This is a genomic window from Alcanivorax profundi (assembly GCF_003597125.1).
In the GTDB taxonomy this organism is placed as follows: Bacteria; Pseudomonadota; Gammaproteobacteria; order Pseudomonadales; family Alcanivoracaceae; genus Alcanivorax; species Alcanivorax profundi.
On the sequence record NZ_QYYA01000003.1, the window covers coordinates 56,567 to 517,939 of the forward strand.

Here is a 461,373-nt window from a genome sequence, read left to right on the forward strand (position 1 = left end):
AGGTGCACGATCTGGATGCCTGGTGGCAGATGAAGCAACACGGCTTCCAGCGCCCTGAATCCGGCTTTATCCCGATTCACATGCCCAAGGGTACCTGGGCGGGTATCGTGCTCTCCGGTATCAGTGTGGTGGTCGGGTTTGCCCTGATCTGGCACATGTGGTTGCTGGCAGGGGTGTCTTTTGTGGCCCTGATCGGCACTGCGATCTACCACACCTTCGATTACGACCGTGACTACTACATTCCGGCGGAAGAAGTAGAGCGGATTGAAGCAGAACGTACACGGAAACTAGCCAATGTCTGATACCACGATGACTGCTGCTGCAACCGACAGCAGCCAGAACGGCCAGCTGGAGTTTCTTGTGAAGGGGGATCATCACCCCCAGAACGGCACCCTGCTGGGTTTCTGGATCTACCTGATGAGCGACTGCCTGATCTTCGCTTGTCTGTTCGCCACCTACGGTGTGCTCGGCCGCAGTTATGCGGGTGGGCCTACCGGGATGGAACTGTTCGATCTGAACCTGATCGCCATCAGCACCTCGTTGTTGTTGATCTCGTCCATTACCTACGGCTTTGCCATGCTGCAGATGCAGGCCAATCGGTTGAAGGGGACGATGTTCTGGCTGGCCGTGACCGGCTTGCTGGGCGCCGGCTTCCTGGGGCTGGAACTGTATGAGTTTCATCACCTGATTCACGTAGGTGCCGGCCCGCAGACCAGTGGCTTCTGGACGGCATTCTTCGCGCTGGTGGGGACTCACGGCCTGCACGTATTCTTCGGCATCGTGTGGCTGGTGACCCTGCTGCTCCAGCTGAAGAAGCGCGGCCTGATCCCGGAAAACAAGCGCCGGGTATTCTGCCTGTCCATGTTCTGGCACTTCCTGGATGTGGTCTGGATCGGCGTCTTCACTTACGTTTATCTGATGGGAGTGCTGCCATGAGCGAGCATACACACGATCATGATCATCACGATGCAGACATTCCCCACGTTTCCCTGAAGGAATACCTGACGGGCTTCGTGCTGGCGGTGATTCTCACCGTGATCCCGTTCTGGTTGGTGATGGGCGGCGTGTTCGAGAGCTCTGCCACCACCGTCATGGTGATTCTGGGCTTTGCCCTGGTGCAGATTGTTGTGCACATGGTGTTCTTCCTGCACATGAACTTCCATTCGGAAGGCGGCTGGAACATGCTGGCCCTGATTTTCACGCTCATCCTGGTCTTCATTACCCTCGCCGGTTCCCTGTGGGTGATGCATAACCTGAACGTGAACATGATGCCGGGGATGATGGACTAGGGTTACGGTCATTCCCGCTGTGGGAGCTTGCCTGCAAGCGGTGCATGCCTCGCAAGTTAGGTAATCGCTTGCAGGCAAGCTCCCACAGGTTCTTAACCCTTCCTCCTTCCCCTTTCCCCACGTTTGAAGAGGCATGACTATGGCTCGTCGACGTCTTCTTGTTTTCCTGTTTCTGTTGCTGACGGCGTTGGCCTTTGTCGGCTTTATGGCGTTGGGTGTCTGGCAGGTAAAACGGCTGGCCTGGAAGGAAGACCTGATCGCCCGCGTCGATGCCCGGGTGCATGCCGAGGCCGTTGAGGCCCCTGCCCGGAAGGCCTGGGCAGAGGTATCCGAAGAGCAGCATGAATACCTGCATGTGCAGTTGAGCGGGCAGTATCGCGCCCAGGCGGTTGCACTGGTGGCCGCTGCCACGCAGGAAGGGCAGGGCTATTGGGTGATGGCGCCACTGCAGCGCAATGACGGCAGCTGGGTGTATGTGAACCAGGGGTTTGTGCCCCAGGCAGAGCGCGAGGCCGCCAGCAAGGGCGCCTATACCCCGGCGGGGCCGGTCACGGTGAAGGGGCTGTTGCGCCTGAGTCATCCGGGTGGTGGCGTGCTACGCGACAATGTACCGGCGGAAAACCGCTGGTATTCCCGTGATGTGGACGCCATGGCGGCGCAACAGGGGCTGTCCCCGGTGGCGCCGTATTTTGTGGATGCCGAGGCCGCTGGCGCGGGCCTGCCCGTGGGCGGGCTCACAGTGATTCAGTTCCGCAATAATCATCGGGTCTATGCCCTGACCTGGTTTGCGCTGGCGCTGGGGATGGTGCTGGCGGCCTGGTTGGTGCTGCGGGATTCACGCCGAAAGCGCTAAACTGGGGTCATGGAAACCATGTCATCTGCTCATTCAACCTCGTCGGCGTCTGCGCCGGGTCCGCTGTTTTCGGCCATTCGCCGCAACAGCGATGACATCACCGGACGCAAGAACCTGCAATTGCTGATCCAGCTGCGCTGGATCGCCATGTTTGGCCAGCTTGCCACCATCCTGGTGGTCAATTACGGCTTTGGCATTCGTTTGCCGGTGGCGCAAATGCTGGTGGTACTGTTTGGCCTGTTGCTGCTCAATGCGGTCAGTCTGCTGCGCCTCAAGTTGCCAAAGAGCATCGGTAATACCGAGCTGTTTCTGTCACTGTTGATCGATGTGGCGACCCTTACCATGTTGCTTGCGCTTAGCGGCGGTGCCACCAACCCCTTTGTATTCCTCTATTTGCTGCAGGTGATTCTGGGGGCGGTGTTGCTGGAGGTGTGGTCCACCTGGGTAATCCTGGTCACCACGACGCTGTGTTTTGGATGGCTGGCCTGGTACGGGCATCCGCTGCCCATGCCGCTGGATCATTCCAAAGGGCTGTTCAGCCTCTACATCGAAGGGATGCTGATCTGCTTTGTGCTCAACGGTGTGCTGTTGGTGATTTTCATCAACCGTATTACCCGTAATCGCCGCCAGCGTGATGAACACCTGGCCGAGTTGCGCCAGCGAGCCGCAGAAGAAGAGCATATTGTGCGTATGGGCTTGCTGGCCTCCGGTGCGGCCCATGAACTGGGCACCCCATTGGCGACCCTGTCGGTGATTCTGGGGGACTGGAAGCATATGGAGCCTTTCAAATCCGATGGTGATATGGCCCAGGAAATTGCTGAAATGCAGACCCAGGTACTGCGCTGCAAGTCGATCGTCAGCGGCATCCTGTTGTCCGCGGGTGAGGCCCGCGGAGAGTCGTCGGAAGAAACCACCGTTCGGGAGTTTCTGGATGAGCTGGTGGAGGAATGGCGCGATACCCGCCCGGTGAAGGATTTTATTTACCTCAACGATTTCGGTACGGATTTGAGTATCGTTTCCGATTCGGCACTGAAACAGAGTATTCACAACGTTCTGGACAATGCTCTGGAAGCGTCGCCGAACTGGGTCCGGCTGGATGTTCATCGCGAAGAGGAAACCCTGCTGGTATCAGTGACCGATCGGGGGCCGGGTTTTCCCGCGGAGATGCTGGATAACCTGGGGCGCCCCTATCAGTCCAGCAAAGGGCGGCCGGGCAGTGGACTGGGGTTGTTCCTGGTGATGAATGTCTTGCGCACCCTCGGGGGCAACCTGCGGGCCCGCAATCTGGTCCAGGGTGGGGCGCTGGTGACCTTGTCACTGCCGCTATCGGTCGTGACACTGGAAGAGGAGTGAGACGTGTCTGACGCAGTGGAAGAACGTTTGCTGTTGATTGTCGAAGACGACGAGGCGTTTGCCCGAACCCTGAGCCGGTCGTTTGAGCGGCGCGGTTACCGGGTGCTCCATGCGGACAGCCTGGAAAGCGCACAGGGTCTGCTGGCGGATCACGACCCCGGCTATGCCGTGGTGGACCTGAAACTGAAGGGCGACTCTTCCGGGCTGGCCTGCGTGCAGGCCCTGCATCAGCACGATGACCAGATGTTGATCGTGGTACTCACCGGCTATGCCAGCATTGCCACGGCGGTGGAAGCGGTGAAGCTGGGGGCCTGCCACTACCTTGCCAAGCCATCCAATACCGACGATATCGAAGATGCTTTCAATCGGGCCGAAGGCAATACCGAAGTGTCCCTGACCGCACGTGCCACTGATCTGAAAACCCTGGAATGGGAACGTATTCACGAAACCCTGGCAGAAACCGGGTTTAATATTTCGGAAACCGCGCGTCGCTTGGGGATGCACCGTCGCACGCTGGCTCGCAAGCTGGAAAAGCAGCGGGTGAAGTAGCCCTTACCGTAGGAGCGTCGCTGGCGGCGCGATTCTATAAGGTTGTTATCGCGTCGCCAGCGGCGCTCCTACAAAAAGAGGGGGGTGCGAAAAGCGATCACGCCATTCGATTGGCTATGGAAAGCCCATTATCTCAAGGAGGGAGACCATGACGGATGTACGCGTTAACCCCTATCTGAATTTTCCCGGAAATTGTCGTGAGGCGTTTGCGCTGTATGCGCAGGTACTGGAGGCCGAGATCAGTTTTCTGATCACGATGGGGGAGTCGCCCATGGCCGATCAGGTGCCGCCGGAGAACCACGATCATATTTGTCACATCAGTCTTGAGGCCGAAGGTCTTGTTTTGATGGGGTCGGATTGTCCGCCGGATCAGTATGACAAACCCCAGGGCACCATTATCAATGTGCAGACGCAAACCGCCGCACGGGCAGAAGAGATCTTTACCGCATTAAGCGATGGGGGCGAGACCCGCATGCCTATGGAAGAGACCTTTTGGGCGGAACGTTTTGGCATGTGCATCGACCGCTTCGGGGTGCCATGGATGGTCAACTGCGACAAACCCATGCCCTGACAGGTGCTGGACAAGACAGGTGTCTGTGCCGGCATGAGTTCGTATACTGCTGACCATGAGCCAGACACCTGCTTCCGATAACGGCATTTTTTTATGGATGACCTACCAGGCCATGACCCGCGCCGGGCTGGACTGCGCGGCCATTTTTGCCAGTGTCGGCATGCCGGATGAGCCGCCGGACCAGTCCGAGCGACGGATCAATTCTCCTCAACAGCGTTTCTGGGCCGCGGCGCAACGGGTGAGTGGCGACCCGGATATCGGGCTGCATATTGGTGAGCTGATGCCACCGTTTCGTGGCCAGGTGCTGGAGTACCTGTTTCTGTCCAGCTCCACCTTTGGTGATGGGCTGCAGCGGGCATTGCGCTATAACCGGCTGCTGACAGATGCCCTGCAATTGCAACTGCGGATAGAGTCCGGGGTGGCCATTCTTGCCGGGCTGGAACACTCCGAGCGCCATTATCTCGAGTGCGCCACCACCCTGGTGCTGCGTTTTTTACAGCAGGTCAGCGATGGGGAGTTTCGTCCCGATCGGGTGACGTTCTCCCATGCCCGGGGGGCCAGCGCCGAGGCGTATCAGCGTGTCTACGGTTGCCCGGTGGTGTTGGGGGCGGAAGAGGGGGCAATACATTTCGATGCTGCCCTGTTGGCGCGGTCGTCCCTGGCGGCGGAGCCGGAGCTGTTACGCGTGCATGAAACCCTGGCCGCCCGAAAGCTGGAGGATCTTGCGCGCCAGGATTTTCTGCATACGGTGGAGCAGGCGCTGGGTGGCTTGCTGGAGCAGGGGGGGGCGTCACTGGATGCGCTGGCGGAACGGCTGGGGCGGACACCGCGCAGCCTGCGCAGTGAGTTATCGGCGTTAGGAACCAGCTTCAAGGAGGTGCTGGCCGGTTACCGCGAGCGTTTGGCCCGGCGCCTGTTGGCTCGCACCCAGGAGCCGATTGACCAGATTATCTACCTGACCGGTTTTTCCGAACCGGCGGCCTTTACTCGGGCGTTCAAGCGCTGGACCGGCGAAACCCCCACCGCGTTTCGAAAACGCATGCACGCGGAACACCGCGATTTTTGATCCTGCTGACAGGGCGTTCTCCGCTGGCGATCAAAAGAGACACGGCCTGTGTACGGCATGATGGAGCCTCTGTCATTGTTATGAGGGTTTCCCATGCTTGGTTTTCCTGTCGCGTTGCTCACGGCCAATGCCTTTGAGTGGTATGCCCACAAGGTGTGGCTGCATGAGTATCCCCGCAAGCATCGCAACAGCCCTTTCTTCAGTCATATTCGCCATCACAAACGTGTGCGGCTGAACGGGTTCGAGGACGAGCATTACACGATGCCCATGTTCCAGGATCAGGAAATTTTCAACGAAAAGGTGGCCTTGATCGGGTTGTGTGCGGTGTTTACCCCGACGGTGGCAGTGGCGCCGTTTTTTACCGCGGGGATCTATTATTCCGCCTGGCAGTACTGGCACAAACACAGCAAGGCGCACCTGCAGCCTGAGTGGGCCCGTACCCAACTGCCGTGGCACTACGACCATCACATGAACACCCACCAGGATGCCAACTGGTGCGTTACCCGGCCCTGGTTTGATTACCTCATGGGCACCCGGGTGATTGGTGACGACAGTGTGGCGGAAACCAATCCGTTGGGTATGGCATTGCCCGGCTGGCTGGAACGGCCGGTGAATCGGGTGGCGCGTCGTTTGCTGCCGAAGGCGTTCCAGCGACTGGACGCCAATCGCCATAGTGAACACGGGCGTCGTCAGCGTGGCGAGGTGGAGGAGATCGCCGCCTAGACGAGGAGGCGCAACATCAGTGCAGCTGTTCTGGCGGCGGTGTGTAGCGGTGGGGCGGTAATTCGACTCGCTGCACGACGCCGCCCATGACGATGGTGTGGCCAGAATAGCGCTCGCCGCCGGTGACGGTGAACTCAAACCGGTAAATGCGGGTGATACGCAGTTTGTCATTGCCATCGCGTTGTAGAGTGAGCTTTTCCATCCCTACCGTGTCATCCAGGAATTCCACCTGTTCCCGCTCGCAGTATTTTCGGGTGTAGATCAGGGCGCGTTCACGAATACCGTGGGCGCGCCAGAACAGCGCCGCAATGATCACCACGGTGGTCACCAGCAGGATGTCCGCCAGATCCAGATTCATCGGCGCGCTCCCGGCAGGCCGCCGAACAGGCTATGCCACTGGGCTTCACTCAGGTTATCCAGCGTGTCCATGTTGCGTTCGGGAATGGCCTCTGGGTCCGGGTAGCTGGCCAGCCCGGCCTCCAGGCTCTCTTCGCGTAGCAGGTGCAGTATCGGGTAGGGGGCCCGGTTGGTGTAGTTGCCCGGATCGTCGGCCTCGGTATCGGCAAACTGGTAGGCCGGATGAAAGGTCGCAATCTGGAAGGTGCCTACCCAGTCTTCCTGTTCCAGCAGCGCATCGGCCAGGTCCAGCATGTCGTTGTAGTCGTAGAAGTCGTCCAGCTGGTCGGGAATGATCAGCAGGGTGGTATCGACGGTAGATGCTGGCGTTGTGGCGAGCATTCGCAGCTCGTCAAAGAGATCCTGCATCAGTGTTTCCACATTACGGCTGTCGCTGACCGCGAAGCGCACTTGCCCTTTCTGGAAAGGCTTGCGGGCGAAGGGGCACAGGTTGAGGCCGATCACGACCTGTTCCAGCCACTGGCGGGTCTGGTTGATGTAGCGGGTTTTTTCTACGTCGTTCATGCAGTGAAGCACTCTAAAGATGTCGTAGGGTGGATATTCCCGAAGGGACTTTCCGCCTCTGGGTGTTCATGGCGGAGATTGGCTGACGCCAATTTCCGCCCTACGGTCAGGTTGTATGCCCGCTCGTTGTGGGAGCGATGGTTCCATCGCGACATTGACGCATTGGCTATCGCGGTGAAAGACCGCGCCTACAGGAAACCTCAATCCGGTATTTCAATGGTGTCGCCCACTCTCACTACCCCGGTGGAGAGAATTTCACAACGCAGTCCGCCTCGCCCCATCAACGCCTTGATGATCTGGGTGGGGGTGAGCTCGCCGGCCAGCAGCTTGCCCACCACGGAGCAGGGCTCGCACAGTTCGATGCCGCGCACCCGTACCGGGCCGACCATGAACTCGCGTCCCTCCAGGGCGTTCAGGTCCACGCCCGTGGTGACAATGTTGCGGCGCAGCTGGTGAGGGTGTACCTCCTGACCGAACTCATGATTAAAGGCGTCCACGGCTTCGTGTCCGATCAGGGTGAGCTGTTCCTCAGGCTTGGTGTTCCGCTTGCAGTGGCGGTCGCCGACGATGCCACAGCCGGCACGCAGTTGTACCGCCTCGTGGCCTGTCATGGGCCCGCGGGATTCATCGGCAGTGTAAAGGGCGACAATGTTCATGGTTGGGAACGCTGGACGCCGTATGCCTGGCGCCAAACGCAAAAAGCATCCGGTTGAGGTTATGCGGTCTAGTCTACATGAGCGCAGCTTGTGTGGGAGCCTGCCTGCTGGCGAAATATCGCTTGCAGGCAAGCTTCCACAGCTGCAAGGCCGGCTCTCTGCCGGTGGGCGAATGTCTGGCGTCTGACGTTAACATTGACTACAATTTCGGCCATCGACCCCGTTTGAGAAAGGACGTCCCCCTTGGAGCGTGCCCTGATCAACAGCTTTGCTTTCCTGTCCGCACCCGCCAGCTGGCGATGGTGACGCTCCCCCTGTGTCTGCCGTAATGCGCTGACACGCCCTTTTTGCTTCTTTTTTCTCTACAATCGGCTTTCTCGACATCGGCCTGCCTGAAAAGGGTCGGATAAGGAAAAACCATGTCACCACAAGAACTGGATCGTTACGCCCAACAGGGCTTTACCCGCGTGCCCGTTGTACGCGAGGTGCTGGCGGACCTGGATACCCCGTTGACCGCCTACCGCAAACTGGCTCAGGGGCCCTACAGCTACCTGTTTGAATCTGTCCAGGGTGGCGAGCGCTGGGGGCAGTATTCCATCCTCGGGCTGCCTGCCACCGAGGTCATCCGCATTACCGGCAAGACCGTGTCGGTGAGCAATGACGACGGCACCCGCGAACAGCAAGTGGAAGATCCGATTGCCTGGATCGAACAGTATCGTCAGCACTATCAGGCTCCGGAAATTCCCGGTTTGCCCCGCTTTAATGGCGGGCTGGTGGGGTATTTTGGTTACGACAGCGTCCGCTACTTTGAACCGAAGTTGGGCCCGGCGCCGGGCAAGGATGTGCTGGGTGTGCCCGATATCCTGCTGATGCGCTCTGAAGAAGTGGTGGTGTTCGACAACCTGCGCGGGGCCCTGTACCTGATTGTCCATGTGGATCCGACGGCAGCAGGTGCCGCTGAACAGGCAGAGGCCCGCCTTGAGGCACTGGAGCAGCAGCTGCGGGCGCCACTGCCGGAGCCGGAGCATGTGGTGTACGGCGACCCGGTGGACGAGAGCGATTTCCAGAGCGAATTCCCCGAAGCCGAGTTCAAGGCCGGGGTCGAGAAAGTTCGCGACTATATTCTGGCCGGGGACGTGATGCAGGTGGTGCCGGCCCAACGGATGAGCTGTCCGTTCAAGGCCCCCGCGCTGGACCTGTACCGGGCCCTGCGTTATCTGAACCCGTCGCCGTACATGTTCTATCTGGACCTGGACGATTTTCATATCGCCGGTTCGTCACCGGAGATCCTGGCGCGGGCCGAGCAGGGCGCAGTGACGGTGCGCCCCATTGCCGGGACGCGCAAGCGCGGTGCCACGGTGGAAGAAGACAAGGCGCTGGAAGCGGACCTGCTGGCGGATCCCAAGGAAATCGCCGAGCACCTGATGCTGATTGATCTGGGCCGCAACGATGTGGGCCGTGTGGCCAAACCCGGCAAGGTGAGCCTGACAGACAAGATGGTGGTGGAACGCTATTCCCATGTGATGCATATCGTCTCCAATGTGGAAGGGGAATTGAAAGACGGCCAGGGGCCGCTGGACGTGCTCAGTGCCACGTTCCCGGCGGGTACCCTGAGTGGTGCCCCCAAGATCCGCGCCATGGAAATCATCGACGAGCTGGAACCCACCAAGCGGGGGGTCTACGGCGGGGCGGTCGGTTACATCGGGTTTAATGGTGATATGGACACGGCTATCGCCATCCGCACGGCGGTGGTGAAGGACGAGCGTCTCTACGTGCAGGCCGGTGCCGGCATCGTAGCGGACTCGGTGCCCCAGTCCGAATGGGACGAGACCATGAACAAGGCCCGGGCGGTATTCCGGGCGGTGAATCTGGCATTGGGTGGTCTCAACCTGGCAGACGGAGGGCAGCGGTAATGCGTGTCTTGATGATCGATAATTACGACAGTTTTACCTACAACCTGGTGCAGTACCTGCAGGAGCTGGGGGCCGAGGTGCTGGTACACCGCAATGACCAGATCACCATCGAGGACATCGAAGCGCTCAACCCGGACCGCCTGATGGTGTCTCCCGGGCCTTGTACGCCCAACGAAGCCGGCGTCTCCATCGCCGCCATCAAGCACTTTGCCGGCAAGCTGCCAATTCTGGGGGTGTGTCTGGGGCACCAGAGTATTGGCCAGGCCTTTGGTGGCAAGGTGGTGCGGGCCCGCCAGGTGATGCACGGCAAGACCTCGCCGATCCACCACAGCGGTGTGGGCATCTTCCGGGATCTGCCGTCACCCTATATCGCCACCCGGTACCATTCCCTGGTGGTGGAAAAAGACAGCCTGCCGGATTGTCTGGAGATTACCGCCTGGACCCAGAACGCTGACGGCAGCATGGACGAGATCATGGGTATGCGGCACAAGACCCTGCCCATTGAGGGGGTGCAGTATCACCCCGAGTCCATTCTGAGTGAGCACGGCCATGCCCTGCTCGAGAACTTTCTGAAAACCGCACAACAAGGGGACGCCGCATGAATATCCAGCAGGCGCTGGCCAAGGTGGTCGAGCAGATCGATCTCAGCGTGGACGAGATGCAAGAGGTCATGCGCCAGATCATGACCGGCGGCGCCACCGATGCACAGATTGGTGCTTTCATGGTGGCGCTGCGCATGAAGAGTGAATCGCTGGATGAAATCACCGGCGGTGTGCAGGTCATGCGCGAGCTGGTCACTGCGGTTCCGGTGCAAAACCGCCAGTATCTGGTGGATATCGTGGGCACCGGGGGGGACGGTGCCAACCTCTTTAATGTGTCGTCTGCCAGCGCCTTTGTGGCGGCCGCTGCCGGGGCCCGGGTGGCCAAGCACGGTGGCCGGTCGGTGAGCTCCAAAAGCGGTTCTGCCGATCTGCTGGAAACCGCCGGCATTGTGCTGGACCTGAGCCCGGAACAGATCGGCAGCTGCGTGGATAACGTGGGGGTGGGCTTCATGTTTGCCCCGAATCATCACAAGGCCATGAAATACGCGGTGGGGCCGCGCAAGGAACTGGGTATGCGCACCCTGTTCAACATCCTTGGGCCCATGACTAACCCTGCCGGGGTTCAGCGCCTGGTGCTGGGGGTGTTCAGTGAGAAGTTGTGTCGGCCGATGGCGGAAGTCATGGGACGTCTGGGGGCAGAGCATGTGATGGTGGTGCACAGCAAGGATGGTCTGGACGAGATCAGCCTGGCGACCCGCACCCATGTGGCCGAGTTCAAGAACGGTGAAGTCAGCGAATACACGATCACCCCGGAAGAGCTGGGGCTGGAGTCGGATTCGCTGGTAGGGCTCGATGTAACTGATTCCGCGGCGTCGTTGGCGCTGATTCGCGATGCGTTCGGCAAGCGCAGTAACGAGGCGGCCCGCAAGGCAGCCGACATGATCGCTCTCAATGCCGGGGCGGCTATTTATGTCAGCGGTGTTACCCGCTCTCACAAAGAGGGGGTACGCATGGCGGAAGACCTGATACACAATGGAGAGGCAGCGGAGCGCATGCGCGAGCTGGCCCAGTTCAGCACAGCCCTCACTGCAGCGGACTGACAAGGAGAACGGTTATGAGCACAGGCACCATTCTCGACAAGATTATTGCCCGCAAGCAGGAAGAAATCGCGGTGGGCAAGAACAACTACTCGCTTGGCGACCTGCAATCCATGGCGGAGAACCAGGGCAAGGCCCGTGGTTTTGCCAAGGCCCTGTTCCAGCGTATTCGCGACAAGCAGCCTGCGGTGATTGCCGAAATCAAGAAAGCGTCCCCCAGCAAAGGGGTGATCCGGGATGATTTCGACCCGGTGGCGATTGCCCGCAGTTACGAAGCCAATGGGGCAGCGTGCCTGTCGGTGCTCACCGACCAGGATTTTTTTCAGGGCCATGAAGACTATCTGCGTGCCGCCCGCAATGCGGTAAGCCTGCCGGTGATTCGCAAGGATTTCATGATCGACCCATGGCAGATTTTCGAATCCCGCGCCATGGGGGCCGATGCGGTATTGCTTATCGTGGCAGCGCTGTCCGATGACCAGCTGAACGAGCTTTATCACGCTGCCCAGCGCGCCGGCTGCGATGTGTTGGTGGAAGTGCATACCCAGCAAGAGCTGGAGCGGGCCGTGGCGCTGAATGCCGAGCTGATCGGCATCAATAACCGCAACCTGCACACCTTCGAGACCAGCCTCAGCACCACCCTGGCCCTGGCCGAGCAAGCCCCGGCAGACCGGTTGATCATCACCGAAAGTGGTATCCACACCGCCGATGATGTGAAGCTGATGCGCAGCAACAGCATCCACTCTTTCCTGGTAGGCGAAGCCTTTATGCGCGAAGAGGATCCGGGGAAGGCGTTGAAGGCGCTGTTTTTCAGTTAACAGTTAACAGTGAATAGTGAACCGCGTCGCGGGGTGCGAGGGTGTTAGCGTAAAGGTTCGAGGCCGCGTCCAAACTTTGGGTGCGGCCTCTATGCTTTCAGATCAGGATGGTGCCAATCCGCGACGCTGTTCACTATTCACGGTTAATTGTTAACTGCCTTTCAGCGCGTCCCGTAAACCACCATCGTCTTACCCTTAACCGACACCAGCCCCTGCTCCTCCAGGTTCTTGAGAACCCGGCCGACCATTTCGCGGGAACAGCCGACGATGCGGCCGATTTCCTGGCGGGTGACTTTGATCTGCATGCCATCCGGGTGGGTCATGGCGTCAGGTTGCTTGCACAGGTCCAGCAGTGTGCCAGCCACGCGACCGGTGACGTCCAGGAACGCCAGATCGCCCACTTTGCGGGTGGTGGCACGGAGGCGACCGGCAATCTGGGCGGAGACGGCGAACAGGATGTCAGCGTCTTCGCGGGCCAATTGCTTGAACTTGGAGTAGCTGACTTCCGCTACTTCACACTCGGTCTTGGCCTTTACCCACGCAGAGCGGGAAGGATCGTTTTCAAACAAGCCCATTTCACCGAAGAAGTCTCCTTCATTCAGGTAGGCCATAATCATCTCGCGACCGTCATCATCTTCGATCATCACGGTCACGGAGCCCTTCAGGATGTAATAAAGGGCATCCGATTCATCCCCCGCATAAATGATGGTGCTTTTCGCTGGGTACTTGCGTCGATGGCAGTTGGCCAGGAAATGGTCCAGATTTGGAATAATTTTATTGCCGTCAGTCATGGGCGCTCAGTCTTAAGCCAGAAAAATGTCTTAGCTAATAAGACTATGGATATTGCCTGTTTTTATCAGGCCTGCCAAGGGAACTGGCTCTCACTACCGATTATCCCGGCGTAGGCGGTCTCTGCAGGCCGATGACAGGRGGGGGCGGCGGGGGGAGGGGGCAGATTGTCGGCAGGAGCCCGAAAAGGGGTGGCGCAGGCCACCGGCTATGGTACTCTGCGCCCCCTTTCCGGGTGGCAAAAAGAGACGCTCATCCGGAGGCAAAATGCACCAGGAGAAAGCCATGAAAGCAGTGGTTCAATGGCAGGGCGAGGCCTGCTACGAGGGTCAGACCGAAAGCGGCCATCAGGTACTGATGGACGGCCCGCCTGATCATGGCGGCCAGAACCGTGGCCCACGTCCCATGGAGACGCTGCTGTTGGGTGTCGGGGGCTGTTCTTCCTTTGATGTGGTGCATATCCTCAAGAAGTCTCGTCAGGATGTGACCGACTGCCGTTGCGAACTGACCGCCGAGCGTGTCGATGATGTCCCTGCGGTATTCAGCAAGATTCATCTGCATTTCATCGTTAGCGGCAATAACCTGAAAGAAGCCCATGTAAAACGGGCAGTGGAGTTGTCCGCCGAGAAGTATTGCTCGGCCAGCATCATGCTGACCCGGGGTGGTGTCGAGATCACCCATAGCTATAGCATTGAGGCCTGACTCCGGTCAGGCTGGGAATTCCGGTGTCATGCCGGGGTGAGAGGTGGGGCGTTGTGTCGCCTCGCAGACAGGTAGCCGCATCAATGCGGTGGTGTGTTTTGTTCTAGTGTGGCGGTAAGCGCCCATGGGGTACGGCTGTGGTGAAAGATCCCAATCCCAAGATTACGGTTCATGGTTTCAACAACCTGACCAAATCCTTGAGCTTCAATATCTTCGATATTGCGTATGCAAAGACTGAGCAGCATCGTCAGGAGTACATCGAATATATTGATGAGCTGTATAACGCCGAGCGTCTCACCGAGATTCTCACCAATGTGACCAAGATTATTGGCGCCAATATTCTGAACGTGGCCCGTCAGGATTACGATCCGCAGGGTGCCAGCGTGACCATGCTGATTGCCGAGCATGAGACCCCTCCAGATGGGACTGACTGGGACGAGGAAGCCCCGGGTCCGCTGCCGGACACGGTGGTAGCGCATCTGGACAAGAGCCACGTGACGGTTCACACCTACCCGGAATCCCATCCGGATAACGGTATTTCCACGTTCCGTGTGGATGTGGATGTATCGACCTGTGGGGTGATTTCACCACTGCGTGCCCTGAATTACCTGATCCACAGTTTCGATTCCGATATCGTGACCGTGGACTACCGCGTGCGTGGTATGACCCGCGATCTGGATGGCACCAAGCACTACATTGATCATGACATCAATTCCATCCAGAACTTCCTCACGGAAGATACCCAGAACGCCTATCAGATGATCGACGTGAATGTGTATCAGGAGAACATCTTCCATACCAAGATGCTGCTGAAAGACTTCGATATCGACAACTATCTGTTTGGTGCCGGTAGCGACGAGTTTGACCAGGAAGAACTCGATTCGATTGAAGAACGTCTCAAGACCGAGATGCTGGAGATTTTTTACAGCAGGAATCTTGGTTGAAGAGCAGTGAATAGTTAACAGTTAACAGTGAATAGCTGCGCGATCAGCGCAGCGGCCAGCTGGAAGTAAAGAGGCCGCGCCCATAACCTGGGTGCGGCCTCTTTGTTCTCAGTACCTGATGACGTTTGGCGCGACGCTGTTAACTGTTCACTATTCACTGTTAACTCATCAGATCCGATAAGTCGAAAACGTCATCACCTTGCTCATCAATGTCATGGCGTGGCGGATGGGCGGCGGCAGGTCGGCGCCGCCGGCGTCTTTGGCGGTGACGGCATGCTTGAGCTCGTCGGTACGCATTTGCTCAAGAATGGCTCGGGTGCGCAGGTCGCTTTCCGGCACCTGATAAAGGTGGGACTCCAGGTGCTTCACCACCTGGTTTTCAGTTTCCGAGACAAACCCCAGACTCCAGCGATCACCGATCAGGCCGGCGGTGGCACCCATGGCATAGCTCATGGCATAGAACAGCGGGTTCAGTTTGCTCGGTGCACCGCCCAGTTCGCGAATGCGCTCTTCACACCAGGCCAGATGGTCTTCTTCTTCTTTGGCGGCTTCCTCCATGGCGTGACGAATATGCGGCAGGCTGGCGGTGCTGGCCTGGCCCTGGTACAGCGCCTGGGCACATACTTCACCGGTATGGTTGATGCGCATCAAACCCATCACGTGGCGACGCTGATCGCTCGGCAGGCTGCCGGGCTGGGCAGTGCCGCCGGGGCTGTCCGGTGCGGCAGTCGGCGCACGTTCAGCTTGTATGGTGCCTGGCGTCAGCGTGCGCAGGGCGTTGTCTGCTCTGGCCAGCAATCGGTCCAGAGGAGAAAGGCGGCGTTCTGTCATGGGCTGTCCACAGCGGTGTTTTGAAAGATGATCATGTTAGCATACCGGCATCCTCGCCCTGTGAAGAATGATAACAATGAGTGATCTGAACGACCTGCGCATGCTGCTGGATTCCCGTTACCCGATTGTGGTGATCGAAACCTGGGAGGAATTACGGGCGCTGGATTTGATCCGGCGTCTGGGAATGAAAGAAGGGCGCCCGGTGTTTGCCTGGAATGCGGTGGATGGCCTGCGCAGGCTGGAGTTTGATGATGTGCCCAGCCAGAAGCACACCATTGAGCCGGATGCCATGCTTGGCCAGATTCGTGGTACCAGCCAGCCCGGGATTTATGCCCTGTGTGATATCCATCCGTTCCTGGACGGCGAGCCGAAGAATGTCCGGCTGATCAAGGAAATCGCGCTCCACCACGAGCGGTTACAGCATACGCTGGTGCTGATCAGTCACCAGTTCACGATTCCCGCTGAAGTGCGCCGATACTGCACCCGCTTCAGCCTGTCCATGCCGGATGAGAAACAGCTGGAGCATATTGTCCAGGACGAAGCCCGTCGATTTAAAAAGGAAAAGGGCGAGCGGGTTCGCGCCAACCGGGAATCACTGGACCGGTTGGTGCGTAACCTGCGCGGCATGAGCGCAGACGATGCCCGCAAGCTGGCCCGGGGCGCCATCATCCAGGATGGCGCCATCACCGAAGACGATCTGCCTGAGGTCAACAAGGCCAAGTTTGCCCTGATGGAGATGGATGGCGTGCTCAGCTACGAGTACGACACCGAAAGTTTTGCCCATGTTGGCGGCCTGGACGGCCTGAAGCAGTGGCTTGGCAAGCGAGAGAAGGCTTTCCACGGGGATGCAGGCATCGACAGCCCCCGTGGCGTGATGCTGGTGGGGGTACAGGGCGGCGGCAAGAGCCTTGCTGCCAAGTCGGTGGCAGGCCTGTGGGGGCTGCCGTTGTTGCGGCTCGATATGGGGGCGATCTACAACAAATTTTTCGGAGAATCCGAGCGCAATGTCCGTGAAGCCTTGGCCATGGCAGAAACCATGTCGCCCTGTGTGTTATGGATCGATGAAATCGAAAAAGGCATTTCGGTAGGGGACAACGATGGCGGGACGTCGCGCCGGGTGCTGGGTACCTTGCTGACCTGGATGGCCGAGAACACCAGCAAGGTGTTTATGGTGGCCACGGCCAACGACATCGAGCGTTTACCGCCGGAGCTGATTCGCAAAGGGCGCCTGGATGAAATTTTCTTTGTGGATCTTCCGTCGCCGTCTGTCCGCGAGGTTATCTTTCGGATTCATTTGCAAAAGCGGCATCAGGATGCAGAGCGTTTTGATCTTCCGACCCTGGCCGAACACAGTGACGGCTTTACCGGTGCTGAAATCGAACAGGCGGTGGTGGCGGGATTGTACAGCGCCAGTGCAGCGGGAACGGTACTGGATCAGACCATGCTGGAAGCCGAGCTGGCCGCCACGGTTCCCTTGTCGGTCACCATGGCAGAGCCCTTGGCGAGGCTGCGGCATTGGTGCCAGAGCCGGGCGGTGAGTGCTGGCTGATTCAGCTATCGGCTGTGTCTTCTCCCGGCTGGGTGTACCGAACTACGGTTTCTCGCAGGGTGTTCAACTCCACCGGTTTGGGTAAGTGGGCATTCATGCCTGCGGCAAAACTGCGATCACGGTGCTCTTTCAGGATATGGGCTGTGAGCGCCACAATCGGCGTAGCGGGCAGGCCGCTCCCCTGTTCCCACTCCCGGATTTTTCGGGTGGCTTCAAAGCCGTCCATCTCCGGCATTTCACAGTCCATCAAGACCAGGTCATATCGGGTGTCACGGGCTTTCTCCAGAGCTTCCCGTCCATTGGATGCAATGTCGGCCTTGAGCCCCAGTTTGCCCAGCATTCCCCGGATAACCTTCTGGCTCAGATAATGGTCTTCGGCGACCAGGATGCGTAATCCAGGGTCAGGTTGATGCTCGGTTTGCTCGTGGGAGGCCGGACGTTCATTGCCGAGTTCCTCCGCTAGTACCTGACGAAGCCGGGGGGCGGAGACCGGCTTTGACAATACCCGGTGGATGCCCACATTGCGTGCCTGAGTCGCAGACGGGGCCTGGTTTACCCCGGTCAGCATGACCAGCACGGTAGGGTGGATGATCAGAGGATCTTCATGGATGCGGGCCGCTAGCTGCATGCCGTCCATGCCGGGCATCTGGTGGTCCAGTACCACGACGTCATAGGGTTCGTTGATATTGGCCTGGGTGCGCAAGGAGGCCAGCGCTTCACGGGGGTCGTGGCAGGCTGTGACCTTCATTCCCCATGAGAGGGCATGATGGCGCAGCACTCGGGTCACAGTGCTGGAATCGTCGACGACCAGAATGCTTCGGCCTTCCAGTCTGGCAGGATCGACTTTGACCGTCGGATGCAAACCGGAACTGTCCGCCGGCAACGGTAGAACAAACCAGAAATGGGCGCCACGATGATCCTGCAGTGTGCCCATGCGGCCTTCCAGCGCGTCGACCAGTTGTTCAGCGATTACCAGGCTCAGGTGGCTGCTTTCGCTCTGTCGCTGGCTGTCTTTCAAGCGCTGAACGGTATCGTCACTGAGGGCACTACCGGAAAAACCGAAGCGGATCCGGTCCGCCTGGCCGGTAGGCTCCATGGAGACATCCACCACCAGTTCTCCGGGGCTGCCATGACGAATCAGGGCGCCGATCAGGTTGGTCAGGATTTGACGAAGACGCCCCGCATCTCCCAGTACCCGGGCCGGAACGTTGGTATGCACGTGGGTGATCAACTCGATCTGTTTCTCTTCTGCCCGCTCCTTGAACAGATCGATGGCCTCCATGACCTGATCATGAATATCCAGTGAGGCACGGTTGATATCGGCCCCTTCTGCAGATAGCTGGGAGTGTTCAAGTACGTCGTTGATGATTCTCAGCAGGCTGTCACCGGCATGCTGGATAGCGCTGACACACTCGCGTTGATTGGGGGTAAGGGGGGTGTCGCCGAGGATCTCGGCCATGCCGAGAATACCGCTCAAGGGCGTGCGGACATCGTGACCAATCCGTGAGAGTGTTTCCCGACGGGTGCTGTCTACGGTGTCCGCAATGGCCTCGGATCGTTCGCTTTGCGTTTGTAGCCGATTCTGGTGGATGCGACGAATGCGAAGGCCAATGCCGAGGGTTATAGCTTCGATGGCGGCGGTGCCCATCAGCCATTGGGGTAATTCCGCGCTGGTTTGAAGAATACCAAGGTATGCAAGACACACCAGTAAGGCTGGTAAACTCACCAGCATGGCGGTCATGAAAAACATCCCTCCGCCCTGCGCTTCGCTATGCCACGATGTGTAACCCAGCACGATCAGGGTAACGGCTGCCAGCGCTACCAAAACAAAGCTGAGGTAGGCTGCAATGCCAAGCGGCAGGAACAGGTTGCTCACAGCGGCGATCAGGGAGAGGGTCTGCAGTGCGCTAACCAGTGTTGCCAGGCGTGGGTGGTGCTGTTTTAGCCGCATGAATTTTGTTGTCACGCCGGCGGCGGCCCACAGCGCAACCAACATCAGAACGAAGAGCAACCGGGGTTGCAGTAACGCGCTATCCGGGACTATCAGGGGCAAGAAATCGGCAAGTAGCAGGCTGATGACAATGATGCTCAACAGGAAAGCCGCATGGTAATAGTAGGTAATACCGCCACCCATCATGCCTGCGATGAGGTTATAGATCACCAGTATCAGCAGCCCGCCGGTCAGTATCATGTAAACGGCATTGCTGAGTTGCTGGTCCGCGAGGTACTGGTTTGGTGTTGTCAGCGATAGCCCGTAAGTGAGGTAGCCTTGTGCCTGTAGACGCAAGTAAAAAAGTTCTGTTTGGCCGGTGGGCAGAAGGATGCGGATACCCGCGCCCCTGCCCGGTATGCGTTGGTCCGTCTCGGCCAGGGTGTATCCCGTTTGATCGGGCTGATAGAGGGTGGCATGAGGGCTGCCTAACACATGAAGGGTGTATTCTTGGGGTTGATCGAGTTCATTTTTGAGTGCGACCCTGATCCACCAGTGACCGCTCTGAACGCCAAGGCGTTCTATGAAGCGGGTGGCCGGCTGGAAATCACTGCCCGGGAGTGCGCTGATATCCTCGATTGTCAGCGCACCTTTCTCGTCGTGGAGGAATTCGGAATAAATGGTGATCCGGCTGTTATCCGGTTCGGTATGAATAACGAAAGGTGGTGGCGGTGCAGGTTCTGCCGCCGCTGTTTGCACCAGTAAAAGGGTGCAAAGCAGCAGTAGGCAAAAAGCGTTAAGCCTGTTCGGCCACGTTGTCAGCGTTGTCAGCATCCGTTGATTTTCCCCGATCGAGCACATAGGCGTTCAAGCCCGCTTCGGAGAGGATATAGGCTCCCAGCTCACTTCGTCGACTATCGCCACACACCACATAGAAGAAATCCTTCTCCAGATTCTGTACCTCGCGGCGCAACTCACTTAACGGAATGTTGCGCGCACCAGGTGTGCGGTCGTGGCGAAACTCCATGGGCAGCCGCACATCCACCAGCACACAGGCAGTATCTGCTTCCAGTACCATGGTATCCAGCTCATCTTCGCTGAGATGACGAATCACGGAGTCCTGCAGGATCGCCTGGAAGTCTTGCTTGCCAAGACACATGACCACGCCGTCGCTGGTCATGGTGATGGTGGCATTGCGCGGACTGTCACTGATCAGGGCATCCTCACCAAAGAAACGCCCGGCAGACAGGGCCGCCAGGGTTTCCTGTTTGGCGCCTTTGCTGCGCGTGACCATGGCTTTGCCTTGCTTGATCACAAAAAAGGTATCGCCATCGTCCCCTTCGGTGAGGATGGTCTCGCCCAGCTGGACTTCGCGTTCTTCAAACTTCATGAACAGGCTGTGCAACATGGCCGGGGGCACGGCAGCGAACAGTTCGGAGGACAGCAGGGCGTCCATCCAGTCCCGTTCACTTTCGTCATCGCCCTCATCCAGCAGAGATTCCGCGGCCTGGGTCCAGGTCATCAGCAAATCGAGTTTGTTGCGATCAATGGCGTAGAGGGTGGTGGCTTCCGCGCTGATGGCGTTGATGGTGTGCTCGGGATAGTTATCCAGAGCCAGATAGTTCTCGTCATCATCGGCGGTGAAGTGACGTACCTGAAAGCTTGCGTCGGTAAGATCCAGTGCGCCTTCCACCAGAAAGAAGGCCTTGTCTGTCTTTTGGCCCCGTTTGAACAACAGTCGGCCCGGGCCGAGTGTGATGACGTCGATCTGGCCCTGAATTTCCTGAAGATGGGATTCGCCCAGACAGTCGAAAGGTATGAAATTCTCAAGGCGAGACATGTCGGCCAGGACACTGCTCATGGTACCCCCAATACAATCGCTTATTGTTCGGGGTACTGGATGCGCAAAGCGGAAACGGGCGCTAACCCGTCTCCGTCAGAACAGAAATGCCAATAATGGTGCCGGAAAGCCCAACACAGCCACAGGGAGCGGGCTGCCCGCCTGTGACCTACCCCGTTATTCGTACTTATGGGGCTAGCTTATGCCTTTTCGCGGGCCACTGCACGGTAACCAATGTCTGTGCGGTATTGGGCATTGCGCCATGTGATCTGCTTCACACCTGCATAGGCGTTGGCCTGTGCATCGCTGACCGTGTCACCGACGCCGGTCACGCACAACACCCGACCGCCACTGGTGACGACCTGGCCGTCTTTCTCGGCGGTGCCGGCGTGGAAGACTTTTACGGTGTCCGAATCCGCCAGGTCCAGGCCTTCGATGGCATCGCCCTTGTCGTAGCTGTCCGGGTAGCCGCCAGCGGCCATGACTACACCCAGAGTGGGGCGCGGGTCCCACTGGATGTCGGTCTGGTCCAGCTTGCCGTCCAGGGCGGCCAGGCACAGGGTGGCCAGATCGGATTGCAGACGCATCATGATCGGCTGGGTTTCCGGGTCGCCAAAGCGGCAGTTGTATTCGATGACCTTGGGGGCCCCTTCCGGGCTGATCATCAGGCCGGCATACAGGAAACCGGTGTAAGGCATGCCCTCGGCGGCCATGCCTTCTACTGTCGGGGTAATGACTTCATCCATGATGCGCTGGTAGACCGCATCGGTGACCACCGGAGCCGGAGAATAGGCACCCATGCCGCCAGTGTTGGGGCCGGTGTCGCCGTTGCCGACGCGCTTGTGGTCCTGGCTGGTGGCCATGGGCAGCACATTCTTGCCGTCTACCATGACGATGAAGCTGGCTTCTTCGCCTTCGAGGAATTCTTCCACTACCACGCGGTGGCCGGCGTCGCCGAACTTGTTGCCGTCCAGCATGTCGCGCACCGCGTCTTCGGCTTCCTGCAGGGTCATGGCGACGATCACGCCTTTGCCTGCTGCCAGGCCGTCGGCCTTGATCACGATGGGCGCGCCCTGTTCACGGACGTAGGCCAGGGCTTCTTCCATGTCGGTGAAGTTGCCGTAGGCAGCAGTGGGGATGTTCTGGCGTGCCAGGAAGTCCTTGGTGAAGGCCTTGGAGCCCTCCAGCTGGGCGGCGGCCTTGCTGGGGCCGAAGCACTTCAGGCCGTTGTCCTGGAACGTATCCACCAGGCCTTCTACCAGTGGCGCTTCCGGGCCAACGATGGTCAGGTCAACCCCGTTGTCCTTGGCGAAGGCCAGCAGGGCCTGCTGATCCAGCACATCGATGGCCACGTTCTGCAGCTTGGCTTCGCGGGCGGTGCCTGCGTTGCCCGGGGCTACGAATACCTTTTCTACCGACTCGGCCTGGGCCACTTTCCATGCCAGCGCATGTTCGCGGCCACCGCCGCCGATGATCAAAACTTTCATGTCTACACCCCTTTCAGGTTCGCCGGAGGAGCGGTGCTTGAGCTGCGAATTGTTGTTGCAAGCCGCTTCGCGGTTCAAGCCGCTCCTTCAGAGAGATGCTGTTAGTGACGGAAATGACGCATGCCGGTGAAGACCATGGCCATGCCGGCTTCGTCGGCGGCGGCGATGACTTCTTCGTCGCGGATCGAGCCGCCCGGCTGGATTACGCAGCTGATGCCGACCTTGGCGGCATTATCGATGCCGTCGCGGAACGGGAAGAATGCATCGGATGCCATGACCGAACCTTCCACCTGCAGACCCGCATGTTCGGCCTTGATGGCGGCGATACGGGCAGAGTTGACGCGGCTCATCTGGCCGGCACCCACGCCCACGGTCTGGCGGTTTTTGGCGTAGACGATGGCGTTGGATTTGACGAATTTGGCCACTTTCCAGGCGAAGATCAGGTCGTGCATCTCGGCTTCGGTGGGGGCACGCTTGGTGACCACTTTCAGATCACCTTCAGTGATCATGCCGATGTCGCGATCCTGTACCAGCAAGCCGCCGTTAACGCGCTTGTAATCCAGCCCACCTTCGGTCGGTCCGGTGATTTCGCCGCAGACCAGTACGCGCACGTTTTTCTTGGCGGCGGTAATGGCGAGAGCCTCATCGGTGGCGCTGGGGGCGATGATCACTTCCACGAACTGGCGATCGACGATGGCCTGTGCGGTAGCCGCGTCCAACTCGCGGTTGAAGGCGATGATGCCACCAAAGGCAGATTCCGTGTCGGTTGCGAAGGCCAGATCGTAGGCTTTGCCGATGCCGTCCAGGCTTACCGCTACCCCACAGGGGTTGGCGTGCTTGACGATCACACAGGCGGGCTTGGTAAAGGCTTTTACGCACTCCAGCGCCGCGTCGGTATCGGCGATGTTGTTGTAGCTGAGTTCCTTGCCCTGCAGCTGCTTGGCGGTGGCGATGGATGCCGGGGCAGGGCTGCGTTCGGTGTAGAAGGCCGCTTTCTGGTGCGGGTTCTCGCCGTAACGCATGTTCTGGGTTTTTTCGAAGTTCAGGTTGATGGTGCGCGGGAAGTCTTCATTGTTCTCGCCCACCATCTTGCCAAAGTAGTTGGCAATGGCGCTGTCATAGGCGGCAGTGTGCTCGAACGCCTTGATGGCCAGATCGAAACGCAGGGTGTTGGACAGGGCGCCGCCATTGGCGTCCATGTCGTCCAGCACGCGCTGGTAGTCAGACGCATTGGTAACGATGCCCACGTGGGCATTGTTCTTGGCGGCAGAGCGCACCATGGTCGGGCCGCCGATATCGATGTTTTCGATGGCGTCTTCCAGGGAGCAATCCGGGTTGGCCACGGTGGCTTCGAACGGGTACAGGTTCACGACTACCAGGTCGATGCGGCTGATGTCGTTATCGGCCATCACCTGATCGTCCTGGCCGCGACGGCCGAGAATGCCGCCGTGCACTTTCGGGTGCAGGGTTTTCACCCGGCCATCCATCATTTCCGGGAAACCGGTGTAGTCGGAGACTTCGCGCACCGCGATGCCGGCCTCCTGCAGTTTCTTGTAGGTACCGCCTGTGGACAGTAGCTCCACGCCCTTGCCGGCCAGGGCTTGGGCAAATTCAACGATACCAGTCTTGTCGGAAACACTGATCAGTGCACGTTCAACGGCTTTGCTCATGGGATTTCACCAAGTTGCGTAGTCTTAATTAATACGAGGGCCAGAAACAAAAAAAGGGCAGTGTGGTCACTGCCCTTGATATAGCAGGTCTGTTTTACAACAGACCATACTGCTTGAGTTTCTTGCGCAGGGTGCCGCGGTTCAGGCCCAGCAGCTCGGCTGCCTTGGTCTGGTTTCCACGGGTGTATTCCAGCACCTTCTCAAGCAGCGGGATTTCCATCTCCGCCAGTACCATCTGGTACAGCTCGCTCACAGGCTCGCCATCCAGCTGGTTGAAATAATCGTTTAACGAACGACGCACACAATTGCGGAGCGTATCGTGGGTTTCACTGCGCGCAATGGTCAGATGCGGCTGCTTGCGTGCTTCAGCGGTGTTCATTTCAGTAAGTGTCCGTGCAGCGGCTGTGTTAACTGAAGAGAGGGTCATGCGGCCAGGGCTCCGTTTTTCTTCCGGGCAGACACTTCGCCATACCGACCAAAGCGAACCCGGTCGGTTGTGACGTTGATCTGTTGGAAAAACTGCTCGATTGCCACCTGTTGGTCGGTGGCATTTTCCAGTGTGTTAAATCCACGCCGGAAGTCTTCCCCTCCGGGCAGGTTCTGTGTGTACCAACCCAGGTGCTTGCGTGCGATACGAACCCCCATGAACTCACCATAGAATTGGTGAAGTTCGGCCAGGTGCTGTTGCACGCAATCATGGACTTCCGCTACTAACGGCGCTGCGGGCAGCGAGCCGTGCTCGAGGTAATGCAGGGTGTCCCGGAAGATCCATGGGTTACCCTGAGCAGCGCGGCCGATCATGATACCACCGGCTCCCGTGGATTCCAGTACCCGTTTAGCTTTTTCCGGGCTATCCACGTCACCGTTAGCCATGATTGGAATATTTACCGCCTTTACCACGTCGGCAATGGTGGCGTATTCCGCCTCTCCATTGAATTTGTCGGCCCGGGTGCGGCCGTGGATGGCCAGCGCCTGGATACCCGCTGCTTCGGCGATGCGGGCGATCTCGATGGCGTTGCGGTGGGCGCGGTCAGGCCCGGTGCGGATCTTCAGCGTCACGGGGACATCCACCGCCGCAACAACCGCATCCAGAATACGGGCCACCAGATCCGGATCGGCCAGCAGGGCAGAGCCCGCGGCGCGTTTGCACACCTTTTTGGCGGGGCATCCCATGTTGATGTCGATAATCTGGGCGCCGTGATCCACATTGGCGCGGGCCGCATCCGCCAGCATCGCCGGTTCACCACCGGCAATCTGTACTGAAATCGGGCCCGGCTCACCGCTATGGTCGAGCCGTTGGCGGGATTTTCGAGAGTTCCACAGACGAGTGTCCGAGGTGACCATCTCCGACACCAGCAGGCCGGCACCCAAATCCCTGCATAATCGCCGAAACGGGCGATCCGTGACGCCGGCCATGGGGGCCAGAATCAGGGGGTTGGGCAGGGTGTAGGGGCCAATCTGCATGGGGTTGGGTGGTCGGTTGGTTAAAAAGGGAGCTAATGATAGAGATCAGCGACCCACGATGAAAGGCCGCTGAGTAAAAAATGCACGGATTTGTTCCGGAAGTGGAATCAGGCATCGGTAATGGTTTGCCCCGACACGGCTGCTATGGCACGTGTCGGAGCGAGCGAGGGTCAGGCTGTCGACGGCCGGAGTGTCATGCGTCGGGGCGGCCTGCGGACTCTGGGCTGGCGAGTAATCGCAAGTTGTAGTTAACCGCCTGATCTCCCGGATCGACGATTTCCAGGGAAACATGCAGAGGGGTATGAGTGGGCATGGTGTCCATGCCGGCTAGATCACCATGCAGGTATTCATCCGGTTTGAAGCGGCGGCCAGCGATGGCTTTGCCGTTGAGTGCACTGAAGGTGAGCTCCAGGTCCGGGAAGGGTTGCGGGTAGCGAGCTTCATTAAACAGGATGGCATCGACGACCAGGGAATTGCTGAACTGCGGATGGCTGCGAACCACCAGGTTGGCACCCCGCATTTTGCTCAAGTCACTGCGGTTGGGAAGTTGGCAGCCTAGCACACTGCACAACTGTTGATAGGCAGGGCGCCATTGCGGGGTGCGGGCCAACTGATCGAAATTAAAGTAGCTGTATTGAGATGCCAGCAGAACCATCGCCAGTGCGGAGAGCGCTCCCCACTTGGCCAGACCGGACCAGTCACGCTGGCGCCGGAAATGGGCTTCCCGCTCGCGCAGGGGGGCCGCTGTTTTGATGGTAACGGGCGTTTCAGGCAGTTCATCGCCAAAAAGATCGAGGCCACCAAAAAGAGAGTCGTCGTCGCGGGAAGATGCTTGGGCGGCTTTCGGTTTGGGCGGTGTTTTTTCCTTTGTCGGTGAAGCTGATGGCGCAGGGCGTTTGCTGCCTGGATCATCCAGTGGGGCAAAAACCGCCTTGCCGGGCGTGTTGTCTTCTGGGCGAACCGGATCGGGTTCGTCTTCCAGTTCCTGGAGGAGGGCCTCTGCCCAGGCTTCGTCTGCGCCCTCATTGTGGCTTGCGCGGCCTGCACCGTGCATGTCGGCGAAATCTTCCCCCAGGCCTTCTTCGCCATCTTCGCCCAGATTCATGAAAGAATCGCTGAGCTCCATGCCTTCAATGCTTAAACCGCTGTCGGCATGGCCTTCATGGTCATCCTGGTCTTCGAATTCCGGATCGAGATCCAGGGAGCCACTGCTGAATGCAGAGGGGGGGTCTTGTTGGGGGTTGCCGTCCAGAGCGCCCGCCCAGCGGTCTTTCTGGTCTGCCGGCTGTTCAGGTGGGTTCACCAGGTAGTCCGTCGCCTGAAACACCTGGAGACACGATCCGCATCGTACGGCACCGCGAGCTTGTTTGAGGTGCTCGTCAGTGATCTTGAACTGGGCTGCGCAGTGTGGGCAGCGGGTCTTGTACTGGGTGGACATGGACATGCCTGATTGTTATTGGTTGGCGGCGGCGCCTGCGACATGCTGCTCATGCGGCTGGCGTAAACTCTTTTTACCGAATAAACCTTATGGCCCGCAAGGACCTGCGCCTCAGTTTAGGTCGGTTTCGGGCCATGCAAGAGGCGCCGGCGCGGAGCGGGACTTGCTCTGCGGTTGTGCTCAGGCGCTCTTGCGCACTCCGTCAATGCGTACCCAGTCCCCTTTTTGTGTGGTTGGCGTCAGGTCGAACCAGCGTGAGTAGGCATCGCGTACGTCGTTTGCCTGTTCGGCGAGGATCCCCGAAAGGGCCAGGCCAGCACCCGGTTTGCAGTATCCAGCCAGCAGTTCGGCCAGCTCGACCAGTGGGCCGGCCAGGATGTTGGCCACCAGCACGTCGCAGCGGTATTCGGCCGGCATCTGTTCCGGAAGAAACAGGTCGAGTCGGTCAGCTACGCCATTGTTTCGGGCGTTTTCTTCACTGGCAATCAGAGCCTGGGGATCAATGTCGGTGCCAGTGGTCTGGCCGGCTCCCAGTAGCAGGGCAGCAATGGCCAGCACACCAGAGCCGCAGCCGAAGTCCAATACCGTCTTGCCGTTCAGGGCGTGCCCGTCCAGCCATTCGAGACAGAGCGCGGTGGTCTCATGAGTACCGGTGCCGAATGCCAGGCCGGGATCCAGTTTCAGGTTGACTCCGTTTGGGTCTGGCGCATCAGTCCAGCTCGGCACAATCCATAGCCGTTCACCAAATCGCATGGGGGAGAAGTCATCCATCCACGCCCGTTCCCACACCTGGTCTTCCAGGGTTTCATGATGATGCGCATCAGCCTGCAGTCCTTGCTGCTGCAGGGCGCTCAGGATCAGTTCCAGCTCTGCGTCGGCCTCGAACAAGGCGCTGACAACGGTGTTCTGCCATAGCGGTCGGGTGCCTGGCGGTGGTTCGAACACGGGTTGGTCTGCTCCGTCGGTGAGGGTTACGGCGCAGGCGCCCAGATTTTCCAGCGCGGCCTGAAAGGCATCGGCGTGTTTTTCCGTCGTGGCAAGGTGGAGCTGGAGCCAGGCCATTTTCGCTTCGCTCTAGTGAATAGTTAACAGTGAAAAGTGAACAGCTGCGTGGGGCGTTCGCCCCAACGTGGGGGATGATAGCAGTTAAGGTCGCGGCGAATCACTCCGGATTAGGTCTTGTTGTGGGAGCTTGCTTGCAAGCGAATCTCCCACGTTTAAGCGGAACAGACAGAGCCGTTGGTTGTCCGCGGCGCATACCCCGGTCTTAACAGGCCTAAGATTGTGTGGGGTGTGGGTTCCAGCCAGGGGGTGTTTTGCCGCTGGCGATGGCCAGGGCGTCGGGAAGGGAGGCCGGGAGCATGGCGCCGTGGCTCAGGCCGGGGAAGGGTTTCCAGTGCACTTGCAATGGCGGGTGTTGTGCCAGGGTTTGCACTGTGGTCATGAAGGCGTCGCTGCCTTGCTGTTTCAGGCGTGCAATGGCGGCATCGTCCATATCCGGGGTCGCACGGACTTCATCAGTACCTCGTGCCAGCCATACCTGTGCCGGGGACGGCCTGTCTTTCAGGTAGTGATCGATCGCGTGGTTGTGCCAGTAGGTTGCCGGGCTGACCGGGATATAGCGAGTAAAGGTGCTGGAAGGTGATGCCAGCGCGTAGAGCGCAAACAGGCCACCAAACGAATGCCCCCACAGGGATTGTTGTGCCAGGTTGAGGCGGGCGCGCTTTTGCACTTCGGGTTTGATGCGGGTTTCCAGCAGGGCCAGGAAGGCGTCGGCGTCGCCGCCAAGGCGTTCCGGTCGGCGGGGATCAGGGATCAGGCCTTCACCGGGGAGTGCCGGCGTGTAGTCCCGTTGGCGAGCCACCACATCAAACAGCAGATCGGTGTCGTAACCCACCATGATCAGTACCGGCAGAGTGTTTTCCGGCAACGGTGCAAGCCAGTCTTCCTGAAGATGGTGCAGCACGGCATTGCCGTCGAGAAGGGTTAGTGACGAATAGCCTTGCTCCGGCGGTGGGGAGTGCGGGATGGCCAACCATACCCGGTAGCGGCGCTCGCCATCTTCGGATGTGACGCGAAAATTCTCAAAGCGGTAGAACGAAGACCCTCGGTCCGCGAGGGTGGAGCCCATGGTTCGGGTTAGATCCGGTCGAGAGAATGCCGTTGCAGGGAGCAAGGAAGCAAAAAAAAGACGGGCGAGAAATTGACGACGCTGCAGTGGCATAGGGCTTCGCCTGAACATGACATGATCTGAACTTTACCGTGAATTTTTGCCAACACCATCCCTGAGTGGCAGATAAAGTGCACATTTTTTTGGGTCGTTCGTCATTATTATAGGGGCAGGGAGAAAACGGCACTGCCCACGTCGGGCTGACCGAGATATTGCATGGAGCACAATAATGAAAGCAGAGAATCAGGCCCTGCAAAGCGCGGGTCTGCGGGCGACGTTGCCTCGCGTACGTATCCTTCAAATGCTCGAGTCCATCGATGAAGAGCGCCATCATCTCACTGCGGAAGATCTCTACCGGCATCTGCATCAGGCTGGGGAGGACATTGGTCTGTCCACGGTTTACCGGGTGCTGACCCAGTTTGAGCAAGCCGGGCTTGTTGCCCGCCATAACTTCGATAACGGTCATTCAGTGTTTGAGCTTTCTTCTGGCGAAGAGCATGACCATATGGTGTGTGTGGACACGAATGAAATTGTTGAATTTCGCGACCCGGTGATTGAGCGTCGCCAGCATGAAATAGCTGCGGCGCACGGTTATGACATCGTGGGGCGGGCGCTGGTACTGCGGGTGCGAAAGCGGCCCTGATGTGTACTGAAATGAGCGGTTCGTGGCTGCGTTAAGCGCGTTCCAGTCAACGAAAAGGCCGCGATCAGATACTGATCGCGGCCTTTTTACGGCGGTTGTGATACCGCCGGGCCTAACGTTTGTGGCCGCTATTCGCTGCCCAGTTTCTTCTCAAGGTGGTGAATATCCACGCCGCCCTCAATGAACGCCTTGTCCTTGAAGATTTTTTCGCGGTGCAGATCCACGTTGGTCTTGATGCCTTCCACGACGATCTCGTCCAGGGCGTTGCGCATGCGCGCGAATGCAATGTTGCGATCTTCGCCCCAGGTGATCAGCTTGCCGATCAGGGAGTCGTAGTAGGGCGGTACGGTGTAGCCACTATAGATGTGCGAGTCGACACGCACGCCGTTGCCACCAGGGGCGTGGAAGTAGCTGATCTTGCCCGGTGACGGGGTAAAACGAACGGGGTCTTCCGCGTTGACCCGGACTTCGATGGCATGGCCCTGGAATTTGATGTCGGACTGCTGCAGTTGCAACCCCTCACCACCGGCGATGCGCAGCTGTTCCTTGACGATGTCGACGCCGGTCACCATTTCGGTTACCGGGTGCTCAACCTGTACGCGGGTGTTCATTTCGATGAAGTAGAAGCGCTCATCTTCATACAGGAACTCGAAGGTGCCTGCGCCGCGATAGTTAATGGTCTTGCAGGCATCGACACAGCGTTGCGCCACTTCGTCTTTCAGATGCTGGGGGATGTGCGGCGCGGGCGCCTCTTCCACTACTTTCTGGTGACGGCGCTGCAGGGAGCAGTCACGGTCGCCCAGGTGGATAGCATGGCCGGCACCGTCAGCGAGGACCTGCACTTCCACATGACGCGGTTTTTGCAGGAACTTTTCCATATATACGGTGGCATCGCCGAAGGCGTTCTTGGCTTCGGAACGGGTCAGGGTGATGGCGTTGAGCAGCAGGCGCTCTTCTTCCACCACGCGCATGCCTCGTCCGCCACCGCCGGCTGCCGCCTTGATGATGACCGGGTAGCCGATGTCGCGGGCCATCTGCAGGGCGCCTTCGTCGTCGTCACCCACCGGGCCGTTGGAGCCTGGAACTGTGGGGACGCCGGCCTTTTTCATGGCGTCGATGGCGGCAACCTTGTTGCCCATCAGGCGGATGGTATCGGCCTTGGGGCCGATGAAGGTGAAGCCGGAGCGCTCCACGCTTTCCGCGAAGTCCGCGTTCTCGGCCAGAAAGCCGTAGCCCGGGTGGATACCGTCGGCATCGGTGATTTCGGCGGCACTGATGATGGCCGGAATATTCAGATAGGAGTCCACGGACGGTGCCGGACCTATGCACACGGCTTCGTCGGCAAGGCGCACGTGCATGAGGTCGCGGTCGGCCTTGGAGTAAACGGCCACGGTACGAATCCCCAGTTCCTTGCAGGCACGCAGGATACGCAGGGCAATTTCACCGCGGTTGGCAATGACAACCTTTTCCAGCATGAGAGCTCTCCTTAAACGATGGAGAACAGAGGCTGATCAAACTCAACCGGTTCGCCGTCTTCTACCAGGATGGCATCAATGGTGCCGGACTTGTCTGCTTCGATCTGGTTCATCATTTTCATGGCTTCGACGATGCACAGCACATCGCCGGCTTGAACCTTTTTGCCTACTTCGGCGAACATCGGCGCGCCTGGTGCCGGGGAGCGATAGAAGGTGCCCACCATGGGAGAGCGAACCAGGTGGCCGCTGGGGGTTTCTGCGGCCGGGGCCGCGGCCTCTGCTGCGGGTGCCGGAGCAGCAGCCGGTGCGGCGGGGGCCGCTTGCGGGGCGGCGTAGTACTGGGCCGGTGCAGCCGCTACCTTGTTGCCACCACGGCTGATGCGAACGGACTCTTCGCCTTCGCAGATTTCCAGTTCTTCAATGCCAGACTCTTCCAGCAGCTCAATCAGTTTCTTGATCTTGCGAATATCCATGTCTCTAAACCATCCAGTTATGCGTTGGGGGCCAGTTGTTCAAGGGCAGCAGTAAGGGCGAGCTGGTAGCCGGTGGCTCCCAGGCCGCAGATCACGCCGCGGGCGATATCAGAAAAATAGGACTGATGGCGGAACGTTTCCCGGTCATGCACGTTGGACAAGTGCACTTCAATAAAGGGGATCGCTACGCCAAGCAGGGCATCACGCAACGCCACACTGGTGTGGGTGAATGCTGCCGGGTTGATAATGATGAAATCGATGCCTTCGGTACGGGCATCGTGAATACGCTCGATCAGCTCGTACTCCGCATTGCTCTGCAGGTGCTGCAGATGGTGGCCGGCGTCGCTGGCCTGCTGCTGAAGTTGCTGATTGATGTCGGCCAGGGTGGTATGGCCGTACTTTTCCGGCTCGCGGGTGCCAAGCAGGTTCAGGTTGGGGCCATGCAGGACCAGAATGGAAGCCAAATCGGGTCTCCCTGGAAACGTGTCGTTATTTGTTGTGAACGTGCGGGAAATTGGCTAGGAATCCTTCGCTTTCTCGCACCAATGCAATACTAGGGGGATTTCATGGCAGAAAAAAGGCTTTTACAACATTCGTTACAAGTTGACGGAAGATGCCGGGATATCGGTACTGTTTCACGATTTTTGTTTAGGGGGTGGAGGCGCTGGCTATCAGTTTTTGGCTACGAGGCGCGGGACGGGCTGTGTGGGCTGGCAGACAGTGCCCGCGGAGCAGAGTTGAAAATTCAAAGTTGAAAGGGAAAGACACACCGGGAGAGGGGAGCGATTGCGGTGGCGGGGTCAGAGAGAAGAGGCCGCGAGTGACGCGTTGCGAGTTTCAAAGGTAAAACCTGGCCATTCTGCACCGGTGTTGGGGGTTGGCCTTTCGCAACGCGTTACTCAAAACCCGTTTCTTTCTTGTTGCCGCCTTACAGGTGAGGCATCACCCTGGCGTTAAGGTGCTCAATAAAGCGTTCCGGTCCCATTTCACCCAGTACCCGGGATTTGGGGATTTCGTTGCTGGCAGGGGTGAAGAACACCAGGGCCGGCAAGCCGAGGATGTTGTATTGCGCCATGATGGCCTGGCTGTCGGCGTTGATCTCGGTGATATCCACCCGGTAGAGGTCAAAGCCTTGCATTTTGGAGAGCACGGTTGCGTTGCTGAGGGTGGTTTCCTCCAGCACCTTGCAGGCGACACACCATTCGGCGAAGAAATCCACCAACACGGGCTTGCCCGCCTGGCGGGACGCGGCCAGTGCCTGCTCCAGTGATGCCTTGCCGACAACCGTTTTCCATGGGCCGTGGTCCTGTGTGGCCGGGTTGGCTTGCTGCTGCACTGTTGCTGCCGGCTGGGTGAGCGGCTGCAAGGGTTGCAGCGGATCGCTGCCGCCACTGAGCGCGCCAACAATCATCACTGAGCCGTAGAGTGCCAGCACCAGCGCCACACCTCGCTTGAGGCGAGCCAGGCCTTCGCCGGCGGCATCCAGCGCGCCAAGCTGTACGCCATAGATAGCCAGCAGTAACCCGTACAGGCCGAGGGTGAGCGTGTCGCTGATGATACGATCCAGTAGCCAGATGGCCACGCCCAACATAACCACGCCGAAGAAGCGCTTGATCTCTTCCATCCACATGCCGGCTCGTGGCAGCAGGCTACCGCCGCCGGTACCAAAGATGATCAGTGGCACGCCCATGCCGATGGACAGGGCGAACAATGATGCTGCGCCGGTGGCGGCATCGCCGCTGGCCGCCACATAAATCAGCGCGCCAGCCAGAATCGGTGTCACACAGGGCGAAACCACCAGTGCTGAGATGGCCCCCATGATGCCCGCTCCGAGCAGACTGCCGCGTTTTTCCTGCCCGGGCTGATGTAGCTTGTCGCGCAGGAATTGAGGGAGCTGCAGTTCATAGAGGCCGAACATGGAAAGTGACAGGAGCACAAAGATCACCACGGAGGTGATGATCGCTGCGGGCTGCTGCAGAAGGAATTGCAGGTTCAGTCCTGCGCCAAACAGGGCAACCAGAAGCCCTGCCAACGTATAGGGTAATGCCACCCCCAGAACATAGGCACAGCTCAGGACAAATCCCCTTGTTGCGCTGGGGTTGTCCTGGCCGGCAATGATGCCTGACAAAATCGGCACCATCGGAAACACGCAGGGGGTAAATGCCAGTAACAGGCCGCCGACAAAGAACAGGCCTACGATCAGGCCAATGGACTGGTTTTCCATCCATTCATTGAAGGCATTGGCATCATCGGAATTCAGGGTGTCAAAGAAATCCGCGTCGTCAGAGGCGACCGGGCTGGTGGGCGACGCGGCGGGCGACTTTTTTTCCGGCTGGGGGCTGGCAAATTCAACGATCTTTTTGGTGGGGGGATAACACAGGGTGTCTTCGATACAGCCCTGGTAACGCACTTCCAGTCGGGTATCTACCAGCGGCACGGATTGCAGCGGCAAGGCCAGTGACAGGCGGTGAAAATAGACTTCCACATCACCAAAGATCTCGTCGGTCTTGGCTTTGCCCTCCGGCAGGGTGAAATCGGAGAAGTCATCCAGCACGTTGCCGTTGGTATCGGTCAGGGTGAACTTGAACTGGTGCTGGTAAAGATAGAGGTTGTCGTACAGCTCAAAGTCGAGCAGCACTTGCTGGTTGTCCCAGTCGGCATCGGTGACCAGTACGATGGCTTCATCTACGGTGGGCAAACGATCCTGATCGCCAAACAGACTGTCAGCATTCGCATGGGCAGTCATAAAGACTGGTACCAGGGCAACCAGCAGCAAGCAGTGCCGCCAAATCAACATCATCATATTCTCCCGTCCGTCCCTCAGCCCGGATTCAGACCGCGAGACAGCGCCACGGTTCCTGAGGCCACAAGCGGGCTATTGTCGTCATCTGGGGCGGGCAAGGCAAAGGGCAATAGGCTGACCGCAACAACACGCTGACGAATGCAGGAGGGTTGGGTGTTGGGCTCATCCCTCATGTATAGTGAGTGACGGACTGATCTTGGGAGTGATCATGAGTAACGAGAAGTTCAGCGAAAAAATGGGGGATGCAATGCTGGACCCCCGCAACAACCGGATCTGGAAAGGATTGATGTGGTTGCTGGTACTGCTGCTGCTGGTCGATGTGTTGCTTGGCTGGTACTGGAGCCAGGAACCTGATCTGCGCACGGTGACCCCTGTGCCCGATGCGGTGCCGGGTGAAACCACCACCCGTGAGCTGATTTTTGTTGCCGATACCTTGCTGTCCAAGCCGGGTGGTTACCTGAGTAATGACATTCTGCCCCATCGTCTGTGGCTGGATAACATGCCTAGCTGGGAATATGGCGCGCTGGTACAGGTGCGGGATTTCACCCGGGTATTGCGCCGGGACATGAGCCGTTCCCAGTCCCAGAGCCAGGAAGACCGCGACCTGGCCATTGCCGAACCCCAGTTCAACTTTGACGCCAAAAGCTGGACCATGCCGGCCACCGAAAGTGAGTACCGCCGCGGGATCAGCGCCCTGCAGCGCTACCTGGACCGGTTGACTGACGCCAACGAAAACGACGGCAAGTTCTACGCTCGTGCAGATAACCTCAACTACTGGCTGAACGAAGTGCAGAACCGGTTGGGGTCCCTGAGTCTCAAACTCAGCCAGAGCGTCGGCCGTAGCCAGCTCAACGTGGACAAGGATGGTGCCCTGGCCATGGCCAAGGTGGATGCCGACGAGGAATTTGTGAAAACCCCGTGGCTGAAAATCGATGATGCGTTTTATGAGGCCCGTGGTGCCACCTGGGCGCTTGCGCAACTGATGCGCGCAGCGGAAGTGGATTTCGCCGAAGTGCTGCGCAAGAAAAACGCCACCGTCAGCTTCCGCCAGATGGTGCGCGAACTGGAAGCCACCCAGGAAACCGTGTGGAGCCCGATGATCCTCAACGGCGACGGCTTCGGCATGCTCGCCAACCACTCGCTGGTGATGGCCAACTATGTTTCGCGTGCCAACGCAGCGTTGATTGATTTGCGCAAGCTGTTGGTGGAAGGCTGAGACTTCAGTGAACAGTTAACAGTGAATAGTGAACAGCGTCGCGGGCCTGGTCTTTCAGGGTCTTCAACGCAAGAGGCCGCGCTCAAAGGTTGGGCGCGGCCTCTTGCGTTGAAAAACAGTAAAACGTTGCTCGCGCAACTGTTCACTATTCACTGTTAACTGTTCACTGCCATTTTCTTCCCCTTAGGCTCAGGCAGCGTCTTGCGCCATTCCTCGATCAGGGCGCTGTTGTCATCGTCCCAGGGGTGGAAGCCGGGTTTCAGGTAGGAGAACCAGGCGGGGATGATGCTGCTGATCACGCCTTTGTAGCCGAAGCCTTTCCACAGACCTTTTGCCAGGGTCAGGGGCTTCTTGTGGACGTTGTCCCGTTTGAGCATTTGCCAGGTGAAGTAGCTTGAAAAGCCGATCAGGTAGGCAGTGCTGGAGAGGAACAGCCGTTGGCGTTCCAGGTAGTTGCCGTTGACGTCTTTGTACAGGTCGTAGGCCACCGCCTTGTGTTCGGTCTCTTCGATGGCGTGCCACACCCACAGGTTTCGTACTGCCGGGTCCATCTTGTTCATCAGGTCCGGGCGGCGAAGAATGGCGTCAGCCAGAATCGCGGTGAAATGCTCCAGGCCTGCGGTGGCGGCCAGTTGCTGGCGTTTGCTCATGTGCTTGCGGGCACCGGCTAACAGTTTGTTGGTAACGGCCAGGGCCTTGCCGACGATGTCGTCGTACTTGCCATCAGCAATCAGGTCGTTGAAGGCCTGGTGCTCCAGTGAATGCATGGCCTCCTGGCCGATAAAACCGGAAATGTCCTTCTGGCGATCCTTGTCATCGACCTGGTCACGCAGGGCACGAACCGAATCCACAAAGAAACGCTCACCGTCAGGAAACGTCAGCGACAGGATGTTCAGCAGGTGTGTCAGTACCGGGTCGTTATCGAACCAGTAGTCATCGTGCTGTAGGCCTTCAAAAGAGAACCCCATGCGACGAGGGGTAATCGGGACCGAAGGGTGGGTGTGTTTTTTCACCAGAGACAAATTCATTTTACACTCCGGGCAATATGCCGTTGATGACATCGCTCAATGCGAGGAGCCTCTAAATGACTCCTTGTGTACTCAGCGTGACCTGAAGCGTGCAGCTGTTGTGTCTTGTCTCGATGGTCAGGGTGGTGTCCTTTTCGAGAGGCAAGGCGCAGCAGATGTGCGCTTCAGGTCGCGCCCTCCGGGTCTTCCAGGCCGGCCCGCACTCGTTGTTGCATTTTCTCGACAGGCAACCAGCATGCCTTCAAAAATGCGCCTAGATTGCGAGCCGGCCTGAAAGACTGAGCACACAAGGAGTCATTTAGAGGCTCCTGAGCTACTATGCGATGTCATGCAGTTAATGGTCTTGTCGCGGAGGGCCAACAAATGGTGAGTTCGGGCCGTCCTTGGGGAAATGCCGGTGTTCCTGGCATTTATGTGGTGTTGCTCTATGACCTGTTGGTCTCGCTGGACCTTGATGCCCCCGCCTTGCTGGCGGGGTTGGGGGTCAGCCGGGATGAGTTGCTGGCGGTAGACCGGCGGGTATCCATGTCGCTGGCCCAGACGGTGGCGGAGCGTGGCGTGGAAATGGTGGGGGAGCGCGGTCTGGGGTTTCGCTATGCCCGGGCCATGAGTATTACCCTACATGGGCCTGTGGGCCTGTTGGCGCTGTCCAGCGCCAGCGCCCAGGATGCACTGGATGCCGCCTGCCGTTTTCTCGGCTTGCGGGCCCCTTTTCTGGAAATTCATCAGGCCCGAAAAGGGGACTTTGCCCACCTGCAATTGCGCAGTACCCGCTCGTTGGGGATTGCTCATGACTTCATTATTGAGGCCATGCTGGTTGGGCTCGTGTTTATGGTCGAGCAGCTGCTGGAGACCTTGCCGGAGGGGACACTGATCCATCGGCAAGGTACTGCCCCGGAGTGGCTGTCTGCGTTGAAAAAGGACGTGGGCGTGCCGGTGTTATTCGAGCAGTCCAGCGATGCGCTGATTTTCCCGTTGTCAGCGTTGGCGGCGCGGCCGCGGTTGGCTGACCCCCAGGTGGCCGCCATTGCCCGAGAGCAGTGTGAGATGCAATTTCGTCAATGGCGCACAGAAGAGGAAGGGGTGACCGCAGAGCGGATTCGCACCGCCTTGCAGGACCACCCGGCACCGCTGCCCTCACTGGAAGCCATGGCGGACCGGTTGGCGGTCTCTGCCCGAACCCTGAAACGGCATTTGCAGCAGGCCGGGCTCAGCTATCGTCAGTTGCAGGATGAAGAGCGTTATCGGCAGGCGCAACGGTTGCTGGAAAAGCCTGATCTCAGTATCAGTGAGGTGGCTTACACGCTGGGCTACAGCGATGTGGCCAACTTCTCCAAGGCGTTCAAGCGCTGGAGTGGGGTGACCCCGAAGGGGTACCGAGACGGTGGGTGAGACGGCCTGACTGTGAGTCTTGCTGCATACCGTATGTCGGCTGAGGCAGGTTTTCAGGTAGGCTTCAATGAGAGGGGATTTCTATTTAGCTTTTTGAAAGTAAAGGAATTATTTAACTGAGTGCAATATTTTCCGTAAGCAAAGAAGTTAACAGTGAGACATATTTATATATTTGACTCATTTTGGCCGCTTTTGTAGCTTCCTTTGCCGTGACCTGGGGGTCACGAAATAACAAAGGAAGAGAAGTGGGCCGAACTCGGGCACTCGGGTACACGCATTGCGCCCCTTTTCCTCCACCTAGCCATCCCATGCTGGTGCGATCACGCACCTGGAGGATCAGCCATGCTGCAGCAAGCCGAGGGGGCGCCCTCATTTCTCCTGTTTCGTTTCTTTCTTCCGGTTTTTCTCCTGGCGTTGGTCGCCCCAGCCTGTGCTGCGTCGGATGCGTTGCTCGACAGTAAGCACGGAGGCTCTGCCCAGTGGGATTTCTGTTACGGCAAACCGGATAACACCCTCATGCCGGAAGATCCGCGCACTCTGGTGCAGCCCGGTATCAGTGATGGCCGCGCGGTGCACTTCAATGCCTACTGGAAAGAATGTCACCTCAATCCTGAGCTGGTGAAGGAGGAGGGGCACCCCACGACTTGTGGCGGCTTACGTCAACGTTTCTATCACGGTGAGGGGTTAATGGACACCGGCGGTCCGAACGTTGCTGCCTTGTTCGCAGGGCAGGATCCGACTCTACCCGAAGCGGGTTACGGCATGTCCACGTTCAGCGCTCAACAATTTAACCAGGTATGGCGGATCTGGGGAGGCTTTGCGTTCCGCCCGGATAATTTCGATCAGTTGGTTGCCGAGCGTTATGGTTCGGGCTTTGGCGACAGCCCCAATCCCTACCCTTTGCCCGGTGAAGACCCCAACCGTACTGATGGCGGTTCCGGCAAGTTGCCGGAGATGTTTACCCAGCTGCGCAACCCGGATGGGTCATGGAGTGGCCGTATCGGGGTGACCTGCCATGCTTGCCACAGCGGCGTGGCAGGTTCCCGCGAGGGAACGGGGCCAGGCGTGATCTACGGCGGTGGCAGCAGTCTTGCCGATCTGGATTTGTTGCTCCGCGACATGTTGCCGCTGGGCTACCCGGCGTCGATGGCCACCTTTGCCAACCTTAACCGCAGCCGTGGTACCAACAATGCCAGTGACATTAATCTGGCATTCCTGTTTCCGGATGAGGAGCCATTGACGCCAGCGGAAGTCATTGGCGTGATGAATTCCGGTTCCACGGCAGACATGGACACGCCAGCCTGGTGGAACATGGGGCATCGTCCGGTGAAATTTGTTGATGGGGTATTTCCCATGGATGCCGGTCGTGTGGACATGGTGTTCTACACCCCCTTCTTCGGGTTGTTTGGTGCGATGGGCGGACCGGTCAGTGAACGGGGGCAGGACTGGATGCGCGCCCACGGACCGGCGGTGAATACCTGGATCGAAGGGCTCAAATCACCGGAGTATCCCTATCCGGTCGATGACGCACTGGCACGGGAAGGGGCAGAGCTGTTCCATACCCTGGACATGTGGGCGCCGGAACGTAACAACGCCATTCCCCGTCCGCAAGGCAACGGTTCCTGTGCCGGTTGTCATGGTGCCTACGCCAAGCGGTATGCGGACGATCCTGATTTCCTGGCCACGCCGGAGCTGGAAGGCATGGCGGGCTACATTGTGCCCATGGATATTATCGGGACCGATCCGGTACGCCTGGAAACCAACAATGAGGCTGTCCAGCTAGCCGGGGCCAAAAATTTCTTCGGCTATCCTGCAACCCGTGGCACCAGCCAGGATTGTGGACCGCAAAATCAGGAGCGTCTTCGCGGTGACCGTGAGCCTGGTTATCTGGCTCCGCCTCTTTACGGCGTTTGGGCCTCTGCCCCGTACTTCCACAACGGTTCGGTCCCCAACGTCTGGGAAATTCTGGATCCCGCTGCCCGACAACCGCTGTGGCGGCGCCAATCTGCTCCGGCGCGCTGGGACCAGAAGGGCCGGGTAGTGATGGGCTATGACACGGATCTGGATCGCGCTTACGACCAGCAGCGACTTGGCTGGAAATACGAGACTGTGAAGTGCGAGCATCGGACCTGGTGGAATCCTGCGGTTACGCCGTATCTGAACTGTGATCCCAATGACGAAGAGAAAGACCCGCTGTTCGAGCAGATCATGTCTCGTTTGTATTCCAATCTGGTCCTGAGCTGGAACATCCTCAATCCGCCCACGCTGACCCGTGACCAGATGGAAGACCGCAAGATCTTCAACACTCACATGCACGGCAAGGGCAACGAGGGTCACGAGTTCAATGCCGTGCTGACAGATCACGAACGCCGGGCCATCGTGGAGTACCTGAAAACCCTGTAGGGGCGTTGCAGGTGGTCAACCCAAGGGCAGCGTTGGCTGCCCTTTTTGCGTTTAGTGTGAAACCCGGATTGGGAGGCGGTCTTGCCCTGACCGTCGGATTCCCTGTGATGCAACGCAGAGAGGCCGCCCTCATCGCTGGGGGCGGCCTCTCGTGACCGGCGCAATGCCAGTCCTGGGCAACGCGTTAACGGCAAACGCGTGCCGATCTGTGCGTCTTACTTGCTGCTTTCGTAAGCTTCAACAGACTTCAGGATCTCGGCCTTGGCGGCGTCAACGCCGTCCCAGCCGTCAACTTTCACCCATTTGCCTGCTTCGAGATCCTTGTAGTTCTCGAAGAAGTGTTTGATCTGGGCCAGCAGCAGCTCGGGCAGATCGTTGATGTCTTTCACGTTGTCGTACAGCTTGGTCAGCTTGGTGTGCGGTACGGCAACCAGCTTGGCATCCTTACCGGCTTCGTCGGTCATGTTCAGGATGCCAACCGGGCGGCAGCGGATTACGGAACCGGGAACCACCGGGTAAGGGGTGACAACCAGCACGTCCAGCGGGTCACCATCTTCGGACAGGGTGTTGGGGATGTAGCCGTAGTTGGCCGGGTAGAACATGGGAGTTGCCATGAAACGGTCGACGAATACGGCGTTGCTGTCTTTATCGATCTCGTACTTGATCGGGTCAGCGTTGGCCGGGATCTCGATGGCCACGTAAATGTCTTCCGGAATCTCTTTACCGGCGGGAACCTTAGCAAAATCCATGGTCTGTCCTTCTCAACAGGGTTGGTGGTGGGCGCGGATTATAGCAACGGCGAGGGCTCGCGGCTAATGGCCGAAGGTCGTAGCGGGGGAAGGAATGGGAATATGCTTATTCCGGTGCCAGTAGAGGGCACCGGAGTAAGAAAAAGGGCTTATTTGCTGGCTTGCCAGCCCGGGAAATTACCATCCAGAAGCTTCACATGCTTGAACCCGGCGTTTTCCAGTGTGGTGGCGGCCGCACTGGCGCGTCGGCCGGACTGGCAGTACAGCACGATCTCTTCCTTCTGGTACTTCTCAAGCATATCCAGATGGTGCTCAACGTTCTTTGCTGGCACCAGAATAGCACCAGGAATGTGTCCGGCCAGGTATTCGTCCTCATCGCGAACGTCGATGATGATCGGGGTGTTGCCGCTTTGCATCGCCTGTTTCAGCTCACTGATGCTGATGCTGTCTGCGGCCCACAGGGGGCCGGCGAGCAGCGCGCAGGTGATAACAAGGATCTGGATCAGTGACTTCATAGTTGTGACTCCTGTCGAAGGGTTTCCCATTCCTGCAGTTCCTCCCAGAGCTTGTCGGCGTCGCGAACCATACTGGCGATGGACGGTTTGGCGGCCGGGTTGGAGAAACTGGCGGCCAGCGCGCGGCTGGCACACTCATAAACAAACTCTTTTCGCTGCATTTCGGCAAGGGTCTTGTTCACGGTCTGGTCCTGATTTTTCTTTTCTTTGACATTAGCACCGACAAACCGGGTGCGATACCCCGGTGGACAGCATGTACACCAGTGACATTTGTGCTGTAACCCGCACAATACGCGCAGACCGTTTTTTCTGGAGCCAACACCCATGTCCCTACACGAAATTCGCCACCCCCTCGTCAAGCACAAGCTGGGTTTGCTCCGTCAGCAGAGCCTGAGCACGCGCAGTTTTCGCCAGCTCACCGCGGAGGTGGGCAGCCTGCTGACCTATGAGGCGACCAGCGATCTCGAGCTGGAAGACTACAAGGTGGATACCTGGATGGGCCCGGCACCGGCCCAGCGAATCAAGGGAAAGAAGGTCACGGTAGTGCCGATTCTGCGTGCCGGCATTGGCATGCTCGACGGGGTGCTGGAATTGATTCCCAGTGCCAAGGTCAGTGTGGTGGGGGTGTATCGGGATGAGGAAACCCTGGAACCGGTGGCGTATTTCGAGAAGCTCGCCCATGACATTGATGAGCGGCTGGCGCTGGTGATCGACCCCATGCTGGCGACCGGCGGTTCTCTGGTGGCGTGCATCGACATGCTCAAGAAAGCCGGTTGCAAACAGATTCGTGCGTTGGTGCTGGTGGCGGCGCCAGAAGGTATCGAGAAGGTCACGGCGGCCCACCCGGATGTGGATATCTATACCGCGTCGGTGGATCAGGGACTGAATGACGCAGGCTATATCGTGCCCGGGCTTGGTGATGCCGGTGACAAGATCTTTGGCACGCGGTAAAAGTCGGACGTGAATGGGAGAAAGGCATGAGCCAGGCGGGCGGTTTCTGGAACTGGAAAATCATCCTGATCGGAGCGCAAATGCTGTTTGTGGCGTTTGGCGCAATGGTGCTGATGCCGCTGTTGACCGGACTCGATCCCAGCGTGGCGCTGTTCACCGCAGGCTTGGGGACGCTGCTGTTTCAGTGGATTACCCGGCGTTCCATTCCGGTGTTTCTGGCTTCATCGTTTGTGTTTGTCGCGCCAATCTCCCATGGGGTAGAGCAGTGGGGCGTACCGGCAACTATGGGCGCGCTGCTGTGTACGGCGGTGGTGTATGTGATTCTGGGAGCGCTGGTGAAGTGGCGTGGCCCGGGGTTTCTGCACAAGCTGATGCCCCCGGTTGTCACGGGGCCAATCATCATGGTGATTGGTCTGAGCCTGGCGCCCACCGCGGTGAATTTCGCTATGGGCCTGTCCGGAAATGGCGAGACAGCGTTGTTTCCCTACGGTGAAGCATTGCTGGTGGCCATGATCTCCCTGCTTACCACGATGCTGGTGGCCACGCTGGGGCACGGGTTGTTCCGGCTGCTGCCTATTCTGTGCGGTGTGCTGACCGGTTATCTGACCGCCCTGTTCATGGGAATGGTGGATTTCTCTGCGGTGGGTCAGGCCAGCTGGCTGGCGGTGCCCACCTTTATTGCTCCCACCTTCTACTGGCCGGCGATTCTGTTCATGGTGCCGGTGGCGCTGGCCCCGGCGATTGAGCATGTGGGGGATGTGTTGGCAATCAGTAATGTCACCGGCAAGGACTATATTCGCAAGCCCGGTTTGCACCGCACCCTTACAGGGGACGGTGTCGCCAGCATGGCGGCGGCACTGTTTGGTGGGCCACCCAATACGACCTATTCCGAAGTGACGGGTGCTGTGATGCTGACCCGGGTGTTTAATCCGGTGGTGATGACCTGGACAGCCATCTTTGCCATTACTCTGGCCTTTATCGGCAAGTTCGGTTTGTTGTTGCAGAGCATTCCGACACCAGTGATGGGGGGCATCCTGATTCTGATGTTCGGCTCCATCGCCAGTGTGGGCATGAATACGCTGATCAAGGCGCAGGTCGATCTGCACGCTCAGCGCAATCTGGTGATCGTGGCGGTGACCCTGATCTTTGGAATTGGCGGTATGGTCATGGGTAATGGCGACTTTACCCTGCAGGGGATCAGCCTGTGTGGTTTGGTGGCGGTTATCCTGAATCAGGTGTTGCCGGCGGCACCGGAGCAGGCGGATGACCTGCACCAAGAGCAGGCCTTTGTCGACGATCTGCTGGATCATGCCCGGGAAAAGAAACAGCCATGAAATGGGCTCGCTGGCGTGAAAAAAGCAGAGCCGGGCTCTGCGAGCGGGTGTGCCTTGCAGTACAATCGCCCTTACTCAACGGCAAGATTGAGCCAATCGCTTGATGAACCTGTCTTCCCCCATCGGTATTTTCGACTCCGGCATTGGCGGCCTGTCGGTTGCCCGGGCTGTGCGTGAGCGTTTGCCAGCGGAAGATATTCTTTATGTAGCAGATTCCTGTCATGCGCCTTACGGAGACAAGAGCGATGACTTTATCCGTGAACGTATGCATGCGATCACGGAGCTGTTGCTGAAATGTGGCGCAAGGGCAGTTGTGGTGGCCTGTAATACCGCCACCACCGCGGCGATCACTCAATTGCGCGACAGCTTTTCGGTGCCGATCATTGGCGTGGAGCCGGGTGTGAAGCCTGCGGTTGAAAACACGCGAAGTGGTGTGGTGGGTGTGCTTGCCACACCGAGAACCCTGCAAACCCATTCCTTTGAAAACCTGGCCGCACGTTTCAGCAGCAATGTGAAGTTGCTGGTGCAGCCCTGCCCGCGCCTGGTTCATCAGGTCGAAGCGCTGGATTTTGATGGCGCCGAGACGCGTGATCTGCTGCGGGAATACGTCTCCCCGTTGCTGGCGGAGAAGGCAGATACCCTTGTGCTGGGTTGTACTCATTACCATTTTCTGGCCGAGCAGATCGCCGCCGTGGCGGGGCCGGATGTGACCATCATCAGCACCCAGCAGGCCGTGGCCCGGGAAGTGGCACGGCGGTTGGAGCTGCACGGCTTGCTGACGGCAGGCGGGAGGGAAGGGCGGGCAGGGTTTGTTTCAACAGGCGACGAGACTCGCTTCAGAACACAGCTTGATACACTGTGGGGTCCGGGTGGAATGATTTATCCCTTCCCTTGGTAGCGTTGGTTATTCGCTACTTTTACCCTTCGGGCCGTCCTGCAGGCGTTTGTTCGCTGCGGCGACTACCCAACTCCTTAAAATACGATTTTTACTACCGAACACACTGAGCGTTAAACCTTGTTTTCCTCTTTGAACTCGGGGTAATTTTTTCCTGGCTGGTGAACGCGTGGCGAGCAACGCACTTGCGGATAGGTTTACGTTCTGCGTTTAGTGGCAAGCCTGTCGTGGGGGGGGCGCCGGACCTACGGCGTCACAGGATTGAACTGGTTTGGCGTATTGCCTTTTCCAGAGGGGGCTAACGGCCCCAGGGCAAAAAAAAGCCCCGCGGTGCGGGGCTTTTTTTGATAGCTTCGAGGGCATTTATACGTCGAAGACGTCGTTCAACTTCTTCGCCACCGGTGCCAGCTTGAGCTTGGCGAACTGGGGCAAACCATTCTTGTAAGGAGGGTAGGATTCGCCACCGATCAGCGGGGCCAGGTACTCGCGCGCTGACGGGGTGATGCCGAAACCATCTTTGCTGATGAACTTGCGCGGCATGGGCTTTTCCACGTTGGCGACTTTCTTCAGCGGGGCCTCACCGATGGTCCAGCTGTATTTCTTGGTCTTCTTGCGCTCGATGGTGGGCATCACCGCGTTCTTGCCGGCGACAGCAAATTCCACCGCAGCACGGCCGACCGCGTAGGCTTGCTCCATGTCGGTGGCTGAACCGATATGGCGGGCCGCCCGCTGCAGGTAGTCACTCACCGCCCAGTGGTATTTATAACCCAGCTCTGCTTTCACCATCTGCGCAATGACCGGCGCGACGCCACCCAGTTGTTTGTGGCCGAAGGCGTCGGTGGTGCCAGCGTCAGCCAGGAAGGTGCCGTCTTCATAACGGGCACCTTCGGAGACCACGATGACGCAGTAGCCCACTTTTTCAACGGTGGCCTGTACCTTCTTCATGAAGGCTGCCTTGTCGAAGGCGATTTCGGGGAACAGGATCAGATGCGGAGCATCGTCGTTCTCTTCCTTGGCCAGGCCCGCGGCGGCGGCGATCCAGCCTGCGTGACGGCCCATCACTTCCATGACGAACACCTTGGTGGAGGTGGCGCACATGCTGGCCACGTCCAGGGCGGCTTCACGGCAGCTCACGGCGGTGTATTTGGCGACGGAGCCAAAGCCCGGAGACACGTCGGTGAAAGGCAGGTCGTTGTCCACGGTCTTGGGGACGTGGATGGCCTGGATCGGGTAGCCCATTTTTTCTGACAGCTGGGAGACCTTCAGGCAGGTGTCAGCGGAATCGCCGCCACCGTTGTAAAAGAAATAGCCAATATTGTGCGCCTTGAAGACCTCGATCAGTCGCTCGTATTCGCGCTGGGAGGTTTTCAGGTCTTTCAGTTTGTAGCGACAGGAGCCGAAGGCACCACCGGGGGTGTACTTGAGCGCGTCAATGGCACTTTTGCTTTCTTTGCTGGTGTCGATCAGTTCTTCGGTGAGGGCACCGATAATGCCGTTGCGGCCGGCGTAAACCTTGCCGATGACATCCTTGTTCTCACGGGCGGCTTCGATCACGCCGGCAGCGGAGGCATTGATGACGGCGGTAACACCGCCAGACTGAGCGTAGAAAGCGTTTTTACGCGCCATGTGACAGACCCCTTGGTTCGATTTGTGGGCATTCTAGCGAAGGCAGGGCGGAAACACACCCGATGTTGTCGGACGAAGCAGCTTCGAGCCATGTGCTACGAGCTACGAAACGCGGGATAGCAAGCCATCAATCTGATTCGCTGTGCCCGCGAGCATAGGGCACGGAAGGATCTGCACCTTGCGCTTTTAGCTTTTTCTGATGGCTCGTCGCTCATAGCTGGTAGCTGTTTTTCCCCCGCTCTGGAAGAATAGCGCCCCATGAATGCACTCATTACCTTGTTCTGGCGGTTAGCCATCTTTCGGGCCAGCCCGGAACACACACCCTATTCCCAGTCTGTGTTTGCGCTGGTGCTGTTGCTGTGGTCCGGCCTGCAGTTACTGGTTGGTCTGTTGCAGCAGGGCTTGCCTGCGTCATTGCTGCTGGGTAGCCAGTGGATTGCGTTGACCGTATTGCTGGGTGGCACTTTCATGATGCTGGCCTTCAAGGGGCTCGGTGGGCGCTGGCTGCAGACGGCGACCTCTCTGGTGGGGGTGGATGTGGTGTTGTCGCTGGCCAATCTGCCGTTGTTGCTCAGTGGCTGGTTGTTCGGACCCGGCGCTGACTGGGTGCAGGTGTTTATTCTGCTGCTGGTGAGCTGGCAATTGGCCGCCCAGGCATTCATTTTTCATCGTGCCCTGAATGTGGGGCCTTTCCTGGGGTTAGGCATTGCCATGGCCTTGCTGGTGGCCAGCTATGGCAGCGTGGCGGTGCTGTTACCTGCGGTAATGGCCCCGGCGGGGTAGGAAATCGCCGCAAGCTACAAGGCGCGGCTTTACGCTATCGGATCGACGATGCTGTACCCGCGATCATGGCGCTGTGGTTCGCGGGGAAAGCGTTCAAGGTGTGGCGAAACCGGCTCTCGTGTTGCAGCTTGAAGCTTGCCGCTGTCCTCAATACCGCGTCAGCAGCTGGATCACCATGGCGGCAGCAGCGGTGCGATTCTCCACGCCCAGCTTGCGAAAGATCTGTTCCAGATGCTTGTTTACCGTACGAGGACTCAGTTCCAGGATCTGGGCAATTTCCCGGTTGGTTTTGCCGTGGGCGATCCAGGCCAGCACCTGGGCTTCGCGTTGCGTCACGTGCAAGGCGGTTTTCAGCATCTCCAGTTCGGCATCACTGTCATGGTGCAGCAAACGGAAAAGGTGTTCGTGGTTTTCGGCCTGGCCGAGATAACGCACCTGCAGGTTGCCCGGCAGCTGGTTGAGTTGTTGTCCACGTTCCGGTTGGTGGCTCATCCACCGTTGAATCGCCTCGGCCAGCTGTTCGCGGGGAACGCCGGTCTTGTCCAGCAGCTGTTCCACTTGTGGTGTTGCCCAGCGCCATTCGCCTGCCGGGGTGGTAGAGAAGCTGGTCTGGCCCAGGCGGTCCAATGTGGTGTGGGCGCTTTGGGTCATGCGGGCGTTGTTCAGGTGGACGCGGATCCGGGCAATCAATTCGTCGGGGCGCACCGGTTTGGTCACGTAGTCGACGCCACCGGCTTCCAGGCCGCGAACCACATCTTCGCTTTCGGTCAGCCCGGTCATGAAAATCACCGGGACGGATGACAGGGAAGGGTGCTGTTTCAGCCGGCGGCAGGTTTCGAAACCGTCCAGGTTCGGCATGATGGCATCCATCAGAATCAGGTCCGGTGTCATCTTCTCGGCGATGCCCAGGGCCTGCTGGCCCTCCAGTGCGACCAGGGCGGTCAGCCCCGCCTGATCCAGTGCGTGATGAATCATGCCAAGGGAATCAGGGGAGTCGTCGACGACCAGAATCAGGTCTTTGCGTTGTTGGGCGGCGTTCATGCGGCAGTCTCCAGCAGGCGGATCACCGCCTGAAAATCAAACAGGGTCAATCGGGAATCCAGATCGCCGGCCAGGGCGGTGGGCAGTTGTCCCTTGGCTTTGGCTTCGTCCAGGCGCTCGCGCAGGGCGCTGAGGTGGCCAATCTCGGCCAGTGCCAGTAGCTCATCGCGTAGTGTCTGGTCGAGCAGGATCACCGGTTCTTCGGTAACAGGAATGCGTTTCTGCGGGGCGCTGTTTTGGTGTAGCCAGGTCAGGCCCAGTTGCCGGGCCAGGCAATCCACCAGCGCGTTCAACTTGAACGGCTTGGTGAGGTAATCATTGTGCAGCCCTTCCGGGATGTCTGGCTGGTTTTCGCGGGCGTTGCCCGACAGCATCACGATGGGCCCGCGGTAGCCCTGGCGGCGAATATGCTGGGCGGTTTCCCAGCCGCTCATGCCCGGCATGGAGATATCCATCAGGATCAGATCCGGGTTGATATGTCGCGCCAGTTGCATGCCGGTTTCCCCGTCCGGTGCTTCATTGAGCACAAAGCCCAGTGGCGTCAGCAGATCGCTGATCAGGCCGCGGTGAGAAGGGTCGTCATCGATAATCAGCAGGCTCTTTCGCTCACCGGTATAGCCGATCACCGGGCTGCGCTCCTGGTGGACGGGATCCGGGCCATTGAGGCGTGACAGCATCACAGAGAGGCGGAATTCACTGCCTTGCCCGGGTGTACTGCTGACCTGAATGTCGCCGCCCATGATATCGGCCAGTAGTTTGGTGATCGTCAGTCCCAGGCCGGTGCCGTGAACACTGGGAATACCGGGCTTTCGCACGCGCTCGAAGGGGCGGAAAATCCGCTGCAAGTCTTCCTCGTCGATGCCCACGCCGGTATCGGCAATGGAGAACTCGGCCACCTGGTTGCGATAGCGGAAGGTCAGGGTGACCTGTCCCTCGCGGGTAAACTTGATGGCATTGGAAAGCAGATTGATAAGAATCTGCCGTAGCCGTTTTTCATCGGTGGTAACCCAGCCGGGGATCGGGGTCTTGCTGCGGAATTCGAAGCCGATACCTTTTTCGGCCGCCTGTAACTGGAACATGGTGACCAGCTCGTCGATCAGTTCCGGGACGCAAACCTGATTGCGATACAGTTCCAGCCGACCGGCTTCAATCTTGGAAATTTCCAGCAAGCCTTCGATCAGATCTGACAGGTGCTCGGTACTGCGACGAATAGCGCCGATGGCATCGCGGCGGTTGTCCGGGATGGTGGGGTCCTGTTCCAGCAATTGTGCGTAACCGAAGGCTGCATTCAATGGCGAGCGCAGCTCATGGCTGAGACCGGTGAGATAGCGGCTCTTGGCCTGGTTGGCGGCCTCAGCAAGCTCTTTGGCTTTTTGCAGCTCCCGGTCAGTCTTTTCGTGGGCCTTGATTTCTTCCATCAGCATGCGTGTTTGTCGACGGCTTTCCTCCTGGGCCACCACCCGGCTTTCGTGGGCCAGCACGAACAGCCAGGCCACCACGCCGCTGATGATGATGAGAATGGCAAACACCTTGATCAGCGTGTCAGCCATCAGCGCTTGAACGTGGGGATCGCTGACCGGAATCTGGTAATACACCAGTGACAGCAGGCCGCTCATGATCAGTGTGATGGCAACCAGCAGACCGAGGAAGTGGCCCATGCGTGACCGCAGTGGTCGAATCATGGTGTCCGGTAACAGGCCGCCGAGCCATTCCATCATTTGTTCGGAAAAACGTGCGTTGGTTTTGCAGCTGTCGTTGCAGCGGGCATCCAGCGAACAGCACAGGGAGCAGATCGGCCCGTTATAGGCCGGGCAGAAGGCCATGTCTTCACGATCAAAGGTGTGCTCGCAGATACAGCAGGCGTGGCCCTCCAGCTCCCGGGTGGAATCCGGGGTGCGGGCAATGTAATAGCGGCTGCGGGTAAGGAGCGCCAGCAGGGGGGTGGTAACGAAGGTGCTGGCCAGGGCAATGAAGGACGCAAGGGCCTCCGGTGTGGCGCCCCACAGGCCGGTCTTGGCGGTCAGGCCGATCCCGGTGGCAATGAGCATGGAGCCAAAACCCACCGGGTTGAGGTCATAGAGGTAGGCCCGTTTGAATTCGATGTGTTTGGGGCTGAGCCCCAGCGGCTTGTTGATGACCAGATCCGCGACCAGCGCTCCCATCCAGCCCACGGCCACCAGCGCATAACTGCCAAGGATGGATTCAAAGGCTCGATAGATACCGATTTCCATCAGCACCAGGGCAATCACGACATTGAAGACCAGCCAGACCACCCGGCCCGGGTGACTGTGGGTTAGCCGCGAGAAAAAATTGGACCAGGCAATGGAGCCGGCGTAGGCATTGGTGACGTTGATCTTGAGCTGGGAAAGGATGACGAAAATTCCGGCCAGCGCCAGCAGAAAGGTGGGGTTGGTGGTCACATGACTGAAAGCCACCAGGTACATGTGCATGGGTTCCTGGGCTTGTTCCAGCGGCAGGCCATGGTAAAAGGCGAGCACGGCCAGAAAGGAGCCGGCCAATACCTTAAGGCCGCCAATCACCGTCCAGCCTGGCCCGCCGCACAGCAGCGCCAGCCACCAGCGCGCCCGGTTGCCCTTGCGCGATTCGGGCATGAAGCGAAGAAAATCCACCTGCTCGCCAATCTGGGCTACCAGTGAAAACAGCACCGTGGCGCCGGCCCCGAACATGATCAGGTTGAAATGGCCGCCATCGTTGTTAAGCCCTTCAAAGGCGGTCCAGCGCGGTAAGGTTGAGGGGTCCTGAAACAGAATGAACACGAACGGCAGCAGTTGCAGCAGCACCCACAGGGGCTGGGTCCATAACTGGAAGCGGGTGAGGGTGGTGATGCCATGGATGACCAGTGGAATCGCCACCAGAGAGCTGATCAGGTACCCGATCGTGAGGGGAATGCCAAACAGGATCTCCAGTGCCATGGCCATGATGGCCGCCTCCAGGGCAAAGAAGATAAAGGTGAACGAGGCGTAGATCAGTGAGGTGAGCGTGGAGCCCAGGTAGCCGAAGCCCGCGCCGCGAGTCAGCAGATCGATATCCACCCCGTAGCGGGCGGCGTAGTAACTCACCGGCAGGCCAAGCAAAAAGATCACCGCCATCACCGCCACGCAGGCCGCCATGGCGTTGATGAAGCCGTAGTTGAGCGTCATGGCGCCGCCAATGGCTTCCAGCGCCAGAAAGGTCACTGCGCCAATGGCGGTGCCGGCCACCCGGCCGGCAGACCAGCGCCGGGCGCCCTTGCCGGTAAAACGCAGGGCAAAGTCTTCCAGGGTCTGGTTTGCCACCCACTGGTTGTAGCTTCGGCGTACGCGAAATATGCGCTGTTCAATGGCCATAGGGGGACCCGGTTCGGCAGCGGAAATCCCTGTCGCGGACGCCGTGTACATGTGCAAGCAGGCCATCATGGCCTGCGCAGCCCCCGGAAAACGGGGCATCTGGCAATGCTCTGAATTGATGCATATTCCATGCCCGTTTATTTACTTCGCGCCTGAGCATAGGTGGCTTTGGGTGGCCCCGGTATGCGTCAAATGACGTACCTCGATGGCGCAATCTCCGAATGGGAGGCAGGGGGGCAGATTTCCATACTCGTTGGCGAGGGAAACGACGTGCTTCCCGTGACATTCGCTGATGAGGGGTACACCAATGAAATTGAGCAAAACCCGTTCTGCTAACCAACGGTCGTCCTGGACGCGCCGTCACCTGCTGGGGGGGCTGATGGCGTTACCTGCGCTGTTTGCCTTGTCCAATTCCGCACTGGCGGACGCTGCCAATACCACCGGGCTGGCGGTGACCGACGACACGGTGAAGGTAGGTATCCTGCACTCCATCACCGGCACCATGGCGATCAGTGAGACCGGTTCTGTGCAGGCCGAGAAGCTGGCCATCGAACAGATCAACGCCTCCGGGGGTGTACTCGGTCGCCAGATCGAATATATCCAGGAAGATGGCGCCAGTGACTGGCCTACCTTCGCTGAGAAATCCCGCAAGCTGCTGGTGAACGACAAGGTGGCCGCCGTGTTCGGTTGCTGGACTTCCGCTTCCCGTAAAGCGGTACTGCCGGTGTTCGAGCAATACAACGGCATGCTGTATTACCCGACGTTCTACGAAGGTCTGGAACAGTCACCCAACGTGATCTACACCGGTCAGGAGGCGACTCAGCAGATTCTGGCAAGCATCGACTGGTTGGCCAAAGAGAAGGGTGCCAAGACTTTCTACCTGCTCGGCTCTGACTATATCTGGCCGCGTACCTCCAACAAGATTGCCCGCAAGCACATCGACAAGCTGGGCCTGAAAGTGGTGGGTGAAGAGTACTACCCACTGGGTCACACCCAGTTCAACTCCGTGATCAACAAGATCAAGTTGAAGAAGCCTGATGTGATCTTTGCTTCTGTGGTGGGCGGTTCCAACGTGGCCTTCTACAAGCAGATGAAAGCCGCCGGTGTCGATCTCACCAAAGAGAAGCCGCTGCTGATGACCATCTCGGTAACCGAAGATGAAATCCTGGGTATTGGCGGTGAAAACGTGGAAGGTGCCTACGCCTCCATGAAGTACTTCCAGAGCCTGACCAACTCCAACAACGAAGCCTTCGTGAAAGCGTTCAAGGAACGCTGGGGCGATGACATCGTGATTGGTGACGTGACCCAGGCGGCTTACCTCGGCCCCTGGCTGTGGAAAGCTGCGGTGGAAAAAGCCGGCTCTTTCGATATCGAAAAAGTGCAGGCCGCTTCTCCCGGCATCGAGCTGACCACTGCGCCTGAAGGTTATGTGCGCATTCACGAGAACCATCACCTGTGGTCCAAGGCACGAATCGGCCAGGCCCAGACTGATGGTCAGTACAAAGTGATCTACGAAACTGAAGACCTGATGGAGCCGGATCCGTTCCCGGAAGGTTACCAGTAAGCACTTGCGTAGGGAGCCTGTGCACGACTTATTGCGTGCTCTGGCTTCCAGGATGGCTCGCAATCTAGGCGCAATTTTGAAGGCATGTGTCGACCTGTCGAAAAATTGCAACAACGAGTGCGGGCCATCATGGAAGCCCCGAAGGGCGTGACCTGAAGCATGCATCTGCTGCGCTTCGTCACTAGGAAAGGAAACCACCCTGTCCGTCGCGACGAAACACAACATCTGCACGCTTCAGGTCACGCAGAGCACACAATCAGTCGTGTACAGGCTCCCACGGCGCCCAAGTTTGATCGGGCGTCGGCCTTTCCTTTCCTGACCTGTTTTTTTGTCTTGCCGCTTTACCTAATCACAGTACGCCAATCACTGTTCGGGAGTACCTGCCATGTTCGCTGACTACACCATGACGGAGTTGACCTCGATCTTCGCCATGCAGGGATTTGCCGGCCTGTCGCTGTTTTCCATCTTTGTGCTGATGGCGCTGGGGCTGGCCATTATTTTTGGGCAAATGGGCGTGATCAACATGGCCCATGGTGAGTTCATGATTCTGGGTGCCTACACCACGTATCTGACTGCCCAGGTGTTTGAAAGTGTTATGCCCGGTTTATACGGGGGTTATTTCTTTGTGGCCATGATATTGGCCTTTGTCGTCACCTTTGCACTGGGGGCATTGGTGGAATGGTTGATGATACGGCATCTCTATCATCGCCCCCTGGATACCTTGCTGGCCACCTGGGGCCTGAGTCTGATTCTTCAACAGACCTACCGCAGTGTGTTCGGCGCCCGTGAAGTGGGGGTTAGCCTGCCGGACTGGATGATGGGCTCCATTGCTGTCACGGATCTGGTGGAGATCCCCATCAACGGATTGTTTGTGATGGTGCTGTCGTTGCTGATCGCCTTCGCCGTTTACCTGCTGATGTTCCGTTCCGGTTGGGGCCGTCAGGTGCGCGCCGTGGTGCAGAACCGTCCCATGGCCGAAGCTGTGGGTATCGACAGTGGCCGGGTTGACCGGGTCACCTTCGCGTTGGGTTGCGGCATCGCCGGTGTGGCGGGTAGCGCCTTTACCATGATTGGTTCCACCGGCCCGACCTCTGGTCAGCTGTATATCGTCGATACCTTCCTGGTGGTGGTGTTCGGTGGCGCCCAGAGTCTGCTTGGCACCATTGCTTCTGCCTTCACCATTTCCCAGGCCCAGTCCACCATGGAGTTCTTCCTGAGTGGTTCCATGGCCAAGGTTCTGACCCTGCTGTTTGTGGTCGGCATTCTGATGCTGCGCCCGCAAGGTCTGTTCGCCCTGAAAGTGCGTCGCTAGGAGGCTGCCATGAAAGCAAATCTGTTCATCGAATGGTTGAAGTCCCGCGAGGGCATCTACTATGTGCTGCTGGCGCTGCTGCTGGTAGTGGTCTTCCCGCTGGCACTGGATTCTTTCCGCCTCAACATGGTCGGCAAGTACCTGACCTATGCCTTCGCGGCCATGGGACTGGTGTTGTGCTGGGGCCGCAGTGGCATTCTCAGCCTGGGGCAGGGGATCTTCTTCGGCCTGGGCGGTTACTGCATGGCCATGTTCCTCAAGCTGGAAGCGTCCAGCCCGGAGAACACCGCCATTCAGTCCACCCCGGGGATTCCTGACTTCATGGACTGGAACCAGCTCACCGCGCTGCCGTGGTTCTGGGAACCCTTCCACAGCTTTTCCTTCACCCTGATTGCGGTGCTGGCGGTACCCGCCTTGCTGGCCTTCATCATTGCGGTGGCCATGTTCAAGCGCCGTGTGGGTGGCGTGTACTTCGCCATCATCACCCAGGCCATTGCCGCTATCCTGACCATTCTGATCATCGGTCAGCAGGGCTTCACTGGCGGAGTCAACGGGATTACCGATCTGCGTACCCTGATGGGCTGGGATATCCGCACGGATGAAGCCAAGACACTGCTCTACTTCGTGTGTGTGGGCATGCTGTTTGTTTGCCTGATCGTGGGTGCCTGGGTGATGCGCAGCAAGCTTGGCCGCATTCTGCTGGCCATGCGTGACCAGGAAGACCGGGTGCGATTCTCCGGTTATGACGTGGCGTCCTTCAAGATCTTTGTGTTCTGTCTGGCGGCCATGTTTGCCGGTGTCGGTGGCGCCATGTTCACCCTGCAGGTGGGTTTCATGTCTCCGTCGTTCGTGGGCATCGTGCCGTCCATCGAAATGGTGATCCTGTGCGCGGTGGGTGGCCGCAACTCCCTGCTGGGTGCCATCTACGGTGCACTGATTGTGAATGCCGCCAAGACCTTCTTCTCTGAGTCTTTCCCGGAATTGTGGCTGTACGGCCTGGGCGTGCTGTTTATCGCTGTGGTACTGGCCTTCCCGGATGGTCTTGCCGGTCTCTATCGCCGCTATGTGATGCCGCTGGAAAGCAAACTGCCGGCAATACTGCGCCGTGGCAATGCTGAAGCACAAACCCTGCCTGTGGAGGAAGCCAAATGAGCCCGAGCAAACAAGATTTCATTCTTGCGGTAGAAGGGTTGACGGTGTCTTTCGATGGCTTCAAGGCCGTGAATGATCTGTCCCTGTACCTGGAGCCAAAGGAAATTCGCGTGATCATCGGCCCTAATGGGGCGGGCAAGACCACGGTGCTGGATCTGATCTGCGGCAAGACCAAGGCCACGGACGGCTCCATCAAGTTCCAGGGGAAAGAGCTGACCAAGATGAGCGAGCACAACATTGTTCGCGCCGGGGTCGGGCGCAAATTCCAGAACCCGTCCATCTATGAAGATCTCACTGTGTTTGAAAACCTGGAAGTGTCCTACCCCGCCGGACGGTCGGTGATCGGTGCGCTGGCCTTCAAGCGAGATGCTGCGGTAATTGAAGCGGTGGAGGAAGTGGCAGAAACCATCTTCCTCACCGACATGTTGCATCAGGAAGCCGCTCTGCTTAGCCATGGCCAGAAGCAGTGGTTGGAGATCGGCATGCTGCTGATCCAGAAGCCGGATCTTTTGATGCTGGATGAGCCAGTGGCGGGCATGTCTGTGGCGGAGCGGAAAAAAACCGCCGAGCTGCTGCGGGTGATTACCGAGAACCACACCGTGCTGGTGATCGAGCATGACATGCAGTTTGTCGGCGACATTGCCGACCGGGTGACGGTGATGCATCAGGGCAAGGTGTTGTCCGAAGGCTCCATTGATCACGTCAAGCAGGATCCAAAAGTCATCGAAGTTTATCTGGGACACTGACGCTGAGGCGAGGTACTGACTATGTTGAATGTATCGAATCTGCAGGTGGCTTACGGCCAAAGCACCATCATCAGCGACATGAACCTGAACATCGCCGAGAACGAAATCGTGGCGGTGGTAGGGCGCAACGGCATGGGCAAGACCACGCTGATGAAATCCCTGATCGGAATGGAAAAAATGCGTGGTGGCACCGCGCAACTTGATGGCCAGGATCTGACCGGACTGAAAAGTTTTCAGCGGGTGAAAGCCGGGCTCGGTTTTGTGCCCCAGGGGCGAATGATCTTCCCGACCCTGACGGTGAAAGAAAACATTGAAACCGGGCTGGCGGCGGTGGGTGAAAAGAAAGTGCCGGAGGACCTGTATGAACTGTTTCCGGTACTGAAAGAAATGCAAAACCGTCGCGGCGGTAACCTGTCCGGCGGTCAGCAGCAACAGTTGGCTATTGCCCGGGCGCTGGCAACCCGGCCCAAGGTGCTGTTGCTGGATGAACCCACTGAAGGGATTCAGCCTTCCATCATCAAGGACATGGCGAAAACCCTGAAACGTATCCGTGACGAACGTGGCCTGTCCATTGTGGTGTCCGAGCAGGTGCTGAGTTTTGTGATGGATGTGGCCGACCGCATTCTGGTGATCGAGAAAGGCAAGATCGTTCATGAAGAAAGTGGCGACGACGTGAACCAGGAAAAAATTGCTGCGTATCTGGCGGTGTAACCCCGCCCGTTTTTTGAACCCATTTTCCAGGAGAGAGTCATGCGACACGGGGATATTTCCAGCAGTAACGATACCGTTGGCGTAGCGGTAGTGAACTACAAGATGCCGCGTCTTCATAACAAGGCGGAGGTATTGGATAACGCCCGCAAGATTGCCGACATGATCAAGGGCATGAAGCAGGGCCTGCCGGGCATGGATCTGGTGGTGTTTCCCGAATACAGCACCATGGGCATCATGTATGACCCGGACGAAATGATGGAGACCGCTGCCACGGTACCCGGTGATGAAACGGCGATCTTTTCCGCGGCCTGCCGGGAAGCCAATACCTGGGGGGTGTTCTCCCTGACCGGGGAACGTCACGAGGAACACCCGCACAAGGCGCCTTACAACACCCTGGTGCTGATCAATAACGAAGGGGAAATCGTCCAGAAATACCGCAAATGTATTCCCTGGTGCCCCATTGAAGGGTGGTATCCGGGTGATACCACCTATGTGACGGAAGGGCCCAAGGGCCTGAAGATCAGCCTGATTATCTGTGACGACGGCAACTACCCGGAAATCTGGCGTGACTGTGCCATGAAAGGGGCCGAGTTGATCGTGCGTTGTCAGGGCTATATGTACCCGGCCAAGGAACAGCAGGTGATGATGGCCAAATCCATGGCCTGGGCCAACAACTGTTATGTGGCAGTTGCGAATGCCACAGGCTTTGATGGTGTGTATTCCTACTTTGGTCACTCGGCACTGATTGGTTTCGATGGCCGCACCCTGGGTGAATGCGGCGAAGAGGATATGGGCGTGCAGTATGCGCAGCTGTCGGTGAGCCAGATCCGTGATGCCCGCGCCAATGATCAATCCCAGAATCATTTGTTCAAGCTGCTGCACCGCGGCTACACCGGCATGCATGCGTCAGGTGATGGCGACAAGGGGGTGGCAGATTGCCCGTTTGATTTCTATCGCACCTGGGTCATGGATGCGCAGAAGGCGCGGGAAAATGTGGAAGCCATGACCCGCAGCACGGTAGGTGTTGCCGAGTGTCCGGTGGGCGAACTACCGGTGGATGGCAAAGAGAAAAGCGCGGGGGGCTGATGCCTTTCATCAACGACAAGCTGGAAGCACACCAGGAGGAGGTGGCCCAACAGCGCTGGGCTACCGGCTCTGGGCGCATGAACCGTTTCGTGTTCGAGCCTGCTGAGGTCATGGCCCATTTGCGCAAGCACATTGTGGGTCAGCCCCAGGTGTTGGACGCCATGGCAGACATGCTGCAGGTCATCAAGGCGGATATCGGTGCGGAAGACCGCCCCCTGTCAGTACAGTTATTTGTCGGCCCCACCGGGGTCGGCAAGACAGAAACCGTTCGCCTGTTGGCCCAGGCCATTCATGGCAGTGCCGATGCGCTATGCCGTATCGATATGAGTACCCTTGCCCAGGAGCACTATGCGGCGTCACTAACCGGCGCACCGCCGGGTTATGTGGGCAGCAAGGAAGGCCAAAACCTGTTCGATGAAGAAGCGATTCGTGGCAGCTTCAGCAAGCCCGGGATTGTGTTATTCGACGAACTGGAGAAGGCCAGCCCTGAAGTGGTGCGCACGCTACTGAATGTGCTGGAGCGGGGGCGCTTGCGATTAACCGCCGGCAATCGTGACATCGATTTTCGTAACAGCCTGATCTTCATGACCAGTAATGCAGGGGCCAGCCAGATTGCGGCCTTGCATCCACGCCGCTGGTGGCAGCCAGACCTTAGCCGGCAGCGCATTCCGGATCTGGTGGATCAGGCCCTGCACCGCCAGTTTGATCCGGAATTCCTGAATCGTATCGACCGTATCCTCACCTTTAATACGCTTGACCGGGACCTGGTCAGTCAGCTGCTGGATATTGAGCTGGACAGGCTCAAGCGGCAGCTTGATCGGCGGAAAGTGGTTCTTAGCCTCGGTGACGGCGCCCGACGTCACCTCTGCCGCCCGACCGACGCGCGCTTTGGTGCCCGCGAGATGGGTCGACGCATCCGCAACGAACTCTCCCCACCACTGGCCAGAGTGATGCTGGATTACCCCCAGGCCGATACCTTTGAAGCCAGAATGGAAGACGGTTCGCTGATCGTGATCCCGGTGTAGGCAGGGGCGCTGGAAAACCGTGAGGGCATAACCTTTGTAGGAGTCCAGGCTTGCAGGGCGATTCAAGCGATAGCGAGATAAAACGTGTCGAGTCTGGAGTTCCGCAAGGCAAGGATAGTGATCTTGAACCTGCCACCGATTCTGGACTTTCGTAATTTGTTACTCGAACTCCGCCTTTGAAATCCTTACCTCGCCAAGGCTCGGATTGCCCTGCAAGCATGGGTTCCTACAGGGAGAAGCCAGCGCAAGTAGAGGAAAGCGGAGTTAAGTGTAATGACGCCAACAGGCCCGTCTGGTTTACCCGGCGGGCCTGTTGGGTTCTTGAAAACATGACCCGCTTGCAAGGCGGGGGCGTGTTGCGTAGGGCGTGTAGCGGCCATCAATACGTCAAATGACGTACCCCAAGTGGGACATGGGCGAATGGTGGCCATGACAGGATTTGCCGATAGTGATTCCGGAACGACGGGATTGCCTTTTCTGGTTGGCAATCCCCGTGTCAAACCGGAGGAGAGCACACCATGGCTGAAACGATCATCAAGATTGACCTGAACCAATCCCCTTACGAGAACGAGAATATTCATAACCGCTGGCACCCGGACATCCCCATGGCAAAAATGGTGAAGCCCGGTGACGACTTTATTCTGGAATGTCACGACTGGACCGGTGGCCAGATCAAGAATGATGATTGCGCCGATGATGTGCGTGATGTGGACCTGACCCAGGTGCACTTTCTTACCGGCCCGGTCGGTGTGGAAGGCGCAGAGCCCGGCGACCTGCTGGTGGTGGATATTCTGGATATCGGCACCTTTGACGAAAGTCAGTGGGGTTTCAATGGTTTCTTCTCCAAGCAGAATGGCGGCGGTTTCCTGACGGAACACTTCCCGGAAGCGCAGAAATCCATCTGGGACTTCAACGGCATGTTCACCAAGTCCCGCCATATTCCCAATGTGGAATTCGCCGGCCTGATTCACCCGGGCCTGATCGGCTGTCTGCCGTCCAAGGAAATGCTCGACGAGTGGAACACCCGTGAGAAAGAACTCTACGACACCGAGCCCGATCGCGTGCCGGGGCTGGCCAACCTGCCCTACGCGGACACCGCCCACATGGGCAAGTTGAGCGGTGATGCCAAGGCCAAGGCTGCTGCAGAAGGTGCCCGTACCGTGCCGCCTCGCGAGCACGGCGGTAACTGTGACATCAAGGATCTGTCCCGTGGCTCCCAGGTGTACTTCCCGGTCTATGTGAAAGACGCCGGTCTGTCCGTGGGGGATCTGCACTTCAGTCAGGGCGACGGTGAAATTACGTTCTGCGGCGCTATCGAAATGGCCGGCTGGATTCACCTGCGCGTCAACATCATCAAGGGCGGCATGGAGAAGTACGGCATCAAGAACCCGATCTTCAAGCCCAGCCCCATGGCGCCGAAGTATGACGACTACCTGATCTTCGAAGGTATTTCCGTGGATGAGGAAGGCAAGCAGCATTATCTGGATGTGCATGTGGCCTATCGTCAGGCCTGTCTGAACGCCATCGAGTACCTGAAAAAATTCGGTTACACCGGAGCCCAGGCTTATGCATTACTGGGATGCGCCCCCGTACAGGGGCATATCAGTGGGGTAGTGGATGTCCCCAATGCGTGTGCAACGCTCTGGTTGCCTACGGACATCTTCGACTTCGATATCAAGCCGGGGATGGATGGACCGCAACACAGCGTGGCAGGCAGTACCGACGTGCCGCTGTCCAAAGACAAGTAAACGGATAGAGAGGAGCTGATCATGCCGTTGTATGACTACAAGTGTGCCGAACACGGTTTGTTTCACGATCTGGTGCCCATGCAGGCCTCAGGCGAGTGCGCCCCTTGCCCCAGCTGTGGCGCGCTGTCTGCACGGGTCATCATGGTGGCGCCGGAGTTGCTGGACATGGCCCCGGAAAAACGCGATGCCATGGCGCGTAATGAAAAGGCCGCACATGAACCGCGTCACGGCAATCAAGCATCGGAGAAAGAGCAGGGCTGCTGCCATCACAAGCGCAAGTCCAAGCTGTTCTATACGGCAGAGGGCAACAAGATGTTCCCGTCCGCCCGGCCCTGGATGATCAGTCACTAGAAGTATCAGGTTTATCGGCAGTAAACCTTCCCTTGCGGGCAACTGGATGTTGCCCGTTTTTTTATGCGGTCTACCGATTGCTCACGCTGCCCCACAAGATTTGGAGATTCGCTAGTGTGAGGCGGACTGGATGCGTTCCAGTGCCGCGACCCGTTGTTGTTCTGTCTCGCTGAACATGGCATTGCGTAGTTGCGCCAGTTGCTGTTCCTGATCCTGCCGGGATAAACCAGATGACTGAATCACCTGACGCTGCCCATGGTAGTCGTCCAGCCGCTGTTGCCAGTCTTGTCGCTGTTGGTCCAGTGCCTGCAGGCGCAAGGCTGCAGCATCACCGAAGCGTTGCTGATGGAGGACAAACAGATCGGCGTCGTTGGCACCAGCATCGCGAAGTTGCTGCTCATCCTGTTGCAGGGTCTGCAGGTTGGTTTGTTGTTCGAGCTGTTGCGCCAGATGCGCCGGGAGCGACTGTCGAAGCGTGCTCAGGGCTCGGGCTTTTTCCCGGTCGTCCATGGACGATGCCAGAATGTCATGGCGCTGAAGGCTGAAGCGGTCGTAACGGTCTTCGTCGGCAAACAGGGCAGCGGCATCGTCTGCGCCAAAGGTGTCATTACGCAGTCGTTGTCGCAGGGCCAGCTGACCGCGGATAGTGCCGCTGCCGGTGGCGGCATACTCGCCGCTGGCAAATTGCTGCCGATAGCGCTGATAGCGGTCATACAAGGCGAGCAAATCGTCTGCGGCAGCCTCGCCAGCGTTGCCTGTCGCCCATTGCTGCATGAGGTCACGAATCCGGGCGTCGGGCATTTCCCCGCTGAGAGACAGAAAGTAATCCATCACGGCCTTGCTGTTGCTGTCGACCACCAGTCGCCCGGCCTTGTTGATCGTGAGGGTGGCGGGCACGGTGGTGCCAGACAGGGAGGTGCTTTTCAATTGTTTGGTCAATTGTTCGGTCAGTCGTGCAGCCAGTGGCGCCGGGGCGGTTCGAGGTTGTGTGTTTGCGGACGTGGAGTATGTCGGTGCCTCAGGCGCAACGGTGGTGTGTGCCAGGCTCGTGTTGCCCGGGTAAAGAGCATCAGGCACGGGCAGGCGTTTGAGGGCAATAAAGACGCTACAGGCCAGTATCAGCACTGTGGTAAGCAATGCCAGGTGTCGTTTCATGATGCGCTCCGGTCAACGGCGGGGCAGAGCCCCGCCGTGGGGGGCTTACAGGCCTGCGTTTTTCAGGCGGTTGGCATGGTTGCGGTACAGGGTCTTGGGATCGGTTTCCCAGCCCATCAGCCCAAACAGCTGGCGAATGGCGTCAGCGTGGTTGTGGTTGTAGTTGTGGCGAATGGGTTTGCCCAGATACATGCCACACACTGGTAGTACGCCGTCATGGGCTTCGCCATTGCTGAAGGCAAACTGGGTCACGGTGACCAACAGGGAATCAAACGGATCGAACAGGTTGGTATGCACGCCGTCACCCCCCCAGGACCAGTAGCGCACGCCATTTACCGTGTGCTGGCCGCTGGTGCCACAGGCTGAGGTTGGCATGGCCTGTGGGTAACGCTGGTTGAATGCGGCAAGCCCTTCGGTGGTGGACGTTGCCAGGACATCGCGGGTGGATTGGTCCCCCGGATTGGGGCCGCCCGACAGGCTTTCCCAAAGCGCGCCAAAGGCATTACCGATGCTGTTGGCCAGGCCTTCGGTGATGCTGCCTTCCGGTACGACACCGCGGATCACATCCGCGACGGCGGTACCCCGGTTTTCACCGTGTACTGAGGTCACGGATGCAATCAGGTCAGGGCGGACGGCGGCCACATAGCGGGAGGTGGGCGAGCCCTGGGAATGAGCGATCAGATTGACTTTTTCCGCGCCGGTGACCGCCAGATAGTTCTCGATCTGGACGATCAGCTCTTCACCCCGGTATTCGTTACTTTGCAGGGCGCTGACATTGCTTTCGTAGACCTCGGCGCCGTAGTCGCGCATGTCATCGGCAATACCATAGAAGTAATCGATGCCTGCGATGTCATCGAAGGCAATGATGCCGCCTACCAGTACGATGGGGTATCGGGTGTCGGCGTAGCTTTTGTCTTTGCCAAACCACCACCAGGCATGGGCCTGGGACGTTGTTGCGCACAGTATCAGGGCCGCGCAGAGCCCGCGTAGCGTGATCGACATGGTGTTCTCCTGTTTATTGTTATGCAGCCGGCGCCGGGCTGAGTATTTCGTGTCGACGATTGGACTATAGGCAGGTTCGGTGGTACTAAACTTGTAAGAATTCGGGCATCAATTTGTCATCTGTGATGCGGCTCGCAAACCGGGCAAAAGAGAGAAAAACAACAATGACAACGGATCATGGGCCAGTCTTGTCGCCGAGTGCGACGCTCTACTTATGGCCGCAGCGCACGCTCTATCTGGGCTTTATCGGGCCGCTATCGGCGCTCACCCAGGGGGCTCACACGTTACTGGTCGGCCTCGATGACGCGATTCCGTTTACCGTGGGTGCGCAGACAGTCACCGCGGGGTGTGCGCTGGTGCCTGCGGGTTTGACCTTTTCCGCCGAGGCGGGTGAGGGGCGTATCGCCTGTTGTTTTCTGGATCCCCTGGGCCGTGATTTGCGTTTTCATCAGAGCCGTATGCATCGTGACCCTTCCGGCCTTTACTTGCCTGTAGAGCCAATGGAAGAGGCGCGAAAATTACTGGTTGGTTTGTTTGAGACAGAGGCGCTGGCCAACCAGGCATACACGGCTTTGCAAGGGGTCTTGTTCCCGGCGGAGAGTGACGTTGTATTGGGCTTCGAGTTTGACGAACGGGTACGTGTGGTGATCGAGCGGATCCGCCAAGACCCCACGGATAACCTTTCCAATGATGCCCTGGCGCAGACTGTTGGGCTGTCAGGTGATCGCCTGCAACGTTTGTTCAAGGACGCCACGGGGATTCCGATTCGTCGCTATCGGCTCTGGCATCGTCTGTTTGTGACATCGACCATGATGGCCATGGGCAGTAGTTTGACGGAGGCCGCACTGGCGGCTGGGTTTTCGGATTCTTCCCATCTCACCAATGTATTCAGGAACATGCTGGGCATGAGCCCGTCTACGGTATTACGGCGCTCCAGGCAGATCCGCATTCTGGTGGGCAGCGAACCTGAATAGCGCTTTATGTAGAATAACGTCAACCATTCCCGATGCCGGGTTCGCCCCGGCACGTTCTGACCAACAGGCAGTTTTGTTCATGCATATTCATATTCTCGGCATCTGCGGTACCTTCATGGGTTCTCTGGCCCAGCTGGCCAAGGCCCAGGGGCATCGTGTCACCGGCAGTGACCAGAATGTTTATCCCCCTATGAGCGATCAGTTGGAAGCGGCGGGGATTGAATTGATTCAGGGCTATGACCCGGCTCAACTGGATCCCGCTCCGGATCTGGTGGTGATTGGCAATGCCCTGAGCCGTGGCAATCCGGCTGTAGAAGCGGTGCTTGATAAGGGCCTGGCGTATACCTCCGGGGCGCAACTACTGGAAGAAGTTGTCTTGCCAGGGCGCTGGGTACTGGCAGTGTCGGGGACTCATGGAAAGACCACCACCAGCTCCATGCTGGCCTGGATTCTGGAGTATGCCGGGCTCAAGCCCGGCTATCTGATCGGTGGGGTGCCGGGCAATTTTGGTGTCTCGGCCCGCCTCGGAGAGACGCCGTTCTTTGTGGTGGAGGCGGATGAATACGACACCGCATTTTTCGACAAGCGTAGCAAGTTTGTGCATTACCGCCCACGTACCGTGATCCTCAACAATCTTGAATTTGATCACGCCGATATCTTTGCCGATCTGGCGGCTATCCAGACCCAGTTTCATCACCTGATTCGCACTGTGCCGTCCAGTGGCCGGTTGATTCTTCCCCATGGCGAAGCGGCTCTCGAAGAGACGCTGGAAAGAGGGTGCTGGAGCGAGGTCGAGCGTTTTGGAGAAGAGCAAGCGCTGGGATACCGCCTGGACAGCGAAGATGGGTCTGTTTTTACCGTGCTGGAAAATGGTGAACCAGTCGCCAGGGTCAACTGGGAGCAAACTGGCAGGCATAGCGTGAATAACGGTATGGCGGCCCTGTTGGCTGCCCGCCACGTGGGAGTAACCCTGGCCGATGGCACGGCGGCGCTTTGCGAGTTTGTGGGCGTGAAGCGGCGTATGGAATTGCGCGGCGAGGTGAGCGGTGTGAAGGTATACGATGACTTTGCCCATCACCCGACAGCGATCGCAACCACCCTGGACGGCCTGCGCCGCAAGGTCGGTGAGGGCAAGATTCTGGCCGTGATTGAACCGCGCTCCAATACCATGCGAATGGGTAGCCACAAGTCCGCATTGGCGGCCAGCACTGGCTGTGCCGATGAGGTAATCTGGTACCAGCCGCCGGGATTGGATTGGTCGCTGGAATCTGTATTGGCGGAGGCGCCGGTGCCTTCATCCGTCAGTGATTCGCTGGACGATATCATTGCCCGGGTTGCCACGCACAAGGGGAAGAGCCTGAGTGTGGTGGTCATGAGTAACGGAGGCTTTGGTGGCATTCACCAGAAGCTGCTGGATGCGTTGGCAGACTGAGCCTGTAGCGATCATCAAGACAGGAGAGCGTGATGTTCTGGTCCGTGTTGTGGGCGTCGGTGCACTACCTCAGCATTCTGATGTTGTTCGGATGTCTGTACGGCGAGTTACTGTTGTGGCGCACAGGCATCAATGAGCGCAACGTCAGAACCCTGTTGTGGCTGGATATTGGCTACGGACTGTCGGCGTTGTTCGTGCTTATCAGTGGTTTGGCCCGGGCTGGCTGGACCGAGAAAGGCCTGGATTTCTACATGGCCAACCCCTGGTTTCATGGCAAGGTGACGGTGTTTGTGCTGATTGCCTTGTTGAGTCTGTACCCTACCAAGGTCTTCATGGGATGGCGCAAACAGGTGAAAGCCGGGCATGTGCCAGAGATTGATCCAAGACTGCAGAAAAATCTGCGAGGTGTACTGGTGGCGGAAATTCACCTGGTCACATTGATGCCCATTCTGGGTGCCTTGATGGCCCGTGGCGTTGGGATGGGCTCATGAGTCAGCGTGTCACTCTTGCATTCACGGGGGCGTCTGGCGCGCCTTATGGACTTCGTTTGATGCAGTGCCTGTTGCTGGCGGACTGCGAGGTTTTTGTGATTCTGTCCAAGGCCGCGAAGGTGGTGATCGGGATGGAAACCGAGCTGGCCCTACCTGCCGGAACCGGCAAGACCGAAGCAGCGCTTCGGGAATGGGCAGATACCGATAAAGGCCGGCTGGTAGTGTGTGGCCTGGAGCAGTGGACGGCACCTGTGGCCTCGGGTAGCGGTGCGCCCGCTGCCATGGTGGTGTGCCCCTGTTCCACTGGAACGCTTTCTGCCATTGCCAGTGGTGCCAGCGACAATCTGATTGAACGGGCAGCCGATGTGGCAATCAAGGAAGGGCGCAAGCTGATCCTTGTCCCAAGGGAGACCCCTTTCTCCGCGATTCATCTGGAAAACATGCTCAAGCTGTCGCGGCTGGGGGTGACCATCATGCCCGCCGCCCCCGGTTTTTATCACCAACCGGAAAGCGTTTCAGACCTGGTGGACTTTATGGTCGCCAGGCTACTGGACCACCTGGGTATCGAGCAAAGCCTCCTGAAGCGTTGGGGGGAGTGAATAATCAGCTACGAGCCAGGCTCAATGGGAATGGGAAACACAAAATAATTCCCTGATTTTATTAGAAGAACGGAAACGCCCTCCAGATCGTGGAGTTCGGCGTCAATAAATAATACAAGCAGCCGACAGGACGCATTGCAGCGGCGTAACGCACGCAGGGCGGCCCCGAAGGGGGAGCGAAGCGAGTAACCATGCTTGCATGGGGAACCGACCCAGCGAGGTGAGGATTCCAGAAACGCAACCAGCTCAACGGATCAACAAAGCCAGAGAACGACGGAATGCCTCTGCAATCAATCTACCCACCACGTCCGTGATCAGGCAACGGGGGGTGGCCCTTAGCTATTGCTGAGGCTGTAATCCACTGGTGCAATGACTTTGACTGGAATGTTCTTGAGGTCCTTCGGCGGCGCATCAAAACGCAGACGAGCGACCAGTTCGGTGGTGGCGCGATCCAGAATGCGGCTGCCGGAGCTTTCCACGATCTCCACCTGTTCGGCGCGGCCGCTGGCATTAATCACGAACGAAATTTTCACCGTGCCCTGCTGACGACGCATCTTGGCGCGGTGCGGGTACTGCTTGTTGTAATCAATGGTGTTACGCACCTTGGCCAGATAACGGTTGAGCAGATTATCCGTGTCGCCTGAACGGTGGACACCCTTGCCGGGGTCGCCAGCAATACCTTTTGCGCCAACCGGCTGATTCTGGGAGGCCGCTTGTTCGCTGACTTTTTCTGCTTCCTCTTCGCTGGTCTTGGCGACTTTCGGTTCAGGCTCGGCAACTGGTTCAGGTTTGGGTTCCGGCTTGGCCACAGGCTTCGGTTTTGGTTTCGGCTTGGGCTTTGCCTTGGGTTTTGGCTTCGGTTTGGGCTTGGGTTTCGGCGCGGGGGCTACCGGTTTCGGCTGCACGGGCGCGGCAGCTGGCACGGGCGCCGGCGGCGCCGAGAGGTTGATAGCAATTTCAGTGACGCCGGGTTTGGCCGGGCGCCCGCCTGCCAGTGTCAGGGCACCAACGGTGACGATGACGCTGGCGTGAACCAGAATGGACAGGGACCAGGAGAGCAATGTGCGACCGTTCATTGTGAGGCCTCACTGTTAGCGGTCAGTGCTGGTGCTTCCATGCTTTTTGCTGCGGGGTCACTCTGCGTAACCAGACGAACTTGTTCCACACCGAGTTCCTGAAGGGTTTCCAGACGTTCGCGCAGAGCGGCCATGGTAATGCCGGCATCGGCCATCAGACGCACTTCAGATTCTTCCGGATTGTCACCCAACAGGGCAACCAGGGCGGTGCGGTCCAGAGGCTCGTCATTGTCCTCGGCAAACCATTGGCCATCCGGCTTGAGAATCAGCATCAACTTGTCACGGGCTTCCTGACCATTGGCGCTCTGGCTGACGGGCGTTTCCACCGAGACAGTCGGACGCTTGGCCAGTTGCCCTGCCAACATGAAGAAAATCAACAGCAGGAAAACCACATTGATCAGCGGCAATACCGGCTCCAGCGGCGGGCGCCGGGAAGAGGTTTCCATGATCATCATGGTAACAACTCCAGTTGGACGTCTTTCACACCGGCGGCCTTGATGGCATCAACGGCCGTGAGCGCTTGCTGCAGGTTGGCATCCGGGCTCACAGTTACCCACACCTTGTTTTTCTGTGGGTCCAGTCGGTCGGCAATGGCGTCGGGGGTGAAGCTGACTCCGTTCAGGGTCAGATTGCCGTCGGTTTCCACCTGCACGACCAGCCATTGTTCATCAGGCTTGTTGGTGCCGTCCGCCGGCTGCACGTTTACGGGCAGATCATTGAACTGCCCGAACCGGGTGGCCAGCATAAAGAACACAAGCAAGATAAAGACCACATCAATCAGCGGTGTCAGGCTGATAAAGGGGGCCCGATGGCGTTCCGGCTCAATATGCATGCGATACCGCCGGGTCGCGATCTTCTTCTACCGGCTCGGATTCTGCGTGGATATTGCGCACCACTTTGAGGCGCGAAAGGCGATCTTGCAGCTTTTCGCGGCACTGCTCGATGCTACGATCTGCCCAGTGGAAGGCTGCCAAAGTCGGAATTGCCACGGTCAGGCCAGCGGCGGTGGTCAGCAGCGCTTCCCAGATACCGCCGGAGAGGATGGAGGGGTCTACCTGGGAACCTGCCGTTTCCAGCGCCTGGAAGGCGCCGATCATGCCGAAGACGGTGCCCAGAAGACCCAGCAGCGGGGCGATCGCACTGATCACTTCCAGTACCCGCAGGCCGCCGCGCAGGTCATCCAGCGCGGTGCGCGCCAGGCGCAGACTTTCTTCCTGCCAGGCCGCTTCTTCCAGATTTCGGTTGTTCCAGCACTGCCACAGAACCCGATCGATGGGGCTGGTCAGCTTGCCCGGCTTGGCGGGTGGCTTGCCTTGGCGCAGAGCGTCCAGCAGCTGGTCAGCCTGGCGGGTATTGCCCGGACGAACGCGGGCGAACTGCAGAATCTTGGAAATCAGAGTGGCCAGGGCGACCACTGACAGGAATGCCAGCACCCACATGGTGGCGCCGCCGCTGACAAACCATTCGGGCAAGTGCAGAGAAATGGGAGGCATGGAAAACTCCTGCTTGGGGGCGGGTGAAAGACCACTAAGACCAGCGAGCCCCTGTTAATACGATAAAAAGGCGGGCCATATTCTCCGTGCGGTCAGTGACAATGATATGTCAGACAGGCCCGCGAGTGTGGTATGGCACGCAAGAATCAACGAATCAGCTTCAATTCCGGGTCGCAATGATAGGGTTGAGGGTGCGTTAATGCAAGTCATTCCTATTTACAGCCTGAAGTGCAGGGGGAGGGGGGAATAAAGGGCGTGTGCTGTTTCAGACGATTGRGGGGGRGGGGGGGCCTGAACGGGCCGGTGTGAGTATGACCAGCCGCAGCTTCGGGCGAAGACGTGTCGCCTTCGCCCTGTGTGTGCCCGAGGGTTTATTTGCGCAGCAGCCTGTAGTTCAGGTTGCTTTCAATGAGCTCGCCATTCTCGTCCAACAGCTCGACCGCATTGACGGCATCACGAAGAAACTGGCGATCGCTGTCCGGGTCGCCGGGGTTGATGGTGTACACCTCCAGCTGTTTGTTGTCTTGCAGCCGGATGGTTTGTTCCCAGTCACCGCGCTCGATCGCGCTGGTCACGACGTTGGAGCCATTCATGTACTCCTCCCGGAGCTGAAAACGGGTGGGGTTGTCGAACTGGTCCCGGTACAGGGTCAGGGTGGTTCGGATGCCGGAACAATCGGCACAGGGGAGCATGCCACTATAGGTAATTTGTTGGGCGGTGGGATTCACCGGTTGTTCCGGTTGGCTTTGACAGGCGCTCAGCAGCACTGCCGCGCCCAGACCAAGAATAATAGAACGGGATTGCATGGCATTGTCTCCTTCTCGATTCCCTTCTGTCAGGGGTTTAGAGGATAACGCTGCGGATCGGTTCTGGATTTAAGGGGATTTTATGAATTTATTGCAATGTTTGCGGTGTGCGTATCGGTCACGAGGGAAGATTATGCCGGGAAATCAGGTGCAGGCTAAATTCGGTACGGGGCAACCCGCGCGGAGGGAGGGGCTCTTGCGGCAACGGATCATGATGCGCTTGCTTGAGCACGTAAAGGCAGTGTGACAGGGCCAGAACGGTGGCAAACACCAGCAGGAAATAAAGCAGAATCATGAGAGATGACCTGTGAGCATATCGTGCACCAACGTTATGCCCAGGCCTTCATGAACTCTATCGTCACTTTGTTAACAGGTGTAAGCATCCTGTAGCAGGAGCCATTTGGCCATCAGAGCTCCTGTTTTCTGGCCGTTAGTATTAACGACAGAGGCTGATGAGTATCGGGGCAAAGAGGTTCGCGGACAGTCACACGGAATCCGTGTGACTGTATCAGCGATAGCCAACCTGAAAATGATCGAAAATACCATGGGAACGGCGTGTCAACGTTGCCTTTCAGCCCCTGCCAATTGTTGCTGCGCCAGCCTTCCCTGTAGTCCCCCTGATGGGACATGGCGGGGTGCAGGGTCTGAATAAGCAGATGCCCCTGTGGTGCCAGTAGCGAGCCCAGGGTGGGGATCAGGTCACTGACTGATTGATCGCCAAACAAGGAAAAGTTGCAGACCACGGCATCAAAATGGCGGCCGGCCAGGGGGCCCGGGATGTCTCCATAGGGTAGCTGAAGGTACTCCCCGGGAGGGTGCTGTTGCCGGGCCGCCTCGACCAGCGTATCGATAGCATCAATCCCCGTGGAATGAATGCCGTGTTGGCAGAGGGCACGACACAACCACCCTTCGCCGCAGCCAACATCCAGTACACGCTTTGGTTGCAGGGCGGCGATGGTTTCCACTATGGCAGGATTGGTAATGCAGCGGCTTGAGATCGACTGATGTCGGATCAAGTTGGTCCAGGGGGTGGCATTGCGTTGCCAGCTCTCCAGTATGGCCTGCTCATTACCCTTTTCCGTCATTCTCCTGTCCATCGCTGGCCTGCGGGCTGTTTGGAGGTTGGTGGTACTGCACGCTCTTGAACGCATGGCGGCGGGGCGCCGGTTTTTGCATCTGGGTCCCTGGCATGCAAGGGAGAGAGCTTACCGCTGTCAGCGCATGGGGCTCAGTGGACCCGCTTTGTCAACGGCACGCTGGTAGGCCGGCCGTTGCTCCATCTGCTCCAGGAAACGGCGGATGCCAGGGTAATGGTCAAGATTGGCACGGGCGCTGGCCGCCTGCAGCGGAAAGCTCATCATGATATCCGCACAGCCAGGGGTATCCCCGGTGAACCAGGTATTGGCGGACAGATGTTGCTCGATTTGCGCGAGATGGGTGTCCAATTGCGGATCGATAAAGCTGCCGATGACCTTGCCGCTGATGCCCCGGGCGATGGGCTTGGCGAAAAACGGCATGGGCGACTGCGGTATACGGCCGAAAATCAGTTTCATCACCAGCAGGGGCATCAATGAGCCTTCGGCGTAGTGCAGCCAATAACGCTCTTCAAGCCAGCGTGAGTCGTCGGCCGGGGGTTGCCATGCTTCGCCGCCATAGCGGCGGGCCAGGTACTCAATAATCGCGCCGGACTCGACAATTGTGGTTTCACCATCGGTAATCGCCGGCGACTTGCCCAGCGGGTGGATCGCTTTCAGTTCAGCGGGCGCCAGCATGGTTTTGCTGTCGCGTTTGTAGTGTTTTATCTGGTAGTCGATGCCCAGTTCCTCCAGCATCCAGACGATGCGCAAGGAGCGGGAGTTTTCCAGATGGTGCACGGTAATCATGATGTTCTCCTGATGAAGGGTGCGACTTGGGCACTCGTCTAGCTCGGCGGACGGGACTATTGCCCTGCGGTACGCACGTCTTGTTGCCGGGCGGCCAAGTGTACCTGTTCAATCAATTCATCCAGTACCGCTTCCGCTCCCCAGGCCCGGTTATCATTGATCATGGCAACTACAGCCCAGGTGGTATTGTTTTCGTCACGGGTAAAGCCGGCAATCGATCGGACATTTTTCAGTGACCCGGTTTTGATATGCCCCATACCTGCCATGTCGGCATGGCCCAGCCTGCGTCGCATGGTGCCGTCCATGGCGACAAGGGGGAGTGATGCAATCAGTTCGGCGGAAAAGCGGCTTTCCCACGCGTGCTGAAGCAGCGACGCCATCTGTCGGGCGGTAATTCTTTCCTTGCGGGACAAGCCCGAGCCGTTTTCAAAGATCATGGCGGAGTCATCGACCCCTTTACGTGCCAGCCACTCACGGATGGTGCGGTCGGCGGCAGCCAGGTCGTCGGCATCTGTTGGCTGGCGGTTTTCTGCACCTAGCGTCAGGTAGACCTGGCGGACCATCACGTTATTGCTCCACTTGTTGATGTCGCGAACCATGGTGACCAGATCCCGGGATGACGTGGTGGCGAGTAATTCGGTGGTGTTGTCTCGCGGATGCAGGCCTTCTCGGATCTGACCGGTTAGCGTGCCACCAAGCTGTTGCCACAGGCTGACCAGCAGGGCGCCGGTGTAGTCAGCCTGCTCCATCAAGGCCAGATAGCTGGCGGTGGAGCAGCCATTGGGTAGCACTCCGGTGAGCGTAATGGCGGTCAGCCCATCTTCAGTCTGACTGGGGGTGTATTCGAACTGGTAGCGGCGCGGGCAATGGCCGTATTTGCGCGGAACCATGTGGTTGTCCAGTTTGACCCCGAAAAGGGATGGCTCCATCCAGCTGTGAATGCCGCGGTCGTCGGCCCGTGATCGAATGCGGACCACGTTAAGATTGGTCAGCAGGCCGCTGGGCTTGACCAGAAACGGGGCGTTGGGATTGCCGCCGTCGTCATCAAAATCGGCGATGCCGTTGGGCAGGTTGAAGACACTGCCATCCAGCACCAGGTCGCCCTGAATGTGAGCAATTCCCATGGCGCGCAGTTCCCGTAACAAAAGCCACAGGCGCTCTTCGGTGAGTTTGGGATCGCCACTGCCTACAAAATAAAGGTTGCCCTTTAACGTGTCCTCTTCGATGACGCCGTCGGTATAGATTCGGCTATGCCATTGGTAGGTGGGGCCGAGTAGTTCCAGTGCTGCAAAAGTGGTAATGACCTTCATGATGGATCCGGGATTGAAGGCTTCATTGGCATTCAGATATTGAGACTCACCGGGGCCATTCAGAGGAATGGCCGCCATGCTGAGACTGTTATGGTCCAACTTCAGTTTATCGGCAGCAGCTAGCACAGGCTGCAGCACAGGTACCGGCGGACTCGCCAGGGAAAGGGGAGGGAGGAGAAAGAACAGGAATGTCAGCAACACGCGAGGGCGGAGCGCTCCCCGGGCGAATACAGGCAACATAGAAAAGGGTCCCGGCAGTGAGAGGGGATGAGAATGTGACTAGAGGTTAGCGTAAACCGCGCTGGCGGTCAGTGGGCCGAAGGGAGAGGAATTGTAAATTCCTCTCCCGGTGCGAGGTTGGCTTATGCGGGTTTGTGCAGGCCCACATCCACGCCCTGGTGCTGCAGGTCCGCGTGGTAGGAGCTGCGTACCATCGGGCCTGATGCCACGGAAGTGAACCCCAGTTCTTCGGCTACCCGTGCATATTCGCGGAATTCATCCGGGTGCACGTAGCGTTCCACCGGGGCGTGGTGTTTGCTTGGTTGCAGGTACTGGCCGATGGTGATCATGTCCACGTCGTGCGCGCGCAGGTCGCGGATGGTGCTGATCACCTGCTCGAAGGTTTCACCCAGCCCGACCATGATGCCGCTTTTGGTGCTGACATCCGGCCGGCGAGCCTTGTACTGCTTCAGCAGGTCCAGTGAATGCTGATAACGGGCGCCTGGGCGAATGTGCTTGTACAGCTCGGGAACGGTTTCGATATTGTGGTTAAACACGTCCGGGGCGGTTTCCACCAGAATGTCCACCGCGGTGTCCAGGCAGGGGCGGAAATCCGGGGTCAGAATCTCGATACGCGTATTCGGTGTACGGCTGCGTACCTGACGGATGCATTCGGCGAAATGCTCGGCGCCACCGTCGGCAAGGTCATCGCGGTCCACCGAGGTAATGACCACATAGCTGAGATTCAGATTCTCCACGGACTCAGCCAGATGCAGGGGCTCTTCCGGGTCGAGGGCGTTGGGGCGACCGAATCCGACGTCACAGAAGGCGCAGCGGCGAGTACAGATGTCGCCCATGATCATGAAGGTGGCGGTGCCACCGCCAAAACATTCGGGCAGGTTGGGGCAGGCAGCTTCTTCGCAGACAGTGTGCAGTTTCTGCTTGCGCAGCAGACTCTTGATGCGCTGAATCTCGCCATTGGCCGGGACTCGTACGCGAATCCAGTCGGGCTTTCGCTGATAGCCGGTTTCTTCGTTGACCATGGGGATGGTACGAACCTTGTCCGCACCACGCAGCTTGTCACCAATCTGAACCTTGCGTTTGGCTTGTGCCTGCTCGCTCATGAAGTGTCCGTCACCGTGTGTGGCCGAGGGTGTCAGCCAGCAGAAAGAGTGGAAGGGCTATTGTACCAGTCCGGAAGGGGTGCTGTCCGTGGCGTAAGGCCAAGACGTTTGGCTAATACGGTCACCAATTGTTGCTCCGTTTCCTCGCGTTCCAGGGTCACTCCCAGTGCACGCAGCGTGGTCATGGGCTGTCCCACATGGCCGCAGGGGTTGATGCGCTGCCAGGGCGACAAATCCATATCGCGATTGATGGCGAGTCCGTGATAGGTGGCGCCACGGCGGATGCGCAGCCCCAGCGAGGCAATCTTGGCGCCGTTCACGTATACCCCGGGGGCGTCATCACGGCTGGCGGCATTAATGCCCTGGTCATTGAGAAATTCGATGATGCTGTCCTCAATGGCGGTGACCAGGCCTCGGCTACCGAGGCCGATACGTTTGATGTCCAGCATCAGATAGATCACGGTCTGCCCTGGCCCGTGATAGGTCACCTGGCCTCCACGGTCAGAGTTCACCACAGGGATATCGCCCGGGTTCAGCACATGTTCGGGCTTGCCTGCCTGGCCAAGGGTAAAGACCGGGGGGTGTTCCAGCACCCAGAGTTCATCTTCAGTGTCGTCGCCACGGTGGTCTGTTAGCGCACGCATGGCCTGCCAGCAGGGAGAATAGTCAACAGTGGGGAAATAGCGGATGAGGGCGTTCATGGCGCGATTATACGGCCAGCTCATAGTGTGGCGCCAACAGAATGAAGGCAATCTGGGCATCCCCGGCGGCAAAGGCCGCACAGGCTGACTGGGGCGGTGACGGCCAAGCCGCATGCAAAGAAAAGCCCGGCAAAGCCGGGCTTAAGGGCAGACCCCATTCGGGGTAACAACAGTTAACCAGATACTTTTGCTGTCTGTGTTCTGTTCGATCAGATCAGGCGATTCCCTGTTTTCTGGTTTACCAGATGTAAATTCAGTTCCTGGACGCTAATGCCGAACTCGATGCCGTCATCATCATGCAGATTAATGGTTTCAAAGGCGTCGAAGTGTACCGGTAGGCTATTTGCGCGCTGCAGTATGTGTGGGCTGCGCGGCATGGCAGGGATGATATCCGCGGGAGCAGGCATGCCGGCGTGGCGATGGCCCTCGGTCGGTGCCGGGCTGTTCTGGAAGGCCAGAACAATCACCAAAGAGCTGAGCAATCCCGTAAGTGTCAGCAATTTCATGACGTCGAATCCCTGTGGTTGTTGTTATGGGATCGACACTACGGGCACGGCAGTGCCAGTGATAGACATGCTTGGTGGGGGTTGGGTGTCAGGCTGTTTCGCGCGGTAACGATGTGTAATCAGGATATGTGACACTGTGCACATCAGCGAAGAGGGGGACGTGGTATGGCCTCTTGGTGGCGCCCGTGGACCGGGCGCTGCATCACTGGGGCGTGGCTAGATGGTCATTTTAACATGAGGGCAGGCGTTCAGCGCCTTATAGATGGCTTCCACCTGTTCACGGTTACGCATGGTGACCTGGGCAGTAAACGAGACAAAGGTCCCCTTGCTGCTCGGCTTGCTGGTCAGATGGCTGGCCGCATCAAAGTCGTCCAGATGGGTAGAGAGAATCTCGATCAGCGCCTGCTCCAGCGGGGCGTCAGCGGCGCCCATCACTTTCAGTTGCATGGCATGGGGGAATTCCCAGAGGTGTTCCTGAATGGCCATGGGGCTACTCCTGGTCCAGGCCGCACAGGCGGCGTTTAAAATTCACGTAGTGCCGGGCAACAGTCTTCCACACCGGGCCAGGCTGGCCGCTGCCTACCGGACTGTTGTTCAGCTGGATGATGGGAACGATCTCCCGGGTGGAACTGGTGACCCAGATTTCTTCCGCTTGCCGCAGTTGGCTCTCACTGATTTCCTGTTCTGCAACCGGCAGCCCCTCGGCGACGCACAGCTCCACCACCAGATCGCGGGTGATACCGCCCAGAATGGCATGGCACTTGGGGGGCGTGACAATGGTGCCGTTGCGCACGATGAACACATTGCTGGCAGAGCCTTCAGTGACAAAGCCATCACGAAGCAGGATGGCTTCGGCGGCACCAGCCTCCACCGCTTGCTGCCGTAGCAGGCTGTTGGGCAACAGCGAGATGGACTTGATGTCACAGCGGGCCCAGCGGATGTCATCGAGGGTGATGGCCAGTGACCCCTGCGCAGTGTCGGGGCTGTCTGCGGCGGGTACCGCCACCGGGCTGGTCATCATGAAAACCGTGGGGGTCACCGGTGGAACGGGAAACGCATGGTCACGCTTTTGGGCGGCGCCACGGGTAATCTGCAGGTAGACCGACAGATTGCCACCGCCGTTGTGTGCCACCAAAGAATCACACAGCGAGCGCCACTGCGCCGGATCATGGGGATTGTGAATGCCGATTTCTGCCAGCGAACGTTCCAGGCGCTGCAGGTGTTCGTCGAAGCGAAACAGGACGCCATTGTAGGCGGGGATCACTTCATAGACCCCGTCGGCAAACAGAAACCCCCGATCCAGGGGCGAGATGCGCGCCTGGTCGGGGGCCATGAAATTGCCGTTCAGGTAGACCTGCGTCATACCGGTTCCTAGAACAGGCCCTTGAAGAACAGCAGGATGTGGTGCCATAACCGGGTAAAGAGACCCGCCTCTTCGACACTTTCCAGCGCCACCAGGGGTTTTTCTACCAGAAGCTCGTTATTCATCCGAACGGTCACGGTACCGTACTTTTCCCCTTGGTTGATGGGGGCCTGCAGCTGGGGATTCACGGTGACTTCAGCCTTGAGGTTTTCATGGCTTTCGCGGGGGATGGTCAGCACCAGGTCTTCGGCAAGCCCCAGACGGACCTGATCCTTGTCACCCATCCACAGTTCGGCAGTGTCCAGGATGTCGCCAGCGCTGTAGGCCTTGTAGGTTTCGAAGAAGCGGAAGCCGTAGGTCAGCAGTTTCTGGGATTCCCGTGCGCGGGCCCCTTCGGAATCGGTGCCCATCACCACAGCGATCAGACGCATGCCGTCTTTTTTGGCGGAAGAGACCAGGCAGTAGCCAGCTTCTTCAGTATGGCCGGTTTTCAGGCCATCCACGCTCTCATCCCGCCACAGCAACAGATTGCGGTTCTGCTGGGTGATGCCGTTGTAGGTGAATTCCTTCTCGGCATAAATATCGTAGTGCTCGGGGAAATCACGCACGATGGCGCGGGCAAGAATGGCCATGTCGCGGGCGGTAGTGAAGTGGTTCTCCGCCGGCCAGCCGGTGGCGTTCATGAAGTGGCTCTGGTTCATGCCCAGGCGACGTGCGTGCTGGTTCATCAGGTCGGCAAAGGCGTCTTCGGAGCCGGCGATATATTCCGCCATGGCCACGCTGGCATCATTACCTGACTGGATGATGATGCCCTTGAGCAGCTCGCCAACGCTGACGCGGGTTCCCTCCTTAACGAACATCCGTGAACCGCCCATTTTCCAGGCCTTGACGCTGATCGGGGCCATGTCGTCTTCGGACAGGTTGCCCTTCTGCAGCTCGGCTTCGGCGATATAGGCGGTCATCATCTTGGTCAGGCTGGCGGGGGGCAGGCGCTGTTCCGCGTTGTGCTCGACGATGATGTGGCCGCTGGCGGCGTCCATCAGCAAGTAGCCGCGGGCATCAATTTGTGGGGCTCGTGGGACCATGCTGGCGCTCGCCTGCAAGGACAGGGTGGTGCCCACAAAGGTAAGGACGACGAAAAAGAAAAAACGAAACGACTGGGGGCGCATGATTATCTGCCTGTGGTTCCTTGTCTGCCTGAGAGTTCAGGGGTTATTGGGGTCGGGGCTGCCTGTACTTTCCTGACGCAGTAACAGGAAAAAACCCGATGGCGTGCAATGGCTGCATTCTAGGCGTTGCCAGCGGTAATTTGTACCGTGTCTCAGTAACTCACCGGCATGGGACGGTCAAAACCGGCATCAGCGACTTGTTGCCTGGCCTGTTGGCGCTGGCTGTCATCACCGTAGGGGCCGATCCACACTCGATACAGGCTGGCCTGCTGGCGGATTTCCGTGGCCAGACCGAGCTGCACCTGCAGTGCCTGTTGCAGGCGCTCTGCGCTACTGCGGTCCTGAAAGGCTCCGGCTTGAAGGTACAGGCCGCCACCGGTTGCCGCCGCCGTGGCCGGTGCTGGCGGCGGACTGTCTACTGCCGCTCGTACAGCAGTGGGAACAGTATTGCCCTGGGGAGAGCTGCTGGCGGGGTTGATGGCTTCCACGCGCACCCGGCCGGTGCCCGCCTGATCGATCCCCAGGCGTACTGCGGCAGCCCAGGACAAATCGATGATACGTTCCGAGTGGAAGGGACCGCGATCATTGACCCGGACCACCAGGCTCTTGCCATTGTCCAGATTGGTGACCCGAACGTAGGTCGGCAGCGGCAGGCTGCGATGGGCCGCCGTGAACTGGTACATGTCGAAGGCTTCACCGCTGGAGGTGCGATGGCCGTGGAATTTTTGACCATACCAGGAGGCCTTGCCTTCTTCCACGTAGCCGTCTGCGCTAGGCAGGACCCGGTAAGTTTTGCCCCAGACACTGTAGGTTTCCGGGTTGCCGTAGCGGCTCAGGGGCTCGTGTTTCGGCACAGGCTCCTGCACGCCGGAAATGTCACGGGGTGCGTGGGGAGCGGTGTCTTGCTGCAGGCTGTACCGGTCGGAGCCCGGCGCCCCCTGGTTAACAGCGGGGGACTCCTTGTCGCTGTCCGGTGCGGGGGCGGTGACACAGGCGCCCAGAAAGACGCTTGCCAGGGTAACGGTGGCCAGCCTTTTCATTGTCCGCTCTCCAGTGCCTCTGCCAGTTGTCGGGACAGTTGTAACACGGCCATGGCATACAGGCGACTGTGGTTGTAACGGGTAATGGTGTAGAAGTTGTCGGTGGCCAGCCAGAATTCGGCACCGTCAGTGCCTTGCAAGTCGAGCAGGGCAACGCGGGTGCTGTCCGGGAGGTCAAAACAGTATTCGCTGGCAAAGCGGCCATCGCAGCTCACCGGGGTAACGCCGGCCTGGCGCGCCTCGGCAAGGGTGAAGGAAGGTTTATAGCCTTTTTTGGCCAGCGCTTCGTAGCCATTGCCCGAAAGGTGCGCGCGGGCGGCCACTGGCTGCCCCGGTTTCCATTTGTGCTCGCTGAAGTAATTGGCCACCGAGCCGATGGCGTCTACCGGGTTATTGACCAGGTCGATGACGCCGTCGTTGTCGAAGTCAACGGCATAGGCCTGATAGCTGGTGGGGATGAATTGCCCAAAGCCCATGGCGCCCGCGTAGGAGCCTGTGATGCTGTCGGCATCAATATGCGCACGTTGTTCCAGTTCGAACAGGGCCTGTAGCTGCTTGCGGAAGAAGGTGGCCCGTGGCGGATAGTCGAACCCCAGTGTAGCCAGCGCATCGACCACCCGGTACGTGCCCATATGCTGGCCGTAGCGGGTTTCCACGCCAATAATGGCAAGAATGATTTCCGGCGGGACACCGTAGGTTTTCTCGGCGCGTGCAAGCGCATCTGCGTGGGTGTGGGCGAATTCCACGCCTTTCTGGACACGACTCTCCTGCAGGAAAATCTTCTGGTAGGTTGCCCAGGTATGAGTCTTTTCCGCGGGTCGGGCGATGGATTCCAGAATTTTGGGCTGGCATTTGGCGCTGTCCAGCAAGGCGCGGATACGGTCTTCGTCGAGCCCTTGTTTGACCAGCGCCTGAATCATTGGGGCGGCCAGCTCGCGGTTGGCGTAGTCACTGCTTGCAGGGCAGACGTGTTCCAGAGCCGGTTTTTCGGCCTGGGCGAGGGAAGACAGGCCGAGCAGGCCAGCGAAAATACCTGGGTAAAGTCGACGCAACGTCGCTTCTCCTTGTTGTCTGTATTCAGTATCCAATAAGCCGGCGGTGCGTGTGTACCGACATGAGCATGCCGAAACTGGCCAGCAGCGTCACGATCGAGGTGCCACCGTAACTGATCAGGGGTAGCGGAACCCCTACTACGGGCATGAGCCCGGTCACCATGCCGATGTTGACGAACACATAGATAAAGAACGTCATGATCAGGCTGGAAGCCAGCAGTCGGGAAAAGGTTTCCTGTGCCTGCCAACTGATGAAAAAACCGCGCCCGACAATAATCAGGTACATGCCCAGCAGCAGGCAGACACCCATGAGTCCGAATTCTTCACTCAGCACCGCAAGAATGAAGTCGGTGGAGGATTCCGGCAGGAAATCCAGCCGTGACTGGGTGCCGTCGAGCCAACCCTTGCCGTCCAGTCCACCTGAGCCGATGGCAGTCTTGGACTGGATAATGTTCCATCCAGTTCCCCGGGGATCGGCTTCGGGATTCAAAAAAGTGTCTACCCGATTACGCTGATAATCGTGCATCACGAAGAAATACATGACCGGGGCGGCGGTCACGACCAGCAACACTGCAACGGCAATGAGACGCCAGGACAGACCGGCCATAAACAGCACGACCAGCCCGCTGGCAGCAATCAGAATCGCGGTACCCAGATCCGGCTGTAGTCCGATCAACATGGCGGGGAGACCCAGCAGTAACAAGGCGGCCAACACATCGCTGAGCCGCGGGGGTAGGGTGCGTTCACTGAAATACCAGGCGACCATGGCCGGAACCGCCAGTTTCATGACCTCAGACGGCTGAAAGCGACCCGCGCCGGGAATGCTCAGCCAGCGTTGCGCGCCCTTGGCTTCGGTCCCCATGACCAGCACAAGAATCAGCAATATCAGGCCGACAGAGTAGATGACTGGGGCCCAGAACCGGTAGCTGCGGGGGGGGATCTGTGCCAGCACGAACATGGCGGTGAGCCCGGCTCCAAAGCGAATACACTGACGAACGACCAGCTCCATGCTTTCCCCGCCGGCGCTGTAGAGTACGGTCAGGCCGCCGAGCATCAGCAGGAGCAGGCTGGCCAGCAACGGGGCGTCCAGATGCAGCCTTTCTGCCAGTCCCGGAGACAAGCTGCCTGAGGCATGGCCTGGCATCTGGCGGATAAATTCGCGCTGGCTCACGGGGTGTCTCCGCTGTTGTCGGTCAGGGTGGGCTCTGGTGCACTGGCACTGTCGCCAAACACTTCTGGCACATCCAGTTCGCCCTGCTCATTCAGTAACCACGCATCCATCACCTGGCGAGCGACCGGCCCGGCGGTGGAGCCGCCATGGCGACCATTCTCGACCAATACGGCTACCGCAATCGCGGGCTTGTCGGCGGGGGCATAGGACACCATTAACGCATGGTCCAGCATCCGTTCTGCCAGCTCGTCTTCGTTGTAGGTTTCGTCCTGCCCCACGGAGAACACCTGGGCGGTGCCGGATTTTGCTGCCATGCGGTATTTGGCGTCTACGGCCATGATACGGGCGGTGCCGCGGGCCCCGGTGACGTCCACCATGGCGTCAGTCATCTTTTGCCAATTACTTTCGTCGTTCAGAACAATGGTGTCCCGTTCTACCGGCTGGCGCTCGCCGCCCAGGGTGGGAATTACCTGTTTGCCGTGATTGGCGGTAATCGCGGTGGCGGTGGCCAGCTGTAGCGGAGTGGCGAGCATGAAGCCCTGTCCGATACTGGTATTGATGGTATCGCCATGGAACCACGGGCGGCCGCGGGCGGCTTTTTTCCATTGTTTCGACGGCATGATGCCGGTGGATTCATTGAACAGGTCAATGCCGGTGTGCTGCCCCAGGGAAAACAGGTTCATGTAGCGATGCATGCGATCAATGCCGAGCTTGAAGCCCATGTCATAGAAATAGGTATCGCAGGATTGCACCACCGCCAGATGCAGGTCGACACGGCCGTGTCCCCAGCGCTTCCAGTCACGGTAGCGGTGTGGGTCGTTTTCCAGCTGGTAGTAGCCAGGGTCGAAGATCGAGCGTTGCCAGTTGGTTACCCCGGCATCGAGCCCGGCAATGCCGAGCATGGGTTTGACTGTCGAGCCCGGCGGGTAACGGCCCTGCAGGGCACGGTTGAACAGGGGATTGTCGTGATCGTTGCGGTAGGCGGAATAATCATTGTGGCTGATGCCGGTCACGAACAGATTGGGGTTAAAGCCGGGGCGGCTGACAAACGCAAGTACACTGCCGTCGCGGGGGTCGATGGCCACCACCGCGCCACGGCGCTCTCCCAGGGCTTCATAGGCAGCCTTCTGCACGCGCATGGAAAGCCGCAGGCGCAAGTCTTTGCCGGGGACCGGAGGCTGCTCTTCCAGCACCCGCAGAATTCTGCCCCGGGCATTGGTTTCCACCTGGCGGTAGCCAACTTCGCCATGCAGGCGATCTTCATAAAAACGTTCGATCCCGGTACGCCCGTAGAAGTGGGTACCAGCGTAGTTGCGTTGTTGCTCCAGGGTCATGGCGTCCAGATCCTGGGCATTGATGCGATTCACGTAGCCAAGGACATGGGAGAACAGAATGCCGTGGGGGTAGTGACGGATGGGGTCGGCTGAGATGCGCACGCCGGGCAGGCGAAACTGGTTGACGGCCAGACGGGCAATTTCTTCCTCTGTGAGTCGGCCACGGACAGGGACCGGTTCCCAGGGACGGCGGGCAGCGGTGCGGCGCTTGTCAAAGCGCTCCAGGTCACCGGCATCCAGCTCCACCAGTTTGCCCAACTCGGCCAGCAGGGCTTCCAGATCTCCCGCCTGCTCAATAACCACTTCCAGTGAGAAGTCGGGCCGGTTATCGGCAAGGATGACACCGTCACGGTCGGTGATCAGGCCGCGCGGAGGCGAGATCGCCCGGGTTTGCACGCGGTTGTTGTCGCTCAGGGTGGTGTAGCGGCTGTGCTCGATGATTTGCAGCCAGAACATGCGCGCCAGCAACACGCCGGTCAGCAGTAGCACCAGAAAAACGCTCACCACCAGCCGCACACTGAAGATGCGCTGTTCGTGGTGATGATCTTTCAGGGTAAGCGGTTTGCGCATAAAAGGCGTCGGGTGAGCGTAAAACGATCAGCGATGATAGGGGTGGCCAGTCAGCAACGTCCACCCCCGATACAGTTGTTCAGCCAGTAATACTCTCACCAGGGGATGCGGGAGAGTCAGGTTGGACAGGCTCCAGCGTTCCTGCATCTGGGCTGAGAGCTCCGGGCAGAGTCCATCCGGGCCACCCACCAGAATGACCAGATCCTGGCCGATGTCCTTCAATTCGCCCAGCTTGTGGCTGAGAGCATGGGTATCCAGCGCCCGGCCACGCACTTCCAGCGCCACGGTTTTCGCGCCTGGATACTTCTCCAGGCGTTTGCGAATGGCGTCGGCCTCGCTGCGTACCAGGCTGGCAGTGTCACCCTTGGCCCGTTTGGGCATGGGGATTTCTTCCAGCTCAAGCCGCATGTCCGGCGGTAAGCGCTTTTGGTACTCGGCGAAGCCGTCATTGACCCAGCCTGGCATACGCGTGCCGACAGCCAGGAGAAAGATGCGCATGGATCAGGCGTCAGTCTGCTGGTCGCGGTTGGGATGGTGGTCCGGGTTGCGCCACAGTCGTTCCAGGTCGTAGAACTCGCGGGTAGCCGGCAGCATCAAGTGAACGATCACATCGCCCAGATCCACCAGGATCCACTCTCCGGTGTCTTCGCCTTCGGTGCCGATGGGGGGGTGTTCAGCCTTCTTGGCAGCCTCGACCACATTGTCCGCCAGGGCTTTGACATGACGGTTGGAGGTGCCGCTGGCGATCACCATGTAATCGGCCATGCTGGTCACGTCGCGGACGTCCAGCTCGGTGATGTTCTGCGCTTTCAGTTCTTCCAGGGCGTCAATTACCTGTGGCAGCAGCGGGGTGTCAGCGCTCATGGGGCCTCGTGATCGGTTGAATGGGTTGTTGTCGGGACATTATACAGATGATGGCCGCGAATATGGGCGCTTACTGCAGGATCCAGTGCCGGGCAATCGCCCTTGCGTGCCAGTGCTTCCCTGATCGCGGTGGCAGAGACGTCCAGAAAGGGGCGTTTAAGCATCAGCCGTAACCCGGCAGGCTGTCCACAAAGCCCATAGGCATCACTTTCCGGAAAGGCTGCAAGCACCTCGCCACTGGCCAGTTTGCTGTCCGGGCGAGGCACCACGGCCAGGTGACACAGCGTGGCGTAGTCCTGCCAGCGGTGCCAGTGGTGGAGGCTGGCAAAACTGTCCGCGCCGATCATGAATACCAGCGGGGCCTCAGGGTGTTGCTGGCGGAAGTGCTGCAGGGTCTTGAGGCTGTAGCTGGGACCTTGCTGGCGCAGTTCCCAGTCATCGACGATCAGGCTGGGATGCTCGTGACAGGCCAGCCGCAACATGGCGAGTCGTTGTTCGGCATCGGCTGTCGGTTGCGGGCGGTGGGGTGGGACTGCATTGGGGAGCAGGTGCACAGGGGCATCCCCCAGCACCTTTGACACCGCCCGTGCTGCGCTGATATGGGCGCGATGGACAGGATCGAAGGTGCCGCCGAACAAGACAAGAGGGGCGCTGTTACGCATCACGCTACCCACAGCACGCTGGTCGCGTGCGAGGGGGGTGCGTAGAGTGCGTGAGCATTATTGACGGATGTGGCCATCACCCAGCACTACCCATTTTTGGCTGGTGAGTCCTTCCAGTCCGACCGGCCCACGGGCGTGGATCTTGTCGGTGGAGATGCCAATTTCGGCGCCCAGTCCGTACTCGAAACCGTCGGCAAAACGGGTGGAGGCGTTCACCATCACCGAGCTGGAGTCCACCTCGGTCAAAAATTGACGGGCCCGGGTATAGTTTTCGGTGATAATCGCCTCGGTATGGCCGGAGCTGTAGCGATTGATATGATCAATGGCTTCATCCAGATCCCGAACAATTTTCACCGCCAGCACCGGTGCCAGGTATTCCTCGCCCCAGTCGGTTTCGGTGGCCTCGCTCATGCCATCCACAATGCTGCGGGCCAGCTCGCAGCCGCGCAGTTCCACGCCGGCATCCTGATAGCGGGCGGCCAGCTGCGGCAACACTTGCTGGGCAATGGCATTGGCTACCAGCAGGGTCTCGGTAGTATTGCAGGTGCCGTAGCGCTGAGTCTTGGCGTTGTAGGCCACCTCAATGGCTTTGGCGATATCGGCCTGATCATCAATATAGGTGTGGCAATTGCCATCCAGGTGCTTGATGACCGGTACCCGGGCCTCGTTGCTGATCCGCTCGATCAGGCCCTTGCCGCCGCGGGGAACAATCACATCCACATATTCAGGGTGAGTAATCAGCTCGCCAACGGCCGCCCGATCGGTGGTCTCCACCACCTGGACGGCGGTATCCGGCAGGCCGGCCTCACGCAGACCGATGCGCAGGCACTCGGCAATGGCCTGATTGGCATTGATGGCCTCTGAGCCGCCTCGAAGAATGGCTGCATTGCCGGATTTCAGGCACAGGGCGGCAGCATCGATGGTCACGTTGGGGCGAGACTCGTAGATGATACCGATGACACCGAGTGGTACCCGCATCTTGCCAACCTGAATACCCGAGGGGCGATAAGCCAGATCCGTGATCACCCCGACCGGATCCGCAAGGCTGATGATCTGTTCAAGCCCTTCTACCATGCCGTCAAAGCGATCCGGGGTCAGTTCCAGGCGATCAAGCAGCGCGGCATCCAGGCCGTTATTGCGACCGTTATCCAGATCCTGCTGATTGGCCTGCAGAATCGCACTGCGGTGGTTGCGCAGGGCGCTGGCGATGGCCGCCAATGCCTTGTTCTTGTCGCCGGAACTGGCCCGGGCCATTGACCGGGAAGCCAGGCGAGCCTGCTCGCCCAGTCGCTGCATGTATTGCTGGATATCCATAGGGTTACAAATGTGATTCAAATGAAGGCCACCATTATAGCGATAACTGGCGCTTTACGCTTGCACCCAAATAATGAAGAATTAAAGGCCTTTGCTGCGTTTGTCGGGCTAACCTCCTGTTTTCTGGCACGATTGTGCCAAAATCGCAGCAGCCAAAACCAATAAAACTTGCGTGCCTGCCACAAGGCGCCTTACAACAAGAACAACAGAACGGAGCCAGAGACCATGGCCATCCAGTATCAGGAGTACACCCGTTCAGCGATCAAGGCCGACCCCATTGAGCTATGGGCAGGTGACTGGCGGATTGATTACCTTGCTTTCTCAAGCCCGGCCAATGCCCACAAACCGCCGTTGCTGGTAGTTGGGGGTGCCTTTCAGAATTTCACCTCCTACAAATACTGTGTAGAGCGTATTTACGAAGATTTCCCGGTGATTCTGGTGGATCTGCCCTCGCTGGGAAATAACACCCAGATCGCCCCCGATCTGAGCATGGAAGACCTGGCGGATTTGTTGTTTGAGTTCACCCGCCTGTCTGGCCTGCAGAAAGTGCATCTCATGGGGCTGTCGCTGGGCTCAGCCATTGCCAGCACCTTTGCCTACAAGTATCCGGAAGAAACCGGCAAGTTGATTGTCGCCGGTATCGTGACCCGTCCTCGCAAGAGCTGGCGCATGCTGGTCGATGAATCCAAGCGGGTGCTGGGTGAGGGCCGCATGGATGAGTTCAGTCAGGCGGTGGTGCTGTATCTGGTGAACTATAACCGGATCAAGGAAACCGGCATCACGCCTACGGCGCGAAAGCTGTTTTACCGGCAAATGAAAAAGTTGTCCGAGAACGAGCAGGAACGCTATGTGATTAATGGCAGCCGTCTGTTGTCTGTTGAAGGTCTGCTGGGTTACCCGCAATGCGAAACCCTGGTCACCACTGGTGAATACGACAGTTTTACCCTGCCCTGGGAGAACGCATCATTTGCCGAGAAGTGCCCCAATGCGCAATTCGTGTTGATCAAGGGTGCAGACCATTTGCCCCAGCTGGAAAAGCGTGAAGTCTCACTGGATCTTTTTTCCACCTTTCTGCGTGGCGAGTCCATCGAGAATGTGGAAGGGACCCGTTATTTCCGAAAAGGGGAGTCCAAACAGCTTGACCGCCGCCGTGCCGAGCGCCTGATTCCCTGCAACACCCGTGGCCATGTCACCAGCGAATCCCGGGTCGGTGACCGCTTTCGCTTCAACAAACCGGTGAAGGTGGTGGACATCAACTTTTTCGGTTGTCTGATCAAGCTGGATGAGCCGGGTTTTTCCCTGGCAGACCATGCCCGCGATTGCACCCTGTATCTGGAAAGTCCCGAACTCAAGCTGGATTTGCTGGTGTTCGATTACGACGGTGAAGGCTATCTGCGTTGCCTGTTCAAACACGGCAACATCGCCCTTGCCGAACGGTTCACCGAGCTACTCAAGGACAGCCAGTATTTTTTGCGCCCCAAAAGTGAAGACAAGGTGCACCGGATTTACGGATAAGCTCGGAAGGCAGTTAACAGTGAATAGTTAACAGCTAAAGACAAAAGAAAGGTCCAACACAAAAGGCCGCGTCCGAAAATCGGGTGCGGCCTCTTTGGTTAAGGTTAAGTGAAAAGCCTTCCCGTGCGCTGTTCACTATTCATTGTTCACTGTTAACTGCTCTTAACCGCTTCCAGAATCCGCACCATCGGATTGCCTCTCGTGACCGGGATCGGTAACTGGCCGTAATGGTCTGCCGGATTGTGAATCAACAGGTTGTCGAAACCCTGTGCCTTGAAGTGGGCAATGGCTTCGTCGTCGGCGTGAAAGTGGAAGCCGACCTGGCTGCGCGATACTGCGCCAAGCAGGTTGCCCAGCACTTTCAGGGTGCGGTAGAAGGGCATGCCCCGATACAGCGGATAGTTGTCGGTGAGGTAAGTGCCCTGGGGAAAGGCGGACAATGCGGTCGCCAGTTTGGCCCAGAACTCTGAGATGACTGGTAGCGGGAAGTAGTTCACCAGCCCCTCCGTAATGACCACTACCGGTTTGCTCTGATCCAGCTGGCTGAGCACATGGGTCAGGCTCAGCTCGCCGTCTTCGGCAAAAATATTGATGGGCATTACCCGGTGGCGATCGCTGAGTACCTCATGTTCCTGCAGCAGTTGCTGTTTGCGATGTGCCATGTCAGGCAGGTCGGTTTCCAGATAGGTGAGCTGCGGATACTGCTGGCAGAAGCGGTGCCCCCGAGGCGACAGCCCACAGGCGATTTCCACGACCTGCGTTACACCGGCTTCGATCAACTGGTGCAGGCGATGGTCAATCAGATGATGCCGTTGCAGTAGAAAGGTACGGATATTGCCGCCGACAATGTGACGGCCGACAAATTCGAACGGGGCAAGGGCACCGTAGAGAAACGCGCCGCCGCGGGTGCGGAAGAACGGAGCGGAGATGCCGTCGCGGGTCCAGACGTGGCCGGTATAGAGTGCAGTAAAGCTGATCGAGGATGTGTCGCGAGGTTCGCTCATTGTTGTTCTGCTGCTGTTGATCGTGGACTGACAGGCTAGCAGAATTCTGCCATTGGGTGATGGCAGTTTGAGCCAAATATGGGTTCGCAAGTGTCTCGTTGCTTGCAGGGGCGGCTTTGCTGAGGCTCGGTCGCCTACAGGCTGGCTGCGTCGCTGTTGTGGGAGCCAGCCAGCTGGCGCAGAGCGCGGCCCTACGCAGCATCGCTTGCAGGCAAGCCCCTTCAGGGTACGGTGTGACGGTAGCGAGGGGCGCTGTCAGCCGCTCTTTATATCACCATGGGGGTGGCGACCTCGTCGCGCTTTTCCCGGCCGCACAGCGCGTCGACCAGGGCAAGGGCGAATTCCAGTGCGGTGCCGGGGCCGCGGCTGGTGAGGCAGTGCCCATCCTGTACTACACGTTCCTCTAGCCGTTGCTTGTTGGGCAGGGCATCGGTAAAGAACGGATGGCCTGTGGCCTCCACATCATCCAGCAGGCCGTGGGGTGCCAGCGCCACCGCGGGGGCGGCGCAGATGGCGCCATAAAAACGGCGACTGGCTTTCTGATGCTTTAGTTTGGCGATGAGCTTCTCGTTGCTCCCCAGCGCATCGGCGCCAGGCATGCCACCGGGAAGCACGATCAAGTCGTATGGTGTGTCCACCAGATCATCAATCAGGGCGTCTGCCTCGATGCGGGTGCCCCGTGCTGCCACGATGCCGGGTTTGCCGGTGACACTGGCGACGGTGACCTCAATGTCCGCCCGGCGCAGTACATCGATCAGGGTGACGGTTTCGATATCTTCACTGCCGTCGGCGATAGGGATCAGGGCGGTGGGCATAATCTGACTCCTGTAGTGACTACACGCTACAGGCTACACGCAATTGGATCAGGAGGGGCGAAAAGGTTCACGGGCTTTCCCAGAGACGAAAAAGGATTTTCAGATCGTCGAGTTGGGGCCAATAAACAACCTCCACATTACAGGGGAGGTTACCGTTCCAGGCTTCTGGGCAGGGGCTGGCCAGCCAGGCGCAGGGCAAGGTTGGTGACATGTTGCCAGGGGTCGCCTTTGGCCATGCCTTTGACGCACTGATCGGCGCGGATCGCGCTCGCCTGGGCGGCCCGCAGTTGCTGCGGGTTAAGACGGTTGGCCTGGGCCTGCATGGCGCGGGCTCGCTGTGGGGGCAGGCGCGGTGGTGGCCCGCCGCCGAGCATGCCGTCAAGGATGCGAATGTCACGGCTCAGGGCCCACAGTAATACCGGTGGTTCGACGCCTTCTGCTCGCAGGGTCTGGATGATATGCAGTACCCGGTGGGCATCGCCCTGGGCGGTGGCTTCGGTGAGGTCAAAGGGGGAGTAACGGCTGGAATCGCCGACCGCCTGTTGAACATGCTCAGGGGATACCTGGCCGTTGTCGACCAGCAGGGCAAGTTTGTCCACTTCCTGGGCGGCGGCCAGCAGGTTGCCTTCGCTCCGTTCGATCAGCAGGGCGAGGGCGTCATCGCCAGCGTGCAGCCCGCGGCTGGCGAGCCGGTCCTGTAACCAGTTACGCAGTTGATTGCCTTCCACCGGCCACACTTCAATGATGGCGCCAATCTCGTCCAGGGCCGTGACCCAGGCGCTTTTCATGTCTTTGCGACGATCCAGTTTGGAGCAGCGAATCAGTATCAGAGTGTCAGGAGACGGGTTGGCGAACAGATCGCGCAGGATCTGGCTGCCGTTTTTGTCGGGCCGCTTTTCTCCAAGCACCAGCTCGAGAATTCGGCGCCCGCCGAACAAGCTCATGCTCTGTGCTTCATTGAGCACTGCATTCCAGTCGATGCCAGTGTCGGCGGAAAAGCGATGGCGCTCGTCATAACCCTGATCGCGTGCGGCACGGCGCAGGTCGTCCAGCAGCTCCTGTTGCTGCAGGGGTTCGTCGCCGGCGACCAGATAGACCGGCATCAGCCCGGAGGACAGATGCTTGCCAAGTTGCTCCGGACGCAGGCGCATATCAGTAGGGCTCCCAGCGCTGGGATGCGGTAGCAATCTGGTTGATCAGGCGATAGCTCATGTCTTCGTAGAGATCGTCGCGCACCATGCTTTCTTCGTCGGAGGATGCAGTGGCGTTCTCCGGATACCAGGGCAGCGTGCGCAGCGCCATGACTCGTTTGGGGGTCGTCAGCAGGGCGCCGGTCTTGCGGTCCTCAATATGCCAATAGAGGGTGTAGCGCAGTTCGATTTCGGCCTGTCGACCCTGCGCATCCACGGCAGAGGTGCGCCGCATCCAGTCCTCATCATCAATGACCAAAAGGTAGGGAGATTCGCCGTGCACCAGGACGTCCTGGTTTTCCAGCTCGTCTTCCAGCGTATAGCGTAACTCGGTGCTGGCACCCGACACCGCGAGGGTTTCCAGATTGGGTTTACTGGTGGTACCGCGCAGCTGCCAGCCACAGGCTGTCAGCAGCAGGGAAAGAATCAGGGCGGTGATACCGGCAGACGCCTTCATGGAGCTCTCCATTCACACAGACCAGCGACACAGGGGCGGAGCGCGGCAAACGCCGATATCCGCCCTGCGATTCAGTTGGCGACGATGTTAACCAGTTTGCCGGGGACGACGATAACCTTGCGAATGGTTTTGCCTTCAGTGAATTTCTGCACGTTGGGCTCATCTTTCGCCAGGGCTTCGACGGCTTCCTTATCGGCAGTGGCCGGCACATTCAGTTTGGCGCGCACTTTGCCGTTCACCTGTACTACCAGCTCGATGCTGTCTTTCACCAGGGCGCTTTCGTCCACGGTGGGCCAGCCGGCGGTGAGTACGGTCTCATCATGCCCAAGGGCCTGCCACAGGGCGTGGGCTGCGTGGGGTATAATGGGGGCAAGCAGCAGCACGGCCGCTTCCAGTGCCTCGTGTTTCACCGCGCGGTCTGACTCGCCAAGACCGTCGAAACGGCTGACTTCATTGATCAGTTCCATGACGGCGGCGATGGCAGTGTTGAAGGTGTGGCGGCGACCGAAGTCATCGCTGACCTTCTGGATGGTTTCGTGGGTCTTGCGACGCAGCGCCTTGGCGTTGTCGTCCAGGGCGCCAAGATCCAGCGCAGCGGGCAGACCGGCTTCCACGTGGTCGGCCACTTGTCGCCAAAGGCGCTTGATGAAACGGGACGCGCCCTCGACGCCGGAATCATTCCATTCCAGTGATTGCTCCGGCGGTGCGGCAAACATGATGAACAGACGTACGGTGTCAGCACCGTACTGTTCGATCATCTCCTGCGGGTCCACGGTGTTACCTTTGGACTTGGACATCTTGGCGCCGTCTTTCAGCACCATGCCCTGACACAGCAGTTGCTTGAACGGCTCGTCGGAGTCCACCAGGCCGGTATCACGCAGCAGCTTGTGGAAGAAGCGCGAATACAGCAGGTGCAGGATCGCGTGTTCGATACCGCCAATGTACTGGTCTACCGGCAGCCAATAGTTGGCGGCGGCGGGGTCCAGCATGGCCTGATCGCTCTGCGGTGAGCAGTAGCGGGCGTAGTACCAGCTGGATTCCATGAAGGTATCGAAGGTGTCGGTTTCGCGCAGGGCTGGCTGGCCATTGAATGTCGTCTTGGCCCATTCCGGGTCGGCCTTGATCGGGCTGTTCACCCCATCCATTTCCACATCGGTGGGCAGTACCACCGGCAGCTGGTCGGCGGGGGTGGGGTGCAGTTCACCGTCTTCGGTTTCTACCATGGGGATGGGAGCGCCCCAGTAACGCTGACGGGAGACGCCCCAGTCGCGCAGGCGGTAGTTCACTTTCTTCTCGCCCAGGTTGCGCTCGCTCAGCCAGGCCGCGATGGCGTCGAAGGCTTCGGCGGAGGTCTTGCCGGAGAATTCACCGGAGTTCACCAGCTGGCCTTTTTCGGTAAAGGCGGCTTCAGCCAGGTCGATGGCTTCACCATTGGCAGGCTCAATCACTTGGGTGATGGGCAGGTCATACTTCTGTGCAAATTCAAAGTCGCGCTGGTCATGAGCTGGCACAGCCATCACCGCGCCGGTGCCGTAGCCCATCAGGACAAAGTTGGCGATCCATACCGGCACGGGCTCTCCGCTAATCGGATGAGTTGCGGTGAGGCCGGTGGCGATGCCTTTCTTTTCCATGGTGGCCATGTCGGCTTCGGCCACCTTGGTGTGCTGGCACTCTTCCACAAAGGCGGCTACGTCAGCACGGCTGGCGGCAGCTTTCTGCGCCAGTGGGTGACCGGCGGCCACGGCTACGTAGCTCACTCCCATCAGGGTGTCCGGACGGGTGGTGTAGACGCGCAGCGGGTCTTCACCGTCGATGGCGAATTCAAGTTCGACCCCTTCCGAGCGACCGATCCAGTTGCGCTGCATGGTCTTGACCTGCTCGGGCCAGCCATCCAGCTGGTCCAGATCGTTGAGCAGTTCGTCTGCGTAATCGGTGATCTTGATGAACCACTGAGGGATGTTCTTCTGCTCCACCGGGGTGTCACAGCGCCAGCAGCAACCTTCGATCACCTGTTCGTTGGCCAGCACGGTCATGTCGTGGGGGCACCAGTTCACGGTGGACTGCTTGCGGTACACAAGACCTTTTTCGTACAGCTTGGTGAAGAACCATTGTTCCCAGCGATAATATTCTGGCGTGCAGGTGGCCAGTTCGCGGTCCCAGTCGTAACCGAAACCCAGACGCTTTAGCTGGCCCTTCATGTAATCGATGTTTTCGAAGGTCCACTTGGCCGGGGCCACCTTGTTCTTGATGGCCGCATTTTCGGCAGGCAGGCCGAAGGCATCCCAACCCATGGGTTGCAGCACGTTTTTGCCCTGCATGCGCTGGTAGCGACTGATCACATCGCCGATGCTGTAGTTGCGCACATGGCCCATGTGCAGACGACCGGAAGGGTAGGGGAACATGCTCAGGCAATAGAACTTTTCCTTGCCGGCCTCTTCGGTGACCTTGAAGCTTTGGTTATCCTCCCAGTACTGCTGGGCTTGGGCTTCGATCTGATCGGGGCGATACTGTGCGTCCATCGGGTCTCTTTACTGATCAAAAAAACAACGGGTGTACGGGGTCGGAACCTTTGGCTGGCCAACAGGGCCACACTATCCAGAGGTTGCCGGCAAAGGAGACATAGGATACATGAGCTTGGCGTGGATTTCTCAATGGTCTGAGTGTCATTTGGCATTCCTCTCAGGCCCCGGACGTGGATGGCTGGCATGGGGCTGACCTGGCTGGCGTTGATGGTGCTGGTGGGCGCGACCCTGCCTGCGGTGGTGAGGGGGCTGTTGCCACCGCTGCCGCGTCGCAACACTGGCATTTCTCCTCAAGCCGTGGTGGTGGTGGGGGCGGGGCGCCGACGCCAGAACGGCCAGTTCTCCCTCACCACACGGGGCCTGCGTCGATTGCAGCTGGCGGCGAGTCTGGCCAACGAGCATGGGCTGCCATTGTTGGTGAGCGGTGGCATTAACCAGGCTCCGCAGGCGGATGGGGAGCCCACGGAAGCCGCGTTGATGGCGGAACAGGTACGCCGGCGCTGGCCTGCCCTCGAGGTGATTGAGGAAGGTCAAAGTCGCAATACCTGGCAAAACGCGGTCAACAGTGCCGAGTTGCTGGCGGCCAGGGGGGTGGATGAAATTATCCTGGTGAGCGACCGTACCCACCTTCCCCGTGCCCTGCTGTGTTTCCAGAGTCAGGGGGTGTTGGCCCAGGCCGCCTGGCAAAAGCGCTTGCCAAAGCAGGCCTGGCGACCGTCTGCCGGGGCTCTCTCCATGGTGCCGGAAATCTGGTACGAATGGTTGGCGTTGGTGTGGTACCACTTGCGGTATCTCTGAAGAGCGCAATTGGCCAACAGGGTTTCAGGTCCGGAGTGGGGCGTGGCGGTGAAGATTCGCTAGCCCAGAGCCTCTACGGCCAGGTAGTGGCTCAGGAATATCTGGCCGCTCAGCTCGCTTTCCAGCCCGGTTTTTTTCAGCAGGTCCATGACCGGGCCTTTGACTTCCGAGAGATGCAGCTGCACCCCGGCGGCGTCCAGCCGGGCATTCAGGCTTTGCAGGCTTTCCACGGCGCTGGCATCCAGATGATTGATTGCGGAGCACATCAGCACCAGATGGCGCACCTCTGGCCTGGCCATGGTGCGATCGTAGAGCAGGTCTTCCAGCGAGCGGGCGTTACCAAACCAGAGAGATTCATCCACGCGAATGGAGAGAAGGTGTGCCTGACGCTCCACGTCGTGGCGATCAATATTGCGAAAGTGATGGGTGCCGGGGACCAGCCCGACTTCTGCCACGTGGGGCTGGCTGGTACGCCACAGAAACAGGCCCAGTGACAGCACCACGCCGATCAGCAAACCGGTTTGGACATTGATCAACAGCACCCCGGCCAGGGTGGCCGCCATGGCCAGGCAGTCCGGGCGGCTGAATTCCCACAGGTGTTTCAGCTCCCGCCATTCAATTAGCGAAATGACGCTCATGACGATGATGGCGGCGAGGGTGGCTTGTGGAACGTGGGTAAACCCGCCGGTAAACCACAGGGCAACGCCGCCCATGGCAAGCCCGGCCAGCAGGCCGGTCATCGGGGTGCGGGCACCTGCGTCAAAGCTGACGGTGGTGCGTGAAAAGCTGCCCGTCACCGCAAAGCTGCCAGATACGCCACTGGCCATATTGGCCAGCCCCAGGCCCAGCAGCTCCCGGTTGGCATTGATGCGTTCGCGGCGTTTGGCGGCCAGGGCCTGGGCCAGGGAGATGGATTCCACAAAACCGATCAGCGCCAGCAGCAGGGCGGGCATCAGCACCTGCTGCCATTCGTCCTGGCTGAGCCGGGGCAGTGCCGGTTGTGGCAGTCCACCGGGGATGGTGCCGACCACGGCAAGCCCCTGCTGGTCCAGCTGTAGCAACAGGCAAAGCACCGTCGTCACCAGCATTGCGAGAACCGGTCCGGACTTGCTCAGAAAAGCGGCGAGCCAGTGGGGCAGAGAGGCGCGTTTGAGAGCCCCGGCCAGTTTTTTGGGGAGCACCAGGCAGATGATGGCAAGCGTCGCGATGGCGACCGTGAGCCAGTGGGTCTCGTTAAGGTGGGAGAACAGGTTGAACCCCAGCTGGATCAGGTTCTCGCCATGGGCATCAATGCCGAGCAGATGACGGAGCTGGCTGGCGGCAATCACGATGGCGCAGCCGCTGACAAAGCCGAGAATGACCGGGTGGCTAAGCAGGTTGGTCAGCCAGCCCATGCGCAGGGCCGCCATGACGACCAGGATCAGGCCGGAGAGCAAGGCCATGCCGATGGCAGCGTGTAGGAAGCGTTCCGGGTCGCCTGCGGCGATGGCCCCTGCGGCAGAGGCGGTAATCAGGGAGGTGAGGGCGGCGGGGCCTACCGAGAGTGCCCGGCTGGTGCCAAACAGTCCGTAGACGATCAGAGGCAGCATGCTGGCATACAACCCGGTTTCCGGGGGCATGCCAGCCAGCAGGGCATACGCCAGGCCCTGGGGCACCAGCAGCAGGGTGACGATCAGGGCGGCAATGGCATCCCCCGTCGCATCGTCCTTGCTGTAGCGAGCCAGCCAGTCGCTGGCCGGTAGCCAGCGCAGCAGTCGGAGGGCTCGCGGCATGGATTACTGGCCCCGGCGCTGGTCGAGGCGGTCGGCCAGTTTGCTCAGGTCATAGCCGGCCTGGCCCGCGGTAGTCAGGATGCTCTGGTTATCTTGCTCCCCGGCCTGACTCAGTGCCCACAGGGTGGTGCAGCGGGTGCCTGTGCGGCAGAACGCCAGTACCGGCGTGTCGGCCAGTGAGACGATGGCGTCGAAGCCATCAATGTCTGTTTCGGCGATGTTACTGCCGACCACCGGCTGGTGGGCGTACTCCAACCCTGCTGCTTCCGCGGCGGCGGCCATTTCGGCGCTGCTGGGCTGGTCTTCACCTTCCCCGTCCGGGCGATTGTTGAGCACCGTGCGGAAGCCGGCATCGGCGACGGCTTGCATGTCTTCCGGGCGCAGCTGGGCGGAGACAAAAAGGGTGTCGGTCAGCTTCTTGAAATCGGTCATAGGTTTCCCTTGATAGCGGTGCCGTTAGTTGTCGGAGGCGATCAGCTTACGCAGTTGTGGCGCCGATCTCATCCTTGGGCGGCAAACAGGTTCAATGGAATTTTGAGGTACTGCACGCCGTTGTCTTCTGCCGGCGGTAGATGGCCTGCCCGCATGTTGACCTGTACCGATGGCAGAATCAGTCGCGGCATGTCCAGGCTGGCATCGCGGGTTTCACGCATGGTCACGAACTCGGTCTCGCTGATGCCGTCGTGGACATGAATGTTGTGCTGGCGCTGTTCGCCCACGGTGGTCTCCCAAATGAAATGGTCGCGGTCGTCGGGCAGGTAGTCGTGGCACAGAAACATGCGGGTGGCGTCGGGCAAGGCCATTAGCGTCTGGATAGAGCGATACAGGGTACGGGCATCACCGCCGGGGAAGTCACAACGGGCGGTACCGTAATCGGGCATGAACAGGGTGTCGCCCACGAACACCGCATCGCCGATGACATGGCTCATGCAGGCGGGGGTGTGGCCGGGCGTGTGCAGGGCCCTGGCCTGGAGATTGCCGACCCGATAGGTCTCTCCATCCTGAAACAGGTGATCGAACTGACTGCCGTCCCGGGCGAAGTCACTGCCGGCGTTAAAGGTCTTGCCGAAGGTGTCCTGCACCGTGCGGATGTGTTCCCCAATGGCCAGCTTGCCGCCCAATTGCTGCTGTAGCCAGGGCGCAGCAGAGAGATGGTCGGCATGGACATGGGTTTCCAGCAGCCATTCCACGGTCAAGGACTGCTCACGTACGAAATCGACAATGCGCTGGGCGCCGCTACAGGAGGTGCGGCCGGCGTTGGCAGCGTAATCCAGCACCGAATCCACAATGGCGCAGTGACGGGTTTCCGGGTCGGCCACCACATAGCTGACGGTATGGGTGTCCTGATCGAAAAAAGCAGTGACATCGGGCCGGGACATGGGATCTCCGTAGGTCGTCGGACAAGATCGGATGCCTTATTTTCAGGCGATTGCGGGCCGGATGTCAAATATGGTTATAAGCTTATTCCATAAAGAGATATTAGGTGGGGCTTTTCATTCTCAGTGCCCAGCCAGCCAGGATCAGCAGCCCGGATACCAACAGCCATGGCCATACACCGGTGGCCATGAACGGGGTTACTCCCGTTCGCGGTTGGTAGTGGCTGTAGAGCACATCGCGGGTGAACTGGGGCAGCTCATCCACGACCTTGCCGTGATGGTCAATCACCGCGGTGACTCCGTTGTTGGTGCCGCGTAACAGCCAGCGGCCGGTCTCCAGTGCGCGCATGCGAGCCATCTGAAAATGCTGGAGGGGGCCGGCAGAGGTGCCGAACCAGGCGTCGTTGCTGATGGTGATCAGCGCATCGGCGCCATGACTGCGCTGCGCCACCAGTTCAGGGTAGAGAATTTCATAGCAGATAAACGGGGCGATGGTGTGGCCCAAGGCGCTTAGATTGGGCTGCTCCGGGCTGCCTGCGGTAAAGCCCGACATGGGTAAATCGAAGAACGGGATCAGGCCACGAATCAGCGACTGCATAGGGACATATTCGCCAAAGGGCACCAGTTTTTGTTTGTGGTAGACCCGTTCCTGACCCGCGTCATCTGTGAGCGGGATGGAGGCAATGCTGTTGTGGTAGGTCACTCCGGTATCCCCCAGCGTGCGCCAGGGAATCCCGGTGATAAAACCACTGTTTCGGTCGGCCAGCAGCTGTCCTTCCTGTTCCACGAAGTCAGTAAGGGTTTGGTAGAACTCGGTGAGTGCAGATTCCGGCCAGATCACCAGATGTCCCGCCGGGATGCCAGCAGTGAGATCCTGGTAGATCTCGCGGGTGCGCTCGCGCATGGAGAGCTGCCATTTCAGATCCTGCGGGATATTGCCTTGTACCAGTGCCACTTTTTGGTTGGGACCGGCGGGCCGGGTAAACGACAGCGCATGGGAAACGGTTGTCAGCACCAGAATAACCAGGATGGAAGCGGTCGCCGTCCATCGTGGTCGCCCGGCCTGTGCGCATTCCGCTGTGGCGGCACTCAGCAGGACCGCGCTTAGCGTCAGTAACCAGACCCCGCCCAAAGGCGCCAGTGGGGAAAAGGGAGTGTCGATCAGGGCATAGCCGGCATAGAGCCAGGGAAAGCCGGTCAGGAACCAGCCACGGAACCAGTCGATCAGCAGCCAGCAGCCAGCAAACGCCAGTGCGGAGCGTCCCAGACGCCAGCTGGCGTAGAAGGCCAGACTATTGAAGAGTGCCAGGAAGGCGGCGAAGACAGCGGTAAAGGGGATTGCCATCCACAGGGGCATGTAGCCGTAGTCGTGCATGGAGACATGCACCCAGCTTACTCCGAAACCGAACAGGCCCAGTCCGTAGAGCCATCCACGCAGCATGGCTTCACGGGCGCTGGGGGCGTGACGCAGGCTCCAGAAGCTGGCCCCGATGCTGACCAGCAGCAGCGGCCAGAGGTCGTAGGGCGCAAAGGCAAGCGGAAATAGCAGGCCGGCAATCAGGGCCAGCAGACGGTCACGCATGGGTATCCTTGTTTTATAGCCGCCTGGCGGCCAACGGTAGAGTCTGTGCAATGGATTGAATAAAGTAGCGGACATAATAACGTTCAACCGCCGGGGGGCAGTTGAACTTTCAACTGGCCCAGGCCTGAAAGGGCTGTGGCGGCTTTGGGGGCATCATAGTGAATCAGCCATGCAAGTACCATCCGGCCACGGAGGCGCTCTGGTTTTGTCGTCATGATGGTCTGTTTCTATGTCAGCAGTGTGTGGATGGCCGGGAAGACAATCTGGTAGAAGCCCGCTGCCTTCTGTGTAACCAGGATGTGGAGGCCACCGGGCAGTCGGGCGGTGGCCCGCTCTGGCAACAACTGGAGCGTTGCCTGCGGTTGCCCTTCACTCCAGTGCTGTTGCCTGTGTTGCTGGTCTGGGGGCTGGTGGCCGCCTTGATTCCGCCGGTGCCTGAGCTGCTCGCCTTGACCTTGCTGGGCGGCGTGCCGGCATTCGGGTTCGGGCAGGCGATCATGGCTGCCCGGACCCATCCGCGCCGTGGGCGGGCGGTGGTGGCTGTCCCTGGCTGGGACGCGTTGTCCTCAGGGCTGGGTTGGAAAGGGGCCTTGTTGCAAGCGGCCCCGGCGTTGTTGGTCCTGCTGTTGGCCGGGGCACTGATGCTGTTTTTCTCTGTCCCGGTGGGGTTGGTGGTTGGGGCTCTGTTGTTGTTGCTGGTGCCAGCCTTGTGGTTGGCGATCCAGGTGCAGGGGGCTGAGCCAGGCTCTTATGCGGCGGCGCCCACCTATCTGGTGAGTGTGCCCCGTGACTACGCCGTGGCAGCGGGGCTGGCCTCTGTCGGCGGGCTGCTGGTGGGGGCTGTGTTACTGGTGGCGGTAGACGTTATGCCAAGCCCGCTTGTACAGAGCCTGGGCGGTGTGCTCGCGGCTGTCTGGTGGTTATCGTTGGCGGCCCTGTGCGGCGAAATGCTGGGCCGCCATGGGCGGTTGTGGGGCATCAATACCGGGAGCGCGAGAGTGACCACCCCACTGGCCGCTCGACGCCAAAACGTACAGCTATGCGCGGGGCGTTACGACAAGGTATTGCTCAGCACTGCCAAGATCGTGAAAACCAAAAAGGCCACCGTGGCCGACTGGCAGCGTCTGGATCGGTTGTTGCAGGTGCTGGGGCGTGAGGATGAGCGTCGGGCCAATGCCGAGCCCTATCTGGATGCGCTGGTGAGCGCGGAGAACTGGTCCGCTGCCCGGCAACTGATCGCCGAACAGCAGCAACGTCAGCCGCAGTGGTTGCCGGGCGATCCTGGCTTGCGATGGGTGTTGGCGCGGGGGCTGTATGACCTTGATCCCAAACTGGTGGTCAACCTGCTCAAGGAAATGCACGAGCGCCACCCGGAGTTTTCCGAGTTGGGGAATGCCTACTTACTATTGGCCCGGACGCTGGCCGAAAAGTTCGGGCTCGCTGGCAAGGCGGAGCAGTACCTGCGCTTCGTGGAAAGCCACTGCCGCGACGCCCGGTTGCGGCAGCAGGTGGCGGAGTACAGAGCGGCCTGGGGGGCGTAGCGATGTGGGCCCCTATGATTCACTGTGTTGTCGGGTGGTTGTCCCGATAACGTTGTTGTAGCTGTGAAATCAGGCTTTCCATGGAGGTTGCCGAGACGCTGGTGGGTTTGCCGTTCAGGGTGGCCGATACCGGTATGGAGACTCCGGCTGCCGCCACGGCGGTTTCCTTGTAACCACTGAGCAGGTATAGGTTGGCTTTGCTGGAGGCCAGTTCGTCTGCACTCACGTTGGCCGCGTTGAGCAGTTTCAGCGGGTCGGTAATAAAGGCGGTTTTTGCGATTTTCAGGCCGGTCAGCAGATTGGCGTTACGCAGGATTTTTGCCTCTTCCATAATCTTGGCCTGATTGACGGGAAAGTCATCGGTGGCCAGATACAGATCAAAGTGGACCTGGCTTTTGGCCACGGCAAAGTCGGCCAGTGCCAGGCGGAATGATTCGATATCGGCGAGGGCCTGATCATCACCCGGAGCGAGTGAGTGCTGTTGCCAGCGTTGCGCCAGGGGTGGATCGAAGCCTGCGATAAACTGGCCATACCGTGCTGCACCAATGAGGCTGCCTGAAGACGGTAGCTCAGAGAGCAAACGCTGACTGTCCAGTGCGAAGACTTTCAGATAATCCGCAGCGGGGAAGCGCTCGTCGAAGTTATCCATCTTGAGAATGAAGTAGGGATACTGCTGTGGTACCACGGTGCTGTAATGGGTTTTGCTGTCTTGCGACCAGTGCTGGCTTCGGTTGAGCAAGGAGAACACATCGGCACTCACACCGTCGCAATCGAGAGTGTCTGCCTGAACGGACTGGGTGCCATTCATCAGCCGTGTTGTGGCCGCATAGAGGCCATTACTGTCAGCCAAAGTGGCCTGGTCCATGCGCAGGCTAACGATGGGGGCGATGCCCTTGCCGTAGGTGGCGGGTAAACCGGACCAGGTGCCGGGATGAAAATACGGATCCACGTAACTGAGGAAGTTCATGCAGATGTCTGCGGGCAGCCCGGGGTAGGGACGTTCCTGGCTGAGTTTGCCGTTGCTATCCAGCGTCAGTACCGTGGGCTCCAGAACGATGTGCGCATTGTCGCCAAGCTGGTCCTGCATTGCCTGATACAGGTACAGCGCATAAAAACTGGTTTTTTCCAGACTCTGTTGTAAGGCCTTGGGGTTGACGTCCAGTTGGCGTTTGAATTTGGCCACCATTTTTTGTTCTTTCTGATCCGCCATCCTGGCCATGTAGGGCGTATGGTCGGCATACAGGGTGGCGATAGCGTCGCGGTGTTGCGGTTCGATCCCTGCGGGATAACGAATGCTGATGACCGGGAGGGGCGTGGTTGTCTCACTGAGGGTGGGAGCAGGTTGATAGTAGCGGTCAGGTAGATTATTGCGGGGAATGTCGGCGCTGTTACACCCGCTGATACCTGCTACCAGCAGGCCGAAGGCTGTGATTCTTTTCAACATGGGTATTCCTTTATCGTCAGCGGGTCAGCGCCTTGGCACGGTGGGAGAGTCCTTCCTTTTCCAGCGCCTGGCGCAGGGTTCTGACTGCGCTCTTGCGGGACTCATGATCATCCAGTTGCTCCACCAGCGCTTCTGCCTGCTGGAACTCTGCGGCCCGGGTCAGGGTTTTGACCAGCTGCCAGCCTGCCTGGGTCTCGATGGGTGTGTGACTGCGTTGGCGGAACTGTTTCCAGCATTGGCTGACCTGGGTTGCCTGTCCGGGGGCATCAGCGGGGTGGCTGAACAGGGTGTTGGCCAGGTGCTGCCAGGCAAGTTCCTCTTGAGCCAGTTGCAGTGCGGTGAATTGCCCGGTGAGCGCATCAAACTGCTGCGGCTCGCTCTCCAGAATGTTTCCGAACGCGTTGGCGGCTGCCTCGCCGTCAAGCCGGGCGAGGGCTTCCCACCCCCGGGTTAATTCCTGTTGTTGTGTCGGGGTGAGCACCGGCGTCACCTCGGTGCTGGAGGCCCCAAAGGATTCGCGAGGCAGCAGTATCTGAACCAGCAGTGCACCGCCAGCCAGCGCGAGAATACCCGCGCACAGGGTAGGAAGCAGAGGGTCGGCTTGCAGGGAAAGAGCGCCTAGCAGGGCGGCCGGGAGGGCCCACAATGTGACGGCGGGCAGTGTCAATTGTTTGCCGTTGTCACCGGGCAACGTGAGCGACAAGGCGGCTTTCTGGCTGGCGATGGCTGCGCCGAATAACCCCAGCAGGGCGGGAGCAGCACCATGCAACGGCAGTTGGCCAGGTTGTGCCAGTAGCAGATAGCCGCCACCGGCAAGCAGGCAGCCGGCAATCCAGACCAGCAAGGTTTTGCCATGACCGATGCGCTGTTCCAGCGGGGCGGCCAGAGGCACCAGTAGTGCCAGTGCCAGCAGCGTCAACCAGAGCGGGGCGCCGGTGAGCGGAGCGGTGAAAAAGTGGGCCGGTCGCGGGGCCTGATCGGTCAGCCCCCAGCGATACAGGGGGCTGCTGGCCAGTTGTGCGGGGACTTGCGATCGCAAGGTTTTCCACTGCTCTCTTTGCGAGGCAGTCCAGAAATCCCGGGCGCGGGCATCACTATCGGCAACAAAATCGTGAGCAAAAAGGGCAGCCGCGTAGGCGTGGCGGTCACTCTGGCTGAGCTGTTGTTCCAGTCGGCGGGCTTGCTCGCCCTGGCCGTTGAAGCGTAGCCAGGAAAGATAGTTGTCCCACTCCAGCTGTTGCAGTCCGCTTTGCGCGTACCACTCCAGCGCGGGCTGTTTGCCTTGCCCGCTATTGAACAGGGCGCCCGCCAGCAGACAGAGCGCCAGTGTCAGGATGACCCAGGGCAAACGCTGCCAGAGGGTGGTGTCAGCTTTCGGCCTCGCTGGCGATGTTGTCATCCTGTTGTTCCCCCGGCGGAGTGACCCGCAATAATCTTATTGTTCTGCCGTCGGCGCTGAGTACGGTGAACTGATAGCCGTTCAGCTCGACACTTTCATCCCGCCCCGGCAGGCGCCCGAACTTCTGCATCACCAGTCCCCCGATGGTGTCGAACTCTTCATCGCTGAACTCGCAGTTGAAGTGTTCGTTGAAGTCGTCGATGGGCGTCAGCGCCTTGACGGTATATTCCTCGTTATCCAGATCCTTGATCAGATAATCGTCTTCTTCGATATCGTGCTCGTCTTCGATTTCGCCGACGATTTGTTCCAATACATCCTCGATGGTGACCAGCCCGGCCACGCCACCGTACTCATTGACGACGATGGCCATGTGATTGCGGCTGATACGGAATTCCCGCAGCAGGGAATCCAGTCGCTTGGACTCGGGTACTACCATAGCCGAGCGGATGTGATCCTTGATGGCAAAACGGTCCATACGGGCCGGTTCCAGGATCAACGGTAACAAATCCTTGGCCAGCAGAATGCCAATCACTTCGTCCGGATCATCGCCCAGTACCGGGAAGCGGGAATGGGCGCAGTCGATGATCGTTGGCAAAAAGTCCCGAGGGTCGGAGCTGGCCTTGATACTGACCATCTGGGAGCGGGGGATCATGATTTCCCGCACCTGCATGTCGGCCACACAAATAGCCCCTTCTATGATGCCGAGGGTGTCCCCGTCGATAACGTCGCTGTCGCGCATGGAGCGCATCAGATCCAGTAATTCGCTCCGGTCTCCTGGAGTGGAAGAGAAAAACTGGCCGACACGCTCCAGCCAACTTCGGCCGGTACCGTTATCCGAGTAATCGTCTGACATCAGGGGGTTTGCTCCGTGTTATGGTCGGGCCCGGCGTAGGGATCGGAATAGCCCAGTTCGCCAAGCGCTTGAACTTCCAGGTTTTCCATGACGACAGCATCATCGTCATCAATGTGGTCATAGCCCAGCAGGTGCAGAACACCATGGGTGACCATGTGAGCCCAGTGGGCATCCAGGGTTTTGCCCTGCTCGTCGGCCTCACGGCGAACCACGGCATCACAAATGATGATGTCGCCAAGCAGAGGGTCAATGGCATCCTGTGGTAATCCTTCCGGCATTTCAAACGGGAAGGAGAGCACATTGGTGGGCTTGTCCTTGTCGCGGTAGTCGCGATTCAGCTCGCGAATTTCACTCTCATCGACAATCCGCAAGGTAATATCGCCAACCACACCGCCTGCGGCGCGGCTGGCATTGCGCACCCATTCGCACAGGTGGTTTTCGTCGGGGGCATCCGGAGCGTCGGTGGCCCACTGGATCTCAACGGTCGGGGTCGGTATCCCGTTCATGACGGTCGTAGGCCTCTACAATGCGTTGAACCAGCGGATGGCGAACCACATCCTTGCTGTCGAATCGGGTGATGCCGATACCTTTCACCTCTTCCAGGACTTCCAGGGTATTGATCAGCCCGGAGCGTTGATGGCGGGGCAGGTCAATCTGGGTAACGTCACCGGTGATCACGGCACGGGTGCCGAAACCAATGCGGGTGAGAAACATCTTCATCTGTTCCGGGGTGGTGTTCTGGGCTTCGTCCAGAATCACAAAGCTGTTGTTCAGGGTGCGGCCGCGCATGTAGGCCAGCGGAGCGACCTCGATCACCATGCGCTCCATCAGCTTGGCCACTTTTTCGAAGCCCAGCATTTCATAAAGGGCGTCGTAAAGGGGACGCAGGTAGGGATCGATTTTTTCGGCCAGGTCGCCGGGCAGGAAACCCAGCTTTTCGCCCGCTTCCACCGCCGGGCGCACCAGCAGAATACGCTGGACTTCGGCTCTTTCCAGGGCGTCGACGGCACAGGCTACGGCCAGCCAGGTCTTGCCGGTGCCGGCCGGGCCAATGCCGAAGTTGATGTCGTGCTGGCGAACCTTCTTGACGTATTCGCGCTGGTGTTCGCCGCGGGGTTTGATACGCACCCGACGGGTACGAATTACCACCTCGTCGGTGGGAAAGGCGACGGTGTTGTCGGCCTTGTCAGCCACGTTGGATTGCTGCAGGTGCAAATGCACCATTTCCGGGGTCAGCTCGGTGCCGTCACGGGTCTGGTCGTACAGCTCGTTGAGGATGGCCCGGGCTGCTTCCACCAGATCCGGCTCGCCGGCCAGATGAAACTGGTTGCCGCGGTTATGAATATCCACGTGCAGGCGGTTGGCAATCTGCTTGATGTGCTCGTCCAAATGGCCGCAGAGACTGGCCAGGCGACGGGAATCGTTCGGTTCGAGGCTGATGTGCTGTGAAGCGAGTGGTGTGTCCAAGATGGAAAAGGTGGCCCTTCGGGCTGTTGCGGTGGCTTCCAGAATACCCCGAAGCCAGGCTGCGGGGAAGCGAAATTCGCGGTGCAGGCTAGCGCGTGTATTGACCGTCAGCAAGCCCGCCGGGGGGAATCTCGAACAACCGGCAGGAGGCTCCAAGACGCAGGGCTTTACCGTAAGCCATCAAAGCCTTACTCAATGTTACATCCGTTGGCGTTGTCTGCGGGTATCAGCAGCAGGACCTCGGGTCCTCACCAACCGGCTGTGGGCCGGAATTGATATCCATCAAGGAGACAACGCATGAATGCGAACGGCAAAGGTTTTTTGTGGCTTTCACCGCTGGCCATGGCGGTAGCGCTGGCAGCCTGTGGGAGTGACGATAACGACCGGGGACGGATTACCCTCCCGGGCGAGCAGCCGGGCAATCAACTGCTGATGATGCATAACGGCAGCAGCAATGCCGGACAGGTGGATCTGCTGGATGGACGCCTGAATGTGATCCAGACATTTAACGCCGATGCCAATGAAGGCATTGCGCTGGACCTGTTGGGGAACCTCTATGCCGCCAACGACAGTGGTGGCGCCCCGAGCCGTCTGCAAGCGCTGCACAAGGTGGTGGAGCGCAGTGATAATGCCTCTGCGGTCTCGACTCTGGATCGCTCCCTGCCTGCCGCGGGGTCTATGACACTCAAGGGGATTGCGATTGCCCATGAAGCAGGGTTGGTCATGGCGGCCAATCTGGGTGGCAACAGTATAGAAGTCTTTGGTACTGCCGCCGGTGAAAACGCGGTTCCGCTGGCCAGTACTCCCTTGGCGGGCAACGCCTGGGATCTGGTATACGACGAGCCATCTGATCGGCTGTTTCTGGCCATGACCAATGGCACGGTGGTGGTCGTGGACGATTATGTGGCTGGCGGGTTCATGGCGACCCCGTCACGTACCCTGACCCCGGATACGGCCGGTACGGTCTCTAATATCCACGGTATTGCCTACCAGGCGGACACCGACACGTTGGTGATTACGGATGTGGGTGACGCTGCAGTCGCTGATGACGGGCGCTTGTATGTGATTGGTAATGCTTCCACGGCTAATGGCACGGTAACCCCCTCCCGGTCCCTGTTTGGCCCGGCCACGATGATGGGTAACCCGGTGGACCTGGTGCTGGATGGCGACAAGGCGTACATCGCGGAAAAATCCAATGATGCGGTGCTGGTCTACAACAATGTGGTCTCCGGTAATTCGGGTGATGTGGCGCCGGATAATGTCGTCGACAGCACCAAACCGGAGTCTCTGGTGCTGGTGGTCAACCAGCCGGTGCTGGCAGACCTTTCTGACATTGATGAAAGCGGCACGGGCTTCACAGGCGTTGCGGTGACCAGTAATGCGCCAGCGTCACCCTCGGACCCGGATGTCGTGGTGCTGGACCTCGATCTGGGCGCCATGCAGCGTGGCTTTACCACGGGACTGGATCGCGAAAGCCTGGGGTTCAATCAAATGGGCGACGCCTACATCACCTATGACACCGGCTTGGCGGTGATCAACCGTCTGGCCACGGGCCGTGATGGTGAAATGTTTGCTGCCAGCCGCGATCGGCTGATTGAGGGCGCCAACACCGGATTGTCATCGCCCAAAGGATTTGATGTAGCGGACCAGCAGGGCTGGGTGCTGGTGACCGATAATGGTGACCCGGCGGTGCGGGTCTATGGTGCTCAGGCCGGTGGCGATGTGGCCCCTCTATTCAGTACTTCCTTGAGTGTGGCTCCCTGGGATCTGGATTATGACCCCGATGAAGACCGGCTGTATGTTGCGCTCACCGATGGTTCGGTTGCGGTCTTCGACGAGTACAGCACTCGCCGTGGCAGTGCGGGAGCTGACAGGGTCATCACTCCGGCAGAGGGCGGGGTGGCCTTTGCCGCCCCCACAAATCTTCACGGTATCGTGCATGTGGCAGAAACCGATCAGCTGATTCTTTCTGATGTTGGCAGTGGCGCAAACCCTACCGATGGCAAGTTGTACGTGCTTGGCAATGCGTCTGGTGCCGATGGGCTCACGGAGGTGTCGGTGCGCATTGATGACGGTGATAATAATGCGGTTGGTGCCACCCAGCTGGGCAACCCTGTGGATATTGCCTTCGACGGTGAGCATCTTTATGTGGCGGAGAAGTCCCAGGGCATGGTGCTGCGTTTCGACAACATTCTGTCCTCCGCTGGCGGCGATGTGGCGCCGTCACTGACCTGGATGCAGTCTGCTCCGGAATCCGTGTCACTGATCAGCGATGATCTTGGGCGCAGCCCGGAGTAACGGTAAGCACAGCCTGTCTTGACACGGTCTTCTCGTGGGGTGGTGGAGTATCAGGGCTCCGTTACCCTTTCGGGAAACCGTTTCATGGATGATATCTCCGCAGATCTTGAGGCCGGTAATGCCCTGATGCAGGCATGCGCTGGTGGCGATCGGCAGGCCTTTCACCAACTTTATCTCAATGAGGCGCCGCGCATGCTGGCGTTTGCGCGGCGCTTTACCGGTGAGTCAGCTTGCGCCGACGATGCCTTGCAGGACACCTTTGTACAGGTCTGGAAAAACGCTCACCGTTTTCGCCATGAGCGGGGCAGTGCACGCGCCTGGTTATACGGATTACTCCGCTACCGTTTGCTAAACCAGCAACGGCGGTCATCGCGCTACGAAGTCGGTCATCTGCCAGATGAAAGCTGGCCGGATCCGGGATTGTCTCCCGAACAGTGCTCGCTGGCAGACAATGATCGCAAGGTGATGATCGAATGTCTCAAAACACTGCGATTGGAGCGTCGTCGCCCCATCCTGATGGCTTACTACATGGGGCTGTCCTATGAGCAGATAGCGGATTCTCTTGCGGTGCCGCTGGGGACCATCAAGAGCCGTATTCGATCTGGCTTAAAAGGGTTACAAGAGTGTTTGCGACTATGATTCCTGATGATCCGCAGGAACGGCAGCTACTGATTGCCGAGCATGTGCTGGGATTGCATGACCCGCAGCGCCGCCAGGAGATAGATGCCTGGCTGGCGCAAGATGAGGAAGCGTCGCGGCTGGCCGGTCACTGGCAGGAACACTGGCTTGGGGCAGCAGAGCTGCTTGAACCGGCCCCGTTGCCTTCAAGGTTGTGGCGCCGGATTGCCCGTCAGGCAGGTGTGGCACCCTCCCGTTGGCAGTGGGTGTGGCAGAGTCCTGTTGTGTGGCGCACGGTGAGTGCAAGCCTGCTGGTCGTGGTGGCCTTGCTGTTGGGGCCCTTGCGTCAGCCAGCACCGGTCTACACGGTGATCTTGCAGGCGCCGGGAGAGGCTGCTGCGCCGGGTTGGCGAGTCACGGTCTCCGCGTCAGGTGACCTGCAACTGATTCCTCTGCAGGAGGTGGCGTATCCCCGTCAGCACAGTGTCCAGTTCTGGACCCTCCAAGATCCGGCCAGGGGGCCGCGATCGCTGGGGCTGGTGGAGCGGGGCCAGCCGGTAGTGATTCCTGCATCGCAGGTGGGAGAGGTGAAAAGCGGGCAGCTGTTTGAGCTGACCCTGGAACCCCCCGGCGGTTCGCCGGGGGATCGTCCAACCGGACCGGTGTTGTTTATCGGCCGTGCGGTGGCTTTGTAACGTGGCTATTACCCCGGGTTGCGTGGGTCCGTACCGAGCAGGGAGTTGCTGTAGGCTTCGGCGATGGTGACGTCCACGAACTTGCCAATCAGGTCCGTGTCGTCGCAGCGGAAGTTCACTACCCGGTTGTTCTCGGTGCGGCCCTTGAGCTGGCCAGGGTCCTTCTTGGAGAAGCCGTCGACCAGAATGCGCTGGGTGCTGCCCACCATCTTGCGGGAGATATCCTGGGCATTCTGGTTGATGCGTTGCTGAAGAATCGCCAGCCGCTGTTTCTTGACCTCCATGGGCACGTCATCTGGCAGGTCGGCTGCCGGGGTGCCGGGGCGGGCACTGTAGACAAAGCTGAAGGACATATCGAAACCGATCTCGTGGATCAGGTTCATGGTGTCTTCGAAGTCGCGGTCGGTTTCACCGGGGAAGCCAATGATGAAATCGGAGCTAAACGAGATATCCGGGCGAATCCGCTTGAGCTTGCGCAATTTGCTCTTGTATTCCAGCACCATATGGTTGCGCTTCATCATGGCGAGAATGCGGTCAGAACCGGATTGCACGGGCAGGTGCAGGTGGCTGACCAGCTCGGGGACTTCGGCGTAGACCTGAATCAGGGCATCCGAGAATTCCACCGGGTGGCTGGTGGTGTAGCGAATGCGGTCGATGCCATCGATGTCACGGATTAGCAGGATCAGGTCGGCCAGATCCAGTACCTCGCCGTTGGCGCCCTGGCCGCGGTAGGCATTCACGTTCTGCCCCAGCAGGTTGACCTCGCGAACGCCCATTTCTGCCAGGTGTTCGATTTCCGCCAGTACCGGCTGTACCGGGCGACTGACTTCTTCTCCCCGCGTGTACGGCACCACACAGAAGGTGCAGTACTTGGAGCAGCCCTCCATGATGGACACAAACGCGGTCGGGCCATCGACACTGGGCTCGGGCAGGTTGTCGAACTTTTCGATCTCCGGAAAGGTCACATCGATGGCCAGTTCGCGGGTGCTGGCGGCCTGGGTGATCAGCCCGGGCAGGCGGTGCAGGGTCTGGGGGCCGAAGACCACGTCCACATAGGGGGCCCGGTCACGGATGGCGTCGCCTTCCTGACTGGCCACGCAGCCGCCGACGCCGATAATCATGTCGGGTCTGGCTTCCTTGAGCTTTTTCCAGCGGCCAAGCTGATGGAAGACCTTTTCCTGGGCTTTTTCCCGGATCGAGCAGGTGTTCAGTAGCAGAACATCCGCTTCATCAGGGTTGTCTGTCTGCTCAAGGCCGTGGCTGGATTCGAGCAGATCCACCATGCGGGTGGAATCATACTCGTTCATCTGGCAACCGTGGGTCTGGATGAAAAGCTTGCGTGCCAAGGGGCACCTCCATCTATGGTGGCCACCCTTTTGGGTTGCCTCACCGTCGAATAGCGTCAAAATGGGCGCGGATTATATCAACCGGAGCGATCATGCGAAAACTGCCGTACATCCTGCCGATGCTGTTACTGGTATTGCTGGCCGGGTGTGACAAGCCGGAAAGCGACCTGCCTGTAAATACTCGCCTGGGGGGTGAGTTTACGCTGACTGACCAGGACGGGCAGCCCTATACCCACGCGGACCTGAAGGGCCAGGTCTCGGTCCTGTTCTTCGGTTATACCCATTGCCCGGATATTTGCCCGGCGGTACTGGCCCGGGTGGCGCAGGTCTATCGGCAACTGGATGAGGCCGGTGAGGCAGAAGGCTTCCAGCCTGTTTTCATTACCTTTGATCCGGAGCGAGATACAGCCGAGCACCTGAAGCAATACCTGCCCTGGTTCAAGGCTGACATGATTGGCCTGACCGGTAGCCTGGAGCAGATTCGGCAGGTCGCGGAGCAATACGGGGTGGTCTTCATCAAGGGGCAGGAAGAACAGGATTACCTGTTTACCCATAGTGACTATATCTATCTGCTGGACGATCAGGCGCGGGTGCGCAAGCTGTATCCGGCGGATTTCAAGATTGATGAGGTGATAAACGATGCGAAAAGCCTTCTTTAAGGGTCTGCTTGGCGGTTTGCTGGTGTTGGCGGGGCAGGGCCATGCTGGCGAAATCGAAACACTTGAAGTCAAGGATGCCTGGTTGCGTGCAGCGCCACCGGTTGCCTCGTCCATGGCGGGGTACCTGACCATTACCAATGCGGGGGCTCAGCCAAGAACCGTGGTGGGCATTACCAGTGATTTTGCCGGGCACGTGATGTTGCATGAAACGGTGACCCGGGAGGATGGCACCCGTGCCATGCGTCACCTGCACCGTTTGACGGTGGCGCCGGGAGAGACGGTCACCTTGGCGCCGGGAGGCAAGCATTTGATGTTCATGGATCTCAAGCGGGTCCCGGGTGAGGGTGAAACGGTGCAGATCTGCTTTGATATGGAGGTATCCACCGACTGCGAAGCGTTTCCTGTGCGCAAAGCGGCCCCATCGGACCATTGAAGCTGTGTGACAATCGGGGATAATGCCATGCTTTCGTCGTAGCTACGTTTAATCCCTATGGATTAGTCAAGGCATGGGAGAGTCATGAAACGCATCGTGTTTGCCGCGTTGGCGGCGCCAATGGTGAGTGTCGGTGTGCAGGCGGAAACGCCTGACCCTGATATTGAACTACAATTACAACAATACGAGCGTCGTCTGAGCCAACTGGAGAGCCAGCAATTTGGATCGTCCGTGGACGAACGCATTCGCATCAATGGTTTCATTTCTGCGGGAATGAGTCAGGCAAATGCCGACACCACCACTGGCGAGGCAAGCCATATTGATGGTGCAGATGGTGACTGGAGCCACGATGCCCTGACCCGGGCGGGGATTCAGTTCAATGCGCGTATCAATGATCGTGCGGAGGCAGTGGTTCAACTGTTCGCTTCTGGCGAAGACGATTTTGACGCCGAGATTCAATGGGGCTATCTGGATTACGACCTGACAGATACGGTGGCCATCAAGGCTGGCAGGATTGTGGCGCCGTTTTACATGCACTCTCAGTATGTGGATGTGGGGTATGCCTATCCTTGGGTAACTCCTCCCGCCGAGGTTTATCAGCTCGCGCCGATCAAGACCATGGAAGGGATTGAAACCGCCTGGTCGTTCAATACCGGTGGGCTGTCCCACAGGCTGGCAGTGTTCTGGGGGTCCAGTACCGTGGATGGCGGACCTCGAACTGGCAACGCCAACTTCCAGGCAGACGATCTTGGCGGGATTAACCTGACGAGCCGGTGGCAGGATTGGAGTGTCCGCGCTTCTTATTCCGGCGCCTCAGTGACGGTTCCCCAGGACGATCTTGATGCACTTGTGCCGCCTGCACCGTTGCTCGGTCTGACACTGGATGATGTTTATACCTACTTTGCCGGTCTGGGTTTGCAATATGACAACGGCAGCTGGTTTTTTGCATCGGAAGTGGCACGTCTGAGTTTCAGTAACTGGTATCCCAGCAGCGAGAGCGGTTATGTTTCCGTGGGCAAGTATCTGGGCAAATGGATGCCGCTCGTGACCTGGGCCGCAGTGTACCCGGATGAGCTCGACGAACAGCTGCCGCAGGCACTTAACAATGGGTTGGCGGAGCGTCAGAAAAGCTGGACCGCAGGACTTCGTTATTCCTTGACCGATTCCATCTCTCTTAAGGGGGAGTACAGCTACTACTACGACTTTTCGGACGAAGACGTAAGCACCAATGGATTTTTTGTGGTGACGGATGGTGGTGCGTTGAAAAACGATCATGCCAGTGTGGTGCGTCTGAGCATGGATCTGGTTTTCTAGGGAGTGGAAAAAATGAAAAGTATTTTAGTTGTGTCGTTTCTGCTCCTCACCGGTTTTGCTCAGGCCGGCATCGTAGTGGTGGTTTCCAAAAACAGTGATCTGGGAGGGTTGACGCGCAATGAAGTGCGTCAAATTTTCAACGGTCAACTCAATCGTGTTGGTGAGATATCTGTGAAACCGCTGGATTTGCCTGTGGCCGCCAGCCATCGAGAGGTGTTCTACCAGCAAGTCATGGGGAAGTCGGTAGAGCAGATGAAAAGCTACTGGGCGCGCATGATTTTCACTGGTCGTGGCATGCCTCCCCGGGAAGTCTCCAGTGACAGGGAGATGACGCTGTTGGTGGGGTCGGACCGAAAGTTTATCGGCTACATGGACGAGGCGGATGTGACGTCTGACCTGAAGGTGGTTTTCCGACCCTGATTGTTGCTTCTTGCGCCCTCCGCGATCAGAGGGCGCAGCCCCTTTTTTCTCCAACCGACGCCGTTTCTGTGTCGTCCCGATCGCCTATTTCGTACTTTTAAACGAGAGTATCTCCTCTGTTGCCGATGCCAATTGGCACGTAGACTGCCGGAATGAAAAAGCTGATTGCAGCACTTTTGCTAGTAGGCCATTTACCTGCCGCCGCGGCTTGTGGGGATCTGGACGCTCCACGAGGTGTGCCCGAAGCTGATCAGGGGCAGTGGGCACTGGCAAGCCTGAATTTGTGGCGTCTTCGTGATGCGACTCGTGAATCGGATCTGGACGATGCCTTGCCAGTCGCTTTGGTTGAAGATCGGCTGGATTCGATTTCGGAATTTATCGCCGAGGACTTGAAGGCCCCGCATGCTCTGGTGCTGCAAGAAGTAGAGAACAAGGCGTTGCTGGATTCCCTGGCACAGCGTTTGCGGGCTAAAGGTTTACGTTATTTTTCTGTCCTCATCGAAGGCAATGACCCTTCCGGGATGGATGTCGGGCTGTTGTACCGCGAGCCGATTCAAGTCGATTCGGTTGCCGCACTGTATGCGAACGAGCAGTTTCAAAGGGGCCCGCTTTACTCCCGGCCACCGCTGCACATTGCGTTGGCCAAACCCCTGGCGCTGGACCTGGTTGCAGTGCATATGCGTAGCGCCAGAAATCTGGGATCCGCTCGTGTTTACCAGAAGCGCCGGCAGCAGTCTTCGCGGTTGGCGCATTGGGTTCGTGAAAACAGAGACCGTCGCGTGATAGTGGCTGGCGACTTTAACAGTAGTTGGGGCAAAGGCCGGTTTTCCGATAGCTACAACCGTTTCCGGTCCGCAAAGCTGGTTAACGTCTGGGATCGACTGCCTGAGAATGAACGCTTTAGCTATCGATATCGTTGTCGACCACAGGCGTTGGATCACATCTGGATTTCCGTTTCGCTCGAAGACAGTGTGGAAAGGGTCGCCGTGAGCCGCGGGAATGCGGGGCGATACCAAAAACTGTATGGGTCAAAAGGGGTTTCACCGGTGTCGGATCATGATGTGCTGGTGGTTTACTTTTCCGAAGGGCGGTGATCAGAGGAGTCATTGTGGTGCAGGGCTGTGCCTGAGTAAAAAGACGCCGCGGGGTTGCTTGCGTGTTTGCGAGGACCAGGGAGAGCCCCGCGGCGTTGAAACATTGGGCGGCGTATGTATGCCGCCCCAGATTCGTGCAGTGTGATTACAGCGGGAAGCTGTAGCCAACCACGAACAGCGGATCCTGATCATCGGTCACTGCCGCAAACTCGTCGCTGTCGACGACTTTGGACACAGTGAAGGTCAGGTTTTCGATCGGGGAGTAGCTGAGATCTACGTGGGTGTAGTTAGCATCGTCAGCGTCCAGATCCCAGGTGCCGACCAGTACGCCAAACTTGTCGTACTCGTAGCCCAGGGTCAGGTAGAGGTCATCGCCGAAGTTTTCCTCGTCGGAATCGCTCAGGTTGTTGGCGCTGACATAACCGGTCAGGCTAAAGCCTGCCATGCCAACACTTGCAATGACTTCAGCCAGTTCACCTGCGCCTACATCATCTTCCGGGTAAACATAGGTCCAGTAGGACAGGTCGTAGCTGAGACCGCCCGCTTCGCCACCAAAACCGGCGTAGAAGTCAGTTTCAGTAGAAGTGGTGCCTTCGGAATTAACAGAAGTCCCTGCAGAAGATACCCAGGTACCTGCGTACAGACCTACGTCGGTGGTGAAATCCAGGCTGCCGGAAACGTTTGCAGTACCAGCAGACACGTCCTGACCACGCCACAGGTACATGCTGGCAATGCCCAGGCTACCGCTGATTTCTGCAGCAGCAATGGCAGGCGCCATTACGCTGGCAGCTGCAACCGCAGAGGCGATAACCGTTTTCTTCAGACCAAATACGTTCTTCATGTGCAACCCTCTTAACAAGTCTTAATTGTTCAAGTGTGCGCTAGTGGCGCACCGCCTATCAGGCTCGCATAAGCTATTGCAGAGAGCGTGCCAGTTTTTGTTTTCTTTTTTAAAACAGAGGGTTGCTGTTTTTTTGGGGAGAAGGAAGGGATGTAAAGAGGCTGCAATAGAGGTATTGGTGCACCGTTATTGTGCGGTGCACCAAGTTGGTATGTTGCTTATGGGCATTCCCAGTCAACCCGGACGGCATCGGCCGACTGGCCCTGGCTATCGGTAATGGACAGTCCGCACTGTGCCTGACTGTAATTGAACACTGCTTGATAGTGCTCGCCAGCAACGGCCTCGAATTGCAGTGCGACCCGGCAGCGGTCGCGCTGGGTGCTGTTGGGATGCTTCTGGTTGTAGATGATACCGACCCGAGTCTGGCTGGAAGGGGCCAGAGTGGTGGTCACTTCCGTGCTCTTTTTCATGGTCTCAAGCAAGTCGTTGAGCGCGTCTCCGCCCATGGGTTTCTGGGCGATAGAGTACTCGGTGGACTGGAAGCCCTTGCCCGGGACACAGATAGCCGGTTGGGCCGCGGTATCGTTACTGGTAAAGGTGATCTGGGCTGTGTCGTCACCGTAGGGGGCCTGATAACCAAAGTTCTGGCAGCCTGCAAGGACCAGCACCAGAGCCGGAGCGAATCGTTTCATACCTAAATTTCCTGAATCGGGTTTGGGCAAGTGTAAGCCAGTGAGCCGAATGACCCAACTGTGTGCACCGAATTAATGCAAATGCAGGGCCAGCTTCACGAAGCCTCATGCCTGGTGATGGAACCAGTGCTGTATCGCCTGATGTGCCAGCGTTTTGCGTTCACTTGCTGAGGGGAGCCAGTTGCCAGCATTGGCTGTCATGGCGGTGAGGAACTCAAACAACGGCAGGTGTTGGCGTAGTACCCGATGATGACGGTGGGAGATCACCGGGTTGAAGTAGCCAAAGAAATCGAGCATTTGCCGGGGATTCTTGCGCACCCAAAGCCAGGAGCCCATTTCCAGCGTAAAGGGCAGAAAGGTATGCGCTGGTGCTTTCTCTTGAGCGTCATCGTAGAGGTAGTCCCACAGGTCGCCATGGGTGGTGTAGTTAACAGACTGAGGTTCAATCAGGTAGGGGTGATGATGAGGGTAGGTGCCCTCCAGGGTTTGTTTAAGCCGGTAGACCTCGCCGATGTGTGGAATGGGCCTGTGGCTACGGGCATAGCAGCACCATATTCTGTCCCGGCGCCCAAAGCCGCTGTGGCAATCAATGCTCATGGAGAAAGGCGCGGGAAACAACTTTTCCTGCACTACCCTGGCTACAGCCTGGGCTTCTGGTTCCATGGGATCGCCACTCTTGCCTCTGTACCAGGGAAGATGGCGGGAAATGCGATGCCCACCTACCAGAAACGGTACCTTGCCCATGGCATCCACCGGGGCGTTGCGCATCAGATCAACCCCATTGGGATTGCTGCGGGTGCGGTTCCAGATACCCCCGGGGTTGATCATTGGCATGAATACCAGCCGCACCTGCTCAAGTCGCCGATGGAGCTGATCATCCCACTGCAAGCGATGGATAAGGCTGTGCAGCCAGGACATCAGAACCTGGCTGCCAATCCGTTCGACGCCGTGAACGCCACCGAAAAAACCAATCACCGGAGCCCGGGGAGCGGTGGAACCCATCTCGATAACCTTGATGGGCAGGCTGATCTTTCCCATGGGTACGTCATGAACGGTACTGACCCGCAAATGCCGTTTGCCATGCCGGATCAGGGATTCCAGCTCGAGCAGTTCCGGCAGATGGCGTTGCAGCAGGTAGAGTCGTTCTTCCATAGGCGGGGTGGGCTGGAGCGAAAAGTGTCGAAAAGGTTACCGCAAGGAGGTAACAGAAATGTGACGATGGCGGCACGCTACGAGCTTAAGCTCGGTTGGAATGGAAAACGCAAAATCGTTCAGGGGTTTTTTAGAAGAACGGAAATGCCTTCGTTATCGTTGAGTTCTGCGCCTAAAACTAACCCGAGCACTCCGCAGGAGAGTCGTGCAGCGGGATAACGCACGCAGGGCGGTCCCGAAGGGCGTTACGAAGCGAATAACTATGCTTGCATAGCGAGCCGAGGCCAGGCGAGGGATGAGTTTCGAGAGGCAAAACCGGTAGTCATCTTTTAGTGGTTCGCAGCTCGTTACTCGAAACTCCCTTCTGACACCTTTGCCTCGCTGTCACCTGGAGGGTTTGCAGGCAGGCTCCTAAAGCTGGATGCAGAGAAAACGGGAAGCGCCTTCACCAAACCGTGACCATCCTGTCAGCGATCTGTCATTCGGCAGGCATAGCGTGCTCTCAACGGGAACGATCAGAAACCTGGGAACGTCTGCGATGGCATCCACTCTGGATTCTGCTTTTACCTTACGGACCGGCGATATACTGCTGTTCTCCGGACGCGGGGTGACCAGTGAGGTTATTCGGTTGTTTACCCGAAGCCCCTGGAGCCACATTGGCATGGTGGTGCGACTGCCGGAATGCAGCGAACCTCTGGTGCTGGAGTCCACCACGTTGGGGGAGTCGGTAGATATTCGACTGGGGAAACCTGTCGCGGGGGTGTCACTGGTATTCCTTTCCAGCAAGTTGGCGGATTATCCCGGATCCGTTGCCGTGCGCCGTCGCCTTGGGCCTGATCTTTCTGACCGTCAGGACAGGCTGCTGCAGCGTTTGGTCAGGCGATTGCTGCATCGTCCTTACAAGAATTACCTGCTCTGTAATGCCATTGATGTTTTGACCGCCTTCCAGCGGAAGCCGGACCGGCGCGGTTGGTTCTGCTCAGAGCTGGTTGCCGAGCTCTATCGCCGCGTGGGTTGGTTGCCGCCTGATACACGCGCCAGCACGTTGGTGCCTGGCCATTTCGGATCTCGTCACATGCGATTGCAAAACGGCAAGCTTGAGCCGCCACTGTGGCTCAAGCAGGGACCGGGTTGTGAACGAATTCAGGTTAGAGCCAGCGTCGAGTGCGGTTACGGTACTGTTGCCAGGCCTCACCAAACTGCTGTTCATGAAACGCTTCTTCTGCGGCAATCACGTGTGAATGTATGACCCAAAGCACCGGGAGCTGCATCAAAAGCATGCCTGTACTGTGTTGGCTGAGCGCGGCGGCGATGGCCAGCAGGCTGAAGCCAAGATAGATCGGGTTACGGCTCATTGCGAAAACGCCCGTTGTCAGCAGTGTGCTTGCCGCGCGGTGAGGCATGAGGGTTGTCCTCGCCCGTCGTAACTGGAGGGCTGCGAGTACTACCAGTAACAGCCCGAATACAGCAAGCAGGCTGGTCAGCCATACGCTGCCGGGGAATTGGACAGCCGGGAAATGAATTGCCCTGTCGATGCCATAGCCCATTAACAGGCCGCCGAGATACAGCGCTGGCGGGGGCATCATTACCTGAGGGTGATCCAGAGACATAAGATTGATTTACCGTTTATGCGATGTTTGATGTTCACCAGTTTAGCGGACAGATGAAATGGACAGAACGGAAAAAGAAAAGGCAAAAGTTTTCAAGGAGGGCTATTGATCCCTTTCGAAAAGCTGGGTTATGGTAATTCCATTCCCGCCTCTGCGGGAGTGATCGCGATCAAAAGCTGTTAACAGCTGAATGCAACTGAACCGCCAAAAGGCTTAAAACCAGGGCGGCAGGGGGCAGGCGTCACTCTCGCAATTTCAGACCTGACGCTCACCGAATGCCGCCAAACCAACGCAACCGTACCGTTTAACGGCACAGGGGATACGCATGGAAGAGCGCGCGGCCAGACTCCACACCCTTTCCACCAGCCACTACGCGAGCGCCAGCCAGAACGACAGCACCATCGAGCAAGAACAGAAAAAAACCTACGTCATCGATACCAACGTCCTGATCCACGACCCCAACTCCCTGTTGAACTTTGAAGAGCACCGCGTGGTGATCCCCATGACGGTGCTGGAAGAACTGGATAAGCTGAAAAGCGGTAAGTCGCATACCGCCGCCGATTGCCGGGCGGCTATTCGCCAAATCGACAAGGTGCTCGGTCACGCTACGCCGGAACAGGTGGAGGCCGGGATTCCCATTCCGCGCGGCCCGGATAACTCAACCCAGGGCACCCTCACGGTACTCATGTCGAGCCTGGAGGACATCAAGGCCCCCCTGCCGGATCATCTGAACGATAACCGCATCATCAACGATGTGGTCGCCATGAAGGCCCAGGCCCCGGATGAACGCTTTATCCTGGTGACCAAGGACATCAACATGCGCCTCAAGGCGAGGGCCTGTGGAATCGAGTCCGAGGACTACCACAACGATCAGCTGGTCACGGATATCAAGCAACTGACCCGGGGCTATTTTGAGGTGCCCGGCTCGTTCTGGGACCAGGTGACCCAGGTGGAAACCGAGCAGGACGGACCGGATACCCTGCATTATCTCTCCCACGGCTTGCTGGTGAGCGAGATTCTGGGGGAAGAGGTCTATCCCAACCAGTACATCATTGATGAGCAAGGCTTTGTCGGCCGGGTCATGCATATCGAAAACGGGGTGGTGACCCTGAAGCATTACAAGGCAGACAGCATGCTGGAGCAGGAGGCATGGGGACTGAAGCCCATGAACATCCAGCAAGCCATTGCGCTGCAATTATTGCTCGACCCGGATGTGCATCTGGTCAATCTGACGGGGGCGGCGGGCTCGGGGAAAACGATTCTGGCGCTGGCAGCGGCCATTGAAATGACGGTGGAGCAAAAGCGCTTCAACAAGATTATCGCCACCCGCTCCACACCACCGTTGGCTGAAGATCATGGTTTTCTGCCAGGCACCGAAGAAGAGAAGATGGATCCCTGGCTGGGGGCGATCAACGATAACATCGAAGCCCTGCACCTGAACGATGAGAATCCCACGGGCAGCATTCAGTACGTCAAAGAGCGCGCCAATATCCAGTTCAAGGCGATGAATTACATCCGTGGCCGAAGCTTTCAGAAGTCCCTGATCCTGATCGACGAAAGCCAGAACCTGACCCCCCATCAGATGAAAGCCATCATCACCCGGGCAGGCGAAGGATCCAAAGTGGTGTGCCTGGGCAACCTGGCCCAGATCGACACCCCTTACCTCTCGCCCACCAGCTCCGGACTTACCTACATGACCGAACGCTTCAAGCGTTTTGTCCATGGCGGGTCGGTGCAGTTGAATGGCGTGCCGAGATCGTTGTTGGCGGAATATGCGGAGTCGTTCCTCTAGTTAACAGTTAATAGTGAACAGTTAACAGCGAAATACTCGCGGTAAATTTTTTCTTTTCACCAATGAAAGAGGCCGCGCCCAGACCTTGGGCGCGGCCTCTGTACTCTCAGCGCACAGCAATGCCAATGCGCGTCGCTGTTAACTGTTCACTATTAACTGTTAACTGTCTCAACAACTTTTTTGCACGCCTCCGACCCATAAAAATCCTCCACCACCCATTCCACGAACGGCTCCAGAACGCCTTGTTCTACCAATAAAGAGGCACCTTTGGCGAGCGCGGGTGTGGTGATGGCGTGGACCCGTTGTTCACTGATCTGCATGTTTTCCAGCAGGGTCTTGAGGGGCAGCTGGCTCAGAGAATCCACGGCGGCCCGAATACCGACACCGACCAGGCGACGGGTGTAATCCAGCCGGGCGCTTTCGTCACCGATGAGGCAGCCTTGCTCAATGACGTCGCCAATGGTGGCCTTGGGAACCAGGGCCAGGTAGTCAGCGGGCTTTAGTGGGGCGACCCGACGGTAACCGTCTCGGGCAAGTTGTTCGATGCGCTCGTTGGTGAGTTGTTTATTCAGCCACTGCTCGCCGGTTTTCAGGGTGACGCGAATATTTTTTTGAAGATAGGTACGGATGGATTCTTCCATGCCGCCCATAGCCTTGCCGACCACACTCTTGCGGCCCATCTTCATCACACTGCTGACGCCTGGCAGCTTGGCCAGGGCATTTTCTTCCAGTAGAAAGTTCTTGATGCCGGTGTACAGCATCTCGCTCACCATCTCACTGACCAGAGGATGGTTCATTGCGGCATGTACGGCTTTTTCTCGCAAGGTTTGCAGTTGCAGAGCCTGTTCGAGAATGGCTTCAAAGTGTTCTTCGCGCAGCAGCTCGCCCAGGGTGGCATCATCGCGTTCGGCAGCGTCCCAGACGGCCAGGGTGACATCGGTGACGACTTGCTGAAGTCCCTGGGCGCTCAGGGCGTCTTGCAGCCAGGCATCCACCACCTGGCAGAGGCTGTCGGCGTCAACCAGCTTTCCCAGCGGCACATCGGTAAGCAGGGCGCTGGCTTGGCTCATCATCGCCTGCCAGTGTTCGGGAGCCTGCAGTTGTTGGGTCAGGTGAGTCTTGTGGGCGTCACGCAATGCGTTGATCAGAGAGCTTGAAGCCATGATGAATATCTCTTTGTTATTGGTGTGCGGCCTGCGAGTCAGCGTGGGGCGCAGGGTGGTCGCAATGATGGCTTCCTATACTGCGCTATCACGCTGGATGTGTATGTAACTGGGTTGACGTGAAATCAGGGCGCTAGTGCGAATGTGTCAGATTGGGTGATTTTCGTTCAAGAACCGTTGATCCTCCATTCGCTTCATTTTGTCGATACGCATAAGCATGCATTGGTTTTCTCTGCCTATTCTGGGGACGTCCCCGTTGGCTTGCAGACCAGTTACGTCCAGCAGTGGTTGCGGCACCGGGGGCAGGGGATTGCGGCTGTTTTCGCTTGCCATATTGACGTAGCGCAATGCCCATTGGCTGCTTGTGGCGTTCAATGATGTCCAGCCTCAGTGAGAGTGGGATGCAGGCGCCACAGCAGAATAGTGCTAACGAAAGGGGAAAAATATGAAGCTGCGAGGACAGGGAAAAAACGCGATGGCTCTGGTCGCCTTGATGGCGGCAGGACCCGCATTGGCTCATGAAGCAGGGGATTTCATTGTACGTTTTGGGGCAATTCAGGTTGATCCCGATGTCAGTAGTGAGACGTTCGATTCTGCCTTGCCCGTCGTGGGCGGGTTGGGCGTGGACGTGGACGACGATACCCAGTTGGGGCTGACTTTTGCCTATATGGTGACCGACGCCATTGGGGTAGAGCTGGTAGGTGCGACGCCATTTACCCATGACATTATTCTGGATACCGGTGGCAGCGGTGTCGTGATTGGTGAAACCAGTCATTTACCTCCGACCTTGCTTGCCCAGTATTACGCGCCGTCGGTTGGCCCGGTAAGGGCGTATCTCGGGGCGGGTATCAACTACACGCTCTTTTTTGATGACTCTATTGATGATGCGGTTGTCAGTCCGTTGCTGGGTGGCGCTGATGCCGACGTCAAGCTCAGTAATTCCGTGGGCTTTGCCTGGGAAGTCGGGGCGGATGTGGCGATCAATGATAACTGGCTGTTCAACGTGAGCGTCTGGAATATCGATATCGATACCGAGGCCCGGTTGTACGTCAATGATGCCCGGGTAGACAAGATCGATGTGGAAATCGATCCATGGGTGTACATGGTCGGCTTGGGCTACCGCTTCTGATTCGTCACTGTGACAGAGGCAGGGGACTGCCGAGCAGGGTGATCTGGTTTCAGGTCAGATTGCCCTGCAGGCGGGGAGCTTGCCACCCACGTCAATCAGGCGGTTTCCTCGAGAGTCTCTGGAAATTGCTGGCGAAAGATGTCGTAGCCGCCATCCAGACTCACGGCCTGAAAACCTTGTTCGGCCAGCCAGTCAGCGGCGCCCTGGCTGCTGTTGCCGTGGTAGCAGTAGATCACCAGGGGACGCTCCCGGCCGGTGTCAGCGAGGAACTGATCCACGTTGGCATTGCTCAGGTGGATAGCCCCGCGCAGGTGCCCGGCGGCGAAGCTGGCGGGATCGCGGATGTCCACGAACAGGGCGTTGCCGTCATCAAAGCGGGCCTTGCCTTCCGCAGGGCTGATCCGTTCAGGCATGGTTTTCCTCTCGTTCCTGCAGCAAGTCTGCTGGAGGGTATTCGCATTCCAGCTTCATGCTGATGGCATTTTCCAGTTCGGGCAGCAGGAAGGCATCGTCTTCACAGGCGAAGCTGATGGACATGCCACTGGCGCCCGCGCGACCTGTACGGCCGATACGATGCACGTAGTCTTCCGGGTCTTCCGGCAGGTTGTAGTTCACCACGTGGGACACGCCGTCGATGTGGATGCCTCGCCCGGCCACGTCGGTGGCAATCAGCACCTGCAGGTCGCCGGAGCGGAAGCGCTCCAGTGTCTTCATGCGCTGGTTCTGGGGCACATCGCCAGAGATCATCGAAACCTTGAGGCCTTTCTTGTGCAGGCGGTCGTTGATGCGGCGGGTAATATCCCGACGGTTGGCAAACACGATCACCTTGTCCATGTTCATGCCGGTAATCAGGTTGTACAGCAGCTTGAACTTGTCGTCGGTGTTGGTGATATAGACCTTCTGCTCAACACGCTCAGTGGTGACCTGTGCCGGCTCGATTTCTACCACTTCGGCGTCCTGGGTCCAGCGACGGGCCAGGTTCATGACATCGTCGTTGAAGGTGGCCGAGAACAGCTGGGTTTGGCGGTATTTGGTGCGTGGCGTCATGCTGACAATACGCTTCACGTCTGGAATAAAGCCCATGTCGAGCATGCGGTCGGCTTCGTCCAGAACCAAAAATTCCACCCGGTCGAGCCACAGGTCTCGGCGTTTGGCAAAATCCAGCAAGCGCCCAGGTGTGGCAACCAGAATATCGATTTCCCGGCTTTGCAGGCGTTCCTGTTGGCGGTTGAAGTTCATGCCGCCGACCACGCTCATGACCTGCAGGTCGGTGTACTTCGCCAGCCCTTTGGCGTCTTTTTCGATTTGCATCGCCAGTTCGCGGGTAGGGGCGACGATCAATGCGCGGGGCTCACCGGCGTAGCGTTTCACTTCCAGCGGGTGTTTGAGCAGATCGTTGATGACGGTCAGCAGGAAGGCGGCGGTTTTACCGGTGCCTGTCTGGGCGCGACCAATGGCGTCGGCGCCGGCCAGGGTGTGTTCCAGCACCTCGGCCTGAATGGGGGTGCAATACTGGAAGCCAAGATCGGCAATCCCGCGCATCAGGCGCAGGTCCAGATCAAAATCGTGAAAGCGGCGTTCGCCGTCTTTTTCGGGGACCGGGAACTGATCCAGGGTCCAGGCGGTTGCCTTGTCTTTTTGCATGTATTCGCTCAGTCTGAATGCGAGTGGTTTGTTGTAGAACCTGCTGCTTGTCGGGCAGGTCCAAGGTTCCGGCCAGCAGACCGGCCCCGATCCTCTAAACCACCTATTGTAGAAAAAATAGCCAGCGCTGTCAGAGGATCTTGAGCATGAACATGTTTCGCGGGGTCATTGTAGTGTTTTGGCTGGCGGTATTGTTAGCCATTTTCGCGGATTTACCGGTACCGTTCGACCGTTTGTTACTGAGCGCGGGGGCGGTGGTGGCCTTTTTACATGCCCTGGAGCTGGTGGGGTTCGGGGTCTGGATCCGTCGCCGAGGGCTGTTTCACTGGCGTGACGGGGTGATGATCATGATCTTCGGAGTGCTCTACCTCAAGCCTCGCATGCGCCGTGCCCGCCAGGCTAGCGTGTAAAAACCAGTATCCGGTTGTTGGCGGGCATGGCGTGGTCTGCCCGCAGCGTAGCGCCATGGCGTGAAAAGGCCTCAACTACCCATTCCTGATCCCGGATCCCGCGGTGGCTACCGGCTGCCTTTAGCCACGCGTCGAAACGGGCATTGGATTCACTGGTATAGCGACCGTCGTAATTGAACGGGCCATAGACCAGAAAGGCTCCTCCGGCTTCCAGTCTCTCGCACCCTTGCTTGATACAGCGAGATACCTGTTCTGCACTCATGATATGGAAGGTGTTGGCGGTAAAGAGATAACGGTAGGGACCAGCAGGCCAGTCGCCGGACACGTCCAGTTCAAGAGCGGGCAGGGAGCGGTTGGCCGGCTCTTGCTGCCAAAGACGGATGCCTGACAGGTTGTCTGCCACATCTGATGCTTGCCACTGCAGGTGAGGAAGCTGGGCGGACAGCCAGGCAGCATGCTGCCCGGTGCCCGAACCGATTTCCAGCAGCGCCCCCGGTGCCTGGCAGTGCTGTTGCAGCACGGCCAGGATCGGCCCCTTGTTGTTTTCGCAGGCCTGGGAAAAAGGGCGCTCGGACACGGTTACTTCTTGCTCATGTACTTTTGGCCCATGGCGATCAGCTTCTGGTAGCTGGTCGGCAGCAGGCGCTGCATGGTGTCCACTGCCACCGCATCGGAACCGATCAGGACCCGGCGCTTGTTGCCTCGCACCCCTTTGAGAATGGTGCTGGCGGCTTCTTCCGGGGTGGTGCGGAACAGTTTCTCGAAATCCTGAATGGACTGTTCCTTGTTGGCACCGGTGATGCGCTCCACGCCCTCGCTCATGCGCGCGGCCTTGGCGATGTTGGTTTTGATGCCACCGGGGTGGATGGAGGTACAGGACACCGGGCTACCTTCCATTTCCAGTTCGATGCGCAGCGATTCGGTGAAGCCACGTACCGCAAATTTGGCAGCGTTATAGGCTGACTGGGTGGGAATGCCGACCAGACCAAAGATGGAAGACACATTGATGATGTGCCCCTCGCCGGATTGCTTCAGGTACGGCAGGAACGCCTTGGTGCCGTACACCACGCCCCAGAAATTGATGTTCATCAGCCACTCGAAATCGTCGTAGCTCATGTCTTCGACGGTGGCGCCCAGGGCAACACCGGCGTTGTTGAAGATCATGTTGGCGTAACCGAAATGGTTGACCACATCGTCGGCGAAGTCATAGAACGCCTGGCGGTCTGCCACGTCCAGCACCTTGGTCAGCAGGCGGTCTTCGGCCAGGCCGAGATCCTTGGCGGTCTGCTTCAGGCCAGCTTCGTTGATATCGGAAAGGGCGAGTTTGGCTCCGCTGGCGGCCAGTTCCTTGGCCAGTGCACGGCCGATACCGGAACCGGCACCGGTGATAACGGCAACCTTGTCTTTAAAATTCTTCATGATGACTCCGTGTTCAAGTCCCGTGGTCGATGGGCACCGAGTGTAGACACTTTGTCACTGCCGAATGGGCCAATCCTGTCCGACAGGATCGGCCCGGTATGGCATCACCGCCGGTTATGGCGGTCGCTGTAGCTATACCAGCGCTTGTGGGCACGCATGGGTAAGGGGCTGTGCAATGAGCGCATGACAGGTCTTCATCAACCGATCGACGTCTTCCTCGTTGCGGGGTATGGGCTGTGGAGCATGCAGCGTCAATGTGGCCTGGTGGCCAGGCTGCAGTCGTGCAGTGCCGGGCGGCAGAATATCAAAGGTGCCGGTCAGGGTGACAGGCAATATCGGCAGTTGCAGCTCTTGTGCCATTTTGAAGGCGCCTTTCTTGAAGGGTTTGAGCTGCCCGTCACGACTGCGGGTGCCTTCAGGAAAAAACAGCACACTGGCGCCATGACTCAGCCGTACCCGTGCCTCGTTGAGACTGGCGATGGCGGCGTCCCGGTCGCTTCGGTTGATAAAAATGTGCCCCAGCTTTTCGCAGCAGATACCGATCACGGGCACCTTGCGCAGTTCATGTTTCATTACCCACCGAAAGTCCACGCCCAAATAGCCGTAGAGAACAAAGATATCGAACTGACTCAGGTGGTTGGCCACGATGACGTAACTCTGGCCTGGCTGCAGATTGTGGTGGCCAAACTGGTCTACCCGCACGCCGCTGTACAACAGGCAAAGGCGAGCCCAGGGGACCGCACTGTAGCGGGCAACACGGTCGGCAGGTAAAAAGGGCACCAGGGCCAGACAGATCGCTCCGCAGACCAGAGTGGTCGCTGCCATCAGCGGTACAAAGATCAGCCAGCTATAAAGAAAATAGAACAGCCGTGTCATGGATGGGTACGCTCCAGAAGGACGGATAGGTACCCATGTTAAGGGAGGTGTGGCCGAAAATGACAGGGTGATAATCACTTTGTTACGTTTTCATTATCTCCCTTTCGGCCTTTACAGCGTTGTTTTGACTGGCGTGCTTTCCTGTGGCGTCAGCGGGGCCGCAGACTGAGGTCTTCCCGGGCCGCGCAGATCCAGATAGTCATAGTAGCGGTTCTGGTATTCCGGCTTCATGACGATGCGTCGCAACCGTTCAAGGGTGAAATACGGTGCGTCACGCAGCAGAATGTTGGCAATCCAGGCGGGAATATACCCTCCTGGATCGAGAATGATCTCGTAGATCATTTCCACTTCGTCATTGCCAATACGGGTAAAGCCCAGTTTGCCCCACATTTCCGGGAAGCGGATGTAGTCATTATTGGGGGGGAGGGCATCCGGGCGATTGATCAATTCGATCATCACCGACTCTTCCTCGTCATTGAGGGTCTGGTGCACCTTGGCACGCAGCACGGCCTCGCGATCGGCCAGCGGCCAGGGGAGCTGGGTGGTAAACCGCAGGCTACGGTCCAGCGGGCCTTGCCGGTCAAACTCTTCAGCACTGTCAATGAAGTGCAGCCATTTCGGGTAGGCGGCGTAGTCGTTCATCAACGCCACCAGTGCATATTCGTCCTTGAGGGTGAAGCGAGTGGTGCCCCGAAAGGTTTTCAGGCGTGATTCGTCACGATGCTTCATATACACCTGAATACCGTTACGTTCGCTCACCAGTTTCCAGTCATGGTTGTCTTCAGCGTGGGCGGGCAGGCACGAGAGGGCCAGCAATAATGCCAACCAGGCAATTGCAAAACGTTCCATTGCAGAAAGTAAAGTCCTTGGTGCTGTTCTTGGAATAGTGTCTGTCATCATTATGACATCGCCCTCTTGCTGTGAACACATTGTGATCAAAAGGCAGTGGGCGAGTTCACAACTTCGGACGGTCGGCAGGGTTCGCGAGGTCAATGGCAGGCAATTTTCTGACAAGGATACATACTGGCCAGTCTCATTGCGTTTGAAGTATCAGACGCTGGCACTGGCGTGCGATTCATGGAGAATAGGCCCGCCGATAACGGATACAACGATCATTTTTTATGTTGAAACGTGCTTTTCATCTTTTGGTGGGTATGGCTCTTGTGGCGGGTTACTACGCAGCTTCTCCGTCTCATATCTGGCACCCGACGCCCCCTTTGGTACCTGATGCCAGCACCAACAATGCTGACTATGGTGGTGGCTGGACAGGGCAGTTTGCTTCTGATGCGGATACCCGGATGGTCCACGCCCCGGCTATGGTGGAGTTGCCAGATGGCCGACTGAGGGCCTTCTGGTTTGCCGGTACCCGTGAAGGTGCGGCAGATGTGGCGATTCACAGTGCCCTTTTTGATCCTTCTACTGCCAAGTGGACTGACGAAGCCGTGGTGGTGACCCGGGAGCAGATTGCGTCTGGCTGGAATCGTCACGTACGCAAGCTGGGGAATGCCGTCCCGGTTCTGGATAAAGACGGCCGTATGCGCCTTTTTGTGGTTGCGGTCAGTTTCGGAGGTTGGGCGGCCAGCCGTATCGTGGTGCTGGAATCCGACAATCAGGGTGAAACCTGGTCGTTTGACAAGGCGCTGGTTACTACCCCCTTCCTGAATATCAGTACCTTGGTCAAAACCCCCCCTTTAAAGTATGCCGATGGAACCATCGGATTGCCGGTGTATCACGAAATGATTGGCAAATACGGTGAAATCCTCCGGATTGACGCCAATAGCCGAATTTTGGGCCGTGCCCGTATTGGCCACGGTCGCAAGGCGATCCAGCCATTAGTCCTGGTGGACGCTCATGACCACTCGGTTTCCTTTCTGAGAAATGAAAACGAGCCCAACAATGGTTACCTGTATCAGTCTGATAGTGATGATGGCGGCTGGCAGTGGACCCCGCTGGCTTACTCTAGTCTGGAAAACCCCAGTGCGGCGGTAGGGGGGGTGGTACTGGGCAGGAATCATTGGCTGCTGGTAGCCAACTGTAACCGGGAAGAGCGCGATGACCTGTGCATTCGTGAAACCCGGGATGGCGGCACCACATGGCAAGTGGCCTGGACTCTGCATGATCGTGAACAGTGGCGTGATGAGGCGTTGACAACAGGGCAGTACGAGGCGTTGATTCGGGCTGAGTTGCAGACGGGGAATGCGCCGGAAAATCCCGAGGTGTTGCTGGAAAGGGTCAAGGCCAATAAATGTGATGAGCGACATGGCTGCCGTTTCCAGTACGACTATCCCTATATGATCCGGGCAAGCAATGGTGACTTGCACGTGCTTTATACCTGGAACAAGAGCGCCATTCGTCATGCCTGGTTGCCGGCGGGTGTCGCAGGCACCGGCCAGTCCGTTGTCCCCGCGCCGAACGAAGGAGCACCGCAATGACCATTGATTTGTTAATTACGGCGCTGGTGCTGGTAGCGGTACAGCTGCGTATTAGTGCGTCTATGCTGGAGTTCAAACCTCGCATTATTCTTGCGGTTCTGGTCTTCGTCTGGGCGTTATTGCCTTACCCCTGGGGCCCGGCTGCATGGCTGAACAGCTACCTGTCCGGGTTCAGTATCGCTAGCGGCTTGTTGGCGATACTGGCGATCAAACATCGTATCACCGGCTATTACTGGTTACCGGTGGGGCAGTTGCGAAGCGCCTGTGTGATGCTGGTGTTGCTGGCGTTGTGGTTTTATCCCACAAGCATGGGTTCCAGCTATGCGGATCCGTATGCCATGGGGTTTGGCGACTTTGCCTTGAGCACTGGGCTGCTATTGGTGGGGCTGGTAGGTTGGGTGACCCGTGCTTACGCCTCTTGTCTGATCCTGGTGGCCGCGCAGTTGGCTTTCCGGGCGGATCTACTGGTCAGTGACAACCTGTGGGATTACCTGCTTGATCCCTGGCTGGTGTGTTGGGCGGCGGGTTGGCTGGTACGGGACCGGCTGCTGCGGTCCCGTGGCGAGTGTCAGGAGGATCGTGCTGACGCGACTCCGGCAGACCACAGTGATGCAGCCAGATAACCGACGACAAACATCAGTACATTGCCAATCAACCCGGTGTAGTAGAGGTCAAAGGGGGCGCTTAGCGCCTCCGGCAACATTCCCTTGTTGGTCAGCACGGTCCAGCCGGTAAAGACCAGCGTGCAGGCAATCCCACACCAGGCCGCTCGCGCATCGCCGCGCTGACTAAAGAAACCAAGAAGATACAGCCCCAGCATCCCGCCGCCCAGCAGCGAGACCAGAATGGTCGAGGTGTCCTGCAGGGTCTTGGTGTCAGTCCCATTTAGCCACAGCGCACCTGCGATCATCAGGGCCGTCACCGCGACGGCAATGGTCCAGGCCGCTTTCAGGTAGTGGCGGTCGTCTTTGTCCGGACGCAGATGTCGGCGGTAGAGGTCGACCACGCTCACCGTTGTCACCGAATTAATACTGGAATCCAGAGAACTCATGGCAGCTGCCAGAGCGGCAGCGATCACCAGGCCGGCCACGCCGGCAGGCAGGTAGCCAGTGATGAAATGTGGCATCAGGGTTTCGGCACGGGCCTCGCCATTCAGAATGGCGCTGGCCTGAACATCCGGGAACGTCTCAAAGAACACCCAGAGCGCGGTACCCAGAAACATGTAAAAGGCCCAGATTGGCAGGGCGGTGAACAGATACACCCACAGGCCGCGACGGGCTTCCTGGGTGGATTGTGAGGCGCAGTATCGCTGCACCGTGTTCTGATTGCTGGAGTATTCGGTGAGCCAGTTGGTGAGGCCGATCAGCAGCATCATGGTGGCCGTTTTTTCGCTCAGCGAGAGTGACCAGGAGGTCTCGCCGGGAGCGCCGTTCTCCCAGGGGGCCAACGCAAACTTGCCGGCCGCCCCTGCTTGATCGACGATCTGGCCCAGACCGCCGGGCAGTGCCTCCAGAATCACCCACAAGCAGAGTATCCCGCCCAACAGCAGTACCACGGTTTGCAGCACATCGGTCCAGATCACCGCATCGATACCGCCAATCACCGTGTATAGCCCCACAAAGAGTCCGCCGAGCACAATGGCTGTGGTGGGCGACAAGCCCGTGACTTGCTGAATCAGCAGGGAAAGCAACCACAGGATCATGGCCAGGCGAACCACCTGGGCTACCAGAAACGCTACCGCCCCGTAGACCCGTACCGAGGGTCCGTAGCGCATTTCCAGAAATTCGTAGGCGCTGGTCATGTTGCCGCGGCGGAAAAACGGCAGAAATACAAAGGCCGCCACCAGGATCGCAGGCAGCAATGCCAGATTGGGAAGATAGCGTAGCCAGTCAGTTTTAAAGGCGTCGGCGGGGTAGGCCAGAAAGGTGATCGAGCTGATGGAGGTGCCCACCAGCGACAGGCCGATCACCCAGCCTCGAAAGCGACGGCCGCCGACAAAGTATTCTTCGGTAGAGGTGTTACGGCGAGAGAAGTAAATGCCAATGCCCAGCACGATACACAGATAACCGGCCAGGACAATCCAGTCTGCGATTGCCAGTGTCATTATTGTTATTCCGGGTCAGGCAATCCGGGGCGGCAACCATGTTGTGTTGCGTGCCCCGAAATGCGTTCGGGGTTACTGCTCGATATAAACGTTATCGGCCTGTTCGCCACGGTCGGACATGCGCGTGTCGAAGCGAACCCGGGTGCCGGTCCGCAGGCTTCGTCGGCCACCATTCTGAACGGCCTTGAAGTGCACAAACAGCTCCTCACCCTTGTCGGTCAGGATGAAACCGAAGCCCTTGTTGGGGTTGAACCACTTCACCTCACCGCGTTGCTGGCCGCTTCCGCCCGTTGGCAGTGGCAATTTTGCGGGCACCAGCTTTGCAAAAGGAATCAGCGGCAGCAGGTAGACCAGGGCGGGGATCCACAGCCACCATTGGTCGGCGAAGACCACGTTGCCGTGGCTGGCGACCAGACCTGCCAGGTAGAAAAACACTGCCACATGCAGCGGAACCCGCTGCGGGCCGCCCAGCAGGCAGGCCAGATTGACCGCCGCGGCCAGCAGCAGGCCCAGCCCGGTTTGTTGGCTGTGAATGTTGGAGACCTGCACAAACGCCAGATTCTCGTGGATAGTGACAACAGCCATTTCCGGGGCGAAAAGCAGCCAGGCGCCGGGGAGGGCCAGTAACAGTGCCGCAGCGATATAAAATGCGGTCAGGGGTTTGGAAACATTCATGGACTAGACATTACCTTGTTGAAAAAATGCATTCACAATGATGAAAGTGTCGAAAACCGCCGGATTAAAAAGAGGCGGTGAAGCAGGGCGGCGCGGTACCGGGCCCGGTTTGGCCTTGTCAGCGCTCTGTACGACCGTGCAACTGGCGCATTGTACCCAAGCCGGCAAGGAAACTCATGTGGAGTCACATTGACTGATTATCCTTTTCTTAAGCCCGCTTTTGTTGCGGCACTGGAAAGTGGCGGGGCGGTGAGCCCCCAGCGCGGCTGGGGCCCCTGTCATCAAACGCTGAATCAAGGCTGGTTGCCCCTCTACGCCCGCAGTGATTCCCGTGGCGAGTATGTCTTCGATTACAGCTGGGCAGACGCCTATCAGCGCCATGGGCTGGCGTACTATCCGAAGTTGGTGACGGCGATTCCTTTTACGCCTGTGGTTGGACCCCGTTGGCGTGGGACCCTGAATGCAGACCAGATTTGGGGGGCGGTTAGCGAGCAAATGGCGCAGCAGGGCGCCAGTGGCTGGCATGTGCTGTTTCCTGACAGGGCGTGTCGAGAGCAGCTGTCGGCATTACCCCTTGTCTCCCGCCAGGCCTGCCACTTTCGCTGGTTCAACCGTGATTATCAGGACTTCGAGGACTTTTTGAGCCGGTTCCAGTCGCGAAAGCGCAAGAACCTGCGCAAGGAAAGGCGCCGCATTGCTGAGCAAGGCATCGCTGTCACACGTTTACAGGGCGGGAAAATTAGCGATCAGGATTGGGCCTTCTACTACCAGTGCTATGCCAGCACCTACCTGAAACGTGGGCAGCTCCCCTATCTGGATGAAGCATTCTTTGCGGCGATTCGTGAGGCCATGGCGGATCAGCTGATGTTGGTGCTGGCACGACGTGGTGAGCAGCCATTGGCGGCGGCCTTGTATTTTCAGGATGGTGACTGTCTTTACGGTCGTTACTGGGGCTGCCTGGAAGAGTGTGACGGGCTGCACTTCGAGCTTTGTTACTACCAGGGCATTGAGCATGCCATTGCGTCCGGACTGGCCGAGTTCGACCCCGGGGTGCAGGGAGAACACAAGATCCTGCGCGGTTTCGAACCGGTGATTACCTGGTCGCTGCATCACCTGCGTGAGCCCGCCTTTCAGCGAGCGATTGCCGATTTTTGTCGGGAGGAGGCTGAACACGTGCGGCGCTACAGGGAAGAGGCGCGTTCGCTGCTGCCTTATCGGCGAGATGCGCGCTGACTAGGCGGCGATTGATTCTTCACGGTGGTACACAATTGCCATGGTTACCCTGTCGCAGAGGTCTGCGTCGGGGTGATCCGGTGATTTGGGGCCAAGCTCTGCGGTAACGTCGTCCAGCTCACTGGCGGTTTCGTCCTTTAGATCGGCAAAAAACTCCCAGACTCGTTCTTCACAGTCAATGAGGGTGCCAGTGTAGATGCCGTCATCAAACAGGCACACGCCGGAAAAAACGGTGGTGTCGGGGTCAAAACCGTGTCCTCGCACCCATTGCGTCAGTGCGGGGTTTAATGTGCCACTGCGGACTTGAGACGTAATATTTTCGACCGCGGCCCAAGCATTGCGAGTGCTGACTTTGTTGAATTCCATGTCTTTCAACCTCTCCCTACAATGCCATGATTCTGCATGGACAAACGTGCTAAAAAATAGGCAATTTGCGTAAGCCAGTGTAAGCCTTTTCCTATTTTTGAAGCAGATTCACACTCGCAAAGCGATCAATGGTCGGCAAAGCAGGGTGGAAGGGGGCATTCCAGTAAAGAAGAAAGAGCTCGCAGCGTCTCCCGTTCCCGGGTTTTCAATTCGCCATCGTCCATAGCCAGGTCAACGGCGCTGTCGATGATGGGCCCCTTGAGCAAGGGGGACAGATCCGTCAGGCGGTCGACGGCTTGAAACAGCTTGTCGCTGCTGCAATGGGTCAACGGGAGCAAGGTGCGCCCGGCAGGAAGGAGTCCCTGGGTATAGCGGCTGAACAATGCTGTGCCCGTGTCTTGTGTGGCGCCACTGGCCCACACCAGCAGGGAAAAGAGAAGCTGCAGTTCTGCCGCTACCGCGCCATAGCGATGAAAGCGGGTGTGCCGGTTGCGCCCCGCCCGCTCGCCAAGTTGTTGCCTTGCCAGCCCCAGCAACGCCCATTCAAACAAGCTGAAGGTGTTGTCCGCTTTGGCGAGAGACTCCAGTTCAGCAAGTAGCTGTTCGCGGGCGGCACGGGGTTCGTTCTTCAGTGCGGGCAAGGCCAGATCAATGACCGGCAGGCGGAGGGTAGCCCCCAGGGGGCGAAGCGCTTCTGCCAGCGTCTCAAGGGCAGGCTGATCGTCAGCCAACCCTGCCTGACGAAGCTGGTGGGCCGTGTCGTTGCGATTGCTGGCCAGAATCAGGGCCAGCAATGCCCTGCGGGCACCTTGCGGCTGGCGCAGGGACTGGCGAATTTCCTCTGGCAGTTGCGCCAGCGTGGTCTGTGCCCAATCAATGTCGGCGTCTTTCACGGTCCCTACCTGACTGGAGACCCGGACAGGGCTGGCGCCCGGGGCGAAGCCCAGAGAACCGTCCACATTGGCAGCCTGTGGCGCTGACAGTGGGTTGGGTGACGGGTCGCCGGATTGTCTGGCCCGGGCCCTGGCTCGCGCAACCCAGCCCTCACCGAGAGCGGTGAGGCGTTCATCCACCGGTGGGTGCGTGGAGAGCCAGCGTTGCAGGTGCATTTTGACAGGTAGCACAAAGCACATATGGCTCATGTCTTCCGCATGGGCGTTGGCAAGATAGGAGCCGCCGTTGTTGCGCACCTGGATCAGGGCGCCGGCCAAGCCATCGGGGTTACGGGTGAATTGCACGGCAGACGCATCAGCCAGCAGCTCCCGCTGACGGCTGATAGCCGCCTTGATCAGGCGTCCGAAGAACAAGCCCACATAGCCGATGACCATCAGGGCCAGCCCGACAATAACCAGATTGCCCTTGTTGTTGCGTCTGGACGATCGGGACTGATGACGCTGGCTGTGAAGCAGATGTTCGCCGACTTTGCCCACAGCAAGAATGCCGGCAAGCACTGCCACCATCCGCAGGTTGATGCGGATGTCAGCATTGAGAATGTGGCTGAATTCATGCCCTATAATCGCTTGCAGCTCGTCCCGTGAGAGTTTGTCCAGTGTGCCCCGAGTGACCGCGACGATGGCTTCTGAAGGTCGGAAGCCGGCGGCAAAGGCGTTGATGGCCGGTTCCTGCTCAAGGACGTAGATTCTGGGTGCCGGGATGCCGGCAGCGATGCTCATCTCTTCCACCACGTTAAGCAGGCGCTGCTCGCTGTTATCGGTGGTGGTGGCGTTGATTGGCTTTGCGCCCATCATTTCGGCGAGGGCGGGGCCGCCCTTGCGTAGCTGCCAGGTTTTCACCAGACAACCGCCGACAATGACCACAAAGGTGCCGAGTGCGATCCAGGCCGTAAGGGGGTGGGCCCAGGGAGCCTGAAGAGAGACTCCCGCGCCGGAGAAATGCAGGATCAGCAGCATGGCGGCGGTCACGCTGGCGATCACTGCCACCACTGCCACGACGAAATAGAGCACCAGCAAGCCGGTTTTACGCCGGGCACGTTCCTGGTGTTGGAAGAAATCCATGGCCCAATCTCAGCGGATCAGAAACCGACCTTGACGGCCTTGCGGGCCTCTTCGTTCTCGATCTTGAGCAGCTGGGCTTCCTTGAAGCTGCCGAACAGTCCGCCAATAAAGTTTTGCGGAAACTGCTCGCGGTAGGTGTTGAAGTTCATGACGGCATCGTTGAAGGCCTGCCGTGCAAAGCCGATGCGATTTTCGGTGCTGGTCAGCTCTTCCATGAGCTGGCTCATGGTCTCGTTGGCTTTCAGGTCCGGGTAATTCTCACTGAGGGCGAAGAAGTTGGCGAGGGAGCCGGACAGCATGGATTCTGCTTTGCCGAGTTGGGCCACGGCGCTGGCGTCATCGGGGTGGGCGGCGGCGGCCTGTTTGGCGCTGGCCGCCTGATTGCGCGCCTCGATAACCTGAGTCAGGGTCTCTTTCTCATGACTCATATAGGCTTTGGCGGTCTCCACCAGATTGGGGATCAGATCATGGCGGCGTTGTAGCTGCACGTCGATCTGGGCAAAACCGTTTTTGAAGCGGTTCTTGAGGGCGATCAGTCGGTTGTATACCGCGATGATGTAGATAACGACGGCGGCGATCACGCCAAAGAAAAGCAAAGTGCCCATGCGGGTGGTCCTTCCCCAAGCAGAGATGATTGTCGTTCTAAACTACTGCAAAAGTACCAGTGGGGAAAGGTGGTTCTGCGCCGAAGCCGTTGCGGAGTATCAGTACTTGATGCCCCACTTGCGGTAAAGGAAGCCCATGATCCAGGCGGGTCCGATCATCAGATACTGTATGTCTTCAAAGAACGAGGGTTTCTTGCCTTCCACCTTGTGGCCCCATAACTGGCCGATCCAGGCGAGTACAAAGACCACCAGTGAAAACAGCCCGACGCTGATGCCGGTCGAGGCGATCAGGCCAAGCCCGGCCAGGCAGATAACACTGAAGACCAGCATGCCGAGGGCGATAGGTTTGGAGAGGCGGGCGTAGTAGGCGGTAACGAACACCAGTGCCAGGCAGGCCCAAAAGCTGGTGAAAAGGGGGGCGGGTATCGCCCAGAGAAAACCGACGATGGTGAAAAAAATCACCGGCACGCAGACAAAATGCACTTTCTTGTTGGTGGGGTTCTGGTGGCTCTCGCCATAGGCGTCGAGCCAGTCATCCATGCTGCGGGTTGCCATGGTTGCCTCCCGGTAATTTTTCGATGCTGACAGTATAGCGCGATGTGGTGGCCAGGATACGAGAGGGGGCAATTGAGAATTGATAATGGCGCGGAAGGGCCGGCCAGGAATCTGAAAGCAATGAGACCGCGCCCAAAGTCTGGGCGCGGCCTCCCCGCGTCTGAAAACCTCAAACCTGGCTCGCGGCAGTTATCAATTATCCATTACCAATTGGTTTTTACGCCCCCAGCCAGATGGCCACGTCAGTGGGCTTTACGGGAAGGTAATGATCCACCAGCAGAGCCGTGAACAGGGCAAAGAGGTAGGTGATGGAATAGCCGAACGTCTTCATGGGAAGTTTCGGGTCATCTGAAAAGCGCAGCCGCACAGCGTGGTAAAGGAATACCAGGCCCAGAATCAGCGCGGCAAGCAGGTAGATCAGGTCACTCATGCCGGTCAGGTAGGGCAGCAAGGTGCAGATGAACAGCAGGATGGTGTAGTACAGAACGGATTCCCGGGTAAAGGGGATGCCGTGGGTGACAGGCAACATGGGGATGTCTGCCTTGGCGTACTCGTCCTTGCGGTGGATGGCCAGCGCCCAGAAGTGGGGAGGGGTCCACACGAAGATGATCAGCACCAGCAGCCAGGCATAGGGGTGAACGTCGCCAGTCACGGCAGCCCAACCCAGCAGCGGCGGGATGGCGCCGGCAATACCGCCGATCACGATGTTCTGCGGGGTCGCCCGTTTCAGATACAAGGTGTAAATGAACGCATAACCGACGAAACCAAACAGGGTCAGCCAGGCGGTCAGTGGATTGACCAGGAAATACAACATGACCATGGACGCCGCCGCCAGCAGAACGGCAAAAGTAATGGCGGCTTTCGGACTGAGCTTGCCGGCGACCAGAGGCCGCTTTTCGGTGCGAGTCATGATCGCATCGATTTTCTGGTCCATGATCTGGTTGATGGCCGCAGAAGACATCATGGCCAGCGTGAGACCAATAAAGGACGGAATAAAAATATCCAGCGGCACCATCCCCGGGGGATCGGTCGCCAGGAACATGCCTGCCACGGCGGTGACCATCAACAGCATCACCACGCCCGGCTTGGTGAGGGCAAGGTAGTCGCGCCAGGTTGTGGTATCACTCATGATTTTGCTTCTCCCTGTCGCGGATTGCGTATGCCGCATTTCACATTGATGGCGCGGATAAACAGCACCAGTGATGCCAGCAGAATAACGGCTACAAAATTATGGGCAACGGCCACGTCCAGAGGGACCGCAAACACCACATTACTGATGCCGAGGGCGAGCTGTACGACCAGCAAGGACAGGATGGTCAGGGCGAAGTTACGGAAGAAGGTGCTGCGGGCGCGCAGCAGGATTTTGGCAACCAGCGCCAGTACCAGCAGGGTCACCAGTAAAGCGCCAAAGCGGTGCATGACGTGAATGGTGGTACGCGCGTGATTATCGAGGACGCCGTATTCAAAATCCGGTTGATCATGCTCATGGCCCCAGAAGATAAAGGCTTCCTCGAAGTCCAGACGCTCTTGCCAGCCTGCTTCGCACACCGGCAGTTCGGTACAGGCCACAGCGGCATAGTTGCTGGCAGTCCAGCCACCCAAGGCAATTTGCAGAATGACGGCGGCCAGTGTGATGGAGGCCAGCGGTTTGAGCATCCGCACATCGCAATCGTTCAGGAAGTTTGGCCAGCGGAATACCCTTGCGGTCAGCAGCACCAGCAGGGTAAAGGTGGTAAAGCCTCCCAGCAGGTGCAACATCACAATGGTGGGCTGTAGCCCCATGGTGACGGTCCACATGCCCAGAATACCCTGGAAAATCACCAGGGCGACCAGGAACAGGGGCAGCTTGAGCGGTTGTTTTTCCCGCTTGCGGTTTATGAAGGAGAGCACCGCAATGATGATGATGATGAGTCCCAGGGTCGAGGCGAAGTAACGGTGTACCATCTCGGGTACCGTTTTGTGGGCTTCGCGGAGGCTGCCTGGCACTGCTTCATTGGTGGTGTTGACGTGGTCGATGGCCTTACGTACGTCCAGGTGGCCGTAACAGCCTGGCCAGTCAGGGCAACCAAGGCCGGCATCTGCCAGCCGGGTCCAGGCGCCAAGGGTGATTACGCCCGCGGCCAGAATGACCGCGAGAACGCAGAAGCCGCGCAGCCAGCGCTGTGAAGAAGTCGGTGTTTGCATACCTGCAGCCTAATTAACCGATCAGGGACCCTTTGAGGGTGCGTTTGAGATCGACGCGGATGTTCTCCGCCTCTTCCAGGGTGGCATCCATGTTCTCGTGCGTGGGGTAACGCATGAAGATCTGGCCGTCCGGGCTGACCAGAAAGACATCGCCCACCGGTTGGCTTTCGGCCGGTGCATACACCGGCGCTAGCGCTTGCCGTACGGTGTCCGGGGAGGCATGCACAGAGATCATGCCTTCCACATTGTCATTCATAAATTGGCTCAGGCTTTCCTGCGCTGGTGCGGTGTGCAGGATAACCCGGCGAACCCGGTCAATATCCTCACCCAGCGTCAGCCTGACCTGACGAACCTGATAATAGAGCGCGTTCTTGCAGCGGGTATCACAATTCGCGTCTGCGACGTAAAGGATGGTCCACAGACCGGTCATGTCATCGCCGGTGTAGTCGTTGCCCTGGTCATCACGCACTTGCAGGTCGGCGATATCGATATGGGGAATTAGCAGCTGACCTTTGTTGGTCCTTGGCATCTCGCGCAAGTCGATCAAGTAGCGGCCCGCCAGGGCAAACAGGATAAAGGGGCTGATGATGGCAACCAGGGTAACGATGTTCTTCGTTTTTGGTGACATGGTCTGATCTGCTTCCCGGGTCGCGTTTAACGGCCCTGTTGCTGAGTGAGGCGCTTGCGTTGTGCCCGGCTGGCGGCAAACAGGAAAATCACCAGCGCCGCGATGGCCAGGCAGAGCCACTGCAAGGCATACGCCTTGTGCCGTTCGGGGCCCATCGGCGTGACGTCTTGCCAGTGGCGGGGCAGGGGTGTCAGGCCGCCCAGCGCCAATTCCGGGGTGACCCGGATTTCAAAGGGCGCCAATTCTACCCCAAGTTTTTCGCCAATGGCGCCAAAATCCACTTTTTGCACCCGTAATGGCCACTGATTGTCCGGCAATTCCTCCTCCTGCAGGACAAAGGGGGAGCCAGAGGTGTGGTAGACCGTACCTGTAACCACCAGGCTGCCCTCGACAGAGGGAATGTCTGGCAGAACTTGTCGGCTGGCTCCTCTGGGTAACCAGCCCCGGTTAATCAGCACCCACAGCCCGGAGTGGGTCTGCATCGGGCTTAGCAGGTGGTATCCCGCTATGCCGTTTAAGGTGCGGTTATCCAGTAATACCGGATGTGCATTATCTACCACGCCCTCAAGGCGGGCAGATCGGTGGAGAGGGCTGGCATCGTTCAACAGCGCGTCGAGGCTCGCCGGCGTCATTGCAGATCGTTCTGCCTGTTGCGCCAACCAGATGCGTTTTTCTTCCGCCCGTTCCAGTTGCCACCAGCTCAGGCGCAAGCATACCCCGACCACCATGAACAGTGACGTGAAGGCAATCAGGGTCATCCAGCGTGAACCGTTGCGATGGCTTGCCATGATCAGAGGCTCCGTAGTCAGGGCCAGTGATGTCGCTGACTACACCATATTTAGTGGGCAGCACCGCGACCGGTCAGTACAATGGCGGCACATTCTACATAGGACGACACAGGAGTACAGGTGTGTCGTTCCCCAAGGAGCAAGTCATTCCATGTGGTGGGTAAAGCTGATTGTAATCGTACTGCTGCTGGCGGCGGTGTTTTCCCTGGGACGAGCCCTGATGGGGCTGGTGCAGGGTGACAGCAAATCCGGCAAGACCATGCGTGCGTTGGCGTGGCGGGTGGGATTTTCGGTGGTGATTTTCCTGTTTATCCTGCTGAGCATGGTGATGGGCTGGATTGCACCACACGATGTTAATCCGACGCTTCGCTATGGGCAGCCTATCGAGTCGTCTGCTGCGCCGTCGCCAACCTCTCCTGTTGGCCAGGCTCCTGGCGAGCAACCGTAAAAGCCCCGTAAAAAGCGGATTTGGCTGTGAACCCGCCGCGGTGAACAGGCTCAAAAACATGGAATCCAGTAGCTGGGGAGCCCAGTCATGTTCGTGATGCGTTTGATTCTGATGGTGTTTATTCGGCTCGTGGCCCGTGCGGAGCAAGGCCCAGTGGTAGCGAACCCGGAGTCGGCAGGGACGCTGCCCGTAAAAACTTCCCGGCAAAAGAATTTTGTCTTGCCGGGGAACTTGTTGCCGTAACCGTGTTCTTATTACCTGAAAGCGATACGTTTTCTCCTCCAAGAAATATCAGGCAACCCTCGGGCGTACGAGTCAATCGGCGCCCTATTTTTTTGTCGGTGCAGGGGGGTAGGGAAAAGGGGTGATGTTTGAGGCCTTGCTGTCAGTAATCTTTCCTGTTCCTGGCGTGTTCACTTCATCAATGCGAATCACGGCATGCAGGGGAATAAAGGAACGGGTCACATCGGCGAACAGGCTTTGCAGTTTTTCCTGGGCGGGGTCCACAACGACGCCTGAACGCTCCCCGAACATGAACGCTTCCACTTCGATAAAGCCATACAGCTCACTTTGATATATCTGTGAGGCATAAACCTCCATAACTTCGCCGTTGTTATGGAATATCACCCGATACACTTGCCGCTCTTCCGACATGATCGTCTGCTCACCCGCTAATGGAAAATGGCCGCGGAGTCTAGCACAGGGAGTGACCGCGCATATGCCTGAAATCCCTACCATTTGGCTGGACTTTAATAACCTGAATGACTACAGTTGGCGCCCATAAATGCAATGGGACATTTTGCCGCACCCATGGCAAGTCGGTGTGATCAGGGTGGCTGGGTACTAGCTCTTTGATTTCACTGACGTTTGTGCTCTGTGCGATAGCAATAAACGACCACCCCCTTGGTTGTTGCTGTCCGGAGACTGGTGTGGGGCGGGTCTCGCTGTATCAATCCTGAAACTTCGCTTTCCAGGTGCCGGTGACGGCAAAGAACAAGCGTGCCCATAAGAGGCAACGCTGGGGAAAACAGGGAGCAAACGCATGCAGTCAACTCTGTTCCACCGCGCGGCGGTCGGTCTTACGTCACTGATGATCAGTGGCATGACCTTCGCCAGCGACTGGACCGAACGTTCCAATCTTGATCTGCGACCCGGTGTCACCGCGGTCAGCCAGGAAATTCAAGACCTTCATACCACCGTTCTCTGGATCGTGACCGTTATCGGTCTGCTGGTGTTCGGCCTGATCGTGTTCTCCATGATCCGCCATCGCCGCGCCAAGAACCCCAATCCCGCCACGTTTCACGAGCATGTGCTCCTGGAAGTCCTGTGGACCGTGATTCCCTTCGTGATTCTGATCGCCATGGCGGTACCGGCCACACGCGTGCTGGTCAAACTGGATGACACAGCAGAATCCGAGCTGACGGTGAAGGTGACCGGCTACCGCTGGAAGTGGAGCTATGAGTACCTGACTTACGAAGACGACAACGATATTGGTGTGTCCTTCTTCTCCAACCTGGCGACCCCGCCGGAACAGTACAACAACCCGGTTCTCGCCGGTGGCCTGTTCCCCTATGGCACGGCCAAGGATCGGGTCGGTCAGGAAGCTCCCGAGAAGGACCACAACTATCAGCTGGAAGTAGACAATAAGCTGGTCATCCCCTCTGGTCAGAAAGTACGTTTCCTGGTGACTTCTGACGACGTGATCCACTCCTTCTGGGTGCCGGACTTCGGTGGCAAGAAAGATGCAATCCCCGGCTTCGTCAACGAAACCTGGGCATTGGTGCCGGAAGGCAAGGAAGGCACCTACTACGGTCAGTGTGCTGAATTGTGTGGCAAGAACCACGCCTTCATGCCAATTGCCGTGGAAGTGGTGACCCAGGCGGAATTCCGTGACTGGATTGCCGAAGAGAAAGAAAAAGCCGCATCCGGCCCTGACCTGACGCCGTTCTCCGGTCTTGACCAGGCCATGGAAGAAGGTGAGCAGGTTTACGCCTCTGCCTGTGCCCTGTGTCACGGTGCCAACGGTGAAGGCGGGATTGGTCTGCCGTTCGCGGGCACGGATTTCGCCACCAAGAGCGAATATCTGAACGAACATATCGATGTGCTGGTAAATGGCCGTGCTGCCATGCCCGCATTCAAGGCTCAGCTGACTCCGCGCCAGATAGCGGCGGTAGTTACCTACGAGCGTAACGCTTTCGGCAACGACACCGGCGATCTGATTCAGCCCGCCGATGTTAACGACCACGAATAAGGGAGGGGATAGCAATGTCTACTGCAGCTGCAACCCATGATGATCATCACGATCATCACCACGCCCCGACCGGCCTGAAACGCTGGCTATTCAGCACCAACCACAAAGATATCGGTACCCTGTACCTGTGGTTCAGCTTTGCCATGTTCCTGGTTGGCGGTTTCATGGCCATGGTTATTCGTGCCGAGCTTCTCGAGCCTGGCATGCAGTTCGTGGATCCGGAATTCTTCAACCAGATGACCACCGTGCACGGTCTGGTCATGGTGTTTGGTGCGGTAATGCCCGCCACGGTTGGCCTGGCCAACTGGATGATCCCGCTGATGATCGGTGCGCCGGATATGGCGCTGCCGCGGATGAACAACTGGTCCTTCTGGATCTTGCCGTTCGCCTTTGGCATCCTGATCTTCGCCGTGCTGATGAGCGCCTTTGGTGCCGGTAACCCCAGCGCGCCGAACTTCGGCTGGACTTTCTACGCGCCGCTGTCGACCAAGTACGGTCCGGCATCTACCGACCTGTTCATTCTGTCCGTTCACATGATGGGTATCTCCTCCATCATGGGTGCGATCAACGTGGTAGTAACTGTCTTCAACATGCGTGCCCCGGGCATGACCCTGATGAAGATGCCGCTGTTCGTGTGGACCTGGCTGATTACCGCCTTCCTGCTGATTGCCGTTATCCCGGTATTGGCCGGTGCGGTGACCATGATGCTGACAGACCGTCACTTCGGCACCAGCTTCTTTGATGCTGCTGGTGGTGGTGACCCGGTACTGTTCCAGCACGTGTTCTGGTTCTTCGGGCACCCTGAGGTGTACATCATGATCCTGCCGAGCTTCGGCATCGTGTCAGCGATCATTCCGGCCTTTGCCCGCAAGCCGCTGTTCGGTTACGCCTCCATGGTGTACGCGACCGCGTCCATTGCACTGCTGTCCTTCGTGGTATGGGCTCACCACATGTTCACCGTGGGCATGCCGCTGGCCGGTACCCTGTTCTTCATGTACATGACCATGCTGATCTCCGTACCCACCGGTGTGAAGGTGTTCAACTGGGTCGCCACCATGTGGCGCGGTTCCCTGACCTTTGAACTGCCGATGAAGTGGGCGATCGCGTTCGTGATCCTGTTCACCTGTGGTGGCCTCTCTGGTCTGATGCTGGCGATCACGCCGGTGGACTTCCAGTATCACGATACCTACTTCGTCGTGGCTCACTTCCACTATGTACTGGTGACCGGTGCCATCTTCTCCATCTTTGCTGCGGCCTACTACTGGTTGCCCAAGTGGTCTGGTGTGATGCCGAGCAAGCTGCTGGGTGAGCTGCATTTCTGGAACTCCCTGATTTCCGCCAACCTGCTGTTCTTCCCGATGCACTTTGTGGGTCTGGCCGGTATGCCGCGTCGCTACGCTGACTACGCGCTGCAGTTTGCGGACTACAACTTCTGGATTTCCATCGGTGGTTTCTGGTTCGGTCTGTCCCAGGTGATCTTCCTGATCGTGGCCATTCGTTGTGCCATGAAGAAGGGTGAGCCGGCCCCGGCCAAGCCTTGGGAAGGTGCAGAAGGTCTGGAATGGGAAGTGCCGTCGCCGGCGCCGTTCCACACTTTCGACACTCCGCCGGTTATCAAGTAACGGACACGGAACGAGGGCACTATGAGCGACAATCAGCCTCTCAGCGTGGAAGAACGCAACAAGCGTACGCTGAAAAAGCTGGTGATCTGGGCGGTGGCCATGTTTGGCTTTGCCTTTCTCATGGTGCCTTTTTATAACGTGATCTGTGACATCACCGGACTGAACGGAAAGACATCCAGTACGGCAGCTACGCAAGCCCCGGAAAAGGTGGTAGCTGATCGTACCGTGACAGTGGAGTTCATTACCCAGAGAGGGGATGGCATCAGCGGTGAGTTCACCTCTGAGACCAAACGGGTAAAAGTCCACCCGGGTGAAATCACCCTGGTGCATTTTTACGCCACTAACCCCACAGGCTCGGACATGGTGACCCAGAGCATCCCGTCGGTAACCCCGGGGGAGGCTGCGCGGTACCTGCACAAGACCCAGTGCTTCTGCTTCGATCAGCAGACTCTGGCGGCAGGCGAGCGCAAGGACATGCCCATGATCTTCTATCTGGACCCTGAAATTCCGCGTCACATCAATCAATTCACTCTGTCGTACACGATCTTCGACGTGACAGAGCGGGTCGCCGGTAAAAACAACAGCGTGGCTGTGAACTGATAACAGCCGGTTGTAGAGGAGAATTTTGATGGCTACTGACAAGTATTACGTACCGGAAAGCAGCCCCTGGCCGCTGACTGCGTCCATCGGTCTGTGCATGACCGCGGTGGGCGGCGCACATTTCATCCAGCAAAGCACCATGGCAGATATGGCGCCGAGCTTTAGTGGCAAGCCCCTGTTCTTCCTGGGCCTGGCCTGGCTGCTGGTGGTTCTGGCCCTGTGGTGGCGCGATACCATCAAGGAATCTGTTGGTGGTCTGCACAGCAATCAGCTGGGCGGTTCCTACCGTCAGGGCATGCTGTGGTTCATCTTCTCCGAGGTGATGTTCTTTGCCGCCTTCTTTGGCGCCATGTTCTACACCCGTTGGCTGATCATCCCGTGGTTGTCCGGTGAAGGTTCCGGCGCCATGACCCACGAACTGCTGTGGCCGAACTTCCAGGCCATGTGGCCGCTGACGGAAACCCCGGACGGCACTACCACCACCCCGATGGGTGCCTGGGGCCTGCCCGCCATCAATACGGCGATCCTGTTAGTGTCCTCTGTCACCCTGACTATCGCCCACCACGCTCTGCTGGAAGGCAAGCGCGGTACCCTGATTCTGTTCCAGGCGGCCACGGTTGTCCTGGGGGTGATCTTCCTGGGCCTGCAGGCGCTGGAATACGTTCACGCCTATGACATGGGCCTGACTCTGGACGCTGGTATCTACGGCAGCCTGTTTTTCCTGCTGACCGGTTTCCACGGTGCCCACGTGACCATTGGCACCATCTTCCTGTTCATCACCCTGATCCGCGTACTCAAGGGGCATTTCAGTGAAGATAATTGCTTTGCCTGGGAAGCGGGTGCCTGGTACTGGCACTTTGTGGACGTGGTATGGCTGTTCCTGTTCGTGACGGTCTACTGGTTGTAATTTCTGGTACGACAGGCTTCACGCAAAAAACCCGCTTCGGCGGGTTTTTTTGTGGGCTTTTGTTTCGCTGATTCACCATGTCCCGGCCGGGGTCGCTTCAATCTTCATACCAATACCGGCTAACTGTTTTTCGCGATTGCGTGTTCAGAACCGGTGTTCGGTCCCTCTTACTGAAACAAGAGGTCAGGTGACGGTCACCGACCAGGTTTCTGCTGGAGCGATCATGAAGACCCCATTCTCTCTCTCTGCCCTGTTTTGCGCCGTTCTGGTGACAGGCTGTGCCAACAAGAACGTTGATGTCACACCGGTTCCTGATGACATCACGCTACCTGACTGGGTATTGAACCCGCCGAATGACGCACAGTTTGTCGGCACAGACTGCACGGCATTCAACGGCAACATGAATATCAGCAAGCAGGCTTCCTCTGCCAACGCACGGTTGGAGCTGGCCCAGCAGATTTCCGTTGCGGTGGATAGCCTGGTTGAAACCATGGCGAACCGTACTGGTACGGGCAGCGGCCGTGCCGCTGAGGGCTCCGATTTCACAGCGGTTTCTGAGCAGCTGACCGAACAAAGCCTGGATGGCGCCATCCTTGATGCGGTGGCCTTCGGCAAGATCGAAGGTGACACCCAGCTGTGCACCATGTGGGTTCTGAATGGCGATCGCAGCAGAGCGCTGTTTGACAGTCTTGTGTCTGCGCAGGGGGCAACACTGGATGCACGTGATGAGAATGTCCTCTATCAGCAATTTCTGTCTTCTCAGGCTCGCCAACGTCTGGATGCCGCCCGTAACCGGGATGGCGCGAGCCTCTGACCACGACAACGCAAGAACCAACGGGATCATCCACTGAGAGAAGGCAGGTGCAGCATGTACAAGATGGCATTGACTACCTTGGGGACGTTATTGCTCGCGCAGCAGGGGCTGGCAATGGAGGAGTTCTATACCGCGCCGGGGGCCCGGGCCATGGCAATGGGCGGGGCATTCACCGCGGTGGCCGAAGACAGCAGTACGGTCTGGTACAACCCGGGGGGGCTGGGATTTCTCTCGGGGATGGATGTCACTCTGGACTACGGCACCGTTGTGGTTGGCAGCGAAGATGTGGGATCAGCGAGCGGATCAGACATTGCCCTCTATGACACGGAAAGCGAGTTGAAGTATCTCGGTTTCAGTGGAAAGGGATTCGGTATGGCTTACTTTCGTCCCTATGACTTTCATTCCTACGGGAAGGATGACAAGGGCGATATTACCCGTATCCGCACCGAATACAGTGAGCTGAAGTTCGGTTTCGGCGTGGATCTGAATGATCATGTGGCAGTCGGTGGCAGTATCGACATGATTAGTCAGAGCACGGATTCCGATTGCGAAAGCTGTGATGAAAACGATGAAACCGGTTTTGGCTACACCCTTGGGGTGCTGGGAAAGTGGAAAATGGATGCGGCGCGAAAGACCGAGTTGCGTGCCGGGGCAACCTGGCGATCGGGTACGGATGTGGACGCGTTGCTGGGAGAGTTCGAGGATCTGCCAAACCGTCCGCAAGTCCTGAGTCTGGGATTGGCGGTGAAGCGGCCGTTTGATCTCGGTGCGGGGTGGGGGATGTCGGCGACCGGTTCAGTGCAGTTTGATGATATCGCCTACAGCAAGGTGTTGTATCTGGGACAGGACGGCATCGAACGCTCCGACAACCGCATTGCGGTGGATCATGAGCGCATTGCCTACGGTGCGGAGTTCCAGTTCATCACACCGTCCAACCAATCTTTCTTTATTCGTGCCGGGGGGTATGACTCTGAAGCGGAAGGGGATGCGGCGCCCCTGCTTGACGGTAGCAATGACCGTTTTCGTCCTTATTCCTCGGGCGTAGAGGCGGTGACAGCAGGGCTGGGCGTGTATCTGGGGGACTGGATTGTGGATTACGCCATGGAGCAACGGACTATCCTGAAATCGGACTATGCAGCGGTTCAGGACCAGGATGAGACGTTACATAGCCTGTCGATTTCCCGAGCCTTCTGATGATTATCGCGATGGGGGCTGGCCTGCAGGGCCGCGTGGCCGTGTACCGATACCTGATTGGCTTTCTGTTGGTGTTGTTTGCCCAGTCTGGTTGGTCTGGGGCATCCGAGGCGTTGGGTTTTTATCAACGTGGCTATCAGGCTGAGTCACGCGGGGCCTTTGAGGAAGCCATTGAGTGGTATCGCAAGGCCATCGTCGAGCGTGACGGGGATGGCCGAATCACGTTTCCCGGTGAAGTCCGTTATGAGTGGTATGAGACACCCAGGGGGATGGCGCGCAGGAAAATCGAAAGTGCCTCACGATCAGAACCGTATTTCCCGGCACAAAGAATGAACGCCTTGCTGGCCAAGCAGGAAGCGGCACAAATCGCCGCCCGCTCGCAACAGCAGAAGCGGGACAAGTTCATCAACCCGCCTGCTCTGCGGGTAGCGGTCGAGCTGCTGGACGCAGGAAATGATCGCATTGTTGACGGTGGCGAAAACGGAAAACTGCTGGTGACGCTGACTAATCACGGGGGCTCTGCAGCAGATAATGTGGTGCTGACAATTCGCCGCAGTGATAGCGATTTGTCGCTGCCGTCGCAGATCCCGCTGGGCACTGTCGGTGCTGGCGACAGTGTGGTGCGAGCCATTGCGTACCAGGCGGGAAAACGTCTGTCGGGCGGTACCCTGTCGCTTCGTCTGACGGCAAAAGACAGTGATGGCTTTGAGGCACCCGAATCGGTTCTGGAGTCTGTTGCCCGTGCCTATCAACCCGCCCGGATTCTGGTTCGCTCGCCATCCATTCGCCGTGGTGAAGGTAACCTGCTGATTATCGGCTACGAGCTGGTGAATGCAGGGAGAGGCGCTGCCCGAGACGTGGACCTGACACTGAACCTGCAAAGTGATGCCATCCTGCGCGATGACGCTGACCGGCATCGTCGTATCGCGGCGATTTCCCCCGGTGAGAGCCTGCCGGTCGAATTTGGCCTTTACACCAGTCGAGCCCCCGGTGATGGGCTCGAGATCGGGTTGACGGTGCGTGAGGCACAAGCGACGTCGGAACAGGATACATCACTGGCGCTCATGGTACCTGCTGGTGCGTATTCATCTGGTGGGGAGCTGCTGGCCAACTCCCCACCCCTGGGCGCCAGTGAGATTGAAAATGTCAGTCTTGCGATACCTCAAGGGCTGCGTAGCGAATCCCTGGCGGTGGGGGTGGTAATTGGCAATGGGCGTTACCGTCATCTCGATGCGGTGCGGTTTGCTCATCAGGATGCCCGAGTGATATCGGACCATGTTGTGCAGGCAATGGGTTACCCCGAAGAGGGGGTGAAGCTCCAGCAAGACATGACTACCCGGGATTTTCGTCGCCTGTTTGGTACCCGCGAACGCGGCTTCCGTGACGGTTTGCTGTATCGCAGGGTTGAGCTAAACGCCCGGCGCAGGGAGAACCCACCGGTGTTTGTCTATTATTCCGGGCATGGGGCGCCCTCACTGGACGAGGATGGCAAGGCCTACCTGGTGCCGGTGGATACCACCTTGCGGGATCTCCCGTATGAAGGCTATGCCCTGGAGGACTTTTACGACAGCCTTGCGGCCCTGCCCAGTAATAATGTCACGGTGGTACTTGATGCCTGCTTTTCCGGCGCCAGTAACGACGGTTTGCTGCAGAAGGATATCAGCCCGGCCTTGCTCCGCAGTGCCGGAAGCATCACCCCGGCCAGCATGAGCGAGGCGTCCATCTTTACCAGTACCTCGCCCAATCAGGTCAGCTATTGGTTCAACGAAGGGCGCCACAGTCTGTTCACTTACTTCTTTCTGAAAGGCCTTCGTGGTGCTGCCGATGATGATGGCGATAACCGTATCACCAGTGGAGAGCTGCACCAGTATCTGGGTTGGAATGTGGCAGATCATATTCTCGAAACCCGTAAGCCCAGCGACCAGACACCGCAACTGGTGGGCAACAAGGACAGACTGCTGGCGGTCTATTCGGGGGAACAGCCATGAAGCCGTTCTCGTTATCCTCAATGGTCACAATGATGGTGTTTACGGCCCTGTTATTGACCAGCGGCCAGGCCGTGGCCTGGTTTGGCCAATCGACGCCTGTGCGGGAAGTGGACCCCTGTGCCGGCAAGCTGAACGCATTGAGTGGCACGACCGAAGCGGCGTTCAGGATCCGGGGCTATGGAGAAGGGGAGAATTTTCAGCAAGCCAAGGTCGAGGCGCTGCGCGATATTGCCGAGCGTATTCAGGTTCGGGTGACCGGCCGGAGTGTGTCCAGCACGCACATGGCGGGTGAGGACGCCAGCGCGTCTTTTCTGTCGACCGCCACACTGGAAACCACCTTGCGCATCGACAGTGCTGTGCAGGTTTGCTCGCACCATTCAGTGAAGGGCGATCGGTGGCACGCAGTATTCGAGTTCGATAGCCGGAGTGCGGTGCAGCGATTGACCGCCACCCTGAATGAGACGTTTCACGGCCAGCCGGTGGTGCTGGACGGAAACCCGTATTTGCTGGAATCGCAGTTGGTGAATGAATTGCGGGCGGGGCTGACAGGCAAGGGCGAAGAAGACGCCATGACGGTGTGGGTCGCCCTCAAACGGTTGCATGGCGGCTGGTATCTGTCTGCCGGAGAACACCAGGTTCGTCTTGCCCCGCAGGATATTCTTCAGGCGATTCATTTTACCGGCAGCCAGACACTGCTGTTGTCGCTGATCAAAAAGACCGGGGCCAGTGCCAGTGTCGACCAGCTGCTGGAAGGGGATGCCTTTGCACTGCGGGTAGACAGTACCCAAAGCGGTTATCTGTCCCTGTTCAATCTTTATGCGGACGGCCGGGTGTCGGTCTTGTCTGCCAATGGACTGGTGACGGCAAACAAGGCAGAGGTCGTTCCGCAAGAGGAGCTTACCTTTGAAGCGGCCCTGGCCGAAACAGGCAAAGCGACGCGGGATCTCTATCTGGCGGTGCTATCGGACGAGCCGCTTCCTCCTTCAACCCTACATCAATTGCGTTTGGGGCAGGGGCTGGTCGAAGGGGAAGACAGTTACCAGTTGCCCATTCTGCTGGGGCTGTTGAAGCAGGTTAACCCCAGGGTGGCGTCCACGATGGTAACAACCTTGCCAAAGATGGGGACGGTACGGTGAAAGCATGGTTGGGGATGTTACTGCTTGTGGGCCTGATCGATGCCAGTGTGGCATCAAGCGCTGGGGGCGACAGTTTTTCGCAATGGAAAGCTGCCCAACAGCGGGCCTTTCAGGATCAAATGACGCGACGGCAACAGCTGTTTCGCAACATGCTTTCCGAAGACTGGACGGCCGTAACGGCCGAACCGGGACAGGTGCGCGACCCGTTCCCCAAACCGTTTAGCCCTCCGGTGAAAGACGGTGGGAAGAAGCCTCTGGCGGTGCCTCTCGCGGACGACATGCCAGAGGTGATCACAGATCCTGTGCCGTTATTGCCGCAGCAAGGAAAGGCGCTGGTGTTTCTTGGTCACTCTCTTCTTGCTCCTGAATGGGAATGGGCAAGGGTTTCTGACTACGACTCCCCTAAAGGATTAGTGCGTGGCTACGAACGATTGACTGCCACCCGGTATCAGGACACCGTCCGTTGGTTGCGTGAACAGCGCCAGGGGTTGGCGTTAGGGGACTGGGGGTTGTGGAAATTGGTGCAGGCCATCAGTGAGAGCGGGCACAGTACCGATGGGATGCAGGCAACCGTGCGGCAATGGTTCTTGTTGTCTGAGCTGGGTTGGGATGTGCGCCTGGGCTATAGACAGAGCAAAGTGGTGTTGCTGGCCCGAACCGCCCAGCCAGTGTACGGGTTGGCCTACTACCCGGTTGACGGGCTGGCCTACTACGACCTGGCGGATGTGATTTCGGCTGGTGAGTCATTATCGATCCACGGTCAGGTCAGCGATTCACAGCCCGTGGACTTTGCGTTCTATCGCCATCCGGTCACCGTTCCCGATCTACAGGAAAGGCAGTTGCGCCATGGCGATGAGCTGTTGTCCCTCGAGTTTGATCGTGAGCTGGTTCGCTATTATCAAGGGCACCCGACGGTGGATCTGGCATTCTATTTTGCCGCCCCCCTGAGTGAGCACGTGGCGCAATCATTGCGTGCTTCGTGGGCGAGGCTGGAGGGACGCTATACCCGGCCGCTGGACAAGCTGAATGCGCTGATGCGGTTGGTCCAGTTCGGGCTGCCCTATGAAACGGATCAGGAGCAGTTTGGTCGGGAGTACTATCAACTGCCGGACGAGTTACTGTTCCATCCGGCGGCGGATTGTGAAGACCGATCGATCTTTCTGGTACAGGCGTTACGCCTGCTGCTCAAGGTCAACGCAGTGGGGCTGCTCTATCCAGGGCATGTTGCCGTTGCCGTCGATATGCCCGGTGAGGGTGACCGCCAGACTGTGGGGCGGAGTGCCTGGCTGGTCGCGGACCCGACTTACATTGGCGCTCTGGCAGGACAAACCATGCCGGCGTTTGCAGGGGTGATCCCCGAAGTGATTGGCGCACCGGTCGCGGGGCGGTGGTCGTCGATTACTTCCGGCGGAGCTGGCGGTTAAGCCATTGGCCAATATCCCGAATTTGCTCCAGACACACCATATGTTCCATGGGGTAGTGGTGATATTCCGGCTCAAGGCCCATGTCTTGCAGGCTTGCGACGGCGCGCCGGCCGAGCTGTTCCGGGACCACCGGGTCCATGCTGCCGTGGCTGACCATGACTGGCAGTTGGCGATTGGCTTCGCTGGGCGTGACCGGCATGGCCATATAAGTGGAGAGGGTGAGTAGCCCTGCCAAGGGGCTCGGGTGGCGTAGCGCACACTGATAAGCCACCGCGCCGCCCTGGGAAAAGCCGGCGATAACAATGCGATTGCTGGCAATGCCCCGTTCGATTTCCCGCGCGATCAGGGCGTCCACGGCGTCAGCTGAAGCGAGTACTCCGTTTTCATCCACCTTGCGGTCGATGTCCATGGCGAGAATATCGTACCAGGCGGGCATCACCATGCCGCCGTTGACGGTGACCGGGATGTTGGGAGCATGAGGGAAGAGAAACCGCACAGGCAGATCTTCAGGTAGCTGCAGCTCTGGCACGATGGGCTCGAAGTCGTGGCCACTGGCGCCCAGGCCGTGCAGCCAGATAACACTGGCCACGGCAGGCTGGGTCGGTTCGATTTCGATGCAGTTGAGTCGTGCGGTCATGATTATTCTCCTGCGGCAACAATGACGCGGACAGCATTGAGCTGACACTGGGCATCGCCAATCAGCTTTTCCAGTTGCGCGGTTTGCTGTTCCAGTGCGGTGATTTCTTCATCCCGCACCGCCGGATTCTTGGCCTGCAGGGCCTTCAAACGGGCAAGTTCATGGTTCTGCTCTTCGCGCATGGCAATGAGTGCGGCTGCCACCACGTCGTCAGCTTCCTTGCGCGCAGCCACGTCATTGGCCTTGAGCAGTTTTTCCAGCAGCGTTTTCTGGCTGGAGACAATCTTGCGGCTGAGGGCCTTGTCCATCTTGTGGCACTGCTGGCTGAGCCCCTCATGGCTGATCGCCTGGCTGATGTTCTTGCCGTTGGCATCGAGCAGGTGACGGATCACGGTGCAGGGCAGAAAGCGGTCTGCCTGCAGGTAACGGGGGGCCATGGATTCCACCGTGTAGATAGCTTCGATCAGCAGGGTGCCGGGTTTGATGCGGGGATTCTTCAGCAGGCTGACGGCGGCCTTGCCGCGGTTTTCGCCAAGGATCATTTCCAGGCTGCCTGTGACCATGGGGTGTTCCCAGGTCATGAATTGCATGTCGTCCCGGGCCAGCGCGGTGGCACGGTCGTCGGTCATGGTAATCCCTTCGTCCGGCAGACCGGGGAAGGCGTCGCGCATGTGCGGGCCAGGCTTGAGGATCACGGCGGTATCGGAATGTTCTTCCTGATCCACACCGTAACGATCGAAGACACGTTGCATGAAGGGCAGGGGAGACTGGGCATCGGCTTGCGCCAGCTCGTCCCGCAGTGCATCGGCACGATCTGTATCGCAGGAACTGAGTTCCAGCAAACGGTCGCGACCGGTTTCCATCAGGGTTTGCAGTTCATCCGCGATCACACGGGTGTCGGCGACCAGCGCATCAATGGCGGTGTATTCCGGGTCGCTGCTCAGCAGCGGCTCGAGCGCATCGCGGCTGCGCAGGTAGATATCGTGGCCGGCCGGGTTGGTGTGCTCAAAGGCATTCATGCCCTCGTGGTACCAACGGAACAGCACTTCCTGGGCGTGCCCTTCAAAGTAGGGGACATGAATCTGGATATCTTCGCGCTGCCCGATACGGTCCAGTCGGCCAATGCGCTGCTCCAGCAGATCCGGGTTTAGTGGCAGGTCCAGCAATACAAGGTGATGGGCAAACTGGAAGTTACGCCCTTCAGAGCCGATCTCTGAGCAGATCAGCGCCTGGGCGCCATCCACGTCATCGGCAAAGAAGGCCGCAGCGCGGTCCCGTTCAATCAGGTCCATGTCTTCATGGAACATGGCGATGTTCATGCCGAGTTTGTAGTTGCAATGGGCATGCAGGTCGCTGGCGGTATGGCGGCTGGCGCAAATCACCAGCACCTTGTCGTGGCGGTGCTGTTTGAAGAACTGCTCCAGCCACGTTACCCGTGGGTCCAGCGTGCACCAGCGATCATCGTGGTACAGGGTTTCCGGGTGAAGGTGGCCTTCCAGTTCTTCGTCCTGATCGTAGCGATACTCATCAGGGAGCGGCAGGGGACTGCCGTGGACGTGCCGCAGCGGGAAACCGGCAATATTGTGGCGGGTATTGCGGAACATGACCCGACCCGGGCCTGAGCGGTCCAGCAGCTCGGCGAGCACACTGTCGCGGGCATCGGGTGTAATCTCCATGTCGGGCAGCAGGGCCTTGGCTTTTTCCACCAGGGCGGAGTCCCAGTCTGGCTGGTCGTGCAGCTCGCCGGCCAGTTGGGCGATCTCCTGATAATGGCTCTGTTCTTCCCGGAAGGCCTCAAGGCTGGGGTAGCGGTCCGGGTCCAGCAGTCGCAGACGGGCGAAGTGGCTTTCCAGTCCCAGCTGTTCTGGGGTGGCGGTGAGCAGCAGCAGGCCGCGAGCCTGTTGGGCAATGGTTTCCACCCGCAGATAGGAGTCACTGGGGTGTTGTTCCGACCACGCCAGGTGATGGGCCTCGTCCACCACCAGCAGGTCCCAGTCAGCGCTGGCCAGCTGGTCGATATCGCATTCGCTCAGGAAGTCTGTGCTGCACAGGATCAGTTGTTCCGACAGGAAGGGATTATCATTGTTGGCTGGCGCTTCGCCTTGTTCCTCGCCGAGGCGCTCTTCCTCAATAATCTGCGCCAGCATGTCCTTAATGCTGGTTTCCGGCTGCAGGGCCTCCAGACGTTCCGCATCGAAGATGGAAAAGTGCAGGTTGAAGCGGCGCACCATTTCCACAAACCACTGGTGCACCAGCGGTGATGGCACCACTACCAGCACCCGGCTGGCGCGGCCGGTGAGCAATTGCTGATGAAGAATCAGGCCCGCCTCAATGGTTTTGCCGAGCCCGACTTCATCGGCCAGCAATACCCGCGGCGCATAACGGCTGGCGACCTGATCGGCAATGTATAGCTGATGACCAATATGATCGATTCGCGGGCCCCGCAGCCCCTGGATGCGTGATTGCTGCTGCTGGCAGTGGGCATTGAGGGCATCCACACGCAGTTCGTACCAGCGGTTGGAGGCCAGCTGGTTGGAAAGTAGTCTGTCCAGGGCCGAATTCAGTTTCAGGGTATGGCCCAGCAGGGTCTCGGGTACCGGCTGTACGTTGTCTGTCTCGCCGGCCGGGTGGGCCATGTAGACCTTCAGGCCGTTCAGCTCATTGACCTCGGCAACGGTCAGTTCCAGTTCATCCCCGGTACGGATGGTGTCGCCCACATCAAAGGTCACCCGGGACAGGGGGGCGTTATTGATGGCGTAGGTCCGCTCTTCTTCAACCGCCGGGTATTCCACGGTGACAAGCCGGTAATCCAGCTCTTTGATGATACCGAGACCCAGTTCGGTTTCGGATTCGCTCAGCCAGCGCTGGCCGGGGGTAAAGTCACTCATACTCACTGCCGGTTGATTCCTGGGGGAGGCGAATTATACGGGTTTAGGGTTACGCCTTCGATGCCTGAGAACACATTGTGTCCACACTGGAGCGGGAACCCTGCTGGCACGACGGTGCGAGCAAGCCGGTAGACCGCTATAACGACACACTGGTCCGGGGGCTGGAGCAAGCCCGGTCAGCACAGGCTAGAATATCGCTGCTAGGGTTTGTCAGGTGGCAAAGAAGAATAATTGGCAATGCGCGTTTATTTGTTTATGGATATGACGGCAAAAAAGGATAGACCGGCTGAAGGAAGGTTCCTGGCTACCGTTAAGGCGGGTGGTTGGGTGCTCTTCTCCCTGCTGGTGTTCATGCTATCGGGTTGTGATAGCGGGGACAGTAACCCGTCGGGTGAGTCAGCGAATGCAACGGTAGCAGCGGCTTCAGCAAAGACTGATCTGGATGCCTGGTTGCGTCAGATGATCACTGATCACGGTCTTACCGGCGATCCGGCCACGCCCCGGGAGTTGAAGCAGACCGTTCCTGCAGCTGACCCCAAGATCAAACTTGGGCAACTATTATTCTTCTCTCATACCTTGTCAGGGGATCTCACGGTTTCCTGTGCGACCTGTCACCACCCGGATTTTGGGGGCAGTGATGAGCTGTCGATCGGCGTTGGTGTGGCGCCTAATGATGCTGCAAAAGTCGGCCCTTCCCGAATCCTGGATCCCTCCAAGGATCTCGACCCTGCAGCCGACGGCAAGCCGAATATGCATCGCAATAGCCAGACGGTTTTCAATAGCGCGATGTTCGACAGAAGCATGACCTTTGATGGCCGAATCTTCGTTCTGGATAAAGACACTGTGCCTGGGGGGCTTGGTCAATCCATTCGAACTCCCGAGTCCGGGAATCTTAGCGATGGATCAGCGGCTGACGGATTGATGGAGGTGTTCTCCAAGTTTCCGTTGACCAACCACAATGAGATGCGCGCTTATCTGTTCAGCTCGCTGTCACAAGAGGCGTATCGTGAGCACCTTGTCGCCAGATTGCGAGGGGAGGTCGATAGCGACATGTTGAACGATCAGGGATCCCGGAACTGGTTGAGGCTGTTCAGGGATGCCTTTGGCGACGAGCATGATGATGCGCAAAGCCTGATTACGCTGGTAAATGTGCAGCGCGCCATGGCCGCGTATATGAAGTCGATGATCTTTATCGACTCGCCCTGGAAGCAGTATGTTGATGGCGATAGCGCTGCAATATCGATCGCGGCAAAGCGCGGAGCAAAGCTCTTTTATGGCAGCAAGGAACAGGGTGGCCTGGGATGCTCCCATTGTCATAGCGGTGATTTCTTCACAAATGAAAAATTCTATAACACCGGCTTTCCTCAAATCGGAAGAGGGTTCATGCGCGCCGAGAGAGACGATATCGGCCGCTGGAACAGTACTCGAAAGGAAGAAGATAAATACGCATTCCGGGTTCCGACACTGCTGAATATTTCCCAGTCCATGCCGTATGGTCATGCTGGAACATTTGATACCCTCGAAGCGTTGCTTCGCTATCACTCAAATCCGGTGTCTGGTCTGGACGCGTTCGATTTCTCACTCAAGCAGTTGTCTCAATATGCTGAGACAGGTGGTTATGAATATGCTGAGTCCCATACTCGAACCGTTCAGGCTGCGTCCAGTTTTAAAATGGCAGAATCGCTTCTTCCTGGGCGTGACCTTGGTGAACAGGAAGTGTCGGATCTTAAGGCCTTTCTGCTGACCCTGACTGACCGCTGTATCATGGAAGCCGATTGTCGAAGCCAGTGGGTACCGGTCCTGGAAGAAGACCCGGATGGCAATCTGTTGGTCGTCGATGTTAATCCCGAACCCGAGGCGTCAATTCCCGGACAGGCGGGGAGAGCAGAAGGGGAGCCGCCCACCAATCCGGGTGATTACCCGAAAACTTTCGCATTAACTTACAAGGCGCCGGGTTTGACGACATTTGCGGATATCGAAGGTTGTACATCGCAGCCGTCGGAAAGCGCAAAAAATACTGGTGCAACGGTCTTTCACTCTGCGGCCGTTTCCTCCGGTCTGCACTCCGCAGAAGGGGAGCCCAAAGCGAAACATGGTTTCGATGCACAGACCTGGGATCTGGAAGATTTTCTGACCATCGAGCCGACCATGATTGCTGGCGGTGTCAGCTCTACCTACCTGGATGGTGATTGCTGGCTGGATCTGGCCTTTGCCGGTGGGGATGAATCAGGAATGGTCTTCTATCGAAACAAGGGCAGCCAGTCGGGGTTCGAGGCGAAGGCACTTCTTGAGGATGATCCTGGTGGAAAGTTTACCGGTGTCGCCTTTGCCGACCTTAACGGTGACTACCGCCGGGAAATGCTGTTCGGCAATCTCAAGCAGAAAGTTCTGCCGATTTATTCAAGTGGCGATTCGGGAACGTTCTATCGGGCAGGTGCGCTTTCATTGAGCCGGCATACCTATGGTATTTCCTTTGCAGATACCAACCATGATGGCTATCCAGAAATCTTTCTGGCGCACTGGTCGCCGGGTAATGTCCTGACTGCACCAGTATTCTGGAAGAATAACAGCGGGGTTGAGCTGGAACACCATGATCAGGCCTCGGGTCTGTTTGATGGGTCGCTTTCCCAAGTCTGGAATTTCTCTCCCCAATTTGCCGATATCGACAGCGATGGGCAGATGGATTTGTTGCTTGCGTCGGATTTCGGGACCAGTGTTGTGATGCAAGGACACCCCGAGGGCCACTTTACCAATATCACTGATCGAAACATTATCAGTGACGAAAATGGTATGGGGGCGGCGCTTGGCGATTATGACAATGATGGCGACCTGGACTGGTTTGTCACTTCCATCTTTGACCCCAGTGGCGAAGCGGAGTCGAGCTGGGGGGTTACGGGTAACCGACTCTATCGCAATACCAGTTCGGGCGAGGGTATTTCCCTTGAAGACGTGACCGACGCGAGTGGCGTGGCTGACGGAAACTGGGGTTGGGCTGCCTGCTTTGCCGACTTCAACAATGATGGGTTCCTGGATATTTTCCATGTGAATGGCTTCGGGAATATTCCCGAAAGTGCGGCCCAGAGCGAGGAAGGGGAAAAAATGCGGAACCGCTATTTGGGGATCGCAAAGGAGTACCATAAGTCGCACCCCCGTCTTTTCATCAATCAGGGCAATGGCACTTTCAGGGAAGAAGCTCGGGAATGGGATTTGTTGCCCAGCGATGGCCGGGGGATAACCTGTCTGGACTACGATCGTGATGGTGATATGGATATCGCCCTGGTTGATCATTCCAGGGGATTGCAATTCTTCAGTAATCAGACCGGATATGGAGAGGGCAAACGCTTTCTTTCCGTCCGTCTGGTCGGCAAGGCGCCTAATACAGAGGCGCTTGGCGCGAAAGTACAGGTGCGGGCTGATCTGGGTGAGAGCGCCGGGCTTCAGACCCAGACGCGGTTCAGCCTGGCGAACACAAATTTCAACGGCCAGAACCCACCCGATCTCCACTTTGGTCTGGCCGATGCCGCTGTTGCCGACATGACCGTTGACTGGCCGGATGGTGAAAAATGGGTTTGTGAGGGGGTGAGCCCCAACCAGTTTTTCATACTGGACCAGCGACGGATTCCGGCGATGTGCCAATCCGGTACGAAACAACGGATAGAGGCCATGGGACAGGGTTAAAGAGTGCGGTATGAGCGTCGAAAACAGGGGTTGAGGGTGTGATGGGAGACGTTCTTCCTTTCAAGAAGCCGTTACCGAAAAAGTCCGGAAAGGGCATGTGTCAGCATGGTTTTCACAAGTGGAAAGTATGGAATGAGAAGCAGTTTGATGTGAGACAAGGGCGGCTGGTCACGGTTTACCGGTGTGAGCGCTGCGGCAAACAGAAAGTCAAAGCGCATTAGCTGCGCTCGTCCCCCCCTATTACCGGCTGGCTGCCGCTAATCTTCCCAAATCACCACTTTAGCGAGACGGGAACATTTTGTTGGTGTTTGGGTGAATTTTCGTACGATAATCGTGGGTCATAATACTGAGACATAGTGCACATTTTGCACATCAAGAAGAATAACGACGGATCTGTTATGACTCACGGAATACTCTGCCTGGCTCGCCGCTACAGGGTTCTGTTACTTGTCTGGCTCATCATCCATGTGGCGGCATGCGGTGGCGGTGGCTCCTCAGGCGGCTCGGGTTCTGGCTCCGGGTCTACGCCTCCCGGCGACCCGCAACCCTCGGAACCGACCCTGGATGAATGGCTTAGAGCGGCCATTGTTGAACAAGGCCTTACTGGGGATCCGGCTACGCCGCGTCAGCTAACCCAGGTGACACCTGACCAGGATTCTCTGGTCAAACTGGGCCAGCTACTGTTTTTCTCCCACACCCTGTCCGGCGACCTGTCGGTATCCTGTGCAACGTGTCATCAGCCTGATTTGGGTGGGGGAGACGCTCTCTCGATCGGCATTGGGGTTGCTCCCACCGATCCGGCCACGGTTGGCCCCGCCCGCCGGCTTAACGTCAGCAAGGATCTCGATCCTGCAGCAGACGGTATGCCAAATATGCACCGCAACAGCCAGACCGTTTTCAACAGTGCGCTGTTTGACCGCAGCATGACATTTGATGGGCGTGTATTTGTTCTGGAATCGCAGACCATTCCCGGAGGACGAGGTCAATCCATCAGGACTCCTGAAAGCGGTAATTTGACGGACGGCTCGGAGGCGGATGGTTTACTGGAAGTCTTCTCGAAGTTCCCGCTTACCAACCACAACGAAATGCGCGGTTACCTTTTTAGTGCCTTGTCCCAGGAGGGATACCGTGAGCATCTTGTTGCCCGATTACGTGGAGAGGTAGATGTCTCTCTCCTGTCGGCGCAGGCCGGTGATAACTGGCTTCAGTTGTTCATAAGCGCGTTTGATGCACCTTCTGCCAATGCAGCGGACATTATTACCCTTGCCAATCTGCAGCGTGCTCTTGCGGCCTACATGAAATCCATGATCTTCATTGAATCTCCATGGAAGCGCTATGTTGAGGGTAATGAAGCGGCGATTTCTGTCACTGCCAAACAGGGGGCTAGATTGTTCTTTGCTTCATCGCAAGAGGGCGGATTGGGCTGTGTTTCCTGTCACAGCGGCGATTTCTTCACCAATGAGAAATTTTATAACGTTGGCTTTCCTCAAATAGGCCGGGGCTTCATGCGGGCAGAGAGAGATGATATTGGCCGCTGGAACAGCACTCGCAGGGAAGAAGACCGTTACGCATTCCGGGTTCCCAGTCTGTTGAATATCGGGGTCAGTATGCCCTACGGGCATGCTGGTACCTTTGATTCTCTTGACGAGTTGTTGCGCTATCACGCCAATCCCAGATCCGGGCTGGCCAATTATGACTTTTCTCTCCAGCAGCTCTCACAGTTTGTGGGTCTGCCTGGATATGATTATGCCCTTGGGCACAGCCAATCAGTGCAAAGTGCCTCGAGCTTCTCGATTGGGGAAGCTTTGCTCCCCGGTCGGGACCTGTCCCAGCAAGAAGTGACTCGACTGTCGTCATTTTTACAGACATTGACAGATGATTGCGTAAAGAACCCTGTGTGCAGGAGCCAGTGGACCCCGGATATGGCTGAGGATCCTGACGGGAATCTGTTAGTGGTCAATGTGAATCCGACGGTGACCGACGAAGGCCCCACTGATCCTGATCCCAACGAGGGTGACCCTCCTACGGATCCATCCGATTACCCTAAAACCGTCGCGTTGGAGTTTACCTCCTCTGCAAGGGCCACTTTTGCGGAGCTTGGGGATTGCGATGCGACGCCTTCTCTGCTGTCGCTCAATACCGGAATTCCTTCGTTCGTGTCTTCGGGTTTGCTTGCCGGGCTTTACTGGGCGCCGGGTGTGCCCAAACATCCCCACGGTTATGCAGCGCAAACCTGGGATCTGGAGAATCTGCTGACTCTCGAGCCTACCATGATTGCGGGAGGGGTCAGTGCGGCTTACCTTGATGATGATTGCTGGCTTGATCTGGCTTATTCCGGTGGCGATTTGTCAGGGATGGTCTTTTACCGAAACAGGGGGCAGCAATTGGGTTTTGATGCCCAGGATATGCTTGATGAGGACCCGGGTGGGCAGTTCACAGGTATCGCTTTCGCTGATCTCAATGGGGACTACCGGCGGGAGATGCTGTTCGGAAATCTCAAGCAGAAAAATTTGCCGATATATTCCAGCAATGACAGCGGCAGTTATTATCAGGTAGCGGCACTGTCCCTGAGTCGCCATACCTATGGAATGTCGTTTGCTGATACTAACCATGATGGCTACCCCGAGCTGTTTCTTGCCCACTGGTTACCGGGAAATGTACTCACTGCTCCTGTGTTCTGGAGAAATAATGCCGGGGTTGAAATCGAGCACTTTGATCAGGAATCCGGGTTGTATGATGGTGCAATCTCCCAGGCATGGAATTTCTCACCACAATTTGCCGATGTAGATAGTGATGGCGAGACTGATCTGTTGCTGGCTTCGGATTTTGGTACCAGTGTGGTTATGCAAGGTGAAGCCGGAGGCACGTTTACCAATATCACTGATCGCAATACGATCTCTGACGAAAATGGTATGGGTTCAGCGCTTGGCGATTATGACAATGACGGTGATCTGGACTGGTTTGTGACGTCTATTTTCGATCCGAACGGTGAGGCTGAGGCCAATTGGGGTGTCACCGGAAACCGTCTATACCGTAATGAAAGCAGCCCTGCCGGCATTGCCTTTGCCAATGTGACAGAAAACGCCGGCATCGCTGATGGTAGTTGGGGGTGGGGTGCCTGTTTTGCGGACTTCAATAATGATGGGTTCCTGGATATTTTCCATGTTAACGGCTTCGGGAGCATCCCTGCGGATGCCGTGACCTCGGAGAAAGCACAGGACCTCAGGACGCGTTATCAGGAAATAGCCCAGGAATATTTCGGCGCGCTTCCCCGCCTCTTCATCAATCAGGGCGACGGCACCTTTGTGGATCAAGCCCCACAGTGGGGCTTGCTACTGCCCAGTGATGGCCGAGGCATCACCTGCTTCGATTATGATCGGGATGGCGATATCGATGTGGCACTTCTGGACCATTCCAAGGGATTGCAATTCTTCAGTAATCAGACCGGTCACGGTATCAGTAAACGGTTCCTGTCCGTTCGGCTGGTTGGAGAGGCCCCCAATACTGAAGCCCTCGGAGCCAAAGTGCAGGTGTCGGCGAATGTCGGTGGTGAGTTCGGTATGCAAACCCAGACCCGTTTCGCCATGGCCAATACCAACTTCAATGGCCAGAATCCGCCAGATATGCATTTTGGCATGGGCTCGGCCATGAGTGCGGACCTGACTGTCAGCTGGCCCAGTGGTGAGCGCTGGGCGTGTGATGATATGAACACCAACCGCTTTTGGATCTTCGACCAGCGTAGCCGGCCGGCAAGCTGCACGGTTGTGCCTTAAAGCAGCTGCGAGCTACGAGCTTCCAGCTTCGAGTAAAAGATAAGCCCAATGCTTTTCACTCGTAGTTGGCAGCTCGCAGCTCGACCCTGTTCTTCAATCCAACACCATGATTGCCTGTCCCGCATTGATTTGCTGGCCCTCCTGGCGTGCAATGGCCACAACCTTTCCGGAAGCGGGGGCGTAGATTTCGATTTCCATCTTCATGGATTCCAGTACGGCCACCACGTCGCCTTCGTTCACGGTGTCGCCCTCGGCCACATTCAGCTTCCAGATATTCCCCGCGGTGGGGGATTCCACCGGGGTGCCTTCCACTTCGTCAGTGCCATTGTCTGCATCGAGATCCTGTTCAGACTGGAAGTTGATCTGGCCGCTTTCCACCCAGCGCTGCAGCTCTTCGTCAAAGGCCTGGTTGCGTGCATCGGTAAAGCTGGCAATGTCCTGCTGGTTGTCATCCAGAAATTGCTGGTAGGCACTCAGGCTGAAGGTGGTCTCTTCCACCTTGATCGGGTATTCGCCTTTGGGGAAGTCCCGACGAATCTGGTTGAGTTCGTCGTGGCTGACTTCGTAAAAACGAATTTGATCGAAGAAGCGCAGTAACCAGGGTTGTTCGAAGGCCTCGGTCTTCCGGTAGCGATTCCACATCTGCAGGGTACGTCCGACGAACTGGTACCCCCCTGGGCCTTCCATGCCGTAGACACACAGGTAGGCTCCGCCGATACCCACCGAGTTTTCAGCGGTCCAGGTACGGGCGGGGTTGTACTTGGTGGTGACCAGACGATGGCGCGGGTCATAGGGCGTGGCGACCGGGGCGCCCAGATAGACGTCACCGAGCCCCATCACCACATAGCGGGCACTGAACAGGATCTCTTTGACATCGGCAATGCTGTCGAGCCCGTTGATACGACGAATAAATTCCAGATTGGAGGGGCACCAGGGGGCATCCTTGCGCACTGACTGCATGTACTTTTCGATGGCCTGATGGCAGGCCTCGTCATCCCAGCTCAGAGGGATATGCACGATACGCGAGGGCACTTCCAGATCGTCCTGCTTTTCCAGTTCCCGTTCGGCCTGGGCAAGGAGCGCGAGAAGTTGTTGTCGTGGCAGGCTGAGCGGGTCGAAATGAATCTGCAGGGAGCGGATGCCGGGTGTGAGTTCTATCACCCCGTCCAGTTGCTGTTCTTCCAGCCACAACATCAATGCATGGGCGCGGAAGCGAAGACGCAGGTCCAGGACCAGCGGCCCGTATTCCACCAGCAGATAACGGTCACCGGCGGCCCGGTAGACGACCTCTACCCCGACGTCACTTTCGCTCAGGGATGCCAGTACCGGTGTGGTAATGGTGCTGCCTGTCGTGGCATGGATCGGTGCCGTCAGGTCGGTAATGCAAGCAGTTTGCTCCGCGGCCAAGGCGTCTGCGTCTTCGAGAGTAATGGCCTCAAACCGCAGGGTGTCGCCGGCTTTTAATTGTCCCAGTTTCCAGCGATCAGCCAGCACCACGGTAGCAGGGCAAACAAAGCCACCCAAGGATGGCCCGTCCGGTCCAAGGATGACCGGCATGTCGCCGGTGAAGTCCACGGTGCCGACGGCGTAGGCATTGTCGTGGATGTTGGAGGGGTGCATACCCGCTTCACCGCCATCACTGCGTGCCCACTGAGGCTTGGGGCCAACCAGTCGAATGCCGGTCCGGCTGGAATTGTAATGCACCTGCCAGTCGGTGGAGAAAAACATGGCCATGTCGTCGTCGGTGAAAAAATCCGGCGCGCCGTGGGGGCCGTAGATGACTCGCAACGTCCAGTGTTTGCCCAGGCCCGGCTTGAGCGTTTCAGGGACGCTCAGCACAGGGGTTTCGCCGGTATCGGCAGCGTAGTGCAATACATCGCCGGTGCGCAGGGCACGGCCGCCATGGCCGCCGAACTGCCCGAGGGTAAAGGTGCTGCGGGAGCCCAGATAGGGCGTGCATTGAATGCCGCCTGCAAGACTCAGATAGGCACGTGCGCCTTCACCGCGAACCTTGCCCAGTTTCAACACCTGGCCAGGGTGCACGGTAATGGCCTGATAGCAGGCAACGGCGTCTCCATCCAGAGTGGCCTGCATGTCCGCGCCGGTGAGGGCGATGCGGGTGGCCTGGTTGAACCTGAGTGTCGGGCCGTTAAGGGTGAACTCAAGGCCGGCAGCCTCTTCGTCATTGCCCAGCAGGCGGTTGCCGAGACGGAAGCTGAGGCTGTCAAACGGCCCTGATGGGGGGACGCCCACTGGCCAGTAGCCGCTGCGACCAGGGTAGTCTTGCACGGTGGTAAGTGTGCCGCCTGCCAGCACATCCAGAGTATGGGGCTGATAGAGATAGTCGTTCAGGTACCGCGTGGTCATGCGACCGTCTGCAAACACCGGTTCTGCCAGAATGGTGCGCACATACTCACGGTTGGTTTCGATGCCTTCCAGCGTGATGGCATCCAGTGTTTTGCTCAGTGCGGCGAGCGCGGCCTCGCGGTTGTCCTCGTGGACGATGACCTTGGCCAGCATGGGATCGAACAGCGGCGAAACCGTCAATCCGGCTTCAATCCAGTGGTCAATGCGGCACTGTTTGCCATCTGTGTCGGGGAACGTAACGGCAGTAAGCAATCCCGCGCTGGGCTGAAAATCCTTGTTGGGGTCTTCGGCATAAACCCTAGCCTGGATGGCATGGCCCTGAGGCTGGAACGGACCGAGGCTGTCCAGTGCCGGCAGGTCGCCTGCGGCGAGCTTGACCATCCACTCCACCAGATCTACGCCGAAGATTTGTTCGGTCACACCGTGTTCTACCTGCAGGCGAGTGTTCACCTCCAGGAAATAAAAGGCATTGGTGTCCTGATCGAGAATGAATTCCACGGTGCCCGCGTTGCGGTACTTAACGGCTTCCATGAGGGCGCGGGCCGTGTTTTGAAGATCATTGCGCACTGGGTCGGGCAAATTGGGGGCGGGGGTTTCTTCCAGAACTTTCTGGTGGCGGCGCTGGGCGGAACAGTCACGCTCGCCCAGTGTTACGGCCTTGCCGTTGCCGTCGCCAAACACCTGCACTTCAATGTGGCGGGCGCGGGCGATGTATTTCTCGATAAAAACGCCGTCGTTGGAGAAGTTGTTGGCGCTGAGACGGCGCACGGTATCCCAGGCCTTGTTCAGGCTTTCGGCGCTGTCACATACCTGCATCCCGATGCCGCCACCGCCGGCGGTGCTTTTCAGCATGACCGGATACCCGATCTCTTCGGCAGCGTTGAGGGCGGCCTCTTTGTCGGTCAGCAGACCGGTGCCGGGCAGGAGTGGAACGCCGGTTTTTTTTGCCAGGGCGCGGGCGGTGTGTTTGAGGCCGAAGGTATTCATCTGCTCTGGCGTGGGCCCGATAAAGGCAATGCCTCGTGCTTCACACCCTTTGACAAAATCCGGGTTCTCACTGAGAAAACCGTAGCCGGGGTGGACGGCATCAATGCCATGTTTTTCCATCAGGGCAAACAGTTTGTCCTGATTGAGATAGGTGTCGCGGGCACTGCCGTCACCCAGACAGTAGGCTTCGTCAGCCTGGCTCACATGCAGGGAATCACGGTCAGCTTCAGCGAATACGGCAATGGCTTTCACGCCCAGGGTGCGTAGTGTGCGCGTTACCCGGGTGGCGATGGCTCCGCGGTTAGCAATCAGAACAGTCTTGAACATGGCATCGTCTCTTCGACAGGTAACGGGTCGTCCCGTTATTGAATCCTTTGGCCGCTGAGGTCGTCCCCAGGGAATACCGCGCCAGGGTTAATCCCAAATCAGTACTTCAATCGGGGTCGGGTTGTAGCCGTTACAGGGATTGTTCAGCTGTGGGCAGTTGGAAATCAGCATCACGGTATCCATGCAGGCGGTCAGTTCCACGTATTTTCCCGGTGCTGAAATGCCGTCGGCGAAGGTCAACCCGCCTTCTGCAGTGACCGGCACATTCATGAAGAAATTGATGTTGTGAGTGATGTCCTGTTTGGCCAGATGGAATTCCGGGTGGGCGTTGATTGCCAACATCCAGCTATCCCGGCAGGCATGCATGCAACGCTTTTCCAGATCGTAGCGGACCGTGTTGCTTTCGGTGGCACAGGCGCCGCCAAGGGTGTCATGTCGACCGCAGGTATCGGCTACGATTTCCAGTAATGGGTTCATGCGGTTGGTCATCAGCACGGTGCCCGCCGTCAGGTACACATTGCCCTGTTCGCGAAGGGTGTCCATGGCGCTGTAGCGCTCGGCCGGGTCTGCGGCACTGTAGAACAGCGTATCGGCAGCCTGGTTTCCCTCAAGGTCCAGCAGTCGGACGGTTTGCCCTGCTTTCACGGTGCGAATGAAATAATCACCAGCCGCAACGGTTTCGCGAAAGCTGGCCTGTTCCGGTTGTCGTGAACTTTCTTTGATCATGTTTCGTTCCTTGTCAGGTGCCGCGAATTACAAACCGAGGTGATACAGGCGGTTGTTTTCGAAGGCTCTGCCATTTTCCGGGCGGAAATTTTTGCAGTAGTCATCGTCGCTGACTGGATCGGCTTTCAGCATGTCGATCTGCACCGGCTTCATGGGATAGTCTGTTGCCGGGTTGAGCGGGTGTGGGCAGGTGTGCAGGATCACCAGCGTATCCATTTCAAACCGCAGGGTGACGCTGGCTCCGGGGCTGGCTGCTTCAGGATCAAACTGCAAACTGCCGTCATCGGCGGCGGCCACTTTTGAAAAAAGATTCAAATTGGCTGCCATGTCGCGCTCGGTCAGGCCGTACTTGGCCAGCTCGGTGAGGAAGCTGTGTTCACCGCTCAGGGTCCATTGATTGTGATGGTCCTGGTAGGAGCGCACCGGGTACTTCTGCTGTAAGGTTTTTTCGCTGAGGGTACCGCAGACGGTTTCATGCCAACCGAAATCATCCTCAACAATAGAAGCGAACACCCGACCCATATCGGAATACAGGCAGTTGCCCCGTGTCAGTTTGAAAGTGTGTTGGCCCTTGAGGGTATCCGGTGCGTTGTAGCGTTCCAGCAGGGCTTCCGGGTTGTACATCAGTACGGCCAGATTGGCGCCGCCTTGCAGATCGGTGAAGCGCAGCTGCATGCCGCGACGCACCCGCAGCGACCAGTGGGCGCTGCCGGGCAGGGTGGTGGTGTAAAGGCTGTCGCTCATGATGAATTCCTTGGCCTTTCAGAGGGTGTCGTTAAGCACGCGACTGGTGCGGGTCACGCGCTGGTTGATGCTGGTCAGGGTGCCGTTCTCACAATCGCCTACCGGCAGGTCATAAGTCACACGGGCGCCATAGGCCCCGGGGGCTTGCGGATCCAGCCGGGGTTTGTCGAAGACCCACAGGCGGGTGCCCAGATAAAACCCTTCGGTGATGTCATGGGTGATCATGAATACCGTGAGGCGCTGGGATTTCCACAGGGACAGCACCAGCTTGTGCATGTCGGCACGAATACCCGGATCCAGTGCGCCAAAAGGTTCGTCCAGCAGCAGGATGCGTGGACGCTTGATCAGTGCCTGGGCCAGCGCCAGACGTTGCTGCATGCCCCCGGACAATTCATGAGGGTACTTGTCGGCAGCCGGGCCGAGTCCCACGGACTCGAGCATCTCCAGGGCATCCTTGCGTAGCTGTTTGCGTTTTTTCCCTACGCTGATACCGAACCAGCGACTGCTTTCCAGCTCGCCTCCCAGCATCACGTTTTCCACTGCGGTGAGATGGTTGAGCACGGAGTAACGCTGGAACACGATGCCCCGGCTGGCGTCAGGTTCGGCCGGGAGAGGCTGGCCATCCAACAGCAGTTCGCCGCGGGTGGCGTCTTCGGTGCCGAGCAAGAGTTTCAGGAAGGTGGTCTTGCCACAGCCGGAGGCGCCGACAATGGTGACAAACTCGCCCTCCTCGACAGAGGCGTTAAGACGTTCCAGAACTACCTGATCGCCGTATTCCTTCCACAGGTTTTTCATTTCGATAATCGCCATGGGTATCGCTCCTTAGTGCCCTTTCTGGTGGAACCAGGGGTAGCGCCATTGCGAATAGCGGCTGAGTAAAAAGTCGATGACAAACGCCAGAAAAGTGATCCACACCACGTAAGGCAAGATCACATCCATGGCCAGATACCGGCGAACCAGAAAAATCCGATAGCCAAGCCCTTCCGTCGCGGCGATGGCTTCTGCGGCAATCAGGAACAGCCATGCCGGGCCCAGTGACAGGCGCACCGCACTGATCAGTCGCGGCATCAGTTGTGGCCACACCAGTCGGGTGATGATCTGCCAGGTATTGGCGCCCAGCGTTTGCATCTTGATGATTTGTTCGGCGGGAATTTCCCGTGCTCGCTGTTGCAGGTCCCGGATCATGAAGGGGGTAATCCCGATAATGATCAGCATGACCTTGGCCAGTTCGCCCAGACCGAAAATAATGAACAACACCGGCAGGATCGCCATGGGTGGGACCAGCGAGAGGCCGGTTACCAGTGGCGAAAAGGTGGAACGCACCAGTGGAATAGTGCCATTGCCAATACCGACCACCACCGCTACCAGGGCACTAATGGCAACACCGATGCCGAGCCGTTGCAGGCTGGCTAGCGTATCGGCCCAAAGCAGATATTCACCACTGCGTTTGCTGGGTTCGAATGCCATGCGGTCGATGGCCTGAACAAAACTGTCCAGTGCGGGCAGCAGCTTGTCGTTGGGGTTCTCCGCCAGGCGTGCATCAGACGCCACCATGTAGGCGATCATCAGCAGCAGGAATGGCAGCAGCCCCAACGCCCAGCTCAAGGCGTTGCCGGGTCGGCGGTTGATCAGTTTCTTCATGATGAATCCCGGTGTGGTTTAACAGCCAGTTAGACGTCAGACGCCCGGCTTCAGACGTCTGACGCTTTTCTCTTACAGCGTTCCGTCGGCCGCCATGGCCATGTAGTCCGGGATGAAACGCAGCTGGATGTTGCTGTCGCTACCGAATACCCCGGCCGGGGTTTCGATGCCCACAAAACCCGCATCCGGTGCGCCTTCGCCGAGCAGGCCGTGCTCAAACGAGAACTCCGCGACTTTCTGCATGGTGTCTTTCAGCTCAGCACTGTTGACGAAGGCAACGGCCTCGCTGGGCTGATAGAACATGCGGGTGGAGGCCAGTTGCGCCTCATAGCCGGCCAGGTCGGTGCCAGAGGCTTTGGCCATGAAGGTACGGGCGGCCTTGCCTGCCTCGTTGTCGGCGGACATGGTGGCCATGATTTCGTACCAGGCACCGGTCAGTGCCTTGCCGAAGTCCGGGTTGGCGTTGAGGGTGTCGGTGTTGACTACCATCAGGTCGATGATTTCACCGGGAATCTCCGACGAGTCGAACACCTTGTGACTGTCAGGCATGGCCGTGATTTCGCTGAGCAGCGGGTTCCAGGTAGCGACCGCTGTGACATCGTCCGTGGTGAAGGCAGAAACCATATCGGCGTCTGAGGTGTTCACCACCGTCAGGTCTTTCTCGCTCAGGCCAACCGTATCGAGGGCACGGGCCAGCAGGTAATGGGAAACGGACAGCTCTACCAGGTTCACGTTCTGGCCCTTGATATCGGCCAGCTCGTCGGTGCCTTTCAGTACCACACCGTCGTTGCCGTTGGAGAAGTCCCCCACGATCAGGGCGGTGGAATCCACGCCGCCGGCAGCCGGAATGGTGAGGGCGTCCATGTTGGTCATGGCGCAGCCGTCATAGGCTCCGGCGGTGTACTGGTTGATGGATTCCACGTAGTCATTGATCTGCACCACGTCGATCTCGATGTCGTACTTGTCAGCCCATTTGTCGACGATTTTCTGCTGGGCACCGAAGTCCCAGGGCATCCAGCCCACATAGATGGACCAGCAAATGCTGAAGGAGTCTTTGGCCACGGCACTGGCCGGGGTCAGGACGGCAAACAGGGAAAGTGCTGCGGCGGCAGCGGTGTTGCGTACGGAACGGGTCATGTCAGACCTCCTTGGCTACGGACGGAGAGGAATCCAATGACACTGCTGTCATCGTGCTCTCCCGGGCTTTTGTCCCGCCGTGTAACCTTCTGCCAAGTCAGTCTGTGAAGGTCGCCAGCTCTCGGACCAAGCATCACCCTGAAGCAGGTGACCGGAACCCTAGCTGTCTATTGGTGCAAATTGTATTGAGTGCGTGATGGCAGCGTGGCCATTCGATTCCTCGACGGAATGTGGTGCAAGTGGGGTGCCAACCTTTTCATTGCCAAGGAATTCAGCGGGTTAGCTGTTGGGGCCTGGTGGGGTGGGCAGGTTTGAGGGGAAGGTGCGATTTAAAATGGGGCATTCGGGTTGGGAATGCCCCGTGTTGGTGCTTTATTCCGGGGTGGCGGCAAGGAAGTCCATCAGGGCCTCCCAGCTGGCCTGGTCGGCATGGGCGTCATAGCCCACCGGCATGTCAAAGCGTTCTGCTACTGCGTCGGCACCGGGGTTGGTAAAGCTGTGCTTCACGCCGGGAAAACTGAGCAGTTGCAGGTCGACGCCAGCGGCGGTCATCTCAGAGACAAAACCACTGACCTGCTCGGCAGGCACCATGGGATCGGCCTGACCGGTGGCCACCAGCACCCGGGCTTTGACCTCGCCGGCCTTGGCGGGCTGTTCTGTGCCGAGGCTGCCGTGGAAACTGGCGACACCCGCCAGGTCTGTGCCCCTGCGCGCCTGATGCAGAACCACCCCTCCGCCAAAACAGTAGCCAATGGCATACAGCCGTGCCGGATCGACCTGCTGTTGTTTAAGCATCAGGGTGCGGGCGGCCTGGAAACGTTGGTTCATCTTTTCAGGGTCCGCCATGGCGGCTTCCATGAAGGCCTTGGCGTCTTTAGGGTGGGTGGCCACCTTGCCGGTGCCATACATGTCGATCGCCAACGCAGCATAGCCCTGTTTGGCGAGCATGCGGGCACGGGCACGGGCGTAGTCGTTCAGCCCCCACCATTCGTGGATAACGATCACGCCTGCGGAGGGGTTTTTCTGTTTGTCGTTCAGGTACATCACCCCTGTGCCCAGATTGTCGGGGAGAGTGATTTGCGTTTCGATGATGTCCGCCTGCACGGTTTGCCCCAAGACCAATAGCACGAACCACAGCCCTAGCCGTTTCATTGCCTGTCCTCTTTCAAGATTAACAAAGTGGTTGAATCAGTTTTCCTGCCATACCCAGCGCAGGGGTTCGCCAAAATCATCGTAGACCAGCTTGCGACGTGGCCGGGGGGCCAGACGCTGGCGTTTTGGCTTGTGTTTTCTCGCTTCCTTGCGTGAATCAATGGTGGCTGCAACCTGGGTCAGGTCGGTGCGACGAGGCTCTTTGGGGCCGTTGAACAGCACCGTCTGGTGGCCCTTGCCGCTGATGGGGTCGGCACCACTGACGCCGGAGGCGACCTCCTGAATGGATCCACCTTCTGCCAGGAATCGTTGCATATCGCGTTCCAGGCGATGACGCTGTATTTCCTTGCTATTACGAACCTTCACGGGACTGATCCCAGGTTGTGAGTGGAATTATCCACCATATCAGGGTCCGCCGCAGGCGGCTACTGGCCCTCGGGTGGTTTGCCGAGTGCCTGGCGAATGGCGGTTTCCAGCTCTCCTCCGCGGGGTTGGGCAGAGGAGGGGAAGTGTGTGATGACGTCACCGTTGGCAGAAACCAGATACTTGTTGAAGTTCCAGCCCGGCGCTTGCGTGGCGGCATTGAGTACCTGGAACACGGCGTTGGCCTGATCGCCTTTCACCGAGCTGGTGGCGGCCATGGGGAAGGTGACACCGTAGTTGATGTAGCAAATGTCGGCGACGGCGGATTCGCTGCCCAGCTCCTGGTTAAAGTCGTTGGACGGAAAGCCGACGATCACCAGGCCATCTTCCTTGTAGGCCTTGTAAAGGGCTTCCAGCCCTTTGAATTGCCCGGTGTAGCCACATTGGCTGGCGGTATTGACGACCAGTGTGGTGCGGTTGCGGGTCATTTCGCACAGATCAAGCTGCTTGTCCGAGTGCAGCTTGCGCACCGTGACATCCAGTGCCGCGGCGCAGCTTTGCTCCGCGTGGCTGGCGGGGCTAAGCAGAAACAGGCTGAACAGGGCGGGGATCCATCGCATCATCATTGATCGTCTCCATTCGGGATGCACTGAGCTTCGCGGAATTCCAGTAAAGATAGCGCGAAGAGTTTCACATTATCGTGGCTTCAGGGCTTCGCCGTCGAAGTGGACGTCTTTGAGGCTATGACGCATGAAGGTGCGAATGTTGGCATGGTCGTCGCCTTCCGGGTTGCTCAGCACATGGTCGCGGAAGAAATGCCCAAAGCAGGCCAGGGTCTGCTCGTCGTTCAGGTTGTGCAGCTTGGCGAACGCGAAGATCTTGCAGGAGCCCTCATTGGTCCCTGCTTCATTGATCACCATGTCGTCACCGCTGCCATTGGTGAAGCGGGTCGGGGTGTAGTCATAGTGCTCGTCAATGGCGGCCTGGACCTGCTCAAATGCCACCACTTCAGGCATCAGGTTCAGGGCAAACAGCAGGGTTTCGACGGAATTGCTCATGGGGATTCCTGTTCCGGTTCAAAACGCAGAAGGGTAGCGCTATCCCCGGAACAGGGGAAGGCCGGCGGCGCCTTATTGGCCGGCGGCAGGGGCGGCAGGCAGGTTGCGGGCGCCCAGCGGATTACAGTTTTTCAGTACCACCCGGCCCTGCAGCATGTTGCCGCGGGAATACTCACGGAAGATGCATTCGTTGGTGGCAGGGTCGTAGTCCTCGATCCACAGGTTGTCATCTTTCCAGGTGGCATTGAGGTGGTAGTGTTCCTCAGGGATGGTGATGCTCATGGTGCCGCCAAAGCGCTTGACGAACACTTGCTGGAGCCAGAAATAGTAGGCGAGGGTGGAGACCAGCCAGATGATCACGGCGATGATGATGGCCGGCTTCCACTTGCCGGCGCGAGCGCCGATACCGACCAGGGCGGCGATGACCAGAGCGGCGACAAGAAACCAGTAGAGATACGTAATCATTTTTCATCCTTGTTGTCTGTAATGTCTCTGGCATCATAGCAATGATTTCGCGGGCAGATGTAAAAGCATGCAACAGTGGTGGGTGTATATGGTGCGTTGTGCCGACCAGTCCCTGTACACGGGGATCTGTACCGAACCCGCTCGCCGTTTCCATGAGCACAACCATAGCCCGAAAGGGGCTCGCTACACGCGGGTGCGACGTCCTGTGGTGCCGGTACTGCTGGTACCCGGCGGGGATCGCTCGTCGGCCTCGCAGCTGGAGGCGAGACTCAAACGGCTGAATCGGGCTGGCAAAGACCGCTTGCTGGCCGCGTTGCGTGAGGAGAAGCGTCGTGCCCCGCTGTCGATCTGGTTGGACGATGCCTGAATTCAACATGAATGGAGAACACAGTAATGACCTTGTGGCGTAGTGTGGTGCTGGTAATGCTGGTGGGTTGGTTGAGTGGCTGCGGGATCAACAATATCCCCACCTATGATGAGCAGGTAAAAGCGGCCTGGAGCCAGGTGGAAAACCAGTACCAGCGTCGTGCCGATCTGATTCCCAATCTGGTGAACACGGTCAAGGGCTATGCCAGTCATGAGCAGGAAGTGCTGGTGGATGTGACCCAGGCGCGGGCCAAGGTGGGGTCTATTCAGGTGGATGGCAACCTGCTGGACAACCCGGAAAAACTGCAGCAGTTTGAGCAGGCGCAACGCCAGCTTGGCTCTGCCTTGCAGCGCCTGATGGTGGTAGCAGAGCGTTATCCGGATCTGAAAGCCAACCAGAACTTCCTGGCGTTGCAGTCGCAGCTGGAGGGCACCGAGAACCGCATCAGTGTGGCTCGCCGGGACTATATTGCGGCGGTGCAGCAGTACAACACCGAGATTCGCACTTTCCCGGGCCGGCTGTGGCACAGCTTCCTGTACAGCGACATGGACATCCGTGAGACCTATGAGGCGACCTCGGAAGGGGCCGACCAGGCACCGGCGGTCAGCTTCGACTGATGCGCGTTTTCCTGTTTCTCAGTCTGCTGTTGGCGTCTCCCCTGTGGGCGGCGCCGACGTTCCCCGAGCTTAGCGGCCGTGTGGTCGATGAGGCAGGCCTGTTAACCCCGGCCCAGACGCAGAGCCTGACCCAGGCGCTGGCGGGGGCCGAGCAGAATACCTCGAATCAGGTGGTGGTGGTCACCCTGTCGGATCTGCAGGGCTATGACATCGCCGACTACGGTTATCAGCTGGGCCGTCACTGGGGCATCGGCAGCAAGGACAACGATAACGGTGTTCTGCTGATTGTGGCTCCCAACGACCGCAAGGTGCGTATCGAGGTGGGCTATGGCCTGGAAGGTTCGCTCACCGATGCGCTGGCCAGCGTGATCATCCAGCAGGAAATTCTGCCCGCCTTTCGTCAGGGGCAGTTTTATGGCGGCATCCAGGCTGGTGTCACGGCGATTCTGGCTGCCATCAAGGGTGAGTATGCCGGCACCCGGCAGCCACGACAGAAAGTGTCCGGGCTCAAGGCGCTGGGCATCCTGGCAGTGATGATCGTGTTGACCTTCCTGCTCTCCTTCGGGGGCGGTGGCGGCCGGGGTGGTCGCCGCGGTGGCTTCATGTTCCTGCCCATGCCCATGGGGGGAGGAGGTTTCGGCGGTGGTGGTTTTGGTGGCGGCGGCTTCGGCGGCGGCGGTGGTGGTTTCGGTGGCGGTGGCGCCTCCGGTGGCTGGTAAGGGAGACAGGTAGTGTTACTGGATAAAGCCGCCCAGGCGGCATTGGCCGAGGCCATCAACGAACAGGAAAAACGCACCGATGCCGAGCTGGTCACCGTGTTGGCCACGCAGGCAGATGATTACCGTTATGTCACTTTGTTGTGGGCGGCGCTGCTGTCTCTGCTGGTCCCTGCGGCGCTGCTGTTTTTGCCACACTGGCTGACCGCCTTTGAGGCGCTGCTGCTGCAATGGGGTATGCTGCTGGTGCTGGCGGTGCTGTTCCGCTGGAAGCCCCTGCAGTTCCGTTTGGTGCCGCGTCGCCTGCAGCATTTGCGGGCTGCCAGCCTGGCGCGGAACGCGTTTTTGCAACAAGGGTTGCATCGTACCCGGGATGCCACTGGCGTGCTGATTTTCGTCAGCGAAGCCGAACATTATGTGGAAATCCTGGCGGACCAGGGGATCGCCCAACATGTCGGTGATGACGAATGGCAGGCGATAGTGGATACCTTCATTTCCCGGGTCAAAGCCGGGCAGACGGCACAGGGCTTTCAGGAAACGGTAACGGCCTGCGGTGATAAGCTGGCTGCCCATGTACCCGCAACCCGCCAGAAGAACGAGCTGCCCAATCATCTTGTCATTCTCTAGACCATGATTCTTCAGGAGCAAGGCCGGGCGTCAGTGCCGTCCCGGCCAGGGCTTCCAGGTCACTGCAATATCAGGAATATGAGAAAACGGGATAATTGCGTCTTTTCCTGAATTCGGGTAACAACATTAGGGTCTGTTAAGGAGCACGAATAACGATAACCGCCTTCCCGCCCTCTGTGGTGGATGCGGCGGACGTCATCTCAAAGCAGCCAGGCTGTCGCTTTGAAGGCGCAAGGAGAGAGACGATGAAACTGTTCCGCGAAAAAAGCAGCGCCACTAGTGCGCCAACGCCCCCGGTATTGATTACCGAATCCACCGATATTGAACGCCTAAAACACATTGCTCGAAATACTGCTGCATTCGATTTGGGTGTGCAGTCTGTGGAGTGGGAGCGGGAAACGAGTGGTGCTGCGGATTGCCTGAGACTGCGGCTCAGCGACGACTTCTATTTCGTTATCCGGCCCTGAGACTGCGGGCAATCCAGGTTCGTCGTCAACGGCGCGCCAGAGGGAGGAAGATCCTCCCCTCTGGCCGCTTGTCCGGTTCAGGCGTTAGCCCTGGCTCCGCTCGCGTTGCCTTTAACGCCCTCGCTTTTGTCGTGCCTGAGCTCATAAACTCATGGACACATGTCGGTACCGTTGGTTTCGATAGCACCGGTGATGGTGTAGGTGCTGACGATATAGCAGCGGGCGATATTGGCGGTATTACCGGTGCCCGAAAGGTTGGTGATGGTGACGCCTCCGGCAAGCAGGTAGGTATGGATATCTGTGGTTAGAATGGTCCCCGAAAGGAACAGGGTGTTGTCGGAAAAGTCGATATAGCTGTTGTTGTCGGTAAAGGCGAGCGCCTGCCCCGTGCTGCCATTGGCCACGACCGTGGCGTTGTTGTTGCGGATGGAAATATGGTGGCTGTTCTTTATCAGAAAGAGCGCAGCGGTGCTGGCAGAGACCTGTGAGTGCAACACATTGTCGTGGATCTGAACATTGGACACGTTATCCATTTGGGCGATCACAACGGAGCCGCTTCGGCTGATGCTCGCCTGGACGCCCACCAGGCTGCTGTTGTTGGCCATCTCAAAAAAACGGTTGGGGCCGCCGCTGCCATTTTCGCCTTCGCCGGTAATGCTGGCGGATGGTGTCGTGAGGTTGACGATTTTCCCCGAGGGGGTTTTGGCCAATAGTGTCGATTTCCCCAGAATGTCCTGACCGTCCTGCAGTACCGCGAGCTGATTGATGTCGGTGTAGTCCCCATTGAGAATGACGGCCGTGTTGGCCCCGGCGGCATTGATCGCGGTGGCCAAATCTGTGCCATTGCTGATGCTGGTGCTGTCTAGCACCGTAATGCGTTTGCCTTCGGCTGTTTCGGTGATGTGCTCTGTTCGACCGTAGGCCCCGGCCTGGCTGACCACATCCACATCACGAATCACCGGGTCGGTCATTCTGCGTTCCATGGGCGTTGGCTGCCTGCTGCCGCGCTCTGGCCCTCCGAGGGGGATGCTCAGTCGAACCAGCCCAAACGTCTGGCTGCCACGGGGATCATCGTGCTGGTGCTCCAGTCCCAGGGATAACCGCGCCCCTTGCCCTAAAAACGGGATGTCATTGAAATTCATGTCCAGCCGGGTGCGCGGCCCCTCTATCGTCTCTGCCTTGCTGTCAGTGAAACGATAGCCACCCGCATATAGCCGTAGTTGGTGGGCAGCATCGCGCTTGAATAGCGGGAGTCGCCAGCCTATCTCTGCATCGAAGCCACTCATGCTGCGTTCTTCACCGGCACGATAGGTGAAACCGGTACCAGTGAATTGCGTGACGCTGGCGCTGTCCGCTTCGTGCTCGGTGGTGCCGACAGGAATATAGCCATTGGCCCGGACGTCCCAGTTCAGGGACAGGGCTTCCACGCCGAATGTGGCCTGGTTGAAGTGGTTGTCGCCGGGAGTTCTGCGACGGTCGAAATAGCCGTAGCCACCCAGGTTCCAGCCCGTGTCCAGCATGTGCCGCAGGCCCAGGCCCGCATTGCCTTCGAGGCTGTCCTGATTATCGAAGCGTCCACGCAGATTGGCGAACAGGAGGGTGTCGTTGTTCTGCCATACAGGAAAGAACAGATCGGCTTCGCCGAGACTGCGATCGGTGCCGGGTTTGCCTTCCACCCCGATTCTGGGACTCCATTTGTTCTGTGTGACGGGCGTTTGCGCGCTGGCAGTCGTTGTGAGGGTGAGCACAGTGGCAGGCAGGATACAGATCAGAAACCGATTCATTCTTTCCCCCAGCATCAGACACGCGGATTGCTCTCAAAGGATTGCGTGTGCGATGGCGTTATTGTTGGGCAGGCGGCGGCTGCGCAGATGTTGCCCGGTGGACTTTGCCAAGCTCAAGGCGAAGACCAATTCCTAACGAGGTTTGGCCAAGGCCGAAAGACTTGAAGATTGTTGGCTGCCAGACCACGCCAGACACCCGTCTTTGACGGACTTGTCCTGAAACCGGGATTGGCATCCATTGGGGGGGAAGGAAAAACATACAACAGCACTGTGACAGGTGTCCAGTTCGCACCGTGCTGCTGTCCTGTATTTACAGCGCGACAAACTGAGGGGGAGGAAGGGGCCCATGCAGCAGTGGCCAGAGAAGGTGGGATCGCTACTCGCCCAGCCACTTATACATCACCAGCGCATCCACATACCCCTGTGTTGGATGAAGGAATGCGCTGGGCAAAGTGCCGACGGTGTCGAAGCCGAGCTTGTTCCAGAGTCTTACAGCGCCTTGGTTGCTGGACGCTACAAAATTAAATTGCATGGCTTTATACCCTAGCTGTCGTGCAAGGGTTTGCGAATGCTCACACATGGCAGTGGCAAGACCTTTTCCTCTTGCAGCGGAAGACACCATATAGCCGCAATTACAGACATGCTGACCCGGTCCTGCTTGATTGGTCTTGATGTAATAAGTGCCCAGAATTCTCCCATCGTCCTCGAACACGAAGGTCTTGCGTGGTGCCGCCAGCCAAAGCTCCCGGGCCTCGTCTTTGGTGATGTCTCGAGGGTACGCGTAGGTCTCTCCCGCTGCGGCGATCTCGCAGAAAATGGGCCAGATGTCATCAAAATCTTCCGCAGAAGCTTCTCGGATGCGCATGAGTACTCTATTAGGTTTGGACTGGCGGATGGCCGTGACAGGGGGCGGTTCAAGCACAAGTAAAACAAAAAGGGCTGGAGATCACTCTCCAGCCCTTTTTCATCGTTTGGTAGCAAGGGGCGGACTTGAACCGCCGACCCCAGCATTATGAGTGCTGTGCTCTAACCAGCTGAGCTACCTTGCCATTCGAGGCCGCGAATTCTCCGTGAGGCAGGTGCGGGTGTCAAGCCTTCCCGGTGGCGGCTGCACAATGTTTAGACAGTTGCTGGCAAGCGGGAGGAAATTCTGCCATAGTGGCACTTTAAACGATAATGATTCTTGTTTATTATCCGTTAAATACTTGACCAAAACGGTCGGGATTATTAGTCTCTTTCGTTAAATACACGCAAAAAAGGTGTGGATATGCGTCTAACCACAAAAGGCCGCTATGCCGTGACCGCCATGCTGGATCTGTCATTGCACGCTGCCGCCGGCCCGGTGTCACTGGCGGACATTTCCGAGCGTCAGGGTATATCCATTTCTTACCTGGAGCAGTTGTTTGCCAAGCTGCGCCGCAATGGATTGGTCAGCAGTGTGCGCGGTCCCGGTGGCGGCTATCAGCTGAGCCGCTCCAGTGAGGATATTGATGTGGCTGCCGTTATTGCTGCGGTGGACGAGTCCGTGGATGCGACCCGTTGCGGTGGCAACGGTGATTGCCAGGAAGGCGATACCTGTTTGACCCACCACCTCTGGTGCGATCTGTCAGACCAGATCCAGGCTTTCCTGACCGGTATTTCACTGGGTGAGCTGGTGGCTCGCCAGGAAGTGCGGCAGATTTCCATGCGTCAGGATCGACAGCAGCAGCGCTTGCCCGTCAGTAGTCTATAATTCGCGCCTCACAGCCAACCATTCCTTGTAGTCAGCCATGAGCCAAGCCGTTTATCTGGACTACGCGGCAACCACCCCGGTCGATCCGGCGGTGGTTGACGTGATGGTCCGCCATCTCGGTCCTGAAGGGACTTTTGCCAACCCCGCGTCTCGAAGCCACCTGTACGGTTGGCTGGCAGAAGAGGCTGTGGAAAACGCCCGTCGCCAGGTCGCCGATCTTCTTAATGCCGACCCCCGTGAGGTGGTGTGGACCAGTGGTGCCACTGAGGCCAATAACCTGGCCATCAAGGGGGTGATCGATGCCCCTGGTGGTGGCCATGTGATTACCTCTGCTACCGAACACAAGGCGGTTCTCGACGCCTGCCAGTGGCTGGAGCAGCAGGGGCATCCTGTGAGTTACCTCAAGCCGTCCAGCGATGGTCGGGTGTCGGTCGATGCGGTGCGTGAGGCGATGCGCGAAGACACGGTGCTGGTGTCGGTGATGCATGCCAACAACGAGACCGGGGTGATCAACGATGTCGCGGCAATAGGCGCGCTGTGCCGGGAGAAGGGGGTGTTGTTCCATACCGATGCCGCCCAAACTGTTGGCAAGTTGCCCTTGGATGTCCGCGCATTGCCGGTGGATCTGGTGTCTGTGTGTGCGCACAAGATTTATGGTCCCAAGGGTATTGGCGCCCTCTATGTGCGCCGCTCTCCTGACGTTAGGGTGATGGCCCAGATCCACGGTGGTGGCCATGAGCGCGGCATGCGTTCTGGCACCCTGGCGACTCATCAGATTGTGGGTATGGGCGAGGCGTTTGCGTTGGCTGGCCGTTTGATGACGGAAGAGGGGCCACGCATTGCTGCATTGCGTGACCAGCTGTGGGAGGGTATTGCTGGATTGCCGGGCCTCAGCATCAACGGTGCCGGAGCGCCGCGTCTGCCTGGCCATCTGAATGTGGCCTTTGCGGGTGTGGATGGCGAAATGTTGATGACCGCCCTGAATCAGGTGGCGGTGTCTTCTGGCTCGGCGTGTACCTCGGCATCTCTGGAGCCTTCCTATGTTCTCAAGGCGATGGGCATTGCGGATGCCTTGGCCCATGGTTCCATCCGCTTTTCAGTCGGGCGTTTTACCACAGAAGAGGATATCCAGCGGGCCGTGGCCAATGTGCTGGAGGCAGTGGGGCGCCTGCGGCAGGTGGCGTAAGCGACCTGCCATCACACAATGTGACCCTGATTGTCACCCCTGCGTGACGGGGGTCTCTTTTCCAGGCTGGGCGGTGTGATTGTCGGGCCGAATGGTAGCCATTTGGGTATGCGTTTTGCTGGATATAGGTATTAACCGGCAAACAGGGTGGCTGTCATGCACGGGGCTATCGTATCCAATTTCAAGCGTTACCTGGACGAGTTTCTCGGGGAAGGGACCTGGGGAGAGGTGATCAACGACGCAGGGCTAAAAGGGAAAACCTATCTTCCTGTTGCGCTGTACCCCGATGGTGAAATGGAGGCGTTGTTGGCGGCAGCGGAAAGGGCAACCGGGCTGCGCCGTGATGATCTGTTGGCAGACTTCGGGGAATGGGTTATCGCCCCCATGATGCAAATGTATCAGGCGGCCATTCCTGCCGGCGCCAATGCCATCGATTTTCTGCTCAATCTTCAGCAAACCCACGAACGTATCGTGCACATGAAAGACCCTTCCGCCAGTGCGCCGGCCATTGTGGTCAATCGCTGTGGTAGCGATCTGGTGGAAATTCGTTATGCCTCGCAGCGCAATATGGGGGCGATGGTGCCCGGGGCGGTGAAGGGCGTGGCGGCCTGGTTTGAGGAGGAAGCCGCATTGCTGGCCTGTGAACCTGGGGACGGGGAGGAAGTACGCTTCGTGTTCCAGTTCAGCGAGGCGCACTCCAGCGCCCGCCAGGCGGTATAAACGTTAACGTTCAATCCACCCCGGAGAGGATTTAGCCGTCAAGTTGCTCGGCCTGATGACGGATCTTGGCCACCATGGCGCGCAGGCCGTTGCCACGGGTGGGGCTGAGATGACTAAGCAGGTCGATGCGGTCGAAGAAGCCGTCCATGTCGTATTGCTGAATGGCCTTGGGGGCTTGACGGTTGAGCGCCGAGAGCACAATGGCGGCCAGGCCTTTCACGATCAGCGCATCGGAATCGACCGCCAGATACAGCTTGCCGGCGTCGCTGTCGTAGTCGGTTTCCAGCCACACCTGGCTTTGGCAGCCGCGCACAAAACGGTCTTCAGTTTTTAGTTCGTCGGGCAGGCCGGGAAGTTGCTTGCCCAGGTCAATGATATAGCGGTAACGCTCTTCCCAGTCGTCAAGAAATTCCAGATCTTCGGCAATGTCGTCAGCGGTGATATCACTGCCGAGGGTGATGCTGCGGATATCAAAAGACACGTTGTTGAGCTCCGTGGTCTGACGCCGTTAGTCCGGCGTCTGGCGCAAGAATGAGAAGGGGGCGCCAGGCTTTCTTCAAAAAATGCCCAGTTCCAGTTGGGCTTCTTCGCTGATCATGTCGCGGCTCCAGGGGGGATCAAATACCAGGGCCACTTCCACCTTGTCCACATTGGGGACCTTGCCAAGACGGTCTTCCACGTCCCCGACCAGTACGGGGCCCATACCACAGTTGGGTGCGGTGAGGGTCATGCGGATTTGTACCACGTTCTGGCCATCCCGCTGGATCACATCGCAGCCGTAGACCAGCCCCAGTTCCTTGATGCTGACCGGAATCTCCGGGTCGAAGATGGTTTGCAGGGTATTGTCCAGGTCGTCCTGACGCACGCTGCCGTCTTCGTTGGCGGGCGCAAAATTCAGCTCCAGCGGTTCCTGGCCGATAGCATCGGCATCGGTGCCATCAATGCGGGCCATGTTGCCGTTGATGGTCACGGTATAGGTGCCGCCCAACGCCTGGCGCAGGTTGACGAAGCTGTTTTTGGGGATGGTAATGCGGGTGCCATCCGGGACTTTGCGGGCCGGGACATCACGTTGAACGATGACCGTGCGTTGTTCCTGTGACTTGTTTGTTTCAAACAAGGGTCAGACCTCGTCGACAGTAAAGCTTTCGCCGCAGCCACATTCGCCGGTGGCATTGGGATTGCGAAACTTGAACAGGCTGTTGACGCCCTCGGTGACGTAGTCGATGACGAGGCCATTGAGCATGGGCAGCCACTTTTCCGGCACGTACAGGTTGACCCCGTCAATCTGGAAGAGTGTGTCGCCGTCGTTGGCGTCTTCAACGAAGTCCAGCACATACATGAAACCGGAGCAGCCGGACTCGTCCAGATCCAGACGGATGCCGGCGGCATTGGCGCGGGCTATTTCACGCAGCGCCTGTTTGTTGGCAGCGTCGGTCAGGTGGAGCGTGATCTGACCGGGGGTAAAGGTCTGAACCGTCATGGGTGTTACCTACCTTGCGTAATGCATGGTTGAGCTTCCGTAGGAGCGTCGCTGGCGGCGCGATAAACTGCGCTTGCTGATCGCGCCGCCAGCGACGCTCCTACAGTGAAGGTGGGTGCCAGGGTTAGAGAAAGGTTTTCACCTTCTCAAGCGCCGCAAACAGGCGGTCCACCTCATCAAGCGTATTATAGATCGAGAACGAGGCCCGCACAGTGCCGGGAATACCGAGGCTGTCCATCAGCGGCATGGTGCAGTGGTGCCCGGTACGGACGGCGACGCCTTGTTTGTCCAGCAGCATGCCCACATCTGCCGGGTGGCCACCGTCCAGCAGGAACGACAGCACACTTACTTTACTGGCGGCGGTGCCAATGATTTTCAAGCCATCAAAGGCGTTTGCGTGTTCGGTGGCGTGGGCCAGCAAGGCGTTTTCGTGAGCTTCCAGTGCGGCACGGTCCTGGCGGTTGAGCCACTTGATCGCCGCGGCCAAGCCGATAGCGCCAGCAATATTCGGGGTGCCCGCCTCGAATTTGTAGGGTAGCTGATTCCAGGTGCTTTTCTCGAAGGTGACCACTTCGATCATCTCGCCGCCGGTCTGGTAGGGCGGCATGGCGTCCAGCAGCTCGCGGCGGCCGTACAGCACGCCAATGCCGGTGGGGCCAAACAGCTTGTGACCGGAGAAGGCGTAGAAATCGGCCCCCAGATCTTGCACATCGACCGGGAAGTGGGCCACTGCCTGGGCGCCATCTACCAGGGTGATGGCGCCTGCGGCTTTTGCCTTGGCTACCATGTGTTTCACCGGGTTCAGCGTGCCCAGTGCATTGCTGGCATGGCCGATGGCCACGATTTTGGTCTTGTCGCTGAGCAGTGAATCAAAGGCGTCCAGATCCAGGCTGCAGTCGTCGTGTAGCGGGATCACCTTGAGGGTGGCGCCTGTGGCCAGGCAGGCCTGCTGCCAGGGCACAATGTTGGCGTGGTGTTCGCTGGTGCTGATCAGCACTTCGTCACCGGGCTGTAGCTGCTCGCGGGCCACACACTGGGCAACGATGTTGATGGACTCGGTGGTGCCTTTGGTCCAGAGGATCTCTTCGCGACTGGCGTTAAGGAAATCCGCCACGGTCTGGCGCGCACCTTCGAACTGGCCGGTGGCCTCGTCACTCAGGTAATGGGCGCCCCGGTGCACATTGGAGTTCACCCCGCGATAGTAGTTCTGCAGGGCGTCGAGCACTGCCACCGGCTTCTGGGTGGTGGCGCCATTGTCCAGATAGACCAGCGGTTTGCCGTTGACCTGCTGGTCCAGAATCGGGAACTGGGCGCGCAGGGCGTGGATATCCAGTGCCTTGGCGGTCACGCGGCATCAGCTCCCGCCGGGCTGGCCTGGGTCAGCTCGGCTTCCAGCCACGGGGTGGCCCACTCGGCCACTTTTTCGTGGGGCAGGGCCATCAACAGTTCGTTGACGAAACCCAGGCTCAGCATGCGCTTGGCTTCGGCAGCGGCGATGCCCCGGGATTGCAGGTAGAACTGCTGCATGGCATCGAGCTGGCCGACGGTGGTGCCGTGGGCACATTTCACATCGTCGTTGTAGATTTCCAGCTCCGGCTTGGTGTTAATTTCCGCCCCGGCGTTGAGTAGCAGGTTCTTGTTGGACAGTTCGGCGTTGGTGCCGCTGGCACCCGGATGAATATGGATGCGACCGTTGAATACGGCCTTGCCGCTTTCACCTGCCAGACCTTTGAAGTTCTGGTCGGACTCGCAGTTGGGCACGGCGTGTTCCACGCACATCTGGTTGTCCACGTGGCCCTTGTTGCGGACCACGAAGATGCCCTTCATGTTCAGCTCGGCACCACTCTTGTTCACCAGTGCGTGCACGTCGTTGCGGCGCAGACGGTTACCGGTCATCAGCTGATAGCTGTCCACGGTGCTGACGCCCTGCTGATCAATGACCAGGGTGCCGATGTGCAGGGTGGAAGCATGCTCACCCTGAAGGCGGTAATGGGTCAGTTTGGCATTGTCAGCCGTGATCAGGGCGGTCACGGCATTGGTCAGTGCCTGACCCTCGGCGTGGTAGTGCTCGATAACGGTGGCTTCGGCACCGGTGTTGAGCTTGACGATCACGCGGGGGTTGCAGTGTGCCGGCGCATCGCTGGCGGACTGGATCTGCACATGGATGGGCTGCGCAACGCGGGTGTTGGCGGCGACTTCCAGGACCACGGCGCGTGCCACTGCACTGTTGTACAGGGCAAACGGGGTTTCCAGGCCGTTCACCTCGGGGCTTTCGTGATGCAGGCTGACACCGTCGGGCAGGGTGCTGCCGGTCAGGGCGCCATTGGTAATGGAGACCACGCACTCACTCAGCGCCGGTAGCGGCTGGGCAATGTCGCCAGCGGCGACGCCATTAAGGTGGCCATCGGCCAGTGCTTGCAGCGAGGTGTATTTCCAGCGTTCGGATTTGCGCTGCGGGAAGCTGGCGCCTTCGAGGGCATCCAGCACCACACCTTCGCTGCCGTTGCGACGGGCGTTTGCCAGCGCCTGGGTTTTCAGTTCCAGCGCCAGTTCATTGGCGGAGACGGTCATGCGGACTCCTCTTCTCCGGTGAGCCAGCCATAGCCTTTCTGTTCCAGTTCCAGGGCCAGTTCCTTGCCACCGGACTTGATGATCTGGCCGTTGTACAGCACGTGTACGAAGTCCGGGACGATGTAGTCCAGCAGGCGCTGATAGTGGGTAACCAGCACGATGCCGCGTTCCGGGCTGCGCAGGGAGTTGACGCCTTTGGCGACCACCTGCAGCGCGTCGATGTCGAGGCCGGAGTCGGTCTCGTCAAGCAGCGCCAGCTTGGGCTCCATCAGCATCATCTGCATGATTTCGTTGCGTTTCTTTTCGCCGCCGGAAAAGCCTTCGTTAACCCCTCGCTTGAGGAAGCTGGCGTCCAGGTTGACCTGTTTGCAAGCGGCACGAGCCTGGCGAAGCAGGGTCACGGAGTCCCACTCTTCCTTGCCCTGGGCGCCACGCACGGATTCCAGGGCGGCCTTGAGGAATTCCATATTGGAGACCCCGGGGATCTCGACCGGGTATTGGAAGGCCAGGAACAGACCGGCCTGGGCGCGTTCTTCCGGCTCCATCTCCGCCAGGCTGTTGCCTTCGAACAGGGCTTCGCCACCGGTGATCTCGTAATTGTCACGGCCTGACAGCACATTGGCGAGGGTAGACTTGCCGGAGCCATTGGGGCCCATGATGGCGTGGACCTCGCCCGGATTAACGGTCAGGTTCAGGCCTTTAAGAATCGGCTTGTCCGCCACGGAGGCGTGCAGATCACGAATTTCCAGCATGTTTCGATGCGCCTTTCGGTTGGGCCGGGTTTCCCGGCTCCGGGTTGATTCAGGGTTCTGTGGGAGCTTGCCTGCAGACGATTTGGCCTTGGCCAATGCAGTTTCGCTTACAGGCAAGCTCCTACGGCGTATTAGTGTCGGGGGCTTAGCCCACTGCGCCTTCCAGGCTGACTTCAAGCAGCTTGCCGGCTTCTACCGCAAACTCCATGGGCAGTTCCTTGAAGACTTCCTTGCAGAAGCCATTCACGATCATGGAGACTGCTTTTTCCGGGTCGATACCGCGTTGGCGACACAGGAACATCTGGTCATCACTCACCTTGGAGGTGGTGGCCTCGTGTTCGATGGTGGCCGTGGGGTTTTTCGACTCGATATAGGGGAAGGTGTGTGCGCCACACTGATCGCCCAGCAGCAAGGAATCGCACTGGGTGAAGTTGCGGGCGTTGTCCGCACGGGGGCTGATGCGCACCAGGCCCCGGTAGGCGTTCTGGCTGCGCGAGGCAGAGATGCCCTTGGAGATGATGGTGCTCTTGGTGTTCTTGCCCAGGTGGATCATTTTGGTGCCGGTGTCCGCCTGCTGCATGTGGCGGGTCAGGGCCACGGAGTAGAACTCGCCGATGCTGTTGTCGCCACGCAGGATAACGGAAGGGTACTTCCAGGTGATGGCAGAGCCGGTTTCCACCTGGGTCCAGCTGATCTTGCTGTTGTCGTGGGCCACACCGCGCTTGGTCACGAAGTTGTAGATGCCGCCCTTGCCATTTTCATCGCCGGGGTACCAGTTCTGCACGGTGGAGTATTTGATCTCGGCACCGGGCAGGGCAACCAGTTCCACTACGGCTGCGTGCAGCTGGTTTTCGTCTCGCTGGGGGGCGGTGCAGCCTTCCAGGTAGCTCACATAGCTGCCTTCGTCGGCAATGATCAGCGTACGTTCGAACTGGCCGGTGTTGGCTTCGTTGATGCGGAAGTAGGTAGACAGCTCCATGGGGCAGCGTACGCCTTTGGGGATGTACACAAAGGAGCCGTCGGAGAACACCGCACTGTTCAGGGCAGCATAGAAATTGTCGCCCTGGGGAACCACAGAGCCCAAATACTTCTTCACCAGCTCCGGGTGTTCCTTGATAGCTTCGGAAATGGAGCAAAAGATCACCCCGGCCTCGGCCAGCTTCTCTTTGAAGGTGGTGAATACCGAGGAGGAATCGAATACCACGTCCACAGCAACCCCGGCCAGCATTTCCTGCTCATGCAGAGGAATGCCAAGTTTTTCATAAGTGGCAAGCAGCTCAGGATCCACTTCGTCCAGGCTCTTCGGGGCGTCATCCAGGCTTTTCGGCTTGGAGTAGTAGGACACCTCGTTGAAATCGATGGGCGGGTGCTTCAGGTGTGCCCAGCTCGGGGAGGGCATTTCCTGCCATTTGCGGTAGCTGTCCAGCCGCCATTCCAGCATCCATTCCGGCTCGCCTTTCTTGGCAGACAGAAAGCGGATGACATCCTCGCTCAGGCCCGGGGGCAGGGTCTCGGTGTCCACCTGGGTGGTGAAACCGGCCTCGTAATTGGAGCGAATCAGCTTGTCCAGTTCGGCTTGGCTCATAGATCAGCGCCTGCGGTCCAGAAGTGTAAGTGAATACCAGAGTAATTTAGTCGGGTATTATACGCCTTTCGCGGGCGCTGTCGAATGGAGGCGGGGCTGAAAGGCCGTGGCCCGGTGACGGCGGGGCGGTGCGTGTCCGACGGGCGGCAACGGTATCATAATTCGCCCTGCTTGCGTATAATCCGCCGGTTCCAGGGGGTTGCTGCGTGGGCTGCTTTGCCAGTCTGCCGATCACCCCTGTCATTGCCCCGGGGAGCCGTTTGGGTTTCCGAGGACCATTTAACGCAAATCTGGAGTGAACAGACTGATGGCTGTTGAGCGCACCCTCTCTATCATCAAGCCTGATGCCGTGGCCAAGAACGTAATCGGCGACATCGTTGCCCGTTTCGAAAAGGCTGACCTGAAAGTGGTTGCCATGAAAATGGTACACCTGAGCGACGAGCAGGCGGGCGGTTTCTACGCCGAGCACAAGGAGCGCCCGTTCTTCAAGGATCTGGTGTCCTTCATGACCAGCGGCCCTGTGGTTGTTCAGGTTCTGGAAGGCGAAGACGCTGTAACCAAGAATCGTGACCTGATGGGCGCTACCAACCCGGCAGACGCTGCGGCTGGAACCATTCGCGCTGATTTCGCTCAGACCATTGACGAGAACGCGGTACACGGCTCTGACTCTACCGAGTCTGCCGCCCGTGAAGTGGCCTACTTCTTCTCCGACGAAGAACTGTGCCCGCGCACCCGCTAATTTCAGCGGTGTAGCTCTGTCTGCCACGGCCCCGGCCGTGGCAGACTTGTATACAGGCACTGGAAATTGCCTGACTGGAGAATGCCATGACTGTCCAACAGAAAGTCAATCTGCTCGGTCTTGATCGCCCGCAAATGGAAGAGTTCTTCCTGAATATGGGTGAGAAGAAGTTTCGTGCCCAGCAGGTGCTGAAATGGATCCACCACCATCAGGCGGATTCCTTCGAGCAAATGACCGATGTGGGCAAGGCGTTGCGCCAGAAACTCGCTGAGGTCGCCGAAATTCGCGGCCCGGAAGTGAGCCACGAAAGCATCAGCCGTGATGGCACCCGCAAGTGGGTGTTTGCACTGGACAACGGCGGTGCCGTGGAAACCGTTTTCATTCCCGATGGTCGTCGCGGCACCCTGTGCGTATCGTCCCAGGTGGGCTGTGCCGTGGATTGCAGCTTCTGCTCCACGGGCAAGCAGGGCTTTCAGCGAGACATGACCAGCGCCGAGATTATCGGTCAGGTGTGGCAGGCCGCCCGTTCTTTCGGCCCGCGTCGTAACCTGGGTGAGCACCCCATTACCAATGTGGTGATGATGGGCATGGGTGAACCGCTGCTGAATTACGACCGCGTGCTGACCGCCATGCGCATCATGAAGGATGACCTTGGTTACGGCATCGGCAAGAAACGCATTACCCTGTCTACCTCCGGGGTGATTCCGAAGATGGACCAACTCAGTCAGGATCTGGATGTGGCGCTGGCGGTAAGCCTGCACGCCCCCAATGATGAGCTGCGTAACGAACTGGTACCGCTGAATCGCAAGTATCCGCTCAAGGAGCTGATGGCGGCCTGCAAGCGTTACACCAAGAACATTTCCCACAAGCACAACACCATTACCATGGAATACGTGATGCTCCGGGATGTGAACGACAAACCGGAACATGCCCGCCAGTTGGTTAAACTGCTTAACGGTATTCCGGTGAAGGTGAATCTGATTCCTTTTAACCCGTTCCCGCATGCCGGGTACGAGCGTTCACGCAAGAGCGATATTCTGGAATTCCATAAGTATCTGAATGACAATGGATTGTTGACGACGGTACGGACGACTCGTGGCGATGATATTGATGCCGCCTGTGGTCAGCTGGTGGGGCAGGTGCAAGACCGGACCCGGCGCAGTGAGCGCTGGAAAGAATCCATATTTCACCGCTCCGAAAACTCGGATAACAATACAGCGCAAGCCTAATGACTCTCTATCTTCGTGGTTTTGCGGGTCTGCTTCTGGCAGGCCTTTTGAACACCGGTTGTGTAACGGTGGAAACGGGCAAGCAGGATGTCAACATTGACGAAGCGGTGACCAGTCGGGTGGCCGCGGGTTTTCAGTATCTTCAACAAGGCAACCCCGCTGAGGCGCGCCGGCACTTCTCCCGGGCGATAGATCTTGATGACGACAGTGCGATCGCACATAACGCCATGGGGTTGCTGTACAAGTATGAACAGGATCCTGAGCGGGAAGAATACCACTATAAAAAAGCGCTCAGTGCCAATCGCAAATATTCACCGACATTGAATAATTACGGCACGTTGTTGTTTTCCCGCGGTGAGTTCAAGGATGCACTCGACAAGTTCGAGAAGGCTGCCAATGATCCCGGTTACGATGGCCGAGCCAGTGCCTGGGAGAACATGGGGCGCTGTTATCGTGAATTGGGCCGTGATGAGGAAGCGCAACAGGCCTTCATCAAGGCGATTCGCCTGAACCCTCGTGCCGTGGTGCCTAATCTGGAGCTGGCTGACCTTTATTACAGTGAAGGGAATGCCCGTTTGGCCTGGGATTACTACAAGCAGTATCTGCAGCGGACCAACCGTCAGACGGCCCGATCGTTGTGGCTGGGCATTCAGCTTGCCAGTGCCCGCGGCCTCAAGGATCAGCAATCCAGCTACGAGCTGGCGCTTGAAAACCTCTATCGCCGCTCACCGGAGTATCGTGAGTGGCAGAACTGGAAGCAAGCCAAAGCGGAGGGTGAACAATGAGCGAAGACATGGTTGTGCTTCCTGGTGAACGTTGCCGCAAGGCTCGCGAAGCCATGGGCTGGACTACGGCGGAAGCCGCCAAGCGCATGCATCTTTCGCAGACTTATCTGCTGGCGCTGGAGGCGGATGATTACGAGCGTCTTCCAGAGGCAACTTTTGTTAAGGGTTACCTGAAAAACTATGCTCGTCTGTTGGGGTTGCCGGCAGATGAGGTGGCCAATACCTTCCAGCAAATGATTAACGAAGATGCTTTCAACAAGCCGCTGGAGTTGCCATCCATGCCTCGCAAGCCGGCGTTGCTGGCGCGGCCCTGGGTCTGGCTTGTGCTGCTGTTGATGGTGATTGTGGCCGGCCTGCTTGCCTGGCCGGAAGGTGCGGATGATGTAGTGCCACCTGAGCCAACGGCTCTGCAGGAAACGGCGGAATCCTCGTCACTGGATCTGGATGCGGATGGCGATAGCCTGCAGGGTGTGGACAGCAGCAATGCCGGTGCTGGCGATACGAATCCTGATCTTGGCGAGGCGCTTTCTCCGGTTGATGACACCGAGGAAGGGGCACAGCCTGAGCCCGAGGCAGAAACCGAGGCGGTAGACGATTCCATGCTGGCCGAGAGCGGCCTCGATCGCCTGATTCTGGCCTTTTCGACCAATTGTTGGGTGCAAATCAAGGACGCGTCCGGGCGCACCCTGAGACAGGGTGAGCAGCTGGGAGGTGGGACCTTGCAGCTGGATGGCCAGGCGCCGTTCAACGTGACGCTGGGCAATGCCGGCGCCGTTTCGGATATGTACCTCAATGGCGAGGCTGTCACCTTGCCGACGGATTCACCCGGTAAGGTTGTCCGCATCACTCTTCCCTGATTCGCGAGACCAGGAAACATCATGGAACCCGAAGTCAAAATTGAGCGCCGCAAGACCCGGCAGATTTTTGTCGGCAAGGTGCCGGTAGGTGGTGACGCCCCCATCTCTGTGCAAAGCATGACCAATACCGAAACCTGTGACGTGGACGCCACGGTTGGCCAGATTCGTCGGCTGCAGGATGCGGGGGTGGACATTGTCAGGGTATCCGTGCCCAGTATGGAAGCGGCCGACGCCTTTGGTAAAATTCGTGCACAAGTGGATGTGCCGCTGGTGGCGGATATCCACTACGACTACAAAATCGCATTGGCAGTGGCAGAAAAGGGGGTCGACTGCCTGCGCATCAACCCGGGTAATATTGGCCGGGAAGACCGTATCAAGGCCGTGATTCAGTGTGCCAAGGACAAGGGGTTACCGATCCGTATTGGTGTGAATGCGGGCTCACTGGAAAAAGAGCTTCAGCGCAAGTATGGCGAGCCTACTTCGGATGCCCTGGTGGAGTCTGCTCTGAGGCATGTAGACATTCTCGACCGTCACGATTTCCAGGACTTCAAAGTCAGTGTTAAGGCGTCTAACGTCTTCATGACGTTGCAGGCTTATCGCAAGCTTTCTGCTCAGATTGAACAGCCTTTGCATCTTGGGGTGACAGAAGCAGGGACTTTCCGTTCCGGTACAGTTAAATCAGCTGTTGCGCTGGGATCCCTGCTTATGGAAGGTATCGGAGATACCATCCGAATTTCGCTGGCGGCAGATCCGGTGGAAGAGGTTCGAGTGGGTTTCGATATTCTCAAGAGCCTGAACCTGCGCAAGAAAGGCGTAAACATCATTGCTTGCCCCAGCTGCTCACGACAGAACTTTGATGTCATTAAAACCGTGAACGAACTGGAAGCACGGCTGGAAGACATCAACGAATCTGTGGATCTGGCCGTGATCGGGTGCCTGGTGAACGGACCGGGCGAAGCCCGCGAAGCCGATGTGGGCCTGACCGGCGGTACACCGAATAATCTCTCCTATGAGGATGGCAAGAAGAGCCATCATGTCAGCAAAGAAGACCTGGTGGATGAGCTGGAACGCATGGTTCGTGCCAAGGTGAAAAAACAGCGTGAGGATGAAGCCAAAGGCATCATTGCGCGTAGTGAATGACAAACGCCGAAGGACCTCGCGGTTACGCGATCGCTCTCATTGTAAAAGGTGCGCTTCAGTGCATGGCTGCGAAGGGGTTCTGGCAGCAAGTGTTAAGGACATGTTGTGAGTAAGAAAGTCACCTCCATACGAGGCATGAACGATATCCTTCCGGAGCAGACAGCCCTGTGGCAGTGGCTGGAAGGCAAGGTGCGAGATGTGCTGGCCAGTTATGGCTACCAGGAAATTCGCATGCCTATTGTGGAACAGACAGACCTGTTCAAGCGCAGCATCGGTGAAGTAACCGATATTGTCGAAAAAGAAATGTACACCTTCGACGATCGCAACGGTGACAGTTTGACCCTTCGCCCGGAAGGTACTGCCAGCTGCGTGCGGGCCTGCGAAGAGCATGGTTTGCTTTACAATCAGGTTCAGCGGCTGTGGTATACCGGCCCCATGTTTCGTCACGAGCGCCCGCAAGCTGGACGCTATCGCCAGTTCCACCAGATCGGAGTGGAAACCTTCGGGATGGACGGGCCGGACATCGACGTTGAAGTGATCCTGATGACCGCGCGGTTGTGGAAAGTTCTGGGCCTTGCTGACAAGGTCACTCTGGAGCTGAACTCACTGGGTGATGCGGGTGACCGGGCCCGCTACCGGGATGCCCTGGTGGTCTACCTGAAGGAACACGTGGCTGAGATTGACGAGGACTCTCGCAAGCGTATCGAAAGAAGCCCGCTTCGGGTACTGGACAGCAAGGATTCTGGCACCCGCAAAGTCCTGGAAGGGGCTCCGCAGCTGGCGGATTACCTCAATGACGATGCCCGAGCCCACTTTGACAGCCTGAAATCCTTGCTCGATGCCAACGGCATTGCTTATAAAGTGAACCCGTATCTGGTGCGTGGCCTGGATTATTACGGCAAGACTGTGTTCGAGTGGGTTACCGATGCACTCGGTGCCCAGGGTACCGTGTGTGCGGGGGGGCGTTACGACGGGCTGGTTGCTCAGCTGGGCGGCAAACCGACCCCGGCGGTAGGTTTTGCCATGGGTGTAGAACGACTCATTCTGCTGATTGAGCAGAACCGCCCGGAACTGTCGGCGCCGGTTGGCGTCTATGTGATGCCGATGGGCGATGTGCTCGCCCCGACCATGATGCTGGCTGAGGCGCTGCGTGATGCTTTGCCAGACCATGGGGTGCAGCTCCACTGCGGTGGTGGCAGCTTCAAAAGCCAGATGAAAAAAGCGGATCGCAGCGGTGCAGCGGTCGCCTTGATTATTGGTGAAAATGAGCTCGCTGATGGCGTGGTGACGGTTAAGCCGTTGCGAGGTCAGGGTGAGCAGGTACAGGTTGCTCAAGGCGATGTGGCCAACGCAGTCACATCGTTTCTGGCATAGACAACGGCAGCGGACAGCAGGGCGCGATGGTCGGTCGGGGTGTTTACATCGCCAATCCGGTACCTTGGCGGTGCTTGCAAAACAGGGTTTCTGCCGCCTCGTCGCATAAACCGGCTGCTTGAAGCCTCTTGCGTTGATGTGAACGTCAGACGAAATGAAATAAACAAGCGCCGGGAAGAATGCTTCCGGGCAATAAAAACGAAAGGAGATCAGGGTGGTAGATTACATCCGTGACGAAGAAGAGCAGGCGGAACTGCTCAAGAACTGGTGGCAGCAAAATGGTACCGCGGCCATCATCACAATCGTGTTGGCTGTGGCCGCTTTGATTGGCTGGCGGGAGTGGCAGGACCACAGTGCAGGGCAGTCCGCTGAGGCGTCTGCTCAATATCAGGAAATGCTCCAGGAGCTGGTCGCGCCACAGCAGGATAGCGCAGCCATCGTCACCAAGGCTGATGCGTTGATTGACGCTTATCCGAAGACCGCTTACGCAGACTATGCCCGTCTGGCTAAAGCCGCGCTTTCGGTGCAGTCCAGTGAATTCGAGCAGGCGGTTGAACTGCTGCAAGCGGTTGCTGACAACGGTGCTACGGATGCTATTGAGTACACGGCTTCCCTGCGCCTCGCCCGTGTCCATCTTCACCAGCAAGCGTGGGACAAGGCGCAGGCTCAACTGGACAAGCGCTTCCCTGAGGCCTTTAACGGTATGGCACTTGAACTTCGGGGTGATCTGGCCAAGGGCCAGGGTGAAACTGAGGTGGCCATACAGCGTTACCAGGAAGCGCTGGCTGTGCTCCAGGATGGTGGTGAAAAAGACCGTGTGCAAATGAAACTGGATGACCTGAAGAGCTAAATGAAATACTTCCTTCTTCCCCTGATGCTGGCCAGCCTTGTGCTGGCTGGTTGCAGCTCTAACCCCAATGCCATTGAACCCAACGATTTGCCTGACTTCGAGGCCAGCTACAAGGTCAAGCGGCTGTGGAGTGAGGGGGTAGGAGATGGTGTTGAAGATAGCCAGCTTTCGCTGCGTCCGGCGGTGACTGCGCTGCAGGTCATTGCCGGCGATGTCTTTGGCGATGTTTATGCGGTAAGCCGGGATAAAGGCAAGCGTCAGTGGCGTAAGAAAACCGGTGATCGTATTGCCGGTGGCTTCTATGCCGGCTACGGCATGGTGCTTTACGGTACCCGAGAAGGGATGGCGGTTGCACTGGATGCCGAAACCGGTGAGGAGCTGTGGCGCACCCAGCTGTCTGGCGAAGTGCTGGCCATTCCTGTCAGCGATGGCAGTCTGACGATTTTCCAGACCCAGGATGGCCATGTGGTCGCGCTGGATGCAGCTACCGGTGAACAGCGCTGGGATTTTGAAACCCCGGTCCCGACGCTCACCTTGCGTGGGCTGGCGCAGCCTACTATTGCGAATGACAGGGTGTATGCCGGCTTTGCCAACGCCAAGGTCGCGGCGCTGGATCTCGCCTCTGGTGCGCCGGTCTGGGAGCAGCGGATTGCTGAGGCGACCGGCCGCTCCGAGTTGGATCGCCTGATCGATGTGGACAGCAACCTGATTGTGGAAGGAGGGGGCGTATTTGCTGTTACCTTCCAGGGACGCATTAGCGTGATGGATCAGGATAATGGCCGCCAATACTGGGACAAGGACATGTCCAGTGCCCTGAACATCAGTACCAGTGGTAGCGGTAGCCTGTTTGTAGCCGATGACGTAGGGGTCGTGCGTGCGGTAGATCAGCGCGGTGGAACGGTGCTATGGAAGCAGGACGGGCTGTATGGCCGTCGTCTTACCGGTACCGCTTTCCAGGATGGGCTGGTGGCTGTGGGAGATTACGAAGGATACATCCACTGGTTGAACGCAGATGATGGCAGCATTGTAGCGCGTAAACGTCATGACGGTGATGGCTTTGCCGGCACCCCTGTCAGTTATGACGACATCCTTTATGTGCTGGGCTACGATGGCAAACTGTCCGCCTATCAGCTGACACCCCGTTAGGCTCTTACCGGTCAACATTCGCAAAGCGCCCCGCTGGATTGCTCCTGCGGGGCGTTTTGCGTAAAGCGTACAGACACGTTTCGCGTTACCATAGCGCCCAAATACCCTTGCAGAGACACCTATGAAACCGGTCATCGCCCTGGTGGGGCGGCCCAATGTGGGCAAATCCACCCTGTTTAATCGACTCACCCGTACCCGTGATGCCCTTGTGGCGGACTTCCCGGGTCTGACCCGCGACCGCAAGTACGGTGACGGGCGCATGGGCGACTACCCTTATACCGTGGTAGACACCGGGGGTATTGGCGAGAACGAGGATGGCATTGATGCCCCCATGACAGACCAGTCCCTGCGAGCGGTAGGGGAAGCGGATCTGGTGCTGTTTATGGTGGATGGCCGGGCCGGGCTGACGGCAGCGGACGAGCAGATTGCTGCAGAGCTACGCAAGCTGCCGAAACCGACCTATTTGGTAGTCAACAAGACGGATGGCATTGATGCCGATACTGCCATGGCAGATTTTTATGCCTTGGGCATGAGTGATGTCCTGCCTATTGCTGCCGCTCATGGGCGTGGTGTACGCAGCATGATTGAAACCGTCATGGAGGCGTTTCCGGATCTGGAGCCGCTTGATCCTGAGCAGGAAGCCGAGAGGCCCCGGCAGGATGACAGCATCCGTGTTGCGGTGCTGGGGCGACCCAATGTGGGTAAGTCCACCCTGATCAACCGTATGCTTGGCGAAGAGCGGGTCGTCGTGTTTGACCACGCGGGGACCACCCGTGACTCGATCGAAATTCCCTTTGAGCGCATGGGCAAGCCCTACACGCTGATTGATACGGCCGGTGTGCGCCGCCGGGGCAAGGTCTACGAGATGGTGGAAAAATTTTCCGTCATCAAGGCGTTGCAAGCGGTGGAGGCGGCGCAGGTGGTGGTCATTGTCATTGATGCCCGGGAGGGGATTACCGACCAGGATCTTCACCTTTTGGGCTATGTTCTCGATAGCGGTCGTGCGCTTATGATTGCAGTGAACAAATGGGATGGCCTTGATGCGGATCATAAGGAGCGGGTGCGCGTCGAGCTTGGGCGCCGGCTGGAATTTGCTCCCTGGGTCAAAATCAAGTTCATCTCAGCGTTGCATGGCACCGGAGTGGGTGACCTCTGGGGCATGGTGGAAAAAGCCTGGGATAGTGCCTTTATCAAGGTGGGTACCAATGAAATGACAAGGATCATGGAGTCCATTACGGCAGGGCACCCACCGCCACGCAATGGTCGTTTCCGGGCCAAGCTGCGTTTTGCCCACATGGGGGGCAATAACCCGCCCACCATTGTGCTGCACGGTAACCGGACCGAGTCGCTGCCCCACAGTTACAAGCGCTTCCTGGAAAACCGCTTCCGTGAAGCCCTGCAACTGGAAGGTACCCCCATCCGGCTGGAATTCAAGTCTGGATCTAATCCCTACGAGGGGCGCAAGAATGAGCTCACCGAGCGTCAGGTGCATAAACGTCGCCGCATGATAAAACGCATGAAGAAGTGACCGGCAGGCCAGTGGAGGGCTGATCATCAAACGTTGGGGGAAGGGGCTGTTCGTCGCAACTGGCATGTTGATGCCGGTTAGTCTCTGGGCCATGGAGCCTATGATGCCTCTTGCCGACATGCCTGCCATGGTGCTGACGCCAGCGCGGGTCAGCCAGCCTCAGTCCGAAGCCCCGGCCAGCGTGACGGTCATTGACCGCAACCTGATTGAGGCCAGTGGTGCCCGTGAACTCTATGAAGTGCTGAAGCTGGTGCCCGGCATGACGGCCATCAAAGTGGATGGCAATGTGCCCACAGTGGCATACCACGGTACCCAGGCCCGGGATTCGCGGCGCATGCTGGTGTTGCTGGATGGACGCAGTCAGTATCAGCCGGGGCTTTCCCGTGTTAACTGGAATGACATGCCGGTTGATATCCGGGACGTGGAGCGCATTGAGGTAACACGGGGCCCGGCAGCGGCGGCCTATGGCGCCAATGCCTTCACGGCGGTGGTGAATATCATTACCCGTGATCCGCGGGATATCAGCAAGCATACGGTCTCTGTCCGGGGAGGGAATAATGGCATCCTGGATGGCCGTGCTGCTGCTGTAGGGCATGGCGACAACACTGCCTGGCGAGCCTCTGTGTCACGTCGGGCAGATGATGGCTACGATGAACCCTTTGAAGGGGAAACGCGTCCGGACCGCAAGCGGATTGAAACGCTGAATACAGAATGGGTCTGGGAGTCTGATTCGCACAATACCTTTGCACTGCAGGTCGGGGGGAGCCAGAGTCGCCTCGAGCGTCAGCAGGAGAGCGGCGTCGCTGATATCGGGCGCTATACACGGGAACCGGTTCAAAAGGGTGAGCGGGCCTTTCTCGGATTGGAGTGGCAGCATGTGTTTTCTGCCACACATCAGTTAAAGATCAGCACCTACGGCCAATACAACAAGGAAGTCACGGATTTCGGGGTCTGTTATCTGGATCCGTTTACCGGTCAGCAAGGGCCTGGCGGGGCACTATTGTTCTCCCAGGAATTACGTGAGCTGTATTCGCAGAACGGGGGGGATACAGCGGCAACCTTTGCGGCGGTGCCCACCAGTGGCCCGGTGTTGTCCCGCTATGGTTCGCTGCAGGGGGTCGCGGGGGTGAATTTCTGTGCCGACAGTGAGTTGGACCTGCAGGAAGAACGCTACGATCTGGAAGTGCAGGATACCTGGCAAATCAACGATCGAATGCGCCTGGTGAGTGGTGCCAATGTCCGCCATGACCGGGTGAGTTCACAGGCCTATCTTTCGGGAACGGAAGATAATGTCAGCTACCGGCTGTTTGGCAATCTGGCTGTGGATGTGCTCAGTCCCTTGACGCTAAATCTTGGGGGGTATTGGGAAAGAGACCAGATCAATGGTGAGCATTTCAGTCCCCGAGGAGGGGTCAGCTGGCGAGTGGCACCGGGCCATACCTTGCGATATGTCTATTCCCGGGCGGTACGTACACCGGATATCTATGAAGATCAGGCAATCACCAATATTCAGGCTCTGGATATGTCCGAGCCGTTTGCCAGTAATCCGGAGGCCCTTTTGGGCTGGTCCCCCTCCTACTTCTTCATCACCCAGAGCAGCCCTGGCACCCTCAAACCGGAGAAAATTCGCTCGGAGGAAATCGGATACTACGGACAGTTCCGGTTTCTGGAGCTGGACGTTCGCTATTTTCAGGAAGAACTCACCGACCTGCTCAGTCACGCCCTGAACCCGTTTGAGTTTGAACCCAATAATGAAGGCTGGGTAAAACATCAGGGCACCGAGGCTCAGTTGACTTTTCGGCCCACGGTAAACCATCTACTCCGGCTGACCGGGGCGCACATTCATACCCATACCAACAAGAAGACAGAAACCCGAATTGCGGCAAGGGATTCCGGCAGCGCTTTATGGGCGTGGCAGCTGGCGTCTCAGTGGGGGGTGTCAACAGCTTACTATTTCGCCAATGATTATAATGACTATCGGTACGAACGGGCGGATTTGCAAATCCGCTTTCGCCACCGCGCCGGTCCGGCGGAGCTGGAGTGGCGGGCGGTGATTCAGCATGCGCTGAACAAGGAGCCGATCGTCTTCGAGGAAAACCAGTACCAGGAAGACAGGATGTGGCTGGAGCTGGAGATGAAGATCTGATGCGGCAGGGACGTGATTGGCTGATAGCGCTACTGCTGGTGCTGGCGCCCTCGTCCCTGTTTGCCCAAACGCCCCCGCTGGCGGTGTATGTCGAAGGAGCGCAAGGGCATTTCCGCTCTGGCTTTATTCAGGCCCTTCAGGCGGCTGGACAACCTCTCGTTCTGGTCGCCTCCGAGCAAGACAGTGACATGCTCATTGCCTTGGGCGATGAGGCTTTCTCGCGTGCGCTGGAGCAGGGGAAGCCCGTCCTGGGTGTGTTTGTCAGCCGTGCGCTGGCAGAAAAAGTCGAACGCAAGGGGTGCCATTGTGCTGCGATCTGGGCGGGCGTGGCACTTGATGACCAGCTTGCAATGCTGGAAGTGATGATGCCTCTGGCTCGCAAGGTTGGGGTGGTTCTTGGGCCCAACAGCGCGTGGTCACAAGGCGCGCTGCAGGATTACAGCGGCAGATTAAGTCTTTTCCCCATGTTGGTGTCTCCGGAAAATGAGTTGGGCGACTTGTTGCGCGAGACACTTCCGGAACTGGATGTTCTGTTGTTGCCGGTGGACGAGGATCTCTTTGGGCCAGCAGCTGCCAAACTGATCCTGTTGACCAGTTACCGTTTGCGCCGTCCGGTTTTTGGCCCGGAGCAAAGCTATGTCCAGGCGGGAAGTGTGGCCAGTCTTTACGCGAGCGGGGGTGATCTGGTGGCGGAAGCACTGGTTCATCTGGAGTCATTTCGACAGCGTAAGCGGTTCCGGCGATCGGGTTTTGTGCATACCCCTTCGGTGATTGTTAATGAACACGTGGCTGGCAGCTTTGATATGCGGTACAGCAACACCGAAGCCTTGCGTGATGCCCAGGAGATGCTGCCATGAAGACGCAGGCTGGTATCCGTAAGCAGTTACAGATCCTGGGGGTCGTCCCTGCGCTGTTTATGCTGGGTTTGCTGCTGGTCGCCCTGACCTGGCAGCGTTTCGAAGATGCAGATCGGGACTTGCAAGCGTTGGGCAGCTTTATGGCCCAGCAAATCGCTTCCTCATCTGAATATGGGGTGCTGGCGGGAAACTATGGAGACCTGCGCCGTCAGGCACAGCTGGCAATGCAGCAAGCGGATCTTCAGTACGTGGTCTTTCGTGACGAAAAGGGCAAAGTGCTGCTTTACGAAGGGCGAAATGATCAGCCCCGGACCCAGGGAATCATGGAGTTCCAGTCTGGCATCTACCAACAACCTGTGGCGGAAACCGACACGTTGAGGTTGGCACTGGATGATAGCCTGGAACCTGTGCGGATAGGCTCTGTGGTACTTGGTATGTCCAATGCCCGCCTGCTGGCACGACAAAAAGAAATTCTGTTGGCGAGTCTGATCCCCGCTCTTTCAGCGACCTTGCTCGGTCTGTGGATTGCCCAGTATCTTGCGCGCCAGATCGCCTCTCCAATCAACTACCTTTCAGGGTTGCTGCGAACCCTGCGTCACGGGGATTATCACGTCCGGGGCACCAGCCGACTGCATGGCGAGCTTGGTGAGCTGCAGGATGATATCAATCAACTGGCCGGCAGTTTGGAAACGGCACGAGACGATCAGCAGCTGGCTATTGAGGAGTTAAAGGCGGCTCACCAGCAGGCACAAAGTGCCAGTCAGGCGAAAAGTGATTTTCTGGCGATGATGAGTCACGAACTTCGCACCCCCATGAATGGCGTGTTGGGAATGCTGCAATTACTGGAAGAAACTCGCCAGAGTGAGGAACAGCATGAATACACCCAGGTCGCGCTTGAGTCCACGGGGCATTTGCTGGACGTAATCAACGATATTCTCGATTTTTCGCGTATTGAAGCGGGGCGCATGGATCTTGATCCAATGTACTTCGAATTGATGCCGCTGCTACAAAATTGTCTTTCAACCTTTCGGTATCTGGCTGAGAAAAAAGGTATTTATTTGCATCTCGAGACCGCTGATCTGATCAAGCGACGGGTGGTACGTACCGATCCGACCCGGTTGCGCCAGGTGCTTAATAACCTTATCTCCAATGCCATCAAGTTCACCAGTGAAGGTGGGGTGACAGTAAGGGTGAAAGGGGCGCTGGTGGAGCCAGACTGGCTGGATCTGAAGCTTTCAGTGGAAGATACCGGTATTGGGATTCCACAGGAAAAACAGGCGCAATTGTTCAAGGCATTTTCCCAGCTGGATTCCTCTACCTCCAGACGTTTTGGTGGGACGGGGCTGGGGCTGGCCATCGCCCGTCGGCTCAGCGAGATGCTGGGAGGGCAATTGACTGTCGAAAGTCCGGATGGCGGTGGTAGCACATTCACATTGTCACTGCGGTTGCTATTCCGCCAAGACATGCCTGAGCAGAATGAAGTGGTATTGATCAGCGGTGAAGCCGAGCCGCGCACTCTAAGCGGCCTGGTGTTGCTGGTCGAAGATAACGAAGTGAATCTGATGGTCGCTCGCCGCATTCTTGAGCAGATGGGGGTCACGGTGGTTACGGCCCTCAATGGTAAAGAGGCGCTGGACAGGGTCAAGCAACGGGATTTCGACTGCATCCTCATGGATGTGCAGATGCCGGTGCTCGACGGCATGGAGGCAACTCGCCAGCTCAGGCAGTGGGAGCGGGAGCAGGGCCGGGCGCCTATTCCGGTCATTGCCTTGACCGCCAACGCCATGGAAGAAGAGCGCGAGAGGTGCTTTTCTGCAGGCATGGACGACCATCTGGCCAAGCCGTTCCGCCGTCAGCAACTCAGTCGTGTGCTGACCCCGTATCTGACCCTTGAACGTACTCAATCCGGGCGCTGAACTCTCCGTCTGTCAGACGTGTGGTGATGGTGTCGCCGGGTTGCAGCTGTGCGGCGGAGCGCACGGCTTCTTCCCCTTTGAAGGTAATGCTGTAGCCCCGCGCCAGCGTTCGCAGCGGACTCGCAGTATCCAGCCGTTTTCCCAGGCCTCCCAGCCGGACTTGCTCCTGCTGCAACTGTCGCAACAGCGGGGCGGGTAACCGTTTATTCAGGCTGTCCAGCCGTTGCTGTCGCTCGGCCAGCACTCGCTGAGGGGACAGTCTTGCCAGTCGTTGCTGGCTGGGTTTCAGGCGACTGCCAAGCAGGTCCAGACGATGTTGCATCTGGCGCTGCAGGCGAGCGTGGAGTTCGTCCAGGCGCTGACTGCTTTGCTCCAGCGAGTGGCGCGGGGAACGCAACCGCTGGCGCAGGTGCCGCAGGCGATCGCCGGGTGTACGCAATTGCTGGGCCATGACCCATTTGAGGCGACGTTGCAGGGCGTTAAACCGCTGGCTGACCACAGACAGGTCCGGGCTCACCAGCTCCGCGGCAGCGGATGGGGTCGGGGCGCGCAGGTCAGCAGCAAAGTCCGTCAGCCCGGTGTCCACTTCGTGGCCAACCGCCGAGACGATGGGAATTGGACAAGCGGCCACGGCCCGGGTCAGGGTTTCGTCGTTGAACGCCCAAAGGTCTTCCAGGGAGCCGCCACCACGGCCGATGATCAGTACGTCGCACTCATTGCGCGCGACCGCGGTGTTGAGCGCCTGTGTCAGCTGGGCAGGGGCATCGGCTCCCTGGACAGCGGCGGGATAGATGACCACCGGGATCGAAGGGCAACGCCGCTTGAGGACCTGAAGAATATCGCGGATGGCAGCGCCGGACGGGGAGGTGATCACGCCAATCTGTCGTGGCCAGTCCGGCAGGCCCTGCTTGCGCTCCTGGGCAAACAGGCCTTCTGCCTGCAGCTGGGCCTTGAGGGCGTCAAAGCGGGCCTTGAGCGCGCCTTCCCCGGCGGGCTCCATGTGTTCCACCACAATCTGGAAATTACCGCGCGGGACATACAGGGTGACTTTGGCCCGTACCAGCACTTGCTGGCCATTTTGCGGCTGGAAATCCAGCAGCCTGTTACGGTTTCGAAACATGGCCCCGTTAATCTGGGCGCGGGCATCCTTGAGGCTGAAGTACCAGTGACCCGAAGCCGGCCGGGAGAAGTTGGACAATTCCCCCTGCAGCCATATCAGCGGAAAGGAGCCTTCCAGCAGTCCCTGGGCTTCCAGGTTCAGCTGGCTGATGGAAAGGGGGTCGGTGCGCGATGAAAAACTCATCGCGGGAGAGTAGCGACTTTCGCCGCCGCCCGCTACTGTCCGGATTGTGTACAAGGGCTGAAATGACGTATAATCGCCCGCTTAATTTCCGGGGGTGGCCTAGGTTTGGCCGCCTTGACCGGCGGCACCCGGGTCCCCTCCTTAACTCCGGGTGCGTCTGACAGAACCCCAATCAGCGGTTCGAGTCGGAAACCCTCTCACTTCCTACGGTGCAATATGCTCAGAATCGTGCAAGAAGCATTGACGTTCGACGACGTTCTGCTTGTACCCGCCCATTCCAATGTGCTGCCCAAGGATGTGTCCCTGAAAAGCAAATTGACGCGGGACATCTCTTTGAACATTCCTCTGGTCTCTGCAGCCATGGATACGGTCACCGAGCACCGCCTGGCCATTACCATGGCCCAGGAAGGCGGCATCGGCATTCTCCACAAGAGCATGGATCAGGAAGACCAGGCGCGAAATGTGCGCATGGTGAAAAAATACGAATCCGGTGTTGTTAAAGACCCGATCACCATTGGTCCGAAGGCCACCGTGGCCGAGCTGCTGCGCCTGACCGAAGCCAACAATATCTCCGGGGTACCGGTGGTCGAAGGCGATAAGGTAGTAGGCATTGTCACCAGCCGTGATACCCGATTCGTCACCAACTACGACCAGCACGTTGAAGACATCATGACCGGCAAGGACCGGCTGGTGACCGTGCAGGAAGGTGCCGGTGCGGACGAAGTCCAGCTGCTGCTGCACAAGAACCGTATCGAGAAAGTGCTGGTGGTCAATGATGCGGGTGAATTGCGCGGCATGATCACCGTGAAGGACATCGAGAAGGCCCGCAAATATCCCAATGCCTGCAAGGACTCTCAGGGCCGCTTGCGCGTGGGGGCCGCAGTGGGCACGGGCGCCGGTACGGATGAGCGTGTGGCTGCACTGGTTGAAGCCGGTGTCGACGTTATCGTTGTGGATACCGCTCACGGTCATTCCCAGGGCGTTATCGACCGTGTCGCCTGGGTCAAGAAAAACTTCCCGGATGTGCAGGTTATTGGCGGCAACATTGCCACCGCGGCAGCGGCAAAAGACCTGGTGGCGGCGGGTGCCGATGCGGTGAAAGTCGGTATCGGCCCGGGTTCCATTTGTACCACCCGTATTGTTGCGGGTATCGGCGTGCCACAGATTTCTGCCATTTCTGACGTGGCGGCTGCCCTCGACGGTACCGGCGTGCCGCTGATTGCCGATGGCGGTATTCGTTTCTCCGGTGATATTGCCAAGGCTGTGGCGGCGGGTGCCAGCGCCATCATGATCGGTTCCCTGTTGGCAGGAACGGAAGAAGCCCCGGGTGAAGTCGAGCTGTACCAGGGGGGCTACTACAAGGCCTACCGTGGCATGGGCTCGTTGGGTGCCATGTCGGGCAAGACTGGCTCATCCGACCGCTATTTCCAGGATGCGGCGGCCGGTATTGAAAAGCTGGTGCCAGAAGGTATCGAAGGCCGGGTGCCCTACAAGGGGCCGATGAGCGCCATCGTTCACCAACTGATGGGTGGCCTGCGTGCCTCCATGGGCTACACCGGCTGCGCCACTGTCGATGAAATGCGCACCAAGCCCGAGTTCGTGAAAGTGTCTGCCGCCGGGATGAAAGAGTCCCACGTGCATGACGTGACGATTACGAAGGAAGCTCCGAATTATCCGGTTGGGTGATTCGAGGTCTATCGTGACTTGAAAGGGGTCGGACGTCTGAGGTTGGACGTCTGGCGCCAGAATCGGTCGGAGGCATCTCCGGCCGTTTTGTTTTTTTAAAGCGTCCGACGTCAGACATCCGACGTCCGACCCGTAACCAACAAGGCCCGGTGCCAGCCGCCGGCAACCACCGCGGGATAGAACCCCATGCAAGACATTCATGCCCAGCGCATCCTTATTCTGGACTTCGGTTCCCAGTACACCCAGCTGATCGCCCGTCGTGTGCGTGAAATCGGGGTCTACTGTGAAATTCGTGCCTTTGACATGACCGCAGAAGAGATCAGCGAGTTTGCGCCCAAGGGCATTATCCTGTCGGGTGGCCCTGAGTCGGTGACAGCGGCTGAAACCCCGCGTGCACCGCAGGCGGTGTTTGATGCTGGCGTGCCGGTGTTGGGTATCTGCTACGGCATGCAGACCATGGCCGAGCAGTTGGGTGGCAAGGTGGTCGCGGGTGAGAAACACGAGTTTGGTTACGCCCGGGTGGAAAAGGCAGAAAGTAACCGCCTTCTCGATGGCATTGTCGACCATGAAGAGCATGCCAGTGAATTTCTGGATGTGTGGATGAGCCACGGGGACCGTGTCGGTGCGACACCGGACGGCTTCAAGGTGATCGCCACTACCGGCAGCTGCCCGATTGCCGGCATGGCCAACGATGAAAAGCGGTTCTATGGCATCCAGTTCCACCCCGAAGTGACACATACCCTGCAGGGTGGTCGGCTGCTCGAGCGTTTTGTTCGCGAGTTGTGTGACTGTGAAGCCCTGTGGACCCCCAGCAATATCATCAACGACGCTATCGAGACCATCCGCGAGCAGGTGGGTAGCGACGAGGTGATCCTCGGTCTGTCCGGTGGCGTGGATTCCTCAGTGGTGGCGGCGCTGCTGCACAAGGCCATTGGTGAGCAGCTTACCTGTGTGTTTGTGGACAACGGCCTGCTGCGTCACCAGGAAGGTGACCAGGTGATGGAAATGTTTGCCGACAACATGGGCGTGAAAGTGATCCGTGTGGACGCGGAAGACAATTTCCTCGGCAAGCTGGCCGGAGAGGCCGACCCGGAGAAGAAGCGCAAGATCATTGGTAATACCTTTATCGACATCTTCGATGAAGAAGCGGGCAAGCTGAAGAACGCCAACTGGCTGGCCCAGGGCACCATCTACCCGGATGTGATCGAGTCCGCCGCCAGCAAGACAGGCAAGGCGCACGTGATCAAGAGCCACCACAATGTGGGCGGCCTGCCGGAAGACATGAAGCTCAAGCTGGTGGAGCCTCTGCGTGAGCTGTTCAAGGATGAGGTGCGCAAGATCGGTCTGGAATTGGGCCTGCCCTACGACATGGTCTATCGCCACCCCTTCCCGGGTCCGGGCCTTGGGGTTCGTATCCTTGGTGAAGTGAAGAAGGAATACGCCGACACCTTGCGTCTGGCGGACCATATCTTCATTGAAGAGCTGAGAGCGGCGGGGCTGTACCACAAGACCAGCCAGGCTTTTGCGGTGTTTTTGCCAGTCAAATCCGTGGGCGTGGTGGGCGACGCCCGCCGCTACGAATACGTGGTCGCGCTGCGTGCGGTGGAAACCATCGACTTCATGACCGCTCGCTGGGCACACCTGCCCTACGAATTCCTGGAGCTGGTCTCCAGCCGCATTATCAATGAAATCCCTGGCATCAGCCGGGTGACCTACGATATTTCGTCCAAGCCGCCAGCCACGATTGAGTGGGAGTAAGGCCGGATCAGCGAAAAGGGCGGCCTGTGGCCGCCTTTTTTGTTGGCGGTCAGGCCGTTTTGCTGCTTGAAAAACAAGCGGATTTGCTTAAAATACGCAGCCTTCCCGGAATTCGGGGCCGCTGAGACGGCTTCCGGATCGTGAGCAGAGTCTCACTGCCGGGCAGAATTCATTCCGTTTCAGTCAGTTGCGCGCTTCAAACCAGCGGGTTTGGGGTTGTTGTGCCCATTGTAGTGGCATACAATGCGCGCCTTTACTGGGGCGGCGAGGCGTCGCCTCATTGTCTAAAACAGAGTGGAGGTTCACGACATTAAGCGTGGAGGCAACAAGGGCCGCGAGCAACGCGCCCGGATCAATCAGCAAATCCAGGGAACCGAAGTTCGGTTGATCGATGTGGACGGTGAGCAGGTAGGGATTGTCAGCCTGCAGGATGCACTGGACAAGGCGACCGCGAAGCAACTGGATCTGGTAGAAATCTCCCCTGGTGCGGAACCGCCGGTTTGTCGAATCATGGATTACGGCAAACACCTGTTTGAGGCGAAGCAAAAGGCCAAAGAGGGGCGCAAGAAGCAGCGCCAGACTCAGGTCAAGGAAATCAAATTCCGTCCCGGCACCGATATCGGCGACTATGAGGTGAAACTGCGTAACCTCAGAAAGTTCCTCGAGGCCGGCGACAAAACCAAGATTACCGTCCGTTTCCGCGGCCGGGAAATGGCTCACCAGGAGCTGGGCCGGGAACTGCTCGAGCGTATCGAGAAGGACCTGGAAGAGTTCGGCACTGTGGAGCAGCGCCCGAATATGGAAGGTCGCCAGATGATCATGGTGATCGGCCCGGGCAAAAAGAAGAAGTAACCCTTTCTGATTCGGAAAATGTTACTCCCTAAATTAACCAACTTGAGAAGGTACCATGCCTAAAATCAAGACAAATCGTGGGGCTGCCAAGCGTTTCAAGAAAACCGCCTCCGGTTTCAAGCGCAAGCAGGCATTCAAAAACCACATTCTGACCAAGAAGTCCTCCAAGACTATCCGTCAGCTGCGTCCGAAAACCGAGGTACATGAGTCTGATGTAGCTCTGGTTAAACGCATGATGCCCTACGCATAACTGATACGGATCTGGAGACTAGACAATGGCACGAGTAAAACGTGGTGTGCAGGCCCGTCGTCGGCACAAGAAAATTCTCAAGCAGGCTAAAGGCTACTACGGTGCCCGCAGCCGTGTATTCCGTGTAGCGGTACAGGCCGTTACCAAAGCCGGTCAGTACGCCTACCGTGACCGTAAGGTTCGCAAGCGTCAGTTCCGTCGTCTGTGGATTGTGCGTATCAACGCCGCTGCGCGTCTGAACGGTCTGTCCTACAGCCGTCTGATCGATGGCCTGAAAAAGGCATCCATCGATATCGACCGTAAAGTACTGGCGGACATCGCTGTTCGCGATCAGGCAACCTTTAGCGCTTTGGCCGAGAAAGCCAAAGCGAGTCTCACCGCCTGATTCACTGTTTCGTCCTGAACGAAGCAGCATACTCAACGGGGGAAGAGCTCGCGCTCTTCCCCCGTTTTTGTTTAAAAGACCAGCTACAAGCTACAAGCTGCAAGCTACAACGCGGCTTCAGCGTTGTGCTATTCGAAAGCCTCAATGCCGCGCCCGAACGTAGCGGCGCGGGGAAAGCGGTTTCGGATGGCAACAGTCGCGAACCGTGTTGTAGTTTGCAGCTTGAAGCTTGCAGCTTATAAAAGACTGCGGAGTCTTCGATGGAAAATCTCAATGCCCTGGTCGATGCCGCCCTGGCAGAGGTAGAGCAGGCCGGTGATATCCGGGCCCTGGACGATGTGCGGGTGAAATACCTGGGCAAGAAAGGGGAAATCAGTGCCCTGATGAAGGGGCTGGGCAAGTTGAGCGCGGAAGAGCGCCCCAAGGCCGGGGCGGTCATCAATGAAGGCAAGCAGAAGGTTCAGGACGCGATTACCGCTCGCAAGACCCTGCTGGAAGAAGCTGCCCTGGCCGAACAACTGGCCAGTGAAACCGTGGATGTGACACTGCCCGGTCGCGGTGAGATGCCGGGCAACCTGCATCCCGTGAACCGCATGCGCCGCCGTATCGAGGATTTCTTCCTGCGTCTTGGCTTCGATATTTCCGAAGGCCCGGAAGTGGAAGATGATTTCCATAACTTCGAAGCGTTGAATATTCCTTCCCATCACCCGGCCCGTGCCATGCACGACACCTTCTATTTTGGTGATGGCCGTCTGCTGCGGACGCACACCTCACCGGTGCAGGTGCGCGTGATGGAGCAGGGCAAACCGCCGTTCCGGATTATTGCGCCAGGCCGTGTGTACCGGTGTGACTCCGACCTCACGCATACCCCCATGTTTCACCAGGTGGAAGGGCTACTGGTAGACAAGGACATCACCTTTGCCGACCTGCGTGGCACCGTGGCGGAATTCCTGCGTTTCATCTTTGAGGTGGAAGACCTGCCGGTGCGCTTCCGTCCCAGCTATTTCCCGTTCACCGAGCCCAGTGCGGAAGTGGATGTGGGCTGTGTGAGCTGCAGTGGAGAAGGCTGCCGTGTGTGCTCCCATACCGGTTGGCTGGAAATCATGGGTTGCGGCATGGTGCACCCGAAAGTGCTTGAGCACGGCGGTGTCGATGCCAGTGAATACAGTGGCTTTGCCTTCGGCATGGGGATTGAGCGTATCACCATGCTGCGTTACGGCGTGAACGACCTGCGGTTGTTCTTTGAAAACGACACCCGTTTCCTGTCTCAGTTCAGCTGACACATTCACCACAGAGCCCACAGGGCACACAGAGAATGACTCTGTGCCCTCTGTGGTAACAAGACGCTAGTAAGGATTTGAACATGCTCGTAAATGAAGCCTGGTTGCGGGAATGGGTTAACCCCGCGGTTGATACGGACACTCTGGTGAAGCAGCTGACCATGGCTGGCCTGGAAGTGGACGGCGTGGAACCGGCAGCGCCGGTATTTTCCGGTGTCGTGGTGGGGCAGGTAGAAAGCTGCGAGCCGCACCCTGATGCGGACAAACTGCGTGTCTGTCAGGTGAGTAACGGCTCGCAAACGGCTCAGGTGGTGTGTGGCGCCAGCAATGTCCGTCCGGGCCTGAAAATTCCTTTCGCGCAAGTGGGCGCCAAGCTGCCCGGTGACTTCAAGATCAAGAAAGCCAAGCTACGTGGCGTGGAATCCAACGGCATGCTGTGTGGCGCCTCCGAGCTGGGTCTGGAAGACCTCATCGATGGCTTGATGGAGCTGCCAGACGATGCGCCGGTGGGTACGGATTTCCGGGAGTACCTGCAGCTGGATGATGCGGTGATCGAGGTGGATCTGACCCCGAACCGCGCAGACTGCCTGAGCGTGCGCGGTATCGCCCGCGAGCTGGGGGTAATGAATCAGTGTCCGCTCACCGAAGTCGCCATCAGCCAAGTGACGCCTGCGATTGATGACACCCTGACCATCACCCTGGCTGACAGCGATGCCTGCCCGCGTTATCTCGGCCGGGTCATCAAGGGCGTTAACGTCAAGGCTGACACCCCATTGTGGATGGTCGAGCGCCTGCGCCGGGCCGGCCTGCGTACTATCGACCCGATTGTCGACGTGACCAACTATGTTCTGCTGGAACTGGGCCAGCCGCTGCATGCGTTTGATCTGGCCAGGCTCAGCGGCGGTATCACCGTGCGCAAGGCCAAGGCTGACGAGACACTGGTAACCCTGGACGAGCAGACGTTGACGCTGCGGGATGACACCCTGGTGATTGCCGATGACACCGCCGCGCTTGCCGTGGCCGGTGTCATGGGAGGCAAGCCCTCCGCGGTCACCGAACAGACCCAGGACATTTTCCTGGAGTGTGCGTTCTTTGCGCCGCTGGCGATTGCCGGCAAGGCCCGTTCCTACGGCCTGCACACCGACTCTTCTCACCGTTTTGAGCGCGGGGTTGATCCGCAATTGCAGCAGGATGCGATTGAGCGTGCTACCGCGTTGATTCTGGAGATCGCCGGCGGTCAGCCAGGGCCTGTGTGTGAGGCCGTGGAAGACGCCAAACTGCCACGGCAGGCCGAGATCGCCTTGCGCGCAGAGCGTATCGAAGGGTTGTTGGGCATGGCATTGCCCGCCGAGCAGGTCGAAGACATCCTCGGTCGTCTGGGCATGGCCATCACGCCCGCCGCCAGCGGCGATGCCTGGACCGTGCTGGCGCCGAGCTGGCGCTTTGACATGGCCATCGAGCCCGACCTGATCGAAGAGCTGGCGCGGATCTATGGCTATGAAAAGCTGCCAAGTCGCGTGCCGGCAGGCTCTCCGTCGGGGGATACCGTCGGCGAGAATGTGGTGGCAGTGCGCCGTCTGGCCGATACCTTGATCGATCGCGGCTATCTTGAAGCGATTACCTATACCTTTGTGGAGCCGGGTTTGCTCAAGCAGGTGGAGCCTCGCGTTGAGCCGCTGCCGCTGCTCAATCCGATTTCTGCTGATCTGGGCGTTATGCGCACCACGCTGCTGGCCGGTTTGTTCAGCACGGCGCGCCACAACCTGAACCGTCAGGCGGATCGTCTGCGTCTGTTCGAGACCGGCCTGCGTTTCATGCCTCAAGCGCAAGGCGAGCTGGAACAAACCCCGATGATTGCCGGGCTGGTCTACGGCAGCGCCCAGCCGCAAAACTGGGAAGGCAAGCGGGCGGCAGACTTCTTTGATCTGAAAGGGGATGTGGAAGCCCTGCTCAGTCTGTCCGATGCCAGCGCGTTCAGTTTTACCGCGGGTGAGCATCCCGCCCTGCACCCGGGGCAGACGGCGGCCTTGAGCCGCGGTGGTGAGGTGGTCGGCTACCTTGGCCGCATCCACCCGCGCCTGGCGGCAGATCTGGACCTGCCGGCCAACCTGTATGCCTTTGAGTTGGCGCTGGCGCCACTGCAGCAAGGAATACTGCCTCACTTTGCCGGTGTTTCCGATCAGCCGCGGATGCGTCGCGATCTGGCTTTTGTCGTGGACGCTGGCGTTCCGGCAGGGGATTTGGTGGCAGCGGTTCGCGACACCTGTGACGAACGTCTCACTGATGTTCGGATTTTCGATATATATCAAGGTGATAGCATTGGTGAAAATCGCAAAAGTCTCGCCTTGGGCTTGACCTTCCAGGACCGTTCGCGCACTCTTAAGGATCAAGAAGTCAACGACTTGGTGGAGGCTGTTGTTTCTCAAGTAAAACAGCAGTTTAACGCCACTTTGAGGGATTGATTCAGGGATTTGGGAGTCTTTTCATGGGTGCGCTGACCAAAGCGGACATGGCCGAGCGCCTGTTCGAAGAGCTTGGCCTGAACAAGCGCGAAGCCAAGGAAATGGTGGAAATGTTCTTCGAGGAAATCCGCCACTCCCTTGAGAGCAACGTTCCCGTGAAACTCTCCGGCTTCGGTAATTTTGACCTTCGTGACAAGAGCGAGCGTCCCGGCCGTAATCCTAAAACCGGTGAGGAAATTCCCATCACCGCCCGACGGGTTGTGACCTTCCGTCCAGGACAAAAACTAAAACAACGGGTTGAGGCCTATGCTGGAACCAAGCCATAACGACGAACTCCCGGCGATCCCGGGTAAGCGTTATTTCACCATTGGCGAAGTCAGCGACCTGTGCGATGTGAAACCACACGTACTGCGCTACTGGGAGCAGGAATTTCCCCAGCTCAAGCCGGTGAAACGACGCGGTAACCGTCGTTACTATCAGCGCCAGGACGTGCTGATGATCCGCCAGATTCGCAGCTTGCTGTACGATCAGGGCTTTACGATCGGTGGCGCGCGTCAGCAGCTTACCGGTGGTGCCAACGCAGAGCAGGCCACGCAGTATCACCAGCTGATCAAGCAAATGATCACCGAGCTGGAAGAAGTGCTGGACGTACTCAAGGCGTCCTGACGAGTCATACGTGACGCGCCATGCTTCAGCATGACGATCAAGCCCCGCCAGCCTGCTGGCGGGGCTTTTTCATGCCTTGACCCCATTGGCCGATCAAACCCTGAGCAAACAGCATCTTGCAGGTTCCATCCCCCCATCAAATCCGCTATTATGCACGCCGCTTTGGTAGCCAGTGGTTGCCAGACATCTCGGGGCGTAGCGCAGCCTGGTAGCGCACTTGCATGGGGTGCAAGGGGTCGGAGGTTCGAATCCTCTCGCCCCGACCAAATTTGGTCGGATTAAAAAAGCTCGGCACTGGCCGGGCTTTTTTTATGCGCGTTTCCCGCGTCGTGTCAGCCGATCTTCAAGGCCGGTAGCCGGTCAGGGGGCGGAGATCTCCTGGCGAGATTCTGTGGCCCTGCGTCAGGTATTCTTTTTGGCCTTGGCCTTGTAAGCGGCTTTTCTTGCCTTCTTTCTTTCTTCTTTTTCTTTTGCTTTTCTCGCCCGGATTTCTGCCACTTTTACGTGTTCTTTTTCCGCCATCGCGGGGGTTTCCAGGGTGATCTGGCCGAGTTTACCGCTGCGGAATTCGTTGATCAGCAGGGCCGCAGTGCGGTCGAAATCCACGTGACCGCCGCGGCCCAGGCAGCCGCGCTGTTTGCCAATGGTTTCCAGCATGGGGACGCCTTCGTTGGGCAGGGTGTCCAGCTTGAAGCGCTCTTTCATTAGCTCGGGGTAGGCCTGCATGAAATATTCGGCCGCGTAGAGCGCCACGTCATCTTCCTGCATGGCGGTGGCCTTGATGGCGCCTGACAGGGCCAGCCGGTAGCCGCTGGCGGCGTTTTCAATTTTGGGCCAGAGGATGCCGGGAGAATCAATCAGGATCAGGCCGCCGCCCAGTTCAATCCGTTGCTGGCGCTGGGTGACCGCCGGCTCGTTGCCGGCTTTGGCAACGGGGCGTCCGGCCAGGGTATTGATAAGAGTGGATTTGCCCACATTGGGGATGCCGGTGATCAGGGCGGTAATGGTGGTAGCCCGGTCAATTTTCTTGTTGACCATTTGCTTGCAGGTATCTGCCAGCTTGCGAATGGGGTCCGGTTTCTGGGTGGTAATGGCGAGTGCGCGAACCTTGGGATCTTGCTGTAGATGCTCCAGCCATTGTGCGGTTACCGCCGGGTCGGCCAGATCGCTTTTGCTGAGCAGCTTCAGGCAGGGCTTGTCGGCACGGAAGTTCTCGATCACCGGGTTGGCACTGCTGTAGGGCAGGCGAGCGTCTACGACTTCGATGATCAGGTCTACCTTGGGGAGAATATCGTGAATCTCACGGGTCGCCTTGTTCATGTGGCCGGGGAACCAGTTGATGCTCATCGATACTCGCCTGTCTGGGGGTAAATGAGGGGGCATTATAGCCGTTTATCATGTTGTCTGTGGCGTGCCGGGTGCTGAAAAACCGCGCTTATGACGGTTTTCGCCAGTGCCCTGAAACGTCGTGTCATGAGTGTCTCAATGGCCCTAACGTACACTGTATACCATTGATTCTGATAAAGCGGAGTACGGTATGGATCTGCGTGTGCCGGAGCAGGAGAAGGCATTTCGGGACGAGGTAAGGACTTTTCTGGAAGAAAGCCTGACCCCTGAAATTCGTGAGGCGGGCAAGATGGTGACCTCGGTGTTCGCGCCGGTGAAGGAAGCCATGGCCTGGCAAAAAATCCTCAATGACAAGGGTTGGGCGGCACCGCACTGGCCGAAGGAACATGGTGGTACCGGCTGGAGCGTGACCCAGCGTGCCATTTTTGCCGAAGAGCTGGTGCGTGCGGAAACCCCGCCGCTGGTGCCCATGGGTTTGCACATGTGCGGTCCTTGTCTGATCGGCTGCGGCACTGAAGAACAGCAGAAAGAATACCTGCCGAAGATCCTCAATGGTGAGCACTTCTGGTGTCAGGGTTATTCCGAGCCGGGTTCCGGTTCTGATCTGGCGTCCCTGAAGACCTTTGCTGAAAAAGACGGTGATGACTACATCATCAACGGCACCAAGATCTGGACCACTTACGCCCACTACGCCAACAAGATGTTTGCGCTGGTGCGTACCAATAAAGACGGCAAGCCCCAGCAGGGCATTACCTTCCTGTTGCTGGATATGGACCTGCCGGGTATCACCATCGAGCCCATCGTGGGTCTGGATGAAGTGACCGAGCAGTGCCAGGTGTTCTTCGATAACGTGCGAGTGCCCCAGGCGAATCGTGTCGGTGCCGAGAACGATGGCTGGACCGTGGCCAAGTACCTGCTCACCTTTGAGCGTGGAGGCCAGGAATACGCGCCGGGCCTGAACGTGCAGCTGGAAAAGATCCGTCTGATGGCGGAAAAGCAGCAGACCGTACATGGCCCGATGAGCCAGGATCCGCTGTGGCAACACAAGTTTGCTTCAGTCTCCGCTGACGTGCTGGCACTGGAATTCACCGAGATGCGCATCAAGTCCGCGTTGTCTTCCGGCAAGGATCCGGGGGCGCTGTCTTCCATGACCAAGATTCTCGGCACCGAGTTGCTGCAGAAGGTCACCGAGCTGCGCATTGAAACCCTGGGGGCCCAGGCCGCTATCTGGCAGCCCCAGGCACTGGTGCCGGGCAGCGAACAGCCGATCATTGGCCCTGAGTATGCGCTTACCGCCATGCCTCACTACCTGAACTCACGAGCCTGCTCCATCTACGGCGGCTCCAACGAAGTCCAGCGCGGCATTATTGCCAAAGCCGTGCTGGGTTTGTAAGCGTCCGCCAACAAGGAGAAGTCAGATGAATTTTCAGTTGAGTGAAGAACAGCAAATGCTGGCGGACAGCGCCAAGCGTTTTGTCCGTGACAACCACGACGTGGAAAAACACCGCCAGAACAAGAAGTTGATGCCGCTGGATGAAGCCACCTGGGCACAGTTTGCCGAACTGGGCTGGCTGGCTGTACCGTTCGCTGAAGAGCACGGTGGTCTGGGCATGGGCCCGCTGGAAACCATGGTGCTGCTGCAGGAACTGGGCGAAGGCCTGATCATGGCGCCGTACATTGCCACCGTAGTATTGGGCGGCGGTTTCCTGCGTCACGGCTCTGACGCGCAGCAGGCAGAAACCATTCCTTCCCTGCTGGAAGGTGGTCTGCAGTTGGCGTTTGCGGCAGAGGAATACGAGCGCGTCTTTACCCTGGAAAACACCGCCATGAAAGGCGAGGTGCAGGGTGGCGATGTGGTGCTCAATGGCACCAAGGCGTGTGTCATCAATGGGGATCATGCGGATCAACTGATCGTGCTGGTTCGTACCGCGGGTCAGCCCGGTGACAAGGACGGCCTTAGCTTGTTCCTGGTGGATGCCAACGCTGACGGTGTTGAACGTACGCCGCACCGCACTGTGGACGGTCGTCAGGGCGCGGAAATCCGTTTCAGCAACGTGAAGGTGGCAGAGGCTGCCCGTATCGGCGAGCTGAACCAGGGCTATGACATCGCCCGCACTGTGCTGCTGGAAGGGCTGCTGGCCTTGTCGGCTGAGTGCACCGGCAGCCTCACCGTGCTGCTGAACGACACGGTGGAATACAGCAAGACCCGCAAGCAGTTCGGCCTGCCCATCGGCAAGTTTCAGGCGCTGCAATTCCGTATGGCAGACATGTTCATTGCCATGGAGCAGACCAAATCGCTGCTGATGGCTGCCACCATGAAACTGGTGGAAGGTCACGATGATGCCGCCAAGGCTGTCCACGCCATGAAGGCCCAACTGGGTCGTGCCGGTCGCAAGATCGGCCAGGAAGCCATTCAGATTCATGGTGGCATGGGTATGACTGACGAGCTGAATGTGGGCCATTTCGTCAAACGCCTGAGTGCGGTGGATGGCCTGTTCGGTAACGCGGATGTGCACTTGATGGAAATTGCCCGCTCCGCGTAATCACGCGAGAGACGTGACGAAAGCGGCCTGCGGGCCGCTTTTTTATTGTCCGGGTTTTGCGCGTCGGCTGGCTGCAGGCGGTTCGATGGTGCCGTAATCGTGGGCTCCATCGCCAGCAGGTGGGCTCCCACAGTGGCTTCGTGCCGCGGGATAGTCGGAGGTTGTGGAAGCCTCATACCGCCTTTAGGCAGACGCTTCTGGAGCCCAAAAGAAAACCCGCACAGCGGACGCTGCGCGGGTTTCTTGTGGTTTACAGGACAAGCGGGAATCAGAGTGTCTTAAGGTACTCGATAATGGCCAGGCGTTCCTGGTCTGTCAGTACACTAAAGAAGTCTTCGTGGGGTTGGGGGGTTCATTGCACGCATACCTCCGATTTTGTGTCGAAATTTATTTGTTGTTATCTCCGGGCGAGTGCGGGCGGATGCGTCTGTACCCAGGTGTCCGGATTGCTGCGCTCAGGAATTCATGCGAGAAGCATCAAGAGGAATGTGCAATATTGAGACAATTAAGTGCACCTGTCTCTTTTGTGGCGATGTGAAATTTCCAGTTTGTGACTTGCTAGTCATTATTTGTTGCGCTGGATCGTAATTCGGTTGTTGGAGTATATGAACTGCAAGGTATTGACTATGTTTTGGCGGGGGCAGTGCGCAGGTAAAGCGCTTTCATGCGGTTGTCGGACGTTTGTCATTCCTTGACCGTTCACGTTTAGATAAGTATTTGCTACCGTTACGCTTTTGGCTTGCCACGATGACAAACGGGGTCTTCATGTCACGGATTACTGCCGCGTCCAACGCGCTTCTTCAAGGATTTGAGCTCCCCGAGGGTGACAAGACCTATGTCAAAATTCTGGATGCGGGTTTGGCGTTGTTTATTGAGTTCGGTTTGCGACGTACAACCATGGAGGATGTAGCGAATCGTGCAGGGATTGGACGAGCAACAGCCTACCGTCGTTTTGCGGACAAGGATCAGCTGATACAGGTGGTGATCCTGCGGGAGGCCAAGCGTGAGCTGGATAGCATCGAACATGACTTGAAAGCAATAGACGGCGGGTTGAACCGGCTACTGGAATCTTTTGTGCTGGCTGTGACACGTGCCCATGCTCATCCGCTGTGGCGCAGATTGCTGACCTCCGATTCAGAGATGATACTGCCATTCTTCACCCAGAAAATCTGGCAAATGATGGCCTTTTTCCGGATGTACCTTGCAGACATGCTCGAGCGGGTAAAGAAAGAAGAAAAGCTCAGTGATTTATCTACCGAGTTCATGGCAGAGCTGATGCTGCGTTTGATGCAGTCCATGCTGTTGTCGCCCGAAGGCGTAATGAACCCGAATGATGAAGCCGCCGTACGCAAAGTGGCGGAGGAATGCCTGCGGCCCTTAATGAAAGGGTAGGTTGCCCGATATGGTTTCTGTTAATACAGATTAAAGACCGGCTCGCTGCGCCGGTCTTTTCGTTTCAGAAAGTGAAACCAATGCCAAGCGTGTAAGCGAGGGCATTGATGTCAGCATCGTATTCCACATCGCCCACTTCTGCGTACTGGAATTGCGGTAATCCGGGGGCTTTTATGACCAGATCCTCCACGGTGGCAGTGATGTCCTGAAAAGAGATGTACTTGGTGTCGAATGTCACCCACCAGTGGCGCGTCAGGTGAATATCCAGACCCGCCTGTAGTGCATAGCCAAACTTGTTTTCGACTTCAATGTCTGGCTCACCGAGTTCTGTAGCGATGGGGTTTGTGACTTTGGTGTCGTAAGTGAACAGATAACCAATGCCTCCGCCAAGATAGGGTTGTAACTTATGATCAAGGCGAAAGCGTTTAACCAGGGTAATCAAGGGGGGAGCGACTTTTGTTTCAGCTACCTCTTCCCCCAGTGGAGGCACCCCGGTTGGGATACCGTTCACCTCTTCTACCAAAGGCTCGTTGGCAAGTTTGCCATCGGCTTTAATCTCCAGTGTTGGAGGTGCTGAGGCAATTAATTCCATTGACCAGCCTTTGCCCCATGGTAGCTTGTAGCCCAAAATCACTCCGGGTAAAAGCAGTGGATCAGAGGTGGCTTCGCCCTCGAGGCGTTGCGGGCTTGGACCGAGAGCGGTTTCGCCAATTTCGGTGAGGTTTTTGGCCGTAATGGAATTGGTGGTGACATCCGGATCGAAATACATGGCCCCGAAGCGGAAGTAAAAGCGATCTTCCCCCGCAATATCCCGCACAAATTCGGAACCCGGATAGTCCACACGTACGTCATCGTATTCCGGAATCGTACGTTCTTGCGCCATCACAGGGGCGCAGAGCGCCAGGCCGGTGACAAGCACCGGCAGGCGCAGAACCTTTTTGATGTTCTGCATGTTGTTATCCTTATTGAGCGTTCTCAGGCAATTTTCGGGCTCGTGAGGGCAGGTTCATCACTTGCAGGCTGACTTTTTCTGCCGGGAGAAGCAGATCGGCAGATCCCGCGCTGGCGCCCAGAAGACCCGGTAGCAGTTCGATCCCGAGTGTGGCCGTAATGTTGTTCAGGTTGCTCACCTTCAGCGTAATACGACCGTCATCCTGGAAACTGATGGGACCATACAGGTAAGCGACAATGGGTAGACTCTTGGCGGTGTGAGTGGCGCCATATTGGTCGACGAAATCATTCAGTTGGGCGAAGGACAGGATGTCATTGCCCTCACCAAGAATGGCTTCTTGTAATGCGGCAACCAGATCCAGATCCGGCACATCAAGCCAAGCGGGCAGGCGTACAATAAAGTACGGTTTCTGATCTCCCTCCAGGTTGACGATATAGCCATTTAGCGGCAGCACGTCACTTTGTGCATCTGGCCGTTCTGGCCGTGTGCGCAAAACTACAGATCGGGTGTTGAGCTTCAGTGGAATGGAAATGATGAAGTCATCAAAGATGTTCAGGAAATCCAGGTCTCCCAGAAGGTTGCCAAAGTTCAATCCCGCATCTGCGTTGATCGTCAGCCCTGTTCCGAGAATGAGCTGATGGTTAACTTCTACGGGAATCATGGTGTCGCCGACCACATTGAGGCAGTGCTCCTCACCCAGATCATCTGGCTCGGGCATGCACCAACTGCCATCGGATTGCGGCTCCATGCCCAGGTCCGGCAGCCCAAGGTCAAGGGGTTGTTTGGGTTTGAATGCCATGGGAAGAGCGCCGGTGGCAAAGATCTTGTCTCGGCCCTCGGTCAGACTCGCGTCAGTAATCAGGCCGTGGGTATCCAACACATCTGCGGTAGCGAAGTTACTGCAGCTCTCTTCCACTGGTGAACCGTCAGAGTTCCATTGTGTGCAGGGCTGGGGTTCACCCTCATCCCAGCCTCCACTGCCGTTAAAATCAGAGTAGGGGCGGGTGTACACCGTCGCGTAGACCGTATCGAACGGAGCAACGGCTGTGAAATCAATCACGATGTTGCTCCCCCCTTCGCTATTATGAGTACTGGTCTTGCCGATACCTTCCATTGGGGTGGTATTCAGTGGCAGATGGCCGAGTGTGTTGTGGCTATACAATTTGGGTGAGCTGTCCCCATTCACCACGAGCCGGTATTCCTCGCCAGCAACAAAAGTATCTGCGTCGGGGAAAATCTGGAGTTTCAGGTTGCTGGTAACCAGTGCAGCCGAAATGCTTTGCCAGGACCCGTCGAGGTCCACCGCGAGGCAGATGGGACCATTTTCGCAGGCGCTGCCATCCTGGGAGATTGTGCCGAGTACCATGGTGTCGGTGTCCATGGGCTGGCTGAAAGAGGCTTCGATGACGCGGCCTATCTCATATTGAAAATCCAGGTACAGCTCGTCATCGCTTTTTCCGCCCTTGCAGCGGCCGGCATAGCCGGGAACGGAAGTGTTCACCAGCGCGCAGCCAATTCCGGGGTGTAGCCCGAGAATCATGGGGGGCACGTCTTCACCTGCATTGGCACTGATTGTGTAATCCGCAGTGGTAAACGTCAGCGTATTGGTTCCACCCAGCGCATCATCAGAAGCAGAGCCTTCGGACAGATAGCGTGGGTTGTGGGCATGAATGTCACTGATGCTGTCGGGCAGTGTTAGCTGGTATTCACTGGCGGGGTGAAGACGTGCCTGCGGCGAGACCGTTAGTGTGGTGCCACTGCGTTTGATTATGATTGCAACCGCTGTGCCGCCGTGACTCATATCCAGAAGCTGGATGTCATCCAGTCCCATGGGGCTTAGCGGTTCGTTGAAAGACAGTAATATATTGTCGTTGGTTTCCACCCCAACCTTGTGGTTTGCCGGGTAAGTCCCTGTCACTCTTGGGGCATCGTAATTGTTGAAATCAATGGCGATGTCAGGGTCGCTTCTCGCCTGAAGGTTAAAGTCTGCCGCGACTTTTGTTGCTCCGCCCAGTACGTCCAGTTCAAGTGTGCGGAAAACTTCGAGGGTCAGCGCGCGGTTTTCGATTGTGGCCACACCGATGGCTCGAACGTGCATCAGATTCTGGTTTAGCGTGGCGTTGCCCTGCAGGTTTTCGGTTTGCAGGGCAAGATCGAAATCCATATAGACATACAGCGGAGCCCGCTCATCATCCGGCTGGAACCCGGCGGGACGATATATATTGGGCATGAGATAGCCCGTCACATTACTGAGGAAGGTGCCGGTTATCAGGCCGGTGCTGAGGTCCGTATGGACTTCGCCGCCCAGCTTTGCCGGGTCGATTCCTGTCAGTTGCAGTTGCTGGCCCTTGCGCGCCAGTACCGGAGTGACAACTCCCCCGAATGCCTGCGGATCTGCGAGGAAGGCTTCCAGACCGTTTGGAAGTGAATTGGCAACATTGATGCCCAAGGCCGTGCTTTCCAGTGTGAACTGGTTGGTTGGCCCGCCAGTAATCTTGGAACGACCCGGGTAGCCAGGAGTTTCCATGTCAGGAAAGGTTTGCAGGGTCTGGGCTACGGGCGGGTTCGCCGTTTCCGGGGATACCTTGGAGGCCCGAGGAATAAAAGTGTAGGTTGTCGGAGCAAGGGCTTCTCCGTTCAGATCGATAATCTCACCGCTAAGACGGATCTCGTAGCGCGTATCGGGGAGCATATCCTGCAGGGGCTGCAAGGTGATGTAGTGTCGCTCAGCGAGCATGTCCACATCCACCGCTTCTTCGCTGTTGTCTTCACTGATTTTGATGAACTGGACGGAGTCACCGAGTATGACTGAGTCGTCAAACAGGGGTTCGCTGAAGGTCAGCCGTACGGGCGAGATATCGACGATCGGGAATTGCGCTGCGACGTCAGTATCGTCAAGAAAAGCTTCCGGTTTATCCTGATTGAAGGCAATTACTGCAGGGGGTTGGCTCTTGATTGGATTTCCCTGCCGGGTGGTAAAGCTGAATACAGGTTTGCTGTTATCCAGGTTTTCAGCGCTGGGGGAGACTTCCCTGTGCAACCAGACTTGATAGGTAGTGCCCGGTTTAAGCGCCTTCATGCTGAATTCGATAGTGTGACCGTCATTGGCGATATTGGTGTGGCTTGCGGTCTCCACCGGCCCATCAGGGCCAGTAACGCAAAACCCGCCTACGGGCGCTTCTGCGGTGCCCGCGCAGTTGGCCATGACAGCGGTTTCACTGACCTTGCTGGAAAACACCATCAACGCTTTGCTCGCGGTAGGGACATCGACCATGCCCTCCACCGGATAGGTATAAATCAGCGCATTGCCGGGTTTGGGAGGAACAAACGGTTGGTTATCACCGCCGCAGCCGGTGATAGCAGCTGCAACTGCGGGCACCAACATACTGAGGCGTAACTGTGAGCGATTCGTCATTATTTTTCTCCAGCACTGTATTGGGTGTTGTTGGAAGAGGGCTGGTTGGGCTTTTGGGTAAGCCGTAGCGTTAAATCGACCCAAAAGGATTTCGAATTCAAAAAAACACACAGTGATACATAAATCAATATTTGTATCGTTGTATTAAACAAACATATGCTATTTATTTAGTTGGCTGTCCAGTCTGCCGGAAATCCTCAAGTCGACCAGTCGACAAATGAAACAAATTTGTTTCATTGTCTTGTTATGTCGATTAATGAGACGTATTTTATTTTTTGTCTCAATCTTGATGGCTGGAGTAACTGATGACGCAACTCCCTGAGCAATCGCGCCGTGATGTGCTGAAACCGCTGGGGCCAGATTCCATGACCTGGAAGGATTTTGGGTCCTGGCGTTTTAATCTGATGCTGCCCCAGGCATTTGTTCTGCAGGTTGCGCATCCCATCGTCGATGCGGGGGTAGGGGAGCATTCGGTTTACAAGACAGACCCGTGGGGGCGAGCCAAGCGCTCCACGGCATTGCTTTGGCCGATTGTTTATGCACGTCCCCAGAAGGCGATTGAAATGGGCGTCAAACTGTACGACCTGCATCGCTCTATCAAGGGAGTGGACAAGCATGGGAATAAGTATTTTGCTCTGGACCCGGAAGCCTATAGCTGGGTACATATCACCGGATATGATGCGACCATCCGAATGCACGAAATGCTGGGAAAATCTCCCACCACCGAGCAGCGCACCATCATGTTCAAGGAATGGCGCCAGCTTGGGTTGTTGATGGGAATCAGGGACCAGGATTTGCCGGAAAACGAGAGCGAATATTGGGATTATTTCCACGGCATGATTCAGGACAAGCTGGAAATGGGAGAGGTGGCTTCAGATTTGTTAGCCCATAACCATTATCTCGAAATTCCGAAGCCTCCCATCAAGTGGCTACCCAGCATGGCCTGGATAATGATCCGTGCAGTGATGGGACGTTTTCTGCGTTTCAATCTGCGCGCCACTTTGCCGCATCAATTTCGGGAAAAATTCGATATCCCATGGAGTAAGGGAGACGAGCGTCGTTTTCGGATCTGGTGCGGTTTCTACCGGATAATGCATTCACTAACACCGAAGAAGATGCGTTTGATACCCATGGCCAGAAAAGCGTTTGACGATGCTAAAGCTCATCCGGACGTTTACCAGGCGGGTGTGTCTTCACGCTGAGTAGACTGTATCGGGTTCGGAGTGATGTTTAGGGACGAATAGCATTTTCGCTATTAGCGAAAGGCCAAATGACGGTGGGCACCTTAACGTTGCTCATTTTCCATAACAAAAAAACGTAGTTGAGAATCTCATGAACGTACTGAGCAGAAATGCGAGAGTCCTTCTTGCCGGGGTGATGCTGCTGGCGCTGCAGGGGTGCTCTTCCCTGAAAGAATCCGATTATGTGCCCAAGTCTCCTGAAACACTGAGTGAATGGATGGTTGAGGGAGCGCTGGAGTTGCGCGCCGATGGGATCAAAAGCAAGAGCCATTTTTACTTCAAGCAAATTGATGAGAACTACGAACTGGCCATTCTTGGTGACAATCCTGTGGGTAAACCCAAGGCAGTTATTCTTGGCAACATCTATGAGCCGGAAAATGAAAGCCTGGATGTCATTGGCGGGTATGAAGCTGAAAAGGTCGCTCAGCACCTGATGTCGGTGATGAAAGCAGGCTCGTTGTCCTATTGGATTCGTGGCTTGCCAGCTACGGCCGACGCCAAGATCACGCAGCAGGGTACTAATCTGGCGAAGAAAATTGAGGAAGAGGGTTGGAAGATTTATTTCCATGACTTCATGTCGGTTACCGGCAATTACAAATTACCCGCGGACATCAAGTTCAATGGCGAAAACAAGAACTTGCGTCTGGATATTGTGCGGGCGGAAACCGGGTACCTGACTAACCCGTGCGGGCAAAATCTGACAGATGAAGAGATCGCTGCGTCTGTAGAGCCGTCCGGCGGTGGCGATGTGGTTCGCACTCTGGTACCGCGTGACGGTAGTGCGCCATTGCCAAGGTGGATTGATGAAGCGGATTTCTGCAGGCAGCTTCGCAAGATTCATGATAATCAGTTGCCGGATTCGCGCGTGGGTTTGTATGGCCCGGATTCGATGATGTGGCGTCTGTCCGGTATGGCCTTGCCGGGCAGCTTTGGTGCTGGCCGAGCACTATTGCTCCAGGTAGCACACCCGTGGGTGACGGCAGGTATTGATGAGCATTCTGTGGTTCGTAACGATCCGCTGGGGCGCGCCCGTCGAACCTTTTACCATATTCTCAGCGTGACCTACGGCAGCATGCCTCAGGTCATGGCATCCGCTAATCAGGTCAGGGATATTCACGAGGAAATCGAAGGGAACTTACCTGAAGAGAGTGGTGCATTTGCACGTGGCTCGGAATACCGTGCCAACGAAGTCAACGCCATGATCTGGGTTCACGCTACTCTCTGGGAAACCATCGTTCATATGTATGAAGAGATGGAAGAGCCGCTGACCCAGCAGGAAAAAGACCGTTTCTATGAAGAGACCAAGCTGTTTGCCATGTTGTTCGGCATACCTGAAAGTGCCTTGCCGGCTGACTGGAACGAATTCATGGAATACAACCGTGCCATGTGGGCGAGTCCGCAACTCACGGTAACCCCTGCGGCGATGCGCCTCAAAAACGATCTTTTCAAAGCACAGTCGATCTGGATGGTTGTCCCGATGTGGGGACAGGAAATTATTACTTCAGCCGAACTACCACCGCGGATTCGTGATCAATATGAAATGAAGTATGGATGGTGGCAAAAAATGAATTACGGCTGGATGCGTGCCGGTGCCTGGACTCTTGGTGCATTGTTGCCGAAAAATATGGAGCGCCAGGCGGTCTATCACGAAGCGATGGCTCGCCTTGAGGGGGAGCGCTTGGGTGGAATTAACCAGTTCTTCATCGAGGCCTTTTTCGACAAGGAAAGGTTGGTTAATTGATGAGGGGTATACGGCGTTGGGCAACCATGTGCCGGCTGAGCATGTGGATTCTCATGCTCATCGCCTTTCCGGCCGGTGCGGCCTACGACGAAACCGAATACCTGAAATCCGAGGCCTTCTTGGCCAAGGTGTACGGCGAAAATGTGCCTTCAATTTCGCTGATGCCGCTGCGAGGGGATACTCGCAAGCGAGCTGAGGCGGCATTGGGGCATCGCTATAGCGGGCTGAGGCTGCGTTACTGGCTGCAAAATGGAACCAGCGCCTGGATCATCGATGAAAAGAGCAAGGATATGCCAATGACGATCGGTATTGGCATTAATCCTGAGGGTGAGATCGCGGTCATTGAGCTGCTGGTGTATCGGGAACCCCGGGGGGGTGAAATTCATCAGGCTGCTTTTCGCAAGCAGTACCTGGGACTAAGGCTGACCGGGAACAATGCGCTGTCGGGGCCGGTAGACGGCATTACCGGTGCAACCTTGTCGGTTGATGCATTGAATCGCGTGGCGGCCATGGCTTTGGTACTTCACCAATCTGTTCAGGGGGAAACGATCCCCTGAGGGGCTGCTTCGTTGTTGTTAGTCGTGTGCGTTTGACCTGTGTCTGCAACCTCCTCAAAAGGTACAAGGCCAGGTCATTTTTTTACCTCCGCAGGCGCGGTAATGCCGCTTGGCCTCCAGTTGAAAATCGATACGTAACTGTCTACGAATGCTGCCTCGTTTGACTCTTTTCCCTATACAAAAATTCCTTTTTTGTCTTTTTAATCCGGTCGTGAGCCTGTGGTTATCTCTTTGAATAATCAGGCAATACAGGGCATGGCCGGGCTGTTGACAGTGTCAATGTACAGATGCCGTAAAAGCGATGTTCTACATGATCAAACATCAACACCGGATGGCAGTTCTGGCTAAAGACCTCTTGCTCAACAGCCTCTATCTTGGAGATCGAATTCTCCGGTTGAATGGCTGCCGGGGTCGCCGGGCGACGCCGCTGGGTGGTCGCAGGCAACCCTTGTACGCAAGCGGATGGAACCTCGATTGCCATGCGCTGGAAGTTTCCGGAAACGCTGAAGCCAATAATGTGAACAATACGCTTAAGGTGCTCAAATGAATCAGGAAAATCGTCCCTGGCTGTCCACCTATGAATCTCTTGGCAAGGACTGGTATACCCTGCCTGAGTTGCCGGAAAAAACCCTGTCGGATTATGTTCGTGGCTATGCATCACAATTCCCGGATCGCGAAGCGCTGGTATTTCTGGGGCAGGCAATCACCTACAAGCAGCTGGATGAACTGGCAGACCGCATGGCGGCCCTGTTTGCGGCACAAGGCGCGGGTGAAGGCGACGTGCTGGGCATGCAGTTGCCCAACACGCCGCAATATGTGATTGGTTTTATTGCTGCCGCCCGCCTTGGCATGGTGACCACCAGTATTTCGCCACTGATGACCCCGCCAGAAATTACTCACCAGGCCAATGATGCCAAGGTGAAGATTCTTATGACGCTGGTGCCGTTCTGGCAAACCTCAGTCCAGCCGGTGCTGGGGAAGGTACCTACCCTGTCGACGGTGATCGTCTCCGGGCCCATGGATATCATGACCGGGCAGGGTGAAGCGATTAACGCCACGGTGGAAGGCGTTCAGGGGATTTCCCTGCATGACCACCTGCCAGCCACGGCGGAGCCTGTCGACACCCGTGTAGACATGGATAAGGTGCTGTACCTGCAGTACACCGGGGGGACTACCGGCTTGCCCAAGGGGGCCAAGCTCACCTCACGCAATCTGTTCATGAATAACCTGCAGGCCAACGAGTTTTATGGCTACCGCACCGGTGAAGAAACCGTGGCGTCCGCCTTCCCGTTGTTCCACATCGGTGGTGCGGCGGTGGTATTTAACGCGCTGCGCACCGCTGCCACGTTTCTGCTGATCCCGGACCCGCGTGATATCGATCACTTCGTCAGCGAAATGAAAGCACGCACCCCAACCGTGCTGGCCGCGGTGCCCGCGCTTTATCAGATGCTGTGCGCCAATGAAACGTTCAAGAGCCTGGATTTCTCCGGTTTGCGGATGGCTATTTCCGGTGCGGCTCCGTTCGCCAAGGAGGAAGTCCAGAAGCTGGAAAGCGTGGTGGGTGCAGGCAAGTTCTGTGAAGTCTATGGCATGACCGAAACCAGCCCGGTGATCACCCTGAACCCGGCCTCGCACTTCAAGGAAGCCCATGTGGGTATTCCCCTGCCGGGCACCGATGTGCGTATCGTGGATGCTGAAGATGGCACCACCCTGATGCCGCTGGGCGAAGCTGGCGAAATTATCGCCTCCGGTCCGCAGGTCATGCAGGGGTATCTGGAAATGCCTGAAGCGACAAAGAAATCCTTGCGTGAGATGGACGGCAAGTTGTGGATGCACACCGGGGACGTGGGCGTCATGGACGAAGACGGTTTCGTTCGTGTCTGCGACCGCAGCAAGGACATGCTGATTGTGGGGGGCTACAAAGTGTTTTCCGTGGAAGTGGAAGGCAAGGTACAAAGCCTGCCCTGGGTTGCCATGTGTGCCGTTGTTGGCCGCGCTGATACTAAACGTCCAGGCAATGACGTTGTTCAGCTATACGTGGAGCGGACCCCGGATTGCCAACAGTCTGAAGAAGCGCTAAAGGTCGAGCTGGAAGGTTTCTGCCGGGAAAACATGTCGCCCTATAAAGTCCCCAAGGAAGTGTTCTTTATTGATGCGATTCCGCTGACCTCCGTTGGCAAGATTGACAAGAAATCCCTGAGACAGCCGGCATAACGCCGGCGCTAGCCAGAGGTTTCCCGGGGACACAAAGGTGTCCCTTATTAATGCTGGCAAATAATCAGGCTGCGTGAGGCGTGAAAAAGAAGAACTCACTCTTTGCGGGCTTTGATCAGGGCGGTTAGCTCGGTAAGCTGTGACTGCATCTCTGCCAGTTGCCGTGTCATTTTTTCGCGCTCGTCATGGGCCTGCTCCGCTTGTTTGGCATTTTGTTCCTCGCTCATCACTTCCAGAATGGCCCCGATCATCATGTTCAGGAAGACGAACGCGGTCAGGAAAATAAAGCTGAGGTAATACAGCCAGCTTAACGGGTAGCTTTCCATGGTGGCGTACATCACGTCGGTCCAGTCTTCGAAGGTGGCCACCCGGAACAAGGTCAGCATGGAGATGGCCACATCCCCCCACAGGGTTTCATCGACACTGGAGAAGAACATGGAGCCCATGGCCGCGTAGATATAGAAAATGATGAACATCAACAGTGCGATGTAGCCCATGCGCGGGATGGCCTTGATCAGCGAGTTGATCAGGAAGCGCAGTTCCGGCACCACCGATACCAGTCGCAATACCCTAAATACCCTCAGTAGCCGGCCCAGCAGAACCACTTCGGCATTGTCCATGGGGATCAGGCTGCCGATGACTACCAGCGTATCGAACAGATTCCAGCCATCCAGCAGGAACCGCTTCTTGTCGGGGTGTACGCCCAGGCGGAACAGAATTTCTACCAGAAAGAAAACCGTGATGGCGTTGTCCAGTAGCGCCAGGGTGTCGCTGAATAGCGGTGGCAGGGTGTAGGTATTGGCGCCGATGGTCAGTGCCGACAGGATAATGATGGCAATGACCGCGCCCTGAAACAGCTTGCTGGATTCGATGCGGCGCAGGTACTCGAGCGTGGAGGCGGGCTGGGTCAATTCGGATGACATGACGGGTTGCGGTCCTGTGTGCAGTGTGGCTCAACAGATTCAGATGCGGATTCTAATCGGCCATGGCCCCGCAGGGTAGGTCTACGGGGCGGGCGGAGGCGGATGCCGGCAGAGGCGTCTGGTGCTCTTCCGTTTGCTGCCAACTCAGTCCTGGAGCCGGTCTGCCAGCCCGGAGGCTCGCCAGGTCGGCTTGCGAATGGCACTTTCCAGCACGGACGGTTTGCCGAACTCCAGCAGGGTGAAGGTGTCACGAGCGCGGGTAATCGCGGTGTAAACCAACTCCCGGGTCAGCAGCGGGTGCGGCGCATCCGGCAGCACCAGCAAGGTGTGACGAAACTCCGAACCCTGGGATTTGTGCACGGTCATGGCGTACACGGTTTCTACCCCGTCCAGCCGCGAAGGCAGCACCCACTTGATTCGGCCGTCGGGCAACTGGAACGCCACCCGCAACCGGTGGTTGCCGTTGTCATCGGTCTCGCCGGGGAGCGTCAGGCCCACATCGCCATTCATCAGCCCCAGCTGGTAATCATTGCGCGTCATCATCACCGGGCGGCCCGCATACCACTCCCGTTCCGGTGCCAGATCCTGCTGTTGCAGGTAATGGGTAAGGCGCTGATTGAGCTGCTCTACCCCAAAGGGGCCGCTGCGCAGGCCACTAAGCAACTGCTGATGGGTCAGCTGTTTGAGCAGACCCGCTGCCCATGGATCCCGTTCTTCGTTGCCGGGCGGCGAGTCCACCGCGGCAAACAGGCTGCGTAAGCCGGCGTGACCTGCGCTGCCTTCCACCAACAGGTTTTCCAACTGTGTATTGTCGTTTTGCAACCGGTGACGGTTGAGGCTCTCCGGGTAATCCCGGAATGCCGCCCGTGACTTGCCCAGGTCCGCCTGATTGATGGCGGTAGCCAGGGCGCCGATGCCGGGGCTGTCTTTGGAGCGCCAGTTGGTCCGTAGCATGGCCGTGGACTGTGCCAGTGCCGTGCCGGGCTGGTCGGGTTCTTCACAGAAGTCACGAATGTCGGCGCCACAACTCTGTGCCACGAAGTCCACGGTGTCGGCGTGGTAACGTCCCTCAAAGGCATGGCGGCACAAATCGCCCATGACTGCGCCGGCTTCTACGCTGGCCAACTGGTCCTTGTCGCCCAGCAGGATCAGTTGCGCATGGGCGGGGAGGGCCGCCAGCAGGCTGGCCATCATGTCCATGTCGATCATGCTGGCTTCGTCTACCACTACCAGATCCGCGTGCAGGGGATTGTGGGCGTGATGACGGAAGTGCCGCGAATCTGGCCGGGTGCCCAGCAGACGGTGCAGGGTGGTCACGTCGGTGGGAATGCTGTCGCGAACCGCATCAGATACCGGCAGGGCGGCGACCTGGTCGCCAATGGATTCGGTGAGCCGTGCGGCGGCTTTGCCGGTGGGGGCGGCGAGACGAATGCGCAGGCGCTGATGGTTCTCCATGGCCAGGCTTTGCAGCAGGCCCAGCAATTTTACCACTGTTGTGGTCTTGCCGGTCCCCGGCCCGCCGGTAATGATGCCGATACCAACGCGGCTGGCCAGCGCGCAGGCCACCTGTTGCCAGTTGGTGCCGTTACCACTGTCAGGGAACAGTGCCTGCAACGGGCCATGCAGTTGCTGTGCAGACAGTCCGGAAGGCGTGGCCAGCCGTGCTGCAATGGCGTCGGCAACCGACCGTTCCTGTGACCAGCTACGGCGCAAATAAAGTCGATGCTGATCCAGCACCAGCGGTGTGCTGCCGTCGTTACTGACCAGCGGGCTTTGCTGCAAGGCTGTGAGCCATTGATCTGGTGTCCCGGGGAGTAACTGCGTCAGTTCCGCAGGCGGTGATGTGCCCCACAGCTGCGTGCTCAGGGCGTCATTTTCAAAATCCAGACAGAGATGGCCACTGGACTGATGGTTGCTGGTAAAGGCCGCGAGTAACAGCACTTCATAGCTTGCCTCGCTGCATTGCTGATGCAGAAAGCGGGAAATGGCCACATCCAGATCCCGCAACAGGCCTCCGTCACGCAGTTGCTTCAGGGCGTCTTCCCAGTTGAGGGCGGAGAATAGATCAGATTGCATCGAAGCCCCCAAAAGCCATTGAAAGTTGAAAGTTGAAAGTTGAAACGCGGGAAGGTGTAGAGTTTAACGAACAGGTCATGCGCCGCGATTCTTGGGTAGTGGTGCGCGGGTACAGAGTTCCAGCAAGGGAAAGCGTCCCCCGCGCTTTTAAACTTTTAACTTTTAACTTTAAACTCACCCCTCTCCTCCAAACATCGCATCCAGCCTTTCAATCAACTCCGTCGCCGGCCGGTCGAAGACCGTGCCCGCGGCTGGCCCCTGCATGCCGCGCAGGAACACATAGACGGCGCCGCCCAGGTGTTGATTCGGATTGTAGTCTTCGCCAAGCCGGTTCTTGAGAAGACGATGGAGGGCCAGCAGGTAGAGTACGTACTGCACCTCGTAACGCTTGTCGAGAATGGCACGGGTCATGGCGTCGGTGGTGTAGGCGGTGTCATCCACGCCCAGCCAGTTGGATTTGTAGTCGAGCACGTAGTACTTGCCGCGGTGTTCGAACACCAGATCGATAAAGCCCTTGAGCATGCCGTTGAGGGTGTCCGCTTCCAGTCGCGGGCGGGGCAGGTCAGGGTGGATGGCATCGCGGATGGCCTGATCCAGTGAAGCCACGCTCACCTGGTTGGCGGGCAACATGAATTCCATCTCTGCCACATAGGTGGCCATCTCGCTCAGTGCCACCTGATCAGCGGCCAGCGGTAACGGGGTTTGCAGGGCGGTTTTCCACCAGTCCTCAATCACCGCCGCGTGATCCTGCCAGCCGCGAGCCTGAAGTTTTTCTGCCACAACCTGTTCGAAGGGGGCAGGAGACGCCAGGGTCGCAACAAAGTCCTGGTTTGCTGCCTGCTCGAGAACATCATGCAGCAGGGTGCCGGGGGCGGCGCCGCGCGGGAAGGCGTGGATGCTACCCGCCAAGGGCTCCTGTTCCGGCATGCTGTCCTGATCCGGTTGTTCGGCCAACTGGTCGCTGCGCGGGTCCGCCGGGGCCAGGGTTTCCTGAACCTGCTTGAGGGCACTGTAGCTGGCAATCCACCAGGGTTGGCGTTGATGTCGGGGGGGCACTTGTACCGGTTTCAGGGTCAGCTTCCGGGTGGCCGGTTGATACGGCAGATCATTGCTCTGCGGTGGCGCGATCACGCTTACCGAGTCGCTGATGACTGGCCTCAGTGTTTCGGTGAGTTTTTCATTTTCCACACCGTCACCAAACAGCAGGCGGCCAATGGCACTTTTCTCCAGCTGGTTGGTTTTACCGTTGCCTTTCACGTAGGGGGCAATGCCCAGGGTGCAGGTATGGCAGGCCCGGGTGAGTGCCACATAGAGCAGGCGCATGTCTTCCGCCAGGCGCTCTTCGTCAGCCTTGCGCTCGTCTTCTGCATCCGGCTCCAGTGACACATGCAGCCGGTCATCATCATGGAAACGCAGCGGCGGCTTGCTCTTGTCGGCGGGGCGGAAGCTGCAAATAAAGGGCAGATACACCAGCGGGTATTCCAGCCCCTTGGACTTGTGGATGGTGATTACCTTGACCCGGTCGTCATCACTTTCCAGCCGCAGGATGCTTTCCTTGCTGCTGTTACTCTGCTGTTCGAGGGTTTCTTCCAGATAGCGAATCAGGGCCTGCTCGCCATCCAGTTGAGTGGCCATCTGCTGCAGCAATTCAGACAGGTGCAACAGGTTGGTCAGTGCCCGCTCGCCATCCAGGCTCTGGCTGAGGCGCACCGGGACATGAAAATCCATCAACAAACTGCGCAGCATGGGCAGCACGCCTTGCTGTTGCCACTGGTGCCGATAGCCATGGAACTGTTCCACCATGCGCTCCCAGCGCACCTCATCCTGGTTGATGGCATCCAGTTCCGTATAGGCTATATCCAGTGACGCACTGGCCAGGGCGCTGCGCACCTTGCTGTCCGATTCCGGGTTGGCGCAGGCGTGCAGGATCAGCAACAGGTCGATCGCTTCCGGCTGGGCAAAGACGGAATCCTGATCAGACAGATACACGCTGCGCACCGCACGTTCCATCAATGCATCACGAATGGCTTTGGCCTCGGTGCGGTCACGAACCAGGATGGCAATGTCGTTGGGTTGGAGCGGCCGGAATTGTTCGTCTTTGCGGAAACCGGTGTCGCCTTTTTCCGCGCCGTTGAGCAGGTGGGCGATTTCGGTGGCGCAACGGTCCGCCTGTTGCTGGCGGTACTGACCGGCACTGATCGCTCTGTCGCGGTCTTCCACCCACAGTGTGATGCCCGCTTTGACCTGCCCATCCACTTCCAGTTGTTCCTTGCGCCCCTGGGCTTCCACCGGGTCGAAAGGAAAGGGGCTGCCGGTTTTGGCCATACGGAAGACATCACCAAAGGTCTGGTCGCTGTAAGTGAACAACTCGTTTACAGCGGAGACCATGGCATGGGCAGAACGGAAGTTCTTTTTGAGTGTGTAGTGGTTGCCTTCGGTGGCCGTGCGGGCTTTCAGGTACGTGAATACATCCGCGCCGCGGAATGCATAGATGGCCTGCTTGGGGTCGCCGATCATGAACCAGCCGATCTCCGGCTGATTCCCATAGAGTGCAGAGAAAATCCCGTACTGGACCGGATCGGTATCCTGAAATTCGTCGATCAGCGCTACCGGGAATTGCTCACGAATCACCGCGGCCAGCCGCTCGCCGTTGGACCCTTCCAGGGCATCGCGCAGGCGGGTGAGCATGTCATCGAAGCCCAGCGTCGCGGTCTGGCGGCGCACTTGGTCCACCCGCCGGTCAATCCAGGCGGCCACATGGGCCAGCAGGTCCGTGCGTGGCAGGCGGGTGTTTTCGCGCCCCATCAGGACCCGATCAAGCGTCTTGCAGAACAGGAAGTCCGGACGGTGGTCCTGACCCGCCTTGGTCAGCTTCAGGCCGTCTTCAGAAAACTTGAAGAGGACGGCGTAATCCTTGTCGCGCAGGCCTTCACCCTTGGCGTAGCGCTTCAGGAGCTTGAGCATGCCGGGCACACTTTTCGCCCGGTAGCTGTTGCCGTTCAGCCACTTGTTCTCCTGGGCGTCACGTACCCAGTGAAGAAAGTCCGGCAAGGCCTCCGCCAGTTGCTGGCGAGCCAGCCGGTCCAGCTCGGCCTGGGGATCGGTTTGCGTCAGCCATTCTTTGACACTGTCTGGCAGGTTCGCCGGATCGGCTTCCTTGAGCCCCAGAAGGGGACGGGCTTGCTTGAGCAGGGCATCCGGGTTGCCCAGTCCTTCGCTTTGCAACTGGTTGGCGGCACTCACCGGGAAGCGGTTGATGATGTTGCGCCAGTAATCCCGTGCCGCCTGCAGTTGGTCATCGCTGGCATCTTCCTGTAGTTCCAGGCTGAACAGGCTGCCGGAATCAAACGCATGCTGCTTGAGCATGCGATTACAGAACCCGTGGATGGTGTAGATGGCCGCTTCGTCCATCCACTGGGCGGCGGCATCCAGGCGCTGGGCGCATTGCTTGCGCGCCTGCGGCTCGGCGTAGTCGGCCAGCAGTTGTGACAGCACCGGGTCGCTGGCAGTGGCGTCCGGGTCGGCAAAGGTACGGGCGGCATCGGCCAGACGGTCCCGAATCCGCTCGCGCAATTCTTCCGTGGCGGCTTCGGTGAAGGTCACCACCAGGATGTCCGGTGGCAGCAGCGGGCGGTGGAAGGCCCGGTCGTCACCATGGCCCAGCACCAGGCGCAGATAAAGCGCTGCCAGGGTGAAGGTCTTGCCGGTACCGGCGCTGGCTTCGATCAACCGGGTGCCATGCAGAGGGAAGGTGATCGGTAGCGGTGGGGACTGACATCCGTCGTTATGGCTCATGACAGGTCCCCCAGTTCGGCCCACTGGCTGTTCAGGAAGAGGGGCGCATAGAGTTGTTCTGTCCAGTAAAGAAACAGCGGTTCTTCCTCTTTTGTCTGTGCCCAGAGCGTATCGAAATCCGGCCAGGCGCGGGCCAGTGACGGGTCATCCACTTCCCCTCGGCTGAAATCGCTGCTGGTGTATTTGTTCCTTGCTGCTTTCACGCCTTTCTCTTCATCTTCTTCCGCCAGGAAGGCAAAGGCGGTGGCACAGGCCACCGGTAGTGGATGGCAGAGCGCCTGTTGCCAGGCATGACCAAGCTGGTCGAGATGCTGCTGGGCTGCCTGCTGGGTCAACTGTAGCAAGGTAAAGCGCCCATCCTGGCCCTGTATGCGGGTGGTGAGCGGGTAGCCGGCAGCACAGGCAGCCAGGTGAATTACCCAGTCGCGACACAGCTTGTCGTAACGGTTTTCCAGCCTGCCGGTCTGCAGGACCAGCCGCTGGGGGTTGGCGGTGGCGCCGCGCAGATCGGTGAGCCAGTCTTCCAGTGGCAGGGGGCCAGCGGTCAGACGGATTTCCTGCTGGGGCTGCGGGCTGCCGCTCTGGGCCAACAGGGCAAAGTAATCGTCCAGCGGATCGGCCAGCGGCACCAGCAGGCTGTCACGGCTACCTTCTTCAAACGGATGCAGGGGCAGGTCGCCGCTGGCGGCCAGCCGGTTCAGAGTGGCCTGCATGGTGCTTTGTGCCTGTTCCGGACCCGCCTGCAAGGCGTCACTGATCAGCTGATCCTGCAGTTGATAACGTTGCAGCCCATCGAAACCGAAAGGTTCGCTGTCTTCGAGTACCTGGCGTTCCAGTTTCAGTTTTGCCTTGAGCCGGCGTTCGAAAAAATGCGCCACCGGTTGCTTCAGGAAGCGACCCAGGACGCTGCAGTTCACCGGTTCGTCCACGTCCAGTGACGGCAATGGTTGGCGATTGTCCACCTGCGGGGCCTCGCCATCATGCAGTACACGCCATTCATTGGCATAGGTGTCGAGAGCATCGTTGGCGGCATCAAAGTACTGGCCGCTGAAGGGCTGCAGGGGATGGGCCTGGGTGAGGGCCTCCACCGGGTCGCCCTGATCGCAGTGCCAGCGCTGGTTGATGTGATCGCGCAGCTGGGCCACCAGTACCGAAGGCGGACGTTCGCTGTTGTCGCGCACGTTGCGGCCGGTCCAGCTGATGTAAAGGCTGTCGCGGGCGCTGAGCAGGGCTTCCAGAAACAGGTAACGGTCGTCGTCCCGCCGGGAGCGATCCCCCGGGCGATAGTTGCCCCACTGGCGCATCAGGTCGAAATCCATGGGCTGCTGCGGGCGGGGGTAATCGCCGTCTTTCATGCCCAACAGGCAGACATGGCGGAACGGAATGGCGCGCATGGGCATCAGGGTACAGACGTTGATGCGGCCGGCCATAAAACGCTGCGACAGGCTTTCGGAATTGAGTGCATCGAGTAATGGGCGGCGGGCCACGGTCAGTGGCAGGGCCTTGTCGAAATCCGCTTCGCCACAGGCCGCCAGCCAGTCGTTGAGGGCATCGCGCAGGCCGGCATCGAGGCCCTGATCGTCCTGTTCGTCGGGGGCAAACAGATCGTCCAGCAACTGGCTGAAACGCAGCTGCCATTGGGTCGGAGTGGCGCTGTCCCGGAAGGCCTGCCAGTGCTGTTCCAGACTCTCCAGCAACCGTGACAGTCGCCCGGCCAGCTCGGCGCCCAGCCCTGCTACTTCGTCCAGCGGCTGGATGTTATTCCAGGCGGGGCCATCGCCCATCAGGTAGCCGGCCAGCATGCGTTTGAGCCCGAACGCCCAGCTGTTTTGTTCAAAGCCGGGGACGTCCAGGGTGTGGCGCTGGTCGCTGTTGAGCCCCCAGCGGATACGGGCCTGATCAATCCAGCTGGCCAGCTGGGGCAAGTCGCTTTCCTCGATGGCAAAGCGCTGGCGCACTGCAGGCACCTCCAGCAGGTCGAGAATGTCGCTGGCGGTGAAGCGCCATTGGGGCAGGTGCAGCAGGGATTCCATGGCCTGGGCCATGGGCGAGGCGGCACCGGCACTGCGGTCGCTGAGGGTGTAGGGGAGGTAGCGGGGATCCTCCCGCTCCATGCGACCAAACACCGCATCAATGTAGGGCGCGTAGGCCTCGATATCCGGCACCATCACAATCACGTCCCGGGGCTGCAGGGTGGGGTCCTCGGCAAAGCGTTTCAGCAACGCATCCTGCAGGATCTCTACCTCCCGCTGGGGGCTGTGGGCGATGGTGAAATGCAGGGACGAATCCGGTTGCAGGAGCGGTCGCTGATCCGGAGCCGGCTGCGGTTCCAGATCGAGAATATCCTGCTGCAACTGTTCCAGCAGCGTGCCCGGTGTCAAATCCGTGAACAGGTCGATCTGGTTCTGGAACGCGCTGCGGTAGCTGTCCGGATCATCGTGATCATAGAGCAGCCCGATAAAGTCCCGGCCCTGTTTGCCCCAGGCGGCCAGCAGCGGATTGACCCGGTTCTCTGGCAGCAGGTCGAGGTGACGTTTGCGCTCGTCCAGTTGACGCCGTAGCAGATGACGGTCTTCCACGATATCTGCCCAGTAGTGCTGGCAGGGGTTCTGCACCAGCATCAGGATCTGGCAGTGCTGGCTGAGTGCGGCGAGGGCCTCCAGGGATTGCTGGGGAAGGGCGCTGATGCCAAAGATGATCAGGCGACGCGGCAGGCCGGGTGGCGTTTCGCCGCTCTTCAACGTTTCGATAAAACGGTCATGGATGGCGCTGCGACTGAGGCCCTGTTTGTCGTCGTCCATGTCTGTCAGTACGGCGCGCCAGAGATGGGCCTGCCAGCGCTGGCTGTCGGGGAAATCATCGTGGGCGTTGCGGTCGTGGGCCTTGCGCAGTTGATCGCGGCCGGCTTCCCAGTCGGTCAGCCAGTCGGCGCGATACACCTGGTAGGCGTCATAGAGATCCGCCAACCGTTCCGCCAACTGGTGCCGCTTGCGACAGTCCTGGTCATCGGTAAGAAAGTGCCGTAGCGGGCCGAAGTGTGGATCGTCCAGCAGAGTCGGCAGCAAACGATACAGACGCCACAGCAACCGGGATTTGTCGAAGGGCGAAGTGCGTGGGACCTGTTCCTCCCCCAGCACGGCGCGATAGGCGTTCCATAAAAAACGGGCGGGCATCTGGAACTGGTAGCCGGCACTGATCCCCAGAGATTGGGCAAGTTGCAGTTTCAGCCATTGGGCCATGCCATTGGATTGCACCAGAAACGTCTCTGTTTCCAACGGGGACAACGGCTGGCGACGAAGCCAGTCCGCCACCAGTTCAGTGAGGGTTTCCAGACGGTTGCTGTGTAGCACCATCAGCCCGTTTTGCATGGACATTCCTTGGATAGCATTGCCAAACGCCAAGCCTAAGGGAGTCCGTCGAAGGGAGGAAGGGCCAAGGCAGTTTTCTGCCCTGACTTTACGTGTGTCGCCGGTTTACATCACGCTCATCCACCATTCCAGCTTGTCCCGTTTCCGCTCTGGCTGAGGCGCGGGGGAGGAGCTCGGCTGCACCTCGCTGGCCTGACTGGGTTGTATGCCAAAGGTGGGATACAAGGAGGCAACCAGCAGTACCGCCATGACGCGATTGAAATACCGCAGACGTTTTCCTTTTTTCAAGCCGTTCTTTAATGCCGCGCCAAACAGGTTCCAGCTACTGATCAGCGGCAACCCCACAACCACGAAGGTGCCGGCAAGCAGCAGCATGCTGGGGGTAAAGTTGTGGGGTTGGGTAAAAGTGGCCACCCCGGTCAACGTCATCATCCAGGCTTTGGGATTAATCCATTGGAACAGCGCCGCCTGGATAAAGGTCAGGGGCTGTTGCTGCTGTGGGTGGTCCTGCAGGGAGCGGTTTCGCACCAGCTGCCAGGCCAGCCACAGTAAATAAAGGGCACCGGTTATGCGCAACCCGTTGACCAGAGAGGGGGAGTGACTCAGCAGCTGGCCGAGCCCCTGCGCGATGCACAGCAGCATGATCTGACAGCCGATCACGATACCCAGAATATGCGGCAACGAACGAATGAAGCCGGCGTTGGCGCCGGAAGAAACCAGCATCAGGTTGTTGGGGCCGGGGGTTCCGGTCATTACGGCAACAAAGCCGACAAGGGCGAAAATCTGCTCCATTGGCATGGCTGGCATCCATTGGCTCTGGAAGGTGTTCCAGAGTAGGTGGACAAGCTGTATCGATACAGATATAAGAAAACAAAATTGATGCAGTACAGATTGTGTTTTTATAAAACTGTGCTGGCTGTTGTGACGCTATCTGTATCGGTAATTGCCATGACTTTGTATCAACGCCTTGCGGATACCCTTCAGGAACTGATTCGCGAGCAGGCGTATCCCGTGGGAAGTCGGTTACCCGGGGTGCGCATGTTGGCGGCACAGCATCAGGTGAGTGTCTCTACCGCGGTGAATGCCTGTCGGGAATTGGAGCAGCGAGGTGTCCTGGAAGCACGGTCGAGATCCGGGTATTACGTCTGTCCACCGCTTGCCGAGCTTGAACCTCCCAGGGTCGCCCGGGCGAGCCGGCGGCCGCGTCGTATCACCGGGCAGGAGCGGGTATTACAGATTCTGCAGAATGTGAATAATCCGGCGATCGTTAACCTGGGGGCGGCGGTGCCGGCCCCGGAGTACATGCCGGTGGCGACCATGGAAAAAGTCTTTCACGGGGTGCTTCGCGAACAACGAAGACGTTGCGTTGGCTACGAATTTCCCCCCGGCGCGCCTGAACTCTGCACCCAGATTGCACGTCGTATGGCCGCCTTGCAGTGTCCCACTCGCCCTGAGCAGGTACTGGTTACCAACAGTTGTCAGGAATCGGTTGCGATAGCCCTGAAACTGGTCACTCAGCCGGGAGATACGGTGGCCATTGAGTCTCCGACCTACTATGGGTTGCTGCAGGTGATTGAGTCACTGGGGCTCAAGGCTCTGGAGATTCCCACGGATCCTGAGACCGGCATCTCCCTGGATGCACTCACTCTGGCGCTGGAACGCTGGAAGGTATCTGCCTGCGTGGTGGTGGGTAATTTCTCGAACCCGTTGGGGGTGTGCCTGTCGGATGAGCGAAAGCAAGCTTTGCTGGCCTTGCTGGCCAAACACCGGGTGCCGCTGGTGGAGGATGATATCTATGGGGACCTTCCGTTGACCGGGCGGCGACCCAGACCGATCAAGAGCTGGGATTCAACGGGGCAGGTTTTCTACTGCTCGTCTTCCTCCAAGACGTTGTCGGCGGGATTGCGTGTGGGCTGGATGGTGACCCCGGATGCTTACACCGAAAAGGCGCGTTATCTGCAGTTCATCAATACGGTGTCGGTTTCTACGCCGTCCCAGCTGGCGCTGGCTCGCTATCTGGAGAGAGGACACTACGACCGTTATCTTCGTCAGGTTTGCGGTGAGCATGCTCGCAGTGTTGCCCGAATGACGGAGCGTGTAACGCAGTTATTTCCTGCCGAAACACGGGTTAGCCGACCTGCCGGAGGGTTTGTGCTGTGGCTGGAGTTGCCCGGTGACATTGATACGTCAGAATTGATTGAACAGGCTCAGGAACAGGGGGTGAGTTTTGCGCCGGGTGCCTTGTTTTCCGCTACCGGGAAGTTTACCAACTGCCTGCGTCTTAACTGCGCGGTAAAATGGGATAACCGGGTAGAGCAGGCGCTGATTACGCTGTCTCGTCTGTGTTGATGCGCAGGCAGCAATGCCTGCCTGCGCATCGTCACATCGTCTCAGAGCATGATGGAGCCAAGCACTTCACGTTGTCCGTTCTGCACCTTGATCACTTTGCTGCCTTCCTTGATCAGGGTGTAACTTTCTGCCACCTCTCCGCTGGTGGCCAGCACGCCGATGGAACCATCAGCGTGGTAGGTCAGTTGGGCTTCGTTGCCCAGGCCGTCAGTGACGGTTTCGGTGGTGCCTGCGACTTTGGCGCCTTCCTGGCTGATCGGGTTTGTGCCAGTCCAGAACTCAATGGAGTTGAAGATGATAATGTCACCGAGCAACGACAAGCCGTAAACCGGGATCCACCAGAAGGCGAAAGAAATCACCTGATTAACAAATTTGTTATCGGTCGCATCGGCATTCCAGTCCTGCACAGTATCGAACAGGGCGTTCTGACCGAGACAGCCGGTGAGCATTACGGCGCCAAGGGCGCTAGCCAAGCCTTTTTTCATGGGGTTCTCCAAACAAGAAAGGTCGTCGTACCCGGGAAGTATTAGCGTAATTGTGTTTGGAAACCATGTCAGGTTTGGGGCGTGGGAGAGGTATTTGAACATCCGGGTTGCTGTTGCTGGGGCGATGGGGGGAGGCTTGGGTTGCTTAGCGCCAACCTGCGCCCCGCAAAGTGGGGCGCAGGTTCTCGGGGCCGCTATCCGCGTTCCATGGCGGCCAGCTCATCCTCAAAGAAAAAGGTGTCTTCACCGAAAGCCGGTTCCAGGTGGTTCAGCCACGTTGCCTGTTCGTTGTATTTGGCAAAGAAGGGACGCTGGACCCAGTCATGGTTGCGGCCCTGGATGAACCGTAACGCAAAGACCTTCTCGCCATTGATCTCGGTGACGCCCTGGATCTCGACCTTGCCCGGGTGGCTGGACATGCTCGGGCCGCGGGCTGTTCTGGCAATACCCGAGACCTGTTTCATGGCGTCCCGATAGATGTTCCACGCTTTGGCAAGTGGCACTTCAAAATAATGGCGGGCGCCGGTGTCGCGTTCCACGAACATGTAGTACGGCACAATGCCCAGCTCTACCTGGGTTTGCCACAGACGCGCCCAGTCATCGGCGTTGTCGTTGATGTGGGCCAGCAACGGTCCCTGAGCACGGATGACCGCACCGGTGGCACGAACACGTCGCACCGCTTCTTTGGCGATGTCGGTTTCCAGCTCTTGCCAGTGGTTGTAGTGAGCCATCAGCGCCAGATGCTTTCCGCTGGCTTGGACTTCGCGGAACAGTGCCAGCAGGTCGTCAGCGTCGGCATCCGAAACCACCCGGTAGGGCCAGAACGTCAGGGCTTTGGAACCGATACGGATGGTGCGAATTTGTTCCAGTTCCAGCAACGGTTCGATATGAGCGCGCAGGTTTTTGGTTTTCATTACCAAAGGATCGCCACCGGTGATCAACACATCAGTGATTTCCGGGTGTGCCTGGATATATTTCTTGAGTTGACCCGCTTCCTTTGCGGCAATCTTCAGATCGTTGTCGCCGATGAACTGGGCCCAGCGAAAGCAGAACGTGCAATAGCTGTGGCACACCTGACCCTGGCTGGGGAAGAACAGCACCGTTTCATTGTACTTGTGCTGGATGCCGTCGATTTTCTCGTCATCCACTTCCGGCATATTGTGTTCCATCTGGCCTGCCGGGTGAGGGTTCAGGGCCTCGCGTACCTCCGCGATCACAGCCTTGATGTGGTCCTTGTCGCCACCGCGCATGGCATCGGCAACCCGGTCGAAGTGCTCCGGTGCCAGCATCCCTTTCTGTGGGAATGTCAGCTGGTAGATCGGGTCGTCGGGAACCTTGTCCCAGTTGATCAGTTCGTTGATGACATACTCGTTTACCCGGAATGGCAGGACATTGGCAACGACCTCCATGGCGAAGCGGGTGTCGTCATCCAGACGCTTGAGTGGCTCGATCTTGTCGAGTTGTTTGGCGGTGAACACCTTGAAGCGGCGAGGCTCATCAAACTGTGTGTGCTCGCTCTGGTGCAGCGGAATAACCGTATTGGTCTCGGGCATGGTTACGCTCCTCATCATGTGCCGATGCGTTGCTGCGTGAAGACGCCACGCCAACACCGGTACACTGGCTGCCTAAACCAGCGGAATTAGTTATTACTACTGATGACCGGCGGCGGCCGGTACTGAACACGAGCCGTGGCTCGTCGCTGTACGCCACTAGGGACGCGAGGGACCTGGGTCTTGCCCATCTTCCAGCCATTAGCGGGGAAGCAGGACGCTGCCAGTGTGCAGTCACTGACCCAAAAGAGGGCGCATTCTAGTGAAACGGGACGGAAAGCGCAAAAATGTCACCGGTGTGACAGAGGTAACTACCCGTTAAAACAGGGATTTGTGCTATGTTGCCAGCATTGCACTGTATCGAGACAAGGTGAATTCTGGCGGTCCGGCAAGGAGAGGAATGGACGCATTCGTAACGCAGTGGGGGCAGGGGGTTGACCGTTGGCTGCTGCGGCTGGAACCGTTCTGGCCGCATCTGGCGGCCATGATCAGTGTCGCCCTGGCCATCACGGTCACCATCCATGTTTCACAGAACAAGCGCGATGCCCGGGCCGCAGCGGCCTGGACCGGGCTGGTCTGGCTGGTGCCGGTGTTTGGTGCTCTGCTGTACTTCCTGCTGGGCGTGAACCGTATCCGCCGCCGTGCCCGGCAGCTCACCGGTGGCAAGATCGAGACCGATGAAGGCTGGCGTGTGGCGGCTGAACCCCTGCCACTGCATGGGCATTTTCAGGAGTTGAGCCGCTTGGTAGGGCGTCTGACCCATTTGCCTCTTACCGACGGTAACCGCATTACGCCCCTGGATGCGCCGGCGGCCTATCAGCAAATGCTGGACGCGATCGAGAGCGCCAACGAAAGCATTTTTCTGGCGACCTACATTTTTGGTAATGACGCTGCCGGTCGGCCGGTGGTGGAAGCTCTCGCTCGGGCAGTCCAGCGCGGGGTGAAGGTGCGGGTGCTGGTGGATGGGGTTGGTTCCCTGTATTCGCTGCCATCTGTGGTGTGGCGGTTGCGCCGCAACAAGGTGCCGGTGCAGCGCTTCCTTTACTCGCTGGCGCCTTGGCGAATGCCTTACATTAATCTCAGAAACCACCGTAAATTCATGATTGTCGACCGGGAAACCGGTTTCACCGGCGGCATGAATATTCGTGCAGGCTATATTCAAACGCCTCCTTCTATTACCGACCTGCATGCGCGGCTGGAAGGGCCGGTAGTGGGACAGTTGCTACGCAGCTTCGCGGCAGACTGGTTGTTCAGTTGCGGCGAACTTCTTGAAACCAGCTACCGTGGCCTGGCGCAGCTGGGAGAGGTAAAGGCCCGGGGGATCAGTGCCGGGCCGGATGCAGATTTTGACAAGCGACGGCTGACACTTCTGGCGGCCATTGGTGCTGCAGAGCACCGTATTCGCATCGTTACGCCCTATTTTGTGCCGGATTTGACGCTCCTGGCCACTTTACAGCTGGCCATGCTCAAGGGTGTGCAGGTACAGCTGATCGTGCCGCAGAAGAATAATCTTCGCATGGTGCATTGGGCCAGCCTGCATGCATTACGCTGGCTGGTCAGTGAAGGGGCTGAACTGTACCTGTCGACACCGCCCTTTGATCACAGCAAGGTCATGACGGTTGACGGCCACTGGGTGATGCTGGGTTCCGGAAACTGGGACGCGCGCAGTTTGCGGCTCAATTTCGAGTTTGATCTGGAATGTTACAGCGACCAGCTCGCTGGCACAGTCGATGGGTCCATAGATGAGCGACTGCCAGATTGCCGCCGAATGGATACCGCGGCTTTTCGTGATATGGCGCCCTGGCGTCGTGTGAGAAATGCGCTGGCGCATTTGATGGAGCCCTATCTGTAAACCCGGCTAGTACTTTTGTATCATGTCATAGTGCCAGCATTTCTGTGGGCTGAGTCACGCTATCGTAAACATTCTGTATCGACGTTGTTCTGGCGAGGATACAGTGCCAGCACAGCGAATGGCAGCCGAGCGGCTGCCGTTTTTATATTGGGGAATGTCGGGAAAGCAAATGCTGACTAGACTATTGCTGGTGCTGTTGGCCCTGATGGGGGGGCAAGTGAGCCTGGCTGCGGATGCCAGCTGGATCATGGTGACCGAACGGGATGATATTCGGGTATTCCGCCAGGATGACGACAGCTCCCGCCTGAAAACCTTTCGGGGCATCGCACGAATGCCGGTCGAGGACTTCAAGTCCATCGGCGTGCTTATGGATGACTATGATGCTGTGGCGTCTTTCATGCACATGGTGTCAGAAATCCGCGATCTGCGTCGCCATTCCCACTTCAAGCGCGATGTCTACGTAACGACCCGTTTGCCCTGGCCTGTGAGTGATCGGGACGCACCACTGCGTGTGCAGTTCTACCAGGAAAAGGATTCCTACGATCTGGTGATGCCGTTTTCACTCTACGAAAGCAACATGCCGGAGCAGGATGGCTACGTCCGTATGCCGCAGATGGAAGGCTATTACCGTTTTTCACCGGTAGCGCCCGGAGAAGTGGAAGTCACAATTGAAGTCGTGTTGGATCCTGGCGGGGTGGTGCCCGCCTGGATTGCCAATATCATTCTACGCGATATTCCCTACTTCTCTCTCAAGCGGTTGCGCCGTGTGGTGAATCAGCCACGCTTCCAGGGTGTGGACACAGGCTATTACCGTGTGCCTGAGAACTGGCAGAAAAAGGCAGAGCCAAGGTCGGTTGCTAACGCTTCAGCGGAGAGCCCGGCCCCATCAGTGCCCAGATGATCAGACCAACAAGCGGCAGGATAAGCACCAGCAGCACCCATAGCACCTTGGCGCCGGTTTCCGCGGAAGATTGGATAATCATGACGATGGCATAAATCGCCAATGCCAGTTGTAGCAATCCCAGCAGTTTCATCGTGTCATTCCTTTTCGATTAGTCCTGACCCTGAATGTAGTGCACTGAGCCCGCCGGGTAAATTGCCGGGCTGTTAAACACCGTCAAACCTGTCGGCGGCAAAGCCAGCCCCCATACAGCAAGGCAATCAGCCCGATGCCTGCTCCCAGCAGGACAACCCCGTCCCAACCGAAGTGCTCGTAGGCACGAGCAGAGCCTAAAGAGCCCCCGGCGCCACCCAGAAAGTACAGGAACATGTAGCCGGAATTCAGACGGTTGCGGATATGTTCATCCAGCGAGAACACCAGGTTCATATTGGTGATATGCACCGTCTGCAGTGCCAGGTCCAGCACCATGATCCCCGCCACCAGCGCAAGCAGGGAATCTGCCCCCAGTTTGAGCAGCCACCAGGAGCCGAATAGCAAGGCCAAACCGCCCAGGGTCAGGATGCGGCTGTGGCCACGATCCGAGAGAACGCCGGCGTGGCGTGCGGACAGGGCGCCAACCGCTCCGGCCAGCCCGAACAAACCAATGGTGGCATCGGACATCTCCCAGGGAGAAGCGGAAAGCAAAAAGGCCAGTGGTGTCCACAAGATACTGAAAAGGGCAAAAATCAGACATCCCAGGAGGGCCCGCTGCCGGAAAAGGGGATAGCGCACAAACAGGACAGCGACCGATCCGATCAGGCGCGGATAACTGAGCCGACTGTTCTGGCGGTAGCGAGGCAGGGCGCGGAACAGAATCGCGGTATTGACCAGCATCAGCCCGGCAGCCACCCAGTAGACTGTGTGCCAGTCGCCCAGTGAGGACAGTGCGCCCGCGACGGTTCTGGCCAACAGAATGCCCAGCAGCAGACCACTCATGACCGTACCCACAACCCGGCCGCGGTGGGCCACAGGGGAGAGCGTGGCGGCGAAAGGAACCAGCACCTGAGCAACCACCGAGAATGCGCCAGTGATCGCTGTGCCGGCAAGTAACATGGGTAACGATGTGGCGCTGGCACTGACCAGCAATCCGCCGGTGGCAAGCAACATCATCGTGACCACCAGCCCCCGGCGCTCCAGCAGGTCCCCGAGGGGGACCAGCAGAATGAGACCGACGGCATAGCTGGCCTGGGCGGTGGTGACAATGATCCCGGCGCTGGCGTAAGAGAGCGCCAGTTGGTCAGCGATAGTGTGCAGCAGGGGTTGCGCATAGTAGTTGCTCGCGACCACCAGGCCGGTGGTCGCGGCCATCAGCAGAACCAGCCAGGGGCTCAGCGTTGCGGGCGATGAAGAGTTCTGCATGGATGTCTGTATCGTGAATATGGTTCATTTTTAGCCTGAATCAAGCCCGGGAAGGGCTGAAATCAGGGGGAAGTGGCGCCCCGGAGATGATTCGAACATCCGACCTAGCGCTTAGGAGGCGCTTGCTCTATCCAGCTGAGCTACCGGGGCAAAAGAAGGAACGATTGTAAGGACTTCACGCTCGGGTGCCAGTCTCCGGGGAGCAAGCGGCGATTTATTAGGCGCTTGCTCGCCCTCCGGGCGCCGGCAAAGCGGCGGTATCCGCTTCGCGTTCGTTCGGCCAAAGCATGCTTTGGAGAGCCCCGAACTCACCCAGCTGAGCTACCGGGGCAAAAGAAGGAACGATTGTAAGGACTTCACGCTCGGGTGCCAGTCTTCGGGAAGCAAGCGGCGATTTATTGACCTGTTTTTCGCTTCCAAATGACCCGACACGTCGCCTGGCCACCCGGCAGTCACTGTTGGCCTTGGTGGTGGGAGCGGTCGTTCGACCGCGATGCTCTTAAATCCTGGGGAGCCTCTGAATAACACCTTGAATGCTCAGCGTGACCTTGAGCGTGCAGCTGTTGTGTCTTGACTCGACGGTAAGGGTGGTTCCCTTTCCTGGAGGCAAGGCGCATCAGATGTGCGTTCCAGGCCGCGTCCCTCGGGTCTTCCAGGCTGGCCCACACTCGTTGTTGCGCTTTCTTCGAAGGTGAAGAGCCGATGGATGGACATACACCTTCAGAGCCGCGCCCCGCTTTACCTTTTGGCCCATAGAGGGGGTGAGCCAGCCTGAAAGACTGAGCACGCAAGGCGTTATTCAGAGGCTCCCTAGAACTTTTCTTCCGACAGTGTCTGCATCTGCTTGAGTCGCCCGTTGAGCTTGCTGTACAGGGCAAAGTCCTCCCGGGCATCGCGCAGGGCATAGCTCATTTGCTGTAGCGCCTTGCTGTCATTGCCGCGCAGGAACTGGCTTTCTGCCTTGGCGTGAAGTGCGCGCACCCGGTCGCCACTGTTGCCATAGGCATCGGCAGCCAGCTCCCAGATGGCGGGGTCCGTGCCGCGTTGTGCCAGCAACGGTTTGATGATCGGCAGTGCATTGTCCGGTTGATTGCTGCGCAGGTAGGCCCGGCTCAGCAGCACGGAGGCTGCATAGTTGCCGGGGGCAATATCGAGCACCCAGCGGGCTTGCTGGATGGCTTCGGGGTAACGTCCTTCATCCAGCGCGATTTCCGTGAGCCCCAACCGGAACCACAGCTCATCCGGGTGCTGGCTTGCCAGCGATTGCATCAGGTTGCGGGCCTGATCGTAGTGGTTCGCACGCAGATAACTGAGTGCCAAGCCGTATTGGGCGGCCTGCAGGGCCAGTGCGCTGCGTTCGTTGGTGTAACGTTTGAAATAATCGATGGCCTGACTGTCACTCTGGATAAAGGCGGCGCGCAGTCTTGCCTGCATCAGCAGGTAATGGGGAGAGACATTCAGCCGTGGGGAGGGGAGATTGCGTGCCCGGGCCCGGCTGTCTGCGATACGGCTTTCGGTAACCGGGTGGGTGAGCAGGAATTCCGGCGGCCGGCCCGCAAAGCGCTGGCCATCATGCATACGTTCGAAGAACCGCGGCATGGCATCCGGGTCCATGCCTGCTGCGGCGAGGGTCTGCATTCCCACGCGATCGGCTTCCCGCTCATTCTGCCGTGAATAGGCCAGCTGTGCCTGAATGGCGCCAGCCTGGGTGGCTGCCACCCCTGCCATCCCGGCTTCACCATCCCCGGCAATAGCGACGGCCAGGCTGGCCAGCATGGCGGCGAGTACGGCGGTGTTGACCTTTTTGGAATCCAGATAGCGGCGGGCAAAATGGCGTTGGCTAACGTGGGCAATTTCGTGCGCTACTACCCCGCCGACTTCGTCTTCGCTGTCTGCATTCAGGAACAGGCCGGCGTTAAGGCCGATGACACCACCAGGCACAGCGAAGGCGTTGATCTGGCGACTGTTTACCACCACGATGTCCAGGTCCGGCTCTTTCAGATCACTGTAGGAGGCGAGACGGTAAACCAGGCTTTCCACATATTCCTGCACCATCGGATCGTTCATGATGGAGGTTTGTCCGCGCAGGCTGCGCAGCCAGGCTCGGCCCAGACGGTACTCCTGATCTGCAGACATCAATGCCGATGTGGGATCACCCAGAACCGGCAGGTCATCATTGGCACTGACCGGACCCGTCAGCAGGCAACAGAACATCAAGAGTGTGCGCGATAACAACTTCAATCAATGGCTCCATGTCGGGCAGGCCGGGTTGTGACTATAATGCCGTCAGGTTGGTAATCAATGAATAGCATGACGGACACAGTGACTGATCTCCAGTTGGATACTTCCGGGCTGCAATGCCCCATGCCGCTTCTCAAAACCCGACAGGCCTTGCGACATATGCAGCCTGGCCAGGTGATGGAAGTGATTGCCACCGATGCCTCATCGGCGATCGATATTCCTGCCTATCTGAGACAATCCTGCCACGAGCTGGTTCGCAGTGAGGAGAAATCGGGCCGTTTTATTCTTGTGATTCGTCGCGGTGAACAGGAGAGCTGATGCTGCGCATTTTACGCAACTGGGCGGACCAGTATTTTTCAGACGAAGAGGCGGTGTACCTCTTGGTCGTGCTGCTGACAGCCGGTCTGCTGATCGCTTTCTTGGGGGGCATGCTGGCGCCCGTGCTGGCAGCCATTGTCATCGCTTACCTGATGCAGGGGCTTGTCTCAGGGCTGGAGCGGCGGGGGATGAGGCGTTTTTTGGCGGTGAATCTGGTGTTTGCCCTGTTTCTTGGGTTGCTGATCATGACGCTGGTGCTGCTGTTGCCCATGGTCTGGCGTCAGACCGCCTTGCTGGTTCAGGAGCAGTTACCCCATGTGCTCAAGAACGGCGAGGCCTGGTTGCGGGAATTGCCGGTGCATTACCCGGAAGTGATCTCTCTTGAGCAAGTGAACTCAGTGATTGCCGTCATTCAGCGGCAGGTGGCGGAAGCCGGGCAGGGAGTGTTGACCCTGTCGCTGGCCTCGATCCCCAATATTGTGGAAGTGATGGTGTTTCTGGTGCTGCTCCCCCTTCTGGTGTTCTTTTTTCTCAAGGACAAAGACGCCATTGTGGGCTGGTTAATGCAGTTTTTGCCTCGTCGTCGCCGAGTGCTGAGCCACGTGTGGCAGGAAATGGATGGCCAAATCGCCAACTATGTCAGGGGCAAGGCGGTGGAAATCCTCCTGGTTGGCAGCGTTACCTTCGTCGCCTTTATTTTGCTTGATATGCATTACGCCGTGTTATTGGGTGTGCTGGTCGGGTTGTCGGTGGTGGTGCCTTACATCGGCGCGACGGTAGTCACCTTGCCGGTAGCTGCCGTGGCCTATGTCCAGTTTGGCTGGAGTGGTGAGTTTGCGCTGGTGATGGTGGTCTACGGCATTATCCAGTTTATTGATGGCAATATCCTTGTCCCGCTGCTGTTCTCTGAGGCGGTGAATCTCCATCCGGTGGCTATTATTACTGCGATTCTGCTGTTTGGTGGTCTGTGGGGGCTCTGGGGCGTATTTTTTGCGATTCCCTTGGCGACCCTGTTCAAGGCGGTGTTGAATGCCTGGCCCCGGGAGGGAAGTTATCCGGTGGCTGAACAGGCGAGTGGCGAGTAAACACAGCAAGGGGCGCCGTTGCGGCGCCTCCAGATGCCGCCAGCAAGCGCTCAAAACCCCGTTGCGTGCCCAGATTTTCAGGCGTATCCCCCTGAGTGGGCCAACAGATAAAGAGGGGGCGCTTTTCAGGGGGGGCTGCCCATCCATCGGCTTTTCACCTTCGAGGGCAGCGAAACAACGCGTGCGGGCCAGCCGGTTAGATCCCCAGCTCGTCCAGTTCTGCCAGCAGATCTTCGTGGTGGCTTTTGGTCTTGAACTTGTCCATGACCTTTAGCAATTTGCCATCCTTGCCGATGATGAACGTGGTGCGGATCAGCCCCATGAATTCCTTGCCCATGAATTTTTTCATGCCCCAGCAGCCGTACTTTTCTGCCACGGTGTGATCTTCATCGGATAACAGGCTGAAGTTCAGGTCATGCTTTTCGATGAACTTGGGCAGCCGTTTGACCGGGTCCGGACTGATGCCGAACACCTTTACCCCGCGCTTCTCCAGTTCCGCACGGGTGTCGCGAATCCCGCAAGCCTGGGTGGTGCAGCCAGGGGTCATTGCCTTGGGATAAAAGAAGATCACTACCGGGTGCTGGTTCTTGAAGGACTTCAGTTCCACCAGGTTGTCGTCCTGATCGGGGAGTTTGAAATTGGGGGCCAGGTTGCCAATTTTGGGATGTGCCATATCGGGGTTAGATCTCTCGTGTTATCGGGCGTGTAAGCGTTATCCAGAAGCGCCTCAGCGCTTCGGGCTCATGGTGGCGTCCAGATTGCGGGCCTCGCAGAAATCCAGGAAGGCGTCGCGCAGCTGGGCCACGGATTGTTCTGCGTTCATGCTCAACACCAGGTGAAGGCTGAACATGGGCGTGCCGGTGTGGGGCGCGGCATAGGTGCCGGTGTGCAGGTCGTCGATGTTGATGTTCCGGGAGGAGAAGAAATTGGCGATTTCATGGACGATACCGGGATTGTCCATGGCGACCACTTCAACCTCGTAGGGGAGGCTGCTGGGACGGGTGTCGCGCTGGCGGGTGCGCTTGAGGGTGATCAGCAGATCCAGTTCCCCGGTCAGCGTCTGCTGGTCGGCTTCCAGCTGATCCAGGGTGTCATTGCTGCCGCTGATCAGCATCAGCACGGCAAATTCGCCCCCCAGCACGGTCATCCGTGAATCAAGGATGTTTCCTTTACGCTCCAGTACTGCCCGGGACAGGGCTTCCACAATGCCGGGGCGGTCTGTACCCAGGGCGGAGATCACAATCAGCTGTTCCATGGCGTAGTCCTTGTCCTCACTATAAGGTGCTGCCCTGACGGTAAGGGGCAGTACAATCAATCCTTCGGTGGCCTGGAGGCAATTTCCAGGGTCCGAACAGTTATGGTCAGGAAAGTGTAGACGGCCGCTTCGGGAGAGTCGATGCTGGCGAAAAGGCGGGTTTGACCGGCCACATCTGGCGTCCGGCCCTGTCGGCGTTTACCATAGCGCCCTTCACCCTTTGGCCGGGGCCGATGCGGCGGTTTTCCGGCTTTGCGCACCTGTGTTGCGCCCAACAGGAGAGAGGCATGATTCGCGGTAGCATTGTAGCGCTGGTTACCCCCATGCGCGCGGATGGTTCAGTGGACTGGGAACGCCTGCGTTCGCTGGTGGACTGGCATGTGGAGCAAGGCACCCATGCGATTGTCGCGGTGGGCACCACCGGGGAGTCTGCCACCCTGGGTTTCGAGGAGCATGACAGTGTGGTTCGCGAAGTGGTGGCGGTGGCCAAGGGTCGCATTCCTGTGATCGCAGGGACCGGGGCCAACAACACCGAAGAAGCCATCCGCCTGACCCGTGATGCCAAGCGCGATGGCGCGGATGCCTGCCTGCTGGTGACACCCTATTACAACAAGCCTCCCCAGGAAGGTCTGTACCAGCATTATCTGGCGGTGGCCCGGGCGGTGGATATTCCGCAGATTCTCTACAATGTGCCTGGTCGTACCGCGTGCGACATGCTACCGGAAACCGTAGAGCGCCTGAGCAAGGTGCCGAATATCATTGGCATCAAGGAAGCCACCGGCAATCTGGAGCGGGCCCGTGAAATCCGGGAACGCTGTGGCGAAGATTTCATGCTCTATTCCGGTGACGACGCCACCGCCATGGATTTCATCCTGGCGGGAGGTCACGGCGACATTTCCGTTACTGCCAACGTGGCTCCTGCCAAGATGGCTGCCATGTGTGATGCCGCCCTGGCGGGGGACGCTGACAAGGCCCGTGCCCTGAATGCGGAACTTGAACCCCTGCATCGTGATCTGTTTATCGAAGCCAATCCGATTCCGGTGAAATGGGCACTTTATGAAATGGGCCTCATTGATGCAGGTATCCGGCTGCCACTGGTCACGCTGTCTGAGGCGGCCCAGCCGCGGCTGCGTGAGACCATGCGTCAGTGCGGGCTGCTGGAGGGTAAATGAAGCACGCAGTACCGATTGCACTACCTGTAAGTGGCAAGGGCGCAAGCCTGGCGCTGACACTGCTGGCCCTGTCGGGGATGGTGGGATGTAGCTGGTTGCCAGATACCAGTCTGGCTTACCGGGATGCGGCAGTGACCGATCCTGTTGAGGTGCCGGAGGGCGACGTTTTTATCGGTGAGCAAGCGCTGTATCACGTGCCCCGTCAGGACGATCGTTTGGTTGGCGCCCAGAAAGATGAAGACAAATTTGTACCTCCCAAGCCGCCCCAACTGGTGGTCTTGGGCAATGAAGCCGACAAGGACGACGCGACTCCTATCCCCAAGGGGGAGTCGATCCGTGCCGTTCTGGCGCGCGATGGTAACGGTTACCCCATTATCATGATGACCACTCGCTATGCCTGGGCATGGGAATACGTGAGTGATGCGTTGAAAGAAACCGATTTCAAAGTCAGCGATCGTGACCGTGATGTAGGCATTTTCTTTCTACGCGTACCTGACCGGTATGAACTGGGTGCACGGGAAGCGCAGTTGAAGCTCAGCCATACAACCAACGGTATCCAGGTTGCAGTGCTTAACGAAAAGGGCACGGCACTGGTGGACAAAACCCCCGGCTCTGCCATTCTCGAGCGTATTTACGAAGAGCTGGAATAACGTGGACGAAGCCCTTGCCCCAACCCGGCGGCTGCAATCCTGCCAGGGTAGACGCTGATGCGGTTTGCCTCTTTGGGAAGCGGGAGCAAGGGAAACGCCACCCTCATTGAGGCCGGGGATACCCTGGTATTGGTGGATTGCGGTTTCACCTTGAAAGAAACCCGGGCGCGACTATCTGCTCGCGGGCTCGGGCTCGAGCAGCTAAGCGCGATTTTGGTGACCCATGAACACGGGGACCACATCCGCGGAGTGGGCCCAGTGGCGCGGCAGGCGGGATGCGAGGTATACAGCTCGTTTGGAACTGCCTGCGCGGTAGAAGACAAGCCCGCCAGCCTGCGCAATACCCGGTGGCAGGAAGTACGTCCAGGCAGGGTGTTTCATATTGGTGAGCTGGAAGTGCTGCCAGTTCTGGTGCCTCATGATGCCCGTGAACCTTGCCAGTACCGTTTTGGTTGGCAGCAGCGCACGTTGGGAGTGCTAACTGATCTGGGTTCCATCACGCCTCATGTTGTGGAGGCATACAGTGAGTGCGATGCCCTGTTGCTGGAATGCAACCATGACTATGGCATGTTGGCGAACGGCCCGTATCCTGCCTCGTTGAAACGGCGCGTGGGTGGTATGTTAGGGCATCTGAGCAATGCACAGGCGGCGGCGTTACTGCGGCAGGCCAACACGGACCGTTTGCAGCATCTGGTTCTCTCTCATCTGAGCGAACAGAACAACACGGCTACTCTGGCGCTGGCCGAGATTCAGGCAGCGCTCGACACCGGCCACGAACGTATTGGCGTAGCCAGTCAGAACCAGGGGTTCGACTGGCTGCAGGTAATTTGATTTTGACCCGAGTGAAAGGTCTCTCCATGGAAAAACGCGACGAGTTGTATGCCGGCAAAGCCAAATCTGTTTTCACAACAGATGATGGAGACCGGCTGGTAATGGTGTTTCGTGATGACACCTCGGCTTTTGACGGCAAGAAGAAAGAAGCGTTGGCACGCAAGGGCGCGGTGAACAACCAGTTCAATGCTGCCATCATGGAGAAGCTAAAAGCGGCTGGTATTCCCTGTCATTTTGAAAAGCTGCTCTCGCCGACCGAGGCACTGGTCAAGAAACTGGACATGATTCCGGTTGAGTGTGTAGTGCGAAATGTATCGGCAGGTTCTATCTGTCGCCGTTTGGGAGTGGAAGAGGGCAAAGAGCTCAACCCGCCCACCTTCGAATTCTTCCTCAAGAATGACGACCTGGGGGATCCCATGGTCAATGATTACCACATCCGCAGCTTTGGCTGGGCCACCGATGAGCAGGTTGCCCAGATGAAAGCCTTGACCTTCAAGGTCAACGAGGTGCTCAAGCAGTTGTTTCTGGATGGCGGTATGCTGTTGGTGGATTACAAACTCGAATTCGGCGTGTTTAATGGGGAAGTCCTGCTGGGCGATGAATTCAGCCCCGATGGCTGCCGTTTGTGGGACAAAGACACCCGTGAAAAACTGGACAAAGACCGTTTCCGCCAAGGCCTTGGGGGCGTGGTGGAAGCCTACGAAGAAGTGGGGCGTCGTCTGGGGATGACGTTCGAATACTGAAAGCGCCATAAAGAGAACGCGATAATAATAAGGAGCGTACCATGAAAGCGGTTTTTCGAATCACGGCGGTTGCTGTGCTGGCTGCCGCCCTGAGCGGTTGTTTTCTCACCAAGATTGCGACTACCCCCATGCGTCTTGTGGGCGCTGCAGGTTCTGTAGTCGGGGCTGTGCTCTCGATCATTCCTGTCGTTGGGAATGCCGCTGACGAGGCACTGGAAAAGGTCGATGGTGCCATCGATAACACGGCTGACGAAATTGATAAGATCCCGCTGTGATTTCTGCTACTCGCACCGCCGGGCGGTGCGGGTGGGCGCAACAGCCTTGTAATCGGCTCCGGGGTGTGAAGAATATTGGCCACACCTCTGCTGCCTGACATAACAACAAAAACCGGAGTTCGCCATGCGTCGCTGGCTACTGTCCCTGCTTGCCATGCTGCCTTTCCAGGCGCAGGCAGACGATGCCCTGATTGGCATTGGATACCTCAATGGCCTGGTTGGCCTTAACCTGGAGTGGGCCACCACTCAGAACAGCTTCTTTGCCCTTCCTGCCTTCTATGTGGATTCGTCGGGTCTTGATACCGAGGAATTTCGCTGGGTCGTTGGCTGGAGGCACAAAATGGAGCGCGGCATGATGGACGAAAGCGGCTTCTACACGGGGCTGATGGGCGGCGATCTGGGCGGCGAGCGCCATTATGAGCGCCTGGGTGTCGCGTTTGAGCTGGGTCACCAGTGGGTCAAACCGTATTCCCGATGGACCGTGAGCGGTGCAGTAGGTGTGCTCGAAGCGCTTGAATGTGGAGAATACCGGGGCGTGAGGTCATGCGATACGGATGAAGAGCGTGATCGCTACGATCTTGATGTGGAGCCTGCCGTGGTTCTGGGGGTGAGTTACAGCTTCCGTCGCTAAAGCCCGGGTGGTCATGCCCCTTGATATTGGATGCCCCCAAACCTCCCGGCCCTGCTGCCCCTGTGTAGGGCCCTGCCCGCCGTGAAATCCGCTGTTTCTCGCTGCTTGATTGGCATTTCCCCACTCCGACCAGCGTTGACTGGTGTCTTGCCCCTGTAATGGGCAAGAGTTTTGCACAGCGAATAACCATTTTTCATATTAAGAATGAACGATGTGCCCTAACTCTTTGATTTTTATTGGTGGCTTCTAAGCTTTTGATTTTAAAGGGTTTAATAAAATGGACAAATTTTCATCATTTTGTTGTTACCTCAGGGAATGCCGGTACTGAGAACGGTTCCTGACACTCTATTCACAGAGTTATCCACAGATCCTGTGGGTAACTGAAAGGGCTTCAGCGACGCAGCATTGGAAGTGGCCGTAGAGGTTGGGAAAGAAACTGCTGTCCGCCAAGTTTGAATAGCAGGCGGTGAAAGCCGGCATTGGGGAAGGCGCGCTTGATTAGCCTTACACGGGCAGAAGGAATGCCAAAGCGAAGCATGCCAAGACTGACGTCGATCCAGTCTGCGCGCCGAAAAGCCTCGACCAGTCTGTCGTTGTCTGAAGGCCCTGAGCTGGATGAGTAACCGCTGATCTTGTGATGATTGACGATCATGGCCTCAATTTCCTCTTGCCAGTGCGCAAGCCCCTGCTCCTCGAGATAGTGCTCCGCGAGCCGGGCAGACGGACCTAGATAGTCAAAGGTACCGGCAAGCCAAATACCCGCATCGTGGAAAAAACCGGCGACGGCAAGTTTGTCGCGTGCCTCAGCATCCAATGTTTGCTGTGCAGCAACCAGGTTTATCAGGCGGTACACGTGGTTGCGATAGGGCGTGAGGTCTTTCCCGAAGCGTTCCATATGGGCATCAAATAACGCCTCAAGCCGGGGCAAGCGGGTAATGAGTTCTGGTGTCATTCAGTGATTCCGTCTTTGCGCCCTGGGGCACCAAGTGAGCAGAAACCGGGCGGGGTTAAAGAGTGTAACGCCACACGGCTATCCAACCTCCAATCATCCTAAGGGATCAGTTGTCGAATACCAGTGAATGGCAGTGAAAAAGGGGAACCGGTTGGCAATGTGACAGCTTTGGTTGGAAGGGCATGTCTGGCGGGTTCAACAAGCTGCATAACGGGAAAACAAAAGGTTGGTCGTGAGTCGGCCCTGTACTATAGTCGGACAATCACGCCATGATTGTTAAACAAGACGTAGTGGGGGCACGGTGAGCTTCAAAGCCAAGGAAAGCCTGTCGGAGCAAATTGCCCAACATCTTGCCGACCAGATTATTCGCGGTGACATGTTGGCCGGGGATCGTATTCAAGAGCTGAGAGTTGCGGGTGAGCTGGAGGTCAGCCGCGGGTCGGTCCGTGAAGCCTTGCTGATTCTGCAGCGTCGTCAGCTGATCGATATCCTGCCGCGTCGCGGGGCAGTGGTAAAAGAAATGTCGGAGAGCCACGTGCGCAGCCTTTATGAGGTCATGCAGGTGCTGCTGGGGTTGGTGATCCGCAAAGCTATCAAGGTGGTAAGGGAAGAGGATCTGGATTCCTTTATCGAGCTGGTGCATGGCCTTCAGGTGGCCGCAGAAGACCGGGACCTGGATGAGTTTTTTGCGCTCAGCTTCCGTTTTCTCGAGCATGCCTACCCTTATGCCCGTAATCCCTTTGTGGAAGACATTCTGATCAATATGCAGCCGGCCATGCAGCGTGCCTATTTCATGGCGTTGCATCTGGAGGCCGATGAGGTGAAAGAGTGCCTGTCGTTCTTCAAGGCACTGGTGGAAACCATCTTCCGTCGTGATGTTCGCTCAGCGTTGGAGATCATTCGCGAATTCGCCGAACACCAGTCCGAGTTGGTTGAAGAGTCGATCACCCGGGCCCGGCAGATCGAGACCGCCTGGGGTTCACGACGAAAAAAATCATGACGTGGCGCTCAGGGGTTGCCCTGACCTGGCAAGCTGCATAGAATTGCCACCCTCTTCAGGGCGTTGTAGACGGCCTGTGGAATATACAACCGTAGCTCAGTTGGTTAGAGCACCACCTTGACATGGTGGGGGTCGGTGGTTCGAATCCACTCGGTTGTACCAAATGTGAAGGGCCTGTCGCGTGCGACAGGCCCTTTTTTTATGGCGCAAGGGCGAGGGTTGCTATCGTGGGGTGCACTTGCCGAGCCGGCCATTCTGATAGAATGGTGCTCCTGTTTTCCTTTCCCGGCTCTGCGGCATGACCTCCTGCGACATCCTTGGCTCCGCCACCGCCAGACTGATTCTGTATCTTCCCCATCGCCCCGTGGGTCTGGAGACGTTTGCGGAGACTCCCACGGCCCAGGCTGTGACTGAGGCGAACTCCAATCACTGGCGCAAGATCATCAACCTGCTGGCCAAGGTGGCAAGCCCGGAGGGGGGTGACTGGCGTCGTTATCGTGATCATGCGCTGTTTACCCAGACGGCCATATGTTTTGCTCCCCAATTATTGCCGGCAGCAGGTTGGCACTGGATTGCGGGCAAGGAAAACCTGCATCGTTTCGAGGGGCTTGCACATAAGGCGACACCGATTGATGCGGTGGGGCGGCTTAAAATGGATGTATCCCGTCGCCTGCTGCTGAGTCCGTATCCGGATTATCGACAACTGAACAATGAACGGGTGGCGGTCGTGCGCGAGGCCCTGGCTGGCGCCGGCTTCTATGGGGTGGGGGCATGTTGAGCCTGCCGTATTATCTGGGATGTCCACAATGGCAGCACCCGGACTGGCAGGGGCGTTTGCCTGCGGGCTTATCATCGCTTGCGCAATACAGCCGGGTATTCAACACGGTGGAAGGCAACACCACCTTCTACGCCACGCCAACCTCCGCCCAATGTGAAGTGTGGCGATCGCAGGTGCCGGAGTGTTTTCGCTTTCTGTTCAAATTTCCGCGAGAGATCAGCCACGATGCCCTGCTTGCCAGAACCGACCCGCAGGTGCGTCGCTTTCTGGCCACGCTGGCGCCCTTGGAGGATGTGTTCGGTCCTTTCCTGCTGCAGTTGCCCGCCGCCTTTGGACCTCAGCATCTTGCCAATCTTTGGGGCTTTCTGGACCGCTTGCCGGATGCGCTGACCTGTACTGTGGAAATGCGTCATCCGGCCTTTTTTGAAAAAGGGGAGGCAGAGCGTGCCCTGAATCAGGGGTTGCGTGAGCGAGAGGTGGCCCGGGTATGTTTTGACAGCCGACCCCTGTTTGCGGCCGACCCAGTCGATGAAAGCACTCGCGATGCCCAGCGCAAGAAGCCGAAGTTGCCAGTGCATGTGTTGCCAGTGGCGAGGGCAAATCCAGTCGTGCGGTTTATCGGGCACCCGGAGCTGGAGGCAAACCGTGAGTATCTGGCGCCGTGGGTACCGCGAATGGCGAACTGGATTGCCGAAGGCCGCAAGCCCTATATGTTCATCCATATGCCGGACAACGGGCAGGCCTTGTCACTGGTGCAGTTATGGCAGGGATTATTGCGGGAGAAGGTGCCGGAGCTGCCCGAGCTGGGGTTGGCTGATCAGGTCGATCAGCCCGGTTTGTTCTAGGAACACACCGGCTCTACAACAGTGATCACTGAGCCAAGGAGAGATCGAGGCCTTCAGATCGCGAACTTAGTGAAGAGCCACGCGGGTATCATCACGACGACGGCTGTTTTCTGCCCACACCAACAGGTCGTAGTAACGACGGATATGGCGGACGTAGACCACAGCCTGACCGCCACGGGCGGTGCCGTATTTCAGCTGCTCTGCATACGCAGGTTTGGCGAGCATGGGCAGACGCTGTTTCACATCCTGCCAGTTGTCCGGGTCGCCGCCCTGGCGCTGGGTAAGAACACGGGCATCTTCCAGATGTCCGAAACCCACGTTGTAGGACGCCAGCGCCATCCAGGTACGACTGGGCTCCGGGATGCGGTCCGGGATCTTGGCGTGTACGCGGCGCAGGTAAGCGGCGCCGGCACGAATGCTTTGTTCCGGGTCCGTACGGTCGCTGATGCCCATCTGCCGAGCGGTATCATTGGTCAGCATCATCAGGCCCTTCACCCCGGTCGGGGAGATGGCGCCCGGATCCCACAAGGACTCCTGATAGGCCACGGCAGCCAGCAGGCGCCAGTCAAATTCGTTGTCGTCTGCAGCGGAGCGGAACAGCTCTTCGTAGCGTGGCAGCCGTTCTTCCAGGTGACGCATGAAGCTGCGGGCAGCGTACAGGTTGAAGTACTCCACATGCCCGTAGAAACGATCTTCCAGCTTGGCGGTAGTGCCATCGGCTTTGGCCTGGGTCAGGAAGCGCTGGGCTGCCAGATACAGGCTTTTGTCATCCTTGGGATTGAACGCCCAGGCCAGCGGCATGTCAGTGGCCACGGTGTAGTCGGCAATCAGGTCTGGCCACAAGGCTCGCTGCAGGGCATAGGAATTGGAGTGGATCAGGGTGTAATCCACCTCGCCATCTTCCACCAGTGCCAGCAATTGCTCCGGTGTGGCGTCTTCTACTTCAATGAATTCCAGTTCCGGGGTTTCCAGCTGGGCCTGGATCAACATTTCGGCATGGCTTGAACCTGCCGGCACGGCCACCGTGTAGCCGACCATATCCGCCAAACCGCGCAGGCGCGGACTGTCAAGGCGGCGGGCGACCAGGGAATCGACTTGTTGATAAGGGGTGGTGAATCGCAGGCTTTCGGTACGCTCGGGGGTCACCACCAGGCCTGCTGCGGCGATATCGGCAGTGCCTTTACGGATGGCGTAACGGATGTAGGAGAGGTCGTCGGACTCCAGCACCTTGAGTTTCACCCCCAGGCTGTCAGCAAAGCCTTTGGCAAGCTCGAATTCCATGCCGGTTTCGCCGTGCTGGTCTTCATAGTAGGTGGTGTTGGAAGGACGGGTAATAACGACCAGTTCACCACGATCCATCACCCGCTCCATGGCGGAGGGGGTGGGGCGCATGGCGAGCATCATCCCGACCACGCCGAATAGCGCCAGCGAGGCGAGCAAATGCTTACTGTGTCGAAAGAATACCGTCATCTTGGGTGGTACCTCTGTCAGGTTGTCCAGACAGGTCGATACTGCCTACCGTCGACCGGTTGGGAGCCTTTCTCCCATTACCTGTGATCTATATCACGAAACTTGGGGCGCACTCTAGCATTGCCAACCCCATGATCTGTAACCATTTGTCGGACAATAGCCGGTTTTTTGCACAAATTTTAAAAGTCCGGTAAAGAGCATGAATTTGCTTATCAGGCATGTGGCGTAGGTAAATTGCTACCGTCTTATGAAGGGGGGAGCCCTGAGTAGGTGCGGTGGGGGAGGTATCAGGCGCTGCGGGAAATTTGCCGCCCATGAAGGCTGCGATAGGCAGGCAAATCCCGTATCATTGCGGCCCTGAATTTGGCTCCACTTCATCCCCCACTGATCAATCAGAGTAAGGCGCACTATGCTGATCCTCTCCGGAAGCCCGGCCCTGTCCGCATTTCGCAAGGAAAAACTGCTGGAATCCCTGCCCGGGATTACCGCTATTTCAGCCCGATTCGTTCACTTTGTGGCATTGCACGAGCCACTGGACGGTGCTCAGCAGCAGGTGCTGGAAGGGCTGCTGCAATACGGCCCGAGCCTGGAAGAGGATGACGTGGACGGCCAACGTTTCGTGGTGGTGCCACGCCCCGGCACGATCTCGCCCTGGTCGTCCAAGGCCACGGATATTTGCCACAACGCCGGCCTGACCCAGGTGGAGCGTGTCGAGCGCGGCATTGAATACCGTCTGGACGGCGAAGGGGACCGCGCGACGCTGGCGGCGGCGCTGCATGACCGCATGGTAGAAGTGGTACTGGCGGAGCTGAACGATGCTGAAGCCCTGTTTGCCCACCATGCCCCCCGCGAGCTGAGCACCGTGGATGTGATCGGTGGTGGCCGCAACGCGCTCGCCACGGCCAATAGCGAACTGGGTCTGGCGCTGGCAGATGACGAAATCGATTATCTGGTAGAGCGTTTTACCGCTCTGGGCCGTAACCCGGCGGATGCCGAGTTGATGATGTTCGCCCAGGCCAATTCCGAGCACTGTCGTCACAAGATCTTCAATGCGGACTGGACCATCGACGGAGAGGAACAGGAACTGAGCCTGTTCGGGATGATCCGCAACACCTACAACAATGCCCCCGAAGGCGTGTTGAGTGCCTACAAGGACAACGCTTCCGTGGTCGCCGGTCCTGTTGCCGATCGTTTCTTCCCGGCCCCGGACAGTGCCCGTTACCAGTTCGTCAACGAGCCGGTGCACCTGTTGATGAAGGTGGAAACCCACAACCACCCCACCGCGATTGCCCCGCACCCGGGGGCGGCTACGGGCTCCGGCGGTGAAATCCGTGATGAAGGTGCCACCGGTCGTGGTTCCAAGCCCAAGGCGGGTATGACCGGTTTCTCCGTGTCGAACCTGAATATTCCCGGTTTCCAGCAGCCCTGGGAACAGCCCTATGGCAAGCCGGGCCGGATTGCCTCGGCGCTGGATATCATGATCGAAGGGCCTATTGGCGGGGCGGCCTTCAATAATGAATTTGGTCGTCCCAACCTGTGTGGCTATTTCCGTACCCTGGAAATCGAGGCCCCGGGGGTGAATGGCGATGAAGTCCGCGGCTACCACAAGCCGATCATGATCGCTGGCGGCATGGGCAACATCCGTGACGGCCATGTGGAAAAGAACCCGATCACCGAAGGGGCCAAGATTATTGTGCTGGGTGGCCCGGCCATGCTGATTGGTCTGGGGGGCGGTGCCGCCAGTTCCATGGCGTCCGGCCAGTCGGATGAAGCGCTGGATTTCGCCTCTGTACAGCGGGATAACCCGGAAATCGAACGTCGGGTGCAGGAAGTGATTGATCGCTGCTGGGCCCTGGGTGACGACAACCCGATTGTGTCCATCCATGACGTGGGGGCGGGCGGCTTGTCCAATGCGTTGCCCGAGCTGGTCCACGACCACGATATGGGCGCTCAGCTGGAGCTGCGTCGCATCCCCAATTCCGAGCCTGGCATGAGCCCGGTGGAGATCTGGTGTAACGAAGCCCAGGAGCGTTATGTGCTGGCGGTGATGCCTGCGGATATCGACCGCTTCGATGCCATCTGCAAGCGTGAGCGCACGCCCTACGCGGTGCTGGGCGAAGCAACCAACGAAGAACACCTGACCGTCAGCGATGAGCACTTCGGCAAGCCGCCGGTGGATCTGCCCATGGATCTGTTGTTTGGCAAGCCACCGAAGATGCAGCGCAGTTTCGACCGTGAAGACTTCCAGCGTCAGACCTTCACCACCGAAGGGATTGATCTGAAAGAGGCCGGCGAGCGGGTGCTGCGCCTGCCCACCGTGGCCTCCAAGAGTTTCCTGATCACCATCGGTGACCGTTCTATCACCGGCCTGGTTCACCGTGACCAGATGGTGGGCCCCTGGCAGGTGCCGGTGGCCGATTGTGCGGTTACCGCGACCGGCTTTAACCAGAACCTGGGTGAAGCCATGTCCATGGGCGAGCGTACCCCGGTGGCCATGGTGGATGCGGCTGCATCCGGTCGCATGGCGGTAGCGGAAGCCATCACCAACATTAGTGGTGCCCACATTGGCGACCTGGGGCAGATTCGTTTGTCTGCCAACTGGATGGCTGCTGCCGGCCATCCGGGAGAAGACCAGGCCCTGTTCGACACCGTGAAAACCGTGGGCATGGAACTGTGCCCGCAGCTGGGGATTGCCATCCCGGTTGGCAAGGACTCCCTGTCCATGCGCACCGTGTGGAACGAGAAGGGTATCGACAAGAGCGTTACCTCGCCCTTGTCGCTGATCATCTCGGCGTTCTCCACCGTGACCGACATTGATCTGACCGTCACCCCGGAACTCAAGACCGGAGTGGACAGCGAGCTGTTGCTACTGGATCTGGGCCGTGGCCAAAACCGTCTGGCGGGCTCGGCTTTGGCGCAGGTGTACGGTCAGGTGGGGGATGTTCCCCCGGATCTGGACGATGCCAAAGACCTGATTGCCTTCTTCGAGGTGACCCAGCAATTGCTGGCGGAACGCAAACTGCTGGCGTACCACGACCGCTCTGACGGCGGTCTGTTCGCCACCCTTACCGAGATGGCCTTCGCGGGCCGCACCGGTCTGGACATTACCCTGGATCACATCGCCGGCGATGGCCCGGAGGCGGTGGCCGCACTGTTCGCGGAAGAGCTGGGGGCGGTGATTCAGGTGCCTGCCGAGCATGCCGATGAGGTGGTGCAGCGGTTCGACAAGGCCGGTCTGAGTCAATGCGTGTTCCGTCTGGGGCAGCCCGATGGCGACGACGTAATTCGTCTGCGTCTGGGCGGTGGCATCCTGCTGGAGACACCGCGCCGGGAGCTGCACCGCATCTGGGCGGAAACCAGCTACCGGATTCAGGCCCTGCGCGATAACCCGGATTGTGCCCGTCAGGAATTTGATGCCATCCCGGACAGCAACAACCCGGGCCTGAACGTGCGCCTGACCTTCGATATGACCGAGAACCCGGCCGCGCCCATGATCAACACGGGCGCGCGCCCGCAAATGGCGATCTTGCGCGAGCAGGGGGTTAACGGTCAGACCGAGATGGCCGCGGCCTTCGACCGTGTCGGTTTTGACGCCATTGATGTGCACATGAGCGATCTGCTGGCTGGCCGCGTGAAGCTGGAAGATTTCAAGGGGCTGGTGGCCTGTGGCGGGTTCTCCTACGGTGATGTATTGGGTGCCGGCGGCGGCTGGGCCAAGACCGTGCTGTACAACGAATCCCTCCGCGAGGACTTCAACCGTTTCTTCTTCCGCGAAGATACCTTTGCACTGGGGGTATGTAATGGCTGCCAGATGCTGTCGCATCTGAAAGACCTGATCCCCGGTGCCGAACACTGGCCGCGCTTTGTGCGCAACCTGTCCGAGCAGTTTGAAGCACGAACCTCGCTGGTGGAGATCCAGGATTCGCCCTCCATTCTGCTCAAGGATATGGCGGGTACCCGCATACCGATTGCCGTGGCCCACGGCGAAGGACGGGTAGAGCTGGCGGACGAGACTCTGAAGCGTAACCTCGAGCAGCGACTCGTGGCGCTGCGTTACGTGGACGGTCGTGGCAACGCCACCGAGCAGTACCCGGCCAACCCGAACGGCTCCCCGCAGGGCGTTACCGGCTTTACCACCACCGACGGGCGCGTCACCATCATGATGCCGCACCCGGAGCGGGTGTTCCGCGTGCTGCAAAACAGCTGGATCCCCGACGACTGGCGCGGCCACGAAAACGGCCCCTGGCTGCGAATGTTTGCCAACGCGCGTAAGTGGGTCGGTTAAGCGCAATTGACAGTTGATAGTGGACAGTTGACAGCTGGAAACTAAAAAGGCGGAAATGGCTTGGCCATTTCCGCCTTTTTTATGTCCTTTTATGAACTTGTGGCGGCGAGAGGCGATGTTCAGAATCAAACGATCGTTTGAACCGTGTTTCGCTGTTCATTATTCACTGTTAACTGTTCACTGAATTATTCATGACCGAAAAAACCTTCGGGCCTTTTGAATTGCAGAAGGCTTACAGCACCGAGCCTGTGCCGGATGATTTTGTTCTGCGTCGGCGTATCAGTACTGCCATGCGTACGTTGTCCGAGCGGGTGATTCGTGCCGAGGTGGATCAAGCCACCCTGCAGCACTGGGCCGAGCAACTGGAAGCCGTGGTGGCGACGGTGGGGGAGCCGGAACGGCGCGACAGCAAGCAGGCGAATCGCAAGCTGTTTACCGGGGCGGCCACCATCGAAGACCTTTACCACATGATGGATTTTGATCCGGTCAGTGGCGGTGCCAACCCGATTGCGCCCCAGGTCACCTGGGTGCAAGAGGGCCAGGAGGGGGTCGAAGGTACCCTGCGTTTGGGGCAGCAATACCAGGGCCCGCCGGGGCGGGTGCACGGTGGGGTGATCGCCTGGATTCTGGACGCGGTATTGTCACGGGCCCTGCACGCCGCCTTCCGGCTGGGCGTCACCGGCACGTTGAATATCCGCTATCTGGCAGGGACCCCCATTGAAGACACGATTACCTGCCGTGCAAGGATTACCGGACAGGAAGGACGCAAGATCTTTATCGAAGGCAGTATCTGGCACGGAGACCAGCAGACTGTGCACGCAGAAGGGGTGTGGTTGACCCCCAAGAGTTTGGGGTAGCACATGAGTGAGCCAAGGTACCACTTCAAGGATATCCGCGTGGCAGAAACGCCGGCACCGACGCCGCGGGCCCAGTTGCATCGCGACCTGGGCAAGGCGCTGGCGGACCTGAACGAGCAGGTGCTGCGCCTGGATGCGCCGGAGTCAAAACTGCGCGAATACATCGCACACGTGAACCAGATGCGCGATGACCTGGCCCAGTACGGCAATCGGGATTACATGGAGATTACCCAGCGCCTGCTGGCGGGGCAGGGCAGTGGCGACGACGTTACCGATCTGGTGGATTTCGAGATCCTTTCCGGCAAGGCATCCCCGGTCTCCCCGCCGCTGGAGTTATGGCTCGACGGTGACACGGTGCGTGGGCGCGCCCACTTTGGCATGGTCTATCAGGGGCCACCGGGGCGAGTGCACGGTGGCGTGTTGGCCCTGTCTCTGGATATGCTGATGGCCAAGACACAGGATTATGTGCGGCAGATCGGCATGACCGGCACCCTCAATATCCGCTATCTGGCCGGAACGCCCATTCAGCATGATGTGGATTTCGAAGCCCGATTGATCAAACTGGACCGGCGCAAGCTGCTCTGCGAAGGGTCGGTCTGGGTCAATGGCCAACAAACGGTGGCCGCAGAAGGGATCTGGATCTCCGCCCACGGCGAGTATGCCCTCAAGCCGGAATACGCAGAGCTGGAAGCTGCCATTCGCGCCCAATAACAGGAGTGACCATGGAAGAGATGACCTACAAGCTGTGTTTCTACGTGCCGGTGAGCCATGTGGAGCAGGTGAAGCAGGCGATCTTCCAGGCCGGAGCCGGTCACATTGGTGACTACGACTGTTGTGCCTTTCAGGTATTGGGGCACGGTCAGTTTCGCCCTCTTGATGGCAGCCAGCCTTTTCTGGGCCAGCAGGGGGAAGTCGAGGTAGTCGAGGAATACCGGGTCGAAACCATCGTCACCGCCGCCTGTCTGCAGGCGGCGATTAGTGCCTTACGGCTGGCGCACCCCTATGAAGAGCCCGCCATTGATCTGTGGAAGCTGGAACCGCTTCCCGCCTGATCCCGCCGCTGTAGCGCTCCTTGCCGGAGCATTGCCCCTGGCAGTGGCCTGACGGCAGGAAATTAACTGCCTTTAGTCCTCGCTGGGGCGACGCTTCAGCGGGGCAATATCCTGGCATCGCACCGGGAAACGGTCTTCCTTCAGATCATCAATGTAAAAGCGCAGGGTGCGGCCAATCGTGGGAAAGGCCAGTTCATCCCAGGGAATCTCGTCCAGTGCAAACAAGCCGGCATCGCTGCTTTCCTCGCCTACCCCGTACTTTCCCTCGACCAACTCACCGAGAAAGAATACGTACACCTGATTGATGTGTGGAAGATTGAATACCGTGTAGAGGTCCTTGATCGCCACAGTGGCGCAGGCTTCTTCCCAGGTCTCGCGGATGGCGCCCTCCTGGAGGGTCTCCCCGTTCTCCATAAAGCCGGCGGGTAGTGTCCAGTAGCCTTTGCGCGGCTCGATATCTCGTTTGCAAAGCAGGACCTTGCCTTCCCAAACCGGTACCGCGCCAACCACAATCTTGGGATTTTGGTAGTGGATGGTGTTGCACTGATCGCACCAATAGCGGGGGCGGTTGTCACCTTCGGGGATACTGAAATGTAAATCCGGGTTGCCGCAGTGACTACAAAAACGCATGAAAGCTCACTTTTATGGAAGGGACGCTTAAGTGTACCCGAGATGATAACGGCAATACCTCATTCGTGGGGGTGCAATTCTCTACGAGAAGGAGTATAAAAAAAATGCAGGCCAATTTGTGACCACTGTCACATTTTTTCAATCTTTAAAAATAGCCAGAAGGATTAGTGCCGGCAGTGAGTGCTTCGGCCTAGACTAGGCTCCGACGCTGAAGTGAATTCGTTTTTTTGGCCGTGAGGCCATCTGGAAGGGAACGACCCTCACTAAGGTCTTTGGCCTGTGAATAGGGGAAATAGGGGAATTGATATGGACGCTTCGATGGCGCAGGGAACGCGTGACGACAGTAAAACCTACCTGGTTGTCTCTCACTGTAACAACCTTGCTATCCGTTTGCTCGCCAAGTCTATCGAGACTCAGCGGGGAGTCAGTTGTACTGCGATTACCCGCGATGACTTGTTCTGCGACCAGATTCAAGATGATCTGGTTCTCATTAACGTTCTCGATTTTCCCTCGGCGGAAATCGAGAGATTGCTGGGGCGTATCCAGGAACGGATGCCATTGTGCCGGGTAATTCTGGTCAATGCAGACCGTGGCGACAATATATTTTTCCTGTTGAACTGGCCAGTTGTTAAAGGTGTTATCTATCAACAAGATAACGATACTCTGATCTCCAAGGCCATCGATGTGGTGTGCAAGGGAAGAAGCTGGTTCCCTCGTAACTACATGGATTATCTGGTGCGCCACCGCAAGACACCGACCCGGTGTGGTCATGTGTTTGAAAGCCTCACCAGCCGGGAGCGTCAGATGCTGGACCATGTGGTGCGGGGTATGAGCAACAACGAAATCGCCGACGCCCTGTGCCTGAGCACCCATACCGTCAAGGCCCACCTGCAGAGCCTGTACCGCAAGGTTGGAGTCAAGAACCGGGTAGGGGTGATGCGCTGGGTGCATGAAAACCACCTGGAAGAAGAAGGGCGCTAATGGCTGCCCGGCAGCATGCCTGGTGCGAGATACTGCTACTGGGATTGTTGCTGACCTTCTCTGCAGGCCACGCCTCAGATCTGGAACAGGAGATGGGCGTGGTGGTAGACCAGACAGTGACACCTATCGGTAAGCGGTTCTACCAGCAGTTCGCCTATCAACGGCATTATCTGTATCCGGATACGCCGTTCAGTCTCAGTATTTTCGAGCAACCCTCCGCCAGAAGCGGCAGCATTATCACGATTAAGGGAGCAGACAGTACGCTGAGTCGTTTTGTCTTGTCTTTCGCATCCAATTGGGAAGATGCCCGGGTGCAGTCGATGGTGCAATCAGTGGAGATGCAGGTCAGGCGTCTGACATTGATGAATGCTCTGGTAGATAACCCGGATCTGGCCAAGGATGGCTACTGATGAAAAAGATGACAGTGCTGGGACTGCTGGCGCTAAGTGTGCCGGCCGTTGCCAGTGAGCTGGTGTACCAACCCGTAAACCCGAATTTCGGCGGTAACCCGCTGAACGGTTCCCACTTGCTCGGCAATGCCCAGGCGCAAAATGATTACAAGGATCCCAGTGCGGCATCATCATCCTACGAGCGCCCCTCTGATCTTGATCGCCTGACTTCCTCGCTGCAGTCACGCTTGCTCAGCCAATTGCTGGCTGACGTGGGTGCCGGGAACGAAGGGAGCATTGTCACGGAAGACTTTGCCATCAATATCGTGGATAACCAGGGCATCCTTTCGATCATCATCGAAGACATCAATACCGGGGAAATCACCCAGATTGAAGTGGATGGGTTGGTACCGGACAGCTTTTAGTATTCAGGGACGAATATGGATTTCACAATCATCAAGGGCGGCACCGCGTTGGTGCTGGTTGCGTTGTTGTCCGCCTGCGTTACTCCTCCCCTTGAGCCGGAGTCGCCGGCGCTGGTGGAAAAATCCGAAGTTGCCGAGGATCTTGAAAAACTGCCTGAGCCAAAGGGACGAATTATGGCCTCGGTATACAGCTTTCGGGATCTGACCGGGCAATATCGGCCGGCACCGTCATCGTCTTTCTCAACTGCAGTCACACAAGGGGCAGCGGCCTTTCTTATCGATGCACTAAACAGGTCTGGGTGGTTTCTGACGTTGGAAAGGGAGGGGTTGCAGGACCTGCTCACCGAACGAAAAATCGCGCGGGCGGTGGTGGAAAAGCGCCAGAAAAGCGGTATGGCTGTGGCCGATGTTCCCGACCTTTTTTCCTCTGATATCCTGTTCCAGGGGGGGATTGTTGCCTATGAAACCAATATCAAAACTGGCGGGCTGGGTGCTCGCTATCTCGGTGTAGGCGCATCGGAGCAGTACCGTGCTGATCAGGTGACCGTAAACCTGCGCGCAGTGGATGTGCGTACAGGTCGTATTATCAGCACAGTCTCTACCCGAAAAACCATCTACAGCAAGGAGCTTCAGGTCGGTGTCTATCGCTATATTGATTTTAAGGAGCTATTGGAAACCGAAGCCGGTGTGACAACCAATGAACCGGTCCAGCAGTGCGTGAAGCTGGCGATTGAGGCGGCCGTTGCCCACTTGATCGTCAAGGGTGTTGTGGAAGGTAACTGGCAGCTGAAGAACCCGGCGGATATGGAATCGGATGTGATCCAGCAATACAGCCTGGCATTACAGCAATAGGAAAGCCTGACCGAAAACCTTATTGCGCTGTCACTATCTGGCTGCGCTCGGCGATAACCCTTGCGTCCTCGTTACGCAGGACGGCAGTAATCCTGATCTTGTCGTTGCTGGCGATATTGATGCTCAATTGTCCTGCCCGCTGTGGTTGTATTTGGCTAAGCATCTTGCCGCTTTGACGGGAGCGGCTTTTGCCGCTCTGTCCCTGTTTTTCCAGCACGATGTCATAGTAAACCGGCTCGCCGATGGTTTCGCAGGTCACGGATAGCTGAAAGTGATGCAGTGACGTTCGGTTTTCATGGAGTATTTCCATCGTGCACATCGGCGAGCCCGCACGGTTGCTGTACGCGGGACTAAAAAATATTCCTCCCAGCAACACCAGACCCGAGCGAAAGAGCAGAGTGGGCAAGCCTGGGCGTTTGAATCGATAGCCTACCGTCATGGTCGTCACTCCCGTAGTGGATAGTAAGCGCCAAGGGTTGGTCTCCAGGACTTTTATGGCGCATCAATGCCTGGGGTGCAGTCCGCAGGCTGTGATTTTTTCAATACCTTTCCTGGTTTCCATCCGGCCCGATAATAGCCAGGGCAACGTGCAAGTTTAGCTTGTTCGCTGACACAAGAGACTGGGTAATCAATGCCAAATTGCCATGGTGTTCAGGGCCTGATGTAGGTTGAAAAAGATCATTGCAGTGCCAGGGACGGTGTTGTCATGGTAAAAAAAGGGGGCCACATAGGGTGGCCCCCTTTTTACTTCACGCCGAATTACATTTGTGTAATTGAGGCGTTGTTACCGGCACCGCCGTGCTGGCTGATGCTGGCGGCGTTGACATCAGAAGACTGCAGAATGGACGCGGTGTTCGGGTCGAGGCCGGTGCCCAGGCCTGTCTGCAGAATGTCGGCAACGTTACCCGCACCAGATTGCTCAATAGAGGCAATGCCATACTCGGCAGGTGCAGTCTGGTTGATGTAGGCATCATTGCCAGAGTTGGACTGCAGAATGGTCGCTTCACCATTACCACCCCACTGGTCGATATCCCCAATGTTGTTGTCACCAGACTGAGTGACCGCGCCAACATTGTCAGAGCCGGACTGTTCAACACGACCAAAGTTGGCAAGACCCGATTGAGTGAGGGTCGCGAGGTTACGATCCCCCAGGCCCTGATCCACTTCGGCAATATTGCTGTCGCCAGACTGCATGATCGTGGCAGAACTTTCGGTGGACTCATCCTGAATCACAGTAGCAAAGCCGTTCACACCGCTTTGGTCGATGAGTGCGCTGGACAACCAGGAGAAGTCCTGACTGATGCTGCCGTCGTTATTGTCACCGGATTGCAGGATGGTGGCGGTAGCGCCATCAGAAATGGCAACCTGGCTGATGTCCGCAGTGTTGTCTGCACCGGTCTGATCGACGGTTGCAGTAGCGAACCAGCTATCGTCCTGCAGAACTGTCGCGGTGTTATTGATGTTGGTTTGGGTGACAGTGGCCACAGAACCAATCAGATTGTTCTGGGTAATGTCTGCTTGCAGGTTAACACCACTGGTCTGGGTGATACTGGCATCGGCATCAGTCGATGCGCTCTGCACAATGCTGGCGTCGCTGGAAAGCGCTGCATCCTGATCAATGCTTGCTACGGACGAGAATGTGCCGCCAATTTGCTGAATGGAACCGTTGGTGTTGTCAGAGATATCGATCTGGTTGATATCGGCATCGTTGGCGTCGCCCACCTGCTCGATGGTCGCCGTTGCGAACCAGCTGTCGTCCTGGTTGATGGTGGCCATATTGTCGTTACCGGTGGTATCGATATCGGCCGTCATCATGTTGGCGCTGTTAGCCTGGCTCACGTCTGCGCTGTTGTTGTCACCGTTCTGATCAACGGTAGCAACAGCATCATTGACGTTACTTTGGGTCGTCGTGGCAGCGTTGCCGTTGCCGGTCTGGTTAGTGGTGGCAGTGCTGCCGGCGGCCCAGCTGGTGCTGGTGATGGCGGCCAGTACGGCGACGGCCAGGGGCTTCATTACGTTCATGAGTATTTCTCCTCATCGTTATCTAGGCAAAAAAAGTGCTGCAAAGTCAGTCCCATTGCTGAATCGAGACATTCATCCCGGCCCCGTATTGGGAAACCGAAATTCCGTTTGCCGTGCCGTTTTGGGTTATGTCGGCACGGTTTCCTGTTCCGTATTGCTGGATATAGGCGCGGTTGTATTCCCCGACCTGCTCCACAATGGCGGTGTTGTACAAACCGTTCTGATCAATTTTGACGCTATTGCCCATGCCGTATTGCGCAACGACAGCCAGGTTTTCCCAGCCGAGCTGTGAGATGTCGGCCTGCTGTTGTGAACCGTACTGGATGACATCAGCCTGATTGGCGTAGCCGTTTTGCAATAGGCGGGCGTTATGACTGTTACCTTGCTGTTCAACAGCCCCATGATTGGTGCCAGACTGCTGGATATGGGCAACCAGATCGGCGCCCCGCTGTGAAATGTCGGCTTCGTTACCGAGAGGGATTTCGCTGAACAGGGACAGATCGCCGGCAGCGGACTGCATACTGAGCAGTAGCAGCATGCATGCTGATAAAAGGCGTTTGACTTGCCTTGTTCCCATGTTGCCATCCCTGAGCGCCATGTCGGTTTCGTGATGCCATCCCGGCATCGTGTTTCTTGCTGGTGGAGTCTTGCGTGTTTCAGAGTGGGGCGAAATTCGCCATGGGTGCTGAATTTCTGTGCACGATTTAACACTTCGGTGCTATACAGCCGTGCCGAAGAATCGCATTAGTTCTGCTGCGAAACAGGGCAGCAGGGGTCAAGCGCTGCGTTGCAAGGGCAATGGGAGAGTGGGGGGCGTTAGCCTCCCGGTGTAGGAAATTGACCCACCATGGATTTGCCGCCACAACACGGAGGTGATGCCGGATGGAGAAGGTGACTTGCCGCAGCGGGAATTGCTGTTCAAACTACCGTTTGAATCTGTCATCAGAAGGGGAGCCGTGTGCTCGATTTGCTCAGGCAGCGCTTGCCTGGTTACCAACGCACTGAATTGCCGCTGGCACTCCCGGAGGCAGCAGTACTCATGCCGCTGGTTGATGCCCCTGATCCTCGGGTGATTCTGACAGTGCGTTCCAGCAGTATGCCGACCCACGCCGGTGAAGTGGCGTTTCCAGGAGGCAAGCGGGATCCGGGCGACAAAAATTTGCTCATGACGGCGCTGAGAGAGAGCCACGAAGAGGTAGGCCTGGAGTCCCGATATGTGGATGTACTGGGGCAATTGTCACCTGTGGCATCCCGCTATGGCATGAAAGTCACGCCGTTTGTCGGCATCGTTCATCCCGAAGCACCGTTGCAGGCAGAGCCGGGTGAAATTGAGCAAATCTTCCAGGTGCCGCTGCGCTTTTTTCTGGAGGAGACCCCGGAATTGTCCAGCCCGATAGACTTTTTCGGGCGTCGGTTCAGGATTCCCAGCTATTACTATGAGGACAAGCGAATCTGGGGGCTCACGGCCTTCATGATCCTGGAATTGATCAATCACGTTTACGATGCGGGTATCCAGTTTGATGTCACTGGACTGCCGGTCGGTAAGGACAGCACATGATATATAAAATAGGCAGCCGTCAGCTGGAGATGCGTGGCGAGGGCCACTGGATTGCCGACAACGCTACTGTAATCGGCTCGGTCATCATGGAAGCCAATACCAGCATCTGGTTTAACGCGGTGCTGCGTGCCGATAATGATGTCATTGAAATCGGTGAGAACACCAACATTCAGGATGGCTCGGTGCTGCACGTTGATCCCGGTGTTCCCATGAAGATCGGTCGGGATGTGACGGTCGGCCACAAGGTCATGCTGCACGGCTGTACCATTGGGGACAATAGCCTTATCGGTATCAATGCGGTGGTGCTCAACAAGGCGGTTATCGGTAAAAACTGTATTGTCGGTGCCAATTCCCTGGTCCCGGAAGGCATGAAAATTCCCGATAACTCTCTGGTGATGGGCTCACCTGCGAAAGTGGTCAAGGAAATTACTGATGGCCACAAGGCCATGCTGACCATGAGCAGCATGCACTATGTCGCTCATGCCAAGGAATTTCGGGAACACCTTGAAGTGGATGAACGCTTCTCCCATGACTGATCGGCAGCTTGTTTCCCCCTGTGTGTCCATTTGCGCCCTGGACGAAGACGATATCTGTGTCGGGTGTTATCGCACGGGGGGAGAAATTTCTATCTGGGGCTTGCTGTCTGATGAGGAAAAACGAGAGGTATTCCGCCGGATCGAATTACGGATGAATGGCGACGCCGCGCCCTGTGTGGTGCGCAAGAAAAAGGATGGCCAATGACCACGCAGCTTGCGCAGGAGCAGGGCACTAAACCGGTTGTCGGGCTGGCGTTGGGGAGCGGCTCTGCCCGTGGCTGGGCCCACATCGGCATCATACAGGCTCTGGAAGAGATCGGTGTCGAACCCCAGGTTGTTGCGGGTACGTCGATAGGCGCCCTGGTGGGGGGGGCTTATGTCACCGGTTCACTCGATGCGTTTGCTGACTGGGTGGAAACGCTCACGGTCAAAGATGTGTTCGGGCTGCTGGATATCAGTTTTTCCGGTGGCATGGTGAAGGGCGAGAAGCTGTTTGGTTTTTTCCGGGAGCACCATGCCAACCCGGATATCGAGACCCTGGACAAGAAATTGGTCACGGTGGCCACAGATATGCAAAGCGGTCGGGAAGTCTGGATTACTGAAGGCAAGATGCTGGATGCCGCCCGGGCTTCCTGTGCGTTACCGGGGCTGTTTTCACCGGTGAAACGTCAAGGCCGCTGGATGCTCGATGGAGGGCTGGTTAACCCGGTACCGGTTTCTGCCGCTCGCGCCATGGGTGCGGATGTGGTGATCGCGGTGAATCTGAATGCCCAGCTGGTGGGTGCTCACATGGCGCGTGATTCCCGAGCCCAGGCTGATCAGGCCGGAGGAAGTGATGAAGAGCGTAGCATCTGGAACAAGATGATGGATTACTTCTCCTCCAGTGATGGAGAAGATCCCGGGTTCTTTGATGTGGTGGCCTCCAGCATCAATATAATGCAGGACCGCATTACCCGTTCGCGTATGGCGGGCGATCCACCAGAGGTCACCTTGGTGCCGATGCTGGAAGATTTTGCCCTCATGGATTTCCACCGGGCGAAGGAAGCGATCGAGGAAGGGCGGGCGTTGGTGAAACGTTACGAAGCCGACATTCTGGCCTGGGTCGGGTCGCCCCTGGCGGATCGGGTCTAGTAGCGCGCCGAATTCGCCAGAGCGGAATACAGCCGTAACGGCCTGCTGATGCACTTCTGCCGTCTTGCCACTTGCCCATTCGGGCGTTGTGGCAAGACGGTTTCTGACGGTTAGTCTTCCAGTCCGAGTATAAAGTCGGCGCCTTTCTCAGCGATCATCACTGTGGGCGCGTTGGTGTTGCCCCCCACCAGTGTTGGCATGATCGACGCATCAATGACCCGCAATCCTTCCAGGCCGTGAACGCGTAAGCGGTCATCGACTACCGACATATCATCCTTGCCCATCTTGCAGGTTCCCACCGGGTGGTAGATGTTGTCGCATTTGCGGCGCAGGAAGGCTCGTAATTCGTCATCGCTTTGCACATCTTTGCCCGGGAAAATTTCCTCGCCGCGCCAGTCATCCAGAGCGGATTGCTGCATGATGTTTCGCATGGTCTTGAGCCCTCGCAGCATTCCTTCCATGTCATCAGGATGTTCCAGGAAGCGCGGATCGATCAGTGCGGGAGAGCGCGGGTTGGCATCACGCAGGGTGATGTTGCCCCGGCTTTTGGGGCGCAGAATGCAGACGTGACCCGAGTAACCGTAGCCCATGCTGAAGGCCAGGTTGAGGCCGTGGTTATCCAGGCGCGCGGCCGTCAGGTGCAGCTGCAAATCGGGAATGGACTCTTGGGGGCGGGATTTGATGAAGCCACCGGCTTCGGCCACGTTAGAGGTCAGCTGACCCGTACGACGATAAAAGAAGTCGAAGATTCCCTTCAGCCCGGTGGCCAGCAAGGCACCGGGGGCCAGGCTCAGGGTGTCTTTCTTCTTGCTCTTGTTGACCACGAGCACATCCGGGTGATCCTGCAGGTTTTCGCCCACGCCGGGCAGATCATGCACCAGCGGGATATTGTGTTCTGCCAATTCGGCCGCCGGGCCAACACCCGACAGTTTCAGCACCTGTGGAGAATTGATCGCACCACCGGAGAGAATGACTTCATTGGCCGCTTTCAGGGTCCGAATCTGGCCATTGTGTTCCACTTCCACGCCGATGGCCCGTTTACCTTCAAACAGGATTCGGTTGGCCAGGCAGCTGGTCAGCACGGTCAGGTTGGGGCGATCCATGGCAGGGTGAAGGTAAGCGCGTGCAACACCGCAACGTTCGCCGTCTTTCTGGTTCACCTTGTAGAGCCCGACCCCTTCCTGCACATCGTTATTGAAGTCGTCGGTTTCCGGATAGCCGGCTTCAACCCCGGCACGGACAAAGGCGTTGCTGACGGGGTGGTTGAAGCGAAGGTTGGCGATGTTCAGCTTGCCGCCGGTGCCGTGGAAGGCATTTTCCCCGTCTTCGTAATGCTCTGAGCGCTTGAAAACCGGTAGCACATCGTCGTAGCTCCAGCCACGGTTACCCAGCTCAGCCCAGTGGTCGTAGTCCCATTTGTGGCCGCGGGTGTAGCACATGGCATTCACCGCCGAGGAACCGCCCAGGGTCTTGCCGCGGGGGATATAGATCTGGCGGTTGTTGAGTGCTTTCTGTGGCACAGTGTAGTAGCGCCAGTTGCGAGCGTTGGAGCGCATCATCAGGATGATGCCGGCGGGAATACGAATGAAAAGGCTATTGTCTGCAGGACCTGCTTCCAGCAGGCAGACCCGGTTCTGCGGGTTCTCGGAAAGGCGGTTGGCAAGGACGCAGCCGGCGGAGCCAGCGCCGACAATGATGTAATCAAATTCCATGAAGTTTGCCTTCAACAGGTAGATCAAGCACGAAAAGCAAAGAAAGTGGCGACGAACAGGGCGTGCCTTTGCTCTATATATAGTGTGTATTCTAGGAAATTAAGCCATGAAAACGAGGTCTGTGACTGACTCGCTGGTCCAATGTATACCTGCGCTGCTGCTAATGTCTCCTCTTTCCGGGTTTCTTGGGGCTGCGCCTGCACTGCCAGCGGCAACAGAATCGTTGCCTGAAGGCTGGCAGGAAGTCTCCTTTTCCGGGCAGACCCGGTATCGTCAAACCGGAGAGTGCTGGCAGGCGACGTCGTCGAATGCCGCATCTGGGCTGGTGTTCGAATCACAAGTAGATTTGACGCAAACCCCCTTACTGGCCTGGGCGTGGCGCGCAGAAATCCAGCCCGATTGGCCATCAGGCTCGGAGCGCCAAAAAGAGGGCGATGATTTTCTGGCACGGGTTTACGTCATCCACAAGGGCTGGCTGCCCTGGCAAAGCCGGGCGATCAACTATGTCTGGTCCCGTGAGGCGTTGGTGGGTGAGCACTGGGCCAATCCGTTTGCGGGTCAGGCGCACATGGTGGTAGTGCAGGGGCCAACCGGGCTGGGGGAATGGCAACATTTTCGTCGGGATATCCGGGCGGATTTCCTCCGCTATCACGGTCTTGAGGTGGAGCGGGTCGATGCCATCGCGATCATGACAGACACCGACAACACCGCCAGCGATGCGCAAGCCTGCTATCAATTGCCTGTATTCATGGAGGCGCCCTGACAGTTGCGGTCGGTCACCGCCTCTGTATATTATTTGAACTGTCTGTGATTAGCCTGTCATGGCAGGTTAATCACAGACCCCGGCAAAGGTGCATCGCGGTGTTGAACCGACCGCCAACACGATCCCTCCCTCCCAGATTCCGTCTGCTGGCCTCCCTGTCTTCTTTGCCCCGCTGTCGCCGAATCGTCATCGTTCCTGATATAGCGTTTACCTGCACATGCGACAGAGAGGTTGCCCATGAGTGAACGTATTCTGCGTCTGGACAAGGCTGGCACTCCCGTAGAGTGGCTGGATTGGCAGATGGCGGCCACCTTGTACGCCCGTGGCCTGGTCACCTGGACGCTGGGAGATGTGATCTATCGACTGCGTGGGGGATTGAGCCGGGATACCGGGCAGCGTTCATCGTTATCACTGCATTCCATTATTGCCTGTGATGGGGAGGCGTTCTGTTACCGGCGCAGTGCGCCACCGTTAACCAATCGGGCGCTGTTTCGGCGTGATCAGCATCTTTGTATGTACTGCGGCAAACCCTTTGCGGAAAACGCCCTGACCCGTGACCACATTGTACCCACCTCACGGGGTGGCAGAGATCGCTGGTCCAATGTGGTGTCGGCGTGCCGGCGCTGCAATCAGCGAAAGGGGAATCGCCAATTGGAAGAAATCGATATGGATTTGCTGGCATTGCCCTATGTACCGAATATGGCGGAATACCTGGCCTTGATAAACAGTCACCGGATTCGGGGTGACCAAATGGCCTTTCTGCGTAACCAGTTTGGTAAAGATAGCCGTCACTTGTAAAACTCAATGTAAAAAAGTGTGCCTAAATCGCTGTTTTCAGAAGGTTTTAAAATAAAGAGTCTCTTTGTTCACTGCCTGTTGATGTATAACTGTCTATAGTGAATCACGCTCACAAGGACAGGGTGACATTTGTTTGCACGCGTTTTATTTCCGGTGGCCCTGCTACTCGCATGGTGTTTGCCAGCACATGCCGACAAAGCGGCGGCATTTTATTACGGGCCCAATATCCCGTGGTCCGAGCTCTCCCTCTATGACTACCCGGTAGTCGAGCCTGATCAGGCTGATCGCGTTCCTGAATTCGTTGCCGATCAACGTTTCTATGCGTACGTCAGTCTTGGCGAGGTCTTGCCCCAACGCTCCTACTTTTCGTTGATCAAGCCGCAATGGCGACTCGGCAAGAATCGCAATTGGGGGTCCTGGGTGCTGGACCAGTCGCAAGCCGAACTCCGGGATATCTTTGTTGAGAAAGTCTTTGCCCCACTTTGGGAGGCCGGCTACCGTGGATTTTTTCTGGACACCCTGGATAGTTATCAGCTTGGCGTGACTGACGAAGAAGGCCGGCAGCAACAACGGGAGGGGCTTGCCGCGCTGATCAATGCGGTGTCTCAGCGGTATCCCGATGCACGTTTTATCTTTAATCGCGGCTTTGAACTGATGCCGATGGTTCGTGCCCAGGTCGACGCGATCGCAGCAGAGTCCCTCTATCAGCGGTGGTTGCCCGAAAAGGAGAGTTATCAGGTTGTTCCCGACCCGGACCGGGAATGGTTGTTGCAGCAATTTTCTGAGCTTCGCCAGCGATTTGAAGTGGACGGTATTGCCATTGATTACGCCCCGCCAGCGGAGCGCGAACAGGCACGTCAGTTGGCCAGAAAAATTGCAGATCATGGGTTGATCCCGTGGGTCACCAATCCGGCCATCGACGGGTTTGGGCTGGGGGTCCGCGAAGTGCTGCCGCGGGATGTGTTATTGATCCACGGTGGCAGCGAGGAGCGTTTGTGGGAGCATGCAGATGCAATTCGCTACGGACTGATGCCCTTGCAGTTTCAGGGCTTGATCCCTGATATCAGGGAAATAGACGATACCATGCCGGCGGGGGAGCTGCGTGGCCGCTATGCCGGCATTGTGGTGTGGCTGGAGAAGGATGGCATTTCCTCCCCGGATTTTGAAAGCTGGCTGGTTCGCCAGCGTGAGTCTGGTGTTCCCATTGTGATGCTGGGTTACCCTGCTGTTGACCCTCTGGGCCCCAATGGCCAGATCTTCGGTTTTCAGGCAAGGACCACCCCTCAGGTGTTGCCCTCTATTGTCAGGCAGCACGAAAGCATGGGGTTCGAAGCCCCCCTGCCGCGCTTTCTGCCGGTAGGAGAGCCGCTTTACAATGCCCAGGCGACAACCCCCTGGCTGGAGATCGCTTCAGGTTCCCAACGTTACATGCCGGTGGCGATCACCGAGTGGGGCGGCTATGCCATGCAGCCCTACTTGATCCGTGCCGCCCTGCCCACGATCAAGGCAGAGGGCCTGGATCGCTGGATGCTCAATCCTCTGACTTTTCTTCATGATGCATTGCGCTTGCCCGCCATGCCGATCCCTGATGTGACCACAGAAAACGGGCGGCGACTGGGCTTTGCCCACATGGATGGCGATGGCTTCCCCAGTCTGGCAGAAGTGCGTGATTATCAGGGGCAGGCAGACGCTCGTGTATTACTCGAAGAGGTGCTGAAAAAATTCACACTGCCGACCACGATCTCGGTGATCGAAGGGGAGGTCGCCAGCGATGGACTGTACCCGAATCAGGCCGCCGAGCTGCAACAGATTGCCCGTGAAATGTTCAGGCTGGACCATGTCGAGGCTGCCACGCATACCTACTCCCATCCGTTTTTCTGGTATGACGCGCAGAACAATCCAGGCGATCTGTTTGGCCCTGAAGGGCAACTTCGTCTTCCTATCCCGGATTACAAAATGGACCCCGTGCGTGAGGTTGCCGGCTCAGCAGACTATATCGAGAAAAACCTGCTTCCTCCCGGCAAGAAAACCCGCATGGTGCTATGGAGCGGTGACACTGTACCCACTCCTGAAGCGCTGAGGGCTGCTCGTGAGCATGGGCTGCTGAACATGAACGGCAGCGATACCACTATCACTCGCAGCGCGCCGACCTGGACCCTGATCAAGGGTATTGGTTTGCCCAAGGGGGAGGAGTATCAAGTCTATGCTCCCAACCAGAACGAAAACATTTATACCCGCCAATGGACCGGACCGTTTTACGGCTTTGAACGGGTGATCGAAACCTTTGAGATGACGGAAAGCCCTTATCGGTTCAAACCGGTCGATATCTATTACCACACCTACATCGCCAGTAAGAATGCATCGCTGGAATCGCTTGTTACCGTGTATCAATGGGCGCAAGACCAGCCCCTTTTTCCCCTGTTCGCCTCGGAATACGTGCGTAAGGTTCTGGATTTCAACCAGATGGCCATCGCACGCGAAGCAGACCGCTGGCTCGTGAGAGGCGGCGGTGAATTACGGACACTGCGTTTGCCTGAATCGCTGGACTTACCGGATATGGGTAACAGTGAGGGGTTAGCCGGTTACCGTGTCGACAAGCCCGGCCGATATCTGCATATGCAGGGGGCGACGGCCAGCTGGAAGGCCGGTAACCACAAGCGCCCCTACCTTCAGCAGGCGAATGCCCGCCTCACAGATTTTACGCAAACCCGGTCGGGGCTGGCTTTTTCGCTAAAAGGCTATGCCGGCCTGGAGTTTGCAATCGGCAATGCCGAAGGCTGCACAATGCGGCAGGCGGGCAAGCGCCTTGCTCCGGTTCGCCGGGAAGGATCTGTTTACCACTACCGGAGTGCGAAGCATGAGCTCACTGAGCTACGGCTACAATGTTCGCAGTGAACGCCTCCGGGTAATGGGGTTACATGAATTACTGGCGTTCCTGCTGCTGATTGCGGTGGTGTGCTGGATGATTTTTCCACGGGATCTGTCATCCACGTTACGCAATGCGCGCCTGGATGCCGTGACGTTCAGTTATATGCAGGCCTGGCTCAAAGCCAAGCCCAATGATGATGAATTGCGCCTGCTCATGGCCCGTGAACTGATTATGTTGGGGCGCTTTCAGGAAGCAGAAAATCAGCTGGTGCTGATTGCCGGCCATGGCCACTTTCATGATGGCGATGTGGGCTGGTTGAGGTTGTTAAAGGATTTCCACCGCTTAATGGCTCTGCCCCCCAGAGACCGTGTCGGTACCATGCTGGAATATGAAACGGTAGAGCGCCTAAACGCAGTGGACTGGGGAGCCCTGACCCGGCCGCAGCGTGAGGAATATGCGGACATGGCTCTCGCCCTGAATCAGTCCGAGATGGCAGCAATGGCCTACAGCCGTATTGCCGTGCAATCCGATACCCCAGCGCAATGGCATGAGCAGGCTGCGGCGGTGCACTTGGCGCATGGCAATTATCAAGCGGCTGCCACATCCTATCTTCGGGCCATGGACGCACGCGGTGATTACGACGTGCGCAAAGCGTATTTTCTGTCGGCACTGGACGTTCTGGTGGCCGGCAGTCTTCATGCGCAGGCACTGGCGTTGGCCGAGCGCCGGGAGCGAAGCTTTATTGCCGATAAAGAGGTGGTGTACCGGTTAATGCTGCTTGCCCAGGCCGGTGGAGACATGGCCCGGGCCCAGCGATATGCCGTGATACTGCTCAATCTCCCCGGCGTTGAGGCGAGCCGATGAAGCGGCTGATTGCTGCCGGAGTCCTGCTGGCGGGGGTGGCTCATGCCCAGCCACCCGAGCCTTATGTCGAGCAGTATTACGATCGTAGTTATCAGGTGTTCGTTGGTGCCGGCAATCTGGTCCGTGCCAGGCAAGTTATTACCCGTGCCCTGTATTGGCATCCGGATGATGTGCGGTGGCTTGAGCGCTTGGCGCAGGTTGCTCGCTGGCAAGGGGATATGAGTACGTCCCTGAGAGCCTGGCAGCGAGTCGCCAACCTGTCTGATTCCCCGCAAGCATGGGAGGCGGTACTGGAGCTGGCCCCTGCGACCTACAACAATGAATTGATCATGGAGGCGCGCAAGAAATCCCTGCAGGAACACCCCTATGATGCTGTTCTGATTGAGGATATCGCCCGCCAATATGAATTGCTTGGTAAACCGGCAGAGGGCGTGCAATTTTTGCAGCAGTGGAATCGGCGTTATCCCAGCCGTGCCGCACTCAGGGAAATGCAGTTGCTCGCGCTGAATATGGGGGATGATGTCCAGGCGGCCCGTTTTGGTCGCGAGTATATGGAGCGGTTCGGGCCTGAACCGACTCTGGCACTGGATACCGCGAGGCTGCTGTGGCTTCAAGGCGAAAGGGGGGGAGCCCTCTCCGGCCTTCAAGGCGATGCGCAGCGAATGGACTACCACCCGGAAGTTACCCGCTATCTGGCAGTGATGTCAGCGGAACAGGGTGAGTGGGATCTGGCCATCGCCAGCTACAACACCCTGGTTGAGAATGATGATGACACCATCCCTGATCTCTACATGTTCATCAGTCTTCTGCGTTATTTCGACCGAGACCAGATGACGGCATTGCTGGATCGTGCCTGGGAAAAACTGGACGATCCCAACATGGCGGTGGCGGTACTCTACGCGCTGCAAGATCGGGGCGACTATCAGGGTATTGAGGCTTTTCTTGGTCGACTCAGTGCCGAGCAGCGGAAAACGCTTGAGCAAGATCCTGCGTTCCTGCGTTTTGTGGCCGGTCTGGAGCTGCGGAATCAGCAGCACCAGGCCGCGAAAAATACTTTGCGTCGTGCGTTATATCTCGCTCCTGGAGACCGGGACTCAAGAATCAACTGGTTGTGGCTGAATGTGGCCACCGCAGATGAAGATGCACTGCGTCGAAGTGTTCAACGCTGGCAGAATGAGGCGGTTGCAGACAGCCGCTATTGGGCGGCCTTCTCGGCCGCCTATCTGGAGCTTGGTGATCCGGAGACTGCACTTCGTTATCAGCGCGCGATGCTCAAGCAGCAGCCGGATGACTGGTTGGCACAATGGAATTTCGCCCAGACGTTGATGACGGCCGGCAGGCATGATCAGGCGTGGCCAATCCTGCGATCCCTGTGGCGTGACTTGCCGTCGAGTATCGATCCCGCCCGGAACACCGAATACCGCTTCATGCTGTTGACGCTGAGTCAGACCTTCGAGAGCGGTGATGCGTCACTGGCAAGGGCACAAGCCATGACAGAGCCTGACCTTGATATTGCTGCGGCCACCCGTGCGGAATGGCTGGCACAGTGGTCGCTGTATCAAGATAGCCGTGAATTGGCGCAAAGCTGGTATCTCCTCAAGTGGCGAGCGGAGGGAGAGCTGCAGGCCGGATCGGCTTTGGCCTATGCGGCTTTACAGGACGATCAGGACCAGGTGGCCAGCGTTCGTGAGCAGTACTGGCATCGGTTGACCTTGTCGGAACAGCTGGACACCCAGGTCAGGCTGGATGAGGAAAGGCAAGCGGCGGCCACCCTGATGAAAATCCAGCAGGGGGCACCAGAGTTGGCCGGGCAAGTCATGTTCCAGGAGAGTTTGCTCCTGCCTTCTGCCCGTTCATCGGGGCTGGGGCTTGAGCGTCGTCGATTGGGGGCACTGGAGGTACTCGATTTGCAGTTTACCCAGTTCCAGCCGGTCAGTGACCACAGCGAACTGGTGTTCCAGTACGATCGACGTGAGTTCACCAGCAATGATGAAACGCTGCTTGTTGTCGATGATCAGGAGCACCGGGCAGGACTCTACTGGAACCATAAGCGCGGCCGGTATCGGCAGTCGTTTTTCGTTGGACAGCGTGATTTGCTGGATCACCATGAGACCATGGCCGAATTGGAAATGGGCGGTGCCTGGCACAGCGACTGGTCTGTCACCCTGGGTTACCAATGGCAGATGCCGGCGGATGAATCGTCCTTATTGTTGCTGGGGGGCGCGCGCACCGGGCTGCGATACGGTTTGGCCTGGTCGCCCTCGTCGACCTGGCAAAACAGCGTGGACCTGTCGGACTACACCTACCATGACCTGGATGGCGAAACCCTCGGAAGTGGCACAATCGTGAATGTTCAAAGCACCTGGCGCCCCTGGTTGTCGCGGTTTTCCCCTGGCCTGAAAGGGCGCCATACCCGCGCTGCCTTTGACGAAGAGCGCGAGAGTATGGATGAGGTGCAAGCGCTTTTGCCGCCCGGACAATCTGCCGTCGCTATCCCGGAAGATTATCACGAGACAGAGCTGACCTTGCTGTTGGGCATGCCCGATGTCCATTTACGCCCGCACCGGCTGCAAGGCTGGGCAGAGCTGGGCTACAGCCACAACAGTTTGTCTGGCAGTGGGTTTACCGGCCGCGCGGGGATTGAGGGACCATTCATCGGGCGCGATGGCTGGAAGTTGTATCTGGAACAGCAATTGAATACTGGCGGTAGCGGTGAAGACAGCTATCGAGCGGCATTTGAATACAGGATCTATTACTAGGAGAGTTGCCATGAGAGTACTGATAAGCGTGTTGCTGATCGCCGTGCTGGCGGGCTGCACCCACGTTCGCAGTAGCCAGGATGTGAGTGTGTCCGGGCAGGGAACCTGGCTGGTGTTGCCGCTGGTGAACCGTACCGCAACACCCCAGGCCGGGTTGCGAGCGGCAGCCATCGTCGAGTCTGTTCTCTACCGTCATGGTGTTCAGAGAGTCGAGGCCTACCCGGAAACCGATAATGATGGTGTACTGTTTGAAGCCTCCTCACCCGCCATCCGCAAAAAAATGGCACAGTGGATCACCACCCAGGATGCGACTTACGTTGTCAGTGGTGTGGTGCATGAATGGCGCTACAAAACGGGAGTCGATGGTGAACCGGCTGTGGGGGTAATGCTGGAAATACGTGAGTTGCCTTCCGGTGAAATCGTATACAGCGGTACCGGTTCTCGCGCAGGCTGGGCACGAGACTCCCTGAGTGAGACCGGGCAAAAGGTCATCGATAAATTACTGAAACCGGTAATCAACTAATGCTCGAACGGATCGGCAACGGAAAGCTGGCCGCAATCATGGCGCCCATGAAAGGGGCGACCTGGGCAGTGCTTGAAACCGTACTGCTCACGGCTGTGGCTGTGGGCATTGGGGTATGGTTACGCCCTGAAGACCCCCTCACCCTGATAGACACCTTCCGTTGGGTCCTGTTGGTGCCACTGTTGCTGGCGCTTCGATACGGCAGCCTGATTGGTGTGCTGGCGATGCTGTGCCTGATTGCCTGTTGGTTTATCCTGCGCTTTCTCGGTTATTACATTGGTCATGATTTTCCGGAAAGCACCATGCTCGGCGGGTTTATCATAACCCTGATTGCCGGGGAGTTTGCCGATCTCTGGCGGGTCCGATTGATGCGAGCGGACAGTGCGGCCAGCTATGCACTTGAGCGCCTTCAGAATCTGACCCAACGCTACGTATTGCTGCGTCTTTCCCATGACCGGCTTGAAGAAAATCTGCTGATCAAACCGTATACGGTGCGCGATGCACTCACCCGTTTACGGGATCTGATTCTTGACGAAAGCCAGGATGTTACCTTGCCTGCCGCCGATGACCTGTCGGGTTTGCTGGCAGAGTATTGCCAACTTCAACGTGCGGCGATTTATCCGGTTGTGCATGGGGAAATACAGGACAAACCGGCGGCAACCCTCGGCGAGAACAAACCCCTTGAGCGCAACAATGCGTTGCTGGAGTATGCGCTGGACAACCAGCTGCTCGCCCATGTTCAGCAATCAGATCACGATGATAATTATCATGGGCTCTATCTGGTGGCCTCGCCAATCATTACCAGTGCTGGCCAGACCATTGGTGTGCTTGTCGTCGAGCGATTGCCCTTCCTCTCGATCAACTACGAAAACCTGCAATTGCTTTCCGTGCTGCTCAACTTTTATGCGGACGTGGTGCACAGCGGACCAGAAACCCAAACCATGCTTGCCCGCTGGCCGGGTCTGCCTTTCCGTATGGGCAGTGAGCTGGTGGCCCTCACGCGACTGCGTACCGACGTGCGAGTGGAAACGGCACTCACCTTGTTTGTGGCAGATGACAGTGAGCAAGCAGGGCTGATACTCGATGCCTTGGCGCGGGGGCTGCGTAGTCTCGATCTGGCCTGGTGGATCAACGACAACATACTCATGATCATGATGCCCATGACCGGAGAATCCGGGCTGGAAGGCTTTGTGCTGCGCACAGAAAGCTGGCTACAAGATGAATTTGCCTTTATGAGCTTGCGCCAGGCAGGAGTGCAGTTTTTCTACCGGCATCTGGATGGAAGAGATCCGGAACAGCAGGTATCGGAGTTACTGGGAGCCGCTGGTGTCTAGCCTGAAGCTGCTTATCTATGCAGTCAGTGCGGAGCTGGGCTCCCTGCTACTGCTGCTTAGCAAGGAAGCCTCTCTAGGTATCTTTTTGCTGTACCTGGTATCCCACGGTTTGGCATCGGCATTAATGACGGTGGTGGCGTGGAGTGTACTTCCTGCACGCTTCAAGACCCCCAAAATCCTGTCCTGGGTTTTGATCTTCGGATTTGCTTTTTTCATTCCGGCAATCGGCTTGCTGACACTGTTGGGCGGGGTGGTTCTGGGTATCTGGCTTCCTGCGACCTTCCGGCAGCATCATTTCGGTGTCATCGAGAAGCCCTATTTCACCCCGGTACAGGCATCAGCAGGCAGTGGCTTTCGGCAAATCGATCTGAAAAGTCTGTTATCCGATAGTGAGTCACCTGATGCTTTGCGGGTGCAGGGCATGTTGGTATTGAAGGATATGCCAGCGAAGGTCACCGGCAAGGTACTGCGTGAGTCGCTCGGTGACAGGTATGAAGATGTGAGACTGCTGTCCTACGGCATTCTGGATCAAAAGGAAAAGGTCATTACGCGGGATATCGAGCGTGCCATGCAGATGCTGGAGCGCGCCAAAGAGTCCCGTCGCTATCGGCTTGCCCGCCGACTATCTGAACTTTACTGGGAATTGAACTATCAGGATCTGGTGCGCGGTGACATTCGTGCTATTGCCCTGGAAAAAGCAGCCTTCTATGCCGATATGGCGCTGATGGAGGCGCCGCAGGACGCAGGCCTGTGGTTACTGCGCGGGCGGATTCAACTGGCAAGAAATGAATACGGTGATGCCCAGCAGTCGCTGGTCTTTTCGCGGCGTCTTGGATTGTCTGCGAATCAGGTCAATCCGTGGCTGGCTGAAATTGCCCTCGATCGGCGACAACTGATTCTGGTCCGCCGATTGATGTCAGAAATTTCCGATGACAGTCAGTTCACCAATCTTAATAAATCCGTTGAATTCTGGAGAAGTCATGGCATTGCCCACCGCTGACAAAGCCGATATTTGTCTGCTGCTGGAAGGGACTTTTCCCTATGTGAGTGGAGGAGTGTCCAGCTGGGTGAACCAGATCATTCGTGGTTTCCCGGAGTACACCTTTGCCTGCTGTTTTGTCGGTAGTCGTCCTGAAGACTACGGTGATATGAAGTACGAATTACCGGACAACGTAGTGCATCTGGAGGTGCACTATCTTCACAATTTCAAACGGGGCGTGGAAAAGCGGCCATCCAATGGCAATACCAAGGCTTACAAGGATGTCTGTACCTTCCACGAATTGATCAAGAGCGGTGCAGACAATCAGGAAAAAGCCCGACTTTTTGAGAAAATTGTTAATAACCTTGGTGATGGCAAGGTCTACTCTGAAGAGTCATTTCTACATAGCAGGGCAAGCTGGGACTATATCTCCCAGGCCTACCGCGACTATAGCCGGGATCCGTCCTTTGTGGATTATTTCTGGACCGTGCGAATCATGCATTCCCCTATCTGGGTACTGAATGAAATCGCTGACAATCTGATACCGGCAAAGATGTATCACACCATTTCTACCGGTTATGCCGGCTTTCTGGGAGCCATGTTGAAACGCCGAACCGGCAAGCCTCTGCTACTCTCGGAGCATGGTATCTATACCAAGGAACGCAAGATTGATCTGTTTCAGAGTGAGTGGATCAGTGACAACAGGGGCCTGGTAGAAAAAAACAATGCGGAGATGGCGTACTTTCGCGAGAAATGGGTGAATTTTTTCACCGAGCTGGGCCGCCAATGCTATATGGCCTCTGACCAGATTGTGGCTCTGTATGAGCGCAATCGGGAGCGTCAGGTCAGTGATGGTGCGCCGGAATCGCGAACCATGAACATTCCCAATGGCATCGATTTGCCGCGAATGAAAAAGGTTCGTGCGGCCCGTGGGCCGGAGGTACCAAAGACCGCCTGTCTGCTTGGGCGGGTGGTTCCCATCAAGGATGTGAAAACCTTTTTGCGGGCTATGCGCACGTTAGTCAATGAAATTCCTGATGCAGAAGGATGGATCGCTGGCCCGGAAGATGAAGACAAGGACTACGCCAAAGAGTGCCATGGACTGGTCGCCAGTCTTGGCCTGGAAAAGAACGTGAAGTTTCTGGGCTTCCAGAAAATCGATGAGTTGCTGCCGAAGGTCGGCGTCATGGTGCTCAGTTCTATCAGTGAGGCTCTGCCGCTGGTGATTCTGGAGGGGTTTGCGGCGGGAGTGCCCACGGTTTCCACCGATGTGGGGTCTTGCCGGCAGCTGATTGAAGGGCTGGGACCGGAAGATGAAGCCTATGGCAAAGCCGGTGAGGTCGTTGGCATTGCTGACCCGGAAGCGCTTGGCAAGGCAGTTGCCCGGTTATTATCCGACGATGAGGAGTGGTATCGGGCACAGCAAGCCGGGATTCGCCGGGTGGAAGCGTTATATACCCAGGAGATGATGTTCGGTGCTTACCGTGAGATTTATCAGCAACTCATGGAAGGTAACGGTCTCTCCAAACAGACAGGGCAGCACTAATGGCGGGGATTGGCTTTGAGCTGCGTAAGCTGCTTCGCAAGGATACCTTGCTGGGGTTGATTCGGGCGTACGCCTACGCTGGTGTGATCAGCTCGGGCCCCTGGGTGTTGTCCATTATCGGTATCCTGATTATCGGGATATTCAGTCTCGGGGTAGTGGTGCCGGATCTGGCGGTGACGCGCTTTCAGGTGACAGTTACCTACCTGATCGCGGGAAGCCTGATTTTGACCGGGGTTGTCCAGCTGGCGTTTACCCGGTTCTGTGCGGACCGTTCCTTTGAACACCGGGAGGATATGATCCTGCCCAATTTCGGCGGGGTCACAGTGCTGGTAACGCTGATTTCCGGCTGCCTTTCGCTGCTGATTGGATTGTTTCTTTTTCCCGGGCAGAGCATCTTGTATCGGGTGCTACTGGTGGCCAGTTTTGTGGTGTTGTCGAATATCTGGATTGCCACGGTTTTTTTGTCCGGCATGAAGCAATACAAGGCGATCCTGTGGCTGTATGCCCTCGGCTATACGGTGACTGTGGCTGCTGCCTTGCTGCTCAGGTTTATGGATCTGGAAGGCCTGCTGCTGGGGTTTCTGCTTGGGCAGGTCACGCTGCTGGGCGGTATGCTGGTGCTGATCATCCGAGGCTATCCCGCATTAACGGTTGTCTCGTTTGAGATGTTCTCCGGCAAATACCTGTATCCCTCGCTGATGCTGGTCGGTTTTTTCTACAATGCCGGTGTGTGGGCAGACAAGGCCATGTTCTGGTTTTACTCCGGCACCGGCAGCGATGTGATTGGCCCCCTGCGGGCATCACTTATTTACGATATCCCGGTTTTCCTGTCTTACCTGTCGTTGATCCCCGGCATGGCGGTTTTTCTGGTGCGTATGGAAACCGACTTTGTGGAGCATTACAGCAACTTCTACGATGCAGTGCGTGACGGTGGCTCCTTGTCTTACATTGAAGAACAGCGAAATCAGATGGTGTTCGTGATTCGCCAGGGGATTTTCCAGATTCTCAAGATTCAGGCCATTGCTGCGCTGTTATTGATGGTCACCGGCGCACAGATCTTTGCTGCCCTTGGCATTTCCGAACTGTATCTACCCTTGCTCAAGGTGCAGTTGATCGCCACTGCCCTGCAGGTGGTATTCCTGGCGATTATCAATGTTTTCTGTTACCTGGATCAGCGACGCATGCTGGTGTTGCTCACCGGGTTATTCCTGGTTCTCAATATTCTCTTTACCGGTATCAGCCTGTATTTGGGGCCCCAGTTTTTCGGGTTTGGTTTTTTGCTGGCGCTGGCGGTATGCGTGCTGTTGGGGTTGTGGCTGGTGAATCGCAAGATGGGCGAGTTGGAGTACATTACTTTCATGCTGCATTAAGCGGCAAGGGGGCCCCGCCGCTACCGGCTTGGGCAGCGCCGCAGGCTCGGCGCGGTGGGGGGGCTGGCGGAACCAACGGGGTGATTGTTGACACGTCGGCTATGGAATCACCGCTACGTCGTTGCCGCGTTCTCTCTTCGAAACCTGGCGTTTCAGCATTCAAGGCAAAAAAAACGGCGCCCAAAGGGCGCCGATAATAGTTTGGCTCGGGAGAGCTATCACGGAGCAGAACTCCGCCATCGATGGATGGGACCTCATCGACGGGAACATTATGTGGACACTTGTTCGCACGCGCATTCGCTTTGCAGCCGTTCCGCTTGGGTCTGATGGTCAATATTTGCACTTTCGTTCCGTTTTGGTGCGTTTTTCAAGCTCTCGCGTCTCGTTATGCGGTTTTGTCCGTCTCAAAGGAATAACAAGGGCCAGTGTCACCACACTTTTTTGTGGCAGGCCTATGCTATGTTTGACGCACTTATCGACCAGAGGGAAAGGATTCATGTCGTCACCGCTTGCCAACGTTTGCCGGCTCCTCCTGTTGGGCCTGGTAATCAGTCTCGTCGCCTGTGATAACAATGCCGGAAACGATCAGAATCGTCCCGAGGCCAATCCCGGTACACCGCAAGTGGACGTCCCACAGAGCCAGACTGCGGCCTCTGTTGATGATCGCTGGCAGGCCCATCTGGCGGCTGTGCCTTCCGGCCTGATCAGTGCCCGCAGTGCCATCGTCGTTCGTTTCAGCCATCCGGTTTTCGGCCAGCAACAAGTCGGCAAGCCCGTCTCTGGCGTCGCCCGGCTGGCGTCACAGAAACCGGTGACCGTGGTGGCGACGAGCCCGGATACCTTGTCTGTGCAGCCGCAAGAGCCCTTTGCCAGTGGCGAATCGGTGACCTTGCTGCTATTCGCCCAGGGGCTCGAGGGGGTCGATGACAAGCTGCCCGTGGCCGAATTGCCGCTGCAGGTGATGCGCCAGCAGATGACCCTGACGGTGCAATCCCTGCTGCCAGCAGAACAGGGCGATACCATGGTGCTCAGCGGCAGCCTGGAAACCCGTGATGTGGCCGAGGCCGCCACGGTGGAGGCAGTGTTGCGTGCCCGCCTTGAGGGCGGCTCACCGGTGATTCGCTGGCAGCATGATGCCGCGGGGCTACGCCATGATTTCACCGTCAGTGAGGTGGTTCGGGGCGATAGCGAAGGCCGCCTGACGCTCAGCTGGGACGGCGAGCCCCTGGGACTGAACAACAGCGGCGAGCGCCATTATGGGGTGCCGGCCATCGCCACTTTCGCCGTCACCAATGTGCGGGCAGTGAATTATCCGCAGCCCCATGTGGAAGTGAATTTCTCCGAGCCGCTGCAGGGAACCCAGAATCTGATGGGCCTGGTCACCCTGGATGGTGACCTCAAGCCGCGCACGGAAGTGGATGGCAGCCGGCTGCGGGTCTACCCGAAAGACGACAGCAACGAGGCGGTGAAACTGGTGGTCGAGGCGGGAGTCCGTTCTGCCAAGCAGGCCCGGCTCGGCAAGAAACTGGAAAAGACCCTGACCCTGATGATGACCCGCCCCGGCGTTCGCTTTGTCGGCAAGGGCACCATTCTGCCCAATGGCAAGGTTCTCAGCGTGCCGTTCGAAGCCGCGGGTGTTAACAGCGTCAAGGTACAGGCGTTCCGCGTATTCGATGACAACATTGGCCAGTACCTGCAGGGCAGCGAGCTGGACGAAGGGCACATGGATACCCGTGCCGGTCGTTATCTGTGGCAGAAATCCATCCCGCTGCCGGCGGCAGATGAGGGCTGGCAGCGTTACCAGCTCGATCTCTCCGAGCTGATGTCCAGCCATCCCAACGGTTTGCTGCATTTAACCCTCACCATTGATGGCGACGACATTCGCTACAGCTGCCCGGAAGGAGCCCTGAGCCGAAAAGCCACCCTGCCGGACAACTATGAAGGCCCCGGTCAGGATCACGATCAGGTGGATGTCAGCCGTTACTATCGCGATGCCGGTTACCTGAGCTGGTATGAACAGGACAATCCTTGCTCCGACAGCTACTACCGCTACAACGATCTGGCCAGCAGTACCCGGGCGTTTCTGGCGTCCAACCTCGGGCTGATCGCCAAGCAGGGGCAGGGCGATGACCTCCATGTGGTGGCGACGTCGCTGGATGCCAATGCCCCGGCGGAAGACGTGGTGGTCAAGGTCTATAACTATCAACAGCAGCAGATCGGCATGGGCCTGACAGACGCTGAAGGCATGGTCGCCATCAAGGTTGAAGGCACGCCGTTCTACCTGAAAGCCGTCAAGGATCGCGACACCGGTTTTTTGAAACTGGCCCGCAACCGGGCGTTACCCACCAATCAGTTCAACACGGGCGGCGAGCGCGTGCACGATGGCCTGAAAGGGTTCTTTTACGGCGAGCGGGATGTATGGCGCCCCGGGGACGACATTCACCTGACCTTTGTGTTGCAGGACCCCGAAGACCGTATCCCGGATGATCACCCCCTGACCCTGGACTGGTTCGATCCGCGCGGCAACAAGGTCAACAGCTACACCCTGGAGTCTCCGCTCAACGGTTTTTACGCCTTCACCCTCAGCACCCAGGAGTCCGCTCCGACCGGTAACTGGCGGGCCGTGGCCCGGTTGGGCCAGCGTTATTTCGATACCCCGTTGCGGGTTGAGGCCATCAAACCCAATCGTCTGAAGATCGAGCTGGACCTGCCGGAAAAAGTGCCCGCCAACGAGGCCACGCCGGTGACCCTGTTCAGTCAGTGGCTCAATGGTGCCACTGCGGCCAACCTGAAGGCCGATGTGAAGGTTCGGGTGACGCCGAAAGCCACCCGTTTTGCTGGTCTGGATGCCTACCAGTTTGATGATCGCACCCGGGCATTGGGCAGTGAACCATTCACGGCCTTCGAGGCCAGCGTAGATGCCCAGGGCAAAGCCACTTTCCCGTTGACCGTGCCGGTGGATCTGCCCCCGGGCATGTTGCGGGCCACCCTGACCACCCGGGTGTTTGAAAACAGCGGCGATTACAGCACCCAAATTCGTAGCGTGCCGGTGTACCCCTATGCGCAATGGGCGGGGCTGCGTATCCCGCAGGGCAGCGGCTGGGCTAACTCGCTGGCCCGCGACAAGCAGCACGGTATCGACCTGATCAGCGTGGACAGCGATGGCAAACCCCTCGCCGGTCGGCCCCTGCAGATCACCGTGTACGAAATTGACTGGCGCTGGTGGTGGGACCGTTCCGGCGAGAACCTCACGCACTTTATCAGTGACCCGCACACCAAGGTGGTGTCTGAGGCGCAGCTGACGACCGACGCCGACGGCCGTGCCCAGTGGACCCTGAACGGTGAAGATTACGAGTGGGGGCGTCACCTGATTCGGGTGTGCGATACCGCCAGTGAGCATTGCGCCTCGCAGACGGTGTACCTGGGATGGAGCTGGGACCGCGCCAGCGACAATCAGGATGCGGCTACCCGGCTCAGCCTGGGCGCCGACAAGGACCGCTACCAGACCGGCGACACCGCCCGCATTGAATTGCCCGCAGTGGCCAATGGGCGACTGCTGGTGACGCTGGAAACCGGCTCCCGGGTGATCGACCAGTATTGGCTGGCCGCCAGTGGTGAGGCCCAGACCCTGGACATCCCGATTACCGGCGAGATGGCGCCCAATGTCTATGTGCATGTGGCGTTGTTGCAGCCACACCAGCGAGACAATGACCGCCCAATTCGGCTGTACGGCATCGTGCCGCTGCTGGTGGACGATCCGGCCACCCGCCTGGAACCGCAGATCAACGCCCCGGACAAGGTCAAACCGGAGCAAACCTTCCGTATCGAGGTCAGCGAGACACAGGGCAAGGCCATGACCTACACCCTGGCGCTGGTGGATGAAGGCCTGCTCGGACTCACCAACTTCCAGACCCCGGATCCCCACAAGGCGTTTTACCAGCGCGAGGCGCTGGGTGTGCTGACCTGGGATTTGTTCGACATGGTGGTAGGCGCCTATGGGGCCGAGCTGGATCAGCTGCTCGCGCTCGGGGGCTCCGATGGCAGTGACGATGGCCGCGACAAGCAGCGTCGCCGTTTCCCGCCGGTGGTGTCGTTCCTGGGGCCGTTCTCGCTGGAAGCCGGTGAGACTGCCCAGCACGAGATTACCCTGCCGCCCTATATGGGGCAGGTGCGGGTGATGGTGGTGGCCGGTGACAATGGCGCCTACGGCAAGGCGGACAAGGGCATTACCGTGACCCAGCCGCTGACCCTGCTCACCAGCCTGCCGCGGGTGCTGGGCCCGGGTGAGAGTGTGGATCTGCCGGTAACCGTGTTTGTGACTGATGACAGCCTTAACAAGGTCACGCTGAGCGTGGAGGCCGATGAGCGCCTGTTCTCGCTGGACAAGGCCAGCACCGAACTCACCTTTACCGGGCCGTCGGATCAAATTGCCATGCTGCGGGTCACGGCCAGGAAGCAGACAGGGATTGGCGAGATTACCGTCACGGCAAAAGGGGGCAAGCACGAGGCCCGCGAAACCGTGAACCTGCCGGTACGCGCTGCCAATCCACCGACCACACGCGATACCTTCAAGGTCCTCGAAAAAGGCCAGACCTGGGCGCTGGAAACCGCCCCTCACGGGCTGCCCGGCACCAACAGCGCCTCGCTGGCCGTGAGCAGCCTGCCGGCCATGGGGCTGGAACGGCGTCTGGATTACCTGCTGCGCTATCCCCACGGTTGCATCGAGCAGACGACCTCGGCGGCGTTGCCGCAACTGTATCTGCCGCAACTGATGTCGCTGGATGACAGCCAGCAGCAGGATATCGAAAACAACATCCGCGCCGCCGTCGAGCGCTTGCAGACCTTCCAGATGCACGGTGGTGGGTTCAGCTACTGGCCGGGCCTGGCCAATGCCGATGACTGGGGCACCACCTACGCCGGGCACTTCCTGCTGGAAGCGCGCCGTCTCGGGTATGCGGTGCCGGCAGAGATGCTCGATAACTGGCAGCGTTACCAGATTCGGCGCAGCCAGCAGTTGGGGGATCGTCCCTGGGAATGGAGTGCGGAAGCCTATCGTCAGTACACCCTGGCCCTGTCCGGTAGCCCCCAGGTCGGTGTCATGAACCGCCTGCGTGAGCGACTGCAGATGGCCGAGCAGGACTACCGTCGCAGCAGCAGTTATCACACCGGGCGCTGGTTGCTGGCGGCGGCTTATCAGCAGATGGGCCTGACTGATGTGGCGGCCGAGCTGACCACCCTGAAAGCCACCGGGCTGGACAACGATGGTGCCCGCTACAGCTATGGTTCGCTGCTGCGTGACGATGCCATTCGCCTGACGGTCAGCCAGGCCCAGGGTGATGCCCAGCATGCCTGGACACTGGCGCGCAATATTGCCGATCAACTGGCGGGGGACGACTGGCTAAGTACCCAGAGCACCGCGTGGGCGCTGATGGCCATGGCCCGTTATGCCGGCGCCGAGGGGGAGGCGAAGGGCTACCAGTATGCCGTCAAGGAAGGCAAGCAGGGCTGGCAGGAAGTGGCCGCCACCTCGCCGGTAACGCGCCAGACATTGCAGGCCGGGGGCGAGGGGCTGACCGTGCGTAACGACAGTGATCGCAAACTGTTTGTCACCCTCAGCCAACGCGGCACGCCAGAGCCCGGTAACGAGCAGGCGGTGAGTGAAGGGTTGCGACTGGCCGTGCAGTTCACAGCCAATGGTCAATCGGTGAATCCGTCCAGCCTGACCCAGGGGCAGGATTTCACCGCCCGGATTACCGTGACCAACATCACCCAGCGCACCCTCGATAACGTGGCCCTGACCCAGATCCTGCCGTCAGGCTGGCAGATCACCAGCAGTCGTCTGGATGGCAGTGCCAGCGAAGGGGGGAATCAGGAAAAGGTGACCTATCAGGATGTGCGCGACGACCGCGTCATGCATTACTTCGATTTGGCGCCGGGCAGCAAGAATGCACTGTCTCTGTCAGTGAACCTCAATGCTACCTTCGCCGGGCGTTTCTACCTGCCGGCCTGGACCGCGGAAGCCATGTACGACGGCCGCTATCAGGCGAGAAGCACAGGGCAGTGGGTCGAGGTGAAGCGCTGACCCGGGCCGCTAACATGGCTCCCTGCCAAGGCAAGGGAGCCATGCGCGGGCTCAGGCGGCCTGATCCTTTTGGTAGCCTTCCACATCGCCGATCAGCTGATCCATCTCGGCCAGGTATTCGCGGTTGTCATGGTCCCAGGGGTGGAAGCCCGGCTTGAACCAGTCCAGCCAGGGAAGGATCACCCGGCGCAGGCCGCCAGGTGACAGCCACTGGAACCGGAAGGATTGCCACCAGCCCTTGAGGTTGAACAGCTGGCCAACTTTCCAGGTGTTGATCAGGTAGAACGGATAAAACAGGGCAAAGAAAATGGTGGTGGCCAGCACCAGTGCGCTGGAGCGTAACAGCCAGGCCTTCAGGCCACGGCCAAACACCGTCTCAAACACATCAAACGCGACCGCCTTGTGTTCGGTTTCTTCCAGTGCATGCCAGTGCCAAAGCTTCTGGTAAGCCGGGTCTGAGCCGTCGATCAGGTCTGGCTCGCGCAACAGTACATCAGCAAGAATGGCGGTGAGATGCTCCAGGGCCACGGTCGCTGCCAGTTGCATGGAGTCCGGCAGATAACGGCTCACCGCATCCAGCAACTTGGTGACGATCAGCTCCTGAGTGTCCACCGGTAATCCGGCTTCCACCATCTTCTGGTTGTAGTCTTCATGCTCGCGCCCGTGCATGGCTTCCTGGCCAATAAAATGACGCACGGCTTCCTGCAATTCCGGGTCGTCGATCCGGTCACGGTATTTGCGAACGCTATTGATAAAGAACCGCTCTCCCTCAGGGAAAAACAGCGACAGCGTATTGAAGAACTGGGTGACCGTGGGGCCCCAGTTGTGCCAGTTGAGCACCTGCTCGTCGGGCACATGGAACTTGAGGTTCCGGCGAACCGGCATGATGTGCATTTTCATTGTTATCTCACTCCCTTGCCGCTTTCTTCGTGGTCCTCTTCCACTTAGCGCTCGATTTGGCAGAATTACAAGGTCACTGTGACAGTCGGATACGCAAAAGAAACACTAGGGAGCCTCTGAATAACGCCTTGCGTGCTCAGTCTTTCAGGCTGGTTCGCAATCTAGGCGCGATTTTGAAGTTGTATGTCCATCCATCGAAAAAGCGCAACAACGAGTGCGGGCCAGCCTGGAAGACCCGAAGGGCGCGGCCTGAAGCGCACATCTGTTGCGCCTTGCCTCTAGGAAAGGGAACCACCCTTACCGTCGAGACAAGACACAACAGCTGCACGCTTCATGCCACGCTGAGCATGCAAGGCGTTATTCAGAGGCTCCCTAGGCCAATCATGGTATCAAGATGCATGGGAAAGCACGGAATCTCACATGGATAAAATGATGAAGTGGCGCTTGTGGATTTCCGCCATTGTGCTGTTGGTGGTACTGGCTGTGGCGTTTCATACCCTGGTTTGGCAGCGCCACCAGATCCCCGTGAGTGGAGTGCGCGTCACCACAGAAACCGGGGCAGAGGGGCAAGACTGGCTGATCTCCCTGTATGACCAGGGCCAGCAGCGCTGGCAGGCCAATGAGGAGGGTTATCGGTTGGTGATCGAACGCCTGGGGCAAGACGCGTTTGACCTGGATATCAGCTATCAAAATGGCGAAAGCCAGCGCCGTATTCGTCAGCGGGTACGACTCAACCCCGGTCTCACCCTGGTGGCAGCCTTTGGCCCGGACCAGCACAGCCATACGCCGCACAGGGTGCTCATCGATCGGCAAATCAGTGACAGCCCCTAGCCTGTTTGCCCGGTGTCGTCACAGGCGGCGCCTTCACTGAAGGACGCCGCCGTCGCTGATCATCGTGTCACCTATCCCTGTGCTTCGGGGGCGGTTACCGCGCCCGGGATGGCGCCGTGCTGAGGCGCTGTTGACTCGGCAGCCCGTTCCCGGTGGCCTTCATCATCCGCAGGCGGTGCGCTGTTTCGCAACAGGATCGCCACCAATGCCGCAGTCCCGGCAAGAATCACCGCACCAATGGCCGCATTGGTATGCAATGCCAGGTTGAAGGCCGTTTTGGCTGCGCTCATCAGTGTCTGCCCGGTCTCACCCGGTAGCTGGGCGGCGGCCCCCAGGGCTCCGCCAAGCGTATCCATGGCCGCCAGTGACAGGGTATCGGGCAGGTCTGCAGGCATGGCAACGCGCATATGTGTGCGGTACACCGCCGCACCGATACTGCCAATCACCGCGATTCCCAGAGCCATGCCAAGTTCCGTGGCGGTTTCCGAGGTTGCCGATGCTGCGCCGGCCTTGCGCGGCGGCGCGGCACTCACCACCATGTCGGTGCCGAGAATCATCATGGGCATCACCCCGATCCCCATGATCGTCATGCCGGCAATCAAAAGCGGGATATCTGACGGATCCTCAACCGGCAGCAGCAGGACTAGCCCGAAGGCGGCCATCAGCAAGCCGAGACTGACCAGCTTTTGCCGTGAGACGCGCCCCACCAGGCGGGGGATCAGCAAGGACGCCACTGTCTGCACCACCGCCGGTGGCAGCATGACCAGGCCGGACTGCAACGGCGACAGATCCAGGACCCCTTGCAGATACTGAAACACCATCAGCCAGGCACCCGAGAGTGCCAGGATGGTCAGCATCATGGCGCCGACCGAGGTGCTGAACATCCGGTTGGCGAACAGGGTCATATCCAGCATGGGTTCTGCCAGCCGTCGTTGGCGGCGGGTAAAGGCCACGCCAATAATCAGGCCGAGTGCAATGGCGAGCAGCGGGAGCACAGTGATGCCATTGCGGGCCATGTCCTTGAGGCCGTAGATCACGGCCAATACCATCGCCACGGACAGCAGGGCACTGGTCCAGTCCTGCCGTCCAGCCTCATCATCACGAAACTCTGGCAACAGCACGGGGCCGCAAATCAGCAGTAACAGCATCACGGGCACCCCGAGCAGGAATACCGAGCCCCACCAGAAATATTCCAGCAGGGCGCCGCCCACCAGAGGGCCGATGGCACTGCCGACTATGAAGCCGGTCATCCACACGGTAATCGCCAGCGTCCGCTCCTGCTCCACCTGAAACATATTACGCAGTAGCGACAGGGTTGATGGCATCAGCGTGGCGCCCGCAATGCCGAGCACCGCACGGCTGGCAATCAGCATTTCGGCCGTGCTGGCAAAGGCGGCCAGTGCGGAAGCCGCCCCAAATGCGGTGGCCCCGGCCAACAGCAGCTTGCGGCGGCCAATGCGGTCACCCAGGGTGCCCATGGTCACCAGAAAGCCGGCAATCATGAAACCGTAGATATCCAGTATCCACAGCAATTCCGCGCTGGTGGGCTGAAGGTCGGCACTCAGGTGCGGGGCGGCCAGATGCAAAACCGTCATGTCCAGTGCCAGCAACACGGTGGGTAACATCAGCACAGCCAGTCCCAGCCATTCACGGCGGGTGGCGGGTTTTTCAACGGGGGTCATGGTCTCTCCAGGTCCTGCAAACGCAAAAGGTCATAGCGACCCTAAATCCTCAACCAGACTTGAGGTCAATAGTGCATTGTCTCAGTCAGCCGGTTAACAGACCGGCGTCGTGTTCAATTCGTTCAAGATTTTCTATTCATCATGATGCTGTCATGACCGGAAGGGGGGAGGGCTGGAAGGGGCGTCGCCCGGCAAGCTCGACTGACCTGCGTTACATCGACAGGTAAGTGTCAGGCAGTGTGGCGGTTTGGCAGGTTGGCGCGGCGCTTGCGGCACTGTAAGCCTGAGTTCCCCCTCTTCACCGTCAGGCGAAGAGGGGGCGGCCGAAGGAGCGGCCGGGCATGGTAGGTGTTTTGCTAGAACTGGAAGCGCAGTCCGGCACCGAACATGTCCACGTTCAGCTCGTTATCAAAACGCATGTATTCCGCGTAAACGTACAGTTTGTCCATGATATCAACGGTTGCACCCAGCCCGCCGAATGCATCTGTTGATGAATCATCATCATCGCCCAGAGGGTGCTTTACATCAAAATCGGTATTGGCGATCCCGCCTTTGCCATACAGCCCTACAGGCCCGAGTTCAAAGCTGAGCAGGCCTGCAAATGTCACGGCTCCGCCTTCGACCTTGGTGTTGTATTCACCTTCGATTTCACCGAAATCATAATATCCGACTTCTACGCCGACCAACTCGATAGGACGCCACCCAAGGAACAGGCCTCCCGTGGTATTGTCGTCATCGAATTTGACGTTTTCGACTTCTTCATCAACGGCGGTGTTATATAGGCCTGCACCGATGTACACGCCAGCGGTAGATAATGGCGCCAGTGAGCACAGCGCGACACCTGCAATAAGTTGTTGTAGACGTTTCATTGTTATCTCTCCCTGATGGTTGGTCGTCGTCAGTATTACCCAGTTTGTGACAATTGTGTATGGGCGGCGTCACACAGCCAAGCCTGCCTATAAATGAAGGAATGACCGAAATGCAGATCGCCAACACGGATTACGCTGGCATCATTTTCGATATGGATGGCACCCTGGTGGACTCCCGTCTGGATTTCACGTTGATTCGCCATGAACTGGACTGCCCGGAAGGGATCGGCGTGCTGGAATTTATCGATACCCTGCCGCGGGATCGGCAGCCCGCGGCCCGCGAGGTGGTGCTGCGCCACGAACGCAATGGGGCCATGAAGGCCCGCTGGATGCCTGGGGCAAAAGCCTGCCTGGAGCGGCTCGCCGCCAACGGTATTCCCACCGCCATCCTGACCCGCAACGCCCGGGAAATTACCGCGCTGACTATCGAACGGTTGGGCATCCCGATCAGCCATTGGCTGGCCCGGGAAGACGCGCCCCCCAAACCGGCGCCAGAGGGTTTGCTGTCCATCGCTGCAGACTGGCAAATGGCCCCCGCCACACTCGCTTATGTCGGGGATTTTAAATACGACCTGTTGGCTGCCAGAAACGCGGGCATGGTGGGTGTGTATTACAACGGTGACGGTCGCAATCTGCATGGCCATCTTGCTGATCGCATCATTCATCATTTCGACGAATTATGAACCGGCGTAGTGCCCGTTGAGGTTGGCACCGGTTCCGGGGATCGGCCCGGGGAAATTTCTTATCGGGGCAGCCGCAACATGGCCCAGTGCATGACGGAGCCGCCAGGCAAATAACCATGGTGAACAATCTCGAAACCGAAGCGTCGGTAAAGCGAGACATTGTTTTCGTTATGGGTGTCCAGGTAGGCGGGCAGCCCTTGTGAATCCAGCGTCGCCAGGGTTGGGCGCAGCAGGGCGCTACCCAGACCTTGTCCATGCTTGTTGGGTTCAACGCCGAGAGCGGCAAGATAGTAGTGGGGTTCGGTAATGATGGACTTGTGCATCGCCTGCATAATGTCCAGTGCCTTCAGTTGCCTTAGCAAGGCCGCAGGGCCCTGACGCAGGCTGCCGCGAATCGCGCCGTAGCGAAGCAGATCCAGCAAGCCATAACGCATGGTGCCGGAGGGAGACCAGATGGCGGCACCGTCCTGGCCGTTGTCAGTGACGACAACCTCACCCTTGTTGTGGCCATGGGTCAGCATGTAGCGGAAGGTATACCAGCAGAGGGTCTCCCGTTTTTTATCATCGGGAAAAAAATAGACAAACAGCGGATCATGGAAAAACGCCCGGCTCAACATGCTGGCCAGCGTATCCGTGTCGGGGTGTCGTGCAATTGCCATCGCCGTGTTCTTTTTCTCTTTGGGCCAATAAGGGCAGGACTTTCGCCTCATGGTAAGCCGGTTTCCTGTGGGGGGCGACTAGTGATGACAGATGTATACCCTGCGGTGCTGGGCGAGTGATATTACAGGGCCAGGGCAATGCGATTGCGGCCAGCGGATTTGGCGGAATAGAGCTTCTTGTCAGCGCAGCGTGTCAGGGCGTTGAGTTCCATGCCTTCCTGTTCGCCAAAACAGGCGATACCACCACTCAAGGTCAGAGTGATGCTGTGCTCCCCAAAGGTCAGGGGGCTGGCCGCCAGTTGCTGGCGGATTTTCTCGGCCACCAGCAGTGCCTGGTCACCATCGGTATCCGGCAGTAACAGGCAGAATTCCTCTCCGCCAAGGCGTGCCGCCAGATCTGTTTTGCGGAGCCGCTGTTTCAGTAGTCTGGCCACATGCTGCAATGCCTTGTCACCGGCCTCGTGGCCGTGCCGGTCGTTCACCTTCTTGAAGTAGTCCAGATCCAGGAGTACCAGCGACATGGGATTGTTCAGCCGTTGGTGCCGGGCTTGTTCGTACTCAAACCGGCTTTGCAGGTGCGCCCGATTAGGGAGCCCTGTTAGCACGTCCGAGTGCGCCAGTTTTACCAGCCGGCGTTCGCTCTGTTCACGGGTAATTTCATAGACATGCGAAAACGCCGTGAGACAAAGCGTGAGCACACCAATGTTGGCCAGAATCACCGGTTGCATGGCCTCCGGGTCATCACCAAAGCGCCAAAAGAACAGCCCGGCGGCAATGGACATATAAATCACCGTCAGAACCAGCCCCTTGATCCTGCCCAGCAACAAGTGCGACACCATGGGAATCAACAGCACCCAGACAAACACATTCATGGTGGAACGCGGCGAGGCCAGCGCCACCATCATCACACTGAAAAACGGGATCAGGTAGGCAAAGGCCCACAGTTCCAGCCGTTGGGTACGGCGAATATTGAAATACAGCACCACGGAGTAGGCGGCCATGATGAGCTCGGCAGCGGCGACGACCACATTGCCGCGGCCCAAATTGATCCAGGCGAATAGCAGGCCACTGCTGAAGGTAATCAGCAGCAACGCAATCAGCAGGGACTTGCGGTACGGGCGCGCGAGTTCACGCTGCTGGCCAGGGTTGTTATACATGGGCCGCCATGATTGGTATTCGGAATGGGCAGCATTGTCGCCTGAAAATTGAACAAAAGCCAAGGGTAACCCTGAAGATCCAAGGTTGTTCCGGCACTCCGGGCCAACCGGATTTCAGAAGTGTTGAGGATTCAGGGGCGGGACACCGGTGGGGGTGAGAGTGGAAAGTCACCGGCATGACGATGGCACTGCACGGGAGAGCTGGGCGAGTCTTTACGGCGTTTATTGTCGAGCGGCGCCAGCGATTGCGAATCAGGTTGGCCACGGCATTGGCCCCCGCCACAATGCCGAACACCGCCAGCGGTGAAAACGGCACATAAAACGAAATCGGAATGGCCACCAGCGCGGCCGCCAGCGGCCAGGCAATATAGTCTTTCGCCACCTGACGCCAGATCTTGTAGCCGATCCGCTTCAGCAGGGGTTTGAAATCCGAGAAGGTGTTTTTGCCTTTCAGGTGATCATCAATGGCCTGTTCGTGCAGCGCCACCCCTTCTTCAAACAGCAACATCAACAGAATGAAGTACACCGGTTGCAGCAGGTAGGCGGGTTTCCACGGTTGCATGGGGGTGACCCGCATGATGCCGTAGCCCACATCCAGATCCTTCTCCAGCACATTGGTCCAGGTGTGGTGCACCACATTGTGCGAATGCATCCAGCGGTCCGACGGGCTCATGGTGTCCCACTCCCAGGTGTTGGACTGGATCTCCGGGTCTTTCATCCAGTCCCATTGGGCGTGCAGCACGTTATGGGCGATCTCCATGTTTTCCAGAATCTTGGCAATGCCGAGCATGAAGGTACCCAGCCCAAGCAGGGACAGCATGATCGGCCAGAGCGCCAGCGCATGCCCCCAGGCCGGCAGGAAAAACAGCGAGGCATAAATCACGAAACGGGCGCTCACTGCCAGGGTGCGCTGGGTCTTGATGACCTTGAGAATATAGGCCCGGTCCCGTTCGCCGCGGTCATCGAATACCTCATCGCGAATGGCATCCAGCTCGCGGCCAAATTCCTCGATTTGTTCGTCGGTCAGGTCGACCGGGTATTGGTGGGTTCGCATTATTCTTCCCTCACAAATCCAGTTCGCAATCCCCTGCAGCGGCACAGATACAGGTCTGCACAATGCTGCCCGCTTCGTTCAATACCTCGCCGGTACGCAGATCGCGCACACAGCCAGACACCAGCGTGGTGTTACAGGTATGGCAGATGCCCATGCGGCAACCGTGGGGCGGATTCATGCCCGCCTCCTCGGCGACTTTCAGTAGCGGGGTGTCGCTGTCGCCCTCGGCATCCACACCGCTTTGGGCAAAGCGCACCTTGCCGCCCACGGCATCGGCGGGAATCTCGGTAAAGGGCGCGCGGAAGCGTTCAATATGCAGGTTGCGGCTGCAACCGGCCTGTTCGAAACACTGCTCCACGGCTTCCAGCAGGGAAGGCGGGCCGCAGGCATAGACATCCCGCTCTTTCCAGTCCGGGCACAGGGCGTCCAGTTGGGCGGCGGAAAAGCGCGCATTGCCGGGATGATTTTCCTCGCGGGTGTACAACAGGTGCAGGTGATAGCGATCGTATTGCGCGGCCATCTCTCGCAGCTGTTTGCCCAGCACCACATCGAATTCATGGGGCGCGTAGTGCAGGTGGCAGGTATCTGGCAGACGTTCCTGGGCAATCAGGCTGTTCACCATGCTGAAGGCCGGGGTAATGCCGCTGCCGGCGGTAATGAACAACGGATGAATATGCTGCGCGTCGGGCAGGTAAAAATCCCCCTGGGGCAGCCCGATGGGCAGGTAGTCACCCACCTTGATATTGCGAACGATGTGGTGGGATATGGTGGCCTTGTCGATGGCCTTTACCGTAATGGTAAAGCAGTCGTCGTAGCGCTGCGGCGCAGAGGAAATCGTATAGGTGCGGGTGTAGTGCTTGCCGTTGGCAGGAATCCCCACACGTACATGCTGGCCGGCCCGGTGGCCACGCCAGTTGAGGCCGGGGCGCAAGGTCAGGGTGCGGGCATCGCGGGTTTCATCCCATACCTTGACCACGCGGGCCTGCATCTTGTGGGTGGTCCATAACGGATTCACCAGCTCCAGGTAATGGGAGGTACGCAACGGCCAGGCGAAATAATCGGTCAGGGTACTCAGGCGAGACCAGATGGAGGGAGAGCCCCCTGGCACAGGCTGGGTGGGTTGACGCATAACGGTTCCTCTTTCGTTGTCATTATCTGAGGTGTCGCTTGCCCGGTGGGCCGGGCCGGCAGCGGGCTGCCATGTTCCGTTGTAGTCTTGTGTTAATGCGGGCGCATGCCCGTTTTTGAGTATCCTCCCGGTGGTGGCCAGGAATCCAAGGTTTGTACCGAATCTGTACGTAACACCACGGCAGCAATACATAACCTGCCCGATGTGAACAAGTGTTTACAAGACTAAAATGAATCCCTTCTGCCTGTCTACCCCCTGCGGTGTTCAAGGGGGGGGGCGACGGGCGGGAAATTGGCATGATCTGCTGTCAATAAAGCGGCACAAGCGTGCTAGTGTCTGCGCTCGTGAAATGAAGGAGTCCCTAATGTCTACTGTCATGGTCACCGGCGCGTCCGGGTATATCGCGGGCTGGATCGTTCGCTACTTGCTGGAAGCGGGCCACACGGTTCATGCCACGGTGCGAGACCCCCACAAGGCTGCCAGTGTCGATCACCTGCATGCCATCGCCGATGTCACCCCCGGGACCCTGAAACTGTTCAAGGCGGATCTGCTGGATGCCGACAGTTTTGATGCCCCCATGGCAGGGTGCGATGTGCTCATGCACACCGCGTCTCCGTTTGTGCTCGATGGCTTTACCGATGCCAACGAAGCGCTGGTGCGCCCGGCAGTAGAAGGCACCCGCAATGTGCTCAACGCCGCCAACCGTTGCGAGACCCTCAAGCGGGTGGTGCTGACCAGCAGCGTGGCGTCAGTGTATGGCGACGCCACCGACATGAAGGGCAAGAGCGCCTTCACCGAAGCCGACTGGAACACCACCAGCACCGTGGATCACAACCCGTACCAGTACTCCAAGGTGGCCGCCGAGCGGGAAGCCTGGAAAATCCACGATGCCCAGACCGGTGAGCCAGGCAGCCGCTGGGATCTGGTGACCATCAACCCGGGTATGGTGTATGGGCCGTCCCTGACCAATGCCAGCCATTCTGCCAGTATCGGTACCCTGCTCGACATGGGACGCGGCAAGCTGCGCAGCGGGGTGCCGGATCTGGTGTACGGCATGGTGGATGTGCGCGAAGTGGCGCAGGCGCATTTGCTGGGTGCCTTCACCACCGAGGCCGAAGGCCGCTACATTCTGGTCAGCGAATCGGTCTCCATGCTGGATATCGCTGCCAGCCTGCGTCGCCAGTTCGGCAAGCAGTACCCATTCCCGATGATGAAAGTCCCCAAGCCGGTGGTATGGGCCGTGGGGCCGTTCATGGGCCCGGTGACCCGCAAGTTCATCAGCCGCAATGTGGGCTACCCGCTGCGCTTTGATAACCGCCGCAGCCAGACCCTGGGCGTAACCTATCGCCCGGTAGATGACACCCTTCGGGACCACTTCGAACAGGTGCTGGAAGACGGCCTGGTTCGCCGCCGCTAATACGGCCAGCGCATCCCCCAACAGGGGGATGCCGCACTGGCTGGCTCATGACAAGCTGGGTACCTCGCGAACCAATGAGAAAGACCATGCGGAAACGATGGATCACCTGGATGCTGGGCGGCCTGCCGGTGCTGGCGCTCGCCTGTGGTGGTTGGCCCCAGGACGTTAACCTGCTGTACGCCACCGCCTTTCGTGTAAGCGCAGTACAAAACTGTGCCACACAGGCCCCGGCGATCCGCTCAGAATGCCTGCAAGGGGTCATGACCGAACCGCTGATCTCACGCCCCGGCACCGCAGCGCAGCTTGAGCTGATTCGCTACAGCAGCCTGCGCGACCTGGCCCCTTGCTCCGGGCAGGAGCTGCAACAGATCCGACAGGCCGGTGGCCAGCGGGCCGCCTTGTGGGCCTGCATGGGGCTGCTGCATTATCCCGGCGAGCGGCCCGCGCAAGGCGTGGCCGTGGCCGTGGATCCGCAGGAAACTGACAGCCTCGTGAGCGACGGGGCTGCCGGGCTCAAGATCACCCAGATCGTCACATTGCCGTTATCGAAATAGCGCCATTCCCGGTAGACTCGGTGCGGCAACGATCCGTCCACAGGAGTCCCCATGGCCCATTCCCGACAACAGTGGCTACAGGCCTTTACCGGTGGTTTTCTCGCCACGCTGATCTTTCATCAGGGCGTCTTGGCCCTGTTCTGGTTGGGCGGCATGATTCCGGCCTTCCCCTGGAATATGAACCCGGTGCCGCCCCTTGGCGTTCCGCAGGTCATCTCCCTGGCGTTTTGGGGTGGGGTATGGGGGCTACCTGTGTGGTGGTTGATCCGCCGCTGGCAGGGCATTCGCTATTGGCTTGGGGCCGTCGTCATCGGTGCCATTGGCCCCACCGCCGTGGCCATGCTGGTGGTGTTTCCCATGAAAGGCCTGGACGTGAACGCCAGCAAAGTGATCGGCGGCCTCATCGTTAACGGGGCCTGGGGGCTGGGGTTGGCCGTGTGGATGCAACTCACCCGCTCGCGCTAAACACACTGGCGATCAGGTGTGTTGGCAGGGCGTTATCACCGCCCCCCAATAATCAATGATCCATTGTGGTGCGCTTTTCGGGTGCAAAATTGCACCTATTGTGCGCACAGTCTAGCCCGCCTTTTTGCTTAGCTCTGCCAGTTTCTGATCCAGCATGTTCAGAATATGGCGGCGGCTGATCACTCCCAGCACCTTGTTGCTGGCATCCACCACCGGGTAGATCTTCGGCTTGGCATTCAGCATCTGCTGGGCCAGGGTCAGCACGTCGTCACTAACAGATACCGTGAGAACGTCGGTCTGCATCAGGTCCTTTACTGTGGCGACCCGCTGGTTGTGATACACCACCTGCAGTGCGGCCTGCAGGCATTCGCGCTCACTGATCCAGCCCAGCAATGTTCCAGCCTCGTCGGTGACCGGGCTGCCCAGCATATCGTGCTTGATCAGGTTGCCCGAGGCCTCTACCACCGGCATTTCCGGGCGGATAGTGGCGTAACGGGTACACATCAGGTCTTTAATTGATACCGAATCCATAAGGCACCTCTTTGTCTGTCGGGTGTTGAGCCAGGCTGCCGTCAGGGCAGCAGATACCCTCTGATGAGTGCGGGAACCGTGCCAACTCTGCATACGCGTGACAATCCAGACCTTCCCCGCAGGCGCGACGCAAGAGCCGCGAGCAGCCAGCCCTAAACAAACCCCTGAAGCCTATTCATTTATTTGCGCTCGAAGATTGTGTACATTCGGAACTGCGTCACAATAAAGGCGCTACCAATAACAATCAGCCCGCCAGGAAGGCGAGGCGTTTTATGCAAGAGGGGAAGGGATGCCTAGCAGTCCGTATCCACATGGTTGCCCTGCCGGCACCAGAACGGGGAGCCGCAACGCCGTTGCGGATCATATTGGCTGTGTCTTTCTTGTGAGATTGCGAGGCTGATCCGCCATGGCCACCGTCATTCCCAGCCTCAGTACCATCCGCGGCATGACCAAGGGCGAGCGTCGTCTTGGGCAGCGGCTGGAAACGCTGCTGGAGGATGATTACACCGTCTGGTATGACACCCCGGTGGGGCGGAACCGACGATATCCCGATTACATCATTCTTCATCCCGGTCGAGGCTTGCTGTTTTTGGAGGTGAAGGATTGGAAGCTGGATACCCTCAAACAGATCACGCCCCGTGATGTGGAAATCTTCACCCCCGATGGCCTGAAGACCGTCACCAATCCCCTACAGCAAGCTCGCCAATGTGCGCTCACCGCCATCAAGAAACTGCAGCGCGATGAACACCTGCAGCAAACCTCCGCACAGCACAAAGGCAAGCTCTGTTTCCCGTGGGGCTATGGCGTGGTGTTCCCCAATATCACCCGCAAGCAATGGAATGAGGCCATCAGTGAAGAGCATCAGGAATTGGTCCTGCCGCCACACCGGCTAATCTGCCGGGATGAAATGACTGCCACCGCTAATCCGGAAATATTCCAGGAACAGCTCTGGGCCATGTTCGATTACACCTTCGGCGACAAGCTCAGCCTGCCGCAGATTGATCGCATCCGTTGGAACCTGTTTCCGGAAATCCGCATCAACGCGCCTCAGCAGGGGTTGTTTGATGAAGAGGGTGAGGCTGATGAAGAAAGCGAGCTAGTCAGCGTGCAAGGGCAGGTCAATAACACAGGCACTGGAGCCGTGGCAGAGAGCCAACCCGGCTACAACGCCATCCCCGATATCGTCCGCGTCATGGACCTGCAGCAGGAACAATTGGCCCGTAGCATGGGTGAGGGGCACCGGGTCATCCATGGGGTGGCCGGGTCCGGCAAGACGCTGATCCTCGGCTACCGCTGCCTGCACCTGGCCCAGGCCGTCACCAAGCCGATACTGGTGTTGTGCTTCAACATCACCCTGGCCGCCCGGCTGCGTAGCTTTATTGCCGAAAAGGGCATCGAAGAGAAAGTACAGGTGCATCACTTCCATGAATGGTGTGGCCGGCAACTACAAACCTACAATGTGGATCTGATCCCGGCCACGCCAGAGTTGCGGCCATGGGAACGGCAAGTGGAGACGGTGATTCAGGCCGTGGACAAGGATCAGATCCCCCGCGCTCAATACAGCGCGGTTATGATCGACGAAGGCCACGACTTCGAGCAGGACTGGCTGGCCCTGGTCGTGCAGATGATCGACCCGAACACCAATTCCCTGCTGCTGCTTTACGACGATGCTCAGTCCATCTACAAGAAGCGCAGTCTCAAATTCCCCCTGTCCAGCGCCGGCATACAGGCTCGTGGCCGTACCACCATTCTGAAACTGAATTACCGCAACACACGCGAGATCCTCAGCTACGCCTACGATTTCGCCAAGGACTTCCTACAAGCCCAGGACGCCGACGACGACCACATTCCCCTGATCGCCCCGGAAATGGCCGGCGCCAGCGGCCCGCCACCGGCGTTCCGGAAGTTCGACACCTTCAACGACGAAGCCCACTACATCGCCCGCTGCATCCGCAAATGGCACCAGAACGGCCAGCCGCTAAACAACATCGCGGTGATATACGGCTACAACTGGCAGGCCGAAACGCTGCAACGGGCCCTCAAACGGGAAAACCTTCCCCATGCCTGGCTGAAAGACAATGCCAGCAAAAAAGCCTACGACGCCAATGCCGAGCGCATCGCGCTACTGACCCGGCAAAGCAGCAAGGGGCTGGAGTTCGATACCGTGGTGCTGGCGGGGCTGGGGGGATTGAGGGATGACGAGGAGAATCTGGAAAACGAGGTGAGGCTGTTGTATGTGGGGATGACACGGGCTCGGCAGCAGTTGTTGTTGACGGGGAGTGGGGGGAATTGGTTTGTGGTGAGGTTTGGTGGGTAGTTGTTTGGGAGTGGATCACGGTTGGCTTTGCTGTTACGTGGGAAATGGGAGACCTGACCCCCAGTGTTCCGGTGGGTTATATGCACGATACGAGACCTGGCCCGGAGTTCGTTTGGGATTGGACCACGGTTGGGTTTGTTGTTTGGTGGGGAATGGGAGACCGGACCCTCAATGAATGTTTTTGAAGGAAAATGAATTATGGATAGAGGTAAGAGGCTCGGGTTGGGGATTGTCCTCATCTCAATACTGGTTTGTTTGTCTGGTGTTATCTTGAATAACCGCTGGAGTGAAGGTTGGTCATTGATGAAAGAGATTTCGAATTCTAATTTCTTTTTCATGGAATACAACTGCCATGAGGTAGTGACATCAAATTATAAATATGGTCGATATGTAGACTCAAAAAATAAGGAATGTGAATACTTTAGTATAGGCTTGGACACATTTGTAGTTTTTAACTTGATTACGATGTTCTATGGGCTTGCTATTTATATTGGGGTTATTAACGCTCCTTTTGGTAAAAAATCTGTCAATAATGAAGATCGATTTTCGAAATGAAAAGGGGTGTGGGGCGGATCTTTCATCGTGCGAAGAGATTTGCTCTTGTCTAGGCGCACGATGAAAGACCTGACACCAATGTTTCCTATGTTTCCCCCGGCGCTGTCCGGTTGTGGTGGGGCAGTTGTTGAGGAGAGGGATGAAGAAGATGGGTATGAGATTTAGTGTGGCTGTAGTGGGAAGTGGGAGACCTGACCCCGGACCCTAGGCTCTGTATTTTTTGGTTTTATAAAGATTGGGAAAAAAATGGAATTCAATACTTCAATAGACGAAATCTTTCTTGCTAGAAAAAAATTCATGATCGTTGGTTTGACTGGTCGGACTGGTTCTGGCTGTACCACAGCAGCAAAAATATTTGAGGAGAAAAAGGGTAGGCAATATTTTCCAGGTTTGGCTGATGTTGCGACAGAGGGTGCCCCGTTCTTCGAAGGTCTTGATTCAAGAAGGTATCAAATCCTTAGAGATTATGCTGAGAAGAACTGGAGCGGTTTTATCTCTATTAAAGTTTCTGATTTGATATCAGCATATATAATGAGAATGAGCAAATCCAAGGTTGTTGATTTTATTTATGGGGTAAGAAATAAGGACGAAATAAAGAAGGAAGATATCAAAAGGTGTGTTAATAAGGTTGTTGAAATTAGAAATTCTCTTATTCGGAAGCATCAACATATAATCGATATGCTTATTGATCCTGGGGTTGACTTGGATCTTAGCGAAATTAATGAGCGTAGATTTTTAATGGTCCTCCTAAGTGTCAGAAGGTTTACAAGAGATTTAAAAAAGCATTTAACGGGGATTGATGAAGGCCTTTATGTGGCGGCTTATCAAGGTGCTGGAAATTCTTTGAGGAAGGTGGGGGAGATTGATTTAGATTATAAAAGCAAAGATTTTAATAGGGATGCTATTTTTACTTTGCCAAATGCTATTAACCGAATCATCAAATGCCTAAGGGAATTGAAGGATAACTGTTATATAGTGATCGACGCAATTAGAAATCCATATGAGGCTAGATTTTTTAAAGATAGATATGCGGCTTTCTATCTTGTTTCTATAAATGCGCCGGATTCTGCAAGATCGAAATATTTACATGAAGTTCATAAGTTTGATCCTGATCAACTTAATGTTCTGGATCAAACAGAGTCAGGTAAAATTATTACTGATTCAGGTGTTCGTCAGCCCAATGAGTGGGGGGAGAAGCTTACTGTTACAGATGTTAGGAAATGCCTTCAGTTCTCCGATATTCACATTTACAACCCCCGTTCAGAGCTATCAAATACAAATGTGTTGAGGGCTCAAATATTTTGGTATTTTTCTCTCATGGTTCATCCTGGGCTTGTTTCGCCCACGTCGATCGAGCGAGTGATGCAGATCGCATTCACTGCTAAGCTGAACTCTGGTTGCATATCACGCCAAGTCGGGGCTGTTGTTACTGGTAATGACTATTCAATACGATCAGTAGGTTGGAATGATGTTCCTGCATCACAAGTCCCGTGTGCATTAAGAAGTGTAGAGGGTGCACTGTCCGGTTTTGATCCGGTTGTATACAGTGAATATGAAAGAAATAATGATAAGTTTCGAGATGTTCTTGAAAAAAGAAATAGGATTTTAATTAAAAACATTAAGGAAATGAAGGGGCGACCAGTTTCTTACTGTTTTAAAGATACTGAAAATACACTGCGCGGTGACAAGAACCAAGTTCATACGCGATCGCTTCATGCAGAAGAAAACGCCTTTCTTCAAATAACAAAGTATGGGGGGGCTTCAGTAATGGGAGGTAAACTTTTTTCAACAGCTAGCCCATGTGAGCTATGTTCCAAAAAAGCAATGCAGTTGGGAATCAAGGACATATATTTTATTGATCCATATCCAGGAATATCAAAAGACCATGTGCTCGCTAATGGTAGTGATAAACCCAATCTTGTTCAATTTTTCGGCGCTGTTGGAACGGGTTACCAAAGGCTCTATGAGCCACTTATGCCCTACAAGGATGAGCTGGACTACCTCTCAAATTCTGAGTAAAGGCACTGCAACACACGAATCACAACAACAATGCAGATCAGACCTCATCTGTTGGCCGTATATTACATGGGGCTGGGTCGGAGTGGAACACGAGGGTCAGGTCTTGTCCCGTGCCCTCAAAGGCAATAAAAGAGCCATAAACAGGACACTCATCAACCGGTAGGTCCCGACAAAGTAGCCGGAGTTGGAGTTCGATATTGTAGTGCTGGCGGGTTGAGGGATTGGAGGATGACGAGGAGAGTTTGGAGGGCGAGGCGAGGTTGTTGTATGGGGAGTGACGCGGGCGCGGCAGTAGTTGTTGGCGGGGCGAGGGTAAAAGAGGGATTTGTAAAATAGTTTGATTTTGAAATCTTTAATGATTGTTGTCTATAAAAAAGTCGGTTGACGTTTAATTTTTGTTGTCGAGGTTTTCCATGAACAAAAAATGGTTGCTCATTTTGGTGATGCTGCTATCTGGTTGTAGCAATTCCGATGAAATACAGGAAATGATCAGAGAATATAATGCAGAGTGTTTTGCAAGCGTTTCCTTGCAGTGCGTTAATCTAAAGTGGGATATAAGAATAGAGCAGTTAGATCGCCATATAAGTGAAATGAAAGAAAAAAGAGATTTTCTTGTGGGGCGAAGTGGAATCAATGAGTATCGAAAAAGATATTTGTATCTTTACAAAGAAAAATTCAATGCTCAGCTTGAAAGGCCTACATGGGTTGCAAGTCTTTTGATGTCAGATGATGATCCATACGAGTATAACTTTATCCCAAGAGCTGAGATGTTATTGAAATCATACCAGATATCTTCCGCTGCTGATGATTGGGATGAGATTAGAAATGAAATAAATAGCGAGCTACAGGTTGAAGAAACTAAGGTCAATGCAAGGGGGGCGTCAAAAGTAGTGTTTGAATCAAGTGATCTTTCTAGCATTAATCGTGTGGCTGCCTCTTCAAATGATGCCTATACCCAAAAAAACATTATTGAGCTTTTTCACTTCTACCAAGAACCATATTTTGAAAAAGGAGAATATGTTTATGCGGACTTGGATGCCCTGAATGGATTGAGTGCGGATGAAGTTATTGAAGTGTTAAGAGATCACTATGACAAGGTGGATTATATTTCACAGCATGAATAGCACGGTATTCAACAAACCAACCACAACAGGACACCCATCCATTCACTCATTGGCAGCCTTAATGCTCAATGAATAGGCGTCCGTGAACACGAGGGGCAGGTCTTGCCCCGTGCCCTCTTTGTCGTCTCTCGCCAAATCCCGCTTCGCGGGATCGCCATGCGAGCATGAGTTCCTACGGTTAGGTCTTGATGGTTTTGCGTGAAGCGTGATGCAGCCGCGAAGCGGCCCAAAAAGAAAAACCCCGGCGGATAAGCCGGGGTTTTTTGTTTCCAGTCCTGCCCTTGTGAGGCGGGGCCGGAAATTGGCATCCGGGCCTGAGGCCGGAGCGAGTCCGGCGTCAGGCGGCGGGTGTCAGGCTTTATACACGTTCAATGACGGTAGCGATACCCTGACCCAGGCCGATACACATGGTGGCGAGACCCAGTTGGCCATCTTTCCATTCCATGACGTTCAGCAGGGTGCCGGTGATACGCGCGCCGGAGCAACCCAGTGGGTGACCCAGGGCGATGGCGCCACCGTTCAGGTTCACTTTCTCTTCCATCTTGTCCAGCAGCTTCAGGTCTTTGGCCACCGGCAGTGACTGGGCAGCGAACGCTTCGTTCAGCTCCACGTAGTCAATGTCGTCGATGGTCAGGCCTGCGCGGGCCAGCGCCTTCTGGGTGGCCGGTACCGGACCGTAACCCATGATGGCGGCATCACAGCCGGCAACGGCCATGGAGCGGATCTTGGCGCGGGGCTTCAGGCCCAGGGCCTGGGCACGCTCGGCGCTCATGACCAGCATGGCGGACGCACCGTCAGACAGGGCAGAGGAGGTACCGGCAGTGACGGTACCGTTGGCCGGATCGAATACCGGACGCAGTTTCTGCATGTCTTCGATGCTGGCACCGGGACGGATCACTTCGTCGATTTCACACAGGACCTTGTTGCCTTCCTGATCATGACCTTCGATCGGCACGATCTCGTTCTTCCAGCGACCTTCCTGGGTAGCTTCCCAGGCCAGACGGTGGGAACGCACGCCGAACTCGTCCTGCTGCTCACGGCTGATGCCGTGCATCTTGCCCAGCATTTCGGCCGTCAGGCCCATCATGTTGGACGCCTTGGCGGCGACCTTGGACATTTCCGGGTTCAGGTCGATGCCGTGATCCATGGCGACGTGGCCCATGTGCTCAACACCACCGATCACGAAGGTGTCGCCGTTGCCGGTCATGATGGCCTGGGCAGCGGAGTGCAGGGCCTGCATGGAAGAACCACACAAACGGTTCACGGTCTGCGCAGCGCTGGTGCGCGGCAGGCCAGCCAGCATGGCGATGTTACGGGCGATGTTCATGCCCTGTTCTTTGGTCTGGTTTACACAGCCCCAGATCACATCTTCAGTCAGCTGGGTGTCCCAGTTGGGGTTACGCGCCATCAGCGCTTGTACCAGCTGGGCAGACAGTTTCTCGGCACGCACGTGACGGAACTGGCCATTACGGCTCTTGCCCATGGGAGTACGGACCGCGTCGACGATGACTACGTCATTCGGATTCAAGCTCATATCTATATCTCCAGTGTCCGTGGCTTAGGCGAAGAAAGACTCGCCCTTGGCGGCCATGTCTTTGAGCATCTGCGGTGCTTCGTAGATGCCACCCAGGTGCGCGTACTTGTCGCACAGCTCAACAAACGCTTTCGCGCCGATGCTGTCGATGTAGCGCAGCGGACCACCACGGAAGGGAGGGAAGCCGATGCCGTAGATCATGGCCATGTCGGCCTCGGCAGCGGAACCTACGATGTTGTCTTCCAGGCAGCGAACGGTTTCGGTGCACATCGGAATCATCATGCGGGCGATGATTTCCTCGGCGTCGAATTCCCGGGTCTCGGCCACGTGCGGCTTGATCAGTTCCCAGGTCTTCTCGTCGACAACCTTCTTCGGCTTGCCTTTCTTGTCGGTTTCGTAGCGGTAGAAGCCGACACCGTTCTTCTGGCCATAACGCTCGTTTTCGAACATTACCGTGGAGACATCCTTGAAGTCGTACTGCATACGCTCCGGGAAGCCTTCTGCCATCACCTGGGCAGCGTGTACGCCGGTGTCGATACCGACCACGTCCATCAGGTAGGCCGGGCCCATGGGCCAGCCAAACTTCTGCATGACTTTATCCACGGCTTCGAAGTCTGCACCGTCACGCATCAGCATGCCGAAGCCGCCGAAGTACGGGAACAGAACGCGGTTAACCAGGAACCCGGGGCAGTCGTTAACGACGATCGGGTTCTTGCCCATTTTCTGGGCGTAGGCCACCAGGCTCGCGACGGTTTCGTCAGAGGTCTTCTCACCACGGATCACTTCTACCAGCGGCATCATGTGTACCGGGTTGAAGAAGTGCATACCGGCGAAGTCCTGCGGACGCTCCAGCGCTTCAGCCAGCTTGGTGATGGAGATGGTGGAAGTGTTAGAGGCCAGAACGGTGCCTTCCTTCACTTTGCCTTCGGTTTCGGCCAGTACGGACTGCTTGATCTTCTGGTTCTCAACAACGGCTTCAACGATCACGTTGACGTCGTCAAAGTCGCCGTAGTTCAGGGTCGGACGGATGGCAGACAGGACTTTGCCCATCTTGGCGGCATCCATCTTGCCTTTGCTGACACGCTTGGCGAGCAACTTGGAGGCTTCGTTCATGCCCAGGTCCAGCGCCTTGTCGGCGATGTCCTTCATGATGATCGGGGTGCCTTTAAGGGCAGACTGGAAGGCGATACCGCCACCCATGATGCCGGCGCCCAGAACGGCGGCCTGGTTGATTTCACCAGCGCCTTTGGCGGTCTTGCCGTTCACTTTCTTCACAGCCTGATCAGCCAGGAACAGACCTACCAGCGCGGTGGCTTGCGGGGTCTTGGCGATCTTGGCGAAGCCTTTGGCTTCCACTTCCAGGGCTTGGTCGCGGTTCATGCCAGCAGCGGTCTGCATGGCTTTCACGGCGGCAACCGGAGCCGGGTAGTTCTTGCCAGCCTGACCCATGACCATGGCCATGCAGGTCTGGAAGGCCATCATGTTTTCCATGGGCGGCAGCTTCAGGGGCTCGAGCTTTTCCTGGCGCTTGGCGCGGAAGTCGATCTTGCCTTCCAGGCACTGCTTGACCAGCGCGATGGCAGCATCGTTCAGTTTGTCGTGAGCGACAACGGCATCGGCAACACCCACTTTCAGGGCCTTGTCGGCACGGTGCTGACCGCCAGCGGCGATCCACTCAACGGCGTTGTCCACGCCCACCAGACGCGGTAGACGCACGGTGCCGCCGAAGCCCGGGAACAGGCCCAGCTTCACTTCCGGCAGACCGACCTGGGCCTTCTCGCTCAGTACGCGGAAGTCCGCAGCCAGACACATTTCCAGGCCGCCACCCAGGGCGATGCCATTCACGGCAACCACTTTGGGAATGTCCAGATCTTCAAAGGCATTGAAGACCTTGTTGGATTTCAGACACCAGCCGGCGATTTCGTCTTCCGGCAGTTTGAACATGTCTGTGAATTCGGTGATGTCGGCGCCAACGATGAAAACCCCTTTGCCGGAGGTCACGATCAGGCCCTTGATGTCGTTGTTGCCTGCAATGGCGTCGACAGCCTTACCGAGATCTTCCACGGTTTCCTGGTTGAACTTGTTGACGGATTCGCCCTGAAGATCGAACTTCAGTTCGGCGATGCCGTCGTCAAGCAGTTGTACGCTTACGGCGTTGCCTTGATAGATCATAGCGTTTGCTCTCCAGTCCCAAAGTACGCGACACAATAGGCCGCTTTGGTAGTGCCTCTTCTGCCCCTGTTTACCGGTAAAGGTCCCCGCAAATGGGAGAGGCGACGCGATTCATGTGAGTGTTTGCTTACATAAATCAACGAACTTGTAGGCCCGCAAGTATAGGGAAGGTGAATGACTTTTTTAGCCCTAATTTGTGACTAATTAGTCGGGGTGCTTCCCGGCCTGCAGTGGTTGATGAAAAAAGCATCACTTGCTCCTTGTGATAGCGAGGAATGGCGGTGCGTTAGTGCCGTCTTGTCCCAACCATGGCAGACTGCGCCAAACATCATTCATGCCGCTCCCCCTCACCTGCAGGGGAAGGGAGGGGCGGTTCTCCCAGGTCTCCGAGCGCGTCCATGCCCATCGACAAACTTGCCTTGCCCAATATCACTCGCCGGCCGCAGTACACGCCGGACTGGCCGGATGTGCCGCCGCTGCTGGCGCGGATTCTGGCCGGGCGAGGGGTGGACGACCCGTCGCAGCTGGAGCTGGCGCTCAAGCGCCTGCCCCATCCGCAAGCCTTCAACGGGTTGCGTGGGGCCGTGGCGTTGCTGTTACAAGGGCGAACCGATAACTGGCGTATCTGTATTGTGGGCGACTACGACGCCGATGGCGCCACTGCCACCACCTTGATGGTGCGCGGGCTGCAGGCGCTGGGGTTTCCGCGTCCGGATTTTCTGGTGCCAGACCGGTTTGAATACGGCTATGGCCTGTCGCCGGCCATCGTGGAACTCGCCGAGCAGCAATTCCAGCCCGACCTGATCATCACCGTGGATAACGGCATTGCCAGTGTGGATGGCGTGGCCGCCGCCCGCGCCCGGGGCATGCGTGTGCTGATTACCGATCACCACCTGCCCGGCGACACACTGCCCGAGGCCGATGCCCTGGTGAACCCGCGCTTGCCCGGCTGTGAAGATTTCCCGGCGGCAAACCTGGCCGGGGTCGGGGTGGCCTTTTATCTATTGATGGATCTACAGCGTGCCCTGCGGGAGCAGGGCGTGCAGCCGCAGCCGCCGATCACCGACTTGCTGGATCTGGTGGCGCTGGGCACCGTGGCCGACGTGGTGGTGCTGGATGATGCCAACCGCGTGCTGGTGGAGCAGGGCCTGCGACGCATTCGTGCCGGCAAGGGCTGTGCAGGGATTCGGGCGCTGTTGCAGGTGGCCGGACGTGACCCCGGCCGGGTGCTGGCCGCCGACATGGGTTTTGCCGTGGGCCCGCGCCTGAATGCGGCGGGACGGCTATCGGACATGACCCACGGGATCGCCTGCCTGTTGGCCGAGACCGACGCTGAAGCCATGGAGATGGCCCAGGAGCTGGACACCATCAACCGCGAACGCCGCTCCATTGAGCAGGGCATGCGCGATGCGGCCATGGAAGAAGTGAGCCGACTGGATGCCGACAACCTGCCCGCGGGCCTGTGCCTGTACGGCAAGGAATGGCACGAAGGGGTGGTGGGGATTCTGGCCTCCCGCGTAAAAGAGGCGATTCATCGGCCCGTGATTGCCTTCGCCCCGGCTCAGCAGCAGGGCACGTTGAAGGGCTCTGGCCGGTCGATCCCCGGCCTGCATCTGCGTGATGCACTGGACGCGGTGGCCACCGCCAACCCCGGTTTGCTGAGCAAGTTCGGTGGCCATGCCATGGCGGCGGGGCTGTCGCTGGAGCGTGACCGGCTGGAGGATTTCAAGGTGGCGTTCGATAAGGCTGTGGCGGACTTGCTGTCTCCCAAAGCTCTGGAGCGGGTAGTGGAAACCGACGGGCCGCTGAGCGACCAGGACCTGACCCTGAGCAATGCGGAATTACTGAGCCACCGTTTCCCCTGGGGCCAGGGATTCCCGGCGCCGTGCTTTGACGGCGAGTTCGAGGTGTTGAAGCACCGCATCGTGGGGGAGCGCCACCTGAAACTGACCCTGGGCCTGCCCGGCGTGCGTGGCGTAATTGATGCCATCCATTTCAATGTGCCGGTGGAGGCCCTGCCGAGCCGAATCACCCGGGTGCGCGGTGTCTATCGACTGGAAGTGAATGAATTCCGTGGCCAGCGTAATCCGCAACTCTTGTTTGAGCACCTGATCCCGGTCTGACCCGCCGGGTTATTCCCCGCTGCCGTCGGTGGCGACCACAAAGCGATGCCGGCCGGTGCCCTTGGCGGTATACAGGGCCTCGTCGGCCATTCTCACCAGATCGCTGTGATGATTTTCCGGGGTGGGTGTCACGGTGGCGATGCCCACGGACAGGGTGACATGCTCGGCTGCCCGGGCTCGGGCATGGGGAATCTGCAGGGCATCCACGGCGGCAATCAGGCGGTGGGCAATGGCGCTTAGCCCCTCGGCGTCGGTGCCGGGGAACAGGGCGACGAACTCCTCGCCCCCATACCGGGCGATAAAATCCGATCCACGCAGGGCCTGGCTGCCCAGGGCGTTGGCGACCCGCAGTAGGCAATCGTCGCCAACCTGGTGCCCGTAGTAATCATTGAAAGCCTTGAAGTCGTCGATATCCATGAACATCAGGTTCACGGGCTTGCCTTCGCGCATGGCCAGCTTCCACTGCATGTCCAGCATCTCGTCGAAGTGGCGGCGATTGGGCAGCCCGGTCAGTTTGTCGCTGCGGGACGCCTGGGCCAGGGTTTCGGACAAGGTTTCCAGTTGCTCCTTCTCCTGCTCCAGCAGTTGCGATTGCAGGAACACCGTCCGTTCGCGACTGTCCTGGATAAACCCGAGCAAGTAACCGATCACCAGAGAGCCGCCGGCAAAATAGATCTGACGGTCCAGGTCCATGTTCAGGCCAAATAGCCAGGCCATCACCGGGGTGGTGACCAAGGTGGCAATCACCCAGGCGGCCGCCTGTTTCACAGGCAACCGGGCAATGGTGAACGCGGCGATGGTGATAAAGATAATGGCGTACTCAGAGACGCTTTTTTGCCTGGCACTGTCTGGTAGCGCCAGGCTGACAAAATGCATGGCCAGCAGAGTCACCGCTGCCGCCAGCCCGTTGAACTTGTTGATGTGAGGAGCAAGGCGAGGCAGGCGCAATACACAGACAGGCAACATGACCGCCACGAAAATGACCACATTAAGCTGGTTGATCAGCGTGTGGTATTCCCCGGCCATAAAGAAGCCAAGGACACAAAAGGCGGTAACGGTCAGGGCGACCCAGGGCCAGTAGGCACGCTGCATGGTTAGCGTCAGTGTTTGCGCCTGTTCGCGGTAGCGTGCTTCCAGGGGGGCGGGGAAGCGGGCGCGGGTGCCACGCGGGTCGTCCAGCAGTGCCCGCAACTGCGTCTTGTGTTGTTCGCCATGGGGATCGCGAGCAGAGTCCATTGCCGTGGCCACAGTGCCTGGGGCGGCGGTTTCGGGTGACACCGACGATCTACTCTGCGGAGGTTGAGACATGGCTTATTGTTGTCATTATCCGTTTAGGGCAAGGCATCTCTGGCCGCTATGGTATCAAACTACCATCACGGAGAGGGGTGACCGAAAAGATCAGAGTACGAGTGGCGGTATTTTCGGATGGCCGAGTGTAGGGCGTGCACAGCCGTGGGGGGAAAGGCGGCGCCGGGGTAATCGACACCGGCGCCAGGTTTTGCCGGGTTAATGAATTTCGATGCGTCGTTGGCCGTGGCCATGCTGCTCACGGCGGGGCAAGGTCAGGGTCAGGACACCGTTGTGGAAGACGGCTTCCATCTGTTCGCCATCGGCATCGGCGGGCAGTGACAGCATGCGCTGGAACTGGCCGTACCGGCGTTCGCTGTAGTGGTAGCCATCACGGTCGGATTCCTCAATGGCTTGTTTGTGGCCGGCAATCTGTAGCCGGTCGTTATCCAGAGTGACCGTGACCGCCTGTTTGTCCACACCGGGAAGCTCGGCGGTGATCAGGTAGTGATCGTCGCGCTCGAGAATATCCAGGTTGGGGCGGAAAGGAATGTTGGGTTCTGCCCGCGGGGCGGGGGTGGTCCATGCCATGTCGCCCAGCATTTGCTCAAACCAGTTATCGAATTCCCGTTCCCAGCGTAGCAGTGGGTGCCCGGGCTGGCGTTGGGGGAGCGGGCGTTCACGGCTGCTTTCCTGTCGCAGCCAGTTCCAGGGTGTCATCTTGTGCATATCCATCGCATAACCTCCTGTTGTGTCAGGGTGACACTATCTTTGTGAGGCATGAGTGGGGAGCTTTCAATGGTGTTTTGATGAAATTTTAACCGATTTCGCGGCCGGCCCCCTTGTATCCGACGGCCGGGGCTGTCACAGATAGATGGGAACACTTTCATGACCGATAAGGAGAGCTGTCATGTCCGATCATCATGTGTACAAGAAAGTGGAACTGGTAGGGTCCTCAAAAAAGAGCATCGAGGATGCGATTGAAAACGCCCTCTCCACTGCCAGCAAGAGCCTGGAACTTACCGAGTGGTTCGAGGTGACAGAAACCCGCGGGCATATCGTGGATGGCAAGGTGGGCCACTATCAGGTGTGCCTGAAAGTGGGCTTCCGGATCTCGGGATCCTGAGGAGAATCAGCTACGCGCTAAAAAAAACCGCACCCTTTCGGGTGCGGTTTTTTTAAGGCTTGAAGGGGGGCTCGCAGCTCAAGGCTCGCAGCTGCTTTTCGCCTTTATACCACTTCCAGCCCCAGCGAGCGCTGGCATACCCGTGCGGTACGGATGGTGTGCAGCTGCTTGGGCGACAGATCATCTGGCAGTTCCACGGTGCTGTGGTCCTGGTGGATCTTGATCGGGCCGATCAAGCGGCTGGGTAGCTTGGCTTCGTTGGCGATGGCGCCCACGATGTTGCCCGGCTTCACACCGTGGTCGTGACCGACCTGAATGCGGTAACGACGCATGGGCTTGTCGTTGCGACGCTTGGCGCCACGAGGGCCACCGCGGTCATCACGACCATTGGCGCGGCGTTCGCGACGCTCACGGGGTTCACGAGACTCGCGCGGTTCCTTCACGAACTTGGGTTCTTTCAGGATCAGCGGCTCGCGGTGGAACATGGCGGACGCCAGCGCCACAGCCATGTCTTCGCCGGCCAGGTCCATGCTGTCCATGAGCTGTTTCACCAGCGCACGGGTTTCGTCGATGTTGCCATCCTGCAGACGGGTGGCCAGCTGCTCCTGGAAGCCCGCGATACGCTTGGCGTTCAGGTCATCCACGGACGGCAACGCCATTTTCTCGATGCGCTGACGGGTCACACGCTCGATCTGGCGCAGCACGTGCTGCTCACGGCGGCTCACGAACAGAATCGCATCGCCTTCACGGCCGGCACGACCGGTACGGCCGATACGGTGCACGTAGGCTTCCGGGTCGCCGGGCATGTCGTAGTTGATCACGTGGGTGATGCGCGGCACGTCCAGACCCCGGGCGACCACATCGGTGGCGACCAGCAGATCGAAACGCTTGTCTTTCAGACGCTGTACGGTTTTTTCACGCTGCTGTTGCTGCATGTCGCCATTCAGGGCGTCGGCGCGCAGGTTGCGACGGTTGAGCTGTTCTGCCAGCTCCAGGGTTGCCTGCTTGGTGCGCACGAATACGATCACGGCATCGTGGTCTTCCGCTTCCAGAATACGGCTTAGGGCGTCCAGCTTGTTGAGGCCGGCCACCGGCCAGAAACGCTGGCGAATGGTGGTAGAGGTGGTCGCGGAACCGCTGTCGATCTGTACTTTTTGCGGGTTTTTCAGGTGCTGGTCAGCAACCTTGCGAATCACCGGCGGCATGGTGGCGGAGAACAGGGCCAGCTGGCAGTCAGACGGAGTGCGCTCGAGTACCCACTTCACGTCATCAATAAAGCCCATGCGCAGCATTTCGTCGGCTTCATCCAGCACCAGGGCTTTCAGGTGGTCCAGTTTCAGGGAGCCGCGTTCCATGTGATCCATGACGCGGCCGGGGGTGCCGACAATCACCTGGGCGCCGCCACGCAAGCCTTTCAGCTGGGTGCGGTATTCACCGCCACCGTAAATGGGCAGCACCTGCAGGCCTTTGATATCGGCAGCAAATTCTTCACAGGCAGTGGCGACCTGGATAGCCAGTTCGCGGGTGGGAGCCAGGATCAGCATCTGCGGTTCACGCAGGTTAGCGTCCAGGCGGGCAAGCAGGGGCAGGGCGAAGGCAGCGGTTTTACCGGTACCTGTCTGGGCCTGACCCAGCAAATCGTGGCCATCGAGCAACAGCGGGATGGCTTGCGCCTGAATCGGCGACGGCTCTTCGAAGCCCTGACGGGCGATCGCAGAGAGCAATACCTCGGGTAGGCCAAGACTGGCGAACCCGGCACGGGAATCTGACATGATTTACCTATGTATAGGAGGGATGGGCCGGGCACAGGCCGGCGAGGAGCGCGGATTGTACGCGCGTGGGGGTGAAATTGCACGATATTTCACCAGTTAAGCCCGTTGGCTTTGTCACCATGAGGGAGGGGATTGCCCCCAAGCCCTTGTCATCACTGGCCCCGGGCCGTCAGTCAGCCATTTCCGGGGACTGACAATAGTGCTCCAGTGCCACAATTTCGTCACACAAATCGGATACCAGGGTGCCGGTGTGCTCCCGGTCTGAGCCGGTTTTGAGCGCTTCCTCCAGGGCTTTCGCCGCCGCCTCCAGTCGTGGGGTGCCGCAGTATCGGGTGGCGCCGTGGAGTTTGTGGACTTTTTCCAGCAGGGCGTCGTCGTCTTCACTGTCGAAGGCAGCGGAAATGGCAGGCCTGTCGGTGTTCAGACTGGTGAGCAGCATTTCCAGCATTTCCCCTGCCAGCTCCTCACGGCCCCCTGCGCGGCGGTGGGCCAGCTGGGCATCGAACACAGGCCTGTTTTCGTCAGGTGCAGCCTCTGCGGTGGGGGCCAGATCGTCGTGGGTGGTTTTCAGTACCCATTTTTCCAGAGTGTGCCGCAGCTGGTTTTCGCTGATGGGCTTGCTCAGGTAGTCGTCAAGCCCGCTGTCCAGCAGTTCACGTCGCTCGCTTTCCAGTGCATGGGCTGTCAGAGCGACGATGGGCGTGTGACTCCCGGCAGTTTCCTGCTCGCGCAGTCGGGCGGTGGTGGTCTTGCCGTCCATGCCGGGCATCTGGATGTCCATGAACACCAGATCAAAAGATTCATCGCGGAACGCTTTCAGGGCGGCCTCACCACCGTCGCAGGCCGTCACCGTGGCGCCCAGTTCTTCCAGGAATACCTTCGCCAGTTTGAGATTGCCGGGATGGTCATCCACCACCATGACATTGACCGGGTAATCCAGCGGCTCGCAATGCCGGTCGTCCAGCAGTATCTGGCCGGTGTTCTCTCCATGGATGGCTAACATGGCATTCAGTAGCCGTTGTCGGGTGGCGGGTTTGCCCTGCACCTGACAATGGGGGTAGTCCTCCAGCCAACGGGAAACGGTTTCCGGGTTATTGCTCAGCGCCAACATGGGTTGGCCAAGTGCGGCCAGGTTATCGACGATCTGGCGTAAATTGGGTTCGTTGGCCACGGCGGGCAGGCCGACCACCAAAAAGTCGCTGCGGGTCAGTTCACCGCGGTCCACGGCGTCCATCATTGCATTCAGGTCGTGGTATTCGCGGATCGACATCTGCCAATGACTGAGCATGTGGTAGAGCCCGAGCCGACCGTATTCATCCGTTTCTACCAGGGTGACGGTGCGGCCTGTCAATTCCTGACTGAACAGGGCGGGACGTTGTTTAGGATCCCGCTCGGTGCGCAGCGTAAACCAGAAGGTGGAGCCGCTGCCCGGGGTGCTTTCAATGCCGATTTCGCCACCCATGCCTTCTACCAGCCGCTTGCTGATAGCAAGCCCAAGGCCGGTGCCACCTTCGTGGCGCTGGGCACTCTGATCTGCCTGGGTAAAGGCCTGGAACAGGCTTTTCTGGTCTTCCGGACTCAGGCCGTTGCCGGTATCGGTGACGGTGAGTTTGATTATGGCCTCGGCGCCGCGGTCTTCTTCGAGCATGGCGCGCACGACCACCGAGCCTTTTTCCGTGAACTTGATGGCGTTACTGACCAGGTTGGTCAGGACCTGGCGGATACGTTGGGCGTCTCCGAGCAGGTTCACTGGCACATCGGAATAAATGATCGCCGCCTGTTCCAGCCCCCGCTCCTGGGCCATGGGGGCCAGCATGGTTTGGACGTCTTCGATCAAGTCGTGCAGGTTGAGCGGGGTATGTTCCAGAGACAGTTTGCCGGCTTCGATTTTGGAGAAATCGAGAATGTCGTTAATGATCGCCAGCAGGGATTTGGCGCTTTTGTGAATGGTGTTGAGATAGTCCTGCTGGCGCGGGCTCATGCTGGATTTTTCCAGCAGCTTGGTGAACCCGAGGATGCCATTGAGTGGGGTGCGGATTTCGTGGCTCATGTTCGCCAGGAATTCCGATTTGATCTGGCTGGCTTTCAGGGCTTCTTTGCGGGCCATATCCAGTTCGATGTTCTGGATCTCGATGGTTTCCAGTGTTTCTCGAAGATCCTGGGTGGCCTGGTCAACGTTCTGTTGCAGTTCGGTCTGGGCATCGTCCAGGGCCAGTACCATCTGGCGCAGAGCGGTTTCCAGTTCGCCCAGTTCACCGGTGGCTCCGGTCTGAATGTGAGTGTCCAGATCGCCGTCGCGGATACGGCGCACTGCGGCACCCAGTTCGCCAAGGGGTTTGGTCAGCTGGCGGCTGAATCGCATTGCCGGGATCATGGCGAGCAGAATCACTGCGAGCATGATCAGAACCAGGGTGATCCCGCCTTCCAGAATTGCAATGTATTGACCGTCCCGGGAAAACTCTACCGTCAGGGTGGCGGCTACACCGGGCTGGATCTGACGACTGAGTTGCCAGCTGCTATCGGTGAGAGTGCGCAGCCCGGTAACCGTGGTTTGCTGTCGGGTGGCAGGGCGCAAGCGGGGGCCGGCATGAATGGGAGGCCGATCGTCAGCAAAGGTCAGCACGGCGGCGCGCACGTTTGGCTCTTCCAGGATACCGCGCAGCAGCCGTTCCTGACCGGCCCGATGGTTATCCGGCAGGCTTTCCAGACGCGCCGCAAAACTGTCGGTAATCAGCTGCTGGCGCTGTGCATTGGTGTCACGCAGTTCCAGTACATGGTTTACCAGCGCATAGCCACCCACCACCAGGGCTGCCAGCAGGGAAGGCAGAATGGCCATGTACATCAAGCGTGAGCGCAGACTGGGTGTACTCATGAATCCCCGGCATCCTTGTTTTTCTCCATTATGCCGAAGTTGCCGTTAACTGCCATGAATCCCGTCGCGTTGCCTGCGCCCGTGTTACCGCCTTTAACAGCCTGTTAGGGGCGGTCAGGGAGGCGGATGGACACCGGTACGCCACTCATAAAGGCCTGGTTGCTCAGCTTTTCGTAACTGCCCGGGCCGTTCGGCAGCAGCGCATTGATGTTCACGCCGGGGTAGCGGTTGGCCACCCGTAGCCCTGGCGTTTTCTGGTTTCCCCAGCCATGGGTCATGGCCACGACCCCAGGGCGCAGGCTGTCGTCACTGCGTGCCAATGCGGTCACCTCGCCATACTCATTGCTGACTTCCAGCGGGTCTCCGTCAGTGAGCCCCAAAGCTGCCATGTCCTGCGGATGCATGTGCAACGGGTTATGGTCGTGCTTGCCCCGTTTCAGTTTGGCCACGTTCTGGTACCAGCTGTTGTGCATGTAGTTGGTTCGCAAGTTGATCAGTCGGTAGTCCGGCGCCTGATCCTTGAGTGCCTGAAACTGTTCGCTGGCGAGGGCTATGGCGTCGGCAAACAAGGGGGGGCAACAATCCACCCGCTTGTCATCGGTCTGGACAAAATCCGTATAGAAACGACCAATGGACTGGGTATCCAGCACCACGGTGCCGGAGGGAGCGGCTTTAAGGCTATCCACGGAAAGCTGGTGGCGCGCCATCATGTGTTCCAGTCGGCCAAAGGGGTTGGGCTGGTCCAGCAAGGGAGCGTTCATGCCCATGTGTTGCAACAGGCGAGACAGTATCCACCACTCTTCCTTGCGTTGTCCGGCGGCAGGAACCACCGCATCGGTGTATTGCACATGGGGCTGATACTGCATGCCCAGCCCGCAAATGTTCAGGTCCGGGCGCTCCAGCATGTCGGCGGCGGGCAGCAGGTAGTGCGCGTATTCCCCGGTGGCATTGCGGAACAGGTCAATGACGATCAGCAGATCCAGTTTCTCCAGCGCGGCGCGCCAACGGGCTTCACCGCCGACGCTGAGCAGTGGGTTGCCGGCAATCACCACCAGTGCACGGACCGGGTTGTCATCATCGAGAATCATGTCCGGCAGCAGGTTGCCCGGCAGGGCGCCACGGATATGTCGCATCTCGCCGTAGCGGGTGGAGAAGAACAGCTTGTCCAGACGTGCCCGGCCGGCCTTGGCGGCCGGGTAAAACCCTTCGCTGTAAAAGTTGCCGGCAACCTTGTCCAGGTTGCCGGTGACAAAGCTGAGCATCTGTAACAGCCAGTAGCAGAGCGTGCCATGGCGTCCCATGTTGACGCCGGTAGACATGTGCACGGCGGCGCGTTCAGCGCCACTGAATTCCTCAGCCAATGATCGAATTTGCCCTGCATCGAGCCCGACCACTTCTGCCACCGCGTCGGCGGAGTAGGGCGCAATAAAGGCACGCAGTTCGGCCACATGATTGCCGTGCTGCGCCAGCACCGCTTCGTCGAAACGCCCCAGCGCATCGATTTCATGGAGCAGGGCCGCCATCAGATACAGGTCAGTGTCCGGCAAAATTTGCACCACCTCACCGGTTTTCGGGCTGGCGGATTCAATCTGGCGGGGGTTGATGTAATAGACGCTGGCACCACGCTGGCAGGCCGTGCGGATCTTGGCCATGGGGTCGGCGATGGAGATAAAACTCATGTGCGAGACTTTCGGGTTCTCGCCGAAAATCAGCAGGCAGTTGGTGTTCTCGATATCCGGCAGCGGGTGCAGGGTGCTGGTGCCAAACACGGCTTCACCGGCCGCAAACTTGTTCGAGCAATCCTGGGTGCCGGAGTTGAAAATGCGGCGGCTGCCAATACCCATGAAAAAGTCGCCAATTCCCTGGCTGCCCAGTGCATTGAAGGCAGTGGGGTTGCCGATATAGCCGGCGATGGCATCCGGGCCGTACTGATCCCGAATGGCATTGAGTTTGCTGCCGACCGCCGCGAGGCTGGAGTCCCAGTCTTGCGATTGCCACTGGCCTTCGCCGGGCTGGCGGGAGCCCAGGCGTTGCAATGGGGTGTCCAGTCGATCCGGGTCCTGGTGAATGGCCAGATAGTTCACCCCCTTGTGGCAGGCAAAGCCCTGGCTCACCGGGTGGGTCTTGTCCGGCTGCAGGCGCTGGATCGTATTATTGTCGACCTCGGCCAGCAGGCCACAGGACGGTTCGCAGACGCGGCAGAACGTAGATACAGTTTTCATGGCTCTCGTCTTCTGTCTCTCCCTTTCCTTGAGGCTGCCCGAAGGGGCGCCTGAGGGACATGACCAGAGCACTCAAGCAGTCGTTAATGGCGGTGTATCTGTCGTGTTTGGCTGGCCCGGCAGTGGTGGCTACTTCAATGCGGCCATGATCAGGGCAACCGCCTGCTGGCTGACCGCTTGCATGTCCTTCCGGTCCACGTAGACGCCATCAATGACCAGCCGGCACAAACCGTGAATGGTTGCCCAGCTGGCCTGGGCCACTCGTAACGGGTCAGTGGCAGCGGGCAGGCGACCTTGCACCAGGGCGCCGAGGCCTTCCGCGTAACGGCGAAAGCTGCGGTATGCCACCCGTTTGAGCTCATCGGTTGGGGTGCCGCTTTTCCAGATGGTACGGCCGAACATCAGTTCGTACTGTTCCGGGTTCTCGGTGGCGAATTCCAGATATTCGATCACGAAGTCCTGGATGTCGGGGTGGTCGCCTGCGCTTTCCAGTTGCCGTTCGATAATGCTGTCCAGTTCGGCGAAGGCCTGGGTGGCCAGAGCGCAGAGCAGGGCATTCTTGTCCCGGAAGTGGTGATAGGGAGCCGTTCGGGAGACCCCGGCACGCTCGGCCAGCTTGCGCAACGACAGACCCTCTACTCCTTGTTCATTGAGCAGGGCATTGGCTTCCTGAAGCAACGTATCGTGCAGGTCTCCGTGATGGTAGCGCTCGGCTTTCGGCATGGCGGTTTCCGGGTTGGCCGCAGGGCCATCGCGATTGGCCAGCGGGGAATCCTTGTTATCTTGACACCGTCAACATAACGCCCTAACTTGACGCTGTCCAGATACAAAATAGCCATCGTTGTTGCGCTTCGGAGAGCCATCATGACAGCCAAGCACTACCCGAACCTGCTCGCCCCCCTCGATCTGGGGCACACCCAACTCAAGAACCGGGTGATCATGGGGTCCATGCATACCGGTCTGGAAGACCGCTTCTGGCAATTCCCCAAGTTGGCGGCCTACTTCGCGGAGCGTGCCCGTGGGGGCGTTGGCCTGATCGTGACCGGCGGTTTTAACCCGAATAAAAAAGGCTGGTTCTATCCTTTTGCGGGGTTATTTAACAGCCGGCTGGACATTCGCAACCATCGCAAGGTGACCGACGCCGTGCACCAGGAAGGCGGCAAGATTGCCCTGCAGATCCTTCATGCAGGCCGTTATAGCTATCACCCGTTCTCTCGTTCTGCCTCGGCCATCAAGAGCCCGATCAACCCGTTCAAACCCAAGGCCATGTCCACCAAGGAAGTGGAGCAGACGGTCAAGGATTTTGCCCATACCGCCTGGCTGGCCAAGCAGGCCGGTTATGACGGTGTGGAAATCATGGGCTCTGAGGGGTACCTGATTAATCAGTTCACCGCCCCGCGCACCAATAAACGCACCGACAAGTACGGTGGCAGCGCCGAAAACCGTCGCCGTTTCCCGGTGGAAATTGTGCGCGAAGCCCGCAAGCGCTGTGGTGACGATTTCATCATCATGTTCCGTCTCTCCGTGATTGATCTGGTGCCGGAAGGCTGTACCCACGAAGAGGTGCTGGATCTGGCCCGTGAACTGGAAGCCGCTGGCGCCAATATTCTGAATTCCGGTATCGGCTGGCACGAAGCGAGGGTACCGACCATCGTCACCTCCGTTCCCCGTGCGGCTTTCGTTAAAGCCACCCGTCAGGTGAAAGATGTTGTCTCCATCCCGGTAGTTGCCTCCAACCGCATCAACGATCCGGATCTGGCAGAGGCTATTCTGGTCGATGGCGATGCTGATGCGGTGTCCATGGCGCGTCCGCTGCTGGCCGATGCCGAGTTCGTGAACAAGGCGGCCGAAGGCCGTGCCGACGAGATCAACACCTGCATCGCCTGTAACCAGGCATGCCTGGACCACACCTTTTCGCTGAAGCGGGCCTCCTGCCTGGTGAACCCGCGAGCCTGTCATGAAACCGAATTGCTGTATCTGAAAACCGCCGACCCGAAAAAAGTGGCGGTGGTGGGGGCTGGCCCTGCAGGGTTGTCCTGCGCGACCGTCGCTGCTGAACGTGGCCACAACGTCACTCTGTTCGATCAGTCAGCAGAGATTGGTGGCCAGTTCAATATGGCCAAGGTGATTCCCGGCAAAGAAGAATTCCACAACACCATTCGTTACTTCACCAAACGCATCGAGAGCACCGGGGTTAACCTGCAGCTCAACACCCGCGTGGAAATCGCCGACCTGGAAAAGCAGGGTTTTGACGAAATCGTCATCGCCACCGGTGTGACCCCGCGGACGCCCGGCATCCCCGGCGTCGACCATCCCAAAGTGCTTTCCTACGTGGATGTGCTGCGTGGCAAAGCCGAGGTCGGCGAAAAAGTGGCCGTGATCGGTGCTGGCGGTATCGGTTTTGATGTCTGCGAATTCCTGGCCGAAGCCCCCCGTGAAGGCGAGCAGCCGCTGCCCGAGTGGATGAAAGAGTGGGGCGTGGACATGGACAGCGACAGCCGTGGTGGCCTGGTAGAACCCGACGTGGAAAAACCCGTACGCCAGCTCACACTGCTGCAACGGAAAACCACCTCGCTGGGTAAAGACCTGGGCAAGACATCCGGCTGGGTACACCGCGCCACCCTCAAATCCCGCAACGTAGAGATGCTGGCAGGGTGCAGCTACGAAAAAATCGACGACGCCGGCCTGCACATCAAGATCGGTGAAGAAACCCGCGTCCTCGATGTAGACCACGTCATTCTCTGCGCTGGCCAGGAATCCCTGAAAGAGCTCTATCAGGACGGTAAAGACCACTTTCATCTGATCGGCGGTGCCGAACTGGCCGCAGAGTTGGACGCCAAGCGGGCTATACGTCAGGGGGCAGAGGTTGCAGCCAAGCTGTAATTTGCTACACGCGTCCCGCCGAATACCACGAAGCCCCGCATTGCGGGGCTTCGTGTTTGGGGGAACCGCGAAATTTCGTGAAGAACCGGGCGGCCATCTAGTCAGTACGCTGCGATTCCCCATCGATGATGACGTGGCTGTCGTTTGCTCCCGGGGTAGGCTGAAACGGTTGCTGCGTCTGGCGCGTATAGGTGGCGTAGGTAAAGCCTGCCTGACCCCGGGCAGTGAATCCCTGAAGGGTTCCTTTCGCCAGAATTCGGCGGGCCATGATGCCCCGTGAGGCGGGCAGCAAAAGGGCAAAACCAACCGCGTCGGTGATGAATCCGGGAGTAATGAGCAACGCACCGCCGAGCAACAACATGATGCCTTCGACCATTTCCTGGCCGGGCATTTCGCCTTGCTGCATCTTCTGGTTCAGCCGAACCCAGGTCTCCAGTCCCTGGCGGCGAAACAGATAGCTACCCAGCAGGGCGGTGACCACCGTGGCCACAATGGTCACTGGCCAGCCTATCAGGCCGGCGACCTGGGCCAGCACCACCACTTCCAGAAGGGCAAAACCAAAGATAAAGAAAAAAAGTCGACCAAAGCTCATGGGCTTTCCTGTCCAGTGTCAGTATTCAAAAGATGGTGATGGTAAGACCCGGATTCAAGCCAGGGGTTCACAGCACGGCGGCAGTGGAGACTAGCTGTTCCCGTAACCAGCGGTGCGCGGGGTCTTTATCCAGGGCGGGTGACCAGAGCAGGTAGATTGGGACGGGGGGCAGCGGGACCGGGAAAGCCAGCACCTGCAGTTGCATGGCGTGGGCATAATGCAGTGCCAGTCGCCGGGGCACGGTGGCGATCATATCGGTGCCAGCAACGGTGGCAAGCATGCCGGCAAATTGGGTTACTCTGGCTCCGGTGCGGCGTTGCCACCCGGGGGTGTCCAGAATCTGGTCCAGAGGCAGTCGGCGGTTGCGATCCGGTAGCACGACATGCTCTTCGCTGAGGAACTGCTCTTTGCTGCAATGCCCCCGCAGGCAGGGGTGCCCGGCCCGCGCGACCACGACCAGTTCTTCCTCCAGCAACACCATCCTGTTCAGGCGGGGGTCTTCCGGAATAAAGGCATCGATGGCCAGATCCGAGCGGACCTTTTGGAGATCCTCAGACATCGCATCGGTGGCGGTTATCACCTCGACGACGACCCCCGGAGCCTGCTTGCGTACCTGTGCCAGTAATGGCGGCAGCATGACCATTTCGAAATAGTCCACGCTAACCAGCCGGAAATGCCGATCGCTGCTGGCGGGGTCGAACCGGTTTCCCGGATCCAGCGTGTCGCGCAGGGCGGCAAGCTGTGGCGCCAGTTGTTCATGCAATTCGCGTGCGCGTGGGGTGGGCTCCATTCCTTGACGGGTTCGCACAAAAAGTTCGTCCGCCAGGCAGTGGCGTAGCCGCTGCAGGGCCGCACTGATGGCTGGCTGGCTCATGCCAAGGGCATCTGCGGCCCGCGATAGCTGGCCAGCTTCCATGATGGCATCGAAGACCGGCAGCAGATTAAGGTCGATTCCGCGTAAATTCAGCTTCATGGATATTATTTATATCAAATATCGATTAGGAAAATAAATACACCTTGTCTAGGTTTGGTGTGGCGCACAACCCACACTGGAGAATAACAATGGACCAGATACTGACCTTGTCGGTCACCACTTTCATTATCCTCACTGCAATTTGGGAAGTTTTTGCCGGCCGTACCCGCGATGGGCGTAAAACCCGCCAGGACTGGAAAGTGGCGTTTCTTGCCACCTTCATGATGGTCGCAATTCAGCGCCCGTTGGTGCTGTTGCTTATTACCCTCGGGCTGACCCGCCTGTTTCCGGGCAGTGCCGGTTCTCTGGCCTGGCTGGAGGCCGACTATTTCGTGCCGACGTTGATCGCCTTTTTTTGTATTGAGGAGTTTCTGCACGGCTCATTTCACCTGTTTGCCCACAGCCGCCGCCCAAAGAACAGGGTGCTGCAGTGGGTCCAGGCGTTCTACAAGATGAGCCATCGCCCGCACCATCTGGCCGGTGGCCAGGATAACAAGGGGCAGTTGTCCGTTACCCAGACGTTTGTGAATGGCTGGGCCTGGTGGTTCATCATGCCCAACTACACTTTTCAGCTGGTGTGCCTGTATCTGGGCCTGGTGGAAGTCTTTCTGGTGGCGACCGCCTTCAAGGGGCTGTGGGCAGCCCAGACGCACGTGAACTGGAACTGGGATTTGTACTTTCACAATCACAAGTGGGCCTGGGTGCGTAAGACCATGTGGGCGTTGGCGCATGTGATTACCTTCCCGACCCAGCATCACCATCATCATGCACGTGGACCGAACTCCGCCAAGAATGTCACAGCCACCCTGGCGATTTACGACTGGTTGATTTTTGGCACGCTGGCTATTGAGAAGGAAAAACCGAAGATGTACGGCTGGCGCCAGAATGATGAAGAAGCCAATAGTGTGCTCAAGCGCTATTTCTTCTGGGATGTGCGTGAGCATATGCCGGGTGGAGCGGCCAGGGCGAAGGCGAAGAAAGCCGCAAAAAGAGTCGCTGAGGCAGCCTGATATTCCCCGCTCGGGAAGTCTAAACGAACAGCTTGCGAGCTTGCCTGCCGCCCGGGAGCCTGCAGGGCGGCATAATCACTTGCAGGCAAGTGTGGCTCAGCCCCACAAAAAAGCCGCACCTTGCGGCGCGGCTTTTCTGTCGATCGAGTAGCAAAGGCTTCAAACCGCGCTGCGGTCTGAAGCCTGCCGTGAGAGGCGGTTACGCACCCAGCAGCATCTGGCCACACACTCGCACAACGTTGCCGGTCAGGCCCTGAGAGGCCGGGCTGGCAAAGAAGGCGATGGTTTCGGCAACATCCACCGGCTGACCGCCCTGGTTCATGGCGTTCATGCGACGGCCCGCTTCACGAATGGTGAAGGGGATGGCAGCGGTCATCTGGGTTTCAATGAAGCCCGGAGCCACGGCATTGATGGTGATGCCTTTCTCGGCGTACTCATCTTTGTAGGCATCGATCATGCCAATCACAGCCGCTTTGGAGGCGCCGTAGTTGGTCTGACCCAGGTTGCCCGCAATACCGGCGATGGAGCTGATGGAAATGATGCTGCCGCCTTCGCTGATGCCGCCATCGGCCAACAGCTTTTCATTGATGCGCAGCTGGCTGGCGATGTTGATGTCCAGCACCATGTCCCAGAATTTCTCCGGCATGTTGCCCAGCATCTTGTCGCGGGTGACGCCGGCGTTGTGAACGATGACATCGAAACCGCCGACCGCTTTGCCCTTGGCTGCGATGGCTTCGGGTGCTTCGGCTGCAGTGATGTCCAGCTCCAGAGTGTCACCACCAATCTGCTCGGCAACCTTGTTCAGGTCGTCGGCCATGGGCGGGATGTCCAGCACGGTTACGGTCGCGCCGTCACGGGCCAGCACTTCGGCGATGGCAGCACCAATACCGCGAGAGCCGCCAGTAACCAGGGCTTTCTTGCCGGCCAGAGGCTTGTTCCAATCGAATTTTTTGGCGTCGAAACCAGCTTCAGAAACACGTACTACCTGGGCAGAGACGTAAGCGGATTTGGGCGACAGGAAGAAGTGCAGCGGAGAGGCCAGTTGCGCCTCGGCACCTTCATTCACATAGACCAGCTGTGCGGTTGCGCCTTTCTTGATTTCCTTGCCCACAGAGCGGGTGAAACCTTCCAGAGCACGTTGGGCCACGCGGGCGGTGCCGGTCTGGGTTTCCGGGGTGCGGCCAACGACCACAACTCGGGCACACTTTTCCAGCTTGCGGATCACCGGGTGGAAGAACTCCCACAGGGCTTTCAGCTCGTCCGGGTTTTGAATACCGGTGGCATCAAAGACCAGACCTTTGAACTTGGCATCGTCATCGCGGTTGGCAGTGTAGTTGTCTGCATCAACGCCCAGCTTGCCGGCTTTCTTTTGCAGCTCGGAAGCATTGCCGTTGTTGGCCAACACGGAAACCTTGGCTTCCGGTGCCCCTTTCAGGGTGCCGAGAATGCTGTCGACAGCGGTAGAACCGTTGGCGGCACCTACCAGTACACGGCCCTTGATGAAGGAGGCCTGGCCCGGCTGCCAACGATCGAGAATGACCGGAATGGGGAGGTTGATTGCGCCAAACAGCGCCTTGCCCATGGGGGAATTGGCAATCGCCTGATAGGTATCGCTCATGATCCTGTCCTTTGCCATCAGAGATGAATGTGTCCGGTTAACCTTATGCCAACCAGAACGGGTTTAAAGAGGTGCCGAAAGAAGACAGCGCAAAATCAGACTTCTTTCGTAGGGCAGTCAAACCGGCCCTGTCGCACACTGGCGCGTATTGAATCACTGCAATGTTGCGGGTGTATTGACCGGCACCCATGTTCAAACAGTCGTTTGAGCCAATGAGGCATTGACCGGTGCGGGTAGACTGCGCCCTGAGTAGTGAATACCGTGGTCGCGCTGACCACAGACGTCATCCTGAGATGACTGCCTGATTCTGTTAGAGGACATTGTTATGCTGGCAGGTAAAGCCGTACGCAAGGTTGCCATTATTGGCGGTAACCGTATCCCGTTTGCCCGTTCCAACTCTGCTTACATCGACACCAGCAACCAGGAAATGCTGACTGCTGCTATCGATGGCCTGGTAGACCGTTTCAAGCTGCACGGCCAGAAGATTGACGAAGTGGCGGCCGGCGCTGTGATGAAGCACGCCCGTGACTTTAATCTGGTGCGCGAATCCGTACTGGGTTCCAAGCTGGCCCCGGAAACCCCGGCTTATGACCTTCAGCAAGCCTGTGGTACTGGTCTGGAAGCGGCCATCCTGGTTGCCAACAAGATCGCACTGGGTCAGATCGATTGCGCCATCGCTGGCGGTGTGGACACTACTTCCGATGCGCCGCTGGGTGTGAACGAAGATGCCCGCAAGGTATTCATGGCCCTGAACCGTGCCAAGACCAATGGTGAGCGCGCCAAGCTGGGTCTGAAACTGCTGAACCCGAAATCCCTGATGCCCGACATCCCCAAAAATGGTGAGCCGCGCACTGGCCTGTCCATGGGCGAGCACCAGGCGATTACTGCGAAAGAGTGGGCTATCCCCCGTGAAGCGCAGGACGAGCTGGCATGGAAATCCCATCAGAATCTGGCCAAGTCCTATGAAGATGGCTGGCAGGATGACCTGATTTCCCCGTTCAAGGGTCTGGAACGCGACAACAACATGCGGGGTGACTCCACCCTGGAAAAACTGGCCACCCTGAAGCCGTGCTTTGGTGGCCCGGATGGCACCATGACCCCGGCCAACTCCACCCCGCTGACCGACGGTGCCTCTGTGGTGCTGCTGGCCACCGAAGAGTGGGCAAAGGAGCGTGGTTTGCCCGTGCTGGCTTACCTGACCCTGGGTGAAGCCGCTGCTGTTGACTTCATCGGCAAGAAAGAAGGCCTGCTGATGGCACCGGCGTATGGCGTGCCGAGCATGCTCGACAAGGCGGGTATCACCCTTCAGGATTTCGATTTCTACGAAATCCATGAAGCGTTTGCCTCCCAGGTGTTGTCTACCCTGAAAATGTGGGAAGACGAGAAGTTCTGTAAGGAAACGCTGGGCCGCAAAGAGGTTCTGGGTAGCATCGACCGCAGCAAGCTGAACGTGAAAGGCTCCTCTTTGGCGGCCGGTCACCCGTTTGCGGCGACTGGCGGCCGTATCATTGCCAACGCTGCCAAGCTGCTGAACGAGAAAGGCTCTGGTCGTGCACTGATCTCCGTGTGTGCTGCGGGTGGTCAGGGTGTGGTCGCGATCCTCGAGAAGTAATCGCTTCGGCGTATCTGCCGAGCGCTGGGTGACGTAATGTCGCCAAGGAAAACGGGCCCCTCGGGGCCCGTTTTTTTATGCCCGCAAAGCGCTCTTTCTCCTGCTATGCCTTAAGCTGGCAGTCAGCTTGCGTTAAGGCTGAGTTCAGCTTGGGCTTCTACAGTCTCTCCTGTGTTCAACAGACATGTGTTCAACCCAAAGGAGATACGCCATGAACACCACCGCCAAACTAATGATCGCCACCCTGATGGGCGTGGCCGCCAGCAGCGCCGCTTTGGCTGATGACGTGCCCTACAATCAGGTACAGTCTTTGATCAAAGACGGCACCATCCAGTCGCTGGACAAACTGGACAAGGTGGCAACCGACAAGCACCCCGAGGCGACAATCACCGACACGGACCTTGAGCATGAATACGGCCGTTACATCTATCAGGTGGAGCTGCGTGACGCGCAAGGTCAGGAATGGGATCTGGATATCGATGCAACCAGTGGTGAGCTGCTCAGTGAAGAGCGCGATTAAGACAGCGTTATCTATGCATGTTGACAGCAGGGTGGCACTGGTCACCCTGCTGTTATTGTGTCCGTTAAGTCTGGTCGCAGATGATGTCAGCCATGATGAGGCTCTGAGGCTTCGGGAGCAGGGCGACATCATGTCGCTGAATACCCTGCTCAAAACGCTGGATACCCGTTACCCGGATTTCCGTTTGCTGGAAGTGGAACTGGAGCGCGACGATGGCCGTCTGATCTACGAGATTGAATTGCTGACGCGTGAGCGTGTGGTACGTGAACTGGAAGTGGACGCTCGTGATGGCCGTATCCTCGATGATGAGATAGATGACTGATGCGCATCCTGTTGGTGGAAGACAGTATTGCGCTGGCCGATCAACTGGTCCCGCTGTTAAAAGAGCATGGTTATGCCGTTGACTGGCTTGCGGACGGCCGTGATGCGCTGGTGCGGGTCCATGATGATCCTTTTGATCTGGTGGTGCTGGACCTCGGCCTCCCGGGCATGGATGGCCTGCAGGTCCTGAAACAGTGGCGACAGGAAGGGCTGTCGATTCCGGTCTTGATTCTCACTGCACGGGACAGTTGGTCTGAGCGTATCGAGGGGTTACGCCAGGGGGCGGATGATTACCTGACCAAGCCCTTCCACCCGGATGAATTATTACTGCGTATTCAGGCTCTGTTGCGGCGCAGTCATGGTAATGCCAATGACGAGCGGCTGAGCGCGGGAATGCTGAAGCTGGATGAAAGCCGCCAGACGGTGTGGCACGCAGAAGAGGAAATCGCCCTTACCGGTGCCGAGTTCCGGATGCTCCGTTATTTCATGCACAACCCGGGCAGGCTGCTCTCTAAAGGGCAGTTGGCCTCTCACCTTTACGACAACGAAAGCGACCGGGATTCCAATGTGCTTGAAGTGCATGTAAATCGCCTGCGCCGCAAACTCGGCAAGGCGGTGATCGAAACCCGCCGTGGCCAGGGCTATGTCTACACAGGCCAGTTATCGTGACCTCTTCCATGGGGCGGCGACTGGCAATCAGTTTGTTTGTCAGCTTGCTGGTGGCCGGATTGCTGATCAGCCAGGCAGCCCTGTGGTGGCTGGAGCAGGAACAGCGTGGGCAGCTTGTGGAGCAACTGCGCACCGATGCCGCGGGCGTGCTTGCAGCATTGGAACCGGGATTGGATGGCGCGCTGACTCTGCGAAATGAGCGATTGCATCCCGCTTATCGACGGCCTTATTCGGGCCGTTACTTTATTGTCGAAACCTCGCAAGCCCGTTGGCGATCCCGTTCCCTGTGGGATGCACCGCTGGCGCCCCCGGTGGCACCGGGTGTCGCCAGTGGCTTGCTGGAAGGGCCGGCAGAACAATTGTTGCTTGGCTATCAGGAGCAGTATCAAGTGCGCGGGCAATCGGTCACCGTGTCGGTTGCCCAGGATTACTCGCCTGTGCGTCAGGCCTATCAGCGCGCCCGTGCAGCCATGTTGGTGTCGTGGCCGTTGATTCTGGCCTTGCTGGCGCTGGTGCAGCAATGGCTGCTGCGTCGAGGGTTGTCCCCACTGCGTCGGGCCCGCGCCGAAATCGAACAGCTACGCCAGGGTAAGCGCTCGGTACTGACGGGCAATGTGGTCCGGGAACTGCAGCCGCTGGTGGAAGAAATCAATCGCCTGCAACAACACACCGAACAGCAGCTGCAACGTTCCCGCCATGCCATGGGGGATTTGGGCCATGCCTTGAAAACGCCACTGGCAGTACTCAAGAACCGCTGCAACCCGGATTTGCGACTTAACGACCCGGACTTGCATCAGTTGATGCACGATCAGGTATCGCAAATGGAAGGACAGGTGCGGCGCGCGCTCAGCCGGGCGCGGGTTGCGGCCGGGGCCACGGCGGCCAATCGGTTCAGCCCGGAAGAGGACCTGCCGCTGGTGATAATGACGCTTGAACGTGCCCATGACCGGCAACTGGCCTTCGAAATCCGCGGGCTCAACGGGGCGACCTTGCCGTTTGAACGTGAAGACATGCTGGAGCTGTTCGGTAACTTGCTGGATAACGCCTTTAAGTGGGCCGATTCGCGCATTGCAGTGCGCTTCGAGCTCGACGAGGTGATGTGTGTTGCCGTTGTTGAGGATGATGGACCGGGTATCCCCCCGGCACGCAGGGACACCGTGTTACATCGGGGCGAACGTCTGGATGAGCGGCAACAGGGGTATGGCTTGGGGTTGGCTATTGCTCATGATCTGGCCGTGGCCTATCAAGGCACTCTGGCTCTGCAAGACAGTGATCCGGGTGGGCTGGCGGTCAAGGTCTGTTTGCCGTTACCGCGCTAGCCATCAGGGGTGGAACTTCCATGTGTTGTGAGGCTCAGACCCTTTAATCACCATGCCATTGGGAAATTATCATGCGATACGGCAAGCAAGCTGTTGTTCTGTGGGTTGGGTTGATGATGGTCGGGTGGGTTCAGGCCGCCGCCCCGTCTCTGGACGCCCGTTTACGCCAATATGACTACCCGTACCCCGTGCACACTCTGGCGTTAAGCGAACAGCAGCAGTCGTTGCAGATGGCCTACATGGATATCAAACCGGCCAAGGCCAACGGCCAGGCGGTATTGCTACTGCACGGCAAGAACTTCTCTGGCGCCTATTGGGACGACACCATCGCGGCCCTGTCGGCACAAGGCTACCGGGTGGTCGTGCCCGACCAGATCGGGTTCGGTAAATCCTCCAAACCCCAGGCGTTCCAGTATTCCTTCCATACCCTGGCCGACCAGACCCGTCGCTTGCTGGACGCCTTGAAGGTAGAAACGGTCAGTGTCGTTGGGCACTCCATGGGAGGCATGCTGGCCACCCGCTTTGCGCTGATGTTCCCGGAGCGTACCGCTTCACTGACGCTGGTCAATCCCATTGGTCTGGAAGACTGGCAGCAAAAGCAGGTGCCCTGGCAGTCGGTGGATGCCTGGTACAAGGGAGAGCTGGGCAAGACCCCTGAAAAAGTGAAGGCGTACATGACGGCGAGCTATTTTGATGGCCAATGGAAAGCCGCCTATGACCCGTTGCTCGAATTGCAGCAGGGCTGGATTCGGGGCCCGGATTACCCGCTGATTGCGTGGAACTCGGCACTGGCCTACGACATGATCTACAGCCAGCCGGTGGTGCATGAGTTCGACCGACTTGCCGTTCCGACCTTGTTGATCATCGGCACCCGCGACCGCACGGCACTGGGCCGCAACCGTGCCCCACAAGCCTTGCAAGGGGCGTTGGGCCAGTACGGGGAGTTAGGCGACCAGGCGGCACAACAGATACCCGATGCGACCCTCGTTGAGCTGGAAGGGATTGGTCATGTGCCGCAATTCGAAGCGTTTGAGGATTACATCAAGGCGCTGAGCCGGTTCCTCGGCCATTTGAATCAATAGGGGGCGGCAACCCGTCTCGCCCGGAGGGTGCTTTCGGGTACAATGCGCGCCATGAACCATAAAACCATCGAACAGACCGTGGGCAATACGCCCCTGGTTCGCCTGCAGCGCATGCCGGGCGAGACCTCCAATACCCTGTTGGTGAAGCTGGAAGGGAACAACCCGGCGGGCTCCGTAAAGGACCGCCCGGCCCTGAACATGATCCTCAAGGCGGAAGAGCGCGGTGAGATCAAACCCGGGGATACCCTGATCGAAGCCACCAGCGGCAATACCGGCATTGCCCTGGCCATGGCGGCGGCCATGCGGGGCTACCGCATGAAACTGATCATGCCCGCCAACCAGAGCCAGGAGCGCCGTGATGCCATGGCAGCCTACGGCGCCGAGCTGATTTCAGTGAGTCAGGAAGAGGGCATGGAAGGCGCCCGGGATCTGGCTCAGGCCATGCAGGCCCGCGGCGAAGGGCGGGTGCTGGATCAGTTCGCGAACCCGGACAATCCGCTGGCCCACTACGTGAGCACCGGCCCGGAAATCTGGCGCGATACCGGCGGCAAGATCACCCACTTTGTCAGTTCCATGGGCACCACCGGTACCATCATGGGTTGCAGCATGTATCTGAAAGAGCAGAACCCGGCGATCCAGATTGTTGGCCTGCAGCCCACCGAGGGCTCGGCCATTCCCGGCATTCGCCGTTGGCCCAAAGCGTACCTGCCGTCCATCTATGATGACCGGCGGGTGGATCAGGTCATGGATATGGATCAGGCGCTGGCGGAGCAGACCATGCGCCGTCTGGCCCGGGAAGAGGGCATCAGCTGTGGGGTGTCGTCTGGCGGTGCGGTGGCCGGTGCCCTGCGCCTGAGTGAAAAACTGGAAAACGCGGTGATTGTGGCGATCATTTGTGATCGCGGCGACCGCTACCTTTCCACTGGGGTCTTTCAGGACAAGGGAGTGCAGGGATGAACGTACTGGTTTTTGATATTGAAACCATTCCGGATCTGGACGGTGGTCGCAAGATCTACGATCTGGATGGCCTCAACGACAAGGACACTGCCAGCGCCTTGTTGAACCTGCGCCGTCAGGAAAACGGCACCGAATTCCTGCGTCTGCATCTGCACCGCATTGTGGCCATTTCGGTTGTGCTGCGTTCGACCCAAGGGGTCAAGGTCTGGTCATTGGGCGACGAGGACAGCACCGAGAAAGAGCTGATCGAGCGCTTCTACGATGGCATCGAACGCTTTACGCCGAACCTGGTGAGCTGGAATGGTGGCGGATTCGACCTGCCGGTGCTGCATTACCGTGCCCTCAAGCATGGCGTCCAAGCCCGCCGTTACTGGGATACCGGTAACGAGGATTCCAGCTTCAAGTGGAACAACTATCTGAGCCGTTACCACCAGCGTCATCTGGACCTGATGGATGTGCTGGCCATGTACAATGGCCGCGCCAATGCCCCGTTGGACCAGATCGCCACTCTGCTGGGTTTTCCCGGCAAGATGGGCATGAGTGGCGCCAAAGTGTTTGATGCCTTCCAGGATGGTGACATCAAGGGTATTCGCGATTACTGCGAAACCGATGTACTCAACACCTGGCTGGTGTACCTGCGTTTCCAGCTGATGCGTGGCGATCTGGATCCCACCGGCTATGAGCAGGAGCTGAGCCTGCTGCAGGACTACCTGAAAGAGGAAGGACAGCCGCACTTCCTGTCTTTCCTGGAAGCCTGGCAAAAAGGCAGTTAACCGCAAAACCCATTCGACATTCTGCAGGGCGTCGTCGATGACGTCCTGGAATTCTTGAATACCACTGATTGAGAAACCATGGCCCGTAAACGCAAGCCGCTTCCGGAAACCCCGGAACCCGCCAGCATTGAATCCCTCAGCCACGATGGCCGGGGTATCGCCCGCCGTGAAGGCAAGACCACCTTTATCGACAATGCCCTGCCCGGCGAAGAGGTGATGTTCAAGTTCACCTACATGCGCAGTAAATTCGACGAGGGCAAGGCCGTCGAGATTGTTACACCCTCGGCGGACCGGGTTACCCCGCCCTGTGAGCACAGCACTCTGTGTGGCGGTTGTAGCCTGCAGCACATGAATCCCGAGGTGCAGATCGCGCGAAAGGAAGCCGTGCTGCGCGAGCAACTGGAACATTTCGGCGGGTTAGCCCCGAAAGAATGGCTGGCGCCTCTGGCCGGGCCGATCACCGGCTACCGCAGCAAAGCCCGCATGGGCGTGAAGTATGTGGAAGCCAAGGATGAAACCCTGGTGGGCTTTCGCGAAAAGCGCAACAGCTTCATTGCCCAGCTGCGCACCTGCGAAGTGCTGGTGCCCCAGGTGGGTCACCGGTTGAATGATCTGCGGGGGCTCATGCATGGCCTGCAAAGCCGCAGCCGTATCCCGCAAATCGAGCTGGCTGCCGGCGATGACATCGTTGCATTGATTATTCGCCATCTGGACCCACTTCCTGAGGCAGACCAACAGGCGCTGCTGGATTTTTGTCAGCCACTGGGCTGGCATCTGTACCTGCAGCCGGGCAACGAAAGCACCGTGCACCGCATCTGGCCTGCGCTCACCGGGGCTGAAAACGAAGAGCGGCTGTACTACCGGCACCCCTCCGCGGACGTGGAATTGGCCTTCCACCCCACGGATTTCACCCAGGTGAATGCGGAAATCAATCGCAAGATGGTGCCTCTGGCACTGGATTTGCTGGATATCGAGCCGCATCACACCGTGCTGGACCTGTTCTGCGGGCTGGGGAACTTCACCATCCCTGCAGCCAGGCGCGCGGCGAAGGTGGTCGGGGTCGAGGTCAGCCAGGCCATGGTCAAGCGCGGCTATGAGAATGCCGCCCGTAACGGCCTGGAAAACCTGGAGTTTCATGCCTGGGACCTGAGTCAGGATGTCTACGGGCAAGCGTGGGCCGCAAAGGAGTATGATCGTATCCTGATCGACCCACCCCGCACCGGGGCCCTGGAAATGGTGAAGCTGATGCCCCGGTTTGGTGCAAAGAAAATCGTTTATGTCTCCTGCAACCCGGCCACGCTGGCCCGGGATGCCGGGGAACTCACGGCGTTGGGTTACCGTCTCAAATCGGCTGGGGTGATGGATATGTTCCCGCACACCACCCATGTGGAATCTATCGCGGTGTTTGAAAAGAAATAGCTTGGCCAGCCGCTGGCGCCTTGCCTGAAGGGTAACGAGAAGGCGCGGCAGCGGCCGGTGATAATGAAGGAAAGCCCATGGTAACGGTTCGTCGACAGCCAACAGAAGGGGAACTCGGTCACTGGCGTGACTGGGTCGCCCAGCTCGAATCCCGCGTGCCGCTGCGCAACCGCGAGATGCTGGAGCAGGCCTGTGAGCGGGCAGAGCAGTGCCAGCTGGCCGGCGAGGCGGCCGGGCGCAAATGGCCTTATGGCAAGGGCTGCCTGATCATCGGTCTGGAGATGGCCGAGGTACTGGTGGATCTTGGCGCCGATACCGATGTGCTGCCTGCGGCGGTGCTGTATCGCTCGGTCAGGGAAGGGCAGATTTCCCTGGTCGAAGTGGAAAAAGAATTCGGCTCAGAACTGGCGCGTCTGATCGAGGGCGTGCTGCGCATGGCGGCAATCAGCACCAACCTGAACCCTACTCGCAAGGCGGTGCTGGGCCAGCAGGACGGCCAGCTGGACAACATGCGCAAGATGCTGGTGGCCATGGTCGACGACGTCCGGGTTGCCCTGGTGAAGCTGTCCGAACGGACGGTCATCATTCGCGCGGTCAAGGAAGCCGAGCCGGACCGCCAGCGCAAGGTGGCCCAGGAAATCTTTGATATCTACGCCCCACTGGCGCATCGCCTCGGGGTCGGCCAGCTCAAGTGGGAGCTGGAAGACCTGTCGTTCCGCTACCTGCAGCCCGGTGCCTACAAGAAGATTGCCAAACTGCTGGACGAGAAGCGCCTGGCCCGTGAAGAGTACATCCGGGATGTGCTGGAACAGCTGCGCGGTTACCTGGACAAGAACGGTATCACCGGTGCCGAGGTGCACGGCCGGGCCAAGCACATCTACAGCATCTGGCGGAAAATGCAGAAGAAGCATCTGGACTTCGGTGAAGTCTATGATGTCCGCGCGGTTCGTATCCTGGTGCCAGAAGTGCGTGACTGTTACGCCGCGCTCGGGATTGTCCACTCCCTGTGGAAGCATGTCCCCAAGGAATTCGACGACTACATCGCCAGCCCCAAGAGCAACGGCTACCAGAGCCTGCATACCGCGGTGGTAGGCCCCGAGCGCAAAATGCTGGAGGTGCAGATTCGTACCTTCGACATGCACGAGGAAGCTGAACTGGGGGTGTGCGCCCACTGGCGGTACAAGGAAGGGGCCAAGAAGGGCAAGGGCGGTGTCAGCGATTACGAACAGCGCATTGCCTGGTTGCGGCAGGTGTTGGAATGGCACGAAGAGCTGGGCGAGGACAGCCCGGACACCATGGTGGACGAGCTGCGCCATGGGCTGGTGAGCGAGCGGGTGTATGTATTCACCCCGGATGGCCATGTGGTGGATCTGGAATCCGGCGCCACGCCAGTGGATTTTGCTTACCACATTCATACCGAAGTTGGGCACCGCTGCCGGGGTGCCAAGGTGAACGGCCAGATTGTGCCGCTCAACTACACACTCAATACCGGTGAGCAGGTCTCGATCCTGACCACCAAGGAAGGCGGCCCCAGCCGCGACTGGCTGACCCCGTCACTGGGGTATGTGGCTACGTCTTCCGCGCGGGCCCGTATCCAGCAGTGGTTCAAGCGTCAGGACCGCGATGTGCATATTGCCCAGGGCCGCGCCATGCTCGAGAAAGAGATGTCACGGCTGGCCCTCGACAAGGTCGACCTTGATACCCTGGCGCCGCACCTTAACCTGAAAGGCGGCGACGATGTGCTGGCCGCATTGGGGGCAGGGGACCTGCGCCCGGGGCATGTGGTCAATCAGGTGCAGTCCCTGCAGCCGGACAGCAACCAGCAGGAACTGGACTTTGTGCCCGCCAAACCCAAGGCGTCCCTGACCGGTGATGTCACCATTCAGGGCGTGGGGAATCTGATGACTCACATGGCCGGCTGTTGTCAGCCGGTGCCCGGTGAGCCGGTGATGGGCTTCATTACGCTGGGCCGTGGGGTCACCGTGCACCGGGCCGACTGCGAGAAGCTGCTGGCCATGCAGAGCGATGATCCCAACCGGGTCATCGAAGTGACCTGGGGCGAGGCAGACCGCATCACCTACCCGGTGGACATCTTCCTGCGCGCCTGGGACCGTCAAGGCTTGCTGCGCGACGTGATTGCCGTGTTGTCCAATGAAAAGGTCAACGTCACCGCCGTGCACACCCAGTCCCACCAGGACGACAATACCGCCACCATGCTCCTCACCCTGGAAATCGCCACCCTCGGCAACCTGGGCAAGGTACTGGCCAAAATGGACCAGCTGAAAGGGGTATTGGAGGTTCGGCGCTACAAAAAGTAGTGAACAGTTAACAGTGAATAGTTAACCGTTCGCGAGCTGGCGTTACCGGTATTTGAAGCACGCGGGCCGCGCTCAGGCCATGGGCGCGGCGTAAAGCCATGAAGAATGAACGGTGTGTGATCGCGCCGCTGTTCACTATTCACTGTCAACTGTTCACTGTTATGTCTGACTCCCCAATCACCCAGCTCCTCGCCATCATGGCCCGCCTGCGCGACCCGGAAACCGGCTGCCCGTGGGATATCAAGCAGGACTTTGATTCCATCGCCCCGTACACCATTGAAGAGGCCTTCGAAGTGGCCGAGGCCATTGCCCAGCGCGATTACCCGGAGTTGAAGGAAGAGTTGGGGGATCTGTTGCTGCAGGTGGTATTTCACTCCCAGATCGCGCGGGAGCAGGGGCTGTTTGACTTCACTGAGGTGGTGCAGGTGCTGTGCGACAAGATGGTTCGCCGGCATCCCCATGTGTTTGGCGAGTCAGACGCCGCCGACGAGCAGGCGGTCAAGGTCAACTGGGAACAGATCAAGCAGCAGGAGAGGGCGCGCAAGGGGAAAACCCACCAGAGTGCCCTCGACGGGGTCCCGGCAGGTTTGCCGGCCTTGCAGCGGGCCTCGAAAGTACAGAAGAAGGCCGCCAGAGTCGGCTTCGACTGGCCAGAGGCGGATCCTGTGCGTGAGCAGGTGAACCTGGAGCTGGCCGAGTTGGATGAGGCGTTGCACAACGGTCATCAGGCGGACATCGAGGATGAACTGGGCGATGTCATTTTTACCCTCGTCAATCTGTCGCGGCACCTGAAGATTGACCCGGAGCAGGCCCTTCGCAAGGCCACCGCCAAATTTGAGACGCGCTTTCGACAAATGGAACAGGACCAGCCTTCCCCCCTCGATACCCTCGACCCGGCGGCACTGGAAGCGGCCTGGCAGCAGGCCAAACGCCGCACTTGAGGGCCCGCCAGGGAGGGACGACGGTTTCTCCGTTCTTCTCTATAGGAAGCTGGCGTGCATAGCGATGCATTGCGGTGCCGGTGGGGTTGTGCTGGTTGGGCTTTCGCGGCGGAACCTCCGCGCCTGCAGTGGCTTCGATGACAGGGAAGGGGAAATCCTCCCGCGTGCGAAAGCCCGTTTCCTCATGCAAAACCCTGCCTAGCCCCGCAAAGTTCCCGGTGAAATAAAAACTTCACATAAGAGCAACTTTTCCGTCACTACCTCTCCCCATACTGCCCTCCCAAGCAGAAAGCGATGCTTAAAAACAGGGCATCAGCATTGGCTGGTCCCTGCTTATTACATATTGCCTGATTGAAGGAGTGTTGGAATGAAGAAGAATTTGCTTGCGATCGCTGTTGGGGCTGCCGTTGCCATGCCGGGCGTTGTACTGGCTGACGGTCCGACCGTTTACGGTAAAGTCAACGTATCCCTCGAGAACACTGAATTCGACGATGGTGTTAACCCGAGCGAAGATCAGTGGGAACTGAACAGCAACGCTTCCCGCCTGGGTGTTAAAGGTGATTTCGATCTGGACGTAGCTGGCCTGAAAGCCATCTACCAGGCTGAGTTCGAAATCAGCGTTGACGACGGTGACAAGAGCGGTCAAACCTTCACCCAGCGTAACATCTTTGGTGGTCTGAAAGGCGGCTTCGGTACTCTGATGGCGGGTAAGTTCGACACCCCCACCAAGAAAGCCCAGGGCAAGATCGACCAGTTCAACGATATCGGCGGTGATATCAAGAACGTACTGTCCGGTGAAAACCGTGCATCCAACATCATCCAGTACAGCACTCCGAAACTGGCTGACATGCTGACCCTGAACGCTGCCTTCATCCCTGCTGAGGGTGATGATCTGGACGGCGACGGCGAAGGCGAAACTGGCCTGGCTGACACCATCTCCGTGTCTCTGGTCGCTGAAAAAGACATGTTCTACGGTGCGGTTTCTCACGACGCCGACATGGAAGACGAGCTGGTATCTGACGAGACTGGCGGCAGCGCTACCATCGACATCACTCGCGCCGTGGTCGGTCTGAAGCCGGGCAACCTGGAACTGGGTTTCCTGTACCAGATGGCTGAAGAAACCGAAGCGGATGGCGAAGAAACCTCTGCCATCGTCAGCGCCGCGTTCAAGATTGATCGCGTCAAGCTGAAAGCCCAGTACGGCATGACCGACGGTGACGTATCTGACGAAGAAGTTACCCAGATCAGCCTGGGTGCGGACTACAAACTGGCCAAAGCCAGCAAAGTCTACGCTTACGGTACCCAGCTCGACTTCGATCTGGCTGACGAAGAAGAGACCATCTTCGGTATCGGTATGGAACACAAGTTCTAAAATAATAAGGCCGGGGTTCACCCCGGCCACGATTTCCTCGACGCAAGTGACAGCTGCCCGCCTTTTGGCGGGCTTTTTTTGTTCCGCAGACAGGGGCGATTCGTCCGAGCGACGAGAGCAACGGTGGTGGAATGGGCCAGGAGCTTGCCGATATGGCGATGCGACGTTCAAGGGGGGCGCGATCATGCTCCACCCCAATAGGCAATCACTCTGCCTTGCACGGGTGGCCGGCTTACATCAAGGGACTGTTTGCACCCACAGCATTTCTATCTAATGGCTGATTCCCCGGCCCGATCTGCCGCCCCATTCTTGGCGGATGGACAATACACACCATCGATCACGGCGTCCTGCCGGGTGCTATTCCCCGGCTGGCCAGCCATACCTGATCACGATGACGACCCGCCAGCACCATGCCTTTTTCCACGATCATGGCATCGCGAAACGAGCCTGCAGCGTCATGCATGAGATGGATTCGATGGGCGCAAGCCATACCTGGTGCTTTGTGATCATGCCAGATCATTGTCACTGGATGTTGACGCTCAAGGGGAATGCTTCGTTGTCGCAAACGGTGCGGATGTTCAAGGGCAAGAGCTCACGCCTGGCGGGGTTATCGCTGTGGCAGCGGGGGTTCCATGAGCGAGCCCTGCGTCGGGATGAAGACCTTCTGCCTACAGCACGCTATGTGATTGCCAACCCGTTGCGCACGGGCTTGGTCAGTCGGCTGGGGGATTACCCGTATTGGGATGCGGTCTGGTTGTAGCTTCGGGAATCGCCGTGCAGGCATGGCGATAAGCTGCGGGATCAAGATTGCCAGCCATAAAAAACGCCGCACAAGGCGGCGTTTTTTAAACCGGGGCAGGGTTACTTCAGCTCTTTCGAACTCAACCCCAGTACCCGACGGGCGATGACCAGTTGCTGGATTTGCTGGGTGCCTTCGAAGATGTCCAGAATCTTCGAATCGCGGGCCCATTTCTCCAGCAGTTCGTCTTCGGTGTAGCCCAGGCTGCCTGCCAGTTCCACACACCGCAGGGTGATGGCATTACCTACCCGGCCGGCCTTGGCTTTGGAGATCGAGGCTTCCAGGGTGTTGGCCTTCTTGTTGTCGGCCATCCAGGCGGCTTTCACAGCCAGCCAGTAGGCGGCTTCCCACTCCGCTTCCATCTTGTAGATTTCCGCCTCGATGGCCGAGCAGTTGTCTACCGGTTTGCTGAAATCGTACTGCATGTGATCTTTCAGCAGTTCCTTGATGCGCTCCAGAGAGGCCTTGGCGCAACCAATCGCCATGGCCGCGACCAGCGGGCGGGTGTTGTCGAAGGTTTCCATTACCCCGGCAAACCCTTTCTTGGTATCGATTTCCGGGCTGCCGAGGAGGTTCTCTGCCGGCACCCGGCAGTCGATAAAGTTGATCGCGGCGGTATCTGAGGCGCGGATGCCCAGTTTCTTTTCCAGCCGTGCCAGTTCCATGCCGGGTGTGCCCCAGTCCACCACGAAGGACTTGATAGCGGCACGACCCAGCTTAGGATCCAGGCTGGCCCATACCACCACGCAATCTGCGCGTTGACCGGAGGTGACGTAAATCTTTTCCCCATTGAGAACGTAGTGATCACCATCCTTTTTGGCGGTGGTGCGGATGGCTGCAGAGTCAGAACCACAGCTGGGCTCGGTAATGGCCATGGCGGCCCACTTGCCCTTGAACCGTTCGAGTTGTTCGTCATTGGCCACGGCGGCAATGGCCGCGTTACCCAGGCCCTGGCGGGGCATGGCGAGCAGGAAGCCGGTATCGCCGTAGCACATTTCCATGGCGCCCAGGCAGACGCCCATATTGGAACCATTCTTGACGCTGCCGTCGTCCTGAACCTTGCCGCTACCGGTAGTGGCGGCACCGGCTGAATTGGCCGGGTCACCCTCGTTGAAGCCATCCAGCACCGATGCCAGCATGTCCAGCTCTTTCGGGTACTCGTGCTCGCCACGGTCGTACTTGCGGGACAGCGGGCGGAGGGTGCTTTGCGCCACCTGATAGGCGTTGTTGATCAGGGGTTTGAACTTCTTGGGAATCTCGATATTCATGTGATGAACCCTCCTTACAGGTGCAGGCCGCCAAAGGCGACACCGATGGCACGCAGATCCCGATACCAGCGTTCAACCGGGTACTCATGGGTAAAGCCATGGCCTCCGAGCAGCTGTACGCCGTCGGTGCCGATCTTCATGGCCTTGTCCTTTACCAGGGTGCGCGCCAGGTGGGCTTCCCGCTGGAACGACTTACCCTGTTCCGCGCGGCAAACGGCGCGGTAGGTCAGCATGCGCATGGCATCCAGTTCGATGGCCATGTCGGCGATCATAAAGGCTACGGCCTGGCGGTGGCTGATGGGCTCACCGAACGCTGTGCGCTCATTACAGTAGGGCCCAACATAGTCCAGCACTGACTGGCAGGTACCAATGGCCAGCGAACACCAGGCAAGGGTGCCCAGGTCTACAAAGGCGCGATAATCAAAATCGCCATTGCCCAGACGGTTTTCCGCCGCCACCCGGACGTTATCCAGTGTCAGTGGACGTTGGGCACTGGCGCGAATACCCATGGCGGGGTCGTCGCCCACGGTAAGGCCTTCGCTGCCACCCTCGATGATGAACACGGCGGGGCCGTCTTCGGCCTGGGCCGCGACTAGAAACAGTTCGGCTTCAGCAGCAAGCGGAACCAGGGATTTCTCTCCGTTGAGCACGTAGCTGTCGCCGTCCTTGCGGGCGCGGGTCTGCAGCGCCATGGGGTCGAACAGTGGGCGCGGTTCGCACACGGCGATGGTGGCCTTGGGCGGGTTTTCTTCCGCGAAGGTGCTCAGGTATTTGTCCTGTTGCAGGGCGCTTCCCCATTGGGTCAGGGCATTGGCGACGCTCATTGGAGCCAGAATGGCGACGGCCTGCCCCATGTCCCCGTGGGCCAGATCTTCGGCGATCAGCATGGAGGTGACAGTGGAGCGCTCACTGGCGGCCCCCCCCAGAGATTCCGGCACGGCAAAGAAATTCAGCCCCAGTTCCTGGGCCTGGGCCAGCACTTCATCACTGGTTTTCTGGGCCGCATCGGCCTGTTCCGCTTGCTCGCGCAGCACGTCGGAGGCAAAGCCCTGAACGCTGTCGCGGATCATCTGCTGCTCGTCGGTGATACCGAGGTCAAACAGGTCTTTGGTGTGGCCGGGGGCGTTCAGGCGCTCCGGCTTGCTGCCGGGCTTGCTGGACTTGAAGGTACGAGCGGTGGTGGTGATTACCTGAAAGCCGCCTTTGGTAAGCGTGTATGCCAGGCGCTCGACACTCTTGCGCATGCCCAGCTTGTCCAGTACGTCGGAACTGGCCAGACGGTTAAGCGCGGTGAGCGCGTAACCTACTGCATCTTTTGCCATGAGAAGTAGCCTCGTTGTTTTTTTCGATTGCATTCGATTATGAAGCGGGTGGGTGCAGTCACATTGACCAATGTGACCAATCAGTCTGGCCAGCAGGCAACCGGGGTGGCGCTGTGGGCCTAGCCATGGGCAAGGGGAAAGGGTATGGCGGTGCGTTTTGTCAGGAGATGTGTTGGGTGTGGACGACGCCCGGACGCTATCCGCCCCGGCGCGAGTTATCCCCCTGCGCTTTGTGGGAGCGATCGTTCGACCGCGATTGCTCTTGCTCTTCAATCGCGGTGGAACCACCGCTCCCACAAGGAGGGGAGGGTGGTGCTTACTTCGGTTACAGGTTCATGTAGCGGTTCATGTCCAGCACGGCCGCCTGGGTGGGCTCATTGGCTTCCATATAGCGGGTGAGGGCGTGGAAGTACTCCCAGAACCTGGGGTGGGTGCGGCGCACGCCGAAACGGGTGACCAGATCGGTGAAGTCATCTCCGTCCTCCACGGCATTCATCTGTTTGACGAAATCGTCGACGTCTTCAGTGCGCAGGTTGAACATGAAATTGGGGTAGCTGGTCAGTACACCCGGGTAGAGCGTGATGGTGTCCAGCTCGGGCTGGTAACGCATGTCTTCATTCATCATGAAGGCCACATTGCTGTGGGCGCGGTTGCGGAACAGGGTATACACCTCTTGTGCCCCGTCGTGGTGCTCGACCCGCACCATGGTCACTTCCGGCAGGTAGTCGATGGCTTTCAGGTTGGCGGCGCGGCGTGAGGCCAGCTGACTGAGTGCAGAATCTGCGTCCTGTTTCCAGGCGGCAACATCAGGCCGTTGGCAGTGTTCGCTGTCACAGCGGTTGATCGGGTCCGGGCGGGCGTTGATGTGCTGGAAGCGTTTGACCAGTTCATCATTGAATTCGTTGACCGGGGTGCTGGTCTTGAACTCGATACCCGTCGGGTTCTGGGTGTCGATAGAGGCATAGCTGATTTTCATGCGTAGCTTGCCACCATCCTGATACCAGTTATCGATCACGGGTTGGCGGGTTTCTTTCGGGAAATAGCGCAGTATGTTCTGTTCCGCACCGTTGCGGATCAGATCGAAGTACAGACGGGTTTGTGCCTGATGGGACACTGAGCCAAAGACATTGAAGTTCACCACCAGCTGGTAATAAGTGCGCTCGAACAGCGGGTAGTCCATCACCCAGGTAGTCAGCGGATAATCGCCCACCAATCCCTTGCGCACGGAGGCATTGTCGTGGTTACGGAGGATGGTCAGCAGCGCATTGGTGTTATGGCCATCGCCATCCCAGATACTTTCCCAGGTGGGCCCGCCCGGCTCATATTCGCCGTAGCCTTCCTTGCGCAGTCTCAGGTAGTCGTTGCGTTTGCCGCGGTATTTGAGCCACTTCGGACCCAGGGCCAGCAGGTCATCGTTCTGCCCTGGCAGGCCAAGCAGCCCGCTTACCCTGGCCCGGTATTCCGCGTTGGTGACATACAGATCGTGATCGGGGTCCTGGAATACCGCCCAGAACTGATCGCGAATCACATCGGTGGCGACTTGCCCACGGCATACGGGACCGCGGATAAAGGTGCGCACGAAGTATTCGGCGTTATCCAGCATGAATTGATATCGCGCACGTGCAGGGATGGCATCAAAGGTAATAAAAGGGTTGGCACGGTTTTCGTAGCTATAGCCGGGCAGTGTGTCGACACTCCAGTCGTCGCCCAGGAACAACTGCCGGGTACGGGCAAGTTTTTCCGGGTTCAGAGCGAAGGTGATGTGGGTCTTGTGGACCAGGGTCCCTTTCACCGGGGTCAGACGATACCAAAATTTTTCCGGCGGCAGGTCGTTGGGACGTACTGTGCCGATGGGCTGAACCGGCTCGCCAGGAGGGGTGCTGGAGCGGTAGACCCGGAAAAAGTGCTCCGGTCGGGTGGGGCTGTCTTCTTCACCAAAATACAGATGGGCAAGATACAGGTGCTCGTAGAGCCAGCGGGCAACCAGTTGGTGACGTTTGTCTTTCTGGTTTAACAGGGTTTCCCAGCTCTCAATTTGCTGCGTTTCATGGGCACTCAGAGTGAGGGTTTGAGGCTCCATGGGCGCCCCCTGGTGCATCCAGTCTTTCAGAGTATTGAATTCATCGTCGGTAAGGCCGGTTACCGCCAGGGGCATGCCTTCCATAGGCCGGTCGTCGGCATAGTCATCAAAGTCATCCGGGTTCGGGCAGGTGTTTTCCCGGGCCAGGCCGAGCTGGATATCGTCGGGGAGTTTGTGATTGGCCTTGAATTCGTGTTGTTGGCCGAGTTCCAGCATTTTGTAGAGCAGGGAGCCTTTCATTCCCCAGGCGCTATCCACGACTGAGTAGAACCCCTTGTCACGCCATTCAACGGTACTTTGCGCATCAATAAAAAGACGCGTCGGGTCTACACTTTCGGTGCGTCCGCCGTTGTACACCGGCTGCTTGCTGGCGCCTCGATCCAGGCCTTCCATGGTTTCAAGCTTCAGCTGGCAGGGCGCATCGTAGCAGCCATGGCAAGCGAGGCATTTGTTATCAAAAATGGGTTTGATGTCTTGCTGGTAACTGACGCTGCCGTTGGCAGCGAAGGACAGAGCAGGGGTAAAGAGCAAGCCGGTTAGGAAAGTAAAGAACAGCCGTGTCGATCGCATCGCGGTGGGTCTCCCTGGGCATTTGTTCCAGTCTAGCCGGGCCGTTATGCGGTTGCTATGTATCGATGCTAAAGAGGGTAAAAGGTGACCCGCATTGTCTGGGACAAGAGGAAAATGTCTGCTGCCAACCTGCCCGAACCGCGGCGGCAACGCACAGCTCGGGATTAAAACATCGGTAACATCACGGCGGCCCAGCCGACCAACATTGCCAGCACGGCGCCTGCCGTGAGCTGATTGCGCAGCTTTTGATACCAGTCGGGGAGTTCATCGCTGAACAACATTTGCTCGGTTCCCCAAACAAAGGTGAGCCCTGCACATAGCATGGGGAGTCCCATTTCCTTGGGTAACACCAATCCCGCCCAACCAAGAAACGCTACCAACACCCCGAATAGTTGAGTCGGGAACTGGTTGCTGCTGCTGAACTGGCCCAGCACACGCCCCCAGTGAATGGCACCCGCAAATGTCAGGGAAATAGCCGCATAGGCCACCAGGGCCGTCAACGACATATCCCTCCATGCGGGTATCCAGGCCAACATGGCGAGGAGGTACATGGGGCCAAGGCTCACCAAGGTGAGAGTGCGAGTGCGGCGAATGTTGTCAGCGCGGGTATCAGCCACGGTCGTTCCTTTAAAATTGTCCACTTCTGATTATCCCCGGTCTGGGTGAAGGTTAGGGCAAGACCTTTCGTTCGCTTCCGACAGGGCAGGCCATTCCGGCAGTGGTCTTGAGCGGGCCACTACGGCCTCGCTGAGGCACTGGCGCCAGGTCGGGTGGGGAGCGCGTGGTTACCGGGGATAACCGTCCCAGGGTGAGGCGGTCAGGTGTTTGGGGAGGTAGAGGGGGTGGGCCGGATCGCCGGAGCGGTTGATGCGGATGGCATGCAGATTCTCCAGCTGCCGCGCCACGCTGTGCGCTCTGTCCATGTGGTGGCCCAGGTTGCCCCACGCGGCAACGACGAGATCAGCGTCCCGAGCCAGTTTTCGCAGCCATCGGTCATTTTGCGGTCCCACTGGCTCCGGGGCGGCAAACAGGTCGTTGGGGTAGGTGGCGCGGTAGGCAAACAGGTTGGCCACGCACAGGCCGGCATAGCCCCAATCGCGTGCAAAGCCCATGCAGCGGCGGATCGTAGGGTCATCCTGGCGGTGGTCGGCTGTCGAAGGGTTGAGGCCGATCAGCAGCATGAAATCATCGCCTTCGCCCCACTGACGCCACAAGGCATAACGGTATTGGCGGCACCGGGAAAAATTGGCTCGGCGTTGCAGGTTGGCGTCGTGATGGGTCATGGCCGGGTATTGTAGGGATTTGGCATAGTCGTGCCACTGTCTCCCGAGGAGTATCCCATGGAATTCAAGGACGTCATGGCCCAGCGTCACAGCGTGCGAGCCTTTACCGATCAACCGGTCAGTGACGAATTGCTGAATGAACTGCTGGCCACGGCCACGTCGTCTCCCAGCTGGTCCAACACCCAGCCGTATCAGATTGCGGTTGCCAAAGGCGCGGTGCTGGAAGACTTGCGTGAACGGTTGCCGCCCATGTTTGATGACCTGGTGAGTCTGGCGCGGGGCTCGAAGTTCAAGCAGCTCAAAGCCATGGTGACCAAGGATGGCGTGCCAGACGGGGATTTCCGCCCGATCACCGATTACCCCAAGGATCTGCAGCCACGCCGCAATGCCACCGGGCAGCAACTGTATGAACTGATCGGCATTGAGCGCGGCGACAAGATGGGCCGTCACCTGCAGATGCGGGAAAACTTTCGCTTCTTCAATGCGCCGGTCGCGCTGTTCATCTTTGTTCACGAGGGGCTGGACGTCTACAGCCCGCTAGACGCAGGGATCTTCCTGCAAAGCTTGATGCTGGCGGCTACCGATGCAGGCCTGGGCACCTGTGCCCAGGGCGCGCTGGCGATCTGGCGGTCACCGCTGGAAAAACATTTCAGCATCCCGGAAAACTACAAGCTGCTGTGCGGCTTATCGCTGGGCTACGAAGCGGATGAGACCATCAACCGTTTCAAACCCCAGCGCCAGCCTTTGCAGGCGCTGCTAGTCCCGGAACGGTAGTCAGCCCTCTGGCAGAGGTGGGGGGAGCGCTATTCCCGCTGCATGAGCGGAACGCCGTCATGGCATCCCCCTTGCAACTCTGTTATCAAAAGGGGCACGGTTTTCCCAGCTATCGCCAGGAACGAGGTCACGGATGAAACAGACGCACTACCACACCTGCAACCTTTGCGAAGCCATGTGCGGTATCGAAATCGATCACATGGGCGATGAAATTCTGGCGATTCGCGGTGACAGCGCCGACCCCCTGAGCCGTGGCCATATCTGCCCCAAAGGGGTGGCCCTGCAGGATCTGCACAACGACCCGGACCGCCTGCGTCACCCGGTCAAACGCACCAAGGACGGATGGGTGCCGATCAGCTGGGATGAAGCGCTGGACGAAACCGCCCGTCGCCTGCACGACATTCAGGCACGCCATGGCAAGAACAGTGTGGGCATGTACCTAGGGAACCCCACTGCCCATAATCACGGTGCCTTATTCACCCTGTTGCCGCTGATTAACGCCCTCGGCACCCGCCAGCGTTACAGCGCCACCTCTGCCGACCAGCTGCCCCACCAGCTTGCCACCTGGCAGCTGTTCGGGCACCAGGCCCTGTTTCCCATTCCGGATATCGACCGTACCGACTACTTCATGGTGATTGGCGGCAATCCCATGGCCTCCAATGGCTCCATTATGACCGTGCCGGACATTCGCGGGCGCTTGAAGTCCCTGCAGGAGCGGGGCGGTAAGCTGGTGGTGGTGGACCCCCGCCGTACCGAGACCGCGCGTCTTGCCGATGAGCATGACTTCATTCGACCGGGCTCGGATGTCTATCTGTTGCTGGCGCTGTTGCAGGTCATGTTCGAAGAGCTGCTGGTCGCGCCGGGGCGGCTCACCGATTTTCTCGACGGGCAGGGGACGCTGGCGCGGCTGGTAGAGAACTGGACCCCCGAAAAAGTGGCAGAGGCCACCGGCATGACGGCCGACCGGATTCGCAAACTGGCCCGGGATATCGCCACGGCCCCCCGGGCTGCGATCTACTCCCGTGTCGGGCTGACTACCAGTGCCCACAGCACGCTCAGTGCCTGGCTGGTGTATGTCATCAATATTGTGACCGGCAATCTGGATCGTGAGGGTGGGGTGATGTTCACCAAACCCGCTTTCGATATTGTGGCCTTCGGTGCCCTTGGCGGTGAAACCGGGAGCTTTGACCGCTACCGCAGCCGTGTACACGGTTACCCGGAATTTGGCGGCGAGTTTCCCGTGACCACCCTGGCCGATGAAATGCTCAGCCCGGGTACCGGGCAGATCAAGGCGTTCATCAGCCATGCCGGCAACCCGGTACTGTCTTGCCCGGACGGCAACAAGATGGACAAGGCCCTGTCCGGGTTGGAGTTCATGGTCAGCATCGATCTGTACATCAACGAAACCACCCGCCATGCGGACATCATCTTGCCGCCCACGGGGCAGCTGGAGCATGCCCAGTTCGACCCGATTTTCCAGGCTGTGGCGGTCCGCAATGTGGTCAAATTCAGCGAGCCGCTGGTGGAAAAACCGGAAGGCAGCCTGCACGACTGGGAAATCCTGTTGGGCCTGGCTACCCGGCTTGGCCGTCTCAAGGCAGAAACACGCCGGGAACGCTTCCAGGTGGAGGCCACCGATCGTTTCATGCGCAAGCTCACCGACAGGGGCATCGTCGACCTGGGGTTGCGCCTGGGGCCCTATGGCACTGGCGGACGCAGCATGGCCATTCTGAAGCGGGCTGGGCTGCGTAGCCTGCCGAAACTGGCCTGGAAAGTCCTGCGTGGCAAGCACAAGGGGCTGACCCTGAAAAAAGTACTCGCCCAGCCCCATGGTATTGATCTGGGGCCACTTCAACGCGCCCTGCCTGGGCGGCTCTACACGCGCAGCCAGCGCATTAATCTGGTCCCGCCGTTGTATTTCCGTGCTCTCCAGGGGCTGCCGGTTCCCAAACCCCCGAAAGCGGACGAGATGCTGATGATCGGCCGCCGCCATGTCCGCAGCAACAACTCCTGGCTGCACAACAGTCAGCGGCTGGTGAAAGGCAAAAGCCGCTGCAATATCCTGATTCACCCTCAGGATGCCGAACGACTGGGGGTGGCAGACGGCGACGACCTGACCCTGCGCAGCGAGGTCGGCAGCATTACCCTGCCTGCCTGGGTGAGCGACGACATCATGCCCGGTGTGATCAGTATTCCGCATGGCTGGGGGCATGATCGCAAAGGGGTGCAAATGGATGTGGCCCGCCGGGCCGGAGGCGCCAGTATCAACGATGTGGTCGGCACGACCCGCGTCGAGGCGGTTACTGCTATGGCTCAGCTGAATGGAATCCCTGTTCAGGTCGAAGCCGCCAGCGCTGCCGTCCCTGAAAAAGCGGCAGGATAGCGATCGCGACTTCCCGCTGATGCCATGTAATGGCGTTCAATGACGGGGTCGTGTCTTCACCTCGCCTTGCCAGCACATGTCGCACTCTTGAGCCAACACTGGAGTTTTGTAATGCGTTGGATACTCATCATTGCGAGTCTGTTTATGCTGCAAGCCTGCCAATCTGTCCCTGAAGATCCGGTGCAAGCCGCGTCTCCCTTTGATCTCGACCGGTTTATGGGCGACTGGTACGTCATCGCCAACATTCCCACCTTGCCCGAAAAAGGGGCCTACAATGCCATGGAAAGCTACCAGCGCGTGGGCCCCAACAAAGTGGCCACCGTGTTTACGTTCAACAAGAACGGCTTCGACGGTGAGTTCAAGCGCATGACGCCTACCGGCTTTGTCAGCCCGGACAACCCTGCGATCTGGGGGATGCGGTTCATCTGGCCCTTCAAGGCCGATTTTCGGGTGCTGTACGTGGACGAGCAATACCACTACACCGTTATCGGTCGCCAGAAGCGGGACTACCTGTGGATCATGGCGCGCCAGCCACACATCAGCGATGACAAGCTGGAGGCGTTGAAAGCTGTGGCGGTGCAGCAGGGCTACAGTCTGAAAGAATTGAACCTGGTCCCCCAGCAGCCGCTGGACGCGCGCTGACTTCCGCCCTACTGCGAGCAAACCGTCTCCCCCGGGACCCTTGCGCAAGAGCGGGATCCTGCGGAGTGGGGCGGGGCCGCACCAAGTCTGTTTTGTCTTTCTGACTCCCTCTCTTTGCCATCCCCCGTCAGCGATGTCCTCTGGCTTTTTACATGTCTGTCTCCTTTTTGAGCAATTCCTCGCCTGTTAGGGCAATTTTGTTACCCAATCGGTTGCAAATCGTTCGCATTACAGTAAACAAACTGTAAAATGCCGCGAATTGTCATATAGATGACAAAAAAATCCGCGCATAATGCGCCCCTTGTCATGCCACAGTCAGGATAGGACGTCCGTGTGAGAGTGCCCCGCCGTGTAAGTTACTGGATAGCCAGCATATTGCTCTCTGGCGTTTCATCCGCCTATGGCGCCACTCCATGGGTTCCTGTTGGTGACTTGGCCGCACGCCATCACATTGAAGCATTGCAGACGCTAGGTTGCCTTAAAGCGCCAACGTTGAGTTGGCCAATGACCTGGGCTGCGGTGCAGCGAGCGCTCCAGCTGAGCCGTCAACAGTTGTCTGATGCCGAGATTCAGGCCTGCGAGGCCAGTTACCACTACCAATATCTGCAGGCCGGAGAACAACGCGCCCGGAGTATGTCCCGTGGTGTCTCTCTCACGCTGGGGGGCGCCAACCAGGAGCCGCTGTTTACCGCGTTTGCCACCCAGCCTGAAGAGACTTTCACGGGCCAGGCGGCGCTGTATGCGACAGGTCAGCATTGGTCCGGTCGACTGGCTGTCAGCTATGCCGATGGTGATCGTGACGATCAGAACCTGCGCTTCGATGACTCTTATATCGCTGGTGTAATGGGCAACTGGCAACTGGGGGCTGGTGCCATTGACCGGTGGTGGGGACCTGGCTGGCAAAGTTCTCTTGCCCTTTCCAATAATGCTCGTCCTGTGCCAGGGGTCTGGCTTTCGCGCCACATGCTGACCGCCCCGGAAAGCCGGTGGCTCAGTTGGGTGGGGCCTTGGGATTTGCAGTTGATTGCCGGCCAGCTGGAACATGACCGTGCTGTTCCTGATGCCAAAGTGCTGGGTGCGCGTTTCGTATTTCAGCCGCTGGATTCACTGCAGATTGGACTGTCGCGCTTGGCGCAATGGGGGGGAGAAGGGCGACCGCAGGATTTGGGGGCCTTTTGGGATGCGTTTATCGGCAAAGATAATGGCGAAAGCAGCGGCTTTGATGACGATGATGATCCCAGCAACCAGATTGCCGGGTTCGATTTTCGAGTATCGGTGACTCCCTGGGGCGTTCCCGTCGGACTGTATGGCCAGTTCATGGGGGAAGATGAAGCAGGGGGGTTGCCGTCCAAGCTCTCTTCGCTGGCGGGCTTCGATCTTCTGTCCACAATTGGAAAAGGATCGCAGCGCTGGTTCCTGGAAGCCACCGAAACCGTGGCAGGAAGTTGGTTCAGTGACCGCCGTTTCAACACAATGTACGAGCATAGTACCTATAAAAGCGGCTTCCGGAACCATGGCCGGAACATGGCCAGTACCTGGGAAGGAGATGCCCGAGCGGTAACGCTTGGCATACAACAATATTTTCGCAGCAATGTTACCGTCGCCCTGCATTTGACCCAGGCCACCCTCAACCAGGAGGGGGTGATTCGTGCTGAGGTACCAGAGGATGGCAGTCAAATCCTGCAATCTCTCGAAGAGCAGGATGTGACAGTGGCAGAATTTCGAATCGGCCACCCCTTGTTGGGCGGTAACCTGAACTGGCTGTTTTCCGTAAGCGATGACCCCATTGTGACTCCTTTTGAAGAGCGCGAACGCTGGACTGCAGGAGCGCAATGGACCCGGTATTTCGCCTGGTAATTGATGGATATCATGAAGGCTTCAATGAACGCATTGGTTAAAATTTTTCTGGCATTAGGCGTCGCTTTCATCGCGGGCTGTACTGTGGTGCCCGGCGCTTACCACTCGCCGACCCCGGGCTGGTTTCTGGACGAAGACGAAATTGCGGAAGGCGAGCCGCTTCCGGATGTGGTGAAAGTTCATGCTATCGGCACGGCCATTCTCAAGCGGGAGCGTATACATCCGGTCGACAAAGGCGTGCCGGATGAAATTAACCTTTCTGACGATCAGTACGATTATCAGGTTGGCCCCGGTGATGTGCTGCAGATCACTGTCTGGGACCACCCGGAGCTGACCATCCCTGCAGGCTCTCTGCGTAGCTCGGAAGAATCCGGTAACTGGGTCCACAACGACGGCACCATCTTTTACCCCTATGTGGGCATCATCAACGTGGAAGGTCTCAAAGTCACTGAGATCCGTGACATGATCACGGATCGCCTGTCCCGTTATATCGAAAAGCCCCAGGTGGATGTTTCCGTAGCGGCGTTCCGGCACAAGCGGATCTATGTCACTGGAGAAGTCGATGAGCCGGGCTTGTATCCGGTCACCAATGTGCCTACCCGACTGATCGATGCTATCGGCGAGGCTGGTGGACTGACGCAATCGGCAGACTGGAGCAGCGTGGTACTGACCCGCAACGGCAAGGATTATCGACTATCGCTACGCGATATCTATCAATACGGCAATACAAGCCAGAACATACTGTTACAGCCCAACGACGTGATCAATGTCAACCCGGTTACCGATGCCAAAGTGTTTGTGTTGGGGGAAGTAGGCAAGGCATCAAGCCTGCAAATGGGGCGCAATGGACTGACTCTGGCAGAAGCCTTGGCAGAAAATGGTGGTTTGGATCAACGCCAGTCTGATGCCTCGGGGGTCTTCGTTTTCCGTAAGGCCCAACCCGATGCTGAGCACGGTATCGACATTTATCAGCTAAATGCCAAGGATGCTGCGGCTCTGGTATTGGCTGACAGTTTTCGCCTTCAAGAACGTGACATTGTTTATGTGACAGCAGCACCCCTGGCAAAGTGGAATCGGGTGCTTAGCCTGATCCTGCCGTCAGTAAGTGCTCTTTTCCTTGGTGCTCGAACAGAAGAATCTTTGGCGGATTAACAATGTTTCAACGAATTCTCGTGGTCTGTGATGGAAATATCTGCCGAAGTCCCACTGTAGCGGCCATGCTCAAAGGGCTGAAGCCGGATTTGACAATCTCTTCGGCCGGTTTAATCGGTCTGGAAGGACAAGGCATGGAACCCACCGCCCGAGATGTGGCTGAGCAACACGGTCTGGAATGTGGCCCCCATATTGCACGCAAACTCACCAGCGAAATGTGTCGCGACAGCGATCTGATACTGGTGATGGAAAGCCGCCAGAAAGACAGGCTCAGCCAGAGATTTCCCGAGGCCAGTGGCAAAGCCTTCCTGCTCACTAACTGGAATGGCAAGCACGATATACCCGACCCTTACAAGCGCGGAAGAGACGCGTTTGAAATAATCTACCCCATGATGGAAGAAGCCACACAGGCGTGGGCGGCAAAGCTGTAACAGTGTAGCGACCAGTGCAAGCTGCAACGAATTTGTAGGCAATAAAGGCTGCATGGCGATCGGGTAAGCGCCTCCTGAACCTGGGCCCCCGGTTATCGTGATTAGCCGAAAACAGGCTCTCTCTGGCAGAAGAAAACGGATTAAACCTGAATGGCAGATAACAGCACCATGACACGAAGGCTTCCGGCCAATACCGGTGACGATGACATTGATTTTCGCTATTTGTTTGGCATCCTGCTGGACAAAAAATGGCTGATTATCATCACGGCACTTTTAGCGCTGGGTTTGGGCGTACTGTATGGGATGCTGGCCACGCCGATATACAAAGGGGACACCCTGCTGCAACTGGAAAAGAAGAGTAGTGGAGTTCCTGGTCTCTCTGAGCTTAACCAGATTTTTTCTGAGGAAGCCTCTGCAGCCGCGGAAATCGAAATTCTGCGCTCTCGCATGGTGCTGGGGGAGGTCATTGAGCAACTGAAAATGAACATCCTGGTATTCCCGGATCGCCCTGCCTATGTGGGTCGTTTCATGGCTCCTGATCCCGCGCCCGCGTTTGCTCCCAAACCCCTGTTCGCCGGCTACAGAGACAGTGAGACCTTTGTCACGGTTAGCCGCTTTATGGTGCCGGAACGTTTGCAAGGTCGCGCCTTCACTCTGCGAGAAGAAAACGGCCTGCCAGCCTTGTATATGGGTACCGATCGTGTTGCCTCCGGTCCGGCCGGAGAGCTGCTTCAGAGTGAAGATGGCAGTATTCAGCTGTTGCTTGGCGAGTGGGAGTTCGGTGACGAGCCGCTCACTCTGATCAAGCTGACAGACGTTGCCGCCGTGAACGGTCTGCGCGGTGCTCTGGCCATTCGCGAAGTGGGCAAGACAGGCATGCTGAGTCTGACCATGACCGGACCAAACAAGGAACGCATCAAGGTCACACTGGATGCCATTAGCGAGGCATATCTGCTTCAGAACGTAGCGCGGCGTTCTGCCGAAGCGGAAAATAGTCTTGAGTTCCTGGGGGATCAATTGCCCAAGATCAAAGACAAACTGACCGAATTCGAAGAAAAGCTGAACGCCTACCGTTTGCAAAGTGAATCCGTGGATTTGAGCATGGAAACCCAGTCTGTGCTCCAGCAAAGTGTGGATATTGAAGCCAAGATCAACGATCTGAAGGCGAAAGAAGGTGAGTTGGCCACACGGTTTACCAGGGAGCATCCCGCCTATCAGAGCCTGCTACGGCAAAAAGCCTCGCTGACTGAACAGAAGCGTTCACTTGATAATCAAATCAAGGCTCTGCCAGAAACGCAGCAAGAGATCCTGCGTCTTATGCGGGATGTCGAAGTGACACAGCAAATCTATATCGGGCTGCTCAACAAGACACAGGAATTACGCATCCTCAAGGCAGGTACCGTGGGGAGCGTTCGTATTATCGACAAGGCACTGGTACAGCCCAATGCCATTAAGCCCCAAAAAGGTATCATCGCGGTGATGTCTGCGTTACTTGGCGCGATTGGTTCTGCCGGGCTGGTCCTGGTGCTGGCGCTCCTGAAGAAAGGCATTGAGTCGCCGGATAAACTTGAGGAGCAGGGAGTTTCGGTTTACGCCACCATTCCCTTGTCGGAAAAACAGGTCAAGACGAATCGTTTAACAGATCTGAAAAAACGCCGTTCACGCAAGGTGAACGCTGCGGGAGTTCCGATCCCCTTGCTGGCTCAGGATGACCCCACAGATCTGGCGATTGAAGCGTTACGAAGCCTGCGTACCAGTCTGCACTTCGCCATGATGGATGCGGATAACAAGATTCTCATGATTACAGGCCCGAGCCCGTCAGTGGGCAAGTCCTTCGTGTCGGCCAATTTGGGCGCGGTGCTGGCCCAGACTGGACAGCGGGTATTAGTCATTGATGCCGATATGCGTAAAGGCCACCTTCACCGCTATCTTCAGTCAAATAACAACCTGGGTTTGTCAGCGTATCTTTCTGGTCAGTGCACGAAAGAAGACATCATTCAGTCATCAGGTATCGATAAACTGGACTTTATTTCTCGTGGCAAGGCCCCGCCGAACCCTTCGGAGTTGCTGATGCATGAGCGTTTCCAATCCCTGATGCACTCGCTCAGTGACGACTATGACCTGATTCTGGTGGATACTCCGCCCATTCTGGCTGTTACGGATGCGGCAATTGTCGGGCAGCTGGCCGGCAGCAGCTTGTTGGTCACGCGGTTCGGTGTGAATTCGGTAAAGGAAGTGGATGCAGCACTCACTCGCTTTGCGCAAAACAATGTGGAAATCAAAGGAGCCATCCTCAACTGTATGGAGCGACGCGCCAGCAATGAATATGGTTACTACGCGTATGAGTACGGCAAAAGCAACGATTAACGCAAGGCTGCTGTGAGCGATGAGCTGCAAGGTTCAAGCCACAAGTAAAGGCAGCAGCGGCAGCGCCAGAACGAAGCGAAAGACGAAATGCAGGAGTGCCGCTTGAGCGAACCGCCACAGGCTGAGCACGAGGGCACAGGGCTGCTGGCAGCAGGGGTAAAGACAATCCCTTCGTCGCTCATACCTTGATGAGCGCAAGAGCGAGACTCCTGCAGAAAGGTTAAGGCTCAAAAAGCCAACACAAACAGATTATACAAACCGGCACATCACCGGACAGGAAGACCAAATGGATCTGGCAAACATCAAACTGGCCATCATCGGCCTGGGTTACGTGGGATTACCCCTCGCCGTGGAATTCGGCAAGCACCGCCCTGTGGTTGGCTTCGACATTAACCAGCCCCGCATCGATGCCCTGAACGCAGGCCACGATGCCACCCTGGAAGTGGACGACGTGGAACTGGCCAGCGCCACACAGCTTTCGTTCAGTGCAGATGCTGCCGCCCTGAACGACTGTAACGTCTACATCGTCACTGTGCCCACCCCCATTGATGAACACAAGCGCCCAGACCTCACGCCCCTGATCAAGGCTTCCGAAACGATCGGCAAGACCCTGAAACAGGGCGACATCGTCATTTACGAATCCACCGTCTACCCCGGTGCCACCGAAGAAGACTGCGTACCTGTACTGGAAAAAGTCTCCGGCCTCACCTTCAACAAGGACTTTTTCGCAGGCTATAGCCCGGAGCGCATCAATCCGGGCGACAAGGAGCACCGCGTCACCACCATTACCAAGGTGACCTCCGGCTCCACCCCGGAAATCGCTGAAACCGTAGACAGCCTCTATCGCTCCATTATTACTGCAGGGACTCACAAGGCCTCCAGTATTCGTGTAGCGGAAGCCGCCAAAGTAATCGAGAATACCCAGCGCGACCTGAACATCGCCCTGATCAATGAGCTCTCGATGATCTTCAGTCGTATGGGTATCGACACCGAAGAAGTGCTTCAGGCTGCGGGCACCAAATGGAACTTCCTGCCGTTTCGCCCCGGCCTTGTGGGTGGTCACTGTATCGGCGTCGATCCCTATTATCTTACCCACAAGGCCCAGGCCATAGGCTACCACCCGGAAATCATCCTCTCCGGCCGTCGTATCAACGATGGCATGGGTCGCCATGTGGCCAGCGAACTGGTCAAGGCCATGCTGGCTCGCAGCATTCAGGTGAACGGTTCCCGTGTATTGGTGATGGGGCTGACCTTCAAGGAAAACTGCCCAGACCTGCGTAACACTCGTGTTGTGGACGTGGTTCGGGAACTGCAGGACTACAACATTGGTGTAGATGTACACGACCCCTGGATCAACGCCGCCGAGTCGGAGCACGAATATGGTATTACCCCGGTGGCAAAACCCGAGCAAGGTGCCTACGACGCCATCCTTCTGGCGGTCGGCCATAACCAATTCAAAGCCATGGGGGCCCAGGACATCCGAGGTTACGGCAAACCGGACCACATCCTCTACGACCTGAAATACACCCTCCCCAAAGAGGAAGTAGACCTACGGTTATAAAGGCAGCTGTGCGCTTTGAGCTATGAGCTGCGAGGAAAAGACAAAATCCTTTTGGGCTGCTCCCGCAGGGCAGAGCAAACAGCGCGAAGCCCTGTTTTGGGTTTCTTCATAGCTCAAAGCTGGCAGCTAGATAACGAACAAACGACAAACGGAACCACCATGACAACCTGCTACGAACAAATACAGCAAGACCTCAAGGCCAACCCCAAAACCTGGCTTATCACCGGCGTAGCAGGCTTCATCGGCTCCAACCTGCTGGAAACCCTCCTGCTGCTCGACCAGGCCGTCATCGGGCTGGACAACTTCGCCACCGGCCACCAACACAACCTTGACGAAGTCCAACAAACTGTCACCGCCGACCAATGGGCCCGCTTTGCCTTCATCGAAGGCGACATCCGTAACCTGGAAGACTGCAAGAAAGCCACCAGCGGTGCAGACTACGTCCTGCACCAGGCTGCCCTCGGCTCCGTACCCCGTTCCATCGAAGATCCCATCACCACCAACCAGGCGAATATTGACGGTTTCCTGAACATGCTGGTGGCCGCCAAGGACGAAGGCGTACAAAGCTTCACCTACGCCGCCTCAAGCTCCACCTACGGCGACCACCCGGGCTTGCCGAAAGTGGAAGACAAGATCGGCAAGCCCCTCTCTCCCTACGCCGTCACCAAATATGTTAACGAGCTGTACGCCGATGTCTTCGCCCGCACCTACGGTTTTAACACCATCGGCCTGCGCTATTTCAATGTGTTCGGCAAACGGCAAGACCCCAATGGCGCTTACGCCGCCGTCATACCCAAATGGACCGCCGCCATGATCAAGGGTGAAGACGTGTTCATCAATGGCGATGGGGAAACCAGCCGTGATTTTTGTTTTATCGAAAATGTGGTGCAGATCAACATCCTTGCCGCCACCGCGGAAGCGGAGGCCCAAAACCAGGTGTACAACGTGGCCCTGGGTGACAGAACTACCCTTAACACTCTGTTCGATGCCCTGAAAACGGCATTGCATGAGTGCGGCATCCAGTTCGACAAAGCCCCCAATTACCGCGACTTCCGCGCGGGGGATGTACGTCATTCCCAGGCCGATATCAGCAAGGCCAAAGCCCTGCTTGGCTATGAGCCCCGATTCCGCATCTACGACGGCATCGGCAAGGCCATGCCTTGGTATGAGCTGCGCCTGCGAACAGAGCAGGACGCAGACAGCTAAATCAGCAAGCCGTGTGGGGCGAAAGCAAATAGCGAATCAGGCGAGCGATGAACACGAACATGAATCGGCATATAAAATGAAATACCGACCGGAGATCGATGGCCTCAGAGCACTGGCCGTGCTGCCCGTCATTTTCTACCACGCCGGTGTTGAAACCATGGCGGGTGGTTTCGTAGGGGTAGATGTCTTCTTTGTTATCTCCGGCTTTTTGATCACCACCATCATTGCCAGTGAACTAAACAGCCAACAGTTTTCTGTCGTCTCATTCTATGAACGCCGCGCGCGCAGGATTTTGCCGGCCCTAATAGTAGTCCTGGCCATAACCTCCATACTGGCGGTCAGCATCATGCTGCCCTTCGAACTCGTCAACTATGGCAAAGGGTTGGTCGGCGCTGTGCTGTTTGTCTCAAATATCGTGCTCTGGAAACAAGCGGGCTACTTTGCCGCAGAAGCGGAAATGAACCCCCTGCTGCACACCTGGAGCCTGGGGGTAGAAGAGCAGTATTACCTGTTCTTCCCGCTGCTCCTCATGGTGATCTGGCGCTTTCGTCGCCAGTGGGCATTGCCACTGCTGCTGTTGGCCACACTTGGCTCATTGGGCCTGGCCGAGTGGGCTTCCACTCGCATGCCCTCCGCCAACTTCTACCTGCTGCCCACCCGTATCTGGGAGCTGATGATTGGCGCCATGCTGTCACTGTGGCTGATGCGTAGAGCCCAACCGCAAGGCCTCGCCGCCCAGTTGATCTCGCTGCTGGGCTTAGTCATGATCATTGTAGGCATCTTTGCCTACAATGATCAGACCCCGTTCCCGTCCTTCTATGCCCTGGTCCCGGTACTGGGCGCTGCAGCCATTATTCTGGCAGCCACTCCAGCCACCCTGGTCGGCAAATGGCTGGCCAGCAAGCCCTTGGTAATAGTGGGCCTGATCAGCTATTCCGCCTACCTATGGCACCAACCCCTGATGGCCTTCGCCCGTATCCTGGCGCCCGACAACCACCCTGACAAGGTAGTCATGCTAATGCTGGCATTGTCGTCACTGGTACTGGCCTGGCTCACCTGGAAGTTTGTCGAGCAGCCCTTCCGTAACAAACAGCGCTTCGGCCGTAACTGGATCTTCACAGCCTCGCTCGCTGGCTCGGCGCTGGCAGTGCTGCTCGGGGTGGGGCTTGTAGCCAGCAAGGGGCTGCTTAGCCAATATCCTGAAAAGGAATGGCCCATCGTTGAAAAAACCAATGTGAAGTTCGGAGAATACGTAGTGGCTGCCCACAGCATGATCCTGGCCCGCCCAATAGAAGAAGATAAACCGGTGCTGGTGATCGTGGGCGACAGCTTCAGCCAAGACTTCTACAACATGATCAGTGAGAACAACGCCTTCGCTCATTACCAACACGTCGCGTTGTTCGTGCCGGCACGCTGTCAATTATTTTATGGCAAACCCTACGTAGAAATTGAGCATCACATTGCAGAGGGCGATCGCGCCATGTGCGCTCACCGGATTCTCAGCAGTCAACAAGTAGAAACGATCCGCAAGGCCGATGTGGTTGTATTCGCCTCAAAATGGCAATCTTGGTCTGCTGCGATCATGGGCGAAAGCCTAGCGGCCATGGCCATTCCGGAGCACATACAAGTGATGGTGCTGGGCACCAAACAGTTCGAAAAAAACAGGCGCGTGCTACTTAGCGAATTCCGCCGGGCAGACATTCCTTCCATTCGCCGGATGGATGCCGATATTCTCGAAATCAACCGGACCCTTAAACAAAGTGTGAAGGGCTACGGCTTTATTGATATTGCCGCCAGCTTTTGTAGCAACGGCTGCCCGCTTTTTACCACCGATGGCAGCCCGATTTCCTACGATGGTGCTCACCTCACCGAGGCCGGCGCGAGAGTTATCGGTAACTATCTGTTCACCCACCCGCCGCTGCAGCAATATGGCTCAGCCAGTGATGCCGCCATGGCGGCCCATAGCAACTAATGAAAGTAATAATGAAAGCTGTAACACTACGAAAACGGAAAGGGCCAGTATTGCCGGGCCAGGCAGGCGAAGGTGTTACATGGTAATTCTTGTTACTGGTGGTGCCGGGTTTATCGGCTCAGCCGTTATCCGCCACATCATCAACCACACCAACGACAGCGTCGTCAACGTGGACAAGCTCACCTATGCGGGCAACCTGGAAAGCCTTGCGAGCGTGAGTGAAAGCCCGCGTTATGCCTTTGAGCAAGTGGATATTTGTGATGCCTCCAGCCTGAATGAGGTGTTACAGCATCACCAGCCGGATGCCATTATGCATCTCGCTGCGGAAAGCCATGTGGACCGCTCCATCGATGCCCCAGCAGCCTTTATGGAAACCAACATCATCGGCACCTACACCTTGCTGGAAGCGGCCCGCCACTACTGGCAGGCCATGGAGGCAGACAGACAAGCCGCCTTCCGCTTCCTCCATATTTCCACCGATGAAGTCTATGGCGATCTCGACGACCCGGAAGAGCTTTTCACAGAAGCCTCCTCCTACGCACCCAGCTCGCCATACTCGGCGAGTAAGGCGAGCTCCGATCATCTTGTACGCGCATGGCTTCGTACCTATGAGCTGCCCACCCTGATCACCAATTGCTCCAATAACTACGGCCCCTACCAGTTCCCGGAAAAGCTCATCCCGTTGATGATCCTGAACGCCCTGGAAGGTTCACCATTACCTGTCTACGGGCAGGGCACCCAGGTGCGTGACTGGCTCTACGTGGAAGACCACGCCCGCGCCCTTTACAAGGTTGCCACCGAAGGCAAAGTGGGGGAGACCTATAACATCGGCGGCCAGAACGAAAAACAAAACATCGAAGTGGTACACACCCTCTGTGACCTGCTCGAAGAGCTGGTGCCGGAAAAGCCAGCAGACATCAGCCATTACCGTGACCTGATCACCCACGTACAGGATCGCCCCGGCCACGATCTGCGCTACGCCATCGATGCCAGCAAAATTGAGCGCGAACTGGGCTGGGCTCCGCGAGAAAACTTTGAAACCGGTATACGCAAGACCGTGATTTGGTACCTGGCAAACAGCGAATGGTGTCAACGGGTACAGGATGGCAGCTACCGGCGCGAACGCCTCGGCATACAAACCGCAGCAAGGATGAACTGAACACCATGATGAAGACTTGGACTGCCCGTGCCTTCAAAACGCAGGCATCCCAAATGGGTTTGTTCAAAATAATCACTGCTGGTCGGTTAATAACACCCTTAGAGGCTTGCATTACAAGATCCAATATCCCCAGCGCAAGTTGCTGAAATGCACGCGAGGAGAAGCATTTGATGTTGCAGTAGATCTCGGGAAAGCGTCTCCGAGCTTTGACCCATGGGTAGCAGAAATTCTGCCCAACAAATTCAGTATTAGCTTTGGGCTCCCGCAAACTTGGCGCAAAGATTTTTGACGATGAATGGGCTGGCAGAAATTCAATACAACTGCACTGGCGATTAATCTCCAGAAATGAAGTTGTATTCATCGGGAGGACGCTGATATAGCGATTGACGAGCACAAGATACAAAGGGAGTCGCTGTTGTTGTCTGAAAGAGACTAAAAGGCCAAGGTTTTATGGGAGCCTCGTGAGCTGCCTAGAAGGATAAGAAATTAACGGCGGCGGTGAATAAGTCGTTTTTCGTTGTCGGTGGTGTTAGGCACCCAGTGACTGGCATCAGTTATGAACAGGGTAGGACCAAATTTCGCATTTGCATTGGAGCCGGGAACGCTATGCTTTGGCAAGTACGGCAACTAGGGTAAGTGAGCATAGATGAATGAATTGAAATAGAACGGCAAGAAACAATTTAGTATTAGTGAATTCGAGTGGGGCTCCTGAGGTAAGGCATTTTTAATGCTGCTGACTGTATGAGTTATTAGAGTGACTATGAAATGGATCTAAAAAGCGAACTAAAAAAAGTAATTAGCGGAACGTTAATGGTTCGTGTTTTTTCCGTTTCAGCGACTTTTCTTACGTCTGTTCTACTTGCAAGAACTCTCGGGGCAGAGGGGTTTGGTCTTTATTCATTCGTTTATGCATTAATAATGTTGGTGGCGTTGCCATGCCAGATTGGGATCCCTGTTTTACTTGTTAGGGAAACAGCCAAGCTGGAATCCGAAAAGTCTTGGTCCAAAATGAAAGGGTTGTGGTTTTGGTCCGGAAAAACAATTTTAATGATTTCCGCGCTTTCTTGTGTGACGGTTTTTCTCTTTCAATTAATTAAGGGCGATGGGGATGAGAATCAATTTTTAACATATGTGTTTGGTGTCTTGCTAATTCCGTTAATTTCTCTTGGTAATTGCCGCGCTGCAGCATTAAGAGGGCTTAGGAAGATAGTTAAGGGGCAGCTTCCTGATGCAGTAGTACGTCCTGGGTTTTATTTGATCTTTCTGACCGCTCTTTGGTGCGCGGATTACGCCAATTCTGCGTCATTGGCAATGGGGCTTAATGTTGTTTCAGCCATAATTGGGTTTATCGTTGGTGGGTATCTTCTTGTTGCTTCTTCTCCATCGCAAATTGCAAAAGTAGAGGCTGATTATTCTGATTCTAAAAAATGGATGGCATCTTCGTTGCCACTGGCACTAATCGGCGGGTTGCAGGTCTTGAGTGGTCAAACTGGAATTATCCTTTTGGGCCTAATTCATGAAGAATCAGAGGCAGGGATATATAAAGTAGCAGTTTCAATTGCTACGGTTATGGCGTTCGGTTTACAGATAATCAATATGATAGTTTCTCCATACGCAGCAAGATTTTATCATTCTGGGGAGCTAAGCCGGCTCCAGAAAATTGCAACTTTAGGAGCAGTGGTGGGAATGTCTGTCTCAATTCCTATCTTTCTTTTGGTGCTGTTGGCTGGTGAAGATTTTCTTAGCATGATTTATGGGGCTGGATTTGCTATGGCTGCCAGTCCACTGTTGATACTTGCTTTTGGTCAATTAGTGAATACATTTTTCGGGTCTACAGGAACGATATTGAATATGACGGGCAATGAAAAAGTTGCTGCTAAGTGGTTCGGCGTGTCTGCAGTATTCAATGTAATAGCCTCGGTTATTCTTATTCCATTTTACGGTGTGGTTGGTGCAGCAGTGGCATCATCGCTTTCGGTTTTGCTGTGGAATATTGTCTTCTGGATTCTTGCGAAAAGAAATACTGGTATCGATGGATCATTGTTGTCGCTGTTTTCATGTGTTCGGAGTTTTAAATGAAGAAGCCAAATCTCTACATAGTTGGCGCGCCAAAATGTGGTACTACGGCGATGGCGGTATGGTTGTCGCAGCATCCGGATATTTATGTTTCCGCCGTAAAAGAGCCTCATTATTTTGGTGAAGAACATCGATTAACTAAAACGATTGAAGAATATGAACGATTATTCTCCGGGGTCCCTGAGGAAACGAGATGGGTTTGCGAGGCTTCTGTTTGGTATTTGTTTTCAGAAACAGCCATCAAGAATATCGTTCAATATAATCCAGAATCCAAGTTTATTGTGATGCTTAGAAACCCTGTTGATATGGCCCTTTCAATGCATGAACAGCATCGTTTCAATGGAAATGAGCTGGTTGAGGATTTTCAGGAGGCATTAGGTCTTAGTGATATAAGAGAGGGCGGCAACGGGGTAGGGGTTCGGTCGGGATATCACCCTGTACAGCACATGGCATATTATAAATCGTGTGCCCTGGGTTGGCAGGTAAGTAATATGCTAAAAATCGTACCTAAAGAGAATGTCTTTTTTGCTTTTTTCGATGATCTGAAAGCTGATCCTGCGCGTGTCCATGAAATGGTTTTGGATTTTTTGGGGGTTGAATTTGAATCGCCAGAAAATTACGAGAAAGTAAATCCTGCAAAAGAGCGTAGATATTACTTTTTGGATCGTTTTGTTCTTTTTCTGGTTTCGCTTAAAAAGAGGCTGGGTATTAGAAAAAGAGTTCGATTGTTGTCGCGATTGAGAAGGTGGAACGTTAGTTATAAGGAAAGGAAACCGATTGATCAAGAAACTAGAGGAAGCATTCAATGCAGATTTTCAAACGACATTGATTTGTTGAGCAGTATTTTGGGGCGTGATTTGTCAGATTGGAAAAGGTGAGGAAATGTTTTTTTCGCTTTACTCGAGTGTTTACTCGGTATTTTTCAGGCTAAAGCGTTCATTAATTCAAGAGTTTAATTGGCTTCGCCTATTTTTAACCCCTGGGGTGAGTGTTTCTAGAGGTGTGAGAGTGTCTGCAGGATGTTTGGTTCGGGTGACGGACGGTGGATCGGTGTATCTCGGGAGGTCAGTATTTTTGTCAAAAAATGTAAAAATTATTGCCCAAGGCGGGGTGGTGAATATCGGTGACGACTCCTTTGTAGGCGATAGTTCGATAATTACCGCAAAAGAATCTATTGTAATAGGAAAGAAATCATTAATCGCTGAAAGAGTCACTATTAGGGATCAAGATCACAATATTTACGGTCGCGAGGGCGTGCCAATTAGTGACTCTGGATTTAATGTCGAGCCGATTCTAATAGAAAATGATGTGTGGTTGTGCGCTGGCTCAGTCATTACGAAAGGGGTTTCGGTTGGCGAAGGTGCGGTCGTTGGGGCGAATTCTGTCGCCACAAAAAATGTTGAGCCTCGAACGATCGTAGGTGGGATCCCTGCAAAGAGAATTCGGGAAAGGTGATTTAGGCATGGCGTCCGAGAATAACCTGAGGCGGAAAATAGCGATACTTTTGCCGGATCTAAGACCGGGCGGAGCAGAGAAGCTGCATGTGGATCTAGCAACGCAGTGGGAAAAATGCGGGATACAAACAATATTTGTTCTGCGTAAGAGGGACGGTGCGCTCTTGGATGCAATCCCTGAATCTGGCTCGGTAGTTGAGCTAAAAGCAAATAGAGTCAGGAATGTGCTTTCGCCGCTCATCAAATATCTTAAACAGAGCCCTCCAGATGTCTTGCTGGTTGCGATGTGGCCGCTAACAGTGATTGCCCCTATTGCTGCAAAGCTTGCAGGTTTCAAGGGACGAGTGGTAGTGAGTGAGCATTCACCGCTATCTATTGCCTATGCCCGTAAGGGAAAATTGCATAATACCCTGATGGGATTGACCATGAGGCTGGCGTACCCATTGGCGTCAGCCCGAGTTGGGGTGTCATGTGGCGTTGCAGAAGATATGGCAACCTTGTCGGGTATGGATCTTCCCCGTATTTCCGTTATCCATAACCCGGCAGCACTGGGTAACGGCGAACGGGAGCTGCCAAACCCGTTTGCTGCGGATGACGTTGGTAGCCCAATTATACTTTCTGTCGGAACGCTAAAGCCTGTAAAGCGTCACGATCTTCTTATCCGCGCATTTTCACTGCTTCCCAAAAAATTGGGTGCACGGTTATACATACTCGGGGATGGGCTTGAAGCTAACTCTCTCAAGCGGCTTGTGAGTTCTCTTGGTCTTGAGGATGTTGTCAGATTTTCGGGCTTTGTAAGAGATACGGCCCCCTGGTATGCACATGCCAGCCTCTTTGTCCTTGCATCGGATTATGAGGGGTTTGGTAATGTGATTGTTGAAGCGATGGAGTATGGCGTCAGCGTAGTCAGTACGGATTGTCCGGTTGGCCCCCGAGAAATCCTCGGCAACGGAAAATATGGAAAGCTTGTGGCCCCAAATAATGCGGAAGCGCTTGCCTCCGCAATGCTTGCAAGCTTGGAGAAACCCACCGATCCATCTTTGCTCAAGCATAGAGCCCTCGACTTTTCCATTGAATTCATTGCTCAAAAATACGTGGAAACCTGCTTGGGCAATACGAATTGAATTTAGCGATAATGATGATCTCATGAATGTTATCTTTATTACCTATAATGGTTTGACGTCTCATATTGGTAGAGCCCAGGTCTTCCCCTATCTTTCAGCATTGTCACGGTGTGGACACACGATCCACATTATTAGTTGTGAACCACATGATATACCTGAGCACGAAATGAGTGATGCTCGGGAGGCTGTTGCGCAGGCGGGTTTGCATTGGCACCCCCTGCACTATTCATCACTTCCTGGCCCCTTGTCGAAAATAATGGACAGTATTTCATTGTCGAATGCTGTAAGAGAGCTGGCTAAAAGTGTAAGTGATATCGATATCGTTCACTGTAGAAGTTATGTGCCTGCCGATGCTGCATTGTTTTTGAAGCACAAATATGGAGCTAAGTTTATTTTCGATATGAGAGGGTTGTGGCCTGATCAGCGCGCAGAAGGAAATCGTTGGCCGCAGACCTCACTTCTGTATCGTTTGCTTTATCGGTGGTGGAAAAGAAAAGAGGGAAATTATATTCGCCAGTCTGATGCCATCATTAGTTTGACTGATGCCTGCAAGTCGGAAATTAAAACATGGGGATCCTACAATGGTTGTTCGATACCTGTGATCCCATGCTCCGTTGATATTGATGAATTTGATGTTGTTTGTGTAGAGCAGCGGACTGAAACGCGCAGGGAATTGAATATTGCTCCGCAAACACCCGTGTTCACTTATTTAGGTTCTCTTGGATCTGTATATTTGCTGGACGATATGATCCGTTCTTTTGCACAGATCAAGAAAAGATTAACTAATGCTGTTTTTTTGCTTGTCGGGCACTCAGCGGATGATTTTATCGACCGAAGTCGTGAGCTTGGAATCACCTTTGCAGCGGCCGATGTAATAAGTCGACGTGTGACACGATCAGAGGTCCCGGCATTACTTAATGCGGCTGATGTTGGTTTCTGTTTCATCAAGTCTTCGTACTCAAGTATCGGCGTTTCACCAACCAAACTTGGCGAGTATTTGGCCTGCGGGTTACCGGTGATCTGTAATTCAGGGGTTGGCGATGTTAAGGAAATCGTTGATGCAACACATTCGGGAGTCGTACTTGAGGGTGAGTTGGAAACCGCCACAATCGATCGTCTTGAGGAGATTGTCGGGCTGCTGACCTTGAATAGAAATGAGATTCGGGCGAGGTCAATTCCAGGCCTGGATCTTGGTATAGCTGTCGAAAGTTACGACGCGCTGTATCGCTCATTTGCATTGGTGGCTAGATGAAAAGAATTGCGGTTTTTGACGTTTGTAACACGCTAATCAATGACAATACCACTGCAGCGTTTGTCCAGTTTGTCTCCAGGCGTTCCACAGGCGTATGGCGGCGCCTTGGTGTATGGTTGATCCGAAGCAAACGTTCGCCAGTAAGAGTCCTTCTTGCGGTGCTCTATAGACTGGGGGTGGGTGATATCCCCAAAACGTGTCTTGTTTATATGTTAAGGGGCTACAGTAGAGAGCAGCTACAGGAATACGCCAAAGCCTATGTGCAGTCTGCAAGTGAAAATGCAGCAATCAAGCAGATCTGGTCTTTTGTAGACGATGAGAGGGCGAATGGCTCAGAGATTCTTCTCGTTTCAGCAAGTCTATGTATTGTGGTCGACGCTCTTGCCAACCTGATTGGCGCCCAAGGGATTGGCTCCAGACTTGAATTCTGTAATGGCTACTGCACAGGTAGACTATTAGAAGATATATCCGGTAGAAAAGTTGAACTCGTTAAGGGTTTCCTCGGCGATAGGGTTGAGGGTTATATGATTGTGGCTTTTTCTGACAATGTCTCTGATCTTCCATTGCTTGAATATGCCGATAAAGGGTACGCAATCTGTACCTCGAAGAGCAATGGTTTAAGGGGATGCAATCTTCCTGAAGGAGTGGAATATGTTTCCGCAGAATAGGGTGCTACTACAAGTGCCTTTTTATTATCTGGCCATGACCCGGATGAACTCCTTAAAAGGGCTGGTTTCGAATGCATCATCTGCTTGGTTGCCTGGGGTGCTGGTGGTCACTTTTTTGAGTGACTATTCTTTTTTGGAGGCAGCTCTTCATTATGTTTTTACGTATCTGGCATTTGTTTCAATTTATGAGGTCGGATATCTGGTCAATGATACACTCGGCACCAAGCATGATGAAACGCCTCGGCATCGTTTGAAATTGAAGCTCGCTTCTTTCGAGATTTTAATCTTCGTGCTTATACGTGTGGCAGCGCTGGTTGTCATTGCACATTTATATGGTCTATTTTCAAATCCAGCTTGGTCTGTTTCTGCATTGGCGCTCGTAGTGGTTATTGTTATGCACAACACCATTGCGTCCTCAGCGTTGAAGGCAGCCAGCTTTTTTCAAATGTCCATGCTTCGTTTTTCTCTGCCGATTATTCCTCATGTTGGCAATGATGCTGTTCCTGCCGTGTTGTTGCTGGCGATATTCCACTTTGTGTACCCGCGTTTTATTACTTACCTCGATTCCAAGGAAAGGCTAAAAATTCCTGAGCGTAAAACGTCGCGTTATGGTGCCCAGGTTCAGCTTTTGTTGTTGCCCACCTTTTTCCTCTTGTCAGTATTGATGAATCATGCTCTCCCTTTGGTGATTTGGCTGTACTACCTGCTTTTTCAATTTCTTCGTTTTCTAATTGAAAGAAGACGAGGGTTGTCCACATGATGACTCCTTTGGATAAAGTTCAAGTTGCCATTAAAGATATGGAGTTCCATATCAATTTTTATCGGGTGTTGTCGGGGGTGCCGTTTTTGTCGCGTCGCATGAACCCCTATTCCCCCTGTTTTGAAGAGCGCAAAGCAGTATTTATTCATATCCCTAAAGCGGCAGGCTCTAGCATTGCCTCGGCACTATTTGGTGGTAACGTCGGCCATAAGCCATACAGCCGGTTTCATGCCTATGCTCCCAAAGAACTACAGGAATACTTTACATTCAGCTTTGTACGTAACCCATGGGACAGACTTTATTCTGCATATCGGTATTTTGCGGCTGTCGTTGGTCAATGCCAGCACCGCGACCATCGCTGGGCCAGTGAAATGCTTGCAGGCAAACCTGACTTTCAGTCATTCGTTTCCTCGCTTGGCAACCCTGCTTACAGAAGAAGGGTGCTTCGCTATGACCATTTTCGGGATCAGTCTGGTTGGGTGATGCTGGGTAAGAATGTTGGCGTTGACTACCTGGGAAGATTTGAAACTATACAAACGGATTTTGACAGCATTTGTGATCAGCTTGGAATCGATCAGGTTGAGCTTCCGAGATTAAGAGAGTCACACAAGGGGGGGCACTATACTGAAGTGTTTACTCCCGAAATGGCCCTGATAGTGGGCGATGTATATCAGAAAGATATTATTAACTTCGGTTATCAATTCGGCTCCGGTTCGTGACAATGATAATTATGCGGATTTTTATTTGATGTTTGTTTATCTCTCCATTTTTTTCATTGTTGGGTTTTTCTCTATTTTGCTTCCTAATAGGGGAGTGAGCTGGTTGCTCCTCATTCTCTTTGCCGCTTTTTTGCTCCTTTTTGCCGGTACAAGATACTATGTCGGTTGTGACTATGTTGGTTACTTGCTCAGGTTTGAGCGAGCCCCTCTTGATTTTTCGTTGAGCAATTTGGTTGGCAGGGAAGAGCCAGGGTTTAACGGAATTCTGGGATTCCTTAAATTCTCGGGATACAGCTATTCCTCTTTGCTGCTGATATGCTCCGCAATATATGTACTTTGCCTTTGCCGGTTTGCATCGCTTTTCCGCTCTCCTGCGGTCTTTCTCGTTCTTGCATTCCCTGTGTTAATGGTGCAGCTCGGAATGTCTGGTATTCGTCAGGCTTTGGCTCTTGGGTTTCTTGTAGTTTCGCTAACCAGCTTTGTTAACAGTAGCCGCGTATGGACCGCGATCTGGATACTCGTTGCAGCACAGTTTCATACCTCGGCGGTTGTTTTCCTCCCGATGTCGCTGATGGCTGGAAGGCATTTATCAACACGCCGTCTCATCGCTGCAATGGTAATTCTCGGTCCTGCTGTTCTCTTTCTTTTGCAAGAGCGCCTTGATGTCTATAGCGATAGGTATATTGAACAGATTCACGGAGAGAATTCAGCTTCCGGGGCATGGCTGCGTTATGCGCTTGTGTCGCTGCCTTTTCTGTTCTTTGTTTTTTGGCATCGTGAAATCAAAGTGTTGGTTCCAAAGCTGTATGAGCTTTTAAGGTTGTTCATGATGATTACTTTTTTGATGCTCCCTGTGGGACTCATTTCATCGGTGGCACTGCATCGTCTGGTTTTCTACGTTATGCCGGTGAGTATTCTGGCCCTTTGTTACGTTTCGCAGGTGGCAGCAATGAAATTCAGGGTGAGGCCAATCGCACATTTGGTCCCTTTAGGTGTGTACGGATCCTATATTGTTGTCTGGTTTGCCTTTTCTTCTAAAGCCTCATCTTGTTATGTACCTTACCAAACCTGGTTGTTGCAATAATGTCTGATTATATCGAAGTCGTTGTTCTTGGCTCCTCGCCGACTGGTCTCTATGCCCTTCGTGAATCATCCCGATCTGGCTACCGGGTCGCACTGGTAGATATATCGCGTGGTTGTGCGTTTCAATCAAGGTTTGTGTGTTCTGAAGACCGGTTTTCGGGTTCATTGGATCAAATAAAAGACTGGTTGCTGAAAATAGCGGCTCGGCAGGAAATAAAGCCCGTAATAATTCCAACCAGCGATATCTTTATTGAGTTTGTCGTGGAAAATGCGAAGCTTTTGGAAAAGGCGTTTCATATTTCTGACTCTTACTCCCGTATTGCCGGACACCTTCTGGATAAGAAACTCTTTCATGACTTGTGTGTGGAGCATTCCATTGCAACGCCCGGGGTCTGGAGCGTTGGGGCTCCCTCTGATCTCATCGGGTTGATCGATGTTATTCCTTTTCCTTGCTTGCTCAAGCCCACAATGATCCATAAGGCAAGAGAATTCTTGAAGGGTGAAAAGGTCATTATCGTTCAGAGTCGTGAGGAGTTTGAGGAGATTGTGAGTGGAATGCCAACTGAGCTCGGCGGCTGGCTTGTGCAAGAAATTATTCCAGGTCCTGAGTCTGAGATAACTCTTTTCGGTGCCTACTTTGACAAAGAGCATAAAGCCCATCACTCTTTTTCAGCACGAAAATTACGTCAGTACCCTCCAGGTTTCGGGTCGGCGAGCCTGGTGTCCAGTGTCCGTTGTGCTGAAACAGAGCGATTAAGCGAGTTATTTCTTCACAATATTGGTTTTCATGGAGTTTGCGGAGTTGAGTTTAAACGTGATCCCAGGGATGGGAAGCTGAAAATTATTGAGGTGAATCCGCGGCCAACGCTTTGGTTTCAGGTTACACATGATTCTGGAAAAAGGATTGTCTCTTCGTGTATCGATGATATGAGTGGTCGACCGATGCATGACGACAGAAATCAGGATGAGAATGTATGTTGGAAATATTTTCTTAAAGACACTTACTCTTCCTTTTTTTACTACCGTCCGCCTTCCGGTTTTCTGCTGCCAAAGCCTGTCATTGATCTTCCTGCAAAGCGGTTGAAGTCTTCTTTCCCTGTTTTCAGCTTTCATGATCCCAGGCCCGCATTTGTTGAACCTTTGGGATACCTTAGAAAACTGTGGGGGCGATTGAAGTGAAAACACTGATCGTGAATGCGGATGATTTCGGGCTGAATGATGCCGCCACTGAGGGAATCGCCGAGGCTTTCCTTGGTGGTAGCGTTACCAGTACGACCATGATGGTGAATGCACCCGCTGTTTCTAAGGCGGCCGACTTTGCTATTCGCCATCCTGCCTTGGGAGTTGGTCTGCATTTTAATCTTACGTGGGGTAGACCATTAAGCCCAGCTCAATCCGTCCCGGCTTTGATAGCTCCCGACGGCTGCTTCTTGTCGCGCGGGCAGCTGGCAAAGCGCTTGCTGCTTGGCCGTATTCCCCCGCATCAGATACGTCGTGAGCTCGATGCCCAGATTCGTGCGTTTGTTTCGCTGGGACTTGACCCTACCCACATTGACAGTCATCAACATGTCCATGCATTTAAAAGCATCTTTTCCGCTGTTGCGGCTAGATGTAAAGAAATGGACATCCCGATTAGGGTCCCATGGGTTTCCGATACCCTGACTGGAGGGGTGGGCCGGTCGGTTCGAAGATATGTACTAAAAATGTTGTTACAACGCTCGGTAGCACCATGGCGAGGCAAAGTTGCCTGGAATTCCGGTATAGGAAGTGTCTTTGATATCCACTATGGCGGTGAGGCCCTTACCGATGACCATTACCGCCAGATTTTGGCCCCGGTTCAGTGCCGTAATTTTGAATTGATGGTTCACCCTGTTACGAGCGCACAAGCGATGAATGGATTCACCACTATCGGTGATGTCTCCGAAGCAGAGTGGCGATATCTGCGTCGTAACAATCTGAAAATACTGGCTAATGAGCTAGGTTTCACGCTCGGGTCGTATCGAGATATCTCATTATGACAATTGTGATGACATCAAACACGTCCTGGTACCTCTATAACTTTCGAAAACAAACAATCCGGGCCATACAGGAAAGGGGTTTCTCTGTAGTGTGTCTGTCCCCATTGGATGATTTCAGTGTGCGTTTGGAATCAGAGTTGGGTGTTACACACATTGCGCTTCCGATGGAGGGAAAGAGTACCCGGATAGTGCAGGAGCTGAGGAGCTTGCTGTTTATTTTTCGCACCTTTCGCCGCTATCGGCCACTGTTTGTTTTCAACTTCACAATCAAGCTGAATCTATATGGCGGGTTGGCATGCACCCTGCTGCGGTTGCCCTTTGCCAATAATATTTCCGGCTTGGGTACTGCCTTCATTCATGATTCCTGGCTATTCCGCCGGGTACGGCAGGTGTATGGATCGGTGAATCGCAGAGCTCGGCATTTGTTTTTTCAGAATGAGGAAGATCTGGCCGTGTTCCGGGATGCCGGTTTGTTGGGTAAGACCCCAATGACGTTGTTGCCTGGCTCTGGGGTGGATCTGGACCACTTTGCATTTCAGCCATTGCCAATAGGGAAAACCATCACCTTTGTGATGATTGCCCGCCTGTTGGGAGATAAGGGGGTACGCGAATATGCCGGAGCATGCCGTTTGCTCAAGGAGCAGGGGCTACCCGTACGTTGTTTGTTGGTTGGGCCGCTGGGTGTCAGTAACCATAGTGCGATTACCGAAGAGGAAGTGTTGGCCTGGCAGGGCGAGGGTATTTTGGAGTACCGAGGCGCAACGGACGATGTGCGGCCTGTGATTGCAGAGTCCCATGTGCTGGTGTTGCCATCATATCGCGAAGGGATGCCGAGAACGGTACTTGAGGCCGCCGCCATGGGGAGACCGGCCATTGTGACAGATGTGCCGGGTTGTCGGCAGGCGATTGAGGCTGGGGTAACTGGATGGTTGTGCCATGTGCGTGATGAGCAGTCTCTGGCTAATGCCATGAAGGCGGTGCCCGGTATGGGGGAGGGGCAGCTTAAAGTAGTAGGAGAAGCCGCGCGGAAACGAATGGAATGCAGTTTTGATGAGAACATTGTTGTCAGTGCTTATATCCGCTGCCTTAGTAGAATGCATGGGAAGGATCTTCGGTAATTATGGCGATTACATACCGCCCTGAAATAGACGGGCTCCGTTTTCTTGCTGTGACTTTAGTTATTCTCCATCATCTTGGTGTACAGGGTTTTGGAGGAGGCTTTGTCGGTGTTGACGTTTTTTTCGTCATCTCCGGTTATCTCATTACCTCCATTATTGTAAAGGAAGTTGAGACAGCAGATTTTTCATTTGGTAGATTTTACCAACGTAGAATAATAAGGCTTGCGCCTGCTTACTTTATATTGCTGCTTTTTTCAGTGGTGGTGGCATTATTGACCATGCTTCCGGCAGAGCTTGTCCATTTTTCAGAAAGCACGATTTATTCGACCTTTTTCGCAGCTAATTTTTTTATGTGGAATGCTGTGGGGGGATATTTTGGGTCGGGAGCAGATACAACTCCGCTGCTGCATTTGTGGTCTCTGGCGGTAGAGGAGCAGTTTTATCTGTTCTGGCCTGCTGGTTTCCTGATACTGGTGCGCTTGTTTCAGTCTAGATTGTTAGTGTTGGTTGTTATTACAGTTTTGCTTATCGCCACGGTTTTAATCTCTCAATATGGTGCTTTAAATTATCGAGCTGCAGCCTATTATTTGATGCCGACTCGTGCCTTTGAGCTCTTGATAGGCGCGATGTTAGTTTTCCTTCCCTCGTTCAATTACGGGCGTCATTCGTTTTATGCTAGCACCTTTTTTACAGTCATTGGGTTGGGGTTGATCGCTTATTGTTCTATCTCTTTTGATAAGGGTATCTGGTTTCCTGGGTTGAATGCGCTGCTTCCCTGTCTCGGCACGGCATTGATTATTCTTTTTGCGAGGAAAGAGCTTCCCATTGTAGGTCCTCTTTTAACAGGCCGCTTTTCGGTTGCTATTGGAAAAATTTCTTACCCTGCATATCTGTGGCACTGGCCGATCATTGCTTTTCTGAATATTCATCTCATAAAAATCACAGGCTCGATTGCTCTTGCTGTTGTCGCTGTCACATTGATTTTGTCCTGGTTAACATATCGGTTTCTTGAATTACCTGCCCGGCGCTTTCGATCGCACTCAGTTTTTAGCGTGATTATGCTCGGCTTTATCTTGCCTGCTGCTATATTCACATCTGTTGCATATGTAATTATCTCAAAAGAAGGTTTTCCTGGGCGGTTCCCTGAAGACCTTAATAGAAGGGCTGAGGCTGTAATGAGTCATGCCGACGCTGCGCGTGGTCGTTGCAATGAAGGCCCTGTTTCTTCGCCCTTGGCTGAAGAGGATTGTGTGCTTGGTATAAAGAAGAGCGACGTTGATATACTGCTTGTGGGGGACTCTCATGCCAATCATTTTAGCGGAATGATCGATGTTCTAGCTCGTGACGTTGGCTTGAGAGGGTATGACGTTACCCAAAGCAATTCTGTTTTTCTTGTTAATGTGGACAGGTATTACAAAAAAGGAAATGAAATTTTCCATCACTCCAATTTTCGAAAGCGTAATGATTATATAGCCACAGAGCTCCTTCCCCGTAGTTACCGCTATGTTGTATTAGGGGCGAGTTATGCTGGCCATGTTAACGGAGAGTTGTTTGCCCGAGACGATGATGTGCGAGGGATGGCGGATGACTCGCTCTTTCTAGATGCGCTTCACGACACGATCAAAGCTGTCGTCGACGCCGGTTCTATACCTGTTTTGATTAAAGGTAACCCTGCTTTTGGAAGAGATATATCTCGCTGTACATTGAACAATCTGCGCTTTGGTCTGGACGCAGACTGCAATCTCCCTCGGTCGGAGTTTGATTCCCGGTTTGCCGTATGGAATCAAATGGTGGTTGGTTTAGAGGCTGAATTCGACACTTTGATTGTTATTGATCCTTCTCTTATTACCTGTAATGAACACTATTGTTATTCAGAGATTGAAGGTCTGCCCTTATACAAAGATGGTAGCCATTTGAATTATATAGGGTCGAAGTTTATTGGTGAGCAGTATCTCAAGCGCTTTGGTAATCCTTTTCATCATGAAGCGTTTGAAGCGGACTAATTGTTGCTGTTCTTGTGGGCAAGGTTTGGCACCAACTGAACCGTTCATAGTGGAAGAGCGAGGTGCATCCTATCTCAATTAGCTATTGCATAGATTTGGACTGAGTTGTTTATAGGGATGCTAGGTTGCTGGAGGTAGAGGCCATTGCCGTACTTGGGTGGGCGTCCTCTATGGATGGACGGCTGCCCATTCTTGAGGTCAGCATTGGTCGTCTGTGGTTTCGCCTACAGTGGGCTCATGCGGGGGAGACGCTACTTAGACACTTAGTGGCGGCAGATATCCTGAATACAATGCATTCTCTTAGGAGGAGTCTTTGCCTCTGCTTATAGGGGCCTTGGGTGTTGTGCCGGGCGTTAGCCAGTTCTGTTGGTGACTTCGACGCTGGATAAGCCCTGGGCTGTGACATGGTTCGAGGAGGTGAGGCTGATGGTGATCCCGTGGCTAATAGGTTATGGGGTGTTCGCAGGCCGGGATGGCGGTGCTGTTTGCTGGACACGTGAACGTGTTATACAAACGCGCGTGCCATGAAGGAGTGGGTGGGGCTTGGGGGGCGGTGGTGAAAAAAGTACCTGCTAGCTAGTAGCTACAAGCTTAAGCCTGCAAGGAAGGGCGAGATCTAAAGATCGAAGATTGCCATGGGGAAGGCTTTGGAGCGAGCAGGCGTGGCCTTTTGGGGTGAGCGCCGGTTACTACTATTTTCTGATTTTTCAGATTTTACGCCTCTTTACCCCATTCGGGGGATCCGTTTCTAGCCTTGCGGCTATACAATTGGTGTAATTCTTTCGTCATTGAGTAATGGTTCACTGTTCTGGCGAACAGAATCGCGCTGGTTTTCTTGAAATTTGGGTCTGGGCTGTTGTCTTCAAGAAGAGGGACTTTCTCTTGAGCCCGGTCTATTTTGCCACCTAATTGATTAGGTTTTGTACATGGAAGCTGCAGGCACATCTCTTCTTTCGGGCGTTTTTGCCTTGATTTCTTTGCGGATGCTGATGCCCTTTGCGGTGAAATTCCGCCTTGTGGATAAACCCGATCAGCGTAAATTGCACAAAGGTGCGGTGCCGCTGGTGGGTGGTTTAAGTGCCTTCGTCGGTGTGTTTCTGGGCTTTATGCTGGGCATGCCACTGACGTCCGGTTATCTGATTTTTCTGCTTTGTGCCTCGGTGCTAGTAGTGCTTGGTGCCGTGGATGATGCGCGGGATATCTCTGCCAAGTTCCGTCTGTTTGCCCAGGTCGTGCTGGGCGCGGTACTGGTGTATGGCTCCGGGGACTCTCTGGAGTCGTTCGGCAATCTGGTGGGGCTGGGTGTTATCGAGCTGGGTGTCTTCGGGCCGTTGGTGTCCATTGCTGCCGTGATTGGCGCTACCAATGCCTTCAATATGATCGATGGAATTGATGGTCTGGCTGGCAGCCTTTCGCTGATTGCCTTGTTGTCATTGGCACTGTTGTTTTCGGTATCCGATGGGCACGAAGCGGGTTTGGCGCTGTCCCTGGGCTTATCCTGTGCCCTGATCCCTTATTTGATGGCCAACCTCCGAATTCCGCCGTTTAAGCGCCGTATTTTCATGGGCGATGCGGGCTCCATGTTCATCGGTTTTGCCATTGTGTGGCTGATGATTCAGGGGGCTCCGCTGGAAGGGGCGGCTTTCCGTCCGGTGACTGCGCTATGGTTGATTGCGCTGCCGCTGATTGACATGGTGGCCATCATGGTAAGGCGAGCGCGCAAGGGGCAATCAGTAATGAACCCGGATCGTGAACATTTGCACCATATTTTCATGCGCGCCGGTTTTTCTGATCGCCAGGCCTTGATGCTGATTTCCTTCGTGGCCATGCTCTTTGCTTCCTTTGGCCTTCTGGGCGAGTTCTTCCAGATCCCCGAGTGGGTGATGTTTGCGGCCTTCGCAATGGTGTTTGCCCTGTATGATTATGCCCTCGGCCGGGTGTGGCGCTTGTTGGCCCTGTTCCGGCGTGGCTGGTCTACAAAGATCACTTCCAGATTGAAGGTGCAAAGCTAAACCGAAGAAGGCTGGCTCTCCAGGGAAGGTTCCCGTTGGGATATTCAGCTGACTGAACGAAGTGCCTGGGGCGGCATTCGTTCAGCAAGATGAATCTCCCGCAAGTAACGCCTGTGATGACCAGGGAGCTTCGGTCGAGCTTTAGTCTTGAGGTGTGAAACCCGGTTTCATGGGGAAGCGCCCGTATCCAGTTCCCGCCTTGGTGTCGTGGGTTTCATTCGGCTACAGCGGCTTATTCGTCTTCTCCTGTTGGCCAACAGGTTGGCTCCCTGAATATCCAATATCGCTCCAGGCGTTTTGTTTGCCATGAGCGGTTTCATTGTCATTTTGTCGTCGAACGGCCTCCCCTAAAAAAACACACCCCACCGCCCATCGTAGCCGCGGTCGTTTGACCACGATGGGGGGCACTGCCGCAAGGGCAGCCCCACAATTCAGCGGCTGATCTTCTGTTAGAAAGAAGCTTTTACCATTCGAGAAATGGGTAAGCAGGGGAGTTAACTATAAGCTGTTGTCACTGCTACAGGAGTTGAGGCGTGGCCTGTAGTGGGGGATCATGGTCTGACCTTGTTTTCAACAAGCGGAATCTCCCGCAGGGAATGCGTGTTGGCGCGCCGAAATAGCAGGGATATGAGTGGTTAGCGAGCAGGTAGCTGCTAGCAACAAGGTAAGACAGAAGCCCGGGATCGGCGGAGATGGGTGTGCGCCCATTTCTGCCCTGCGAACAACAGTGTGAACATGGATGTTAATAGCCGCGGTCGCGTTTGCGCGTGTTTTGCGTCAAGCGTGTGGCGTGTTGCATGAAGCGGGGTTTGAAGACATGGATAGTCGCGCGGCTGCCCAGGAGGGGGCTTTTCCGTTTGTGGTGCACCACGGTGCAGTGCAGGGGGTGACTGGCTCGGCCCATGAGTGGGTGTTAAGCGAGTCTGCCTCTGTGCTGATCGACTGTGGGTTGTTTCAGGGTAGTGATACCGGCCCGGCTGGCGCGTCGGCGTCGCATCTTTCCATTGATTTCGATATTTCCCGGATTCAGGCGGTGGTGCTGACCCATGTGCATATTGACCATGTGGGGCGGTTGCCGTGGCTGTTTGCGGCGGGGTATGACGGCCCGGTGTATTGCAGCGAGCCTTCGGCACGGTTGTTGCCGATTGTGCTGGAGGATGCGTTTCGGTTGGGGATCAGCCGCCAGCCGGAGCGGGTTGAGGCGTTTCTGAAACTGCTGGATTCACGCCTGGTAGCCGTCCCTTATGAGCAATGGCAGCTGCTGCCGATGACGGAGGAGTCGGCGTTTATTCAGCTGTTGCCGGCGGGGCATATTTTAGGTTCTGCATCGGTGTCGTGCCGGGATTCACAAGGGCATGTGACAGTCTTTTCCGGGGATCTGGGGGCGCGGCTGGCGCCGATTCTGCGCTCAGCCCAATCCCCTTATCGGGCCGATTGTCTGGTAATCGAGAGTACCTACGGTAACCGCTTGCATGAAGGCCGTGCGGCGCGCTCAGCGCGTCTGGAGCGGGCGCTATTACGGGCCATGGAGGATCAGGGATCGCTGTTGATTCCTGCCTTCAGTATTGGCCGCACCCAGGAGCTGCTTTATGAGCTTGAGGGGTTGATTCACAAGCATCGGGACAAGCCAATCAACCCGCATCTGAATTGGAGTGAGCTGCCGATCGTGCTGGATTCGCCGTTGGCCAGCCGGTTTACGCAGGTGTACCGGGAGCTGGATGCCTTCTGGGATGTGGAGGCCCGGGAGCGGCTGGAAGAGGGGCGCAAGCCGCTGGGCTTTGAGCAGCTGCTGACGGTGGATGATCACGATGGCCATATGCGCATGGTGCGTCATCTGGCCGGCAGCGCCCGCCCGGCAGTGGTGATTGCCGCCAGCGGCATGTGTGCCGGCGGGCGGATCATGAATTACCTCAAGGCGATGCTGGGGGATGCCCGGCACAACCTGTTGTTTGTGGGCTATCAGGCGCGTGGCACGCCGGGCAGGATCATTCAGCAGGAAGGGCAGGGCGGAGAGGTAGTGCTGGATGGCAAGCGTTATCCGATTTCCCTGCCGGTAACCTCCATCAGCGGCTATTCTGCCCACGGTGATCAGCAGGATCTGCTGGATTTTGTGGCGGGTATGCAGGAATACCCATCCGAGGTGCGGGTGGTGCATGGGGATGATGAGGCCAAGGCTGGGCTGAAGGTGGCGCTGGAGGAGTGGTATCGGCGCTCGGGGATGGAGGTTGCGGTGTGCTGTCCTTGAGAAAGCAGCTACTAGCTACGAGGAAAAGCCAAACCCTGCCGGTTTTTCTGTTTTGGGGTTTGCCTTTGGCCTTCTTTGTGGCTTGCCGCCTTTGGATTGGTTATTTCCTCTAGGAGGGCTGGTTTGTTGGCCGAATCAGGCATCAGAAGCGAGTGACGAGTGTCGAGTTGCTAAAACCTGCCCTGAGGAACTGCCTGCTTTTGCCTTTCGAGCCTCGCTTTTTGTTACTCGAAACTCCGTATTTCGGGCAACACGCTGACTCTCCTGCAGGGACTGCGCACTACCTTTCCTTGTTGCACGTCGCTAATAGCTAGTAGCTCGCAGCTAGATCTATATTCTATTTTCGAATTAAACATCCCTTTCTATATGGCGTTTTCGCTGTAAAATGCGGCGTTCATTGCCGTTTTTTCTGCGCCGGAAGGATTCGCTGAGTGAGCCTGGATATTCTGATTACGCTGCTTGTTGTGGCCTCGGTGTTAGGGGCGTTGGCGACTAACCGCTTGCCGGCAGACCTGACCATGATGGCGGCGTTGGTGGCGGTGCTGGTTGCCGGTATCATCACGCCTGCAGAGGCATTGGCCGGGTTTGCCAACCCCGGTCTGATGACCATTGCTGCGCTGTATGTGGTCGCTGCGGCATTGCGTGATACAGGGGCGATTTATTGGGTGGCCCACCGGTTGTTGGGGCAGCCCAAAAGCATTTTTTCCAGTCAACTTCGGCTGATTGCACCGGCCTCTCTGCTCAGCGCTTTCCTGAACAATACCACGGTAGTCGCAATGATGATTCCGGCGGTTCAGGAATGGGCGCAAAGGCTGCGGCTGTCAGCTTCCAAACTGCTGTTGCCGCTTAGCTATGCGGCGATCCTGGGCGGCACCTGTACGTTGATTGGCACCAGTACCAACCTGGTTGTTGACGGTCTGGTACAGGAAAAAGGGCTTCCTGCGTTTGGCATTTTTGATGTGGCCTGGGTCGGTGTCCCGGTTCTGTTGGGGGGCGGGCTGTTCATGCTGCTGCTGGGCCGTTATCTCTTGCCAGAGCGTGAGGGCATGGTGGAGCAATGGGAGCATGCTCGCGAATACCATGTGGAAATGTTGGTGGCCAAAGGCAGTAATTTGGCCGGGCGAACTATTCAGGACGCGGGTCTGCGAAGCCTGACCTATGGCTACCTCACCGAGATACAACGGGGCGACAAACTGTTTACGGCTGTTGGTCCGGAGATGACGCTTCAGGAAGGCGACCTGCTGGCGTTCGTTGGTGTGCCGGAGTGCGCTCGTGAGTTGCAGCGTATCAGTGGTCTTCAGTCCGCTCATGGGGCAGTCCACAAACTGGGGTTGAACAACCATCAGCGCCATCTGGTTGAAGTTGTGCTGAGCCCGGAGTTTCCGGGGATTGGCAAAACCGTCAAGGAGACCGGGTTTCGGAGCCGTTACCAGGCAGCCATTCTCAGCATTAGCCGTAATGGCCGGCGGATGGCGGGCAAGGTGGGGGAGCAGATGCTGCGGGTCGGTGATACGCTGCTGCTGGAAACCAGCCAGCAGTTTGTCGAGCAGTACCGTTACCGTCGGGATTTCATGCTGGTGAGCCCGTTGAAGGATTCGACCCCGCCGGATTTCCGCCGGGCTCCCATTGCGGTGGGTGTCCTGATTGCGATGGTCCTGGCTAATGTCGTGGGGGTTGCGTCCACGCTGGAAGCGGCTATGGTGGCGGCCGGGCTGATGCTGGCGTTTCGCTGTGTGACCGTGAACCGTTCGCGCATGAATGTGAGTGTGAATTTGCCGGTGCTGGTGGTGATTGGGGCGTCATTCGCCTTGGGTAAGGCAATGGAAAGTAGCGGCGCTGCCGCCTGGATTGTACAGGAAGCCTTTCCGGACAGTGGTTTATCGCCGTTTATGGCGTTAGTTATTGTGTACTTGCTGACCGCGGCCTTCACTGAGGTTATCACCAATAACGCGGCGGCGGTGCTGGTGTTTCCCATCGCGCTTGGTGTGGCAGAACAGCTTGGGGTAAGCCCCATGCCGTTTATCGTGGCGGTCATGTTTGCTGCTTCGGCAAGCTTTATGACCCCTCTGGGCTACCAGACTAACCTGATGGTGATGGGCCCTGGTGGCTATACCTTCAGGGATTATCTGCGGATTGGATTGCCGATGAGTGTGGTTGTCGGGGCGATTAGTCTTGCTGTGATTCCAGTGGTTTGGGGGTTTTAAAAAGCGGTAACGAGTTTCGAGTTTCGAAAGGCAATAAAACAATATTGGACAAGGATGTCCTGGGTAAAAAGGAGCAAAGCAGGGATGCGATTTGAAGAGATGGAAGTATGGCGCCGGTCTGCGGCGCTTTGCGTCGAGATGTACCGGCATTTCAAGGAATCCCGGGATTTTGGATTCAAAGACCAGATAACCCGGTCTGCACTTTCCGTGCCCAGTAATATTGCTGAGGGATTTGAAAGGGTGTCACTTCGTGACAGGGGGCGGTTCTGGAGTTATGCAAAAGGTTCAGTCGGCGAACTCAGAACCCAAATTCATATTGGGAGCGAAATCGACTACATCGATGGTGATGTGGCCGGTGTTTGGCTTTCAGAAACCGACCAACTTTCCAGAATGCTTGGTGCTTTGATTCATGGCATCAGGCGAGAATTGAATGAGTGTTGAAGTTGCTTTTCGTAACTCGTAACTCGTAACTTTGAAATAAGGAATTACGCATGTCTGACAAATCCCCGTACCAGGAAAAAGCCAACGAATCCAAAGCCCATGTTGTTTGGCATGAATCCAATATCTCCAAGGCTGACCGTGCCAAGGTGAAGGATCAGAAGCCGAAGTGCATCTGGTTGACCGGTTTGTCTGGCTCTGGCAAGTCCACATTGGCCAACGCCCTTGAGGTGGCCTTGACCGAGCAGGGTAAGCACACCTATCTGCTGGATGGGGATAACGTACGGCATGGCCTGAACAAGAACCTGGGTATGAGTGATGAGGACCGGACCGAGAACATTCGTCGGGTATCTGAAGTGGCCAAGCTGATGGTCGATGCCGGTTTGATCGTCGTAACTGCCTTCATCAGCCCGTTCCGTGCTGACCGTGATGCAGCTCGTGAGCTGTTTGAGGACGGTGAGTTCGTGGAGGTCTTTGTGGATGCACCGCTGGAAGAGTGCGAAAAGCGTGATCCCAAGGGGCTCTATCAGAAAGCTCGCCAGGGCATCATCAAGGAGTTTACCGGTATCGATAGCCCCTATGAGGCGCCGGAGAAGCCTGAAGTGGTGGTCAATACGGCTGAAAACGACATTGAGGCCTGCGTGAAGCAGCTGATCGCCGCGATCATTTAATGCACCGCGTTACAGGGTGGAACCCAGGGTTCCGCCTTGTTCGGAAAAAGGCCGCGCCCGTCAGTGGGTGCGGCCTTTTTTTGGGGCTCATGGACGTTTACGGCGGAGCGTAAGACGGAACCCCGGGCGTTGTCTCATTGGCCCTGTCGGCAGGATTTTGTGGCCGACGCGGGAGACACCCTGACAGGTCAAACAAAAGGCGGGCGCGCAGGCAACGTAAGATACCTGAGGTAGGGGCTATTGGGGGCTGCCACCGCCCGCCCTGGGAGGTGTTGGTTGGCGCTCTCTGGCGGTATACTGGAGCGCTTTCCATGTCTGGCCTGGAGGGCCGGATATTTGTCTTAACTTAGGGGTCGAGAATGAAGATTGCGGTTGCCGGGACGGGTTACGTTGGGCTGTCTAACGCCGTGTTGCTGGCCCAGAACAATACGGTGGTGGCGCTCGATATTGATGCCGACAAGGTAGAGAAAATCCAGCGTCGGATTTCCCCTATTGAAGACGAGATGATCCAGGATTATCTGGCAAACAAGCCGCTGGCGCTGACGGCAACCACGGATAAAGCTATCGCTTTCGAAGGGGCCGATTTTGTGGTGGTAGCGACCCCCACGGACTATGACCCCGAAACCCACTATTTTGACACTCGCTCTGTTGAAGCGGTGATCCGCGATGTGCAGGCGGTTAACCCTGATACCTGCATCATTATCAAGTCTACGGTGCCAGTGGGATATACGGCCTCTCTGCAGCAAACCTTTCCGTCTTCTCGGTTGCTGTTTTCACCGGAGTTTCTCCGTGAGGGCCGGGCCCTCTATGACAATCTCTATCCCTCCAGAATTGTGGTTGGCGGAGACTGCGATGCTGCACGTACCTTTGCGGGCTTACTTTCTGAAGGTGCGATTCGTGAAGATGTCCCTATGCTGTTCACGGATTCTACGGAGGCAGAGGCCATCAAGTTGTTTGCCAATACCTACCTGGCCATGCGAGTAGCCTACTTCAATGAGCTGGACAGCTACGCGGCCTCTCACGGGTTGGATACCCGGCAGATTATCGATGGGGTTTGTCTTGATCCACGTATTGGTGACCACTACAACAACCCCTCGTTCGGTTATGGCGGTTACTGTCTACCAAAGGATACCAAGCAGTTACTCGCCAATTACCGCGATGTGCCGAACAACCTGATTCAGGCGATTGTGGATGCGAACCGGACCCGTAAAGATTTTGTGGCCGAGGATATTCTGCGCCGTGCCCCGAAGAGAGTGGGGGTGTACCGCTTGGTAATGAAAGCGGGGTCGGATAACTTTCGGGCTTCGTCGATACAGGGTGTAATGAAACGTCTGAAAGCCAAGGGGGTTGAGGTCCTGGTGTACGAGCCGGCTTTGGCGGATGCAACCTTCTTCGGGTCCGAAGTCGTGCAGGATTTTGATCAGTTTGTTGGTGCGAGTGATGTCATCGTTGCCAACCGCATGGTAGACGAACTGGAGGCGGTGGCGGATAAGGTGTACACCCGTGATCTGTTCGGCAGTGATTAGTTGATACTTTATGCCTAGCCTTTTGAGAATGACTCCGCTGGCCGTCATTACTCTCGCTTTTGTTGGTGGAGCTTTGTTGCCCGGAGATATCCGCGAGGCGGTCAGCAAGAGCTTGTCACTAGGCAGTATTGCTGGGTACGCCCATGTATTTTTTTGTGCCTTGATCGCGTTGTTGCTGGGGGGGATCGGACGATCCCCCTTATCGGTCTTTGTCATGGTGATGACGTTAGGTGGATTGATTGAACTGATGCAACTGTGGATTCCGTATCGCTCTACCAGCTGGTGGGATGTGGTGGACAATGCACTTGGTGCGAGTCTGGGGTTGCTCGTGTTATGGCTCGGTAAACGGTGTTTAAGTAGAGGGAATGATGGTTAGAAAAGCGGTTATACCGGTGGCTGGGTTTGGCTCCAGGATGTTGCCGGCGTCAAAGTCTATTCCCAAGGAGATGCTGCCCATTGTCGATCGCCCTGCCATTGAGTACGTGGTGAAGGAAGCCGTGAGGGCTGGTATCAAGGAAATCATTCTTGTGTCGCACTCAGCGAAAACCACTATTGAAGACTATTTTGATAGTCAGTTTGAGTTGGAGCAGCAGCTTGAGGCCAAGGGCAAGCATGCGCTGTTGGCTGAGGTGCGCGATATTCTGCCTGAGGATGTGAGTGTGATCTCCGTGCGCCAGCACCAGGCGTTGGGGCTGGGGCATGCGGTGGCGTGTGCGGCACCGGTGGTGGGCAATGAACCGTTTGCGGTGCTATTGGCTGATGTGCTGGTGGATTGTGATGGTCAGAAGGAAGACCTGGGAGCCATGGTGGAGCATTACCGCGCCAGTGGTGCGGCCCAGATAATGGTAAGAGAGGTGCCGGAGGAGCGCGTCGATCAATACGGTATTGTGGCGCTCGAAGGCAAGGTGCCAGCATCGGGTGAGTCTGCACCAATGACATCGGTAGTGGAAAAACCCGCAGTGGATGCGGCGCCGTCATGCCTATCGGTAGTAGGTCGATATGTGCTTCCAGGCGACATTATGGCCATTCTGGCCAAAACACCGCCGGGCGCAGGGAACGAAATTCAGCTTACCGATGCCATTGCGACCCTGATGCAACGCGCCCGGGTGGACGCATACGTTATGCGGGGGCGGACCTTTGACTGCGGCAATAAGGTCGGCTATTTGCAGGCCATTCTGCATTATGCCTCCCGTCACCCTCAGCTGGGTGAGAAGGCAAGGGAACTCATGGCGGCAGAGCTGGCCGAATCTGCAGCAAATTGACAGTATTCGATCGAAAGGGAATTTAAACGCCGCCAGGAGAGAGACGCGTGTTGTCGTATCGGTTTGCACGCGATGGATGGTTCAACGGGTGAACAACCAAGGGATAGCATGCATATAACGGTTTATGGTGACACCTTGTGCGCTCAGGTAACGGCTACGGCCATGGCACAGACGGGCCACCGTGTTAACTGGCGCGTTGTTGAGCCGGCATCACGTGAGAGGCTTGCCCGCGGGCTCCCCTTGTTCCGGGAACAAGGGCTGGATCGCCTGTTTGCGGACCAGCTGGAGAGTGGCCGTCTGATCCCGGGTTTCTGGCAGGAGTTGCCCCAGACCGCACCGGACGCGGTTTTTTTGGCTTTTCCGCCAGGTGAGCAGGCCGCGGCAGAGGGCCTGGCAAGGCGCCTGGCCTCCTCCACGGGGTGCGGCGTGATAGTCAACCAGACCGTGGGGCCAGTAGGGGCTGCCGAGCAGTTGCGGGATATTATCAAGCAGATTGACCCGCGCGCTGTGCTGGTGGCTTTGCCGGATTTGATCCAGGAAGGGAATGCCTTCCAGACCTTTACCCGCCCGGACAGCATTCTGCTTGGCTGTGAAGAGGGAGAGGGGGAGTCCCTGGTTCGAGAGTTGCTGCGCCCCTTCAACCGTCGCAAGGACGTGATTCATGTCATGAGTCTGCGTGAGGCGGAATTTGCCAAACTCGCGATCAGCGGCATTCTGGCGACACGTATCAGCTATATGAACGATATGGCCTGTTTGTCTGAGTCGCTGGGGGTGGATATCGATGTTGTACGGGTGGCCATGGGGGCCGACCCGCGGATTGGCGAATCCTACTTGTACCCCGGTTGTGGATTTGGTGGTCCGGGCCTGAGCAGCAACGTTCTGGCGCTGGTAGACGCTTTGAATAAGCTGGCGGCTGAGCCTGGCTTGCTTGAGCGTGTGCTGCAAACCAATGAGCGACAGAAAGAGGTGCTTTTTCGCAAGTTCTGGCAGTTTCATCACGGGAATTTGGCAGGCAAAAAAGTGGCCTTGTGGGGCGTTGCGTTCAAGCCCGGCACCCACCGGGTCGATAATGCTCCGGCTTTGAAGGTCATTGAGGCGTTGTGGGCACAAGGGGTTGAGGTAACTGCCCATGACCCCAAGGCATTGCCGGATCTGCAAAACTGGGCCCAGGGCAGGGGCGAGCTGACACTGTGTGATGATCCCTATGATGCCGCTGAGGGTGCGGATGCGCTGATGTTGATTACTGAGTGGAAGCCCTACTGGAGCCCGGATTGGCAGCGCTTGAAGCGCAGGATGCGTGAACCGTTGATCCTGGATGGCCGCAATATTTACGAGCCGGCTTTTGTCAGGGAGCAAGGGCTGATCTATCGAGGAATAGGGCGTTAAACATGGTACCGGATCAGGACGTTCTTAGTATCAGTTCCCTTTGGTCGCAATTGACTCAGTGCGCTGCGCAGGAAAAAGCATTGCATCTTGCGGACTTGTTTGAGGCGGATGAGCAGCGTTTTGAGCGCTTCAACATTGATGCCTGCGGGCTATTGGCGGACTTTAGCAAGCAGCGCATGAGCGATGAGGCCCGCGATTTACTGGTGGCGCTGGCGGAAGAGCGTCAGCTTCGTCATTGGCTGGATGCCTTGTTTGATGGGGCTGAGGTAAATTGCACTGAGGGACGAGCGGCAAAGCACTGGTGTTTACGAGAGGAAGCAGGACATGCGCCACAGGTCCATGAGCAACTGGATGCCATGGAGAGAATGGTGGAGCGTATCCTTAAAGGTCACTGGCGTGGAGTTCTCGGGGATGCGATTACCGATGTGGTCAACGTTGGGGTAGGAGGGTCCGATCTTGGCCCTTTGATGGCGGCGTTTGCACTGCAATGCAGCCTCCCTCCCGAAGGTCAGGCGCGGCCCCGGATTCACTTTGCTTCGTCGATGGATGGCAGTCAGGTCTCGCAGGTTCTTCAGGAGCTAAACCCTCGCACTACGCTGTTTCTGGTCTCTTCCAAATCGTTTACGACAGTGGATACGTTGCATAACGCCAAGACCGCACGTCAGTGGCTTGCCCGAGGATTGGGTCTGGACTATGCAAGTGAATCGTTATTGCGATGCCATTTTATTGGCATCTCTGCCAATCCCCGGCGCATGGCAGAGTGGGGCATCATGCCTGCAAATCAACTGCAGTTCTGGGACTGGGTTGGTGGTCGCTATTCGTTGTGGTCTGCTATTGGCCTGCCTATCGCCTTAACGGTTGGGATGGACGGCTTTCGTGAGATGCTGGGCGGTGCCCATGCTATGGATCTGCATTGCCGTAGTATGCCCTGGCAAAAGAATCTTCCCGTGATGTTGGCTCTGGTGGATGTCTGGAATATCAATTTTCTGAAGATTCCTGCCCGCGCGGTGTTGCCCTACGATGGGCGCCTGAAGCACCTGCCGGCCTACCTGGAACAGTTGGAGATGGAATCCAACGGCAAGAGCGTATCCCGGGCAGGTGAGCCACTGGACTACGATACCTGTCCGGTGATCTGGGGTGAGGTTGGCCCGAATGCCCAGCACGCCTTTTTTCAGCTGTTGCATCAGGGGACTCAGCCTATCGCCTGTGAGTTCCTGATGACCGCACGGCGCTATACAGAGGACATGCACTCCGATGCAGCGGTAGAGCTGGAAGGTCAGCATGCCCTTGCCAATGCGAACTGTCTTGCCCAATCACGTTTGCTGGCCCTGGGCGAGCGTGCACTGGACCCGAAAGTCGCCCTTCCTGCCTACAAGCGTTACCGTGGCAATCAACCCAGCACCACCCTGGTATTGGACGAGTTGTCGCCGGGGACCTTGGGTGCGTTGTTGGCAATGTATGAACATAAAGTGTTTGTGCAGGCGGTGATTTGGGGTATCAATCCCTTCGATCAGTGGGGGGTAGAGATGGGGAAGCTGATCGCTACTGATATGCTCGCGGTACTCACCGACCCGGATAACGCTGAAGGTCTGGATGCCTCGTCACAGGCGCTGGCCCGACATATTGCCCGGAAGCAAAAAAGCCGCGACTAGTCGGCAGCGTCAATATACTCAGCACCAGGCTAAAATTCGCCTGTAAGCATGGGGAGTTGCCCACACCCCGGCTTTTGCCTTACCGGTCTTGAGCGGGTTGGGTTGTGCGGCTTCCTTTCTGCGATACCAACTGATTTCACGTATCATGAGAGTCCCAAACTCTTTCCGTTCAGGAAGATCACCTATGAGTCATGCTGTGCCCGCCTCCATTTTTCGTGCCTATGATATCCGCGGCATCTATGGGGAAACCCTTTCAGATGAGATTGCCTTTCAGATCGGTCGAGCGATTGGTTCTGAGGTGCTGGCACAGGGCCAGACCGCGATCGCCGTCGGGCGTGATGGGCGCTTGTCCGGGCCTGCGCTGTTGCAGGCGCTGAGTGATGGTCTTCGGGCGGCGGGATGTGATGTGGTCAATGTTGGCATGGTGCCGACGCCGACCCTCTATTTTGCGACTTACCACATTGAGGGGCTTAACTCTGGGGTCATGCTGACCGGTAGCCACAATCCGGGTAACTATAACGGTTTCAAGATCGTGATTAACGGGGTCACCTTGTCCGGTGAGCGCATCACCGCCTTGCGCGAGCGTATTCTTGATGACGAGCTGGCTGAAGGGCAGGGAAAATATCGGGAACTGGAGATCCTGGAGAGCTATCAGCGGGCTTTTCTGGATAACCATTCCCTTGCCGCGCCAATGAAGGTAGTGGTGGATTGCGGTAACGGTATCACAGGGATCCAGGCTCCGGCCGTGCTGAGCGCCCTGGGCTGTGACGTGGTACCGCTGTTCAGCGAGATAGATGGTAGCTTCCCGAATCACCATCCTGATCCAGGTGACATGAAGAATCTGGTGGATCTGATAGATGCGGTCAAATCGGAGAAAGCGGATCTGGGGCTGGCGTTTGATGGGGACGGTGACCGGGTAGGGGTTGTGACACCTTCGGGCGAGGTGGTCTTTCCTGATATCTTGCTGATGGCTCTGGCGGAGGACATGGTAAGCCGGCACCCTGGGGCAAAGGTCATTTTTGACGTGAAGTGCACCGGCATTCTCTTCGAGGTGATTCGTCGAGCGGGTGGTGAGCCAGAGATGTGGCAGACCGGCCATTCACTCATCAAGGCGCGCATGAAGGAAACCGGCGCACTGCTGGCCGGGGAGATGAGCGGCCATATCTTCTTTGCCGAAGACTGGTACGGATTTGATGATGCGCTGGTGGCCGCTGCCCGGATTTTGGGCATTATCAGCCGTTCCGGCAACGATGCAGATGCTCTTTTCGCCAGCTATCCCTCACTGTGCACTACCCCGGAAATCAATATTGATGTGACGGAAGAAAGCAAGTTTGCGATTGTGGACTATCTGCAGACCCAGGCGGAATTTGGTGAGGGGGAGCGTAGGGTGATTGATGGCATCCGCATGGATTATGCCGATGGCTGGGGGCTGTGTCGGGCGTCCAATACTTCACCGAAGCTGGTGCTCCGGTTTGAGGCAGAAAACGACGAGGCGCTTGGCCGGATCCGTGCGCTTTTCGAGGACAATGTTGCCAAAGCCATGGCGGCAGTGGGTTGACGCCCCGTGGGTGCCGGCCCGCAGCGTTCCTATCACTGTAGCGGTATGGAAAATCGCTTGCAGGTAAGCTCCTGCGTTAAGATTGTTGCTGTCTAGGACGAACCCCCGGAACAGGATGCCCCAATGAAAAAAGTGCTAGTGACCGGCGGAGCCGGCTATATCGGTTCTCATACCGTCCTGCTGCTGCTGGAAGCGGGATATGAGGTGGTGGTACTGGATAATCTTTCCAACAGCAGTGAGGAAAGCCTGCGGCGCGTGCAAACGCTGACAGGACGAGAGCTGACTTTTATCAAGGGTGACATTCGCGATGGAGAGTGCCTGGATACGCTGTTTTCCGACCACGACATCGCTTCGGTGATCCACTTTGCCGGTCTCAAGGCGGTGGGGGAATCGGTTGCTCAGCCGCTGCGCTACTATGATTGCAATGTTGTCGGGACGATCCGTTTGCTTGAGGCGATGGATCGTGCGGGTGTGCAGCGATTGGTATTCAGCTCGTCTGCCACGGTTTACGGTGACCCGGCCTCTGTTCCTATCCGAGAGGACTCGCCTCTGTGCGCCACCAACCCCTATGGGGCTACGAAGCTGCACATTGAGAATATGCTTCGCGATCTTTATCGCGCGGATAACCGCTGGGGGTTGGTATTACTTCGTTACTTCAACCCGGTAGGAGCTCATGAAAGCGGGAAGATTGGAGAAGACCCTGCCGGTATTCCCAATAACCTGATGCCATACATTGCCCAGGTCGCTGTAGGGAAGCGCGATAAACTCACTGTATTCGGTAGTGACTATCCAACCAAGGATGGAACCGGGGTTCGCGATTATATTCACGTTATGGATCTTGCTGCAGGGCATCTGGCCGCACTGGTGTTCCTGGAAGCCAATGGTGGACTGGAAACTGTGAATTTGGGAACAGGGAAAGGGTATAGCGTGCTGGAAATGGTGTCAGCTTTCGAACAGGCTTCCGGCAAGGAAATAACCTACGAATTGTCGGAGCGGCGTCCTGGTGATGTCGCAATATGCTTTTCGGATCCTCAGAGGGCGAAAGAGCGACTTGGCTGGGAAGCGAAACATGGAATTGGCGATATGTGTCGAGATCATTGGGCCTGGCAAAGTGCTAACCCCAATGGTTATTGATCATGAGAATGGTATAGCAGGCCCGAGGCATAAAAATGGGTGAGAAAGTAGATTTTATGAAGTTCTTTACGGTTGCACTTTTTGACCGGCTAAGACGAGTTGTTAAATTAATAGTGCACGCAGGCAAGTTCTTTGTCGCTGGCAAGATAGAAAAACCCGATTATTTGATTGTTGAAGACGTTGGTGTGGCATACCTGGTAATGCCAAAAGCCGCTTGCACATCTATAAAACGTTCAATGGTTGCCGCTGCAGAGGGTGAGCAAGTCGCGAATAATGTCGAAAAACGACGGGCAGCAATAGCACGGTTGATGATAAGGGGAAAAGTGAAGGGTCTGGAAGACAAATACGTGTTTACCTACGTAAGAAACCCCTTTGCTCGCCTGGTTTCAGCGTATATTAACAAGTTTGAAGATATGGAAAAAATAAAACGAAGCGGCTTTCTGTATGATGAGTATCTTGGCGGGTACTTGAAGCTGTCAGATTCATTTGAGGAGTTTGTAAGAAAAATAGCAAAAATTCCTGACCGGGTCTGCGATCGCCATTTTATGAGTCAGAGCTATCTGGTGGACCATCTGGCTCCCCACAAACCACAAGATATCTTCAAGCTGGAAGAGATCAATGAAAGCTATCCTTCTTTGGTGGAGAGGTTCGGCTTTTCCAGTCTTGAGTTTGCCAACCGGTCTGCCAGTTACGACTATCGGGACTACTATAAAAATAAAGATATTCTGGATCTTGTCTTCAACCGTTACCGGGAAGATGTGGAGAGATTTGGCTATCAATCGGACTATCAGGCAATAAAGGAATATATGGCTAATTAATCTGGCTTTTAACTGCGCCTTGCGGGTTGAATCACAGATCGCCGATGGCGAACTGGCTTCGGTGGGAATACGGAAATGCCTGATAAAGAGAATGTTAAAAAAAAGCGGGGAGGGCTGCTGTCCAAACTGTTAGGGATGGGTTTTTTCCGGATAGTTGCAATCCCGGTTAGCTTGATAACGAGCATCGTACTGGCCCGTAGTCTGGGGGCTGAATCTTTTGGCCAGTACTCATTCATGATGACTCTGCTCGCCGTACTTGCTGTTCCTGTTACAGGTGGAGTCAGGTCTATTCTGACAAGAGAAGTTGCAATTGCAAGGCACGATGAAGACCTGGACAGGTTCAAGAGTGTTGCAAGGGCAGCGTTTGTCTGGGTGGTTTCGTGTTCAGCATTGTTCTGCATGCTTGGGCTTCTGGCAATAGAGCTGTCACTTATACCTGATGGTGAAAAATGGTCCTACCTCTGGATCGTTATTGTGATGCTTCCCTTAATGGGGCTGGGGGCGGTCAGGGACGGGCTATTGAAGGGAATGAAAGAACCTTTTTGGGTTGTGTTTCTTTCCCTTTTCCTGCATCCGCTCTTTTTGCTTGCTATTGTCGCGCTGGTTTTCTGGTTTGGTGAGCTTACTGTTGCAAGTGGTCTGCTATCCCAAATGGTCGCGATGATCCTGGTTTTGTTTTTGTCATGGTTTGTGCTGACAAGCAAAGAAAGTTTTTCTGGTGCCAGGCAAGGTGAGCGGTATGCAGCGGGCAACTGGATAAGAATGTTGCTGCCCTTTTTCTTCATTAACCTGATAAAAGTCCTTGGAACCCATATGGCAATGTTGCTGCTTGGGTTTATGGATACTGACCAAGCCGTGGCTGCATTCCGGGTGGCTGAGCGAGGCGCGTATTTTGTCGGTATGGCATTGGTGTTAATAAATATTGTTATCCCGCCTTATATTGTCGAGGCATGGAGGAACCATGATCGACGTAAAGTAAAAAAGATCCTGTCACAGTCGGCTCTGAATGGTCTTCTGTTATCACTTCCCATTGCACTCGTGTTTATTGTGTTTGGCGAAAATATAGTGGGGATGGTTTTTGGTGATGACTTTAAAGAGATTTCTTATCTCCCTTTGGTAATATTGTCGATTGGGCAGCTGGTGAATGTTTTGTTTGGCGCGGCACTCATTTTGTTGGCAATGACAGGCTTTGAGCGCGATGTCGTCTGGTCGCAGTTGCTGGGGTTAATCGTAAGTGCGGGTATCGCTGTTGCCTTGATTCCACTGTGGGGTGCTTCTGGTGCCGCATTAGGTACAGTGGCTGGCCATTTTGTTGTTAATGTATTTGTTGCCTACTGCGTTATTAAACGGGTCAAGATTCGCCCCTCATTTTTATGAGGGGCGATTAAAAGAATAAGTGGAAGAGAGAAGGGATATGGGTGGGCTTTCAGTTGTTTTGCCGGTGTTCAATGCAGAAAAATATCTGAGATCGTCTTTGGAGGCCCTTGTTGAGCAGTCTGAGCACCCGGATGAGTTGGTTATCGTTGATGACGGTAGTACAGATGACTCGCTAAAAATTATTGATGAATTTGTGTTTCCTTTTCCTGTGATAGTGCATTCACAGGAAAACCAGGGGCCTGGCCCGGCCAGGAACACGGGAATTGATCTTGCAACGCAAGATTATGTTTACTTTCTGGATTCTGATGACATGCTTGCGCCCGATGCTATTGAGCGCTTCAAGCAGGTATTTGAAGATGAGCCGGAGGTCGAGTGTGTTCTTATATCTGGTGATTTGTTTCTGGATGAGGGAAATATCGACCGCAGCTGTTTTCCCGATCACTCTCGTGGCTTGCCTGCCGGGAGGGCTGACAGAAAGAAGATCATTTCTTGCTTTTGTGAGCAAGGGCGCTGGACTGTCAATGCCTTTCTCTATGTGACTAAACGATCGATATGGAAAGAGAAGGGATTGAAGTTTCATGAATATTTTCATGAAGATACGGAATTGTTTTATCGATTAATGCTTTCGGTAGATGAGTTTTTTGTGCTCGATGAGGTGCTCTATTTCAAAAGAGTCAGGCCATCATCGATCATGACTGGAGCAAAGAGCGATCAGCATCTAAAAGGGGCGGAAGTTCTCCTTGCGAGTCTGACCGAGAAAAAGAATAGTCTTTCAAGGTTGGAGAGGCGTTTTCTCTCTATCGCTTCAGCTTTGGCGGCAGTGAAATATGTTGCCATTTCAAAGGGTCTGAATGAAAAGATTGATTATCGGCTGATTTTTTCAAATTTTATTGCTTATCCGGATGTTCGTTACGTTTTAAAGCTCGCCGTCTTGTTTGTTCCAGGGGGTGGACGTGTCTGGGATTCTGCCAAGCGAATACCCGCATTAATTAAAACCAGGAATTAATATCTGGTTGTGTTTGGAAGAATAGTGTCAAATTAGGGGTTCCTGAATAAACCCTTGCATTCCCTGACGAGCATTAATGCCAGGGGGGGCTGAAGCTTGCAGTGGTTCTGTCTTTTCTCAAAGAATAAGCATGCATTGAGTTAATCGAAGGGGCTTAACTATTTATTTTGTTGCTAGCTGGTTTAGTTGGCAAATAATCAAGTGGTAATGAAATTTTAAATTTTAAAGGAATATAGCGTGTCTTTTTATACGGATGTATTTGACGTGCGGGGGGAAAGCTACAATGCAGCAATGGATCGCTTTCCTGACGCCAGAGAAAAAGAAAGGGCAATTCTCATTGAAATGCTCGATCCGAGGCCTGGTGAGCTTATTCTCGATGCTCCGGCCGGCGGCGGGTATCTGGCGGATGGACTTCATCGCACGGGCTCTGCCCCGGTTTGCGTCGAGCCATCTGAGGATTTTGCCAAGCCTCTTGGTGGTCGATATGAGACCTATCATTCTGATATTTTTCTGATGCCCGATTTCGGGCGCCCGCTCGACAAGGCTGGCAGTCTTGCGGGTTTGCATCATTTGGATCGAGAGCAAATTCTTGACTTTTTTAAAGGTTGCCACTCGGCGTTGAAAAGCGGTGGAGTAATCGCTGTTGCTGATGTGCTTGATGAAACCCCTGTGGCAACGTTTCTTAATGGCCCCGTTGACCAATGGACCTTGACGGGCCACGAAGGAGTGTTTTTTCGACGCGGAGATTTTACCTCTCTGCTTTCGGAGGCAGGCTTCGATAAAATTGAAGAGACATTTCGCGAATTCTATTGGACCTTTTCAACCTTTAATGACCTTGTTGGGTTTTGCCAGTCATTATTCGGGTTGGTGAAAGCAGACCAAAATGCGATTGCTTCTACGCTAACGGAGCTTTTGGGTGTTGATGAAGTCGAAGGCGGATTCGGACTTCGGTGGTCGCTTCTATACGCAAAAGCCGTGAAGTGAATCTGCAATGAAGATTTTCCTCTGGCGAATCGCCGTAAACGGCTTTTTTTGGCTTAGGCATCCTGTTCTAATCGCGTACTTTTATCGGCGAACAGGATGCTTTCCTGATATTGCCTTCCCGCGGTCGATCAACGAAAAGTTTCTGTGGCGAAAGCTTGTTGATCGCAACCCCGCGTTTATTACGCTCTCAGATAAAATCGCGTGTAAGGCATGGGTGGCGAAACAGGTTCCCGAACTTAACATATCCCCTGTTCGCTGGGAGGGCTCATCCATTGATGCGTTGCCTGAGGAACTGATAAGCCGAGCCGGCGTTTTGAAGGCAAATCATGGTTGTGGAACTAATCTTCTTGTTGAAGAAGGGGGAATCTCACGAGCAGAAATTGAGAGGGTGGCAAGTGACTGGCTTTCTTATAACCATGGTTATGAGCATGGTGAGTGGGCTTATTCCTGTGTGCCGCGTAAATATTTCTGGGAGGACTTGATAGCCGGAGTTTCCCGCGACCTTGATGAAGTCAAGATCTTTACCTTTGGTAAAGAAGTTAAACGAATTGTTCATATCTCAGGCCGCTTTAGTGAAATTCGGGCTAATGCATGGGAATATGACCCAAACGGTGAGCTGATAAGTAGCCCTGAACAGGCGACCGTAGCCGGTCAGGATCATAAGTTGACCTTGCCCGCTGGAATTGAAGAGGCAGTCGATATTGCCAGTCTGCTTGGTTCTCATTTTGATCATGTCAGAGTGGATCTGCTTTTTGATGGGGCGCATTGGTGGTTGGGCGAAATTACGGTTTATAACCAGGCAGGTTATATGTATATCCCCTCGGCGTCTGATCCTGATTCCAGCCTCTCCAGATCATGGGATATCAGGAATGCCTATTTCTTCAATGGGCAACCCAAAGGGTTCATCGCTTCCTGCTATGCCAATGTGCTGAATCAGTTTCTTCTCAGGTAATCAACGCCTGATTATTCGCGATGTATTGGAGGTGAATTTGGAGTCGGGTATCGACAAAATAATGCCAGAGAATGCTAAAGGGATGTTCACGATTAAGTCTTTGGTGATTCATAAGGTAACTTTTCGCTTCTTGTTCAAGTATCTTTTGAAGCGTGCAGTCACCAAAATCGAAGACTGGTTTTTTCGCCCTGTCAGAATTACGGTTAATACGGTTTTTGTTGTTGGTTGTGGGCATAGTGGGACCACCCTGTTGGCAGCAAAGCTTGGAAGACATAACGATATTCTTTCCATCGGTAAAGAAAGCAATCTTTTCCTCCCGTACAAAAACTCCCTTTATATGTCTTCAAGAATTCTCGCCGAATGGCAGGATTTTGCACTCTCCGATAAAAAACAATGCGTGTTAGAAAAAACACCGAAGCATCTTTACTGTGTGGATAGAATTAGCAAGGTTGCACCAGACCATAAAATGGTTGCCATGATTCGAAATCCTCTGGACACGGTTTCATCCCTTAATAAGCGTTTCCATGATCTGGATTTATGTATTGATCGGTGGATAAACGATAATAATCAGGTGCTTGCATTGGCCGAGAAGGAGCAGGTTTTGGTGGTTCGGTTCGAGGATCTTACGATGTCGCCCGAGAAGGTCTTTGGTGAGGTTTGTCGTTTTGCCGGCCTGTCTTATGATCCTGCTATTCTCGATGCGGGAGAGACGGCCTATCTGGACAATGAAACCACTAGCTCGAATATGCGCGTCAGGTCCCGGCAGGTATCAAGAAAAATCACTCAAAATATTGATGGCTGGAAAGCGTCTTTGTCAGAAGATCAGGCTCGCTATGTCATTCAGCGTACCAGAGTCGTAGCGGAACAGCTCGGTTATGCTTTACGCGATGAGCCCGGCGGGCCCTTGGGCTGAATTTTCTTGTCCGTAGTGTGTAACAGTCCGAGCTTGGTTGATAGCCCGGGTGCTTTAGTTCTCAGTATTCCCCTGATTGCATACTGAAAAAAATAGTAAGCACTTGTGAGCAGAGAGAGCCCTTCGATTTGTCTGTAGATCTTCCAGTTGTAGCTCGCACTGACTTTTTTGTTGCTTGATAAAGACTGGTCATGCACGAGATAGTCTGTCAGCGGGGTATTAATCCCCCTCGCTTCCGGAATTAATTTAAGGATGCGTAACCACAGCCCGTAATCTTGCCTTCTGCGGATATCCGGCATGTAGACTTTGCCAATAGCTTTAGAGTCATATATAGCCGTCGAGCATCCTATGTAGTTTGTTTTTAACAATTCCCGATAGTTTATCTTTTTGGGGACACCAACCCAATTGATGAGCGCCCCTTCAGGGGTTGATCTGCTGTAGGCGGTATAGGAAAGCGGGCACTGTTGTTCGATCATCCATTTGATTTGTGTGCTCAGTTTTTCTGTTTCCCATTGATCGTCAGCATCAATAAATGCAATGAACTGTCCTGTTGCGTGCTCGATTCCATGGTTTCTCGCCTTGGCTGCGCCGCCGTTGTTCGCAAGCTGTAATACCTTGATACGGCTGTCAGTCCTTGCCAGTTTCAGTGCCACATCATAGGTGTTGTCAGTGGAGCGATCGTCTATAAGCAGCAGCTCCCATTCCTGGAAAGATTGGGCCAGAACGGAGTCGACGGTTTTTTTAAGCGTGTGTTCTGCATTAAAGCAGGGAGTGATGATGCTCACTGTGGGGGCCGTAACGGAAAGAGATGCTTCAGCGAAATCGTGATGTTGCTTCATCGTTTATTATCTCGCATCCCGTTCGCGATTGATGGACCATGGACCAGAGAGCTTAGAACCCACAGCATGCCGATGGGTGAGCGGTTATAGTAAGAGGCTCTTGCACCCCACCAAATGGCAAGCGTAATGCCGGTGATACCCCCGACATGCCTTGCAATAATTCCTTTTGATCTCACCAATGCTTGATTTTTCCAGCTATTGCCGGGTTTTCGTTCTTCGAGCAGGCAAGGGTGACTGATGATCGGGCGGTTCAAGTGTTGAAAAATGAGCCCTGACGCAAGCGCGTCCAGCAAGAACAGGTTTTCTTCTCCAGAGGGAAATGCGGTACCCAAGCCAATTTGTGTATTGAACTTGATTCCAGCATCCTGGATTTTCTGCCTTGGGGCAATGATTTCGATAGAGCTTGTTCTAAGTGCACCAACCTTTCCCTCTCTGTTTCGAGAGTAGTCTTTATAAAGGTTGTCGCAATCAGAGCATTTTATCTGGCCAATATGAACGGCGGAGTGGTTCCCAAGCTGTCGAAGTAGCCAGTTAAGGTCCTGGTTATCGATCGCCACATCATCGTCAAGAAACCAGACAAAGTCGCCTTTGGAAATTTCAAGAGCAGCATTTCGACTATGGCTGAGACCCAGGGTATCAAGATATTCGATCCGTACCGTACCTGAATCTGTTCCGTTTTCTGCCTCTGAGGCGCCCCCTTGAACCAGAATAAGCATCTCTACCGAATCGCACGGCGTAAGCTTATCAAATACTGTAAGTGCGGCGTCTAGCCTGGATGTAAGGGTGCTTATAGCAAGCGTTAACTTGGTGTGGCTCATCGTGCCCTCGCCATCATCAACTTCAATAACCGGATATGCTTTGCCAGGCTGGGTACGTTTTGGTCTAGGTAGAGACTGACTGCGGGTTTCCAGTTTTTTGTTGAAATGACGGAAAACAGCTCCCACAGGGGGATCTTTTTACCAGAGTGCTGCATTTCCAGTAGCTTTAAGGATTTTTTGTGTTCTTTGTTCATTAATGCGGCATGCTTTTGTCTGAATAACTGCAGGCCCCTTTCTTTTTTTTGCGAGCTGCTCGAGATCCGGTTTTCGTGCTCGGTATGAGTGATGTAGCTTGGCAGATCTATTTTCAGAATCGGTCCGTAGTCACATGAGAGGCGTAGCCATGCATCGTAATCCTGAAATGCCGGCAGGTTTTCATCAAAGCCTCCGATGCTCTTGAGCCTTTCGGTCAGCGTGAAAACCTGGTTACCAATCTTGTTGTAATGGAGCTGATCTTCTGTGTGAAAGACTCCTCGGTCAGCATTCCTTAAAACACGATCATTGTTACCCAGTTGTACAAAGGTGGTTGTCGATACAGCCGCATATTTTTCATGATCAAATGCTTCCAGCATTTGTTCAATTCGATTTGGCAGGAATTCATCATCATCATCCAGCCCGGTAATAAAGAGCCCCTTTGCATTCATGATGGCTGTATTTCTTGCTCCACATGCCCCTTTTTGATGTCTGTTTGTTAACAGGGTGAACCCTTTCTGGCAGGACAGCTGCTCTAGTTTTTTCTGATGGATGGATTCGGAGCTATCGTCCACTACCAGGATTTCAAGGTTGTCATAACCTTGGCTAAGCACCGAGTCTACGGCGCGCTCAAGCATCTCGGGCCGGTTGTATGTCGGTATGTAGACTGTTACCAGCGGCCAATTCATGCGAGTGCTCATATCGCTCCGAACCCTGTGAAAATTGTTCTTAATGTGCGAATAACAATTAAGAAATCCAGTCCAGGCGAGAGATGCTTGATGTAATAGAAATCGTGCTCGACTTTTTCTTTTGTACTTTCGGTGTCTGCTGCGTAGCCATGATTTACTTGTGCCCAACCGGTAATTCCAGGGCGGACGATATGGCGATAGCTATAGTAGGGGACTTCGTTCTCAAACTGTTCGACAAATCCGGGTTGTTCCGGTCTTGGGCCAATCAGGCTCATGTCGCCTTTGAAGACATTCAGAAACTGCGGTAGTTCATCAATGCGAAACTTGCGTATGAAGGCCCCCAGGCGGGTAATTCGATGCGCGTCCTGATCGGCAAACTGTGGCGCTGCGTTGTCTTCCTCGAGCGGGCGCATTGATCGGAACTTGTACATGCGGAAGACGGTGTTCCCCTTTCCGATTCGTTGCTGTACAAAAATAGCCGCTCCGGGTGAATCCAGCCGAATCAGAAGGGCGACCACAATACACACAGGGATTAGCAGTGGCGCCACCGCAAGAGTTGCCGCGATATCGAAGGCTCTCTTGGCTGCAAGATAGACCGGCTGCGGTTGCAGGTTGGCGAGATCTGTACTTTGCAGCGTGGCGAGATTGACTTTGCCATCGAGTGTTTCTGTTACCTTGCGGGCATTGAAAACCGGTATGCCGGAAATGTTGCAGTGGCTGATAAAGCGTATCCAGTCGCTCCCAAGTTCTGCGTCCATGTCCACCACAATCCCATCAAAGCGGGTTTCGCCAAGTTCGGGCTTTTCAAGTGTCCTGAACTCGAGATTTTTGGCATTTCGGGGCAGTAAGTTTTCAATGGCCGGGGAGGGGACGATAGCGACTTTGAGCTTTCGGAATCGCCTGCTGATGAGTACGCCAAGCAGTTGAACGGCAATTAAAAGAGTACAGCCAATAATCAACGAACTGCGCGCGTAACCAATACGGACTAAAAGAACTACCATCATCGCCAGTGAGATGGCGAGCAGGCTGGTGCCAAGTATGTGGGAAAGCGCTTTGCCGCCCGCAAACTTGGCGATGTTCTTGCTCAGATATACGCTGATGACGTAGATAACGGATAGCAGTACCAGGGTGATGGATTGGTTGCTGTTTTGCACCCAGGTTTGATAGCTGAGAAATTGTGCGCCGAGAACGATGCTTGTGAGTCCCCAAAAATGTCCAATCAATGGGTTTAGCAGAATTCGCTCATACCACCGATTATGACGGGACGGGGAAATGGTAATCGGACCCTTGTGCATGTTCAGTTCGTTCCGGCTCGAAAGTGTCAAAGCCTGTCTCCATATGATGGATAGCCTCAGGCGGTGGGGGATTCTACCATGATGGCAACCATCCTCAATTCGATGCTATTCCGGACGGCGTAATTTATCCTGTGAGCGGGGATGGCTACACCGCGAGTCTTTTATCGATATGTGATGCGCTAATGTGCTGGCAGGTTTGTGTCTTCGGGGTGGGTGACAACGGCGGCCCGGTATAGTCTTGTGTCTGTGTCGTGGTGGGTAGTTGCTCACGATGGACAGAAAAGCCGCCAATCATTGGGCAAAGAAAAAGGGCCTACCCGATGGGTAGGCCCTTTCTATTTGGCTCCGCCTGCTGGGCTCGAACCAGCGACCCAATGATTAACAGTCATTTGCTCTACCAACTGAGCTAAGGCGGAATGTCTTGAGGCGCGTATATTAGTGACGCGCCCCGGGGTCGTCAACACCCCGGGGGTGCGTTTGTTGCTTATTTAGCCAGTGCCTTCTCAATTCGGCTGATGGCTTCCTTCAGGGTGTCCATGCCAACGGCAAAAGACAGGCGCATGCAGCCGGGGGCGCCGAAGGCGGAACCGGGTACCAGTGCCACTTCTGCGGTCTCCAGCAGCAGGGCGGCCAGATCGGTATCGGTTTCGATGCCGTCCATGTTGGCGATTGCCTCAGAGAAGTCCGGGAACGCATAGAAGGTGCCGTCGCCCTGGGCGCATTTCACGCCGGGCAGGGCATCCAGTGCTGCGGTCAGGTAGTCATGGCGCTCCTTGAATGCCTTGACCATCTCGTCGACACAGCCTTGGTCGCCAGCCAGCGCGGCTTCTGCGGCGGCCTGGCTGATGGAGGCCGGGTTGGAGGTGGACTGGGACTGCACTTTCTTCATGGCCGCAATCAGTTTCTGCGGGCCAGCGGCATAGCCGATGCGCCAGCCGGTCATGGAGTAGGCCTTGGAGACCCCATTCATGACTACGGTGCGGTCGTACAGCTCCGGGGTGGCGTTGACGATGTTCACGAACGGCTTGCCGGTCCACAGGATGTGCTCGTACATGTCGTCGGTGGCGACGATGATGTCCGGATGTTTCTTCAGCACGTCACCCAGGGCAGCCAGCTCTTCGATGGAATAGGCCATGCCGGAGGGGTTGGAGGGGCTGTTGATCACGAACAGGCGGGTTTTCGGGGTGATCGCAGCTTCCAGTTGCTCCGGGGTGATCTTGAAGCGACTGTTTACGTCGGTTTCGATGATTTTCGGTACGCCGCCAGCGACCAGCACCATGTCCGGGTAGCTGACCCAGTAAGGGGCGGGGATGATGGCTTCGTCGCCGTCGTTCAGCAGGGCCAGAGCCATGTTGAAGAAGGACTGCTTGCCACCGCTGGAGACCAGAATCTGGTTGGCTTCATAGTCCAGGCCGTTATCGCGCTTGTACTTGTCGATAATGGCTTTTTTCAGACCGGGAGTGCCGTCGACCGGGGTGTATTTGGTCTTGCCGGCGTTAATCGCTTCAATAGCGGCCTGCTTGATATGTTCCGGGGTATCGAAATCCGGCTCACCGGCACCCAGCCCAATAATGTCTTTGCCCTGAGCGCGCAGCTCACCGGCTTTTGCGGTGATGGCCAGGGTGGGAGAGGGCTTGATGCGTTGTACGCGGTCGGAAAGGCTGATATCGGACATGCACTCCTCGTTCGTCTGAGTAGTCGCTCGGCGGCGCTTTTGACGCAGCGTCGGACGTAGAAAGGGGCGTGCATTTTACCGGACTTGGTAGCTAATGTCCCGTATTTCCTGTGGGGGCGGGGAGGCTTCGCGGTCGAACGACCGCTCCCACGTCGGGCAGGAGGTGTTTTCTGTGGGGGCGGTCGTTCGACCGCGATTGACTGGCTCATCAGAATCCTCGAGGTGCCGCCGCCCCCGCAGAGGGGTTGCTGTCATCACGCCTTTGCCATGCCAGCTCTGCTACACTAGGTGCCGATTTTGCCACTGTGATTTTGCTGCCCTCCGGGCGGCGGCCATCAGGAAGCCCTCATGTCTGAAAGCCTGTTCAAGCTCCATTCCGATTACCAGCCTGCGGGTGATCAGCCCACTGCGATTGCCCAGCTGATCGAGGGGATCAACGATGGTTTGGGGCATCAGACCCTGCTGGGGGTAACCGGGTCGGGCAAGACGTTCACCATGGCCAATGTGATCCAGCAGACCGGGCGGCCGACGATCATCATGGCACCCAACAAGACGCTGGCGGCGCAGTTGTACGGGGAGTTCAAGGAGTTCTTCCCGGAAAACGCAGTGGAGTATTTCGTCTCGTACTACGATTACTACCAGCCGGAAGCCTATGTGCCGAGCTCCGATACCTTTATCGAGAAAGATGCGTCGGTGAACGAGCAGATTGAGCAGATGCGCCTGTCGGCCACCAAGGCGATTCTGGAGCGACAGGACACCATCATCGTGGCCACGGTATCAGCCATTTATGGTCTGGGTGATCCGGCCAGCTACCACGCGATGGTATTGCACCTGGTGCGTGGCGACAGCATCGATCAGCGTGATCTGCTGCGCCGTCTGGCGGAGCTGCAGTACACCCGCAACGAAATGGATTTTCGCCGGGCCACGTATCGAGTGCGCGGCGATGTGATCGATATCTTTCCGGCGGAAGAAGAAAAGGAAGCGGTGCGCATCGAGTTGTTCGACGATGAGGTGGAGTCCATCAGCATTTTCGATCCGCTCACCGGCGAGGTGATCAAGCGGGTCAGTCGCATCACGGTGTACCCCAAGAGCCACTACGTCACCCCACGGGAGGTGGTGTTGAAAGCGGTGGACATGATCAAGGAAGAGCTGGATGAGCGGCTCAAGGAATTGAAAGAGCAAAACAAGCTGGTGGAAGCCCAGCGACTGGAGCAGCGCACCCGGTTCGATATCGAAATGCTGCAGGAACTGGGTTACTGCAACGGGGTGGAAAACTATTCCCGTTTGTTTTCCGGTCGCGCCCCTGGCGAAGCGCCGCCGACCCTGTTCGATTATCTGCCCGAGAATGCGCTGCTGATTGCGGACGAGTCCCATGTGACCATCCCGCAGTTGGGAGCCATGTATAAAGGTGACCGCTCCCGAAAGGAAACGCTGGTCAACTTCGGCTTCCGGCTGCCTTCCGCCATGGATAACCGTCCGTTGAAATTCGAGGAGTGGGAGCAGCTGGCCCCCCAGATGGTGTTTGTGTCGGCGACCCCTGGCCCCTATGAGGAGAAGTACGCGGGCCAGGTGGTGGAACAGGTGGTGCGCCCCACCGGCCTGGTGGACCCACAAATCGAGATTCGCCCGGCTACCACCCAGGTGGACGACTTGCTGGGGGAGGCCAAAGAGGCCATCGAGAAGGGCGAGCGGGTGTTGGTGACCACGCTCACCAAGCGCATGGCAGAGGACCTGACCGAGTACCTGGGCGAGCATGGGATCAGTGTGCGTTATCTGCACTCCGACATTGATACCGTGGAGCGGGTAGAAATTATCCGTGACCTGCGGCTGGGCAAGTTCGACGTGTTGGTGGGGATCAACCTGTTGCGAGAAGGCCTGGATATGCCGGAAGTTGCGCTGGTGGCGATTCTGGATGCCGACAAGGAAGGTTTCCTGCGGGCCGAGCGCTCGCTGATCCAGACGATTGGCCGTGCTGCGCGGAATGTGAAGGGACGCGCCATTCTTTATGCCGACAAGATGACCGGCTCCATGGAGCGGGCCATCGACGAAACCAACCGTCGCCGGGAGAAGCAGGAAGCCTTTAACAAGGCGAATGGCATCACCCCGCAGGCCCTCAACAAGAAAGTCCGTGACATCATGGACGACAGTGGCGGCAGCCAGTTTGACCGCAAGGCGGGCAAGGGCCCGCAGAAGAAAGTGGCCGAGCCAACCTCACCCTACGAGTCCATGTCACCCGCTCAGCTGGCCAAGGAAATCGAAAAGCTGGAAGCGAAGATGATGGCGCACGCCAAGAACCTGGAATTCGAAGATGCGGCGGCGACAAGGGATCAGATTCATCAGCTGCGTGAGTTAGGTTTTATGCGCTAGAGAGCAGTTAACAGTGAATAGTTAACAGTGAACAGTGCGCGTTAAGCTTTTTAGGTTCCTGGAACCATGAGGCCGCGCCCATGGGTTGGGCGCGGCCTCATTGCTTGAAGACAAAAACAAACGCGGCTCGCGCCGCTGTTAACTGTTAACTGTTCCTTGTTCACTCAGCTGCTCCACCCAAATCAGCGTCCCCGCAATTACCGCCACCGGCATGATGAACAGGTTAACCAGCGGGATCATGGTAAGCGCCATGACCACGGCGCCGAAGGTGAGTACCAGCCAACGTCGGGTTTTCAGTCGCTCGAGCATTACCTCGAAGGGGACCTGGCGGTTATCGGCGCCGAAATCGATGTACTGCATGCCCAGCAGCCAGCCGGACCACAGGAACCAGATGGCGGAGGCGAACACGTTGATGACCGGGATGAAGTAAATGACCCCGACCACCAGCAGAACCAGCAGGGCACGCCACAGCCAGTACCAGGTTTTGCGCAGTTCGCGCTTGAAGGTCCGCACGATCATGGCGGGGATGGATTCTTCCGGCATGGGGTGACCGGTCACCTGGAAATCCACTTTTTCCGCCAGGAACCCCATGAACGGTGCCGCGATCAGCTGCACGCCGATGGAGAAGATGCTGGCGAACAGCGCCAATAACAGGATCCACACCAGGATGATGGCGGCATCGAGGATGAAGTCGATGGCACCGTTCAGGAAGCTCCAGGTGCCGGTGAGGGCCCAGTCGGCGGTGCTGGCGGTGATCCAGCCGGCAATCCAGCTGCCGCTGGCCCAATACAGGCCACCGAACACCAGGATGTTGAAAATCAGCGGCACAATGACATACGGCCGCAGTTCCCGGGTGCGGGCCAGCTGCAGGCTGCGTTTGAGGTAGCTGATGGCGTCGGCAATCTGGGACACAGGCAATCCTTGGGTAAGAGCAGCTGCGAGCTTGGAGCTGTCGGCTGCGAGGAAAAGACAGGTTGTGGAAATGGTACCTGTCGCGTCCCCTGCTGCACAGGGTGGGGGAAAGCGGCAAGCTGCCAGGAAAGGCACCATCCTTTCCTGTGGGAGCGGTCGTTCGACCGCGATTGGCGAAGCATCAGCTTTTCGGTGGAATCACTGCTAGGCCTGGCCGCTGCTCAATCATCAAATTCGGTAAAAGCTGACCGACCTTGGGCATGCAGTGTGCTGAGTAAGGCGTGTAGCGGTCTTTATCGGTATCTCGCCTGATGAATTCACTGCCGGTTGTCGCTAGACTTAGCCCTTTTGACAGGCTGTTAAAAAGCCCGTTGCGTACTCAGTCTTTCAGGCTGGTTCGCAATCTAGGCGCGCTTTTGAAGGTGTATGTCCATCCATCAAGAAAGCGCAACAACGAGTGCGGGCCAGCCTGGAAGACCCGTAGGGCGCGGCCTGAAGGGCGCATCTGCTGCGCTTTGCCGCTAGGAAAGGGAACGACCATGTCCGTCGCGACAAAACACAACAGCTGCACCCTTCAGGCCACGCTGAGCATGCAAGGGGCTTTTCAACAGCCTGTTATGCCCACGGTGCGCCGTTACGGCTTAAGGGGGCGGCGAAACACAGATTTTCGCCCATTATTTGGCCTGCTGGCCCGAGTTAAGCAGACACTATGCGACTGAAATCCATAAAACTGGCCGGGTTCAAGTCCTTTGTGGACCCTACCACCACCAATTTCCCGGAAAATCTCACCGCTGTGGTGGGGCCCAACGGGTGTGGGAAGTCCAATATCATTGATGCGGTTCGCTGGGTGATGGGGGAATCCTCCGCCAAGCACTTGCGCGGCGAGTCCATGGCCGACGTGATTTTCAACGGCTCCAACGCCCGCAAACCGGTGGCCCAGGCCTCTATCGAGCTGATCTTCGATAACTCCGATGCCACCGTCACCGGTGAATACGGCAAGTTCAACGAGATTTCCGTCAAGCGCCAGGTGACCCGGGATGGCCAATCCAATTATTTCCTGAATGGCACCAAATGCCGTCGCAAGGACATTGCCGATATCTTCTTGGGTACGGGCCTGGGGCCGCGCAGTTACGCGATTATCGAGCAGGGCATGATTTCCCGCCTGATCGAGGCGAAACCGGAAGAGCTGCGGGTTTACATCGAAGAAGCCGCCGGGATCTCCAAGTACAAGGCGCGTCGTCGTGAGACGGAAAACCGCATCCGCCGTACTCGCGAGAACCTGGAGCGCCTGACCGACATCCGCGAAGAACTGGAGCGCCAGCTGGAGCGCTTGAGCCGTCAGGCCAGTGCGGCGGAAAAGTACAAGCAATACAAGGAAGAAGAGCGTCTCAAGGGCGCTCAGCTCAAGGCATTGCGCTGGAAAGGCCTGGATACCCAGGTGCAGCAGCTTGACCATGTGATTGGCGAGCTGGACGTCTCCATCGAAGCCAAGGTGGCGGAGCAGCGCCATGTGGATGCCGAGGTGGAGCGGCTCCGAGAGCAGCACCACGAGGTGCAGGAGCGGTTTAACGAAGTGCAGCAGCACTTCTACGCCCTGGGTGCCGAGGTGGCGCGGCTGGAGCAGAACATCCAGAACCAGCGCGAGCGCAAGCAGCAGCTCTATGAAGAGCTGGATCAGATCAATGCCAGCTTCCGGGAGTCCGACGAGCACCTGACGATGGACACGGAAAAAGTGGCCGAGCTGGATGCCATTCTGGCCGAGCGTGAGCCCGAGCTGGAAATGATCAGCGAGCAGCAGGAGGTCTCCAGTGAGGCGCTGGCGCTGGCCGAAGAGGCCATGCAGAACTGGCAGCAGGCATGGGAAGAATTCAACGGCAAATCTGGCGAATCGCGCCGGCAGGCCGAGGTAGAACAGTCCCGCATCCAGCATCTGGAGAAATCCCAGGAGCGCCTGCAGGACCGCATTGAGCGGCTCAAGAAAGAGCAGGAGTCTCTGGACGCCGGCCCGCTGGCGCAGGAAATGCGTCAGCTGGAAGAGCAGGTGGAGCAGTTCCGTGCCCAGACCGAGGAAAGCGAGCTGCGCAGTGAGAGCCTGCAGGAAGAGATTAACCAGATGCGCCGCGAAAACGGCGATCGGGGCCGCCAGCTGGAAGAGGCCCGCGAGAAGCTGCAGGCGCTGAAAGGCCGTCGCACCTCGCTGGAAGCCTTGCAGAAAGCGGCCATGGGCGATGACGGAGCGGTCAGTGACTGGCTCAATCGCCACGAGCTCGACGCCGAGCCGCGGTTGGCAGATCAGGTCCAGGTGGCGGAAGGTTGGGAGAAGGCCCTCGAAGCGGTGCTTGGCGACGCCCTGCAGGCCGTGGCGGTCAACGGGCTGGATCAGGTCAGCGATTGGCTGGGCGATCTGGATCATGGTCGTCTTGCGTTGGTGAGCCCAGCCGGTGTCAAAGGCGAGGGCAGTGCGGGCGACTTGCTCCGTGACAAGGTTGACGGTCAGGTCCCGGAAGGGCTGCTGGCCGGGGTGTATGTGGCCGATAACCTGGATGCAGCCCTGACCCTGCGCGGGCAGCTGGCGGCGCACGAGTCGGTGGTGACCCGTGACGGTATCTGGCTCGGGCCGGACTGGCTGAAAGTGGCCAAAGAGGAAGACCAGGAAGCCGGCATTCTGGAGCGACGCCGCGAACTGGAAAGCCTGGAAGACCAGATTGAGACCCTGCAGGTCACCGTGGATGAGCTCAAGGAGCAGCTGGAAAGCACCCGTGAGCAAATCGGTGAGCTGGAGGAAGAGCGTGAGGACGTTCAGCGCCAGGCGGCGCGCCTGAACCGCGATCTGGGCGAGATCAATGCCCAGGTCAGTGCCCGTCAGGTGCGTCTGGAGCAGATCACCATGCGCCGTGAGCGCCTTGGCAAGGAAATGGACGAAGCCAACGAGCAGCTCGAGCAGGAACAGGAACAGATGAAAGAGGGCCGGGCGGTGCTGGCGGAAGCGCTGGACGCCATGGAGGCGGACAGTGGCCAGCGCGAAGCGCTGTTGTCACGCCGTGACGAACTGCGTCTGAAGCTCGACGAGGCCCGCCAGAAGGCCCGTCATGACCGGGATCAATCCCACCAGGTCGCTATGGAAGTGCAGGGGGCCAAGACTCAGGCCGATTCCCTGCGCCAGAACCTGTCTCGCCTGGAAGCGCAGGTGCAGGCCATGGCCGAGCGCAAGGCCCTGCTGGAAGAGCAGACCCGGGAGGGCGACGACCCGGGCGCCGAGCTGCAGCAACAGCTGGAAGAAAAGCTGGCAGTGCGCCTGGAGGCAGAGCACAAGCTCACCGAAGCCCGCCGTGAGCTGGAAACCGTGGACCACGAGATGCGCAATCTGGAAGGCCAGCGTGGGCAGTACGAGCGCCAGGCCCAGGAAATCCGCAGCACCATGGACCAGAAGCGCATGCAGTGGCAGGATCTGAGCACCCGTCGCCAGACGGTGGCGGAGCAGCTGTCCGAGCAGAACTTCGACCTGAAGACGATTCTCGACAACCTGCCCGAGGAAGCCAACGAACAGGAGTGGGCGCAGGAGATGGACCTGATCGGGCAGCGCATTTCCCGTTTGGGCCAGATTAACCTGGCGGCCATTGATGAGTATCAGCAGCAGTCTGAGCGCAAGAACTACCTGGACAGCCAGAATGACGATCTGGAAGACGCCCTCAAGACCCTGGAAAACGCCATTCGCAAGATCGACCGCGAAACCCGGGCGCGCTTCAAGGAGTACTTCGACCGGATCAACCGCGGCTTGCAGGAGCTGTTCCCGAAGGTATTCGGCGGCGGCCATGCCTACCTGGAACTGACCGGCGAAGACCTGCTGGATACCGGGGTGGCGATCATGGCGCGGCCGCCCGGCAAGCGGAACAGCACGATTCACCTGTTGTCCGGTGGTGAGAAGGCGCTCACCGCATTGTCACTGGTGTTCAGTATCTTCCAGCTCAACCCGGCACCGTTCTGTCTGCTGGATGAGGTAGATGCCCCGCTGGATGACGCCAACGTGGGCCGTTTCTGTAACCTGGTGTCGGAAATGTCTGCAAAAGTCCAATTCATCTACATCACACACAACAAGATTGCGATGGAGATGGCTGCTACCCTGATGGGGGTGACCATGCACGAGCCTGGGGTCTCCCGTCTGGTATCGGTGGATGTGGAAGAAGCTGCCGAAATGGCAGCCATGTGAGGAATACGTGTCGCCTTCGGGCGACATAATCAGCGTAAGCAAGGAAGACGAGGCAATGGGCCTGAACCTGGAAACACTGATTGGCATTCTGGTAATTCTGATTCTGCTGATTCTCGCCGACGGCGTGCGGCGCATGATTCGTGAGCGGCATGGCCGGTTGCGCATGCGTATCGACCCCCGTTACCGGGATGCGCAGGAGGAAGAGCAGGACGGTTATAACCCGGAGGTGATAGGTACTGCCCGGGTTGTGCGTGAGGCTATCAAGCAGGACAGTATTTTTCCGCAGGACACGGCCGAGCAGGAAGCAACCCCGCCCACGGTCATGGAACCGGATGAAGCGGTTAGCGAGGCCCGTGCCGCCGAGCAGCAAAGCCTGTTCGCCGGCGATGAACCGGCAGAGCCCGAGGTTGTGCAGGAGCCGGCCTACGAGGCCGCCCCTGAGCCTGAGCCCGTGCCAGAGCCCACCCCGGAACCTGAACCGGCTCCGGCGCCGAAGGCCCAGAAGCCGGCAGCACGCAAGCCCGAGGCCCCCCGTGAACCCCAGCCCGTGCTGGAAGTGATCGTGGTGCACCTGATTGCCCGTCGTGGCGCGCCCTTTGACGGCGGTGAGTTGCTGCGGATGTTGCTGGAGTCCGGTCTGCGCTATGGTCAGATGAATATCTTCCATCGCCATGTCAGTGTGGATGGCCGTGATCAATTGCAGTTTTCCATGGCCAATGCGGTGGAGCCGGGTACCTTCGACCTGGATACCATGGAAGAAAAAACCTTTGCCGGGGTTACCTTTTTCATGAAGCTGCCAGGCCCGACCGATGCCATCGGTTCGCTGGATCGCATGTTGTCCATCTGCCAACGCCTGGCCACGGAACTGGACGGCGAACTGAAGGACGAACAACACAGCGTGCTGACCCCGCAGATGATGGAACACCTGCGTCAGAAGGTGCAGGAATTCGAGCGTCGCCAGCGGGTGCCGAGCGCGTAACAGCCGCTGTGAGCTACGAGCTGTCAGCTATGAGTAAAATCAAAACCGTAGGGCGGAAATTGCTATTGGCAATCTCCGCCGTTTTTTTGGCGAAGATCGGCCGTCGCCGATTTCTGCCCTACGGGCGAATCGCTGTTAACTATTCACTATTAACTGTTCACTGCCTTTAACGTGCCCAATAACAACGACCTTTCCCAACAAGCCCAATCCCTTCGCGACCAGCTCAACGACTGGTCCTACCGTTACTACGTTCTCGACGATCCGGCGGTGCCGGATGCGGAATATGACCGCCTGTATCGTGAATTGAAGGCGTTGGAAGACGCACATCCGGAACTGATAACGGGGGATTCGCCGACCCAGCGGGTGGGTGATGTGCCGCTGGATGCCTTTGATCAGGTTCAGCATGAAGTGCCCATGCTCAGCCTCGACAATGTGTTTGACGACGACGAACTGCGGGCGTTTGATCAGCGGGTACGTGAACGCCTGGATGTTGATGGCGAGGTGGCTTATGTCGCCGAACCCAAGCTGGATGGTCTGGCCATTTCCCTGCTCTATGAAAACGGTGAACTGGTGCGAGCCGCCACCCGTGGTGACGGTCAGACCGGCGAGAACATTACTACCAATGCGCGCACTATTCGTTCAGTGCCACTGACGTTGCGTGGAGAGAAACTGCCTGAGCGGCTGGAAGTGCGCGGCGAGGTGGTGATGCCCCATGCCGGCTTTGCCAAATTAAATGAGCGCCAGGAAGCCGCCGGGCAGAAGGTCTTCGCCAACCCGCGTAATGCGGCGGCAGGGAGTCTGCGTCAGCTGGATTCTCGCATCACTGCCGATCGTCCGCTGGAATTCTATGCCTATTCCATGGCGCAGCTGGAAGGCGTGGATGAGCCGGCCACCCACTCCGGCATGCTCGATATGCTGCGTGACTGGGGCCTGCGGGTGAACCCGGAAGTGCGGGTCTGCCAGGGCGTGGACCAGTTGCTGACCTTTTATCATGGAATTCTCGACAAGCGTGATCGGCTCGATTACGACATCGATGGTGTGGTGTACAAGGTGGACCGCTTTGATTGGCAGCGGGATCTGGGCTTTGTCAGCCGCGCGCCGCGCTGGGCCACCGCCCACAAATTCCCGGCTCAGGAAGAGCTGACCACGCTCAACGGCGTCGACTGGCAGGTCGGTCGTACTGGCGCGTTGACGCCGGTGGCGCGGTTGGAGCCGGTGTCGGTGGGGGGCGTCACGGTCAGTAATGCCACCCTGCACAATATGGATGAGATCCAGCGGCTGGATATTCGTATCGGCGATACCGTGGTGGTGTACCGGGCCGGGGACGTGATTCCCAAAGTGGTTCGCCCTATCCCTGAGCGGCGCCCGGCGGAGGCTCAAATCATCACCTTGCCCGGCCATTGTCCGGTTTGTGGCAGCGATATTCTCCGCGGCGATGGCGAAGTGGTGGCTCGCTGTACCGGCGGTTTGATCTGTGGTGCCCAGCAACGCGAGGCGATCAAGCATTTCGCGTCGCGGCGAGCCATGGATATTGATGGGTTGGGCGACAAGCTGGTGGACGCCCTGGTGGATCAGGAACTGATTGCCACGGTGGCCGACCTGTACCGTCTCAAGTCCGAGCAAGTGGCCGGGCTGGAAAGGATGGGCGACAAGTCCGCCGAGAACCTGATTGCTGCCCTCGAGGTCTCGAAGACAGTGAGTCTGGGGCGCTTCCTGTTTTCCCTGGGCATCCTGCAGATTGGCGAGGAAACGGCCAAGAACCTGGCCGATTGCTTCGGTGATCTGCAAACCATTCGCCGGGCGCCGCCGTTGTTGCTGCTGGCGGTGCCCGATGTGGGCATGGAAGTGGCCAAGGCCATTGGCGCTTTCTTTGCCGAAGCTGACAACGAAGCGGTGATCGATGGACTGCTGTCGGCAGGGGTGTCGCCCCAATCCGATGGCCAACCCTCGGCAGCCTTTACTGCCTCCCTGACGCTGGCACACCTGCTGAAATCTGCCAAGCGCCTGGGCATGGATCTGGAAGGCATTGGTGACAAGTCGCTGGAAACCCTGGCCAGCCATTACACCACCGTGGCCGGGCTGGTGGCAGGGGCGGCGGAAGGCGCGGGAGCAGAACCCAAGGGCGTGCGCTCTGGTGTCATGCTGCAACTGCGCAAGGCGCTGGCGGAGAACCAGTGGCAGGCACGGCTGGAAGATGCCGAAGCCATGGCCAGCGAACTGCAGGCACGGGCACCGGCCCAGGCGGAGAGCCGCCCACTGGATGGCCAGACCTGGGTGTTGACCGGCACGCTGGAAGCCTTTACCCGGGATCAGGCCAAGAAAGGGCTGCAGCAGCTGGGGGCAAAAGTGGCCGGCTCGGTGTCGAAGAACACGTCCATGGTCGCCGCAGGTGCCTCGGCGGGCTCCAAACTGGCCAAGGCCGAGGCGCTGGGGGTTGAGGTGTGTGACGAGGCCGCGCTACTGTCCTTGTTCAACGAGCACGGTATCGACCCGGGAGCATTATGAAACACTGGCTGACCCTGTTGCTGATGGCATTGGTCTTGAGTGGCTGTGCCGGCACGCCCACTAACACAGACAATGTGTGTGCGGTGTTCGATCAACGGGGGGGCTGGTTTAACAACTGGTACAAGTACGCCAGGAACACCGAAAAGGAATACGGCGTACCGGTACCGGTGCTGATGGCGACCATCTACAAGGAATCCGGTTTCAACGCCAAGGCCAAACCGCCGCGAACCAAGCTGCTGGGTTTCATCCCCTGGAAACGTCCGTCGACGGCCTATGGCTACCCCCAGGCGCTGGACAGCACCTGGGACTGGTACAAACAGGAAACGGGGCGTCGTGGTGCCGACCGTGATGATTTCAAGGACGCTATCCAGTTTGTGGGCTGGTATCACTACCAGAGCTACAAGAAGAATGGCGTGCCCCGCAACGACACCTACAGTCTGTATCTCAATTATTATGCCGGCCACGGAGGCTATGCCCGTGGTACCTGGAAGAACAATAAATGGATGAAAGGTGCCGCCCAGCGCACCGCGCAGATGGCCAACCGTTATGAGCAGCAGATGAAGGGCTGCGGTCGCTAGTTGTCACGTTTCGGGTGGTTTCGTCGTGGTTGTTTGCCCCGTGTAGACGTCAGATGCCCAACTAGACCTCGCAAGTTTCCCTCAAATCTGCGAAGAACCCTTTTCGTCGAACGAGGATTTGAGGGAATGGCTCACCGCACGCTCCTGCGAAGAGGCGGGCTTATCCACTTAGAGCCAAAAAAAAGCCCACCGAAGTGGGCCTGGAAGGTGGAGACAATGGAGTTGCTGTTTTACGGGTAAATGCCGGCCTCCGAAATGGCATCGGTGATGGTCTTGGCGTAGTGTGAGGCACCTTTCTCCAGTCCTTTGAAACCGCCGGTGTTGAAGCTCACGGTGCGTCCGGTCCAGACAATGGCCTTCTGGTCTACGTCCCAGAGCTCGAGCCGGGCAGTATAGATATCCTCGTTTACAAAGAAGTCCGGGCTGTAAACCTGGGGGGTCATGGTCATGCCGGCACTGGCCGGAACGCTGACACCGGGATCGCCTTTGACTTCAACCGTCTTGGAGGTCTGGTCTTCAAGATGAATGGCCAGAGCGCTGTCAAAGCCGTTTTCCTTCATGCGTTTTGCCAGGTAATCCAGGCTTTTGCCTTCAACGCCCTTGTCCCCAAAGACGGTGTAGGCCGCTGTAGCTTTGACACCCATTTCGGCGAAGCGGGCAACGATGGCATCTTCCAGGTGGCCGCGCAGTTCATGATCGACCAGAACGCCCACCACAAGGGATTGGTAAGGCCCTTTCGGGGTAGCCTGGGTGCCCGTGTCGGAATTGATCACTTTGGTATCGTGGTAGCCGCTGAGGCAGGCTGACAGTACGACAGCAAGCACGGCAGTAAGAGCAATCTTCAGTTGTTTCATAGTCTCATCCTCGTAGACCTGCCGGCGCCCGCCGACAGGTCGCTATCCGTTTCAGAAGTTGTAGGCGGTGCTGAAGGACAGGTAGTCACGGTCTTCAACAACACTGTAGCTGGCGTCGTTGTAGGTGGTGTACGACAGGTCTGCCGTCAGCTTCTTGTAGGCCATGCCCAGGCTGACCCCGAGGCTGCGCGAGTCTTCCTGCATGGCATCGTCGCTGGAAAAGCCTTCTACACCATGCTTGAGGGTGACAGCCGGCGTCAGTGTCATGGCACCAATGGCATTGGCGTAAGTCGATTTGAGGGTCAGCTGGTAGCCCCAGCTGAAATCCGTGACATAGCCATCATCATCCAGATCACCCACGCCGTAGTTGGTGTGACGACGGAAGCGCATCTCTTCCTGGTCCGGCAGGTCCGGAATGTACTCGGAACCGACTTGCATGGAGACAATGGTCTTCTGTGCGCCAAGCACTTGCGGGATCACAGTGGTGAAGGCCAGCTCGGCACGCTGAATGTCGAACTCCTGGTACCCATGGACCTGGCTGCCGGAGTCGTAGACGTAATCAATGGTGCCCTGCGGGATGGAATAGCCGGCGCCCTGCACGGCAGAGGCCGGTACGCCGTTCGCTTCCAGTACCCGGGAGGTTGTCAGATCCGGGGTGTTGATCTGGATCGGCATGTCCGGCAGGTAACTGAGGTTTAACGCAAGGTTGCCCACCCCTTCGAAGGTCTTGTCGGCGGTCAGGCCAAAGACCTGAATATCTTCCGGGTACTCATAGAAATAAGCCACATCGTTGCCCGGTGTAATGCCCTGGGGTAACGCGCTGCTCTCCTTGGTCACCGAGTAGTAGGGAAGACGGCTGTGATAGTTCAGGAAATAGGTGCCTACCTTGGCCTTGGCTTCGGGGAAGGCATAGTCAAACTTCAAGCCAAACTGGCCGCCGTCTTCGGGCTCGTTTTCGTCAACACGGGGAATATAGACCCCGGCGTTATAGGCGTCCTGATTGGGCAGGATCACCGAGCTGGAAAAGGTGGCATCACAACCCAGAGCGGTATTGTCCAAAGTTGAAAAGAAGGTGCCACAGCCATCCAGATTCGCTGGGCGCCATTCATACTGGTAGAAAGACTTCATGCTCAGGTTGTCGGTGAACTTGTAGTCCAGGGTCAGCATGCCAGAGGGGGTCAGGAACTCTGTGTATTCCGCGCCTGGGCGATGCAGCGCGGCCAGGTCGATGGCGTTGATTGAGCCCAGAGAGCCACGGGAGTAGAGGCTACGACCCCAGAGCAACAGTTGGCGTCCTGCGGCGATTTTCAGCGGCTGACCCTTCAGCTCGAATTTGCCGTGGACATAGACTTCCTGGAAGGTTGCACCCTGAAATTTTGAGTTACGGTGGAAACCGTCATCACTGAGCGGTTCATCAGGAATAAAGCCGTTTGGATAGTTACCATGCGGTACGTCTTTTTCCTTCTGGGTGTAGTCGTACCAGGTCTTGGCACGGGCAAACAGGCCGAAATTGCGGAATTGCAGATTCACATCGCCCACGGCCTTGGCCACGGAGGAGACGATGTCTCCAGCCTGATAATTCAGATTGCCGTCGTCAGATACTGCGGATCCTGCGGTGCCGCCAGGAGTGTCGCCGGCAAACAGGTTGTCCTTGCTGGCAGACTCCATTCTTGCGGTGGCACCGACCGAGGCCTTGAGGTTCCACTTGGCACTGAAATCGTCGCTGAATTTGATTTCACCGCCGGCCAAGGCCGGCGCTGAGGCAGTCAACAGGCCCAGCGCAAGGGCACTGCTGTAGCCAACAGCGATTGCTTTGCTTCGCATTATTTTGCTCTCCCACTGCCCGGTGATGATCCCGGGCAGACTGTCCGTTTTTGTTTTAAAAGTGTTGTAGCGCACGTCTTGCTTCACCCGACCTCCCGGTAATGCCTGGGCATTGCGGGAGGGTCCCTGCGGGTGATGAAACTGGCAGTTTCATTTTTATGGATCACAATTCCGAAAAAATGATCTGTCGTGATCAATTCATACATACTGACTGGTATGTGGTCAATACGACGAGAGACCAATACGGTGACTTTGAGGGGGGTCATGTCACCCTGCTATGGAGAAAAAATAGGACGTTTGAACCAGGTTTCGATCCGATTGCGACAGAGAAATATACTATTAATCGATATATGTATATTTTCGAATGATGTTCGTTACTCTGGGTGACAGATGGAAGGTGATTCCATTTTTGTGACATTTTTGCGGGTTTAGCCGGTTTTTTTTAAAAAACGTGTTTGTGATTTTGGGCCCCACCGTGTTTCCCTGGTGTCGTTAATGCTTTCTGTGTGGTTTCCCTGGCAAGCCACATTTATGGGTTGCCTGTGGGGGCGGTTTGCACGCGAAATGCCATGCAAGAGCCTGCAATGGCACACAACAAAGACTATCTGTAGGGGCGCCGCTGGTGGCGCGTTCCCCAACGCCCAAAATCGCGCCGCCAGCGACGCTCCTGCGGCAAGCAGGGAGGAGGTAATCGGGGTTTTTCCTCCAATCTGCTAAGAACCAAAAAAAGGGGCGCCAGGCGGCGCCCCGAAGGGGAAGTCTTTCCGGATCAGGCGGAAAGGAATGAATTAGAACACTTCAAACAGGCCAGCAGCGCCCATGCCACCGCCGATGCACATGGTGACGACTACGTACTTCACGCCACGACGCTTGCCTTCGATCAGGGCGTGGCCGGTCATCCGTGCCCCAGACATGCCATAGGGGTGACCAATGGAAATGGCGCCGCCGTTGACGTTGTATTTTTCGGGGTCGATACCAAGACGGTCGCGGCTGTACAGGCACTGGCTGGCAAAGGCTTCGTTCAGCTCCCACAGGCCGATATCGTCCACGGTAAGACCAAACCGTTTGAGCAGTTTCGGCACCGCGAAGACAGGACCGATGCCCATTTCATCGGGGTCACACCCGGCCACCGCCATGCCGCGGTAGGCGCCAAGGGGTTGCAGACCGAGACGCTCGGCTTCGCTCGCTTCCATCAGGACACAGGCACTGGCACCGTCCGACAGCTGGGAGGCGTTACCGGCAGTGATAAAGCCGCCTTCCTGAACCTGCTGGCCGCCCTTGAACACAGGCTGCAGGCTTTGCAGGCCTTCCAGAGTGGTCTGCGGGCGGTTGCCTTCGTCCTTATCCAGGGTCACTTCCACATCGGAAATTTCCTTTGTCTCCTTGTTCATCACTTTCATGATGCTGGTCATGGGGACGATTTCATCATCGAACTTGCCGGCCTGCTGGGCCGCGGCGGTGCGCATCTGTGATTGGTAGGCGTACTCATCCTGGGCGTCGCGGGATACCTTGTAGCGGTCAGCCACGATCTCGGCGGTTTCCAGCATGGACATATAGATGTCCGGACGGTGCTGTTTGAGCCAGGGGTCGCCGGCACGGAAGGTATTCATCTTGTCGTTCTGGACCAGGGAAATGGATTCCAGGCCGCCGGCCACGGCCACGTCCATGTTGTCGACGATGATTTCCTTGGCGGCGGTGGCGATGGCCATCAGACCGGAGGCGCACTGGCGGTCCATGCTCATCCCGGACACGCTGGTGGGCAGGCCCGCACGCAGGGCGCATTGGCGAGCCACGTTGCCGCCGGTGCTGCCTTGTTGCAGGGCGGCGCCCATGATCACGTCCTGAATGGTTTCCGGATCAATGCCGGCGCGCTCGACAGCGTGCTTGATGGCATGGCCACCCAATGCCTGGGCTTGAGTGTCGTTGAACGCGCCCCGGTAGGCCTTGCCAATGGGGGTGCGAGCGGTGGATACGATAACGGCTTCTCTCATGATGCCTCTCCAATCAGTTTAATGGGAGTCTCTGGGTAACCCCTTGCGTGCTCAGCGTGGCCTGAAGCGTGCAGCTGTTGTGTCTTGTCTCGACGGTAAGGGTGGTTCCCTTTCCTAGAGGCAAGGCGCAGCAGATGTGCGCTTCAGGCCGCGCCCTTCGGGTCTTCCAGGCTGGCCCACACTCATTGTTGCGCTTTTGCGATGGATGGGCATACACCTTCAAAAGCGCGCCTAGATTGTGAGCCAGCCTGAAAGACTGAGCATGCAAGGAGTTACTCAGAGACTCCCTTGATGCCCTTGGCGTGGGCGGCCTTGGTCAGGATCTTGGTGACGTGGTCGCCGCCAGCGAGAATTTCCCGGGCGTTGTCCATGTTGCCAATGCGTTCGAAGTGGGCGGCTACGCCATCCACGTTGCGTTCGTTTTCATCCAGGTAGACGCCTTCGCTTTCCATCAGGCGAACCATGGCATAGCAACCGGCCCCAGCCAGAACGATGCGATGGGTGGGGGCCTGCTGGCTGCACAGGAACAGCACGGCCGGAGTGATTGCTTTGGGTTCCAGCATGGCCAGCACTTCCGGGGGCATCAGATCCTCGGTCATGCGGGTAGCGGCAGTGGGTGCAATGCAGTTGATCTTGATGTCGTATTTCTCGCCTTCCAGGCAAAGCGTATTCATCAGTCCGGCCACTGCCATTTTGGCGGCGCCGTAGTTGGCCTGGCCAAAGTTGCCATAGAGCCCTGATGTGGAGGTGGTCATGACGATGCGACCATAGCCTTGTTCGCGCATGATCGGCCATACCGCCCGGGAGCAAATTTCAGAGCCGGTAAGATGTACGGCCACTACTTTGTCCCAGTCGTCCTGGGTCATTTTGGCAAAGCTCTTGTCGCGCAAAATCCCGGCATTGTTGATCAGCACATCGACCCGTCCCCAGGTGTCCATTGCCTCCTTGACCATGGCCTCCACCTGCTCGGGGCTGGACACGTCGGCGCCGTTGGCAATGGCTTCACCGCCGGCCGCCTGAATCTCTGCCACGACTTTTTCCGCCGCTTCGCTGGAACCGCCACTGCCGTCACGGGCGCCACCAAAATCGTTGACCACCACCTTCGCGCCCAGACGGGCCAGTTCCAGTGCGTGGGATTTCCCCAGGCCGTTTCCGGCACCGGTGACGATCGCCACCTGGTTATCAAATCGAATGGTCATGCTTGCTTCTCCAAGGGTTTATGCCGCTGGCCGTCACTAAAGGCAGGCGCGACACGTGAGACGCGAATGGGGCGCCAGATCAAATTCGTCACAGAGGCTGAGAAAGGCTTTTCTCGATGCACCCTGTGACCTCTGTGATAAAAACCTGCTTCGTATTCTGCGGCCTGACAGGCTCTCCTACAGGTGTGCGGTTATGCCGGTACGATCACCAGACTCAACCATTCGGCGATCAGAGCAGGTTTTTCCTGGCCTTCAATTTCCACCTGCACACCATGGCGCAGTTGCCACTCGTTATCTGAGCGACGTTTCACTTCCATCAGGGTGAACTGGCCACGCACCTTGCTGCCCTCGCGGACCGGGTTCATGAAGCGCACTTTGTCGAAACCGTAGTTGATGCCCATGACCTGGCCCTCAATGGCGGGGAGAACATCCATGGCCATGGCCGACAGCAGTGACAGGGAGAGAAACCCGTGGGCAATGGTGGCGCCAAAGGGGCTTTCCTTTGCCGCGCGCGCGGGATCGGTGTGAATCCATTGCGGATCTTCCGTCAGATCGGCAAAGCCATCGATGCGCCGCTGATCCACGGTGCGCCAGGTGGATTGACCCAGGCTTTCACCGATTCGGGTTTGCAGGTCCTCGATCCGGACTGTCTCTCTGCTCATTGTGCTCTCCCTGATTGTGCTTGTGACATGGCACAAACGCATAATTTCAGAATTATATTTTGAAAACGGCAGTATGCAGGGCGGCGTAAATGACCGTAAAGGGTGAAAAGCGGCGTGAAGGGCGAGATTTCCGACACCGGGCGCGTCAAGGTCAATGGTGGTGGGTGGCGGCTGTGCCAAAATTCAAGAAAACAACCGGGGCCCGGCCGGGATGCTGGCGGCCCACAAGCAGGCTGTTCAACAGCCTGCTAGCGAATACAGAGGACCGAGGACCCATGGCGGATCAAAGCGAAGCACTGGCCTGTGAACCCCGTAATGCCATTCTGGACGCGGCGGCCTTGTGTTTTATGGAGCGAGGCTTCAACGCAACCAGTATTGATGATATTGCCCGCCGACTATCGGCCACCAAGGGCATGGTCTATCACTACTTTGGTTCCAAGGCAGAGCTGTTTTTCGAGATTCACCATCGCGCCATGGACGCGCTGTTCGCCGAGGTGGAACCGGTGGCCGAGCAGTCCTTGCCTGCGCCGCAACGTTTCACGGAAATGGCGCGTCGCTATGTGCGTACCCTGATCGAGACCCAGCCCTATCAGCGGGCGGTGTCCGAGGCGGTGCAAATGGTGCTGCGCAACAGCACTACCGAAGACCAGCGCAGCCAGCTCACCAGGCTCCAGGAACGCCGCAATCGCTGCGAAGCCCTGTTTATGACTGTCCTTGAAGAAGGTATGGCCGAAGGCACCATGTGTGCCTTGCGCCCACGGGTGTCCATCAAGCCAGTGTTTGGCGCCATGAACTCGGTGATTAACTGGTATCACCCTCGCGATGGCGAAACCGAAGAAGAGATCCAGGCGTTGGTGGACGAAGTGGTGGGCGTGGCGTTGCGGGGAATCATTAAAGGCAGTTAACAGGGAATAGTGAACAGTTAACAGCGGCGCGGTTGCGCGTTACGTGATCTGAAAGGCATGAGGCCGCGCCCAGAATTTGGACGCGGCCTCATGCCTTTACACAAAAACAAAAAGCCTAATAAAGCTTGACAGGGTGTGTCGGTCGGGCAGCCTTGTTCACTGTTCACTGTTCACTGTTCACTGTTCACTGTTCACTGTTCACTGTTCACTGTTCACTGTTCACTGTTCACTGTTCACTGTTCACTGTTCACTGTTCACTGCCTTTCAAAAATCCCGCAAAGATCGCCCGCGTTTCCTCGCTGAACATCCTGTCTGCAAACATCACGCTTTCTTTTTCGATCTGGGCCTTGAGGGCATCGTGACCGTGGCGCATGAGTTGTTTGGTCATGGCCATGGCGGTGGGAGATTTGCTGGCCAGTTTTTGGGCCAGTGCCATGGCGTCGGCTTCCAGGGCATCGGGCTGGGTGCGGTAGGCAATCAGTCCGCAGCGTTCGGCGTCTTCGGCGCTCAGGGTATCGCCTGCCATTAGCAGGCGGGCCGCGTTCTGGCGACCGATCAGCATGGGGAGCAGCAGACTTGAAGAAGCCTCAGGTACCAGGCCCAGGTCGATAAAGGCGGTTTTGAAGCGCGCGTTATCGGCGGCGATGACCAGATCACAATGCATCAGCAGGGTCGTGCCAATACCGGTGGCATTGCCATGCACGGCCACCACAGTGGGTTTGTCCAGGGCCATGAGGGCATGGACAAGGATCATGGCCGGGCTGAGTTTGCCCCCCTCACGGCTGGAGGGATCGGCATTGAGGAAATCACCGATGTCGTTCCCCGCGCACCAGGCGCGGCCCTTGCCGCTAAACAGCAGGGCGCGCACCGCCGTATTGCCGGCGGCATGCTCTACCGCCCGGGTCAGATCCTCATACATGGCCTTGGTCAGGGCATTGAGCTTGTCGGCACGGTCCAGAGTCAGGTGCAAGACCCCGTCCTGTAGCTGAGCGGTGACGTGGCGGCTTTCCAGACCGATCTGCTGTTCCATTTCCTGTGGGGGGGTTGCCATTGGGCCTCCGGTTTAATCCGTGGTCATAACATTCGAGAGACAATCAAAATAACGAAATAGTGTTCCAAATAAAACATCACTGCATATGCATGAGACTTATTGGTCGGGATTCAAAATATCAATTTCACTAACTATGCTGGCTCCTCTAGGCTGGGTCTCTGCCTGAATTTGCCCAAGGAGACCGGCATGGCCCAGTTTTACCTTGTTCGTCACGGACAAGCGTCGTTCGGTAGCGATAACTACGATCAGCTTTCCCCGCTGGGGCACCAACAGGCCCGTTGGCTGGGGGAGTACTTTGCCGAGCGTGATATGGGCTTTGATGCACTGATTACTGGCGATCTGGTTCGGCATCAGGAAACCGGTGCCGGGATTTGCGAGGGGCTTGGAGTGCAGTTGCCCGTGGATATTCAGCCGGGCCTGAACGAATTCGATTTCCACTCCATTGTCGATGCCTACCTGGCTCAGCACCCCGATCAGGCGCCGCCGGAAGGGGCGTCAGCGGCGGCCTTCTACAAGGCGCTGAAAACAGCCATGACCCACTGGCGCGATGACTCACTGACCGGTGACCTGCCGGAAACCTGGCAGATGTTTGCCGACCGGGTCGCTGCCGCAAGGGCACATATTCAGTCGCACTACAGTGAGCGGGACAGGGTCGTGATTGTCAGTTCCGGTGGTGCCATGGCCATGTTCATGAAACAGGTACTGCAAGCCGCCGACGAAACAGTGGTGGAGCTGAACCTGCAAATTCGCAATACCAGCGTGGCTCACGGGTTCTTCAACCGTAAGGTGGTTCGCCTGGCCGGTTTCAACAATGTGCCGCATCTGGATCGCACAGATCGTCTGGATGCCATTACCTATTTTTGATCGCAGCAGGGGCCGCTCAGAAGCAGCATAAGACTGCACCCGGCGGCCACGATATAACCAAGGGAGAGCTTCATGGAATTTCAGTACAGTGAAAAAACCCGGGATCTGATTACCCGTGTCCGTCATTTCATCGACACCGAAATCCGCCCGGTGGAAGAGCTGTTTCACGAGCAACTGGACAAGAGCCCGTGGGAAACCCCGCCGGTGATGGAAGAGCTGAAAGCCAAGGCCCGGGAGCAGGGGTTGTGGAACCTGTTCCTGCCGAAAGAGTACGGTGAATACAGCGCCGGGCTGAGCAATCTGGAATATGCACCGCTGGCCGAAGAAATGGGCCGCAGCCGTATTGCCTCGGAAGCGTTTAACTGTGCGGCGCCTGATACCGGCAATATGGAAGTACTGGCCAAGTACGGTAACGATGCCCAGAAAAAGCAATGGCTGGAGCCGTTGCTGGAAGGCAAGATCCGCAGTGCCTTTGCCATGACCGAGCCGGAAGTGGCGTCTTCCGATGCTACCAATATTGAGACGCGTATCGAGCGCGATGGTGACGACTACGTTATCAATGGCCGCAAGTTCTACATCAGCGGGGCCATGCGCAAGACCTGCGAGATCATGATCGTGATGGGCAAGACCGACCCGGATAACCCCAACCGTCATGAGCAGCAGTCCCAGATTCTGGTCCCCACCAACACCCCGGGCGTGAAGATCGTGCGTCCCATGAAGGTGTTTGGTTACGATGATGCGCCGGAAGGGCACGCAGAAGTGATTTTCGACAACGTGCGCGTACCCAGGGAAAACATGATCCTGGGTGAGGGCCGTGGCTTCGAGATCGCCCAGGGCCGCCTGGGGCCGGGCCGGATTCACCACTGCATGCGTTTGATTGGTGCCGCACAGGAAGCCTTCGAGCTGATGGCCAAGCGCGTGAACCAGCGCGTGGTCTTCGGCCAGCCCATGAGCAAGCAGGGCTCTGTACGCGAAGATCTGGCGAAATCCTGGTGTGAAATCGAGCAGGCTCGCCTGCTGACGCTGAAAGCAGCGGCCACCATGGACAACGAAGGTAACAAAGTCGCCAAGGATTTGATCGCTATGATCAAGGTGGTGGCGCCCAATATGGCGTTAAATGTCATCGATCGGGCGATCCAGGTCCACGGTGCGGTGGGCTTGAGCCAGGATACCCCGCTGGTCAACTTCTTCAGTTATGCACGTACCCTGCGTCTGGCCGATGGGCCGGATCAGGTGCACATGATGCAGCTGGGCCGCAATCTGGCCAAACGTTTCGCCTGAGACGAGGGCGCTTGCCCGGTGTGATCCGTCACACCGGGCTTTGCCATTTGCGCAGCACAGACAGAACAACAGGAGAGCTCCATGTCCCAGGTGGATACGCTGGATACCGAAAAACTGGCCCGTTACCTCGAACAGCATATTGACGGCTTCAAGGGCCCGATCCAGGCCGACAAGTTCGAGGGGGGGCAGTCCAACCCCACCTTCAAGATTACTTCCCCCTCCGGTGCCTATGTGCTGCGTCGCCAGCCGCCGGGCAAGCTGCTCAAGTCTGCCCACGCTGTCGATCGCGAGTACCGTGTCATGGCGGCGCTGAAAGACACCGATGTGCCTGTCCCTACGGTGCTCCACTTGTGTGAAGACCGTGACGTCATCGGTTCCATGTTCTACGTGATGGAGTTTTGTGAAGGTCGCATCCTGTGGGGCGCGGCGCTTCCGGAAGCGGGCGACGGCGATGCCGGTAATGCCTTGCGTGCGACCATGTACGACGAGATGAACCGTGTCCTGGCTGCGATGCACAGTGTGGATCTGGAGGCCGTTGGCTTGAGCGATTACGGCAAGCCTGGCAGCTATTTCGAGCGTCAGCTGGGTCGCTGGAGCAAGCAGTATGAAGCCTCCAAGCTGGAAGAGATTCCCGCCATGGATGAGCTCATTGCCTGGCTGGAAAAACACCTGCCGGAAGACGATGGGCAGGTGGCGCTGGTGCACGGGGACTTCCGTCTCGACAACATGATGTGGCACCCCTCCGAGCCGAAAGTGATTGCGGTGCTGGACTGGGAGCTGTCGACACTGGGCCACCCGCTGGCGGATCTGGCGTACCAGTGTATGGGGATGCGTATGCCCCAGCGTGGCGCCAAGATGGCCGGCATGCAGGGGGTAGACCGCAAGGCACTGGGTATTCCCACCGAGCAGGAGTACGTCGACATGTACTGCCAGCGTCGGGGTATCGACAAAATCGACAATTGGGAATTCTATCTGGCCTTCAGTTTCTTCCGCCTCGCGGCTATTTGTCAGGGTGTCGCCAAGCGGGCGGTGGATGGCAATGCTTCTAGTAAGGAAGCGTCACAGGTCGGTGCGCTGGTGAAACCGCTGGCCGAAATGGCGGTGGACATTATTCACAACGGCGCCTGAGAAAAGGCGCCCATAAGGGCGCCGTGGGTCACAACACTGGCGGCACGCTGAAGACTGCAGACAGGTCATAAAAGTGCTCAAAGAAGCGCAAGGGAACCTCTGAACAACTCCTTGCGTGCTCAGTCTTTCAGGCTGGTTCGCAATCTAGGCGCGATTTTGAAGGTGTATGTCCATCCATCGAAAAAGCGCAACAACGAGTGCGGGCCAGCCTGAAAGACCCGAAGGGCGCGGCCTGAAGCGCACATCTGCTGCGCCTTGCCTCTAGGAAAGGGAACCACCCTTACCGTCGAGGCAAGACACAACAGCTGCACGCTTCAGGACACGCTGAGCATGCAAGGAGTTGTTTAGAGTTTCCCTGAACGCGGTGGTGGAGATGCCGGGCACACGGCACAGACGAAAAACCGCGTTGCCATCTGTTGTTCAGGGCGTGCCGCTTTTCATTTCAACCGGGAGAGAAGTATGAGTACCAACCTGTTTAACCTTGAGGGCAAGATTGCCCTGGTCACTGGTGCCAGCCGTGGTATTGGCGAAGAAATTGCCAGGCTGCTGGCCGAGCAGGGGGCACATGTGATTGTGTCCAGTCGCAAGATCGATGACTGTCAGGTGGTCGCCGATGCCATCAAGGCGGCGGGGGGCAAGGCGGAAGCCTATGCCTGTCACGTGGGTGAGCTGGCACAGATTCAGGCCATCTTTTCCCACATCCGTGAGGTGCACGGCAAGCTGGATATTCTGGTCAACAATGCGGCGGCCAATCCTTTCTTCGGGCATATCCTGGATACCCCGGTCGATGCCTTCGACAAGACTGTGGATGTGAACCTGCGTGGTTACTTCTACATGTCCGTGGAAGGGGCCAGGCTGATGCGCGAACACGGTGGTGGTGCCATCGTGAACACAGCCTCGATCAATGGCATCAGCCCCGGCGACATGCAGGGTGTGTATTCCATTTCGAAAGCGGCGGTGATCAGCATGACCAAGTCTTTTGCCCAGGAATGTGCCCAGTTCAACGTTCGCGTCAACGCGCTGTTGCCGGGCCTGACCAAGACCAAATTTGCCGGTGCCCTGTTCACCAACGACGACATTTACCAAACCGCCATTTCCCAGATTCCCATGCGTCGCCATGCGGAGCCAAAAGAAATGGCCGGTACCGTGCTGTATCTGGTGTCCGATGCCAGCAGCTACGTGACGGGTGAATGTGTGGTGGTTGATGGTGGGTTCACTATCTGAGTTATCAGTTATGAGCTATCAGCTGTGAGCTATGAGCTACAAGCTAAGAGCTAAGAACTGACAGCTGACAGCTCATGGCTCATAGCTGATGGCTGATAGCTGCCGTTTGGAGAACATAATGGATCCGATTCTCGATTTTACCGGCAAGACTGTCTTGATCACTGGCGCGGCCAGCGGGTTTGGCAAGTTGCTGGCGCAGGAGCTGGGCAAGCGCGGCGCGGCGCTGGTGCTGGGTGACATCAACATGGATGCCCTGAATGCCCAGGCAGATGCCCTGGCCGGGCAAGGCGTGAAAGTGGCAGCGCTGCGTTGTGATGTTTCCCGCGAAGCCGACTGCAAGGCCATGGTCGATACCGCGCTGGCCCAGTTCGGTCACCTGGATATGGCGGTGAACAATGCCGGCATCGCCCACGGTTTTATTCCCTTTGATCAGCTCACCGAAGAAGTGCTGGATCAGCAGGTCGGCGTCAACGTCAAAGGCGTGATGTACGGCATGAAACACCAGATCGCGGCCATGAAGGAAAACGGGGGCAGCATCGTCAACGTGAGCTCCATGGCGGGCCTCGGTGGGGCACCCAAGATTGGTGCCTACTCAGCGGCCAAGCATGCGGTGATCGGCCTGACCCGCACTGCAGCGGTGGAATTTGCCAAGCGCAACATCCGCGTGAATGCGGTGTGCCCCTTCTACACCCATACGCCCATGGTGGACGAAGGCAACCTGTCCGAGAACAAGGATACGGTGCATGCCATGTTGGCGGCGGGTTGTCCCATGAAGCGTCTCGGCCAGCCGGAAGAAATTGTCACGGTAATGCTGATGATGTTGTCGCCGGCGAACAGCTACATGAATGGCCAGGCGATTGCCGTGGATGGCGGGGTGTCAGCGTTCTGATCGTTGTTCCGGGTTCCTGTCCCGGCCATATGCGCCGGGGTGGGAGCGTTTGAGTTCTACCAGTTCAGGGTGACGCCAGCGTAGTAACCCAGACCCGGACCGGGTTCGAAGTAGCCACGCTCGCTAACCGGTCGGTCGCTGTTGGCGTTGATTCGCAGGTTGCTGTAATACTCGCGGTCGAGCAGGTTGTTAATGCCCGCAAACAGACTCCACGTTTGTTCCCCCAGGCGCCATTGCTTGCCGCCTTTCAGATTGATCAGCAGCTCACTTCCCACTCGGGTGACATTGGTATTTTCGGCATAGCGATGCGAGCTGAATATCCCTTCCAGACTGGCAAACAGGCCGCTTTCGTTTTGCCAGTATGCTTCGGCGTAGAGATGATGCTCTGGTAAGCCGGGTAGCCGTTTCCCGCTCACATCGGCCTGTTGCTGGTTGTCCTGAAACTCCACAAAACGAAAATCGGACCAGGTCCATGACAGCGCCAGCGTGAGCTGATCGGTAGTGGCATGCTCCAGAGAGATCTCAATACCGTCGCGGCGGGTTTTGCCCGCATTCTGGTAGAAGGTGCGCCCATTCAGATCGTAGGGGGTGATTTCATCGTCAACGTCTACCCGAAACAGGGCGGCCTCCAGGTAGAGCCGGTCCAGCAAGCTGCTGCGTACGCCAAGCTCCATGTTAACGGCGGTCTGTGAGGTGAGCGCCGGATTAAAGCCGCCCGCACCGGAGGGATTGGCCAATTCGGTGAAGGTCGGGCTTTCAAACGCGGTGCCGGTGTTGGCGTAAAGGGTGTGGTGGCGTGAAAGCTGCCAGGCAAGGCCAGCACTGTAGCTGGTTTCGTCAAACGCCCGTTCGCCACTGTTATCGCCGTCACCCAACAGGTGATCGTCGATGGTCATGCGTAACCGGTCGGTTCGGGCCCCAACGGTGAGCATCAGGTTGTCGGTCACATGGCTGTCCAGCTGCATGAATACCCCGCTGGCCGTGGCGTACTGATCCTCATCAGCGGTGACCGAGGTAATCGCCCCGTTGGCATTGACCGCATGGCGTCCCCGGGCATCTTGTTGGCGGTCTGCATCCAGTCCGACCAGAAGTCGGTGAGGCCGATCCCTCACAGTGAAGGGCAGGGTGGCATCCAGGCGGGCGCCGTAGAAAAGACGGTGGTAATCGATCAGGCTGCTGCCAGGAAACGGAAGTTGCTGTTGAAAGTCCCGCTGGCTGACAAACAGCCGGGCGTTGATCACCGCATTGCCCAGGGCGTCATCGCGATAGTGCAGGCCAAGACGCTGCTGATCGACCGTCTGGCCGGCGTCCAGCGTGTTCGAAAAGCGGGTGGCCATGTGACGGTCCTGATGAGCCTGTTGGCGGGTGAGCCCACCCGGGTCGTTGGCATAGGGCGTATCCATGGCCGTCAGAAAAACGGTGAGAGCACGATCCTCGTCAGGTTGCCAACCGGCTTGTGCTGTTAACTGATACTTGCGTACCTCGCTCTGCTCTCGGTGGCCCGCATAATCCAGTGCTGTCAGGATGAAGGCCTGGTGGTTTCGCTGATGCTGACTACTGGCCTGAACGTTGGCCTGGCGCAGGGCATCATTGCCGCCGATCACTGTGGCACTGGCGGATTCTGTTACTGGCTGGGCCGCGGTGCGGATATCCACCACGCCACCGGTAGCATTGCCGTACAGCAGACTGCTGGGGCCTCGAAGTATGGTGAGTTGTTCCACCGCGAAGAGATCAATGCTGTCCAGCTGCGACTGACCGTCTGGCAGTGTCTCCGGGAACCCATCCACGTTCACCCGCAGTCCGCGTACCCCGAACGGCGAGCGAGCACCGAAGCCCCGGGATGATAGGCGCAGGCCCTGGGCAAAATTGTAGCGGTTCTGCAGATACAGCCCGGGCACCCGGTTAAGGCTTTCATCCAGTTGCAGGCGAGGTTGGGCTTGCTGCCGCCGATCCGCCTCTATCACTGTGATGGCGGCAGGGGTATCGGCCAGAGGGCGTTCCATGCGGGTGCTGGTGACGGACACCGGTTCCAGTATCGGTGTTTCGTTCCCTTCAGCCTGGGACGCCAGCACCAGCAGCGCGAAAAAAGACGGAGATTTCATGTACAGCATTCCATGGTGGGTAATGTTGTACAGGACACGCGAGTCAAAGAAAACGGTAACGTTCGGCGGGCGTTGCTCTCTCAAACGTTAGCGGCCCTCTCCCGCTTGCGGGAGAGGGCGACAGTGAGAGGGAAAGGGCGGGATGACGGATGTCCGTCGTCAGTGAAGCTTTTTACGCGTCTTCTTGCGCTGGCTGGCCTGCTCATGTTGTTCGGTCAGCATGCCGTCCTTGCCAAAGAGGCGCTCACGCCACTCGTCCAGCAACGCATCGGTATCGTGCTGGGATGGGTGGAAACCCGGCTTGAAGAAATCCAGGTATTGCGGCCAGAGCTTGGTAAACAGGCCTTTGCGCCCAAACAGGAATTTTAGCCCTTTCCAATTGTTGCGCAGGTCCAGCAATTTGCCGTCGGAGGCCAGCATCTGCGCCTGAAAAATCCCGATGACGGCAAAGAAAACAACGGTCACCGGAATCATGGTGCCGGCCCGCAGCAAGTAGTTGCCGCTGACTTTTTCATACACATCGTAGGCAACCGTCTTGTGCTCGTTTTCTTCCAGCGCATGCCACAGCCACAGTTTCAGTGTCTCCGGGTCGGCCAGTTCGCGGTGGGACTCATCGCGCAGCAGCTGCTCGGCGATGATGGCGGTGTAATGTTCCAGGCTCACGGTGGCAGACAGCTGGAAAATCTTGGGGGTGAATTTTTTGACCCCTCCCAGCAATTTGCCCAGGGTCTTGTCCAGCTTTTCGGTGGGATAGCCGAATTTCTGGCCCAGTTCGTTCCAGGCTTCGTGCTCCTTGCTGTGCATGGCTTCCTGACCGATAAAGCCGGCCACCTGCGCTTTAAGCGTCGGATCAGTAATGTCCTTGCGGTAGTGCCGAACGGCCTGCACAAAGAAATCTTCCCCTTCCGGGAAGAGGGTGGACAGGGTGATCCAGAATGCGCTCAGGAACGGGTCGTCCGCATAGAAATAGCGTTTGGCGGTGGTGGCATCAAACTCAAAGTCCAGCCGACGTGGGGGGATGTTCACGGTGGCGCCCAATGGTACCTTTTCTGCGGTCTTGGTCTGGGTCTTGTTGATGCTGTCGGAAGCTGTTGTTGTCATAAATCCTCCTGGTCCCGGTCTGTCTGACCGTTATATGTCACACTGTGACATTGATCAATGTAACGATGATCAGGGGTGGACGCGGAGGGGTAAATGGCACTTCGGCGCCCGGGGGAGGGCGCCAGTGCCAGTACACAAAACAAGGGGTTTTGTGTCCGTTAATGACTGACCGATGGGCTCAGGAGTCAGCCGGGCAGGAACAGTGACTTGATTTCCAGGAACTCATCGAACCCGAAACGTCCCCATTCGCGGCCGATCCCGGATTGCTTGTAGCCACCAAAGGCGGCCTGGAAATCCGGGCCGGCGCCGTTCAGGTGCACATTGCCCGTACGCAGGCGATTGGCAATCTGCCGGGCCTGGTCGTTATCCCCGAACACATAGCCGGACAGGCCGTAATCGGTGTCGTTGGCGATGGCGACGGCTTCTTCAAGGTCCTGGTACGGGATCATGGTCAGTACCGGGCCGAAGATTTCCTCGCGAGCGATGGTCATCTGGTTGTTGGCACGGCTGAACACCGTGGGCTGGACAAAGTAGCCGGTGTCCAGGCCCTCGGGCATGGCGGTGCCTCCGCATACCAGGGTGGCGCCTTCCTCGATGCCTTTCTCGATCAGTGCCTTTACCCGCTGATGCTGGCGGCCATTGGCGATTGGTCCCATGACGGTGGCGTTGTCGGCCGGGTTGCCTACGGCAATGCTGGCACAGACGCGGGCGGCAATCTGTTCTGCTGCGTCGAGCTGGTCGGCGGGAACCAACATGCGTGACGGCGCATTACAGCTTTGGCCGGTGTTGTTCATCATTGCCCGCACCCCGTGGGTCACGGCCTGTTCCAGATCACAACCGGGCAACAGGATGTTGGCGGATTTGCCGCCCAGTTCCAGTGACACTCGTTTGATGGTGTCGGCGGCTTCCTTGCTCACCGAGGCGCCAGCCCGGGTAGAGCCTGTCAGCGAGACCACATCAATGCGCGGGTCGGACGAGAGCTGCGGACCGACTTTGGCGCCATCGCCGTACACCATGTTGAACACGCCGGCAGGCAGGCCAATCTCGTCGATCATTTGCCCCAGCAGGTTGGCGGACAGAGCCGCGAATTCACTGGGCTTGAGTACCACTGTGCAGCCCACGGCGAGGGCCGGAGCCAGCTTGCACATGATCTGGTTCATGGGCCAGTTCCACGGCGTGATCAGTGCACAGACACCTGCGGGCTCGTGACGAATCACCGAGCCGCCCTGGGTTTCCTCAAAGGGGAAGTCGCGGGCGATTTCGATGGCGTTGTTGAGGTGTGCCATACCAGCGGGGGCCTGGGCCTTGCTGGCCAGTCCGATGGGGGCGCCCATCTCTCGGCTGATGGCGTCGGCAATTTCGGGCAGGCGTTGTTGGTACAGCGCCAGCAGCTTTTCCAGGTACTCGAGTCGGGTGGCCAGCGGCGTTTCACTCCAGCCAGTAAAGGCGGCAGTGGCCGCGGCGATGGCGCTGTCGATGTCTGCCGCTTCGCCAAGCGGAATCTGTGCTTCAGGTTGTTCCGTGGCGGGGTTGATCACGGCGTGAGTCTGGCAGACGGAAGAAGGGGTGACCCAGCGACCATTGATATAGAACTGTTGCAGCGTATCCATGGAAACGTCCTTTGATCGGTTAGCGTGTCCAGTGTAGGTGACTGAATGGCTCATGCCCACAATAATGAAATGATATTTTGAAATATTGACCGGCGCTGGCCTGACATGACATGGTTAGAGCCTGAGCCATTGTGGGTCAAAGGCAACAGGGCCGCCATGGCAAGGCTTATGCATGAAAAACGTGTTTTGTTATATTGGCGCCCCTTGGGAGCCTCTGGATAACTCCTTGCGTGCTCAGTCTTTCAGGCTGGCTCACAATCTAGGCGCGGTTTTGAAGGTGTATGTCCATCCACCGAGAAAGCGCAACAACGAGTGTGGGCCAGCCTGGAAGACCCGAAGGGCGCTCCAGGTCACGCTGAGCATGCAAGGAGTTATTCAGAGGCTCCCTAAGCCTAATACACAACTATAAAAGGTATCGATGGCCCGCACGGAAGACGGGACCGACGAACCGGCACACTCCCGAAGCCTGAAGGAATGACAAGAATGCGTAGAGCGGTCGCAGAAGTGGGAAGTAACGACAAGGATCGAAATTTTGTCACAGCGTTGGCCCGGGGGCTCGATATCCTGCGCTGTTTCGGACCTTCCGATGAATATCTTGGCAATGCGGAGCTGGCCAAACGGACCAGTATTCCGCGGCCGACGGTGTCGCGAATGACAGCGACCCTGACTCAGCTGGGCTACCTGCGTTATGTCCCGCAGCTGGAAAAGTACCGGCTGGGGCCGGGGGTGCTCGATCTCGGGTATCGCTATCTGGCCAGCGAAGGGGTGCGCGATCTGGCGCGTCCCTATATGCAGGAGCTGGCCGATGCCACCGATTGCATGGTGGCGATTGGTGCCCCGGACGGCGCGCAGGTGACTTACATCCAGGTGTGCCAGGGTAATGGTCCTCTGGTGCTGCGTCTGGATATTGGTTCACGGGTCCCGATGGCCACATCGGCACTGGGGCGAGCCTTTCTGGCGGCCACTCCGGCGTCAGAGCGGGAAATGTATTACGAACAGATTCGCAGCCAGGATCCGGCAAACTGGCCGGCCATAGAACGCAGCCTGCAAGAGGCCTACAAGGAATACGAGGAGTTTGGCTTCTGTACTTCCGATGGCGAATGGAACCGGGATGTGAGTGGCGTGGCTGTGCCGCTGATTCTGGATGGGGGTGCCCAGGTGGTGCCTTTCAATTGTGGTGGCTCTTCGCTGCGCTTGAGCCGTCGTACCCTGATCGAAAATCTGGGCCCGCGCCTGAAAGATGTGGTGGGGCAGGTGGCGCAGATGGTTCAGGGGCGTAGCGAGGCCTGATACACCAATAGAAGGATTGCCGATGGATGCTGTTTCTCCGCACAACGGAGTTTTCCTGGACGCTGCCAATGCCCGTTTTTCCACGGGCTTTCCCGCCGAGGTCGGTTTTCACTTTCTCGAATGGCAGGAAGGCCGGGCGGTGTTGGGTCTCAATATTGATGCCCGACATCTCAATCTGGCCAATGTCATTCATGGTGGGGTGCTGGCGACATTGATGGATGTGGCGGGGGCCTGTGCGGGGACATGGAACGCGGACCCTCGCAGCATTCGCAAGGCCGTCACCTTGTCCATGACGACCACCTTTACCGGCCAGGCCAGCGACGGGTTGATTCGTTGCATCGGTACCCGGCGCGCAGGGGGCTCGCGCATCTATAACAGCACCATGGAAGTGTTTGACGAACACGACAATCTGCTCGCCATGGGCGAGGCGACTTTCCGGCTTCGCAGTACCTGATTTGGACAGGGCGGGGGATGACCCCGCGCCCTTCGGGTCTTCCAGGCTGGCCCACACTCGTTGTTGCGCTTTCTCGATGGATGGACATACACCTTCAAAACCGCGCCTAGATTGTGAGCCAGCCTGAAAGACTGAGCATGCAAGGAGTTATTCAGAGGCTCCCTAGCGGCCTGCCACCAGATGGGTGGCTTGTTGTGCTTCCCAGCCACCGCCCAGTGCCCGATACAGATCGGTTTCATTGCTCAGTTGCTGGCGCTGCAGGCTGACCCGTTGCTGGCGGGCGGACAGCAGGGTGCGCTGGGCATCCAGAACCGCCAGATAATCGTCGGCACCTTGTTCATAGCGCTGTTGTGCCAGTGTCAGGGTTTGGCGAGTGGCTTCCACCAGCGCCTGCTGTGCCTGTGCCTGACGGCTCAGACTGTCTCGGGCTTCCAATGCATCCGCCACTTCCTGAAATGCCACCTGCACCGCTTTTTCATAGCTCGCCACCGCCTGGTCACGGCGCACCCAGGCAAGATCCAGGTTGGCCTTGTTGCTGCCACCGGTGAAGATCGGCAGGGAAATGGCGGGGCTGAATGACCAGGCTTTGGAGCCGCTCTCGAACAGCCCGGACAGCTCGCTGCTCATGGAGCCGTAGGCGCCGGTCAGCGTGATGCTCGGGAAGAACGCGGCACGTGCCGCACCAATGTTGGCATCGGCGGCGCGCAGTTGATGTTCTGCCTGACGAATATCCGGCCGCTGGGTCAGTAGGTCCGATGACAGACCCGAGGGCACCGGTGCCACCAGATCGAGCGCGTCGTCGCTGAGCGACACCGGCTGAAGCTCGGGCAGGGGGCCGCCTACCAGCACGGCAAGGGCGTTGTAGTCCTGGCTGACCTGCCGCTCGAAGCTGGCCTGATTGGCGAGGGCGCCCTGCAGGGCGATCTGCGCCTGACGGACATCCAGCTCGGTGCCGAGCCCGCCTTCATAACGGCGCTGGATCAGATCCAGTGAGGATTGCTGGGCGGCCACGGTCTCGCGACTGATCGCCAGATTCTGCTGGTCTGCAATCAGGGTCAGGTAGCTTTGCGCGACCTGGGCGACCAGCGCCAGGTGGCTGCTGCGTTGGGTTTCTTCGCTGGCCAGATAGTTTTCCAGGGCGGCGTCCTTGAGGCTGCGCACCCGGCCGAAGAGATCCAGTTCCCAGGCGGTGACCCCCACTTGCGCACCGTATTGGCTGCTAAGGGTGGACTGACCGGTGCTGGACAGGTCGCCGGGGAGGCGCTGGCGGGTACCGGTGCCCTCTGCCGTGACTGACGGGAACAGGTCGGCACGCTGGATCTGGTATTGGGCGCGCAGGGCGGCCACGTCCAGTGTCGCCAGCCGCAGGTCCCGGTTGTTTTCCAGAGCGGTACGTATCAGCTGTTGCAACTCTTCCGACCGATACAGGTTTTCCCAGCCGGGCAGGGTGAGTTCGCTGGCCGGCTGAGTGTCGCCCAACTGGGCGGCGACCGGGGAGTTCGGGGCGTCATAGCTGGGGGCGAGGGTGCAGCCACCCAGCATCAGCCCGCCCAAAAGGGCGAGCGTCAGCGGGGAACGTTGCATTTAGGTCTCCGACGTTTTGCTCTTGCCATTGAGCGGCACGCCGGACAGCTTGCGTACCGCCACATAGAACAGCGGGATAAAGAAGATCGCCAACACGGTGGCGGTGAGCATGCCACCGAACACGCCGGTACCGATGGCGTTACGGGCGCCCGCGCCAGCACCGGTGCTGATCATCAGCGGGGTGACGCCGAGCATGAAGGCCAGTGAGGTCATCAGGATCGGGCGCAGCCGCATGCGGACGGCTTCCAGTGTTGCCTTGAGCAGGTGTTCGCCTTTCTGTTCCAGTTCCAGGGCAAATTCTGCAATCAGGATCGCGTTTTTCGCCGATAGCCCGATAGTGGTCAGCAGGCCCACCTGGAAGAACACATCGTTGTCCAGCCCGCGGAAGGTGGCGGCCAGAACCGCACCCAGTACCCCCAGCGGAACCACCAGCATCACCGCAAACGGGATCGACCAGCTTTCATAGAGGGCGGCGAGACACAGGAACACCACCAGCAGCGACAGGGCGTAAAGTGCTGGCGCCTGGTCGCCGGACTGGCGTTCCTGATAGGACAGGCCGGTCCATTCAAACCCAAAGCCGGCAGGCAGCTTGGCGGCCAGTTCTTCCATGGCGTCCATGGCGTCACCGGTACTGTAGCCGGGGGCCGCGTTCCCCTGGATGTTCACCGAAGACACCCCGTTGTAGCGTTCCAGCTTGGGCGAGCCGTAGGTCCAGTGCCCGGTGGCAAAGGCCGAGAACGGCACCATTTCCCCCTGGGCATTGCGCACGAACCAGTCGTTGATGTTTTCCGGCAGCATCCGGTAAGGCGCATCAGCCTGTACGTACACCCGTTTTACCCGGCCACGGTCGACGAAGTTGTTGACGTAGCTTGAGCCCCAGGCAATTTGCAGGGTGTTGTTGATGTCACTGATCGACAGGCCCAGGGCTTTGGCTTTCTGTTGGTCGATATCGATCTGGTACTGCGGGCTGTCTTCCAGACCATTGGGCCGTACGGCGGCCAGGCGCGGGTCCTGGCTCGCCATGCCGAGCAGCATGTTGCGCGCGTTGATCAGGGCTTCGTGGCCCTGGCCGGATTGATCCAGCAGCTGGAAGTCGAAGCCACTGGCATTGCCCAGCGCCGGAATTGACGGTGGACTGAGGGCGAACATCATGGCTTCACGAATGGTAGAGAAGTAGCCCATGGCGCGCCCGACAACATCATTGGCGCCGTCCACCGACAGATCCCGCTCGGACCAGTCTTTCAGGTTAACGAACGCCATGCCGGCGTTCTGGCCGCGGCCGGTGAAGCTGAAGCCCGCCACAGTGAACAGACCATCCACCGCATCGGATTCTTCGGTGAGGTAGTAGTTCTCCATTTTCTTGAGCACGTCTACGGTCTGCTCCTGGGTGGAGCCTGCGGGCAAGGTCACCAGCGTGAACAGGATCCCCTGGTCTTCTTCCGGCAGGAAGCTGGACGGCATGCGCATGAAGCTGAAGCCCAATACCCCGACGATGACCACGTAGATAAACAGGTAGCGACCACGACGACCGAGGATCTTCTCCACGCTGCCTTGATAGGAGCGGCTGCTCTTGTCAAAGCTGCGGTTAAACCAGCCGAAGAAGCCCTTGTTGGTCTGGTGCTCCCCGTCCTTGGCCTTGAGCATGGTGGCACACAGGGCCGGGGTCAGGATCATGGCTACCAGTACCGACAGCACCATGGCAGACACGATGGTGATGGAGAACTGGCGATAGATGGCACCGGTGGAACCGGGGAAGAAGGCCATGGGAATAAAGACCGCCGATAGCACCAGGGCAATCCCCACCAGCGCGCCGGTGATCTGGCCCATGGATTTGCGGGTGGCTTCCTTGGGCGGCAAGCCGTCCTCGTGCATCACCCGTTCCACGTTTTCCACCACCACGATGGCATCGTCCACCAGCAAACCAATCGCCAGCACCATACCGAACATGGTCAGGGTATTAATGGAGAAACCGAAGGCGGCCAATACCGCGAAGGTGCCCAGCAATACCACCGGCACGGCCAGAGTGGGAATCAGGGTGGCACGGAAGTTCTGCAGGAACAGGTACATCACCAGGAAAACCAGGATGATGGCTTCGAACAGGGTGTGGACCACTTCCTCGATGGAGATGCTCACGAAGGGAGTGGTGTCGTAGGGGAACACCATCTGCATCTTGTCGGGGAAGAACGGCTCCAGCTCTGCCAGACGGGCGCGCAGCGCTTCGGCGGTATCCAGCGCGTTAGCGCCGGTGGCCAGGTTAATCGCCAGGCCGGCGGCGGGTTGGCCGTTGTAGCGGCCTTGCACGTCAAAGCTTTGAGCGGCCAGTTCCACGCGCGCCACATCTTCAAGGAACACCTGGGAGCCATCCGGGTTCACCTTGAGCAGAATGTTGCGGAACTCTTCGGTGTCTTCCAGGCGAGTCTGGGCGATGATGGTGGCGTTCAGCTGCTGCCCTTCCACGGCAGGTGCCCCCCCCAGCTGACCACTGGCCACCTGGTTGTTCTGCACTTGAATGGTCTGGGTTACATCCTGCGGGGTCAGGTCGTACTTGTTCAGCTTGTTCGGGTCCAGCCAGATACGCATGGCATAGGGTGAACCGAACAGCTGGATCTGGCCGACGCCGGCAACCCGGCTGATCGGGTCCTGAACGTTGGAAGCCACATAGTCGGCCAGGTCGGCACGGGTCAGGCTGCCGTCCTCGGAGGTGAAACCCACTACCATCAGGAATGAGTCGGAGGACTTGGTTACCTGCATCCCTTGTTGCTGCACTTCCTGCGGCAGCAATGGGGTGGCCAGTTGCAGCTTGTTCTGTACCTGAACCTGGGCGATGTCCGGGTCGGTACCGGGGGCGAATGTCAGGCTGATCTGGGCATTCCCGAATGAGTCACTGCTGGAACTCATATACATCAGGTTGTCGATGCCGTTCATTTGCTGCTCGATCACCTGGGTGACCGAGTCTTCCACGGTTTTTGCCGATGCACCGGGGTAGTTACCCGAGATGGAGACCTCGGGTGGTGCGACGGTGGGGTACTGCTCAATGGGCAGGGTGTAAATCGCCAGCGCACCGGCCATCATCATGATGATGGCGATCACCCAGGCGAAAATCGGTCGGTCGATAAAGAATCTGGCCATGAAAATCCCGCTTGTGGTTAGGCTGCGTTATTACTGTGCTGCGTTTTGATCCCCGCCGTTGGCGGGGGCCTGGGGTGCGGCATCTTGCTGGGCATCCGCCTGCTCGGTATTGACCGGGTTCACCGGCATGCCGGGCTGGATCATCTGCAGTCCATCAATCGCCAGACGGTCGCCATCGCTGAGACCGCGGGAAATCAGCCACTGACTTTTCACCGCACGCTCCGTTTCCACTTTCACTTTCTGCACGGTGTTGTTGCTGTCGATGACCATGGCAAAGGCTTGCCCGGTGGGGTCGCGGGTGATGCCCTTTTGCGGTACCAGAATGGCATTTTCGCGCTGGCCTTCCGGCAGGCGGCCACGCACAAACATGCCGGGTAGCAGCTCGCCGTCCGGGTTGGGGAACAGGGCACGCAGGGTGACAGAACCGGTGCTTTCATCCACGGCATACTCGGAAAACTGCAAGGCGCCGGGTTTGTTGTAGGCCGAGCCGTCTTCCAGAATCAGGGTGATACGCGCTTCATCTTCACTCACTTGCTGCAGTTCGCCGGCGGCCATGGCCTGGCGAAGCTGGCGCAAGTCATTACTGGACTGGGTCAGGTCTACATAGATCGGATCGAGTTGACGAATGGTTGCCAACGCCTGAGCCTGGTTGGCGGTGACCAGGGCGCCTGCGGTCACACTGGAGCGACCGATGCGACCACTAATAGGCGCCTTGATGATGGCGTAATCCAGATTGATCTGGGCGCTTTGCAGGTTGGCTCGGGCCGCGGCCACCGCAGCCTTGTTTTCGTCCAGCTGGGCCTGGGCTTCGTCGTATTCCTGTTGGCTTACGGCTTTGTAGTCGAGCAGTTTCTTGAATCGCTTGGCGCGCAGCCCGTTGGATTTCAGCGTGGCCTGAGCCCGCGAAAGCTCGGCGCGAGCAGTGGCCACCGTGGCTTCATAGGTGCGGTCATCAATCTGGTAGAGCGGTTGCCCCGCTTTCACTTCCTGGCCTTCCTCGAACAGCCGCTTTTCAATGACGCCGCTCACCTGTGGGCGTACTTCAGCGATCTGGTGCGCGGTGGTGCGGCCCGGGAGTTCGCGATTAAGGGTGACGGTCTTGGCTTTGACGGTCACAAAGCCCACGTCCGGGGCTTGTTGTTCCTGTTGTTGGGCTGGACCGCTGTCGCCGCAGGCTGTCAGCTGGAACGCCAGAAGTCCTGTCACGATGGAATAAAGGATACCGCTGCGCATAGTTTTCTGTCCTTGCAAACACCCCAGTACCGCTGCACGGAAGGCAGATCGATGGGCTTGAAAAAAGAGTGAATCACGTTCATTATATATACATTCTCGCGTGTATGTATATATCCAACAACGCGGTTTGTTCGATTTTTCTGATTTGTCACTGCGGATCTCACCATGGTCAGACGCACCAAAAGCGAAGCAATGGAAACCCGGGCAGAGATTCTGGATGCTGCCGAGCGGGTGTTTCACCGCAAGGGGGTGTTGTCGGCCACGCTCAATGATATTGCCAAGGAAGCCGGGGTGACTCGAGGGGCAATCTATTGGCATTTTGAAAACAAGCATGACGTGTTCATGGCCATGGTCGAGCGAAACCGCCTGCTTTTCGACACTCTGTCAGAAAAGGCAGAGGATCCCGCAGAGCCAGACCCGCTGGGCCGCCTCGGCGACTTCATGTGTACCTTGCTCCGCCAAGTGGTGGAAGACCAGCACCAGCGCCGTATTTTCGAGATCATGTTTCACAAGTGCGAATTCAGCGGCGAAAACCTGCAGTTGCTGGGCAAGCAGCGAGACAAGTGCCGTGAGTCTTCCGCGCGCATGGGCCGGGTGTTGAGCAATGCGGTGGCCCGGCAGCAACTGCCGGCCACCCTGCATATCGCCCGCGCCGTTAACTGGCTACACAGTCAGCTCACCGGCGTCATCATGTTCTGGCTGCTAGACCCGGAAAGCATGGATCTTGGCAGGGATGCGGAGGGTTTTGTTGAAACCTGTCTGTTCTCCCTGGCGAATGCGCCCTATCTGCATGCTTCCCGCCAGGTCTCTTCAGCCTGAAGGGGCGGGCGTTTGCCTCCAACCGCCTGCTGGAAACATTTCCTAACCTTTTATCCCGAATGAAATCAGGATCCGATAATCGGTATGGGCACCCCACATACTCAGTGGTATGTTGGGTAAATATCCCGTTTCCCAGCCGTTAATTCCTGTCTTTTATTTCGTTTCAAAAAATGAAACTACATTCCAAAATAGTATTGACCTCCCCCTGAAGCCGTGTCAGATTGACTGCCGAGTCAAAACTTTCCGCCGCTGTTTGCCGGCGGCTTGCGCTACAGCATCAACAATAAAAGGCCCCCAAACCTCAGGGTTTGACGGGAGCCGACCGGGAGAGCACAACATGTTTGATCGGCATCATGCGGTCTGGCCGGAGAATATGCCGCGCCACCTCAGCCTGCCGCAGACCAGCCTCTATACCAATCTGGAGGTGTCTGCCCTGCGTTACCCGCAGCGGGACGCAATTAACTATTACGACAGCCCCATCACCTTTGCGCAGCTCAAGCAGCAGGTGGATGCCCTGGCCGGGTATCTGCAGGCACTGGGTGTGGAGAAGGGAGATCGGGTGTTGCTGTTCATGCAGAACGCCCCTCAATTCATTATCGGCTACTACGCGATTCTCCGTGCCAACGCCATTGTGGTGCCGGTGAACCCGATGAATCGGGCGGCGGAGCTGGAGCATTACCTGGAAGACACTGAAGCCGCTGTCGCGATCTGTGGACAGGAACTGTTGCCGGCCATCGCACCGGTGGTAGGTAAGGTCAATCTCAAGCATGTGATCGTGGCGGCCTACAATGACTACATCACTCGTGACACCGATCTGCCATTGCCTCCAGAGGTGCAGGCCCCGGCGGTGACGCTGGATAACGCAGCGCATATCAGCTGGAAAACCGTGATGGATGCCGACAAGCAGCCCAGTGAGTTACTGGTGGGCCCGGACGATCTGGCGGTGTTCCCCTATAGCTCCGGAACCACCGGCGCGCCGAAGGGATGCATGCATACCCATGCTTCTGTGATGGCGACCTGCGTGCAGGGTGCGGTGTGGAGCCACGGCACGACGGAATCGGTCACCCTGGCGACACTGCCGTATTTCCATGTGACCGGTATGCAGGGTTCCATGAACTCTCCGATCTATGGCGGCTCGCTGATTGTGTTGATGACGCGCTGGGATCGTCAGGTCGCGGCAAAACTGATCGAGCGCTACAGAGTGAGTCGCTGGGTGAACATCGTCACCATGGCCATCGATCTGCTGTCCGACCCAGAGGTGGAAAGTTATGACCTGTCGTCACTGGAGAATATCGGTGGCGGCGGGGCGGCCATGCCGGCAGCGGTGGCCGACAAGCTCTTTCACCTGACGGGCCTGCGTTACATGGAAGGCTATGGTCTGTCCGAGACCATAGCCGGCACCCATATCAACCCGACGGATCGTCCCAAGTCCCAGTGTCTGGGCATCCCGGTTTTCGATATCGACTCGCGCATCATCGATGTGGAGAGCGGCAAGGAGCTGGGCCCGGGCGAAGTGGGCGAGATCGTGACTCACGGTCCGCAGGTCTTCCAGGGTTACTGGAAGCGTCCCCAGGAAACCCAAAAGGTGTTTCTGGAACTGGATGGCAAGCGTTTCTTTCGCACCGGCGATCTCGGTTACTACGACGAAGAAGGGTATTTCTTCATCGTCGATCGGGTGAAACGCATGATCAACGCCTCTGGCTTCAAGGTTTGGCCGGCAGAAGTGGAGAGCCTGATGTACCGACATCCGGCGATTCAGGAGAGCTGTGTCATATCCACGCCACACGAGCGCCGTGGAGAATCGGTAAAAGCGTGTGTGGTGTTGCGCGACGACATGAAAGGCACGCTCACCGAGCAGGCCGTCATCGACTGGTGCAAGGAAGAAATGGCGGCCTACAAGGTGCCCCAGGTGGTGGAGTTCCGCGATGAGCTGCCCCGTTCGCCCACCGGCAAGGTGATGTGGCGAGCCCTGCAGGAGCAGGAGTGGGCAGGGCATCAACAACAGGCGTCCTGACAGGACGTAGCGGTTTGTCGGATAGCCGACGGATCTGGACAGTCTCACACTAACAATACCGCGGTCGCGCTACACCGCAGAGGCTGGATAACAACAGAGAAACGGGATGCAGGACCACGCCAATAGCGTGGCCGCATCCCAGTACAGAGGAGGCATCGCCTTGGATCTGTTTCTGCAACAAGTGCTCAATGGCCTGACCCTGGGCAGCATCTACGGGCTGGTCGCCCTGGGGCTGACCCTGGTCTACGGCATTCTGCACGTACCGAACTTTGCTCATGGGGCGCTGTATATGGTCGGCGCCTATGTCTCTTACATCACCATGGTGGATTTTGGTGCCAACTACTGGATCGCCATGATCGCCTCTGCCATTTCCGTGGCGGTGCTGGCGGTACTGTGTGAACGGTTGGTATTCAATCCGCTTCGCGAAGCGCCGCCAATCCACGACAAGATTGCGGCCATTGGCATCATGTTGTTCCTGGAAGCCATGGTGCAGATGAAATTCGGCGCGGAGTTCCGCCGTATGCCGACGCCGTACACCGATATTCTCGATGTGGCGGGCATGACCATCCCGGCCCAGCGGGTACTGATCATCATCGGCGCCTTCGCCCTGATGGCAGTGCTGCACCTGTTCCTCAAGAAAACCATGACCGGCTCTACCATTGTGGCCATGGCCCAGAATCGGGAAGGGGCGTTCCTGGTCGGCATCGATGCCAACCGGGTAGCGATGATGACCTTTGCCATTTCCGGGGTGCTGGCGGCAGTGGGCGCCACGCTGTTTGCGCCGATCAATCTGGTGTACCCGGCCATGGGGCACCTGCTGATCATGAAGGCCTTCGTGATCATTATTCTCGGCGGCATGGGCTCGATTCCGGGGGCCATTGTCGGCGGCCTGATCATCGGTTTTGCCGAAGCGTTTGGCGGCTTCTATATCTCCACTGATTACAAGGACATCATCGCCTTCGCCCTGTTGGTGCTGATTCTGTCGGTGAAGCCCACTGGCCTGTTTACCAAGGGGGTGCGCTAATGAATGCCCTGCAGAAGATTTCCGATTTTTTCATGACGCCGGCAATGAAGATTGTGTTGATTGTGGCGGCGGTACTGTTCCCGTTTGTGGCGGGTAACGAGTACCAGATTTATGTGATGGCACTGGCATTTGTATGGGCTATCGCGGTCTATGGCATGAACATCATTACCGGCCTGTGCGGTCAGTTGAACCTGGCTCATGGCGGTTTCTTTGCCATTGGTGCCTACGTGCTGGCGATTCTCACTGTGGACCATGGCTGGGGATTCTGGTGGGCCTTTGTGGCTGCCGGCGTGGCCGGTGCGGGGTTTGGCTTTCTGGCAGGGATCGTGTCCTTGCGCCTGAAAGAGCATTACTTTGCGATCTTCACATTGTGTGTAGGGTTCATCATTTATCTGCTCATCGATAAATGGGAAGAGCTCACCCATGGTGCACTGGGCATTATCAACATTCCGGCGCCTAACGGGTTCGGGCTGGTGGATTTCACCGAGACCACACCGTTCTACTACCTGGCACTGACCTTCATGGTGCTATCGGTCTGGCTGGCCGCGCGTATTACCAACTCCCTGTTGGGCCGCAGCTTCCGGGCCATTCGTATCAGTGATGATCTGGCCGCGTCGCTGGGTATCAACCTGATGCGCAACAAGGTGCTGGCGTTTGTGTTGTCCACCACCTATGCCAGTGTGGCGGGGGCGCTGTATGCCGGTCTGGTCCGGTTTATCGGCCCGGCGGAAGCTGACGTGGTGCATACCTTCGACATGATCACCTACCTGCTGGTGGGGGGCATTGGCACGCTGATGGGGCCGCTGGTGGGCACCATGGTTATCACCTGGCTGACCCAGTCCCTG

The 461,373-nt window shown here is 57.4% G+C and carries 399 protein-coding genes, 5 tRNA genes, 1 pseudogene and 1 riboswitch (2 of these 406 only partly in view); of the genes and pseudogenes, 228 read left to right on the plus strand and 177 right to left on the minus strand.

The window, feature by feature from the left end:
- From cyoB to D4A39_RS10245, 9 genes are all read left to right on the plus strand, one after another.
- Nucleotides 1–302, plus strand: partial view of a cytochrome o ubiquinol oxidase subunit I gene (gene cyoB, locus D4A39_RS10205; protein WP_022984615.1) — the 3' portion only. It extends 1,699 nt beyond the left edge of the window; only the last 302 of its 2,001 coding nucleotides appear in the window; the start codon falls outside the window, past its left edge; the stop codon is at nucleotides 300–302.
- Nucleotides 295–936 (plus strand): cytochrome o ubiquinol oxidase subunit III, encoded by a 642-nt coding sequence (gene cyoC, locus D4A39_RS10210; RefSeq protein WP_022984616.1) that lies wholly within the window; start codon nucleotides 295–297, stop codon nucleotides 934–936. Before cyoB ends, cyoC begins: the two co-directional genes overlap by 8 nt.
- A complete protein-coding gene (cyoD, locus tag D4A39_RS10215) occupies nucleotides 933–1,289 on the plus strand; it encodes a cytochrome o ubiquinol oxidase subunit IV (protein ID WP_102791387.1) in 357 nt (118 codons plus the stop codon). Before cyoC ends, cyoD begins: the two co-directional genes overlap by 4 nt.
- 139 nt (nucleotides 1,290–1,428) lie before the next feature.
- On the plus strand, nucleotides 1,429–2,142 hold the full coding sequence (locus tag D4A39_RS10220) for an SURF1 family protein (RefSeq protein WP_233192140.1): 714 nt from the start codon (nucleotides 1,429–1,431) through the stop codon (nucleotides 2,140–2,142).
- Nucleotides 2,143–2,160: 18 nt separating this feature from the next.
- Nucleotides 2,161–3,495: an ATP-binding protein gene (locus D4A39_RS10225; protein ID WP_233552463.1), complete on the plus strand. Its 1,335-nt coding sequence runs from the start codon at nucleotides 2,161–2,163 to the stop codon at nucleotides 3,493–3,495.
- 3 nt (nucleotides 3,496–3,498) lie between these two features.
- Entirely contained in the window at nucleotides 3,499–4,044 is a 546-nt protein-coding gene (locus tag D4A39_RS10230; RefSeq protein WP_119918056.1) for a response regulator transcription factor, read from the plus strand.
- Between the two features lie 148 nt (nucleotides 4,045–4,192).
- Nucleotides 4,193–4,615 (plus strand): VOC family protein, encoded by a 423-nt coding sequence (locus D4A39_RS10235; RefSeq protein ID WP_022984621.1) that lies wholly within the window; start codon nucleotides 4,193–4,195, stop codon nucleotides 4,613–4,615.
- Nucleotides 4,616–4,670: 55 nt separating this feature from the next.
- Entirely contained in the window at nucleotides 4,671–5,681 is a 1,011-nt protein-coding gene (locus tag D4A39_RS10240; RefSeq protein ID WP_119918057.1) for an AraC family transcriptional regulator, read from the plus strand.
- Between the two features lie 93 nt (nucleotides 5,682–5,774).
- A complete protein-coding gene (locus D4A39_RS10245) occupies nucleotides 5,775–6,404 on the plus strand; it encodes a sterol desaturase family protein (RefSeq protein ID WP_022984623.1) in 630 nt (209 codons plus the stop codon).
- 16 nt (nucleotides 6,405–6,420) lie between these two features.
- On the opposite strand, the gene D4A39_RS10250 is transcribed toward D4A39_RS10245, so the two are convergent.
- The 3 genes from D4A39_RS10250 to D4A39_RS10260 form a co-directional block, all read right to left on the minus strand.
- Complete coding sequence (locus D4A39_RS10250; protein WP_119918058.1) at nucleotides 6,421–6,762, minus strand: DUF3301 domain-containing protein; 342 nt, start codon at nucleotides 6,760–6,762, stop codon at nucleotides 6,421–6,423.
- Complete coding sequence (locus D4A39_RS10255; RefSeq protein WP_022984625.1) at nucleotides 6,759–7,325, minus strand: DUF1415 domain-containing protein; 567 nt, start codon at nucleotides 7,323–7,325, stop codon at nucleotides 6,759–6,761. The genes D4A39_RS10250 and D4A39_RS10255 overlap by 4 nt, the downstream gene beginning before the upstream one ends.
- Before the next feature lie 200 nt (nucleotides 7,326–7,525).
- The gene (locus tag D4A39_RS10260; protein WP_119918059.1) at nucleotides 7,526–7,981 is read right to left on the minus strand and encodes an MOSC domain-containing protein; all 456 of its coding nucleotides are present in this window, start codon (nucleotides 7,979–7,981) and stop codon (nucleotides 7,526–7,528) included.
- Between the two features lie 419 nt (nucleotides 7,982–8,400).
- Between D4A39_RS10260 and trpE the strand changes: the two genes are divergently transcribed.
- From trpE to trpC, 4 genes are read left to right on the plus strand one after another with little or no spacing between them, the layout of a single operon-like run.
- Nucleotides 8,401–9,894 (plus strand): anthranilate synthase component I, encoded by a 1,494-nt coding sequence (trpE, locus tag D4A39_RS10265; protein WP_022984627.1) that lies wholly within the window; start codon nucleotides 8,401–8,403, stop codon nucleotides 9,892–9,894.
- Nucleotides 9,894–10,496, plus strand: a complete 603-nt coding sequence (locus tag D4A39_RS10270) for an anthranilate synthase component II (protein ID WP_199699453.1) — start codon at nucleotides 9,894–9,896, stop codon at nucleotides 10,494–10,496. Before trpE ends, D4A39_RS10270 begins: the two co-directional genes overlap by 1 nt.
- Entirely contained in the window at nucleotides 10,493–11,536 is a 1,044-nt protein-coding gene (trpD, locus tag D4A39_RS10275) for an anthranilate phosphoribosyltransferase (RefSeq protein WP_119918060.1), read from the plus strand. Before D4A39_RS10270 ends, trpD begins: the two co-directional genes overlap by 4 nt.
- A 14-nt stretch (nucleotides 11,537–11,550) precedes the next feature.
- Nucleotides 11,551–12,348, plus strand: coding sequence for an indole-3-glycerol phosphate synthase TrpC (gene trpC, locus D4A39_RS10280; protein ID WP_022984630.1), 798 nt, complete (start codon nucleotides 11,551–11,553; stop codon nucleotides 12,346–12,348).
- A 161-nt stretch (nucleotides 12,349–12,509) separates the two neighbouring features.
- Here the strand turns inward: trpC and crp are convergent, their stop codons facing one another.
- The gene (crp, locus tag D4A39_RS10285) at nucleotides 12,510–13,139 is read right to left on the minus strand and encodes a cAMP-activated global transcriptional regulator CRP (protein ID WP_022984631.1); all 630 of its coding nucleotides are present in this window, start codon (nucleotides 13,137–13,139) and stop codon (nucleotides 12,510–12,512) included.
- A 283-nt stretch (nucleotides 13,140–13,422) separates the two neighbouring features.
- Here crp and D4A39_RS10290 point away from each other — a divergent pair, with 283 nt between their 5' ends.
- Together D4A39_RS10290 and speD are read left to right on the plus strand one after the other, a co-directional pair.
- Complete coding sequence (locus D4A39_RS10290) at nucleotides 13,423–13,839, plus strand: OsmC family protein (protein WP_031226124.1); 417 nt, start codon at nucleotides 13,423–13,425, stop codon at nucleotides 13,837–13,839.
- A gap of 137 nt (nucleotides 13,840–13,976) precedes the next feature.
- Nucleotides 13,977–14,783 (plus strand): adenosylmethionine decarboxylase, encoded by an 807-nt coding sequence (speD, locus tag D4A39_RS10295; RefSeq protein ID WP_022984633.1) that lies wholly within the window; start codon nucleotides 13,977–13,979, stop codon nucleotides 14,781–14,783.
- Between the two features lie 168 nt (nucleotides 14,784–14,951).
- On the opposite strand, the gene coq7 is transcribed toward speD, so the two are convergent.
- Nucleotides 14,952–15,614: a 2-polyprenyl-3-methyl-6-methoxy-1,4-benzoquinone monooxygenase gene (gene coq7, locus D4A39_RS10300; protein WP_022984634.1), complete on the minus strand. Its 663-nt coding sequence runs from the start codon at nucleotides 15,612–15,614 to the stop codon at nucleotides 14,952–14,954.
- A gap of 76 nt (nucleotides 15,615–15,690) precedes the next feature.
- Here coq7 and D4A39_RS10305 point away from each other — a divergent pair, with 76 nt between their 5' ends.
- Nucleotides 15,691–17,163, plus strand: coding sequence for a Ycf46 family AAA ATPase (locus D4A39_RS10305; protein ID WP_022984635.1), 1,473 nt, complete (start codon nucleotides 15,691–15,693; stop codon nucleotides 17,161–17,163).
- A gap of 1 nt (nucleotide 17,164) precedes the next feature.
- Here the strand turns inward: D4A39_RS10305 and D4A39_RS10310 are convergent, their stop codons facing one another.
- From D4A39_RS10310 to D4A39_RS10350, 9 genes are all read right to left on the minus strand, one after another.
- Nucleotides 17,165–19,927, minus strand: a complete 2,763-nt coding sequence (locus D4A39_RS10310) for a hybrid sensor histidine kinase/response regulator (RefSeq protein WP_119918061.1) — start codon at nucleotides 19,925–19,927, stop codon at nucleotides 17,165–17,167.
- On the minus strand, nucleotides 19,890–20,954 hold the full coding sequence (locus D4A39_RS10315; RefSeq protein WP_233552464.1) for a cyclic nucleotide-binding domain-containing protein: 1,065 nt from the start codon (nucleotides 20,952–20,954) through the stop codon (nucleotides 19,890–19,892). Before D4A39_RS10315 ends, D4A39_RS10310 begins: the two co-directional genes overlap by 38 nt.
- Before the next feature lie 179 nt (nucleotides 20,955–21,133).
- Nucleotides 21,134–22,420 carry a phosphoribosylamine--glycine ligase gene (gene purD, locus D4A39_RS10320; protein WP_119918240.1) on the minus strand — a complete coding sequence of 429 codons (1,287 nt, stop codon included), beginning with the start codon at nucleotides 22,418–22,420 and terminating at the stop codon, nucleotides 21,134–21,136.
- A gap of 101 nt (nucleotides 22,421–22,521) precedes the next feature.
- Nucleotides 22,522–24,090, minus strand: coding sequence for a bifunctional phosphoribosylaminoimidazolecarboxamide formyltransferase/IMP cyclohydrolase (gene purH / locus D4A39_RS10325; RefSeq protein WP_119918062.1), 1,569 nt, complete (start codon nucleotides 24,088–24,090; stop codon nucleotides 22,522–22,524).
- A 94-nt stretch (nucleotides 24,091–24,184) separates the two neighbouring features.
- Nucleotides 24,185–24,469, minus strand: a complete 285-nt coding sequence (gene fis, locus D4A39_RS10330; protein WP_022984641.1) for a DNA-binding transcriptional regulator Fis — start codon at nucleotides 24,467–24,469, stop codon at nucleotides 24,185–24,187.
- A gap of 44 nt (nucleotides 24,470–24,513) precedes the next feature.
- Nucleotides 24,514–25,554, minus strand: coding sequence for a tRNA dihydrouridine synthase DusB (gene dusB / locus D4A39_RS10335; RefSeq protein WP_022984642.1), 1,041 nt, complete (start codon nucleotides 25,552–25,554; stop codon nucleotides 24,514–24,516).
- Between the two features lie 193 nt (nucleotides 25,555–25,747).
- Nucleotides 25,748–26,992 (minus strand): DUF3426 domain-containing protein, encoded by a 1,245-nt coding sequence (locus D4A39_RS10340; RefSeq protein WP_119918063.1) that lies wholly within the window; start codon nucleotides 26,990–26,992, stop codon nucleotides 25,748–25,750.
- A gap of 180 nt (nucleotides 26,993–27,172) precedes the next feature.
- The gene (gene prmA / locus D4A39_RS10345; protein WP_022984644.1) at nucleotides 27,173–28,054 is read right to left on the minus strand and encodes a 50S ribosomal protein L11 methyltransferase; all 882 of its coding nucleotides are present in this window, start codon (nucleotides 28,052–28,054) and stop codon (nucleotides 27,173–27,175) included.
- 214 nt (nucleotides 28,055–28,268) lie between these two features.
- A complete protein-coding gene (locus D4A39_RS10350) occupies nucleotides 28,269–29,216 on the minus strand; it encodes an alpha/beta hydrolase (protein WP_158586929.1) in 948 nt (315 codons plus the stop codon).
- 175 nt (nucleotides 29,217–29,391) lie between these two features.
- On the opposite strand from D4A39_RS10350, the gene fur reads away from it, so the two are divergent.
- Entirely contained in the window at nucleotides 29,392–29,805 is a 414-nt protein-coding gene (fur, locus tag D4A39_RS10355; RefSeq protein ID WP_022984646.1) for a ferric iron uptake transcriptional regulator, read from the plus strand.
- A 128-nt stretch (nucleotides 29,806–29,933) separates the two neighbouring features.
- On the opposite strand, the gene accC is transcribed toward fur, so the two are convergent.
- The 4 genes from accC to dsbD all read right to left on the minus strand — a co-directional run bounded on the left by accC (nucleotide 29,934) and on the right by dsbD (nucleotide 34,556).
- A complete protein-coding gene (gene accC, locus D4A39_RS10360) occupies nucleotides 29,934–31,280 on the minus strand; it encodes an acetyl-CoA carboxylase biotin carboxylase subunit (protein WP_022984647.1) in 1,347 nt (448 codons plus the stop codon).
- An 11-nt stretch (nucleotides 31,281–31,291) separates the two neighbouring features.
- The gene (gene accB / locus D4A39_RS10365) at nucleotides 31,292–31,753 is read right to left on the minus strand and encodes an acetyl-CoA carboxylase biotin carboxyl carrier protein (protein ID WP_022984648.1); all 462 of its coding nucleotides are present in this window, start codon (nucleotides 31,751–31,753) and stop codon (nucleotides 31,292–31,294) included.
- A 17-nt stretch (nucleotides 31,754–31,770) separates the two neighbouring features.
- The gene (gene aroQ / locus D4A39_RS10370) at nucleotides 31,771–32,217 is read right to left on the minus strand and encodes a type II 3-dehydroquinate dehydratase (protein ID WP_119918065.1); all 447 of its coding nucleotides are present in this window, start codon (nucleotides 32,215–32,217) and stop codon (nucleotides 31,771–31,773) included.
- Nucleotides 32,218–32,681: 464 nt separating this feature from the next.
- Entirely contained in the window at nucleotides 32,682–34,556 is a 1,875-nt protein-coding gene (gene dsbD / locus D4A39_RS10375) for a protein-disulfide reductase DsbD (RefSeq protein ID WP_233552465.1), read from the minus strand.
- A gap of 208 nt (nucleotides 34,557–34,764) precedes the next feature.
- On the opposite strand from dsbD, the gene D4A39_RS10380 reads away from it, so the two are divergent.
- On the plus strand, nucleotides 34,765–35,772 hold the full coding sequence (locus D4A39_RS10380; protein ID WP_031226136.1) for a DUF2333 family protein: 1,008 nt from the start codon (nucleotides 34,765–34,767) through the stop codon (nucleotides 35,770–35,772).
- Nucleotides 35,773–35,927: 155 nt separating this feature from the next.
- Here the strand turns inward: D4A39_RS10380 and D4A39_RS10385 are convergent, their stop codons facing one another.
- Nucleotides 35,928–36,800, minus strand: a complete 873-nt coding sequence (locus tag D4A39_RS10385; protein WP_102790708.1) for a metal-dependent hydrolase — start codon at nucleotides 36,798–36,800, stop codon at nucleotides 35,928–35,930.
- 363 nt (nucleotides 36,801–37,163) lie between these two features.
- Here D4A39_RS10385 and D4A39_RS10390 point away from each other — a divergent pair, with 363 nt between their 5' ends.
- Nucleotides 37,164–38,192, plus strand: a complete 1,029-nt coding sequence (locus D4A39_RS10390) for a helix-turn-helix domain-containing protein (protein ID WP_119918067.1) — start codon at nucleotides 37,164–37,166, stop codon at nucleotides 38,190–38,192.
- Between the two features lie 342 nt (nucleotides 38,193–38,534).
- Nucleotides 38,535–40,595 carry a rubber dioxygenase RoxB gene (gene roxB / locus D4A39_RS10395; RefSeq protein ID WP_022986784.1) on the plus strand — a complete coding sequence of 687 codons (2,061 nt, stop codon included), beginning with the start codon at nucleotides 38,535–38,537 and terminating at the stop codon, nucleotides 40,593–40,595.
- A 215-nt stretch (nucleotides 40,596–40,810) separates the two neighbouring features.
- Here the strand turns inward: roxB and ppa are convergent, their stop codons facing one another.
- The 3 genes from ppa to D4A39_RS10410 form a co-directional block, all read right to left on the minus strand.
- Nucleotides 40,811–41,344, minus strand: coding sequence for an inorganic diphosphatase (ppa, locus tag D4A39_RS10400; protein ID WP_022986785.1), 534 nt, complete (start codon nucleotides 41,342–41,344; stop codon nucleotides 40,811–40,813).
- A gap of 149 nt (nucleotides 41,345–41,493) precedes the next feature.
- Entirely contained in the window at nucleotides 41,494–41,859 is a 366-nt protein-coding gene (locus D4A39_RS10405) for a rhodanese-like domain-containing protein (protein WP_022986786.1), read from the minus strand.
- Complete coding sequence (locus D4A39_RS10410) at nucleotides 41,856–42,041, minus strand: hypothetical protein (protein ID WP_022986787.1); 186 nt, start codon at nucleotides 42,039–42,041, stop codon at nucleotides 41,856–41,858. The genes D4A39_RS10405 and D4A39_RS10410 overlap by 4 nt, the downstream gene beginning before the upstream one ends.
- A gap of 142 nt (nucleotides 42,042–42,183) precedes the next feature.
- Between D4A39_RS10410 and upp the strand changes: the two genes are divergently transcribed.
- From upp to murI, 3 genes are all read left to right on the plus strand, one after another.
- Nucleotides 42,184–42,810, plus strand: a complete 627-nt coding sequence (gene upp / locus D4A39_RS10415) for a uracil phosphoribosyltransferase (RefSeq protein WP_022986788.1) — start codon at nucleotides 42,184–42,186, stop codon at nucleotides 42,808–42,810.
- Nucleotides 42,811–42,836: 26 nt separating this feature from the next.
- The gene (locus tag D4A39_RS10420) at nucleotides 42,837–44,144 is read left to right on the plus strand and encodes a uracil-xanthine permease family protein (RefSeq protein WP_119918068.1); all 1,308 of its coding nucleotides are present in this window, start codon (nucleotides 42,837–42,839) and stop codon (nucleotides 44,142–44,144) included.
- Between the two features lie 103 nt (nucleotides 44,145–44,247).
- Nucleotides 44,248–45,042, plus strand: coding sequence for a glutamate racemase (gene murI, locus D4A39_RS10425; RefSeq protein WP_022986790.1), 795 nt, complete (start codon nucleotides 44,248–44,250; stop codon nucleotides 45,040–45,042).
- Nucleotides 45,043–45,402: 360 nt separating this feature from the next.
- On the opposite strand, the gene D4A39_RS10430 is transcribed toward murI, so the two are convergent.
- Nucleotides 45,403–46,665, minus strand: coding sequence for a 6-phosphofructokinase (locus D4A39_RS10430; RefSeq protein ID WP_022986791.1), 1,263 nt, complete (start codon nucleotides 46,663–46,665; stop codon nucleotides 45,403–45,405).
- 258 nt (nucleotides 46,666–46,923) lie between these two features.
- Between D4A39_RS10430 and D4A39_RS10435 the strand changes: the two genes are divergently transcribed.
- Entirely contained in the window at nucleotides 46,924–47,448 is a 525-nt protein-coding gene (locus tag D4A39_RS10435; RefSeq protein ID WP_119918069.1) for a hypothetical protein, read from the plus strand.
- Between the two features lie 147 nt (nucleotides 47,449–47,595).
- Here the strand turns inward: D4A39_RS10435 and D4A39_RS10440 are convergent, their stop codons facing one another.
- Both D4A39_RS10440 and D4A39_RS10445 read right to left on the minus strand, forming a co-directional pair.
- Nucleotides 47,596–48,489, minus strand: coding sequence for a response regulator transcription factor (locus D4A39_RS10440; RefSeq protein ID WP_102790724.1), 894 nt, complete (start codon nucleotides 48,487–48,489; stop codon nucleotides 47,596–47,598).
- A complete protein-coding gene (locus D4A39_RS10445; protein ID WP_031227144.1) occupies nucleotides 48,486–51,836 on the minus strand; it encodes a hybrid sensor histidine kinase/response regulator in 3,351 nt (1,116 codons plus the stop codon). The genes D4A39_RS10440 and D4A39_RS10445 overlap by 4 nt, the downstream gene beginning before the upstream one ends.
- Before the next feature lie 307 nt (nucleotides 51,837–52,143).
- On the opposite strand from D4A39_RS10445, the gene urtA reads away from it, so the two are divergent.
- The 9 genes from urtA (at nucleotide 52,144) to D4A39_RS10490 (ending at nucleotide 61,531) form a co-directional block, all read left to right on the plus strand.
- Nucleotides 52,144–53,400: an urea ABC transporter substrate-binding protein gene (urtA, locus tag D4A39_RS10450; protein ID WP_031227146.1), complete on the plus strand. Its 1,257-nt coding sequence runs from the start codon at nucleotides 52,144–52,146 to the stop codon at nucleotides 53,398–53,400.
- 385 nt (nucleotides 53,401–53,785) lie between these two features.
- On the plus strand, nucleotides 53,786–54,712 hold the full coding sequence (gene urtB / locus D4A39_RS10455) for an urea ABC transporter permease subunit UrtB (protein WP_022986797.1): 927 nt from the start codon (nucleotides 53,786–53,788) through the stop codon (nucleotides 54,710–54,712).
- Between the two features lie 9 nt (nucleotides 54,713–54,721).
- Nucleotides 54,722–55,864 carry an urea ABC transporter permease subunit UrtC gene (gene urtC / locus D4A39_RS10460; RefSeq protein WP_119918070.1) on the plus strand — a complete coding sequence of 381 codons (1,143 nt, stop codon included), beginning with the start codon at nucleotides 54,722–54,724 and terminating at the stop codon, nucleotides 55,862–55,864.
- Nucleotides 55,861–56,610, plus strand: a complete 750-nt coding sequence (gene urtD / locus D4A39_RS10465) for an urea ABC transporter ATP-binding protein UrtD (protein ID WP_022986799.1) — start codon at nucleotides 55,861–55,863, stop codon at nucleotides 56,608–56,610. The genes urtC and urtD overlap by 4 nt, the downstream gene beginning before the upstream one ends.
- A gap of 21 nt (nucleotides 56,611–56,631) precedes the next feature.
- Nucleotides 56,632–57,321 (plus strand): urea ABC transporter ATP-binding subunit UrtE, encoded by a 690-nt coding sequence (urtE, locus tag D4A39_RS10470; RefSeq protein WP_022986800.1) that lies wholly within the window; start codon nucleotides 56,632–56,634, stop codon nucleotides 57,319–57,321.
- Nucleotides 57,322–57,360: 39 nt separating this feature from the next.
- Nucleotides 57,361–58,407 carry an aliphatic amidase gene (locus tag D4A39_RS10475; RefSeq protein ID WP_022986801.1) on the plus strand — a complete coding sequence of 349 codons (1,047 nt, stop codon included), beginning with the start codon at nucleotides 57,361–57,363 and terminating at the stop codon, nucleotides 58,405–58,407.
- Nucleotides 58,407–59,432, plus strand: coding sequence for an AAA family ATPase (locus tag D4A39_RS10480; protein ID WP_119918071.1), 1,026 nt, complete (start codon nucleotides 58,407–58,409; stop codon nucleotides 59,430–59,432). The genes D4A39_RS10475 and D4A39_RS10480 overlap by 1 nt, the downstream gene beginning before the upstream one ends.
- 518 nt (nucleotides 59,433–59,950) lie before the next feature.
- Nucleotides 59,951–61,180 (plus strand): formamidase, encoded by a 1,230-nt coding sequence (gene fmdA, locus D4A39_RS10485; protein WP_022986803.1) that lies wholly within the window; start codon nucleotides 59,951–59,953, stop codon nucleotides 61,178–61,180.
- Between the two features lie 21 nt (nucleotides 61,181–61,201).
- Complete coding sequence (locus D4A39_RS10490; protein WP_022986804.1) at nucleotides 61,202–61,531, plus strand: zinc ribbon domain-containing protein; 330 nt, start codon at nucleotides 61,202–61,204, stop codon at nucleotides 61,529–61,531.
- A 111-nt stretch (nucleotides 61,532–61,642) separates the two neighbouring features.
- Here the strand turns inward: D4A39_RS10490 and D4A39_RS10495 are convergent, their stop codons facing one another.
- Both D4A39_RS10495 and D4A39_RS10500 read right to left on the minus strand, forming a co-directional pair.
- Nucleotides 61,643–62,686 carry a lipase secretion chaperone gene (locus tag D4A39_RS10495; RefSeq protein ID WP_119918072.1) on the minus strand — a complete coding sequence of 348 codons (1,044 nt, stop codon included), beginning with the start codon at nucleotides 62,684–62,686 and terminating at the stop codon, nucleotides 61,643–61,645.
- 45 nt (nucleotides 62,687–62,731) lie between these two features.
- The gene (locus D4A39_RS10500; RefSeq protein WP_119918073.1) at nucleotides 62,732–63,688 is read right to left on the minus strand and encodes an esterase/lipase family protein; all 957 of its coding nucleotides are present in this window, start codon (nucleotides 63,686–63,688) and stop codon (nucleotides 62,732–62,734) included.
- 164 nt (nucleotides 63,689–63,852) lie between these two features.
- Between D4A39_RS10500 and D4A39_RS10505 the strand changes: the two genes are divergently transcribed.
- From D4A39_RS10505 to D4A39_RS10520, 4 genes are all read left to right on the plus strand, one after another.
- A complete protein-coding gene (locus D4A39_RS10505; protein WP_022986807.1) occupies nucleotides 63,853–64,662 on the plus strand; it encodes an AraC family transcriptional regulator in 810 nt (269 codons plus the stop codon).
- A 79-nt stretch (nucleotides 64,663–64,741) separates the two neighbouring features.
- Nucleotides 64,742–66,094 carry a UDP-N-acetylmuramate:L-alanyl-gamma-D-glutamyl-meso-diaminopimelate ligase gene (gene mpl / locus D4A39_RS10510; protein WP_119918074.1) on the plus strand — a complete coding sequence of 451 codons (1,353 nt, stop codon included), beginning with the start codon at nucleotides 64,742–64,744 and terminating at the stop codon, nucleotides 66,092–66,094.
- A gap of 32 nt (nucleotides 66,095–66,126) precedes the next feature.
- The gene (locus tag D4A39_RS10515; RefSeq protein ID WP_022986809.1) at nucleotides 66,127–66,585 is read left to right on the plus strand and encodes a DUF2214 family protein; all 459 of its coding nucleotides are present in this window, start codon (nucleotides 66,127–66,129) and stop codon (nucleotides 66,583–66,585) included.
- The gene (locus D4A39_RS10520; RefSeq protein ID WP_119918075.1) at nucleotides 66,582–67,184 is read left to right on the plus strand and encodes a flavin prenyltransferase UbiX; all 603 of its coding nucleotides are present in this window, start codon (nucleotides 66,582–66,584) and stop codon (nucleotides 67,182–67,184) included. Before D4A39_RS10515 ends, D4A39_RS10520 begins: the two co-directional genes overlap by 4 nt.
- Before the next feature lie 335 nt (nucleotides 67,185–67,519).
- On the opposite strand, the gene D4A39_RS10525 is transcribed toward D4A39_RS10520, so the two are convergent.
- The 23 genes from D4A39_RS10525 to D4A39_RS10630 all read right to left on the minus strand — a co-directional run bounded on the left by D4A39_RS10525 (nucleotide 67,520) and on the right by D4A39_RS10630 (nucleotide 86,841).
- Nucleotides 67,520–68,260: an energy transducer TonB gene (locus D4A39_RS10525; protein ID WP_119918076.1), complete on the minus strand. Its 741-nt coding sequence runs from the start codon at nucleotides 68,258–68,260 to the stop codon at nucleotides 67,520–67,522.
- Nucleotides 68,257–68,715 carry an ExbD/TolR family protein gene (locus D4A39_RS10530; protein ID WP_119918077.1) on the minus strand — a complete coding sequence of 153 codons (459 nt, stop codon included), beginning with the start codon at nucleotides 68,713–68,715 and terminating at the stop codon, nucleotides 68,257–68,259. The genes D4A39_RS10525 and D4A39_RS10530 overlap by 4 nt, the downstream gene beginning before the upstream one ends.
- Nucleotides 68,712–69,092, minus strand: a complete 381-nt coding sequence (locus D4A39_RS10535; protein ID WP_022986813.1) for an ExbD/TolR family protein — start codon at nucleotides 69,090–69,092, stop codon at nucleotides 68,712–68,714. Before D4A39_RS10535 ends, D4A39_RS10530 begins: the two co-directional genes overlap by 4 nt.
- Nucleotides 69,082–69,753 carry a MotA/TolQ/ExbB proton channel family protein gene (locus tag D4A39_RS10540; protein ID WP_022986814.1) on the minus strand — a complete coding sequence of 224 codons (672 nt, stop codon included), beginning with the start codon at nucleotides 69,751–69,753 and terminating at the stop codon, nucleotides 69,082–69,084. The genes D4A39_RS10535 and D4A39_RS10540 overlap by 11 nt, the downstream gene beginning before the upstream one ends.
- Before the next feature lie 371 nt (nucleotides 69,754–70,124).
- Nucleotides 70,125–70,559, minus strand: a complete 435-nt coding sequence (locus D4A39_RS10545; protein WP_119918078.1) for a copper resistance protein NlpE — start codon at nucleotides 70,557–70,559, stop codon at nucleotides 70,125–70,127.
- A 118-nt stretch (nucleotides 70,560–70,677) separates the two neighbouring features.
- Nucleotides 70,678–70,854, minus strand: a complete 177-nt coding sequence (locus D4A39_RS17775) for a hypothetical protein (RefSeq protein ID WP_022986816.1) — start codon at nucleotides 70,852–70,854, stop codon at nucleotides 70,678–70,680.
- A 112-nt stretch (nucleotides 70,855–70,966) separates the two neighbouring features.
- A complete protein-coding gene (locus D4A39_RS10550) occupies nucleotides 70,967–71,644 on the minus strand; it encodes a class I SAM-dependent methyltransferase (RefSeq protein WP_022986817.1) in 678 nt (225 codons plus the stop codon).
- Between the two features lie 129 nt (nucleotides 71,645–71,773).
- The gene (locus tag D4A39_RS10555; RefSeq protein WP_022986818.1) at nucleotides 71,774–72,442 is read right to left on the minus strand and encodes a glutathione S-transferase family protein; all 669 of its coding nucleotides are present in this window, start codon (nucleotides 72,440–72,442) and stop codon (nucleotides 71,774–71,776) included.
- A 56-nt stretch (nucleotides 72,443–72,498) separates the two neighbouring features.
- Nucleotides 72,499–73,992, minus strand: coding sequence for a D-alanyl-D-alanine carboxypeptidase/D-alanyl-D-alanine endopeptidase (gene dacB / locus D4A39_RS10560; protein WP_022986819.1), 1,494 nt, complete (start codon nucleotides 73,990–73,992; stop codon nucleotides 72,499–72,501).
- 122 nt (nucleotides 73,993–74,114) lie between these two features.
- Nucleotides 74,115–75,095 carry a lipoyl synthase gene (lipA, locus tag D4A39_RS10565; protein WP_119918079.1) on the minus strand — a complete coding sequence of 327 codons (981 nt, stop codon included), beginning with the start codon at nucleotides 75,093–75,095 and terminating at the stop codon, nucleotides 74,115–74,117.
- Nucleotides 75,096–75,127: 32 nt separating this feature from the next.
- Nucleotides 75,128–75,796, minus strand: a complete 669-nt coding sequence (gene lipB, locus D4A39_RS10570) for a lipoyl(octanoyl) transferase LipB (protein ID WP_031227150.1) — start codon at nucleotides 75,794–75,796, stop codon at nucleotides 75,128–75,130.
- A gap of 209 nt (nucleotides 75,797–76,005) precedes the next feature.
- Nucleotides 76,006–76,302: a hypothetical protein gene (locus D4A39_RS10575; RefSeq protein ID WP_119918080.1), complete on the minus strand. Its 297-nt coding sequence runs from the start codon at nucleotides 76,300–76,302 to the stop codon at nucleotides 76,006–76,008.
- A 216-nt stretch (nucleotides 76,303–76,518) separates the two neighbouring features.
- Nucleotides 76,519–76,788, minus strand: a complete 270-nt coding sequence (locus tag D4A39_RS10580; RefSeq protein ID WP_119918081.1) for a YbeD family protein — start codon at nucleotides 76,786–76,788, stop codon at nucleotides 76,519–76,521.
- A gap of 4 nt (nucleotides 76,789–76,792) precedes the next feature.
- Nucleotides 76,793–77,665 (minus strand): D-amino acid aminotransferase, encoded by an 873-nt coding sequence (locus tag D4A39_RS10585; protein WP_119918082.1) that lies wholly within the window; start codon nucleotides 77,663–77,665, stop codon nucleotides 76,793–76,795.
- Between the two features lie 8 nt (nucleotides 77,666–77,673).
- Nucleotides 77,674–78,834 (minus strand): D-alanyl-D-alanine carboxypeptidase family protein, encoded by a 1,161-nt coding sequence (locus D4A39_RS10590; RefSeq protein ID WP_022986825.1) that lies wholly within the window; start codon nucleotides 78,832–78,834, stop codon nucleotides 77,674–77,676.
- Nucleotides 78,835–78,986: 152 nt separating this feature from the next.
- Complete coding sequence (locus D4A39_RS10595; protein WP_022986826.1) at nucleotides 78,987–79,874, minus strand: septal ring lytic transglycosylase RlpA family protein; 888 nt, start codon at nucleotides 79,872–79,874, stop codon at nucleotides 78,987–78,989.
- Nucleotides 79,871–80,926 carry a lytic murein transglycosylase B gene (mltB, locus tag D4A39_RS10600; RefSeq protein WP_022986827.1) on the minus strand — a complete coding sequence of 352 codons (1,056 nt, stop codon included), beginning with the start codon at nucleotides 80,924–80,926 and terminating at the stop codon, nucleotides 79,871–79,873. The genes D4A39_RS10595 and mltB overlap by 4 nt, the downstream gene beginning before the upstream one ends.
- A gap of 25 nt (nucleotides 80,927–80,951) precedes the next feature.
- Nucleotides 80,952–82,097, minus strand: a complete 1,146-nt coding sequence (gene rodA, locus D4A39_RS10605; RefSeq protein WP_119918083.1) for a rod shape-determining protein RodA — start codon at nucleotides 82,095–82,097, stop codon at nucleotides 80,952–80,954.
- Complete coding sequence (mrdA, locus tag D4A39_RS10610) at nucleotides 82,094–84,001, minus strand: penicillin-binding protein 2 (protein WP_022986829.1); 1,908 nt, start codon at nucleotides 83,999–84,001, stop codon at nucleotides 82,094–82,096. The genes rodA and mrdA overlap by 4 nt, the downstream gene beginning before the upstream one ends.
- A 27-nt stretch (nucleotides 84,002–84,028) precedes the next feature.
- Complete coding sequence (gene rlmH, locus D4A39_RS10615; RefSeq protein WP_022986830.1) at nucleotides 84,029–84,499, minus strand: 23S rRNA (pseudouridine(1915)-N(3))-methyltransferase RlmH; 471 nt, start codon at nucleotides 84,497–84,499, stop codon at nucleotides 84,029–84,031.
- A gap of 3 nt (nucleotides 84,500–84,502) precedes the next feature.
- Nucleotides 84,503–84,865, minus strand: a complete 363-nt coding sequence (gene rsfS, locus D4A39_RS10620; protein ID WP_022986831.1) for a ribosome silencing factor — start codon at nucleotides 84,863–84,865, stop codon at nucleotides 84,503–84,505.
- A complete protein-coding gene (gene nadD, locus D4A39_RS10625; RefSeq protein WP_022986832.1) occupies nucleotides 84,862–85,527 on the minus strand; it encodes a nicotinate-nucleotide adenylyltransferase in 666 nt (221 codons plus the stop codon). Before nadD ends, rsfS begins: the two co-directional genes overlap by 4 nt.
- 57 nt (nucleotides 85,528–85,584) lie before the next feature.
- Nucleotides 85,585–86,841, minus strand: a complete 1,257-nt coding sequence (locus D4A39_RS10630) for a glutamate-5-semialdehyde dehydrogenase (RefSeq protein WP_022986833.1) — start codon at nucleotides 86,839–86,841, stop codon at nucleotides 85,585–85,587.
- Between the two features lie 225 nt (nucleotides 86,842–87,066).
- On the opposite strand from D4A39_RS10630, the gene D4A39_RS10635 reads away from it, so the two are divergent.
- A complete protein-coding gene (locus D4A39_RS10635; RefSeq protein WP_022986834.1) occupies nucleotides 87,067–88,356 on the plus strand; it encodes an alpha/beta fold hydrolase in 1,290 nt (429 codons plus the stop codon).
- A 152-nt stretch (nucleotides 88,357–88,508) separates the two neighbouring features.
- On the opposite strand, the gene D4A39_RS10640 is transcribed toward D4A39_RS10635, so the two are convergent.
- From D4A39_RS10640 to leuS, 5 genes are all read right to left on the minus strand, one after another.
- Nucleotides 88,509–89,360 carry a class I SAM-dependent methyltransferase gene (locus D4A39_RS10640; protein ID WP_022986835.1) on the minus strand — a complete coding sequence of 284 codons (852 nt, stop codon included), beginning with the start codon at nucleotides 89,358–89,360 and terminating at the stop codon, nucleotides 88,509–88,511.
- Nucleotides 89,361–89,626: 266 nt separating this feature from the next.
- Nucleotides 89,627–90,175 carry a DJ-1 family glyoxalase III gene (locus D4A39_RS10645; protein WP_022986836.1) on the minus strand — a complete coding sequence of 183 codons (549 nt, stop codon included), beginning with the start codon at nucleotides 90,173–90,175 and terminating at the stop codon, nucleotides 89,627–89,629.
- A gap of 149 nt (nucleotides 90,176–90,324) precedes the next feature.
- A complete protein-coding gene (holA, locus tag D4A39_RS10650; protein ID WP_022986837.1) occupies nucleotides 90,325–91,326 on the minus strand; it encodes a DNA polymerase III subunit delta in 1,002 nt (333 codons plus the stop codon).
- A 1-nt stretch (nucleotide 91,327) separates the two neighbouring features.
- Nucleotides 91,328–91,822, minus strand: coding sequence for an LPS-assembly lipoprotein LptE (locus D4A39_RS10655; protein WP_022986838.1), 495 nt, complete (start codon nucleotides 91,820–91,822; stop codon nucleotides 91,328–91,330).
- 71 nt (nucleotides 91,823–91,893) lie between these two features.
- Nucleotides 91,894–94,341, minus strand: coding sequence for a leucine--tRNA ligase (leuS, locus tag D4A39_RS10660; protein ID WP_022986839.1), 2,448 nt, complete (start codon nucleotides 94,339–94,341; stop codon nucleotides 91,894–91,896).
- 186 nt (nucleotides 94,342–94,527) lie between these two features.
- Here leuS and D4A39_RS10665 point away from each other — a divergent pair, with 186 nt between their 5' ends.
- The gene (locus D4A39_RS10665; RefSeq protein ID WP_022986840.1) at nucleotides 94,528–95,142 is read left to right on the plus strand and encodes a YdcF family protein; all 615 of its coding nucleotides are present in this window, start codon (nucleotides 94,528–94,530) and stop codon (nucleotides 95,140–95,142) included.
- Nucleotides 95,143–95,201: 59 nt separating this feature from the next.
- Here the strand turns inward: D4A39_RS10665 and D4A39_RS10670 are convergent, their stop codons facing one another.
- From D4A39_RS10670 to lnt, 4 genes are all read right to left on the minus strand, one after another.
- Nucleotides 95,202–96,914, minus strand: a complete 1,713-nt coding sequence (locus D4A39_RS10670; RefSeq protein WP_119918084.1) for a SulP family inorganic anion transporter — start codon at nucleotides 96,912–96,914, stop codon at nucleotides 95,202–95,204.
- A 3-nt stretch (nucleotides 96,915–96,917) separates the two neighbouring features.
- Complete coding sequence (locus tag D4A39_RS10675; RefSeq protein ID WP_102790758.1) at nucleotides 96,918–97,346, minus strand: protein tyrosine phosphatase family protein; 429 nt, start codon at nucleotides 97,344–97,346, stop codon at nucleotides 96,918–96,920.
- A gap of 68 nt (nucleotides 97,347–97,414) precedes the next feature.
- The gene (locus tag D4A39_RS10680) at nucleotides 97,415–98,293 is read right to left on the minus strand and encodes an MBL fold metallo-hydrolase (protein WP_102790759.1); all 879 of its coding nucleotides are present in this window, start codon (nucleotides 98,291–98,293) and stop codon (nucleotides 97,415–97,417) included.
- Between the two features lie 100 nt (nucleotides 98,294–98,393).
- Nucleotides 98,394–99,872, minus strand: coding sequence for an apolipoprotein N-acyltransferase (gene lnt, locus D4A39_RS10685; RefSeq protein WP_022986844.1), 1,479 nt, complete (start codon nucleotides 99,870–99,872; stop codon nucleotides 98,394–98,396).
- A gap of 158 nt (nucleotides 99,873–100,030) precedes the next feature.
- Here lnt and D4A39_RS10690 point away from each other — a divergent pair, with 158 nt between their 5' ends.
- Nucleotides 100,031–101,413, plus strand: coding sequence for a B-box zinc finger protein (locus tag D4A39_RS10690; protein WP_119918085.1), 1,383 nt, complete (start codon nucleotides 100,031–100,033; stop codon nucleotides 101,411–101,413).
- Nucleotides 101,414–101,432: 19 nt separating this feature from the next.
- Here D4A39_RS10690 and D4A39_RS10695 read toward each other — a convergent pair whose 3' ends face one another.
- Genes D4A39_RS10695 through D4A39_RS10715 form a run of 5 tightly spaced genes read right to left on the minus strand, consistent with a single transcriptional unit; the run spans nucleotide 101,433 to nucleotide 106,576 of the window.
- Entirely contained in the window at nucleotides 101,433–102,857 is a 1,425-nt protein-coding gene (locus D4A39_RS10695) for a hypothetical protein (protein WP_022986847.1), read from the minus strand.
- 16 nt (nucleotides 102,858–102,873) lie between these two features.
- Nucleotides 102,874–104,256 (minus strand): rhomboid family intramembrane serine protease, encoded by a 1,383-nt coding sequence (locus D4A39_RS10700; RefSeq protein WP_119918086.1) that lies wholly within the window; start codon nucleotides 104,254–104,256, stop codon nucleotides 102,874–102,876.
- Entirely contained in the window at nucleotides 104,225–105,109 is an 885-nt protein-coding gene (locus D4A39_RS10705; RefSeq protein ID WP_022986849.1) for a CorC family transporter, read from the minus strand. Before D4A39_RS10705 ends, D4A39_RS10700 begins: the two co-directional genes overlap by 32 nt.
- Nucleotides 105,109–105,615: an rRNA maturation RNase YbeY gene (ybeY, locus tag D4A39_RS10710; RefSeq protein ID WP_022986850.1), complete on the minus strand. Its 507-nt coding sequence runs from the start codon at nucleotides 105,613–105,615 to the stop codon at nucleotides 105,109–105,111. Before ybeY ends, D4A39_RS10705 begins: the two co-directional genes overlap by 1 nt.
- A complete protein-coding gene (locus D4A39_RS10715; protein ID WP_031227158.1) occupies nucleotides 105,587–106,576 on the minus strand; it encodes a PhoH family protein in 990 nt (329 codons plus the stop codon). Before D4A39_RS10715 ends, ybeY begins: the two co-directional genes overlap by 29 nt.
- Before the next feature lie 297 nt (nucleotides 106,577–106,873).
- Between D4A39_RS10715 and D4A39_RS10720 the strand changes: the two genes are divergently transcribed.
- The 3 genes from D4A39_RS10720 to D4A39_RS10730 all read left to right on the plus strand — a co-directional run bounded on the left by D4A39_RS10720 (nucleotide 106,874) and on the right by D4A39_RS10730 (nucleotide 110,187).
- The gene (locus D4A39_RS10720; protein WP_119918087.1) at nucleotides 106,874–108,874 is read left to right on the plus strand and encodes a YncE family protein; all 2,001 of its coding nucleotides are present in this window, start codon (nucleotides 106,874–106,876) and stop codon (nucleotides 108,872–108,874) included.
- Between the two features lie 84 nt (nucleotides 108,875–108,958).
- Nucleotides 108,959–109,513, plus strand: coding sequence for an RNA polymerase sigma factor (locus D4A39_RS10725; RefSeq protein WP_119918088.1), 555 nt, complete (start codon nucleotides 108,959–108,961; stop codon nucleotides 109,511–109,513).
- Nucleotides 109,498–110,187, plus strand: a complete 690-nt coding sequence (locus D4A39_RS10730) for an anti-sigma factor (RefSeq protein WP_199699454.1) — start codon at nucleotides 109,498–109,500, stop codon at nucleotides 110,185–110,187. The genes D4A39_RS10725 and D4A39_RS10730 overlap by 16 nt, the downstream gene beginning before the upstream one ends.
- Before the next feature lie 8 nt (nucleotides 110,188–110,195).
- Here the strand turns inward: D4A39_RS10730 and miaB are convergent, their stop codons facing one another.
- Nucleotides 110,196–111,533 carry a tRNA (N6-isopentenyl adenosine(37)-C2)-methylthiotransferase MiaB gene (gene miaB, locus D4A39_RS10735; protein ID WP_022986855.1) on the minus strand — a complete coding sequence of 446 codons (1,338 nt, stop codon included), beginning with the start codon at nucleotides 111,531–111,533 and terminating at the stop codon, nucleotides 110,196–110,198.
- Between the two features lie 92 nt (nucleotides 111,534–111,625).
- On the opposite strand from miaB, the gene D4A39_RS10740 reads away from it, so the two are divergent.
- The 5 genes and pseudogenes from D4A39_RS10740 (at nucleotide 111,626) to D4A39_RS10760 (ending at nucleotide 115,453) form a co-directional block, all read left to right on the plus strand.
- The gene (locus tag D4A39_RS10740; protein WP_119918089.1) at nucleotides 111,626–112,192 is read left to right on the plus strand and encodes an SCO family protein; all 567 of its coding nucleotides are present in this window, start codon (nucleotides 111,626–111,628) and stop codon (nucleotides 112,190–112,192) included.
- Between the two features lie 112 nt (nucleotides 112,193–112,304).
- Nucleotides 112,305–112,526: pseudogene (locus D4A39_RS18850) on the plus strand (copper chaperone PCu(A)C); the annotation flags it as partial.
- 183 nt (nucleotides 112,527–112,709) lie between these two features.
- Nucleotides 112,710–113,939 (plus strand): hypothetical protein, encoded by a 1,230-nt coding sequence (locus D4A39_RS10750; RefSeq protein ID WP_119918090.1) that lies wholly within the window; start codon nucleotides 112,710–112,712, stop codon nucleotides 113,937–113,939.
- 12 nt (nucleotides 113,940–113,951) lie between these two features.
- Nucleotides 113,952–114,359: a type 2 periplasmic-binding domain-containing protein gene (locus D4A39_RS10755; protein ID WP_119918091.1), complete on the plus strand. Its 408-nt coding sequence runs from the start codon at nucleotides 113,952–113,954 to the stop codon at nucleotides 114,357–114,359.
- A gap of 152 nt (nucleotides 114,360–114,511) precedes the next feature.
- Nucleotides 114,512–115,453 carry an endonuclease/exonuclease/phosphatase family protein gene (locus D4A39_RS10760; protein ID WP_119918092.1) on the plus strand — a complete coding sequence of 314 codons (942 nt, stop codon included), beginning with the start codon at nucleotides 114,512–114,514 and terminating at the stop codon, nucleotides 115,451–115,453.
- A 145-nt stretch (nucleotides 115,454–115,598) separates the two neighbouring features.
- Here D4A39_RS10760 and D4A39_RS10765 read toward each other — a convergent pair whose 3' ends face one another.
- The 4 genes from D4A39_RS10765 to D4A39_RS10785 form a co-directional block, all read right to left on the minus strand.
- On the minus strand, nucleotides 115,599–116,294 hold the full coding sequence (locus tag D4A39_RS10765) for a TorF family putative porin (protein ID WP_022986861.1): 696 nt from the start codon (nucleotides 116,292–116,294) through the stop codon (nucleotides 115,599–115,601).
- 218 nt (nucleotides 116,295–116,512) lie between these two features.
- The gene (locus D4A39_RS10770) at nucleotides 116,513–116,986 is read right to left on the minus strand and encodes a hypothetical protein (RefSeq protein WP_022986862.1); all 474 of its coding nucleotides are present in this window, start codon (nucleotides 116,984–116,986) and stop codon (nucleotides 116,513–116,515) included.
- A 105-nt stretch (nucleotides 116,987–117,091) separates the two neighbouring features.
- Nucleotides 117,092–118,138 (minus strand): M14 family zinc carboxypeptidase, encoded by a 1,047-nt coding sequence (locus tag D4A39_RS10775; protein ID WP_022986863.1) that lies wholly within the window; start codon nucleotides 118,136–118,138, stop codon nucleotides 117,092–117,094.
- 1,148 nt (nucleotides 118,139–119,286) lie between these two features.
- Nucleotides 119,287–119,724 (minus strand): methyltransferase family protein, encoded by a 438-nt coding sequence (locus D4A39_RS10785; RefSeq protein WP_233552466.1) that lies wholly within the window; start codon nucleotides 119,722–119,724, stop codon nucleotides 119,287–119,289.
- Nucleotides 119,725–120,073: 349 nt separating this feature from the next.
- On the opposite strand from D4A39_RS10785, the gene D4A39_RS10790 reads away from it, so the two are divergent.
- A complete protein-coding gene (locus D4A39_RS10790) occupies nucleotides 120,074–121,540 on the plus strand; it encodes a PhoH family protein (protein WP_022986865.1) in 1,467 nt (488 codons plus the stop codon).
- A gap of 152 nt (nucleotides 121,541–121,692) precedes the next feature.
- Here the strand turns inward: D4A39_RS10790 and D4A39_RS10795 are convergent, their stop codons facing one another.
- On the minus strand, nucleotides 121,693–122,703 hold the full coding sequence (locus D4A39_RS10795; RefSeq protein ID WP_119918093.1) for a hypothetical protein: 1,011 nt from the start codon (nucleotides 122,701–122,703) through the stop codon (nucleotides 121,693–121,695).
- Nucleotides 122,704–123,148: 445 nt separating this feature from the next.
- On the opposite strand from D4A39_RS10795, the gene D4A39_RS10800 reads away from it, so the two are divergent.
- Nucleotides 123,149–123,832: an OmpW/AlkL family protein gene (locus tag D4A39_RS10800; RefSeq protein ID WP_119918094.1), complete on the plus strand. Its 684-nt coding sequence runs from the start codon at nucleotides 123,149–123,151 to the stop codon at nucleotides 123,830–123,832.
- 95 nt (nucleotides 123,833–123,927) lie between these two features.
- Here the strand turns inward: D4A39_RS10800 and glpE are convergent, their stop codons facing one another.
- Nucleotides 123,928–124,245, minus strand: a complete 318-nt coding sequence (gene glpE, locus D4A39_RS10805) for a thiosulfate sulfurtransferase GlpE (protein WP_022986868.1) — start codon at nucleotides 124,243–124,245, stop codon at nucleotides 123,928–123,930.
- On the minus strand, nucleotides 124,238–125,476 hold the full coding sequence (gene rhlB, locus D4A39_RS10810; RefSeq protein WP_022986869.1) for an ATP-dependent RNA helicase RhlB: 1,239 nt from the start codon (nucleotides 125,474–125,476) through the stop codon (nucleotides 124,238–124,240). The genes glpE and rhlB overlap by 8 nt, the downstream gene beginning before the upstream one ends.
- Nucleotides 125,477–125,622: 146 nt before the next feature.
- Between rhlB and D4A39_RS10815 the strand changes: the two genes are divergently transcribed.
- Complete coding sequence (locus tag D4A39_RS10815; RefSeq protein ID WP_022986870.1) at nucleotides 125,623–125,886, plus strand: DUF1145 domain-containing protein; 264 nt, start codon at nucleotides 125,623–125,625, stop codon at nucleotides 125,884–125,886.
- On the opposite strand, the gene D4A39_RS10820 is transcribed toward D4A39_RS10815, so the two are convergent.
- The 4 genes from D4A39_RS10820 to D4A39_RS10835 form a co-directional block, all read right to left on the minus strand.
- The gene (locus tag D4A39_RS10820) at nucleotides 125,876–126,463 is read right to left on the minus strand and encodes a DUF938 domain-containing protein (RefSeq protein ID WP_119918095.1); all 588 of its coding nucleotides are present in this window, start codon (nucleotides 126,461–126,463) and stop codon (nucleotides 125,876–125,878) included. The genes D4A39_RS10815 and D4A39_RS10820 overlap by 11 nt on opposite strands.
- Nucleotides 126,464–126,465: 2 nt before the next feature.
- Entirely contained in the window at nucleotides 126,466–127,305 is an 840-nt protein-coding gene (locus D4A39_RS10825) for an SDR family NAD(P)-dependent oxidoreductase (RefSeq protein WP_022986872.1), read from the minus strand.
- A gap of 132 nt (nucleotides 127,306–127,437) precedes the next feature.
- The gene (locus D4A39_RS10830; RefSeq protein ID WP_119918096.1) at nucleotides 127,438–128,181 is read right to left on the minus strand and encodes a lysophospholipid acyltransferase family protein; all 744 of its coding nucleotides are present in this window, start codon (nucleotides 128,179–128,181) and stop codon (nucleotides 127,438–127,440) included.
- A gap of 111 nt (nucleotides 128,182–128,292) precedes the next feature.
- Complete coding sequence (locus tag D4A39_RS10835; protein WP_022986874.1) at nucleotides 128,293–129,030, minus strand: START domain-containing protein; 738 nt, start codon at nucleotides 129,028–129,030, stop codon at nucleotides 128,293–128,295.
- Nucleotides 129,031–129,302: 272 nt separating this feature from the next.
- Here D4A39_RS10835 and D4A39_RS10840 point away from each other — a divergent pair, with 272 nt between their 5' ends.
- Both D4A39_RS10840 and D4A39_RS10845 read left to right on the plus strand, forming a co-directional pair.
- Nucleotides 129,303–130,613: a sialidase family protein gene (locus D4A39_RS10840; RefSeq protein ID WP_022986875.1), complete on the plus strand. Its 1,311-nt coding sequence runs from the start codon at nucleotides 129,303–129,305 to the stop codon at nucleotides 130,611–130,613.
- Nucleotides 130,610–131,236 carry a hypothetical protein gene (locus tag D4A39_RS10845; protein ID WP_199699455.1) on the plus strand — a complete coding sequence of 209 codons (627 nt, stop codon included), beginning with the start codon at nucleotides 130,610–130,612 and terminating at the stop codon, nucleotides 131,234–131,236. Before D4A39_RS10840 ends, D4A39_RS10845 begins: the two co-directional genes overlap by 4 nt.
- On the opposite strand, the gene D4A39_RS10850 is transcribed toward D4A39_RS10845, so the two are convergent.
- Nucleotides 131,182–132,717 carry a sodium:solute symporter family protein gene (locus tag D4A39_RS10850; protein WP_119918097.1) on the minus strand — a complete coding sequence of 512 codons (1,536 nt, stop codon included), beginning with the start codon at nucleotides 132,715–132,717 and terminating at the stop codon, nucleotides 131,182–131,184. The genes D4A39_RS10845 and D4A39_RS10850 overlap by 55 nt on opposite strands.
- Nucleotides 132,718–132,789: 72 nt before the next feature.
- Nucleotides 132,790–133,392, minus strand: coding sequence for a cold shock domain-containing protein (locus D4A39_RS18205; RefSeq protein WP_119918098.1), 603 nt, complete (start codon nucleotides 133,390–133,392; stop codon nucleotides 132,790–132,792).
- Nucleotides 133,393–133,581: 189 nt separating this feature from the next.
- On the opposite strand from D4A39_RS18205, the gene D4A39_RS10860 reads away from it, so the two are divergent.
- Entirely contained in the window at nucleotides 133,582–134,625 is a 1,044-nt protein-coding gene (locus D4A39_RS10860) for a GNAT family N-acetyltransferase (RefSeq protein ID WP_119918099.1), read from the plus strand.
- Here D4A39_RS10860 and D4A39_RS10865 read toward each other — a convergent pair whose 3' ends face one another.
- The 8 genes from D4A39_RS10865 to D4A39_RS10900 form a co-directional block, all read right to left on the minus strand.
- A complete protein-coding gene (locus D4A39_RS10865) occupies nucleotides 134,626–134,991 on the minus strand; it encodes a hypothetical protein (RefSeq protein WP_022986880.1) in 366 nt (121 codons plus the stop codon). It lies immediately after the preceding gene.
- Between the two features lie 125 nt (nucleotides 134,992–135,116).
- A complete protein-coding gene (locus D4A39_RS10870; protein ID WP_119918100.1) occupies nucleotides 135,117–137,006 on the minus strand; it encodes a M48 family metallopeptidase in 1,890 nt (629 codons plus the stop codon).
- 17 nt (nucleotides 137,007–137,023) lie between these two features.
- Nucleotides 137,024–137,611, minus strand: coding sequence for a LemA family protein (locus D4A39_RS10875; RefSeq protein WP_119918101.1), 588 nt, complete (start codon nucleotides 137,609–137,611; stop codon nucleotides 137,024–137,026).
- Between the two features lie 99 nt (nucleotides 137,612–137,710).
- Nucleotides 137,711–138,166 carry an Mpo1 family 2-hydroxy fatty acid dioxygenase gene (locus tag D4A39_RS10880; RefSeq protein ID WP_119918102.1) on the minus strand — a complete coding sequence of 152 codons (456 nt, stop codon included), beginning with the start codon at nucleotides 138,164–138,166 and terminating at the stop codon, nucleotides 137,711–137,713.
- A 217-nt stretch (nucleotides 138,167–138,383) separates the two neighbouring features.
- A complete protein-coding gene (cyoE, locus tag D4A39_RS10885; protein WP_022986884.1) occupies nucleotides 138,384–139,295 on the minus strand; it encodes a heme o synthase in 912 nt (303 codons plus the stop codon).
- A complete protein-coding gene (locus D4A39_RS10890) occupies nucleotides 139,292–140,350 on the minus strand; it encodes a COX15/CtaA family protein (RefSeq protein WP_022986885.1) in 1,059 nt (352 codons plus the stop codon). Before D4A39_RS10890 ends, cyoE begins: the two co-directional genes overlap by 4 nt.
- A gap of 13 nt (nucleotides 140,351–140,363) precedes the next feature.
- Nucleotides 140,364–140,978, minus strand: coding sequence for an SCO family protein (locus D4A39_RS10895; RefSeq protein WP_022986886.1), 615 nt, complete (start codon nucleotides 140,976–140,978; stop codon nucleotides 140,364–140,366).
- Between the two features lie 26 nt (nucleotides 140,979–141,004).
- Nucleotides 141,005–141,766 carry an SURF1 family protein gene (locus D4A39_RS10900; RefSeq protein WP_233552467.1) on the minus strand — a complete coding sequence of 254 codons (762 nt, stop codon included), beginning with the start codon at nucleotides 141,764–141,766 and terminating at the stop codon, nucleotides 141,005–141,007.
- 151 nt (nucleotides 141,767–141,917) lie between these two features.
- On the opposite strand from D4A39_RS10900, the gene D4A39_RS10905 reads away from it, so the two are divergent.
- Nucleotides 141,918–142,214: a twin transmembrane helix small protein gene (locus tag D4A39_RS10905; protein WP_022986888.1), complete on the plus strand. Its 297-nt coding sequence runs from the start codon at nucleotides 141,918–141,920 to the stop codon at nucleotides 142,212–142,214.
- A 327-nt stretch (nucleotides 142,215–142,541) separates the two neighbouring features.
- Here the strand turns inward: D4A39_RS10905 and D4A39_RS10910 are convergent, their stop codons facing one another.
- Complete coding sequence (locus D4A39_RS10910; protein WP_022986890.1) at nucleotides 142,542–142,868, minus strand: DUF1820 family protein; 327 nt, start codon at nucleotides 142,866–142,868, stop codon at nucleotides 142,542–142,544.
- Between the two features lie 388 nt (nucleotides 142,869–143,256).
- On the opposite strand from D4A39_RS10910, the gene coxB reads away from it, so the two are divergent.
- The 9 genes from coxB (at nucleotide 143,257) to D4A39_RS10955 (ending at nucleotide 154,150) form a co-directional block, all read left to right on the plus strand.
- The gene (gene coxB / locus D4A39_RS10915; RefSeq protein WP_022986891.1) at nucleotides 143,257–144,465 is read left to right on the plus strand and encodes a cytochrome c oxidase subunit II; all 1,209 of its coding nucleotides are present in this window, start codon (nucleotides 143,257–143,259) and stop codon (nucleotides 144,463–144,465) included.
- 14 nt (nucleotides 144,466–144,479) lie between these two features.
- The gene (gene ctaD, locus D4A39_RS10920) at nucleotides 144,480–146,087 is read left to right on the plus strand and encodes a cytochrome c oxidase subunit I (protein WP_022986892.1); all 1,608 of its coding nucleotides are present in this window, start codon (nucleotides 144,480–144,482) and stop codon (nucleotides 146,085–146,087) included.
- A 21-nt stretch (nucleotides 146,088–146,108) separates the two neighbouring features.
- Entirely contained in the window at nucleotides 146,109–146,687 is a 579-nt protein-coding gene (locus tag D4A39_RS10925) for a cytochrome c oxidase assembly protein (protein ID WP_102790797.1), read from the plus strand.
- A 28-nt stretch (nucleotides 146,688–146,715) separates the two neighbouring features.
- Nucleotides 146,716–147,594 carry a cytochrome c oxidase subunit 3 gene (locus D4A39_RS10930; protein ID WP_022986894.1) on the plus strand — a complete coding sequence of 293 codons (879 nt, stop codon included), beginning with the start codon at nucleotides 146,716–146,718 and terminating at the stop codon, nucleotides 147,592–147,594.
- Between the two features lie 223 nt (nucleotides 147,595–147,817).
- The gene (locus D4A39_RS10935) at nucleotides 147,818–148,408 is read left to right on the plus strand and encodes a hypothetical protein (protein ID WP_119918103.1); all 591 of its coding nucleotides are present in this window, start codon (nucleotides 147,818–147,820) and stop codon (nucleotides 148,406–148,408) included.
- Between the two features lie 54 nt (nucleotides 148,409–148,462).
- Nucleotides 148,463–149,602, plus strand: coding sequence for an OmpP1/FadL family transporter (locus tag D4A39_RS10940; protein ID WP_102790799.1), 1,140 nt, complete (start codon nucleotides 148,463–148,465; stop codon nucleotides 149,600–149,602).
- Nucleotides 149,602–151,590, plus strand: a complete 1,989-nt coding sequence (locus tag D4A39_RS10945; RefSeq protein WP_119918104.1) for a caspase family protein — start codon at nucleotides 149,602–149,604, stop codon at nucleotides 151,588–151,590. The genes D4A39_RS10940 and D4A39_RS10945 overlap by 1 nt, the downstream gene beginning before the upstream one ends.
- Nucleotides 151,587–152,726 (plus strand): hypothetical protein, encoded by a 1,140-nt coding sequence (locus D4A39_RS10950; RefSeq protein WP_147393908.1) that lies wholly within the window; start codon nucleotides 151,587–151,589, stop codon nucleotides 152,724–152,726. The genes D4A39_RS10945 and D4A39_RS10950 overlap by 4 nt, the downstream gene beginning before the upstream one ends.
- The gene (locus tag D4A39_RS10955) at nucleotides 152,723–154,150 is read left to right on the plus strand and encodes a hypothetical protein (RefSeq protein ID WP_147393909.1); all 1,428 of its coding nucleotides are present in this window, start codon (nucleotides 152,723–152,725) and stop codon (nucleotides 154,148–154,150) included. The genes D4A39_RS10950 and D4A39_RS10955 overlap by 4 nt, the downstream gene beginning before the upstream one ends.
- Here the strand turns inward: D4A39_RS10955 and D4A39_RS10960 are convergent.
- Nucleotides 154,125–154,787, minus strand: a complete 663-nt coding sequence (locus D4A39_RS10960) for an alpha/beta hydrolase (RefSeq protein ID WP_119918107.1) — start codon at nucleotides 154,785–154,787, stop codon at nucleotides 154,125–154,127. The two genes, D4A39_RS10955 and D4A39_RS10960, sit on opposite strands and share 26 nt — an antisense overlap.
- A 2-nt stretch (nucleotides 154,788–154,789) precedes the next feature.
- A complete protein-coding gene (gene rapA, locus D4A39_RS10965) occupies nucleotides 154,790–157,675 on the minus strand; it encodes an RNA polymerase-associated protein RapA (protein ID WP_119918108.1) in 2,886 nt (961 codons plus the stop codon).
- Nucleotides 157,676–157,912: 237 nt separating this feature from the next.
- Here rapA and D4A39_RS10970 point away from each other — a divergent pair, with 237 nt between their 5' ends.
- Together D4A39_RS10970 and D4A39_RS10980 are read left to right on the plus strand one after the other, a co-directional pair.
- Nucleotides 157,913–161,353, plus strand: a complete 3,441-nt coding sequence (locus tag D4A39_RS10970; RefSeq protein ID WP_119918109.1) for an FG-GAP-like repeat-containing protein — start codon at nucleotides 157,913–157,915, stop codon at nucleotides 161,351–161,353.
- A gap of 398 nt (nucleotides 161,354–161,751) precedes the next feature.
- On the plus strand, nucleotides 161,752–165,126 hold the full coding sequence (locus tag D4A39_RS10980) for an FG-GAP-like repeat-containing protein (protein WP_119918110.1): 3,375 nt from the start codon (nucleotides 161,752–161,754) through the stop codon (nucleotides 165,124–165,126).
- Between the two features lie 93 nt (nucleotides 165,127–165,219).
- On the opposite strand, the gene uca is transcribed toward D4A39_RS10980, so the two are convergent.
- The 11 genes from uca to D4A39_RS11035 form a co-directional block, all read right to left on the minus strand.
- Entirely contained in the window at nucleotides 165,220–168,807 is a 3,588-nt protein-coding gene (gene uca / locus D4A39_RS10985; RefSeq protein WP_119918111.1) for an urea carboxylase, read from the minus strand.
- Between the two features lie 87 nt (nucleotides 168,808–168,894).
- Nucleotides 168,895–169,533, minus strand: coding sequence for an urea amidolyase associated protein UAAP2 (locus tag D4A39_RS10990; protein WP_022986906.1), 639 nt, complete (start codon nucleotides 169,531–169,533; stop codon nucleotides 168,895–168,897).
- A 27-nt stretch (nucleotides 169,534–169,560) separates the two neighbouring features.
- The gene (locus D4A39_RS10995) at nucleotides 169,561–170,277 is read right to left on the minus strand and encodes an urea amidolyase associated protein UAAP1 (protein ID WP_022986907.1); all 717 of its coding nucleotides are present in this window, start codon (nucleotides 170,275–170,277) and stop codon (nucleotides 169,561–169,563) included.
- Between the two features lie 18 nt (nucleotides 170,278–170,295).
- Nucleotides 170,296–171,087 (minus strand): ABC transporter ATP-binding protein, encoded by a 792-nt coding sequence (locus tag D4A39_RS11000; RefSeq protein WP_119918112.1) that lies wholly within the window; start codon nucleotides 171,085–171,087, stop codon nucleotides 170,296–170,298.
- Between the two features lie 12 nt (nucleotides 171,088–171,099).
- Nucleotides 171,100–171,918 (minus strand): ABC transporter permease, encoded by an 819-nt coding sequence (locus D4A39_RS11005; protein WP_022986909.1) that lies wholly within the window; start codon nucleotides 171,916–171,918, stop codon nucleotides 171,100–171,102.
- Between the two features lie 72 nt (nucleotides 171,919–171,990).
- On the minus strand, nucleotides 171,991–173,055 hold the full coding sequence (locus D4A39_RS11010) for a putative urea ABC transporter substrate-binding protein (protein ID WP_119918113.1): 1,065 nt from the start codon (nucleotides 173,053–173,055) through the stop codon (nucleotides 171,991–171,993).
- 56 nt (nucleotides 173,056–173,111) lie between these two features.
- Nucleotides 173,112–173,229, minus strand: a riboswitch (guanidine-I (ykkC/yxkD leader).
- 198 nt (nucleotides 173,230–173,427) lie between these two features.
- Nucleotides 173,428–174,207, minus strand: coding sequence for a dienelactone hydrolase family protein (locus tag D4A39_RS11015; protein WP_102790812.1), 780 nt, complete (start codon nucleotides 174,205–174,207; stop codon nucleotides 173,428–173,430).
- A 36-nt stretch (nucleotides 174,208–174,243) separates the two neighbouring features.
- Nucleotides 174,244–174,573, minus strand: coding sequence for a hypothetical protein (locus D4A39_RS11020; protein WP_031227189.1), 330 nt, complete (start codon nucleotides 174,571–174,573; stop codon nucleotides 174,244–174,246).
- A 59-nt stretch (nucleotides 174,574–174,632) separates the two neighbouring features.
- Complete coding sequence (locus D4A39_RS11025) at nucleotides 174,633–175,196, minus strand: glutathione peroxidase (RefSeq protein ID WP_102790813.1); 564 nt, start codon at nucleotides 175,194–175,196, stop codon at nucleotides 174,633–174,635.
- 69 nt (nucleotides 175,197–175,265) lie between these two features.
- Complete coding sequence (locus D4A39_RS11030) at nucleotides 175,266–175,628, minus strand: HopJ type III effector protein (RefSeq protein WP_022986914.1); 363 nt, start codon at nucleotides 175,626–175,628, stop codon at nucleotides 175,266–175,268.
- A gap of 72 nt (nucleotides 175,629–175,700) precedes the next feature.
- Nucleotides 175,701–176,093, minus strand: coding sequence for a hypothetical protein (locus D4A39_RS11035; RefSeq protein ID WP_022986915.1), 393 nt, complete (start codon nucleotides 176,091–176,093; stop codon nucleotides 175,701–175,703).
- A gap of 67 nt (nucleotides 176,094–176,160) precedes the next feature.
- On the opposite strand from D4A39_RS11035, the gene D4A39_RS11040 reads away from it, so the two are divergent.
- The 5 genes from D4A39_RS11040 to D4A39_RS11060 all read left to right on the plus strand — a co-directional run bounded on the left by D4A39_RS11040 (nucleotide 176,161) and on the right by D4A39_RS11060 (nucleotide 178,887).
- Complete coding sequence (locus D4A39_RS11040; RefSeq protein WP_022986916.1) at nucleotides 176,161–176,460, plus strand: GIY-YIG nuclease family protein; 300 nt, start codon at nucleotides 176,161–176,163, stop codon at nucleotides 176,458–176,460.
- A gap of 26 nt (nucleotides 176,461–176,486) precedes the next feature.
- Nucleotides 176,487–177,077: a LemA family protein gene (locus D4A39_RS11045; protein WP_199699456.1), complete on the plus strand. Its 591-nt coding sequence runs from the start codon at nucleotides 176,487–176,489 to the stop codon at nucleotides 177,075–177,077.
- Nucleotides 177,077–177,796: a TPM domain-containing protein gene (locus D4A39_RS11050; protein WP_119918115.1), complete on the plus strand. Its 720-nt coding sequence runs from the start codon at nucleotides 177,077–177,079 to the stop codon at nucleotides 177,794–177,796. Before D4A39_RS11045 ends, D4A39_RS11050 begins: the two co-directional genes overlap by 1 nt.
- A gap of 12 nt (nucleotides 177,797–177,808) precedes the next feature.
- A complete protein-coding gene (locus tag D4A39_RS11055; RefSeq protein WP_102790817.1) occupies nucleotides 177,809–178,420 on the plus strand; it encodes a TPM domain-containing protein in 612 nt (203 codons plus the stop codon).
- A 245-nt stretch (nucleotides 178,421–178,665) separates the two neighbouring features.
- On the plus strand, nucleotides 178,666–178,887 hold the full coding sequence (locus tag D4A39_RS11060; RefSeq protein ID WP_119918116.1) for a hypothetical protein: 222 nt from the start codon (nucleotides 178,666–178,668) through the stop codon (nucleotides 178,885–178,887).
- A gap of 149 nt (nucleotides 178,888–179,036) precedes the next feature.
- Here D4A39_RS11060 and D4A39_RS11065 read toward each other — a convergent pair whose 3' ends face one another.
- The 3 genes from D4A39_RS11065 to D4A39_RS11075 form a co-directional block, all read right to left on the minus strand.
- Nucleotides 179,037–180,671, minus strand: a complete 1,635-nt coding sequence (locus D4A39_RS11065; RefSeq protein WP_119918117.1) for an inverse autotransporter beta domain-containing protein — start codon at nucleotides 180,669–180,671, stop codon at nucleotides 179,037–179,039.
- Between the two features lie 376 nt (nucleotides 180,672–181,047).
- Nucleotides 181,048–181,536, minus strand: a complete 489-nt coding sequence (locus D4A39_RS11070; RefSeq protein WP_022986922.1) for a GNAT family N-acetyltransferase — start codon at nucleotides 181,534–181,536, stop codon at nucleotides 181,048–181,050.
- A 107-nt stretch (nucleotides 181,537–181,643) separates the two neighbouring features.
- Nucleotides 181,644–181,720 (minus strand) — tRNA-Met (locus D4A39_RS11075).
- A 218-nt stretch (nucleotides 181,721–181,938) separates the two neighbouring features.
- Here D4A39_RS11075 and iscR point away from each other — a divergent pair.
- The 3 genes from iscR (at nucleotide 181,939) to D4A39_RS11090 (ending at nucleotide 184,309) form a co-directional block, all read left to right on the plus strand.
- On the plus strand, nucleotides 181,939–182,403 hold the full coding sequence (gene iscR, locus D4A39_RS11080; RefSeq protein ID WP_022986923.1) for a Fe-S cluster assembly transcriptional regulator IscR: 465 nt from the start codon (nucleotides 181,939–181,941) through the stop codon (nucleotides 182,401–182,403).
- Nucleotides 182,404–182,440: 37 nt separating this feature from the next.
- Nucleotides 182,441–183,589 carry an IscS subfamily cysteine desulfurase gene (locus D4A39_RS11085; RefSeq protein WP_119918118.1) on the plus strand — a complete coding sequence of 383 codons (1,149 nt, stop codon included), beginning with the start codon at nucleotides 182,441–182,443 and terminating at the stop codon, nucleotides 183,587–183,589.
- A gap of 156 nt (nucleotides 183,590–183,745) precedes the next feature.
- Complete coding sequence (locus D4A39_RS11090) at nucleotides 183,746–184,309, plus strand: heme NO-binding domain-containing protein (protein WP_022986925.1); 564 nt, start codon at nucleotides 183,746–183,748, stop codon at nucleotides 184,307–184,309.
- Nucleotides 184,310–184,340: 31 nt separating this feature from the next.
- On the opposite strand, the gene D4A39_RS11095 is transcribed toward D4A39_RS11090, so the two are convergent.
- The 7 genes from D4A39_RS11095 to sufB all read right to left on the minus strand — a co-directional run bounded on the left by D4A39_RS11095 (nucleotide 184,341) and on the right by sufB (nucleotide 190,697).
- A complete protein-coding gene (locus D4A39_RS11095) occupies nucleotides 184,341–184,790 on the minus strand; it encodes a SufE family protein (protein WP_022986926.1) in 450 nt (149 codons plus the stop codon).
- A gap of 75 nt (nucleotides 184,791–184,865) precedes the next feature.
- The gene (gene sufT, locus D4A39_RS11100; protein ID WP_022986927.1) at nucleotides 184,866–185,426 is read right to left on the minus strand and encodes a putative Fe-S cluster assembly protein SufT; all 561 of its coding nucleotides are present in this window, start codon (nucleotides 185,424–185,426) and stop codon (nucleotides 184,866–184,868) included.
- A gap of 3 nt (nucleotides 185,427–185,429) precedes the next feature.
- Nucleotides 185,430–185,789 carry a HesB/IscA family protein gene (locus D4A39_RS11105; RefSeq protein WP_119918119.1) on the minus strand — a complete coding sequence of 120 codons (360 nt, stop codon included), beginning with the start codon at nucleotides 185,787–185,789 and terminating at the stop codon, nucleotides 185,430–185,432.
- Nucleotides 185,790–185,913: 124 nt separating this feature from the next.
- Nucleotides 185,914–187,137, minus strand: coding sequence for an aminotransferase class V-fold PLP-dependent enzyme (locus tag D4A39_RS11110; protein ID WP_119918120.1), 1,224 nt, complete (start codon nucleotides 187,135–187,137; stop codon nucleotides 185,914–185,916).
- The gene (gene sufD, locus D4A39_RS11115; RefSeq protein ID WP_022986930.1) at nucleotides 187,134–188,360 is read right to left on the minus strand and encodes a Fe-S cluster assembly protein SufD; all 1,227 of its coding nucleotides are present in this window, start codon (nucleotides 188,358–188,360) and stop codon (nucleotides 187,134–187,136) included. Before sufD ends, D4A39_RS11110 begins: the two co-directional genes overlap by 4 nt.
- Nucleotides 188,357–189,112 carry a Fe-S cluster assembly ATPase SufC gene (gene sufC, locus D4A39_RS11120; protein ID WP_022986931.1) on the minus strand — a complete coding sequence of 252 codons (756 nt, stop codon included), beginning with the start codon at nucleotides 189,110–189,112 and terminating at the stop codon, nucleotides 188,357–188,359. The genes sufD and sufC overlap by 4 nt, the downstream gene beginning before the upstream one ends.
- Nucleotides 189,113–189,257: 145 nt before the next feature.
- Nucleotides 189,258–190,697 carry a Fe-S cluster assembly protein SufB gene (gene sufB / locus D4A39_RS11125; RefSeq protein WP_022986932.1) on the minus strand — a complete coding sequence of 480 codons (1,440 nt, stop codon included), beginning with the start codon at nucleotides 190,695–190,697 and terminating at the stop codon, nucleotides 189,258–189,260.
- Between the two features lie 307 nt (nucleotides 190,698–191,004).
- Here sufB and ndk point away from each other — a divergent pair, with 307 nt between their 5' ends.
- The 12 genes from ndk to D4A39_RS11185 all read left to right on the plus strand — a co-directional run bounded on the left by ndk (nucleotide 191,005) and on the right by D4A39_RS11185 (nucleotide 205,264).
- On the plus strand, nucleotides 191,005–191,436 hold the full coding sequence (gene ndk / locus D4A39_RS11130; protein WP_022986933.1) for a nucleoside-diphosphate kinase: 432 nt from the start codon (nucleotides 191,005–191,007) through the stop codon (nucleotides 191,434–191,436).
- 86 nt (nucleotides 191,437–191,522) lie between these two features.
- A complete protein-coding gene (gene rlmN, locus D4A39_RS11135) occupies nucleotides 191,523–192,665 on the plus strand; it encodes a dual-specificity RNA methyltransferase RlmN (protein ID WP_022986934.1) in 1,143 nt (380 codons plus the stop codon).
- Complete coding sequence (pilW, locus tag D4A39_RS11140; RefSeq protein WP_022986935.1) at nucleotides 192,665–193,450, plus strand: type IV pilus biogenesis/stability protein PilW; 786 nt, start codon at nucleotides 192,665–192,667, stop codon at nucleotides 193,448–193,450. Before rlmN ends, pilW begins: the two co-directional genes overlap by 1 nt.
- On the plus strand, nucleotides 193,447–194,307 hold the full coding sequence (locus D4A39_RS11145) for a RodZ domain-containing protein (protein ID WP_022986936.1): 861 nt from the start codon (nucleotides 193,447–193,449) through the stop codon (nucleotides 194,305–194,307). Before pilW ends, D4A39_RS11145 begins: the two co-directional genes overlap by 4 nt.
- Before the next feature lie 21 nt (nucleotides 194,308–194,328).
- The gene (gene ispG, locus D4A39_RS11150) at nucleotides 194,329–195,447 is read left to right on the plus strand and encodes a flavodoxin-dependent (E)-4-hydroxy-3-methylbut-2-enyl-diphosphate synthase (protein ID WP_119918121.1); all 1,119 of its coding nucleotides are present in this window, start codon (nucleotides 194,329–194,331) and stop codon (nucleotides 195,445–195,447) included.
- A gap of 105 nt (nucleotides 195,448–195,552) precedes the next feature.
- Nucleotides 195,553–196,821: a histidine--tRNA ligase gene (gene hisS / locus D4A39_RS11155; RefSeq protein ID WP_119918122.1), complete on the plus strand. Its 1,269-nt coding sequence runs from the start codon at nucleotides 195,553–195,555 to the stop codon at nucleotides 196,819–196,821.
- A 214-nt stretch (nucleotides 196,822–197,035) separates the two neighbouring features.
- Nucleotides 197,036–197,671 (plus strand): YfgM family protein, encoded by a 636-nt coding sequence (locus D4A39_RS11160; RefSeq protein ID WP_022986939.1) that lies wholly within the window; start codon nucleotides 197,036–197,038, stop codon nucleotides 197,669–197,671.
- Nucleotides 197,672–198,817 (plus strand): outer membrane protein assembly factor BamB, encoded by a 1,146-nt coding sequence (gene bamB, locus D4A39_RS11165; RefSeq protein WP_022986940.1) that lies wholly within the window; start codon nucleotides 197,672–197,674, stop codon nucleotides 198,815–198,817.
- A 121-nt stretch (nucleotides 198,818–198,938) separates the two neighbouring features.
- Entirely contained in the window at nucleotides 198,939–200,345 is a 1,407-nt protein-coding gene (gene der, locus D4A39_RS11170) for a ribosome biogenesis GTPase Der (protein ID WP_119918123.1), read from the plus strand.
- A 103-nt stretch (nucleotides 200,346–200,448) separates the two neighbouring features.
- Nucleotides 200,449–202,491, plus strand: a complete 2,043-nt coding sequence (locus D4A39_RS11175; RefSeq protein WP_022986942.1) for a TonB-dependent receptor plug domain-containing protein — start codon at nucleotides 200,449–200,451, stop codon at nucleotides 202,489–202,491.
- Nucleotides 202,464–203,348 (plus strand): hypothetical protein, encoded by an 885-nt coding sequence (locus D4A39_RS11180; protein WP_147393911.1) that lies wholly within the window; start codon nucleotides 202,464–202,466, stop codon nucleotides 203,346–203,348. Before D4A39_RS11175 ends, D4A39_RS11180 begins: the two co-directional genes overlap by 28 nt.
- Complete coding sequence (locus D4A39_RS11185; RefSeq protein ID WP_022986944.1) at nucleotides 203,345–205,264, plus strand: ATP-binding protein; 1,920 nt, start codon at nucleotides 203,345–203,347, stop codon at nucleotides 205,262–205,264. The genes D4A39_RS11180 and D4A39_RS11185 overlap by 4 nt, the downstream gene beginning before the upstream one ends.
- Here D4A39_RS11185 and xseA read toward each other — a convergent pair.
- The gene (gene xseA, locus D4A39_RS11190; protein WP_022986945.1) at nucleotides 205,209–206,567 is read right to left on the minus strand and encodes an exodeoxyribonuclease VII large subunit; all 1,359 of its coding nucleotides are present in this window, start codon (nucleotides 206,565–206,567) and stop codon (nucleotides 205,209–205,211) included. The two genes, D4A39_RS11185 and xseA, sit on opposite strands and share 56 nt — an antisense overlap.
- Nucleotides 206,568–206,783: 216 nt before the next feature.
- On the opposite strand from xseA, the gene guaB reads away from it, so the two are divergent.
- From guaB to D4A39_RS11240, 10 genes are all read left to right on the plus strand, one after another.
- Nucleotides 206,784–208,253, plus strand: a complete 1,470-nt coding sequence (guaB, locus tag D4A39_RS11195; protein ID WP_022986946.1) for an IMP dehydrogenase — start codon at nucleotides 206,784–206,786, stop codon at nucleotides 208,251–208,253.
- A 186-nt stretch (nucleotides 208,254–208,439) separates the two neighbouring features.
- Nucleotides 208,440–210,011 carry a glutamine-hydrolyzing GMP synthase gene (gene guaA, locus D4A39_RS11200; RefSeq protein WP_022986947.1) on the plus strand — a complete coding sequence of 524 codons (1,572 nt, stop codon included), beginning with the start codon at nucleotides 208,440–208,442 and terminating at the stop codon, nucleotides 210,009–210,011.
- Between the two features lie 294 nt (nucleotides 210,012–210,305).
- Complete coding sequence (gene infC, locus D4A39_RS11205) at nucleotides 210,306–210,863, plus strand: translation initiation factor IF-3 (RefSeq protein WP_022986948.1); 558 nt, start codon at nucleotides 210,306–210,308, stop codon at nucleotides 210,861–210,863.
- Between the two features lie 55 nt (nucleotides 210,864–210,918).
- A complete protein-coding gene (gene rpmI, locus D4A39_RS11210) occupies nucleotides 210,919–211,113 on the plus strand; it encodes a 50S ribosomal protein L35 (RefSeq protein WP_022986949.1) in 195 nt (64 codons plus the stop codon).
- A 25-nt stretch (nucleotides 211,114–211,138) separates the two neighbouring features.
- Nucleotides 211,139–211,498, plus strand: coding sequence for a 50S ribosomal protein L20 (rplT, locus tag D4A39_RS11215; protein WP_022986950.1), 360 nt, complete (start codon nucleotides 211,139–211,141; stop codon nucleotides 211,496–211,498).
- 260 nt (nucleotides 211,499–211,758) lie between these two features.
- Nucleotides 211,759–212,778 (plus strand): phenylalanine--tRNA ligase subunit alpha, encoded by a 1,020-nt coding sequence (gene pheS, locus D4A39_RS11220; RefSeq protein ID WP_022986951.1) that lies wholly within the window; start codon nucleotides 211,759–211,761, stop codon nucleotides 212,776–212,778.
- Nucleotides 212,779–212,861: 83 nt separating this feature from the next.
- Nucleotides 212,862–215,240 (plus strand): phenylalanine--tRNA ligase subunit beta, encoded by a 2,379-nt coding sequence (gene pheT / locus D4A39_RS11225; RefSeq protein WP_119918124.1) that lies wholly within the window; start codon nucleotides 212,862–212,864, stop codon nucleotides 215,238–215,240.
- A gap of 23 nt (nucleotides 215,241–215,263) precedes the next feature.
- Nucleotides 215,264–215,566 (plus strand): integration host factor subunit alpha, encoded by a 303-nt coding sequence (ihfA, locus tag D4A39_RS11230; protein WP_022986953.1) that lies wholly within the window; start codon nucleotides 215,264–215,266, stop codon nucleotides 215,564–215,566.
- Nucleotides 215,547–215,906: a MerR family transcriptional regulator gene (locus D4A39_RS11235; protein WP_022986954.1), complete on the plus strand. Its 360-nt coding sequence runs from the start codon at nucleotides 215,547–215,549 to the stop codon at nucleotides 215,904–215,906. Before ihfA ends, D4A39_RS11235 begins: the two co-directional genes overlap by 20 nt.
- Before the next feature lie 189 nt (nucleotides 215,907–216,095).
- Nucleotides 216,096–216,172 (plus strand) — tRNA-Pro (locus D4A39_RS11240).
- A 136-nt stretch (nucleotides 216,173–216,308) separates the two neighbouring features.
- Here D4A39_RS11240 and ylqF read toward each other — a convergent pair.
- A complete protein-coding gene (gene ylqF / locus D4A39_RS11245; protein WP_119918125.1) occupies nucleotides 216,309–217,253 on the minus strand; it encodes a ribosome biogenesis GTPase YlqF in 945 nt (314 codons plus the stop codon).
- A gap of 190 nt (nucleotides 217,254–217,443) precedes the next feature.
- On the opposite strand from ylqF, the gene D4A39_RS11250 reads away from it, so the two are divergent.
- The 3 genes from D4A39_RS11250 (at nucleotide 217,444) to D4A39_RS11260 (ending at nucleotide 221,188) form a co-directional block, all read left to right on the plus strand.
- Nucleotides 217,444–218,646: an acyl-CoA dehydrogenase family protein gene (locus D4A39_RS11250; RefSeq protein WP_022986956.1), complete on the plus strand. Its 1,203-nt coding sequence runs from the start codon at nucleotides 217,444–217,446 to the stop codon at nucleotides 218,644–218,646.
- A gap of 25 nt (nucleotides 218,647–218,671) precedes the next feature.
- Complete coding sequence (locus tag D4A39_RS11255; RefSeq protein WP_119918126.1) at nucleotides 218,672–219,796, plus strand: acyl-CoA dehydrogenase family protein; 1,125 nt, start codon at nucleotides 218,672–218,674, stop codon at nucleotides 219,794–219,796.
- 765 nt (nucleotides 219,797–220,561) lie between these two features.
- On the plus strand, nucleotides 220,562–221,188 hold the full coding sequence (locus D4A39_RS11260) for a TetR/AcrR family transcriptional regulator (RefSeq protein ID WP_022986958.1): 627 nt from the start codon (nucleotides 220,562–220,564) through the stop codon (nucleotides 221,186–221,188).
- Between the two features lie 64 nt (nucleotides 221,189–221,252).
- Here the strand turns inward: D4A39_RS11260 and D4A39_RS11265 are convergent, their stop codons facing one another.
- Together D4A39_RS11265 and D4A39_RS11270 are read right to left on the minus strand one after the other, a co-directional pair.
- Complete coding sequence (locus tag D4A39_RS11265; protein ID WP_022986959.1) at nucleotides 221,253–222,140, minus strand: OmpW/AlkL family protein; 888 nt, start codon at nucleotides 222,138–222,140, stop codon at nucleotides 221,253–221,255.
- Between the two features lie 10 nt (nucleotides 222,141–222,150).
- The gene (locus D4A39_RS11270) at nucleotides 222,151–225,555 is read right to left on the minus strand and encodes an Ig-like domain-containing domain (RefSeq protein WP_119918127.1); all 3,405 of its coding nucleotides are present in this window, start codon (nucleotides 225,553–225,555) and stop codon (nucleotides 222,151–222,153) included.
- A gap of 305 nt (nucleotides 225,556–225,860) precedes the next feature.
- On the opposite strand from D4A39_RS11270, the gene D4A39_RS11275 reads away from it, so the two are divergent.
- The 5 genes from D4A39_RS11275 to D4A39_RS11290 all read left to right on the plus strand — a co-directional run bounded on the left by D4A39_RS11275 (nucleotide 225,861) and on the right by D4A39_RS11290 (nucleotide 231,308).
- Nucleotides 225,861–226,757, plus strand: coding sequence for an oxygenase MpaB family protein (locus D4A39_RS11275; RefSeq protein WP_022986962.1), 897 nt, complete (start codon nucleotides 225,861–225,863; stop codon nucleotides 226,755–226,757).
- Nucleotides 226,758–226,887: 130 nt separating this feature from the next.
- The gene (locus D4A39_RS11280) at nucleotides 226,888–228,537 is read left to right on the plus strand and encodes a lipoprotein insertase outer membrane protein LolB (RefSeq protein ID WP_031227206.1); all 1,650 of its coding nucleotides are present in this window, start codon (nucleotides 226,888–226,890) and stop codon (nucleotides 228,535–228,537) included.
- Between the two features lie 53 nt (nucleotides 228,538–228,590).
- Nucleotides 228,591–229,094, plus strand: a complete 504-nt coding sequence (locus tag D4A39_RS11285; RefSeq protein WP_158586930.1) for an FMN-binding protein — start codon at nucleotides 228,591–228,593, stop codon at nucleotides 229,092–229,094.
- A 310-nt stretch (nucleotides 229,095–229,404) separates the two neighbouring features.
- Nucleotides 229,405–229,641 carry a hypothetical protein gene (locus tag D4A39_RS17645; RefSeq protein ID WP_147393912.1) on the plus strand — a complete coding sequence of 79 codons (237 nt, stop codon included), beginning with the start codon at nucleotides 229,405–229,407 and terminating at the stop codon, nucleotides 229,639–229,641.
- Nucleotides 229,638–231,308 (plus strand): class I adenylate-forming enzyme family protein, encoded by a 1,671-nt coding sequence (locus D4A39_RS11290; protein ID WP_022986965.1) that lies wholly within the window; start codon nucleotides 229,638–229,640, stop codon nucleotides 231,306–231,308. Before D4A39_RS17645 ends, D4A39_RS11290 begins: the two co-directional genes overlap by 4 nt.
- 95 nt (nucleotides 231,309–231,403) lie before the next feature.
- Here the strand turns inward: D4A39_RS11290 and D4A39_RS11295 are convergent, their stop codons facing one another.
- From D4A39_RS11295 to D4A39_RS11315, 5 genes are all read right to left on the minus strand, one after another.
- The gene (locus D4A39_RS11295) at nucleotides 231,404–232,231 is read right to left on the minus strand and encodes an ion transporter (RefSeq protein ID WP_022986966.1); all 828 of its coding nucleotides are present in this window, start codon (nucleotides 232,229–232,231) and stop codon (nucleotides 231,404–231,406) included.
- Between the two features lie 144 nt (nucleotides 232,232–232,375).
- Nucleotides 232,376–234,307, minus strand: coding sequence for an exodeoxyribonuclease V subunit alpha (gene recD / locus D4A39_RS11300; RefSeq protein WP_119918129.1), 1,932 nt, complete (start codon nucleotides 234,305–234,307; stop codon nucleotides 232,376–232,378).
- A gap of 174 nt (nucleotides 234,308–234,481) precedes the next feature.
- Nucleotides 234,482–238,102 carry an exodeoxyribonuclease V subunit beta gene (recB, locus tag D4A39_RS11305; protein ID WP_119918130.1) on the minus strand — a complete coding sequence of 1,207 codons (3,621 nt, stop codon included), beginning with the start codon at nucleotides 238,100–238,102 and terminating at the stop codon, nucleotides 234,482–234,484.
- Nucleotides 238,099–241,470, minus strand: a complete 3,372-nt coding sequence (gene recC / locus D4A39_RS11310; RefSeq protein WP_022986969.1) for an exodeoxyribonuclease V subunit gamma — start codon at nucleotides 241,468–241,470, stop codon at nucleotides 238,099–238,101. Before recC ends, recB begins: the two co-directional genes overlap by 4 nt.
- 105 nt (nucleotides 241,471–241,575) lie before the next feature.
- Nucleotides 241,576–242,268, minus strand: coding sequence for a LysE family translocator (locus tag D4A39_RS11315; RefSeq protein ID WP_119918131.1), 693 nt, complete (start codon nucleotides 242,266–242,268; stop codon nucleotides 241,576–241,578).
- 150 nt (nucleotides 242,269–242,418) lie between these two features.
- Between D4A39_RS11315 and D4A39_RS11320 the strand changes: the two genes are divergently transcribed.
- Nucleotides 242,419–243,819 carry an aminotransferase-like domain-containing protein gene (locus D4A39_RS11320; protein WP_119918132.1) on the plus strand — a complete coding sequence of 467 codons (1,401 nt, stop codon included), beginning with the start codon at nucleotides 242,419–242,421 and terminating at the stop codon, nucleotides 243,817–243,819.
- A 41-nt stretch (nucleotides 243,820–243,860) separates the two neighbouring features.
- On the opposite strand, the gene D4A39_RS11325 is transcribed toward D4A39_RS11320, so the two are convergent.
- Both D4A39_RS11325 and D4A39_RS11330 read right to left on the minus strand, forming a co-directional pair.
- The gene (locus tag D4A39_RS11325; RefSeq protein ID WP_158586931.1) at nucleotides 243,861–244,304 is read right to left on the minus strand and encodes a DUF3332 family protein; all 444 of its coding nucleotides are present in this window, start codon (nucleotides 244,302–244,304) and stop codon (nucleotides 243,861–243,863) included.
- Nucleotides 244,305–244,498: 194 nt separating this feature from the next.
- Complete coding sequence (locus tag D4A39_RS11330; protein WP_119918134.1) at nucleotides 244,499–245,857, minus strand: KamA family radical SAM protein; 1,359 nt, start codon at nucleotides 245,855–245,857, stop codon at nucleotides 244,499–244,501.
- A 397-nt stretch (nucleotides 245,858–246,254) separates the two neighbouring features.
- Between D4A39_RS11330 and D4A39_RS11335 the strand changes: the two genes are divergently transcribed.
- A complete protein-coding gene (locus tag D4A39_RS11335) occupies nucleotides 246,255–247,706 on the plus strand; it encodes a phospholipase D-like domain-containing protein (RefSeq protein WP_119918135.1) in 1,452 nt (483 codons plus the stop codon).
- A gap of 169 nt (nucleotides 247,707–247,875) precedes the next feature.
- Nucleotides 247,876–248,607: an SRPBCC family protein gene (locus tag D4A39_RS11340; RefSeq protein ID WP_022986975.1), complete on the plus strand. Its 732-nt coding sequence runs from the start codon at nucleotides 247,876–247,878 to the stop codon at nucleotides 248,605–248,607.
- Here D4A39_RS11340 and D4A39_RS11345 read toward each other — a convergent pair.
- The 4 genes from D4A39_RS11345 to D4A39_RS11360 form a co-directional block, all read right to left on the minus strand.
- Nucleotides 248,564–248,740 (minus strand): PLDc N-terminal domain-containing protein, encoded by a 177-nt coding sequence (locus tag D4A39_RS11345; protein ID WP_022986976.1) that lies wholly within the window; start codon nucleotides 248,738–248,740, stop codon nucleotides 248,564–248,566. The genes D4A39_RS11340 and D4A39_RS11345 overlap by 44 nt on opposite strands.
- 83 nt (nucleotides 248,741–248,823) lie before the next feature.
- The gene (locus D4A39_RS11350) at nucleotides 248,824–250,005 is read right to left on the minus strand and encodes an MFS transporter (RefSeq protein ID WP_022986977.1); all 1,182 of its coding nucleotides are present in this window, start codon (nucleotides 250,003–250,005) and stop codon (nucleotides 248,824–248,826) included.
- Nucleotides 250,006–250,078: 73 nt separating this feature from the next.
- Nucleotides 250,079–250,155: transfer RNA gene (locus D4A39_RS11355), tRNA-Arg, on the minus strand.
- Between the two features lie 660 nt (nucleotides 250,156–250,815).
- A complete protein-coding gene (locus D4A39_RS11360; RefSeq protein WP_031226372.1) occupies nucleotides 250,816–252,246 on the minus strand; it encodes a M48 family metalloprotease in 1,431 nt (476 codons plus the stop codon).
- Between the two features lie 69 nt (nucleotides 252,247–252,315).
- On the opposite strand from D4A39_RS11360, the gene D4A39_RS11365 reads away from it, so the two are divergent.
- Both D4A39_RS11365 and D4A39_RS11370 read left to right on the plus strand, forming a co-directional pair.
- Entirely contained in the window at nucleotides 252,316–252,564 is a 249-nt protein-coding gene (locus D4A39_RS11365; RefSeq protein ID WP_022985192.1) for a sulfurtransferase TusA family protein, read from the plus strand.
- Nucleotides 252,564–253,649, plus strand: a complete 1,086-nt coding sequence (locus D4A39_RS11370; RefSeq protein WP_022985193.1) for an AI-2E family transporter — start codon at nucleotides 252,564–252,566, stop codon at nucleotides 253,647–253,649. The genes D4A39_RS11365 and D4A39_RS11370 overlap by 1 nt, the downstream gene beginning before the upstream one ends.
- A gap of 196 nt (nucleotides 253,650–253,845) precedes the next feature.
- On the opposite strand, the gene bcp is transcribed toward D4A39_RS11370, so the two are convergent.
- Together bcp and D4A39_RS11380 are read right to left on the minus strand one after the other, a co-directional pair.
- Nucleotides 253,846–254,322, minus strand: a complete 477-nt coding sequence (gene bcp / locus D4A39_RS11375; protein ID WP_022985194.1) for a thioredoxin-dependent thiol peroxidase — start codon at nucleotides 254,320–254,322, stop codon at nucleotides 253,846–253,848.
- 54 nt (nucleotides 254,323–254,376) lie between these two features.
- Nucleotides 254,377–254,904, minus strand: a complete 528-nt coding sequence (locus tag D4A39_RS11380) for a glycine cleavage system transcriptional repressor (RefSeq protein WP_022985195.1) — start codon at nucleotides 254,902–254,904, stop codon at nucleotides 254,377–254,379.
- A gap of 287 nt (nucleotides 254,905–255,191) precedes the next feature.
- Here D4A39_RS11380 and dapA point away from each other — a divergent pair, with 287 nt between their 5' ends.
- The 6 genes from dapA (at nucleotide 255,192) to D4A39_RS11410 (ending at nucleotide 259,206) form a co-directional block, all read left to right on the plus strand.
- A complete protein-coding gene (gene dapA, locus D4A39_RS11385) occupies nucleotides 255,192–256,076 on the plus strand; it encodes a 4-hydroxy-tetrahydrodipicolinate synthase (RefSeq protein WP_022985196.1) in 885 nt (294 codons plus the stop codon).
- On the plus strand, nucleotides 256,073–256,726 hold the full coding sequence (gene bamC / locus D4A39_RS11390) for an NlpB/DapX family lipoprotein (RefSeq protein ID WP_119918136.1): 654 nt from the start codon (nucleotides 256,073–256,075) through the stop codon (nucleotides 256,724–256,726). The genes dapA and bamC overlap by 4 nt, the downstream gene beginning before the upstream one ends.
- 57 nt (nucleotides 256,727–256,783) lie before the next feature.
- Complete coding sequence (locus D4A39_RS11395) at nucleotides 256,784–257,557, plus strand: MBL fold metallo-hydrolase (RefSeq protein ID WP_119918137.1); 774 nt, start codon at nucleotides 256,784–256,786, stop codon at nucleotides 257,555–257,557.
- 26 nt (nucleotides 257,558–257,583) lie between these two features.
- Complete coding sequence (gene purC, locus D4A39_RS11400; RefSeq protein ID WP_022985199.1) at nucleotides 257,584–258,300, plus strand: phosphoribosylaminoimidazolesuccinocarboxamide synthase; 717 nt, start codon at nucleotides 257,584–257,586, stop codon at nucleotides 258,298–258,300.
- 41 nt (nucleotides 258,301–258,341) lie between these two features.
- Nucleotides 258,342–258,575 carry a DUF6726 family protein gene (locus tag D4A39_RS11405; RefSeq protein WP_119918138.1) on the plus strand — a complete coding sequence of 78 codons (234 nt, stop codon included), beginning with the start codon at nucleotides 258,342–258,344 and terminating at the stop codon, nucleotides 258,573–258,575.
- Nucleotides 258,576–258,699: 124 nt separating this feature from the next.
- Nucleotides 258,700–259,206 carry a hypothetical protein gene (locus D4A39_RS11410; RefSeq protein WP_022985201.1) on the plus strand — a complete coding sequence of 169 codons (507 nt, stop codon included), beginning with the start codon at nucleotides 258,700–258,702 and terminating at the stop codon, nucleotides 259,204–259,206.
- A gap of 391 nt (nucleotides 259,207–259,597) precedes the next feature.
- Here the strand turns inward: D4A39_RS11410 and D4A39_RS11415 are convergent, their stop codons facing one another.
- The gene (locus D4A39_RS11415) at nucleotides 259,598–260,158 is read right to left on the minus strand and encodes a hypothetical protein (protein WP_022985202.1); all 561 of its coding nucleotides are present in this window, start codon (nucleotides 260,156–260,158) and stop codon (nucleotides 259,598–259,600) included.
- Between the two features lie 301 nt (nucleotides 260,159–260,459).
- Between D4A39_RS11415 and D4A39_RS11420 the strand changes: the two genes are divergently transcribed.
- The 4 genes from D4A39_RS11420 to D4A39_RS11435 all read left to right on the plus strand — a co-directional run bounded on the left by D4A39_RS11420 (nucleotide 260,460) and on the right by D4A39_RS11435 (nucleotide 262,781).
- Nucleotides 260,460–261,158 (plus strand): GntR family transcriptional regulator, encoded by a 699-nt coding sequence (locus D4A39_RS11420; protein WP_022985203.1) that lies wholly within the window; start codon nucleotides 260,460–260,462, stop codon nucleotides 261,156–261,158.
- An 85-nt stretch (nucleotides 261,159–261,243) separates the two neighbouring features.
- Nucleotides 261,244–261,320 (plus strand) — tRNA-Val (locus D4A39_RS11425).
- Nucleotides 261,321–261,456: 136 nt separating this feature from the next.
- Nucleotides 261,457–261,936, plus strand: a complete 480-nt coding sequence (locus D4A39_RS11430) for a DUF6942 family protein (protein ID WP_022985204.1) — start codon at nucleotides 261,457–261,459, stop codon at nucleotides 261,934–261,936.
- Nucleotides 261,930–262,781, plus strand: coding sequence for a DUF72 domain-containing protein (locus D4A39_RS11435; protein WP_022985205.1), 852 nt, complete (start codon nucleotides 261,930–261,932; stop codon nucleotides 262,779–262,781). The genes D4A39_RS11430 and D4A39_RS11435 overlap by 7 nt, the downstream gene beginning before the upstream one ends.
- 66 nt (nucleotides 262,782–262,847) lie before the next feature.
- On the opposite strand, the gene mltF is transcribed toward D4A39_RS11435, so the two are convergent.
- Complete coding sequence (mltF, locus tag D4A39_RS11440; protein WP_022985206.1) at nucleotides 262,848–264,251, minus strand: membrane-bound lytic murein transglycosylase MltF; 1,404 nt, start codon at nucleotides 264,249–264,251, stop codon at nucleotides 262,848–262,850.
- Nucleotides 264,252–264,660: 409 nt separating this feature from the next.
- On the opposite strand from mltF, the gene purL reads away from it, so the two are divergent.
- From purL to D4A39_RS11460, 4 genes are all read left to right on the plus strand, one after another.
- Entirely contained in the window at nucleotides 264,661–268,536 is a 3,876-nt protein-coding gene (gene purL / locus D4A39_RS11445) for a phosphoribosylformylglycinamidine synthase (RefSeq protein ID WP_022985207.1), read from the plus strand.
- 191 nt (nucleotides 268,537–268,727) lie between these two features.
- Nucleotides 268,728–269,393 carry a PaaI family thioesterase gene (locus D4A39_RS11450; protein WP_022985208.1) on the plus strand — a complete coding sequence of 222 codons (666 nt, stop codon included), beginning with the start codon at nucleotides 268,728–268,730 and terminating at the stop codon, nucleotides 269,391–269,393.
- A gap of 3 nt (nucleotides 269,394–269,396) precedes the next feature.
- Nucleotides 269,397–270,104 carry a PaaI family thioesterase gene (locus tag D4A39_RS11455; RefSeq protein ID WP_119918139.1) on the plus strand — a complete coding sequence of 236 codons (708 nt, stop codon included), beginning with the start codon at nucleotides 269,397–269,399 and terminating at the stop codon, nucleotides 270,102–270,104.
- Nucleotides 270,105–270,115: 11 nt separating this feature from the next.
- Nucleotides 270,116–270,445: a YqfO family protein gene (locus tag D4A39_RS11460; protein ID WP_119918140.1), complete on the plus strand. Its 330-nt coding sequence runs from the start codon at nucleotides 270,116–270,118 to the stop codon at nucleotides 270,443–270,445.
- Between the two features lie 72 nt (nucleotides 270,446–270,517).
- Here D4A39_RS11460 and D4A39_RS11465 read toward each other — a convergent pair whose 3' ends face one another.
- Nucleotides 270,518–271,075, minus strand: a complete 558-nt coding sequence (locus D4A39_RS11465; protein ID WP_022985211.1) for an NUDIX hydrolase — start codon at nucleotides 271,073–271,075, stop codon at nucleotides 270,518–270,520.
- 306 nt (nucleotides 271,076–271,381) lie between these two features.
- On the opposite strand from D4A39_RS11465, the gene D4A39_RS11470 reads away from it, so the two are divergent.
- From D4A39_RS11470 to D4A39_RS11485, 4 genes are read left to right on the plus strand one after another with little or no spacing between them, the layout of a single operon-like run.
- Nucleotides 271,382–272,056, plus strand: a complete 675-nt coding sequence (locus D4A39_RS11470) for a helix-turn-helix transcriptional regulator (RefSeq protein WP_031226381.1) — start codon at nucleotides 271,382–271,384, stop codon at nucleotides 272,054–272,056.
- The gene (locus tag D4A39_RS11475; protein WP_022985213.1) at nucleotides 272,056–272,466 is read left to right on the plus strand and encodes a CsgE family curli-type amyloid fiber assembly protein; all 411 of its coding nucleotides are present in this window, start codon (nucleotides 272,056–272,058) and stop codon (nucleotides 272,464–272,466) included. Before D4A39_RS11470 ends, D4A39_RS11475 begins: the two co-directional genes overlap by 1 nt.
- The gene (locus D4A39_RS11480) at nucleotides 272,466–272,870 is read left to right on the plus strand and encodes a curli assembly protein CsgF (protein WP_022985214.1); all 405 of its coding nucleotides are present in this window, start codon (nucleotides 272,466–272,468) and stop codon (nucleotides 272,868–272,870) included. Before D4A39_RS11475 ends, D4A39_RS11480 begins: the two co-directional genes overlap by 1 nt.
- Nucleotides 272,871–272,885: 15 nt before the next feature.
- A complete protein-coding gene (locus tag D4A39_RS11485) occupies nucleotides 272,886–273,722 on the plus strand; it encodes a CsgG/HfaB family protein (RefSeq protein ID WP_022985215.1) in 837 nt (278 codons plus the stop codon).
- Between the two features lie 19 nt (nucleotides 273,723–273,741).
- Here D4A39_RS11485 and D4A39_RS11490 read toward each other — a convergent pair whose 3' ends face one another.
- The 3 genes from D4A39_RS11490 to D4A39_RS11500 all read right to left on the minus strand — a co-directional run bounded on the left by D4A39_RS11490 (nucleotide 273,742) and on the right by D4A39_RS11500 (nucleotide 276,321).
- Nucleotides 273,742–274,161: a hypothetical protein gene (locus D4A39_RS11490; RefSeq protein WP_022985216.1), complete on the minus strand. Its 420-nt coding sequence runs from the start codon at nucleotides 274,159–274,161 to the stop codon at nucleotides 273,742–273,744.
- Between the two features lie 320 nt (nucleotides 274,162–274,481).
- Complete coding sequence (locus D4A39_RS11495; RefSeq protein WP_022985217.1) at nucleotides 274,482–275,744, minus strand: hypothetical protein; 1,263 nt, start codon at nucleotides 275,742–275,744, stop codon at nucleotides 274,482–274,484.
- 46 nt (nucleotides 275,745–275,790) lie between these two features.
- On the minus strand, nucleotides 275,791–276,321 hold the full coding sequence (locus D4A39_RS11500; protein WP_158586932.1) for a hypothetical protein: 531 nt from the start codon (nucleotides 276,319–276,321) through the stop codon (nucleotides 275,791–275,793).
- Nucleotides 276,322–276,702: 381 nt separating this feature from the next.
- On the opposite strand from D4A39_RS11500, the gene D4A39_RS11505 reads away from it, so the two are divergent.
- Genes D4A39_RS11505 through rssA form a run of 4 tightly spaced genes read left to right on the plus strand, consistent with a single transcriptional unit; the run spans nucleotide 276,703 to nucleotide 278,969 of the window.
- Nucleotides 276,703–277,302, plus strand: a complete 600-nt coding sequence (locus D4A39_RS11505; RefSeq protein WP_022985219.1) for a CoA pyrophosphatase — start codon at nucleotides 276,703–276,705, stop codon at nucleotides 277,300–277,302.
- Complete coding sequence (locus tag D4A39_RS11510) at nucleotides 277,299–277,838, plus strand: gamma carbonic anhydrase family protein (protein ID WP_022985220.1); 540 nt, start codon at nucleotides 277,299–277,301, stop codon at nucleotides 277,836–277,838. Before D4A39_RS11505 ends, D4A39_RS11510 begins: the two co-directional genes overlap by 4 nt.
- Nucleotides 277,831–278,043: a DUF1289 domain-containing protein gene (locus tag D4A39_RS11515; RefSeq protein WP_022985221.1), complete on the plus strand. Its 213-nt coding sequence runs from the start codon at nucleotides 277,831–277,833 to the stop codon at nucleotides 278,041–278,043. The genes D4A39_RS11510 and D4A39_RS11515 overlap by 8 nt, the downstream gene beginning before the upstream one ends.
- The gene (rssA, locus tag D4A39_RS11520; RefSeq protein WP_022985222.1) at nucleotides 278,040–278,969 is read left to right on the plus strand and encodes a patatin-like phospholipase RssA; all 930 of its coding nucleotides are present in this window, start codon (nucleotides 278,040–278,042) and stop codon (nucleotides 278,967–278,969) included. Before D4A39_RS11515 ends, rssA begins: the two co-directional genes overlap by 4 nt.
- Nucleotides 278,970–279,079: 110 nt before the next feature.
- On the opposite strand, the gene D4A39_RS11525 is transcribed toward rssA, so the two are convergent.
- Complete coding sequence (locus D4A39_RS11525) at nucleotides 279,080–280,681, minus strand: GMC family oxidoreductase (RefSeq protein ID WP_022985223.1); 1,602 nt, start codon at nucleotides 280,679–280,681, stop codon at nucleotides 279,080–279,082.
- Nucleotides 280,682–280,787: 106 nt separating this feature from the next.
- Here D4A39_RS11525 and D4A39_RS11530 point away from each other — a divergent pair, with 106 nt between their 5' ends.
- From D4A39_RS11530 to D4A39_RS11580, 11 genes are all read left to right on the plus strand, one after another.
- Nucleotides 280,788–281,444, plus strand: a complete 657-nt coding sequence (locus tag D4A39_RS11530; RefSeq protein WP_119918141.1) for a DUF3047 domain-containing protein — start codon at nucleotides 280,788–280,790, stop codon at nucleotides 281,442–281,444.
- Nucleotides 281,445–281,681: 237 nt separating this feature from the next.
- On the plus strand, nucleotides 281,682–282,242 hold the full coding sequence (locus D4A39_RS11535; protein WP_022985225.1) for an HNH endonuclease: 561 nt from the start codon (nucleotides 281,682–281,684) through the stop codon (nucleotides 282,240–282,242).
- A gap of 129 nt (nucleotides 282,243–282,371) precedes the next feature.
- Nucleotides 282,372–285,137: a bifunctional glycoside hydrolase/polysaccharide deacetylase family protein gene (locus D4A39_RS11540; protein ID WP_233552468.1), complete on the plus strand. Its 2,766-nt coding sequence runs from the start codon at nucleotides 282,372–282,374 to the stop codon at nucleotides 285,135–285,137.
- Nucleotides 285,100–285,975, plus strand: a complete 876-nt coding sequence (locus D4A39_RS11545) for a tetratricopeptide repeat protein (protein WP_022985227.1) — start codon at nucleotides 285,100–285,102, stop codon at nucleotides 285,973–285,975. The genes D4A39_RS11540 and D4A39_RS11545 overlap by 38 nt, the downstream gene beginning before the upstream one ends.
- Complete coding sequence (locus tag D4A39_RS11550; protein ID WP_119918142.1) at nucleotides 285,972–288,734, plus strand: tetratricopeptide repeat protein; 2,763 nt, start codon at nucleotides 285,972–285,974, stop codon at nucleotides 288,732–288,734. The genes D4A39_RS11545 and D4A39_RS11550 overlap by 4 nt, the downstream gene beginning before the upstream one ends.
- Nucleotides 288,735–288,744: 10 nt before the next feature.
- A complete protein-coding gene (locus D4A39_RS11555; protein WP_119918143.1) occupies nucleotides 288,745–289,257 on the plus strand; it encodes a hypothetical protein in 513 nt (170 codons plus the stop codon).
- Nucleotides 289,257–290,591: a PelD GGDEF domain-containing protein gene (locus tag D4A39_RS11560; protein WP_119918144.1), complete on the plus strand. Its 1,335-nt coding sequence runs from the start codon at nucleotides 289,257–289,259 to the stop codon at nucleotides 290,589–290,591. The genes D4A39_RS11555 and D4A39_RS11560 overlap by 1 nt, the downstream gene beginning before the upstream one ends.
- The gene (locus D4A39_RS11565; protein ID WP_031226390.1) at nucleotides 290,584–291,591 is read left to right on the plus strand and encodes a hypothetical protein; all 1,008 of its coding nucleotides are present in this window, start codon (nucleotides 290,584–290,586) and stop codon (nucleotides 291,589–291,591) included. The genes D4A39_RS11560 and D4A39_RS11565 overlap by 8 nt, the downstream gene beginning before the upstream one ends.
- Nucleotides 291,572–293,116 (plus strand): GT4 family glycosyltransferase PelF, encoded by a 1,545-nt coding sequence (gene pelF / locus D4A39_RS11570; RefSeq protein WP_022985232.1) that lies wholly within the window; start codon nucleotides 291,572–291,574, stop codon nucleotides 293,114–293,116. The genes D4A39_RS11565 and pelF overlap by 20 nt, the downstream gene beginning before the upstream one ends.
- The gene (pelG, locus tag D4A39_RS11575; RefSeq protein ID WP_119918145.1) at nucleotides 293,116–294,486 is read left to right on the plus strand and encodes an exopolysaccharide Pel transporter PelG; all 1,371 of its coding nucleotides are present in this window, start codon (nucleotides 293,116–293,118) and stop codon (nucleotides 294,484–294,486) included. Before pelF ends, pelG begins: the two co-directional genes overlap by 1 nt.
- A gap of 496 nt (nucleotides 294,487–294,982) precedes the next feature.
- Complete coding sequence (locus D4A39_RS11580) at nucleotides 294,983–300,568, plus strand: alpha-2-macroglobulin family protein (protein WP_119918146.1); 5,586 nt, start codon at nucleotides 294,983–294,985, stop codon at nucleotides 300,566–300,568.
- Between the two features lie 51 nt (nucleotides 300,569–300,619).
- Here D4A39_RS11580 and D4A39_RS11585 read toward each other — a convergent pair whose 3' ends face one another.
- A complete protein-coding gene (locus tag D4A39_RS11585; protein ID WP_022985235.1) occupies nucleotides 300,620–301,468 on the minus strand; it encodes a metal-dependent hydrolase in 849 nt (282 codons plus the stop codon).
- Between the two features lie 420 nt (nucleotides 301,469–301,888).
- Here D4A39_RS11585 and D4A39_RS11590 point away from each other — a divergent pair, with 420 nt between their 5' ends.
- A complete protein-coding gene (locus D4A39_RS11590) occupies nucleotides 301,889–302,299 on the plus strand; it encodes a hypothetical protein (RefSeq protein ID WP_102791095.1) in 411 nt (136 codons plus the stop codon).
- 71 nt (nucleotides 302,300–302,370) lie between these two features.
- On the opposite strand, the gene D4A39_RS11595 is transcribed toward D4A39_RS11590, so the two are convergent.
- A complete protein-coding gene (locus D4A39_RS11595) occupies nucleotides 302,371–303,981 on the minus strand; it encodes an MFS transporter (RefSeq protein WP_119918147.1) in 1,611 nt (536 codons plus the stop codon).
- A 356-nt stretch (nucleotides 303,982–304,337) separates the two neighbouring features.
- Nucleotides 304,338–304,850 (minus strand): outer membrane beta-barrel protein, encoded by a 513-nt coding sequence (locus D4A39_RS11600; RefSeq protein WP_119918148.1) that lies wholly within the window; start codon nucleotides 304,848–304,850, stop codon nucleotides 304,338–304,340.
- Between the two features lie 110 nt (nucleotides 304,851–304,960).
- Between D4A39_RS11600 and D4A39_RS11605 the strand changes: the two genes are divergently transcribed.
- On the plus strand, nucleotides 304,961–305,533 hold the full coding sequence (locus tag D4A39_RS11605; RefSeq protein WP_102791092.1) for an HAD family hydrolase: 573 nt from the start codon (nucleotides 304,961–304,963) through the stop codon (nucleotides 305,531–305,533).
- 59 nt (nucleotides 305,534–305,592) lie between these two features.
- Here D4A39_RS11605 and D4A39_RS11610 read toward each other — a convergent pair whose 3' ends face one another.
- The 4 genes from D4A39_RS11610 to D4A39_RS11625 form a co-directional block, all read right to left on the minus strand.
- Complete coding sequence (locus D4A39_RS11610) at nucleotides 305,593–306,192, minus strand: GNAT family N-acetyltransferase (protein WP_102791091.1); 600 nt, start codon at nucleotides 306,190–306,192, stop codon at nucleotides 305,593–305,595.
- A 122-nt stretch (nucleotides 306,193–306,314) separates the two neighbouring features.
- Complete coding sequence (locus tag D4A39_RS11615; RefSeq protein ID WP_102791090.1) at nucleotides 306,315–307,349, minus strand: GGDEF domain-containing protein; 1,035 nt, start codon at nucleotides 307,347–307,349, stop codon at nucleotides 306,315–306,317.
- Nucleotides 307,342–308,403 (minus strand): fatty acid desaturase family protein, encoded by a 1,062-nt coding sequence (locus tag D4A39_RS11620; RefSeq protein ID WP_233552469.1) that lies wholly within the window; start codon nucleotides 308,401–308,403, stop codon nucleotides 307,342–307,344. Before D4A39_RS11620 ends, D4A39_RS11615 begins: the two co-directional genes overlap by 8 nt.
- A gap of 10 nt (nucleotides 308,404–308,413) precedes the next feature.
- Nucleotides 308,414–309,532, minus strand: coding sequence for a ferredoxin reductase (locus D4A39_RS11625; RefSeq protein ID WP_119918149.1), 1,119 nt, complete (start codon nucleotides 309,530–309,532; stop codon nucleotides 308,414–308,416).
- Nucleotides 309,533–309,896: 364 nt separating this feature from the next.
- Here D4A39_RS11625 and D4A39_RS11630 point away from each other — a divergent pair, with 364 nt between their 5' ends.
- From D4A39_RS11630 to D4A39_RS11640, 3 genes are all read left to right on the plus strand, one after another.
- Nucleotides 309,897–310,949, plus strand: coding sequence for an NAD-dependent epimerase/dehydratase family protein (locus D4A39_RS11630; RefSeq protein ID WP_022984371.1), 1,053 nt, complete (start codon nucleotides 309,897–309,899; stop codon nucleotides 310,947–310,949).
- Between the two features lie 86 nt (nucleotides 310,950–311,035).
- Nucleotides 311,036–311,503, plus strand: coding sequence for a hypothetical protein (locus D4A39_RS11635; RefSeq protein ID WP_147393913.1), 468 nt, complete (start codon nucleotides 311,036–311,038; stop codon nucleotides 311,501–311,503).
- Between the two features lie 51 nt (nucleotides 311,504–311,554).
- Nucleotides 311,555–311,968: a hypothetical protein gene (locus D4A39_RS11640; protein WP_022984369.1), complete on the plus strand. Its 414-nt coding sequence runs from the start codon at nucleotides 311,555–311,557 to the stop codon at nucleotides 311,966–311,968.
- A 111-nt stretch (nucleotides 311,969–312,079) separates the two neighbouring features.
- Here the strand turns inward: D4A39_RS11640 and D4A39_RS11645 are convergent, their stop codons facing one another.
- On the minus strand, nucleotides 312,080–312,499 hold the full coding sequence (locus D4A39_RS11645) for a CBS domain-containing protein (protein ID WP_022984368.1): 420 nt from the start codon (nucleotides 312,497–312,499) through the stop codon (nucleotides 312,080–312,082).
- Between the two features lie 406 nt (nucleotides 312,500–312,905).
- Here D4A39_RS11645 and D4A39_RS11650 point away from each other — a divergent pair, with 406 nt between their 5' ends.
- The 4 genes from D4A39_RS11650 to D4A39_RS11665 all read left to right on the plus strand — a co-directional run bounded on the left by D4A39_RS11650 (nucleotide 312,906) and on the right by D4A39_RS11665 (nucleotide 318,514).
- Nucleotides 312,906–314,816 (plus strand): 3'-5' exonuclease, encoded by a 1,911-nt coding sequence (locus D4A39_RS11650; protein ID WP_119918150.1) that lies wholly within the window; start codon nucleotides 312,906–312,908, stop codon nucleotides 314,814–314,816.
- A gap of 198 nt (nucleotides 314,817–315,014) precedes the next feature.
- Complete coding sequence (locus tag D4A39_RS11655) at nucleotides 315,015–315,371, plus strand: hypothetical protein (protein WP_119918151.1); 357 nt, start codon at nucleotides 315,015–315,017, stop codon at nucleotides 315,369–315,371.
- Between the two features lie 246 nt (nucleotides 315,372–315,617).
- Entirely contained in the window at nucleotides 315,618–317,390 is a 1,773-nt protein-coding gene (locus tag D4A39_RS11660; protein ID WP_119918152.1) for an anti-phage dCTP deaminase, read from the plus strand.
- Between the two features lie 413 nt (nucleotides 317,391–317,803).
- The gene (locus D4A39_RS11665) at nucleotides 317,804–318,514 is read left to right on the plus strand and encodes a hypothetical protein (RefSeq protein WP_119918153.1); all 711 of its coding nucleotides are present in this window, start codon (nucleotides 317,804–317,806) and stop codon (nucleotides 318,512–318,514) included.
- Between the two features lie 358 nt (nucleotides 318,515–318,872).
- Here the strand turns inward: D4A39_RS11665 and fadA are convergent, their stop codons facing one another.
- Both fadA and fadB read right to left on the minus strand, forming a co-directional pair.
- Nucleotides 318,873–320,048, minus strand: a complete 1,176-nt coding sequence (gene fadA, locus D4A39_RS11670) for an acetyl-CoA C-acyltransferase FadA (RefSeq protein ID WP_119918154.1) — start codon at nucleotides 320,046–320,048, stop codon at nucleotides 318,873–318,875.
- A gap of 24 nt (nucleotides 320,049–320,072) precedes the next feature.
- Nucleotides 320,073–322,220: a fatty acid oxidation complex subunit alpha FadB gene (fadB, locus tag D4A39_RS11675; RefSeq protein WP_022986185.1), complete on the minus strand. Its 2,148-nt coding sequence runs from the start codon at nucleotides 322,218–322,220 to the stop codon at nucleotides 320,073–320,075.
- Nucleotides 322,221–322,618: 398 nt separating this feature from the next.
- Between fadB and recJ the strand changes: the two genes are divergently transcribed.
- Nucleotides 322,619–324,343 (plus strand): single-stranded-DNA-specific exonuclease RecJ, encoded by a 1,725-nt coding sequence (gene recJ / locus D4A39_RS11680; protein ID WP_119918155.1) that lies wholly within the window; start codon nucleotides 322,619–322,621, stop codon nucleotides 324,341–324,343.
- A gap of 9 nt (nucleotides 324,344–324,352) precedes the next feature.
- Here the strand turns inward: recJ and D4A39_RS11685 are convergent, their stop codons facing one another.
- Both D4A39_RS11685 and D4A39_RS11690 read right to left on the minus strand, forming a co-directional pair.
- Nucleotides 324,353–325,579: a GGDEF domain-containing protein gene (locus tag D4A39_RS11685; RefSeq protein WP_022986187.1), complete on the minus strand. Its 1,227-nt coding sequence runs from the start codon at nucleotides 325,577–325,579 to the stop codon at nucleotides 324,353–324,355.
- Between the two features lie 270 nt (nucleotides 325,580–325,849).
- On the minus strand, nucleotides 325,850–326,365 hold the full coding sequence (locus D4A39_RS11690) for an Hsp20/alpha crystallin family protein (RefSeq protein ID WP_022986188.1): 516 nt from the start codon (nucleotides 326,363–326,365) through the stop codon (nucleotides 325,850–325,852).
- Nucleotides 326,366–326,540: 175 nt separating this feature from the next.
- Here D4A39_RS11690 and D4A39_RS11695 point away from each other — a divergent pair, with 175 nt between their 5' ends.
- Nucleotides 326,541–326,756, plus strand: coding sequence for a dodecin (locus D4A39_RS11695; protein WP_022986189.1), 216 nt, complete (start codon nucleotides 326,541–326,543; stop codon nucleotides 326,754–326,756).
- 104 nt (nucleotides 326,757–326,860) lie between these two features.
- Here D4A39_RS11695 and D4A39_RS11700 read toward each other — a convergent pair whose 3' ends face one another.
- The 4 genes from D4A39_RS11700 to D4A39_RS11715 form a co-directional block, all read right to left on the minus strand.
- Complete coding sequence (locus tag D4A39_RS11700; RefSeq protein ID WP_022986190.1) at nucleotides 326,861–328,528, minus strand: DEAD/DEAH box helicase; 1,668 nt, start codon at nucleotides 328,526–328,528, stop codon at nucleotides 326,861–326,863.
- Between the two features lie 169 nt (nucleotides 328,529–328,697).
- Nucleotides 328,698–331,400 carry a response regulator gene (locus D4A39_RS11705; protein WP_119918156.1) on the minus strand — a complete coding sequence of 901 codons (2,703 nt, stop codon included), beginning with the start codon at nucleotides 331,398–331,400 and terminating at the stop codon, nucleotides 328,698–328,700.
- A 104-nt stretch (nucleotides 331,401–331,504) separates the two neighbouring features.
- Complete coding sequence (locus D4A39_RS11710; protein ID WP_119918157.1) at nucleotides 331,505–333,622, minus strand: molybdopterin-containing oxidoreductase family protein; 2,118 nt, start codon at nucleotides 333,620–333,622, stop codon at nucleotides 331,505–331,507.
- A gap of 129 nt (nucleotides 333,623–333,751) precedes the next feature.
- A complete protein-coding gene (locus tag D4A39_RS11715) occupies nucleotides 333,752–334,345 on the minus strand; it encodes a TetR/AcrR family transcriptional regulator (protein ID WP_022986193.1) in 594 nt (197 codons plus the stop codon).
- A gap of 141 nt (nucleotides 334,346–334,486) precedes the next feature.
- Here D4A39_RS11715 and D4A39_RS11720 point away from each other — a divergent pair, with 141 nt between their 5' ends.
- Nucleotides 334,487–336,505, plus strand: coding sequence for an NADPH-dependent 2,4-dienoyl-CoA reductase (locus tag D4A39_RS11720; protein ID WP_022986194.1), 2,019 nt, complete (start codon nucleotides 334,487–334,489; stop codon nucleotides 336,503–336,505).
- A 97-nt stretch (nucleotides 336,506–336,602) separates the two neighbouring features.
- On the opposite strand, the gene D4A39_RS11725 is transcribed toward D4A39_RS11720, so the two are convergent.
- On the minus strand, nucleotides 336,603–337,097 hold the full coding sequence (locus D4A39_RS11725; RefSeq protein WP_022986195.1) for an FxsA family protein: 495 nt from the start codon (nucleotides 337,095–337,097) through the stop codon (nucleotides 336,603–336,605).
- Nucleotides 337,098–337,164: 67 nt separating this feature from the next.
- Nucleotides 337,165–338,070 carry a LysR substrate-binding domain-containing protein gene (locus D4A39_RS11730; RefSeq protein ID WP_119918158.1) on the minus strand — a complete coding sequence of 302 codons (906 nt, stop codon included), beginning with the start codon at nucleotides 338,068–338,070 and terminating at the stop codon, nucleotides 337,165–337,167.
- Nucleotides 338,071–338,159: 89 nt separating this feature from the next.
- On the opposite strand from D4A39_RS11730, the gene D4A39_RS11735 reads away from it, so the two are divergent.
- Complete coding sequence (locus D4A39_RS11735; RefSeq protein ID WP_119918159.1) at nucleotides 338,160–339,080, plus strand: sterol desaturase family protein; 921 nt, start codon at nucleotides 338,160–338,162, stop codon at nucleotides 339,078–339,080.
- 199 nt (nucleotides 339,081–339,279) lie between these two features.
- On the opposite strand, the gene D4A39_RS11740 is transcribed toward D4A39_RS11735, so the two are convergent.
- Nucleotides 339,280–340,698 (minus strand): 3-oxoacyl-ACP reductase, encoded by a 1,419-nt coding sequence (locus D4A39_RS11740; protein WP_022986198.1) that lies wholly within the window; start codon nucleotides 340,696–340,698, stop codon nucleotides 339,280–339,282.
- Nucleotides 340,699–341,023: 325 nt separating this feature from the next.
- Here D4A39_RS11740 and D4A39_RS11745 point away from each other — a divergent pair, with 325 nt between their 5' ends.
- From D4A39_RS11745 to D4A39_RS11805, 13 genes are all read left to right on the plus strand, one after another.
- Nucleotides 341,024–342,310: an acetyl-CoA C-acetyltransferase gene (locus tag D4A39_RS11745; protein WP_022986199.1), complete on the plus strand. Its 1,287-nt coding sequence runs from the start codon at nucleotides 341,024–341,026 to the stop codon at nucleotides 342,308–342,310.
- Between the two features lie 211 nt (nucleotides 342,311–342,521).
- Entirely contained in the window at nucleotides 342,522–342,830 is a 309-nt protein-coding gene (locus tag D4A39_RS11750) for a PepSY domain-containing protein (RefSeq protein WP_119918161.1), read from the plus strand.
- Nucleotides 342,831–342,843: 13 nt separating this feature from the next.
- Nucleotides 342,844–343,152 carry a PepSY domain-containing protein gene (locus D4A39_RS11755; protein ID WP_119918162.1) on the plus strand — a complete coding sequence of 103 codons (309 nt, stop codon included), beginning with the start codon at nucleotides 342,844–342,846 and terminating at the stop codon, nucleotides 343,150–343,152.
- Complete coding sequence (locus D4A39_RS11760) at nucleotides 343,152–343,820, plus strand: response regulator transcription factor (protein ID WP_022985087.1); 669 nt, start codon at nucleotides 343,152–343,154, stop codon at nucleotides 343,818–343,820. Before D4A39_RS11755 ends, D4A39_RS11760 begins: the two co-directional genes overlap by 1 nt.
- Complete coding sequence (locus D4A39_RS11765) at nucleotides 343,817–345,139, plus strand: sensor histidine kinase (protein WP_233552470.1); 1,323 nt, start codon at nucleotides 343,817–343,819, stop codon at nucleotides 345,137–345,139. The genes D4A39_RS11760 and D4A39_RS11765 overlap by 4 nt, the downstream gene beginning before the upstream one ends.
- A 71-nt stretch (nucleotides 345,140–345,210) precedes the next feature.
- The gene (locus D4A39_RS11770) at nucleotides 345,211–346,221 is read left to right on the plus strand and encodes an alpha/beta fold hydrolase (RefSeq protein ID WP_119918163.1); all 1,011 of its coding nucleotides are present in this window, start codon (nucleotides 345,211–345,213) and stop codon (nucleotides 346,219–346,221) included.
- A 51-nt stretch (nucleotides 346,222–346,272) separates the two neighbouring features.
- The gene (gene cysM, locus D4A39_RS11775) at nucleotides 346,273–347,178 is read left to right on the plus strand and encodes a cysteine synthase CysM (protein WP_031226314.1); all 906 of its coding nucleotides are present in this window, start codon (nucleotides 346,273–346,275) and stop codon (nucleotides 347,176–347,178) included.
- Nucleotides 347,175–347,951, plus strand: a complete 777-nt coding sequence (locus tag D4A39_RS11780; protein WP_022985083.1) for a 3'-5' exonuclease — start codon at nucleotides 347,175–347,177, stop codon at nucleotides 347,949–347,951. The genes cysM and D4A39_RS11780 overlap by 4 nt, the downstream gene beginning before the upstream one ends.
- A 78-nt stretch (nucleotides 347,952–348,029) precedes the next feature.
- Nucleotides 348,030–349,370 carry a 23S rRNA (uracil(1939)-C(5))-methyltransferase RlmD gene (gene rlmD, locus D4A39_RS11785; protein WP_022985082.1) on the plus strand — a complete coding sequence of 447 codons (1,341 nt, stop codon included), beginning with the start codon at nucleotides 348,030–348,032 and terminating at the stop codon, nucleotides 349,368–349,370.
- A 77-nt stretch (nucleotides 349,371–349,447) separates the two neighbouring features.
- Complete coding sequence (gene relA / locus D4A39_RS11790; protein ID WP_022985081.1) at nucleotides 349,448–351,688, plus strand: GTP diphosphokinase; 2,241 nt, start codon at nucleotides 349,448–349,450, stop codon at nucleotides 351,686–351,688.
- Nucleotides 351,689–351,849: 161 nt separating this feature from the next.
- A complete protein-coding gene (gene mazG, locus D4A39_RS11795) occupies nucleotides 351,850–352,629 on the plus strand; it encodes a nucleoside triphosphate pyrophosphohydrolase (RefSeq protein ID WP_031226312.1) in 780 nt (259 codons plus the stop codon).
- Nucleotides 352,630–352,996: 367 nt separating this feature from the next.
- Entirely contained in the window at nucleotides 352,997–354,001 is a 1,005-nt protein-coding gene (locus D4A39_RS11800; protein WP_022985079.1) for a porin, read from the plus strand.
- A 391-nt stretch (nucleotides 354,002–354,392) separates the two neighbouring features.
- Nucleotides 354,393–354,761: an REP-associated tyrosine transposase gene (locus tag D4A39_RS11805; protein ID WP_119918164.1), complete on the plus strand. Its 369-nt coding sequence runs from the start codon at nucleotides 354,393–354,395 to the stop codon at nucleotides 354,759–354,761.
- 101 nt (nucleotides 354,762–354,862) lie between these two features.
- Here the strand turns inward: D4A39_RS11805 and D4A39_RS11810 are convergent, their stop codons facing one another.
- The 5 genes from D4A39_RS11810 to D4A39_RS11830 all read right to left on the minus strand — a co-directional run bounded on the left by D4A39_RS11810 (nucleotide 354,863) and on the right by D4A39_RS11830 (nucleotide 361,323).
- Nucleotides 354,863–356,068 carry an acyl-CoA dehydrogenase family protein gene (locus D4A39_RS11810; RefSeq protein WP_022985077.1) on the minus strand — a complete coding sequence of 402 codons (1,206 nt, stop codon included), beginning with the start codon at nucleotides 356,066–356,068 and terminating at the stop codon, nucleotides 354,863–354,865.
- A 14-nt stretch (nucleotides 356,069–356,082) separates the two neighbouring features.
- Entirely contained in the window at nucleotides 356,083–357,390 is a 1,308-nt protein-coding gene (locus tag D4A39_RS11815; RefSeq protein WP_022985076.1) for an acyl-CoA dehydrogenase family protein, read from the minus strand.
- 325 nt (nucleotides 357,391–357,715) lie between these two features.
- Nucleotides 357,716–360,040, minus strand: coding sequence for a fatty acid cis/trans isomerase (locus D4A39_RS11820; protein WP_022985075.1), 2,325 nt, complete (start codon nucleotides 360,038–360,040; stop codon nucleotides 357,716–357,718).
- 164 nt (nucleotides 360,041–360,204) lie between these two features.
- Nucleotides 360,205–360,657: a DUF3429 domain-containing protein gene (locus D4A39_RS11825; protein ID WP_031226307.1), complete on the minus strand. Its 453-nt coding sequence runs from the start codon at nucleotides 360,655–360,657 to the stop codon at nucleotides 360,205–360,207.
- A 168-nt stretch (nucleotides 360,658–360,825) separates the two neighbouring features.
- Nucleotides 360,826–361,323 (minus strand): DUF1643 domain-containing protein, encoded by a 498-nt coding sequence (locus tag D4A39_RS11830; protein ID WP_022985073.1) that lies wholly within the window; start codon nucleotides 361,321–361,323, stop codon nucleotides 360,826–360,828.
- 57 nt (nucleotides 361,324–361,380) lie between these two features.
- On the opposite strand from D4A39_RS11830, the gene D4A39_RS11835 reads away from it, so the two are divergent.
- From D4A39_RS11835 to D4A39_RS12045, 43 genes are all read left to right on the plus strand, one after another.
- A complete protein-coding gene (locus tag D4A39_RS11835; RefSeq protein ID WP_119918165.1) occupies nucleotides 361,381–362,097 on the plus strand; it encodes a nitroreductase in 717 nt (238 codons plus the stop codon).
- A gap of 133 nt (nucleotides 362,098–362,230) precedes the next feature.
- Nucleotides 362,231–364,480 (plus strand): molybdopterin-dependent oxidoreductase, encoded by a 2,250-nt coding sequence (locus tag D4A39_RS11840; protein WP_119918166.1) that lies wholly within the window; start codon nucleotides 362,231–362,233, stop codon nucleotides 364,478–364,480.
- 111 nt (nucleotides 364,481–364,591) lie between these two features.
- Entirely contained in the window at nucleotides 364,592–365,122 is a 531-nt protein-coding gene (locus D4A39_RS11845; protein ID WP_119918167.1) for a lipocalin family protein, read from the plus strand.
- Nucleotides 365,123–365,626: 504 nt separating this feature from the next.
- Nucleotides 365,627–366,979, plus strand: coding sequence for a capsule assembly Wzi family protein (locus D4A39_RS11850; protein WP_233552471.1), 1,353 nt, complete (start codon nucleotides 365,627–365,629; stop codon nucleotides 366,977–366,979).
- 24 nt (nucleotides 366,980–367,003) lie between these two features.
- A complete protein-coding gene (locus D4A39_RS11855) occupies nucleotides 367,004–368,131 on the plus strand; it encodes a polysaccharide export protein (RefSeq protein ID WP_119918248.1) in 1,128 nt (375 codons plus the stop codon).
- A 2-nt stretch (nucleotides 368,132–368,133) separates the two neighbouring features.
- Entirely contained in the window at nucleotides 368,134–368,562 is a 429-nt protein-coding gene (locus D4A39_RS11860) for an arsenate reductase/protein-tyrosine-phosphatase family protein (protein WP_119918169.1), read from the plus strand.
- Nucleotides 368,563–368,712: 150 nt separating this feature from the next.
- A complete protein-coding gene (locus tag D4A39_RS11865; RefSeq protein WP_119918170.1) occupies nucleotides 368,713–370,929 on the plus strand; it encodes a polysaccharide biosynthesis tyrosine autokinase in 2,217 nt (738 codons plus the stop codon).
- A gap of 286 nt (nucleotides 370,930–371,215) precedes the next feature.
- Nucleotides 371,216–372,490, plus strand: coding sequence for a Vi polysaccharide biosynthesis UDP-N-acetylglucosamine C-6 dehydrogenase TviB (gene tviB, locus D4A39_RS11870; RefSeq protein WP_119918171.1), 1,275 nt, complete (start codon nucleotides 371,216–371,218; stop codon nucleotides 372,488–372,490).
- Nucleotides 372,491–372,649: 159 nt separating this feature from the next.
- Nucleotides 372,650–373,696 carry an NAD-dependent epimerase/dehydratase family protein gene (locus D4A39_RS11875; protein WP_119918172.1) on the plus strand — a complete coding sequence of 349 codons (1,047 nt, stop codon included), beginning with the start codon at nucleotides 372,650–372,652 and terminating at the stop codon, nucleotides 373,694–373,696.
- Nucleotides 373,697–373,772: 76 nt separating this feature from the next.
- Entirely contained in the window at nucleotides 373,773–375,668 is a 1,896-nt protein-coding gene (locus D4A39_RS11880; RefSeq protein ID WP_119918173.1) for an acyltransferase family protein, read from the plus strand.
- 79 nt (nucleotides 375,669–375,747) lie between these two features.
- Entirely contained in the window at nucleotides 375,748–376,827 is a 1,080-nt protein-coding gene (rfbB, locus tag D4A39_RS11885; RefSeq protein WP_119918174.1) for a dTDP-glucose 4,6-dehydratase, read from the plus strand.
- 16 nt (nucleotides 376,828–376,843) lie between these two features.
- Nucleotides 376,844–377,116, plus strand: a complete 273-nt coding sequence (locus tag D4A39_RS18235; protein ID WP_119918175.1) for a dTDP-4-dehydrorhamnose 3,5-epimerase family protein — start codon at nucleotides 376,844–376,846, stop codon at nucleotides 377,114–377,116.
- A 476-nt stretch (nucleotides 377,117–377,592) separates the two neighbouring features.
- A complete protein-coding gene (locus D4A39_RS11895) occupies nucleotides 377,593–378,906 on the plus strand; it encodes a flippase (protein ID WP_119918176.1) in 1,314 nt (437 codons plus the stop codon).
- A complete protein-coding gene (locus tag D4A39_RS11900; RefSeq protein ID WP_119918177.1) occupies nucleotides 378,903–379,781 on the plus strand; it encodes a sulfotransferase family protein in 879 nt (292 codons plus the stop codon). The genes D4A39_RS11895 and D4A39_RS11900 overlap by 4 nt, the downstream gene beginning before the upstream one ends.
- A 4-nt stretch (nucleotides 379,782–379,785) precedes the next feature.
- Nucleotides 379,786–380,358, plus strand: a complete 573-nt coding sequence (locus D4A39_RS11905) for an acyltransferase (RefSeq protein ID WP_119918178.1) — start codon at nucleotides 379,786–379,788, stop codon at nucleotides 380,356–380,358.
- 7 nt (nucleotides 380,359–380,365) lie between these two features.
- Entirely contained in the window at nucleotides 380,366–381,481 is a 1,116-nt protein-coding gene (locus tag D4A39_RS11910; protein WP_199699459.1) for a glycosyltransferase, read from the plus strand.
- A 22-nt stretch (nucleotides 381,482–381,503) separates the two neighbouring features.
- Nucleotides 381,504–382,733, plus strand: a complete 1,230-nt coding sequence (locus D4A39_RS11915) for a glycosyltransferase (protein WP_158586933.1) — start codon at nucleotides 381,504–381,506, stop codon at nucleotides 382,731–382,733.
- On the plus strand, nucleotides 382,730–383,401 hold the full coding sequence (locus tag D4A39_RS11920; RefSeq protein WP_119918180.1) for an HAD family hydrolase: 672 nt from the start codon (nucleotides 382,730–382,732) through the stop codon (nucleotides 383,399–383,401). Before D4A39_RS11915 ends, D4A39_RS11920 begins: the two co-directional genes overlap by 4 nt.
- Nucleotides 383,385–384,161 carry a hypothetical protein gene (locus D4A39_RS11925; protein WP_119918181.1) on the plus strand — a complete coding sequence of 259 codons (777 nt, stop codon included), beginning with the start codon at nucleotides 383,385–383,387 and terminating at the stop codon, nucleotides 384,159–384,161. The genes D4A39_RS11920 and D4A39_RS11925 overlap by 17 nt, the downstream gene beginning before the upstream one ends.
- On the plus strand, nucleotides 384,158–384,880 hold the full coding sequence (locus D4A39_RS11930) for a sulfotransferase family 2 domain-containing protein (RefSeq protein ID WP_119918182.1): 723 nt from the start codon (nucleotides 384,158–384,160) through the stop codon (nucleotides 384,878–384,880). Before D4A39_RS11925 ends, D4A39_RS11930 begins: the two co-directional genes overlap by 4 nt.
- Nucleotides 384,825–385,964, plus strand: coding sequence for an EpsG family protein (locus D4A39_RS11935; RefSeq protein WP_119918183.1), 1,140 nt, complete (start codon nucleotides 384,825–384,827; stop codon nucleotides 385,962–385,964). The genes D4A39_RS11930 and D4A39_RS11935 overlap by 56 nt, the downstream gene beginning before the upstream one ends.
- Nucleotides 385,964–387,142 carry a carboxylate--amine ligase gene (locus tag D4A39_RS17650; RefSeq protein WP_147393914.1) on the plus strand — a complete coding sequence of 393 codons (1,179 nt, stop codon included), beginning with the start codon at nucleotides 385,964–385,966 and terminating at the stop codon, nucleotides 387,140–387,142. The genes D4A39_RS11935 and D4A39_RS17650 overlap by 1 nt, the downstream gene beginning before the upstream one ends.
- Entirely contained in the window at nucleotides 387,139–387,981 is an 843-nt protein-coding gene (locus D4A39_RS11945) for a carbohydrate deacetylase (RefSeq protein WP_158586934.1), read from the plus strand. The genes D4A39_RS17650 and D4A39_RS11945 overlap by 4 nt, the downstream gene beginning before the upstream one ends.
- Nucleotides 387,982–388,187: 206 nt before the next feature.
- Nucleotides 388,188–389,099, plus strand: a complete 912-nt coding sequence (locus tag D4A39_RS11950) for a glycosyltransferase family 4 protein (protein WP_438502575.1) — start codon at nucleotides 388,188–388,190, stop codon at nucleotides 389,097–389,099.
- Between the two features lie 2 nt (nucleotides 389,100–389,101).
- Nucleotides 389,102–391,102, plus strand: coding sequence for an acyltransferase family protein (locus D4A39_RS11955; protein WP_119918187.1), 2,001 nt, complete (start codon nucleotides 389,102–389,104; stop codon nucleotides 391,100–391,102).
- A gap of 968 nt (nucleotides 391,103–392,070) precedes the next feature.
- Nucleotides 392,071–393,114, plus strand: a complete 1,044-nt coding sequence (gene wecA, locus D4A39_RS11960) for a UDP-N-acetylglucosamine--undecaprenyl-phosphate N-acetylglucosaminephosphotransferase (RefSeq protein ID WP_158586935.1) — start codon at nucleotides 392,071–392,073, stop codon at nucleotides 393,112–393,114.
- Between the two features lie 817 nt (nucleotides 393,115–393,931).
- A complete protein-coding gene (locus tag D4A39_RS11965) occupies nucleotides 393,932–395,359 on the plus strand; it encodes an MBL fold metallo-hydrolase (RefSeq protein WP_119918250.1) in 1,428 nt (475 codons plus the stop codon).
- A 431-nt stretch (nucleotides 395,360–395,790) separates the two neighbouring features.
- Nucleotides 395,791–397,563, plus strand: coding sequence for an SLC13 family permease (locus tag D4A39_RS11970; RefSeq protein ID WP_119918189.1), 1,773 nt, complete (start codon nucleotides 395,791–395,793; stop codon nucleotides 397,561–397,563).
- 84 nt (nucleotides 397,564–397,647) lie between these two features.
- Nucleotides 397,648–398,004 (plus strand): four helix bundle protein, encoded by a 357-nt coding sequence (locus D4A39_RS11975; protein WP_119918190.1) that lies wholly within the window; start codon nucleotides 397,648–397,650, stop codon nucleotides 398,002–398,004.
- Nucleotides 398,005–398,054: 50 nt separating this feature from the next.
- Nucleotides 398,055–398,672 (plus strand): adenylyl-sulfate kinase, encoded by a 618-nt coding sequence (gene cysC / locus D4A39_RS11980; RefSeq protein WP_022985049.1) that lies wholly within the window; start codon nucleotides 398,055–398,057, stop codon nucleotides 398,670–398,672.
- A gap of 359 nt (nucleotides 398,673–399,031) precedes the next feature.
- Nucleotides 399,032–400,198, plus strand: coding sequence for a nucleotide sugar dehydrogenase (locus tag D4A39_RS11985; RefSeq protein ID WP_119918191.1), 1,167 nt, complete (start codon nucleotides 399,032–399,034; stop codon nucleotides 400,196–400,198).
- Between the two features lie 10 nt (nucleotides 400,199–400,208).
- Nucleotides 400,209–400,574 carry a VanZ family protein gene (locus tag D4A39_RS11990; protein ID WP_022985047.1) on the plus strand — a complete coding sequence of 122 codons (366 nt, stop codon included), beginning with the start codon at nucleotides 400,209–400,211 and terminating at the stop codon, nucleotides 400,572–400,574.
- Nucleotides 400,567–401,460 (plus strand): UTP--glucose-1-phosphate uridylyltransferase GalU, encoded by an 894-nt coding sequence (galU, locus tag D4A39_RS11995; protein WP_119918192.1) that lies wholly within the window; start codon nucleotides 400,567–400,569, stop codon nucleotides 401,458–401,460. The genes D4A39_RS11990 and galU overlap by 8 nt, the downstream gene beginning before the upstream one ends.
- Before the next feature lie 108 nt (nucleotides 401,461–401,568).
- Complete coding sequence (locus D4A39_RS12000; RefSeq protein ID WP_119918193.1) at nucleotides 401,569–402,846, plus strand: UDP-glucose dehydrogenase family protein; 1,278 nt, start codon at nucleotides 401,569–401,571, stop codon at nucleotides 402,844–402,846.
- A 2-nt stretch (nucleotides 402,847–402,848) separates the two neighbouring features.
- A complete protein-coding gene (pgi, locus tag D4A39_RS12005; RefSeq protein ID WP_031226288.1) occupies nucleotides 402,849–404,498 on the plus strand; it encodes a glucose-6-phosphate isomerase in 1,650 nt (549 codons plus the stop codon).
- Nucleotides 404,499–404,682: 184 nt separating this feature from the next.
- Nucleotides 404,683–406,056, plus strand: a complete 1,374-nt coding sequence (locus D4A39_RS12010; protein ID WP_119918194.1) for a phosphomannomutase/phosphoglucomutase — start codon at nucleotides 404,683–404,685, stop codon at nucleotides 406,054–406,056.
- A gap of 123 nt (nucleotides 406,057–406,179) precedes the next feature.
- Nucleotides 406,180–407,190 (plus strand): UDP-glucose 4-epimerase GalE, encoded by a 1,011-nt coding sequence (gene galE, locus D4A39_RS12015; protein ID WP_119918195.1) that lies wholly within the window; start codon nucleotides 406,180–406,182, stop codon nucleotides 407,188–407,190.
- Between the two features lie 35 nt (nucleotides 407,191–407,225).
- Nucleotides 407,226–408,008, plus strand: coding sequence for a sulfotransferase family 2 domain-containing protein (locus tag D4A39_RS12020; RefSeq protein ID WP_119918196.1), 783 nt, complete (start codon nucleotides 407,226–407,228; stop codon nucleotides 408,006–408,008).
- A 75-nt stretch (nucleotides 408,009–408,083) separates the two neighbouring features.
- A complete protein-coding gene (locus D4A39_RS12025) occupies nucleotides 408,084–409,385 on the plus strand; it encodes an oligosaccharide flippase family protein (protein WP_119918197.1) in 1,302 nt (433 codons plus the stop codon).
- A 37-nt stretch (nucleotides 409,386–409,422) separates the two neighbouring features.
- Nucleotides 409,423–410,391 carry a glycosyltransferase family 2 protein gene (locus tag D4A39_RS12030; RefSeq protein ID WP_119918198.1) on the plus strand — a complete coding sequence of 323 codons (969 nt, stop codon included), beginning with the start codon at nucleotides 409,423–409,425 and terminating at the stop codon, nucleotides 410,389–410,391.
- Between the two features lie 237 nt (nucleotides 410,392–410,628).
- Nucleotides 410,629–411,375 carry a class I SAM-dependent methyltransferase gene (locus D4A39_RS12035; RefSeq protein WP_119918199.1) on the plus strand — a complete coding sequence of 249 codons (747 nt, stop codon included), beginning with the start codon at nucleotides 410,629–410,631 and terminating at the stop codon, nucleotides 411,373–411,375.
- Nucleotides 411,376–411,382: 7 nt separating this feature from the next.
- Nucleotides 411,383–412,327 carry an ATP-grasp fold amidoligase family protein gene (locus D4A39_RS12040; RefSeq protein WP_119918200.1) on the plus strand — a complete coding sequence of 315 codons (945 nt, stop codon included), beginning with the start codon at nucleotides 411,383–411,385 and terminating at the stop codon, nucleotides 412,325–412,327.
- Nucleotides 412,328–412,388: 61 nt separating this feature from the next.
- Nucleotides 412,389–413,240 carry a sulfotransferase family protein gene (locus tag D4A39_RS12045; RefSeq protein WP_147393915.1) on the plus strand — a complete coding sequence of 284 codons (852 nt, stop codon included), beginning with the start codon at nucleotides 412,389–412,391 and terminating at the stop codon, nucleotides 413,238–413,240.
- On the opposite strand, the gene D4A39_RS12050 is transcribed toward D4A39_RS12045, so the two are convergent.
- The 6 genes from D4A39_RS12050 to D4A39_RS12075 form a co-directional block, all read right to left on the minus strand.
- Complete coding sequence (locus D4A39_RS12050) at nucleotides 413,201–414,079, minus strand: glycosyltransferase family 2 protein (protein ID WP_119918202.1); 879 nt, start codon at nucleotides 414,077–414,079, stop codon at nucleotides 413,201–413,203. The two genes, D4A39_RS12045 and D4A39_RS12050, sit on opposite strands and share 40 nt — an antisense overlap.
- Nucleotides 414,076–414,897 (minus strand): glycosyltransferase family A protein, encoded by an 822-nt coding sequence (locus D4A39_RS12055; protein ID WP_119918203.1) that lies wholly within the window; start codon nucleotides 414,895–414,897, stop codon nucleotides 414,076–414,078. Before D4A39_RS12055 ends, D4A39_RS12050 begins: the two co-directional genes overlap by 4 nt.
- Nucleotides 414,894–415,790, minus strand: a complete 897-nt coding sequence (locus D4A39_RS12060) for a glycosyltransferase (RefSeq protein ID WP_022985033.1) — start codon at nucleotides 415,788–415,790, stop codon at nucleotides 414,894–414,896. Before D4A39_RS12060 ends, D4A39_RS12055 begins: the two co-directional genes overlap by 4 nt.
- Nucleotides 415,787–417,103 carry a sugar transferase gene (locus D4A39_RS12065; RefSeq protein ID WP_233552473.1) on the minus strand — a complete coding sequence of 439 codons (1,317 nt, stop codon included), beginning with the start codon at nucleotides 417,101–417,103 and terminating at the stop codon, nucleotides 415,787–415,789. Before D4A39_RS12065 ends, D4A39_RS12060 begins: the two co-directional genes overlap by 4 nt.
- Nucleotides 417,104–417,413: 310 nt before the next feature.
- Nucleotides 417,414–417,489 (minus strand) — tRNA-Asn (locus D4A39_RS12070).
- Nucleotides 417,490–417,557: 68 nt separating this feature from the next.
- Nucleotides 417,558–418,748 carry a pyridoxal phosphate-dependent aminotransferase gene (locus tag D4A39_RS12075; RefSeq protein ID WP_022985031.1) on the minus strand — a complete coding sequence of 397 codons (1,191 nt, stop codon included), beginning with the start codon at nucleotides 418,746–418,748 and terminating at the stop codon, nucleotides 417,558–417,560.
- A 348-nt stretch (nucleotides 418,749–419,096) separates the two neighbouring features.
- Here D4A39_RS12075 and uvrB point away from each other — a divergent pair, with 348 nt between their 5' ends.
- On the plus strand, nucleotides 419,097–421,115 hold the full coding sequence (gene uvrB / locus D4A39_RS12080; protein ID WP_119918204.1) for an excinuclease ABC subunit UvrB: 2,019 nt from the start codon (nucleotides 419,097–419,099) through the stop codon (nucleotides 421,113–421,115).
- Between the two features lie 138 nt (nucleotides 421,116–421,253).
- Here the strand turns inward: uvrB and cysZ are convergent, their stop codons facing one another.
- Complete coding sequence (cysZ, locus tag D4A39_RS12085) at nucleotides 421,254–422,027, minus strand: sulfate transporter CysZ (RefSeq protein WP_022985029.1); 774 nt, start codon at nucleotides 422,025–422,027, stop codon at nucleotides 421,254–421,256.
- A 709-nt stretch (nucleotides 422,028–422,736) separates the two neighbouring features.
- Between cysZ and smc the strand changes: the two genes are divergently transcribed.
- The 4 genes from smc to D4A39_RS12105 all read left to right on the plus strand — a co-directional run bounded on the left by smc (nucleotide 422,737) and on the right by D4A39_RS12105 (nucleotide 430,296).
- Nucleotides 422,737–426,234 carry a chromosome segregation protein SMC gene (gene smc, locus D4A39_RS12090; protein WP_119918205.1) on the plus strand — a complete coding sequence of 1,166 codons (3,498 nt, stop codon included), beginning with the start codon at nucleotides 422,737–422,739 and terminating at the stop codon, nucleotides 426,232–426,234.
- Nucleotides 426,235–426,289: 55 nt separating this feature from the next.
- The gene (zipA, locus tag D4A39_RS12095) at nucleotides 426,290–427,213 is read left to right on the plus strand and encodes a cell division protein ZipA (RefSeq protein WP_022985027.1); all 924 of its coding nucleotides are present in this window, start codon (nucleotides 426,290–426,292) and stop codon (nucleotides 427,211–427,213) included.
- 171 nt (nucleotides 427,214–427,384) lie between these two features.
- A complete protein-coding gene (gene ligA, locus D4A39_RS12100) occupies nucleotides 427,385–429,718 on the plus strand; it encodes an NAD-dependent DNA ligase LigA (RefSeq protein ID WP_119918206.1) in 2,334 nt (777 codons plus the stop codon).
- Nucleotides 429,715–430,296 (plus strand): transglycosylase SLT domain-containing protein, encoded by a 582-nt coding sequence (locus tag D4A39_RS12105; RefSeq protein ID WP_022985025.1) that lies wholly within the window; start codon nucleotides 429,715–429,717, stop codon nucleotides 430,294–430,296. The genes ligA and D4A39_RS12105 overlap by 4 nt, the downstream gene beginning before the upstream one ends.
- 230 nt (nucleotides 430,297–430,526) lie before the next feature.
- On the opposite strand, the gene D4A39_RS12110 is transcribed toward D4A39_RS12105, so the two are convergent.
- From D4A39_RS12110 to D4A39_RS12130, 5 genes are all read right to left on the minus strand, one after another.
- Nucleotides 430,527–431,150 carry a hypothetical protein gene (locus D4A39_RS12110; RefSeq protein WP_022985023.1) on the minus strand — a complete coding sequence of 208 codons (624 nt, stop codon included), beginning with the start codon at nucleotides 431,148–431,150 and terminating at the stop codon, nucleotides 430,527–430,529.
- Between the two features lie 51 nt (nucleotides 431,151–431,201).
- Nucleotides 431,202–432,974 carry a DUF1302 domain-containing protein gene (locus D4A39_RS12115; protein ID WP_199699460.1) on the minus strand — a complete coding sequence of 591 codons (1,773 nt, stop codon included), beginning with the start codon at nucleotides 432,972–432,974 and terminating at the stop codon, nucleotides 431,202–431,204.
- 788 nt (nucleotides 432,975–433,762) lie between these two features.
- Nucleotides 433,763–434,965: an acetyl-CoA C-acyltransferase gene (locus tag D4A39_RS12120; protein ID WP_022985021.1), complete on the minus strand. Its 1,203-nt coding sequence runs from the start codon at nucleotides 434,963–434,965 to the stop codon at nucleotides 433,763–433,765.
- Between the two features lie 272 nt (nucleotides 434,966–435,237).
- Entirely contained in the window at nucleotides 435,238–436,164 is a 927-nt protein-coding gene (locus D4A39_RS12125; RefSeq protein WP_119918207.1) for an SDR family oxidoreductase, read from the minus strand.
- A 191-nt stretch (nucleotides 436,165–436,355) separates the two neighbouring features.
- Complete coding sequence (locus D4A39_RS12130; RefSeq protein ID WP_119918208.1) at nucleotides 436,356–436,826, minus strand: MaoC family dehydratase; 471 nt, start codon at nucleotides 436,824–436,826, stop codon at nucleotides 436,356–436,358.
- Between the two features lie 275 nt (nucleotides 436,827–437,101).
- Between D4A39_RS12130 and D4A39_RS12135 the strand changes: the two genes are divergently transcribed.
- The gene (locus D4A39_RS12135; RefSeq protein WP_022985018.1) at nucleotides 437,102–437,731 is read left to right on the plus strand and encodes a TetR/AcrR family transcriptional regulator; all 630 of its coding nucleotides are present in this window, start codon (nucleotides 437,102–437,104) and stop codon (nucleotides 437,729–437,731) included.
- 247 nt (nucleotides 437,732–437,978) lie between these two features.
- Here the strand turns inward: D4A39_RS12135 and D4A39_RS12140 are convergent, their stop codons facing one another.
- Nucleotides 437,979–438,782, minus strand: a complete 804-nt coding sequence (locus D4A39_RS12140; RefSeq protein ID WP_233552474.1) for an enoyl-CoA hydratase/isomerase family protein — start codon at nucleotides 438,780–438,782, stop codon at nucleotides 437,979–437,981.
- A gap of 186 nt (nucleotides 438,783–438,968) precedes the next feature.
- Between D4A39_RS12140 and D4A39_RS12145 the strand changes: the two genes are divergently transcribed.
- The 5 genes from D4A39_RS12145 (at nucleotide 438,969) to D4A39_RS12165 (ending at nucleotide 444,168) form a co-directional block, all read left to right on the plus strand.
- A complete protein-coding gene (locus tag D4A39_RS12145) occupies nucleotides 438,969–439,646 on the plus strand; it encodes a histidine phosphatase family protein (protein WP_022986119.1) in 678 nt (225 codons plus the stop codon).
- Between the two features lie 72 nt (nucleotides 439,647–439,718).
- Nucleotides 439,719–440,927, plus strand: coding sequence for an acyl-CoA dehydrogenase family protein (locus tag D4A39_RS12150; protein WP_022986118.1), 1,209 nt, complete (start codon nucleotides 439,719–439,721; stop codon nucleotides 440,925–440,927).
- An 81-nt stretch (nucleotides 440,928–441,008) separates the two neighbouring features.
- The gene (locus D4A39_RS12155) at nucleotides 441,009–442,055 is read left to right on the plus strand and encodes a phosphotransferase family protein (protein ID WP_022986117.1); all 1,047 of its coding nucleotides are present in this window, start codon (nucleotides 441,009–441,011) and stop codon (nucleotides 442,053–442,055) included.
- A gap of 459 nt (nucleotides 442,056–442,514) precedes the next feature.
- Complete coding sequence (locus tag D4A39_RS12160; RefSeq protein WP_119918209.1) at nucleotides 442,515–443,279, plus strand: SDR family oxidoreductase; 765 nt, start codon at nucleotides 442,515–442,517, stop codon at nucleotides 443,277–443,279.
- Between the two features lie 118 nt (nucleotides 443,280–443,397).
- A complete protein-coding gene (locus D4A39_RS12165) occupies nucleotides 443,398–444,168 on the plus strand; it encodes an SDR family NAD(P)-dependent oxidoreductase (RefSeq protein WP_102792856.1) in 771 nt (256 codons plus the stop codon).
- Nucleotides 444,169–444,224: 56 nt separating this feature from the next.
- Here the strand turns inward: D4A39_RS12165 and D4A39_RS12170 are convergent, their stop codons facing one another.
- The 3 genes from D4A39_RS12170 to D4A39_RS12180 form a co-directional block, all read right to left on the minus strand.
- Nucleotides 444,225–446,270, minus strand: coding sequence for a TonB-dependent receptor family protein (locus D4A39_RS12170; protein WP_233552475.1), 2,046 nt, complete (start codon nucleotides 446,268–446,270; stop codon nucleotides 444,225–444,227).
- Between the two features lie 159 nt (nucleotides 446,271–446,429).
- On the minus strand, nucleotides 446,430–447,371 hold the full coding sequence (locus tag D4A39_RS12175; protein WP_119918210.1) for a metal-dependent hydrolase: 942 nt from the start codon (nucleotides 447,369–447,371) through the stop codon (nucleotides 446,430–446,432).
- Between the two features lie 185 nt (nucleotides 447,372–447,556).
- Nucleotides 447,557–448,981, minus strand: a complete 1,425-nt coding sequence (locus D4A39_RS12180) for an aldehyde dehydrogenase family protein (RefSeq protein WP_022986399.1) — start codon at nucleotides 448,979–448,981, stop codon at nucleotides 447,557–447,559.
- 483 nt (nucleotides 448,982–449,464) lie between these two features.
- Here D4A39_RS12180 and D4A39_RS12185 point away from each other — a divergent pair, with 483 nt between their 5' ends.
- On the plus strand, nucleotides 449,465–450,271 hold the full coding sequence (locus tag D4A39_RS12185; protein WP_119918211.1) for an IclR family transcriptional regulator: 807 nt from the start codon (nucleotides 449,465–449,467) through the stop codon (nucleotides 450,269–450,271).
- Between the two features lie 22 nt (nucleotides 450,272–450,293).
- Nucleotides 450,294–450,725 carry a PaaI family thioesterase gene (locus D4A39_RS12190; protein WP_022985558.1) on the plus strand — a complete coding sequence of 144 codons (432 nt, stop codon included), beginning with the start codon at nucleotides 450,294–450,296 and terminating at the stop codon, nucleotides 450,723–450,725.
- A gap of 162 nt (nucleotides 450,726–450,887) precedes the next feature.
- On the opposite strand, the gene D4A39_RS12195 is transcribed toward D4A39_RS12190, so the two are convergent.
- Genes D4A39_RS12195 through D4A39_RS12205 form a run of 3 tightly spaced genes read right to left on the minus strand, consistent with a single transcriptional unit; the run spans nucleotide 450,888 to nucleotide 456,671 of the window.
- On the minus strand, nucleotides 450,888–452,309 hold the full coding sequence (locus D4A39_RS12195) for an efflux transporter outer membrane subunit (protein ID WP_119918212.1): 1,422 nt from the start codon (nucleotides 452,307–452,309) through the stop codon (nucleotides 450,888–450,890).
- Nucleotides 452,310–455,438, minus strand: coding sequence for an efflux RND transporter permease subunit (locus D4A39_RS12200; RefSeq protein ID WP_119918213.1), 3,129 nt, complete (start codon nucleotides 455,436–455,438; stop codon nucleotides 452,310–452,312).
- 30 nt (nucleotides 455,439–455,468) lie between these two features.
- Nucleotides 455,469–456,671, minus strand: coding sequence for an efflux RND transporter periplasmic adaptor subunit (locus D4A39_RS12205; protein WP_119918214.1), 1,203 nt, complete (start codon nucleotides 456,669–456,671; stop codon nucleotides 455,469–455,471).
- 165 nt (nucleotides 456,672–456,836) lie between these two features.
- Between D4A39_RS12205 and D4A39_RS12210 the strand changes: the two genes are divergently transcribed.
- The 4 genes from D4A39_RS12210 to D4A39_RS12225 form a co-directional block, all read left to right on the plus strand.
- On the plus strand, nucleotides 456,837–457,490 hold the full coding sequence (locus D4A39_RS12210) for a TetR family transcriptional regulator (protein ID WP_022985136.1): 654 nt from the start codon (nucleotides 456,837–456,839) through the stop codon (nucleotides 457,488–457,490).
- Between the two features lie 337 nt (nucleotides 457,491–457,827).
- Entirely contained in the window at nucleotides 457,828–459,504 is a 1,677-nt protein-coding gene (locus tag D4A39_RS12215; RefSeq protein WP_022985135.1) for a long-chain fatty acid--CoA ligase, read from the plus strand.
- A gap of 160 nt (nucleotides 459,505–459,664) precedes the next feature.
- On the plus strand, nucleotides 459,665–460,528 hold the full coding sequence (locus D4A39_RS12220; protein ID WP_031226343.1) for a branched-chain amino acid ABC transporter permease: 864 nt from the start codon (nucleotides 459,665–459,667) through the stop codon (nucleotides 460,526–460,528).
- On the plus strand, nucleotides 460,528–461,373 hold the 5' portion of the coding sequence (locus D4A39_RS12225) for a branched-chain amino acid ABC transporter permease (RefSeq protein WP_022985133.1). 213 nt of this gene lie beyond the right edge of the window; 846 of the gene's 1,059 nt are visible here — the first part of the coding sequence; it begins with the start codon at nucleotides 460,528–460,530; the stop codon falls past the right edge of the window. Before D4A39_RS12220 ends, D4A39_RS12225 begins: the two co-directional genes overlap by 1 nt.

Bases quoted from the DNA above. Each gene is read 5' to 3' on its own strand.
- cyoC (WP_022984616.1), top strand. From the start codon at position 295: ATGTCTGATACCACGATGACTGCTGCTGCAACCGACAGCAGCCAGAAC.
- cyoD (WP_102791387.1), top strand. From the start codon at position 933: ATGAGCGAGCATACACACGATCATGATCATCACGATGCAGACATTCCC.
- D4A39_RS10220 (WP_233192140.1), top strand. From the start codon at position 1,429: ATGGCTCGTCGACGTCTTCTTGTTTTCCTGTTTCTGTTGCTGACGGCG.
- D4A39_RS10225 (WP_233552463.1), top strand. From the start codon at position 2,161: ATGTCATCTGCTCATTCAACCTCGTCGGCGTCTGCGCCGGGTCCGCTG.
- D4A39_RS10235 (WP_022984621.1), top strand. From the start codon at position 4,193: ATGACGGATGTACGCGTTAACCCCTATCTGAATTTTCCCGGAAATTGT.
- D4A39_RS10240 (WP_119918057.1), top strand. From the start codon at position 4,671: ATGAGCCAGACACCTGCTTCCGATAACGGCATTTTTTTATGGATGACC.
- D4A39_RS10245 (WP_022984623.1), top strand. From the start codon at position 5,775: ATGCTTGGTTTTCCTGTCGCGTTGCTCACGGCCAATGCCTTTGAGTGG.
- D4A39_RS10250 (WP_119918058.1), bottom strand. From the start codon at position 6,762: ATGAATCTGGATCTGGCGGACATCCTGCTGGTGACCACCGTGGTGATC.
- D4A39_RS10255 (WP_022984625.1), bottom strand. From the start codon at position 7,325: ATGAACGACGTAGAAAAAACCCGCTACATCAACCAGACCCGCCAGTGG.
- D4A39_RS10260 (WP_119918059.1), bottom strand. From the start codon at position 7,981: ATGAACATTGTCGCCCTTTACACTGCCGATGAATCCCGCGGGCCCATG.
- trpE (WP_022984627.1), top strand. From the start codon at position 8,401: ATGTCACCACAAGAACTGGATCGTTACGCCCAACAGGGCTTTACCCGC.
- D4A39_RS10270 (WP_199699453.1), top strand. From the start codon at position 9,894: ATGCGTGTCTTGATGATCGATAATTACGACAGTTTTACCTACAACCTG.
- trpD (WP_119918060.1), top strand. From the start codon at position 10,493: ATGAATATCCAGCAGGCGCTGGCCAAGGTGGTCGAGCAGATCGATCTC.
- trpC (WP_022984630.1), top strand. From the start codon at position 11,551: ATGAGCACAGGCACCATTCTCGACAAGATTATTGCCCGCAAGCAGGAA.
- crp (WP_022984631.1), bottom strand. From the start codon at position 13,139: ATGACTGACGGCAATAAAATTATTCCAAATCTGGACCATTTCCTGGCC.
- D4A39_RS10290 (WP_031226124.1), top strand. From the start codon at position 13,423: ATGAAAGCAGTGGTTCAATGGCAGGGCGAGGCCTGCTACGAGGGTCAG.
- coq7 (WP_022984634.1), bottom strand. From the start codon at position 15,614: ATGACAGAACGCCGCCTTTCTCCTCTGGACCGATTGCTGGCCAGAGCA.
- D4A39_RS10305 (WP_022984635.1), top strand. From the start codon at position 15,691: ATGAGTGATCTGAACGACCTGCGCATGCTGCTGGATTCCCGTTACCCG.
- D4A39_RS10310 (WP_119918061.1), bottom strand. From the start codon at position 19,927: ATGCTGACAACGCTGACAACGTGGCCGAACAGGCTTAACGCTTTTTGC.
- D4A39_RS10315 (WP_233552464.1), bottom strand. From the start codon at position 20,954: ATGAGCAGTGTCCTGGCCGACATGTCTCGCCTTGAGAATTTCATACCT.
- purD (WP_119918240.1), bottom strand. From the start codon at position 22,420: ATGAAAGTTTTGATCATCGGCGGCGGTGGCCGCGAACATGCGCTGGCA.
- purH (WP_119918062.1), bottom strand. From the start codon at position 24,090: ATGAGCAAAGCCGTTGAACGTGCACTGATCAGTGTTTCCGACAAGACT.
- fis (WP_022984641.1), bottom strand. From the start codon at position 24,469: ATGAACACCGCTGAAGCACGCAAGCAGCCGCATCTGACCATTGCGCGC.
- dusB (WP_022984642.1), bottom strand. From the start codon at position 25,554: ATGCAGATTGGCCCCTACACCCTGCCCAACCCCCTGATTCTGGCCCCC.
- D4A39_RS10340 (WP_119918063.1), bottom strand. From the start codon at position 26,992: ATGTCCACCCAGTACAAGACCCGCTGCCCACACTGCGCAGCCCAGTTC.
- prmA (WP_022984644.1), bottom strand. From the start codon at position 28,054: ATGGCCTGGCTCCAGCTCCACCTTGCCACGACGGAAAAACACGCCGAT.
- D4A39_RS10350 (WP_158586929.1), bottom strand. From the start codon at position 29,216: ATGCCACTGCAGCGTCGTCAATTTCTCGCCCGTCTTTTTTTTGCTTCC.
- fur (WP_022984646.1), top strand. From the start codon at position 29,392: ATGAAAGCAGAGAATCAGGCCCTGCAAAGCGCGGGTCTGCGGGCGACG.
- accC (WP_022984647.1), bottom strand. From the start codon at position 31,280: ATGCTGGAAAAGGTTGTCATTGCCAACCGCGGTGAAATTGCCCTGCGT.
- accB (WP_022984648.1), bottom strand. From the start codon at position 31,753: ATGGATATTCGCAAGATCAAGAAACTGATTGAGCTGCTGGAAGAGTCT.
- dsbD (WP_233552465.1), bottom strand. From the start codon at position 34,556: ATGATGATGTTGATTTGGCGGCACTGCTTGCTGCTGGTTGCCCTGGTA.
- D4A39_RS10380 (WP_031226136.1), top strand. From the start codon at position 34,765: ATGAGTAACGAGAAGTTCAGCGAAAAAATGGGGGATGCAATGCTGGAC.
- D4A39_RS10385 (WP_102790708.1), bottom strand. From the start codon at position 36,800: ATGAATTTGTCTCTGGTGAAAAAACACACCCACCCTTCGGTCCCGATT.
- D4A39_RS10390 (WP_119918067.1), top strand. From the start codon at position 37,164: ATGGTGAGTTCGGGCCGTCCTTGGGGAAATGCCGGTGTTCCTGGCATT.
- roxB (WP_022986784.1), top strand. From the start codon at position 38,535: ATGCTGCAGCAAGCCGAGGGGGCGCCCTCATTTCTCCTGTTTCGTTTC.
- ppa (WP_022986785.1), bottom strand. From the start codon at position 41,344: ATGGATTTTGCTAAGGTTCCCGCCGGTAAAGAGATTCCGGAAGACATT.
- D4A39_RS10405 (WP_022986786.1), bottom strand. From the start codon at position 41,859: ATGAAGTCACTGATCCAGATCCTTGTTATCACCTGCGCGCTGCTCGCC.
- upp (WP_022986788.1), top strand. From the start codon at position 42,184: ATGTCCCTACACGAAATTCGCCACCCCCTCGTCAAGCACAAGCTGGGT.
- D4A39_RS10420 (WP_119918068.1), top strand. From the start codon at position 42,837: ATGAGCCAGGCGGGCGGTTTCTGGAACTGGAAAATCATCCTGATCGGA.
- murI (WP_022986790.1), top strand. From the start codon at position 44,248: ATGAACCTGTCTTCCCCCATCGGTATTTTCGACTCCGGCATTGGCGGC.
- D4A39_RS10430 (WP_022986791.1), bottom strand. From the start codon at position 46,665: ATGGCGCGTAAAAACGCTTTCTACGCTCAGTCTGGCGGTGTTACCGCC.
- D4A39_RS10435 (WP_119918069.1), top strand. From the start codon at position 46,924: ATGAATGCACTCATTACCTTGTTCTGGCGGTTAGCCATCTTTCGGGCC.
- D4A39_RS10440 (WP_102790724.1), bottom strand. From the start codon at position 48,489: ATGAACGCCGCCCAACAACGCAAAGACCTGATTCTGGTCGTCGACGAC.
- D4A39_RS10445 (WP_031227144.1), bottom strand. From the start codon at position 51,836: ATGGCCATTGAACAGCGCATATTTCGCGTACGCCGAAGCTACAACCAG.
- urtA (WP_031227146.1), top strand. From the start codon at position 52,144: ATGAAATTGAGCAAAACCCGTTCTGCTAACCAACGGTCGTCCTGGACG.
- urtB (WP_022986797.1), top strand. From the start codon at position 53,786: ATGTTCGCTGACTACACCATGACGGAGTTGACCTCGATCTTCGCCATG.
- urtC (WP_119918070.1), top strand. From the start codon at position 54,722: ATGAAAGCAAATCTGTTCATCGAATGGTTGAAGTCCCGCGAGGGCATC.
- urtD (WP_022986799.1), top strand. From the start codon at position 55,861: ATGAGCCCGAGCAAACAAGATTTCATTCTTGCGGTAGAAGGGTTGACG.
- urtE (WP_022986800.1), top strand. From the start codon at position 56,632: ATGTTGAATGTATCGAATCTGCAGGTGGCTTACGGCCAAAGCACCATC.
- D4A39_RS10475 (WP_022986801.1), top strand. From the start codon at position 57,361: ATGCGACACGGGGATATTTCCAGCAGTAACGATACCGTTGGCGTAGCG.
- D4A39_RS10480 (WP_119918071.1), top strand. From the start codon at position 58,407: ATGCCTTTCATCAACGACAAGCTGGAAGCACACCAGGAGGAGGTGGCC.
- fmdA (WP_022986803.1), top strand. From the start codon at position 59,951: ATGGCTGAAACGATCATCAAGATTGACCTGAACCAATCCCCTTACGAG.
- D4A39_RS10490 (WP_022986804.1), top strand. From the start codon at position 61,202: ATGCCGTTGTATGACTACAAGTGTGCCGAACACGGTTTGTTTCACGAT.
- D4A39_RS10495 (WP_119918072.1), bottom strand. From the start codon at position 62,686: ATGAAACGACACCTGGCATTGCTTACCACAGTGCTGATACTGGCCTGT.
- D4A39_RS10500 (WP_119918073.1), bottom strand. From the start codon at position 63,688: ATGTCGATCACGCTACGCGGGCTCTGCGCGGCCCTGATACTGTGCGCA.
- D4A39_RS10505 (WP_022986807.1), top strand. From the start codon at position 63,853: ATGACAACGGATCATGGGCCAGTCTTGTCGCCGAGTGCGACGCTCTAC.
- mpl (WP_119918074.1), top strand. From the start codon at position 64,742: ATGCATATTCATATTCTCGGCATCTGCGGTACCTTCATGGGTTCTCTG.
- D4A39_RS10515 (WP_022986809.1), top strand. From the start codon at position 66,127: ATGTTCTGGTCCGTGTTGTGGGCGTCGGTGCACTACCTCAGCATTCTG.
- D4A39_RS10520 (WP_119918075.1), top strand. From the start codon at position 66,582: ATGAGTCAGCGTGTCACTCTTGCATTCACGGGGGCGTCTGGCGCGCCT.
- D4A39_RS10525 (WP_119918076.1), bottom strand. From the start codon at position 68,260: ATGAACGGTCGCACATTGCTCTCCTGGTCCCTGTCCATTCTGGTTCAC.
- D4A39_RS10530 (WP_119918077.1), bottom strand. From the start codon at position 68,715: ATGATGATCATGGAAACCTCTTCCCGGCGCCCGCCGCTGGAGCCGGTA.
- D4A39_RS10535 (WP_022986813.1), bottom strand. From the start codon at position 69,092: ATGCATATTGAGCCGGAACGCCATCGGGCCCCCTTTATCAGCCTGACA.
- D4A39_RS10540 (WP_022986814.1), bottom strand. From the start codon at position 69,753: ATGCCTCCCATTTCTCTGCACTTGCCCGAATGGTTTGTCAGCGGCGGC.
- D4A39_RS10545 (WP_119918078.1), bottom strand. From the start codon at position 70,559: ATGCAATCCCGTTCTATTATTCTTGGTCTGGGCGCGGCAGTGCTGCTG.
- D4A39_RS17775 (WP_022986816.1), bottom strand. From the start codon at position 70,854: ATGATTCTGCTTTATTTCCTGCTGGTGTTTGCCACCGTTCTGGCCCTG.
- D4A39_RS10550 (WP_022986817.1), bottom strand. From the start codon at position 71,644: ATGACGGAAAAGGGTAATGAGCAGGCCATACTGGAGAGCTGGCAACGC.
- D4A39_RS10555 (WP_022986818.1), bottom strand. From the start codon at position 72,442: ATGATTACCGTGCACCATCTGGAAAACTCCCGCTCCTTGCGCATCGTC.
- dacB (WP_022986819.1), bottom strand. From the start codon at position 73,992: ATGTTGCCTGTATTCGCCCGGGGAGCGCTCCGCCCTCGCGTGTTGCTG.
- lipA (WP_119918079.1), bottom strand. From the start codon at position 75,095: ATGAGCGAGCAGGCACAAGCCAAACGCAAGGTTCAGATTGGTGACAAG.
- lipB (WP_031227150.1), bottom strand. From the start codon at position 75,796: ATGAACGCCCTCATCCGCTATTTCCCCACTGTTGACTATTCTCCCTGC.
- D4A39_RS10575 (WP_119918080.1), bottom strand. From the start codon at position 76,302: ATGAAATTGCTGACACTTACGGGATTGCTCAGCTCTTTGGTGATTGTT.
- D4A39_RS10580 (WP_119918081.1), bottom strand. From the start codon at position 76,788: ATGGCCATTCAGGAACACCTCTGGGAATTCCCCCATGCCATGCAACTG.
- D4A39_RS10585 (WP_119918082.1), bottom strand. From the start codon at position 77,665: ATGACGCAGGTCTACCTGAACGGCAATTTCATGGCCCCCGACCAGGCG.
- D4A39_RS10590 (WP_022986825.1), bottom strand. From the start codon at position 78,834: ATGCGCCCCCAGTCGTTTCGTTTTTTCTTTTTCGTCGTCCTTACCTTT.
- D4A39_RS10595 (WP_022986826.1), bottom strand. From the start codon at position 79,874: ATGAAAAGGCTGGCCACCGTTACCCTGGCAAGCGTCTTTCTGGGCGCC.
- mrdA (WP_022986829.1), bottom strand. From the start codon at position 84,001: ATGCGCAAACCGCTTACCCTGAAAGATCATCACCACGAACAGCGCATC.
- rlmH (WP_022986830.1), bottom strand. From the start codon at position 84,499: ATGCGCATCTTTCTCCTGGCTGTCGGCACGCGTATGCCAGGCTGGGTC.
- rsfS (WP_022986831.1), bottom strand. From the start codon at position 84,865: ATGAGCGCTGACACCCCGCTGCTGCCACAGGTAATTGACGCCCTGGAA.
- nadD (WP_022986832.1), bottom strand. From the start codon at position 85,527: ATGCGTAACAGCGCCCCTCTTGTCTTGTTCGGCGGCACCTTCGATCCT.
- D4A39_RS10630 (WP_022986833.1), bottom strand. From the start codon at position 86,841: ATGGATATCCAGCAATACATGCAGCGACTGGGCGAGCAGGCTCGCCTG.
- D4A39_RS10635 (WP_022986834.1), top strand. From the start codon at position 87,067: ATGGCCATCCAGTATCAGGAGTACACCCGTTCAGCGATCAAGGCCGAC.
- D4A39_RS10640 (WP_022986835.1), bottom strand. From the start codon at position 89,360: ATGAGCGAACCTCGCGACACATCCTCGATCAGCTTTACTGCACTCTAT.
- D4A39_RS10645 (WP_022986836.1), bottom strand. From the start codon at position 90,175: ATGCCCACCGCCCTGATCCCTATCGCCGACGGCAGTGAAGATATCGAA.
- holA (WP_022986837.1), bottom strand. From the start codon at position 91,326: ATGCGCCTGCGTCCGGAGCAACTTGGCAAGCATCTGTCCTCCGGGCTG.
- D4A39_RS10655 (WP_022986838.1), bottom strand. From the start codon at position 91,822: ATGAAGGCGTCTGCCGGTATCACCGCCCTGATTCTTTCCCTGCTGCTG.
- leuS (WP_022986839.1), bottom strand. From the start codon at position 94,341: ATGGACGCACAGTATCGCCCCGATCAGATCGAAGCCCAAGCCCAGCAG.
- D4A39_RS10665 (WP_022986840.1), top strand. From the start codon at position 94,528: ATGGGGCTGACCTGGCTGGCGTTGATGGTGCTGGTGGGCGCGACCCTG.
- D4A39_RS10670 (WP_119918084.1), bottom strand. From the start codon at position 96,914: ATGCCGCGAGCCCTCCGACTGCTGCGCTGGCTACCGGCCAGCGACTGG.
- D4A39_RS10675 (WP_102790758.1), bottom strand. From the start codon at position 97,346: ATGACCGATTTCAAGAAGCTGACCGACACCCTTTTTGTCTCCGCCCAG.
- D4A39_RS10680 (WP_102790759.1), bottom strand. From the start codon at position 98,293: ATGTCCCGGCCCGATGTCACTGCTTTTTTCGATCAGGACACCCATACC.
- lnt (WP_022986844.1), bottom strand. From the start codon at position 99,872: ATGCGTGACCGTCTGCTGGCCCTGATTGCCGGCCTGCTATTTCCGCTT.
- D4A39_RS10695 (WP_022986847.1), bottom strand. From the start codon at position 102,857: ATGTTGAAAAGAATCACAGCCTTCGGCCTGCTGGTAGCAGGTATCAGC.
- D4A39_RS10700 (WP_119918086.1), bottom strand. From the start codon at position 104,256: ATGACAACATCGCCAGCGAGGCCGAAAGCTGACACCACCCTCTGGCAG.
- D4A39_RS10705 (WP_022986849.1), bottom strand. From the start codon at position 105,109: ATGTCAGACGATTACTCGGATAACGGTACCGGCCGAAGTTGGCTGGAG.
- ybeY (WP_022986850.1), bottom strand. From the start codon at position 105,615: ATGAACGGGATACCGACCCCGACCGTTGAGATCCAGTGGGCCACCGAC.
- D4A39_RS10720 (WP_119918087.1), top strand. From the start codon at position 106,874: ATGAATGCGAACGGCAAAGGTTTTTTGTGGCTTTCACCGCTGGCCATG.
- D4A39_RS10725 (WP_119918088.1), top strand. From the start codon at position 108,959: ATGGATGATATCTCCGCAGATCTTGAGGCCGGTAATGCCCTGATGCAG.
- D4A39_RS10740 (WP_119918089.1), top strand. From the start codon at position 111,626: ATGCGAAAACTGCCGTACATCCTGCCGATGCTGTTACTGGTATTGCTG.
- D4A39_RS10750 (WP_119918090.1), top strand. From the start codon at position 112,710: ATGAAACGCATCGTGTTTGCCGCGTTGGCGGCGCCAATGGTGAGTGTC.
- D4A39_RS10755 (WP_119918091.1), top strand. From the start codon at position 113,952: ATGAAAAGTATTTTAGTTGTGTCGTTTCTGCTCCTCACCGGTTTTGCT.
- D4A39_RS10760 (WP_119918092.1), top strand. From the start codon at position 114,512: ATGAAAAAGCTGATTGCAGCACTTTTGCTAGTAGGCCATTTACCTGCC.
- D4A39_RS10765 (WP_022986861.1), bottom strand. From the start codon at position 116,294: ATGAAGAACGTATTTGGTCTGAAGAAAACGGTTATCGCCTCTGCGGTT.
- D4A39_RS10770 (WP_022986862.1), bottom strand. From the start codon at position 116,986: ATGAAACGATTCGCTCCGGCTCTGGTGCTGGTCCTTGCAGGCTGCCAG.
- D4A39_RS10775 (WP_022986863.1), bottom strand. From the start codon at position 118,138: ATGGAAGAACGACTCTACCTGCTGCAACGCCATCTGCCGGAACTGCTC.
- D4A39_RS10785 (WP_233552466.1), bottom strand. From the start codon at position 119,724: ATGATGCCCCCGCCAGCGCTGTATCTCGGCGGCCTGTTAATGGGCTAT.
- D4A39_RS10790 (WP_022986865.1), top strand. From the start codon at position 120,074: ATGGAAGAGCGCGCGGCCAGACTCCACACCCTTTCCACCAGCCACTAC.
- D4A39_RS10795 (WP_119918093.1), bottom strand. From the start codon at position 122,703: ATGGCTTCAAGCTCTCTGATCAACGCATTGCGTGACGCCCACAAGACT.
- D4A39_RS10800 (WP_119918094.1), top strand. From the start codon at position 123,149: ATGAAGCTGCGAGGACAGGGAAAAAACGCGATGGCTCTGGTCGCCTTG.
- glpE (WP_022986868.1), bottom strand. From the start codon at position 124,245: ATGCCTGAACGGATCAGCCCTGCGGAAGGCAAGGCCCGCTTTGATGAC.
- rhlB (WP_022986869.1), bottom strand. From the start codon at position 125,476: ATGCAAAAAGACAAGGCAACCGCCTGGACCCTGGATCAGTTCCCGGTC.
- D4A39_RS10815 (WP_022986870.1), top strand. From the start codon at position 125,623: ATGAACATGTTTCGCGGGGTCATTGTAGTGTTTTGGCTGGCGGTATTG.
- D4A39_RS10825 (WP_022986872.1), bottom strand. From the start codon at position 127,305: ATGAAGAATTTTAAAGACAAGGTTGCCGTTATCACCGGTGCCGGTTCC.
- D4A39_RS10830 (WP_119918096.1), bottom strand. From the start codon at position 128,181: ATGACACGGCTGTTCTATTTTCTTTATAGCTGGCTGATCTTTGTACCG.
- D4A39_RS10835 (WP_022986874.1), bottom strand. From the start codon at position 129,030: ATGGAACGTTTTGCAATTGCCTGGTTGGCATTATTGCTGGCCCTCTCG.
- D4A39_RS10840 (WP_022986875.1), top strand. From the start codon at position 129,303: ATGTTGAAACGTGCTTTTCATCTTTTGGTGGGTATGGCTCTTGTGGCG.
- D4A39_RS10845 (WP_199699455.1), top strand. From the start codon at position 130,610: ATGACCATTGATTTGTTAATTACGGCGCTGGTGCTGGTAGCGGTACAG.
- D4A39_RS10850 (WP_119918097.1), bottom strand. From the start codon at position 132,717: ATGACACTGGCAATCGCAGACTGGATTGTCCTGGCCGGTTATCTGTGT.
- D4A39_RS18205 (WP_119918098.1), bottom strand. From the start codon at position 133,392: ATGAATGTTTCCAAACCCCTGACCGCATTTTATATCGCTGCGGCACTG.
- D4A39_RS10865 (WP_022986880.1), bottom strand. From the start codon at position 134,991: ATGGAATTCAACAAAGTCAGCACTCGCAATGCTTGGGCCGCGGTCGAA.
- D4A39_RS10870 (WP_119918100.1), bottom strand. From the start codon at position 137,006: ATGGATTTCTTCCAACACCAGGAACGTGCCCGGCGTAAAACCGGCTTG.
- D4A39_RS10875 (WP_119918101.1), bottom strand. From the start codon at position 137,611: ATGGGCACTTTGCTTTTCTTTGGCGTGATCGCCGCCGTCGTTATCTAC.
- D4A39_RS10880 (WP_119918102.1), bottom strand. From the start codon at position 138,166: ATGGCAACCCGCAGCATGGATGACTGGCTCGACGCCTATGGCGAGAGC.
- cyoE (WP_022986884.1), bottom strand. From the start codon at position 139,295: ATGAGTGATACCACAACCTGGCGCGACTACCTTGCCCTCACCAAGCCG.
- D4A39_RS10890 (WP_022986885.1), bottom strand. From the start codon at position 140,350: ATGCAAACACCGACTTCTTCACAGCGCTGGCTGCGCGGCTTCTGCGTT.
- D4A39_RS10895 (WP_022986886.1), bottom strand. From the start codon at position 140,978: ATGTCACCAAAAACGAAGAACATCGTTACCCTGGTTGCCATCATCAGC.
- D4A39_RS10900 (WP_233552467.1), bottom strand. From the start codon at position 141,766: ATGGCAAGCCATCGCAACGGTTCACGCTGGATGACCCTGATTGCCTTC.
- D4A39_RS10905 (WP_022986888.1), top strand. From the start codon at position 141,918: ATGTGGTGGGTAAAGCTGATTGTAATCGTACTGCTGCTGGCGGCGGTG.
- D4A39_RS10910 (WP_022986890.1), bottom strand. From the start codon at position 142,868: ATGTCGGAAGAGCGGCAAGTGTATCGGGTGATATTCCATAACAACGGC.
- coxB (WP_022986891.1), top strand. From the start codon at position 143,257: ATGCAGTCAACTCTGTTCCACCGCGCGGCGGTCGGTCTTACGTCACTG.
- ctaD (WP_022986892.1), top strand. From the start codon at position 144,480: ATGTCTACTGCAGCTGCAACCCATGATGATCATCACGATCATCACCAC.
- D4A39_RS10925 (WP_102790797.1), top strand. From the start codon at position 146,109: ATGAGCGACAATCAGCCTCTCAGCGTGGAAGAACGCAACAAGCGTACG.
- D4A39_RS10930 (WP_022986894.1), top strand. From the start codon at position 146,716: ATGGCTACTGACAAGTATTACGTACCGGAAAGCAGCCCCTGGCCGCTG.
- D4A39_RS10935 (WP_119918103.1), top strand. From the start codon at position 147,818: ATGAAGACCCCATTCTCTCTCTCTGCCCTGTTTTGCGCCGTTCTGGTG.
- D4A39_RS10940 (WP_102790799.1), top strand. From the start codon at position 148,463: ATGTACAAGATGGCATTGACTACCTTGGGGACGTTATTGCTCGCGCAG.
- D4A39_RS10945 (WP_119918104.1), top strand. From the start codon at position 149,602: ATGATTATCGCGATGGGGGCTGGCCTGCAGGGCCGCGTGGCCGTGTAC.
- D4A39_RS10950 (WP_147393908.1), top strand. From the start codon at position 151,587: ATGAAGCCGTTCTCGTTATCCTCAATGGTCACAATGATGGTGTTTACG.
- D4A39_RS10960 (WP_119918107.1), bottom strand. From the start codon at position 154,787: ATGACCGCACGACTCAACTGCATCGAAATCGAACCGACCCAGCCTGCC.
- rapA (WP_119918108.1), bottom strand. From the start codon at position 157,675: ATGAGTGACTTTACCCCCGGCCAGCGCTGGCTGAGCGAATCCGAAACC.
- D4A39_RS10970 (WP_119918109.1), top strand. From the start codon at position 157,913: ATGCGCGTTTATTTGTTTATGGATATGACGGCAAAAAAGGATAGACCG.
- D4A39_RS10980 (WP_119918110.1), top strand. From the start codon at position 161,752: ATGACTCACGGAATACTCTGCCTGGCTCGCCGCTACAGGGTTCTGTTA.
- uca (WP_119918111.1), bottom strand. From the start codon at position 168,807: ATGTTCAAGACTGTTCTGATTGCTAACCGCGGAGCCATCGCCACCCGG.
- D4A39_RS10990 (WP_022986906.1), bottom strand. From the start codon at position 169,533: ATGATCAAAGAAAGTTCACGACAACCGGAACAGGCCAGCTTTCGCGAA.
- D4A39_RS10995 (WP_022986907.1), bottom strand. From the start codon at position 170,277: ATGAGCGACAGCCTTTACACCACCACCCTGCCCGGCAGCGCCCACTGG.
- D4A39_RS11000 (WP_119918112.1), bottom strand. From the start codon at position 171,087: ATGGCGATTATCGAAATGAAAAACCTGTGGAAGGAATACGGCGATCAG.
- D4A39_RS11005 (WP_022986909.1), bottom strand. From the start codon at position 171,918: ATGAAGAAACTGATCAACCGCCGACCCGGCAACGCCTTGAGCTGGGCG.
- D4A39_RS11010 (WP_119918113.1), bottom strand. From the start codon at position 173,055: ATGACCCGTTCCGTACGCAACACCGCTGCCGCCGCAGCACTTTCCCTG.
- D4A39_RS11015 (WP_102790812.1), bottom strand. From the start codon at position 174,207: ATGAAACGGCTAGGGCTGTGGTTCGTGCTATTGGTCTTGGGGCAAACC.
- D4A39_RS11025 (WP_102790813.1), bottom strand. From the start codon at position 175,196: ATGATGATGCGATGGATCCCCGCCCTGTTCAGCCTGTTTCTGCTTAGC.
- D4A39_RS11030 (WP_022986914.1), bottom strand. From the start codon at position 175,628: ATGAGCAATTCCGTCGAAACCCTGCTGTTTGCCCTGAACCTGATGCCT.
- D4A39_RS11035 (WP_022986915.1), bottom strand. From the start codon at position 176,093: ATGATTACGTATCTCTACTGGTTTCTTGTCGCCGCTCTGGTCATCGCC.
- D4A39_RS11040 (WP_022986916.1), top strand. From the start codon at position 176,161: ATGCAACAGTGGTGGGTGTATATGGTGCGTTGTGCCGACCAGTCCCTG.
- D4A39_RS11045 (WP_199699456.1), top strand. From the start codon at position 176,487: ATGACCTTGTGGCGTAGTGTGGTGCTGGTAATGCTGGTGGGTTGGTTG.
- D4A39_RS11050 (WP_119918115.1), top strand. From the start codon at position 177,077: ATGCGCGTTTTCCTGTTTCTCAGTCTGCTGTTGGCGTCTCCCCTGTGG.
- D4A39_RS11060 (WP_119918116.1), top strand. From the start codon at position 178,666: ATGAAACTGTTCCGCGAAAAAAGCAGCGCCACTAGTGCGCCAACGCCC.
- D4A39_RS11065 (WP_119918117.1), bottom strand. From the start codon at position 180,671: ATGAATCGGTTTCTGATCTGTATCCTGCCTGCCACTGTGCTCACCCTC.
- D4A39_RS11070 (WP_022986922.1), bottom strand. From the start codon at position 181,536: ATGCGCATCCGAGAAGCTTCTGCGGAAGATTTTGATGACATCTGGCCC.
- iscR (WP_022986923.1), top strand. From the start codon at position 181,939: ATGCGTCTAACCACAAAAGGCCGCTATGCCGTGACCGCCATGCTGGAT.
- D4A39_RS11085 (WP_119918118.1), top strand. From the start codon at position 182,441: ATGAGCCAAGCCGTTTATCTGGACTACGCGGCAACCACCCCGGTCGAT.
- D4A39_RS11090 (WP_022986925.1), top strand. From the start codon at position 183,746: ATGCACGGGGCTATCGTATCCAATTTCAAGCGTTACCTGGACGAGTTT.
- D4A39_RS11105 (WP_119918119.1), bottom strand. From the start codon at position 185,789: ATGACGGTTCAGACCTTTACCCCCGGTCAGATCACGCTCCACCTGACC.
- sufD (WP_022986930.1), bottom strand. From the start codon at position 188,360: ATGACCGTCTCCGCCAATGAACTGGCGCTGGAACTGAAAACCCAGGCG.
- sufC (WP_022986931.1), bottom strand. From the start codon at position 189,112: ATGCTGGAAATTCGTGATCTGCACGCCTCCGTGGCGGACAAGCCGATT.
- sufB (WP_022986932.1), bottom strand. From the start codon at position 190,697: ATGAGCCAAGCCGAACTGGACAAGCTGATTCGCTCCAATTACGAGGCC.
- ndk (WP_022986933.1), top strand. From the start codon at position 191,005: ATGGCTGTTGAGCGCACCCTCTCTATCATCAAGCCTGATGCCGTGGCC.
- rlmN (WP_022986934.1), top strand. From the start codon at position 191,523: ATGACTGTCCAACAGAAAGTCAATCTGCTCGGTCTTGATCGCCCGCAA.
- pilW (WP_022986935.1), top strand. From the start codon at position 192,665: ATGACTCTCTATCTTCGTGGTTTTGCGGGTCTGCTTCTGGCAGGCCTT.
- D4A39_RS11145 (WP_022986936.1), top strand. From the start codon at position 193,447: ATGAGCGAAGACATGGTTGTGCTTCCTGGTGAACGTTGCCGCAAGGCT.
- ispG (WP_119918121.1), top strand. From the start codon at position 194,329: ATGGAACCCGAAGTCAAAATTGAGCGCCGCAAGACCCGGCAGATTTTT.
- bamB (WP_022986940.1), top strand. From the start codon at position 197,672: ATGAAATACTTCCTTCTTCCCCTGATGCTGGCCAGCCTTGTGCTGGCT.
- der (WP_119918123.1), top strand. From the start codon at position 198,939: ATGAAACCGGTCATCGCCCTGGTGGGGCGGCCCAATGTGGGCAAATCC.
- D4A39_RS11175 (WP_022986942.1), top strand. From the start codon at position 200,449: ATGCCTCTTGCCGACATGCCTGCCATGGTGCTGACGCCAGCGCGGGTC.
- D4A39_RS11185 (WP_022986944.1), top strand. From the start codon at position 203,345: ATGAAGACGCAGGCTGGTATCCGTAAGCAGTTACAGATCCTGGGGGTC.
- xseA (WP_022986945.1), bottom strand. From the start codon at position 206,567: ATGAGTTTTTCATCGCGCACCGACCCCCTTTCCATCAGCCAGCTGAAC.
- guaB (WP_022986946.1), top strand. From the start codon at position 206,784: ATGCTCAGAATCGTGCAAGAAGCATTGACGTTCGACGACGTTCTGCTT.
- guaA (WP_022986947.1), top strand. From the start codon at position 208,440: ATGCAAGACATTCATGCCCAGCGCATCCTTATTCTGGACTTCGGTTCC.
- rpmI (WP_022986949.1), top strand. From the start codon at position 210,919: ATGCCTAAAATCAAGACAAATCGTGGGGCTGCCAAGCGTTTCAAGAAA.
- rplT (WP_022986950.1), top strand. From the start codon at position 211,139: ATGGCACGAGTAAAACGTGGTGTGCAGGCCCGTCGTCGGCACAAGAAA.
- pheS (WP_022986951.1), top strand. From the start codon at position 211,759: ATGGAAAATCTCAATGCCCTGGTCGATGCCGCCCTGGCAGAGGTAGAG.
- pheT (WP_119918124.1), top strand. From the start codon at position 212,862: ATGCTCGTAAATGAAGCCTGGTTGCGGGAATGGGTTAACCCCGCGGTT.
- ihfA (WP_022986953.1), top strand. From the start codon at position 215,264: ATGGGTGCGCTGACCAAAGCGGACATGGCCGAGCGCCTGTTCGAAGAG.
- D4A39_RS11235 (WP_022986954.1), top strand. From the start codon at position 215,547: ATGCTGGAACCAAGCCATAACGACGAACTCCCGGCGATCCCGGGTAAG.
- ylqF (WP_119918125.1), bottom strand. From the start codon at position 217,253: ATGAGCATCAACTGGTTCCCCGGCCACATGAACAAGGCGACCCGTGAG.
- D4A39_RS11250 (WP_022986956.1), top strand. From the start codon at position 217,444: ATGGATCTGCGTGTGCCGGAGCAGGAGAAGGCATTTCGGGACGAGGTA.
- D4A39_RS11255 (WP_119918126.1), top strand. From the start codon at position 218,672: ATGAATTTTCAGTTGAGTGAAGAACAGCAAATGCTGGCGGACAGCGCC.
- D4A39_RS11260 (WP_022986958.1), top strand. From the start codon at position 220,562: ATGTCACGGATTACTGCCGCGTCCAACGCGCTTCTTCAAGGATTTGAG.
- D4A39_RS11265 (WP_022986959.1), bottom strand. From the start codon at position 222,140: ATGCAGAACATCAAAAAGGTTCTGCGCCTGCCGGTGCTTGTCACCGGC.
- D4A39_RS11270 (WP_119918127.1), bottom strand. From the start codon at position 225,555: ATGACGAATCGCTCACAGTTACGCCTCAGTATGTTGGTGCCCGCAGTT.
- D4A39_RS11275 (WP_022986962.1), top strand. From the start codon at position 225,861: ATGACGCAACTCCCTGAGCAATCGCGCCGTGATGTGCTGAAACCGCTG.
- D4A39_RS11280 (WP_031227206.1), top strand. From the start codon at position 226,888: ATGAACGTACTGAGCAGAAATGCGAGAGTCCTTCTTGCCGGGGTGATG.
- D4A39_RS11285 (WP_158586930.1), top strand. From the start codon at position 228,591: ATGCTCATCGCCTTTCCGGCCGGTGCGGCCTACGACGAAACCGAATAC.
- D4A39_RS17645 (WP_147393912.1), top strand. From the start codon at position 229,405: ATGATCAAACATCAACACCGGATGGCAGTTCTGGCTAAAGACCTCTTG.
- D4A39_RS11290 (WP_022986965.1), top strand. From the start codon at position 229,638: ATGAATCAGGAAAATCGTCCCTGGCTGTCCACCTATGAATCTCTTGGC.
- D4A39_RS11295 (WP_022986966.1), bottom strand. From the start codon at position 232,231: ATGTCATCCGAATTGACCCAGCCCGCCTCCACGCTCGAGTACCTGCGC.
- recD (WP_119918129.1), bottom strand. From the start codon at position 234,307: ATGCAATCTGATCTATTCTCCGCCCTCAACTGGGAAGACGCCCTGAAG.
- recB (WP_119918130.1), bottom strand. From the start codon at position 238,102: ATGAGCCATAACGACGGATGTCAGTCCCCACCGCTACCGATCACCTTC.
- recC (WP_022986969.1), bottom strand. From the start codon at position 241,470: ATGCAAAACGGGCTGATGGTGCTACACAGCAACCGTCTGGAAACCCTC.
- D4A39_RS11315 (WP_119918131.1), bottom strand. From the start codon at position 242,268: ATGCCAATGGAGCAGATTTTCGCCCTTGTCGGCTTTGTTGCCGTAATG.
- D4A39_RS11320 (WP_119918132.1), top strand. From the start codon at position 242,419: ATGACTTTGTATCAACGCCTTGCGGATACCCTTCAGGAACTGATTCGC.
- D4A39_RS11325 (WP_158586931.1), bottom strand. From the start codon at position 244,304: ATGAAAAAAGGCTTGGCTAGCGCCCTTGGCGCCGTAATGCTCACCGGC.
- D4A39_RS11330 (WP_119918134.1), bottom strand. From the start codon at position 245,857: ATGCCCGAGACCAATACGGTTATTCCGCTGCACCAGAGCGAGCACACA.
- D4A39_RS11335 (WP_119918135.1), top strand. From the start codon at position 246,255: ATGGACGCATTCGTAACGCAGTGGGGGCAGGGGGTTGACCGTTGGCTG.
- D4A39_RS11340 (WP_022986975.1), top strand. From the start codon at position 247,876: ATGCTGACTAGACTATTGCTGGTGCTGTTGGCCCTGATGGGGGGGCAA.
- D4A39_RS11345 (WP_022986976.1), bottom strand. From the start codon at position 248,740: ATGAAACTGCTGGGATTGCTACAACTGGCATTGGCGATTTATGCCATC.
- D4A39_RS11350 (WP_022986977.1), bottom strand. From the start codon at position 250,005: ATGCAGAACTCTTCATCGCCCGCAACGCTGAGCCCCTGGCTGGTTCTG.
- D4A39_RS11365 (WP_022985192.1), top strand. From the start codon at position 252,316: ATGACGGACACAGTGACTGATCTCCAGTTGGATACTTCCGGGCTGCAA.
- D4A39_RS11370 (WP_022985193.1), top strand. From the start codon at position 252,564: ATGCTGCGCATTTTACGCAACTGGGCGGACCAGTATTTTTCAGACGAA.
- bcp (WP_022985194.1), bottom strand. From the start codon at position 254,322: ATGGCACATCCCAAAATTGGCAACCTGGCCCCCAATTTCAAACTCCCC.
- D4A39_RS11380 (WP_022985195.1), bottom strand. From the start codon at position 254,904: ATGGAACAGCTGATTGTGATCTCCGCCCTGGGTACAGACCGCCCCGGC.
- dapA (WP_022985196.1), top strand. From the start codon at position 255,192: ATGATTCGCGGTAGCATTGTAGCGCTGGTTACCCCCATGCGCGCGGAT.
- bamC (WP_119918136.1), top strand. From the start codon at position 256,073: ATGAAGCACGCAGTACCGATTGCACTACCTGTAAGTGGCAAGGGCGCA.
- D4A39_RS11395 (WP_119918137.1), top strand. From the start codon at position 256,784: ATGCGGTTTGCCTCTTTGGGAAGCGGGAGCAAGGGAAACGCCACCCTC.
- purC (WP_022985199.1), top strand. From the start codon at position 257,584: ATGGAAAAACGCGACGAGTTGTATGCCGGCAAAGCCAAATCTGTTTTC.
- D4A39_RS11405 (WP_119918138.1), top strand. From the start codon at position 258,342: ATGAAAGCGGTTTTTCGAATCACGGCGGTTGCTGTGCTGGCTGCCGCC.
- D4A39_RS11410 (WP_022985201.1), top strand. From the start codon at position 258,700: ATGCGTCGCTGGCTACTGTCCCTGCTTGCCATGCTGCCTTTCCAGGCG.
- D4A39_RS11415 (WP_022985202.1), bottom strand. From the start codon at position 260,158: ATGACACCAGAACTCATTACCCGCTTGCCCCGGCTTGAGGCGTTATTT.
- D4A39_RS11430 (WP_022985204.1), top strand. From the start codon at position 261,457: ATGACCTCCTGCGACATCCTTGGCTCCGCCACCGCCAGACTGATTCTG.
- D4A39_RS11435 (WP_022985205.1), top strand. From the start codon at position 261,930: ATGTTGAGCCTGCCGTATTATCTGGGATGTCCACAATGGCAGCACCCG.
- mltF (WP_022985206.1), bottom strand. From the start codon at position 264,251: ATGACGGTATTCTTTCGACACAGTAAGCATTTGCTCGCCTCGCTGGCG.
- purL (WP_022985207.1), top strand. From the start codon at position 264,661: ATGCTGATCCTCTCCGGAAGCCCGGCCCTGTCCGCATTTCGCAAGGAA.
- D4A39_RS11450 (WP_022985208.1), top strand. From the start codon at position 268,728: ATGACCGAAAAAACCTTCGGGCCTTTTGAATTGCAGAAGGCTTACAGC.
- D4A39_RS11455 (WP_119918139.1), top strand. From the start codon at position 269,397: ATGAGTGAGCCAAGGTACCACTTCAAGGATATCCGCGTGGCAGAAACG.
- D4A39_RS11460 (WP_119918140.1), top strand. From the start codon at position 270,116: ATGGAAGAGATGACCTACAAGCTGTGTTTCTACGTGCCGGTGAGCCAT.
- D4A39_RS11465 (WP_022985211.1), bottom strand. From the start codon at position 271,075: ATGCGTTTTTGTAGTCACTGCGGCAACCCGGATTTACATTTCAGTATC.
- D4A39_RS11470 (WP_031226381.1), top strand. From the start codon at position 271,382: ATGGACGCTTCGATGGCGCAGGGAACGCGTGACGACAGTAAAACCTAC.
- D4A39_RS11475 (WP_022985213.1), top strand. From the start codon at position 272,056: ATGGCTGCCCGGCAGCATGCCTGGTGCGAGATACTGCTACTGGGATTG.
- D4A39_RS11480 (WP_022985214.1), top strand. From the start codon at position 272,466: ATGAAAAAGATGACAGTGCTGGGACTGCTGGCGCTAAGTGTGCCGGCC.
- D4A39_RS11485 (WP_022985215.1), top strand. From the start codon at position 272,886: ATGGATTTCACAATCATCAAGGGCGGCACCGCGTTGGTGCTGGTTGCG.
- D4A39_RS11490 (WP_022985216.1), bottom strand. From the start codon at position 274,161: ATGACGGTAGGCTATCGATTCAAACGCCCAGGCTTGCCCACTCTGCTC.
- D4A39_RS11495 (WP_022985217.1), bottom strand. From the start codon at position 275,744: ATGAACGTAATGAAGCCCCTGGCCGTCGCCGTACTGGCCGCCATCACC.
- D4A39_RS11500 (WP_158586932.1), bottom strand. From the start codon at position 276,321: ATGGGAACAAGGCAAGTCAAACGCCTTTTATCAGCATGCATGCTGCTA.
- D4A39_RS11510 (WP_022985220.1), top strand. From the start codon at position 277,299: ATGATATATAAAATAGGCAGCCGTCAGCTGGAGATGCGTGGCGAGGGC.
- D4A39_RS11515 (WP_022985221.1), top strand. From the start codon at position 277,831: ATGACTGATCGGCAGCTTGTTTCCCCCTGTGTGTCCATTTGCGCCCTG.
- rssA (WP_022985222.1), top strand. From the start codon at position 278,040: ATGACCACGCAGCTTGCGCAGGAGCAGGGCACTAAACCGGTTGTCGGG.
- D4A39_RS11525 (WP_022985223.1), bottom strand. From the start codon at position 280,681: ATGGAATTTGATTACATCATTGTCGGCGCTGGCTCCGCCGGCTGCGTC.
- D4A39_RS11530 (WP_119918141.1), top strand. From the start codon at position 280,788: ATGAAAACGAGGTCTGTGACTGACTCGCTGGTCCAATGTATACCTGCG.
- D4A39_RS11535 (WP_022985225.1), top strand. From the start codon at position 281,682: ATGAGTGAACGTATTCTGCGTCTGGACAAGGCTGGCACTCCCGTAGAG.
- D4A39_RS11545 (WP_022985227.1), top strand. From the start codon at position 285,100: ATGAGCTCACTGAGCTACGGCTACAATGTTCGCAGTGAACGCCTCCGG.
- D4A39_RS11550 (WP_119918142.1), top strand. From the start codon at position 285,972: ATGAAGCGGCTGATTGCTGCCGGAGTCCTGCTGGCGGGGGTGGCTCAT.
- D4A39_RS11555 (WP_119918143.1), top strand. From the start codon at position 288,745: ATGAGAGTACTGATAAGCGTGTTGCTGATCGCCGTGCTGGCGGGCTGC.
- D4A39_RS11560 (WP_119918144.1), top strand. From the start codon at position 289,257: ATGCTCGAACGGATCGGCAACGGAAAGCTGGCCGCAATCATGGCGCCC.
- pelF (WP_022985232.1), top strand. From the start codon at position 291,572: ATGGCATTGCCCACCGCTGACAAAGCCGATATTTGTCTGCTGCTGGAA.
- pelG (WP_119918145.1), top strand. From the start codon at position 293,116: ATGGCGGGGATTGGCTTTGAGCTGCGTAAGCTGCTTCGCAAGGATACC.
- D4A39_RS11580 (WP_119918146.1), top strand. From the start codon at position 294,983: ATGTCGTCACCGCTTGCCAACGTTTGCCGGCTCCTCCTGTTGGGCCTG.
- D4A39_RS11585 (WP_022985235.1), bottom strand. From the start codon at position 301,468: ATGAAAATGCACATCATGCCGGTTCGCCGGAACCTCAAGTTCCATGTG.
- D4A39_RS11590 (WP_102791095.1), top strand. From the start codon at position 301,889: ATGGATAAAATGATGAAGTGGCGCTTGTGGATTTCCGCCATTGTGCTG.
- D4A39_RS11595 (WP_119918147.1), bottom strand. From the start codon at position 303,981: ATGACCCCCGTTGAAAAACCCGCCACCCGCCGTGAATGGCTGGGACTG.
- D4A39_RS11600 (WP_119918148.1), bottom strand. From the start codon at position 304,850: ATGAAACGTCTACAACAACTTATTGCAGGTGTCGCGCTGTGCTCACTG.
- D4A39_RS11605 (WP_102791092.1), top strand. From the start codon at position 304,961: ATGCAGATCGCCAACACGGATTACGCTGGCATCATTTTCGATATGGAT.
- D4A39_RS11610 (WP_102791091.1), bottom strand. From the start codon at position 306,192: ATGGCAATTGCACGACACCCCGACACGGATACGCTGGCCAGCATGTTG.
- D4A39_RS11615 (WP_102791090.1), bottom strand. From the start codon at position 307,349: ATGTATAACAACCCTGGCCAGCAGCGTGAACTCGCGCGCCCGTACCGC.
- D4A39_RS11620 (WP_233552469.1), bottom strand. From the start codon at position 308,403: ATGCGAACCCACCAATACCCGGTCGACCTGACCGACGAACAAATCGAG.
- D4A39_RS11625 (WP_119918149.1), bottom strand. From the start codon at position 309,532: ATGCGTCAACCCACCCAGCCTGTGCCAGGGGGCTCTCCCTCCATCTGG.
- D4A39_RS11630 (WP_022984371.1), top strand. From the start codon at position 309,897: ATGTCTACTGTCATGGTCACCGGCGCGTCCGGGTATATCGCGGGCTGG.
- D4A39_RS11635 (WP_147393913.1), top strand. From the start codon at position 311,036: ATGCGGAAACGATGGATCACCTGGATGCTGGGCGGCCTGCCGGTGCTG.
- D4A39_RS11640 (WP_022984369.1), top strand. From the start codon at position 311,555: ATGGCCCATTCCCGACAACAGTGGCTACAGGCCTTTACCGGTGGTTTT.
- D4A39_RS11645 (WP_022984368.1), bottom strand. From the start codon at position 312,499: ATGGATTCGGTATCAATTAAAGACCTGATGTGTACCCGTTACGCCACT.
- D4A39_RS11650 (WP_119918150.1), top strand. From the start codon at position 312,906: ATGGCCACCGTCATTCCCAGCCTCAGTACCATCCGCGGCATGACCAAG.
- D4A39_RS11655 (WP_119918151.1), top strand. From the start codon at position 315,015: ATGGATAGAGGTAAGAGGCTCGGGTTGGGGATTGTCCTCATCTCAATA.
- D4A39_RS11660 (WP_119918152.1), top strand. From the start codon at position 315,618: ATGGAATTCAATACTTCAATAGACGAAATCTTTCTTGCTAGAAAAAAA.
- D4A39_RS11665 (WP_119918153.1), top strand. From the start codon at position 317,804: ATGAACAAAAAATGGTTGCTCATTTTGGTGATGCTGCTATCTGGTTGT.
- fadA (WP_119918154.1), bottom strand. From the start codon at position 320,048: ATGAGCTTGAATCCGAATGACGTAGTCATCGTCGACGCGGTCCGTACT.
- fadB (WP_022986185.1), bottom strand. From the start codon at position 322,220: ATGATCTATCAAGGCAACGCCGTAAGCGTACAACTGCTTGACGACGGC.
- recJ (WP_119918155.1), top strand. From the start codon at position 322,619: ATGCCCATCGACAAACTTGCCTTGCCCAATATCACTCGCCGGCCGCAG.
- D4A39_RS11685 (WP_022986187.1), bottom strand. From the start codon at position 325,579: ATGGACTCTGCTCGCGATCCCCATGGCGAACAACACAAGACGCAGTTG.
- D4A39_RS11690 (WP_022986188.1), bottom strand. From the start codon at position 326,365: ATGGATATGCACAAGATGACACCCTGGAACTGGCTGCGACAGGAAAGC.
- D4A39_RS11695 (WP_022986189.1), top strand. From the start codon at position 326,541: ATGTCCGATCATCATGTGTACAAGAAAGTGGAACTGGTAGGGTCCTCA.
- D4A39_RS11700 (WP_022986190.1), bottom strand. From the start codon at position 328,528: ATGTCAGATTCCCGTGCCGGGTTCGCCAGTCTTGGCCTACCCGAGGTA.
- D4A39_RS11705 (WP_119918156.1), bottom strand. From the start codon at position 331,400: ATGAGTACACCCAGTCTGCGCTCACGCTTGATGTACATGGCCATTCTG.
- D4A39_RS11710 (WP_119918157.1), bottom strand. From the start codon at position 333,622: ATGAAAACTGTATCTACGTTCTGCCGCGTCTGCGAACCGTCCTGTGGC.
- D4A39_RS11715 (WP_022986193.1), bottom strand. From the start codon at position 334,345: ATGCCGAAAGCCGAGCGCTACCATCACGGAGACCTGCACGATACGTTG.
- D4A39_RS11720 (WP_022986194.1), top strand. From the start codon at position 334,487: ATGACAGCCAAGCACTACCCGAACCTGCTCGCCCCCCTCGATCTGGGG.
- D4A39_RS11725 (WP_022986195.1), bottom strand. From the start codon at position 337,097: ATGAGCTTTGGTCGACTTTTTTTCTTTATCTTTGGTTTTGCCCTTCTG.
- D4A39_RS11730 (WP_119918158.1), bottom strand. From the start codon at position 338,070: ATGAAGCTGAATTTACGCGGAATCGACCTTAATCTGCTGCCGGTCTTC.
- D4A39_RS11735 (WP_119918159.1), top strand. From the start codon at position 338,160: ATGGACCAGATACTGACCTTGTCGGTCACCACTTTCATTATCCTCACT.
- D4A39_RS11740 (WP_022986198.1), bottom strand. From the start codon at position 340,698: ATGAGCGATACCTATCAGGCGATTGCCAATTCCCCCATGGGCAAGGCG.
- D4A39_RS11745 (WP_022986199.1), top strand. From the start codon at position 341,024: ATGCTGGCAGGTAAAGCCGTACGCAAGGTTGCCATTATTGGCGGTAAC.
- D4A39_RS11750 (WP_119918161.1), top strand. From the start codon at position 342,522: ATGAACACCACCGCCAAACTAATGATCGCCACCCTGATGGGCGTGGCC.
- D4A39_RS11755 (WP_119918162.1), top strand. From the start codon at position 342,844: ATGCATGTTGACAGCAGGGTGGCACTGGTCACCCTGCTGTTATTGTGT.
- D4A39_RS11760 (WP_022985087.1), top strand. From the start codon at position 343,152: ATGCGCATCCTGTTGGTGGAAGACAGTATTGCGCTGGCCGATCAACTG.
- D4A39_RS11770 (WP_119918163.1), top strand. From the start codon at position 345,211: ATGCGATACGGCAAGCAAGCTGTTGTTCTGTGGGTTGGGTTGATGATG.
- cysM (WP_031226314.1), top strand. From the start codon at position 346,273: ATGAACCATAAAACCATCGAACAGACCGTGGGCAATACGCCCCTGGTT.
- D4A39_RS11780 (WP_022985083.1), top strand. From the start codon at position 347,175: ATGAACGTACTGGTTTTTGATATTGAAACCATTCCGGATCTGGACGGT.
- rlmD (WP_022985082.1), top strand. From the start codon at position 348,030: ATGGCCCGTAAACGCAAGCCGCTTCCGGAAACCCCGGAACCCGCCAGC.
- relA (WP_022985081.1), top strand. From the start codon at position 349,448: ATGGTAACGGTTCGTCGACAGCCAACAGAAGGGGAACTCGGTCACTGG.
- mazG (WP_031226312.1), top strand. From the start codon at position 351,850: ATGTCTGACTCCCCAATCACCCAGCTCCTCGCCATCATGGCCCGCCTG.
- D4A39_RS11800 (WP_022985079.1), top strand. From the start codon at position 352,997: ATGAAGAAGAATTTGCTTGCGATCGCTGTTGGGGCTGCCGTTGCCATG.
- D4A39_RS11805 (WP_119918164.1), top strand. From the start codon at position 354,393: ATGACGACCCGCCAGCACCATGCCTTTTTCCACGATCATGGCATCGCG.
- D4A39_RS11810 (WP_022985077.1), bottom strand. From the start codon at position 356,068: ATGAATATCGAGATTCCCAAGAAGTTCAAACCCCTGATCAACAACGCC.
- D4A39_RS11815 (WP_022985076.1), bottom strand. From the start codon at position 357,390: ATGGCAAAAGATGCAGTAGGTTACGCGCTCACCGCGCTTAACCGTCTG.
- D4A39_RS11820 (WP_022985075.1), bottom strand. From the start codon at position 360,040: ATGCGATCGACACGGCTGTTCTTTACTTTCCTAACCGGCTTGCTCTTT.
- D4A39_RS11830 (WP_022985073.1), bottom strand. From the start codon at position 361,323: ATGACCCATCACGACGCCAACCTGCAACGCCGAGCCAATTTTTCCCGG.
- D4A39_RS11835 (WP_119918165.1), top strand. From the start codon at position 361,381: ATGGAATTCAAGGACGTCATGGCCCAGCGTCACAGCGTGCGAGCCTTT.
- D4A39_RS11840 (WP_119918166.1), top strand. From the start codon at position 362,231: ATGAAACAGACGCACTACCACACCTGCAACCTTTGCGAAGCCATGTGC.
- D4A39_RS11845 (WP_119918167.1), top strand. From the start codon at position 364,592: ATGCGTTGGATACTCATCATTGCGAGTCTGTTTATGCTGCAAGCCTGC.
- D4A39_RS11850 (WP_233552471.1), top strand. From the start codon at position 365,627: ATGACCTGGGCTGCGGTGCAGCGAGCGCTCCAGCTGAGCCGTCAACAG.
- D4A39_RS11855 (WP_119918248.1), top strand. From the start codon at position 367,004: ATGAACGCATTGGTTAAAATTTTTCTGGCATTAGGCGTCGCTTTCATC.
- D4A39_RS11860 (WP_119918169.1), top strand. From the start codon at position 368,134: ATGTTTCAACGAATTCTCGTGGTCTGTGATGGAAATATCTGCCGAAGT.
- D4A39_RS11865 (WP_119918170.1), top strand. From the start codon at position 368,713: ATGGCAGATAACAGCACCATGACACGAAGGCTTCCGGCCAATACCGGT.
- tviB (WP_119918171.1), top strand. From the start codon at position 371,216: ATGGATCTGGCAAACATCAAACTGGCCATCATCGGCCTGGGTTACGTG.
- D4A39_RS11875 (WP_119918172.1), top strand. From the start codon at position 372,650: ATGACAACCTGCTACGAACAAATACAGCAAGACCTCAAGGCCAACCCC.
- D4A39_RS11880 (WP_119918173.1), top strand. From the start codon at position 373,773: ATGAAATACCGACCGGAGATCGATGGCCTCAGAGCACTGGCCGTGCTG.
- rfbB (WP_119918174.1), top strand. From the start codon at position 375,748: ATGGTAATTCTTGTTACTGGTGGTGCCGGGTTTATCGGCTCAGCCGTT.
- D4A39_RS11895 (WP_119918176.1), top strand. From the start codon at position 377,593: ATGGATCTAAAAAGCGAACTAAAAAAAGTAATTAGCGGAACGTTAATG.
- D4A39_RS11900 (WP_119918177.1), top strand. From the start codon at position 378,903: ATGAAGAAGCCAAATCTCTACATAGTTGGCGCGCCAAAATGTGGTACT.
- D4A39_RS11905 (WP_119918178.1), top strand. From the start codon at position 379,786: ATGTTTTTTTCGCTTTACTCGAGTGTTTACTCGGTATTTTTCAGGCTA.
- D4A39_RS11910 (WP_199699459.1), top strand. From the start codon at position 380,366: ATGGCGTCCGAGAATAACCTGAGGCGGAAAATAGCGATACTTTTGCCG.
- D4A39_RS11915 (WP_158586933.1), top strand. From the start codon at position 381,504: ATGAATGTTATCTTTATTACCTATAATGGTTTGACGTCTCATATTGGT.
- D4A39_RS11920 (WP_119918180.1), top strand. From the start codon at position 382,730: ATGAAAAGAATTGCGGTTTTTGACGTTTGTAACACGCTAATCAATGAC.
- D4A39_RS11925 (WP_119918181.1), top strand. From the start codon at position 383,385: ATGTTTCCGCAGAATAGGGTGCTACTACAAGTGCCTTTTTATTATCTG.
- D4A39_RS11930 (WP_119918182.1), top strand. From the start codon at position 384,158: ATGATGACTCCTTTGGATAAAGTTCAAGTTGCCATTAAAGATATGGAG.
- D4A39_RS11935 (WP_119918183.1), top strand. From the start codon at position 384,825: ATGTATATCAGAAAGATATTATTAACTTCGGTTATCAATTCGGCTCCG.
- D4A39_RS17650 (WP_147393914.1), top strand. From the start codon at position 385,964: ATGTCTGATTATATCGAAGTCGTTGTTCTTGGCTCCTCGCCGACTGGT.
- D4A39_RS11955 (WP_119918187.1), top strand. From the start codon at position 389,102: ATGGCGATTACATACCGCCCTGAAATAGACGGGCTCCGTTTTCTTGCT.
- D4A39_RS11965 (WP_119918250.1), top strand. From the start codon at position 393,932: ATGGATAGTCGCGCGGCTGCCCAGGAGGGGGCTTTTCCGTTTGTGGTG.
- D4A39_RS11975 (WP_119918190.1), top strand. From the start codon at position 397,648: ATGCGATTTGAAGAGATGGAAGTATGGCGCCGGTCTGCGGCGCTTTGC.
- cysC (WP_022985049.1), top strand. From the start codon at position 398,055: ATGTCTGACAAATCCCCGTACCAGGAAAAAGCCAACGAATCCAAAGCC.
- D4A39_RS11985 (WP_119918191.1), top strand. From the start codon at position 399,032: ATGAAGATTGCGGTTGCCGGGACGGGTTACGTTGGGCTGTCTAACGCC.
- D4A39_RS11990 (WP_022985047.1), top strand. From the start codon at position 400,209: ATGCCTAGCCTTTTGAGAATGACTCCGCTGGCCGTCATTACTCTCGCT.
- galU (WP_119918192.1), top strand. From the start codon at position 400,567: ATGGTTAGAAAAGCGGTTATACCGGTGGCTGGGTTTGGCTCCAGGATG.
- D4A39_RS12000 (WP_119918193.1), top strand. From the start codon at position 401,569: ATGCATATAACGGTTTATGGTGACACCTTGTGCGCTCAGGTAACGGCT.
- pgi (WP_031226288.1), top strand. From the start codon at position 402,849: ATGGTACCGGATCAGGACGTTCTTAGTATCAGTTCCCTTTGGTCGCAA.
- D4A39_RS12010 (WP_119918194.1), top strand. From the start codon at position 404,683: ATGAGTCATGCTGTGCCCGCCTCCATTTTTCGTGCCTATGATATCCGC.
- galE (WP_119918195.1), top strand. From the start codon at position 406,180: ATGAAAAAAGTGCTAGTGACCGGCGGAGCCGGCTATATCGGTTCTCAT.
- D4A39_RS12020 (WP_119918196.1), top strand. From the start codon at position 407,226: ATGGGTGAGAAAGTAGATTTTATGAAGTTCTTTACGGTTGCACTTTTT.
- D4A39_RS12025 (WP_119918197.1), top strand. From the start codon at position 408,084: ATGCCTGATAAAGAGAATGTTAAAAAAAAGCGGGGAGGGCTGCTGTCC.
- D4A39_RS12030 (WP_119918198.1), top strand. From the start codon at position 409,423: ATGGGTGGGCTTTCAGTTGTTTTGCCGGTGTTCAATGCAGAAAAATAT.
- D4A39_RS12040 (WP_119918200.1), top strand. From the start codon at position 411,383: ATGAAGATTTTCCTCTGGCGAATCGCCGTAAACGGCTTTTTTTGGCTT.
- D4A39_RS12045 (WP_147393915.1), top strand. From the start codon at position 412,389: ATGCCAGAGAATGCTAAAGGGATGTTCACGATTAAGTCTTTGGTGATT.
- D4A39_RS12050 (WP_119918202.1), bottom strand. From the start codon at position 414,079: ATGAAGCAACATCACGATTTCGCTGAAGCATCTCTTTCCGTTACGGCC.
- D4A39_RS12055 (WP_119918203.1), bottom strand. From the start codon at position 414,897: ATGAGCCACACCAAGTTAACGCTTGCTATAAGCACCCTTACATCCAGG.
- D4A39_RS12060 (WP_022985033.1), bottom strand. From the start codon at position 415,790: ATGAGCACTCGCATGAATTGGCCGCTGGTAACAGTCTACATACCGACA.
- D4A39_RS12075 (WP_022985031.1), bottom strand. From the start codon at position 418,748: ATGTCCGATATCAGCCTTTCCGACCGCGTACAACGCATCAAGCCCTCT.
- uvrB (WP_119918204.1), top strand. From the start codon at position 419,097: ATGTCTGAAAGCCTGTTCAAGCTCCATTCCGATTACCAGCCTGCGGGT.
- smc (WP_119918205.1), top strand. From the start codon at position 422,737: ATGCGACTGAAATCCATAAAACTGGCCGGGTTCAAGTCCTTTGTGGAC.
- zipA (WP_022985027.1), top strand. From the start codon at position 426,290: ATGGGCCTGAACCTGGAAACACTGATTGGCATTCTGGTAATTCTGATT.
- D4A39_RS12105 (WP_022985025.1), top strand. From the start codon at position 429,715: ATGAAACACTGGCTGACCCTGTTGCTGATGGCATTGGTCTTGAGTGGC.
- D4A39_RS12110 (WP_022985023.1), bottom strand. From the start codon at position 431,150: ATGAAACAACTGAAGATTGCTCTTACTGCCGTGCTTGCTGTCGTACTG.
- D4A39_RS12115 (WP_199699460.1), bottom strand. From the start codon at position 432,974: ATGCGAAGCAAAGCAATCGCTGTTGGCTACAGCAGTGCCCTTGCGCTG.
- D4A39_RS12120 (WP_022985021.1), bottom strand. From the start codon at position 434,965: ATGAGAGAAGCCGTTATCGTATCCACCGCTCGCACCCCCATTGGCAAG.
- D4A39_RS12125 (WP_119918207.1), bottom strand. From the start codon at position 436,164: ATGACCATTCGATTTGATAACCAGGTGGCGATCGTCACCGGTGCCGGA.
- D4A39_RS12130 (WP_119918208.1), bottom strand. From the start codon at position 436,826: ATGAGCAGAGAGACAGTCCGGATCGAGGACCTGCAAACCCGAATCGGT.
- D4A39_RS12135 (WP_022985018.1), top strand. From the start codon at position 437,102: ATGGCGGATCAAAGCGAAGCACTGGCCTGTGAACCCCGTAATGCCATT.
- D4A39_RS12140 (WP_233552474.1), bottom strand. From the start codon at position 438,782: ATGGCAACCCCCCCACAGGAAATGGAACAGCAGATCGGTCTGGAAAGC.
- D4A39_RS12145 (WP_022986119.1), top strand. From the start codon at position 438,969: ATGGCCCAGTTTTACCTTGTTCGTCACGGACAAGCGTCGTTCGGTAGC.
- D4A39_RS12150 (WP_022986118.1), top strand. From the start codon at position 439,719: ATGGAATTTCAGTACAGTGAAAAAACCCGGGATCTGATTACCCGTGTC.
- D4A39_RS12155 (WP_022986117.1), top strand. From the start codon at position 441,009: ATGTCCCAGGTGGATACGCTGGATACCGAAAAACTGGCCCGTTACCTC.
- D4A39_RS12160 (WP_119918209.1), top strand. From the start codon at position 442,515: ATGAGTACCAACCTGTTTAACCTTGAGGGCAAGATTGCCCTGGTCACT.
- D4A39_RS12165 (WP_102792856.1), top strand. From the start codon at position 443,398: ATGGATCCGATTCTCGATTTTACCGGCAAGACTGTCTTGATCACTGGC.
- D4A39_RS12170 (WP_233552475.1), bottom strand. From the start codon at position 446,270: ATGAAATCTCCGTCTTTTTTCGCGCTGCTGGTGCTGGCGTCCCAGGCT.
- D4A39_RS12175 (WP_119918210.1), bottom strand. From the start codon at position 447,371: ATGACAACAACAGCTTCCGACAGCATCAACAAGACCCAGACCAAGACC.
- D4A39_RS12180 (WP_022986399.1), bottom strand. From the start codon at position 448,981: ATGGATACGCTGCAACAGTTCTATATCAATGGTCGCTGGGTCACCCCT.
- D4A39_RS12185 (WP_119918211.1), top strand. From the start codon at position 449,465: ATGCGTAGAGCGGTCGCAGAAGTGGGAAGTAACGACAAGGATCGAAAT.
- D4A39_RS12190 (WP_022985558.1), top strand. From the start codon at position 450,294: ATGGATGCTGTTTCTCCGCACAACGGAGTTTTCCTGGACGCTGCCAAT.
- D4A39_RS12195 (WP_119918212.1), bottom strand. From the start codon at position 452,309: ATGCAACGTTCCCCGCTGACGCTCGCCCTTTTGGGCGGGCTGATGCTG.
- D4A39_RS12200 (WP_119918213.1), bottom strand. From the start codon at position 455,438: ATGGCCAGATTCTTTATCGACCGACCGATTTTCGCCTGGGTGATCGCC.
- D4A39_RS12205 (WP_119918214.1), bottom strand. From the start codon at position 456,671: ATGCGCAGCGGTATCCTTTATTCCATCGTGACAGGACTTCTGGCGTTC.
- D4A39_RS12210 (WP_022985136.1), top strand. From the start codon at position 456,837: ATGGTCAGACGCACCAAAAGCGAAGCAATGGAAACCCGGGCAGAGATT.
- D4A39_RS12215 (WP_022985135.1), top strand. From the start codon at position 457,828: ATGTTTGATCGGCATCATGCGGTCTGGCCGGAGAATATGCCGCGCCAC.